The organism is Micromonospora sp. WMMD712 (assembly GCF_029581295.1).
GTDB classification, from domain to species: Bacteria; Actinomycetota; Actinomycetes; order Mycobacteriales; family Micromonosporaceae; genus Micromonospora; species Micromonospora carbonacea.
Genome location: NZ_CP120743.1, coordinates 6,816,116 through 7,277,488, shown reverse-complemented (window position 1 = coordinate 7,277,488; position 461,373 = coordinate 6,816,116). Strand labels below are relative to the sequence as shown.

At 74.7% G+C, this 461,373-nt stretch carries 259 protein-coding genes, 6 tRNA genes, 6 pseudogenes and 2 CRISPR repeat arrays (2 of these 273 only partly in view); of the genes and pseudogenes, 124 read left to right on the top strand and 147 right to left on the bottom strand.

Going from position 1 to position 461,373, the window contains the following annotated elements:
- Positions 1 to 1,481: the 5' portion of a hypothetical protein gene (locus tag O7633_RS30840; protein WP_282324911.1), read on the bottom strand. Its footprint begins 499 nt before the window's first position; the window shows 1,481 of its 1,980 coding nt (coding positions 1-1,481); its start codon is at positions 1,479 to 1,481; its stop codon lies off the left edge, out of view.
- Positions 1,482 to 1,604: 123 nt separating this feature from the next.
- On the opposite strand from O7633_RS30840, the gene O7633_RS30835 reads away from it, so the two are divergent.
- Complete coding sequence (locus O7633_RS30835) at positions 1,605 to 2,237, top strand: alpha-ketoglutarate-dependent dioxygenase AlkB (protein ID WP_074475798.1); 633 nt, start codon at positions 1,605 to 1,607, stop codon at positions 2,235 to 2,237.
- Positions 2,238 to 2,317: 80 nt separating this feature from the next.
- The gene (locus O7633_RS30830; RefSeq protein WP_282324910.1) at positions 2,318 to 3,640 is read left to right on the top strand and encodes a solute carrier family 23 protein; all 1,323 of its coding nucleotides are present in this window, start codon (positions 2,318 to 2,320) and stop codon (positions 3,638 to 3,640) included.
- A 22-nt stretch (positions 3,641 to 3,662) separates the two neighbouring features.
- On the opposite strand, the gene O7633_RS30825 is transcribed toward O7633_RS30830, so the two are convergent.
- The 4 genes and pseudogenes from O7633_RS30825 to O7633_RS33205 all read right to left on the bottom strand — a co-directional run.
- Positions 3,663 to 7,439, bottom strand: coding sequence for a DNA gyrase subunit A (locus tag O7633_RS30825; protein WP_282324909.1), 3,777 nt, complete (start codon positions 7,437 to 7,439; stop codon positions 3,663 to 3,665).
- A gap of 83 nt (positions 7,440 to 7,522) precedes the next feature.
- Positions 7,523 to 8,161, bottom strand: a pseudogene (locus O7633_RS33215) (toprim domain-containing protein); the annotation flags it as partial.
- Positions 8,162 to 8,167: 6 nt separating this feature from the next.
- Positions 8,168 to 8,803, bottom strand: a pseudogene (locus O7633_RS33210) (hypothetical protein); the annotation flags it as partial.
- Positions 8,777 to 10,237 (bottom strand): annotated as a pseudogene (locus O7633_RS33205) (ATP-binding protein); the annotation flags it as partial. The pseudogenes O7633_RS33205 and O7633_RS33210, both read right to left, overlap by 27 nt.
- Before the next feature lie 314 nt (positions 10,238 to 10,551).
- On the opposite strand from O7633_RS33205, the gene O7633_RS30815 reads away from it, so the two are divergent.
- Positions 10,552 to 11,808, top strand: a complete 1,257-nt coding sequence (locus O7633_RS30815) for a hypothetical protein (protein ID WP_278133647.1) — start codon at positions 10,552 to 10,554, stop codon at positions 11,806 to 11,808.
- A gap of 52 nt (positions 11,809 to 11,860) precedes the next feature.
- Here O7633_RS30815 and O7633_RS30810 read toward each other — a convergent pair whose 3' ends face one another.
- Positions 11,861 to 12,499 (bottom strand): class I SAM-dependent methyltransferase, encoded by a 639-nt coding sequence (locus O7633_RS30810; protein ID WP_282324907.1) that lies wholly within the window; start codon positions 12,497 to 12,499, stop codon positions 11,861 to 11,863.
- 54 nt (positions 12,500 to 12,553) lie between these two features.
- Complete coding sequence (locus O7633_RS30805) at positions 12,554 to 13,009, bottom strand: Rrf2 family transcriptional regulator (protein WP_282324906.1); 456 nt, start codon at positions 13,007 to 13,009, stop codon at positions 12,554 to 12,556.
- 204 nt (positions 13,010 to 13,213) lie between these two features.
- Between O7633_RS30805 and O7633_RS30800 the strand changes: the two genes are divergently transcribed.
- The 4 genes from O7633_RS30800 to O7633_RS30785 all read left to right on the top strand — a co-directional run bounded on the left by O7633_RS30800 (position 13,214) and on the right by O7633_RS30785 (position 17,484).
- The gene (locus O7633_RS30800; protein WP_282324905.1) at positions 13,214 to 14,437 is read left to right on the top strand and encodes a globin domain-containing protein; all 1,224 of its coding nucleotides are present in this window, start codon (positions 13,214 to 13,216) and stop codon (positions 14,435 to 14,437) included.
- 82 nt (positions 14,438 to 14,519) lie between these two features.
- The gene (locus O7633_RS30795) at positions 14,520 to 15,785 is read left to right on the top strand and encodes a glycosyltransferase (protein ID WP_282324904.1); all 1,266 of its coding nucleotides are present in this window, start codon (positions 14,520 to 14,522) and stop codon (positions 15,783 to 15,785) included.
- A gap of 131 nt (positions 15,786 to 15,916) precedes the next feature.
- Positions 15,917 to 16,780, top strand: coding sequence for an alpha/beta fold hydrolase (locus tag O7633_RS30790; RefSeq protein ID WP_282324903.1), 864 nt, complete (start codon positions 15,917 to 15,919; stop codon positions 16,778 to 16,780).
- Between the two features lie 74 nt (positions 16,781 to 16,854).
- Positions 16,855 to 17,484: a hypothetical protein gene (locus O7633_RS30785; protein WP_278133641.1), complete on the top strand. Its 630-nt coding sequence runs from the start codon at positions 16,855 to 16,857 to the stop codon at positions 17,482 to 17,484.
- Positions 17,485 to 17,688: 204 nt separating this feature from the next.
- On the opposite strand, the gene O7633_RS30780 is transcribed toward O7633_RS30785, so the two are convergent.
- A complete protein-coding gene (locus O7633_RS30780) occupies positions 17,689 to 18,597 on the bottom strand; it encodes a DUF72 domain-containing protein (protein WP_282324902.1) in 909 nt (302 codons plus the stop codon).
- Between the two features lie 126 nt (positions 18,598 to 18,723).
- On the opposite strand from O7633_RS30780, the gene O7633_RS30775 reads away from it, so the two are divergent.
- A complete protein-coding gene (locus tag O7633_RS30775; RefSeq protein WP_282324901.1) occupies positions 18,724 to 19,227 on the top strand; it encodes a DinB family protein in 504 nt (167 codons plus the stop codon).
- A 59-nt stretch (positions 19,228 to 19,286) separates the two neighbouring features.
- Positions 19,287 to 20,204, top strand: coding sequence for a hypothetical protein (locus O7633_RS30770; RefSeq protein WP_282324900.1), 918 nt, complete (start codon positions 19,287 to 19,289; stop codon positions 20,202 to 20,204).
- A gap of 168 nt (positions 20,205 to 20,372) precedes the next feature.
- On the opposite strand, the gene O7633_RS30765 is transcribed toward O7633_RS30770, so the two are convergent.
- Together O7633_RS30765 and O7633_RS30760 are read right to left on the bottom strand one after the other, a co-directional pair.
- Entirely contained in the window at positions 20,373 to 22,430 is a 2,058-nt protein-coding gene (locus tag O7633_RS30765; protein WP_282324899.1) for a glycogen debranching N-terminal domain-containing protein, read from the bottom strand.
- On the bottom strand, positions 22,427 to 22,837 hold the full coding sequence (locus tag O7633_RS30760; protein ID WP_282324898.1) for an SCP2 sterol-binding domain-containing protein: 411 nt from the start codon (positions 22,835 to 22,837) through the stop codon (positions 22,427 to 22,429). The genes O7633_RS30765 and O7633_RS30760 overlap by 4 nt, the downstream gene beginning before the upstream one ends.
- A gap of 187 nt (positions 22,838 to 23,024) precedes the next feature.
- Here O7633_RS30760 and O7633_RS30755 point away from each other — a divergent pair, with 187 nt between their 5' ends.
- Positions 23,025 to 24,074 (top strand): NAD(P)-dependent alcohol dehydrogenase, encoded by a 1,050-nt coding sequence (locus tag O7633_RS30755; RefSeq protein WP_282324897.1) that lies wholly within the window; start codon positions 23,025 to 23,027, stop codon positions 24,072 to 24,074.
- Here the strand turns inward: O7633_RS30755 and O7633_RS30750 are convergent.
- On the bottom strand, positions 24,061 to 24,573 hold the full coding sequence (locus O7633_RS30750) for a DUF664 domain-containing protein (RefSeq protein WP_282324896.1): 513 nt from the start codon (positions 24,571 to 24,573) through the stop codon (positions 24,061 to 24,063). The two genes, O7633_RS30755 and O7633_RS30750, sit on opposite strands and share 14 nt — an antisense overlap.
- A 104-nt stretch (positions 24,574 to 24,677) precedes the next feature.
- On the opposite strand from O7633_RS30750, the gene O7633_RS30745 reads away from it, so the two are divergent.
- The 3 genes from O7633_RS30745 to O7633_RS30735 all read left to right on the top strand — a co-directional run bounded on the left by O7633_RS30745 (position 24,678) and on the right by O7633_RS30735 (position 28,668).
- Positions 24,678 to 25,193, top strand: coding sequence for a 2'-5' RNA ligase family protein (locus tag O7633_RS30745; protein ID WP_178064111.1), 516 nt, complete (start codon positions 24,678 to 24,680; stop codon positions 25,191 to 25,193).
- Positions 25,194 to 25,421: 228 nt separating this feature from the next.
- Positions 25,422 to 26,252: a glycosyltransferase family 8 protein gene (locus O7633_RS30740; RefSeq protein ID WP_282324895.1), complete on the top strand. Its 831-nt coding sequence runs from the start codon at positions 25,422 to 25,424 to the stop codon at positions 26,250 to 26,252.
- A gap of 139 nt (positions 26,253 to 26,391) precedes the next feature.
- The gene (locus O7633_RS30735; RefSeq protein WP_282324894.1) at positions 26,392 to 28,668 is read left to right on the top strand and encodes an ATP-dependent RecD-like DNA helicase; all 2,277 of its coding nucleotides are present in this window, start codon (positions 26,392 to 26,394) and stop codon (positions 28,666 to 28,668) included.
- Positions 28,669 to 28,792: 124 nt separating this feature from the next.
- On the opposite strand, the gene O7633_RS30730 is transcribed toward O7633_RS30735, so the two are convergent.
- The 4 genes from O7633_RS30730 to O7633_RS30715 form a co-directional block, all read right to left on the bottom strand.
- The gene (locus O7633_RS30730) at positions 28,793 to 29,098 is read right to left on the bottom strand and encodes a DUF5988 family protein (RefSeq protein WP_282324893.1); all 306 of its coding nucleotides are present in this window, start codon (positions 29,096 to 29,098) and stop codon (positions 28,793 to 28,795) included.
- A 281-nt stretch (positions 29,099 to 29,379) separates the two neighbouring features.
- Entirely contained in the window at positions 29,380 to 30,117 is a 738-nt protein-coding gene (locus O7633_RS30725) for an ABC transporter permease (RefSeq protein ID WP_282324892.1), read from the bottom strand.
- Positions 30,114 to 31,055 (bottom strand): ABC transporter ATP-binding protein, encoded by a 942-nt coding sequence (locus O7633_RS30720; protein WP_282324891.1) that lies wholly within the window; start codon positions 31,053 to 31,055, stop codon positions 30,114 to 30,116. The genes O7633_RS30725 and O7633_RS30720 overlap by 4 nt, the downstream gene beginning before the upstream one ends.
- A 285-nt stretch (positions 31,056 to 31,340) precedes the next feature.
- Positions 31,341 to 32,123 (bottom strand): HAD-IA family hydrolase, encoded by a 783-nt coding sequence (locus O7633_RS30715; protein WP_282324890.1) that lies wholly within the window; start codon positions 32,121 to 32,123, stop codon positions 31,341 to 31,343.
- A gap of 155 nt (positions 32,124 to 32,278) precedes the next feature.
- Here O7633_RS30715 and O7633_RS30710 point away from each other — a divergent pair, with 155 nt between their 5' ends.
- Positions 32,279 to 33,688 (top strand): acyl-CoA synthetase, encoded by a 1,410-nt coding sequence (locus tag O7633_RS30710; protein WP_178064108.1) that lies wholly within the window; start codon positions 32,279 to 32,281, stop codon positions 33,686 to 33,688.
- A gap of 25 nt (positions 33,689 to 33,713) precedes the next feature.
- Here O7633_RS30710 and O7633_RS30705 read toward each other — a convergent pair whose 3' ends face one another.
- Complete coding sequence (locus O7633_RS30705) at positions 33,714 to 34,376, bottom strand: 4'-phosphopantetheinyl transferase superfamily protein (RefSeq protein WP_282324889.1); 663 nt, start codon at positions 34,374 to 34,376, stop codon at positions 33,714 to 33,716.
- Positions 34,377 to 34,551: 175 nt separating this feature from the next.
- Between O7633_RS30705 and O7633_RS30700 the strand changes: the two genes are divergently transcribed.
- On the top strand, positions 34,552 to 35,004 hold the full coding sequence (locus O7633_RS30700) for a cold shock domain-containing protein (protein ID WP_282328687.1): 453 nt from the start codon (positions 34,552 to 34,554) through the stop codon (positions 35,002 to 35,004).
- Positions 35,005 to 35,035: 31 nt separating this feature from the next.
- Here O7633_RS30700 and O7633_RS30695 read toward each other — a convergent pair whose 3' ends face one another.
- Positions 35,036 to 36,439 (bottom strand): AMP-binding protein, encoded by a 1,404-nt coding sequence (locus tag O7633_RS30695; RefSeq protein WP_282324888.1) that lies wholly within the window; start codon positions 36,437 to 36,439, stop codon positions 35,036 to 35,038.
- A 1,513-nt stretch (positions 36,440 to 37,952) separates the two neighbouring features.
- On the opposite strand from O7633_RS30695, the gene O7633_RS30690 reads away from it, so the two are divergent.
- Positions 37,953 to 40,793: a LuxR family transcriptional regulator gene (locus O7633_RS30690; protein ID WP_282324887.1), complete on the top strand. Its 2,841-nt coding sequence runs from the start codon at positions 37,953 to 37,955 to the stop codon at positions 40,791 to 40,793.
- Between the two features lie 513 nt (positions 40,794 to 41,306).
- A complete protein-coding gene (locus tag O7633_RS30685) occupies positions 41,307 to 44,138 on the top strand; it encodes an AAA family ATPase (protein WP_282324886.1) in 2,832 nt (943 codons plus the stop codon).
- A 70-nt stretch (positions 44,139 to 44,208) separates the two neighbouring features.
- Here O7633_RS30685 and O7633_RS30680 read toward each other — a convergent pair whose 3' ends face one another.
- The 11 genes from O7633_RS30680 to O7633_RS30630 form a co-directional block, all read right to left on the bottom strand.
- The gene (locus tag O7633_RS30680) at positions 44,209 to 45,636 is read right to left on the bottom strand and encodes a glycosyltransferase (RefSeq protein WP_282324885.1); all 1,428 of its coding nucleotides are present in this window, start codon (positions 45,634 to 45,636) and stop codon (positions 44,209 to 44,211) included.
- Between the two features lie 13 nt (positions 45,637 to 45,649).
- Positions 45,650 to 46,483 carry an ABC transporter permease gene (locus O7633_RS30675; RefSeq protein ID WP_282324884.1) on the bottom strand — a complete coding sequence of 278 codons (834 nt, stop codon included), beginning with the start codon at positions 46,481 to 46,483 and terminating at the stop codon, positions 45,650 to 45,652.
- Positions 46,480 to 47,517, bottom strand: coding sequence for an ATP-binding cassette domain-containing protein (locus tag O7633_RS30670; protein WP_282324883.1), 1,038 nt, complete (start codon positions 47,515 to 47,517; stop codon positions 46,480 to 46,482). The genes O7633_RS30675 and O7633_RS30670 overlap by 4 nt, the downstream gene beginning before the upstream one ends.
- 84 nt (positions 47,518 to 47,601) lie before the next feature.
- Complete coding sequence (locus tag O7633_RS30665; protein WP_282324882.1) at positions 47,602 to 51,591, bottom strand: beta-ketoacyl synthase N-terminal-like domain-containing protein; 3,990 nt, start codon at positions 51,589 to 51,591, stop codon at positions 47,602 to 47,604.
- Positions 51,592 to 51,616: 25 nt separating this feature from the next.
- On the bottom strand, positions 51,617 to 61,171 hold the full coding sequence (locus O7633_RS30660) for a type I polyketide synthase (RefSeq protein WP_282324881.1): 9,555 nt from the start codon (positions 61,169 to 61,171) through the stop codon (positions 51,617 to 51,619).
- A 46-nt stretch (positions 61,172 to 61,217) separates the two neighbouring features.
- Positions 61,218 to 66,215 carry a type I polyketide synthase gene (locus O7633_RS30655; protein ID WP_282324880.1) on the bottom strand — a complete coding sequence of 1,666 codons (4,998 nt, stop codon included), beginning with the start codon at positions 66,213 to 66,215 and terminating at the stop codon, positions 61,218 to 61,220.
- 36 nt (positions 66,216 to 66,251) lie between these two features.
- A complete protein-coding gene (locus tag O7633_RS30650) occupies positions 66,252 to 77,192 on the bottom strand; it encodes a type I polyketide synthase (protein WP_282324879.1) in 10,941 nt (3,646 codons plus the stop codon).
- A 44-nt stretch (positions 77,193 to 77,236) separates the two neighbouring features.
- Positions 77,237 to 91,711, bottom strand: coding sequence for a type I polyketide synthase (locus O7633_RS30645; RefSeq protein ID WP_282324878.1), 14,475 nt, complete (start codon positions 91,709 to 91,711; stop codon positions 77,237 to 77,239).
- A 43-nt stretch (positions 91,712 to 91,754) separates the two neighbouring features.
- Positions 91,755 to 103,052, bottom strand: a complete 11,298-nt coding sequence (locus O7633_RS30640) for a type I polyketide synthase (RefSeq protein WP_282324877.1) — start codon at positions 103,050 to 103,052, stop codon at positions 91,755 to 91,757.
- Positions 103,053 to 103,097: 45 nt separating this feature from the next.
- The gene (locus O7633_RS30635; protein ID WP_282324876.1) at positions 103,098 to 118,082 is read right to left on the bottom strand and encodes a type I polyketide synthase; all 14,985 of its coding nucleotides are present in this window, start codon (positions 118,080 to 118,082) and stop codon (positions 103,098 to 103,100) included.
- A 42-nt stretch (positions 118,083 to 118,124) separates the two neighbouring features.
- The gene (locus O7633_RS30630) at positions 118,125 to 128,630 is read right to left on the bottom strand and encodes a type I polyketide synthase (protein ID WP_282324875.1); all 10,506 of its coding nucleotides are present in this window, start codon (positions 128,628 to 128,630) and stop codon (positions 118,125 to 118,127) included.
- A gap of 1,248 nt (positions 128,631 to 129,878) precedes the next feature.
- On the opposite strand from O7633_RS30630, the gene O7633_RS30625 reads away from it, so the two are divergent.
- From O7633_RS30625 to O7633_RS30585, 9 genes are all read left to right on the top strand, one after another.
- On the top strand, positions 129,879 to 130,790 hold the full coding sequence (locus tag O7633_RS30625) for a transketolase (RefSeq protein ID WP_083303085.1): 912 nt from the start codon (positions 129,879 to 129,881) through the stop codon (positions 130,788 to 130,790).
- Positions 130,774 to 131,715, top strand: coding sequence for a transketolase C-terminal domain-containing protein (locus tag O7633_RS30620; RefSeq protein ID WP_278133593.1), 942 nt, complete (start codon positions 130,774 to 130,776; stop codon positions 131,713 to 131,715). Before O7633_RS30625 ends, O7633_RS30620 begins: the two co-directional genes overlap by 17 nt.
- Before the next feature lie 11 nt (positions 131,716 to 131,726).
- Complete coding sequence (locus O7633_RS30615; protein WP_074479204.1) at positions 131,727 to 132,494, top strand: hypothetical protein; 768 nt, start codon at positions 131,727 to 131,729, stop codon at positions 132,492 to 132,494.
- Entirely contained in the window at positions 132,491 to 133,156 is a 666-nt protein-coding gene (locus O7633_RS30610) for an SIS domain-containing protein (protein WP_278133590.1), read from the top strand. Before O7633_RS30615 ends, O7633_RS30610 begins: the two co-directional genes overlap by 4 nt.
- Before the next feature lie 55 nt (positions 133,157 to 133,211).
- A complete protein-coding gene (locus O7633_RS30605) occupies positions 133,212 to 134,297 on the top strand; it encodes an MFS transporter (protein WP_278133588.1) in 1,086 nt (361 codons plus the stop codon).
- Between the two features lie 72 nt (positions 134,298 to 134,369).
- The gene (locus O7633_RS30600; protein WP_282324874.1) at positions 134,370 to 135,740 is read left to right on the top strand and encodes a glycosyltransferase; all 1,371 of its coding nucleotides are present in this window, start codon (positions 134,370 to 134,372) and stop codon (positions 135,738 to 135,740) included.
- A gap of 14 nt (positions 135,741 to 135,754) precedes the next feature.
- Complete coding sequence (locus O7633_RS30595; protein ID WP_074479208.1) at positions 135,755 to 136,585, top strand: phytanoyl-CoA dioxygenase family protein; 831 nt, start codon at positions 135,755 to 135,757, stop codon at positions 136,583 to 136,585.
- Positions 136,582 to 137,286 carry an HAD-IA family hydrolase gene (locus O7633_RS30590; protein ID WP_282324873.1) on the top strand — a complete coding sequence of 235 codons (705 nt, stop codon included), beginning with the start codon at positions 136,582 to 136,584 and terminating at the stop codon, positions 137,284 to 137,286. The genes O7633_RS30595 and O7633_RS30590 overlap by 4 nt, the downstream gene beginning before the upstream one ends.
- A gap of 2 nt (positions 137,287 to 137,288) precedes the next feature.
- Positions 137,289 to 138,269 carry an aldo/keto reductase gene (locus tag O7633_RS30585; RefSeq protein ID WP_282324872.1) on the top strand — a complete coding sequence of 327 codons (981 nt, stop codon included), beginning with the start codon at positions 137,289 to 137,291 and terminating at the stop codon, positions 138,267 to 138,269.
- Between the two features lie 77 nt (positions 138,270 to 138,346).
- Here the strand turns inward: O7633_RS30585 and O7633_RS30580 are convergent, their stop codons facing one another.
- The 3 genes from O7633_RS30580 to O7633_RS30570 are packed head-to-tail and all read right to left on the bottom strand — an operon-like array spanning position 138,347 to position 140,256.
- Complete coding sequence (locus tag O7633_RS30580) at positions 138,347 to 139,567, bottom strand: helix-turn-helix transcriptional regulator (RefSeq protein ID WP_282324871.1); 1,221 nt, start codon at positions 139,565 to 139,567, stop codon at positions 138,347 to 138,349.
- The gene (locus O7633_RS30575; RefSeq protein ID WP_282324870.1) at positions 139,554 to 139,859 is read right to left on the bottom strand and encodes a hypothetical protein; all 306 of its coding nucleotides are present in this window, start codon (positions 139,857 to 139,859) and stop codon (positions 139,554 to 139,556) included. The genes O7633_RS30580 and O7633_RS30575 overlap by 14 nt, the downstream gene beginning before the upstream one ends.
- Positions 139,852 to 140,256, bottom strand: coding sequence for a DivIVA domain-containing protein (locus O7633_RS30570; protein WP_282324869.1), 405 nt, complete (start codon positions 140,254 to 140,256; stop codon positions 139,852 to 139,854). The genes O7633_RS30575 and O7633_RS30570 overlap by 8 nt, the downstream gene beginning before the upstream one ends.
- A gap of 143 nt (positions 140,257 to 140,399) precedes the next feature.
- Here O7633_RS30570 and O7633_RS30565 point away from each other — a divergent pair, with 143 nt between their 5' ends.
- Positions 140,400 to 140,624: a winged helix-turn-helix domain-containing protein gene (locus tag O7633_RS30565; protein WP_178064083.1), complete on the top strand. Its 225-nt coding sequence runs from the start codon at positions 140,400 to 140,402 to the stop codon at positions 140,622 to 140,624.
- Positions 140,625 to 140,818: 194 nt separating this feature from the next.
- Positions 140,819 to 143,224: a CRISPR direct-repeat array (repeat unit 28 nt; unit sequence GGATCACCCCCGCGTGCGCGGGGAACAG).
- A gap of 519 nt (positions 143,225 to 143,743) precedes the next feature.
- The gene (locus O7633_RS30560) at positions 143,744 to 144,076 is read left to right on the top strand and encodes a hypothetical protein (protein WP_282324868.1); all 333 of its coding nucleotides are present in this window, start codon (positions 143,744 to 143,746) and stop codon (positions 144,074 to 144,076) included.
- Between the two features lie 184 nt (positions 144,077 to 144,260).
- Here the strand turns inward: O7633_RS30560 and O7633_RS30555 are convergent, their stop codons facing one another.
- The 5 genes from O7633_RS30555 to O7633_RS30535 all read right to left on the bottom strand — a co-directional run bounded on the left by O7633_RS30555 (position 144,261) and on the right by O7633_RS30535 (position 218,687).
- Positions 144,261 to 174,290: a type I polyketide synthase gene (locus O7633_RS30555; RefSeq protein WP_282324867.1), complete on the bottom strand. Its 30,030-nt coding sequence runs from the start codon at positions 174,288 to 174,290 to the stop codon at positions 144,261 to 144,263.
- Positions 174,291 to 174,315: 25 nt separating this feature from the next.
- Complete coding sequence (locus O7633_RS30550; RefSeq protein WP_282324866.1) at positions 174,316 to 197,940, bottom strand: type I polyketide synthase; 23,625 nt, start codon at positions 197,938 to 197,940, stop codon at positions 174,316 to 174,318.
- A gap of 244 nt (positions 197,941 to 198,184) precedes the next feature.
- Entirely contained in the window at positions 198,185 to 199,042 is an 858-nt protein-coding gene (locus tag O7633_RS30545; protein WP_282324865.1) for a metallophosphoesterase, read from the bottom strand.
- Between the two features lie 190 nt (positions 199,043 to 199,232).
- A complete protein-coding gene (locus O7633_RS30540) occupies positions 199,233 to 213,122 on the bottom strand; it encodes a type I polyketide synthase (protein WP_282324864.1) in 13,890 nt (4,629 codons plus the stop codon).
- 45 nt (positions 213,123 to 213,167) lie between these two features.
- Positions 213,168 to 218,687 (bottom strand): type I polyketide synthase, encoded by a 5,520-nt coding sequence (locus O7633_RS30535; protein WP_282324863.1) that lies wholly within the window; start codon positions 218,685 to 218,687, stop codon positions 213,168 to 213,170.
- A 285-nt stretch (positions 218,688 to 218,972) separates the two neighbouring features.
- On the opposite strand from O7633_RS30535, the gene O7633_RS30530 reads away from it, so the two are divergent.
- A complete protein-coding gene (locus tag O7633_RS30530; protein WP_282324862.1) occupies positions 218,973 to 219,731 on the top strand; it encodes an alpha/beta fold hydrolase in 759 nt (252 codons plus the stop codon).
- A gap of 55 nt (positions 219,732 to 219,786) precedes the next feature.
- Here the strand turns inward: O7633_RS30530 and O7633_RS30525 are convergent, their stop codons facing one another.
- The 3 genes from O7633_RS30525 to O7633_RS30515 are packed head-to-tail and all read right to left on the bottom strand — an operon-like array spanning position 219,787 to position 237,459.
- Positions 219,787 to 220,674, bottom strand: coding sequence for a class I SAM-dependent methyltransferase (locus O7633_RS30525; protein WP_278133561.1), 888 nt, complete (start codon positions 220,672 to 220,674; stop codon positions 219,787 to 219,789).
- A 23-nt stretch (positions 220,675 to 220,697) separates the two neighbouring features.
- Positions 220,698 to 222,287 (bottom strand): bifunctional 3-(3-hydroxy-phenyl)propionate/3-hydroxycinnamic acid hydroxylase, encoded by a 1,590-nt coding sequence (locus O7633_RS30520; RefSeq protein WP_282324861.1) that lies wholly within the window; start codon positions 222,285 to 222,287, stop codon positions 220,698 to 220,700.
- Between the two features lie 34 nt (positions 222,288 to 222,321).
- Positions 222,322 to 237,459 carry a type I polyketide synthase gene (locus tag O7633_RS30515; RefSeq protein WP_282324860.1) on the bottom strand — a complete coding sequence of 5,046 codons (15,138 nt, stop codon included), beginning with the start codon at positions 237,457 to 237,459 and terminating at the stop codon, positions 222,322 to 222,324.
- Between the two features lie 199 nt (positions 237,460 to 237,658).
- Between O7633_RS30515 and O7633_RS30510 the strand changes: the two genes are divergently transcribed.
- The 3 genes from O7633_RS30510 to O7633_RS30500 all read left to right on the top strand — a co-directional run bounded on the left by O7633_RS30510 (position 237,659) and on the right by O7633_RS30500 (position 240,342).
- Positions 237,659 to 238,501 carry a hypothetical protein gene (locus tag O7633_RS30510; RefSeq protein WP_278133557.1) on the top strand — a complete coding sequence of 281 codons (843 nt, stop codon included), beginning with the start codon at positions 237,659 to 237,661 and terminating at the stop codon, positions 238,499 to 238,501.
- Entirely contained in the window at positions 238,498 to 239,526 is a 1,029-nt protein-coding gene (locus tag O7633_RS30505) for a 3-dehydroquinate synthase family protein (protein ID WP_282324859.1), read from the top strand. The genes O7633_RS30510 and O7633_RS30505 overlap by 4 nt, the downstream gene beginning before the upstream one ends.
- 81 nt (positions 239,527 to 239,607) lie before the next feature.
- Complete coding sequence (locus tag O7633_RS30500; RefSeq protein WP_282324858.1) at positions 239,608 to 240,342, top strand: class I SAM-dependent methyltransferase; 735 nt, start codon at positions 239,608 to 239,610, stop codon at positions 240,340 to 240,342.
- A 229-nt stretch (positions 240,343 to 240,571) separates the two neighbouring features.
- On the opposite strand, the gene O7633_RS30495 is transcribed toward O7633_RS30500, so the two are convergent.
- The 3 genes from O7633_RS30495 to O7633_RS30485 are packed head-to-tail and all read right to left on the bottom strand — an operon-like array spanning position 240,572 to position 243,709.
- Entirely contained in the window at positions 240,572 to 241,270 is a 699-nt protein-coding gene (locus O7633_RS30495; RefSeq protein ID WP_282324857.1) for an HAD-IA family hydrolase, read from the bottom strand.
- 37 nt (positions 241,271 to 241,307) lie between these two features.
- Complete coding sequence (locus O7633_RS30490; RefSeq protein ID WP_282324856.1) at positions 241,308 to 242,549, bottom strand: Gfo/Idh/MocA family oxidoreductase; 1,242 nt, start codon at positions 242,547 to 242,549, stop codon at positions 241,308 to 241,310.
- Positions 242,546 to 243,709, bottom strand: coding sequence for a DegT/DnrJ/EryC1/StrS family aminotransferase (locus O7633_RS30485; protein WP_077937002.1), 1,164 nt, complete (start codon positions 243,707 to 243,709; stop codon positions 242,546 to 242,548). Before O7633_RS30485 ends, O7633_RS30490 begins: the two co-directional genes overlap by 4 nt.
- A 284-nt stretch (positions 243,710 to 243,993) precedes the next feature.
- On the opposite strand from O7633_RS30485, the gene O7633_RS30480 reads away from it, so the two are divergent.
- The 5 genes from O7633_RS30480 (at position 243,994) to O7633_RS30460 (ending at position 247,769) form a co-directional block, all read left to right on the top strand.
- Complete coding sequence (locus O7633_RS30480; RefSeq protein ID WP_043962699.1) at positions 243,994 to 244,425, top strand: type II 3-dehydroquinate dehydratase; 432 nt, start codon at positions 243,994 to 243,996, stop codon at positions 244,423 to 244,425.
- A gap of 96 nt (positions 244,426 to 244,521) precedes the next feature.
- Positions 244,522 to 244,875, top strand: a complete 354-nt coding sequence (locus tag O7633_RS30475) for a DoxX family protein (RefSeq protein ID WP_278133545.1) — start codon at positions 244,522 to 244,524, stop codon at positions 244,873 to 244,875.
- Positions 244,876 to 244,880: 5 nt separating this feature from the next.
- On the top strand, positions 244,881 to 245,885 hold the full coding sequence (locus O7633_RS30470; protein WP_282324855.1) for an ROK family protein: 1,005 nt from the start codon (positions 244,881 to 244,883) through the stop codon (positions 245,883 to 245,885).
- Between the two features lie 94 nt (positions 245,886 to 245,979).
- Positions 245,980 to 246,810: an MEDS domain-containing protein gene (locus O7633_RS30465; protein WP_282324854.1), complete on the top strand. Its 831-nt coding sequence runs from the start codon at positions 245,980 to 245,982 to the stop codon at positions 246,808 to 246,810.
- A complete protein-coding gene (locus tag O7633_RS30460; protein ID WP_278133540.1) occupies positions 246,807 to 247,769 on the top strand; it encodes a sensor histidine kinase in 963 nt (320 codons plus the stop codon). Before O7633_RS30465 ends, O7633_RS30460 begins: the two co-directional genes overlap by 4 nt.
- A gap of 19 nt (positions 247,770 to 247,788) precedes the next feature.
- Here O7633_RS30460 and O7633_RS30455 read toward each other — a convergent pair whose 3' ends face one another.
- The 3 genes from O7633_RS30455 to O7633_RS30445 form a co-directional block, all read right to left on the bottom strand.
- Positions 247,789 to 248,637 (bottom strand): S1 family peptidase, encoded by an 849-nt coding sequence (locus O7633_RS30455; RefSeq protein WP_282324853.1) that lies wholly within the window; start codon positions 248,635 to 248,637, stop codon positions 247,789 to 247,791.
- A gap of 63 nt (positions 248,638 to 248,700) precedes the next feature.
- Positions 248,701 to 249,468 carry a TetR/AcrR family transcriptional regulator gene (locus O7633_RS30450; protein WP_282324852.1) on the bottom strand — a complete coding sequence of 256 codons (768 nt, stop codon included), beginning with the start codon at positions 249,466 to 249,468 and terminating at the stop codon, positions 248,701 to 248,703.
- Positions 249,469 to 249,607: 139 nt separating this feature from the next.
- Positions 249,608 to 249,835, bottom strand: coding sequence for a winged helix-turn-helix domain-containing protein (locus O7633_RS30445; RefSeq protein ID WP_043962691.1), 228 nt, complete (start codon positions 249,833 to 249,835; stop codon positions 249,608 to 249,610).
- Between the two features lie 290 nt (positions 249,836 to 250,125).
- Between O7633_RS30445 and O7633_RS30440 the strand changes: the two genes are divergently transcribed.
- Together O7633_RS30440 and O7633_RS30435 are read left to right on the top strand one after the other, a co-directional pair.
- A complete protein-coding gene (locus tag O7633_RS30440) occupies positions 250,126 to 250,608 on the top strand; it encodes a hypothetical protein (RefSeq protein WP_282324851.1) in 483 nt (160 codons plus the stop codon).
- Positions 250,595 to 251,791, top strand: a complete 1,197-nt coding sequence (locus O7633_RS30435; protein ID WP_282324850.1) for a helix-turn-helix transcriptional regulator — start codon at positions 250,595 to 250,597, stop codon at positions 251,789 to 251,791. The genes O7633_RS30440 and O7633_RS30435 overlap by 14 nt, the downstream gene beginning before the upstream one ends.
- 20 nt (positions 251,792 to 251,811) lie before the next feature.
- Here the strand turns inward: O7633_RS30435 and O7633_RS30430 are convergent, their stop codons facing one another.
- The 3 genes from O7633_RS30430 to rfbB form a co-directional block, all read right to left on the bottom strand.
- On the bottom strand, positions 251,812 to 253,104 hold the full coding sequence (locus O7633_RS30430; protein ID WP_282324849.1) for an SWIM zinc finger family protein: 1,293 nt from the start codon (positions 253,102 to 253,104) through the stop codon (positions 251,812 to 251,814).
- An 11-nt stretch (positions 253,105 to 253,115) separates the two neighbouring features.
- The gene (locus O7633_RS30425; protein WP_282324848.1) at positions 253,116 to 255,905 is read right to left on the bottom strand and encodes a DEAD/DEAH box helicase; all 2,790 of its coding nucleotides are present in this window, start codon (positions 255,903 to 255,905) and stop codon (positions 253,116 to 253,118) included.
- A gap of 121 nt (positions 255,906 to 256,026) precedes the next feature.
- Entirely contained in the window at positions 256,027 to 257,025 is a 999-nt protein-coding gene (rfbB, locus tag O7633_RS30420; RefSeq protein WP_282324847.1) for a dTDP-glucose 4,6-dehydratase, read from the bottom strand.
- 37 nt (positions 257,026 to 257,062) lie between these two features.
- Here rfbB and O7633_RS30415 point away from each other — a divergent pair, with 37 nt between their 5' ends.
- On the top strand, positions 257,063 to 257,956 hold the full coding sequence (locus O7633_RS30415) for an aminoglycoside phosphotransferase family protein (RefSeq protein ID WP_282324846.1): 894 nt from the start codon (positions 257,063 to 257,065) through the stop codon (positions 257,954 to 257,956).
- A gap of 23 nt (positions 257,957 to 257,979) precedes the next feature.
- On the opposite strand, the gene O7633_RS30410 is transcribed toward O7633_RS30415, so the two are convergent.
- Both O7633_RS30410 and O7633_RS30405 read right to left on the bottom strand, forming a co-directional pair.
- Entirely contained in the window at positions 257,980 to 258,210 is a 231-nt protein-coding gene (locus tag O7633_RS30410; RefSeq protein WP_282324845.1) for a hypothetical protein, read from the bottom strand.
- Positions 258,211 to 258,354: 144 nt separating this feature from the next.
- On the bottom strand, positions 258,355 to 259,380 hold the full coding sequence (locus tag O7633_RS30405) for a hypothetical protein (RefSeq protein WP_282324844.1): 1,026 nt from the start codon (positions 259,378 to 259,380) through the stop codon (positions 258,355 to 258,357).
- A 231-nt stretch (positions 259,381 to 259,611) separates the two neighbouring features.
- Between O7633_RS30405 and O7633_RS30400 the strand changes: the two genes are divergently transcribed.
- On the top strand, positions 259,612 to 260,748 hold the full coding sequence (locus tag O7633_RS30400) for an NB-ARC domain-containing protein (RefSeq protein WP_282324843.1): 1,137 nt from the start codon (positions 259,612 to 259,614) through the stop codon (positions 260,746 to 260,748).
- 386 nt (positions 260,749 to 261,134) lie between these two features.
- Here the strand turns inward: O7633_RS30400 and O7633_RS30395 are convergent, their stop codons facing one another.
- The 5 genes and pseudogenes from O7633_RS30395 to O7633_RS30375 form a co-directional block, all read right to left on the bottom strand.
- Complete coding sequence (locus tag O7633_RS30395; protein ID WP_282324842.1) at positions 261,135 to 262,586, bottom strand: ATP-binding protein; 1,452 nt, start codon at positions 262,584 to 262,586, stop codon at positions 261,135 to 261,137.
- Positions 262,583 to 264,241 carry an FAD-dependent oxidoreductase gene (locus tag O7633_RS30390; RefSeq protein WP_282324841.1) on the bottom strand — a complete coding sequence of 553 codons (1,659 nt, stop codon included), beginning with the start codon at positions 264,239 to 264,241 and terminating at the stop codon, positions 262,583 to 262,585. The genes O7633_RS30395 and O7633_RS30390 overlap by 4 nt, the downstream gene beginning before the upstream one ends.
- 7 nt (positions 264,242 to 264,248) lie before the next feature.
- Positions 264,249 to 265,142: a sulfite exporter TauE/SafE family protein gene (locus tag O7633_RS30385; RefSeq protein WP_348776309.1), complete on the bottom strand. Its 894-nt coding sequence runs from the start codon at positions 265,140 to 265,142 to the stop codon at positions 264,249 to 264,251.
- Positions 265,139 to 265,768, bottom strand: coding sequence for a rhodanese-like domain-containing protein (locus O7633_RS30380; protein ID WP_282324840.1), 630 nt, complete (start codon positions 265,766 to 265,768; stop codon positions 265,139 to 265,141). The genes O7633_RS30385 and O7633_RS30380 overlap by 4 nt, the downstream gene beginning before the upstream one ends.
- A pseudogene (locus tag O7633_RS30375) lies at positions 265,765 to 265,908 on the bottom strand (hypothetical protein); the annotation flags it as partial. The pseudogene O7633_RS30375 and the gene O7633_RS30380, both read right to left, overlap by 4 nt.
- Positions 265,909 to 266,078: 170 nt before the next feature.
- On the opposite strand from O7633_RS30375, the gene O7633_RS30370 reads away from it, so the two are divergent.
- Positions 266,079 to 267,458 carry a rhodanese-like domain-containing protein gene (locus tag O7633_RS30370; protein ID WP_282324839.1) on the top strand — a complete coding sequence of 460 codons (1,380 nt, stop codon included), beginning with the start codon at positions 266,079 to 266,081 and terminating at the stop codon, positions 267,456 to 267,458.
- Positions 267,459 to 267,525: 67 nt separating this feature from the next.
- On the opposite strand, the gene O7633_RS30365 is transcribed toward O7633_RS30370, so the two are convergent.
- From O7633_RS30365 to O7633_RS30335, 7 genes are all read right to left on the bottom strand, one after another.
- Entirely contained in the window at positions 267,526 to 268,581 is a 1,056-nt protein-coding gene (locus tag O7633_RS30365; protein ID WP_282328686.1) for a lytic polysaccharide monooxygenase, read from the bottom strand.
- A gap of 232 nt (positions 268,582 to 268,813) precedes the next feature.
- Positions 268,814 to 269,584: a DUF4184 family protein gene (locus O7633_RS30360; RefSeq protein ID WP_282324838.1), complete on the bottom strand. Its 771-nt coding sequence runs from the start codon at positions 269,582 to 269,584 to the stop codon at positions 268,814 to 268,816.
- A gap of 15 nt (positions 269,585 to 269,599) precedes the next feature.
- Positions 269,600 to 270,946, bottom strand: coding sequence for a hypothetical protein (locus tag O7633_RS30355; protein WP_282324837.1), 1,347 nt, complete (start codon positions 270,944 to 270,946; stop codon positions 269,600 to 269,602).
- Complete coding sequence (locus O7633_RS30350) at positions 270,943 to 272,322, bottom strand: AAA family ATPase (RefSeq protein ID WP_282324836.1); 1,380 nt, start codon at positions 272,320 to 272,322, stop codon at positions 270,943 to 270,945. Before O7633_RS30350 ends, O7633_RS30355 begins: the two co-directional genes overlap by 4 nt.
- 131 nt (positions 272,323 to 272,453) lie before the next feature.
- On the bottom strand, positions 272,454 to 273,986 hold the full coding sequence (locus O7633_RS30345; protein ID WP_282324835.1) for a cell wall anchor protein: 1,533 nt from the start codon (positions 273,984 to 273,986) through the stop codon (positions 272,454 to 272,456).
- Positions 273,987 to 274,078: 92 nt separating this feature from the next.
- Positions 274,079 to 274,885, bottom strand: a complete 807-nt coding sequence (locus O7633_RS30340; protein ID WP_282324834.1) for an SDR family NAD(P)-dependent oxidoreductase — start codon at positions 274,883 to 274,885, stop codon at positions 274,079 to 274,081.
- 67 nt (positions 274,886 to 274,952) lie between these two features.
- Positions 274,953 to 275,528: a TetR/AcrR family transcriptional regulator gene (locus tag O7633_RS30335; RefSeq protein ID WP_282324833.1), complete on the bottom strand. Its 576-nt coding sequence runs from the start codon at positions 275,526 to 275,528 to the stop codon at positions 274,953 to 274,955.
- Between the two features lie 85 nt (positions 275,529 to 275,613).
- Here O7633_RS30335 and O7633_RS30330 point away from each other — a divergent pair, with 85 nt between their 5' ends.
- Both O7633_RS30330 and O7633_RS30325 read left to right on the top strand, forming a co-directional pair.
- On the top strand, positions 275,614 to 276,537 hold the full coding sequence (locus tag O7633_RS30330) for an oxidoreductase (RefSeq protein ID WP_282324832.1): 924 nt from the start codon (positions 275,614 to 275,616) through the stop codon (positions 276,535 to 276,537).
- 8 nt (positions 276,538 to 276,545) lie between these two features.
- Entirely contained in the window at positions 276,546 to 277,466 is a 921-nt protein-coding gene (locus O7633_RS30325) for an aldo/keto reductase (protein ID WP_282324831.1), read from the top strand.
- A 74-nt stretch (positions 277,467 to 277,540) separates the two neighbouring features.
- Here O7633_RS30325 and O7633_RS30320 read toward each other — a convergent pair whose 3' ends face one another.
- A complete protein-coding gene (locus tag O7633_RS30320) occupies positions 277,541 to 278,380 on the bottom strand; it encodes a DeoR/GlpR family DNA-binding transcription regulator (protein ID WP_282324830.1) in 840 nt (279 codons plus the stop codon).
- Positions 278,381 to 278,674: 294 nt separating this feature from the next.
- Here O7633_RS30320 and O7633_RS30315 point away from each other — a divergent pair, with 294 nt between their 5' ends.
- Genes O7633_RS30315 through O7633_RS30290 form a run of 6 tightly spaced genes read left to right on the top strand, consistent with a single transcriptional unit; the run spans position 278,675 to position 284,875 of the window.
- Entirely contained in the window at positions 278,675 to 279,964 is a 1,290-nt protein-coding gene (locus tag O7633_RS30315) for a sugar ABC transporter substrate-binding protein (protein ID WP_278133508.1), read from the top strand.
- A gap of 55 nt (positions 279,965 to 280,019) precedes the next feature.
- Positions 280,020 to 280,976 carry a sugar ABC transporter permease gene (locus tag O7633_RS30310; protein ID WP_282324829.1) on the top strand — a complete coding sequence of 319 codons (957 nt, stop codon included), beginning with the start codon at positions 280,020 to 280,022 and terminating at the stop codon, positions 280,974 to 280,976.
- A 1-nt stretch (position 280,977) separates the two neighbouring features.
- Positions 280,978 to 281,820: a carbohydrate ABC transporter permease gene (locus O7633_RS30305; RefSeq protein ID WP_282324828.1), complete on the top strand. Its 843-nt coding sequence runs from the start codon at positions 280,978 to 280,980 to the stop codon at positions 281,818 to 281,820.
- Between the two features lie 34 nt (positions 281,821 to 281,854).
- On the top strand, positions 281,855 to 282,718 hold the full coding sequence (locus tag O7633_RS30300) for a ketose-bisphosphate aldolase (RefSeq protein WP_282324827.1): 864 nt from the start codon (positions 281,855 to 281,857) through the stop codon (positions 282,716 to 282,718).
- A gap of 1 nt (position 282,719) precedes the next feature.
- A complete protein-coding gene (locus O7633_RS30295; RefSeq protein WP_282324826.1) occupies positions 282,720 to 283,925 on the top strand; it encodes an ADP-dependent glucokinase/phosphofructokinase in 1,206 nt (401 codons plus the stop codon).
- A complete protein-coding gene (locus tag O7633_RS30290; protein ID WP_282324825.1) occupies positions 283,922 to 284,875 on the top strand; it encodes a class I mannose-6-phosphate isomerase in 954 nt (317 codons plus the stop codon). Before O7633_RS30295 ends, O7633_RS30290 begins: the two co-directional genes overlap by 4 nt.
- 42 nt (positions 284,876 to 284,917) lie before the next feature.
- Here O7633_RS30290 and O7633_RS30285 read toward each other — a convergent pair whose 3' ends face one another.
- On the bottom strand, positions 284,918 to 285,172 hold the full coding sequence (locus tag O7633_RS30285; protein ID WP_282324824.1) for a Txe/YoeB family addiction module toxin: 255 nt from the start codon (positions 285,170 to 285,172) through the stop codon (positions 284,918 to 284,920).
- Entirely contained in the window at positions 285,169 to 285,453 is a 285-nt protein-coding gene (locus O7633_RS30280; RefSeq protein WP_278133500.1) for a type II toxin-antitoxin system prevent-host-death family antitoxin, read from the bottom strand. The genes O7633_RS30285 and O7633_RS30280 overlap by 4 nt, the downstream gene beginning before the upstream one ends.
- 445 nt (positions 285,454 to 285,898) lie before the next feature.
- On the opposite strand from O7633_RS30280, the gene O7633_RS30275 reads away from it, so the two are divergent.
- Positions 285,899 to 287,449: a TROVE domain-containing protein gene (locus O7633_RS30275; protein ID WP_282324823.1), complete on the top strand. Its 1,551-nt coding sequence runs from the start codon at positions 285,899 to 285,901 to the stop codon at positions 287,447 to 287,449.
- Positions 287,450 to 287,522: 73 nt separating this feature from the next.
- Here O7633_RS30275 and katG read toward each other — a convergent pair whose 3' ends face one another.
- The 12 genes from katG to O7633_RS30215 all read right to left on the bottom strand — a co-directional run bounded on the left by katG (position 287,523) and on the right by O7633_RS30215 (position 306,405).
- The gene (katG, locus tag O7633_RS30270; protein ID WP_282324822.1) at positions 287,523 to 289,799 is read right to left on the bottom strand and encodes a catalase/peroxidase HPI; all 2,277 of its coding nucleotides are present in this window, start codon (positions 289,797 to 289,799) and stop codon (positions 287,523 to 287,525) included.
- A 23-nt stretch (positions 289,800 to 289,822) separates the two neighbouring features.
- Entirely contained in the window at positions 289,823 to 290,272 is a 450-nt protein-coding gene (locus tag O7633_RS30265) for a Fur family transcriptional regulator (protein WP_043962656.1), read from the bottom strand.
- Between the two features lie 126 nt (positions 290,273 to 290,398).
- A complete protein-coding gene (locus O7633_RS30260) occupies positions 290,399 to 293,788 on the bottom strand; it encodes a CHAT domain-containing protein (RefSeq protein WP_282324821.1) in 3,390 nt (1,129 codons plus the stop codon).
- On the bottom strand, positions 293,785 to 293,937 hold the full coding sequence (locus O7633_RS30255; protein WP_278133490.1) for a hypothetical protein: 153 nt from the start codon (positions 293,935 to 293,937) through the stop codon (positions 293,785 to 293,787). The genes O7633_RS30260 and O7633_RS30255 overlap by 4 nt, the downstream gene beginning before the upstream one ends.
- 65 nt (positions 293,938 to 294,002) lie before the next feature.
- A complete protein-coding gene (locus O7633_RS30250; protein ID WP_282324820.1) occupies positions 294,003 to 295,631 on the bottom strand; it encodes a hypothetical protein in 1,629 nt (542 codons plus the stop codon).
- A 3-nt stretch (positions 295,632 to 295,634) separates the two neighbouring features.
- The gene (locus tag O7633_RS30245) at positions 295,635 to 298,079 is read right to left on the bottom strand and encodes a GTPase-associated protein 1-related protein (protein ID WP_282324819.1); all 2,445 of its coding nucleotides are present in this window, start codon (positions 298,077 to 298,079) and stop codon (positions 295,635 to 295,637) included.
- The gene (locus O7633_RS30240) at positions 298,076 to 299,296 is read right to left on the bottom strand and encodes a hypothetical protein (protein ID WP_282324818.1); all 1,221 of its coding nucleotides are present in this window, start codon (positions 299,294 to 299,296) and stop codon (positions 298,076 to 298,078) included. The genes O7633_RS30245 and O7633_RS30240 overlap by 4 nt, the downstream gene beginning before the upstream one ends.
- 4 nt (positions 299,297 to 299,300) lie before the next feature.
- Positions 299,301 to 301,997, bottom strand: a complete 2,697-nt coding sequence (locus O7633_RS30235; protein WP_282324817.1) for a hypothetical protein — start codon at positions 301,995 to 301,997, stop codon at positions 299,301 to 299,303.
- A gap of 4 nt (positions 301,998 to 302,001) precedes the next feature.
- Positions 302,002 to 303,675 (bottom strand): Hsp70 family protein, encoded by a 1,674-nt coding sequence (locus tag O7633_RS30230; RefSeq protein WP_282324816.1) that lies wholly within the window; start codon positions 303,673 to 303,675, stop codon positions 302,002 to 302,004.
- 51 nt (positions 303,676 to 303,726) lie between these two features.
- Positions 303,727 to 304,437, bottom strand: coding sequence for a nucleotide exchange factor GrpE (grpE, locus tag O7633_RS30225; RefSeq protein ID WP_282324815.1), 711 nt, complete (start codon positions 304,435 to 304,437; stop codon positions 303,727 to 303,729).
- A 62-nt stretch (positions 304,438 to 304,499) separates the two neighbouring features.
- A complete protein-coding gene (locus O7633_RS30220; RefSeq protein ID WP_282324814.1) occupies positions 304,500 to 306,077 on the bottom strand; it encodes a CATRA conflict system CASPASE/TPR repeat-associated protein in 1,578 nt (525 codons plus the stop codon).
- On the bottom strand, positions 306,055 to 306,405 hold the full coding sequence (locus O7633_RS30215; RefSeq protein WP_282324813.1) for a CATRA system-associated protein: 351 nt from the start codon (positions 306,403 to 306,405) through the stop codon (positions 306,055 to 306,057). Before O7633_RS30215 ends, O7633_RS30220 begins: the two co-directional genes overlap by 23 nt.
- Before the next feature lie 183 nt (positions 306,406 to 306,588).
- On the opposite strand from O7633_RS30215, the gene O7633_RS30210 reads away from it, so the two are divergent.
- Positions 306,589 to 307,899, top strand: coding sequence for a macro domain-containing protein (locus O7633_RS30210; RefSeq protein WP_282324812.1), 1,311 nt, complete (start codon positions 306,589 to 306,591; stop codon positions 307,897 to 307,899).
- A gap of 88 nt (positions 307,900 to 307,987) precedes the next feature.
- Here O7633_RS30210 and O7633_RS30205 read toward each other — a convergent pair whose 3' ends face one another.
- The 5 genes from O7633_RS30205 to O7633_RS30185 form a co-directional block, all read right to left on the bottom strand.
- Positions 307,988 to 309,847 (bottom strand): CATRA conflict system CASPASE/TPR repeat-associated protein, encoded by a 1,860-nt coding sequence (locus tag O7633_RS30205; RefSeq protein ID WP_282324811.1) that lies wholly within the window; start codon positions 309,845 to 309,847, stop codon positions 307,988 to 307,990.
- Positions 309,825 to 310,190, bottom strand: coding sequence for a CATRA system-associated protein (locus O7633_RS30200; protein ID WP_282324810.1), 366 nt, complete (start codon positions 310,188 to 310,190; stop codon positions 309,825 to 309,827). Before O7633_RS30200 ends, O7633_RS30205 begins: the two co-directional genes overlap by 23 nt.
- A gap of 119 nt (positions 310,191 to 310,309) precedes the next feature.
- Positions 310,310 to 311,425 carry a ricin-type beta-trefoil lectin domain protein gene (locus O7633_RS30195; RefSeq protein ID WP_282324809.1) on the bottom strand — a complete coding sequence of 372 codons (1,116 nt, stop codon included), beginning with the start codon at positions 311,423 to 311,425 and terminating at the stop codon, positions 310,310 to 310,312.
- A 58-nt stretch (positions 311,426 to 311,483) separates the two neighbouring features.
- The gene (locus O7633_RS30190) at positions 311,484 to 312,701 is read right to left on the bottom strand and encodes a cellulose binding domain-containing protein (RefSeq protein ID WP_282328685.1); all 1,218 of its coding nucleotides are present in this window, start codon (positions 312,699 to 312,701) and stop codon (positions 311,484 to 311,486) included.
- 325 nt (positions 312,702 to 313,026) lie between these two features.
- A complete protein-coding gene (locus O7633_RS30185) occupies positions 313,027 to 313,893 on the bottom strand; it encodes a helix-turn-helix transcriptional regulator (protein ID WP_282324808.1) in 867 nt (288 codons plus the stop codon).
- Positions 313,894 to 314,017: 124 nt separating this feature from the next.
- On the opposite strand from O7633_RS30185, the gene O7633_RS30180 reads away from it, so the two are divergent.
- Complete coding sequence (locus O7633_RS30180) at positions 314,018 to 314,929, top strand: oxidoreductase (RefSeq protein WP_282324807.1); 912 nt, start codon at positions 314,018 to 314,020, stop codon at positions 314,927 to 314,929.
- On the opposite strand, the gene O7633_RS30175 is transcribed toward O7633_RS30180, so the two are convergent.
- The gene (locus O7633_RS30175; protein ID WP_282324806.1) at positions 314,910 to 315,611 is read right to left on the bottom strand and encodes a TetR/AcrR family transcriptional regulator C-terminal domain-containing protein; all 702 of its coding nucleotides are present in this window, start codon (positions 315,609 to 315,611) and stop codon (positions 314,910 to 314,912) included. The two genes, O7633_RS30180 and O7633_RS30175, sit on opposite strands and share 20 nt — an antisense overlap.
- Before the next feature lie 51 nt (positions 315,612 to 315,662).
- On the opposite strand from O7633_RS30175, the gene O7633_RS30170 reads away from it, so the two are divergent.
- Positions 315,663 to 316,790, top strand: a complete 1,128-nt coding sequence (locus O7633_RS30170; protein WP_282324805.1) for an FAD-dependent monooxygenase — start codon at positions 315,663 to 315,665, stop codon at positions 316,788 to 316,790.
- Between the two features lie 33 nt (positions 316,791 to 316,823).
- On the opposite strand, the gene O7633_RS30165 is transcribed toward O7633_RS30170, so the two are convergent.
- On the bottom strand, positions 316,824 to 318,011 hold the full coding sequence (locus O7633_RS30165) for a pyridoxamine 5'-phosphate oxidase family protein (RefSeq protein ID WP_282324804.1): 1,188 nt from the start codon (positions 318,009 to 318,011) through the stop codon (positions 316,824 to 316,826).
- A gap of 185 nt (positions 318,012 to 318,196) precedes the next feature.
- On the opposite strand from O7633_RS30165, the gene O7633_RS30160 reads away from it, so the two are divergent.
- Positions 318,197 to 318,823 carry a TetR/AcrR family transcriptional regulator gene (locus O7633_RS30160; RefSeq protein ID WP_074478987.1) on the top strand — a complete coding sequence of 209 codons (627 nt, stop codon included), beginning with the start codon at positions 318,197 to 318,199 and terminating at the stop codon, positions 318,821 to 318,823.
- 45 nt (positions 318,824 to 318,868) lie between these two features.
- Here O7633_RS30160 and O7633_RS30155 read toward each other — a convergent pair whose 3' ends face one another.
- Entirely contained in the window at positions 318,869 to 319,759 is an 891-nt protein-coding gene (locus O7633_RS30155) for an NAD(P)H-binding protein (protein ID WP_282324803.1), read from the bottom strand.
- Positions 319,760 to 319,821: 62 nt separating this feature from the next.
- On the opposite strand from O7633_RS30155, the gene O7633_RS30150 reads away from it, so the two are divergent.
- Positions 319,822 to 320,436 carry a TetR family transcriptional regulator gene (locus O7633_RS30150; RefSeq protein WP_282324802.1) on the top strand — a complete coding sequence of 205 codons (615 nt, stop codon included), beginning with the start codon at positions 319,822 to 319,824 and terminating at the stop codon, positions 320,434 to 320,436.
- 475 nt (positions 320,437 to 320,911) lie between these two features.
- Here O7633_RS30150 and O7633_RS30145 read toward each other — a convergent pair whose 3' ends face one another.
- Positions 320,912 to 321,289: a VOC family protein gene (locus tag O7633_RS30145; RefSeq protein WP_282324801.1), complete on the bottom strand. Its 378-nt coding sequence runs from the start codon at positions 321,287 to 321,289 to the stop codon at positions 320,912 to 320,914.
- 105 nt (positions 321,290 to 321,394) lie between these two features.
- On the opposite strand from O7633_RS30145, the gene O7633_RS30140 reads away from it, so the two are divergent.
- Positions 321,395 to 321,988, top strand: coding sequence for a TetR/AcrR family transcriptional regulator (locus O7633_RS30140; protein WP_282324800.1), 594 nt, complete (start codon positions 321,395 to 321,397; stop codon positions 321,986 to 321,988).
- Positions 321,989 to 322,012: 24 nt separating this feature from the next.
- Here the strand turns inward: O7633_RS30140 and O7633_RS30135 are convergent, their stop codons facing one another.
- The 4 genes from O7633_RS30135 to O7633_RS30120 are packed head-to-tail and all read right to left on the bottom strand — an operon-like array spanning position 322,013 to position 323,778.
- Positions 322,013 to 322,261, bottom strand: coding sequence for a hypothetical protein (locus O7633_RS30135; RefSeq protein WP_282324799.1), 249 nt, complete (start codon positions 322,259 to 322,261; stop codon positions 322,013 to 322,015).
- 2 nt (positions 322,262 to 322,263) lie between these two features.
- On the bottom strand, positions 322,264 to 323,466 hold the full coding sequence (locus tag O7633_RS30130) for a helix-turn-helix domain-containing protein (RefSeq protein ID WP_282324798.1): 1,203 nt from the start codon (positions 323,464 to 323,466) through the stop codon (positions 322,264 to 322,266).
- Positions 323,453 to 323,647, bottom strand: coding sequence for a hypothetical protein (locus tag O7633_RS30125; protein WP_282324797.1), 195 nt, complete (start codon positions 323,645 to 323,647; stop codon positions 323,453 to 323,455). Before O7633_RS30125 ends, O7633_RS30130 begins: the two co-directional genes overlap by 14 nt.
- On the bottom strand, positions 323,644 to 323,778 hold the full coding sequence (locus tag O7633_RS30120) for a hypothetical protein (protein WP_282324796.1): 135 nt from the start codon (positions 323,776 to 323,778) through the stop codon (positions 323,644 to 323,646). The genes O7633_RS30125 and O7633_RS30120 overlap by 4 nt, the downstream gene beginning before the upstream one ends.
- Positions 323,779 to 324,230: 452 nt before the next feature.
- Here O7633_RS30120 and O7633_RS30115 point away from each other — a divergent pair, with 452 nt between their 5' ends.
- The 3 genes from O7633_RS30115 to O7633_RS30105 all read left to right on the top strand — a co-directional run bounded on the left by O7633_RS30115 (position 324,231) and on the right by O7633_RS30105 (position 328,687).
- The gene (locus tag O7633_RS30115; protein WP_282324795.1) at positions 324,231 to 324,632 is read left to right on the top strand and encodes a winged helix-turn-helix domain-containing protein; all 402 of its coding nucleotides are present in this window, start codon (positions 324,231 to 324,233) and stop codon (positions 324,630 to 324,632) included.
- A 609-nt stretch (positions 324,633 to 325,241) separates the two neighbouring features.
- Entirely contained in the window at positions 325,242 to 327,716 is a 2,475-nt protein-coding gene (locus O7633_RS30110) for a pentapeptide repeat-containing protein (protein WP_282324794.1), read from the top strand.
- The gene (locus O7633_RS30105; RefSeq protein ID WP_282324793.1) at positions 327,713 to 328,687 is read left to right on the top strand and encodes a hypothetical protein; all 975 of its coding nucleotides are present in this window, start codon (positions 327,713 to 327,715) and stop codon (positions 328,685 to 328,687) included. Before O7633_RS30110 ends, O7633_RS30105 begins: the two co-directional genes overlap by 4 nt.
- Before the next feature lie 437 nt (positions 328,688 to 329,124).
- Positions 329,125 to 329,884: direct repeats of the CRISPR family, unit length 28 nt; unit sequence GGATCACCCCCGCATGCGCGGGGAACAG.
- A 1,029-nt stretch (positions 329,885 to 330,913) separates the two neighbouring features.
- Here O7633_RS30105 and O7633_RS30100 read toward each other — a convergent pair.
- Both O7633_RS30100 and O7633_RS30095 read right to left on the bottom strand, forming a co-directional pair.
- Positions 330,914 to 331,561, bottom strand: a complete 648-nt coding sequence (locus O7633_RS30100) for a 2'-5' RNA ligase family protein (RefSeq protein WP_074478998.1) — start codon at positions 331,559 to 331,561, stop codon at positions 330,914 to 330,916.
- A 9-nt stretch (positions 331,562 to 331,570) separates the two neighbouring features.
- Complete coding sequence (locus O7633_RS30095) at positions 331,571 to 332,356, bottom strand: GntR family transcriptional regulator (protein WP_282324792.1); 786 nt, start codon at positions 332,354 to 332,356, stop codon at positions 331,571 to 331,573.
- Between the two features lie 204 nt (positions 332,357 to 332,560).
- Here O7633_RS30095 and O7633_RS30090 point away from each other — a divergent pair, with 204 nt between their 5' ends.
- From O7633_RS30090 to O7633_RS30040, 11 genes are all read left to right on the top strand, one after another.
- Positions 332,561 to 332,959, top strand: coding sequence for a transcriptional regulator (locus tag O7633_RS30090; RefSeq protein ID WP_074479008.1), 399 nt, complete (start codon positions 332,561 to 332,563; stop codon positions 332,957 to 332,959).
- A gap of 464 nt (positions 332,960 to 333,423) precedes the next feature.
- Positions 333,424 to 335,079, top strand: coding sequence for an FtsK/SpoIIIE domain-containing protein (locus O7633_RS30085; RefSeq protein WP_282324791.1), 1,656 nt, complete (start codon positions 333,424 to 333,426; stop codon positions 335,077 to 335,079).
- On the top strand, positions 335,076 to 335,384 hold the full coding sequence (locus tag O7633_RS30080; RefSeq protein ID WP_282324790.1) for a spread protein: 309 nt from the start codon (positions 335,076 to 335,078) through the stop codon (positions 335,382 to 335,384). The genes O7633_RS30085 and O7633_RS30080 overlap by 4 nt, the downstream gene beginning before the upstream one ends.
- A gap of 36 nt (positions 335,385 to 335,420) precedes the next feature.
- Positions 335,421 to 335,609: a hypothetical protein gene (locus O7633_RS30075; protein ID WP_282324789.1), complete on the top strand. Its 189-nt coding sequence runs from the start codon at positions 335,421 to 335,423 to the stop codon at positions 335,607 to 335,609.
- Positions 335,606 to 335,863 carry a hypothetical protein gene (locus tag O7633_RS30070; RefSeq protein ID WP_282324788.1) on the top strand — a complete coding sequence of 86 codons (258 nt, stop codon included), beginning with the start codon at positions 335,606 to 335,608 and terminating at the stop codon, positions 335,861 to 335,863. The genes O7633_RS30075 and O7633_RS30070 overlap by 4 nt, the downstream gene beginning before the upstream one ends.
- Entirely contained in the window at positions 335,860 to 336,378 is a 519-nt protein-coding gene (locus tag O7633_RS30065; RefSeq protein ID WP_282324787.1) for a hypothetical protein, read from the top strand. Before O7633_RS30070 ends, O7633_RS30065 begins: the two co-directional genes overlap by 4 nt.
- A complete protein-coding gene (locus O7633_RS30060; protein ID WP_282324786.1) occupies positions 336,378 to 337,028 on the top strand; it encodes a hypothetical protein in 651 nt (216 codons plus the stop codon). Before O7633_RS30065 ends, O7633_RS30060 begins: the two co-directional genes overlap by 1 nt.
- Positions 337,025 to 337,441 (top strand): hypothetical protein, encoded by a 417-nt coding sequence (locus O7633_RS30055; protein WP_282324785.1) that lies wholly within the window; start codon positions 337,025 to 337,027, stop codon positions 337,439 to 337,441. The genes O7633_RS30060 and O7633_RS30055 overlap by 4 nt, the downstream gene beginning before the upstream one ends.
- A gap of 78 nt (positions 337,442 to 337,519) precedes the next feature.
- Positions 337,520 to 339,256: a replication initiator gene (locus O7633_RS30050; protein WP_282324784.1), complete on the top strand. Its 1,737-nt coding sequence runs from the start codon at positions 337,520 to 337,522 to the stop codon at positions 339,254 to 339,256.
- A gap of 85 nt (positions 339,257 to 339,341) precedes the next feature.
- Positions 339,342 to 339,536 carry a helix-turn-helix domain-containing protein gene (locus O7633_RS30045; protein ID WP_074479189.1) on the top strand — a complete coding sequence of 65 codons (195 nt, stop codon included), beginning with the start codon at positions 339,342 to 339,344 and terminating at the stop codon, positions 339,534 to 339,536.
- The gene (locus tag O7633_RS30040; RefSeq protein WP_074479188.1) at positions 339,536 to 340,627 is read left to right on the top strand and encodes a site-specific integrase; all 1,092 of its coding nucleotides are present in this window, start codon (positions 339,536 to 339,538) and stop codon (positions 340,625 to 340,627) included. Before O7633_RS30045 ends, O7633_RS30040 begins: the two co-directional genes overlap by 1 nt.
- Positions 340,628 to 340,755: 128 nt before the next feature.
- On the opposite strand, the gene O7633_RS30035 is transcribed toward O7633_RS30040, so the two are convergent.
- Positions 340,756 to 341,028, bottom strand: coding sequence for a hypothetical protein (locus tag O7633_RS30035; protein ID WP_282324783.1), 273 nt, complete (start codon positions 341,026 to 341,028; stop codon positions 340,756 to 340,758).
- Positions 341,029 to 341,031: 3 nt separating this feature from the next.
- A complete protein-coding gene (locus O7633_RS30030) occupies positions 341,032 to 341,370 on the bottom strand; it encodes a hypothetical protein (protein ID WP_282324782.1) in 339 nt (112 codons plus the stop codon).
- Positions 341,371 to 341,520: 150 nt separating this feature from the next.
- On the opposite strand from O7633_RS30030, the gene O7633_RS30025 reads away from it, so the two are divergent.
- On the top strand, positions 341,521 to 342,939 hold the full coding sequence (locus O7633_RS30025) for a helix-turn-helix transcriptional regulator (RefSeq protein WP_282328684.1): 1,419 nt from the start codon (positions 341,521 to 341,523) through the stop codon (positions 342,937 to 342,939).
- Between the two features lie 3 nt (positions 342,940 to 342,942).
- On the opposite strand, the gene O7633_RS30020 is transcribed toward O7633_RS30025, so the two are convergent.
- Both O7633_RS30020 and O7633_RS30015 read right to left on the bottom strand, forming a co-directional pair.
- Positions 342,943 to 343,509, bottom strand: coding sequence for an NUDIX hydrolase (locus O7633_RS30020; RefSeq protein WP_282324781.1), 567 nt, complete (start codon positions 343,507 to 343,509; stop codon positions 342,943 to 342,945).
- A 247-nt stretch (positions 343,510 to 343,756) separates the two neighbouring features.
- Complete coding sequence (locus tag O7633_RS30015) at positions 343,757 to 344,044, bottom strand: hypothetical protein (protein ID WP_282324780.1); 288 nt, start codon at positions 344,042 to 344,044, stop codon at positions 343,757 to 343,759.
- A gap of 426 nt (positions 344,045 to 344,470) precedes the next feature.
- On the opposite strand from O7633_RS30015, the gene O7633_RS30010 reads away from it, so the two are divergent.
- The 6 genes from O7633_RS30010 (at position 344,471) to O7633_RS29985 (ending at position 350,224) form a co-directional block, all read left to right on the top strand.
- Entirely contained in the window at positions 344,471 to 345,286 is an 816-nt protein-coding gene (locus tag O7633_RS30010; RefSeq protein ID WP_282324779.1) for a hypothetical protein, read from the top strand.
- A gap of 44 nt (positions 345,287 to 345,330) precedes the next feature.
- Positions 345,331 to 345,831, top strand: coding sequence for a hypothetical protein (locus O7633_RS30005; RefSeq protein ID WP_282324778.1), 501 nt, complete (start codon positions 345,331 to 345,333; stop codon positions 345,829 to 345,831).
- Between the two features lie 566 nt (positions 345,832 to 346,397).
- Positions 346,398 to 346,679 (top strand): hypothetical protein, encoded by a 282-nt coding sequence (locus O7633_RS30000; protein ID WP_282324777.1) that lies wholly within the window; start codon positions 346,398 to 346,400, stop codon positions 346,677 to 346,679.
- A 580-nt stretch (positions 346,680 to 347,259) separates the two neighbouring features.
- Positions 347,260 to 348,810 carry a replication initiator gene (locus O7633_RS29995; protein WP_282324775.1) on the top strand — a complete coding sequence of 517 codons (1,551 nt, stop codon included), beginning with the start codon at positions 347,260 to 347,262 and terminating at the stop codon, positions 348,808 to 348,810.
- On the top strand, positions 348,807 to 349,004 hold the full coding sequence (locus tag O7633_RS29990) for an excisionase family DNA-binding protein (RefSeq protein ID WP_282324774.1): 198 nt from the start codon (positions 348,807 to 348,809) through the stop codon (positions 349,002 to 349,004). The genes O7633_RS29995 and O7633_RS29990 overlap by 4 nt, the downstream gene beginning before the upstream one ends.
- Positions 349,004 to 350,224 carry a site-specific integrase gene (locus O7633_RS29985; RefSeq protein WP_282324773.1) on the top strand — a complete coding sequence of 407 codons (1,221 nt, stop codon included), beginning with the start codon at positions 349,004 to 349,006 and terminating at the stop codon, positions 350,222 to 350,224. Before O7633_RS29990 ends, O7633_RS29985 begins: the two co-directional genes overlap by 1 nt.
- 78 nt (positions 350,225 to 350,302) lie before the next feature.
- On the opposite strand, the gene O7633_RS29980 is transcribed toward O7633_RS29985, so the two are convergent.
- Together O7633_RS29980 and O7633_RS29975 are read right to left on the bottom strand one after the other, a co-directional pair.
- Positions 350,303 to 350,374: transfer RNA gene (locus O7633_RS29980), tRNA-Val, on the bottom strand.
- Positions 350,375 to 350,424: 50 nt separating this feature from the next.
- Positions 350,425 to 351,000 (bottom strand): TIGR02611 family protein, encoded by a 576-nt coding sequence (locus O7633_RS29975; RefSeq protein ID WP_178064022.1) that lies wholly within the window; start codon positions 350,998 to 351,000, stop codon positions 350,425 to 350,427.
- Between the two features lie 275 nt (positions 351,001 to 351,275).
- Between O7633_RS29975 and O7633_RS29970 the strand changes: the two genes are divergently transcribed.
- Entirely contained in the window at positions 351,276 to 351,707 is a 432-nt protein-coding gene (locus O7633_RS29970) for an SsgA family sporulation/cell division regulator (RefSeq protein WP_007075525.1), read from the top strand.
- 88 nt (positions 351,708 to 351,795) lie between these two features.
- Here O7633_RS29970 and O7633_RS29965 read toward each other — a convergent pair whose 3' ends face one another.
- Positions 351,796 to 352,572, bottom strand: coding sequence for a RhlG family 3-oxoacyl-ACP reductase (locus O7633_RS29965; protein WP_282324772.1), 777 nt, complete (start codon positions 352,570 to 352,572; stop codon positions 351,796 to 351,798).
- 202 nt (positions 352,573 to 352,774) lie between these two features.
- Here O7633_RS29965 and O7633_RS29960 point away from each other — a divergent pair, with 202 nt between their 5' ends.
- Together O7633_RS29960 and O7633_RS29955 are read left to right on the top strand one after the other, a co-directional pair.
- Complete coding sequence (locus tag O7633_RS29960) at positions 352,775 to 353,671, top strand: helix-turn-helix transcriptional regulator (RefSeq protein ID WP_282324770.1); 897 nt, start codon at positions 352,775 to 352,777, stop codon at positions 353,669 to 353,671.
- Between the two features lie 21 nt (positions 353,672 to 353,692).
- A complete protein-coding gene (locus O7633_RS29955) occupies positions 353,693 to 354,148 on the top strand; it encodes an Rrf2 family transcriptional regulator (protein WP_043962626.1) in 456 nt (151 codons plus the stop codon).
- Positions 354,149 to 354,272: 124 nt separating this feature from the next.
- Here the strand turns inward: O7633_RS29955 and O7633_RS29950 are convergent, their stop codons facing one another.
- Positions 354,273 to 354,797: a flavin reductase family protein gene (locus tag O7633_RS29950; RefSeq protein WP_348776348.1), complete on the bottom strand. Its 525-nt coding sequence runs from the start codon at positions 354,795 to 354,797 to the stop codon at positions 354,273 to 354,275.
- Positions 354,798 to 355,121: 324 nt separating this feature from the next.
- Here O7633_RS29950 and O7633_RS29945 point away from each other — a divergent pair, with 324 nt between their 5' ends.
- Both O7633_RS29945 and O7633_RS29940 read left to right on the top strand, forming a co-directional pair.
- Positions 355,122 to 355,301 carry a DUF4236 domain-containing protein gene (locus O7633_RS29945; protein ID WP_007075522.1) on the top strand — a complete coding sequence of 60 codons (180 nt, stop codon included), beginning with the start codon at positions 355,122 to 355,124 and terminating at the stop codon, positions 355,299 to 355,301.
- Between the two features lie 134 nt (positions 355,302 to 355,435).
- Complete coding sequence (locus O7633_RS29940; protein ID WP_178064019.1) at positions 355,436 to 355,981, top strand: potassium channel family protein; 546 nt, start codon at positions 355,436 to 355,438, stop codon at positions 355,979 to 355,981.
- On the opposite strand, the gene O7633_RS29935 is transcribed toward O7633_RS29940, so the two are convergent.
- The gene (locus O7633_RS29935; protein WP_282324768.1) at positions 355,947 to 356,882 is read right to left on the bottom strand and encodes a hypothetical protein; all 936 of its coding nucleotides are present in this window, start codon (positions 356,880 to 356,882) and stop codon (positions 355,947 to 355,949) included. The genes O7633_RS29940 and O7633_RS29935 overlap by 35 nt on opposite strands.
- Positions 356,883 to 356,943: 61 nt before the next feature.
- Positions 356,944 to 357,465, bottom strand: a complete 522-nt coding sequence (locus tag O7633_RS29930; protein ID WP_282324767.1) for a VOC family protein — start codon at positions 357,463 to 357,465, stop codon at positions 356,944 to 356,946.
- Between the two features lie 49 nt (positions 357,466 to 357,514).
- Between O7633_RS29930 and O7633_RS29925 the strand changes: the two genes are divergently transcribed.
- Together O7633_RS29925 and O7633_RS29920 are read left to right on the top strand one after the other, a co-directional pair.
- Positions 357,515 to 357,973 carry a MarR family transcriptional regulator gene (locus O7633_RS29925; protein ID WP_074479201.1) on the top strand — a complete coding sequence of 153 codons (459 nt, stop codon included), beginning with the start codon at positions 357,515 to 357,517 and terminating at the stop codon, positions 357,971 to 357,973.
- A gap of 71 nt (positions 357,974 to 358,044) precedes the next feature.
- The gene (locus tag O7633_RS29920; RefSeq protein WP_282324766.1) at positions 358,045 to 359,904 is read left to right on the top strand and encodes a tetratricopeptide repeat protein; all 1,860 of its coding nucleotides are present in this window, start codon (positions 358,045 to 358,047) and stop codon (positions 359,902 to 359,904) included.
- Positions 359,905 to 359,977: 73 nt separating this feature from the next.
- Here O7633_RS29920 and O7633_RS29915 read toward each other — a convergent pair whose 3' ends face one another.
- The gene (locus O7633_RS29915; protein WP_278133361.1) at positions 359,978 to 360,604 is read right to left on the bottom strand and encodes an SGNH/GDSL hydrolase family protein; all 627 of its coding nucleotides are present in this window, start codon (positions 360,602 to 360,604) and stop codon (positions 359,978 to 359,980) included.
- Positions 360,605 to 360,848: 244 nt separating this feature from the next.
- Between O7633_RS29915 and O7633_RS29910 the strand changes: the two genes are divergently transcribed.
- Positions 360,849 to 363,065 carry an ATP-binding domain-containing protein gene (locus tag O7633_RS29910; protein ID WP_282328683.1) on the top strand — a complete coding sequence of 739 codons (2,217 nt, stop codon included), beginning with the start codon at positions 360,849 to 360,851 and terminating at the stop codon, positions 363,063 to 363,065.
- A gap of 139 nt (positions 363,066 to 363,204) precedes the next feature.
- Here O7633_RS29910 and O7633_RS29905 read toward each other — a convergent pair whose 3' ends face one another.
- Positions 363,205 to 363,612 carry a hypothetical protein gene (locus O7633_RS29905; RefSeq protein WP_282324765.1) on the bottom strand — a complete coding sequence of 136 codons (408 nt, stop codon included), beginning with the start codon at positions 363,610 to 363,612 and terminating at the stop codon, positions 363,205 to 363,207.
- Between the two features lie 348 nt (positions 363,613 to 363,960).
- Between O7633_RS29905 and O7633_RS29900 the strand changes: the two genes are divergently transcribed.
- Entirely contained in the window at positions 363,961 to 364,356 is a 396-nt protein-coding gene (locus O7633_RS29900; RefSeq protein WP_074479179.1) for a hypothetical protein, read from the top strand.
- A gap of 82 nt (positions 364,357 to 364,438) precedes the next feature.
- Here the strand turns inward: O7633_RS29900 and O7633_RS29895 are convergent, their stop codons facing one another.
- The 3 genes from O7633_RS29895 to O7633_RS29885 form a co-directional block, all read right to left on the bottom strand.
- Positions 364,439 to 365,455, bottom strand: coding sequence for a sporulation protein (locus O7633_RS29895; protein ID WP_282324764.1), 1,017 nt, complete (start codon positions 365,453 to 365,455; stop codon positions 364,439 to 364,441).
- Between the two features lie 171 nt (positions 365,456 to 365,626).
- Positions 365,627 to 366,400, bottom strand: a complete 774-nt coding sequence (locus tag O7633_RS29890; RefSeq protein ID WP_178064013.1) for a DeoR/GlpR family DNA-binding transcription regulator — start codon at positions 366,398 to 366,400, stop codon at positions 365,627 to 365,629.
- Positions 366,366 to 368,435 carry a beta-galactosidase gene (locus tag O7633_RS29885; protein WP_282324763.1) on the bottom strand — a complete coding sequence of 690 codons (2,070 nt, stop codon included), beginning with the start codon at positions 368,433 to 368,435 and terminating at the stop codon, positions 366,366 to 366,368. The genes O7633_RS29890 and O7633_RS29885 overlap by 35 nt, the downstream gene beginning before the upstream one ends.
- A gap of 285 nt (positions 368,436 to 368,720) precedes the next feature.
- Here O7633_RS29885 and O7633_RS29880 point away from each other — a divergent pair, with 285 nt between their 5' ends.
- The 5 genes from O7633_RS29880 (at position 368,721) to O7633_RS29860 (ending at position 375,248) form a co-directional block, all read left to right on the top strand.
- Complete coding sequence (locus O7633_RS29880) at positions 368,721 to 370,052, top strand: ABC transporter substrate-binding protein (RefSeq protein ID WP_282324762.1); 1,332 nt, start codon at positions 368,721 to 368,723, stop codon at positions 370,050 to 370,052.
- Between the two features lie 22 nt (positions 370,053 to 370,074).
- Positions 370,075 to 371,031: a sugar ABC transporter permease gene (locus tag O7633_RS29875; protein WP_074479175.1), complete on the top strand. Its 957-nt coding sequence runs from the start codon at positions 370,075 to 370,077 to the stop codon at positions 371,029 to 371,031.
- Complete coding sequence (locus tag O7633_RS29870) at positions 371,028 to 371,933, top strand: carbohydrate ABC transporter permease (protein WP_282324760.1); 906 nt, start codon at positions 371,028 to 371,030, stop codon at positions 371,931 to 371,933. Before O7633_RS29875 ends, O7633_RS29870 begins: the two co-directional genes overlap by 4 nt.
- The gene (locus O7633_RS29865) at positions 371,930 to 374,098 is read left to right on the top strand and encodes an alpha-galactosidase (protein WP_282324759.1); all 2,169 of its coding nucleotides are present in this window, start codon (positions 371,930 to 371,932) and stop codon (positions 374,096 to 374,098) included. The genes O7633_RS29870 and O7633_RS29865 overlap by 4 nt, the downstream gene beginning before the upstream one ends.
- Positions 374,099 to 374,180: 82 nt before the next feature.
- Positions 374,181 to 375,248 carry a MerR family transcriptional regulator gene (locus O7633_RS29860; RefSeq protein ID WP_282324758.1) on the top strand — a complete coding sequence of 356 codons (1,068 nt, stop codon included), beginning with the start codon at positions 374,181 to 374,183 and terminating at the stop codon, positions 375,246 to 375,248.
- Between the two features lie 60 nt (positions 375,249 to 375,308).
- Here the strand turns inward: O7633_RS29860 and O7633_RS29855 are convergent, their stop codons facing one another.
- Entirely contained in the window at positions 375,309 to 376,682 is a 1,374-nt protein-coding gene (locus tag O7633_RS29855; protein ID WP_282324757.1) for a cellulase family glycosylhydrolase, read from the bottom strand.
- 373 nt (positions 376,683 to 377,055) lie between these two features.
- On the opposite strand from O7633_RS29855, the gene O7633_RS29850 reads away from it, so the two are divergent.
- A complete protein-coding gene (locus O7633_RS29850; RefSeq protein WP_282324756.1) occupies positions 377,056 to 378,018 on the top strand; it encodes a TIGR03557 family F420-dependent LLM class oxidoreductase in 963 nt (320 codons plus the stop codon).
- A 360-nt stretch (positions 378,019 to 378,378) separates the two neighbouring features.
- Here O7633_RS29850 and O7633_RS29845 read toward each other — a convergent pair whose 3' ends face one another.
- The 7 genes from O7633_RS29845 to O7633_RS29815 form a co-directional block, all read right to left on the bottom strand.
- Complete coding sequence (locus O7633_RS29845; protein WP_282324754.1) at positions 378,379 to 378,834, bottom strand: hypothetical protein; 456 nt, start codon at positions 378,832 to 378,834, stop codon at positions 378,379 to 378,381.
- A gap of 112 nt (positions 378,835 to 378,946) precedes the next feature.
- Positions 378,947 to 379,762: an endonuclease/exonuclease/phosphatase family protein gene (locus O7633_RS29840; protein WP_282324753.1), complete on the bottom strand. Its 816-nt coding sequence runs from the start codon at positions 379,760 to 379,762 to the stop codon at positions 378,947 to 378,949.
- A 4-nt stretch (positions 379,763 to 379,766) separates the two neighbouring features.
- Positions 379,767 to 381,257 carry a phosphatase PAP2 family protein gene (locus O7633_RS29835; RefSeq protein WP_282324752.1) on the bottom strand — a complete coding sequence of 497 codons (1,491 nt, stop codon included), beginning with the start codon at positions 381,255 to 381,257 and terminating at the stop codon, positions 379,767 to 379,769.
- An 89-nt stretch (positions 381,258 to 381,346) separates the two neighbouring features.
- Positions 381,347 to 382,348 carry a YihY/virulence factor BrkB family protein gene (locus O7633_RS29830; RefSeq protein ID WP_074479166.1) on the bottom strand — a complete coding sequence of 334 codons (1,002 nt, stop codon included), beginning with the start codon at positions 382,346 to 382,348 and terminating at the stop codon, positions 381,347 to 381,349.
- The gene (locus O7633_RS29825) at positions 382,341 to 383,300 is read right to left on the bottom strand and encodes a diacylglycerol kinase family protein (protein WP_282328682.1); all 960 of its coding nucleotides are present in this window, start codon (positions 383,298 to 383,300) and stop codon (positions 382,341 to 382,343) included. The genes O7633_RS29830 and O7633_RS29825 overlap by 8 nt, the downstream gene beginning before the upstream one ends.
- A gap of 665 nt (positions 383,301 to 383,965) precedes the next feature.
- Positions 383,966 to 384,544: a Clp protease N-terminal domain-containing protein gene (locus O7633_RS29820; RefSeq protein ID WP_282324751.1), complete on the bottom strand. Its 579-nt coding sequence runs from the start codon at positions 384,542 to 384,544 to the stop codon at positions 383,966 to 383,968.
- A complete protein-coding gene (locus O7633_RS29815) occupies positions 384,544 to 384,780 on the bottom strand; it encodes an HTH domain-containing protein (protein ID WP_043962604.1) in 237 nt (78 codons plus the stop codon). The genes O7633_RS29820 and O7633_RS29815 overlap by 1 nt, the downstream gene beginning before the upstream one ends.
- Positions 384,781 to 384,991: 211 nt before the next feature.
- Between O7633_RS29815 and O7633_RS29810 the strand changes: the two genes are divergently transcribed.
- From O7633_RS29810 to O7633_RS29800, 3 genes are all read left to right on the top strand, one after another.
- On the top strand, positions 384,992 to 385,909 hold the full coding sequence (locus O7633_RS29810; protein WP_282324750.1) for a universal stress protein: 918 nt from the start codon (positions 384,992 to 384,994) through the stop codon (positions 385,907 to 385,909).
- A 124-nt stretch (positions 385,910 to 386,033) separates the two neighbouring features.
- Positions 386,034 to 388,436 carry a phosphoketolase family protein gene (locus O7633_RS29805; RefSeq protein WP_282324749.1) on the top strand — a complete coding sequence of 801 codons (2,403 nt, stop codon included), beginning with the start codon at positions 386,034 to 386,036 and terminating at the stop codon, positions 388,434 to 388,436.
- On the top strand, positions 388,433 to 389,293 hold the full coding sequence (locus tag O7633_RS29800; RefSeq protein WP_074479162.1) for a universal stress protein: 861 nt from the start codon (positions 388,433 to 388,435) through the stop codon (positions 389,291 to 389,293). The genes O7633_RS29805 and O7633_RS29800 overlap by 4 nt, the downstream gene beginning before the upstream one ends.
- A 90-nt stretch (positions 389,294 to 389,383) precedes the next feature.
- On the opposite strand, the gene O7633_RS29795 is transcribed toward O7633_RS29800, so the two are convergent.
- Positions 389,384 to 391,705 (bottom strand): heavy metal translocating P-type ATPase, encoded by a 2,322-nt coding sequence (locus O7633_RS29795; RefSeq protein ID WP_282324748.1) that lies wholly within the window; start codon positions 391,703 to 391,705, stop codon positions 389,384 to 389,386.
- A 142-nt stretch (positions 391,706 to 391,847) separates the two neighbouring features.
- Here O7633_RS29795 and O7633_RS29790 point away from each other — a divergent pair, with 142 nt between their 5' ends.
- Both O7633_RS29790 and O7633_RS29785 read left to right on the top strand, forming a co-directional pair.
- A complete protein-coding gene (locus O7633_RS29790; protein WP_282324747.1) occupies positions 391,848 to 392,927 on the top strand; it encodes a nitroreductase in 1,080 nt (359 codons plus the stop codon).
- A 112-nt stretch (positions 392,928 to 393,039) separates the two neighbouring features.
- A complete protein-coding gene (locus O7633_RS29785) occupies positions 393,040 to 394,731 on the top strand; it encodes a GAF domain-containing sensor histidine kinase (RefSeq protein ID WP_178067213.1) in 1,692 nt (563 codons plus the stop codon).
- A 27-nt stretch (positions 394,732 to 394,758) separates the two neighbouring features.
- Here the strand turns inward: O7633_RS29785 and O7633_RS29780 are convergent, their stop codons facing one another.
- Positions 394,759 to 395,397 (bottom strand): response regulator transcription factor, encoded by a 639-nt coding sequence (locus O7633_RS29780; RefSeq protein ID WP_043962597.1) that lies wholly within the window; start codon positions 395,395 to 395,397, stop codon positions 394,759 to 394,761.
- Positions 395,398 to 395,581: 184 nt separating this feature from the next.
- On the opposite strand from O7633_RS29780, the gene O7633_RS29775 reads away from it, so the two are divergent.
- The 3 genes from O7633_RS29775 to O7633_RS29765 all read left to right on the top strand — a co-directional run bounded on the left by O7633_RS29775 (position 395,582) and on the right by O7633_RS29765 (position 400,678).
- Positions 395,582 to 396,556 carry a nitroreductase family protein gene (locus tag O7633_RS29775; protein WP_282328681.1) on the top strand — a complete coding sequence of 325 codons (975 nt, stop codon included), beginning with the start codon at positions 395,582 to 395,584 and terminating at the stop codon, positions 396,554 to 396,556.
- Between the two features lie 79 nt (positions 396,557 to 396,635).
- Positions 396,636 to 399,572 carry an AfsR/SARP family transcriptional regulator gene (locus O7633_RS29770; protein WP_282324746.1) on the top strand — a complete coding sequence of 979 codons (2,937 nt, stop codon included), beginning with the start codon at positions 396,636 to 396,638 and terminating at the stop codon, positions 399,570 to 399,572.
- 110 nt (positions 399,573 to 399,682) lie between these two features.
- Positions 399,683 to 400,678, top strand: a complete 996-nt coding sequence (locus O7633_RS29765; protein WP_282324745.1) for a twin-arginine translocation signal domain-containing protein — start codon at positions 399,683 to 399,685, stop codon at positions 400,676 to 400,678.
- Positions 400,679 to 401,101: 423 nt separating this feature from the next.
- Here the strand turns inward: O7633_RS29765 and O7633_RS29760 are convergent, their stop codons facing one another.
- The 8 genes from O7633_RS29760 to O7633_RS29725 all read right to left on the bottom strand — a co-directional run bounded on the left by O7633_RS29760 (position 401,102) and on the right by O7633_RS29725 (position 412,547).
- Positions 401,102 to 401,599 carry a DinB family protein gene (locus tag O7633_RS29760; RefSeq protein WP_282324744.1) on the bottom strand — a complete coding sequence of 166 codons (498 nt, stop codon included), beginning with the start codon at positions 401,597 to 401,599 and terminating at the stop codon, positions 401,102 to 401,104.
- Between the two features lie 47 nt (positions 401,600 to 401,646).
- Positions 401,647 to 402,645, bottom strand: coding sequence for a reductase (locus O7633_RS29755; protein ID WP_282324743.1), 999 nt, complete (start codon positions 402,643 to 402,645; stop codon positions 401,647 to 401,649).
- Positions 402,646 to 402,796: 151 nt separating this feature from the next.
- Complete coding sequence (recQ, locus tag O7633_RS29750; RefSeq protein ID WP_282324742.1) at positions 402,797 to 404,632, bottom strand: DNA helicase RecQ; 1,836 nt, start codon at positions 404,630 to 404,632, stop codon at positions 402,797 to 402,799.
- A gap of 98 nt (positions 404,633 to 404,730) precedes the next feature.
- Positions 404,731 to 407,901: a glycoside hydrolase family 3 C-terminal domain-containing protein gene (locus O7633_RS29745; RefSeq protein ID WP_282324741.1), complete on the bottom strand. Its 3,171-nt coding sequence runs from the start codon at positions 407,899 to 407,901 to the stop codon at positions 404,731 to 404,733.
- Positions 407,902 to 408,219: 318 nt separating this feature from the next.
- Positions 408,220 to 409,266, bottom strand: a complete 1,047-nt coding sequence (locus tag O7633_RS29740) for a LacI family DNA-binding transcriptional regulator (protein ID WP_282324740.1) — start codon at positions 409,264 to 409,266, stop codon at positions 408,220 to 408,222.
- A 107-nt stretch (positions 409,267 to 409,373) separates the two neighbouring features.
- On the bottom strand, positions 409,374 to 411,824 hold the full coding sequence (locus tag O7633_RS29735; RefSeq protein WP_282324739.1) for an alpha/beta hydrolase-fold protein: 2,451 nt from the start codon (positions 411,822 to 411,824) through the stop codon (positions 409,374 to 409,376).
- A 513-nt stretch (positions 411,825 to 412,337) separates the two neighbouring features.
- A tRNA-Val gene (locus O7633_RS29730) sits at positions 412,338 to 412,412 on the bottom strand.
- A gap of 62 nt (positions 412,413 to 412,474) precedes the next feature.
- Positions 412,475 to 412,547, bottom strand: a tRNA-Gly gene (locus tag O7633_RS29725).
- Between the two features lie 160 nt (positions 412,548 to 412,707).
- Between O7633_RS29725 and O7633_RS29720 the strand changes: the two genes are divergently transcribed.
- Entirely contained in the window at positions 412,708 to 412,947 is a 240-nt protein-coding gene (locus O7633_RS29720; protein ID WP_043962588.1) for a DUF6458 family protein, read from the top strand.
- 114 nt (positions 412,948 to 413,061) lie between these two features.
- On the opposite strand, the gene O7633_RS29715 is transcribed toward O7633_RS29720, so the two are convergent.
- From O7633_RS29715 to O7633_RS29705, 3 genes are all read right to left on the bottom strand, one after another.
- A tRNA-Val gene (locus O7633_RS29715) sits at positions 413,062 to 413,136 on the bottom strand.
- A 13-nt stretch (positions 413,137 to 413,149) separates the two neighbouring features.
- Positions 413,150 to 413,220: transfer RNA gene (locus O7633_RS29710), tRNA-Cys, on the bottom strand.
- A 34-nt stretch (positions 413,221 to 413,254) separates the two neighbouring features.
- A tRNA-Gly gene (locus O7633_RS29705) sits at positions 413,255 to 413,327 on the bottom strand.
- Between the two features lie 466 nt (positions 413,328 to 413,793).
- Here O7633_RS29705 and O7633_RS29700 point away from each other — a divergent pair.
- Positions 413,794 to 414,393: pseudogene (locus O7633_RS29700) on the top strand (TetR/AcrR family transcriptional regulator); the annotation flags it as partial.
- Between the two features lie 119 nt (positions 414,394 to 414,512).
- Here the strand turns inward: O7633_RS29700 and O7633_RS29695 are convergent.
- Both O7633_RS29695 and O7633_RS29690 read right to left on the bottom strand, forming a co-directional pair.
- Positions 414,513 to 415,673: an alkane 1-monooxygenase gene (locus tag O7633_RS29695; protein WP_282324738.1), complete on the bottom strand. Its 1,161-nt coding sequence runs from the start codon at positions 415,671 to 415,673 to the stop codon at positions 414,513 to 414,515.
- Positions 415,674 to 415,756: 83 nt separating this feature from the next.
- Positions 415,757 to 416,614, bottom strand: coding sequence for a hypothetical protein (locus O7633_RS29690; protein WP_282324737.1), 858 nt, complete (start codon positions 416,612 to 416,614; stop codon positions 415,757 to 415,759).
- Positions 416,615 to 416,794: 180 nt separating this feature from the next.
- On the opposite strand from O7633_RS29690, the gene O7633_RS29685 reads away from it, so the two are divergent.
- Positions 416,795 to 417,463 carry a 50S ribosomal protein L11 methyltransferase gene (locus tag O7633_RS29685; RefSeq protein ID WP_074479147.1) on the top strand — a complete coding sequence of 223 codons (669 nt, stop codon included), beginning with the start codon at positions 416,795 to 416,797 and terminating at the stop codon, positions 417,461 to 417,463.
- Positions 417,464 to 417,520: 57 nt separating this feature from the next.
- Complete coding sequence (locus tag O7633_RS29680; RefSeq protein WP_282328680.1) at positions 417,521 to 418,633, top strand: cytochrome P450; 1,113 nt, start codon at positions 417,521 to 417,523, stop codon at positions 418,631 to 418,633.
- A 90-nt stretch (positions 418,634 to 418,723) separates the two neighbouring features.
- Here O7633_RS29680 and bioD read toward each other — a convergent pair whose 3' ends face one another.
- Positions 418,724 to 419,428: a dethiobiotin synthase gene (gene bioD, locus O7633_RS29675; protein WP_074479194.1), complete on the bottom strand. Its 705-nt coding sequence runs from the start codon at positions 419,426 to 419,428 to the stop codon at positions 418,724 to 418,726.
- A gap of 62 nt (positions 419,429 to 419,490) precedes the next feature.
- Complete coding sequence (locus O7633_RS29670; protein ID WP_282328679.1) at positions 419,491 to 420,627, bottom strand: 8-amino-7-oxononanoate synthase; 1,137 nt, start codon at positions 420,625 to 420,627, stop codon at positions 419,491 to 419,493.
- Positions 420,628 to 420,819: 192 nt separating this feature from the next.
- Here O7633_RS29670 and bioB point away from each other — a divergent pair, with 192 nt between their 5' ends.
- From bioB to O7633_RS29655, 3 genes are all read left to right on the top strand, one after another.
- Positions 420,820 to 421,815: a biotin synthase BioB gene (gene bioB, locus O7633_RS29665; protein ID WP_278133304.1), complete on the top strand. Its 996-nt coding sequence runs from the start codon at positions 420,820 to 420,822 to the stop codon at positions 421,813 to 421,815.
- A gap of 83 nt (positions 421,816 to 421,898) precedes the next feature.
- Positions 421,899 to 422,099: a hypothetical protein gene (locus O7633_RS29660; protein WP_278136378.1), complete on the top strand. Its 201-nt coding sequence runs from the start codon at positions 421,899 to 421,901 to the stop codon at positions 422,097 to 422,099.
- A gap of 11 nt (positions 422,100 to 422,110) precedes the next feature.
- Complete coding sequence (locus O7633_RS29655) at positions 422,111 to 422,617, top strand: GNAT family protein (protein ID WP_229404563.1); 507 nt, start codon at positions 422,111 to 422,113, stop codon at positions 422,615 to 422,617.
- A gap of 130 nt (positions 422,618 to 422,747) precedes the next feature.
- On the opposite strand, the gene O7633_RS29650 is transcribed toward O7633_RS29655, so the two are convergent.
- Together O7633_RS29650 and O7633_RS29645 are read right to left on the bottom strand one after the other, a co-directional pair.
- Positions 422,748 to 425,228 (bottom strand): non-reducing end alpha-L-arabinofuranosidase family hydrolase, encoded by a 2,481-nt coding sequence (locus O7633_RS29650; RefSeq protein ID WP_282324736.1) that lies wholly within the window; start codon positions 425,226 to 425,228, stop codon positions 422,748 to 422,750.
- Positions 425,229 to 425,427: 199 nt separating this feature from the next.
- Complete coding sequence (locus O7633_RS29645; protein ID WP_282324735.1) at positions 425,428 to 428,289, bottom strand: glycoside hydrolase family 9 protein; 2,862 nt, start codon at positions 428,287 to 428,289, stop codon at positions 425,428 to 425,430.
- Positions 428,290 to 428,674: 385 nt separating this feature from the next.
- Between O7633_RS29645 and O7633_RS29640 the strand changes: the two genes are divergently transcribed.
- Entirely contained in the window at positions 428,675 to 429,442 is a 768-nt protein-coding gene (locus tag O7633_RS29640) for an LPXTG cell wall anchor domain-containing protein (protein WP_282324734.1), read from the top strand.
- A gap of 245 nt (positions 429,443 to 429,687) precedes the next feature.
- Here O7633_RS29640 and O7633_RS29635 read toward each other — a convergent pair whose 3' ends face one another.
- The gene (locus O7633_RS29635; RefSeq protein WP_282324733.1) at positions 429,688 to 430,941 is read right to left on the bottom strand and encodes a GNAT family N-acetyltransferase; all 1,254 of its coding nucleotides are present in this window, start codon (positions 430,939 to 430,941) and stop codon (positions 429,688 to 429,690) included.
- Between the two features lie 254 nt (positions 430,942 to 431,195).
- Complete coding sequence (locus O7633_RS29630; RefSeq protein ID WP_282324732.1) at positions 431,196 to 431,903, bottom strand: amino acid-binding protein; 708 nt, start codon at positions 431,901 to 431,903, stop codon at positions 431,196 to 431,198.
- A 149-nt stretch (positions 431,904 to 432,052) separates the two neighbouring features.
- Here O7633_RS29630 and O7633_RS29625 point away from each other — a divergent pair, with 149 nt between their 5' ends.
- Positions 432,053 to 433,210 carry a phosphotransferase family protein gene (locus O7633_RS29625; protein ID WP_282324731.1) on the top strand — a complete coding sequence of 386 codons (1,158 nt, stop codon included), beginning with the start codon at positions 432,053 to 432,055 and terminating at the stop codon, positions 433,208 to 433,210.
- Positions 433,210 to 434,421: an acyl-CoA dehydrogenase family protein gene (locus tag O7633_RS29620; protein WP_282324730.1), complete on the top strand. Its 1,212-nt coding sequence runs from the start codon at positions 433,210 to 433,212 to the stop codon at positions 434,419 to 434,421. The genes O7633_RS29625 and O7633_RS29620 overlap by 1 nt, the downstream gene beginning before the upstream one ends.
- Positions 434,422 to 434,445: 24 nt before the next feature.
- On the opposite strand, the gene O7633_RS29615 is transcribed toward O7633_RS29620, so the two are convergent.
- The 6 genes from O7633_RS29615 to O7633_RS29590 all read right to left on the bottom strand — a co-directional run bounded on the left by O7633_RS29615 (position 434,446) and on the right by O7633_RS29590 (position 441,240).
- Positions 434,446 to 435,072: a hypothetical protein gene (locus tag O7633_RS29615; RefSeq protein WP_282324729.1), complete on the bottom strand. Its 627-nt coding sequence runs from the start codon at positions 435,070 to 435,072 to the stop codon at positions 434,446 to 434,448.
- A 175-nt stretch (positions 435,073 to 435,247) separates the two neighbouring features.
- The gene (locus O7633_RS29610) at positions 435,248 to 436,294 is read right to left on the bottom strand and encodes a LacI family DNA-binding transcriptional regulator (RefSeq protein WP_074479427.1); all 1,047 of its coding nucleotides are present in this window, start codon (positions 436,292 to 436,294) and stop codon (positions 435,248 to 435,250) included.
- 88 nt (positions 436,295 to 436,382) lie between these two features.
- A complete protein-coding gene (locus O7633_RS29605) occupies positions 436,383 to 437,816 on the bottom strand; it encodes a GH1 family beta-glucosidase (RefSeq protein WP_282324728.1) in 1,434 nt (477 codons plus the stop codon).
- A complete protein-coding gene (locus O7633_RS29600) occupies positions 437,813 to 438,712 on the bottom strand; it encodes a carbohydrate ABC transporter permease (protein WP_278133286.1) in 900 nt (299 codons plus the stop codon). Before O7633_RS29600 ends, O7633_RS29605 begins: the two co-directional genes overlap by 4 nt.
- Positions 438,713 to 438,724: 12 nt before the next feature.
- Complete coding sequence (locus tag O7633_RS29595) at positions 438,725 to 439,711, bottom strand: sugar ABC transporter permease (protein ID WP_278133284.1); 987 nt, start codon at positions 439,709 to 439,711, stop codon at positions 438,725 to 438,727.
- 215 nt (positions 439,712 to 439,926) lie between these two features.
- On the bottom strand, positions 439,927 to 441,240 hold the full coding sequence (locus O7633_RS29590) for an extracellular solute-binding protein (protein WP_278133282.1): 1,314 nt from the start codon (positions 441,238 to 441,240) through the stop codon (positions 439,927 to 439,929).
- A gap of 1,109 nt (positions 441,241 to 442,349) precedes the next feature.
- Here O7633_RS29590 and O7633_RS29585 point away from each other — a divergent pair.
- Positions 442,350 to 442,937, top strand: a complete 588-nt coding sequence (locus O7633_RS29585) for a hypothetical protein (protein ID WP_282324727.1) — start codon at positions 442,350 to 442,352, stop codon at positions 442,935 to 442,937.
- A gap of 140 nt (positions 442,938 to 443,077) precedes the next feature.
- Here the strand turns inward: O7633_RS29585 and O7633_RS29580 are convergent, their stop codons facing one another.
- Positions 443,078 to 443,623 carry a plasmid pRiA4b ORF-3 family protein gene (locus tag O7633_RS29580; protein WP_074479406.1) on the bottom strand — a complete coding sequence of 182 codons (546 nt, stop codon included), beginning with the start codon at positions 443,621 to 443,623 and terminating at the stop codon, positions 443,078 to 443,080.
- Positions 443,624 to 443,775: 152 nt separating this feature from the next.
- Here O7633_RS29580 and O7633_RS29575 point away from each other — a divergent pair.
- Positions 443,776 to 444,516: pseudogene (locus O7633_RS29575) on the top strand (pyrimidine reductase family protein); the annotation flags it as partial.
- Between the two features lie 186 nt (positions 444,517 to 444,702).
- Here O7633_RS29575 and O7633_RS29570 read toward each other — a convergent pair.
- Positions 444,703 to 446,247 (bottom strand): M4 family metallopeptidase, encoded by a 1,545-nt coding sequence (locus O7633_RS29570; RefSeq protein ID WP_282324726.1) that lies wholly within the window; start codon positions 446,245 to 446,247, stop codon positions 444,703 to 444,705.
- Positions 446,248 to 446,629: 382 nt separating this feature from the next.
- Here O7633_RS29570 and O7633_RS29565 point away from each other — a divergent pair, with 382 nt between their 5' ends.
- From O7633_RS29565 to O7633_RS29525, 9 genes are all read left to right on the top strand, one after another.
- A complete protein-coding gene (locus O7633_RS29565; protein WP_074479420.1) occupies positions 446,630 to 448,384 on the top strand; it encodes an ATP-binding protein in 1,755 nt (584 codons plus the stop codon).
- 12 nt (positions 448,385 to 448,396) lie between these two features.
- Positions 448,397 to 449,545, top strand: coding sequence for an exonuclease SbcCD subunit D (locus O7633_RS29560; RefSeq protein ID WP_074479408.1), 1,149 nt, complete (start codon positions 448,397 to 448,399; stop codon positions 449,543 to 449,545).
- Positions 449,545 to 452,019, top strand: a complete 2,475-nt coding sequence (locus tag O7633_RS29555; RefSeq protein WP_282324725.1) for an SMC family ATPase — start codon at positions 449,545 to 449,547, stop codon at positions 452,017 to 452,019. Before O7633_RS29560 ends, O7633_RS29555 begins: the two co-directional genes overlap by 1 nt.
- A 71-nt stretch (positions 452,020 to 452,090) precedes the next feature.
- Positions 452,091 to 453,044 carry a hypothetical protein gene (locus O7633_RS29550; RefSeq protein WP_178067205.1) on the top strand — a complete coding sequence of 318 codons (954 nt, stop codon included), beginning with the start codon at positions 452,091 to 452,093 and terminating at the stop codon, positions 453,042 to 453,044.
- On the top strand, positions 453,044 to 453,901 hold the full coding sequence (locus O7633_RS29545; protein WP_282324724.1) for a fused MFS/spermidine synthase: 858 nt from the start codon (positions 453,044 to 453,046) through the stop codon (positions 453,899 to 453,901). The genes O7633_RS29550 and O7633_RS29545 overlap by 1 nt, the downstream gene beginning before the upstream one ends.
- Positions 453,902 to 453,985: 84 nt before the next feature.
- Positions 453,986 to 454,684 carry a sigma-70 family RNA polymerase sigma factor gene (locus O7633_RS29540; protein WP_043962562.1) on the top strand — a complete coding sequence of 233 codons (699 nt, stop codon included), beginning with the start codon at positions 453,986 to 453,988 and terminating at the stop codon, positions 454,682 to 454,684.
- Entirely contained in the window at positions 454,681 to 455,466 is a 786-nt protein-coding gene (locus O7633_RS29535; RefSeq protein WP_178063963.1) for a zf-HC2 domain-containing protein, read from the top strand. Before O7633_RS29540 ends, O7633_RS29535 begins: the two co-directional genes overlap by 4 nt.
- A 207-nt stretch (positions 455,467 to 455,673) precedes the next feature.
- The gene (locus O7633_RS29530) at positions 455,674 to 456,333 is read left to right on the top strand and encodes a hypothetical protein (protein WP_282324723.1); all 660 of its coding nucleotides are present in this window, start codon (positions 455,674 to 455,676) and stop codon (positions 456,331 to 456,333) included.
- Positions 456,334 to 456,672: 339 nt separating this feature from the next.
- Positions 456,673 to 457,590 carry a DNA-3-methyladenine glycosylase 2 family protein gene (locus O7633_RS29525; protein WP_282324722.1) on the top strand — a complete coding sequence of 306 codons (918 nt, stop codon included), beginning with the start codon at positions 456,673 to 456,675 and terminating at the stop codon, positions 457,588 to 457,590.
- A 57-nt stretch (positions 457,591 to 457,647) separates the two neighbouring features.
- On the opposite strand, the gene O7633_RS29520 is transcribed toward O7633_RS29525, so the two are convergent.
- On the bottom strand, positions 457,648 to 458,163 hold the full coding sequence (locus O7633_RS29520) for a DUF1990 domain-containing protein (protein WP_282324721.1): 516 nt from the start codon (positions 458,161 to 458,163) through the stop codon (positions 457,648 to 457,650).
- Between the two features lie 56 nt (positions 458,164 to 458,219).
- A complete protein-coding gene (locus O7633_RS29515; protein WP_074479416.1) occupies positions 458,220 to 458,432 on the bottom strand; it encodes a hypothetical protein in 213 nt (70 codons plus the stop codon).
- A gap of 135 nt (positions 458,433 to 458,567) precedes the next feature.
- On the opposite strand from O7633_RS29515, the gene O7633_RS29510 reads away from it, so the two are divergent.
- On the top strand, positions 458,568 to 459,680 hold the full coding sequence (locus tag O7633_RS29510) for an ATP-dependent DNA ligase (protein WP_282324719.1): 1,113 nt from the start codon (positions 458,568 to 458,570) through the stop codon (positions 459,678 to 459,680).
- A 48-nt stretch (positions 459,681 to 459,728) separates the two neighbouring features.
- Positions 459,729 to 461,312: an alpha/beta hydrolase gene (locus O7633_RS29505; protein WP_282324718.1), complete on the top strand. Its 1,584-nt coding sequence runs from the start codon at positions 459,729 to 459,731 to the stop codon at positions 461,310 to 461,312.
- 34 nt (positions 461,313 to 461,346) lie between these two features.
- Here O7633_RS29505 and O7633_RS29500 read toward each other — a convergent pair whose 3' ends face one another.
- A protein-coding gene (locus O7633_RS29500) for a potassium channel family protein (protein WP_282324717.1) crosses the window boundary here: on the bottom strand, positions 461,347 to 461,373 show its 3' end. Its footprint extends 447 nt past the window's final position; 27 of the gene's 474 nt are visible here — the last part of the coding sequence; its start codon lies off the right edge, out of view — the gene reads right to left on this strand; it ends in the stop codon at positions 461,347 to 461,349.

Sequence of the window (461,373 nt, the reverse complement as noted above, 5' to 3'; positions counted from 1 at the left end):
CCCGTCCCGCCGCCGGCCCGCGTGCCGGGCACGGTCCGCCCCGGTGGCGGCAGCAGCAGGGCCAGCGCGCCCGCGCCGACGAGCAGCACCGCCAGCAGCAGGTGCAGCGTCTTGCCGTAGTAGTAGCGCGGGTCGGTGCCCAGCGCCCGGAAGTAGAGCAGGAACCCGGCCGCGAACACGCCCGCCGCGGCGAGCGCGCCCGCGTAGCGCCGCCACACCGGCAGCCGCCGGCCCGCGACCAGACCCGCGCCGACCAGGCCCACGAGGGCCAGGAACGCGTCGTAGCGGGGGAACACGCCGCCGCCGGTGGCCACGTTGTCGACCTGGTCGGTGCGCAGCAGGCCGGCGACGGCCGGCAGCGGCGTCAGCACCGCCGCCACCGACATCGCCACCGCCAGCAGCCGCGGCCGGCGACGCAGCCGCCGCCGGTCCCGGACCAGCCACGCCGCCACCAGCGCCGCGACCACCGGCAGGAACATCAGGTACGCGAAGCCGACCGTCACGCACAGCGCGCCGACCACGGCCACCTGGGTGCCGGTGCGGGCCACCGGCCGGCAGGTCACCGCCACCAGCAGCACCGCCGCCGCCAGCCCGAGGCTCTCGCCGGGATAGCCGTAGACGACGAAGCGGGCCAGCTCGGAGCCGAGGCAGGCGGCCGTGACCGCGCCGGTCAGCGCGAGGGCGCGGGGCAGGTCGAGCCACGGGCCGGCGAGCCGCTGCGCCGTCCACGTCACGGCGAGCACCAGCAGCCCCCACGCCCCGACCGACCAGCCGAGGTAGTGGTCGAGGGCGTCGGCCGGCCCGGCGGGCGCCGTCGAGGAGCGCAGGAACGTGTCCAGCAGCGCCGCGGTGAGGTGGAAGCCCTGCGGATACCAGACCATCGGCTCCGGGGCGATCCGCGCCGCCGCCTGCGGGTCGGTGAACAGGTACCCGCCGACCGCCCGGATGCCCTCCACCGTGGCCAGGTGCCGGCTGTTGTCCTCGCCCGTCATCGCGTACGCGAGGCGGCCGGCGAGGTCACCGGCGCGCAGGTACGGCCAGGCCAACGCGACGGCGGCCAGCAGCGCCGCGCCCACCGGCAGCGCGTCGGCGGCGACCGGACGGGGCAGCCCCGGCCGGCGGCCGGTGGCCGCCGCGATCCCGAGCAGGACCGTCGACGCGGTCCCCGCCACCGGCACCGGGTGCAACCCCCACGGCCAGGCCGAGAAGAGCAGCCCGGCGGCGCACGTCGCGCCGGCCAGCAGCGCGCCGGCCAGCACCAGCCGGTCCAGCAGGGTCCGGCCGCCGCGCAGCAGCCCGGCCGTCAACCCGAGCAGCACCAGCGGCAGCAGCCCGGCCAGCCCCGCCGCGTACGCCAGCAGGGGCCCGACCCACGCGACGACGAGCCACCCGACCAGCCGGCGGGCGGGCCAGGCCGGGCGGCCCGGCGGCGGCTCCGGCGGACCGGCCGGCGCGACGACGGTGGCGGACTGGCTCTGCACCCGGCCACGCTAGGCCCGGCCCGGCGACGGGCGGCGACGTCCACGTGTGCGGCAGGTGACCGGCGGGTGACGGACCGGACCGCGCTCGCACACGCGTACGAAATGCCAGGTAGGCTGCGGGGCATGTCCGGTGCCGCCTACCAGCCGTCGATGCTCGACCTCGCCGCCGACGGGCCGTCGCCGGGCCCGCTCGCCGGGCTGCGCCGGCACCCGCTGAGCCGGGGCGCCTGGGTCGACCACCTGCCCGGCTGGGTGCGTGGCTCCGACGCCGTCCTCGACGTGCTGCTCGCCGACGTGCCCTGGCGGGCCGAGCGCCGCACGATGTACGACGCGCGGGTCGACGTCCCCCGGCTGCTCTGCTGGTATTCCGGCCACCGCGAGCTGCCCCACCCGGTGCTCACCCGGGCGCGGGCGGCGCTGACCGCCCACTACGCCCCCGAGCTGGGCGAGCCGTTCGTCACCGCCGGCATGTGCCTCTACCGCGACGGGCGCGACAGCGTCGCCTGGCACGGCGACACCCTCGGCCGCTCGGCGCACACCGACACCATGGTCGCCATCGTCTCGTTCGGCGCGCCCCGGCCGCTGCTGCTGCGCCCCCGCGGCGGCGGCCCCGGCCTACGCTTCCCCCTCGGCCACGGCGACCTGGTGGTGATGGGCGGCTCCTGCCAGCGCACCTGGGAGCACGCGGTCCCGAAGACCGCCCGCCCCGTCGGCCCCCGGGTCAGCGTCCAGTTCCGCCCCGCCGGGGTCGCCTGAGCGCAGCCCACGGCTCCTCTGCTAGAAACGACTTCCAGGGTCCCCGCCCCGCACCGCCGTCGACGCGAAAGGGCGCCGCGATGACCCAGACCCCCGCCGAGCCACGCTCCCGCTGGTCCCCCTGGTCCCTGCACGGCGACGGCCGCTCCGTCACCCCCGGCGACGTCGTGCACCCCGGCGAGCGGCTCTCCTGGCCCCGCACCGTCGGCGTCGGCGTGCAACACGTCGTGGCGATGTTCGGCGCCACCTTCACCGTGCCGCTGATCACCGGCTTCCCGCCGGCCACCACCCTGTTCTTCTCCGGCGTCGGCACCCTGCTCTTCCTGCTGATCACCGGCAACCGGCTGCCGTCGTACCTCGGGTCGTCGTTCGCGTTCATCGCCCCCGTGCTGGCCGCGAAGACCGACGGCGGCATCGGCCCCGCGCTCGGCGGCATCGTCGTGGCCGGCGCCGCCCTGGCCGCCGTCGGCCTCGTCGTCCAGCTCGCCGGGGCGCGCTGGATCGACGCGCTGATGCCGCCCGTGGTCACCGGCGCCATCGTGGCGCTGATCGGGCTCAACCTCGCCCCCGTCGCCTGGGACGGCGGCGGCAGCGGCACCGGCGTCAAGGCCCAACCGCTGATCGCCGTGCTCACCCTCGCCGCGATCCTGCTCGCCACCGTCGCGTTCCGGGGCTTCGCGGCCCGGCTGTCCATCCTGCTCGGCGTCGTCGTCGGCTGGCTCGTCGCCGCCGCCCTCGGCGGCCTCGACCCGAAGGCCGTCGACGGGCTGCGCAAGGCGGCGTGGATCGGCCTGCCCGAGTTCCACGCGCCGAGCTTCAGCCTGCGCGCGACGGTGCTGGTGATCCCCGTGATCCTCGTGCTCATCGCCGAGAACGCCGGGCACGTCAAGGCCGTCGCCGCGATGACCGGCCGCAACCTCGACCGGGACATGGGCCGGGCGTTCCTCGGCGACGGCCTGGCCACCATGCTCGCCGGCTCCGGCGGCGGCTCCGGCACCACCACCTACGCGGAGAACATCGGCGTGATGGCGGCGACCCGCGTCTATTCCACCGCCGCGTACTGGGTGGCCGGGCTCGCCGCCGTGCTGCTCGGGCTCAGCCCCAAGTTCGGCGCGCTGATCCTCACCGTGCCGGCGGGGGTGCTCGGCGGCGCGACCACCGCCCTGTACGGCCTCATCGCCGTCCTCGGCGCGCGGATCTGGATCGAGAACCGGGTCGACTTCCACGACCCGGTCAACCTGATGACCGCCGCCGTCGCGCTGATCGTCGGCGCGGCCAACTACACCCTCACCAGCGGCGAGCTCTCCTTCAACGGCATCGCCCTCGGCACCGCCGCCGCCCTGGTCGTCTATCACGGCATGCGCCTGGTCGCCCGCCTGCGCGCCCCCACCCCGTCGAGCTGACCGGGGCGGGGGCACGGCGGGCTCAGTCGCGTTCGATCTGGTGGCCGACCACCGTGGGACCCAGCATCACGGCGAAGCCGCTGCCGTCGCGGCGCGGGTCCGCCGGGGGCAGCTCCACCGGGTCGCCGGTCGCCGTCGCGCCGACCGGCCGGGGGCCGACCCACGCCACCACCAGATCCGTCTCGCCCTTGAGGAACCGCTGCGCCCGCACCCCGCCGGTCGCCCTCCCCTTCGCCGGGTACGCCCCGAACGGCGTCACCTTCACCGTCGCCCCGGTGGACGTCACCACCATCGGCTCGCCGTGGGCCGGATCGTCCTCCCGGACCGCGCCGAAGAAGACCACCCGCGCCCCCGCCGGCAGATTGATGCCGGCCATGCCGCCGCCCTTCGTCCCCTGCGGACGCACCGCCGACGCCGGGAAGCGCAGCAGCGACGCCTCGGACGAGACGAACGCCAACGCCTCCGCCCCGTCGGTCAGCCAGGTCGCCCCGACCACCTCGTCGCCCTCGCGCAGGCCGATCACCTCGAACTCGTCGGAACGCACCGGCCAGTCCGGGGCGCACACCTTCACCACGCCCTGCCGCGTGCCCAGCGCCAGCCCCGGCGAGCCCTCCCCGGTCGCGCCCAGCGGGGCCAGCCCCACCACCGACTCCCCCGGCTCCAGCGGCACCAGCTCGGCGGCGGACATCCCGCCGCGCAGCGACACCGTGCCGGCCTGCTCCGGCAGCACCGGCAACGGCAACACGTCGATCTTGAACGCCCGGCCGGCGCTGGTCACCAGCAGCACCCGACCCCGGGCCGTGGAGTGCACCAGCGCGCGTACGGCGTCGTGCTTGACCCGGCCGCTGCGCCGACGCCCCTCGGACGCCTCCTCCGACTCGGCCGCGGTGCGGGCGACGAGCCCGGTGGCCGAGAGGATCACCTGGCACGGGTCGTCGGCCACCTCCAGCGGACCCGCCGGCGCGGACGCGGCCAGCACCTCCTTCAGGTCCCCGTCGACAAGCGTCGTGCGCCGCTCGGTGCCGAACTTCTTCACCACGGCGGCCAGCTCGTCGGAGACGACCTTCCGCAGCACCTTCTCGTCGTCGAGGATCGTGGACAGCTGCGCGATCTCCTTGCGCAACTGCTCCTGCTCGGCCTCCAGCTCGATCCGGTCGAACTTGGTCAACCGCCGCAGCGGAGTGTCCAGGATGTAGCTGGCCTGGATGTCCGACAGCTTGAACTGGCGCATCAGGCCGTCCTTGGCGGCCTGGGCGTCGTCGCTGCCCCGGATCAGCCGGACCACCTTGTCGATGTCGAGCAGGGCGATCAGCAGGCCGTCGACCAGGTGCAGCCGCTCCTCCCGCTTGCGCCGCCGGTAGGCGCTGCGCCGGGTCACCACGTCGTAGCGGTGCCGCAGGAAGACCTCCAGCAGCGCCTTCAACCCCAGCGTCTGCGGCTGCCCGTCGACGAGGACCAGGTTGTTGACGCCGAACGACTGCTCCAGCGGGGTCAGCCGGTAGAGGTCGGCCAGCAGCGCCTGCGGGTTGACCCCCACCTTGCACTCGACGACCAGGCGGGTGCCGTTCTCCCGGTCGGTGAGGTCCTTGACGTCGGCGATGCCGGTAAGCCGCTTCGTCTTGTTGACCTCGTTGGTGATCGCGGCGATGACCTTCTCCGCGCCCACGCCGTAGGGCAGCTCGACCACGGTGATCGCCTGCCGGCCCCGGCTGCCCTCCAACGGGCCGATCTCCACCCGGCCGCGCATCCGCACCACGCCGCGCCCCGTCTCGTACGCCCGGCGCACCTCGTCGAGGCCGAGCAGCACGCCGCCGGTCGGCAGGTCGGGGCCGGGGACGAACTCCATCAGCTTGTCCAGGTCGGCGTCCGGGTGGTTGATCAGCCACCGGGCGGCGGAGACGACCTCGGCCAGGTTGTGCGGGATCATGTTGGTCGCCATCCCGACCGCGATCCCGGACGCGCCGTTGACCAGCAGGTTGGGGAACGCCGCCGGCAGCACCGTCGGCTGCGTGAGCGAGCCGTCGTAGTTGGGCTCGACGTCGACGGTGTCCTCGCCCAGCTCGCCGACCAGCAGCATCGCCTCGTGCGACATCCGGGCTTCCGTGTTGTGGTTGACGAAACCACCAGCGAGGAACGAGTGATCAGCCGTTTCCACCCGGACGGAATAAACCTCGGCTGGCTCGCAACGCACCACCTCGGTGACCCGCTCAAAGCGGTAACCCGAGTCCATGACCGGCAGGATCGTCGCGAGGACCTCGGCATCCTTGATCCGGTCGATGATGCGCAGACGTTCGGTCTCCCACCGTTCAACCCGGTCGAAGTTGTGCTTGGTCAACCACTTTCGGCCGCTGCCCCTGCGGTCGAAGTCCAACGCGCCGCGGACATACTCACCGACGAACGGGACATGGTCCTTGCTGAGGCGATGGGCACGCAGCGGCGAGTGGGCCAACACCGTCTCCAGCTTCGCCTGCTTGGTGCGCAGGAAGCCGACCCGGTTTCCGAACGCCTTGATGTTCCGCAGGCCCGAGACGACCAGTCGGTGTTCGACGGAACCGCTCGGCCGGGTGTACTGGCGACGACAGGCGATGACGCCGAACTCCGCCAGCAGTTCCTGAACCTCCCGCACGAGTCGCTCGCTGTAGCTCGTGTACTGGATGGTGAAGCTCTCATTCGCCACTCGGACCCCGCCGTCGCCCTCGAAGAGCGCCATGAGAAAGGCCCGCTTCGTGCCCCATCCACCGTTCCACACGAACTGCGGAACGAACTTGTCCCGCGCCTGGTGGCCGACGAACTCGCCCAGCGGGCTTGCCCGGAAGGCATCCATCCCCCCGGCGTGCTCTTGGACATCCAACTCCCAGACTCGCTTGCGATCGCGGCGGGTATGCCGCTCGCTCACGTAGCGCCGACCGCCCACGATCTGGTCGTAGGCGTGCAGCACCTCGTCGAAGAAGTGCGAATCAGTGTTGTTGAAGCCCGCCCTGGCCTCGCTCGCCCACCCCTCTGACGCCCACGCACCGCCGAGCACGCCGAGCATGTACTCCCTGGCCGTGGGGACTACCTGCGACCAGGCGTTGCGGGCGATGCACACGACCGTGTCGGGCGTGATCTCGTCGAGTCGCCGCCACTGGAAGATCGGCACCCCAAGCGGAGCCTCAAGGCAGAGCACGAGGTGGTTCTCGCTTCCGCGCAGCGAGAAGCCCAGCTCGGTGCCGATGCGGACGGTGGGGTGTACGCCGGAGTTGAAGACCTTGCTGACCGAGACGGCTTTCCCGTCCTTGTCGAGCACCTCGAAGTCGACGTCCGCCTCGCTGTCCGGCACAAGGTCGACAAGATCAGCTATCCGAGGGCTCGATCCGTCTGCCAGACGGATCCGGGTATCACCCGTGACGCAGTAGCGCGCCGCTGCCGGGCCGTCGTCCGGGCTCCCGAAGTTTCCATGCCCGTCGATGAGTGGGACGTTGAGCGAGAAGTCCTGGGCGAGCCGGACCATCGCGTCGTAGATGGCGGTGTCGCCGTGCGGGTGGTAGCGGCCCATCACGTCGCCGACCACCCGGGCCGACTTCACGTGCGCCCGGTCGGGCCGGTGCCCCGCCTCGTGCATCGAGTAGAGGATGCGCCGGTGCACCGGCTTCAGGCCGTCGCGGGCGTCGGGCAGGGCCCGGGAGTGGATGACCGAGAACGCGTACTCCAGGTAGGAGTCGGAGACCTCGGTGACCAGCGGGTTGTCGAAGACCCGCGCGCCGGCCTGGTCGAAGGCGGCCAGGTCCGCCCGGGGACCGGTGTTCTTACGGCGTGCCATGGTTCAGCTCTCTCCTGCGCGGGCCACGGTCGGGCGGCGGTCGTCGGCCCGGCGGGCCGGGGCGGGGCGGGGGCGGGTGGTCGTCATGCGTCGATCGCGTCCCGGTCGACCCGGTCGGCGGACTCGATCAGCCAGTTGCGGCGCGGCTCGACCTTCTCCCCCATCAGCAGCTCCAGGATGCGCTCGGCGGCGTCGACGTCGTCGAGGGTGATCCGGCGCACCGCCCGGGTCGCCGGGTTCATCGTGGTCTCCCACAGCTCGTCGGCGTCCATCTCGCCGAGACCCTTGAACCGGGGGATCGGGGTGACGATCTGCCTGCCGGCCTTCTCCAGCTTGCGGACCGTCGCCTCCATCTCGGCCTGGGTGTAGGTGTAGGTCGTCTGCGGGTTGCGCCCCTTGGTGGTGATCTTGTGCAGGGGCGGCATCGCGGCGTAGAGCCGGCCGGCCTCGATCAGCGGTCGCATGTAGCGGGCGAACAGCGTGATCAACAGGGTACGGATGTGCGCGCCGTCCACGTCGGCGTCGGCCATGATCAGCACCCGGCCGTACCGCATGGACGACAGGTCGAAGGTGCGGCCCGAGCCGGCCCCGAGCACCTGGACGATCGCGGCACACTCGGCGTTGTCCAGCACCTGCTGGAGGTTGGCCTTCTGCACGTTGAGGATCTTGCCGCGGATCGGGAGAAGCGCCTGATATTCGGCGGTACGCGCGACCCGGGCGCTGTTGTGGACGAACACCCCGGCTTCGAGGGCGAAGTTGTGGTAGCCGTCGACCGTCAGGTCGTAGACGTCCGCCGTCTCGTCCAGCGGCTCGACCGACACCACGCGGTGGTTCACCAGGCAGGCCGCCTCGTTGTTGCGCTTGTCGATGTCGATGTGGTGGCGGACGTTGCCATTGGTCGCGCTGTCCCGGCCGTGCCGCAGGTTCCACGCGTCCGCCAGGTAGTGGGTGTAGACCCACTCCTCCTTGTCGTTCATCCAGACCCGCTCGTACCCCTGGAGCTTCTGCCCCTCCGCCTTGCTGGACAGGCTGCGGTAGAGCGGCATCAGGGAGTCGCCTGGCGCCAGCGCGTCGGCGCGCCGGTAGGAGCCGTCGCGTAGGCGGAACAGGTGATCGGGGGTGCAGCGCACGGTCTCGCCGTTGTCGATGGTCACCCGCACGAGCGGGGCGTCGCGTTGCGTGAGCCGGGGCTCCACCAGCGGAGCGACGACGACGCGGCCGGCCCTGTTGGTGGTGTAGCCGAAGTGGTTGATGCCCTGGGCCCAGTCGGCAGCAAGATCGGCGAAGGAGCGGCTCCGGCCGGACGCCAGGGCGACCATCGTGTCGCCGGTGAAGCACCCGAGCGCGCTGTCGCCCTCGACGATGAACAGCTCGCTCCGGTCCACCCCGGTCGCGCGGCAGTCGACCAGTTTCGGCGGCATCGACGCGCCCTCCAGGGCGGTCTTGCGGCGGGCCGCGTCCTTCTGCTGCTTCTGGGTGAGCCGGACCCGGGCCGCGTCGACGATCTTCTGGAGGACCGTGCGGGCCTCGGCCTTGGTGCGGCGGTCCTCCAGCCACGCCTTGACGTGCGCCTCGACGAGGCCCTGGAGCACCTTCGTGATGCCGGCGGTGGACAGCTCGTCCTTGGTCTGCGAGGTGAACTGCGGCTCGGGGATGCGCACGTGCACCACGGCCGTCATGCCCTCCAGGACGTCGTCCAGGGTGGGCGCGTCCTCCTTGGGGCGCAGCAGGCCCCGGGCGGAGCGGGCCGCCTCGGCGAGGGTGCGGGCCAGGGCCCGCTCGAAGCCCTTGCGGTGGGTGCCGCCGTGGGCGTTGCGGATGGTGTTGGTGAAGCACTCGACGGTGCGGTCGTAGCCGGTGCCCCAGCGGAACGCGATCTCGACCTCGGCCCGCCGCTGCACGTTGGACTGCATGACGCCGTTGGCGTCGGCGGCGTTCTCCCGGTAGGTGCCCTCGCCGGCGACCAGCAGCGTGCCGGTGACCGGCCGGTCGCCCGCCGGGGCGAGGAACTCGACCATGTCGGTGAGGCCGTTGGGGAAGTGGAAGGTCTCCTCGACCGGCTCCTCGCCGGTCTCGTCGCGCAGCAGGTAGCTCACGCCGGGGACCAGGAACGCGGTGTTGCGCACCTTGAGCCGCACGGCCTCGGCGTCGAGCGTCGCGCCGGTCTCGAAGTAGCGGGCGTCGTGCCAGTAGCGGATCGAGGTGCCGGTGCGCTGGCCGCGCTTCATCGGGCCGAGGACCTGGAGGCCGGGGCCGGGGGTGAAGGCGGCGTCGGGGCCGGGGCCGGCGAAGACGCCGGGCACGCCGTGCCGGAAGGACATGGCGTGCACCTTGCCGCCGCGGCGCACGGTGACGTCGAAGCGCCGGGAGAGGGCGTTGACGGCGGACGCGCCGACGCCGTGCAGGCCGCCGGAGGTCTTGTAGCCGGAGCCGCCGAACTTGCCGCCGGCGTGCAGGCGGGTGAGCACCAGCTCGACGCCGGAGATGCCGGACTTGGCGTGCACGTCGGTGGGGATGCCCCGGCCGTCGTCGTCGACCTGCACCGAGCCGTCGGCGTGCAGGATCACCTCGACGCGCGTGGCGTGACCGGCGACACCCTCGTCGGTGGAGTTGTCGAGGATCTCGTTGACGAGGTGACCCACGCCACGGCTGTCGGTCGAGCCGATGTACATGCCGGGGCGCTTGCGGACGGCGTCCAGCCCCTCGAGGTGCGTCAGGTCGTCGGCCCCGTAGAGCGTCTCAGGCTGTGCGGTCAACTGGTCGTACTCCCAGGTCTCGGCGGTGGTGGTGCCGCTCACCGGCTCGATCACCTCGCGCGGCGCGCCGCAGCGAGCCTAACGGGCAGGTGGGACAGGACGCCGGCACCCCGCACCTCGGGCCGCGCCGCCTGCGGCGCGGGCGCCCGGGCCGGCGGGCCCGTGAGCGCCCCGGCACCGGGGGTCAACGCCGCCGGGTCCGCGGTTCATCCCGTTCCCCGACGGTACGCCGCCCGCCGGCCCCGGCCGGCGACCCCCTGATCCGGCCACGGGTCGTTGACGCCCGTCACGCGCCCGTGATGTGATCACCGTCTCGTAGAAACTTTCATATTTCCATGGATGGATGGAGGACGCGCATGTCCGTGTTCCGTCGTACCGCGCTCGCGGCGGCGCTGACCGTCGCGGCGGCGGCGCTGTCGACCGCCGTCGCGCCGGCCTTCCCGGCGGCGGCCGGCCTCCCCACCGCGGCCGTGGCGCTCGGTGACAGCTTCATCAGCGGCGAGGGGGCCGGGTCGTACTCCCCCGTCGTGGACGTCAACGGCGTCAGCCAGGGCTTCCCCGGCTGGGACGCGCCGAACAGCAACGCGTACTTCTGCCACCGCTCGCCCAACGCGTCGCTGTTCCAGGCCGACCTGCCGGGCATCACCGACCGGTTCAACCTGGCCTGCTCGGGCGGCCAGCCGTACGACATCGCCGGGGCCTCGGTCAGCCGGGCCAAGGGCCGCTCGGTCGCCTCGCAGCTCGACCAGCTCCGCGCGGTCGCGCAGACCCACGACATCGACCTGGTGCTGATCGGCCTCGGGTCGAACAACAGCTCGTTCACCTTCGGCAGCGTGGCGGAGAAGTGCGCCAACCGGTTCATCGCCGACGCCTGGACGGGCTGGTGGGAGTTCTGGGCGTACCTGGGCGGGCCGGTGCCGCAGGAGCCGTGCACCGACGCGGACCTGGCCACCTCGGCGCAGTTCAGCGCGGCCACGGCGGAGACCACGGCCGCCGTGCGGCAACTGCTGGCCACCCTCGACCAGATCGACGCCGACGGCCAGCACCGGGTCGTGTTCCAGGACTACACCAACCCGCTGCCGTTCGACCTGGCCTCGAACTACTGGGAGGAGGACGGCCGGGAGGACGACCGGGACAAGTTCCGTGACCTGGGCGCGGAGCGGTACGCGGCCGGCTGCCCGATCCACCGCGCGAGCCTCGCGCCGGGGCACCGCTTCTCCACCGGCCTGGGCACGCTGGTCCGCTCGGTGCGCGACAGCCTGGCCGGCGAGTTCCCGGCCGACGACCTGGTCTACCTGAACGTGCAGCGGGCGTTCGACGGCGCCCGGCTGTGCGAGCAGCCGACCAGCCCCTCGGGGGCGCTCGCCACGCCGATCCGGCTGATGGACGGCCCGAGCGGCAGCTTCGTGACCAGCCTCTCGGGCAAGGACAAGATCGACATTCAGCGGATCGCCAACACCTGCGTGTCGTACTTCCAGACCTGCCAGGAGTCGTGGCACCCGAACGTGGCCGGGCACAAGGCGCTGGGGCGCTGCCTGACCGGCGCGGCCGTCACCGCCAGCCGGGCGGTGGCCTGCGTCCGCGGAACCGACGGCACGATCACGGTCAGCTGAGGCGCAAGGAAGGGCCCCCTGTTAACGCATTCTGTTGCACAGGGGGCCCTTCCTAACCACGGCGGGCGGCGCCGAGGACGTGCGGGGAGGCCGGCATCGGCACCAGCGTGTCGGGGAAGTGGAACCGGTCCAGGTCGGTCAGCGTGAAGCCGGCCGCCTCGATCGCGGCGACGGTGTCCCGCCCCGTGTGGCAGCCGCCGCAGACCAGCGGCCAGCAGGTGGCGTCGACGAGGCGCTGCGCCCGGCGCAGCGGGCCGGGCCGTTCGGCGCGTACGTGCTCGAAGAAGCGCAGTTGCCCACCGGGGCGCAGCACCCGGTGGGCCTCGCGCAGCGCGGCGGCCTGGTCCGGCACCGAGCAGAGCACCAGGGAGAACACGACGGCGTCGGCGCGGCCGTCGGCGACGGGCAGCGCATCGGCCAGCCCGGCCGCCACGGTGACCGGCACCGGCGCGGCGGTGGCGGCGTCCCGCGCGGCCCGGCGCAGCCGGGGTTCCGGCTCGACGGCGAGCACGGCGGCGACCGTCGGCGGGTAGTGCGCGAAGGCCCGGCCGTTGCCGGCGCCCACCTCGACCACCCGGCCGTGCAGCCCGGCCGCGGTCCGGCTGCGGTGCGCGCCGACCCCGGCCCGGTCCATCACGTCGGTGGCCCGGCGGTAGAGCCGGGCGAAGACCGGACGGGAGACCCCGGACATCGCACCCCCCTCTCGCCCGTCCGAGCCTAGCCCGCCGGGTCACGGGCGGGCCGCTCAGAGCGGCAGGGCGGCCGGCGGCGGGGTCGGCCGGGGGCCGAGGGTGAGCAGCAGTGGGCCCGCCGCCCCGTCGACCAGGTCGGCCAGCCGTGTCTCGTCGAGCACGGCGAGGAACGCCGCCTGCGCGCGGCGCAACTGCCCGCGCAGCCGGCAGTCCACCGCCAGCGGGCAGGCGGGCTGCTCGCAGGGGACCACCTCGTCGTCGCCCTCGAACGCGCGGACGACCGCGCCCACGGTGAGGTCGCCGGCCGCCTCGGCGATGGCCACCCCGCCCGCGCGGCCCCGGATGGTGACCAGCACCCCGAGGCGCTGCAACCGTTGGACGACCTTGGCGACGTGGCTGCGGGGCAGCGCGAGCCGTTCGGCGAGCTCGTCCACCGTCGTGCGCGCCGGGGCGACGGCGGCCAGCATGGCGATGCGCAGCGCCATGTCGGTGGACCGGTTGAGCTTCACACACCGACCCTAGCCAGCGGGTCCGTCCTGCGGCACGGGCCGGAGGGCCGGTGCCCGCTGTGATCCGGGCTACGCCCGACCCGGGACCTTCGACCCTGAAGAGGAATCTGAGATTCCTGTTTATTGGGCGCATCGGCAGCCCGGCGGACCGCGCCGGGCCCGGACAGCGCCGGGCGGCAGGCCGGCCCAACCGCAGGAGGACGCGTGCTCACGGAATCTTCGGCAGCAGTGGTACGGGCGACCCTGCCCGCGGTGCAGGCGCACGGCGCGGCGATCACCGGCCGGTTCTACCAGCGGATGTTCGCCGCCCATCCGGAACTGCTGGACCTGTTCAACCGGGGCAACCAGGCCACCGGGGCGCAGCAGGCCGCGCTGGCCGCCGCCGTGGTCGCGTACGCGGAGCACCTGGTCGGCCTCAGCGACGTGCCGTGGGGGCCGATCATGGACCGGATCGCGCACAAGCACGCCTCGCTCGGCATCACCCCGGCGCAGTACACCATCGTGGGGCGGCACCTGCTCGCCGCCGTCGGCGAGGTGCTCGGCGACGCGGTCACCCCGGAGGTCGTCGCGGCGTGGGACGAGACGTACTGGCTGCTGGCCTGCGAGCTGGTGGCCCGGGAGGCCCGGCTCTACCAGGGCGCGGGGGTCGCCGAGGGCGAGCCGGTCTGGCGGGCCTGGCGGGTGGCCGAGCGGGTCCGGGAGACCGCCGACGTGGTCTCCCTCGGCCTGGAGCCGGTCGACGGCGGCGACGTGCCCGGCTTCGTCCCCGGCCAGTACGTCTCCGTCGCGGTCGACCTCGACGGCGGCCGGGGCCGGCAGATCCGGCAGTACAGCCTCTCCGGCCGCCCGGGGGCGGCACGCTGGCGGATCACCGTCAAGCGGGTCCGCGGCGCGGCCGGCGCGCCCGACGGGATGGTCTCCGCCTTCCTGCACGACCGGGTCGCCGTGGGTGACGCGCTGCGGCTGAGCCCGCCGTTCGGTGAGGTGAGCGCGGTGGCCGGGGACGGGCCGCTGGTGCTGGTCAGCGCCGGCATCGGGCTCACCCCGGCGATGTCCGCGCTGGAGCATTTGGCGGCCACCGCGCCGCAGCGGCCGGTGACGCTGGTGCACGCCGACCGGGCCGGCACCGCGCACGCGCTGCGCGACGAGCTGCCCCGGCTGCACCACGCGCTGCCCAACCTGCGCACCGCGCTGTGGTACGAGGAGCCGGACGGGGCCGACGGTCGCCTCACCGGGCTGCCCGTGCGGGTCAGCGCCGGGCGGGTCGACCCGGAGCTGATCCCGCTCGCCACCGACGCCCACGTGCACCTGTGCGGGCCGCTGCCGTTCATGAACCAGGTCCGGGGCGGCCTGCTGCGCCGGGGCTTCCCGAGCGACCGGATCGCCTACGAGGTGTTCGGCCCCGGCATGCTGCGCGACGCGGAGTAGGGCGGGGAGGGCGACGCGGAGCAGGGCGGAGAAGTCGGCGGTCCGCCGGTTAGGCGGCGGGGGCGAGGGTAGGGACTCTGCCATGCGCATCGCGATGATCTCGGAGCACGCCAGCCCGCTCGCCGTGCCCGGGGGGCAGGGCACCGGGGGGCAGGGCACCGGCGACGGCGGCACGGGCGGGGAGGACGCCGGCGGGCTGCACACCCACGTGGCGGAGCTGGCCGCGGAACTGAGCGGCCAGGGTCACGACGTGCGCGTCTACACCCGCCGCGACTCCCCGGCCCTGCCGGACGCGGTGCCCACCGGCGACGGTTACCAGGTGTGGCACGTGCCGGCGGGACCGGCCCGGCGGCTGCCCTCGGACGAGCTGCTGCCGCACCTGGGCGAGTTCGGCCGGTGGCTCGCCGGCCAGTGGCGCGACGGCGGGTGGCGGCCCGACGTCGCGCACGCCCACTTCTGGACGAGCGGGCTGGCCACCGTGCACGCGGGACGCCGCGCCGGGGTTCCGGTGGTGTTGACGTACCACGCGTTGGGCGCGGCGGCGGCCCGGCGGCAGCGGGACCCGCGCGACACCGGCCCGCCGGGGCGGCTCGGCTACGAACGCGTCCTCGGCCGGGCGGTGGACCGGGTGGTCGTGCAGTCCCAGGAGGAGTTCGGCGAGCTGGTCCGCCTCGGCGTTCCCCGGTCCCGGATGGCGCTGGTCCCGGCCGGGGTCAACGAGCGGATCTTCCGCCCGGACGGCCCGGCCGCTCCGCGCGACCCGGCCCGCCCGCGCGTGCTCACCGTCGGCCGGCTGGTGGAGCGCAAGGGCCTCCAGGAGGTCGTCCGGGCGATGCCGGCCGTGCCGGACGCCGAGTGCGTGATCGTGGGCGGCCCCCCGGCGAGGCTGCTGCCCGCCGACGGCTTCGCCGGCCGGCTGACCGCGCTCGCCGAGTCCTGCGGGGTGGCCGACCGGGTCCGGCTGGTCGGCGCGGTCCCGCGCACGGAGCTGGCCGCCTGGTACCGCTCGGCGGACGTGCTGGTCACCGCCGGATGGCACGAGCCGTTCGGGTCGACCGCGCTGGAGGGCATGGCCTGCGGGGTGCCGGTGATCGGCACCGACGTGGGCGGCATCGCCGACACCGTCGTCGACGGCCTCACCGGCGACCTGGTCCCGCCCCGCGACCCGCGCGCGCTGGGCGTGGCCATCCGCCGGCTGCTCGCCGACAACGTGCGCCGCTTCGCGTACGCGACGGCGGCGCTGGACCGGGTCCGCAGCCGGTACTCGTGGCGGCGCTGCGCCGAGCAGCTCGCTGCCGTGTACGCGTCGGTGGGCGTCGTCGCCCGGCCGGCGCCGGCGCTGGCCTGACGGCCCCTGGCCCGCCCGGCCGCGCCCGACGACGCACCCCGCACCCCGCACGCACCGCCCGGCGGGCCGGCGAAGTCCCCGCCGACCACCCCAAGCTACCCGCCGGTAGCTTACGGCCGTAGGCTGGGCCGGTGAGCGCGCCCGGGGAGTACACGCAGGAGTACGTCGACGTCGACGGGGCCCGGCTCGGGGTGCAGGTCCACCCCGAGCCCGACGGCCCGCCCGGTGCCCCGGTCGTGGTGATCTGGCCCGCCATGGGGGTGCGCGCCCGCTACTACCGCCCCTTCGCCGCGCACCTGCGGGCCGCCGGCCTCGCCGTGGTCGTCGCCGACCTCCGCGGCACCGGGGAGAGCACACCCGCGCCGAGCCGCGCCTGCCGGTACGGCTACGCCGAGCTGGCCGCCGACGTGGGCGCGGTGCTGGCGGCGCTGAAGCCCCGGCTGGACGGCCGGCCCACGATCCTGCTCGGGCACTCCCTCGGCGGCCAGGCCGCCCTGCTGCACCTGGCCCTGCACGGCACCGGCGCGGTGGACGGGCTGGCCCTGGTCGCCGTCGGCGTCCCCTACTGGCGGCACTACCAGGGGCCACGCCGGTTCGGGGTGCTGCCGTACAGCCAGGGGATCGCCGCGACCGCCCGGCTGCTCGGCGTCTGGCCCGGCTGGGGGTTCGGCGGCCGGCAGGCGCGCGGGGTGATCCGGGACTGGGCGTACACCGCCCGCGCCGGCCGCTTCCCCGCCCTCGACGGGGTGGACGTCGAGGCGGCGCTGCGCACGCTGGACCTGCCGGTGCTGGCGCTGAGCGTCGACGACGACCAGTACACCCCGCACGCCGCGCTGGACCACCTCTGCGGCAAGCTCCCCGCGGCCACCGTCGTGCGCGAGCGCCTCACCTCGGCGCAGGTGGGCGCCCCGCTGGACCACTTCGCCTGGGTACGCGCCAGCGGGCCGGTGGCCGCCCGGGTGGCGGCGTGGGCGGCCGGCCTGCCGAAGGCGTGACCGGCTCCCTTCCCGTGCGTAGTCGCGCGATCGGTGGGTATGCCGCAGCGCCCGTACGGTTGGAAGGGGATCAGATGTCCGAACGACACACCGCCCTGCGCTCGATGCACGACCTCGGCCTCGCCGCCTGGTTCGGCGGCTCGCTGATGGGTGCGCTCGGCGTCAACGGCGCGGCTGCGCAGATCAACGACTCGACCCAGCGGCTCCCGGTGGCCTCCGCCGGGTGGTCACGGTGGACGCCGATCAACGCGGCGGCGATCGGGGCCCACCTGGCCGGCGCGGTCGGCGAGCTGGCGACCGAGAGCCCCCGCATGCTCGCCCAGTCCGGCGTGGGCCGGATGAGCGCCGTGAAGACGGCCCTCACGGTCGGCGCGCTGGCGGTCACCGGCTACAGCCGGCTGCTGGGCATGCGGCTGCAACGGGCCGGCGGCCCGTCGGTCGAGGGGATCACCGAGCCGAACCCGCAGACGCCGGCCGACGTCGCCTCCTACCAGCGGCAGATGCGGCTGCTCCAGTGGACGATCCCGGCGCTCACCGGCGCGCTGGTGGTGGTCACCGCGTACATGAGCGAGCAGCAGAAGCCCGGCCAGGTGTTCCGGGGGATGATCGGCCGGGTCGGCGGGCTGGCGAGCGCGCCGAAGACGATCGGCAAGGTGGCGGCGATGGGCGCGGCCAAGCGCCAGATGGCCATGTCCGGCCGCTGACCGTCCGCCGCGCGCCGCTCCTGCCCCGCCGCCGCCACGCCGCGGGGGCGGGAGCGGCGCGGGCGGGCGACGCCCGTACGCAACCGACCAGCGGCGCGCCACCCGACCCCGCGCCGTCGGGGCGCGCCTTCCCCGACGACAGCGCGGACGGTGACCTGCCGGACAACGCCCTGGAAAAGGCGACCGGCATGCGCCCGGAGGGGATCAGCCGCCGCGGCTGACCCCGGCGGGCGCGACGGCCACCCCGCCGACGAGCTCGGCCAGCCGGGCGGCGTCGCGCTGGGCCTGGCCGCCGCAGCAGTTGTTGAACAGCACGTGCAGCTCGTCGACGCCGCCGGCCAGCTCGGTCAGCAGCTCCGCCCAGGCGCGCAGCTCCCGCTCGTCGTAGGCGTACCGGAACTTGTCCTGCTTGTCGCCGCTCTCCCAGGCCGCGCTGTGGCCGTGGAACCGGACCACCGCCGGGTCCGCGGTGGCGACCAGGATCGGCGGCACCGACGAGGCGAACCCCTGTGGCATGTCCACGCAGACGAAGGAGAGGTCGTGCTCGCGCAGGTGGGTCAACGTGCGCAACGCGGTGGCCTCGTCGGCGAACCAGGAGCCGTGCCGCAGCTCGACGCTCACCCGCCAGGGGCGCAGCCGCGCGGCCGTGGCGACGATGCGCCGCTCGGCGGCGGCGCTGCGCGCCAGCCACGGCGGAAACTGCAACAGCACCGCGCCGAGCCGGTCGGCCGCCGCGATCGGCTCCAGCGCCGCGCGGAACCGGCTCCACAGCTCGTCGTACGCCCCGGCGGGCAGGTCCCGGCGGCGCACGCGCGACAGGCCGCCGGCCGGGCGCAGGTCCCGGGGCAGCACCGAGGCCGGGGTCGGGTGGCCGGTGAAGAGGCTGAACGCCTTGACGTCGAAGGTGAAGCCCGGCGGGGTGGCGGCCACCCACCCGGCGGTGGTCTCCGGCGCGGGCACCGCATAGTACGAGGTGTCCACCTCGACCAGCCCGAACCGTTCGGCATAGAAGCCGAGGCGGCCGGCGGGGGTGTTGACAGCGCGCGGATACCACCCCGAGCGCAGCAGCAGCTGGTCGGCCCACGAGGACGTGCCCACCCTGATCCCACCCATGTGGATCAGTGGACCGCGTCCCGGCCGGATCGGCAACCGGAGCGCCGCCCGCCCGGTCGTCGGGTGGCGGAGAGTGTCGGTGGGTCCGCATAGGTTGGTCGGGTGATGACCAGTGAGGATGGCGGCATGACCAGTCCCGGGCAGCTCCGCACCGGCGAGCGGGCCGACCTGTTGCAGGCCCTGCGCCAGCACCGCGCGTTCCTGCGCAGGACCGTGGACGGCCTCACCGACGAGCAGGCCGCGCGGCGCAGCACCGTCAGCGAGCTCTGCCCCGGCGGGCTGATCAAGCACGTCGCCCTCACCGAGCAGTCGTGGCTGCGGTTCGCCGTCGACGGCGCCGACGCGATGCGGGCCGGCCAGGAGGACTGGGCCGACGGGTTCCGGATGGGCGACGAGACCCTGGCCGCCCTGCTCGACCGCTACGCCCGGGTGGCCGCGACGACCGACGATCTGGTCGCGACGCTCGACCTGGACGCCGCCCACGCGCTGCCCGCCGCCCCCTGGTTCGAGCCCGGGGCGACCTGGTCCGTGCGCCGGGTGCTGCTGCACGTGATCGCCGAGACGTCCCAGCACGCCGGGCACGCCGACATCCTCCGCGAGGCCATCGACGGCGCGAAGATGATGGGCTGAGCCGGCCCGTCCGGTGGCGATGTGACGCCCGCACGCCCGATGGCGCTGAGGGACACGAGATGAACGCACACCGGATGGACCAGGAGACCGTCGAGCGCCTGCTCGCCGGCTCCGTCGGTGACCCTATCGGCGGCTCGGTCGGCGGCCCCCGGCGCGACCAGGAGCCGCTGGTCCGGCTCCTGGCGGCGGTCCGCGCCGCTCCGAGCCCCGACGAGCTGCGGGGCGAGGGCGCGGCCCTGCACGCCTTCCGGCTGGCCCGCGCCGGGTCGGCCGGGCCGGTCCGGGCGCGGCCCACGCTCCTCGCCGGCCTGTTGAGCGCGAAGGCCGCGCTCGCGGCGCTGGCCGTCGCCGCGACCGGCGGGGTCGCGCTCGCCGCCACCCACGGCGCGTTGCCCCAGCCGTTCGACGGGGCGGGCGAGCGGGCGGAGGCACCGGCGAGCGGGCGGCCCGCGCCGAGCCGGTCGCCGGGGCGCACCGCCGGCTCGCCGGGGGGCCTCCGCGACCCCCGGGTCCCGCCGGCCCCGCTGGTCGTGCTCTGTCACCGCCTGCGCGCCGAGGCTGCGGCGGACGAGGCCCTCGCCGCGCCGCGCTACGCGGACCTGGTCGCCGCCGCCGGCGGCCCGGACCGCGTGGTGAGCTGGTGCGCCGAGGCGGTCGCGGCGTCCGCCCCGGCCGCCGCGACCCCGGCCCCACCGCCGACCCCGGACCCGACGGGCGGGGCAGGCGGCGACGGGCCGGGCGGGCGGCCCGGCCGGTCCCCGGCCACCCCCACGCTGCCGGCTGGCCCTCCGTCGGGCGGCCCCGCGTCGCCAGGGAGGCCCACGGTGCCGCCGACCCCACCGATGCCGGGACCTCCGTCGGCGCCGGCGGGCCGACCCGCGCCGGCCGACCGGTCCATGCCGGCCACCCCGGCGGGTGGCCGGCCCACGACGACACCCACCAGCCGGCCCGTCCCGGCCACGCGCGGCGCAGGGTGACACGCCGAGTTGGCGGTACGTTGTCACCGGAGACCGCCATTGCGGTGCACAGTGTCACCTTCCCGTCACTCATTCAGGTAGCGTCCGAAGTGGCGAGTCGTCGGACGAGGGGCGAAACGACCCCAGTTCGCCCACCCGGGAGGCAGCCATGCGCACCACGATCGGCGATCACCAGTGGCGGGCTCGGTCGCCCGGCGTGCGGTCGCGGCCGTACGCGTCGGCGTGCCCCCAGCGGCCCGGGACGTCGAGCAGCTCGATCCGCCCGGCCCCCCTCGGCAACGCCGGGTTGACCAGCAGGTTCTCGCCGCAGGGCGCCAGCCCGAGGACGGTGCCGAGCAGCATCAGCAGCGCGCCCGACGACCACGACTGGGGTCGGCCGGCGTGCGGGAGCTGGACGGGGAAGCGGGTGAGGTCCCGGTGGTAGCCGGCGATCACCTCCGGCACCGGGTTGCCCAGCATCTGCACGACGTCGAAGATGCCGGCCGCGATCTGGGCCGCCGCCTCGTCGCAGCCGTACCGGCGCAGCCCGGCCGCGATGATCGCGTTGTCCGACGGCCACACGGAGCCGAGGTGCGCGCCGACCGGGTTGTAGGCCCGCTGCCCGTCGGCCAGGGTCCGCACCCCCCAGCCGGAGAAGAGCCGTGGCCCGAGGAGGTGCCGGGCCACCGCCTCGGCGTGCTGCTCGGCGACGATGCCGCTCCACAGCAGGTGCCCCATGTTGGAGGCGAGCGCGTCGACCGGCTCGCCGTCGGGCCCCAGGGCCAGCGCGTAGTACTCGCGGTGGGGCAGCCAGAAGTCCCGGTTGAACCGTGCCTTCAGCTCCGCCGCCTCCCGTTCCAGCCGGTCGGCGTACGCCGGGTCGTCCCAGAACTCGCGGGCCAGGCGCGCGCCGCGCCGCTTCGCGTCGTACGCGTACCCCTGCACCTCGCAGACGGCGCGGGGCAGCGCCGGCGCGCGTCCCTCGGCGTCGACGATCGCGCCGGGCGAGTTCTTCCAGCACTGGTTCTCCAGCCCGGTGCGGGTGTTGCGCCGCTGGTAGCGCACGTAGCCGTCGCCGAGGATGTCGCCGTACTCGTCGATCCAGTCCAGCGCCATCCGGGCGGGGTGGCGCAGCTCGCGGACCAGGTCCGCGTCGCCGGACCAGCGCTCGTACTCGTCGAGCAGGATCACGAACAGCGGGGTGGTGTCGGCCGCGCTGTAGTGCAGGTAGGTGGGTGACTCGCCGAAGACGGCGTTCTCGCCGTAGCGGTACTCGGCAACGATCTTGCCGGGTTCCTCCTCGCGGTGGTCGTCGAGCCGGCCGCCCTGGCCGAGGGCGAGCAGCCGCAGGGTGGGCGGGGCCAGCTCCGGGGTGAACGGCAGCGTCTCCAGGCAGGTGATCAGGGCGTCCCGGCCGTACAGCGCCATCGCCCACGGCAGGCCGCCCACCGGCAGCTTGCCCCGGATCGACAGCGGCGTGTACCGCAGCGCGGCGAGGTCGTCGAGGGTCCCCTCGTACGCCGCGCGGAGCCCGTCGTGCTCGGCGACCAGCTTCGGGGCACGCTCGTGCCAGCGGCGCAGGTCATCCCGCATGTCCCGGCGGACCTGCTCGCGGTGGGCCTCCAGGCTGGACCGCAGGTCCCGGGCCCCCGCCCCCCGCATGACCATGCCGATGTGCAGGTCGGTCGTCCACGAGCCGTTCGGGGGGACCCGGATCCGGAAGGTCATCCCGTCGGGGTCCACCTCCACGGGGGCGGTGGACGAGACGACGGTCTCCCGGCCGAACCGCTCCCGCTGGTAGGTCAGCCGGAGCTGCCCCTCGGCCGACATCGGCACGGCGACGATCCGCCGCTCCCTCGGCTCCTTGATCTCGGCGGTGTCGGCGAAGTCCGAGGCGATCTCCATCCGCACCGTGTAGTCGGCCGGCTCGGCCGAGTGGTTGAGCACCACGATCCGCTCGTTGAAGCTGTCGTCGATGGACCGGTGCCGGATCACCGAGACGTCGGCGTCGACGTAGTGGCTCGCCGCGCCGGGAACCAGCACGAACCTCGTCTCGAAGTACGTCATCTCGTCGCGGGACAGGGCCTTCAGCCGCTTGCCGTCGATGGTGAGCACCCAGCGGGACAGGAACCGGGTGTCGAACGAGAAGAGGCCGATGGGCGCGAGCGGGTCGGGCGTCATGTCGCCCTGCGCGTCGCTGACCGCGAAGGAGTTGCCGGTCAGCACGTTGACCAGTTCCTGCTTCACGGCCGCTCACCCCCGTGCGACGCCGACGTGTGCCGCGCCGCGGCCGCCCTGACCGCCACCTCGCGGGGGTGGCGGGCGTCGGGCGGGCCGGGGAGGAGCCGGCGCAGCACCATCAGCAGCCGCAGGTCCCCCTGGGCGGTGACGTCGTTGCGGACCAGCGCCGCGCCGATGTGGGTGCCCTCGGCGACGAGCCGGTCGAACACCTCCCGGTCCCCCGCGACGACGAGGTCCGCCGCCTCCGCCGACCGGCTCACCCCGACCTGCTGGTCACCGATGGTGAGGAACCAGTGGTCGGTGCTGCCGTCGTCGCGGATGTCGAGGCGCACCGTGCCGTTGACGGTGTCCGGCAGGTCCTCGTGGCGTCCCCCGACCCAGCAGGCCAGGTAGTCCGCGGCGGATGCGGTCATCGGCCCTCCCCCTCCCGGACGACACAGGTCGTTCCCGGAGCGTCCCCGCCCGGCGGGTGATCCCGGGTCACCCGGTCCGGGTGAATCCCGGCCGGCGCGTCCGGGCCGGGCGCGGCGGCGGCCGTTTGTCCGGACGTCGAACGGGCACGCCGACGGCACGAGCCGAGCGACGGAACAGGAGAGACCCATGCGCGCGCTGCGATTGCCGGGCTGGAAGTCGGAACCCGAGCTGGTCGAGGTGGCCGAACCCACCGCCGGCCCCGGTCAGGTGGTGGTGCGGATCGGCGGGGCGGGGGCCTGCCACTCCGATCTGCACCTGATGCACGATTTCGACGCCGGGACGGTGCCCTGGAACCCGCCGTTCACCCTCGGCCACGAGAACGCCGGCTGGGTGCACGACCTCGGCGCCGGGGTGACCGGCCTGGAGGTCGGTCAGCCGGTGGCGGTCTACGGCGCGTGGGGCTGCGGCTCCTGCGACCGCTGCCGGGTGGGCGTCGACCCGTACTGCGAGAACCCCGCCGCCGCGCCGGTGCCCGGTGGGGGCGGCGGCCTCGGCCTGGACGGCGGCATGGCCGAGTACGAGCTGGTGCCCGACGCCCGGCACGTCGTGCCGCTGCCCGACGGGCTCGACCCGCTGCACGCCGCGCCGCTGACCGACGCGGGCCTCACCCCGTACCACGCGATCCGCCGGTCGTGGCACAAGCTCGCGCCCGGCAGCACCGCGGTGGTGATCGGCGTCGGCGGCCTCGGCCACGTCGGCGTGCAGATCCTGAAGGCCACCACGGCGGCGCGCGTCATCGCCGTGGACACCCGGCCCGAGGCGCTCAAGCTGGCCGAGGAGCACGGGGCCGACCTGACGCTGCGCTCCGGCGAGGAGACCGCGCAGGAGATCCGGGGGGCCACCCCCGGCGGGCGGGGCGCGGACGTGGTCCTCGACTTCGTCGGCGCGGACGCCACGCTGCGGCTCGGCGCGGCGGCCGCCCGTACGCTCGGGGACCTCACCATCGTCGGCATCGCCGGCGGCACGCTGCCGGTGTCGTTCTTCTCCGTGCCGTACGAGGTGAGCATCCAGACGACCTACTGGGGCAGCCGGCCGGAGCTGATCGAGGTGCTCGACCTGGGCGCCCGGGGCATGGTCCGCCCGAAGATCACCACGTTCCCGCTGGAGCAGGCGGTCGACGCCTACCGGCGGCTGCGGGACGGCTCGGTGGAGGGCCGCGCGGTCATCGTCCCGTGAGCAGCAGCCCGCGCACGTAGGCGGCCTGGCCGACGTGCTGGAGGTCGTCCTCGGCGATGCTGACCAGCCGGACCCCGAGGGTCACCGGCGGGTCCCACGCCTCGTCGACCACCCGGTCCAGGTCCGCCGGCCGCAGCCCGGCCAGGAATCCCCGGGTCCGCTCCGCGACCGCGTCGTGATAGTCGACGAGCGCCCGGGCGCTCTCCGGCGCGACGGCGGCGACCTGCTCCGGGGTGTGCGCGTAGCCGGTGTCGTCCGGGTCGGCGGGCAGCCCGAACCGGCCCGCCCAGTCGCCGGTGACCCAGATCTGTTCGGCGTCGAGCACGTCGGCGACGTGGTGGTCCTGCACCCGGGTCAGGTGCCACACCAGCCAGCCCACCGGGTTCGCGCCGGGCGCGGGCGCGCGGCGTAGCTGCTCCGGGGAGAGGCCGTCGACCGCGGCGCGGACCAGCGCGGGCAGCCGGCCGTAGGTCTCGGTCAGTACGTCGCTGATCTCCACGCGCTTCCTCCTCGGTCGGGTGTGCGGTCCCCACGCCAGTACCGCAGGGGCGGGCGGCCAAACCTGGTGGCCGGCGCGGCGAGGCCCGGCCCTAGGGTGTTCGGGTGGTCGCCGCGCTGGAGCTGTATCTCGACACCGACGCGACCCGGCGGATCCGGGTCCTGTGGGACGCGTTGGAGTCCGAGGGCGTGCAGAGCATGCGCAGCCTGCTGGAGCGGCGGCACCGCCCGCACGTGTCGCTCGCGGTGGCTCCGCGGCTGGACCCGGACCGGGTGGCCGACGCCCTGGCCGGCACGACGGTGGCGGCCCCGCTGCGGCTGTCGTTCCGGCACGCCGGGCAGTTCGTCGGCCGGGTGCTCTGGCTGGGCCCGTCGCCCACGGCCGGCCTGCTGGCCCACCAGGCGCTCGTGCACGACCGGCTGGCCGCCGCCGGGATCGCGGTGGCCGAGCACTACCGGCCGGGGCGCTGGGTGCCGCACTGCACGCTGTCGATGCGCGTGCCCAACGCGCTGATGGCGGCCGCGGTTCGGCGCTGCCTGGAGGTGCTGCCGCTGGAGGCGACGGTGGTCGGCGCGGCGGTGACCGACCACGCCCGGGACATCTGCCGGCCGCTGCCCTGATCCGTCGGGACAACGACGCCGAGCTATGCGAGGAATCCTCACGGACCGTAGGCGACCGACCGAGTCCAGCACTTAAGGATGATTCAGGGGTCAATTCTGGGGGTCGATTGATCCCACCTCGCACGCGACTCAGATTACGGGTCACCGAATGCGCGATCTCCTTGCCGAAAACGAATTCCGTACTTACATTTCACGGAGTTTACGCTCAGCCTGTGCGGAGGAGAGCACGTGGAAATCACATTGACCTTCGACGCCGCGTATGCGGCCCACGCGGCGGTCGTCATGTCGACCGTCGCCGAGTCGAACCCGGGCCAGGCGGTCCGCTACTGGCTCATCGCGGCCGACGACGTCAGCCCCTCGGCCCGCGCCGCCCTCGGCCGGGCGGCCGGGCCCGACGCCACCGTGGAGTACCTGCGGGTGGACACGTCCGTGGTGAACCTGCCGAAGGGCAGCGACCCCGTGATGGCCTACCTGTCCCCAGCGATGTACCTGCGCCTGCTGGTCCCGGCCGCGCTTCCCGACGAGGTGCGGCGGGTCCTCTACCTCGACTGCGACACGATGTGCACGAACAGCCTGGCCCCGCTGTTCGACGTGGACCTGGGCGGCGTCCCGCTGGGCGCGGTCCGGGACCCGTTCAACCGGCGGCTGCTCGACATGGGCGGAATCCCCGGCCTCGCCGATTACCGCGACCTGGACCCGTGGGCCTCCTACTTCAACTCGGGGGTGCTGCTGATCGACGTGCACCGGTGGCGGGAGTGCGAGGTCACCGAGAAGGCGCTGGCGTACCTGACCCGGCACGCCCACGAGTCGCGGTATCCGGACCAGGACGCCCTCAACTACGCCGTGTACGACAACTGGCTGCGGCTGCCCCGGCAGTGGAACGACCTGATGGCCTGGCGGCTGGAGCCCGAGTTCGGCGGGAAGCTCTCCGACTCGGCGGTGCTCCACCCGGCCGGGCCGATCAAGCCGTGGCAGCCCGGCTTCCCGAAGGGGGCCCGCCGCGACCTGTACTGGCGGCACCGCCGCCGCAACGGCGGGCTGGTCGCCGCCCGCCGCTGACCCGGCGCACCCGGCCGCCGCGCCGCCGACCCCGCCCGGGGGTCGCCGCGCCGCCGGCGCCGGGGCCCGACCGCCGGACCGGACCGCAACCCGGACCGGCGGGACGGGTCACGGCGGGCGTTCTGCCATCATCGTCACGATGTCCGCCACCCCACCCGCGCCGGCCGCCGCCCGCGCCGCCGCGCCCCCGGCCGGCCCCGCCGCCCCCGCGCGCGGCGCCGTGCTCGAAGCGGTGCTGGAACGCGTCACGTACGTCAACGAGGAGACCGGGTACACCATCGCCCGGGTCGCCACCGACCGCTCCGGCGACGACCTGCTCACCGTGGTCGGCGCCCTGCCCGGCGCGCAGCCCGGCGAACGGCTGCGGCTGGTCGGCCGGTGGGGCTCGCACCCGAAGTACGGGCGGCAGTTCGAGGTGCACCAGTGCAGCACCGTCCTGCCGGCAACCGTGCAGGGCATCGAGCGCTACCTGGGGTCGGGCCTGATCAAGGGCATCGGCCCGAAGATGGCGGCCCGGATCGTGGCCGCCTTCGGCGTGGACACGCTGCGCGTCATCGAGGAGGAGCCCGGCCGGCTGATCGAGGTACACGGCCTCGGCCGCAAGCGCACCGCCGCGATCGGCGCGGCCTGGCAGGAGCAGAAGGCCATCAAGGAGGTCATGGTCTTCCTCCAGGGCGTCGGCGTCTCCACCTCACACGCCGTGCGCATCTTCAAGCAGTACGGCGACGAGTCCATCGCCGTGGTGCGCGACGACCCCTACCGGCTCGCCGCCGACGTGTGGGGCATCGGGTTCCGCACCGCCGACAACATCGCCAAGGCGGTGGGCATCCCCCACGACAGCCCCCAGCGGGTCCGCGCCGGCATCCGGTACACGCTCTCCGAGGCCGCCGACGGCGGGCACTGCTACCTGCCCGAGCCGAACCTGGTCGCCGACGCCGCGGCGATCCTGGAGGTCCCGGCGGACCTCGTCGCCGCCGGCCTGGCCGACCTCGTGGCGACCTCCGACGGCGTGGTCGGCGAGGCGGTGCCGAACCCGAGCAGCGAGGGCGCGGTCATCCCGGCCGTCTACCTGACGCCGTTCCACCGGGCCGAGTCGGCCCTCGCGGCGAGCCTGGTCCGGCTGCTGACCGACCGGGCGGACCGGATGCCGGCCTTCGCGGGCGTGGACTGGGGCCGGGCGCTGGCCTGGCTGAAGGCCCGCACCGGGGCGGAGCTGGCCCCCGAACAGGAGCAGGCCGTACGGCTGGCGCTGACCTCGAAGGTCGCCGTGCTGACCGGCGGCCCCGGCTGCGGCAAGTCGTTCACCGTCCGGTCGATCATCGAGCTGGCGGCGGCGAAGAAGGCGAAGATCGTGCTGGCCGCGCCGACCGGCCGCGCGGCGAAGCGGCTCACCGAGCTGACCGGCCACCCGGCGACGACCGTGCACCGGCTGCTCCAGCTGCGCCCCGGCGGGGACGCCACCTTCGACCGGGACAACCCGGTCGACGCCGACCTGATGGTGGTCGACGAGGCGTCCATGCTCGACCTGATCCTCGCCAACAAGCTGGTCAAGGCGGTGCCGCCCGGCGCGCACCTGCTGCTGGTCGGCGACGTCGACCAGTTGCCGTCGGTCGGCGCGGGCGAGGTGCTGCGCGACGTGCTCGCCGCCGGGACGGTGCCCCGGGTGCGGCTGACCCGCATCTTCCGGCAGGCCCAGGAGTCGGGCGTGGTGGTCAACGCCCACCGGATCAACGCCGGTCAGGCCCCGGTGTTCGGCGAGCACCCCGACTTCTTCCTCTTCCCCAGCGACGAGCCGGAGGTCACCGCCGAGCAGGTGGTCGACATCGTGACCCGACGGATCCCGCGCCGGTTCGGGCTGCGCCCCCGCGACGTGCAGGTGCTCACCCCGATGCTGCGCGGGCCGGCCGGCGCCGGCAACCTGAACACCCTGCTCCAGCAGGCGATCGCCCCGCACCGGGAGGACGCGCCGGAGCGGCGGCACGGCGGGCGGGTCTTCCGGGTCGGCGACAAGGTCATCCAGGTCCGCAACAACTACGACAAGGGCGCGGCCGGGGTGTTCAACGGCACCGTCGGCGTGGTCACGGCCCTGGATCCCGACGAGCAGACCCTCACCGTACGCACCGACGAGGACGAGGACATCGGGTACGAGTTCCACGAGCTCGACGAGCTCCAGCACGCGTACGCGATCACGGTGCACCGGTCGCAGGGCAGCGAGTATCCGGCGGTGGTGGTGCCGGTGACCATGGGGGCGTACACGATGTTGCAGCGCAACCTGCTCTACACCGCCGTCACCCGGGCCCGGAAGCTGGTGGTGCTGGCCGGCTCGCGCAGGGCGCTGGCCATCGCGGTGCGGACGGCCGGCACCGGTCGCCGGCACACGGCGCTGACCCACCGGCTCGCGCCCGACCGGCCCTGAACCGTCGGTGCGCTCGCCCGACCGGCCGTGAGCCGCCGGTGCTCTCCCCCGACCGGCCCTGAGCCGCCGGCGGCCGGCGTGGCCCGCCGCGGGCCGCCGCGGGCCGCGCCGGCCGCCGCCTCGCCTACTCGGCGATCCGGGTGCGGCCGGTCCAGCGGAAGACGACCGGCGCCTCGCCGCCACCGGAGTCCCGCTCGAAGTGCTCGTAGCCCCCGTAGTGGCGTACCTTGATCTTGTGTTCCACCGGGGAGACCCGGTGGCTGCGCAGCTCGGTCGGCAGGGTGGCGGGCCCGCCCTCGAGCACGACGTCGATGATGCCGGCAGCCTCGCCGCTGAGGGTCATGGCCGGCACCGACCAGGCGATCCGGTCGTCATCGTTGACGATGGGGTTCGCCGTCCGGACAGTGGGGGCGGATTCGGAAACTGTCATCGCACGACCTCCGTCGCTCGTCGCTCCGCCTCGGACGCGCCGGTCGCTGCGCGGAGCGGATCACCGAACGGGGGGCGGCACCCCGTTCCGCGGCAGGCGGAACGGGCGGTGGGAGAAACGCCCTCCCGACGGTCGGCGACGACCCCCGTCCGCCTCGAACGTAATCCAGATCACACTCACCGAACACCCTTAGCGACCCCCTAGCGGGCCGGGTGCCGCGTAGGCCGGCGGTGAGAAGGGAACCCGTCTCTACCGGAGGCGTTAAGAGGGGGCCCTTCCTTTCACTCCCAGCGGAAGAAGCGGGTGGCCAGGACGCTGCCGACGACGGCGGTGACCGCCAGGGCGAGCAGCTGCGGCCACGCCGGGCTGTCGCCGGCCCAGGCCGCCGCGAGCGTGTCCACGGTGGCCCCGAGTGGCGAGTAGTCGCCGATGCGGGCCAGCACCGCCGGCATCTGGTCGCGCGGCAGCCAGGCGCCGGCGAGGAAGAGCAGCGGGAAGAACAGCGCCGGCCCGATCGACTGGGCCGCCCGCGCCGACGGGGCGAGCGCCGCGATGAGCAGGCCCACGGCGAAGAGGCAGGCCACGCCGAGCAGGAACGCCAACACGAAGGCGGGCACGTTGGCCGGCGCCGGCTGGTCCAGCAGGAAGCGTACGCCGATCGCGGTGACCACCGCGCCGGCCACGCCCATCACCAGGTTGACCACCACCTGCGCCACGAGCAGCAGGGCCGGGTTGACCGGGGTGGTGGCCAGGCGGCGCAGCACCCGCCGCTCCCGGTAGATGCCCAGCGCCATCGGCAGGGTGAACAGGGCGAGCATGCCGATGGTGAGGGCCAGCGCGAGGGCCGGCAGGAAGGTCAGCTCGCCGTGCTGCCCGGCGTCACCGCCGGAGGCTCCGCGCTGCGGCAGCCCGAAGACCAGCATGAGGCCGAGCGGCAGGGCGAAGACGAAGAACAGCGACACCGGCTCGCGCAGGAACAGCTTCGCCTCGACGGCGATGAGCTTGGACAGGGCGTTCACGAGGACCTCTCGTCGGTCGACGGCGGGGTGGTGGCCCGGGCGGCGCGGCCGGTCAGCGAGACGAAGGCGTCGTCCAGGGTGGGCTGCTCGACGCGCAGGCCGGCGTAGCGGACCTGCCGCTCGGCCAGGGCCGACAGCACCGTCTGGAGGACCTGCTCCGGGCCGGTGACGGTGACCTCGTCGCCGGTGCGGCGCACCCCGGTCACCTCGGGCAGCGCGGCGAGCAGGGCGTCGTCCACCGGGTCGAGCGGGCGGAAGTGCACCCGGTGCTCGGTGCCCACCCGGGAGAGCAGGCCGGCGGGGGTGTCGATCGCCACGACCCGGCCGGTGTCGATGATGGCCAGCCGGTCGCAGAGCCGCTCGGCCTCCTCCATGAAGTGCGTGACCAGCACGACCGTCACGCCCCGGTCGCGGATGCGCTCGACCAGGTCCCAGGTGTCCCGCCGGCCCTGCGGGTCGAGCCCGGTGGTCAGCTCGTCGAGGATGGCGATCTCGGGGCGGCCGACCAGCGCGAGGGCCACCGACAGCCGCTGCTTCTGCCCGCCGGACAGCTTGTGGAAGGCGGTGTCGCGCTGGGCGGCCAGGCCGAGGTCGGCGAGCAGCCCGTCGATGTCGGCCCGGTTGCGGTAGAAGGACCGGTAGAGGTCGAGCGCCTCGCGCACGCGCAGCTTGTCGGGGAGCTGGCTCTCCTGCAACTGGGCGCCGACGCGCTGGCGCACCTCGGTGCGGTCGCGGAGCGGGTCGAGCCCGAGGACGCGGACGGTGCCGCCGTCGGCGCGGCGCAGCCCCTGCACGCACTCGACCGTGGTGGTCTTGCCCGCCCCGTTGGGGCCGAGCACGCCGAAGATCTCGCCCTGGTCGACGGTGAAGGAGACGTCGTCGACGGCGATCTTGTCGCCGTACCGCTTGTGCAGGTGCTCGACCTCGATGACCGGCATGGGCGTGGTCCTCCGTCGCGTGCGGATCGCCGGCCGGCGAGGGCGGGCCCTCGGGGAATCGCGGCGTCTGGGTGCTGGGTGGTGTCGCGGGCTGGGGATGGGGTGGCGGTGCTGGGGACGTGGGTGCGGGCCACGGTGCGGTCGTGGCCACGGGTCGGACGACGACCGGCGCACGGGCGGTCGACGCCGGATATCATCCGGCCAACCGAGGCCCGAATCAACTCATCGGCTGACGGATCGGGGTGCCGACCGGGATCGGGACCGGTCGGCAGGGGTGCCGGGCGGTCACCCGGCGTGTCCGTCGACCCCGCCCGGTCCGACGCCCGGGGCCGCGGGCCCGGCGCCGCCGGTCGCCGGCCGGGCGGCCGGTGACGCGTCGGGGGCGGGGCACGGGTCGCAGAGCGGCAGCAGCTCCCCCAGCCCGGCCAGGACGACGTCCGGGCCGGCGGCGAGCAGGGTCGCCGGGTCGGACTCCCCCCACAGCGCCGCGACGGCGCGGACCCCCGCCGCGCGGGCGCTGGCCAGGTCGCTGGGCGCGTCGCCGACCATCAGCGCGTCGGCGGGCGCGACACGGAGGAGCTCCAGCGCCCGGCGCACGATGTCCGGCGCCGGCTTCGGGCGGGCCACCTCGTCGGAGCCGACGACGTGGTCGACCAGGCGCAGCAGGTCCAGCCGGCCCAGCAGGTCGCGGGCGCGCACCCCGCTGCGGCCGGTCGCCACGGCCAGCCCGATCCCGCGCCCGCGCAGCGCGCCGAGCATCCCGGCCGCGCCGTCCACCGGCGTGACGAGGTGGGCCAGCCGGTTGCTCTCCCGCACGAACGGGTCGGCCATCGCCGCCGGCAGGCCCATCAGCCGCAGCACGTCGGGCAGGTAGCGGCCCGGGTGGCGGCAGTATTCGTCGACGGGCGCGACGCCGCCGCCGACCACCTCGGCGTACGCGAGGGCGAACGCCTCGCGGGCCACGGCCAGGCTGTCGGCCAGCACGCCGTCGAGGTCCAGGACCACCGCCCGGACTCCCCCGGGCCCGCGCTCCGCCGCACCCGCCACCGGCGTCACCTCCCCGCGCACGCACGCACCCGACACGCCGGCACAGGCCGTAGGGGTGGCCCGCCGACGACCGCCCCGGCTAGCGTCGGGTCGCCGGGACCCGCCGGGCGGGTCCGCCGCGACGGCCCGACCGGCCGGCGTCCCCGCGAAACCTACCGGTGGAGAGGTGCGTCCACATGCCGCTGCTGAGCTGGCTGTCCGAGTCGGCCGACGACCGTCCGGGCGCGGTCCGCGTCGACGACCGGGCCGTGTCCTGGGTGGAGCTGCGCCGGCTCGCCACGGCGGTCGCCGACGACCTGGGCGGGGTGGACCGGGTGGCCGTCGAGGCGACGCCGACCCTGGAGACGGTGGTCGGGGTGGTCGGCGCGCTGCTGGCCGGCGCGGCGGTCGTGCCGGTGCCGCCGGACGCCGGGCCGCTGGAGCGGGACCACATCCTGCGCGACTCCGGCGCGACGGCGCTGCTCGCCCCGGCCGGCGGCGACCGGCCGGCCGGCGACGGGGGCCCGCCGGTGATCCCCGTCGACCTGGCGCGGCGGTCGGACACCGTCCACCCCGAGCCGGACCCGGCCGCCACCGCGCTGATCCTCTACACCAGCGGCACGACCGGTGCGCCGAAGGGCGCGGTGATCGGCCGGCGGGCGGTCGCCGCCTGCCTGGACGGGCTCGCCGACGCCTGGGCGTGGACGCCCGAGGACCTGCTGGTGCACGGGCTGCCGCTGTTCCACGTGCACGGCCTCGTGCTCGGGGTGCTGGGGCCGCTGCGGCTGGGCAGCCGGCTGCACCACGTGGGCCGGCCGCGCCCCGAGCGGTACGCGGCGGCCGGCGGCACGGTCTACTTCGGCGTACCGACGGTGTGGTCCCGGATCGCGGCGGACCCGGACTCGGCGCGGGCGCTGCGCCCGGCGCGGCTGCTCGTCTCGGGCAGCGCGGCCCTGCCGGCGGCGGTCTTCGCGGACCTGGCCGCGCTCACCGGCCACGAGACCGTCGAGCGGTACGGGATGACCGAGACCCTGATCACGGTGAGCGCGCGGGCGGACGGGCCGCGCCGGCCGGGGACGGTCGGCGTGCCGCTGCCCGGGGTGCGGACCCGGCTGGCCGACGAGCACGGCGCGGCGCTGCCCGCCGACGGCGAGGCGATGGGCGAGCTCCAGGTCGCCGGCCCGACCCTCTTCGACGGCTACCTCGGCCGGCCGGACGCCGACGCGGCGACCCGCACCCCGGACGGCTGGTTCCGCACCGGCGACGTCGCCACGATCGGCCCGGACGGGTGGCACCGGATCGTCGGCCGCGCCGCCACGGATCTGATCAAGAGCGGCGGGTACCGGATCGGGGCGGGCGAGGTGGAGGACGCCCTGCTGGCCCACCCGGGCGTCCGGGAGGCCGCCGTGGTCGGCACCCCGCACCCGGACCTCGGCCAGCAGGTCACCGCGTACGTGGTGGGCGACGGGGTGGACGGCCCGGAGCTGATCGACTTCGTGGCCCGCCAGTTGTCGGCGCACAAGCGGCCCCGCGAGGTGCGGCTGGTCGACGCGCTGCCCCGCAACGCCCTGGGCAAGGTGCAGAAGACCAGGCTGGCGGCGGACTGAGCGGGAGGCCGCCCGACGGCGGGGCTCAGCCGGCGGCCGCGGGGATGCCGATGGCGGTGAGCACCAGGCCCCGCTCGACCAGGAACCGGCCGTGGAAGGCGGTCACCGGGACGCCGTCGAGGACCGGGCCGGGCACCAGCAGGCGCGCGACGAACGTCCCGCCGGCGTCGACGGCGATGTCCGCCTCGGCGAAGTCCAGCCACCGGCCGGTCAGCGGAAACCACGCCTTGTAGACCGACTCCTTGGCGCTGAACAGCAGGCGGTCCCAGCAGACCGTGGGGTGGGCGGCGGCCAGCGCGGCGGTGCGGGCCCGCTCGGCCGGCAGCGCGATCGCGTCGAGCACCCCCGTCGGCAGCGGCGCGTGCGGCTCGGCGTCGACACCGAGGGCGGCCAGCGCCGTGGCCCGGCCGACGACGGCCGCCCGGTAGCCCTCGCAGTGCGTCATGCTGCCGACCACCCCGGCGGGCCAGACGGGTGCGCCGCGCGCGCCGGAGACGATCGGCGTCTCGGCGATGCCCAGCTCGCCCAGCGCGCGGCGGGCGCAGTGCCGCACGGTGGTGAACTCCCGGCGGCGCTTGTCGACGGCGTTGGCGACGAGCCGCTCCTCCTCGGGGAACAGGGTCAGGCCGGCGGGGTCGGTGAAGGCCTCGGCCACCACCGCGGCCGCAGGCAGGATCTGCTCGATCACAGCCGCCGATGCTAGGCCGCCGCGGCGGCCCGCGCCGTCCCTCGATCGGGCGCGACGCGCCGATAGGGGTGGGTACGGGTGGAGGGCGGCGGGGGCGGATGTCACCCTGAGGGGTGCCCCGGCCCGGTTGACCGGGGGTGTGTAGTGGTCTTTGGTCTGAGGAATGCGGGTGGCGATGCTGACTGGCAGGGTGGTCCGGTTCGACGAGGTGCGGGGTTACGGCTTCATCGCTCCGGACGGCGGCGGGGACGACGTGTTCGTGCACGCCAACACGGTCGACGGCGACAAGTGGGCGCTGGGGCCCGGCGTCCCGGTGGAATACGAGGCGGTGGAGAACGAGCGCGGCCCGAAGGCGCTGACGGTGCGCGTGCTCGGGCCCGCCGTGGCGGGCGAGCGCGCCGCGCCGCTGCGGACGGTCGCGCCGTCGACGGGGCGCGGCCACGAGTCGGGCGAGGGCGGGATCGAGGACGATGAGGGGCTCTGCGACGTGCTCTCCGAGCGGTCCTTCGTCACCGAGACCACCGAGGCGCTGCTGGTCTCCGTGCCGGACCTGACCGGGGCGCAGATCGTGGCGGTGCGCGCCCGGATGCTGGCGCTGGCGCGGCGGCACGGCTGGGTCGAGGGCTGACGCCGCCGCCCGTGCCGTAGGGGCGTCGCGGTCAGCCGGCCGCGATCAGCAGCGACTTTCTGATCCGGCCCTGCGCGCTGCGCGGCAGCTCGTCGACGAAGTGCACCCGACGGGGCCGCTGCCCGGCCGACAGGTGGCGGCCCACGTGGTCGATGAGCGCCTGGGCGGTGAGCCCCTCGGCGGCGACCACGTACGCGGTGACCTGCTCGCCCTGCGCCGCGTGCGGGGTGCCGACCACGGCGGCGTCCCGGACACCGGGATAGCTGAGGAGCACCTCCTCGACCTGCCCGGCGTGGACCCGCCGGGCGCGCCCGTGCACCACGTCCGTCCGTCGCCGCCCGATGATCCGGTGCGAGCCGTCGGCCGCGACGGTGGCGAGGTCGCCGGTGGCGTGCCAGCCGGCCGGGTCGGCGCACCGCCCGCGCCCGTCGACGTAGCCGCTGGACAGCGTCGGGCCCCGGATGCTCAGCTCGCCGACGGACTCGCCGTCGGCCGGCACCGGCCGGTCGTCACGGTCGAGGACGCGGGTCTGCACGCCGGGCAGGGGCGTCCCGGCGACGCCGGCGGGGCAGGGCGCGTCGGCCCGCCCGGTCACCGCGATCAGGGTCTCGGTGGTGCCGTACCCCTGGATGAGGGAGTGCGAGGTGAGCAGGCGGAGCCGTTCGGTCACGGCGGGGGCCAGCGGGGCGTCGGCGGAGACCAGGATCCGCGCCCCGGACAGCGACCGGGCCCAGGGGCGGTCGCGCGAGATGCGCGCCCACTGGCAGGGGACGGCCAGGTACATGGTGCCGACCGGGCCTGCGGCGGCGTCCCGGTCGAGGTGGACGAAGCGGCTGCCCACGCGCAGCGCGCCGAGCAGGCCCACCACCAACCCGTACGCCCGGAACAGCGGGGCGCCCTGGACGAGGACGTCCTCGCCGCTCCACCGCCACGCGTCGGCCAGCAGGTCCAGGTCCGCCGCGATGGCCCGGCGGGAGACCCGGACGCCCCGCGGTGGCCCGCTCGCGCCGCCGGTGTAGAGGATCACCGCGTCGGCGTCGGGGGGCGGCTCCGGCTGGGGGGTCGAGGAGCGTCCGCCCAGGTCGACGGGGACGGTGGCCAGCCCGCTGCCGACGGCCCGGGTGGGGGCGTCGGACGGGTCGCCGCCGAGGAGCACGGTCGCGCCGGACTCCCGCAGGATGCGGCCGCGCTCCCGACCGTCGGCCCGGGGCGGCAGGGGCACCAGCGGCACGCCGGCCTGGACCGCGCCGACCATGGCGACGACCGTCTCCAGGCTGGGGGTGGCGTCGACCGCGACGGCGGCGGCGCCCCGGATCCGGTCGGCGACCGCGTCGACACAGCCGAGCAGGGCTTCGCTGGAGAGCGTCCGCCCGGCCACCCGGACGGCGTCGGGGCGGTCCGCGCCGGAGGCGCGTAACGCCGGCAGCAGTGTCATCCGCCCTAACCTCTGTCGAGGGCGCCGACGAGGCTCGGCGGTGGCAGGGACATCGCGGCCACAGAACCCTTCGCGTCATGGGTGCGGGTAGCCCCATATCCGGCCATCCCCGCGTGCTGCGGGTGCCCCGAAATTAGGCTGCGCCTATCGCCCGGCACAACCCCTAGCCGTGGCGCGCGACGCCCACCGCGACCCGGGTTCCGCCGCACCGGCGGGCAGGCGGGCCAGGCAGGACCCGCGCCGGGGCGGGGCCGGACGCCTCGGGCGGGGCGCGGCTATTCCGCGAACCGGCGGGCGGTCGCCGGGCCGCCGGGGCCCGGGCGGAATTGGAATTGCGGCACGGACCGCGCGGATTGGGCGACCCCGCCGAAACGGCGTCCCTGTATATCGATGCCGACCACGCTTTTTGATTCGGGCCCGATTCACTTCAGCCACTGCCGGGCCCACGCTCCGCCGCCGGCCGGTCGCGTGGAGCCCACCTTTAACGGCAAAGACCTCCTTTGTTTTTGAAGCGTCCCGAATCGGGCAAGAACGCGTCGATGCCATCGAAGGGGACGCGGCCTTCCCACGGCCCCGCCGAACCGCCGACCGGCTCCACCCTGGACGGACACCCCACCCCGGCCCGAAATGCCGAGGCCATCGATCCCCGCCGCTCGCGCGCGGCCGACCGGCGAGCCGGCCACCGTCCGCCGGCACCACCGGTCCCTCACGCAGCGAGATCCTCCCGCCCTGCGGGACGCCGCCGGACACCCGGCTCCGGGCCGCCGGGCGCGGCGGCCCGTCCACCGCCGACGTCCCCGCCCCGGGGCACCCGCCAGGGCGTGAACTGCCCGTTCCGCCCCGGGAACCGCAGCGTCACGAGGCCGGCCGCCGAGAGGGGCGGGGTGGCCGGACGCCGACGCCGGACGCCCGCCCGGCCAGCACGCAGCGCCACCACCACCGGGACCGGGCGCGGGGCGACGCCCGCCCACAGGGCGGGACCCGCAGATTCCCCGCCCAGCGTCGCGGGGAGCGCTCCCTCCCGGTCAACGGGGGTCGCACAACGCTTTCCACCCAATTGTCGGCAAGCCCCGAAAACGGCATCAACCGACCAGAGAAAGGCTCACGTATCACTTTGTGAATTCACCCGGCGACCGTCCGCTGTCAGTTCCGCCGACGTGGCCAGCGGCGGCGGAAGACACCAAACCGATGTTTGCCTATCCTTTACAACCTTCGGCTTGCCGCCCAATTGCCGGACTGCCATACTCCCACCATGCACGGCGGTCGATAGCGGGGGGATGCGTCCGGACGGGCCCTAGAATTGTCGAAGGTGCTGGCAGTGCCCTGGTCCGGGAGCATCAGCCAGTCAAGCTAATCGATGGCTCGCCGCGAACGCGTGACGGCCGTCTATATTCGCCAATACGGGAATGGGTCGAAAATTGCCGGTCTCCGATTTCGTCAGGCTCGATGGCAGACCAGGGAAGGTGGCGGGCCCCGTGACGACCGGCCCCGCGCGCCCTCCGAGGCCACGCCCATGGAGTTGAGCGAACGGTCCCACCAGCTCGACCTCCTGGCCCGCCGGCTCGGCGACCTGCGCCGACCCGCCGGTCAGGCCGTCGACGCCCGGCCGGTGATCGCGCTGACCGGTCCCGTCGGCGCCGGCAAGACCACCCTCCTCCAGGCCCTCGCCCGGCGGGCCACCGACGCCGACGTCCGCTTCCTGGGGGCGAGCGCCTCGCGGGCCGAGCGCGCGGTCCCGCTGGAGGTCGTCCGCCAACTCGTCCGGGCCACGCCGCCGGACGACGCCCGCGCCCGCCTCGAACGGCTGCTCGACCAGGGCGTCCTCACCTGGTCCGACCTCGACGACGACCAGGAGGGGCCGGCCCGGACCATCGCGGCGATCGGCGGCGCCCTGCTGGAGCTGGCCGCCCGGGGCCCCCTGGTGATCGGGATCGACGACGTCCACCACGCCGACGTGCCGTCGCTGCGCTGCCTGGACTACGTGGCCCGACGCATCCCCGGCCTGCCCGTGCTGATCGTGCTGACCGAGGCCCCCCGGACCCGTCCCTGGCACCCCGAGGTCTATGCCGAGCTGTTGCAACCGGCCCGGCTGCACCGGATCCGGGTCCCCCTGCTCACCCTGGACGGCACGCACCGGGCCCTGGCCGACCGGCTCGGCGCGCCGACGGCGCGGAGCATCGCCGAGGAGACGCACCGGATCAGTGGCGGCAACCCCCTGCTGGTGCAGGCGCTCGCCGACGACCACCTGGCCGCCGTGCCGCGCGGCGCCGCCCGGCCCGAGTCGGGCGAGGCGTTCCGGGAGGCCGTGCTGAGCTGCCTCTACCGCTGCGAGCACCTGGTGCTCAAGGCGGCCCGGGCGCTCGCGGTGACCGACGAGCCGCTGCACGGCGCCCTGCTCCCGCAGCTCGTCGACGTGCGCGCGGAGTCCGCCCTGCTCGCGATCGACGAGGCCACCAGCGCCGGCCTGATCACCGAGGGCGGGCTGCGGCACCCCGCCGTCGGCCGGGCCGTGCTCGACGGCACGACCGCCGAGGAACGCGCCCGGCTGCACCGGCTGGCCGCCTGCCTGCTGCACGAGGACGGCGAGTCGCCGGTCCTGGTCGCCCGGCACCTGCTGCGTACCGACTCGCTGGCCGAGCCCTGGATGGCCCGGACCCTGCTCGACGCCGGCGAGCAGGCCCTGCTCGACGGCGAGGTGGACGCGGCCCTGCGGTTCCTGCGCCGCGCCCACCGGGACGGCACCGACGAGTGCCTGCGGGCACGCGCCCGCTCCGCCCTCGCCCGCGCCGAGTGGCGGCTCGACCCGCAGGGCGCGATGCCCCACCTACAGGGGGTGGCCAGCGCCGTCCGGGCCGGGCACCTGGGCAGCACGCAGGCCGCCGGGCCGATCCAGTACCTGCTCTGGCACGGCCAGATCGACAAGGCCGTCGAGCTGGTCCGGCACCTGAGCGACCGCGCCGACAGCAGCGACCCGCGCTCCGCGGCCGAGCTGCTGGTCACCAAGGGCTGGATGGCCACCCTCTACCCCGGGGTGACGATCGACCACCAGGCCCCCGTCCCGGCCCGGCGCGACCCGCTGACCATCGCGAAGGTGAAGCAGCGGCTCCAGGGCGTGACCATGCTGGCCTCCGTGCTGGAGCGGGGCGACGGCGGCGCCGTCGAGGAGGCCGAGCGGGTGCTGTCCACCATCGGGCTGGACGACGAGCGGGACATGTGGACCGCCATCTGCGCCCTGATCACCATGATCTATGCCGACCGGCTGGACCTGGCCGGCGAATGGTGCGGCCGGCTGGGCCGCAGCGCCACCGTCAGCCGGCATCCCACCCCGGCGGCGATGCTGGCCGCCCTCGACGCGGCGATCGCCGGCCGGCGCGGCGACCTGACCCGGGCGCAGGAACTGGCCGACGCCGCGCTGAACCAGCTCTCCCCGAAGGGCTGGGGCGTGGTGATCGGGATACCGCTGGCCATCCGGCTGCGGGCCCTGACGTTCCTGGGTGATCTCGACGCGGCGGCGGCCTGCCTCCAGGTGCCCGTGCCCCAGGTGCTCTTCGAGACCCCGTTCGGGCTGCACTACCTGCACGCCCGGGGGCTGCACGCGCTGGCCACGGGCAGCCCGGAGAGCGCCCTGGCCGACTTCCAACTCTGCGGGCAGCTCATGGCGGCCTGGCGGCTGGACCTTCCGGCGCTCGTCCCGTGGCGCACCGAGTCGGCCCGGGCCCTGCTGCAACTCGGCCGCCGGCCGCAGGCCGAGAAGCTGGTCCGGGAGGAGCTGGGGCGGCTGCGGCCCGGTCACGTGCGCTACCGGGCCGCGGCGCTGCGGGTGCTCGCGGCGGCGGAGGACGGCCGGGACCCGATCCCGCACCTGCGCGGCTCCGTGCGGCTGCTGCGCCAGTGCGGCGACCGGATGGAACTCGCCCACAGCCTCACCGACCTGGGCCACGCCTACCAGCAGGCGGGCGACCTGCGGCAGGCCCGCAAGGCGACCCGGGCCGCCCGGACGCTGGCCCAGGAGTGCGGCCTCCCCCTGCTGCGGCCGGCCGCCGCCCCGGGCCGCGGCGGACCGGCCGGTGCCGACCCCGACGCGGCGGTGCTGGTGGAGGGGCTCAGCGACACCGAGTCGCGGGTGGCCACCCTGGCCGCGCAGGGCCACACCAACCGGGAGATCGCCGAGAAGCTCTTCCTGACGGTCAGCGCGATCGAGCAGCGGCTGACCCGCATCTACCGCAAGCTCGACGTCGACTCGCGCCGGCAGCTGGCCGTGCGGTTGCGGCTCGACCGGCCCGGCGCGATGCCGGCGGAACGCCTGGGCGCGCCCCGCAAGCCCCCCGGCCGCGACGGCGACGCCCGGCACTGACCCGCGCCGCGCCCGACGCCGCGCCGCCCGCCCGGCGCACCCGAACGCCCACGTCCGGCCGCCGGACGGCCCCCTGCCCTGCCCGGGCGGAGGTGCGCCGCGACCCGACCATGTGACACCATCACCCCGCCCCGCCGCCACCTGCTGTACGTCCCGTCGACACGCGCCGCCACCCGGCCGTTCCCGACCCCCCTTACGGCGTCGCTGGCAACCCCTAACGGCCATCCGGGACCGCAGGTTTACGCGCGAAACGATGGGGTCTCGCTCCCGTTGTCGCACAACCGACCCGGTGCCAGACTCGCCTGGACATCCGGATCGCTCGCTGGGGAGCGCGGTCCGGCCAGGGACAGTTCAAGATCCACCCGGCATGGCGGCCCGGTGCGCTCCACCCCTACCCGGGGCAACGGGTGGGTGTGGTGGAGGGGCGGCTGTCCGGCTTGGGGGGGGCGGTGTCCGAGCAGCGCCGGTGATCCCGGCCCGGCACCGCGGACGAGAAGGGCTGGCTTAGAAGTGGTGCTGGTGCAGCGGGAGGAACAACTGGATCGGCTCCGCAGGGCGTTCGACGCCTGCGCGGAACACCAACGCGGACACGTCGCGCTCGTGACGGGCGCGGTGGGCAGCGGCAAGACGAGTCTGCTGGAGACGTTCAGCGAGTGGGCCGGGGCCGCCGGGGGGCGGGTGCTCGGCGCGGCCGGGTCGCGGGCCGAACGCGGACTCCACCTGGGGGTCCTGGGGCAGCTGCTCCACAGTGCCCGGCTCGACCAGGAGGCGACGGCCCGGATCGAGAACCTGATGCGGGACGCCGCCTTCGCCGGGCCCCTGCCGGAGCCCGGCGGGGACGCGGCCGACGGGGCGGCCGCCGGCGACCGGGTCTGGGCGCCCCTGTTGCACGGCCTGTTCACGGCGCTGCTCGACCTCGCCGACGCCGGGCCGCTGGTCCTCGCCGTCGACGACGTGCACCACGCCGACCCGGCGTCGCTGCACTGCCTGCTCTACGTCACCCGGCGGCTGCGGCACGCCCGGATCATGGTGGTGCTCACCGAGGCGTCGACGCTGCGCCCGCCGCACCCGCTGTTCCGCGCCGAGCTGCTCAGCCAGCCGTACTTCTCGCGGATCAGCCTGCCGCCGCTGACCGTCGACGGGATCGCCCGGCTGGTCGACGCCGACGGCGGGGCCGCCGCCGCCCGGGAGGCGGCCGAACGCTGCCTGAGCATGACCGGCGGCAACCCGCTGCTCACCCGCGCCCTCATCGACGAGCGGGCCCCCGGTGGCGCGGGCGACGAGCGCGGCGCGGACCCGACCGGCGGCGACCCGTTCGACCAGGCCGTCCTCGGCTGCCTCTACCGGCACGAGCCGGGGGTGCGGCGCGTCGCGCAGGCCCTCGCCGTGCTGAACCGCCCCGTGCCGACCGAACTGCTCGGCCACGTCCTCGACGTGGTGCCCGAGTCGGCCGCCCCGGCGGTGCGGGTGCTGCGCACCGCCGGGCTGATGGAGGCCGACCAGCTTCGGCACCCGCGCATCCTGCGGTCCATCCTCACCGACATGTCGCCCGAGGAGCGCCGCGGCCTGCACCAGCGGGTCGCCGAGGTGCTGCACGAGCACGGCGCGGAGCCGGGCGCGGTGGCCGAGCACCTGGTCGCCGCCGCGTGGGCCGACGCCCCCTGGGTGGTGCCCGTGCTCTCCGACGCCGCCGCGCAGGCCCTGGCGTCGGGCCGGCCCGACGTGGCGGCGGCGTGCCTGCGCCTGGTCGCCCGCGCCGACGTCGACGAGCGGCAGCGCACCGCTGCCACCGCCATGCTGGTCAACGCCCGGTGGCAGGTCAACCCGCTCGCCGCCAACGGGCACCTCAGCGAGCTGGTGGAGTCCGCGCGGGCGGCCGGCTGGTCCACCGGGGCCGCCCTGGCCACCGTGCCGTTCCTGCTCTGGCAGGGGCGGGTGGAGGAGGCCACCGAGGCCGTCAGCGGCTTCTCCGCCGACGACGACCACGGCCCAGCCGGCCGGCTGCGGGCCATGCAGCTCCTGGTCTCCCTCTCGCACCCCGACCAGCTCGCCTCCGTCCGAGAGACGCCGAGCACGTGGAGCCGGGCGGCGACCGCGCCGACGTCGGTCAGCCCCCAGTTGCAGGCGGTCACGGTGCTCGGCACGGCGCTGCTGCCGACCGCCGACACCGACACCGTGGCCACCGCCGAGCAGCTGCTGCAACGGCACCACACCGACGACGGCGCGGTGGGGCTGCTCACCGCCCCGCTGCTCGCGCTGCTCTGGTCGGGCCGCAGCGACCGGGTCGTGGCCTGGGCGGACATCCTGCTCAACCGGCCCGCGGTCCGGCACGCCCCGGTGTGGCGGGCCGTCGTGCGGGCGGTGCGCGCCGAGGCCGCGCTGCGGCTGGGCGACCTGCCGGGCGCGGAGCACCACGCCCGCGCGGCGCTGGAGGACATCCCCGCCCCGGCCTGGGGGGTGGCCATCGCCGGGCCGCTGGCCACGCTGATCGCCTGCGCGACCGAGGCGGGCCGGTTCACCGAGGCCGACCGCTGGCTGGCCCACCCCGTCCCGGCCGGCATGTTCCGCACCCCGCTGGGCGTGCACTACCTGGCCGCCCGGGGCCGGCACCACCTGGCCATGGGGCGGCCGCACGCGGCGACCGCCGACCTGCGCCGCTGCGGTGAGCTGATGCGCGGGTGGGGCATCGACGTGGCCGGGCTGGTGCCGTGGCGGCTGGAGCTGGCCCGGGTGCAGCTCAGCGTCGGCAACAAGACCCACGCCACCCAGCTGTTGCAGGAGCAGCTGCGCGTCGCGCACGGGGTCGACGACCGGACCCGGGGCCGGTCGCTGCGGCTGCTCGCCACCACCGCCGCCCAGGACCACCGGCGCAAGCTGCTCGGCGAGGCCGTCAACCTGCTCCAGGGCTGCGGCGACCGGCTGGAGCTGGTGCGGGCCCTCGGCGACACCGGCCAGAGCCTGCAACGGGCCGGCGACTCGGCGCGCGCCCGGCTGCTGGTGCGCCGCGCCTACCAGCTGGCCCAGGACTGCGGGGCGTCCGTGCTGGCCCAGCGGCTGATCCGGCGGGACGCGGGCGGCGCGCTGCCCGCGTACCCGGCCGGGGCGGAGGCGCACGAGCCGGACGACGGGCTCAGCGAGGCCGAGCGCCGGGTCGCCGCGCTGGCCGCCCAGGGGCACACCAACCGGCAGATCTCCAGCAAGCTGTTCATCACCGTCAGCACGGTGGAGCAGCACCTCACCCGGGTCTACCGGAAGCTGGACGTCAAGCGGCGCACCGACCTGCCGGCCCGGCTCGTCGCCTACGCGGAGCCGCTGGTGGAGGAGCCCCAGGGCGCGGCGTCCTGACCGACGACGCAGGGGCCGGCGCGGTGGGTGACCACCGCGCCGGCCCCTTCTCGCGTACGGCGGAAGGGGCTCAGCCGGCGACGGGCGCGACGGCGCGACGGGCCGCCACCGCCTCGTCGCGGTGGCGCAGCACCAGGTCGGCGGCGGCGGTGACCCCGCCGGCCTGGCGCAGCCGGCGGCTCCACAGCGCCGCCCGGTCCCGGAAGGCGCGCTCGGTCAGCAGCCGGCGCAGCTTCGCCACGATGTCGTCGACGTCGAGGGCGTCGTCGTGCTCGACGGCCAGGGCGACGCCCGCGTCGACGACCCGGACCGCGCCGTCGTGGCAGTCGAACCAGAACGGCAGCACGAGCTGCGGCACGCCGAACCAGGCCGCCTCGTGGATCGCGTTGGCGGCGGCGTGGTTGAAGAAGACCCGCACGTGCGGGTGCGCCAGCACCTCCACCTGCGACGGCAGCCACGACTCGACGCGCAGGTTCGCCGGCAGCTCTCCGGCCGGCGGCAGGTGCCGCTGCCGGTCGGCGGGGAGCTTCCACAGCACGTGGTGCTCGGGGCCGAGCCGGGCGGCGACGTCGACGAGCGCGGCCACCTGGGCGGCGCTCGGGCGCATGATGGTGCCGAACCCGACGTAGACCACCGACTCGTGGGCGTCGAGCCAGCCGCGCAGCTCCGCGCCGTCGGGGCTCGGCACGATCTCGGTGGGCACCATCGAGCCGACCGTGCGCAGCGTCGCCGGCGCGGTGGCGAAGGGATACTCCAGGCCGAAGACCGTGTACGCCAGCAGCGCCCGCGCCGCCTGCGCGTACAGCGAGGGCCGCAGCTCCACGTTGGGGATACCGGCGGCCCGGCGGCGCTCGGCGGCGGCGGTGTTGCGGGCCAGCCGCTCCGGCTCCATCAGGGTCTTCAGCAGCGCCTCGCGGTGACGGCCGTTGGCGGCCTGCTGGCTCGGGCTCATGTGCAGGGGCAGCCCCGACAGCGGCACCGGGTACGTCGGCGGCAGGCTGTCCTGGAGGAAGTTCGACGGCGGCACCGACACGCTGATCACGAACGGCACGCCCCGGACGGTCATCGCGTCCATCCCGAACGAGGCGAACGAGTCGACCACCGCCAGCGCCGGGGCCACCTCGTCGACCAGGGTCAGGCAGCGCTCGTACAGCTCGTGCAGGTAGTCGTAGTCGACGGAGGTGTCGACGTACGTCGCGAAGTTCTCCACCCGGCTGCCGGCGGACATCCGCCGGTGGGTCTCGTCGTCCCAGTGTTCGGGGCGCACCGCCAGGCGGGCCGGCCCCAGCGACAGGAAGCGCAGCTCCCCGCCGCCGGGCAGGCCCTCGACGTCGGCCCGCCGCTCGTCGGTGCAGGCGAAGAACACCCGGCGCGTCCCCCGCCGCTTCAGCTCGCCGGCGAGGGTGAGCAGCGGGTTGAACAGCCCGGAGCTGCCCGAGGTGACGATCAGCAGCGGGCCCTCGTCGGCCGTCGTCGCGCCGGCCGCCTGGGTCGTCATCGCGCCGGCCGCCTCAGTCCATCGCCCGGCGCATGAAGCCGCGGATGCCGACGGCGCTGAACAGCACGAACACCCCGGCCAGCACGATCAGGTCCAGCCACAGCGGCACCGACTGCACCCCGGGCGGGGCGACCAGCGACCGGGTGGCCTCGCTGACGTAGGTGAGCGGGTTGAGCGCGCAGATCACCTGGAACCAGGGGAGCTGGTCCAGGGCGCGCAGCGGGAACTGGGTCGCGCCGGTGAACATCAGCGGGGTCATGGTCACGGTGAACATGATCTGGATGCGGTGCGGCGGGACGAGGGTGCCGAACGTCAGCCCCATGGCCGCGCCGACCATCGCCCCGGCGGTGAGCACCCCGAGCACCGGCAGCAGCGTCGACAGCGGCCAGCTCACGCCGAGCATCAGCATGCCGATGGGGATCAGCACCACCCCGGCGATGACCCCCCGGATCGCCCCGAAGACGATCTTCTCGAACGCGACGAGCGGGATCGCCATCGGCGACAGCAGCCGGTCCTCGATCTCGCGGGTGAAGGAGAAGTCCATCACCATCGGCAGGGCGGTGTTCTCCAGGCCGATGAGGAACGCGTTGAGCGCGATGACGCCGGGCAGCAGCACGTTGGCGAAGTCGTCGCTGGCGTAGCCGAGGCTGGTGAGGACCTTGCCGAAGATCAGCAGCATGAACAGCGGCTGGAGGAACACCTGGGCGAAGAACGCGCCCAGCTCCCGGCTGGTGACGAACATGTCGCGCCAGAGCACCGCCCGGAAGGTGGCGAGCTGGTCCAGCCCGCGCACCGGCGCGGCCGGCGCCACGGCGGTCGACGGGGTGGCGGGTGCGGTGACGCTCACCGAAGTTCCCTTCCGGTCAGGTGGATGAAGACGTCTTCGAGGCTGGGCTGGCCGATGCTGAGGTCGCGGACCTCGCACCGCAGGTCGGTGAGGATCTTCAGCGCCATCGGCACGGCGTTGGCCGGCGCGGTGCCGGTGTAGAGCCGGAAGGACAGCGTGGCGTCCGGGTCGGCGGGGGCGTCCGGCACCGGCATCGGCGGCATCCCGGGGAACATCGGCATCCCGCCGGGCGGGCCGCCGGCCCGCAGCCGCTCGACGCGCTCCACGTCGGCGACGTTGCCCAGCGCCGCCTGCACGTCCTCGGCGGGGGCGCCGGCCGACACCACCAGGGTCAGCGTGCTGCTGCCCGGCAGGGTGCGGGTGAGCGCCGCCGGGGTGTCCAGGGTGAGCAGCTTGCCGTGGTCGACGATGCCGACACGGTCGCAGAGCTTCTCCGCCTCGTCCATGTCGTGGGTGGTCACCACGACGGTGACGCCGGCCTGCTTCAGCTCGGCGATCCGGTCGTGCACGAACAGCCGCGACTGCGGGTCGAGGCCGCCGGAGGGCTCGTCGAGGAACAGCACCTTCGGCGCGTGCATCAGCGCCCGCGCGATCATCGTGCGCTGCGCCAGGCCGCCGGAGAGGAAGTCCGTGCGGGCGTTCGCGAAGTCCTTCAGGCCCATCTGCTCCAGCAGCTCGTCGGCCCGCTTCGTGCGCACCGACCGGGACACCCGGTGGTACGCCGAGTGGAACAGCAGGTTCTGCCGGACGGTCAGCGCCCGGTCCAGGTTCACCCGCTGCGGCACCACGGCCAGCAACTGCCGGGCCGCGGCCGGCGAGCGGGCGACGTCCGCCCCGCACACGACCGCGCGTCCCGAGGTGGCCCGCACCCGGGTCGTCAGCACCCCGATCGTCGTGGTCTTGCCCGCGCCGTTCGGCCCGAGCAGACCGAAGACCTCACCGGCGGCGACGGAGAAGCTCAGTCCGTCCACCGCCGGCGGCATGTTGGGCTGGTACCGCTTGACCAGCTCCTCGACCACCACTGCCTCGTCCACGTCGCCATGCTCCCGTCCTGGTCCCGGCTGGGACAGTCGTCAATCGCTCCGATAGGGGGTGCTAGGGGCAGGCCAGGGGCGGCGTCACAGGCCCCTGGCGGCCAGCCACCGCTGCACGGTGGCGGCCAGGTCGGGCCCCCGCTCGCCGACCATGGTGAAGTGGTCGCCGTCGGCGTCCACCGCCTCGTGCGGGTACGGCCACCGCGACCGCCACCCGTCGGGTTCGCCGTGCCACTGCCCCAGCGGCCGGGTGGCCCGCACCAGCAGCGTCGCCGACTCCATCGGGGCGGGCTGCCAGGTGAGGAACAGCGGCAGGTAGCCGGCCCACGCGGTGGTGCGGTAGTCGTCCATCGGCGTGTACGCGCTGTCCCGCTCGACCATCCCGTCGAGCAGCTGCCCCGTCCAGCCGCCGAGCACCTCGCTGTCGGCCGGGTAGGTGTCCATCAGCACCACCGCGGCGGGCGGGCGGCCCTGCCGCTCCAGCTCCCGGGCGAGCACGTTGGCGACCATCGCGCCGCCGGAGTGTCCGGCGAGGACGAACGGGCCGCCGCCGACCGTCCGCAGCACCGTGTCGGCGTGCACCCGCAGCAGCGCGTCCAGGTCGGCGGGGAGTTCCTCGCCGACGGCGAAGCCGGGGTTGGGCAGCGCCCACACGTCGCGGTGGCCCCGGAAGCCGGCGGCGACGCGGGCGTACTCGTGGGGGCCGGAGAGCAGCGACATGGTGCAGCAGAACACGATCGGGGCCGCGCCGGTGCCGCCCTCGGCGAGCCGCAGGATCGCCGCCGGGCGGCTGAGCTGGCCGGGCTCGGTGAAGCTGGGGCGGAACTGGGCGAGCTTGACCAGCAGCTCGGCGTAGCCGGCGGCGTCCTCGCGGGCCTTGGGCTCGCGGAACAGGCCGCCGAGGAGGCCGCCGGCCCCCTCCGGCGGGCCGCCGCCGGCCGCCGCGTCGCCGGCCGCGTCCGCACCGAGCAGCTGGGCGAGCAGGTGCCGGGCCAGCGCCGTCGGGGTGGGGTGGTCGAACAGCAGGGTGGCCGACAGCTCCGCCCCGGTCTCCTGGCGCAACGCGTCGCGCAGCTCCAGCGCGGTCAACGAGTCGAAGCCCAGCTCCAGGAAGTCCCGGTCGGCCTCGATCGCCCCGGGCGAGGCGTGCCCGAGCACGGTCGCCACCTGTGCCCGGACCAGGTCGAGCAGGATCCGGTGCCGGTCGCCGGCCGCGCTGGCGACGAGCCGGTCCCGTAGCAACCGCGCGGGGTCGACGACCGGCTCGTCGGCCGGCGTCTCATCGGCGGCGTCGGACTCCGGTCGGGGCGCGAGGCGCAGCACCGGCGGCTCCGGCCAGTACCGCTCGTGGTGGAACGCGTAGGTGGGCAGGTCCACCAGGGCGGCGTCGGTGCCGGCGAAGGGCGCGGCCCAGTCGACGCCCGCCCCGCGCAGGTCGACGGTGGCGAGCGCGGCGAGCAGGGTGGCCGCCTCCGGCTGGTCCCGGCGGCCGATGGGCGTGAACGCCGCCGCGTCGGCGTCGGGCAGGCACTCCCGGCCCAGGGCGGTGAGCGCGCCGTCGGGGCCCAGCTCCAGGAAGGTGCCGACCCCGGCGGCGGCGAGGGTGGCCATGCCGGTGTGGAAGCGGACGGTGTCCCGGACGTGGTCGACCCAGTAGCCGGGGTCGGTGGCCTCGGCGGCGCTCAGCGGGGCCCCGGTGCGGTCGGACACCAGCGGCACGGCCGGCGGATGCCAGGTGACCTTCTCGGCGACCACCCGGAAGTCGGCCAGCATCGCGTCCATCCGGGCGGAGTGGAAGGCGTGGCTGACCCGCAGCGGCCGGGTCCGGTGCCCCTGCGCGGCGAGCCGTTCGCCGGCCGCCGCCACGGCGTCGGCGTCGCCGGAGAGCACCACCGACGCGGGGCCGTTGACGGCGGCCAGGGCGACCCGACCGTCGAGCAGCGGGGCCACCTGCGCCTCGGACGCCCGCACCGCCAGCATCGCCCCGCCGGCGGGCAGGGCCTGCATGAGCCGGCCCCGGGCGGCCACCAGCGCGGCGGCGTCGGCCAGCGACAGCACCCCGGCGACGTGCGCGGCGGCCAGCCCGCCGACGGAGTGCCCGAGGAGCTGCTGCGGGCGCACCCCCCATGCGGTGACCAGCCGGTACGCGGCCACCTCGTACGCGAACAGCGCCGGCTGGGTGAACTCGGTGCGGTCCAGCAGGGCCGCCTCGGGGGTGCCCGGCGCGGCGAAGACCACCTCGCGCAGCGGGCGGGTCAGGTGCCGGTCGAGCTCGGCGGCCACCTCGTCGAACGCGGCGGCGAAGACGGGGAACCGGCGGTGCAGCTCCGCGCCCATGCCGGGGCGCTGCGCGCCCTGCCCGGTGAACAGGAACGCGAGCCTGCCGGCGGGGCGGGCCACGCCGCGTACGACGTGGGGGGCGGGCCGGTCCTCGGCGACGGCGCGCAGGCCGGCGCGCAGCGCGTCGGCGTCGTCGCCGGTGACGGCGGCCCGGTGCGGCAGGGCGGCCCGGGTGGTGGCCAGCGAGTACGCCACGTCGGCCGGGGCCAGGTCGGGGTGGGCGGCGAGGTGGTCGAGCAGGCGGCGGGCCTGCCCGGCGAGGGCCGGGGCGGAGCGGGCGGAGACGATCCACGGCACCGGCGGGGCGGGCGTCCCGGCCGGCCGGGCGCGCTCGGCGTCGGCGGGGTCGGCCTGCTCGACGATGGTGTGCGCGTTGGTGCCGCTGACCCCGAACGCGGACACCCCGGCGCGGCGCGGGCGGCCGGTGTCCGGCCACGGGGTCGTCTCGGTCAGCAGGGTCACCGCCCCGGCGGACCAGTCGACGTGCGGGGTGGGCTCGTCGACGTGCAGGGTGGGCGGCAGCACCCCGTGCCGCATCGCCAGCACCATCTTGATCACCCCGGCGACGCCGGCCGCGGCCTGGGTGTGGCCGATGTTCGACTTGACCGAGCCGAGCAGCAGCGGCGCGGCGTCGCCCCGGTCCTGCCCGTACGTGGCGAGCAGCGCCTGCGCCTCGATCGGGTCGCCGAGGCGGGTGCCGGTGCCGTGCGCCTCGACGACGTCGACGTCGGCGGTGGTGAGGCCGGCGTTGGCGAGGGCGGCCCGGATGACCCGGCGCTGGGAGGGGCCGTTGGGGGCGGTGAGCCCGCTGCTGGCCCCGTCCTGGTTGACGGCGCTGCCCCGGATCACGGCGAGGACCCGGTGGCCGTTGCGGCGGGCGTCGGAGAGCCGCTCGACGAGCAGCATGCCGACGCCCTCGGACCAGCCGGTGCCGTCGGCGGCGGCGGCGAACGACTTGCACCGCCCGTCGGTGGACAGGCCCCGCTGGCGGGAGAACTCGACGAAGACCGTCGGGGTGGCCATCACCGACACCCCGCCGGCCAGGGCGAGGGTGCACTCGCCGAGCCGCAGCGCCTGGCAGGCCAGGTGCAGCGCCACCAGCGACGACGAGCAGGCCGTGTCGACGGTGACGGCCGGGCCCTCCAGGCCGAGGGTGTAGGAGATCCGGCCGCTGGCCACGGCGGCGGCGCTGCCGGTGCCGAGGTAGCCCTCGACGCCGCCGCCGACCCCGGACAGCAGGGCCGCGTAGTCGCCCTGGCTGCTGGTGGCCGCGTAGACGCCGGTGGGCGCGCCGCGCAGCGTCGTCGGGTCGATCCCGGCCCGCTCGAACGCCTCCCACGCGGCCTCCAGCAGCAGCCGCTGCTGCGGGTCCATGGCGAGGGCCTCGCGGGGGCTGATGCCGAAGAACGCGGCGTCGAAGTCCCCGGCGTCGTAGAGGAACCCGCCGTCGCGCACGTACGAGGTGCCCCGGCTCGCCGGGTCGGCGTCGTAGAGCGCGTCCATGTTCCAGCCCCGGTCGGCCGGGAACGGGGCCATGGCGTCACCGCCGGCGGCGACGAGGTCCCACAGCCGCTCCGGCGAGTCGACCCCGCCGGGGAACCGGCAGCTCATCCCGATGATCGCCACCGGTTCGCCGAGCGTGGCGGCGAGCTGCTGGTTCTGCTGGCGCAGCTTCTGGTTGTCGAGCAGGGACGCGCGCAGCGCGCTGACGACCTCGTCCAGCGAGACGCTCATTCGGGGCTCCTTGGGGCGGGCCGGGTCACGAGTCGGTGCCTTCCAGGGCCATCCGGACCAGGCCGGCGACGTCGAGCTCGCGGATCTCCGCCTCCGGGGCGGCCGGGGCGGCCGCCGTGGCCGGGCCGGTGACGGTGTGCGCGAGTTGGAGGAGCTGGTCGAGCAGGCCGGCCTGGCGGAGCTGGTCGAGCGGGATCGCGGCGAGGACCCGCCGCACCTGCTCCTCGTCGCCGGGGCCGCCCGCGCCGGGGCCGGCGTCCGGGCCGGCCTCCCCGCCGAACAGCTCCTCGTGCAGGTGGTCGGCGAGCCCGGCCGGGGTCGGGTAGTCGAACACGACCGTGGTGGGCAGGTCGTGCCCGGTCGCGGCGGTGAGCAGGTTGCGCAGCTCCACGGCGGTCAGCGAGTCGAAGCCGAGGTCGAGGAAGCCCCGGTCGGTCTCGATCGCGTCGGCGGAGGAGTGGCCGAGGACCTTCGCCGCGTCGACCCGCACCATCTCCAGCAGCGCGGCCCGCCGCTCCTGGCCGGGCAGCGACCGCAGCCCGGCCAGCAGGTCCCGGCCGGCGGGCGCGGCCGGGTCCGGCCCGGCGGCCGGGGCGGCGGTCAGCGCGTGCACGGCCGGCAGGCCGGCCAGCAGCGGGCTGGGCCGCAGCGCGGTGAACAGCGGGTGGAAGGTGGCCCAGTCGACGTCGGCGACGGTGACGCAGGTGTCCCCGGCGGCGAGGGCGTGCCGCAGCCCGGCCAGCGCCACGCCCGGCGGCATGACCCGCAGGCCCCGGCGGCGCAGCTGCTCCGGCGCGCCGTCGGAGAACATGCCCGACTCGGTCCACGGCCCCCACGCCACGGACGTGGCGGGCAGGCCCCGGCCCCGGCGGGCCTCGGCGAGCGCGTCGAGGTGGGCGTTGCCGGCGGCGTACGCGCCCTGCCCGCCGCTGCCCCACACCGCCGCGATGGACGAGAACAGCACGAACGCGTCCAGCTCGACGCCGTCGAGCAGCTCGTCGAGCAGCTCCGCGCCGACGAGCTTCGGGGCGATGACGTAGGCGAGGTCCTCCAGCGTCGTGTCGGTCAGCGGCACCACCTCGCTGACCCCGGCGGCGTGCACCACCGCGCGCAGCGGCGGCCCGTCGCGGCGCAGGTCGGCGATCAGGTCGGTCATGCCGGCCCGGTCGGCGGCGTCGCACCGGGCGACCCGGCAGTCGACGCCGAGGGCGGTCAGCTCGGCCAGCAGCTCCGTCGCGCCGGGGGTGTCGGTGCCGCGGCGGCTGGTCAGCACCACCCGCTGCGCGCCGGCGGCGGCCACCCAGCGGGCCACGTGCCCGCCGAGCGCGCCGGTGCCGCCGGTGATCAGCACGGTGCCCCGCGGCTGCCACGGCTCCGGTTCCCCGGCGGTGCCGGCCGGGACGAGGCGGCGGACCAGCACCTCGGACTCGCGGACGGCGAGCTGGTCCTCGGCGACGCCGCCGGTGAGCACGTTGCCGAGCCGCATCGCGGCCCAGCTGTCGATCGTGGCGGGCAGGTCGACCAGGCCCGCCCAGCGGGCCGGCTGCTCCAGGGCCGCGACCCGGCCCAGCCCCCACAGCGTCGCCTGCCGGGGGTTGGCCGGCGCGTCGCCGGCGCCGGTGCCGACCGCGCCCTGGGTGACGCACCACAGCCGGGCCGCCGCGTCGCGGTCGGCGAGCTCCTGGAGCAGCTGGACGGTCGCGGCGAGGCCGCGCGGCAGCGCCGGGTGCTCGGCGTGCCCGGCGTCGTCCAGCCCGAGGAAGGACAGCACCGACAGGGTCCCCTCGGCGGCGTCGAGGGCCTCGCCGAGCACGTCGGCGAGCTGCCCGCCCAACTCGTCGGGGTCGGCGGCGAGGTCGACGCCGACGGTGGTCACGTCGGTGCCGAGGGTCCACGTGCACGAGTCGAGGACGGGGTCGTCGACCCGGTCGGCGGGCAGCAGCACCAGCCAGTGGCCGGGCTCCTGCGGCTCCGGGGTGGCGGCGAGGGGCTCCCAGACCGCCCGGTAGCGGGAGGCGTCCACGAGAGACCGTTCCCGGCCGCGCCGCCGCCACGCCGACAGGGCCGGCAGCACCGCGCCGAACGGCTGGTCGCGGTCGACGTCCAGCTCGCGGGCCAGGGAGTCGAGGTCCTCGGCGTCGACGGCCGCCCAGAACCGCCGCTCGACCTCGGTGTCGTCGCCCGCGCCGCCGCCGTCGACGGAGGCGGAGTCGGGGGCGGCGGTGGCCCACGGCGGCGGCTCGGGCCAGTACCGCTGCCGGTCGAACACGTACGTGGGCAGGTCGACGCGCTGCGCGCCGGTGCCGGCGTACAGGGTGGGCCAGTCGGGGCTGACGCCGTGGGTGTGCAGGGCGGCGACGGCCCGCAGCAGGGCCGCCGGCTCGGGGCGGTCCCGGCGCAGGGTCGGCGCGACCAGCGGGGCCCGCCCGCCGGCCGGGGCGCCCTCGGCGAGGACGGCCTGGGCGAGCGCGGTGAGCACCCCGTCGGGGCCGATCTCGACGTACGCGGTGGTGCCCTGCTCGCGCAGGGCCGCGACGGCGTCGGCGAAGCGTACGGCGTCGCGGGCGTGCCGCGCCCAGTACGCCGGGTCGGCCAGCTCGTCCGCGCCGACGGGCGCGCCGGTGACCGTGGAGACCATCGGCACGGCCGGGGCCCGCCAGTCCAGCCGCCCGGCGACGGCGGCGAGGTCGGCGAGCACCGGGTCCATCAGCGGGCTGTGGAAGGCGTGGCTGACGGTGAGCCGCCGCACGCGGACGCCCCGGGCGGCCCACTCGGCGGCCAGCTCCTCGACGGCGTCGCCGGCCCCGGAGAGCACCACGGCGGCGGGGCCGTTGACGGCGGCGACGGAGACCCGGTCGGCGCGGTCGCCGAGCGAGACGAGCACGTCGGCCTCGGCCGCGGCGACGGCGAGCATCGCCCCGCCGTCGGGCAGGGCCTGCATGAGCCGGCCCCGGGCGGCGACCAGCGCGGCGGCGTCGGCCAGCGACAGCACCCCGGCGGCGTGGGCGGCGGCGAACTCGCCGATGGAGTGCCCGGCGACCGCGTCGGGCCGCAGCCCCCACGCGTCGAGGAGCCGGAACAGCGCCACCTCGACGGCGAACAGCGCGGGCTGGGTGTATTCGGTGCGGTCGAGCAGCGCCGCGTCGGCGGTGCCGGGCTCGGCGAACAGCACCGGCCGCAGCGGCCCGGGCAGGTGCGGGTCGCAGGCGGCGCAGACCTCGTCGAGGGCGGCGGCGAAGACGGGGAACGCCGCGGCCAGCTCGCGGCCCATCCCGGCCCGCTGCGCGCCCTGCCCGGAGAACAGGTACGCCACCTTCGGGCGGGGCGCGACGGCCCCGGTGACCAGCAGCGGCGAGTCGTCGCCGGTGGCGAGGGCGCGCAGCCCGGTGCGCAGGGCGATCCGGTCGGCGGCCAGGACGACGGCCCGGTGGTCCAGGTCGGCCCGGGACACCGCCGACGACCAGCCGACGTCGACCATCGGCGGGGCCTCCGGCCCGGTGAGCTGGTCGGCCCACGGCCCGGCCTGGGCGGCGAGGGCCGCCGGGGTACGCGCCGACAGCAGCACCGGCACCACCGGCAGCCGGCCCGGGTCGCCGGCCGGAGTGACCGGGGCGGGCTCGTCGGGGGCCTGCTCCAGGATGGTGTGCGCGTTGGTGCCGCTGATGCCGAAGGAGGAGACGGCGGCCCGGCGCGGGTGGCCGGTCACCGGCCAGGGCCGGCCCTCGGTGAGCAGCTCGACCGCGCCGACGCTCCAGTCCACCTGGTCGGTGGGCTCGTCGACGTGCAGGGTCGCCGGCAGGAAGCCGTAGCGCAGCGCGAGGACCATCTTGATGATGCCGGCGACGCCGGCGGCGGCCTGGGTGTGGCCGATGTTCGACTTGATCGAGCCGAGCCACAGCGGCTGGTCGGCGGGCCGCTCCCGCCCGTACGTGGCGAGCAGCGCCTGCGCCTCGATCGGGTCGCCCAGCTTCGTGCCGGTGCCGTGCGCCTCGACGGCGTCGACGTCGGCGGCGGTGAGGCCGGCGTTGGCCAGGGCCTGCCGGATGACCCGCTGCTGCGACGGCCCGTTGGGGGCGGTCAGCCCGTTGGACGCGCCGTCCTGGTTGACGGCGGAGCCCCGGATCACCGCGAGCACGGGGTGGCCGTTGCGGCGGGCGTCGGAGAGCCGCTCCACCAGCAGCACGCCCAGCCCTTCGCCCCAGCTCGTGCCGTCGGCGGCCGACGCGAACGCCTTGACCCGGCTGTCCGGGGCCAGGCCCCGCTGCCGGCTGAAGCCGACGAACACGCCGGGGGTGGACATGACGGTGACGCCGCCGACGAGGGCCATGGAGCACTCCGCCTGGCGCAGCGCCTGGCAGGCCCAGTGCAGGGCGACCAGCGACGACGAGCAGGCCGTGTCGACCGACACGGCGGGCCCCTCCAACCCGAGCGTGTACGACACCCGGCCGGAGAGCACGCTGCCGGCGTTGCCGGTCATCAGGTGCCCCTCGGCGCCCTCGGCGCTGAACATCAGGTTGCGGTAGTCCTGGTAGTTGGTGCCGACGAACACGCCGGTGGGGGTGCCCCGCAGGGCCTGCGGGTCGATGCCGGCCCGCTCGATGGCCTCCCAGGACGCCTCCAGCAGCAGCCGCTGCTGCGGGTCCATGGCGAGGGCCTCGCGGGGGCTGATGCCGAAGAAGACGGGGTCGAAGTCGGCGACGCCGGTGACGAAGCCGCCCTCCCGGGCGTAGCTGGTGCCCTCGTTCTCCGGGTCGGAGTCGAACAGCCGGTCGAGGTCCCAGCCCCGGTCGGTGGGGAACTCGCCGATCGCGTCGCCGCCGGCGGCGAGGAGCTGCCACAGCTGCTCCGGGTTGTCCGCGCCGCCGGGCAGCCGGCAGCTCATGGCGACGATCGCGATGGGCTCGTCGTCCACGGGCGCGGCGGCCGGCGCGGGGGTCGCCGGCTCGGGGTCGGCCCCGGTGAGCAGCTCCGCCAGGTGCGCGGCGAGCGCCGTCGGGTTCGGGTAGTCGAACGCGAGCGTGGCGGGCAGCCGCAGGTCGGTGGCGGTGGCCAGGAAGTTGCGCATGTCCACGGCGGTCAGCGAGTCCAGCCCCAGGTCCCGGAACGGGCGGGTGGCCGGCACGTCATCGGCCGAGCCGTAGCCCAGCGCGGTCGCCGCGCACTGGCGGACCAGCTCCAGCAGCGCCTCGTCGCGGTCGGCCCGGGAGAGCCCGGCGAGCCGGCGGGCGAGCGCACCCGACGGCGCGTCCGCCTCCTCCTCGGCGTCCGGCGCGGCGACGGCCCTGCCCGCCTCGACCACCTCGGGCAGGTCGCCGATCAGCGGGCTGGGCCGGACCAGGGTGAACGCGGGCGCGAACCGGGCCCAGTCGATGTCGGCGATCAGCGTCGTCGTCTCGCCCCGGCGCAGCGCGCGGGCGAGGGCCTCGACGGCCAGGTCGGGGTCCATGCCGACCATGCCGCCCCGGCGCAGCCGCTGCTGGGCGCGCTCGTTGTCGGCGGGCAGGCCGGCCCCGCTCCACGCCCCCCACGCCACGGACAGGGCGGGCCGGCCCTGCGCGCGTCGCCGCTCGGCGAGGGCGTCGAGGTAGGCGTTCGCCGCACCGTACGCGCCCTGGCCGGCGTTGCCGGTGGTGCCGGCGACGGAGGAGAACAGCACGAACGCGTCGAGGTCCAGGTCGCGGGTCAGCTCGTCGAGGTGGTCGGCGGCGACGCACTTGGGCGCGGCGACGGTGTGCAGGCGCTGCGGGGTGGCCGTGTCGACGATGCCGTCGTCGAGGACGGCGGCGGTGTGCAGCACGGCGCTCAGCGGCGCGTCGGCCGGGGCGGCGGCGAGGAGGGCGGCGAGCTGGGCGCGGTCGGTGACGTCGCAGGCGGCGACGGTGACCCGTACGCCGAGGTCGGTCAGCTCGGCCTCCAGCTCCGCCGCGCCCGGGGCGTCGGGGCCGCGCCGGCTGGCCAGCAGCAGGTGCGCCGCGCCGTGGCGGGCGGCCCAGCGGGCGAGGTGCCCGCCGAGACCACCGGTGCCGCCGGTGATCAGCACGGTGCCGCGCATCCGCCAGCCGCCGCCGGCCGACTCGTCGGTGGCGTGCGGGGCCGGGTCGGCGGAGACGGCCGTGTCCGGGCCGCCGGCCGCCTCGGCAGAGGCCGGGTCGCCGGGGGTGGCCGGCTCGGGGTCGGTGATCCGGGTGAGCCGGCGGGCGTACACCCCGGAGTCGCGGACGGCGAGCTGGTCCTCGCCGCCGGTGTCGCCGAGCGCCGCGCAGAGCAGGGCGCCGGCGTGCGCGTCGAGGCTGTCGGGCAGGTCGATCAGGCCGCCCCAGCGGCCGGGGTGTTCCAGGGCGACGGCGCGGCCGAGGCCCCAGACGGCGGCGGCCGTGGGGTGCGGCGGCTGGTCGTCGGCGGCGACGGCGACGGCCCCCCGGGTCGCGCACCACAGCGGGGCCTCGACGCCGAGCGTCCCGAGCGCTTGGACCAGCGCGACCGTCCCGGTGACGCCGAGGGTGGTGGCCGGGTGGTCGGGGTGCGCCCGCCCGTCGAGGCCGAGCAGGGACAGCACGGCCGCCGGACCGTCCGCCGGGAGCGCGGCGCGCAGCCCGTCGGCGAGGGTCGCGGCGTCGCCGACGGTGTCCACCTCGACGGGTACGACGTCCGCGCCGAAGTTGCCGAGCGCGCCGAGCACTCCGGCGACCAGCGGGTCGTCGGCCGTGCCGGCGGGCAACGGGACCAGCCACGTCCCGGCGAGCCAGGTCAGCGGCAGGTCGGGCAGGGCGGGCCAGGTGATCCGGTACCGCCACCGGTCGATGTCGGGCGTGGCCTCGCCCTGGGTGAGGAACAGCGGCGGGGCGGGCCAGTACCGCTGGTGCTCGAACGCGTAGGTGGGCAGCGGCACGGTGCCGGCGGCGGCGAGGACCCGCGTCAGGTCGACGGGCAGGCCGATCGCGTGCGCGGCGGCCAGGTTGGACAGCAGCCGGGTCGGGTCGTCGTCGCCCCGCCGCAGGCTACCCAACGTGTGGCCGGTGACCCCGGCGTCGTCGAGGATCGCCGTCACCGGCATCGTCAACACCGGATGCGGGGAGACCTCCACGAACGTGGCATGCCCGGCCGCGATAGCGACCCGCACCGCGGCGTCGAACTGCACGGTCTGCCGCAGGTTGTCATACCAGTAGTCCGCCGTCATGCTCCCCGGGTCGACCCAGTCCCCCGTCAACGTCGACACCAGCCGAACCCGACCCGACTGCGGGGCCACGTCGGCCAGATCCGCGCGCAGCCGTTCGGCGACGTCCTGCACGGACGGGGAGTGCGAGGCGTAGTCCACCGGGATCAGGCGAGCCCGGATCCCGTCGGCCTGGCAGGCGTCCACCAGGTCCGCGACCGGCTGCGGCGGGCCCGACACGACCACCGTGGCCGGGCCGTTCACGGCGGCCACGCCGACGCCCGGGAACTGCGCGAGGCGTGCGGTCACCGCGTCGGCGGACAGGTCCACCGACGCCATCGCCCCGGTGCCCCGCAGCACGGCCAGGGCCCGCGACCGAAGGGCGACGGTCTTCGCCGCGTCGTCGAGGGACAGGATCCCCGCCACACACGCCGCACCGATCTCACCCTGCGAGTGACCCACCACCGCCTGCGGCACCACACCCACGTGCTCCCACACGGCGGCAAGGGCGACGCCGACGGCCCACAGGACCGGCTGGACGACCTCGACCCGCTCCAACCACGACTCGTCGTCGCCGGTCAACACCGACACGAGATCCACGTCGAGGTAGGGAGCCAGTGCCCGCTGACACTCGGCCAGCTTCCCGTCGAACACCGGCGTGCGACCCACCAGACCGGCCGCCATCCGTGCCGACTGCGCACCCTGACCCGGGAACACGAACACCGGACCAGCACCCGGCGACGCGGCCACACCGGCGACCACGTTGCCCGCCGGCAGACCGGACGCCAGAGCATCCAACCCCGACAGCAACTCGGGCAGGCCCGAACCGACCACCGACGCGCGATGGTCGAAGGTGGCGCGCGTGGTGGCGAGGGACCAACCGACCACCGCCGGCTCCACGTCACCGTGCTCCCGCACGTGAGCGGCCAGCCGTTCGGCCTGACCGGCCAGGGCCGCCTTCGACCGCGCCGACACCGGCCACACCGCCACGTCGGCGTCGACCAGACCCGGCGAACGGACCCCGGCCGGCACGTCAGCGGGCTCGTCGGGCTGTTCGAGGATGACGTGGGCGTTGGTGCCGGAGATGCCGAACGACGACACCGCCGCCCGCCGGACACGACCGGTCTGCGGCCACGGCGTCGCCTCGGTGGCCAACTCCACCGCACCCGCCGACCAGTCGATGTGCGGCGACGGCGCGTCCACGTGCAGCGTCGCCGGGACGACGCCGTGCCGCATGGCGAGGACCATCTTGATCACGCCGGCCACGCCGGCCGCCGCCTGGGCGTGCCCGATGTTCGACTTGACCGAGCCGAGCAGCAGCGGCGCGGCGTCGCCCCGGTCCTGCCCGTACGTGGCCAGCAGCGCCTGCGCCTCGATCGGGTCACCCAGCGTCGTGCCCGTGCCGTGCGCCTCCACCACGTCCACGTCGGCGGTGGACAGGCGGGCCGAGGCGAGGGCCTGGCTGATCACCCGCTGCTGGGCGGGCCCGTTCGGGGCGGTGAGCCCGTTGGACGCGCCGTCCTGGTTGACGGCGGAGCCGCGTACCACGGCGAGGACGGGGTGGCCGTTGCGGCGGGCGTCCGACAGCCGCTCGACCAGCAGCCAGCCGACGCCCTCGGAGAAACCGGCGCCGTCGGCGGCGGCGGCGAACGACTTGCACCGCCCGTCGGGGGAGAGGGCGCGTTGCCGGCTGGACCCGATGTAGAGGCCGGGGGTGGCCATGACGGTCACGCCGCCGGCCAGGGCGAGGTCGCACTCCCCCGCCCGCAGCGCCTGCACGGCGAGGTGCAGCGCGACCAGCGACGACGAGCAGGCCGTGTCGATGGAGACGGCCGGCCCCTCCAGGCCGAGGGTGTACGACACCCGGCCGGACGCGACGGCCGCCGCGCCGCCGGTCATCGAGTGGCCCTCGTCGCCGTCGGGCGACATCATCAGCAGGGTCCCGTAGTCCTGCCCGTTGGTGCCGACGAACACCCCGGTGCGGCTGCCGCGCAGCGAGGCGGGGTCGATGCTGGCGGCCTCGACGGCCTCCCAGGCGGTCTCCAGCAGCAGCCGCTGCTGCGGGTCCATGGTCAGCGCCTCGCGGGGCGAGATCCCGAAGAACGCCGAGTCGAAGTCGCCGGCGGAGTCGAGGAACCCGCCCTCGCGGGCGTACGAGGTGCCCGGGTGGTCGGGGTCGGGGTGGTAGAGCCGTTCGACGTCCCAGCCCCGGTCGGCGGGGAACGGGGCGACGGCGTCCCGGCCCTGGCTCAGCAGCTCCCACAGCTCCTCGGGGTTGCGCACCCCGCCGGGCAGGCGGCAGCTCATCGCCACGATCGCGACCGGCTCCAGTTCCTGGGACTGCGCCTCACTGAGCCGACGACGGGTGTCGTGGAGATCCGCCATGACCCGCTTGAGGTAGTCGCGGAGCTTGTCTTCATTGGCCATCGGGATGCCGCTTCCTCGCAAGGGGACGGGGGTGAGCCGGGGCGGGTCAGGAGATGCCGAGGTCCTTGTCCACCATCGCGAACAGTTCGTCGTCGGTGGCGTCGTCGAGGTGCCGGCCGATGTCGGCGCCGCCGCTGGCCTGGCCGAGACGGGAGAGCATCGCCTGGAGGCGTACGGTGGCCCGCACCCGGGCCGCCTCGTCGCGCGCCACGACGTCGAGGCTGTCGGCGATCCGGTCGAGGTCGTCGAGGAGGACCGTCGGGGTGACCACGTCGTCGTGGGCGACCTCGGCGAAGAGGTACTCCGCCAGCGTCGTCGGCGTCGGGTAGTCGAAGACGAGGGTGACGGGCAGGGCGACGCCGGTGGCGGAGCCGAGCCGGTTGCGCAGCTCGACGGCGGTGACGGAGTCGAAGCCCAGCTCGCGGAACGCCCGGTGCTCGTCGACCGACTCGGCGGACGGGTAGTTGAGCACGGCGGCGACCTGGCTGCGGACGAGGCCGAGCAGCACGGCGAGCCGGTCGGCGGCGGGCAGCCCGGCGAGCCGTTCCTGGAGCGTGTCGGGGCCGTCGCCGGTCTCCACGGTGGCGATCCGCTCGGTCGCCTGGAGCCGCCGCACGTCCGGCAGGTCGCTGATCAGCGGGCCGGGCCGGGTGGCGGTGAAGGCGACGGAGAACCGCTCCCAGGCGATGTCGGCGATGGTGAGGAACGCCTCGCCGTGGTCGACGGCCTGGTGCAGGGCGGCGATGGCCGCGTCGGGGGCCATCTCGGGTACGCCGTGGCGGTGCAGCAGCTCGCCGAGCGGCCCGTCGGCCATGCCGCCGCCGGCCCACGCGCCCCAGGCGATGGAGGTGGCGGGCAGGCCGAGGCCCCGCCGGTGCTGGGCGAGGGCGTCGAGGAACGCGTTGCTGGGCGCGTAGTTGCCGACGCCGGAGCTGGCGACGCTGCCGGCGAAGGAGGAGAACATGACGAACGCGGACAGGTCCAGGTCGAGGGTCAGCTCGTGCAGGTGGTACGCGACGTCGACCTTGGCCTGGAGCACCCGTTCGATCTGGTCCAGCCGGATGTCGTTGATCATCGCGTCGTCGAGGACGGCGGAGGCGTGCACGACGGTGGTGAGGGGGTGTTCGGCGGGGATCGCCTCGATCAGCGCGGCGAGGGCGTCGCGGTCGGCGGCGTCGCACTCGACCACGCTGGCCTGCGCGCCCAGCGCGGTGAGGTCGTCGACGAGCTGCTGCGCGCCGGGCGCGTTCATGCCCCGGCGGCTGGCGACGACGATGTTCTGCACGCCGCTGCAGGCCAGCCAGCGGGCGGCGTGCCCGCCGAGTGCGCCGGTGCCGCCGGTGACGAGCGCCGTGCCATAGGGCTCCCACGGGTTGGCGGGCTGGCTGTCGCCCAGCGGCACGCGGGTGAGCCGACGGGCGAGGAGACCGCCGGGGCGTACCGCGAGCTGGTCCTCGTCTCCGGCGGCGGTGAGGGCCGCGACCAGCAGGCCGGCGCAGCGCTCGTCGACGGCCTCGGGCAGGTCGACGAGGCCGCCCCACCGCTCGGGGTGCTCCAGGGCGGCGACCCGGCCGAAGCCCCAGACGAGGGCCTGCACCGGGGAGCGCAGCAGGTCGGCGCGGCCGACGGAGGCGGCGCCGGAGGTGACGGCCCACATGGGGGCACGCAGGCCGACGTCGCCGAGGGCCTGGAACAGCGCGACGGTGGCGGCGAAGCCGCCGGGCACGGACGGGTGCAGCGGGTGGACCAGCTCGTCGAAGGCGAGCAGCGACACCACGCCGGTCACGTCTGCGGGCTCGTCGGTGCCGCCGTCGGCGGCGACGAGGGCCTCGCGCAGCAGCTTGCCGAGCAGGTCGCGGTCGGCGTCGGTGGTGGAGACGGGCACGGCGACGACGGTCGCGCCGGCCGCCGTGACGGCCTCGACGCAGGCGTCCTGCCAGGGCTCGACGATGTCGCCGGTGGGCAGGACCACCACCCAGGTGCCGCTCATGCCCCGGTTGGCGATGCCGGTCAGCGGCTTCCAGGTGTCCTGGTAGCGCCAGCTGTCGATGTCGGACTGCCGGCGGCGCTTGCGCCGCCAGGAGGTGAGCAGCGGCAGGGCGGGGCCGAGCGCGTCGACTGCCTCGTAGGCGGGGATGTCGTCGGTGGCGACGGCCTCGGCGAGGGCGGTGAGGTCGCCGCGTTCCACGGCGGCCCAGAAGCCGGCGTCGTCGGGGTTGGCCGCGCCCTGGAGCAGCGTCTCCAGGTCGACGCCGCCGCTGCCGTCGAGCCAGAACCGCTGGTGGTCGAACGCGTAGGTGGGCAGCGGCACGGTGCCGCCGGCGGCGAGGACCTTGGTGAGGTCGACGGGCAGGCCGATCGCGTGCGCGGTCGCCAGGTTGGTCAACAGCCGGGTCGGGTCGTCGTCGCCCCGCCGCAGGCTGCCGATCGTGTGGCCGGTGACCCCGGCGTCGTCGAGGATCGCCGTGACCGGCATCGTCAACACCGGGTGTGGGCTGATCTCCACGAACGTGGTGTGCCCGGCGGCCACGGCGACCCGGACGGCGGCGTCGAACTGGACGGTCTGCCGCAGGTTGTCATACCAGTAGTCGGCGGTCATGCTCCCCGGGTCGACCCAGTCACCGGTCAGCGTCGACACGAGCCGGGTGTGGCCCGGCTGCGGGGTGACGTCGGCCAGGTCGGCGCGCAGCCGCTCGGCGACGTCCTGCACGGCGGCGGAGTGCGAGGCGTAGTCCACCGGGATCAGGCGGGCCCGGATCCCGTCGGCCTGGCAGGCGTCGACCAGGTCCGCGACGGGCTGCGGCGGACCCGACACGACCACCGTGGACGGGCCGTTCACGGCGGCCACACCCACACCCGGGAACGCGGGGAGACGCTCGGCCACCACGTCGGCGGACAGGTCCACCGACGCCATGGTGCCGGTCCCCCGCAGCACGGCCAAGGCCCGCGACCGCAGGGCGACGGTCTTCGCCGCGTCCTCCAGGGACAGGATCCCCGCCACACACGCCGCGCCGATCTCACCCTGCGAGTGGCCGACCACCGCGTCCGGGACGACGCCGGCCGCCCGCCACACGGCGGCGAGGGCGACGCCGACGGCCCACAGGACCGGCTGCACGACCTTCACCCGCTCCAGCCACGACTCGTCGTCGCCGGTCAGCACGGAGACCAGGTCGACGTCCAGGAACGGGGCCAGGGCCCGCTGGCACTCCGCAAGCTTCGCGTCGAACACCGGCGCACGGCCGACCAGGCCGGCGGCCATCCGCGCCGACTGCGCGCCCTGACCGGGGAAGACGAAGACGGGGCCGGGGCCGGAGCCGACGACCGTGCCGGTGACCAGGTTGCCGGCCGGCTGGCCGGCGGCCAGGGCGTCGAGCCCGGCCAGCAGCTCACCGGCGTCCGCGCCGACGACGGCGGCACGGTGGTCGAACGTGGACCGGGTCGTCGCGAGGGACCAGCCGACCGCCGCCGGGGCGAGGTCGCCGTGCTCCCGCACGTGGGCGGCGAGCCGGGCGGCCTGGCCGGCGAGCGCGGCCTTCGACCGGGCGGACACGGGCCACACCGTCACGTCCGAGTCGACGAGCGCGGCGGCGGCGGTCTCCGCCTCGACGGCCTCGGTGGCCTCCGCGTCGACGGCCTCGGCGTCGTCCGGGGCGGCGGCCTGCGGCCGGTACTCCTCCAGGATCACGTGGGCGTTGGTGCCGCTGACGCCGAACGAGGAGACGCCGCCGCGCCGGGGGCGGCCCAGCTCGGGCCACGGCCTGCGCTCGGTGAGCAGGGACACCGCCCCGGCGGACCAGTCGACGTGCTTCGACGGCTCGTCGATGTGCAGCGTCTCCGGCATGACGCCGTTGCGCAGCGCCATCACCATCTTGACCAGGCCGGCGACCCCGGCGGCGCTCTGCGTGTGGCCGATGTTGGACTTTACCGAGCCCAGCCAGAGCGGCCGGTCGGCGGGGCGGTCCTGCCCGTACGTGGCGATGAGCGCCTGCGCCTCGATCGGGTCGCCGAGGGTGGTGCCGGTGCCGTGCGCCTCCACCACGTCGACGTCGGCGGTGCCGAGCCGGGCGTTGGCGAGGGCGGCCCGGATGACCCGCTGCTGGGAGGGGCCGTTGGGGGCGGTGAGGCCGTTGGACGCGCCGTCCTGGTTGAGGGCGCTGCCCCGGATCACGGCGAGGACGGGGTGGCCGTTGCGCTCGGCGTCGGCGAGCCGCTCGACGACGAGCACGCCGCCGCCCTCGCCCCAGCCGGTGCCGTCCGCCCCCTCCGCGAACGCCTTGCACCGGCCGTCGACGGACATGCCGCGCTGCCGGGAGAAGACGACGAAGACGCCCGGGGTGGCCATGACGGTGACGCCACCGGCGATGGCGAGGTCGCACTCGCCCCGCCGCAGCGCGTTCACGGCGAGGTGCAGGGCGACCAGCGACGAGGAGCAGGCGGTGTCGACGGTGACGGCCGGGCCGTTGAGGCCGAGGGTGAACGAGATGCGGCCGGACGCGACGCTCGTGGTGTTGCCGGTGCCGAGGTACATGTCGACGCCCTCGGGGACGTTCGGCAGGCCCATGCCGTAGTTGGAGGTGCTCACGCCGACGAAGACGCCGGTGGAGCTGCCCCGCAGCGACAGCGGGTCGATGCCGGCCCGCTCGACGGCCTCCCACGACGTCTCCAGCAGCAGCCGCTGCTGCGGGTCCATGGCGAGGGCCTCGCGCGGCGAGATGCCGAACAGGGTCGGGTCGAACGCCCCGGCGTCGTCGAGGAACCCGCCGACGCGCGTGTAGCTCTTGCCCGGCTTGTTCGGGTCCGGGTCGTAGAGGGCCTCCAGGTCCCAGCCCCGGTCGGCCGGGAACTCGGTGAGGGCGTCCCGGCCGTCGGCGACGATCTCCCACAGGTCCTCGGGCGACCGGACGCCGCCGGGGAAGCGGCAGCTCATCGAGACGATGGCGAGAGGCTCGCTGTCACGGGCCTCGACGCTCTGGAGCTTGCGCTTCGTGTCGTGCAGGTCGGCGGTCACCCGCTTGAGGAAGTACCGCAGCTTGTCGTCGCTCATCGGGTCGCACCTGCCTCGATCCGGAAGTCGGTCATCTCAGGAGATTCCAAACTCTTTGCTGATGAAGTCGAAGATCTCGTCGTCGCTGGCCGCGTCGAGATCGGGCCGGTCCTGCTCCGCGGCGGGGCCGGCGGCGAGGTCGGTCGCCTTGGCGAGCAGGTCCCGCACGCGGGCGGTGAACCGGTCCCGGGCCGCCGGGTCGAGCGGGATGGTGGTGAGCAGGCTCTCCACGGTGTCGATGCCGGAGAAGATGGGCTGGGTGGACGGGGCCGCGTCGGCGGCGATGTCGCCGGCCAGCCGCTCGGCGAGCGCGGTCGGCGTCGGATAGTCGAAGACCAGCGTCGCCGGCAGCCGCAGCCCGGACAGGGCGTTGAGCCGGTTGCGCAGGTCGACGGCGGTGAGCGAGTCGAAGCCCAGGTCGGTGAAGAGGCGGCCCGGGTCGACGGCGTCGGCGCTGGCGTGGCCGAGGACGGCGGCGATGTTGGCCCGGACCACGTCGAGCACGACCTTGAGCCGTTCGGGGCCGGCCAGGCCGGCGAGCCGCTGGGCGAGCGGCACCCCGCCGGCACGGGCACCGGCGTCGACCGAGCGCCGCATCGGGGCCCGGACCAGGGCCCGCAGCAGCGGTGCGAGGGCGCCCGCCTCGGCCTGGGCGCGCAGCGCCGGCACGTCCAGGCGCATCGGCACGACGGCCGCCGCGTCGAGCCGCCACGCCGCGTCGAAGAGGTCGAGGGCCTGCCCGGTGGCCAGGCCCGCCGCGCCCTGCTCGGCGATGCGCCGCACGTCGGCGTCGCCGAGGTGGCCAGTCATGCCACTGGCCTGCTCCCACAGGCCCCAGGCGAGGGAGATGCCGGGCAGCCCCCGGGCCCGCCGGTGCGCGGCGAGCGCGTCGAGGAACGCGTTGGCCGCCGCGTAGTTGGCCTGGCCGGCGCTGCCCAGCGTGGCCGCCGCCGAGGAGAACAGCACGAACGCGGCGAGGTCCAGGCCGGCGGTGAGCCGGTGCAGGTGCCACGCCGCGTCGATCTTCGGCACGGCCACCGCGTCGACGCGGTCGGGGGTCATCGACTCCAGCACGCCGTCGTCGAGGACACCGGCGGCGTGCACGACGGCGGTGAGCGGGTGCGCGGCGGGCACCCCGGCCAGCAGCGCCGCGAGCGCGTCCGGGTCGGCCGCGTCGCAGGCGGCGACCGTCACCCGCGTGCCGGCCTCGGCCAGCTCGGCGACCAGGTCGCCGATGCCGTCGGCCGCCGCGCCGCGCCGCCCGGCCAGCAGCAGGTGCCGCACGCCGTGGGTGGTGGCGAGGTGCCGGGCCAGGATCCGGCCCAGCACGCCGGTGCCGCCGATGATCAGCACGGTGCCGTCGGGGTCGACGCCGCCGGGCAGCGGCTCCACCCCCGCCGGGACCCGGCCGAGGCGCGGCGTGCGCACCTGGCCGGCCCGCACCGCGAGCTGCGGCTCCCCGGAGCCGATCGCGGGGGCCAGCGCGGCGGCGCTGGCCGGGTCGGCGTCCAGGTCGACCAGTTGCAGCCGACCGGGGTGTTCGAGCTGCGCGGTGCGCAGCAGGCCCCACACCGGGGCCTGGGCCAGGTTGACCGCCGGCTGCGCGCCCGCCGCGACCGCGTCGCGGGTGACCAACACCAGCCGGGACCCGACGAACCGGTCGTCGGCCAGCCAGGTCCGCACCGCCGCGAGGGTACGGTGCGTCGTGGCCCGCGCCTGCGCGGCGAGGCCCGGGTCCGCGTCGTCGTCCCCGCCGCCGCCGACCCCGACGATCACCGCCTCGGGCGCGGGCTCGCCCCCGGCGAGCAGGTCGCCGAGCGAGTCCAGGTCCACGTCGCTGCGCACCCGCGCGCCGGCCGACTCGCAGGCGGCGCTGAGGGTCAGGTCGTCGCCGCCGAGCACCGCCCAGCGGGTCGCCGCCGGCACCGGGCCGGTCGGCACGGGCAGCGCCGGCCAGTCCACCTGGAACAGCGACTCGTGCCGGCCGGAGCGGGCCGCGCCGAGGGAGTCACCGGAGACCCGGCGCATGATCAGGGACTCGGCGTGCAGCACCGGCGCGCCGGTGGCGTCGGCCACCTGGAACGCGACGCCGACCTCGCCGGCCGCGCTGACCCGCACCCGCAGGGCGGTGGCCCCGGCGGCGAGCAGGGACACCCCGGTCCAGGCGAACGGCAGCCGGGGCACGGTGGCGTCGCCGCCGTCGCCCATCCGGCCGAGGAAGCCGCCGATCGACATGGCCTGCAACGCGCCGTCGAGCAGCGCCGGGTGCACCCCGAACCGGCCCGCCTCGGCGTGGTGGTCGGCGGGCAGCTCCACCTCGGCGAAGACCTCGTCGCCCCGGGTCCACGCGGCGCGCAGGCCGCGGAACGCCGGCCCGTATCCGAAGACGGTCGCCTCGATGCCGGAGTAGAAGTCGTCGTTCTCGACGGGGGTCGCGCCGGGCGGCGGCCACACCCCGAGGTCGAAGGCGGGCGGGTCGGTGGGGGCCGGGGCGAGCAGGCCGGTGGCGTGGCAGGTCCAGGCCACGTCGGCGAGGACCTCGTCGGAGCCGTCCCGGTAGGGGCGGGAGTGCAACTGCACGGTCCGCCGGCCGTCGTCGTCGCGTTCGGCCACGGTGAGCTGCACCTGGAGGGAGCCCAGCTCGGGCAGGACGAGCGGGGCGAGCAGCGTCAGCTCGTCGACCCTCGGGCAGCCGGCCTGCTCCCCCGCGTACGTCGCCAGCTCCACGAACGCGGTGCCGGGCAGCAGGATGTTGTCCATCACCCGGTGCTCCCCGAGCCACGGATGGGTACGCACCGACAGCCGGCCGGTGAACACCATCCGCTCGCTGTCGGGGAAGGTGAGAGTGGCGCTGAGCAGCGGATGTCCGGCGTCCTGGAGACCGGCGGAGGCGACGTCCTGCGCCCGGTGCACGGGCGGCTCCACCCAGAACCGCTGGTGCTCGAACGCGTAGGTGGGCAGCGGCACGGTGCGGGCGGCGGCGAGGACCTTCGTCAGGTCGACGGGCAGGCCGATCGCGTGCGCGGCGGCCAGATTGGACAGGAGTCGGGTCGGGTCGTCGTCGCCCCGGCGCAGGCTGCCCAGCGTGTGACCGGTGACCCCGGCGTCGTCGAGGATCGCCGTCACCGGCATCGTCAACACCGGATGCGGACTGATCTCGATGAACGTGGCGTGCCCGGCCGCCACGGCGACCCGCACGGCGGCGTCGAACTGCACGGTCTGCCGCAGGTTGTCATACCAGTAGTCCGCCGTCATCGACGCCGGGTCGACCCAGTCACCCGTCAACGTCGACACCAGCCGAACCCGACCCGACTGCGGGGTCACGTCGGCCAGATCCGCCCGGAGCCGCTCCGCCACCTCCTGCACCGACGGGGAGTGCGACGCGTAGTCCACCGGGATCAGGCGGGCCCGGATCCCCTCGTCCTGGCACGCCTGCACCAGGTCCGCGACCGGCTGCGGCGGACCCGACACCACCACCGTGGCGGGACCGTTCACCGCGGCCACACCCACACCGGGGAAAGCGTGGAGCCGTGCGGTCACCGCGTCGGCCGACAGGTCCACCGACGCCATCGCCCCGCTACCCCGCAACACCGCAAGCGCCCGCGACCGCAGGGCGACGGTCTTCGCCGCGTCCTCCAGGGACAGGATCCCCGCGACGCAGGCGGCACCGATCTCACCCTGCGAGTGACCCACCACCGCCTGCGGCACCACGCCCACGTGCTCCCACACCGCCGCCAGGGCGATGCCGACGGCCCACAGGACCGGCTGCACCACCTCCACCCGCTCCAACCACGACTCGTCATCCCCCGTCAACACCGACACCAGGTCCACGTCGAGATGCGGGGCGAGGGCCCGCTGGCACTCGGCCAGCTTCGCGTCGAAGACGGGCGTGCGGCCGACCAGGCCGGCGGCCATGCGTGCCGACTGCGCACCCTGACCCGGGAACACGAACACCGGCCCGGAACCGTGACCAGAGGCGACACCGAACACCACGTTGCCCGCCGGCAGACCGGACGCCAGAGCATCCAACCCCGACAGCAGCTCGGGCAGGCCCGAACCGACGACCGACGCCCGCTGGTCGAAGGTGGCGCGCGTGGTGGCGAGGGACCAACCGACCACCGCCGGCTCCACGTCACCGTGCTCCCGCACGTGAGCGGCCAACCGGGCCGCCTGACCAGCCAGCGCCGCCTTCGACCGCGCCGACACCGGCCACACCGTCACATCGGCGGCCAGCAGCCCGGAGACGCCGGTGGCGGCCGGGGCCGCAGGCTCGTCGCCCTGCTCGATGATGACGTGGGCGTTGGTGCCGGAGATCCCGAACGACGACACGGCCGCCCGGCGGGGCCGGTCCACCACCGGCCACGGACGCGTCTCCGTCACCAGGTCCACCGCGCCCGCAGACCAGTCGATGTGCGGCGACGGCTCGTCCACGTGCAACGACGCCGGCACCACACCGTGCCGCATCGCCTGCACCACCTTGATCACACCCGCCACACCCGCCGCCGCCTGCGCATGACCGATGTTCGACTTGACCGACCCCAACAGCAGCGGCCGGTCGCCGGGACGGTCCTGCCCATACGTCGCCAACAACGCCTGCGCCTCGATCGGGTCGCCGAGGGTCGTGCCCGTGCCGTGCGCCTCCACCACGTCCACATCCGCCGTGGACAACCGGGCGTTGGCCAGGGCCTGCCGGATCACCCGCTGCTGCGACGGACCGTTCGGCGCGGTGAGACCGTTCGACGCGCCGTCGGAGTTGATCGCGGTGCCGCGTACCACGGCGAGGACGTGCCGGCCCTGCCGGCGGGCGTCGGAGAGGCGCTGCACGAGGAGCATGCCGACGCCCTCGGACCAGCCCGTACCGTCGGCCGACGCCGCGAACGACTTGCACCGCCCGTCGGCGGCCAGGCCGCGCTGGCGGGAGAACTCGACGAACGCGGTCGGGGTGGCCATCACCATCACGCCGCCGGCCAGGGCGAGGTCGCACTCGCCGGAGCGCAGCGCCTGACCGGCCCAGTGCAGGGCGACCAGCGACGAGGAGCAGGCCGTGTCGAGGGAGACCGCCGGCCCTTCGAGGCCGAACGTGTACGCCACCCGGCCGGAGATGACGCTGCTGGTCATCCCGGTCAGCATGTAGCCCTCGGCGGCCTCCGGCGAGTACGCGAGCAGGCTGCCGTAGTCCTGGCCACTGGTGCCCACGAACACGCCGGTGCTGCTGCCCCGCAGCGTGGCCGGGTCGATGCCGGCGCTTTCGAAGGTCTCCCAGGTGGTCTCCAGCAGCAGCCGCTGCTGCGGGTCCATGGCGAGGGCCTCGCGGGGGCTGATGCCGAAGAAGCCGGGGTCGAACCGGTCGACACCGCGCAGGAAGCCGCCGCCGCGGGCGTAGAAGGTGCCGGTGGCGTCGGGGTCGGGGCTGTAGAGGCTGTCGAGGTCCCAGCCCCGGTCGGTGGGCAGGTCGGTGACCGCGTCGACGCCGTCGGCGACGAGCCGCCACAGGTCGTCGGGGGACCACACGCCGCCGGGGAGGCGGCAGGCCATGCCGACGATGGCGAGGGGCTCGTCGTCGCCGACCGCCACGCTGGTGGTGGCGGGCCGGACGGGCACCGGCGTGCCGGCGATCTCCGTGCCGAGGTGGGCGGCGAGGTCGGCCGGGGTGGGGTAGTCGAAGACGAGGGTGGCGGGCAGCCGCATCCCGAACGCGTTGTTGAGGCGGTTGCGCATCTCGACGGCGGTGAGCGAGTCGAAGCCGAACTCGCTGAACGCCCGGCGCGGCTCGATGGCGGCCGGGTCGGGGTAGCCGAGCACGGCGGCGGCCTGCCCCCGGACGATCTCCACGAGGGCGGCGACCCGGTCGGCGTCGCCGAGCGCGGCGAGCTGCTGGACGAGGGACGCGCCGGTGGTCGCGGCGGCGGCGCGGGCGGGCGTGCGGATCAGGGCCCGGTACAGCGGCGGGATGCTGCCCCCGGCGAACTGCGCCTTCATCGCGGCGAGGTCGAGGCGGGCGGGCACGAGGGCGGCGTCGGTGCGGCGGCAGGCGGCGTCGAAGAGGGCCAGCCCCTCCTCGGCTTCCATGGCGGCGACGCCGGAGCGGGAGATCCGGTTGAGGTGGACGTCGTCCAGCTCGGTGGTCATGCCGCTGCGGTCGGCCCACAGGCCCCAGGCGAGGGTGAGGGCGGCGAGGCCGCGCGCCCTGCGGTGCTGGGCGAGGCCGTCGAGGAACGCGTTGGCGGCGGCGTAGTTGCCCTGGCCGGGGCCGCCGGCGGTGGCGGCGAGCGACGAGTACGAGACGAACGCCTTCAGGTCGAGGCCGGCGGTCAGCTCGTGCAGGTGCCAGGCGGCGTCGACCTTGGGCCGCAGCACGCCGTCCATCCGTTCGGGGGTGAGCGAGGAGATGACGCCGTCGTCGCGTACCCCGGCGGCGTGGACGACGGCGGTGAGCGGGTGGGCGGCGGGGATGGCGGCGAGCAGCTCGGCGACGGCGTCGCGGTCGGCGACGTCGCAGGCGGCGGCGGTGACGGTCGCGCCGAGTTCGGCGAGTTCGGCGCAGAGTTCGGGGATGCCGGCGGCGGCCGGGCCGCGCCGGCTGGTGAGGATCAGGTGCCGGACGCCGTGGACGGTGACGAGGTGGCGGGCCATGAGCTGCCCGAGGGTGCCGGTGGCGCCGGTGACGAGCACGGTCCCGTCGCCGTCGAACGGGGTGGCGGGCGGCTCGGCGGGGGCCGGCACGCGGGTGAGCCGGGCCCCGGCGGCGACGCCGGCCCGGATGACCACCTGCGGCTCGTCGGTGTCGACGGAGGCGACGAGGGCGGCGGCGCAGCCGGCCGGGTCGTCGACGTCGACCAGCAGGAACCGGTCGGGGTTCTCCGACTGCGCGGAGCGGACGAGGCCGATGACGGCCGCGCCGGCCAGGTCGGTGAGGTCGGCGTCGGCGGCCGTGGCGACGGCGCCCCGGGTGAGCACGACGAGCCGGGAGGTGACGTACCGCTCGTCGGCGAGGAACCGCTGCAACACGTCGAGCGCCCGGTGGGTGACCCCGGCGACGGCGCGCGGCACGTCGCCGGTGGCCGGCGGGTCGAGGAACGGCACGACCAGCACGCCGGGCGCGTCCGTGCCGGCGTCCAGCGCGGCGGCCAGGGCCGCCAGGTCGGGGTACGCGGCGACGGCCGTCCCGGTGGCGGCGAGCGCGTCGGCGAGGCCGGTGGCGGCGCCGACGACCGCCCAGTCCGCGCCCGACGGGCCGGCGGGCAGGGCCAGCGGGGCCCACTCGATGCGGTACAGCGACTCGGTGCCGCCGCCGGAGGCGACGCGGAGCTGGTCGGCGGAGACGGGCCGCAGCACGAGGGAGCCGACGGAGATGATCGGCGCGCCGTCGACGTCGGCGAGGAGCAGGGAGACGCTGTCGGCGCCGGTGTGCGAGACGCGGACCCGGGCCGCCGCCGCGCCGGCCGCGTGCAGGGCGACGTCGTTCCAGGAGAACGGCAGCCGGCCGTAGCCGGGCGGCACGTCCGCGCCGGACGGTTCGCCGGCCGGCGTGGTGAGGCCGAGGGTGTGCAGGGCGGCGTCGAGCAGCGCCGGGTGCAGGCCGTACCCGCCGGCCTCGGCGGCCGGGGTCTCCGGCAGGGCCAGCTCGGCGAAGAGGTCGTCGCCGCGCCGCCAGGCGGACCGCAGCGCGATGAAGGACGGGCCGTAGTCGTAGCCCTGGGCGGCGAGGTTGACGTACAGGTCGTCGGTGGGGACCTCGGTGGCGCCGGGGGGTGGCCAGGCGGTGAGGTCGGACCAGCCGGGCGGGCCGGCGGGGGCGGCCGGGCCGCTGGCGAGCACGCCGCTGGCGTTGCGGGTCCAGCCGCGCTCGCCGCCCTCGGCCGGTTCGCCGTCGACGGCGGAGTGCAGGGAGACGGACCGGCAGCCGGTGTCGTCGGCGGGGCCGATCCAGAGTTGGATGTCGACGCCGCCGGTCTCGGGCAGGATCAGCGGCGCTTCCAGGGTCAGCTCGCGGACGTGGTCCGCGCCGACGTGCGCGCCGGCCTGCAACGCCAGCTCGACGAAGCCGGTGCCGGGCAGCAGCACGGTGTCGAAGACGACGTGGTCGCTGATCCACGGGTGGGTACGCCGGGCGAGCCGCCCGGTGAACAGGAAGCCCTCGGCGTGGGCGACGCCGACGGCCGCGCCGAGCAGGGGGTGCTGGGCGGGGCGCAGGCCGACGGCGGTGACGTCGCCGGTCCACCCGACGCCGGCCTCGGGCCAGTACCGCTGGTGCTGGAACGCGTACGTGGGCAGGTCGACCCGGGTCGCGCCGGTGCCGGCGAACCACGGCCGCCAGTCCACGGTGGTCCCGTGCACGTGCAGTTCGGCGAGGGCGGCGAGCAGGGCGTCCGCCTCGGGCCGGTCCTTGCGTCCGGCGGCGACGGCGAGCACGCCCTCGGCGTCGGGGAGGATCTCGGCGGTCAGCGCGGTGAGGACGCTCGACGGCCCGATCTCCAGGTAGGTGCCCGCCCCGGCGGCGCGCAGCGCGGCGACCCCGTCGGCGAACCGGACGGCCTCCCGCACGTGCCGCACCCAGTAGTCGGCGGTCCGCAGGTCGTCGCCATCGGCGAGCGCCCCCGTCACGTTGGACACGACGGGCAGCGCGGGCGCGGCGAAGGTCAGCGTCTCCAGCACCGACCGGAACTCGGCCAGCATCGGCTCCATCAGCGGGCTGTGGAACGCGTGGCTGACGGCCAGCCGGCGGGTGCGCACGCCCCGGCCCTGCCAGAGCTGCTCGACCTCGTCGAGGGCTTCGACGGCCCCGGAGACGACGACGGACGTGGGCCCGTTGACGGCGGCGATCCCGACGTCGGCGCGACCGGCGATCGACTCCGCCACGTCGGCCTCGGCCGCGTTGACCGCGAGCATCCCGCCGCCGGCCGGCAACGCCTGCATCAACCGACCCCGCGCGGCCACGAGCTGACACGTATCCGCGAGGGACAGCACCCCGGCCACGTGCGCGGCCGTGATCTCGCCGACCGAGTGGCCACCGACGAAGTCGGGCACCACCCCGAACGACTCCACCAGACGGAACAGCGCCACCTCGACCGCGAACAGCCCCGCCTGCGTGAACACGGTCTGGTCGAGCAGCTCGGCCTCGGGCGTGCCCGCCTCCGCGAACAGCACCGGCTTCAGCGGCTGCGGCAGCAACGGATCCAGGTGACCACACACCTCGTCCAACGCGGCGGCGAACACCGGGAACGCGGCGTACCACTCCCGACCCATCCCGGCACGCTGCGCGCCCTGACCGGAGAACAGCGCCGCGAGCGGACCCCGGTCGGCGGCCTGGCCGACCACCGCGCCGGACGCATCCCCGGCGGCGAGGGCCCGCAGCCCGGCGGCGAGGTCGTCGCGGCCGGTGGCGGCGACGACCGCCCGGTGCTCCAGGGTGGAGCGGGTGACGGCCGACGAGAAGGCGACGTCGAGGGGGCGCAGGTCGGCGTCGGCGGCCAGCCGGTCGGCCCAGCGGCCGGCCTGCGCGGCGAGCGCGGCGGCGTCGCGGGCCGACACCAGCACCGGCACGACCGGCCGGTCGGCCGGCGGCGCGGCGTCGGCCGGGGCCGGCTCGACGGCCGGGGCCTGCTCGACGATGACGTGGGCGTTGGTGCCGGACACCCCGAACGACGACACCGCCGACCGGCGGGGCCGCGCGACGGACGGCCACGGGGTCGGCTCGGTGACCAGCGCGACGGCGCCCGCGTCCCAGTCGACCTGGGGGGTGGGGGCGTCGACGTGCAGGGTGGGCGGCACCACGCCGTGCTGCATGGCGAGCACCATCTTGATCACACCGGCGACGCCGGCGGCGGCCTGCGCGTGCCCGATGTTGCTCTTGATCGAGCCGAGCAGCAGCGGCGCGGCGTCGCCCCGGTCCTGCCCGTACGTGGCGAGCAGCGCCTGCGCCTCGATCGGGTCGCCGAGGCGGGTGCCGGTGCCGTGCGCCTCCACCACGTCGACGCCGCCGGCGGCGAGGCCGGCGTTGGCGAGGGCCTGCTGGATGACCCGCTGCTGCGACGGCCCGTTGGGGGCGCTCAGCCCGTTGGACGCGCCGTCCTGGTTGACGGCGGAGCCCCGCACCACGGCGAGGATCGGGTGGCCGTTGCGCTGCGCGTCGGAGAGCCGTTCCAGCAGCAGCACGCCGACGCCCTCGGACCACCCCGTCCCGTCGGCTGCGGCGGCGAACGCCTTGCACCGGCCGTCGGCGGCCAGCCCGCGCTGCCGGGAGAACTCGACGAACGCGGCCGGGGTGCACATGGCGGTGACGCCCGCGACGACGGCGAGGGTGCACTCCCGCTGCCGCAGCGCCTGCCCGGCGAGGTGCAGGGCGACCAGCGACGACGAGCAGGCGGTGTCGATCGTGACCGCCGGCCCCTCCAGGCCGAAGGTGTAGGAGATCCGGCCCGAGACGACGCTGCCGGCGTTGCCGGTCATCAGGTGCCCCTCCAGGCCCTGCGCCGCGCCCATCAGCACGCCGCCGTAGTCCTGGCCGGTGGAGCCGGCGAAGACGCCGGTGCGGCTGCCGCGCAGCGAGTGCGGGTCGATGCCGGCCCGCTCGAAGACCTCCCACGAGGTCTCCAGCAGCCACCGCTGCTGCGGGTCCATCGCCAGGGCCTCGCGGGGGGAGATCGCGAAGAAGCCCGGGTCGAAGTCCGCGAGGTCGTGGACGAAGCCGCCCTGCCGGGTGTACGAGGTGCCGGACTGCTCGCCGTCGGCGTCGTAGAGCGCCCCCAGGTCCCAGCCCCGGTCGGCCGGGAAGTCGCCGACCACGTCCCGGCCGGACGCGACGACGTCCCACAGGTCCTCGGGCGAGCGAACCCCGCCGGGGAAGCGGCAGCTCATGGAGACGATGGCGATCGGTTCCTGCTCGCCGGCCTCCACCTCGCGCAGGCGCTGGCGCACCTGGTGCAGGTCGGCGGTGACCCGCTTGAGGTAGTCGAGAAGCTTCGCCTCGTCAGCCATGGACCGCCCATTCCTCGTGTCGAACCGACCCAGCAGCGTTCACGTCAGGACACCCCCAGCTCCCGGTCGATGAAGTCGAAGACCTCGTCGGGGGTGGCGTCCTGGAGCTTCTCGGCGACGGTGTCCCCGCCCGCGCCCGCCGGGGCGTCGTCGGCGTTGAGGGACGCCAGCAGCGCCCGCAGCCGCTCGGTGATCCGGATCCGGGCGCTGCGGTCCGGGGCGGAGCCGGTGAGCGTCGCCTCCAGCCTGTCCAGCTCCCCGAAGACCGGCGCGACGCCGACCACCCCGCCGTCGACGACCGCCGCCCGCACGTACTCGGCGAGGCCGGCGGCGGTCGGGTAGTCGAAGACGACCGTGGCGGGCAGCCGGACGCCGGTCGCCGCGGTGAGCCGGTTGCGCAGCTCCACGGCGGTCAGCGAGTCGAAGCCGAGTTCCCGGAACGCCCGGTCGGGTTCGACGGCGTCCATCGAGGCGTGCCCGAGCACGGCGGCGGCCTGGCCGCGCACCAGGTCGAGGAGGGTCTTGCGCCGCTCGGCGTCGGTCTGCCCGGCGAGCAGCGCAGCGAGGGACTCGGCGTTCGTGCCGGCGTCGTCGGCCCGCGCGGCGGCGGCCTGCTGCGCCTCGGCGATGCCGGCGAGCAGCGGGCTGGGTCGGACGGCGACGAACCCGGGCACGTACCGCGCCCAGTCGATGCCGGCCACCAGCGTCGCCGGTTCCCGCCGGGCCACGCAGGCCGCGAGCGCGGCGAGCGCGGGGGCGGTGTCGAGGCGGGCGACGCCGGTGCGGCGGCGGCGCTCCTCCACGGCCGGGTCGGCGGCGGCCATCCCGCCGGCCGCCCACGGTCCCCAGGCGATCGACGTGGCCGGCAGCCCCTGCCGGTGCCGCTGCTCGGCCAGCGCGTCGAGGTACGCGTTGGCGGCGGCGTAGCTGCCCTGCCCGGCCGCGCCGAGCTGCCCGGCCATGGCGGAGAACAGCACGAACGCGCGCAGCTCCCGGCCGACGGTCAGCTCGTGCAGGTGCAGCGCGCCGAGCACCTTGGGCCGCAACACGGTGGCGATCCGGTCGGCGGTGAGCCCGTCGAGGACCCCGTCGTCGAGGACGCCCGCCGCGTGCACGACGGCGGTCAGCGGCGCGTCGGCGGGCACCTCGGCGAGCAGCTTCGCCAGGGCGGCCCGGTCGGCGACGTCGCAGGCGGCGACGGTGACCCGCGTGCCCGCCCCGGTCAGCTCCCGGACCAGGTCGGCGGCGCCCGGGGCGTCGCCGCCCCGGCGGCTGACCAGCAGCAGGTGCTCGGCGCCCCGGGCGGCCAGCCAGCGGGCCACCTCCGCGCCGAGCGCACCGGTGCCGCCGGTGACGAGGGTGGTGCCCCGGTGGTCGGGCTCGTCGGCGGCGGGGGTCCCGCCGGGGGCCCGGACCAGCCGGCGGACGAGGATCGTGGCCCCGTCGACGGCGACCTGGTCCTCGCCGTCGAGGCCGGCGAGGGCGGCGCAGAGCAGGTCCCAGCCGTGGTCGTCGAGGGTGGCCGGCACGTCGACCAACCCGCCCCACCGCTCGGGGTGTTCCAGGGCGACGACCCGGCCGAGGCCCCACAGCAGCGACTGCTCCGGCCGGTCCACGGTCCCGCCCCGGGTGGTGCCGGCCGCGCCCCGGGTGACGCACCACAGCGGCGCGGCCACGTCGAGGTCGCCGAGGGCCTGGACCAGCGCGAGGGAGCGGGCGAGGAACGGCGGCACCGGCTGGGTGTCGTCGACCGCGCCGTCGGCGAGGGCCAGCAGCGACAGCACCCCGTCGGCGGGGGCCCGCCCGCCGTCGCCGTCGCCGGTCGCGGCGGCCAGGTGGGCGGCGACGGCGGCCCGGTCGGTCGACTCCTCGGGCAGCAGCACCAGCCGCACGTCGGCGCCCCGGCGGGTCAGCTCGGCGACGGCCGCCTCGCCCTCCCCCGCGTGGCGCTCGTCGGCGACGACCCACCAGTCGCCGGAAAGGAAGCTGACGGGCGTGCCGGTGTACGGCTGCCAGACCGCGCGGTAGCGCAGGTCGTCCAGGCTGGAGCGCTCGCGTTGCTGTCGCCGCCAGGAGGCGAGCACCGGCAGGGCCGCGCCGAGCCGTTCGAGGGAGTCGGCGGCGTCCTGCGCGGTGAGTTCCGCGAGCGCGGCCAGGTCCTCCCGCTCGACGGCGGCCCAGAACGCGGAGTCGACGCCGCTCGGGGCCTCCTCCGCGCCGGCCAGCTCGGCCTTCGTGGGCCAGAACCGATCACGGTCGAACGCGTAGGTGGGCAGCGGCACGGTGCCGGCGGCGGCGAGGACCTTCGTCAGGTCGACGGGCAGGCCGATCGCGTGCGCGGCGGCCAGATTGGACAGCAGCCGGGTCGGGTCGTCGTCACCCCGGCGCAGGCTGCCCAGCGTGTGACCGGTGACCCCGGCGTCGTCGAGGATCGCCGTCACCGGCATCGTCAACACCGGATGCGGACTGATCTCCACGAACGTGGTGTGCCCGGCCGCCACAGCGACCCGCACCGCCGCGTCGAACTGCACCGTCTGCCGCAGGTTGTCATACCAGTAGTCGGCGGTCATGCTCCCCGGGTCGACCCAGTCACCCGTCAGCGTCGACACCAGCCGAATGCGGCCCGGCTGCGGGGTCACGTCGGCCAGGTCGGCGCGGAGGCGTTCGGCGACGTCCTGCACGGACGGGGAGTGTGAGGCGTAGTCCACCGGAATCAACCGCGCCCGAACACCGTCGGCCTGGCAGGCGTCCACCAGGTCCGCGACCGGCTGCGGCAGACCCGACACCACCACCGTCGCCGGACCGTTCACCGCGGCCACACCCACACCGGGGAAGGCGTGGAGCCGCTCGGCGACCGCGTCAGCGGACAGGTCCACCGACGCCATCGCCCCGGTGCCCCGCAGCACGGCCAGGGCCCGCGACCGAAGGGCGACGGTCTTCGCCGCGTCGTCGAGGGACAGGATCCCCGCCACACACGCCGCACCGATCTCACCCTGCGAGTGACCCACCACCGCCTGCGGCACCACACCCACGTGCTCCCACACGGCGGCAAGGGCGACGCCGACGGCCCACAGGACCGGCTGGACGACCTCGACCCGCTCCAACCACGACTCGTCGTCGCCGGTCAACACCGACACGAGATCCACGTCGAGGTAGGGAGCCAGTGCCCGCTGGCACTCGGCCAGCTTCGCGTCGAACACTGGCGTGCGGCCGACCAGGCCGGCGGCCATGCCTGCCGACTGCGCACCCTGACCCGGGAACACGAACACCGGACCAGCACCATGACCCGAGGCGACACCCGACATCACGTTGCCCGCCGGCTGACCGGACGCAAGCGCGTCCAGGCCGGCGAGCAGGTCGGCCACATCTGTCCCGACGACGGCGGCCCGGTGGTCGAACGTCGACCGCGTCGTCGCCAGCGACCAACCGACCACCGCCGGCTCCACGTCGCCGTGCCCCCGCAGGTGCCGGGCGAGGCGGGCGGCCTGACCGGCGAGGGCCGCCTTCGACCGGGCCGACACCGGCCACACCGTCACCCCGGCGGCGACCAGGCCCGGACCGCCCGCGTCGTCGGTGCCGGGGGCCTCGGCGGCGGGCAGGTCTTCGGGCAGTTCGAGGATGACGTGCGCGTTGGTGCCGGAGATGCCGAACGACGACACCGCCGACCGCCGGACACGACCCGTCCCCGGCCACGGGGTGGCCTCGGTGACCAGCTCGACGGCTCCGGCCGTCCAGTCGATGTGCGGCGACGGCGCGTCCACGTGCAGCGTCGCCGGGACGACACCCTCCCGCATGGCGAGGACCATCTTGATGATCCCGGCGACGCCCGCGGCGGCCTGGGTGTGACCGATGTTCGACTTGACCGAGCCGAGCAGCAGCGGAGTCTCCCGCCCCTGCCCGTACGTGGCCAGCAGCGCCTGCGCCTCGATCGGGTCACCCAACGTCGTGCCCGTGCCGTGCGCCTCCACCACGTCCACATCCGCAGCCGACAACCCCGCCGACGCGAGAGCCTGCCGGATCACCCGCTGCTGCGACGGACCATTCGGCGCAGTAAGACCGTTCGACGCACCATCCTGATTCACCGCGGAACCCCGCACCACCGCAAGCACCCGATGCCCGTTACGCCGCGCGTCCGACAACCGCTCCACCAGCAGCACCCCGACGCCCTCACCCCAACCGGTGCCATCCGCGCCGGCCGCGAACGCCTTGCACCTGCCGTCGGCGGCCAGGCCGCGCTGCCGGGAGAACTCCACGAACAGCCCCGGCGTCGCCATCACGGTGACGCCGCCGGCCAGCGCGAGATCGCACTCGCCGCGCCGCAGCGCCTGCACCGCCAGGTGCAACGCCACCAGCGACGACGAACACGCCGTGTCCACCGACACCGCCGGCCCCTCCAACCCCAACGCGTACGCCACCCGACCCGACACCACACTCGCCGCGTTCCCCGTGCCCGCGAAGCCCTCCACGTCGTCCACGGCCACCATGAGCAGGGCCCCATAGTCCTGGCCATTCGTGCCGACGAACACCCCTGTTCGCGAACCCCGCAACCCCGCCGGATCAACCCCTGCCCGCTCCACCGCCTCCCACGACGCCTCCAGCAACAACCGCTGCTGCGGATCCATCGCAAGGGCCTCACGGGGCGAAATACCGAAGAAAGCCGCATCGAAGTCGGCCGCCTCGTAGAGGAAGGCGCCGCTGCGGACGTAGGAGGTGCCGGAGGAATAGGGGTCGGGGTCGTACAGTCGGTCGATGTCCCAGCCCCGGTCGCCGGGCAGGTCGGACACGGCGTCGCGGCCGGCGTGCAGCATCTGCCAGAACCGTTCGGGGTCGACGGCCCCGCCGGGGAACCGGCAGGACATGGCGACGATGGCGACGGGCTCGTCGTCGGCGAGCGGCACGGACGCGGCCTGCGTGGCGGTTTCGGCCCCGCCGCCGAGTTCCTCGTGCAGGTGCCGGGCGAGGACGGTGGGGGTGGGGTAGTCGAAGACGAGGGTCACCGGCAGGCGCAGCCCGGTGGCGGTGGCGAGCCGGTTGCGCAGTTCCACGGCGGTCACCGAGTCGAAGCCGAGGTCCCGGAACGCGTGGTGCGGGTCGACGGCGTCGCCGCCGGCGTACTTGAGGACGGTGGCCGCCTGGCCGCGGACCAGGTCGAGCAGCGCGGCGCGGCGCTCGTCGGCGCTCATCCGGCCGAACGCGGCGGCGGGGCCGGCGTCGTCGGTCTCCGTCGCCTCGGCGACGCCCTTGCTGGCGGCGAGCTGCTGCGCCTCGGGGATCTCGGCGATCAGCGGGCCGGGCCGGGTGGCGGTGAACGCGACGTAGAACCGGTCCCAGGCGATGTGGGAGATGGTCAGGTACGTCTCGTCGTGCTCGACGGCCTGGTGCAGCGCGGCGACGGCGAGCCGGGGGTGCATCTCGGGCGCGCCGTGGCGGTGCAGCATCCGGCCGAAGTCGCCCTCGGCCATGCCGCCGCCGCCCCAGGCGCCCCAGCCGATGGAGGTGGCGGGGAGGCCGAGGCCGCGGCGGTGCTCGGCGAGGGCGTTGAGGAACGCGTTGCCGGGGGCGTAGTTGCCGACGCCGGAGCTGCCGACGGTGCCGGCCATGGAGGAGAACAGGACGAACGCGTCGAGGTCGTGGTCGCGGGTCAGCTCGTGGAGGTTGAGCGCGGCGGTGACCTTGGCGCTGAGCGCGTAGTCGACCTGGTCGAGGGTGAGCGCGCTGACGACCGAGTCGTCGAGGACGGCGGCGGTGTGCACCACGGCGGTGAGCGGGTGCTCGGCGGGCAGGTCGGCGAGGACGGCGGCGAGGGCGTCGCGGTCGGCGGCGTCGCAGGCGGCCACGGTGACGCGTGCGCCGAGCCCGGTCAGCTCGGCCTCCAGCTCGGCGATGCCGTCGGCCTGCCGGCCGCGCCGGCTGAGCAGCACCAGGTGGGACGCGCCGTTGGCGGCGAGCCAGCGGGCCATGTGCCCGCCGAGGGCGCCGGTGCCGCCGGTGACGAGGGCGGTGCCGGAGGGCCGCCAGGTGCGGGTGGCGGGGGTGTCGCCGAGCGGGGCACGCAGCAGCCGCCGGCCGAACGCGCCGGCCCGGCGCAGGGCCACCTGGTCCTCCCCGTCCGCGCCGGCGAGGACGCGGGCGAGGCGGCGGCCGGTGGTGTCGTCGGGGTCGGCGGGCAGGTCGACGAGGCCGCCCCAGCGGTCGGGGTGTTCGAGGGCGGCGACCCGGCCGAAGCCCCAGGCGAGCTGCTGCCCAGGGTGCGGCAGTGGGTCGGCGGGGTCGGTGGAGACCGCGCCGCGGGTCAGCGCCCACAGGGGGGCGCGGACGCCCGCGTCGCCGAGGGCCTGGGTGAGGGTGACGGTGCCGGCGAAGCCGACGGGCACGTGGCGGTGGGTGGGCGTGGGCGTCTCGTCGAGGGCGAGCAGGGAGACGATCCCGGTGGCGGGGTGGGCCGCGGCGAGGTCGCGCAGCCGGGCCGCGAGGGCGTCGCGGTCGGTCCGCTCGCCGGCCAGGGCAACGGGTACGACGGTCGCGCCGTGCCGGGCGAGGGCGTCGCGGGTGAACGCGGCCAGCGCGGCACCGGCCTGCCGCCCGGCGGCTGCCTCGGCGCCGGTGTCGTCGGTGCCGGTGCCACCGCCGGTGTCGGTGCCGCCGTCGGTGTCGTCCGGGCCGGTGACCAGCCACCAGGTGCCGGCGAGGGCGGGCTCGTCGCCGCCGTCCGCGCCGACGGGCAGCCACGCGTCGCGGTACCGCCACGAGTCGATGGTGGCCTGGTCGCGGTGCCGGCGTCGCCAGGCGGTGAGGGCGGGCAGCACGTCGGCGAACGCCGCCTCGGGCACGGTGCCGCCGTCGGTGGCGGCGGCGAGTTCGGCGGTGAGCGCGGCCAGGTCGCCGTCCTCGACGGCGGCCCAGAACCGGGCGTCGGACTCGTCCGCCGGGCCGGCGGGGACCGCGGCCGGGGCGGTGGTGGCGGTGGCGGGCCGGGGCCAGTAGAGCTGCCGCTGGAACGGGTACGTGGGCAGGTCGCGGCGGCGCGCGGGCAGCCCGGCGTACGCGGGTCGCCAGTCGACGGGCGTACCCCCGGTGAAGACCTCGGCAGCGGCCCGGTGGAACCGGCCGAGGTCGCCCTCGTTGCGCCGCAGGGTGCCGGTGACGGTGACCGCGCCCGGGTCGGCGGCGGCCGCCTCGACGCTCTCCTGCACGGCCATGGTGAGCACCGGGTGGGCGCTGACCTCGACGAACGTCTGGTAGCCGGCGGCGACGAGGCTGCGTACCGCCTCGTCGAAGCGGACGGTCTGCCGCAGGTTGCGATACCAGTAGTCGGCGTCGAGGGCGGCGGTGTCGAGCCAGTCGCCCTCGACGGTGGACCGGAACCGGATCTCGCCGGTGCGGGGGTTCAGCCCGGCGAGCAGCGCGAGGAGCTGCTCGCGCAGCGGCTCGACGTGCGCCGAGTGGGAGGCGTAGTCGACGGGCACCCGGCGGACCCGGGTGTCCCGGGCCTCGTAGTGGGCGACGAGTTCGTCGAGGGCGGCGGAGTCGCCGGAGACGACGACGGAGGTGGGGCCGTTGACGGCGGCGAGCGCGACGCGGCCGTCCCAGCGGGCGATGGTGGCGGTGGCCTCGTCGGCGGTGGTGGCGACGGAGACCATGCCGCCGTCCCCGGCGATGCCGGCGATGATCCGGCTGCGCAGGGCGACCACGGCCGCCGCGTCGTCGAGGGTGAGGGCCCCGGCGACGTACGCGGCGGCGATCTCGCCCTGCGAGTGGCCCACGACGGCGGCGGGGCGCACCCCGTACGACTGCCAGAGGGCGGCGAGGGAGACGCCGACGGCGAACAGGGTGGGCTGGACGACGTCGACGCGTTCCAGGGACGGCGCGTCGGGCGCGCCGCGCACCACGTCGACGGGCGACCAGTCGACGTACGGGCGCAGGGCCTCGGCGCAGGCGGCGAACGTGTCGGCGAAGACTCCGGCGGTGTCGAGGAGTTCGGCGGCCATGCCGACCCACTGGGAGCCCTGGCCGGGGAAGACGAAGGCCACCTCGCCGGGCGTACCGGTGCCGGTGACGGTGTCCGGCGCGGGCCGGCCGGCGGCGAGCTCGCCCAGCGCGGCGGTCAGGCCGGCGCGGTCGGCGGCGAGGACGACGGCCCGGTGGTCGTGTGCGGCGCGGGTGTCCACGAGGGACCAGCCGACGTCGGCGAGCGCGTCGTCGGCGACGGTGTCGAGGTGGGCGGCGAGGTCGCGGGCGCGGGCGGCGAGGGCGGCGGCGGTGCGCCCGGACAGCACCCAGGGCAGTTCCCGGGCCGGCGCGGCGGCCTGCTCCTGCGTGGGCTCCTCCTGCGCGGCGTCCTCCTGCGCGGGCTCCTTCTCGGGGGCCTGTTCGAGGATGGTGTGCACGTTGGTGCCGCTGATGCCGAACGAGGAGACGCCTGCGCGGCGGACGCCGTCGGCGGGCTCCCACGGGCGGGCCTCGGTGAGCAGCGCGACGTGGCCGGCGGACCAGTCGACGTGCGGGGTGGGCTCGTCGACGTGCAGGGTGGGCGGCAGCACCCCGTGTTGCATGGCGAGGACCATCTTGATCACCCCGGCGACGCCGGCCGCGGCCTGGGTGTGGCCGACGTTCGACTTGATCGAGCCGAGCCACAGGGGGCGGTCGGCGGGCCGGTCCTGCCCGTACGTGGCGAGCAGCGCCTGGGCCTCGATCGGGTCGCCGAGGGTGGTGCCGGTGCCGTGCGCCTCGACGGCGTCGACCTGGCCGGCGGTGAGCCCGGCGTTGGCCAGGGCCTGGCGGATGACCCGCTGCTGGGCGGGCCCGTTGGGGGCGGTCAGCCCGTTGGACGCGCCGTCCTGGTTGACGGCGGAGCCCCGCACCACGGCGAGGACGGGGTTGCCGTCGCGGCGGGCGTCGGAGAGCCGCTGGAGCACCAGCAGGCCGACGCCCTCGCCCCAGCCGGTGCCGTCGGCGGCCCCGGCGAACGGCTTGCACCGGCCGTCGGCGGCCAGCCCGCGCTGGCGGGAGAAGCCGACGAAGATGCCGGGGGTGGCCATGACGGTGGCGCCGCCGGCGAGGGCGAGGTCGCACTCCCCCGCCTGGAGGGCCTGCGCGGCGAGGTGCAGGGCGACCAGCGACGACGAGCAGGCCGTGTCGACGGTGACGGCGGGGCCGTGCAGCCCGAAGGTGTACGACAGCCGACCCGAGATGACGCTCGCGGAGGTGCCGGTGGCGAGGTAGTTCTCGTCGACGTCCCCGGCGGCCATCAGCAGCGAGCCGTAGTCCTGGCCGTTGGTGCCGACGTACACGCCGGTGCGGCTGCCGCGCAGCGCGGTCGGGTCGATCCGCGCCCGCTCGAACGCCTCCCAGGTGGCCTCCAGCAGCAGCCGCTGCTGCGGGTCCATGGCGAGTGCCTCGCGGGGGCTGATGCCGAAGAAGGCGGGGTCGAACTCGCCGGCCCCGGCGACGAAGCCGCCCTCCCGCACGTAGCTGGTGCCGAGGTGCTCGGGGTCGGGGTGGTACAGCTCGGCGATGTTCCAGCCGCGCTCCCCGGGCATCAGGGTCATCGCGTCGGTGCCGGTGGCGAGGAGGTCCCAGAGCTGCTCCGGTGAGCTGACCCCGCCGGGGAACCGGCAGCTCATCGCGACGATGGCGACGGGCTCGCGGTGGGTGTCGGTGCCGGCGGCGACGACGTCGCCGGGGGTGTCGCCGGGCAGCCGGTTGGTCAGCCCGTGCAGGTGGGCGGCCAGCTCGGCGACGGTGGGATGGTCGAAGACGAGGGTGGCGGGCAGGGTCGTGCCCGTCTCGGCGGTGAGCCGGTTGCGCAGCTCGACGGCGGTGAGCGAGTCGAAGCCGAGGTCGCGGAAGGCGCGGTCGGGCAGCGGCCGCCCGGCCGGGTAGCCGAGCACCGCGGCGGCCTGGGTGCGCACCAGCTCGGTGAGCTGCGGCAGGGACCGGCCGACGACGACGGCCCGGACGGGGCCGCTCGCCACGGCGGGCACCCCGGGCAGGGCCGAGATCAGCGGGTTCGGCCGCCCCCAGGACGCGGCGAGGCGTCCCCAGTCGACGTCGGCGACGGTGACGGCCGCGCCGGCGGCGTTGACGACCCGGCCGAGGGCGGTGACGGCCTCGGCGGCGGGCAGCGGGTTGATGCCGCCCCGGGTGAGCCGGGCGGTGAGCGCGGCGGTGGCGGCGGCCATCCCGTCGGCGGCCCACGCGCCCCAGGCGACGGCGGTGGCGGGCAGCCCCTGGGCGTGCCGCCACGCGGCGAACGCGTCGAGGTAGGCGTTGGCCGCCGCGTAGTTGCCCTGCCCGGCGCTGCCGACGACCCCGGCGAGGGAGGAGAACAGCACGAACGCGTCGAGGTCCCGGCCGGCGGTGGCGTCGTGCAGCACCCGGGCGGCGGTGACCTTGCCGGCGAGGACGGCCTGCATCCGGGCGGGGTCGAGGCCGTCGAGGACGCCGTCGTCGACGATCCCGGCGGTGTGCACGACGGCAGTGAGCGCGGGCAGGTCGGCCACGAGCGCGGCGACCGCCTCGCGGTCGGTGACGTCGCAGGCGACGACCGCCACCGCCCCGGCCCCGCCCAGCTCCTCGACCAGCCCGTCGGCACCGGGGGCGTCCGGGCCACGCCGGGAGGCCAGCACCACCTCGGCCGCCCCGTTGGCCAGCAACCAGCGGGCGGTGTGCCGACCCAGCGCGCCCGTGCCACCGGTGACCAGCACCGTCCCCGACGGCCGCCACCCCGAACCGGCCGGCGGCGCGGCGGCGGGCACGAGCCGTCGGCCGAGGACGCCCTGTGGACGGATCGCCACCTGGTCGTGGCCGGCGTCGGCGAGGACGGCGAGCAGGTGGTCCCCGCTCGCCCGGTCGAGGTCGCCCCCGACCTCGGCGCTGTCCCTGCCGCGGCCCGCGCCGTTGTCGCCGCCGCTGCCGATACCGGGCAGGTCGACGCCGTCGCCGGCGGCGGTGCCGGTCGCGGTGGCGGTGCCGGTCGCGGCGGCGGTGCTGGTGCCGGTGGCGGGCAGGTCGACGAGGCCGCCCCAGCGGTCGGGCTGTTCGAGGGCGATCACCCGGCCGAGGCCCCAGGCGGCTGCGGCCGACGGGTCGGCGACGCGCTCGCCGCCGCCGACGGAGACCGCCCCCCGGGTGAGGCACCACAGCCGGCCGGGCAGGCCGGTGTCGGCGAGCGCCTGGGCGAGGGTGAGCAGGAGCGCGGTGCCGGTGGGCACGGCGGGGGCGTCCGGCAGCGGCACGTCCCGCTCGGGCAGCAGGCAGACCACCCCGGCCCACCCCGCTTCCCCGCCCGCGCTGCCCGGCTCCCCGAGCCGCCGCAGCACGTACCCGAGCTCGCCCCGCCCGACCGAGCCGTCGACGCCGAGCACCTCGACCCGCGCCCCACCCCGGCGCAGCGCCGCCACCACCCCGCGATCTTGCAGTTCCGGCCCCGACAAAAGCCTCGTTCCGCCCGCTTCGGGGGCCGCAAGTGCAAGATCGGCGGGGTGGGTGGGGGTGACGACCAGCCAGCGGCCCGGCCGGGGCGCGGCCGGGGCGGGGTGGACGGGGTGCCAGGCGACGCGGTACGTCCAGGCGTCCAGCGTCGCGTCGCGCTGGCGGGCCCGCCGCCACGACGACAGCACCGGTACGGCGGGGGCGAGCGCCTCGATCGCGGCGGGATCGTCCTGCACGGCCAGGTGGGACGCCACCTCGGTCAGGTCGCCCCGCTCGACGGCGGCCCAGAAGTCGCCCTCGGATCCGGCGGTGTGGACCGCCTGCGCGGCGGCGACCGCGGCGGCCTCGGGCCAGTACCGCTGGTGCTGGAACGCGTACGTGGGCAGGTCCACCCGGGACGCGCCGGTGTCGGCGAACCACGGCCGCCACCCCACCGACACCCCATGCACATGCAGCTCCGCCAGCGCGGCCAGCAGACCGGCGACCTCCGGCCGATCCCGACGCTGGGCAGCCACCGCGAGCACGGAAGCCTCGGGCAGCGCCTCCGCCGTCAACGCCGTCAACACGCTCTGCGGACCCACCTCCAGGAACGTGTCCACCCCCGCCGCCCGCAACGCCGCCACCCCATCGGCGAACCGCACCGCCTCCCGCACATGCCGCACCCAGTAGTCGACACTACGAACCTCATCGGGATCGGCCAGCCCACCGGTCACGTTCGACACCAACGGCAGCACCGGCGCGGAGAACGTCAACCTCGACAGCACCGCCCGGAACCTCTCCAGCATCGGCTCCATCAACGGACTGTGAAACGCGTGACTCACCGCCAACCGACGCGTCCGCACCCCCCGACCCCGCCACACCTCCTCCAACATGTCGAGGGCATCCACCGCACCCGACACCACCACCGACCCAGGACCGTTGACCGCCGCGACCCCCACCCGATCGGACAACCCGTCCAGCGACGACAACACCTCCGCCTCGGCCGCATTGACCGCCAACATCCCGCCACCGGCCGGCAACCCCTGCATCAGCCGACCCCGCGCCACCACCAACGCACACGCATGCTCCAGCGACAACACCCCCGCCACATGCGCCGCAACGATCTCACCAACAGAATGCCCACCCACAAAGTCCGGCACCACACCGAACGACTCCACCAACCGGAACAGGGCCACCTCGACCGCAAACAACCCCGCCTGCGTGAACACCGTCGAATCCAGCAGCGCCGCCTCGGCGGAACCCTCCGAAGCGAACAGCACCGACTTCAACGGCTGCGGCAACCCACGATCCAGGTGCCCACACACCTCGTCCAACACCGACGCGAACACCGGGAACGCTGCGGACAACTCCCGACCCATCCCCGCCCGCTGCGCACCCTGACCGGAGAACAGCACCGCGAGCTGGCCGCGCGGGGAGGCCGTACCGGACAGGACGTTGCCGGCCGGGGTGCCGGCGGCGAGGGCGCGCAGCCCGGCGAGGAGGTCGTCGCGGCCCGTGGCCGCCACCACCACACGGCTGTCCAGAGCCGCCCGGGCGGTGACCGACGACCACCCCACGTCGACGGGACGCGCGTCGGGGTCGGCGTCCAGCCAGGCCGCCCAGCGACCCGCCTGCGCCGCGAGGGCGGCGTCGGTGCGGGCGGACAGCAGCACCGGCACCGCCGGCAGCGCCCGCCCGGATGCGACGGCCTCGGCGGGGTCCTCGGGCTCGGGGGCCTGCTCGATGATGGTGTGCGCGTTGGTGCCGGAGACGCCGAACGACGACACGGCGGCCCGGCGGGGCCGGTCCACGGCCGGCCACGGCCGCGCCTCGGTGGCGAGCTCCACGGCCCCGGCGGACCAGTCGATGTGCTGCGACGGCGCGTCGACGTGCAGGGTGGGCGGCACGACGCCGTGCCGGATGGCCTGCACCATCTTGATCACACCGGCGACGCCGGCGGCGGCCTGGGTGTGGCCGATGTTCGACTTGACCGACCCCAGCAGCAGCGGCGTGTCCCGCCCCTGCCCGTACGTGGCCAGCAGCGCCTGCGCCTCGATCGGGTCGCCGAGCCGGGTGCCGGTGCCGTGCGCCTCCACGACGTCCACGTCCACCGGCGACAGGCGCGCCGAGGCGAGCGCGTGGCGGATGACGCGCACCTGGGAGGGGCCGTGCGGGGCGGACAGGCCGTTGGACGCGCCGTCGGAGTTGACGGCGCTGCCCCGCACCACGGCGAGGACCGGGTAGCCGTGGCGTCGGGCGTCGGAGAGCCGGGCGAGCAGCAGCATGCCGACGCCCTCCGACCAGGAGGTGCCGTCGGCGGCGGCGGCGAACGCCTTGCACCGGCCGTCGGCGGCCAGCCCGCGCTGCCGGCTGAACCCGACGAAGACCGCCGGGGTGGGCATGACGGTGACGCCGCCGGCCAGGGCCAGCTCGCAGTCGCCGTTGCGCAGCCCCTGGGCGGCGAGGTGGATCGCGACGAGCGACGACGAGCAGGCGGTGTCGACGGTGACGGCCGGCCCCTCCAGGCCGAGCGTGTACGCGACACGACCGGAGATGACGCTTGTCGCGTTGCCGGTGAGCAGGTGCCCCTCGCCGTTCTCGGCCTGCGCCATGATCCCGTCGTAGCCGTGCGAGGCCGCGCCGACGAACACGCCGGTGCGGCTGCCCCGCATGGTCGCCACGGGCAGGCCGGCCCGCTCGAACGACTCCCACGCGGTCTCCAGCAGCAGCCGCTGCTGCGGGTCCATGGCGAGGGCCTCGCGGGGGCTGATGCCGAACAGGTCGGCGTCGAAGTCGGCGGCGTCGTAGACGAAGCCGCCCGCGGAGACGTAGGAGGTGCCGGGGTGGTCGGGGTCGGGGTGGAACAGCCGGTCGAGGTCCCAGCCCCGGTCGGCGGGGAACGGCCCGATGCCGTCCCCGCCGTCGCGGACGAGGTCCCACAGCTGCTCGGGCGAGGCGACGCCGCCCGGGTAGCGGCAGCTCATCGCGACGATGGCGATGGGTTCGCCGTCGCGGGCCTCCAGCTCCCGCAGCCGACGCCGGGTGCGCCGCAGCTCCGAGGTCGTACGCTTCAGGTACTCGACGTACTTCTCGTCCTCGTTGCTCACCGTGGACCCACCTCACTCGGCATGCCGTGGTCGTTGCGGCTGGTCACGACGTCTCCAGCTCGCGGTCGATCAGGTCGAAGATGTTCTCGGCGGTGGCCGACTCCAGGTCGTCGTCGCCCGCGTCGGACTGCCGCTCGGCCAGCCGGTCCAGCAGGCCGTGCAGCCGGTCGGTGATGCGGCGGAACTCGTCGTCGGCCGGGTCGAGGCCGGCGAGGGCCGCCTCGAGGCGGTCGAGGTCCAGGCCGGCCCCCGTCGCCGGGCCGCCCGCCGCATCGGCTGAACCGCCCCCCGACCCGCCCGCAGGGGCGAGCTGGTCGGCGAGGTACGCGGCGAGCGCAGCCGGCGTCGGGTTGTCGAAGACGAGGGTGGCGGGCAGCCGCAGCCCGGTGGCCGCCCCGAGCCGGTTGCGCAGCTCGACGGCGGTCAGCGAGTCGAAGCCGAGCTCGCGGAAGGCGCGGGTCGGCTCGATGCCGGCCGGGTCGCCGTGGCCGAGGACGACGGCGACGTTCGACAGCACCAGGTCACGCAGGGCGCGTACCCGCTTGTCGGCGGTGAGGCCGGCGAGCCGCGCCGCGTACGCCTGCCCGTCGGTGGCCTCACCGGCGGCGGCCCGGCGGCCGGCGGCGCGGACCAGCCCGGTCAGCAGCGGGTGGACGGGCGCGCCCGGCGCGGCGACCCCGGTGCTGATCTTCGCGGGCATCAGCACGGCCCGCTCCGACCGCCAGGCCGCGTCGAACAGGGCGAGGGCCTCGTCGTTGGACAGGGCGGCCATGCCGCCCCGGTCGAGGCGGCGGATGTCGGCGGCGTCGAGGTGCCCGGTCATGCCGCTGGCCTGCGCCCACCGACCCCAGGTGAGGGAGACCGCCGGCAGGCCGAGGGCCCGCCGGTGCTCGGCGAGGGCGTCGAGGAACGCGTTGCCGGCGGCGTAGTTGCCCTGCCCCGGGCCGCCGAACACCCCGGCGGCGGCGGAGAACAGCACGAACGCGGTCAGCTCGTGGCCGACCGTGGCGCGGTGGAGGTTCCAGGCGGCGTCGACCTTCGGCCGCAGCACGGCGGCGAGCCGGTCGGGGGTCATCGACTCCAGCACCCCGTCGTCGAGGACGCCGGCCGCGTGCACGACGGCCCGCAGCGGATGCCGGGCGTCCACCAGGGACAGCACGTCGCCGACGGCGTCCGGGTCGGCCAGGTCGGCGGCGACGATCTGCACGTCCGCGCCGAGCGCCTTGAGGTCGGCCAGCAGCGCGTCGGCGCCCTCGGCGTCGGGGCCGCGCCGGCTGACCAGCAGGAGCTGCCGGGCGTCGTGGACGGTGACCAGGTGCCGGCAGAGCAGCGCGCCGAGGGTGCCGGTCGCGCCGGAGACGAGGACGGTGCCGTCGAGGCGGGGCGGCTGCGGGATGCTCAGGGCGAGCTTGCCGACGTGCCGGGCCTGACTGAGGAAGCGGAACGCCTCCGGGGCGCGCCGGACGTCCCAGTCGCGGCGGGGCAGCGGGCGCAGCGCGCCGGCGGCGAACAGCGCCACCAGTTCGGCGAGCATTTCGCCGATCTTGTCCTGGCCGGCCTCGATGAGGTCGAACACCTGGTAGCTGACGCCGGGGTGGTCGGCGGCGACCCGCTGCGGGTCCCGCTTGTCGGTCTTGCCCATCTCGACGAACCGCCCGCCGGGGGCGAGCAGCCGCAGCGACGCGTCGACGAACTCGCCGCTGAGCGCGTTGAGCACCACGTCGACGCCGCGCCCGCCGGTGCGGTCGCGGAACGCGTCGACGAAGTCGAGGCTGCGGGAGGAGGCGACGTGCGCGTCGTCGAAGCCGGTGGCGCGCAGCGCCGGCCACTTGCCGGGGCTGGCCGTGCCGTAGACCTCCGCGCCGAGGTGGCGGGCGATCTGCACGGCGGCCATGCCGACGCCGCCGGCCGCCGCGTGCACCAGCACGGACTCGCCGGCGTCGAGGCGGGCCAGCTCGACCAGGCCGTACCAGGCGGTGAGGAAGACCACCGGCACGGCGGCGGCCTCCGCGTAGGACCAGCCGTCGGGGATGCGGGTGACGAGGCGGTGGTCGGTGACGGCGACGCTGGCGAACGAGCCGGAGAACAGGCCCATCACCCGGTCGCCGGGGGCCACGCCGGTGACGCCGGGGCCGACGTCGAGCACCACGCCCGCGCCCTCGTTGCCGAGCACCTCCTGGTCGGGGACCATGCCGAGGGTCAGCACGACGTCCCGGAAGTTGAGGCCGGAGGCGCGCATAGCGACGCGTACCTGCCCGGCCGGCAGCGCCTCGCCGACCTCGGGGCAGGGCAGCACGGCCAGGTTCTCCAGGGTGCCCTTCTCGGTGACGTCGAGCCGCCACGGCACGTCGTCGCCGGGCAGGGCCAGCGTGCCGGCGTCGCGGGCCCGCACGAGCCGGGGCACGAGCAGCGCGCCGTCGCGCACGGCGACCTGCGGCTCGCCGCAGGCGACGGCCGCCGGCACGGCCGCGAGGCAGCCGGCGTCGTCGTCGGTGTCGAGCAGCGTGAACCGGCCGGGGTGCTCGGCCTGCGCCGACCGGACCAGCCCCCACAGGGCGGCGCGCGCCAGGTCGCGGGGGGCCTCGCCGGGGGCCGCACCCACCGCCCCGGCGGTGCGCAGCACCAGGCGGGCCCGTTCCAGGCCGGGTTCGGCCAGCCAGCCCTGCACGAGCGCGAGGGCGTCCCGGGCCGCGTCGTGCGCGGCGTCGCCGGCCCGCGCCGGGTCCGCGCCGGCCCACTGCGCGACCACCACATCGGGTACGTCTCCGCCGCGCTCCACCTCGGCGGCGAGGGCGGCCAGGTCGGCGTGGGCGGTCACGGGGTGCCCGGCGGCGGCCAGCGCGGCGGCGAGGCCGGCCGGGTCGTCGCCGAGCAGCGCCCAGCGGGTGCCGCCCATGGCGTCGGTGCCGCCCGCCACGTCGGTGTCCCCCGCCACGCCGGGGCGGTCCGACGGCGTCTGCTCCAGCGGCGTCCGGTCCGGCGAAGTCCCGCCCAGCGGCGTCCAGTCGAGGTGGAACAGGCAGTTGCGGCGCAGGGCGGCGGCCTCGTCGGCCCGGCCGGCGGCGACCGGGCGGAACGTCAGCGACTCGACGGTGGCGACGGGCTGCCCGGCGGCGTCGGCGAGCGTGACGGCGAGGGTGTCGGGGCCGAGGGGACGCAGCCGCACCCGCAGCCGGGTCGCCCCGTGGGCGTGCAGGCCGACGGAGCGGAACGCGAACGGCATCCAGCCGGTGCCGGCGGTGTCGCCGTCGGAGTTGCCGTCGCCGTCGCGGTCGCCGTCGCCGAGCAGCCCGGTGAGGCCGCTGGCCTGGAGCGCCGCGTCGAACAGGGCGGGGTGCAGGCCGAAGCGGGGCGCGTCGGCGGCCACCGCGTCGGGCAGGGCCACCTCGGCGTACGCCTCGTCGACGCCGCGCCACACCCGGCGCAGGCCCCGGAAGGCCGGTCCGTAGCCGAGGCCGCCGCCGGCCATGTCCGCGTACCAGGCGTCGAGGTCCGCGTCGACCTCGACGGCGTCGGCGGGCGGCCACTCCCCCGGCACGACCAGCGGGGCGGGGAGCTGCGGCAGCAGCAGGCCCTCGGCGTGCCGGGTCCACTCGCCGTCGCCGTCGCCCTCGGGGCGGGAGTGCACGGTGACGGTCCGCTCCCCGCTGTCGCTGGGCGCGCCGACGCGTACCTGCACCTGCACGGCCCCGGCCGGCGGCACGACGAGCGGGCTGATCAGGGTGAGGTCGCCGACCTGGCCGGCGTCGACCTCGTCGCCGGCCCGGACGACCATGTCGACGATCCCGGTCCCGGGGACGATCACCGCCCCGCCGACGGCGTGGTCCGCGAGCCACGGGTGGGTACGCACCGACAGCCGGCCGGTGAGCACGACCGTCTGGTCGTCGGCGACGGGGATCGCGGCGCTGAGCAGGGGGTGCCCGGCGTCCTGGAGGCCGGCGGCACCGACGTCCCGGACCTGGTGCGCGGGCGGCTCCAGCCAGTACCGGCCCCGGTCGAACGCGTAGGTGGGCAGGTCGACGGTGCCGGCGGCGGCGAGGACCTTCGTCAGGTCGACGGGCAGGCCGATCGCGTGCGCGGCAGCCAGGTTGGACAGGAGTCGGGTCGGGTCGTCGTCACCCCGGCGCAGGCTGCCGATCGTGTGACCGGTGACCCCGGCGTCGTCGAGGATCGCCGTCACCGGCATCGTCAACACCGGATGCGGACTGATCTCGATGAACGTGGTGTGCCCGGCCGCCACGGCGACCCGGACGGCGGCGTCGAACTGCACGGTCTGCCGCAGGTTGTCATACCAGTAGTCGGCGGTCATGCTCCCCGGGTCGACCCAGTCACCCGTCAGCGTCGACACCAGCCGAATGCGGCCCGGCTGCGGGGTCACGTCGGCCAGGTCGGCCCGGAGGCGTTCGGCGACGTCCTGCACGGACGGGGAGTGCGACGCGTAGTCCACCGGGATCAGGCGCGCGCGGATCCCCTCGGCCTGGCACGCCTGCACCAGGTCGGCGACCGGCTGCGGCGGACCCGACACCACCACCGTGGCGGGACCGTTCACCGCCGCCACACCCACACCGGGGAAGGCGTGAAGGCGTGCGGTCACCGCGTCGGCGGACAGGTCCACCGACGCCATCGCACCAGTCCCCCGCAACACCGCAAGCGCCCGCGACCGAAGGGCGACGGTCTTCGCCGCGTCGTCGAGGGACAGGATCCCCGCCACACACGCGGCACCGATCTCACCCTGCGAGTGACCCACCACCACCTGCGGGGACACGCCCACGTGCTCCCACACCGCCGCCAGGGCGACGCCGACGGCCCACAGGACCGGCTGCACCACCTCCACCCGCTCCAACCACGACTCGTCATCCCCGGTCAACACCGACACGAGATCCACGTCGAGATGCGGAGCCAGGGCCCGCTGACACTCCGCCAACCGCGCGTCGAACACCGGCGTGCGACCCACCAGACCGGCCGCCATCCGCGCCGACTGCGCACCCTGACCCGGGAACACGAACACCGGACCAGCACCATGACCCGAGGCGACACCAGACACCACGTTGCCCGCCGGCAGACCGGACGCCAGAGCATCCAACCCCGACAGCAACTCCTCGACACCCGAACCGACCACCGACGCCCGCTGATCGAACGTGGCACGCGTGGTGGCGAGGGACCAACCGACCACCGCCGGCTCCACGTCACCGTGCCCCCGCACGTGAGCGGCCAGCCGGGCCGCCTGACCAGCCAGCGCCGCCTTCGACCGCGCCGACACCGACCACACCACCACGTCAGCGTCGACCAGACCCGGCCAACGGACCCCGGACGGCACGTCGACGGGCTCGTCGCCCTGCTCCACGATGACGTGGGCGTTGGTGCCGGACATCCCGAACGACGACACGGCCGCCCGACGCGGCCGGCCCGCCCCGGGCCACGGCAGGGCCTCGGTGACCAGTTCGACGGCTCCGGCGGTCCAGTCGATGTGCCCCGAGGGGGCGTCCACGTGCAGCGTCGCCGGGACGACACCCTCCCGCATGGCGAGGACCATCTTGATGATCCCGGCGACGCCCGCGGCGGCCTGCGTGTGACCGATGTTCGACTTGACCGAGCCGAGCAGCAGCGGCGCGGCGTCGCCCCGGTCCTGCCCATACGTCGCGAGGAGCGCCTGCGCCTCGATCGGGTCGCCGAGGGTCGTGCCCGTGCCGTGCGCCTCCACCACGTCCACATCCGCAGCCGACAACCCCGCCGACGCAAGAGCCTGCCGGATCACCCGCTGCTGCGACGGACCATTCGGCGCAGTAAGACCGTTCGACGCACCATCCTGATTCACCGCGGAACCCCGCACCACCGCAAGCACCCGATGCCCGTTACGCCGCGCGTCCGACAACCGCTCCACCAGCAGCACCCCGACGCCCTCACCCCACCCGGTGCCGTCGGCCGCCTCGGCGAACGCCTTGCACCGGCCGTCGGGGGCGAGGGCCCGTTGGCGGGAGAACTCGGCGAAGGTGGCGGGGGTGGTCATCACGGTGACGCCGCCGGCCAGCGCGAGATCGCACTCGCCGCGCCGCAGCGCCTGCACCGCCAGGTGCAGTGCGACGAGGGACGACGAACACGCCGTGTCCACCGACACCGCCGGCCCCTCCAACCCCAACGCGTACGCCACCCGACCCGACACCACACTCGCCGCGTTGCCGGTGCCGGCGAAACCCTCCGCCGCATCGGCTGACATCATCAACAGGGCCCCATAGTCCTGGCCGTTGGTGCCGACGAACACCCCTGTTCGCGAACCCCGCAACCCCGCCGGATCAACCCCTGCCCGCTCCACCGCCTCCCACGACGCCTCCAGCAACAACCGCTGCTGCGGATCCATCGCAAGGGCCTCACGGGGCGAAATACCGAAGAAAGCCGCATCGAAGTCGGCGGCGTCGTGGAGGAAGCCGCCCTGGTCGGCGTAGCTGGTGCCGGGGGTGGCGGGGTCGGGGTCGAAGAGCCGGTCGAGGTCCCAGCCCCGGTTGGTGGGGAAGCCGCCGATGGCGTCGACGCCGTCGGCGACGAGCCGCCAGAGCTGGTCGGGGTCGGCGATGCCGCCGGGATAGCGGCAGGCCATGCCGACGATGGCGATCGGGTCGTCGCCGTCCACGGTGGGCGCGGCGGCGGCCGGGGCGGGGTCGGCGGCGTCGCCGAGGAGGCCGCCGAGCAGGAAGCGGGCCAGCACGATCGGGCTGGGGTGGTCGAAGACGAGGGTGGTGGGCAGGGCCTGCCCGGTGGCGGCGGCGAGCCGGTTGCGCAGCTCCACGGCGGTGAGCGAGTCGAAGCCGAGGTCCCGGAACGCGGTGGTGACGCCGATGGCGGCCGGTCCGCCGTCGTGGCCGAGCACGTCGGCGGCGTGGTCGCGGATCAGGTCGGCGAGGGTCTCCTCGCGGCGGGCGGGGGCGAGCCCGGCGAGGCGGCGGCGCAGGGTCGCGGCGGGCCCGTCGTCGCCGTCGTCGGTGGGTGCGCCGCCGTCGAGGGCGGCCTTCGCCTCGGGTACGCCCTCCAGCAGGGGCCGCCGTCGGGCGGAGGCGTAGGCGGGGGCGAACCGGGTCCAGTCGACGTCGGCGACGGTGAGGGTGACGTCGTCGTGGTCGAGGGCCTGCGCGAGCGCGCCCATGGCGACGGCGGGGTCCATGGCGGGTACGCCCCGGCGGCGGAGCTGCTGGTCGGAGTCGGCCCCGTGCATGCCGCCGTCGGCCCAGGGGCCCCAGGCGACGGCGGTGCCGGCGTGCCCGTCGGCGCGGCGCTGCTGCACGAGCGCGTCGAGGTGGGCGTTGCCGGCGGCGTACCCGGCCTGGCCGGCGCTGCCCCAGGTGGCGGCGATGGACGAGTAGACGACGAAGGCGTCGAGGTCCCGGTCGGCGAGCAGGTCGTGCAGGTGGGTCGCGCCGGCGGTCTTGCCGCCGGTGACCTCGGCCAGTTCGGCGGCGGTGACCTCGGCGAGGGGGGTGGTCTGGGCGACGCCGGCGGTGTGCACGACGGTGCGCACGGGCGGGCCGTCGGCCTCGACGCGGCGCAGCAGGTCGGCGAGGGCGGCCCGGTCGGCGATGTCGCAGGCAGCGACGGTGACCCGGGTGCCGAGGGCGGTGAGTTCGGCTTCGAGGTCGGCGGCGGCGGGGGCGGCGGGGCCGCGCCGGCTGACGAGGACGACGTGTTCGGCACCGGCGGCGGCGAGCCAGCGGGCGGCGCGCGCGCCGAGGCCGCCGGTGCCGCCGGTGATCAGGGCGGTGCCGGTGGGCGTGTAGCGGCGGGCCGGGGGGCGGTCGCCGAGGGGGGCGCGGACGAGGCGGCGGGCGAAGACGCCGGGGCCGCGTACGGCGAGCTGGTCCTCGCCGGTCGTGCCGGTGAGGATCGCGGCGAGCCGGCCGGCGGCGCGGGCGTCGGGTCGGGTGGGCAGGTCGACGAGGCCGCCCCAGCGGTGCGGGGCCTCGACGCTGACGACCCGGCCGAAGCCCCAGGTGGCGGCCTGGGCGGGGTCGGCGAGCCGGTCGTACGCGGCGGCGGCGACGGCACCCCGGGTGACCAGCCACAGCGGGGCGTCCTGGCCGGCGTCGCCGAGGGCCTGGGTGAGGGCGAGGGTGGCGGCGAGGCCGGGCAGGGCGGCGGCGTCGGCCGACGGCGCCCAGGCGAGCAGGGAGACGACCCCGGCGAGCGGGGTGCCGCCGAGGGCGGCGGCGAGGGCGACGCGGTCGGCGTCGGGGGCGACGGTCAGCGGCAGCGGGTCGGCCCCGGCGTCGGTGAGCGCGGCGCTCACCGCGCTGACGGCCGGGTCGTCGGCGAGGCCGGCGGGGAGCGCGAGGAGCCAGGTGCCGGCGAGCCGGCCGGGGGTGGGTTCGGCGGTGACCTGCCATTCGGCGCGGTACCGCCAGCCGTCGAGGACGGTGTGTTCCTGCCGCTGCCGCCGCCAGTCGGCGAGGGCGGGCAGCAGGGCGCGCAGGGAGTCGACGGTGGCGTCGTCGAGGTGGAGGGTGTCGCGCAGGGCGTCGAGGTCGGCGCGTTCGACGGCGTCCCAGAACCGGTGGTCGAGCGCGCCGGTGCCGGTGGCGGGGTCGGCGGGGGCCTCGGCGGGCACCCAGTAGTGCTGCCGCTCGAACGGGTAGGTGGGCAGGTCGACGAGGCGGCCGGGCCGGTCGGCGAGGACGTCGGCCCAGCGGACGGCGGTGCCGGCGACGTGCAGGCGGGCGAGCGCGGCGAGCAGGGCGCGGCGTTCGGGGCGGTCGCGGCGCAGCGCGGGCACGACGGCGGCGGGGGCCACGTCGGGGGCGGCGGCGACGGCGGCGAGGGTCTCCTCGGCGGCGGCGGCGAGGACGGTGTCGGGGCCGACCTCGACGAAGGTGCCGACGCCGTGGGCGCGCAGGGTGCGTACGCCGTCGCCGAAGCGGACCGCCTCGCGCACGTGCCGCACCCAGTATTCCGGGGTGCGGACCGCCTCCGGGTCGGCGAGGTCGCCGGTCAGGTTGGACACGATGGGCAGGGAGGGGGCGCGCAGGTCGAGGCCGGCGACGACGGCGGCGAACCCGGCGAGCATCGGCTCCATCAGCGGGCTGTGGAACGCGTGGCTGACCTTCAACCGCCGCGTCTTCACCCCACGGGCGGCCCACAGCCCGGCCACCTCGTCCACGGCTGCCCCGGCACCGGAGACGACGACAGAAGTCGGACCGTTGACCGCGGCGATCCCGACCGGGCCGGCCACCCCGTCCAGGGCGGCGGCCACGTCCGCCTCGGACGCCGCGACCGCCAGCATCGCCCCACCGGGCGGCAACGCCTGCATCAGCCGACCCCGCGCCGCCACCAGCGTCGCCGCGTCGGCGAGGGTGAACACCCCGGCGACGTGCGCGGCGACGACCTCCCCGATGGAGTGGCCCGCGACGAGGTCCGGGGCGATCCCGAACGAGCCGAGGAGCCGGTGCAGGGCCACCTCGACGGCGAACAGGCCGGCCTGGGTGAACACGGTCTGGTCGAGCAGCGCGGCCTCGGGCGTGCCGGCGGCGGCGAACAGCACCTCCCGCAGCGGCCGGGGCAGGTGCGCGTCGAGCGCGGCGCACACCTCGTCGAGGGCCTGCGCGAACACCGGGAACGCGGCGGCCAGCTCCCGGCCCATGCCGGCGCGCTGCGCGCCCTGCCCGGAGTAGAGGAACGCGACTGCGCCGCGTTCGGCGGCGGAGCCGGTGACGAGGCCGGGGGCGGGCCGGTCGTCGGCGAGGGCGGTCAGGGCGGCGAGCAGCCCGTCGGTGTCGTCGGCGAGGACGACGGCCCGGTGTTCCAGGGGGCTGCGGGAGGTCACCGAGGACCAGGCGACGTCGGCGGGGTGGGGGGCGGCGTCGGCGACGTACCGGGACCACTGCTCGGCCTGGCGGCGCAGCGCGGCGCGCGTGCGGCCGGTGAGCAGCACGGGCGCGGGCGGCTCGGGCCGGTCAGCGGCGGCGGTCGCGGGGGCGGCGGCCTCGGGTTGTTCGAGGATGAGGTGGGTGTTGGTGCCGCTCATGCCGAACGAGGAGACGGCGGCCCGGCGGGGCCGGTCCACGGTGGGCCACGGGGTCGGCTCGGTGACGAGGGTGACCTTGCCGGCGGCCCAGTCGACGTGCGGGGTGGGCGCGTCGACGTGCAGGGTGGCGGGCACGGTGCCGTGCCGCATCGCCATGACCATCTTGATGATGCCGGCGATGCCGGCGGCGGCCTGGCTGTGGCCGAGGTTGGACTTGATCGAGCCGAGCAGCAGCGGCGCGGCGTCGCCCCGGTCCTGGCCGTAGGTGGCGAGCAGGGCCTGGGCCTCGATGGGGTCGCCGAGGGTGGTGCCGGTGCCGTGTGCCTCGACGACGTCGACGAGGTCGGGGGTGAGCTTCGCGCCGGCCAGGGCCTGCCGGATGACCCGCTGCTGGGCGGGGCCGTTGGGGGCGGTGAGGCCGTTGGACGCGCCGTCGGAGTTGACGGCGGAGCTGCGGATGATCCCGAGGACGGGGTGGCCGTTGCGGCGGGCGTCGCTGAGGCGTTCGAGCAGGAGCATGCCGACGCCCTCGGACCAGCCGGTGCCGTCGGCGGCGGCGGCGAACGACTTGCACCGCCCGTCGGCGGCGAGCCCGCGCTGGCGGGAGAACTCGACGAACGGGCCGGGGGTGGCGAGCACGGTCGCGCCGCCGGCGAGGGCGAGGCCGCATTCGCGCTGGCGCAGGGCCTGGCAGGCGAGGTGGACGGCGACCGACGACGAGGAGCAGGCGGTGTCGACGGTGACGGTGGGCCCCTCCAGGCCGAAGGTGTAGGCGAGCCGGCCGGAGACGACGCTGGCGGCGGAGCCGGTGAGGACGTAGCCCTCGACGCCGGGGGCGCGGTGCAGCACGGCGGCGTAGTCCTGGCCGGAGGTGCCGACGAACGCGCCGGTGCGGCTGCCGCGCAGCGACAGCGGGGCGATGCCGGCGCGTTCGAACAGCTCCCAGGTGACCTCCAGCAGCAGCCGCTGCTGCGGGTCCATGGCGAGGGCCTCGCGGGGGCTGATGCCGAACAGGGCTGCGTCGAAGCGCCCCGCGTCGTAGAGGAACCCGCCGGCGGCGGTGTACGAGGTGCCGGGGTTGTCGGGGTCGGGGTGGTGCAGCCGGTCGAGGTCCCAGCCCCGGTCGGTGGGGAACTCGCCGATGGCGTCGCCGCCGGCGGAGACGAAGTCCCACAGCGCCTCGGGTGAGGTGATGCCGCCGGGGTAGCGGCAGCTCATCGCGACGATGGCGACCGGCTCGGACTCCTCGGCGGTGACCTCGCGCAGCCGCTGGCGGGTCTGGTGCAGCTCGGCGATGACCCGCGTGAGGTACTCGCGCAGCCTCTCTTCGTCCGCCATGGTTGATCTCGCTCCCTCGTGTGGCACCGGTACGTGTCGCGTGACTCAGGAAAGCCCGAGGTCCCGGTCGACAAGATCGAAAAGCTCCTGGTTGCTGGCGACGCGCAGCCGGTCGGCCACCTCGGCGGCCTCGTCGGGCCGCTCCCCGACGCCCCGGTCGGCGGCGCCGAGGCGTTCCAGCAGCCGGTGCAGCCGCATGGTGACCCGGACCCGACCCAGGTCGTCGGTGTCGCGCCGGACGAGGGCGGCCTCCAGCTCGTCGAGTTCCTCGACGGTCGGCAGCGCCTGCACGGACGCCTCGCTGACCAGCTCGCCGCGCAGGTGCTCGGCGAGGGCCTGCGGGGTGGGGTAGTCGAACACCACCGAGCTGGCCGGGCTGAGGCCGGTCTCCTTCGCGAGCCGGCCGCGCAGCTCCACGGCGGTCAGCGAGTCGAAGCCGAGGTCCCTGAACGGCCGGTCGGCCTCCAGGGCGTACGGGCTGTCGTGGCCGATGACCTCGGCGGCGGCGGTGCGGATCAGGTCGACCAGCAGCCGGGTCTGCTCGGCGGCGGTGAGGTCGGCGAGCCGCTTGCGCAGCCCGGTGCGGACCTCGTCGCCGCCGTCGGCGGCCGGGTCGACGCCGGCGTGCTGGGCCGCCACCTCGGGCAGGTCGGCGATGAGGGGCCGGGGCCGGGCGGAGGCGAAGACGGGGGCGAAGCGGGCCCAGTCGACGTCGGCGAGGGTGAGCACGGTGCCGTCGCCGGTGATCGCGGCGCGCAGGGCGGCCATCGCGGGTTCCCGGTCGAGCAGGGACACCCCGCGCCGGCTCATCGCGACGGCGTGCTCGTCGCTGACCATGCCGCCGCCGGCCCACGGTCCCCAGTTGACGGAGACGACCCGGGCCCGGCCGGCGGGCCGGGACTGCGCCCACGCGTCGAGGAAGGCGTTGCCGGCGGCGTACGCGCCGTGGTCGCCGACGCCCCACGCGGCGGCGATGGACGAGAAGTAGACGACCAGCTCCAGGTCGTCGGGGTCGAGGAACTCGTCGAGGTGGCGGGCCCCGGCGGTCTTGCCGGCGACGACGTCGGCGAGTTCGTCGGTGCCGACGACGCTGACCGGGTTGAGCCGGCCCACGCCGGCGGCGTGCACGACGGCGCGTACGGTCTCGCCGTCGCGGCGCAGGCCGGCGACGAGGGCGGCGACGGCGTCGCGGTCGGCCAGGTCGCAGGCCACGGCGCGGGCGTGCGCGCCGAGGTCGGCCAGCTCGGCGAGGGTGGCGGCGACGCCGGGGGCGTCGGGGCCGCGCCGGCTGACCAGGATGAGCCGGCGCGCGCCGTGCCGGGCCAGCCAGGCGGCGGCGTACGAGCCGATCGCGCCGGTGCCGCCGGTGATCAGCACGGTGTCCGGCGGCTGCCAGGCGGGGGCGTCGGGCCGCTCGGCGCGGGCGGCGCGGGCGAGGCGGCGCAGGTGGGTGCCGAGGGGGCGCACGGCGAGCTGGTCCTCGGCGTCGGTGTTGGTCAGCGCCCGCAGCAGGTGGTCCCCGGCGGCCGGGTCCAGCTCGGCGGGCAGGTCGAGCAGGCCGCCCCAGTGGGCGGGGTGTTCCAGGGCGGTGACCAGGCCGAGGCCCCAGGTGGTCGCCTGGGCGGGGTGGGCGACGGGGTCGCCGGGGCCGGTGCTGACGGCCTGCCGGGTGAGCAGCCACAGCGGCCCGGCGGGGGCGGCGTCGGTGACGGCCTGGACGAGGGCGAGGTTGCCGGTGAGCCCGGCGGGCACGGCCGGGTGGTCGGGGTGGGGCCGCTCGTCGAGGGCCAGCAGCGACACGGTACGGGTGGCCGCGCCGGCCGCCGGGCCGAGCAGCGCGGCGAGTTCGGCGCGGGTGACCGTGGCGGGGTCGACGGCGAGGGTCCGCACGCTGCCGCCGTGCGCGGCGAGCAGCGCGCCGATCCGGTCGGCGGCGTCGGCGGCCGACTCGGAGGTGCCGGCGTCGGGGTCGACGGTGGCCGTGGGGGCGTCCGTTCCGGCGGGGACGACCAGCAGCCACTCGCCCGTGGCGGGGCCGGCGGTGAGGCGGCGCTGCGGCCAGGTGATGCGGTAGCGCCAGCCGTCGACGAGCGCGTCGGTCTGCCGCTGCCGGTGCCAGTGGGCGAGGGTGGGCAGCTGGTCGCGCAGCGGCCGGTCCGGGTCGACGCCGAAGCGGGTGGCGAGGGCGTCGCCGTCGGCGTCGGCCACGGCCTGCCAGAACGCCTCGTCGGCGGGGCCGGCGGCGGGGGCGGCCGGCTCGGCGGTGCGCAGCACGTCGCCGTCGCCGACGGGCCAGAACCGCTGGTGCCGGAAGGCGTACGTGGGCGGGGTGACCGGGTCGGCGGCGGGCAGCAGCGCCGCCCAGTCGACCCGTACGCCGTGGCAGTGCAGCCGGGCCAGCGCGCCGAGCAGCGCCTCGGCCTCGCCCCGGCCGGGCCGCTGGACGCCGGTGACGAGGGTGCGGCCGGCGTCGGGCAGCGCGTCGGCGGCCAGCGCGGTGAGCACGGTGTCGGGGCCGACCTCCAGCAGCGTGGCGACGCCGAGGGAGTGCAGGTGCTCGACGGTGTCGGCGAACCGGACGGCGTCGCGCACGTGCCGCACCCAGTAGTCGGGGGTGCAGATCAGCTCCGGGTCGGCGACCCGGCCGGTCAGGTTCGACACGAGCGGCACGGCGGGCGGGGCGTAGTCGAGGCCGGCGGCGACGGCGGCGAACTCGGCGAGCATGGGCTCCATCAGCGGGCTGTGGAAGGCGTGGCTGACGGTGAGCCGCTTGGTGCGTACGCCGAGGGCGGTGAAGTGGTCGGCCAGGTCGGTGAGGGCGTCGCCGGCGCCGGAGACGACCACGGCGGCCGGGCCGTTGACGGCGGCGACGGCGACCCGGCCGGCGTACGGGGCCAGGGTCGCGGCGACGTCGGCCTCGGGCGCGGCGACGGCGAGCATCCCGCCGCCGGCCGGGAGGGCCTGCATGAGCCGGCCCCGGTTGCCGACGAGCGCGCAGGCGTCGGGGAGGCTGAGCACCCCGGCGACGTGCGCGGCGGTGATCTCGCCGACGGAGTGCCCGGCGACGAGATCGGGGACGACGCCCCAGCCGGCGAGGAGCCGGTGCAGGGCCACCTCGACGGCGAACAGGCCGGCCTGGGTGAACACGGTCTGGTGGATCAGGTCGGCCTCGGCGCTGCCGTCGGCGGCGAACAGCACCTCCTTGAGCGGCCGGGGCAGGTGCGCGTCGAGGTGCTGGCAGACCTCGTCGAGGGCTTCGGCGAAGGCGGGGAACGTCCGGTACAGCTCGCGGCCCATGCCGGCGTGCTGCGCGCCCTGGCCGGAGAAGAGGACGGCGAGGGTGCCGCCGGGCTCGGCGACGTCCCGGGTGAGGGCGGGGTGGTGCTGGCCGGCGGCGAGGGCGCGCAGCCCGGCCACGTACGCGTCGCGGTCGGCGGCGAGCAGCACGGCCCGGTGCCGCAGGTGGGAGCGGCCGGTGGCGAGCACCCGGGCGACGGCGGCGTCGCTGGCGGCTGCGGCGTCGGCGGCCGGGCCGCCGGCAGCGGCGGTGGCCTCGGCCTCGGCCCAGTCGGCGAGGCGGGCGGCCTGGGCGGCCAGCCCGTCGGCGTCGTCGCCGGAGACCATCCAGGGCAGCAGCGGCGGGGCGGGCGGCTCCGCGTCGCCGGCCGCCGGCGCGGCGTCGGCGGGCGGGGCCTGTTCGAGGATGACGTGGGCGTTGGTGCCGCTGACCCCGAACGCCGACACGGCCGCCCGGCGGGGCCGGTCCACGGCGGGCCACGGGGTCGGCTCGGCGAGCAGCGCGACCGCGCCGGCCGCCCAGTCGACGTGCGGGGTGGGCTCGTCGACGTGCAGGGTGGGCGGCAGCAGGTCGTGCTGGAGCGCCATCACCATCTTGATGACGCCGGACACGCCCGCGGCGGCCTGGGTGTGGCCGATGTTCGACTTGATCGAGCCGAGCAGCAGCGGCCGGTCGGCGGGCCGGTCCTGCCCGTACGTCGCCAGCAGCGCCTGCGCCTCGATCGGGTCGCCGAGTCGGGTGCCGGTGCCGTGGCCGTCGACGGCGTCCACGTCGGCGGCCGTGAGCCGCGCGTTGGCCAGGGCCTGCTGGATGACCCGCTGCTGGGCGGGCCCGTTGGGGGCGGTGAGCCCGTTGGACGCGCCGTCGGAGTTGGTGGCGGAGCCGCGTACCACGGCGAGGACCCGCCGGCCGTCGCGGCGGGCGTCGGAGAGCCGCTGGAGCAGCAGCAGGCCGGCGCCCTCGCCCCAGCCGGTGCCGTCGGCGGCCCCGGCGAACGACTTGCACCGGCCGTCGGCGGCGAGGCCACGCTGCCGGGCGAACTCCAGGAACGGGCCGGGGGTGGCCATCACGGTGACGCCACCGGCGACGGCCGTGTCGCACTCGCCGGCGCGCAGCGACTGCACGGCCAGGTGCAGCGCCACCAGCGACGACGAGCAGGCGGTGTCGACGGAGACGGACGGGCCCTGGAGGCCGAAGGTGTAGGAGAGCCGCCCGGAGACGACGGCCGCCACGTTGCCGGTGGCCTGGTAGCCCTCGGTCTCGGCGCGGGCCGCCATCAGCAGCGTGGCGTAGTCCTGGCCGTTGGTGCCGACGAAGACGCCGGTGTTGCTGTCGCGCAGGTCGGCGGGGGCGATGCCGGCGCGTTCGAACAGCTCCCAGCCAGTCTCCAGCAGCAGCCGCTGCTGCGGGTCCATCACCAGCGCCTCGCGCGGGGAGATGCCGAACAGCGCCGCGTCGAACCCGGCGACGTCGGCGACGAAGCCGCCCTCGCGCACGTACGACGTGCCGGGGGTGTCGGGGTCGGGGTCGTAGATGGCGTCGAGGTCCCAGCCCCGGTCGGCGGGGAACCCGGCGATGGCGTCGCGGCCGTCGGCGACGAGCCGCCACAGGTCCTCGGGGCTGGCGACGCCGCCGGGGTAGCGGCAGCTCATCGCGACGATGGCGATGGGCTCGTCGAGGGCGGCGGCGGCCCGGGTGGGCGCGGCGGCCTGCTCGGTGACGCCGAGGATGCGGTCGGCCAGCCAGCCGGCGAGCAGCGTCGGGGTGGGCCGGTCGAAGACGAGGGTGGCGGGCAGCCGCAGGCCGACGGCCTCGCCGAGCCGGTTGCGCATCTCCACGGCGCTGAGCGAGTCGAAGCCGATCTCCCGGAACGGCCGGTCCGCGCCGATCGCCTCGGCGGAGGCGTGCCCGAGCACGGCGGCGGCGTGCACCCGCACCAGCTCCAGCAGGGTGCGGCGGCGCTCCGGCTCGGCCAGGCCGGCGAGCCGCCCGCGCAGCGGGGACGCCTCGGCCGGCTCGTCGTCGTCGCGGGTGCGGGCGGCGAGGATCCGGGCCACCTCGGGGACGTCCTCGATCAGCGGCCGGGGGCGGGTCATCGCGAACGTCTGGTGGAACCGGTCCCAGGCGATGTCGGCGACGGTGAGGGTGGTGTCGTCGTCGGCGAGGGCGCGGGCGAGCACGGCCACGGCCAGGTCGGGGCGCATCGGCCGGACCCCGGAGCGGAACATCTGGTCGGCGGCGCCGTCGGTCTCCAGCATCCCGCCGCCGTCCCACGCGCCCCAGGCGACGGCGGTGGCGGCGAGGCCCCGGCGGCGGCGGTCCTCGGCGAGGGCGTCGAGGAACGCGTTGCCGGCGGCGTAGCCGCCCTGGAGGCCGCCGCCCCACACGCCCGCCCCGGAGGAGAAGAGCACGAACGCGGACACGTCGCCGCCGAAGACCTCGTCGAGGTTGACCGCCCCGGCGACCTTGGCGTGCAGGCCGTCGGCCAGCTCGGCGACGTCGGTGCCGGCGAGCGGGCCGGCGTGGGCCACCCCGGCGGCGTGGAACACGGCGTCGACGGTGACGCCGTCGGCGGCGAGCCGGTCGACGAGGGCGCGCAGCGAGCCGGCGTCGGCCACGTCGCAGGCCGCGACGGTGACGCGCGCGCCGAGGCCGGTCAGCTCGGCCTCCAGCTCGGCGGCGCCGGCCGCCGCCGGGCCCTGCCGGCTGGTCAGCACCAGGTGCGCCGCGCCCTCGCGGGCCAGCCAGCGGGCCACGTGCGCGCCGAGGGAGCCGAGGCCGCCGGTGACCAGGGCGGTGCCGGCGGGCCGCCACCCGGGCCGCTGCGGGGCGGGATCGGCGGCGGCGCGGGCGAGCCGACGGGCGAACAGGCCGGAGGTGCGCACGGCGACCTGGTCCTCGTGGCCGACGCCGGCCAGGACGGCGGCGAGCCGGCCCCGGGCGCGCCGGTCGAGCTTCGCGGGCAGGTCGACGAGGCCGCCCCACCGGTCGGCGTGTTCCAGGGCGGCGACCCGGCCGAGGCCCCAGACGAGGGCCTGCCGGGGGTGGTCGAGGGGGTCGGCGCGGCCGGTGGAGACCGCGCCGCCGGTGGCGCACCACAGCGGGGCGGTGATCCCGGCGTCGCCGAGGGCCTGCACGAGAGCGAGGGTGCCGGCGAGGCCGGCGGGGACGACGGGCCGCTGCGGGTGGGGGGTCTCGTCGAGGGCGAGCAGCGACAGCACGCCGGTGACGGCGGCGGCGTCGACGTCGGCGAGCCGCGCGGCCAGGGCCGCCCGGTCGGCGTCGGCGACGGCCAGCGGGGTCACGTCCGCCCCGGCCTCGCCGAGGGCCTGCACGACCTGCCCGACGATGGGCTGGCCGGCGTGTTCGGCGGGCGCGACGAGCAGCCAGGTCCCGCCGAGGGCGGCGCTGGCGGCGGTGGTGAGCGGCGTCCACTGCACCCGGTAGCGCCAGGCGTCCACGGTGGACTCGTCGCGGCGGCGCTGCCGCCACGAGGACAGCAGCGGCAGGGCGTCGCCGAGCGCGCGGGCGTCGGCGGTGTCGATGCGCATGGCGGCGGCGAGGGCGTCGGCGTCGGCGCGTTCGACGGCGTCCCAGAACTGCCGGTCGGCGGGGTCGTCGGCGGCGGCGGCCGGGCCGGTGCGCACGGGGGCCTCCGGCCAGTAGCGCTGCCGGTGGAACGCGTACGTGGGCAGTGGCACGGCCGGGCCGGTGCGCACGCCGCAGACGGCGTTCCAGTCGGCCTCGACGCCGCGCACGTGCAGCTCGGCCAGCGCGGTGAGGATCCGGGGCCAGCCGCCGTCGCCCCGGCGCAGGGTGTTGACCACGGCCGCCTCGTGTTCGGCGGCGTCGATGGTCTCCTGCATGCCGAAGCTGAGCACGGGGTGCGGGCCGACCTCCAGGAAGACCTGGTGGCCGTCGGCGAGCAGGTTGCGTACGGCCTGCTCGAAGTTCACGGTCTCGCGCAGGTTGCGGTACCAGTAGCCGGCGTCGAGGGTGGTGGTGTCGGTCTGCTCGCCGGTGAGCGCGGAATAGAACGGCAGCTCGGCGGGGCGGGGGGTGATCCCGTCGAGGCTGGCCAGGAGCCGTTCGGCGACGGCCTCGACCTGCGGGGAGTGGGAGGCGTACTCGACGTCGATGGGGCGGGTGCGCACGCCGTCGGCGGCGCAGGCGGCGACGAGGTCGGCGAGGTCGGCGACGTCGCCGGCCACCACGACGGACCCGGGGCCGTTGACCACGGCGACGGAGAGCCGGCCGGCCCACCGCTTGAGCAGGTCGCGGGCCCGGTCGGCGGGCAGGGCCACGGAGACCATGCCGCCCCGGCCGGCGATGTCGACGAGCACCTGGCTGCGCAGGGCGACGATCTTGGCGGCGTCCTCCAGGGTGAGGGCCCCGGCGACGCAGGCCGCGGCGATCTCGCCCTGGGAGTGGCCGACGACGCCGCCGGGGCGGACGCCGAGCGAGCGCCACAGCCGGGCCAGGGAGACCATCACGGCCCACAGGGCCGGCTGCACGACGCCGGAGGCGACCAGCGGCGGGGCGCCCTCGGCCCCGCGCAGCACGTCGGTGAGCGACCAGTCCACCCAGGGGGTGAGGACGGCCTCGCACTCGGCGATGGACGCGGCGAACACCGGGGAGCTGTCGAGCAGGTCGACGGCCATCCCGGGCCACTGGGAGCCGTGGCCGGAGAAGACGAAGACGGGGGCGGTGTTGCGCAGCGCCGCGCCGGTGACGACGCCCGCGACGGTTTCGCCGTCGACCAGGGCGGTGAGGCCCTGGGCCAGGTCGGCCCGGTCCTGGCCGAGCACGACGGCGCGGTGGCCGAACGCCGCCCGGGTGGTGGCGAGGGCGTGGCCGACCTCCGCCGGTTCGACCTCGGGGTGGGCGGCGAGGTGCGCGCGCAGCCGGGCGGCCTGCTCCCGCAGCGCGGCCCGGTCGGCGGCGGAGAGCACGAACGGCACGAGGCCGGCGTCGGCGGCGACGCCGGGCCGGGACTCGGCGGCGACGGCCGGCTCGGGGGCCTGTTCGAGGACGACGTGGGCGTTGGTGCCGCTGATGCCGAAGGAGGAGACGGCAGCGCGGCGGGGCCGGTCGACGGCCGGCCACGGGGTCGCCTCCGTGGCCAGGGCCACGGCCCCGGCGGTCCAGTCGATGTGCTCCGACGGCGCGTCGACGTGCAGGGTGGGCGGGACGAGCCCGTGCCGCAGCGCGAGGACCATCTTGATGACCCCGGCGACGCCGGCGGCGGCCTGGGTGTGGCCGATGTTGGACTTGATCGAGCCGAGCAGCAGCGGCCGGTCGGCGGGCCGGTCCTGCCCGTAGGTGGCCAGCAGCGCCTGCGCCTCGATCGGGTCGCCGAGGGTGGTGCCGGTGCCGTGGGCCTCGACGGCGTCCACGTCGGCCGGGGTCAGGCGCGCGTTGGCGAGGGCCTGCCGGATCACCCGCTGCTGCGAGGGGCCGTTCGGGGCGGTCAGTCCGTTGGACGCGCCGTCCTGGTTGACGGCCGTGCCGCGCACGATCGCGTGGACCCGCCGGCCGTCGCGCTGCGCGTCGGAGAGCCGCTGCACGAGCAGGACTCCGACGCCCTCGCCCCAGCCGGTGCCGTCGGCGGCGGCGGCGAACGACTTGCAGCGGCCGTCCTGCGACAGTCCGCGCTGCCGGGAGAACTCGATGAACGTGCCAGGCGTGGCCATGACGGTGACGCCGCCGGCCAGGGCCAGGTCGCACTCCCCCGACCGCAGCGCCTGGGCCGCCAGGTGCAGCGCGACCAGCGACGACGAGCACGCCGTGTCGACGGTGACGGCCGGCCCCTCCAGGCCGAACGTGTACGCCACCCGCCCCGACAGCACGCTGCCGGAGGTGCCGGTGCCGATGTAGCCCTCCACCTCGGCGGGCAGGTCCATCAGCCGGGAGGCGTAGTCGTGGTACATGACGCCCGCGAAGACGCCGGTGCGGCTGCCGCGCAGCCGGTGCGGGTCCAGGCCGGCGGACTCGAACGCCTCCCACGACGCCTCCAGCAGCAGCCGCTGCTGCGGGTCCATCGCCAGGGCCTCGCGGGGCGAGATGCCGAAGAACCCAGGGTCGAACTCCGCCGCCCCGTAGAGGAAGCCGCCGTGCCGGGTGTACGAGGTGCCGCTGTTGGCCGGGTCCGGGTCGAACAGGGTGTCGAGGTCCCAGCCCCGGTCGGCGGGGAACTCGCTGATCCCGTCGCCGCCGGTGGCCAGCAGCTCCCACAGCTGGTCCGGGTTGTCCGCGCCGCCGGGGAAGCGGCAGGCCAGGCCGACGATCGCGATCGGGTCGTCGAGGCCGGTGGTGGTGGCCGCCTCGGCGGGGGTGACGGTGGCGGCCCGGTTGCCGGCGAGTTCCGCGTACACCTGGCCGGCGAGGATGCGCGGGGTCGGGTAGTCGAACACCAGCGTGGACGCCAGCCGCAGCCCGGTGGCCGCGTTGACCCGGTTGCGCAGGTCCACCGCCGTCAGCGAGTCGAAGCCCAGCTCCCGGAACGCCCGGTCCGCCGGCACGGCGTCCGCGCCGCCGTGCCCGAGGACCTGCGCGACGAGGCCCCGGACGAGGGCGTCGACCTGGTCACGGGCGTCCTGCGGGTCGAGGCCGGCGATCCGGTCCGCCCAGTTGCCGTGGCCGGCCTGCCGGCGGGCGGTGACCGCGCCGAGCAGCACCCGCAGCAGCGACGGCACCCGGCCGGCGACGACCCGCGCCCGCATGGCCGGCACGTCGAGCACGGCCGGCACGAGGGCGGGCCGGCCGGCGGCGAGGGCCGCGTCGAACAGGTCGAGGCCGGTGGCGGCGCTCATCGGCGAGATGCCGGCGCGGGCCGAGCGGGCCCGGTCCGCGTCGCCGACCGTCGCGGCCATCCCGGCGGTGTCCCACATGCCCCAGGCGAGGCTCGCGGCGGGCAGTCCGGCCTGCCGACGGTACGCGGCGAGGGCGTCCAGGAACGTGTTCGCCGCCGCGTACGCGGCCTGGCCGGGCGAGCCGAGCACCCCGGCGACGGAGGAGTACACGACGAACAGGTCGAGGTCCCGCCCGGCGGTCGCCTCGTGCAGGTGCCACGCGGCGTCGGCCTTCGGGGCGAGCACCCCGGCCAGCCGCTCGGGGCTGATCGCGGTGACCACGCCGTCGTCGAGGACGCCGGCGGTGTGCACGACGCCGGCCAGCCGGCCGGTGACCCCGGCGACGAGGGCGGCCACCCGGTCGGGGTCGGTGACGTCGGCGGCGACCACCTCGACGCGGGCGCCCAGGCCGGTGAGCCGCTCCGCCAGGGCGTCCGCGCCGGGGGCGGCCGGTCCCTGGCGGGACACCAGCAGCAGCGACCGGGCCCCGTACGCGGTGACGAGGTGCTCGGCGACGAGCGCGCCGAGCGCGCCGGTGCCGCCGGTGACCAGGACGGTGCCGTCGCCGAGCGCGGGGGCGGCCGGGGGGTCGGCCGGGGCGGCGGCGCGCACGAGGCGCGGGGTGAGCACGGCGTCGCCGCGCAGCGCCACCTGCCCGCCGGTGCCGGCGGGGTCGTCGGCCACCCCGGCGAGCACCGCCAGGGCGGCGGCGTCGACGTCGGCGGCCAGGTCGGCGAGGACGATCCGGTCGGGGTGCTCGGACTGCGCCGAGCGCAGCAGGCCCCACACGGCGGCCCCGGCGAGGTCGGTGACCGGGTCGTCGTCGCGGGTGGCCACCGCGCCCCGGGTGAGCACGACCAGCCGGGTGTCGGCAAGCGCGTCGGCGGCCAGCCACGCCTGCACCACGCCGAGCACGTCGGCCGCGACGGCCCGGACGGCGGCGGGCAGGCCGGAGCGTTCGGCGGCGGCGGGCAGGCCGGAGCGTTCGGCGGCGGCGGGCAGAGCGGCGGCGGGCAGGCCGGCGGGCCCCGTGCCGGGAGAGGCGGCGGGCGCGGGGAGGACCGGGAGCACGAGGGCGCGGGGCAGCGGCTCCCCCGCCTCGTCGGCGGCGGCCAGCACCGCCGCCACGTCCGCGAAGACGGGCAGGTCGAGGGCCCGCACCGGGTAGGGCGGGGTCGCGGCCAGCAGCGCCCAGCCGGCGGGTTCCTCGGCGGGCGGCACCTCCTCGGCCTGCCAGGCGACCTCGAACAGCGAACGGGCGGCGACGCCGGGGGCGGTCAGGCCCGTCATCTCCCGCAGCGCGAGGGAGTCCACCGACACGACGGGGACGCCCGCGCCGTCGGTGGCGACGAGCCGCACCGCCGAGCCGTCGCCGGTCAGCCGCACCCGCAGCGCCGTCGCGCCGGACGCGTGCACCTGCGCGCCGGAGAACGCGAACGGCACCCGGGGGCCGCCGCCCACGGCGGCGAGCAGCGCCCCGACGGGTTGCAGGGCGGCGTCGAGCAACGCCGGGTGCACGCCGAACGCGGCGGCGGGCCCGGCCGCCTCCTCGGGCAGGGCGACCTCGGCGTACACCTCGCCGTCGCCGGTCCACAGCCGACGCAGGCCCCGGAACGCGGGCCCGTAGGCCAGGCCGCGCCCGGCGAGGGCGTCGTACCACTGGGCGAGGTCGACCTCGGTGGCCGCGACGGGCGGCCACGCGCCGAGGGCGGGCTCGTCGTCGACGGCCGGTTCGAGGACGCCCTCGGCGTGCCGGACCCAGCCGGCCTCCGGGTCCTCCTCGGCCTGGGCGTGCACGGTCACCGCGCGGGCGCCGGTGTCGTCGGCCGCGCCGACGCGCACCTGCACGCGGACGCCGCCGGCCTCGGGCAGGGCCAGCGGGGTGGCGACGGTCAGCTCCCGCACCCGGGACGCGCCGACCTCGTCGCCGGCCCGCACGACCAGCTCGACCAGGGCCGCGCCGGGCAGCACGACGACGCCGGAGACGGCGTGGTCGGCGAGCCAGCCGTGGGTGGCCAGGGACAGCCGGCCGGTGAGCAGCACCATGTCCTCGCCGGCCACGGAGACCGCCGCGCCGAGCAACGGGTGCCCGGCCGCGCCGAGGCCGACGCCGGTGACGTCGGCGATCCGGCCGACCGGCTCCAGCCAGTACCGCTCGTGCGCGAACGCGTACGTGGGCAGGTCCACCCGGCGCGCGGCGGCCCCGGCGAGCAGGGCGTCCCAGTCCACGGGCAGGCCGTCGGCGTGCAGCCGGGCCAGGGCCTCCAGCAGGGCGCGCGGCTCGGGGCGGTCCTTGCGGGCCAGCGGCACGAGCACGGCGGTCGGGTCGGTGAGGCAGCTCTGCGCCATCGCGGTGAGCACCCCGTTGGGGCCCAGCTCGACGTACGTGCCGACGCCGGCCTCGGCGAGCCGGTCGACGGCGTCGGCGAAGCGGACGGCCTCGCGGACGTGCCGCACCCAGTAGTCGGGGCTGCACAGCAGCTCCGGCCCGGCGACCCGGCCGGTCAGGTTCGACACGATCGGCACGGTGGGCGGGGAGAACGTCAGCCCGGCGGCGACGGCGGCGAACTCGGCGAGCATCGGGTCCATCAGCTCGCTGTGGAACGCGTGGCTGACCCGCAGCCGGTGGATGGGGGTGCCCCGCTCGGCCCAGTGGGCGGCCACCTGCTCGACGGCGGCGGCGTCGCCGGAGACGACCACGGCGGCGGGGCCGTTGACGGCGGCGACGCCGATCCGACCGGTCACCCCGGCGAGGGACTCGACCACGGACGCCTCGTCGGCGGCGACGGCGAGCATCGCCCCGCCCGCCGGCAGGGCCTGCATGAGCCGGCCCCGGGCGGCGACCAGCGTCGCGGCGTCGGCGAGGGTGAGCACCCCGGCGACGTGCGCGGCGGCCAGCTCGCCGATGGAGTGGCCGACGAGGTAGTCCGGGGCGAGCCCGAACGACCCGGCGAGCCGGAACAGCGCCACCTCGACGGCGAACAGCCCGGCCTGGGTGAACACGGTCTGGTGCAGCAGGTCGGCCTCGGGCGTGCCGGCGGCGGCGAACAGCACCTCGCGCAGCGGCCGGGGCAGGTGCTCATCGAGCGCGGCGCACACCTCGTCGAGGGCGGCGGCGAACACGGGGAACGCCGCGGCCAGCTCGCGGCCCATGCCGGGGCGCTGCGCGCCCTGCCCGGAGAACAGGAAGGCGACCCGGCCCCGGGGCGCGGCGGTGCCGGTGACGACCGGCGCGGCCGGCTCGTCGGCGGCGAGGGCGCGCAGCCCGGCGAGCAGCTCGGCGCGGTCGGCGGCGAGGACGACGGCCCGCCGGGGCAGCCCGGCGCGGGCGAGCGAGGACGCGGCGACGTCGACGGGGCGGGCGTCGGGCGCGGCGTCGAGGTGGTCGGCCCAGCGGCGGGCCAGCGCGGCGAGGGACTCGGGGCTGCGGGCCGACAGCAGGACGGGTGCCAGCGGCGGGACGACGGCCGGCGCGGCCGGGTCGGGCTCCTCGGCGACCGGGGCCTGTTCGAGGATGACGTGCGCGTTGGTGCCGGAGATGCCGAACGACGACACGGCGGCCCGGCGCGGCCGGTCCACCGCCGGCCAGGGGCGGGGCTCGGTGAGCAGCGACACGGCCCCGGCCGACCAGTCGATGTGCGCAGACGGCGCGTCGACGTGCAGGGTGGCGGGGAGCCGGCCGTGCCGCAGCGCCTGCACCATCTTGATCAGCCCGGCGACGCCGGCGGCGGCCTGGGTGTGGCCGAGGTTGGACTTGACCGAGCCGAGCCACAGCGGCTCCGCCCCGGCCCGGTCCTGCCCGTAGGTGGCCAGCAGCGCCTGCGCCTCGATCGGGTCGCCGAGGGTGGTGCCGGTGCCGTGCGCCTCGACGGCGTCCACGTCGGCGGGGGCGAGCCGCGCGTTGGCCAGGGCCTGCCGGATCACCCGCTCCTGGGAGGGGCCGTTGGGCGTGGTGAGGCCACTGCTGGCCCCGTCCTGGTTGACGGCGCTGCCCCGGATCACCGCGTAGACGCGGCGGCCGTCGCGCTGGGCGTCGGAGAGCCGCTGGAGCAGCAGCACGCCGACGCCCTCGGCCCAGCCGGTGCCGTCGGCGGCGTCGGCGAACGACTTGCACCGCCCGTCGGGGGCGAGGCCGCGCTGCCGGGAGAACTCGGCGAACACGCCGGGGGTGGACAGCACGGTGACGCCGCCGGCCAGGGCCAGGTCGCAGTCGCGCTGGCGCAGCGCCTGCACGGCGAGGTGCACGGCGACCAGCGACGACGAGCAGGCCGTGTCGACGGTGACGGCGGGCCCTTCCAGGCCGTACGTGTAGGCGACCCGGCCGGAGACGAGGCTGCCGGAGTTGCCGGTGCCGAGGTAGCCCTCGACGCCCTCGGGCAGGTCCAGCACCCGGGAGGCGTAGTCGTGGTACATCACCCCGGCGAAGACGCCGGTGCGGCTGCCGCGCAGCCGCTGCGGGTCCAGGTCGGCGGACTCGAACGCCTCCCACGCGCTCTCCAGCAGCAGCCGCTGCTGCGGGTCCATGGCCAGGGCCTCGCGGGGGCTGATGCCGAAGAAGGCCGGGTCGAACTCGGTGGCGTCGTAGAGGAACCCGCCCTGGTCGGTGTAGGAGGTGCCCGGGTTGTCCGGGTCGACGTGGAACAGCCGCTCCAGGTCCCAGCCCCGGTCGGTGGGGAAGTCGCCCAGCCCCTCGCGGCCGGCGTCGACGAGGTCCCACAGGTCGTCCGGTCCGCGTACGCCGCCGGGGAACCGGCAGGCCATGCCGACGACGGCCATCGGCTCGCGGTCCTTCGCCTCCACCTCGCGCACCCGCCGCCGCGCCTCGCGCAGGTCGGCCGTGGCGCGCCGGAGGTAGTCGAGGAACTCCGCCTCAGTGGGCATCGGGCCACTCCGTATCGGGATCAGACGTCCGGGACATCCGGGTCAGGCCGTTCCGAGCTCGTCGTCGAGCAGGTGGAAGATCTCCTCCGCGGTGGCGGAGGCGAGCCCGCCGTCGCCGGCGCCGTCGGCGGCGGCGTCGGCCTCGGTGTGCGTCCACGCCGACAGCAGCTCCCGCAGCCGGTCGGCGACGGCGGCGCGGTCGGTGTCGTCGGCGGCGACGCCCCGCATGACCGTCTCCAGCTTGCTCAGCTCGCCGAGCACCGACAGCGCGGACGTGCTGCGCTCGGCGAGCAGCGCGCCCCGCAGGTAGCCGACGAGGGCGGTGGTGGTGGGCCGGTCGTAGACGAGGGTCGACGGCAGCCGCAGCCCGGTGGCGGCGGTGAGCCGGTTGCGGAACTCCACCGCCGTCAGCGAGTCGAAGCCCAGCTCCACGAAGCCCTTGTCGGCGTCGATGTCGCGCAGCGACGCGTACCCGAGGACCGCCGCCGCGTGGGTGCGGACCAGGTCGGACAGCACCCGGTCGCGGTCGGCCTCCGCGGTGGCGGCGAGGGTGTCGCGCAACGCCGCCGCCGCGTCGGCGGCCGGTGCCGCCGCCGGTGCCGCCGCGCCGGCCGGGCGGACCAGGCCGTGCAGCAGCCGGGGCAGCGCCGGCCCGAGCCGGCCGAGCACCCCCAGGTCCAGGGCGACGGGCACGACCACCGGGCCGGCATGGCGCAGCCCCTCGGTGAACAACTCCATGCCCTCGTCGGCGTCGAGGGGGCGGAAGCCGCCCCGGCTCATCCGCCGCTCATCGACGTGGCCGGGCCGCCCGCCGGGCAGGTCGGGGTTGGCCCACGGCCCCCACGCCATCGACGTGACGGTGAGCCCGCGGGCGCGCCGGTGGTGGGCGAGCGCGTCGAGGAAGGCGTTCGCGGCGGCGTGGTTGGCCTGCCCGGGGCCGCCGAACAGCCCGGACGCCGACGAGAACAGCACGAACGCGGCGAGGTCCAGCTTCTCGGTCAGCTCGTGCAGGTGCCAGGCGGCGTCGACCTTCGGCCCGAGGACGGCGTCGAAGCGGGCCGGGGTGAGCGCCGGCAGCACCCCGTCGTCGAGGACCCCGGCGGCGTGCACGACGCCGACGAGGGGCCGGTCGGCGGGGATCTCGTCGAGCAGCACGGCGAGCGCGGCGCGGTCGGTGACGTCGGCGGCGACCACCTGCGCGGCGACGCCGAGGCCGGTCAGCTCGGCGACGAGGTCCGCCGCGCCGGGGGCGTCGGGGCCGCTGCGGCTGGCCAGCAGCAGCCCGCGTACCCCGTGCCGGGTGGCCAGGTGCCGGGCGACGAGCCGACCGAGCGCGCCGGTCGCGCCGGTGACCAGGACGGTGCCGGCGGACAGGTCGGGGGCCGCCGCCTCGGCCGGCGGCGGGCCGAGCCGGGCCAGCCGGGGCACGCGGAGCTGCCCAGCGCGGACGGCGAGCTGTGGCTCCCCGGTGGCCAGGGCCGCCGGCAGCGCCGCCGCCGACCGGGGGTCGTCGAGGTCGAGCAGGACGATCCGGCCCGGGTGCTCCGACTGGGCGGAGCGCACCAGGCCCCACACGGTGGCGGCGGGCAGGTCAGTGAGCCGGTCGTCGGCGGCGACGGCGACCGCGCCCCGGGTGACCACGACGAGGCGGACCGGTTCCAGCTCCGGCCGGGCCAGCCAGTCCTGGGCCAGGGCGAGGGCCTCGTGGGCGGCCAGGTGCGCGGCCCGCGCCGGGCTCGGCTCGTCGGCACGCTGCCCGGTCACGGCGGCGAGCACCGCGTCGGGCCGGGCCGCGCCGCCGGCCACGGCCGCGACCAGGTCGTCCAGGCTCGGGTACGCCTCGACGCCCGGCCACCCGGCGCTTCCGGCGAAGGCTCCGACGCCCGGCCACCCGGCGCTTCCGGCGAAGGCTTCGGCGGCCGGACCGAGCGCGGCGAGGGCGGCGGGCCGGGCGGCGGCCGGTTCCGGGGTGACCCAGTCGAGGCGGTGCAGGGACCGGTTGGCGGTGCGGCGGGCGGCGCTGAGCTGGTCGGCGGTGATCGGCCGCAGCACGAGGGCGTCGAGGGAGGCGACGGGCACGCCGCCGGTGTCGGTGACGGTGGCCGCCACCGAACCGTCGGCGGCGGTGAGCCGCACGCGCAGTTCCCGGGACCGGGTGGGCGCGATCGCCACCCCGGTCCAGGAGAACGGCAGCCCCGGCTGCACGCCGCTGCCGGTGCTGTCGCCGTCGGCCTCGCTGCCGGTGCGGCCGGTGCCGGCGGCCCCGCTGTGGGCGCTGCTGTCGGGCTGGCTGCCGGTGCCGGCGAGGGCGCTCGCGCCGATGGCGTGCAGGGCGGCGTCGAGCAGGGCCGGGTGCACGGTGAACGGGGCCGCGTCGCCGGGCGCGTCGGCGTCGAGGGCGACCTCGGCGAGGAGGTCGTCGCCGTGCCGCCAGGCGGCGCGCAGCGCGCGGAACACGGGCCCGTAGTGGTAGCCCTGCCCGGCGAGGTGCGGATACAGGGCGTCGAGGGCGATCGGTTCCGCCCCGGGCGGGGGCCACGCGGCGGCCGGGGCGACGGTCACCGGCCGGGTGGGGGCGAGCAGGCCGTGGGCGTGCCGCTGCCACTGCCGGCCGGCCGCCCCGGGCTGGTCGCCGCCGTCTGCGGAGGACGGGTGGGCCTCGCCGACACACGAGTGGACGGAGACGGGCCGCAGGCCGTCCTCGCCGGCCGCGCCGACGCGGACCCGCAGGTCCACGCTCCCCTCCTCCGGTACGGCGAGCGGTGCCTCCAGGACCAGCTCGGTCACGTGGGCGGCGTCGACGTGCCGGCCGCTGAAGGAGGCCAGCTCGACGAGCGCGGTGCCGGGCAGCAGGACGGTGCCGAGCACGGCGTGGTCGGCGAGCCACGGGTGGGTGGCCAGGGAGATCCGGCCGGTGAGCAGCAGGCCCTCGTCGCCCGGCAGGTCGGCCACCGCGCTGAGCAGCGGATGGTCGGCGGCGTCGAGGCCGACCGCCGGCAGCCCGGCCCGGCCCGCGCCGCTGCCCTGCAACCAGTAGCGGTCCCGCGCGAACGGGTAGGTGGGCAGGTCGACGGTGCCGGCGGCGGCGAGGACCTTCGTCAGGTCGACGGGCAGGCCGATCGCGTGCGCGGCAGCCAGGTTGGACAGCAGCCGCGTCGGGTCGTCATCACCCCGGCGCAGGCTGCCCAGCGTGTGACCGGTGACCCCGGCGTCGTCGAGGATCGCCGTCACCGGCATCGTCAACACCGGATGCGGACTGATCTCCACGAACGTGGCGTGCCCGGCCGCCACAGCGACCCGCACCGCCGCGTCGAACTGCACCGTCTGCCGCAGGTTGTCATACCAGTAGTCCGCCGTCATCGACGCCGGGTCGACCCAGTCCCCCGTCAACGTCGACACCAGCCGAACCCGACCCGACTGCGGGGTCACGTCGGCCAGATCCGCCCGGAGCCGCTCCGCCACCTCCTGCACCGACGGGGAGTGCGACGCGTAGTCCACCGGGATCAACCGCGCCCGAACACCGTCGGCCTGGCAGGCGTCCACCAGGTCCGCGACCGGCTGCGGCGGACCCGACACCACCACCGTGGCCGGACCGTTCACCGCGGCCACACCCACACCCGGGAAGCTCGACAGGCGAGAAGCCACCGCGTCGGCCGACAGGTCCACCGACGCCATCGCCCCGGTCCCCCGCAACACCGCAAGCGCCCGCGACCGCAAAGCGACGGTCTTCGCCGCGTCGTCGAGGGACAGGATCCCCGCCACACACGCGGCACCGATCTCACCCTGCGAGTGACCCACCACCACCTGCGGGGACACGCCCACGTGCTCCCACACCGCCGCCAGAGCGATGCCCCCCGCCCACAGGACCGGCTGCACCACCTCGACCCGCTCCAACCACGACTCGTCGTCGCCGGTCAACACCGACACCAGGTCCACATCCAGGAACGGGGCGAGGGCACGCTGACACTCCGCCAACTTCGCGTCGAACACGGGCGTGCGGCCGACCAGACCGGCGGCCATGCGCGCCGACTGCGCACCCTGACCCGGGAACACGAACACCGGCCCGGAACCATGACCCGACGCCACACCGGACACCACGTTGCCCGCCGGCAGACCGGACGCGAGGGCATCCAGGCCGGCGAGCAGGTCGGCCATGCCCGACCCGACGACCGACGCCCGCTGATCGAACGTGGCACGCGTGGTGGCGAGGGACCAGGCCAGCGCGGCAGGGTCGAGGGTGTCGAGGTCGCGTACGTGGGTGGCCAGCCGGGCGGCCTGGTCGCGCAGCGCCGCCGCCGACCGGGCCGACACCGGCCAGACGAGGACGTCGGCGTCGACCAGCCCCGGCGCGGGGTCCTCGACGGGGGCGTCGGCGGGTTCCTCCGGCTGCTCGATGATGACGTGGGCGTTGGTGCCGGACATGCCGAACGACGACACCGCCGCCCGGCGGGGCCGGTCCACCACCGGCCACGGCCGCGCCTCCGTGACCAGGTCCACCGCGCCCGCAGACCAGTCGATGTGCGGCGACGGCTCGTCCACGTGCAACGACGCCGGCACCACACCGTGCCGCATCGCCTGCACCACCTTGATCACACCCGCCACACCCGCCGCCGCCTGCGCATGACCGATGTTCGACTTGACCGACCCCAACAGCAACGGCCGGTCACCGGGACGATCCTGCCCGTACGTCGCCAACAACGCCTGCGCCTCGATCGGATCACCCAACGTCGTACCCGTCCCGTGCGCCTCCACCACGTCCACATCCGACGTCGACAACCGCGCGTTCGCCAGGGCCTGCCGGATCACCCGCTGCTGCGACGGACCGTTCGGCGCGGTCAACCCGTTCGACGCGCCGTCCTGGTTCACGGCGCTGCCGCGTACCACGGCGAGGACCCGGTGCCCGTTGCGGCGGGCGTCAGAGAGCCGTTCGACGAGGAGCATGCCCACGCCCTCGGACCAGCCCGTACCGTCGGCCGACGCCGCGAACGACTTGCACCGGCCGTCGGCGGCGAGGCCCTGCTGGCGGGAGAACTCGGCGAACGTGCCGGGGGTGGCCATCACGGTGACGCCGCCGGCCAGGGCCAGGTCGCACTCGCCCCGGCGCAGCGCCTCACCGGCCAGGTGCAGCGCGACCAGCGACGACGAGCAGGCGGTGTCGACGGTGACGGCGGGCCCTTCGAGGCCGAGCGTGTACGCGACGCGACCGGAGATGATGCTGTGCGCGGCACCGGTCATCAGGTAGCCCTCGGTGCCCTCGGGCACCTCGGTGAGCCCGGTGCCGTAGCCGGAGGTGGACGCGCCGACGAACACGCCGGTGCGGCTGCCCTTGAGGCTGCCGGGGTCGAGCCCGGCGCGTTCCAGGACCTCCCAGGACGCCTCCAGGGTGAGCCGCTGCTGCGGGTCCATGGCGAGGGCCTCGCGCGGCGAGATGCCGAAGAACGCGGGGTCGAAGGCGGGGACGTCGTAGAGGAAGCCGCCGGCCGGGGCGTATCCGCTGTCCGGGGTGGTGGTGGCCCAGCCCCGGTCGGTGGGGAAGTCGCCGATGGCGTCGACACCGTCGGCGACGAGCCGCCACAGCTCCTCGGGGCTGCGGGCGTCGCCGGGGTAGCGGCAGGCCATGCCGACGATGGCGACGGGTTCATCGGTGCCCACGGCGACGCGGGCCTCGGCGGTCGCGGTGGTGGTGCCGAACGCGGTCTCGCGCAGGTGCCGGGCCAGGTCGGCGGGGGTCGGGTGGTCGAAGACGAGGGTGGACGGCAGGCGCAGCCCGGTGACCTCGTTGAGCCGGGTACGCAGGTCCACGGCGGTGAGCGAGTCGAAGCCGAGGTCGGCGAACGGCCGGCCGCGCAGGTCGTCGGCGGTGGCGTGGCCGAGGACGCGGGCGGTCTGCGCGTTGACGATGGCGAGCAGTTCGCGTTCCTGCTCGGCCTCGGGCAGGTCGGCGAGGTGGCGCAGGGCGTCGGCGACGCCGGCCGGCGCGGCGGCGGCCTCGGCGTCGGCTTCGGCGAGGGCCCGCACCTGGGGCAGCTCCGACAACAGCGGGCTGGGTCGGGTGAGGGTGAACGCCGGGTGGAAGCGGCCCCAGTCGACGTCGGCGACGGTGACGCAGGGGGTGGGCCGGCGTACCGCCCGGTCGAGGGCGACGAGGGCGTGCTGCGGGTCGATGGTGGGCAGGCCCATCCGGTGCAGCGCCTCGGTGGCGGTGTTCTTGGCGGCCATGCCGTCGGCCCCGCCCCACGCGGTCCAGGACACGGCGGTGGCGGCGAGGCCCCGGTCGCGGCGGTGCACGGCGAGCGCGTCGAGCAGCGAGTTGCCGGCCCCGTACGCGCACTGGCCGGCGCTGCCCCACACGCCGGAGATGGAGGAGAACATCAGGAACGCGGCCAGCGGCCGGTCGGCGAGGCAGTCGTGCAGGTGCAGCGCGCCGAGCACCTTGCCGGCGACGACGTGGGAGAACTCGTCGAGGGTGGTGCCGGTGAGCGGGGTGAGCTGGTCGGTGCCGGCGGCGTGCACGACGGCGGTCAGGTCGGGCAGCGTGTCCAGCAGCGCGGCGACGGCGTCCCGGTCGGTGACGTCGCAGGCGGCGGCGGTGACCCGCCCGTCGTCGGCGTACCCGTCGAGGAGGCCGGGGGTGGCGGCGCCGCGCCGGCCGACGAGGACGACCCGGCGGGCACCCTTGTCGAGCAGCCAGCGGGTGACGTGGCCGCCGAGCGCGCCGGTGCCGCCGGTGACCAGGACGGTGCCGTCGGCCCACCAGTCGGCGGCGGGCCGGTCGGGGGCGGCGGCCGGGGCGAGCCGGCGGCCCCAGACTCCGCCGGGGCGCACGGCGACCTGGTCCTCGCCGCTGCCGCCGGCCAGGACGGCGGCGAGCCGGCGCAGCACGCTCTCGTCGGGGTGGGCCGGCACGTCGACGAGGCCGCCCCAGCGGTGCGGCTGCTCGACGGCGGCGGCCCGGCCGAGGCCCCACACGAGGGTCTGGAGGGGGTGCTCGACCCGGTCGGCGGGGCCGGCCTTGACGGCCCCGCTGGTGACGCACCAGACGGGCACGGCGACGTCGAGGTCGGTGAGGGCCTGGAGCAGCACGAGGGTGGTGGCGGCGGCGACGCTCGTGCCGGGGTGGGCGGGCAGCAGCGCGTCCTGGCCGGCGACGAGGTGCAGCACCCCGGCGACGGGATCGTCGCCGACGGCGGCGCGCAGCCGGTCGGCGAGCGCGGCCCGGTCGAGGTCGTCGGCCCCGACGCGCAGGGTCGCCGGCTCGTCGCCGCCGGCCCGCAGCAGGCCGGCGAGGCCGTCGGCCCAGGCGGGCGCGGTATCTGCGGGCGCGGCGTCGGCGGGCAGCACGAGCAGCCAGCGGCCCGCCGGCCGGTCCCCCTCGGCGACCGGCACGGGCTTCCACACCACCTGGTACGACCAGCCGTCCGCCACGCCCGAGTCGTGCCGGTCGCGTCGCCAGGCGGCGAGGACGGGCAGCGCGGGCAGCAGGGCGTCCACGGGGTCGGCGTCGCCGGCCGGGGCGCTGCCGAGCTGGTCGCGCAGGGCGTCGACGTCGGCCCGTTCGACGGCCGCCCAGAACGCGGCGTCGGCGGTGGACTCCGTGCCGGCGGGGGCGGGCGGGGCCGTCAGGTCGGGCCAGTAGCGCTCGCGGTGGAACGCGTATCCGGGCAGCCGGACCCGGCGGGGGTCGGCGCCGGCGAACAGTTCCCGCCAGCCGACGGGCACCCCGGCGACGTGCAGCTCGGCGAGCGCGGTGAGCAGGGACGCCGGCTCGGGGCGGTCGCGGCGCAGTAGCGCCACGGCGGCGGTGGGGTCGGCGTCGGGCCCGAGGATGTCACGGGTCAGCGCGGTGAGCACCCCGCTGGGGCCGACCTCGAGGTACGTGCCGACGCCGTGGGCGCGCAGCCGTTCGACACCGTCGGCGAAGCGGACCGCCTCGCGGACGTGCCGCACCCAGTAGTCCGGGGTGCGGACCGCCGCCGGGTCGGCCAGGTCACCGGTCAGGTTGGACACGATGGGCAGGGTCGGCGCGCGCAGGTCGAGCCCGGCGACGACGGCGGCGAACCCGGCGAGCATCGGCTCCATCAGCGGGCTGTGGAACGCGTGGCTGACCTTCAACCGCCGCGTCTTCACCCCACGCGCGGCCCACAGCTCGGCGAGTTCGTCGACGGCGGCCTCGGCACCGGAGACGACCACGGCGGCGGGGCCGTTGACGGCGGCGATCCCCACGCGTCCGGCGTGCTCCTCCAGGCTCGCCGCCACCTCGCCCTCGGACGCCGCGACCGCCAGCATCGCCCCGCCGGTCGGCAGCGCCTGCATCAGCCGGCCCCGCGCCGCCACCAGCGTCGCCGCGTCGGCGAGGGTGAACACCCCGGCGACGTGCGCGGCGGTGATCTCGCCGATCGAGTGGCCGATCAGCACGTCGGGGGTGACGCCCCAGGACTCCAGCAGCCGGTGCAGGGCCACCTCGACGGCGAACAGCCCGGCCTGGGTGAACACCGTCTGGTCGAGCAGCGCGGCGTCGGGCGTGCCGGCCTCGGCGAACAGGACGGTCTTCAGCGGCTTCGGCAGCCGGGGGTCGAGGTGCGCGCAGACCTCGTCGAGGGCGGCGGCGAACGCCGGGAACGCGGCGGCCAGCTCCCGGCCCATGCCGACGCGCTGCGCGCCCTGCCCGGAGAACAGGAACGCGAGCTGCCCGCCGCGCGGCGCGCCGGTGACGAGGCCGGGGGAGGTGTCGCCGGCGGCGAGCGTACGCAGGTCGCGCAGCAGGCCGGCGCGGTCGGCGGCGAGGACGACGGCCCGGTGTTCCAGCGCGCCCCGGGTGGTGACCGACGACCAGCCGAGGTCGGTCAGCCGCGCCCCGGCACCGGTGCCGGTGCCGGCGGCTCCGGTGCCGGCGTCGGGCTCGGCGGCTCCGGTGCCGGGGTCCGCGGCTTCGGCGCTGTGGTCGGCGGCTCCGGTGCCGGGGTCGGCGGCTTCGGCTTCGGCGGCGGCGAGCCAGTCGGCCCAGCGGGCGGCCTGGGCGGGCAGCGCGGCGGCGTCCCGGGCGGACAGCAGCACCGGGACCAGGCCGGCGGTCGCCACCGGCGCGGGGATGGCCGGTCGGGTCGCCGGGGCGGCCTCGGCGGGCGGGGCGCCGGGGGCGGTCGGGGCGGCGTCCGGCGTCTCCGCCGGGGCCTCCTCGATGATCACGTGGGCGTTGGTGCCGCTCATCCCGAAGGAGGAGACGCCCGCGCGGCGGGGCCGCTCCCCCGCCGGCCAGGGCTGCGCCTCGGTGAGCAGGGACACCGCGCCGGCCGTCCAGTCGACGTGCGGGGTCGGCTCGTCGACGTGCAGGGTGGCGGGAAGCTGGCCGTGGCGCAGCGCCAGCACCATCTTGATGACCCCGGCGACACCGGCGGCGGCCTGGGTGTGGCCGATGTTCGACTTGACCGAGCCGAGTCGCAGCGGCCGGTCCGCCGGGCGACCCTGCCCGTACGTGGCGAGCAGCGCGGTGGCCTCGATCGGGTCGCCGAGGCTGGTGCCGGTGCCGTGGGCCTCGACGGCGTCCACGTCGGCGGGGGTGAGCCGCGCGCCGGCCAGCGCCTGGAGCACCACCCGCTGCTGGGCGGGCCCGTTGGGGGCGGTCAGCCCGTTGGACGCGCCGTCCTGGTTGACGGCGGAGCCCCGCACCACGGCGAGGACGGGGTGGCCGTTGCGGCGGGCGTCGGACAGCCGCTCGACGAGGAGCACGCCGACGCCCTCGCCCCAGGCGGTGCCGTCGGCGGCCCCGGCGAACGCCTTGACCCGGCCGTCGACGGCGAGGCCGCGCTGCCGGGAGAAGCCGATGAACGCGGCCGGGGTGGACATGACGGTCGCGCCGCCGGCCAGCGCGAGGGTGCACTCCCCCTGCCGCAGGGCGTGGCAGGCCAGGTGCAGCGCCACCAGCGACGACGAGCAGGCGGTGTCGACGGAGACGGCGGGGCCCTCCACGCCGAGCACGTACGAGATGCGGCCGGAGACGACGCTGGCGGCGGTGCCGGTGAGGACGTACCCCTCGACTCCGGGCGGGGGCGACTGGAGCAGCGCCGCGTAGTCCTGGCCGGTTGTGCTGGCGAAGACGCCGACCTGGTGGCCGCGCAGCGTCGCCGGGTCGATGCCCGCGTGCTCGAACGCCTCCCAGGAGGTCTCCAGCAGCAGCCGCTGCTGCGGGTCCATGCCCAGCGCCTCGCGCGGGGAGATGCCGAAGAACCCGGCGTCGAACTCGGTGGCCGAGTCGAGGAACCCGCCCTGCCCGACGTACGAGGTGCCGGGGTGGTCGGGGTCGGGGTGGACGAGCCGGTCGACGTCCCAGCCCCGGTCGGCGGGGAAGTCGGAGATGGCGTCCCGGCCGTCGGCGACGAGCCGCCACAGGTCCTCGGGGGACCGCACGCCGCCCGGGAACCGGCAGCCGATGCCGACGATGGCGATGGGCTCCCGGTGGGCCGCCTCCAGCTCCCCGAGTTTCCTCTTCGTCTGGTGAAGATCCGCGGTCACCCATTTCAGGTATTCCCGGAGAGTGTCCTCAGTCGCCATTAGCGCCACCTTTTCGGGCCGGAACAAACAGGCGACCCAATACCGTCCACAGACGCCTCAAGCCGCGACACCAAGGCCCATCAAGCCCGACCACGAATTGCATTAACCAACAGTGTTGACCGCGCCCACCAGGTCTTACTTACCGGAGGAAGGTAAATGTCGACCGGCGGCGGTCACAACCCCTACGGTGCCCCTAGGGTCGCCCCTACCAGAACCAGGCTCGGACCGGCCGCAGGCTGGGCCGGGGCCGCCCCGAGGGGGCCGCCGGGCGCGCGGGCGGGGGCGGTACCGACGGGGGGCGGCCACGGAGCGCCGTCGACTTTCGGCCGCCCGGATCCCGGCCCGGGCGGCGGCCGGACGGGCGCGCCCCCGATCGCGCCGTTCCGCCGATGTCGAACAATCGGCCGCCGACCCGCGGTAAGGAAACGTCAGGCCACCCCTTGTCATTTTTTCGTTTGCGGCGGGCCGTGGCGCCCCGCGCCCCACCGGGCGGAGCTCCCCGGGGGCCGACGCCGGCATCGGGTGGGGCATTGGGCGGGCCGGGGTGGCGGACGCCGCCGCCGGGGCCGGGACGCGGCACGGGCAGATCCGGCCCGCAATTCCCACCGTCAGGCATTGCGAATGCGGGCCGAAAGAGCACCCGAACGAAGTGCACAATATGAAACAATAATGTGACCCACATCACGTTTAAAGCGAGAAAAGGCGTTATCCGCTCCCGCCCCACCCGCTCGGTCCACCCCGGATCGCCGAGGTGGCAACGCATTCCGCAGTCAGCGCTGCACATCCCACCGCGGCTCGCCGAAACGAATTCGCCCTTGACGGATTCGCGGCAGCCCAGCAATGTGACTGGAGGCGGCAGCATTACCCCGAATTGGAGAAATCGTTGGCGATGTCGACCGGTCGGCACGCTGCCGGCGGGCGGACCGGCGCGGGGCCCTCCCGACCGTCGGGCGGCCGACCCCCGCGGCCCGCCGGGCACGACCGCCGGGCCCGGCGCGACGGCCCGTCCGGCGACGACCCGCACCTGCCCACCTGAACCACCCGCCCACCCTGAGTTGCCCGACCGCCGGCGACCGCGCCACCGCGCCGACGCCCGCGATCCCCGTGTGTGATCCGTCCCGCGCCGCTCGGCGCGCTCCTCCGCGATGCCCGAACGTCACCGTGTCGGCCCGCCTCGGCGGCCGACTCCACCACGCGTATCAACCTGCCCGCAGCCATCGGGCCGGATCCTGACAGGAAGGCGCACGCATGCAGCCCAGCATCAGCTATGCCACACCTGTGCCACCGCCGGACGACAGGCTCTCCCACCGGCGGGAGTCGCCCCTGCCGACGCGGCTGGCCCGGACGGGACAACTGGCCGACCGCAGCCGCGCGGCGGTGCTGGAAATGATCTACCGCGCCGGCTCGGGACACGTCGGTTCGTCACTGTCCTGCGTCGACATCATCAGCGTGCTGCGATTCGACCAGATGAACTGGTCCGCGACGCGGCCCCGCAGCGAAAGCGACGTGTTCATCCTCTCCAAGGGCCACGCGGCCCCGGCCTGGTACGCCTCCCTCATGGTCGGCGGCGACCTGGGACCCGAGGAGGTCGGCACCCTGCGCCAGATCGACAGCCGGTTGCAGGGGCACCCGGACCGCACCCGGCTGGACCTCGTGGACCTCAGCACCGGCGCGCTGGGCCAGGGGCTCTCCGTGGCCGTCGGGCGGGCCCAGGCCAAGCGGCTGCGGGGCCGGGGCGACTTCGTGTACTGCCTGGCCGGCGACGGGGAGTTGCAGGAGGGCCAGATCTGGGAGGCGGTGACCGTGGCCGGCGCGCGTCGACTCGCCAACGTCGTGCTGGTCGTCGACCACAACGGCAGCCAGAACGACGGGCTGCTGTCCGAGATCATGCCGTTGGCCGGGCTGGCCGAGCGGTTCCGCGCCTTCGAGTGGCACGTCCAGGACGTCAACGGCCACTCCCACCTGTCGCTGATGGACGCCCTGGCCAACGCCCGCGACAACCAGGCGCAGCCCTCCGTGGTCATCGCGCGCACCCGCAAGGGGCATCTCGGGCCCGGGAGGATCGCGCTCAACGGATCACACAGCGCGACCCTCACCACGGAGGAGTACGAGTCGGCGATGCGCTACCTGGAGGGGAGGCGCGATGAAAGCCACCCGTGACTGGTTCGGCGAGTCCCTGGCCGACCTCGCGGCCGAGCACGAGGACATCGTGGTGGTGAACTGCGACCTGGCCTCGGCCACCAAGACGGCCGCCTTCCGGGCGCGGTTCCCGCACCGGTTCTTCGAGGTCGGCATCGCCGAGGCCAACGCCGTGGGCGTCGCGGCCGGCCTGGCGCAGGAGGGCTTCCGGCCGTTCGTCGCGAGCTTCGGGCACTTCCTGACCGGGAAGTACCTGGAGATATTCCAGTCGGTGGGGCTCAACGACGCCGGCGTCGTGCTGGTCGGCACCCACGCCGGCCTGGCCATCGGCAAGGACGGGCCCACCCAGATGGGTCTGCGGGACGTCGCGCTGATGCGGACCCTGCCCAACGTGGAGATCCTGCATCCCGTCGACGGCGTGGAGACCCGGGAGATGATGCGCCACGTCGTCGGCCACCGCCGGCCCGCCTACCTTCGGCTCTGCCGCCAGCCGCAGCGCGAGGTGCACGACCCGCGGCACCGGTTCGTGCCCGGCGCGCCGGACGTCCTGCACGCGGGGCGCGACGTCGTCGTCTTCTCGATGGGCGGCACGGTGGGCGTGGTCCTGGACGCGCTGGACACCCTGGCCGCGCGGGGCATCACGCCGACCGTCGTGAACGTCTCCTCGTTGCCGGTCGACGCCGCGGCGCTGGGCGACATCGTCGACGCGCACCGACGGGTGTTCGTCATCGAGGACCACTACGTCCGGGGCGGGCTGGCCGACGAGATCGCCCGGATCGTCCTCGACCGGGGGCACCGGGTCGCGTTCCGCGCCTGGGGTGTCCCCGACTACGGCCAGGCGGGCGACCCCCGCGACCTCTACGCCCGTTACCGGCTGGACCGCGACGGCGTGGTGCACCACCTGACGAGCTTCGCCGACGCCGACCTGGCGACGGCCCCGCGATGAGGAGGAACGTCTTGGAACAGCAGGTACGCAACAGCCGGGACCTGGTGGACGGGCTGGCCGACCGGCCGTACGTGTTCGTGGAGCACCGCCTCGGGGCCGGCGAGACGGTGGACTTCCGGTCGCATCCCCACGGCCACCGCAGCTTCGTGGTGGTCGCCGGCCGGGTGCGGGTCGAGCAGCGCTCCGGCAGCGGGTCGCCGCGCGAGTACGGCGCGCTGCGGGGATGGCACGCCCCGCCCGGGGCGGTGTACCGGTTCACGCAGGTCGGCACGGTGCCGGCGATCGTCGTCGAGGCCGGCTCGGACCACGGGGACGCGGCCACCGGGGCCTCGGCGGTCACCGACTGCCTGGACATCGACGACTACCTCGTGGAGAAGCCCTGGGGCCACGAGGTCTGGTACACCAACAACCTGCCCGGCGCGACGTACGCGCTGAAGCAGATCCACATGACGGCGGGCCACCAGTCGTCGTTGCAGTCGCACCAGCGCAAGGTGGAGACGAACTACGTCGTCACCGGCGAGGCCGTCGTGCTCAACGGGACGCCCGCGCCGGCGGACCCGGGGGCGGTGGTCGACGCCGCGGCCATCCCCCGGGCCGGGCACGGACCGGGTTCGAGTTGGACGTCGGACGCCAACGTCCTGCACCGCGTCATCGCGGACACCGACTACACCTCGGTCGAGGTGTCGACCACCGAGTTGGACGACGTGATCAGGTGGGCCGACGACACCAACCGGGGAAACGGGCGGATCGACGCGGAGCACCTGGGGCGGGCCCGGTGAGCGTCGAGGACCTGGTGGGGCTCTACCTCGCCGAGAAGATCGCGATCTGCGAGCAGTTCCCCGTCGCGTCGGTGGCGGCGCTGGCGGAGATGCTGTTCGACACCTACGAGGCCGGCGGCACCGTCTACGCCATGGCCAACGGCGGCAACTCGGGGACCCTCGACCACGCCTACTGCGACTTCAAGCACCACCCCTTCGTCTCGGAGGACAAGTCCCGGCCGTTGCCGCGGTCGGTGAAACGACTGTCGTTCGTGAACCTGTGCGGCTCGCCGGCGGAGCTCACCGGCCTGGTGAACGACCTGGGCCCGGACGAGATGTACGTGGCGTCGCTGGAGCCGGTGGTGACCCGCGACGACCTGGTGATGGCCTACTCCGGCAGCGGCAACTCGCCGAACGTGGTCCGCGCGCTGGAGGTCGCCGGGCAGGCGGGCGCCAGGACGTTCGCCATGACGAAGGGCGACGGGGGCCGCTGCCGCACCCTCGCCGACGTCTGCATCGTCGTGCCCGGGTCGTCGCGGTTCCCGGGACAGACCGGTAGCAACAACAACAACTTTCACTTTGAGGACGCTATGCTGTCACTCAATCACATCCTGGTCGGCCTGTTGAAGCAACGCGTGGCGGAGCGCCTCGCCCGCCTCCCCTCCGGAGTCGCCTCATCCTGAGCCGGCTGCCCGTGAGCGACAGGCGCGCACGCCGAGCGACGAGGAGGCGACCCCGGTGATCGTTACGCAGCCACGGACCGCGGAGGCCCGGGACAGCACCCGGCTGACCGTCACCTACTTCCTGGGCTACGGCCTGGTCGGCCTGCTCTCGGCGGTCCTCGGCCCGTCGATGCAGACCTTCCTGGCCATGACCGGGTCCCCGCTGCGCACACTGGCCATCCTGTTCACCGCCGACGCCTTCGGCTCGGTGTGCGGCTCCCTCATCGCCGGGCGGCTGCTCAACCGGATCGGGACGCACGTGCAGGTGGCGGTGGGGCTGGTCGCGGTCGCGGTGGTCCTCGCCGCGATCCCGCTGCTGCGGTGGCCCGTCGCGCTCGCGGTCCTGTTCTGGGCGCTGGGGCTGGCGAAGACGTTCGTCTTCGTCACGGTCAACACGCTCCTGCTGTGGGTGCGGCGGGCGAAGGTGGGCCCGTTCATCAACGCGGCCGACTTCTTCCTCGGCGCGGGGTCGCTGGTCATGCCGCTGATGATCGGCCTGTCGATCACCTGGACCGGCGGCGTCCGCCTCGCCTACTGGCTGGTCTGCGGGTGCGCGGTCGCGTTGACGCTGTGGGTCCTGCGCACCCGCGCGCCCCGCCCCGAGTCCGAGCAGCGGGGCAGGGGCGGCGGCCGGCACTACCTGATGATCGGCGGCGTGGCGGTCCTGCTGTTCCTCTACGTCGGCGCGGAGATCAGCATCTCGGGTTGGCTCCCCTCGTTCGTCCTGCTCCGTGGGCTGACCGACGACGCCGCCACCGCTGCATACTTCACCTCGCTGTTCTGGGTCGCGGTCACGGTGGGACGCCTGCTGTGGGTGCCGTTCGCCCAGCGGCTGCATCCCGCGGTGATCGTGGCGTCGAGCGCGGCGGTCTGCGCGCTGGCCGTGACGGTCATCGTCAACAACGCCTCGTCGGTGGCGGTCGTGACCGCCGGCGTGGTCACCGTCGGGCTCGGCATGTCGTCGATCTTCCCGTCGGCCTTCGCGATGCTCGCCCGCCGGGTGGAGATGACCGGCATGGTCAGCGGCGTCTGCCTGTGCGCGGCGAGCCTCGGCGCCATGTTCTTCCCCTGGTTGGCCGGGCAGGCGCTGACCGCTCCATGACCCGCACATTCCCGAAGATCGGCAGAACGGAGGCGGCAGGTGCTCAGCATTCAACAGCCAGACCCCCGACCGGTGCTCCCCCGACTGGAGGCGCTGCTCGGCCCGGACCGCGCCGACGCGCTGCGGCTGGCGGCCGCCCGGATCCGGGACCGGCTGGCCGGCGGCACCCTCTGGCACGTCAACTCCACCGGGGCCGGCGGGGGCGTCGCCGAGACCCTCCAGATGGCCCTTCCCCTCTACCGGGACCTCGGCGTGTCGGCGACCTGGGCGGTGATCAACGGCGACGCCGACTTCTTCACGATCACCAAGCGGCTCGGGGTGGCCCTCTACGGCAGCCCGGGTGACGGCGGTCCCCTCGGGCCTGCCGAGCGGGGGCTCTACCTGCGGACGCTGGCCTCGGCCCGCGACGACCTGCTGTCGCGGGTCCGGCCCGGCGACATCGTGATCCTGCACGACCACCAGGCGGCCGGCCTGGCCGAACCGCTGCTGGACCGGGTCGGCGCGGTCTACTGGCGCTGCTACGTCGGCGTCGACGCGCCGACCGAGGCGTCCGAGGCGGCCTGGGACTTCCTCACGCCGCTGCTGACCGGCGTACGCGAGCTGATCTTCTGCGCGGACACGCTCGTGCCCGCCCGGTTCGCGGCCCGCCCGGTCCGGATCCGGCCGCTGTTCACGTCGCCGTTCACCGCGAAGAACTGCGAGCTCGACGCCGCCACCGTCGAGCACCTGCTGGCCCGGTGCGGCCTGCATCCGGAGCACGGGGCGCCCGGCCCGGCGACGCTGCGCACGCCGGTCGGCGAGGTCGGCATCCGGCGACCGCCCCAGGTGATCGCGCAGGAGCGGCCCCGCCCCGGTCAGCCCCTCGTCACCCAGGTCTCCCGGTGGGACCGCCTCAAGGACATGCACGGGGTCCTGGCCGGCGTCACCTCCCACGTGGACGACGGCTACCTCGCGCTCGTCGGGCCGGACACCGCCGCCATCCCCGACGACATCGAACAGCAGGTCTGGTACGACCGCTGCGTCGAGGCGTGGCGGGCGCTGCCGCCGCGCCAGCGCGCACGGGTGGCGCTGGTCTGCCTGCCGATGGCGGACCTGACGGAGAACGCCCTGCTGGTCAACGCGATCCAGCGCGCGTCGGACGTGGTGGTGCAGAAGAGCCTCGCCGAGGGGTTCGGCCTGACGGTCACCGAGGCGATGTGGAAGTCACGGGTGGTGGTGGCGAGCGCCGTCGGCGGCATCCGGACGCAGATCACCGACCAGCTCGACGGCCTGCTGGTGGACGACCCGACGGACCTGGCGGCCTTCGGCCGGGTCCTGCGCCGAGCGGTCGGACGGGAGGTGGACACGCAGATCCTCGGCAAGCGGGCGCACGACAAGGTAAGGGCCGAGTTCCTTCCCGACGGGGAGGTCCTCTCGACCGCGACCATGATCGACGAACTGTGAAAGGCGGTGACCCCGTGCGAGACACCGGAACCGGGCGGCTCGACCCCGACCAGGTGGAGTTCTTCAGGTCGAACGGCTACGTCGTCGGCGACGACCTGCTGAAGCCCGCCGCCTTCGCCGGCCTCCGCGAGCACTTCGAACGCAAGCTCGCGGCCCTGCCGGCGGACGAACGCCCCGAGGACATGGACGTCCCCCACTTCACCGACCCGGAGCTGTTCCGCTGGCTCCTCGACCCCGACGTGCTGGACGTCGCCGAGAGCATCCTCGGGCCGGACATCGCGCTCTTCTCGGCCCACTTCTTCTGCAAGCCCGCCGGCGACGGCAAGGGCGTGCCCTGGCACACGGACGCGTGGTTCTGGCGGGAGACGATCCACCCGCCGGAGCAGGCCGTCACCATCTGGCTGGCGATCGACCCGTCCACCGCCGAGAACGGCAACATGGTGGTGATCCCGGGCAGCCACCGGCAGCAGGCGGACGGGCCCTACCGGGAGGTGCGCTCCGAGGAGAGCGTGTTCACCTGGGAGCTGGACGTGTCGAAGATGCCGGTCGACACGGACCGGGCGGTGCCGATCCCGCTGCGTCCCAACCAGTTCAGCATCCACTCGGGCGGCCTGCTGCACAGCAGCGCGGTCAACCGCAGCACGATCCGCCGCTGCGGCTTCACCATGCGCTACATGAGCACGGCCGTGCGCTTCAACCACGAGGGGGTCGGCCACAAGCACCAGATCTTCCTCGCCCGGGGCGAGGACCGCGCCGGCAACGTCTACGCGCAGCCCTGGCGGGCGTACCCCGAGCTCGTCGACGCCCGCGGCAAGGGCCAGCGCGTGGTGACCGCGGACCGGTGAGGACCCCCGACCTGGTGCTCGACGTGGGCGGCGGCGACCCGGTGCGGCTGCGGTGCGCCGCCGTCCTGTTCGACATGGACGGCACGCTGGTCGACTCCCACGCCTGCGTCGAGTGGAAGTGGCGCACCTGGTGCGCCGGGCACGGCATCGACGCCGACGCGCTGCTGGCGGTCGCCCACGGCCGCCCCCAGGCGGAGACGGTGCGCATCGTCGCGCCGGAGCTGGACACCGAGCGGGAGCTCGACCACCTGACCCGCCTGGAGGAGGGCTGCACGACGGGCATCGTCGAGGTGCCGGGTGCGTCCGCGCTGCTCGACGCGCTGCCGGCCGGGAGGTGGGCGGTGGTCACCTCGGCGTGGCGTCGCCTCATGCAGATCAGGATGGGCTGCGCCGGCCTGCCCCTGCCGGCGGTGACCGTCACCGCCGACGACCCGGTCGACGGCAAGCCGTCGCCGCACGGCTACCTGTCCGCCGCGGCCCGGCTCGGGGTGCGCCCCGCGGACTGTGTGGTCGTGGAGGACACGCCGGTGGGCCTGGCGGCCGGGCAGGCGGCCGGCATGCGCACCATCGCGCTGGCCACGACCTTCCCGGCCGACCGGCTCCCCGCCGGGCTCGTCGTGCCCGACCTCACGCAGGTCCGCCTGCACCGGCCGGGAGGCGGCGGGCCGTCCCCCGCCACCGGCCCCGACCGGAAGGAATGAGAATGGAGTACGTCAAGCTGGGCGCGACCGGCCTGGACGTGTCGCCGCTCTGCCTCGGCGGCATGAGCTTCGGCGACCCGGCCCGGGGCGGCGACCCGTGGACCCTCGACGAGGACGGCAGCCGCGACATCGTCCGGCGCGCCCTGGACCACGGCATCAACTTCTTCGACACGGCGAACGCCTACTCCGACGGCAGCGGCGAGGAGATCCTGGGCCGGCTGCTGCGGCAGTTCGCCCGCCGGGACGAGGTGGTCGTGGCGACCAAGGTCTTCCTGCCCATGCGGTCGGGGCCCAACGGCTCCGGCCTGTCCCGCAAGGCCATCCTCGCCGAGGTCGACAACAGCCTGCGGCGGTTGGGCCTGGACCACGTCGACCTCTACCAGATCCACCGCTGGGACCACCGCACGCCCATCGAGGAGACGCTGGAGGCCCTGCACGACGTGGTCAAGGCCGGGAAGGTCCGCTACCTCGGCGCGTCGTCGATGTTCGCGTGGCAGTTCGGCAAGGCGCTGCACACCGCGCGGCTGCACGGCTGGACACCCTTCGTCAGCATGCAGAACTACTACAACCTCATGTACCGGGAGGAGGAGCGGGAGATGCTGCCGCTCTGCGCGGACCAGGGCATCGGGGTGCTGCCGTGGAGCCCGCTGGCGCGGGGCAAGCTCGCGCGGGAGTGGACGGTGGAGACCACCCGCGCCCGGCACGACGACTTCGGCCGCAGCCTCTACGCCGCCACCGAGAGCGCCGACCGCCGGGTGGTGGAGCGGGTCGGTGAGATCGCCGCCGAACTGTGCGTGACCCGGGCGCAGGTGGCCCTGGCGTGGCTGCGGCGGCAGCCGGCCGTGACCGCCCCCGTCATCGGGGTCACCTCCGTCAAGCACCTCGACGAGACGGTGGCCTCCCTGGACGTGACGCTCTCCGACGACGACCTGCGCAGGCTGGCGGAGCCGTACGTCCCGCACGCGGTCGTCGGGCACGAGTGACCCGCCGGGCCGGCTCGCGGCGCACTCCCCACGCTTCGAGATCCGCCCGACGCTCCGGGCACGGGCTGCCCGGCCCGTCACCCGATGCCGAGGGCCGTGGCGAGCCGGGCCACGTCCGCCGGGACCGGTTCGTGGCGCGTCAGGTCGGTGAGCAGCGTACGGGCCACCGGCCGTAACCGGACCTCGGCCGGCGCGGTCCGGTCCGCGTCGACCAGGGCGCGCCCGGCGGCGAGCGGGTCGCCGGCCCGCAGGTGCCCGCGGCCGGCGTCGAGCAGGTACGCCGCCCGGTGCTCGGCGGGCAGCCGCCGCCAGTGGCCCGCGCCGACGACCCGTTCGTGCAGGAGCACCGCCTCGCCGCCGTTGCCCAGCTCGACGGCGGCGACGACCCGGGCCATCCGCACCGCCGTGGGGCCGAACCCGGTCCAGTGCCGGTCGTGCTCCTCGCCGCTCTCACCGCTCTCGCCTGTCTCGTCGGCGATCCGGGCCGCCTGGTCGACCAGTTCCGCTGCGCCGCGTTCGTCGCCGGCTCCGGCGGCGGCCAGGGCCGCCTGGACCAGCAGCGTTCCGTGCAGCGCCAGGTCCGGGGGCGGGCCGGCGCGCCACGCCTCGGGGGCGATGCGGTGCGCGGCGGCGACCGTGACGGCCAGGGCCGGGCGGGAGCGGCCGAGGGCGCGCAGCGCCTGCCCCAGCGGCACGGCTGCCGCCGCGACCAGCAGCGGGTCGCCGACGGCCACGGACACGGCCCGGTCGGCGGCCAGCCAGCCGAGGTCGCCCACGCCGAGCTTCACCAGCACCGCCGACGTGATCCGGTACGCCTGCACCAGCGGTTCCGCAGCCCCGTCGCCCTGGGCGGCGTGGGCGTGTCGGGTGTCGCCGAGCAGCTCCGGCAGGATCCGCAGCAGTTGGGGATAGTCGGCGTGCTGGTAGGTCAGCCAGGCGTGCCGTACCCGCTGGTCCAGCTCGCCGACCGGCGGTGCCGCCTGCCGCGCCCGCGGCCCGGTCAGGGCGGTGTCGTAGCGGTCGAGGGCGGCGCGCAGCCCGTCGACGCCCTGCGCGGCGGCGCGGGCGGCCGGCGACGGGAGGGCGTCGCGGCCGAGCAGCGTCACCGGGTCGACGCGCAGCGCGGCGGCGAGTTCCTGGATCACGGTGTACCGGTCGAGGGCGCGGACCCCCCGCTCGACCTTGTCGACCCAGCTCTTCGACTTGCCGAGCCGGTCGGCGAGCATCTGCTGGGTCATCCGCCGCCGGGTCCGCAGCCGGGCGACCCGGCGGCCGATCGGCAGCTCACGGTTGGTCACGACGACACCCCCGGTCGGGTACGGCCCGGGTGCCCTCCTCGGCCGCCCACATCTCCAACGGTCGGGCGCACCAGCCGACGATCCGGTCGGTGATGTCGGCGCTGCTCATGCCGGTGATCTCCGCGTGGGCGTCCGGAAGGTACGAGGTCAGGTAGCGGACGAGGGTCCGCACGTTGCACCGGCACAGCTCCTTGAGCTGGCGCTTACGGGTCAGGCACGGCCACGGGTCGCCGCAGACCAGGCAGTTCCAGTCCGGCCGCGACGGGCCGTGCAGCGCCGGATAGTCAGTCATCGCCCGGCCCCTCCCCCGGCCGGCGGTGGCAGCCCTGCCGGCGGGGCGAGTAGGGCGGCCACAGGGGCGGGCGTCGGTACTCGTTGCGGGGCCGCCGCGCCGAGGGGTCGGGCCGCCAGCGCTGCGCGCGGAGTTCCGCCGCGGCTGTCTGGTGGCGGCGGGCCTCGTCCTGGGCGGCGACGAGTTCCCGGTAGAGGGCGTCGAGGTCGGCCTCCAACCGACGCAGGAACCCGCAGACCGCCTCGGGGTCGAAGCCGCGCCGACCGAACCGGGTCAGCGGGAACTCCTGCCACCGCACGTCGGCAGGAGTCAGCAGGTTCCGCTTGGGCTGGTACTCGCGGGTACCGCCGATATCGCTGGAGGGCTTGTCCCCAACCGCGTCAGTGCTCGGCTCCATGTGACTCCGTCTCTGGCTGTTGACACCGCGCCTTGCCGGCCGCATCTCGCAACCAACATACGTCACAGCTTGACTTAAGTCAGACCTTGACATATTGCTGATCTTGTGGTGGGTGAGGACCTTGCCGACCTAGACTTCCCCTCGTGCCATACGAGCAGGCTGAGTACCGCCGCATCGCTGACGGCATCGCCGGGCAGATCAAGTCCGGAGAGCTGAAGGCACACGACAAGCTGCCCTCCACCGCCGAACTCGCAGACAAGAACCACGTCTCGCTCGCGACGATCAATCGGGCCTTCGGCCTGCTGCACGATCGCGGCCTGGTGTACGGCAAGCAGGGCAAGGGCGTCTTCGTGGCTGAGACGAAGTAGTCACAACAGCAGCCGGACGGGCCAAGGCTCAAATGAAGGACCGCCCCCTTCGGGAGCAAACCCCGCAGTTCATCGCCGCCATCGCCGGCCCATGAAGAGTCACTCTCCCCGCGTGCGCCGGAAACAGCCGGAACGGATGGAGTTCAGCACCGCCCAGCCAGGAAACGCCAGTGATGACAAGGTGTTGCTGTTCGGGATCACCCCCGCGTGCGCGGGGAACAGTTGCCGCAGTTGCCCTTGCCGGTCGCGTACTTCGGATCACCCCCGCCGCTCGGGGAACAGACACGCCACACCACCCACACGGGAACGCCCTCGGGATCACCCCCGCGTGCGCGGGGAACAGCACCCACAGCTCCTTCGTGGGCAGCTTGAACTTCGGATCACCCCCGCGTGCGCGGGGAACAGACGCCGGTCGGACCCTTCGGCGACTTCGCGGCCGGATCACCCCCGCTTGCGCGGGGAACAGAGGCCGGTGAACTGCGCCTTGTAGCTGGCCTTCGGATCACCCCCGCGTGCGCGGGGAACAGGAGCAGACAAGGGGACGGCACTGTTGCGCGTCCGGATCACCCCCGCGTGCGCGGGGAACAGTCCTACTACGCGCTCCACGAGGTCGATCACTCCGGATCACCCCCGCGTGCGCGGGGAACAGTCGAGGGCGTCGATGACGTCCTCCCGGGACGCGGGATCACCCCCGCGTGCGCGGGGAACAGAGCCTGACCGTGGCCGTCGTGGACAAGAGCAAGGGATCACCCCGCGTGCGCGGGGAACAGAAGAAGTCGGCGGCGGATCGGATGGCTGCCGCGGGATCACCCCCGCGTGCGCGGGGAACAGTCCACGGCCCCGACGAACGCGCCGTCGGTCCTGGGATCACCCCCGCGTGCGCGGGGAACAGCGGGCGGTACGCCGCACCACCGGCACGGCCCAGGGATCACCCCCGCGTGCGCGGGGAACAGGTACGGTTCACCGCCCACCGCGTCCCCGCCCGGGGATCACCCCCGCGTGCGCGGGGAACAGCAGTCGGGGAAGTCCGCGCAGGCGGGCGACGCGGGATCACCCCCGCGTGCGCGGGGAACAGATGACGCGCACACCACCGACGCCGTCCGACACCGGATCACCCCCGCGTGCGCGGGGAACAGAGCAGGAGGTCGCGGATCGGCTTGGTTCGCCGGGGATCACCCCCGCGTGCGCGGGGAACAGCTCCGGCTGCGACGGCGGTTGCCGTCCGTCCCGGGATCACCCCCGCGTGCGCGGGGAACAGCTGCCGGGCGAGTTCTGGGGGTCCCGGCCGCTGGGATCACCCCCGCGTGCGCGGGGAACAGCCCGCCGGCCGGAGCCGTGCGGGGCGCTTCGCGGGATCACCCCCGCGTGCGCGGGGAACAGTCCCCGGACACCATCATGTCCGTGGCCATCTTGGGATCACCCCCGCGTGCGCGGGGAACAGGCCATCGACCTGGGCGACAGCCTCGCCGCCGCGGGATCACCCCCGCGTGCGCGGGGAACAGACAGCTCGGAGTCGTAGGCCGCGCCGACGATCGGGATCACCCCCGCGTGCGCGGGGAACAGACCGGCCAATCGCGGGCGGCACTCATCCGCGAGGGATCACCCCCGCGTGCGCGGGGAACAGCGCCGCGGCCGCGCCCCGCCTGACGTTGCCGCCGGATCACCCCCGCGTGCGCGGGGAACAGCCGCCGTCGAACGGCGTCGGGATGATGATCTTCGGATCACCCCCGCGTGCGCGGGGAACAGTCGAACCACACCTCGTTCCCCGTGGACAGCGAGGGATCACCCCCGCGTGCGCGGGGAACAGCGCGTGTACGTCGGCGACTCGGCCAGCCTCGCGGGATCACCCCCGCGTGCGCGGGGAACAGTTCTCGCCCTTGACGCTCGCCTTGATGGAGCCGGGATCACCCCCGCGTGCGCGGGGAACAGGGCGTCTCGATCGCGGCCAGGGTGAACCGGGTCGGATCACCCCCGCGTGCGCGGGGAACAGACCATGATGGCCCGCCGCTCCCTGTGGACGGCGGGATCACCCCCGCGTGCGCGGGGAACAGTCCGGGCGCTCAGCGGCCATCCTGCGGCGCGCGGGATCACCCCCGCGTGCGCGGGGAACAGTCGGGTAGCTCGGGCTCGGCGACCAGCTCGTCGGGATCACCCCCGCGTGCGCGGGGAACAGAGGTAGGAAGCCCCACATCTCCCGGTGTGGGGCGGATCACCCCCGCGTGCGCGGGGAACAGGGTGGCCGCCTGATGCTGACCGTCTACGACGAGGGATCACCCCCGCGTGCGCGGGGAACAGAAGGCGTACTCGTCGACGACCGGGCCGACCGGCGGATCACCCCCGCGTGCGCGGGGAACAGTTCGGCGCGGTCGCCACGGTCAACGAGGTGGTGGGATCACCCCCGCGTGCGCGGGGAACAGACCGGCGCGGCGACGTCCACGCTGACGGCCACGGGATCACCCCCGCGTGCGCGGGGAACAGGTACTCCGCCTCCGTCAGCTCATGCACCCCGGGGGATCACCCCCGCGTGCGCGGGGAACAGGCCAGCACCCGCCGGGCGCCCTCCTGCTCCGGGGGATCACCCCCGCGTGCGCGGGGAACAGACTTCCTGACCTGGGCCGCTAAAGATCAACAACGCCGATTTCATTCACTTGCCCGCTCAAGATCCTCCTCGCCCGCACCGCCCGGTTGCCGATAAGCAAAGCACCCCTGACGCTCCACGCACAACGCACCGCGCCCCCGCTCCTGCCATCCCCACCACCCACGACCGCCACCGTTCGGCAACTCCATCCTGGAGTCGTTGCCCCCGCCGGAGACAGCCCTAACCCAGACCACCCGGCAAGGGGCGGCCTGGGGTCTGCCCGTCTTCCCCCACTCCGGCCGCCAACGGCGGCTCACCAGGCCGTCGAGCCGGTCAAAGGGCTCCACCCAGGTTGCCGTCGGGGCCGCCCAGCTCCCGGTGGATGAACCGAACATCTCGGCGTCGCTGGCCCCGTCGAGCGTCGGCGTCACGGGCGCGCCTGCCGAGCGTCGCCTCATGCGGATCAGGATGTGCTGCGCCGGCCAGCCGGGATCGTGATCAAGGATCGGCGGCTTGAGCAGGGTGTCGATATCATGCCCGGATGGGTAGATTCCTTGCACTCTTCAACGGCGCGGCTGATGAGGTCGGCAAGGCCGAACTCAGCGAACAGCAGCAGAGTGACTTCCTTGAGGCCTGGGCGTCATGGGCGCAGGCAAACGAGAAGGCTCTCGTCGACCCCGGCGCTCCGTTGAACGCGAAGAAGCTGGTCACGGTGCAGGGGGTCGAGGACTTCACCGACGCCATGATCGGCTATGCCGTCGTGGAGGCGGGCTCGCACGATGAGGCCGTTGAGATCTTCTCCGGGCATCCGCACCTGGGGCTGCACGCCGGAAACTCGATCGCGGTCCTCGAATGCCCGGCTCCGCCTGGCTGATCTCAGGCCGGAGCCTCGCTGCCGGGCGCGTGACTTCGTTCGGGGCCTGATGGGGAAGGGCCGGCACGCCATCGGACAGTTCGTGGCCGATGCGGCGGGCCGGCCCGTCCGGATCCCGGCGGCATTACCGAGGTGCCGTCGATGACCTGTGTCATCTCGGCACCATCAGGCGGTCCGAATCGGTTCAGAAGCCTCCACCCATGGTGCCGTCGGGGCCGCCCAGCTCCCGGTGGATGAAGTCGAACAGCTCGGCGTCGCTGGCCCCGTCGAGCGTCGGCGCAACAGGCACGTCGACCGACGCGGGCCGGTCGTCGCCCCAGCGGGCCAGGAACGCCTGCATCTGCACCAGCAGCTTCTGCCGGGTGAGCTGGTCGGGGGCGCTGGCGGCGAACAGCCCGTCGAGCTTCTCCAGCTCGGACAGCAGCCCCTCGGTCGCCGTCGCCCCGTCGGCCACGACGAGCGTACGCAGGTGGCGGGCCAGGGCCAGCGGCGTCGGGTAGTCGAACACGACGCTGGCCGGCAGGGTCGCCCCGGTGGCCGCCCGGAGCCGGTTGCGCAGCTCCACGGCGGTCATCGAGTCGAAGCCGACCTCCCGGAACGCCCGCCCCGGGCCGAGGTCACCGGCATCGGGCAGGCCGAGCACCGCCGCCGCCTGGGCGGCCACGAGGTCGACGAGCACGGCGTCGCGTTCGGCGTCGGTGAGCGGGCGCAGCCGGTCCCGCAGCGCGTCGGCGGCCCCGTCGTCGGCAGGTTCGGCGCTGTGCAGGCCGCGCAGCGCCTCCCGGGCCTCGGGGACCTCCCCGAACAGCGGCCGGGCCCGCACGGCGGCGATGGCCGGCACGAACCGGTCCCACCGTACGTCGGCCACCACGACCTGCGCGCCGTCGGCGACGGCCTGCCGCAGCGCGGCGGTGGCCAGGTCGGGGGCCATGCCGGGCAGGCCGCGGCGGCTGAGCTGGTCGAGGTCGGCGTCGGCGAGCCCGTCGGCCCAGGGGCCGAACGCCACCGAGGCTACCGGCAGCCCGGCCCGTCGCCGGTTCTCGGCGAGGACCTGGAGCAGGGCGTCGCCGGCCGCCTGACCGGACCGCCCGCCGGAGCCCCACACCCCGGAGGTGGAGGAGCAGAGCACCAGCGCGCCGAGGGCCGCGCCCTCCAGCTCGTCGGCGTAGCGGGGGATGTCACCGACGGTGGCGACGAGGTCGGCGGCGAGGCCGGCGAGGGTCAGCTCCGCCAGCGGCGCGGTGCCGGTGTCGGCGGGCACGTGCAGCAGCGCCGTCACCGGCCGCCCGTCGGCGGCGAGCTGCGCCATCCGGTCGGTGAGCTTCCCGCCGGCCGGCTGGTCCAGCGGCACCACGGCCGCGCCCTGCCGACCCAGCCAGGCCGTCGCGTGGCCGGCGACGGTGCCCTCCCCGCCGGTGACGAGGACGGTGCCGTGCGGCGTCCAGCCGCCGCCCGTACCGTCGGCCGGGTCGGTGGCCCGGACCAGCCGCCGCGCGTACGCGCCCGAGGCACGGACGGCGAGCTGGTCCTCCCCCTCGCTGTTGGTGAGCGCGGCGACCAGCACGGCGGCGTGGTCGGCGGTGACCGTGCCGGGCAGGTCGACGAGGCCGCCGACGTGCCGGGGGTGTTCCAGGGCGGCGGCCAGGCCGAGGCCCCAGGTGGTGGCCTGCCACGGCCGGGCGGCTGGCGCGTCGTCGGTGGCGACGGCACCGGCGGTGGCCAGCCACAGCGGCAGCGGCGCCTCGGCCGGCAGGCCGGTGTGCGCCTGCAACAGCAGCAGGTTGGCCGCGAGGCCGGCGGGCAGGGCGTCCTGCCCGGGGTGCGGGGCCTCGTCGAGGGCGAGCAGGGACAGCAGCCCGGTCGGCTGGTGCGTGGCGCAGGCCAGCGCCAGGTCGGCGGCGAGGCCGTCCCGGTCGACGGCCGCCGGGTCCACGGTGAGCAGGTGCACGGCCGCCCCACCGGCGCGCAGCGCGTCGGCGACCGCGTCGGCGGCCTCCCGGGGCGGCGCGACGACCAGCCAGGTGCCAGGGTCCCCGGGGGTGAGCCGCTGGGGCCGCCAGGTGACCCGGTAGCGCCAGCCGGCGATCGTGTCGTCCTCGTGCTGGCGGCGTCGCCACGACTCCAGCTCCGGCAGGAGATCCCGCAGGGGCTGGCTGGTGTCGATGCCGAGCCGGTCCAGGTCGCCGTCGGTGACCGCACGCCAGAACGCGGCGTCGGCCCGGTCCGCCCCGTCGGCCGGCGACGCGGTGAGGGTGGGCCAGTAGCGCTGCGGCTGGAACGCGTACGTGGGCAGCTCCGGCAGGTCGCGCGGGGCGGGCCGGGGGCCGGCGAGCGGGGCGAGCAGCGCCGCCCAGTCGAGGTCCCGGCCGGTCGCGTAGCGGGTGGCGAGCGCGGCGAGCAGCGCGGTCGGCTCCGGCACGCCGGCCCGCAGGGCGGCCACGGCGGTGGCGTCGTCGGGCAGCAGCTCCGCGTTCATCGCGGTGAGCACGGCGGCGGGCCCGATTTCGAGGTACGTGTCGACGCCCGCCCCGCGCAGCGCGGCGACCCCGTCGGCGTAGCGGACGGCCTCGCGGACGTGCCGCACCCAGTAGTCGGCGGTCCGCAGGTCGTCGCCGTCGGCGAGCGCCCCGGTCAGGTTCGACACGACCGGCACCAGCGGCGCGGCGAAGGAGAGCGTCTCCAACACGGCCCGGAACTCGGCGAGCATCGGCTCCATCAACGGGCTGTGGAACGCGTGACTCACCGTGAGCCGGCGCGTCCGCGCACCCCGGTCCCGCCACGCCCGCTCGATCTCGTCGAGGGCCCCGACGGCACCGGAGACGACCACGGAGGTGGGCCCGTTGACGGCGGCGATCCCGACGTCGGCGCGACCGGCGATCGAGGCGGACACGTCGGCCTCGGCCGCGTTGACCGCGAGCATCCCGCCGCCGGCCGGCAACGCCTGCATCAACCGACCCCGCGCGGCAACCAGTGCGCACGCGTCCGCCAGCGACAAGACCCCCGCCACGTGCGCGGCGGTGATCTCACCGACCGAGTGGCCGCCCACGAAGTCCGGCACCACCCCGAACGACTCCACCAGGCGGAACAAGGCCACCTCGACCGCGAACAACCCCGCCTGCGTGAACACCGTCTGGTCGAGCAGACCCGCCTCGGCGGAACCCTCCGCCGCGAACAGCACCGGCTTCAGCGGCTGCGGCAGTAGCGGATCCAGGTGGGCGCACACCTCGTCCAGCGCGGCGGCGAACACCGGGAACGCCGCGGACAACTCCCGACCCATGCCGGCACGCTGCGCGCCCTGACCGGAGAACAGGACGGCGGTGCCGCCCGTCGCCGTCGGGGCGGGCCCGACGAGGGCGGGGTGGGTGCTGCCGGCGGCGAGGGCCCGCAGCGCCGCGAGGCGGGTCTGCGGGTCGGCGGCGACGACCGTCGCCCGGTGGGCCAGGTGCGCCCGGCCCTCGGCCAGCGCCCAGGCCACCGCCCCGGCGTCGGCCGCGTCGACATCGGCCGTGCCGGCGTCGGCCGTACCCTCGCCCGGGGTTGCCGGGTCGGAGCCGGCCGGGGTCGCCGGGACGGCGAGCCGGCGGGCCAGCCGGTCGGCCTGCTCGCGTAGCCCGGCGGCCGTGGCGGCGGAGACCGGCCAGGGCAGCGCCGCGCCGCCCGCCGCCGACCGCTCGCCAAGGTTGGCGGACCCGGCGGGGTCGACGGGCTCGATGGACCCAGCGGGGTCGACCGGTTCCTCCGCCGGTGCCTGTTCGAGGATCACGTGGGCGTTGGTGCCGGAGATGCCGAACGACGACACGCCGGCCCGGCGGGGGCGGCCGTCGGCGGCCCACGGGCGGGCCTCGGTGAGCAGCGCCAGCGGGGACGTCGCCCAGTCCACGTGCGGCGACGGCTCGTCGGCGTGCAGGGTCGCCGGCAGCGTGCCGTGCCGCAGGGCGAGCACCATCTTGATCAGGCTGGCCGCACCGGCCGCCGCCTGGGTGTGCCCGATGTTCGACTTCACCGACCCCAGCCACAGGGGACGGTCGGCGGGCCGGTCCGGCCCGTACGCGGCCGTCAGCGCCTGCGCCTCGATCGGGTCGCCGAGGGTGGTGCCGGTGCCGTGCGCCTCGATGGCGTCGACGTCCGCCGGGGTGAGCCCGGCGTTGGCGAGGGCCTGCCGGATCACCCGCTGCTGCGCCGGCCCGTTCGGGGCGGTGAGCCCGTTGGACGCGCCGTCCTGGTTGACGGCGGAGCCGGCCACCACGGCCAGGATCCGCCGGCCGTCGCGGTGGGCGTCGGAGAGGCGTTGCAGGAGCAGGACGCCGACGCCCTCGCCCCAGCCGGTGCCGTCGGCGTCCGCGCCGAACGCCTTGACCCGCCCGTCGGCGGCGAGGCCGCGCTGCCGGGAGAACTCCAGGAACGCCCCCGGCGTCGACATGACGGTCACGCCGCCCGCGAGGGCCAGGTCGCACTCGCCGGACCGCAGCGCCTGCGCGGCCAGGTGCAGGGCGACCAGCGACGACGAGCACGCCGTGTCGACGGTGACCGCCGGCCCGTGCAGCCCGAACGAGTACGCCAGCCGGCCGGACACCACGGACGCGCCGTTGCCGGTGGCCTGGTAGCCCTCCACCTCGGAGCGGGCGCCCAGCAGCAGCGTCGCATAGTCCTGCCCGTTGGTGCCCATGAAGACGCCGGTGGCGGAGCCGCGTACCCGGTGCGGGTCGATGCCGGCCCGCTCGAACGTCTCCCAGGTGGTGTGCAGCAGCAGCCGCTGCTGCGGGTCCATGGCCAGGGCCTCGCGGGGGTTGATGCCGAAGAACGCGGCGTCGAAGTCGGCCACGTCGTCGAGGAACCCGCCGCTGCGGGCGTAGCTGGTGCCCACCCGGTCCGGGTCGGCGTCGAACAGGGCGGCGAGGTCCCAGCCCCGGTCGGTGGGCATCGGCCCGATCGCGTCGCCACCGTCGAGCAGCAGCTCCCACAGCTCCTGCGGCGACGACACCCCGCCGGGGAAGCGGCAGGCCATGGAGACGATGGCGATGGGCTCGTCGGCCGCCGGCCGGGCCGCGACCAGACCGACCGCCGGGTCGGCGTCGGCCGCGCCGGCCACCAGTTCCGTACGCAGGAAGCGCGCCAGCTCCGCCGCCGACGGATGGTCGAAGACGACGGTCGACGGCAGGGTCAGCCCGGTGGTCCGGCCCAGCCGGTCCCGCAGTTGCACGGCGGCGAGGCTGTCGAAGCCGAGTTCCCGGAACGCCCGGCCGGCGGGCACCTGGTCGGTGGAGTCGTGCCCGAGCACCGCCGCCGCCTCGGCGCGTACCAGGTCGACCAGCAGGTTCTCCTGGCCGGTGGCCGGCAGCGCGGCGAGCCGCGCCCGCAGGCCGCTGGTGGCGGCGTCGGCCTCCGGCCGCTGCGCCTCGACGGCGGGGGCCGGGGCGACCCGGTCGAACAGGCTGCTAGGCCGGGCCGCGGTGAACGCGGCGACGAACCGGGACCAGTCCACGTCGGCGACGACCGGCGCGGGCTCGGGGGCGTTGACCCAGCGGCCCAGCGCCGCGACGGCGGCCCCGGGGTCGAGAGGGGTGAACCCCCGGCGGCGCAGGCCCTCGGCGGTCTCCCCGGCGGCCATGCCGTCGGCCGCCCACGGCCCGTAGGCGAGGGCGGTGGCGGGCAGCCCTTCGGCCCGGCGGACGGCGACGAGGGCGTCGAGCAGGGCGTTGCCGGCCGCGTAGCCGGCCTGGCCGCCGCCGCCCCAGACGCCGGCGACGGACGAGAACACGACGAACGCGTCGAGGTCCCGGCCCCGGCAGGCGGCGTCGAGATGCAGGGCCCCGAGCACCTTCCCGGCGAGGGTCGCCGACAGGTCGGCGGCGGTCACCTCGTGCGCCGGGACGGCCCCGCCGGCCGCGCCTGCGGTGTGCACGACGGCGGTGAGCGCGGGCAGCCCGGCGACGAGGGCCTCGACGGCAGCGGCGTCGGTGACGTCGCAGGCGACGACCCGCACCGCCCCGCCCAGCTCCTCGACCAGCTCGGCGGCGCCGGGGGCGTCCGGGCCGCGCCGGGACGCGAGGACCACCTCGGCCGCCCCGTTGGCCAGCAGCCATCGGGCGGTGTGCCGGCCCAACGCACCCGTACCACCGGTGACCAGCACCATCCCCGACGGCCGCCACCCCGACCCGACCGGCGGCGCGGCGGGCACGAGCCGCCGGCCGAAGACGCCGTTGCGGCGTACCGCCACCTGGTCCAGGGTGCCGTCGGCGAGCACCGCGACGAGCGCGGCGCGGGTGCTGCGGTCGGCGCGGGCGGGCAGGTCGACCAGCCCGCCCCAGCGGTCGGGCTGCTCCAGGGCGACGGCGCGGCCGAGGCCCCAGGCGAGCGCCGCCCAGGTGTCGGCGGCCCGCTCACCGGCCGTGACCGGCATGGCGGCACGGCTGAGCGCCCACACCCGGCCGGGCAGGCCCGTGTCGGTCAGCGCCTGGACGAGCGCGAGCAGCGTCGCCGTGCCGGCCGGCACGCCCGGCGCGTCGGGGAGGGCCTCGTCCTGCCGGGGCAGCACGCACAGCACGCCCGCCCAGCCGTCGACTCCGGTGCGGCGCAGCCGCTCGCCCAGCTCCGCCCGGTCGGGGGACGGCGGGGCGGTCAGCGTGTCGACGGTCGCGCCGGCCTCGGTGAGCGTCTTCGCGACGCCCGCGTCGGTGCCGCCGCCGACGGTGACGACGAGCCACCGGCCGGTCAGCCCGGCCGCCGGGGCGAACCGCAGGGGCTCCCACCCGATGCGGTACGACCAGCCGTCGAGCGTGGTGTCGCGGGTGCGCGCCTGCCGCCACTGCGACAACGCGGGCAGGGCCGGGGCGAGGGCGTCGAGGGCGGTGTCGTCGCCGAGTTGGGTGGCGAGGGCGGTCAGGTCGCCGCGTTCGACGGCCGCCCAGAACTCGGCGTCCCCACTACCGTCGGTGTCCTTGCGGGGGCGCGGCAGCGCCTCCGGCCAGAACCGCTGGTGCTGGAACGCATACGTCGGCAGGTCCACCCGCCGCGCCCCCGTGCCGGCGAACCACTGCCGCCACGACACCGGAACCCCACCGACGTGCAACTCCGCCAGGGCAGCCAGCAGCCCGGTCGCCTCCGGCCGGTCCCGACGCTGCACGGCGACCGTCAGCACACCCTCGTCACCCGGCAGCACGTCGGCCGCCAAGGCCGTCAACACGCTCTGCGGTCCCACCTCCAGGAACGTGTCCACACCGGCCTTGCGCAGCACGGTCACCCCGTCGGCGAACCGGACCGCCTCGCGGACGTGCCGCACCCAGTAATCCGGCGTGCGGATCTCGTCGGCGTCGGCCAGGGCCCCGGTCAGGTTCGACACCACCGGCAGCAACGGCGCGGCGAAGGCGAACGTCTCCAGGATCGCCCGGAACTCGGCCAGCATCGGCTCCATCAACGGACTGTGGAACGCGTGACTCACCGCCAACCGGCGCGTCCGCGCACCCCGCTCCCGCCACACCCCCTCGACCTCGTCCAGGGCCTCAACGGCACCCGAGACGACCACGGCCGACGGGCCGTTGACGGCCGCGATCCCGACATCGGCCCGACCGGCAATCGACTCCGCCACCGCCTCCTCGGCCGCAGCCACCGCGAGCATCCCGCCCCCGGCCGGCAACGCCTGCATCAGGCGACCCCGGGCGGCCACGAGCTGACACGCGTCCGCGAGGGACAACACCCCCGCCACGTGCGCGGCAGTGATCTCACCGACCGAATGGCCGCCCACGAAGTCCGGCACCACCCCGAACGACTCCACCAGACGGAACAGGGCCACCTCGACCGCGAACAACCCCGCCTGCGTGAACACCGTCTGGTCGAGCAGTTCGGCCTCAGTCGTGCCCGCCTCCGCGAACAGCACCGACTTGAGCGGCTGCGGCAGCAACGGATCCAGCTCGGCGCACACCTCGTCCAACGCCGACGCGAACACCGGGAACGCCCCCGCCAGCTCCCGACCCATCCCGGCACGCTGCGCGCCCTGACCCGAGAACAGGACCGCGAGCTGACCGCGCTCGGCGGCCGTGCCGGTGACGATCGCTGCGGAGGGGTCGCCGCCGTCGAGCGCCCGTAGCGCGGCGAGCAGCCCGTCCCGGTCGGCGACCAGGGCGACGGCCCGCTGCTCCAGGGTGGGACGCGTCGTCACCGACGACCACGCCACGTCCAGCGCGGCAAGCGACCCGTCACCGGTCAACCACCGGGCCCACCGACCCGCCTGACCAGCCAACGCCGCATCCGTGCGGGCCGACAGCAGCACCGGCACCACCGGCGGCGTCACCCGCTCCACCACCACACCCTCGACAACCTCCACCGGAGGCTGCTCGATGATCACATGCGCATTCGTCCCCGAAATCCCGAACGACGACACCGCCGCCCGACGCGGCCGGTTGACGACCGGCCACGGCGTCGCCTCAGTCGCCAGCACAACCGCCCCCGCAGCCCAATCGACATGCGGGGACGGCTCGTCCACGTGCAGGGTCGACGGCACCACCCCATGCCGCATCGCCAACACCATCTTGATGATCCCGGCGACACCAGCCGCCGCCTGCGTGTGCCCGATGTTCGACTTGACCGACCCGAGCAACAGCGGGGTCTCACGGTCCTGGCCATAGGCGGCGAGCAGCGCCTGCGCCTCGATCGGATCACCCAGGGTGGTGCCGGTGCCGTGCGCCTCGACCGCGTCCACGTCGGCCGGCGACAGCCGCGCGTTGGCCAGGGCCTGCCGGATCACCCGCTGCTGCGACGGCCCGTTCGGCGCGGTCAACCCGTTCGACGCACCATCCTGGTTGACGGCCGTGCCCCGCACCACGGCGAGAACCCGGTGACCGTTGCGGCGGGCGTCCGACAGCCGCTCGACGAGCAGCATGCCCACGCCCTCCGACCAACCCGTCCCATCAGCGGCGGCAGCGAACGACTTGCACCGCCCGTCCTGCGAAAGCCCCCGCTGCCGGGAGAACTCGATGAACGTGCCGGGGGTGGCCATGACGGTGACGCCGCCGGCCAGGGCCAGGTCGCACTCCCCCGACCGCAGCGCCTGCGCCGCCAGGTGCAGGGCCACCAGGGACGACGAGCACGCCGTGTCGACGGTGACCGCCGGCCCCTCCAGGCCGAACGTGTACGCCACCCGCCCCGACAGCACACTGCCCGACGTGCCCGTACCCACGTAGCCCTCCACCTCGGCGGGCAGGTCCATGAGGCGCGTCGCCCAGTCGTGGTACATGACGCCCGCGAACACGCCGGTGCGGCTGCCCCGCAGCCGGACCGGGTCGACCCCGGCGGACTCGAACGTCTCCCACGACGCCTCCAGCAGCAACCGCTGCTGCGGATCCATCGCCAGGGCCTCGCGGGGCGAGATCCCGAAGAACCCGGGGTCGAACTCCGCCGCACCGTAGAGGAAGCCGCCGTTGCGGGTGTAGGAGGTGCCGCTGTTGTTCGGGTCCGGGTCGAACAGGGTGTCGAGGTCCCAGCCCCGGTCGACGGGGAACTCGGAGATCCCGTCGCCGCCGGTGGCCAGCAGCTCCCACAGGTCGTCGGGGCTGGCCACCCCGCCCGGGTAGCGGCAGGCCATGCCGACGATCGCGATCGGCTCGTCGGTGTCCTTCGTCGCGCTGGCGACCAGGTCGGTCGCCGACTGACGTACGCCGGCCAGCTCGGACCACAGGTGCTCGGCGAGCACGGCGGGGGTCGGGTAGTCGAACACCAGCGTCGAGCCGAGCCGCAACCCGGTTGCCGCGTTGACCCGGTTGCGCAGGTCCACCGCCGTCAACGAGTCGAAACCCAGCTCCCGGAACGCCCGGTCCGCCGGCACCGCCTCCGCGCCGCCGTGCCCCAGCACCTGCGCGACGAGGCCACGGACCAGGAGCACGAGTTGCGCCCGGCCTTCGTCCTCGGTGAGGGCGGCGAGCCGCTCGGCCCACCCCCCGCTGCCCTGCCCCGCCTGGCGGCGGCTGGTGGTGCTCGCGCCGACGAGGGTGCGCAGCATGGGCGGCACCACGCCACCGGAGGCGGCGGCCCGCAGGGCGGGCACGTCGATGGTCGCCGGCACCAGGGCAGCACGGTCCGCCGCGAGGGCCGCGTCGAACAGCTCCAGACCGGTGGCCGCGCTCATCGGCGTCAGACCCGCCCGCGCCGACCGCGCCCGATCCGCGTCACCGAGCAACGCCGCCATCCCGTCGGTGTCCCACATACCCCACGCCAGGGACACCGCCGGCAGACCAGCCCCCCGCCGGAACGCCGCAAGACCGTCCAGGAACGCGTTCCCCGCCGCATACGCACCCTGACCCGGCGAACCGAGCACCCCCGCGATCGACGAGAACACCATAAACAGGTCCAGGTCCAGACCGGCCGTCGCCTCGTGCAGGTGCCACGCCGCGTCCACCTTCGGCGCAAGCACAGCCGCCAGCCGCTCCCCGGTGAGCCCCTCGACGAGCCCGTCGTCGAGCACCCCGGCCGTGTGCACCACCCCGGCCAGCCGACCACCGTCGGCGGTGAGCCGCCCGACCAGGGCGCGCACGACCTCGGCATCCGTCACGTCACACGCCGACACCTCCACCGACGCGCCCAGCCCCGACAGCCGCCCCACCAGCTCGTCCGCGCCGGCAGCGGCGGCACCCCGACGCGACACCAACACCAACGACCGCACCCCGTGCGTCTGCACCAGATGCTCCGCGACCAGAGCGCCCAACGCGCCCGTACCACCGGTCACCAACACGACACCGTCGCCCAGCGGGGCGACCGCCGGCACGTCAGGCACCGACGCACGCACCAGACGCGGCACCCACACCCCGCCCGGACGCACCGCCACCTGACCACCGACGGCCGCATCGTCGAGGGCGCCGGCCAGCACGGCCGGCAGTTCGGTTGCGCCGTCGCCGTCGGCGTCCAGGTCCGCGAGGACGATGCGGCCGGGGTGTTCCGACTGGGCCGAGCGGAGCAGGCCCCACACGGCCGCGCCGGCCAGGTCGGTCACCCGGTCACCGTCGCGCGCCGCGACCGCGCCCCGGGTGACGACGACGAGCCGCGTGTCGGCGAGCGCGTCGGCCGCCAGCCACGCCTGCGCCGCGCGCAACGCCTCCGACGCGACCGCCCGCACCACATCGGGGGCGGCGTGGGCGGCGGCGACCGGCAGCACGAGGGCGCGCGGGGCGTCGGCCCCTGCGGCCACCGCCGCCAGCAGGGCCGCCACGTCGGGGTACGCCGCCAAACGGCCCTCGCCCGCCGGCGCGTCGAGGAACCCGGTCATGGTGGTGTCCTCGGGGACGAGCAGCGCCCAGCCAGCGGGGCCACCGGTCGGGGCGACCTCGGCGGCCTGCCACACCACCTCGAACAACGACCGCGACGCCGCACCCGCGACACCAACCCCGGTCAACTCCCGCAGCGCCAGCGAATCCACCGACACCACCGGCGCACCCGACTCGTCCACCGCAACCAGACGGACCCCGGAACCGACCCGGGTCAACCGCACCCGCAGTGCCCGCGCACCCGACGCGTGCACCTGCACACCCGAGAACGCGAACGGCACCCGCGCCGCCGACGCCTCCTCACCGAGCAGCAACCCGATCGGGTGCAACGCCGCATCCAGCAACGCCGGATGCACCCCGAAGCCGTCCGAGCTTCCCGCCTCATCGGGCAGGGCCACCTCGGCGAACACCTCGCCGTCACCGGCCCACACCCGACGCAGACCACGGAACACCGGCCCGTAGACCAGACCCAGCCCCGCCAGGCCCGCGTACCAGCCGGACAGATCCACCTCCGACACACCCACCGGCGGCCACGCACCCAGCACCGGCTCCTCGGCGGAGGCTGCCGCCAGCACGCCCTCGGCGTGCCGGACCCACCCGGCATCGCCGTCGCGTCGGGAGTAGATGGTCACCGGCCGCTCCGGCGCGTCGGCGGGGCCGTCGACGCGTACCTGGATGCGCACGCTTCCGGTGTCGGGCACGACCAGCGGCGCGGCCATGGTCAGTTCCCGGAGCCGGGGCAGCCCCGTCTCGTCGCCGGCCCGGACGGCCAGCTCCACGAGCGCGGTGCCCGGCACGAACGTCGCGCCGGAGACCGCGTGATCCGCCAGCCACGGGTACGCGGCGAGGGACAGCCGGCCGGTGAGCACCACCTCGTCGTTGCCGGCCAGGTCGACGGACGCGCCGAGCAGCGGGTGCCCGGCGTCGCCCAGCCCGGCCCCCGACACGTCGCCGGTCCGGGGCCGGCCGGAGTTGGGCCAGTAGCGCTGGTGCTGGAACGCGTACGTCGGCAGGTCGACCCGCGCCGGGCCGCTGCCGGCGAACCACTGCCGCCAGGTCACGGGCACCCCGTGGACGTGCAGCTCGGCCAGCGCGGCGAGCAGCGCCCGCGCGGCGGGCCGGTCGCGGCGCTGGGCGGCAACGGCGCGCACGCCCTCCTCGCCGGCCAGCACGTCGGCGGCCAGAGCGGTGAGGACGCTCTGCGGCCCCACCTCCAGGAACGTGCCGACACCGGCGGACCGCAGCGCGGCGACCCCGTCGGCGAACCGCACGGCCTCCCGGACGTGCCGCACCCAGTAGTCAGCGGTACGCAGCTCGTCGCCGTCGGCGAGGGCCCCGGTCACGTTCGACACCACCGGCACCAGCGGCGCAGCAAAGCGGAGCCCCTCCAGGACGGCCCGGAACTCGGCGAGCATCGGCTCCATCAACGGGCTGTGGAACGCGTGACTCACCGCCAGCCGGCGGGTACGCACACCCCGGCCCTGCCACTCCCGCTCCAGGTCGTCGAGGACGTCGGCGGCACCCGACACGACCACGGCCGACGGTCCGTTCACCGCCGCGACCCCGACCCGGTCGCCCCGTCCACCGGGCGAGTCCAGCCCGTCCAGCGAGGCGAGCACCTCGGCCTCCGGCGCGGCCACCGCCAGCATCCCGCCGCCAGCGGGCAGGGACTGCATCAGCCGGCCCCGCGCCCCGACGAGGGTGCACGCGTCCGTCAGCGACAACACCCCGGCCACGTGCGCGGCCGTGATCTCGCCGATCGAATGCCCACCCACGAAGTCCGGCACGATCCCGAACGACTCCACGAGCCGGAACAGCGCCACCTCGACGGCGAACAGACCGGCCTGCGTGAACACCGTCTGGTCCAACAGATCGGCGTCGCCGGTGCCCGCCTCCGCGAACAGCACGCGCTTGAGCGGCTGCGGCAGCAACGGATCCAGGTGACCGCACACCTCGTCCAACGCGGCGGCGAACACCGGGAACGCCCCGTACAGCTCCCGGCCCATGCCGGCACGCTGCGCGCCCTGGCCCGAGAACAGCAGGGCCAACTGCCCCCGCTGCTCCGCGGCCCCGACCACCACGGCGCCCGACGGCTCACCGGTGGCCAGAGCCCGCAGGGCAGCCAGCAGATCGTCCCGGCCCTCGGCGACCACCGCCGCGCGCTGCTCCAACGCCGGGCGCGTCGTCACCGACGACCACGCCACGTCCAACGCGGCAAGCGACCCGTCACCGGCCAACCACCGGGCCCACCGACCCGCCTGACCAGCCAACGCCGCATCCGTGCGGGCCGACAGCAGCACCGGCACCACCGGCGGCGTCACCCGCTCCACCACCACACCCTCGACAACCTCCACCGGAGGCTGCTCGATGATCACATGCGCATTCGTCCCCGAAATCCCGAACGACGACACCGCCGCCCGACGCGGCCGGTTGACGACCGGCCACGGCGTCGCCTCAGTCGCCAGCACAACCGCACCCGCAGCCCAATCGACATGCGGCGACGGCTCATCCACGTGCAGGGTCGACGGCACCACCCCATGCCGCATCGCCAACACCATCTTGATGATCCCGGCGACACCAGCCGCCGCCTGCGTGTGCCCGATGTTCGACTTGACCGACCCGAGCAACAGCGGGGTCTCCCGCCCCTGGCCGTAGGTGGCCAGCAGCGCCTGCGCCTCGATCGGATCACCCAGCGTCGTGCCCGTGCCATGCGCCTCGACCGCGTCCACATCAGCCGGCGACAGCAGCGCGTTGGCCAGAGCCTGCCGGATCACCCGCTGCTGCGACGGACCATTCGGCGCGGTAAGACCATTCGACGCACCGTCCTGATTCACCGCCGTCCCCCGCACCACGGCGAGGACCCGCCGGCCGTCCCGCTGCGCGTCGGAGAGCCGCTGCACCAGCAGCATGCCCACGCCCTCCGACCAGCCCGTCCCGTCCGCCGACGCGGCGAACGACTTGCACCGGCCGTCCTGCGACAGCCCGCGCTGCCGGGAGAACTCCACGAACGTCCCCGGGGTGGCCATCACCGTCACGCCACCGGCCAGGGCCAGGTCACACTCCCCCGACCGCAGCGCCTGCGCCGCCAGATGCAACGCGACCAGCGACGACGAGCACGCCGTGTCCACGGTCACCGCCGGCCCCTCAAGACCGAACGTGTACGCCACCCGCCCCGACAGCACACTGCCCGACGTGCCCGTACCCACGTAGCCCTCGGTGTCCGGCGGCAGGTCGGCCAGTCGGGAGGCGTAGTCGTGGTACATGACGCCGGCGAAGACGCCGGTGCGGCTGCCCCGCAGCCGGACCGGGTCGACCCCGGCGGACTCGAACGTCTCCCACGACGCCTCCAGCAGCAACCGCTGCTGCGGATCCATCGCGATCGCCTCACGCGGCGAGATCCCGAAGAACGCCGGGTCGAACTCGGCCGCCCCGGCGAGGAAACCGCCGTGCCGGGTGTACGAGGTGCCGCTGCGGTCCGGGTCGGGGTCGAACAGGGTGTCGAGGTCCCAGCCCCGGTCGGCGGGGAACTCGGAGATCCCGTCCCCACCGTCGGCCAGCAACGCCCACAGGTCGTCCGGGCTGGCGACCCCACCCGGATAACGGCAGGCCATGCCCACGATCGCGATCGGCTCGTCGACGCCGGTGACGGCGCGGGCCGCCGCCCGGCGGTCGGTGAGCTGGCCGGATACCTGCTCGTAGAGGTGCTCGGCGAGCACGGCGGGGGTCGGGTAGTCGAACACCAGCGTCGAGGCCAACCGCAGCCCCGTCGCCGCGTTGACCCGGTTACGCAGGTCCACCGCCGTCAACGAGTCGAACCCCAGCTCCCGGAACGCCCGGTCCGCCGGCACCGCCTCCGCACCACCGTGCCCCAACACCTGCGCCACCAGGCCCCGCACCAGCAGGTCGATCTGGGCGCGGGCCTCGTCGGGGTCCAGCCCGGCGAGTTGGTCGGCCCAGTCCCAGCCGCCGCCCTGGCCGGCCTGTCGGCGGGTGGTCGTCGTGCCGACGAGGGCGCGCAGCACCGCCGGGACCGGGCCGCCCGCGCCGAGGGCGGCCCGCATGGCCGGCACGTCGAGCACGGCCGGCACCAGGGCGGGGCGTCCGGCCGCGAGGGCCGCGTCGAACAGCTCCAGACCGGTGGCCGCGCTCATCGGCGTCAGACCCGCCCGCGCCGACCGCGCCCGATCCGCGTCACCGAGCAACGCCGCCATCCCGTCGGTGTCCCACATCCCCCACGCCAGGGACACCGCCGGCAGACTAGCCCCCCGCCGGAACGCCGCGAGCCCGTCCAGGAACGCGTTCCCCGCCGCATACGCGGCCTGACCCGGCGAACCGAGCACCCCGGCGATGGAGGAGAACACCACGAACAGGTCCAGGTCGAGGCCGGCGGTGGCCTCGTGCAGGTGCCACGCCGCGTCCACCTTCGGCGCGAGGACCCGGGCCAGCCGGTCGGCGTCGATGCCGGTGACCACCGCATCGTCGAGCACCCCGGCCGTGTGCACCACCCCGGCCAGCCGACCACCGTCGGCGGTGAGCCGCCCGACCAGGGCGCGCACGGCCTCGGCATCCGTCACGTCGCAGGCTGCCACCTCCACCGACGCGCCCAGCCCCGACAGCCGCTCGACCACGGCGTCCGCGCCGGCAGCGGCGGTGCCCCGACGCGACACCAACACCAACGACCGCACCCCGTGCACCGACACCAGATGCTCCGCGACCAGAGCGCCCAACGCGCCCGTACCACCGGTCACCAGCACCGCACCGTCGCCGACAGCGACGGGGGTGTCCGTGGCCGACGCGCGCACCAGACGCGGCACCCACACCCCGCCCGAACGCACCGCCACCTGACCACCCACGCCCGCGTCGTCGGCGACCCGGGCGAGCAGGCCCAGGGCGTGCGCGTCGAGGTCGCCGTCGACGTCGGCGAGGACGATGCGGCCCGGGTGCTCGGTCTGCGCCGAGCGGAGCAGGCCCCACACGGCGGATCCGGCGAGGTCCACGACGGGATCGTCCGGCCCGGCGGCCACCGCGCCCCGGGTGACGACGACGAGCCGCGTGTCGGCGAGCGCGTCGGCGGCCAGCCACGCCTGGGTGGCCGCGAGGATGCCGCTGGTGACCGCCTTTGCCGCCTCGGGAACGGCGGCGTCGGGGGCGGCGACCGGCAGCACGAGGGCGCGCGGGGCGTCGGCCCCTGCGGCCACCGCCGCCAGCAGGGCCGCCACGTCGGGGTACGCCGGCAGGCCGGGCAGTGTCGCCGGCAGGTCCCCGCCGGTCAGCAGCGCCCAGCCGGACAACTCGCCGGTCGGGGCGGCCTCGGCGGCCTGCCACACCACCTCGAACAACGACCGCGACGCCGCACCGCCGGCACCGACACCGGTCAACTCCCGCAACACGATCGAGTCCACCGACACCACCGGCGCACCCGACTCGTCCACCGCGACCAGACGGATCTCAGAGCCCGCCCGCGTCAACCGCACCCGCAGCACCCGCGCACCCGACGCGTGCACCTGCACACCCGAGAACGCGAACGGCACCCGTGCCGCTGCCGGCCCCTCGTCGGCGAGCAACAGCCCGATCGGGTGCAACGCCGCATCCAACAACGCCGGATGCACCCCGAACTCCGCCGCGCCCTCGACCTCATCGGGCAGGGCCACCTCGGCGAACACCTCGCCGTCGCCGGCCCACACCCGACGCAGCCCGCGGAACACCGGCCCGTAGACCAGGCCGAGGCCCGCCAGAGCCTCATACCAACCCGACAGATCCACCTCCGGCGCAGCCACCGGCGGCCACGCACCCAGCACCGGCTCCTCGGCCGACACCGGCTCCAGCACACCCTCGGCGTGCCGCACCCACCCGGCGTCACCGTCGGTCTCGGCGTGCACCGCGACGGGCCGGGCACCGGTCGGGTCGGGCGCGCCGACGCGCACCTGGACCCGTACGCCGCCGGTGGCGGGCAGCACGAGCGGCGCGGCGATGGTGAGTTCCCGGAGCCGGGAGACGCCCGCCTCGTCGCCGGCCCGGACGGCCAGCTCCACGAGGGCGGTGCCGGGGACGACCACCGTGTCGGAGACGGTGTGCTCGGCGAGCCACGGGTGGGTGGCGACGGAGAGGCGGCCGGTGAGCACGACCATGTCCTCGCCGGCGACGGTGACGGCTGCGCCGAGCAGGGGGTGCCCGGCCGCGCCGAGGCCGGCGCCGGTGACGTCGCCCGCGCGGGCGCGGCCGATGCCGAGCCAGTACCGCTCGTGCTGGAACGCGTACGTGGGCAGGTCGACGCGCTGCGGGTCGGTGCCGGCGTACCACTGGGTCCAGGTGACGGGCACGCCGTGGACGTGCAGCTCGCCCAGCGCGGCGAGCAGCGCCCGCGCGGCGGGCCGGTCGCGGCGCTGGGCGGCGACGGCGAGCACGCCCTCGTCACCGGCCAGCACGTCGGCGGCCAGAGCGGTGAGGACGCTCTGCGGCCCGACCTCCAGGAACGTGCCCACCCCGGCGGCGCGCAGCGCGGCGACCCCGTCGCCGAAGCGCACCGCCTCCCGCACGTGCCGTACCCAGTAGTCGGCCCGGGTCAGCTCCTGCGGTTCGGCCAGCGCCCCGGTCAGGTTGGACACGACCGGCACCAGCGGCGTACGGAACGCCAGCCCGTCGAGGACGGCCCGGAACTCGGCCAGCATCGGCTCCATCAACGGACTGTGGAACGCGTGACTCACCGCCAACCGGCGCGTCCGCACACCCCGCTCCCGCCAGAGCTGCTCGACCTCGTCGAGGGTCTCGACGGCACCGGAGACGACCACGGCCGACGGCCCGTTCACGGCCGCGATCCCGACGTCGGTGCGACCGGCGATCGAGGCGAGCACGTCGGCCTCGGCGGCGGCGACCGCGAGCATCCCGCCCCCGGCCGGCAACGCCTGCATCAACCGACCCCGGGCGGCCACCAGCGCACACGCGTCCGCCAGCGACAACACCCCCGCCACGTGCGCGGCGGTGATCTCACCGACCGAATGCCCACCGACGAAGTCCGGCACCACCCCGAACGACTCCACCAGGCGGAACAGGGCCACCTCGACCGCGAACAGGCCCGCCTGCGTGAAGACGGTCTGGTCGAGCAGCTCGGCCTCAGTCGTGCCCGCCTCCGCGAACAGCACCGGCTTCAGCGGCTGCGGCAGCAACGGATCCAGGTGCCCGCACACCTCGTCCAACGCGGCGGCGAACACCGGGAACGCCGCGGACAACTCCCGACCCATCCCGGCACGCTGCGCGCCCTGACCGGAGAAGAGGACCGCGAGCTGGCCCGTGGGGGTGCCGGCGGCGGTGACGACGGTGCCGGACGGTTCGCCGGTGGCGAGGGCGCGCAGCCCGGCGAGGAGGTCGTCGCGGTCGGCTGCCGCGAGCACGGCGCGGTGTTCCAGGGTGGCCCGGGTGACGACGGAGGACCAGCCCACGTCGGCGGGGCGGGGGGTCGGGTCGGCGGCGAGCCAGCGGGCCCAGCGGTCGGCCTGGGCGGCGAGGGCCGCCTCGGAGCGGGCCGACAGCAGCACGGCCGCCGGGTGGGCGTCGCCGGTGTGGGCGGACGCGTCGCCGGAGCGCACCGCCGCGTCGCCGGGTCGGGCGGACCGGGGGTCGGCGGGGGGCTGCTCGATGACGACGTGCGCGTTGGTGCCGCTGACGCCGAACGAGGAGATGGCGGCGCGGCGGGGGCGGCCCGTCTCGGGCCAGGGCCGGGCCTCGGTGGCCAGTTCGACGGCGCCGGCCGTCCAGTCGATGTGCGGGGACGGCTCGTCGACGTGCAGGGTGCGGGGGACGACGCCGTGCCGCATCGCCATGATCATCTTGATGATGCCGGCGGCCCCGGCGGCGGCCTGGGTGTGGCCGATGTTCGACTTGACCGACCCGAGCAGCAGCGGCCGGTCGACCGGCCGGTCCTGCCCGTAGGTGGCCAGCAGCGCCTGCGCCTCGATCGGATCGCCCAGGGTGGTGCCGGTGCCGTGCGCCTCGACGGCGTCCACGTCCGCCGGGGTCAGCCGCGCGTTGGCGAGGGCCTGCCGGATCACCCGCTGCTGCGACGGACCGTTCGGCGCGGTCAAACCGTTCGACGCACCGTCCTGGTTGACGGCCGTGCCCCGCACCACGGCGAGGATCCGCCGGCCGTCGCGGCGCGCGTCGGAGAGCCGCTGCACCAGCAGCATGCCCACCCCCTCCGACCAGCCCGTCCCGTCCGCGGCGGCGGCGAACGACTTGCACCGCCCGTCGGCCGACAACCCCCGCTGCCGGGAGAACTCCACGAACGTCCCTGGGGTGGCCATCACCGTCACGCCACCGGCCAGGGCCAGGTCGCACTCCCCCGACCGCAGCGCCTGCACGGCCAGGTGCAGGGCCACCAGCGACGACGAGCACGCCGTGTCCACGGTCACCGCCGGCCCCTCCAGGCCGAACGTGTAGGCGACGCGGCCGGAGACGACGCTGCCCGAGTTGCCGGTGCCGATGTAGCCCTCCAGGCCCTCGGGCAGCTCCTGCACCTGGGAGGCGTAGTCGTGGTACATCAGGCCGGCGAAGACGCCGGTGCGGCTGCCGCGTACCCGCGCCGGGTCGAGGCCGGCGGACTCGAACGTCTCCCACGACGCCTCCAGCAGCAACCGCTGCTGCGGATCCATCGCGACGGCCTCCCGGGGCGAGATCCCGAAGAACGCCGGGTCGAAGTCCGCCGCCCCGGCGAGGAAACCACCGTGCCGGGCGTAGGAGGTGCCGGGGTGGTCGGGGTCGGGGTGGAAGAGGGACTCCAGGTCCCAGCCCCGGTCGGCGGGGAACTCGGAGATTCCGTCGCCACCGTCGGCCAGCAGCGCCCACAAGTCGTCGGGGCCGGCGACCCCACCCGGGTAACGGCAGGCCATGCCGACGATCGCGATCGGCTCGTCGACGCCGCCGGTGGCGGCGACCGCCTCGGGCCGGTCGGCGGTCGCGCCGGTGAGCTGCTCGTGCACGTGCGCGGCGAGGGCCGCCGGGGTCGGGTAGTCGAACACCAGCGTCGACGCCAACCGCAGCCCCGTCGCCGCGTTGACCCGGTTACGCAGGTCCACCGCCGTCAACGAGTCGAAACCCAACTCCCGGAACGCCCGGTCCGCCGGCACCGCCTCCGCACCACCGTGCCCCAACACCTGCGCCACCAGGCCCCGCACCAGCACGTCCACCTGGGCGCGGGCCTCGTCGGGGGCGAGCGCGGCGAGGCGCTGGGCCCAGCCGCCGGCCGCGCCGCCGCCGGCCTGCCGCCGGGCGGGCGCGGTGCCGACGAGGGCGCGCAGCATCGGCGGTACGCCGGTGGCGGTGGCCGCCGCGCGCAGCGCCGGCACGTCGACGACGGCGGGGACGAGCGCGGCGGCGTCGGTGGCGACGGCGGCGTCGAACAGGGCGACGCCGACGGGCCCGTCGATCAGGCCGAGGCCGGAGCGGGTGACCCGGGACCGGTCGGCGGCGCTGAGGGTGGCGGCCATCCCGTCGGTGTCCCACATGCCCCAGGCCAGGGAGTGCGCGGTCAGCCCCTGGGCGCGGCGGTGGGCGGCGAGCGCGTCGAGGAAGTGGTTGGCGGCGGCGTACGCGCCCTGGCCCGGGGAGCCGAGGACCCCGGCGATGGAGGAGAACAGCACGAACAGGTCGAGGTCGAGGCCGGCGGTGGCCTCGTGCAGGTGCCACGCCGCGTCGACCTTCGGCGCGAGGACCCGGGCCAGCCGGTCGACGTCGATGCCGGTGACCACCGCGTCGTCGAGCACCCCGGCCGTGTGCACCACCCCGGCCAGCCGACCACCGTCGGCGGTGAGCCGCCCGACCAGGGCGCGCACCGCATCGGGGTCGGTGACGTCGCAGGCGAGCACGTCGACCCGCGCGCCGAGGGCGGTCAGCTCGGCGGCGAGGTCGGCCGCACCGTCGGCGGCGGGGCCGCGCCGGCTGACCAGGGCGAGGGAGTCCACGCCCCGGTCGGTGACGAGGTGCCTGGCCAGCAGCGCGCCGAGCGCGCCGGTGCCGCCGGTGACCAGGACGGTGCCGTCGAGGGGACGTCGGGCGGGCGCGGGTGGGGTGTCGGCGCGTACCAGACGGGGGGTGTAGGTCGTGTCGGCGCGGACGGCGAGCTGCGCCGCAGCCGGGTCGTCGGCGGCGGCCGCGAGCAGCGCGACGGCGGGCGCGTCGAGGTCCCGGTCGAGGTCGGCCAGGACGATGCGGCCGGGGTGCTCGGACTGGGCGGCGCGCAGCAGGCCCCACACGGCCGCGCCGGTCAGCTCGTCGGCGGGGTCGGCGTCGGTGGCCCGGACCGCGCCCCGGGTGACCACCGCGAGGCGGGTGTCGGCGAGGGCGTCGGCGGCGAGCCACGCCTGGACGGCGGCGAGCACGGCGGCGGTGCCGGCCCGCACGGCGGCGGGCAGCGCGTCGGCGGGCAGGCCGGCGGCCGTGGCGGGCACGGGCAGCAGGACCAGCGGGGGCACGTCGCCGGTGGCGGCCAGCTCGGCGACGCCCGGGTGGGCGGGGACGCCGGGCAGCGCGGGCGTGGCGGGGCCGAGCAGGGCGGCGCGGGGCGCGTCGGCGGGGGCGAGCGGCTCGGGCCGCCAGTCGACGCGGAACAGCGACCGGGCGGCGAGGGTGGCCGCCGACGGGTCGCCGCCGGTCATCTCGCGCAGGACGAGGGAGTCGACGGTGACCACGGGCCGGTCGGTGTCGTCGACGGCGAGCAGCCGCACGGCGGTGCCGGTGCGGGTGAGCCGGACGCGGAGGGTGTCCGCGCCGACGGCGTGCACCTGGACGCCCGCGAACGCGAACGGGGCCTTGGGGCCGGTGGTGCCGTCGCCGGGCAGCAGGGCGGTGGGGTGCAGGGCCGCGTCGAGCAGGGCGGGGTGCACGCCGAAGCCGGCGCTGCCGTCGGTGGTCGCGGCGGGCAGGGTCACCTCGGCGTAGACGGTGTCGTCGCCGGCCGTCCAGGCGCGGCGCAGGCCCTGGAACACCGGCCCGTAGGTCATGCCGTGGCCGGCGAGGGCGTCGTACCAGCCGGCGAGGTCGGCCTCGACGGCGTCGGCGGGGGGCCACGCGCCGAGGCCGGCGTCGGCGGTGGGCTCGACGGCGGTGAGCAGGCCCTCGGCGTGCCGCACCCAGTCGCCGTCGGGGTCGTGGTCGGGCTGGGAGTGCACGGTGACGGCCCGCCCGCCGACGCCGTCGCGGGGGCCGACGCGGACCTGGACGCGCACCGCGCCCTGGGCGGGGAGCACGAGCGGGGCGGCGATGGTCAGCTCCGCCACCCGGCAGGGGCCGAACTCGTCGCCGGCGCGCAGCGCCAGCTCGACGAGCGCGGTGCCGGGGACGACGACCGCGCCGGCGACCACGTGGTCGGCCAGCCACGGCTGGGCGGCGACGGAGAGCCGGCCGGTGAGCACGGCCGCGTCCTCGCCGGCCAGCCGGACGGCGGCGGCGAGCAGCGGGTGCCCGGCCGCGCCGAGGCCCGCCCGGGAGACGTCGGAGGCGCGGCCGGCGGGCCGCAGCCAGAAGCGTTCCCGGGCGAACGCGTACGTCGGGAGGTCGACCCGGGTCGGAGCGGCGTCGGCGAGCAGCGGGGCCCAGTCGACGCGTGCTCCGGCGGCGTGCAGCTCGGCGAGGGCGGCGAGCAGGGCGCGGGGCTCGGCGCGGTCGCGGCGCTGGGCCGGCACGGCGAGCAGGTCGTCGTCGCCGGTCAGGGCGTCGCGGACCAGGGCGGTGAGCACCGCGCCGGGGCCGATCTCGACGAACGTGTCCGCCCCGGCGGCGCGCAGCGCGGCGACCCCGTCGGCGAACCGGACGGCCTCCCGCACGTGCCGCACCCAGTAGTCGGCGGTCCGCAGGTCGTCGCCGTCGGCGAGCGCCCCGGTCACGTTCGACACGACCGGCACCAGCGGCGCGGCGAACGACAGCGTCTCCAACACGGCCCGGAACTCGGCGAGCATCGGCTCCATCAACGGGCTGTGGAACGCGTGACTCACCGTGAGCCGGCGGGTGCGGACACCCCGGTCCCGCCAGAGCTGCTCGACCTCGTCGAGGACCCCGACCGCGCCGGAGACGACCACGGCCGACGGGCCGTTGACGGCCGCGATTCCCACCTCGACGCGGCCGGCGATGGACTCCGCCACCTCGGCCTCGGCCGCAGCGACCGCGAGCATCCCGCCGCCGGCCGGCAACGCCTGCATCAACCGACCCCGGGCGGCCACCAGCGCACACGCGTCCGCCAGCGACAACACCCCCGCCACGTGCGCGCCAGTGATCTCACCGACCGAGTGGCCGCCCACGAAGTCCGGCACCACCCCGAACGACTCCACCAGGCGGAACAGGGCCACCTCGACCGCGAACAGCCCCGCCTGCGTGAACACGGTCTGGTCGAGCAGCTCGGCCTCAGTCGTGCCCGCCTCCGCGAACAGCACCGGCTTCAGCGGCTGCGGCAGCAACGGATCCAGGTGACCGCACACCTCGTCCAACGCGGCGGCGAACACCGGGAACGTGGCGTACAGCTCCCGACCCATCCCGGCACGCTGCGCGCCCTGACCGGAGAAGAGCAGGGCGACGGGGCCCCGGTCGGCGGCGCGGCCGGTGACGACGGCGTCGGTGGGCTCGCCCGTCGCGAGGGCGGTCAGGGCGGCGGCCAGCTCGGCGTGGTCGGCGGCGAGGAGCACCGCGCGGTGCTCCAGGGCGGTGCGGGCGACGAGCGACGTCCAGCCGACGTCGGCCAGCCGGGGCAGGTCGCCGCCGGTGGCCCGGTCGGCCCAGCGGCGGGCCCAGCGGGCGGCCTGGCGGGTCAGGCCGCCCTCGCCCCGGGCGGAGAGCAGCACCGGCACCAGCGGCGGGGCGGGCGGCCCGGCGACGTCGCCGTGCGGCCGGTCGGCGGCCTCGCCGTCCCGCCGCCGCGCGGTTTCGCCGGGCGGCTGCCCGGCGGTCGCGTCGTCGGCCACCGGCGCGGGCGGCTGCTCGATGATCACGTGGGCGTTGGTGCCGCTGACCCCGAACGACGACACGGCGGCGCGGCGCGGCCGGTCCACCTGCGGCCACGGCCGGGCCTCGGTGAGCAGCTCGACCGCGCCGGCCGACCAGTCGACGTGCGGGGTGGGCTCGTCGACGTGCAGGGTCGCCGGCAGGGTGCCGTGCCGCAGCGCCTGCACCATCTTGATCACCCCGGCGACGCCGGCGGCGGCCTGGGTGTGGCCGATGTTCGACTTGATGGAGCCCAGCCACAGGGGACGGTCGGCGGGCCGGTCCTGCCCGTAGGTGGCCAGCAGCGCCTGCGCCTCGATCGGGTCGCCCAGGGTGGTGGCGGTGCCGTGCGCCTCGACGGCGTCCACGTCGGCCGGGGCGAGGCCGGCGTTGGCGAGGGCGGCGCGGATGACGCGCTGCTGCGACGGCCCGTTCGGGGCGGTGAGCCCGTTGGACGCGCCGTCCTGGTTGACGGCGGAGCCGCGCACGACGGCGAGGATCCGGTGGCCGCGCCGCTGGGCGTCGCTGAGGCGTTCGACGAGGAGCACGCCGACGCCCTCGCCCCAGCCGGTGCCGTCGGCGGCGGCGGCGAAGGAGCGGCACCGCCCGTCGGCGGCGAGCCCGCCCTGCCGGGTGAACTCGACGAACGCGCCGGGGGTGACCATGACGGTCACGCCGCCGGCCACGGCGAGGTCGCACTCGCCCTGCCGCAGCGACTGCACGGCCAGGTGCAGCGCCACCAGCGACGACGAGCAGGCGGTGTCGACGGTGACGGCCGGGCCCTCCAGGCCGAACGTGTAGGAGACGCGGCCGGAGATGACGCTGTGCGCGCCGCCGGTGAGCCGGTAGCCGTCCAGGTCGGGGGTCTCGTCGCCGGTGCCGTAGCCGGACGGGGACGCGCCGACGAACACGCCGGTCGGGGTGCCGTGCAGGCTGTCGGGGGTGACGCCGGCCTGCTCGAACGCCTCCCAGGTGGCCTCCAGCAGCAGCCGCTGCTGCGGGTCCATCGCGAGGGCCTCGCGCGGGGAGACGCCGAAGAAGACGGGGTCGAAGTCGGTGGCCCCGTCGAGGAACCCGCCGTGCCGGGTGGAGGAGCGGCCGGGCGCGTCGGGGTCGGCGGCGAGGAGCCGGTCGAGGTCCCAGTGCCGGTCGGGGGCGAACTCGCTGATGCCGTCGCGGCCGGTGGCGACGAGGTCCCACAGCCCGTCGGGGTCGCTGACGCCGCCCGGGTAGCGGCAGCTCATGCCGACGATGGCGATGGGCTCGTCGGCGGTGGCCGGGCCGGTGCCGGCCCCCGGGGTCCCGGCGGCGGGCGCGTCGTCGTCGAGCCGCAGCAGGGCGGCCAGGTGCCCGGCGAGGGCGGCCGGGTTGGGGTAGTCGAAGATGAGGGTGGTGGGCAGGGCCAGCCCGGTCGCGGCGGTGAGCTGGTTGCGCAGCTCCACGGCGGTCAGCGAGTCGAAGCCCAGCTCCTTGAACGCCCGCTTCGGCTTGACCGCGTCGGTGCCGCTGTGGCCGAGGACGGCGGCGGCGTGGCCGCGTACCAGGTCGGTGAGCTGCCGGTCGCGTTCGGCGCGGGTCACGGCGGCCAGGTCGCGGCGCAGGGCGGCGGCGTGGTCGGTGCCGCCGTCGGCGGGGCGGGCGGCGAGGGCGTCGCGGGCCTCGGCGATGTCGTCGAGCAGCGGGCGGGGCCGGGCGGACGCGTACGCGGGGGCGAAGTGCTCCCAGGCGACGTCGGCGACGACGAGGCAGGTCTCGCCGTGCTCGACGGCGCGGCGCAGGGCGAGCAGCGCGGCGGCCGGCTGCATCGGGTTGAGGCCGCGCCGGCTGAGCAGCCGCTGCGCCTCCTCGGTGGTGGCCATGCCGCCCTCGGCCCAGGCGCCCCAGGAGACGGAGGTGGCGGCGAGTCCCCGGGCGCGGCGCTGCTCGGCGAGCGCGTCGAGGTACGCGTTCGCGGCCGCGTACGCGCCCTGGCCGCCGCTGCCCCACACGCCGGAGATGGAGGCGAACGTGACGAACGCGTCGAGCTGCCGGTCGCCGAGCAGCTCGTCGAGGTGCGCCGCACCGGCGACCTTGCCGGCCAGGACGTGTTCGAGGACGTCGAGGTCGGTGTCGACGAGGGCGGTGAGCTGGGTGATGCCGGCGGCGTGCAGCACGGCGGTGAGCGGGGCTACGTCGTCGAGGCCGGCGACGAGGGCGGCGACCTGCTCGCGGTCGGCCATGTCGCAGGCGGCGACGGTGACCCGTACGCCGGTGGCGGTCAGCTCGTCGGCCAGCGCGGCCGCGCCGTCGGCGGCGAGTCCCCGGCGGCTGGTGAGCACCAGGTGTTCGGCGCCGTTGGCGGCGAGCCAGCGGGCGGCCTGCGCGCCGATCGCGCCGGTGCCACCGGTGACGAGGACGGTGCCGCGCGGCTGCCACGACGTGACCGGGCCGGTGGTGCGGGTGGCGGCGCGGGCGAGGCGGCGCACGAACGTGCCGTAGGGGCGGACCGCGAACTGGTCCTCGTCGCCGCCGCCGGCGAGGATGCGGGCGACCTCGGCCCAGCAGGCGGCGTCGGGCGCGGCGGGCAGGTCGACGAGGCCGCCCCACTGGCCGGGGTGTTCCAGGCCGACGACCCGGGCGAGGCCCCACAGGGCATGCTGGGCGGCGCTGGCCACCGGCTCGGCCGGGTCGGTGCCGACGCCGCCGACGGTGAGGCACCACAGCGGGGCGGGCACGTCGGCGTCCCGCAGCGCCTGCACCAGGCGGGTGGTGGCGACCAGGCCGGTGGGGACCGCGGGGTGGCCCGGGTACCGGTCGTCGGCGAGGCCGAGCAGCGACACCACGCCGGCCAGGGGCGCGTCCCGGTGGTCGGCGAGCACGGCGGCCAGGCCCTCGCGGGTGGCCCCGGCGGGGTCGACGGCGACGCGCCGCACCCGCCGGCCGTCGGCGGCGGCTTCGAGGGCGTCCACCCAGCCGGCCACGGTGGCGTCGCCGGCCGGCAGGACCACGAGCAGGTCGCCGGCCACGGCGGGACCGGCGGGCGGCCCGGCCGGCTTCCAGACGATCCGGTACGACCAGCCGTCGAGCACGGCCCGCTGCAACCGGGCCTTCCGCCAGGACGACAGCACGGGCAGCGCCGGGGCGAGCACCTCCAGGTCGGCGGGCGCGCCGTCGAGCTGGGCGGCGAGGGCGGCCACGTCGGAGCGTTCGACGGCCGACCAGAACTCGACGTCGACGACGTCGGGGCTGACCGGTCCGGTGGCGGTGGCGGCGGCCGTCCGCTCGGCCCAGTAGCGCTGCCGCTGGAACGCGTACGTGGGCAGGTCGACCAGGACGTCGGCGGGGGCGAGGACGCGGCGCAGGTCGACGGCGAGGCCGTGGGCGTGGGCGGCGGCGAGGCTGGTGAGCAGCCGGGCTGCGGCGTCCTCGCCGCGGCGCAGGGTGGCCAGGGCCCGGCCGGTGGTGCCGGTGTCGTCGAGGACCGCGGTGAGCGACATGCTCAGCACCGGGTGCGGGGAGACCTCGACGAAGTCGGTGTGCCCGGCCTCGACGGCGGTGCGCACGGCGGTGTCGAACAGCACCGGCCGGCGCAGGTTCTCCGCCCAGTAGTCGGCGTCGAGGGCCGCGCCGTCGATCCAGGTGCCGGTGACGGTGGACAGGATCCGCACGTCGGCGTCGCGGGGCACGACGCCGGCCAGGTCGGCGCGCATCCGGTCGGCGACGGGCTGCACGGCCGGCGAGTGGGAGGCGTAGTCGATGTCGATGAGCCGGGCGCGCACGCCCTGCGCGGCGTAGGCGGCGGCGAGGTCGGCCACGGCCTGCGGCGGGCCGGAGACGACGGTGGCGTGGGGCCCGTTGACGACGGAGACGCTCAGCCCGTCGGGGAGCCGCCCGGCGACCTCGGCGGCGGGCAGGTCGACCGCGACCATTCCGCCGGTGCCGGCGATGCCGGCGAGGGCGCGGGCCCGCAGGGCGAGGATCTTGACGGCGTCGGCGAGGGTCAACGCCCCGGCGACGTGGGCGGCGACGATCTCGCCCTGGGAGTGGCCGACGACGGCGCGGGGCGTCAGGCCGGCGTGCCGCCACACCCGGGCCAGGCCGACGCCGACGGCGAACAGGGCCGGCTGGACGACCTCGGTGCGGCTCAGCCACGAGTCGTCGTCGCCGGTGAGGACGGCGACCAGGTCGACGTCGAGCCAGCGGTCGAACTCGGCCTGGCACTCGGCGAGGGCCTCGTCGAAGACGGGGCAGACGCCGACGAGGCCGGCGGCCATCGAGACGTACTGGGCGCCCTGGCCGGGGAAGACCCAGACGGGTCCCTCGCCGGGTTCGCCGGCCACGCCGGTGACGACGGTCCCGGCGGGGGTGCCGGCGGCGAGGGCGTCGAGGCCGGCGAGGAGCTGCGCCGGGTCGGCGGCGACGACGGCGGCCCGGTGCTCGAACTCGGAACGGGTGGCGGCGAGGGACCAGGCGAGCCGGGCCGGGTCGAGGCCGGCGCGGGCGCGGACGTAGCGGGCGAGGCGGGCGGCCTGCGCGCGCAGGGCCGCCGTGGACCGGGCGGACAGCGCCCACACGGTCGCGGCGGGCGCGGCGAGCAGGCCGGGCCGGTCCTCGGGTGCGCCGGCGGCGGGCGCGGCGTCGGCCTGTTCGAGGATGACGTGGGCGTTGGTGCCGGAGATGCCGAACGACGACACGGCGGCCCGGCGCGGGCGGTCCACCTCGGGCCAGGGGCGGGGCTCGGTGAGCAGCGACACCGCCCCGGCCGACCAGTCGATGTGCGGCGACGGGGTGTCGACGTGCAGGGTGGCCGGCAGCAGGCCGTGCCGCATCGCCATGACCATCTTGATGATCCCGGCGATGCCGGCGGCGGACTGGCTGTGCCCGATGTTCGACTTGATCGAGCCGAGCCACAGCGGGTCGCGCCCGTCGCGGTCCCGCCCGTAGGTGGCCAGCAGCGCCTGCGCCTCGATCGGGTCGCCGAGGGTGGTGCCGGTGCCGTGCGCCTCGACGGCGTCCACGTCGGCGGGGGTGAGGCGGGCGTTGCTGAGCGCCTGCCGGATGACCCGCTGCTGCGCCGGCCCGTTGGGGGCCGTGAGCCCGTTGGACGCGCCGTCCTGGTTGATCGCGGAGCCGCGCACCACGGCGAGGACGCGGTGGCCGTTGCGCTGGGCGTCGGAGAGCCGCTCGACGAGGAGCAGGCCGACGCCCTCGGCCCAGCCGGTGCCGTCGGCTGAGGCGGCGAACGACTTGCACCGCCCGTCGGAGGCGAGGCCGCGCTGCCGGGAGAACCCGACGAACGCGCTCGGCGTGGCCATGACGGTCACGCCGCCGGCGAGGGCCAGGTCGAACTCGCCGGAGCGCAGCGCCTGGCAGGCCAGGTGCAGGGCGACCAGCGACGACGAGCAGGCGGTGTCCACGGTGACCGCCGGCCCCTCCAGGCCCAGCGCGTACGCGATGCGGCCGGACACGACGCTGGTGGCGGTGCCGGTGAGCAGGTAGCCCTCGTCGGCGCCGTCCGCGCCGCCGTCCTGGCCGACGCCGTAGCCGTTGGCGGCGGTGCCGACGAACACGCCGACCTTCTGCCCGCGCACCGACGACGGGGCGATGCCGGCGGACTCGAACGCCTCCCACGACGTCTCCAGCAGCAGCCGCTGCTGCGGGTCCATGGCGAGGGCCTCGCGGGGGCTGATGCCGAAGAACTCGGCGTCGAACTCGGCCGCCTCGTAGAGGAAGCCGCCCTGCTGGGTGGTGGAGCGGCCGACCCGGCCGGCCTCCGGGTCGTAGAGGTTGTCCAGGTCCCAGCCCCGGTCGGCGGGGAAGCCGCCGATGGCGTCGCCGCCCGCGGCCACCAGGTCCCACAGCTCGTCGGGCGACGACACCCCGCCCGGGTAGCGGCAGGACATCGCCACGATGGCGATCGGCTCCCGGGCCGCCGCCGTGAGCTGCTGGTTGAGCTGCTTGAGCCGGCTGGTCTCCTTGAGGGAAGCCCGAAGCGCCTCGACGACCTTATCTGCAGACGTGGACATCAGTTACTCCGTACGTGGGCCAAGGTCAGGACTCGGAGCCGTCGAGCGCCAGCCTGATGAGGGTGTCGGCGTCCATCTCGTCGATGTCGACGTCCCCGCCGCCGGGGGCGGGCTCGGTGTCGTCGCCGTCGGTGAGCTTGAGCAGCAGGTCGAGGAGACCGGCCTCGCGGATGCGGGCCAGCGGGATGGTGGCCAGGGCCTGACGCACCGCCGTCTCGGCCGGGTCGGCCGCCTCCTCCCGCTGCGCCTCGGGGAGCAGCGCGGTGAGCAGGTGGTCGGCCACGGCGACCGGGTCGGGGTGGTCGAAGACGAGCGTGGTGGGCAGGGGCAGGCCGGTGGCCCGGGTGAGCCGGTTGCGCAGCTCCACGGCGGTCAGCGAGTCGAAGCCGAGCTCCTTGAACGCCCGCCGTGGCTTGACCCGCTCCGGGCCGGGGTGGCCGAGGACGGCGGCGGCCTCGGCGCGGACCAGGTCGGTGAGGTGCCGGTCCTGCTCGTCGCGGGGCAGGGCGCGCAGCCGGTCCCGCAGGGCCTGCCCGCCGTCGGCCGGCGCGGCGTCGTCGTCGGGGCGTTCGGCGGGTCGCGCCTCGGGCAGGTCGGCCAGCAGCGGCCGGGGCCGCGCCGACGCGTACGCCGGGGCGAACGTCGCCCAGTCGACGTCGGCGACGGTGAGGCAGGCCCGCCCGCGCCCGACGGCGACCCGCAGGGCGTGCACGGCGTCGGCCGGGGACATCGCCCGCAGCCCGCGCCGGGCCAGTTCCCGCTGGGCGTCGTCGGTGGCCATCCCGCCGTCGGCCCACGGCCCCCACGCCACGGAGGTGGCGGCGAGCCCCCGGGCGCGGCGGCGCTCGGCGAGCGCGTCGAGCCAGGCGTTGCCGGCCGCGTAGCCGGCCTGCCCGCCGCTGCCCCAGATCCCGGCGATGGACGCGAACAGCACGAACGCGTCGAGCGGCCGGTCGCCGAGCAGTTCGTCGAGGTGCGCCGCCCCGGCGGCCTTGCCGGTCAGCACCCCGGCGAGCCGGCCGAGGTCGGTGTCGACGAGCGGGGCCACGTCGTTGAGGCCGGCGGCGTGCACCACGGCGGTCAGCGGGGCCGGGTCGGCGTCGACGCGGGCGAGCAGCGCGGCGACCGCGTCCCGGTCGGCCACGTCGCAGGCGGCGACGGTGACCCGTACGCCGAGGGCGGTCAGCTCGTCGCGCAGCTCCGCCGCGCCCGGCGCGTCCTCGCCGCGCCGGCTGGTCAGCACCAGGTGTTCGGCCCCGTTGCCGGCGGCCCAGCGGGCCACGTGCGCGCCGAGCGCGCCGGTGCCGCCGGTGACGAGCACGGTGCCGGAGGGCCGCCACCGGTCGGCCGCCGCCGCGTCGGCGGGGGTGGCCCGGGTCAGCCGGCGCGCGTACACGCCGGTGGGCCGCACGGCGAGCTGGTCCTCGTCGCCGGCGGCGGTGAGGGCCGCCGCGATCCGGGCGGGGTCGACGCGGGCGGCGCTGCCGACGCGGTCGACACCAGCGGCGGGGTCGACGCGGGCAGCGGGGTCGGCTTCGGCGGCGGGCAGGTCGAGCAGGCCGACCCGGAGCTGCGGCAGCTCCAGGCCGGCGACGCGGCCGAGGCCCCACAGTCCGCCCTGGGCGGCGCTGCGGACGGCGTCGCCGTCGCCGGTGCCGACCGCGCCCCGCGTCACGCACCACAGGGCCGTGCTCGCCCCGGTGTCGTGCAGGGCCTGCGCCAGCGCCAGCGTGGCCGCCGTCCCGACGGGCACGGCCGGGTGCTGCGGGTGCGGGTCGTCGGCCAGGCCGAGCAGGGAGACGACGCCGGTGACGGGCCCGTCGGCGAGCGCGGCGGTGAGCCGCCGGGCCAGGCCGCCCCGGGTGGCGCCGGCCGGGTCGGCGGGCAGCCGCCGCACGTCCGCGCCGGCCGAGGCGAGCGCGGCGGCGACGTCGTCGGCGGTGTCGCCGTCGGGCCCGACGAGCAGCCAGCCGCCAGCCGCCACCGGGGGGTCGCCCGGGTCGATCCGCCGCCACCCGACCTGGTACGACCAGCCGTTCACCGCCGCGTCCCGGGTGCGGGCCCGTCGCCAGGTGGTGAGGGCGGGCAGGGCCGGGGCGAGGGCGTCGAGGGCGGTGTCGTCGCCGAGTTGGGTGGCGAGGGCGGTCAGGTCGCCGCGTTCGACGGCGGCCCAGAACTCGGCGTCTCCACCGTCGGTGTCCTTGCGGGGGCGCGGCAGCGCCTCGGGCCAGAACCGCTGGTGCTGGAACGCATACGTCGGCAGGTCGATGCGGGACGCGCCCGTGCCGGCGAACCACTGCCGCCACGACACCGGCACCCCGCCGACGTGCAACTCCGCCAGAGCCGCGAGCAGCCCGGTCGCCTCCGGCCGGTCCCGACGCTGCACGGCGACCGTCAACACACCCTCGTCACCCGGCAGCACATCGGCCGCCAAGGCCGTGAGCACACTCTGCGGCCCCACCTCCACGAACGTGTCCACGCCGGCCTTGCGCAGCACGGTCACCCCGTCAGCGAACCGGACCGCCTCGCGGACGTGCCGCACCCAGTAGTCCGGCGTGCGAATCTCGTCGGCGTCAGCGAGGGCCCCGGTCAGGTTCGACACCACCGGCAGCAACGGCGCGGCGAAACCGAGCGTCTCCAGGACCGCCCGGAACTCGGCCAGCATCGGCTCCATCAACGGACTGTGGAACGCGTGACTCACCGCCAACCGGCGCGTCCGCACACCCCGCTCCCGCCAGAGCCGCTCGACCTCGTCGAGGGCCTCCACGGCACCGGAGACGACCACGGCCGACGGGCCGTTGACGGCCGCGATCCCGACGTCGACGCGACCGGCGATCGACTCCGCCACCGCCTCCTCGGCCGCAGCCACCGCGAGCATGCCCCCGCCGGCCGGCAACGCCTGCATCAACCGACCCCGCGCAGCGACAAGCGCACACGCGTCCGCGAGGGACAACACCCCCGCCACGTGCGCGGCGGTGATCTCACCGACCGAGTGGCCGCCCACGAAGTCCGGCACCACCCCGAACGACTCGACGAGGCGGAACAGGGCCACCTCGACCGCGAACAACCCCGCCTGCGTGAACACGGTCTGATCCAGCAACGCCGCCTCGGGCGTGCCCGCCTCCGCGAACAGCACCGGCTTGAGCGGCTGCGGCAGCAACGGATCCAGCTCGGCGCACGCCTCGTCCAAGGCCGACGCGAACACCGGGAACGCCCCGTACAGCTCCCGACCCATCCCGGCACGCTGCGCGCCCTGACCCGAGAAGACAACCGCGAGCTGGCCGCGCTGGTCCGGGGCACCGACCACCACGGCCCCGGACGGCTCTCCCGCCGCCAGGGCCCGCAACGCGGCCAGCAGTTCGGCGCGCCCGGCGGCCGTCACCACCGCCCGCTGCTCCAACGCCGGGCGCGTCGTCACCGACGACCACGCCACGTCCAACACGGCAGGCGACCCGTCACCGGCCAGCCACCGGGCCCAGCGACCCGCCTGCCCCGCAAGAGCACCCTCCGTGCGGGCCGACAACAGCACCGGCACCACCGGCGGCGTCACCCGCTCCACCACCACACCCTCGACAACCTCCACCGCAGGCTGCTCGATGATCACATGCGCATTCGTCCCAGAGATCCCGAACGACGACACCGCCGCCCGACGCGGCCGACCCACGGCAGGCCACGGCGTCGCCTCAGTCGCCAGCGCAACCGCACCGGCGGTCCAGTCGATGTGCGGGGACGGCTCGTCCACGTGCAGGGTGGGCGGCACCACGCCATGCCGCATCGCCAGCACCATCTTGATGATCCCGGCGACACCAGCCGCCGCCTGCGTGTGCCCGATGTTCGACTTGACCGACCCGAGCAGCAGCGGGGTCTCACGGTCCTGGCCATAGGTGGCCAGCAGCGCCTGCGCCTCGATCGGATCACCCAGCGTCGTGCCCGTGCCATGCGCCTCGACCGCGTCCACATCAGCCGGGGACAGCCGCGCGTTGGCCAGAGCCTGCCGGATCACCCGCTGCTGCGAGGGGCCGTTCGGGGCGGTGAGGCCGTTCGACGCACCGTCCTGGTTGACGGCCGTACCCCGCACCACGGCGAGGACCCGGTGCCCGTTACGCCGGGCGTCCGACAGCCGCTCAACGAGCAGCATCCCGACGCCCTCCGACCAACCCGTCCCATCAGCGGCGGCAGCGAACGACTTGCACCGCCCGTCGGGGGACAGCCCCCGCTGCCGGGAGAAGCCGACGAACGCGCTCGGCGTGGCCATGACGGTGACGCCGCCGGCCAGGGCCAGGTCGCACTCCCCCGACCGCAGCGCCTGGGCCGCCAGGTGCAGCGCGACCAGGGACGACGAGCACGCCGTGTCCACGGTCACCGCCGGCCCCTCCAGGCCGAACACGTACGCGACGCGGCCGGAGGCGACGCTGCCGGCGGTGCCGTTAACGAGGTACCCCTCCAGCTCCTCCGAGGCTTCCAGGCGGCCCGCGTAGTCGTGGTGGATCAGGCCGGCGAAGACGCCGGTGGTGGCCTTCGTGTGGCGCGGGTCGATGCCGGCGTGTTCGAACGCCTCCCACGACGTCTCCAGCAGCAACCGCTGCTGCGGATCCATCGCCAGGGCCTCACGAGGACTGATCCCGAAGAACCCCGGGTCGAACTCCGCCGCCTCGTACAGGAAACCACCCTGCCGCGTCGTCGACGTCCCCGCCCGATCCGCATCCGGGTCATACAACGCGTCGAGATCCCAACCCCGATCCCCCGGGAAACCACCGATCGCATCCCCACCCGACGCCACCAGGTCCCACAACTGCTCCGGACTCGACACCCCACCCGGGAACCGACACGACATCCCGATGATGGCGATCGGGTCCTCGTCGTCCCGGGCGACGGCACGGGTGGTGGCGGTCGGCGCGGCGGCGGAGTGGCCGAGTTGCTCGTGCAGGTGCTCGGCGAGGCGTTCCGGCGTCGGATAGTCGAACACCAACGTCGCCGTCAACCGCAACCCCGTCGCCGACGCCAACCGGTTACGCAACTCCACCGACGTCAACGAGTCGAACCCGAGCTCCTTGAACGCCCGCCCACCCGCAACCGCCTGCGCCGACGCATGCCCCAGCACCGCCGCCGCCTGACCGCACACCAGATCCACCAACAACCGACGCGCCTCGTCCTGCGAAAGCCCGACCAGCCGCTCGGACCAGCCCGTGCCGGCCCCGGCCTGCCCGGCGCGTGCCTGGCGGCGCGGCCCGGTCCGGGCCAGCAGCCGGACGATCGGCGGGACCTGGCCGGCGTCGCCGGTGACCCGCAGCCGGGCGGCGACCACCGCCGCCCGGGGCCCGGCGGTGGCGGCGTCGAGGAGGGCGGCACCCTCGTCGGCGGTGAGGCCGGTCATGCCGAGCCGGCCCAGGCGCTGCCGGTCGTCGGCGCCGAGCTGAGCGGTCATCCCGCCCGTGGCCCACATGCCCCAGCCGATGCTGGTCGCCGGCAGCCCGATGGCGCGGCGGTGCTGGGCGAGGGCGTCGAGGAACGCGTTCGCCGCCGCGTAGTTGCCCTGACCGGGCGAACCCAACGTCGCCGCGATCGACGAGAACACCACGAACGCCGACAGATCCAGATCCGCCGTCGCCTCGTGCAACGCCCACGCACCGTCCACCTTCGGCCGCAACACCGTAGCCACACCGTCGGCGGACAACGAGCCGATCGTCGCGTCGGCGATCACCCCCGCCGTGTGCACCACCGCCGTCAACGGATGCGCCGGATCGATCCCGGCCACCAGCCCCGCCACCTGCATCGGGTCGGCAACATCCACCGACACCGCGGTGACCTGAGCACCCGCCCCGGTCAGCTCCGCCACCAACGCCGCATAGTCGGAACCCTCGACCGGCAGCCGACGCGACGCCAACACCAACCGGCGACTCCGGCCGGACTCGACCAGGTGCCGGGCCACGACCCCGGCCAGGGCACCCGATGCGCCCGTGACCAGCGTCGTGCCCTCGGCATCGGCGGGCACCGGCACGGTCAGCACCACCTTGCCCACGTGCCTCGCCTGACTCAGGTGCCGCAACGCCTGCCGGGCCTGCCGCACATCCCACACCCGCACCGGCAACGGCCGCAGCGCACCACTCTCGAACAACGCCAACAACTCGGCCAGCATCTGCTCGATGCGCTCGCCGCCGGCCTCGTTCAGGTCGAACGCCCGGTAGGCAACCCCCGGATGCTCCGCCGCCACGACGGCGGCATCACGTACGTCGGTCTTGCCCATCTCGACGAACCGGCCACCACGCGGCAACAACCGCAACGACGCATCCACGAACTCACCCGCAAGCGCATCCAGGACCACATCCACCCCGGCACCACCGGAAGCGGACGCGAACACCTGCTCGAACTCCGTCGACCGCGACGAACCGATCCGCCCCGGAGCCACCCCCAACTCCCGCAGCGTCCCCCACTTGCCGGGGCTCGCCGTCGCATAGACCGTCGCGCCGAAGTGGTGCGCGAGTTGGATCGCCGCCATCCCGACGCCACCCGCACCCGAGTGGACCAACACCGACTCACCCGACCGCAACCCCGCCAGATCATGCAACGCGTAATACGCCGTCAGGAACACCACCGGCACCGACGCCGCCTCGACAAACGACCACCCCGACGGCACCCGCGCCACCCGCAACCGCTGCGCCACCACCTCCGGCCCGAACCCAGGCTCGAACAACCCGAACACCCGATCACCCGGGATCAGATCGTCGACACCCGGCCCGACCTCCACCACCACACCCGCACCCTCACTACCCATCACCGCCGACGGATCCGGATACATCCCCAACGCGATCAACACGTCCCGGAAGTTCACGCCGGTGGCGCGTACCGCGATGCGGACCTCGCCGGGCGCGAGGGCGGCCGGGGCGGCGGCGACGATCTCGACGCCGTCGAGCGTGCCGGGGCGCACCGCGGCGACGTGCCACGCACGGTCCGCCGGCGGGGTCAGCTCCGCGCCCGGCTGACGCACGAGCCGGGGTACGCACACCGCGTCGCCCCGCAGCGCGAGCTGGCCGCCGATGGTGGACGGGTCGGCCGCGACGGTCGCCAGGACGGCGAGCGCCTGCGGGCCGACGGCCTCGTCGGTGTCCGCGAGCACGATGCGGTCGGGGTGCTCCGACTGCGCCGAACGCAACAGACCCCACACCGCCGCACCCGCCAGATCGGACACCCGGTCCTCGTCCCGCGCCACCACGGCACCCCGGGTCACCACCGCCAACCGCGAACCCTCAAGCAGATCAGCGGCAAGCCACCCCTGCACCACACCCAACACACCCGCGACGACATCCCGCACCGCGTCCGGCACCGCGGCCCCCGCAGCGCCGACGGGCAGCAGCACGAAAGCCGGGGCGGGCCGCCCCGCCTCCACCGCCGCCACCAGCGCCGACACGTCCGCGAAAGCGGGCACGGCGTCGGGCAGGCCGGCGTCGCCGAGCGCCACCCAGCCGGAGCCGTCGGCGGCGGGAGCGACGTCCTGCGGCTGCCAGGTCACCTCGAACAGGGCCCGGTCGGCGGCGCTGGGCGCGGCGACGCCGGTCAGCTCCCGCAGGACGAGGGAGTCGACGGAGACGACCGGCGCACCGGACCCGTCGACCGCGACGAGCCGCACCCCGGAGCCGGCGCGGCTCAGCCGCACCCGCAGCGCGCGGGCACCGGCGGCGTGCACCTGCACACCGGTGAACGCGAACGGCACCCGGGGCCCGGTGCCGGCGTCGAGCAACCCGATCGGGTGCAGGGCGGCGTCCAGCAGCGCCGGGTGCACCCCGAAGCCGGTCACGCCACCGGCCTCCGCGTCGGGCAGGGCCACCTCGGCGCACAGCTCGCCGTCGCCCGTCCACACCCGGCGCAGCCCCTGGAACACCGGCCCGTACGCCAGCCCGTGCCCGACGAGCGCGTCGTACCAACCGGACAGGTCCACCTCGGACATGCCGACCGGCGGCCACGCCCCCACGGTCGGTTCCTCGGCCACGGCCGGCTCCAGCACGCCGTCCGCGTGCCGGACCCACTCCGCGTCCGCATCCTCGTCGGGCTGGGAATACACGGCCACGTCCCGGCCGCCGCTGTCGTCGGCCGCGCCGACACGCACCTGCACCCGCACCCCACCGGAGACCGGGAGGGTCAGCGGCGCGGCGATGGTCAGCTCCCGCACCCGCGACGCACCCACCTCGTCGCCCGCCCGCACCACCAACTCCACCAGCGCCGCACCCGGCACCACCACCGCACCGGAGACGACATGATCGGCCAACCACGGATGCGTCGACACCGACAACCGACCCGACAACACGATCTCGTCGTCACCGGCCAGGCGCACCGCCGCACCGAGCAGCGGATGCCCCGGGGCGGCGAGCCCCGCCCCCGACACGTCACCGGCCCGCCAGGCCGCCGCGTCGGGCCAGTACCGCTGCCGCTGGAACGGGTACGTCGGCAGGTCCAGCGGGCGCACGGCCGTGCCGCCGCCGGTGAGGGCGGCCCAGTCGACGGGCACGCCGGCCGCGTACGCCTCGGCGAGGGCCGCGAGCAGCGCGGACGCCTCGGTGCGTCCCCGGCGCAGGGTCGGCACGACCACCGGCCCGGCGGTGGGGTCCGCGTCGTCGGCGAGGCAGTCGGAGATCATGCCGGCGAGCACCCCGTCGGGCCCGACCTCCAGGTACGTGCCGACGTGGCGCTGCCGCAGGTAGGCGATCCCGTCGGCGAAGCGGACGGCCTCCCGGACATGCCGCACCCAGTACCCGGGGTCGCACAGCTCGTCCGGGTCGGCGGCGACGCCGGTCAGGTTGGACACGACGGGCAGCGTCGGCGGCTGGAAGGCGAGCCCGTCGAGGACGGCCCGGAACCCGGCGAGCATCGGTTCCATGAGCGGGCTGTGGAAGGCGTGGCTGACCCGCAGCCGGCGGGTGCGTACGCCCCGGTCCCGCCAGTCGGCCTCGACGGCGTCGAGGGCGTCGGCGGCGCCGGAGACGACGACGGCCGCCGGGCCGTTGACGGCGGCGATCCCGAGCCGGTCGGTCAGGCCCTCGATGGAGGCGCGGACGTCGGCTTCGGCGGCGGCGACGGCGAGCATGCCGCCCCCGGCGGGCAGCGCCTGCATGAGCCGGCCCCGGGCGGCGACCAGCGCGCAGGCGTCGGCCAGGGACAGCACCCCGGCGACGTGCGCGGCGGTGATCTCACCGACGGAGTGGCCGCCGACGAGGTCGGGGACGACCCCGAACGACTCGACGAGGCGGTAGAGGGCCACCTCGACGGCGAAGAGGCCGGCCTGGGTGAACACCGTCTGGTCGAGCAGCTCCGCGTCGGGGGAGCCTTCGGTGGCGAACAGCACGTCGCGCAGCGGGCGGGGCAGCAGCGGGTCGAGGTGTCGGCATGCCTCGTCGAGCGCGGCGGCGAACGCGGGGAACGCCCCGTACGCCTCCCGGCCCATGCCGGGGCGTTGCGCGCCCTGGCCGGAGAAGAGGACGGCGAGCCGGCCGGGCCGGACGACGCCGCGGACGACGACGGACGACGGCTCGGCGGCGGCGACGGCGGCCAGGCCGGCGAGGAGGCTCTGCCGGTCGCGGGGCAGCAGCACCGCGCGGTGTTCGAACGCGGACCGGCCGGTGGCGAGGGCGTGACCGAGGTCGGGCAGGCCGACGGCCGGGTTCTCCCCCAGCCAGTCGCTCAGCCGGCGGGCCTGCTCGGCCAGGGCGTCGCCGGTGCGGGCGGAGAGCACGCAGGGCGTGGTGAGGTCGCCGGTGGTGACGGTGGCCGGGACGGTCACGGTCGGCGCGGGCGTCGCCTCGGGGGCCGCTTCCAGGATGGTGTGGACGTTGGTGCCGGAGATGCCGAACGAGGACACGGCGGCGCGGCGGGGCCGGTCCACCTCGGGCCAGGGACGCGGCTCGGCGAGCAGCGAGACGGCCCCGGCCGACCAGTCGATGTGCTCCGACGGGGTGTCGACGTGCAGGGTGGCCGGGAGCTGGCCGTGCCGCATCGCCATGACCATCTTGATCACCCCGGCGACGCCGGCGGCGGCCTGGGCGTGGCCGATGTTCGACTTGATCGACCCGAGCAGCAGCGGCCGGTCGGCGGGCCGGTCCTGCCCGTACGTGGCGAGTAGCGCCTGCGCCTCGATCGGGTCGCCGAGCGCCGTGCCGGTGCCGTGCGCCTCGACGGCGTCCACGTCGGCCGGGGTCAGCCGGGCGTTGGCCAGGGCCTGCCGGATGACGCGCTGCTGCGCCGGCCCGTTGGGGGCGGTGAGGCCGCTGCTGGCCCCGTCCTGGTTGACGGCGCTGCCCCGGACGACGGCGAGGACGCGGTGGCCGTTGCGTTGGGCGTCGGAGAGCCGTTCCAGCAGCAGCATGCCGACGCCCTCGGCGAAGCCGGTGCCGTTGGCGCCCGCGCCGAACGCCCGGCACCGCCCGTCGGGCGACAGGCCGCGCTGGCGGGAGAACTCGGCGAGCATGCCGGGGGTGGACATGACGCTGACCCCGCCGGCCAGGGCGAGCTGGCACTCGTTCTGCCGCAGCGCCTGGGCGGCCAGGTGCAGGGCGACCAGCGACGACGAGCAGGCGGTGTCGACGGTGACGGCGGGGCCTTCGAGGCCGAACAGGTAGGAGATGCGGCCGGAGGCGACGCTGCCGGCGCTGCCGTTGCCGACGTACCCGTCGAGCTCGTCGGACGTGCCGAGGGCCTTGCCGGCGTAGTCGTGGTAGATGAGGCCGACGTAGACGCCGGTGCTGCTGCCCCGGGCGGTCAGCGGGTCGATGCCGGCCCGTTCGAACGCCTCCCACGACGTTTCCAGCAGCAGCCGCTGCTGCGGGTCCATGGCGAGCGCCTCGCGCGGCGAGATGCCGAAGAAGGCGGCGTCGAAGTCGGCGGCGTCGTAGAGGAACCCGCCGCGCTGCGGGGTGGCCGTGTCGGCACCGGCGTCGCCGCTCAGGTCGGCGAGGTCCCAGCCGCGGTCGGTGGGGAAGGGCGCGATGACGTCCGCGCCGGCGGTGACGAGGTCCCACAGTTGTTCGGGGGTGCGCACGTCGCCGGGGAAGCGGCAGGCCATGCCGACGATCGCGATGGGCTCGTCGACGCCGGTCGCGGCGGCAGCGGCGGGGACCGGCGCGGGGGCGGCCCGGCCGCCGACCTCCCGGTCGAGGAAGTCGGCGAGCACGGCGGGCGTCGGGTAGTCGAAGGCGACGGTGGCGGGCAGCCGCAGCCCGGTGGCGGCGGCGAGCCGGTTGCGCAGCTCGACGGAGGTGAGCGAGTCGAAGCCGAGTTCCTTGAACGGCCGCTGCGGGTCGACGGTGTCGGCGGAGCGGTGGCCGAGCACGGCGGCCGCGGCGCCGGCGACGAGGTCGAGGAGCTGGCCGCGTCGTTCGGCGGGGCTGAGGGCGGCGAGCCGCTCGCCCAGCGACAGGTCGGCGGCGGCCCGGGTCGCCGCCCGTCGCCGGGCGTGGGGCTGGCGCACGAGGTCGCGCAGCAGCGCGGGGACCGGTCCGCCCGTGGCCGCCGGCACCTTCATGAGTACGAGGTGCGCGCCGCCGTGCCGCTGCGCGGCGTCCAGGAGCGCGAGGCCCTCGGCGTCGGTGAGCGGGGAGCTACCGGCGCGGATGGCGCGCCGGTGCTCGGTGGCGTCGAGGTGGGCGGTCATGGCGCTGGTGGTGGCCCAGAGCCCCCAGGCGAGGCTGGCCGCGGGCAGGCCCCGGCTGCGGCGGTGCTGGGCGAGGGCGTCGAGGAACGCGTTCGCCGCCGCGTAGTTGCCCTGACCTGGCGAACCCAGGGTCGCCGCGATCGACGAGAACACCACGAACGCCGACAGATCCAGATCCGCCGTCGCCTCATGCAACGCCCACGCGCCGTCCACCTTCGGCCGCAGCACGGCGGCCACGCCGTCGGCGGTGAGGGAGCCGATCGTCGCGTCGGCGATCACCCCGGCAGTGTGGATGACGGCGGTCAGCGGGTGCGCCGGATCGATCCCGGCCACCAGGCCCGCCACCTGCCCCGGGTCGGCCACGTCCACCGACACGGCCGTGACCTGCGCGCCCGCCCCGGTCAGCTCCGCCACCAGGGCCGCATAGTCGGAACCCTCCACCGGCAACCGACGCGACGCCAACACCAACCGGCGACTCCGGCCGGACTCGACCAGGTGCCGGGCCACGACCCCGGCCAGGGCACCCGACGCGCCCGTGACCAGGGTCGTGCCCTCGCCATCGGCGGGCACCGGCACGGTCAGCACGACCTTGCCCACGTGCCTCGCCTGACTCAGGTGCCGCAACGCCTGCCGGGCCTGCCGCACATCCCACACCCGCACCGGCAACGGCGACAACACACCCCGCTCGAACAACGCCAACAGCTCGCCGAGCATCTGCCCGATGCGTTCGCCGCCTGCGGCGTTCAGCTCGAACGCCTGGTACGTCACGCCGGGGTGTTGGCGGGCGACCAGTTCCGGGTCGCGTACGTCGGTCTTGCCCATCTCGACGAACCGGCCGCCACGCGGCAACAACCGCAACGACGCATCCACGAACTCACCCGCAAGCGCATCCAGCACCACATCCACACCCGCGCCACCCGACGCCGACGCGAACACCGCCTCGAACTCCGTCGACCGCGACGAACCGATCCGCCCCGGAGCCACCCCCAACTCCCGCAACGTCCCCCACTTACCGGGACTGGCAGTCGCATACACCGTCGCGCCAAAGTGGTGGGCGAGCTGGATCGCCGCCATGCCGACGCCACCCGCACCCGAGTGGACCAACACAGACTCACCCGACCGCAACCCCGCCAGATCGTGCAACGCGTAATACGCCGTCAGGAACACCACCGGCACCGACGCCGCCTCGACAAACGACCACCCCGACGGCACCCGCGCCACCCGCAACCGCTGCGCCACCACCTCCGGCCCGAACCCAGGCTCGAACAACCCGAACACCCGATCACCCGGGCTCAGGTCATCCACACCCGGGCCGACCTCCAGCACCACACCCGCACCCTCGCTACCCATCACCGCCGACGGATCCGGATACATCCCCAACGCGATCAACACATCGCGGAAGTTCACCCCGGCCGCCCGCACCGCGATGCGGACCTGGCCCGGGGCGAGGGGCTGGGCGGTGCCGGGCAGCAGGTCGACGCCGTCGATCGTGCCGGGGGCGACGGCGGCCACGTGCCACAGGTCGCCCTGCGGGGTGAGGGCGTCACCGGCGGGCCGGGTGACCCGGGGCGTGAGGACGGCGCCGGCCCGGACGGCGAGCTGACCGCCGGTGGGGGCGGGGTCGGCGGCCACCGCCGCGAGCAGCGCCACCGCGTCGGCGTCCAACGGACCGTCGAGGTCGGCGAGCACGATGCGGTCGGGGTGCTCCGACTGCGCCGAACGCAACAGACCCCACACCGCCGCACCCGCCAGGTCGGTCACCCGGTCGCCGGGCAGGACCGCCACGGCGTCGCGGGTCGTCACGGCGAGCTTCGTGTCGGCGAGTGCGGCGGAGGCCAGCCACGCCTGGACGGCCCCGAGGGCGTCCGACGTCGCGGCCCGGACCAGGCCGGGCAGGTCGTCGCCGGAGGGCCGGCCCGGGGTGCTCCCGGGGACCCGGTCCGGGGCGGAGCCGGCGTCGCCGGCCGCGCCCGGGCCGACGGGCAACAGGACGAGGCCCGGCGCGGGCCGTCCCGCCTCGACGGCCGCCACCAACGCCGCCACGTCCGGGTACGCCGGCACGTCGCCGGGCAGGTCGACCTCGCCGAGCGCCACCGCGCCCGACACGTCGGCGGCCGGGGTCACGTCCTCGGCGCGCCAGGTGAGTTCGAACACCGACCGGTCGGCGGCGCTGGGCGCGGCGACGCCGGTCAGTTCCCGCAGGACGAGGGAGTCGACCGAGACGACCGGCGATCCGGACCCGTCGACCGCGACCAGCCGCACCCCGGAACCGGCACGGCTCAGCCGCACCCGCAACACCGACGCACCGGCGGCGTGCACCTGCACACCGCTGAACGCGAACGGCACCCGGGGGCCCGACGTCTCCTGCTCCGACAGCAATCCGATCGGGTGCAGGGCGGCGTCCAGCAACGCCGGGTGCACCCCGAACCGGCCGGCGCTCTCGGCGGCGTCGTCGGGCAGGGCCACCTCGGCGTACACGTCGCCGTCGGTGCCGGTCCACACCCGGCGCAGCCCCTGGAACACCGGCCCGTACGCCAGCCCGTGCCCGACGAGCGCGTCGTACCAACCGGACAGGTCCACCTCGGACGTGCCGACCGGCGGCCACTGCCCCACCACCGGCTCCTCGGCCACGGCCGGCTCCAGCACCCCATCGGCGTGCCGCACCCACTCCGCATCCGCATCCTCGCCGGGCTGGGCGTGCACCGTCACCTCACGGGCACCGGCACCGTCGGCCGCACCGACCCGCACCTGCACCCGCACCGCCTCGGAGGCCGGCAACGTCAACGGCGCGGCGATCGTCAACTCCCGCACCCGCGACGCACCCACCTCGTCGCCCGCCCGCACCACCAACTCCACCAGCGCCGCACCCGGCACCACCACCGCACCGGCAACCACGTGATCGGCCAACCACGGGTGCGTCGACACCGACAGGCGACCGGTCAGCACCACCTCGTCGTCACCGGCCAGGCGCACCGCCGCACCGAGCAGCGGATGCCCCGCCACACCCAGACCGGCAGCCGACACGTCACCCACCTGCCACGTGCCCACCTCGGGCCAGAACCGCTCCCGCTGGAACGCGTACGTCGGCAGGTCCACCCGGGACGCGCCGGTGTCGGCGAGGACGGCGGCCCAGTCGACCGGCACGCCGGCCGTGTGCAGGTCGCCGAGCGCGGCGAGGAGCTGGCGGGGTCCGTGCTCGTCGCGGCGCAGCGAACCGACCACGACGCCGGGCTGGCCGGCGGCGGCCCGGTCGAGGGCGTCCTGCACCACCACCTTGAGCACGGGGTGGGGGCTGGCCTCGACGAACGTGCGGTAGCCGGCGGCGATCAGCGCGTCCACGACGGGGGCGAGGCGCACCGGTTCGCGCAGGTTCCGGTACCAGTAGTCGGCGTCCAGCTCGACGGTGTCGATGGGCTCGCCGGTGACGGTGGAGTGGAACGCCACCTCGGTGGGGTGGGCCTCGATCGTGCCGAGCGCGGCGGCCAGGTCCTCGCGGACGGCCTCGACGTGCCCGCAGTGCGACGCGTAGTCCACGGCGATACGACGGGCCCGGATGTCGCGTTCCGCGCAGGTGGCGAGCAGTTCGTCGACGGGGCCGGCGTCGCCGGACACCACGGTCACGGCGGCGCCGTTGACGGCGGCGACGGACAGGGCGCCGGCCCAGGGCGCGATGAGCTGCGCGGTGTCGGCGGCGGACAGCGGCACGGACACCATGCCGCCCAGCCCGGAGATGGCGAGCAGGCCCCGGCTGCGGGCGACGACGAGCCGCATCGCGTCGGGCAGGGTGAGCGCGCCGGCTGCGCAGGCGGCGGCGATCTCGCCCTGCGAGTGGCCGATGACGGCGTCGGGCCGGACGCCGCACGCCTTCCACACCTCGGCGAGGGAGACCATGACGGAGAACAGCAGCGGCTGGACGACGTCCACCCGGTCCATCGGCGGGGCGGCGGGCGCGCCGCGCAGGACGTCCTCGGGGTTCCAGTCGACCAGCCGGGACAGTTCCGCCGCGCACTGGTCCATCCGGTTCCGGAAGACCGGCGAGGACTCCAGCAGGTCGAGGGCCATCCCGGCCCACTGGGAGCCCTGGCCGGGGAAGACGAAGACGACCTTCGGCGTACCGTCGGGGATGCCGGCGTGGTGGTCGGCCTCGGCGACCGCGGCGAGCCCGGCCAGCGCGGAGTCCCGGTCGGCGGCCACGGTGACCTGCCGGTACGGGTGGTGGGCGCGGCCGGTGGCGAGCGAGTACGCGAGGTCGACGAGGTCGAGGGCCGGGTCGTCGGCGAGACGGGTCCGCAGCCGGGCCGCCTGGTCGCGCAGGGCGCGGGCGCTGCGGGCCGACACGAGCAGCGGTACGGCGTCGGCGGCGACCAGGCCGGGCGACGGCGTCGCCGGGCGTTCGGGGCGGGGTGCCGGGGCGGCGGCGGGGGCCTGCTCGATGATGGCGTGGGCGTTGGTGCCGCTGATGCCGAAGGAGGAGACGGCGGCGCGGCGGGGCCGGTCGACGGCCGGCCAGGGCGCGGCGTCGGTGGTGAGGGTGACGGCCCCGGAGGTCCAGTCGATGTGCGGGGACGGCTCGTCGACGTGCAGGGTCGGCGGGACGAGCCCGTGCCGCATCGCCATGACCATCTTGATCACCCCGGCGACGCCGGCGGCGGCCTGGGTGTGCCCGATGTTCGACTTGATCGAGCCGAGCAGCAGCGGCCGGTCGGCGGGCCGGTCCTGCCCGTACGTGGCCAGCAGCGCCTGCGCCTCGATCGGGTCGCCGAGGGTCGTGCCGGTGCCGTGGGCCTCGACGGCGTCCACGTCGGCCGGGGTGAGTCGCGCGTTGGCGAGGGCCTGCCGGATGACGCGCTGCTGCGACGGCCCGTTCGGGGCGGTCAGCCCGTTGGACGCGCCGTCGGAGTTGACGGCGCTGCCCCGCACGACGGCGAGGACCCGGTGGCCGCGCCGCCGGGCGTCGGAGAGGCGCTCGACGAGGAGGATGCCGACGCCCTCGCCCCAGCCGGTGCCGTCGGCGGCGGCGGCGAACGCCTTGCACCGGCCGTCGGGGGCGAGGCCGCCCTGGCGGGAGAACTCGGAGAACATGCCCGGCTGGGCCATCAGCGCGACGCCACCGGCGAGGGCCATGTCGCATTCGCCGGAACGCAGCGCCTGCGCGGCGAGGTGCAGGGCGACCAGGGACGACGAGCACGCCGTGTCGACGGTGACGGCCGGGCCCTCGAAGCCGAAGGTGTAGGCGACCCGGCCGGAGGCGACGCTGCCGGCGGTGCCGGTGAGCAGGTGCCCTTCGAGCCCTTCGAGGCCGTCGCTGCCGGTGGCGGCGTAGCCGGAGGACGCGGCGCCGATGAAGACGCCGGTGCTGGTGCCGTGGCCGGTGGCGGGGTCGATGCCGGCGTGTTCGAACGCCTCCCACGACGTCTCCAGCAGCAACCGCTGCTGCGGATCCATCGCCAGGGCCTCACGAGGACTGATCCCGAAGAACCCCGGGTCGAACTCCGCCGCCTCGTACAGGAAACCACCCTGCCGCGTCGTCGACGTCCCCGCCCGATCCGCATCCGGGTCATACAACGCATCCAGGTCCCAACCCCGATCCCCCGGGAAACCACCGATCGCATCCCCACCCGACGCCACCAGGTCCCACAACTGCTCGGGGCTGGACACCCCACCCGGGAACCGACACGACATGCCGATGATCGCGATGGGTTCGTCGGTGCCCGCCGGGCCGGCGGCGCGGGCGGCGGCCGGCGCGGCGGCGGGCGTCTCGCCCAGCCGCTCGTGCAGGTGCTCGGCCAGACGCTCCGGCGTCGGATAGTCGAACACGAGCGTCGCGGTCAGCCGCAGCCCGGTCGCCGAGGCCAGCCGGTTACGCAGCTCCACGGAGGTGAGCGAGTCGAACCCGAGTTCCTTGAACGCCCGCCCACCCGCAACCGCCTGCGCCGACGCATGCCCCAACACCGCCGCCGCCTGACCACACACCAGATCCACCAACAACCGACGCGCCTCGTCGGACGCGAGGCCGGCGAGGCGGTCCGCCCAGGAGGTGCCGGTGCCGCCGGTCGCGCCGCCCGCCTGGCGGCGTCCGCCGGCGCGGGCGAGCAGCCGCAGGATCGGCGGGACCTGGCCGGCGTCCCCGGTGATGCGGAGGCGAGCCGCCGCGATCGCCGGCATGGCCCTGGCGGTGGCCGCGTCGAGCAGGGCCGCGCCCTCGTCCGCGGTGAGGCCGGCCATGCCGAGCCGCCGCAGGCGCTGCGCGTCGTCGCGGTCGAGGTGCGCGGTCATGGCGCTGGTGGTGGCCCACATGCCCCAGCCGATGCTGGTCGCCGGCAGCCCGATGGCGCGGCGGTGCTGGGCGAGGGCGTCGAGGAACGCGTTCGCCGCCGCGTAGTTGCCCTGACCCGGCGAACCCAACGTCGCCGCGATCGACGAGAACACCACGAACGCCGACAGATCCAGATCCGCCGTCGCCTCGTGCAACGCCCACGCGCCGTCGACCTTCGGCCCCATGACCGTGGCCACGCCGTCGGCGGACAGGGAGCCGATCGTCGCGTCGGCGATCACCCCGGCCGTGTGGATGACGGCGGTCAGCGGATGCGCCGGGTCGATCCCGGCCACCAGGCCCGCCACCTGCGCCGGGTCGGCGACGTCCACCGACACCGCGGTGACCTGAGCACCCGCCCCGGTCAGCTCCGCCACCAACGCCGCATAGTCGGAACCCTCGACCGGCAGCCGACGCGACGCCAACACCAACCGACGAGCCTGACCCGAGGCGACCAGATGCCGCGCCACCACCCCGGCCAGCGTCCCGGACGCACCCGTCACCAGGGTCGTGCCGTCCGGGTCCACCGCGGCCGGGACCGTCAGCACCACCTTGCCCACGTGCCGGGCCTGGCTCAGGTGCCGCAGCGCCTGCCGGGCCTGCCGCACATCCCACACCCGCACCGGCAGCGGCCGCAGCGCACCACTCTCGAACAACGCCAACAACTCGGCCAGCATCTGCCCGATGCGCTCGCTGCCCGCCTCGTTGAGGTCGAACGCCCGGTAGGCGACCCCGGGGTGGAGCTGCGCGACCGCGTCGGCGTCGCGGATGTCGGTCTTGCCCATCTCGACGAACCGGCCACCACGCGGCAACAACCGCAACGACGCATCCACGAACTCACCCGCGAGCGCATCGAGGACCACATCCACCCCGGCACCACCGGAAGCGGACGCGAACACCTGCTCGAACTCCGTCGACCGCGACGAACCGATCCGCCCCGGAGCCACCCCCAACTCCCGCAGGGTCCCCCACTTGCCGGGACTGGCGGTCGCGTAGACGGTCGCGCCGAAGTGGTGGGCGAGCTGGATCGCCGCCATGCCGACGCCACCCGCACCCGAGTGGACCAACACCGACTCACCCGACCGCAACCCCGCCAGATCGTGCAACGCGTAGTAGGCCGTCAGGAACACCAGGGGGACGGAGGCGGCCTCGGCGTAGGACCAGCCGGCGGGGATCCGGGCCACCCGCTGCCGCTCGGCGACGACCTGCGGGCCGAAGCCCGGCTCGAACATGCCGAACACCCGGTCGCCGGGCGCGAGGCCGTCGACGCCGGGGCCGACCTCCAGCACGACGCCCGCGCCCTCGCTGCCCATCCGGGCCGCCGCGTCCGGGTACATGCCGAGCGCGATGAGGACGTCGCGGAAGTTCACGCCGGTGGCACGCACGGCGATGCGGACCTGCCCGGCCCCCAGCTTCGCGGCCGGGGCGGCGACCAGGTCGACGCCGTCGATCGTGCCGGGGGCGACGGGCGCGAGGTGCCAGAGGCCCGACGCCGGGGGCGTCAGCTCGTCGCCGGTCAGCCGCGTCAACCGGGGTACGCGCACCGCGCCCCCGCGGACGGCGAGCTGGCCCCCGGTGGGGGCGGGGTCGGCGGCCACCGCCGCGAGCAGCGCCACCGCGTCGGCGTCCAACGGACCGTCGAGGTCGGCCAGCACGATGCGGTCCGGGTGCTCCGACTGCGCCGAACGCAACAGACCCCACACCGCCGCACCCGCCAGATCGGACACGCGGTCCTCGTCCCGCGCCACCACGGCACCCCGGGTCACCACCACCAACCGCGAATCGGCGAGGACGTCGGCGCCAAGCCACCCCTGCACCACACCCAACACACCCGCAACCACATCCCGCACCGCACCCGGAACAGACCCACCGGCAACGGCAACGGGCAGCAGCACGAACGCCGGGGCGGGTAGCCCCGCCTCCACGGCCGCCACCAACGCCGGCACGTCCGCGTACGCGGGCACGGCGTCGGGCAGGCCGGCGTCGCCGAGCGCCACCGCGCCGGACACGTCGGCGGCCGGGGTCACGTCCTCGGCGTGCCAGGTCACCTCGAACAGGGAACGGTCGGCCGCACTCGGGGTCGGGGCGGTGCCCATCTCCCGCAGGACGAGGGAGTCGACGGAAACCACCGGCGCACCGGACTCGTCGGCGGCGACCAGCCGCACCCCGGAACCGGCGCGGCTCAGCCGCACCCGCAGCGCGCGGGCACCGGCGGCGTGCACCTGCACCCCGCTGAACGCGAACGGCACCCGCGGGCCGGTGCCGGTGCCGGCGTCGAGCAGGCCGATCGGGTGCAGGGCGGCGTCCAGCAACGCCGGGTGCACCCCGAAGCCGGTCGCGTCGGCCGCCGCCTCGTCGGGCAGGGCCACCTCGGCGTACACGTCGCCGTCGGTGCCGGTCCACACCCGGCGCAGCCCCTGGAACACCGGCCCGTACGCCAGCCCGTGCTCCGCGAACGCCGGATACCAGCCGGCCAGTTCCGCCTCGGTCGCCCCGGCGGGCGGCCACGTGCCGACGGTCGGCTCCTCGGCGGCGGCCGGCTCCAGCACGCCCTCGGCGTGCCGCACCCACTCCGCGTCCGGCTCGTCGTCGGGCTGGGCGTGCACCGTGACCTCACGGGCACCGGCACCGTCGGCCGACCCGACGCGCACCTGCACCCGCACCGCCTCGGAGGCCGGCAGAGTCAACGGCGCGGCGAGCGTCAACTCCCGCACCCGCGACGCACCCACCTCGTCGCCCGCCCGCACCACCAACTCCACCAGCGCCGCACCCGGCACCACCACCGCACCGGCAACCACGTGATCGGCCAACCACGGGTGCGTCGACACCGACAGCCGACCGGTCAGCACCACCTCGTCGTCACCAGCCAGGCGCACCGCCGCACCGAGCAGCGGATGCCCCGCCACACCCAGACCGGCAGCCGACACGTCACCCACCTGCCACGTGCCCACCTCGGGCCAGAACCGCTCCCGCTGGAACGCGTACGTCGGCAGGTCCACCCGGGACGCGCCGGTGTCGGCGAACCACGGCCGCCAGTCCACACCAACGCCGTTGACGTGCAGCTCCGCCAGCGCGGCCAGCAGAGCCGACACCTCCGGCCGATCCCGACGCTGGGCGGCCACCGCGAGCACGGAAGCCTCGGGCAGCGCCTCCGCCGTCAGCGCCGTCAACACACTCTGCGGACCCACCTCCAGGAACGTGTCCACCCCCGCCGCCCGCAACGCCGCCACCCCATCGGCGAACCGCACCGCCTCCCGCACATGCCGCACCCAGTAGTCGACACTACGAACCTCATCGGGATCGGCCAGCCCACCGGTCACGTTCGACACCAACGGCAGCACCGGCGCGGAGAACGTCAACCTCGACAACACCGCCCGGAACCTCTCCAGCATCGGCTCCATCAACGGACTGTGGAACGCGTGACTCACCGCCAACCGACGCGTCCGCACCCCCCGACCCCGCCACACCTCCTCCAACATGTCGAGGGCGTCCACCGCACCCGACACCACCACCGACCCAGGACCGTTGACCGCCGCGACCCCCACCCGATCGGACAACCCGTCCAGCGACGACAACACCTCCGCCTCGGCCGCATTGACCGCCAACATCCCGCCACCGGCCGGCAACCCCTGCATCAGCCGACCCCGCGCCACCACCAACGCACACGCATGCTCCAGCGACAACACCCCCGCCACATACGCCGCAACGATCTCACCAACCGAATGCCCACCCACAAAGTCCGGCACCACACCGAACGACTCCACCAGGCGGAACAGGGCCACCTCGACCGCGAACAACCCCGCCTGCGTGAACACCGTCTGCCCCAGCAGCTCGGCCTCCGGCGAACCGGGATCGGCGAACAACACCGGCCGCAACGGCTGCGGCAACCCACGATCCAGGTGCCCACACACCTCGTCCAACACCGACGCGAACACCGGGAACGCCGCAGACAACTCCCGACCCATCCCCGCCCGCTGCGCACCCTGACCGGAGAACAGCACCGCGAGCGGACCCCGGTCGGCGGCACGGCCGGCGACGGCCGCGCCGGACGGCTCGCCCGCCGCCAGGGCGCGCAGCCCGGCGACGAGGTCGTCCCGGCCCGTGGCCGCCACCACCGCGCGGCTGTCCAGAGCCGCCCGGGAGGTGGCCGACGACCACCCCACGTCCAGAGGACGGGCGTCGGCGTCGGCGTCCAGCCAGGCCGCCCACCGGCCCGCCTGCGCGGCGAGGGCGGCGGGGTGCGCGGCGGAGAGCAGCACCGGCACCGCCGGCACGTCCCGGGCGGGGGCCTCGGCTGCGGTGGCGGGCTCGGGCGGCGGGGCCTGTTCCAGGACGAGGTGGGCGTTGGTGCCGCTCATGCCGAAGGCGGAGACGGCGGCGCGGCGGGGCCGCCCGGCGTCGTCGGTCCACGGGCGGGCCCGGGTGAGCAGGGTGACCGCGCCGCCGGTCCAGTCGACGTGCGGCGTGGGCTCGTCGGCGTGCAGGGTCGCCGGCAGCAGCCCGTGCCGCATGGCGAGCACCATCTTGATCACACCGGCGACCCCGGCGGCGGCCTGGGTGTGGCCGAGGTTCGACTTCAGCGAGCCGAGCCAGAGTGGCCGGTCGGCGGGCCGGTCCCTGCCGTACGTCGCGAGGAGCGCCTGCGCCTCGATCGGGTCGCCGAGCCGGGTGCCGGTGCCGTGCGCCTCGACGACGTCCACGTCCGCCGGCGTGAGCCCGGCGTTGTCGAGGGCCTGCCGGATGACGCGCTGCTGGGCGGGGCCGTTCGGCGCGGTGAGGCCGCTGCTGGCCCCGTCGGAGTTGACGGCGCTGCCCCGGATGACGGCGAGCACGGGGTGGCCGTTGCGGCGGGCGTCGGACAGCCGCTCGACGAGCACCATACCGACGCCCTCGGCCCAGCCGGTGCCGTCGGCGTCGGCGGAGAACGCCTTGCACCGGCCGTCGGCGGCCAGCCCCCGCTGGCGGGAGAACTCGACGAACCCGCCGGGGGTGGCCATCACGCTGACGCCGCCGGCCACGGCGAGGGTGCACTCGCCGTCGCGCAGGGCCTGACCGGCCAGGTGCAGCGCGACCAGCGACGACGAGCAGGCGGTGTCGATGGTGACGGCCGGCCCCTCCAGGCCGAACGAGTAGGCCAGTCGGCCGGAGATGACGCTGGCGGCGGTGCCGGTCAGCACGTAGCCTTCGGCGCCCTCGGGGAGGCGGCGCAACACGGTGGCGTAGTCCTGCCCGGCGGTGCCGACGAACACGCCGGTGCGGCTGCCGCGCAGGGAGCCGGCGTCGATGCCGGCGCGTTCGAACACCTCCCAGGTGGTCTCCAGCAGCAGCCGCTGCTGCGGGTCCATCGCGAGGGCCTCGCGGGGGGAGATGCCGAACAGGGTCGGGTCGAAGTGGCCGGCGTCGTCGAGGAACCCGCCCCGGTCGCTGTACGAGGTGCCGGGGTGGTCGGGGTCCGGGTCGTACAGCCGGGCCAGGTCCCAGCCCCGGTCGGTGGGGAACGGGCCGGTCGCGTCGGTGCCGGCGGCCACGAGGTCCCACAGGTCCTCGGGGGAGCCGACGCCGCCGGGGAACCGGCACGCCATCGCGACGACGGCGATCGGTTCGGGTTCGGCGCTCTCCAGTTCCCGCAGGCGTCGGTGCGCCTGGCGGAGCTCGGTGGTCACCCACTTGAGGTGTTCGAGGAGCTTCACTTCGTCCGCCATGACCCACCCGCCCGGAGCTTGCTACCGATCGATTCCGCCGAACACTGAGGAAGCCACCACCGCACCGCCGGCCCTGGGAATCACCGGTATCCGACCCTCACCGTGAGTGGACGGTACTGAGCGCGCTACGACGGCCCAACCCCTACGGGACCCCTCATTCAGCCCCCGCGCGGCACCCTCCGGCGGGCGGATATCCGCAGGATGAGGCCGGTGGGACGGCCCCCGCTGACCCGTCCGGCGGCGCTCAACGGCGGGACCGGGCGGGGGCCGGGAGGATCTGGCGGGGCCGTCCCGGCGGGGTGGCCCGGCGACGCCACTCGCGCGGGTAGCCGACCGACACCTCCTCGAACCGGACGCCGTCATACCAGGTGGTACGGGGGATGTGCAGGTGGCCGTAGACGGCGACGCGGGTGTCGTAGCGCAGGTGCCAGTCGGCGGTCAGGTCGGTGCCGCACCACTGGGCGAACTCGGGGTAGCGCAGGATCCGGGTCGGCTCGCGGACCAGCGGGTAGTGGTTGACCAGCACGGTGGGCAGCCCGCCGCGTTCGGCGTCGAGCCGCCGCTCGGTGTGGATCACCCGCGCCCGGCACCAGGCGTCCCGGCTCGGATACGGGTCGGGGTGCAGCAGGATCTCGTCGGTGCAGACCACGCCGGTCTCGTGCGCCCGCGCCAACGCCTGCTCCCGGGTGTACGTCCCCGGGGGCCGCCACGTGTAGTCGTACCCGACGAAGAGCGGGGCGATCAGGACCGGGTCCCCGTCGGGGTCCCACACCGGGTACGGATCCTCCGGCGTGACCACGCCGAGGCGGCGGCACAGCGCGACGAGGTGCCGGTAGCGTTCCTCGCCGCGCAACTGGACGGTGTCGTCGCGGGGCGTCCACAGCTCGTGGTTGCCCGGCGCCCAGATCACCCTGGCGAACCGGTCGCGGAGCAGGCCGAGCGCCCACTCGACGTCCTTGGCGAACTCGCCGACGTCACCGGCGACGATCAGCCAGTCGTCGTCGTGGTCGGGGCGCAGGGCCTCGACGATGGCGCGGTTCTCCGCGTACACGACGTGCAGGTCGCTGATCGCGAGGAGCTGGCCGCCCTGGGAGCCGGTCACCGGGCACCTCCCGTGTCTGCGGGCACCCGCCCGCACCCCGCCTCCGCCCGTCCCGCGCCGGAACGGGACGGCACCCTGTCGGGCTCCGACCCTACGGAGACCGGCAGGAGCCGCCACACCCCTAGATGCACCACCGGACCCCTAGCCCCGCTCCCCCGGCACCGCGCCCTCCCCGAGTGGGATGGGTGGGTCAGGACTTGCCGAACTCTCGTTGGATGATGGCGAAGATGTCGTCCTCGGTGGCGGTGGAGAGGTCGTCGGACCCCGCCTCGGTGGGGGCGGGCGACGCGGGGACGGGCGACACAGAGGCGGGCGACGTGGGGGTGGGCAACGACGGGACGGTGTCGCCCCGCCAGCGGGCCAGCAGGTCCTCCAGGCGGCGGGTGATCTCCGCGTCGTCGCGGCGCTCCCCCGGCACGGTTCGCAGCAGCTCGTCGAGCCGTTCGATCTCGGCGACGACCGGGGTGGCCGCCCCGTGCGGCACCAACTCGGCGCGCAGGTGCTCGGCGAGCGCGGCCGGCGTCGGGTGGTCGAAGACGAGGGTGCTGGGCAGGGCGAGGCCGGTCTCGGCGGTGAGCCGGTTGCGCAGCTCCACCGCGGTCAGCGAGTCGAAGCCGAGGTCCAGGAAGCCCCGGGCGGCCCGGATCGCCGCCGGGCTGCGGTGCCCCAGCACGGTGGCGGCGGTGCCGCGTACCAGGTCGAGCAGGATCCGGTCCCGCTCGGTGTCGCCGGCGGCGGCCAGCCGGTCCCGCAGCCGCTGCGGGGCACCGGCGTCCGACGGCGGCGGCGTCTCCGGGCCGCCGGCTGCGCCCGCCTCGGGGATGCCGCCGAGCAGGGGGCTGGGCCGCAGGGCGGTGAACGAGGCGGCGAACCGGTCCCAGGCGACGTCGGCGACGACGACGCTCGTGTCGTCCCGGTCGAGAGCCGCCTGCAACGCGGTGACCGCCAACTCCGGGTCCATCGCCGGCAGCCCCCGGCGGCCGAGCTGTTCTTGCTGCTCGCCGTGCGCCATCCCCGCGCCGGCCCACGGGCCCCATGCCACCGCGGTCCCGGCGGCACCCTGGGCGCGCCGCCGGGCCACCAACCCGTCGAGATACGCGTTGGCCGCCGCGTAGCCGGCCTGCCCGGCCGAGCCCCACACCCCGGCGATCGACGAGAACACCACGAACGCGTCCAGCTCCGGCAGCAACGCGTCGAGGTGCGCAGCCCCGTCGACCTTGCCGCGCAGGACGTGGGTCAGCTCGTCGACGGTCAGCTCGCCCAACGGGGTGGAGTGCGCCGCCCCCGCCGCGTGCACGACGGCGCGGACGGGGTCACCCGCGTCGGCGAGGCCGTCGAGCAGCGCCCCCAGCGCCGACCGGTCCGCCACGTCACAGGCGGCAACGGACACCCGCGCCCCGGACGCCCGCAACCGCTCCGCCAACTCCCCCGCACCCGCAGCCCGCTCACCACGCCGACTCACCAACACCACATGCCCCGCACCCGCACCCACCGCCCACCCGGCGACCCGAGCGCCCAACGCCCCCGTACCACCCGTGACCAACACCGTCCCCGACAACCGAAACTCCCGCCGCACCGGGTCACCACCCGCCCGCGCCAACCGCCGCACGAACACCCCCGACGACCGCACCGCCACCTGATCCTCGACACCCGCCGCCAACACCTGACACACCCGACGAACCACCCGCGCATCCACCACGCCCGGCAGATCCACCAGACCACCCCACCGACGCGGCTCCTCCAACGCCGCCACCCGGCCCACGCCCCAGACGGCAGCGGCGGCCGGGTCGACGCGCCCGTCCGACGCGCCCACGGACACCGCGCCCCGGGTCAGCCACCACACCCGGCCGCCCAGGTCGGCGGCGGCCAGCGCCTGCACCGCCCCCAGCGCCTCGCCCACGCCGACGCCGGCCAGCGACAGCAGCGACACCACACCGGCGACCTCGCCGACGTCACGGAGCGACTTCGCCACCAGTTCGCGGTCGTCCGCCGGGCCGTCGAGCGTCAGCGTCCGGACCTGCGCCCCGGCCTCGGCGATCCCCTCCGTCACGGCCGCGAGCACCGAGGCACCGACCCCGTCGTACGGCACCAGCACCAGCCAGGTGCCGGTCAGCCTCCCCGGCGTCTCGGGGAGGGCCTGCCACTCGATGCGGTAGCGCCACGAGTCGACGGTCGAACGCCGCTGACCCGCCCGCCGCCAGCGGGCGAGCTTCGGCAGCAGGTCGCTCAGCGACTGCTCCGCCGCCAACTCCGCACCGAGGCCGGTCAGATCCTCCCGCTCCACCGCCGCCCAGAACCGCTCGTCGGTCGCCGAGCTCCCAGTGGTGGTCACGGCGGCGGCCGGCGGCGCGTCGTGCAGCCAGTAGCGCTGGTGGTGGAAGGCGTAGGTGGGCAGGTCCACGGTGCGGGGCCGGCCGCCGGTGTGGGTGAACCACGCCGCCCAGTCCACGGGCGTGCCGGTGACGTGCAGCTTCGCCAGGGCGGTGACCAGCGCCATCGTGTCGGGCTGGTCGCGGCGCAACGCCGCCACCAGGTGCACCGGCCGGTCGACGGGCGTGTCGGCGGCCATCGCCGTCAACGTCGCATCCGGCCCCACCTCCACGAAGCTGCTGACCCCCAACCCCAGCAGCGTGGCGATCGAATCGCCGAACCGAACCGCCTCCCGCACATGCCGCACCCAGTACCCGGGGTCGGTGATCTCGGCCGCCTCGACGACCCTGCCCGTCACGTTCGACACGACCGGCAGCCTCGGCGTCTGCCAAGCCAAACCGTCGAGCACCGCGCGGAACCCGGCCAGCATCGGCTCCATCAACCGCGAGTGGAACGCGTGACTCACCGACAACCGCTTCACCCGCCAACCCTGCTCGGCGCACCGCTGGGCGATCACGTCCAGATCGGCGACCGGCCCCGACAACACCACCGACCGCGGACCGTTCACCGCCGCCACATCCACACCGCCACCGGCCAACGCACGCACCTCAGCCTCAGGCGCACCCACCGCCAACATCCCGCCACCAGCAGGCAACGCCTGCATCAACGAACCCCGCGCCGCCACCAACGCGCACGCGTCCTCCAACGACAACACACCCGCCACGTGGGCGGCGGTGACCTCACCGATCGAATGCCCCACCAGATAGTCGGCAGTCACCCCGAACGAGGCGAGCAACTCGTGCAGAGCCACCTCCACCGCGAACAGACCCGCCTGCGTATAAGCAGTCTGATCCAACAAGGCCGCCAGATCCGAACCCGGCTCCGCGAACACCACCTCCCGCAACGGACGATCGAGGCGACCCACGAACAGGGCACACACCCGATCGAACGCCTCCGCATACACCGGGAACCGCTCATACAACTCCCGACCCATCCCCGACCGCTGCGCACCCTGACCCGCAAACAACAACGCCCGACGACCCGACGACACCTCACCCGTCACCACACCCGGGGCAGCCGCACCCGACGCCAGCGACTCCAGACCGGACAGCAGGTCGGCGCGGTCGGTGCCGAGGATAACGGCGCGGTGTTCCAGGGTGGCGCGGGCGGTCGCCAGCGACCAGGCGACGTCCGTCGCCGCCGGCCCCGCGTCGGGGCTCAGGTGCTCGGTGAGCCGGGTGGCCTGCGCGGCCAGGGCTTCCGGCGTGCGCGCCGACACCAGCCAGGGCACCACGGGCAGGTCGACGTGCCCGGAGGGCTCGGCCTCGACGGGCTCCGCCTGCTCAAGGATCACGTGGGCGTTGGTCCCGGAGATGCCGAACGAGGAGACGGCGGCCCGGCGTGGCCGGTCCACCGCCGGCCACTCGCGGCGCTCGGTGACCAGGCTGACCGCGCCCGACGCCCAGTCCACCTTCGTGGAGGGCGCTTCCACGTGCAGGGTCGCCGGCACCACGCCGTGCCGCAGCGCCTGCACCACCTTGATCACACCGGCGACACCCGCCGCCGCCTGGGTGTGGCCGATGTTCGACTTGACCGAGCCGAGCAGCAGCGGCGCGGCGTCGCCCCGCCCCTGCCCGTACGTCGCCAGCAGCGCCTGCGCCTCGATCGGGTCGCCCAGCGTGGTGCCCGTGCCGTGCGCCTCCACCGCGTCCACGTCCGCCGGCGACAACCGGGCGTTGGCCAGGGCCTGCCGGATCACCCGCTGCTGCGACGGACCATTCGGCGCGGTCAACCCGTTCGACGCACCGTCCTGGTTGACGGCGGAGCCGCGCACCACCGCGAGGACACGGTGACCGTTACGCCGGGCGTCGGACAGCCGCTCGACGAGGATCACCCCGACACCCTCGCCCCACCCCGTCCCGTCCGCCGACTCCGCGAACGACCGGCACCGCCCGTCGGGGGAGAGGCCGCCCTGCTTCGCGAACTCGACGAAGGTCGCCGGCGACGCCATGACCGTCACGCCGCCCGCGAGGGCCAGGTCGCACTCGCCCGAGCGCAGCGACTGCGCCGCCAGGTGCAACGCCACCAGCGACGACGAGCACGCCGTGTCCACGGTGACCGCCGGCCCCTCGAACCCGAACGAGTAGGCCACCCGCCCCGACAGCACGCTGGTCGCGTTGCCGGTGAGCAGGTGACCGCCGACCTCCTGGTCCCGGCCCATGGCCGTGGACGCGTACCCCTGGAAGCTGGCGCCCGCGAAGACGCCGACCCGCTCCCCCTTCAGGCGGGACGGGTCCAGTCCCGCCGACTCGACCGCCTCCCAGGACACCTCCAGCAGCAGCCGCTGCTGCGGGTCCATCGCGAGGGCCTCGCGGGGGGAGATGCCGAAGAACCCGGCGTCGAACGCCCCCGCGTCGTAGACGAAGCCGCCCTGGCGGGGGAACGAGGTGTCGGACAGCCGGCCGTCGAGGAAGCTGTCCCAGCCCCGGTCGAGGGGGAAGTCGGAGATGCCATCGCGGCCGGCGGCGACCATGTCCCACAGCTCGTCGGCGGTGTCGACTCCGCCGGGCAGGCGGCAGGCCATGCCGACGATCACGATGGGGTCGTCGTCGACGGCCGTGACCCGCTCCCGCTCGGCCGCCCCGGCCGGAATGCCGGTCAGCTCGGCGGCGAGGTGGGCGACGAGCGCCAGCGGCGTCGGGTGGTCGAAGACGAGGGTGCTGGGCAGGGCGAGGCCGGTCTCGGCGGTGAGCCGGTTGCGCAGCTCCACCGCGGTCAACGAGTCGAAGCCCTGCCGCTGGAACGCCCGGTCGGCGGGGACGGCGTCCGGCGTCGCGTGCCCGAGCACCGCGGCCACCTGGGCGCGTACGAGGTCGAGCAGGTGGGTGTCCCGTTCGGCGGGTGTCAGGGCGGCGAGCCGGCGGCCGAGCTGGGCCTGTTCCTCGCCCGCGTCTGCGGTGTCGGGCGACGCGGAACGCGCCTCGGGAATCTCGTCCAGCAGCGGGCTGGGCCGCAGGGCGGTGAACGAGGCGGCGAACCGGTCCCAGGCGACGTCGGCGACGACGACGCTCGTGTCGTCCCGGTCGAGAGCCGCCTGCAACGCGGTGACCGCCAACTCCGGGTCCATCGCCGGCAGCCCCCGGCGGGCCAGTTGTTCCTGCGCCTCGCCCTGGACGGCCATGCCGGCACCCGCCCACGGGCCCCACGCCACGGCCGTGGCGGCGGCGCCCCGGGCCCGTCGGCGCGCGACGAGGGCGTCGACGTAGGCGTTGGCCGCCGCGTAGCCGGCCTGCCCGGCCGAGCCCCACACCCCGGCGATCGACGAGAACACCACGAACGCGTCCAGCTCCGGCAGCAACGCGTCGAGGTGCGCAGCCCCGTCGACCTTGGCGCGGAGTACGTCGCGCAGTTCGTCCGGCGTGACGTCGCCCAGCGGCGTGAACTGGGGCGCTCCGGCGGCGTGCACGACGGCGCGGACGGGGTCACCCGCGTCGGCGAGGCCGTCGAGCAGCGCCCCCAGCGCCGACCGGTCCGCCACGTCACACGCCGCGACCGTCACACGCGCCCCGGACGCCCGCAACCGCTCCACCAACTCCCCCGCACCCGCAGCCCGCTCACCACGCCGACTCACCAACACCACATGCCCCGCACCCGCACCCACCGCCCACCCGGCGACCCGAGCGCCCAACGCCCCCGTACCACCCGTGACCAACACCGTCCCCGACAACCGAAACTCCCGCCGCACCGGGTCACCACCCGCCCGCGCCAACCGCCGCACGAACACCCCCGACGACCGCACCGCCACCTGATCCTCGACACCCGCCGCCAACACCTGACACACCCGACGAACCACCCGCGCATCCACCACGCCCGGCAGATCCACCAGACCACCCCACCGACGCGGCTCCTCCAACGCCGCCACCCGGCCCACGCCCCACACCGCCGACGCGACCGGGTCGACCGGCGCGTCCGACCTGCCCACCGACACCGCGCCGCGGGTCACCCACCACACCCGGCCACCCACGCCGCAGTCGTTCAGCGCCTGGATCACGGCGAGGCTCTCGGCCACGCCCGCTTCCCCGTCTGCTTCCCCGGGCAGCGACAGCAGCGACAGGACCCCGGCGACCTCACCCGGGCGGGGCAGCGCGGCCCGCAGCCGCCCGGCCGCGTCGTCCCGGCTCGTCCCCGTCGGGTCGAGGCCGACCGTCAGGACCTCCGCGCCCTGCTCGGCCAGGCCCTCGGCGAGGGGGTGGTCGGCCTGCGCCGGTGGCACGAGGACCAGCCACGTCCCGGTCAACCCCGCCGACGGTACGGTCGGAGCGGGCCGCCACTCGATGCGGTAGCGCCACGAGTCGACGGTCGAACGCTGCTGACCCGCCCGCCGCCAGCGGGCGAGCTTCGGCAACAGGTCGCTCAGCGACTGCTCCGCCGCCAACTCCGCACCGAGGCCGGTCAGGTCCTCCCGCTCCACCGCCGCCCAGAACCGCTCGTCGACGTCGTCGCCCGCTCGGGGGGTGCCGTCGGCAGCCGACGCGGGCTCGGGCCAGTACCACCTGCGGTGGAAGGCGTAGGTGGGCAGGTCCACGGTGCGGGGCCGCCCACCGGTGTGGGTGAACCACGCCGCCCAGTCCACGGGCGTGCCGGTGACGTGCAACCGGGCCAGGGCGGTGACCAGGGCCGTCGTCTCCGGCTGATCGCGGCGCAACGCCGCCACCAGGTGCACCGGCCGGTCGACGGGCGTGTCGGCGGCCATCGCCGTCAACGTCGCATCCGGCCCCACCTCCACGAACGACGTCACCCCCAACCCGTGCAGGGTGGTGATCGAATCGCCGAACCGGACCGCCTCCCGCACGTGCCGCACCCAGTAGTCGGGGTTGGTGATCTCGGCCGCCTCGACGACCCTGCCCGTCACGTTCGACACGACCGGCAGCCTCGGCGTCTGCCAAGCCAGGCCGGTCAGGACCGTGCGGAACCCGGCCAGCATCGGCTCCATCAACCGCGAGTGGAACGCGTGACTCACCGACAGCCGCTTCACCCGCCAACCCCGCCCGACGCACTCCCCCGCGACCCGATCCAACTCAGCGACCGGCCCCGACAACACCACCGACCGGGGCCCGTTCACCGCCGCCACATCCACACCGCCACCGGCAAGCGCCCGCACCTCAGCCTCAGGCGCACCCACCGCCAACATCCCGCCACCAGCAGGCAACGCCTGCATCAACGAACCCCGCGCCACCACCACCCTGCACGCATCCTCCAACGACAACACACCCGCCACATGCGCAGCCGTCACCTCACCGATCGAATGCCCCACCAGATAGTCAGCCGTCACCCCGAACGACGCCAGCAACTCGTAGAGGGCCACCTCCACCGCGAACAGACCCGCCTGCGTATAAGCCGTCTCATCCAACAATGCAGCCAGGTCGGAACCCGGCTCCGCGAACACCACCTCCCGCAACGGACGATCAAGGCGACCCACGAACAGGGCACACACCCGATCGAACGCCTCCGCATACACCGGGAACCGCTCATACAACTCCCGACCCATCCCCGACCGCTGCGCACCCTGCCCCGCAAACAACAACGCCCGACGACCCGAGGCCACCTCACCGGTCACCACACCCGGGGCAGCCGCACCCGACGCCACCGTGTCGAGCCCGGACAACAGGTCGTCCCGGCCCGTCCCGAGGACGACCGCCCGGTGCTCCAACGCCGCCCGTGACGTGGCGAGGGACCAACCCACGTCGGCAGGAGACAACCCGGAACGCTCCCGGACGAAGTCCGCCAGGCTCGCCGCCTGCCCGGCGAGGGCGTCGGCCGATCGCGCCGACACCAGCCACGGCACCACCGGCAACTCCACCGGCCCGGACGACCCGACCCCGGCCTCCACGGCCTCCACCGGATCCGCCTGCTCCACGATCACGTGTGCGTTCGTCCCGGAGATCCCGAAGGAGGAGACAGCGGCCCGGCGCGGCCGGTCCACCACCGGCCATTCACGCGACTCCGTCACCAACTCGACCGCGCCCGACGCCCAGTCCACCTTCGACGACGGCGCATCCACGTGCAGCGTTGCCGGCACCAGGCCATGTCGCAGGGCGAGGACCATCTTGATGATCCCGGCGACGCCCGCCGCCGCCTGGGTGTGGCCCAGGTTCGACTTCACCGAGCCCAGCAGCAGCGGCGTCTCGCGCCCCTGCCCGTACGTCGCCAGGAGCGCCTGCGCCTCGATCGGGTCGCCCAGGGTCGTGCCGGTGCCGTGCGCCTCCACCACGTCGACATCCGCCGGCGACAACCGGGCGTTGGCAAGGGCCTGCCGGATCACCCGCTGCTGCGACGGACCATTCGGCGCGGTAAGGCCGTTCGACGCACCATCCTGGTTCACCGCGCTGCCCCGCACCACCGCGAGGACCCGACGGCCGTCCCGGCGGGCGTCCGACAGGCGCTGCACCAGCAGCACCCCGACGCCCTCGCCCCACCCCGTCCCGTCCGCCGACTCCGCGAACGACCGGCACCGCCCGTCGGCGGACAGCCCGCGCTGCCGGGAGAACTCGACGAACGCGCCGGGGGTGGCCATCACGGTCACGCCGCCGGCCAGCGCGAGGTCACATTCGCCCGAGCGCAGCGACTGCGCCGCCAGGTGCAGGGCCACCAGCGACGACGAGCACGCCGTGTCCACGGTGACCGCCGGCCCCTCGAACCCGAACGAGTACGCCACCCGCCCCGACAGCACGCTCGCGGAGGCACCGGTGGCACCGTAGCCGGCGAGCTGTTCGCCGCCGTTGCGGATGAGGTTGTCGAAGTCCTGCCCGTTGGTGCCGGCGAAGACGCCGACGCGACCGCCACGCAGCGTGAGGGGGTCGATCCGGGCGTCCTCGATCGCCGCCCAGGACACCTCCAGCAGCAGCCGCTGCTGCGGGTCCATGGCGACGGCCTCGCGGGGGGAGATGCCGAAGAACTCGGCGTCGAACGCGCCCGCGTCGGTGAGGAACGCCCCCTGCGTCACGTACGACGCCCCGGGATGCCCGGGGTCGGGGTGGTGCAGCGCGGTCAGGTCCCAGTGCCGGTCGGTGGGGAAGTCCGACATGGCGTCGACGCCGTCGGCGAGCAGCCGCCAGAACTCCTCCGGCGAGCCGGCCCCGGCGGGGAAGCGGCAGCCCATGCCGACGATGACGATCGGGTCGTCGTCGACGGGTCGTACCGTCGGGGTCGTCGCGGACGGCGAGTGGCCGCCCAGCAGCTCGGTGCGGACGTGGGCCGCCAGGGCGGTCGGGTTGGGGTGGTCGAAGGCGAGCGTGGCGGGCAGGGTGAGCCCGGTGGCCGCGTCGAGGCGGTTGCGCAGCTCGACGGCGGTCAGCGAGGTGAAGCCGAGGTCCCGGAACGCGCGTTCGGCGGGCACCCGGTCGGCGCTGCCGTGGCCGAGCACCGCCGCCACCTCGGCGCGCACCAGGTCGCGGAGGGCGTCGAGCTGCTCGGCGTCGGTGAGCCCGGCGAGCCGGTCCCGCAGGGCGCCGCCGCCGGCGGCCCGGTCGGCGGTGGCGGCGTCGGTGACCTGCGGCGCGGTCAGCAGTCCCCGGATCAGCGGGTCGGGGCGGCGGCCGGCGGCGCTGCCCGCCACCCGGTCCCAGTCGACGTCGGCGACGACGAGGTGGGTCTCGTCGTCCTCGATCGCTTCGGTGAGCACGCGGACGGCCGTGGCGGGGTCCATCGCGCCGAAGCCGTTGCGGGCCATCCGGCGTTCGAAGTCGCCGGCGCTGACGCCGCCGTCGGCCCACAGCCCCCAGGCGATGGCGGTGGCGGGCAGCCCTTCGGCGCGGCGACGCTGGGCGAGGGCGTCGAGCCAGGCGTTGCCGGGGGCGTAGTTGGCCTGCCCGGGTCCGCCCATGGTGCCGGCGAGGGAGGAGAACAGCACGAACGCGGACAGCTCGTGGCCCCGGGTCAGTTCGTCGAGGTGGCGGGCCGCGTCGACCTTGGCGCGCAGGGCGGTCGCCATCCGGTCCACGGTGAGGGCGTCGACCACGGTGTCGTCGAGCGCCGCCGCCGTGTGCACGACGGCGGTGAGCGGCAGGTCGGCGGGGATCGCCGCGAGCAGGTCGCGCAGGGCGTCCCGGTCGGCGGCGTCGCAGGCCGCGACGGTGACACGGGTGCCGAGGGCGGTCAGTTCCCCGACGAGGGCGGCCGCGCCGGGGGCGTCGGGGCCACGGCGGCTGACCAGCAGCAGATGCTCGGCTCCGGCCGCCGCGAGGGCGCGGGCGACGTGCCCGCCGAGCGCGCCGGTCCCGCCGGTGACGAGGGTGGTGCCGCGCGGGGTCCAGGCGCGCGCGGGGGTGGCGGGCCGGCGGGCGCGGGTCAACCGCCGGGCGTACGCGCCGGTGGCGCGCACCGCGAGCTGGTCCTCCGCGCGCTCGCCGCCGAGCAGCCGGCGCACCTGTCGTACGCCGCGCGCGTCGGCGGTCGGGGGCAGGTCCACGAGTCCGCCCCAGCGTTGGGGGTGCTCGGCGCACAGCACGCCGCCGAAGCCCCACAGGGCCGCCTGGTCGCAGTCGACGGGCTGGTCGCGGGGGTCGACGGAGACCGCGCCCCGGGTGGCGATCCAGAGCCGGGCGGGGATGGCGGAGTCGCCGAGGGCCTGGGCGAGGGCGACGGTGTGGGCGAGGCCGGCGGGCACGGAGCCGGCGTCGGGATGCGCGCCGGGGGCAAGGCCGAGCAGCGACAGGACGCTGCCGGGTCGTCCCTGGCCGTCGGCGTACGCGTCGGCGAGGTCGCTGGCGAGGCCGGCCCGGTCCCGGTCGGCGGCGACCCGCAGCACCCGTACGCCGGGCGCGGCGAGCGCGGTCGCCCACCGGGCGGCCGCCCCGTCGTCGGGCACGACGAGCAGGAGGTCGTCGTGTTCCCGCCGGGAGTGGTCGGGCAGGGGCTGCCAGGTGACGTGGTACCGCCACGGGTCGGCGTCAGGCCCGACGGGGCCGTGGGGGCGGGTGCGGGCGTCGAGCCAGTAGCGCTGGTGCTGGAAGGCGTAGGTGGGCAGGTCGATGGTGCGGGGCCGGCCGCCGGTGTGGGTGAACCACGCGGCCCAGTCCACGGGGGTGCCGGTGACGTGCAGCTTCGCCAGGGCGGTGACCAGCGCCATCGTGTCGGGCTGGTCGCGGCGCAACGCCGCCACCAGGTGCACCGGCCGGTCGACGGGCGTGTCGGCGGCCATCGCCGTCAACGTCGCATCCGGCCCCACCTCCACGAACGACGTCACCCCCAACCCGTGCAGGGTGGTGACCGCGTCGCCGAACCGGACCGCCTCCCGCACATGCCGCACCCAGTACCCGGGGTCGGTGATCTCCCCCGCCTCGACGACCCTGCCCGTCACGTTCGACACGACCGGCAGCCTCGGCGTCTGCCAAGCCAAACCGTCGAGCACCGACCGGAACCCGGCCAGCATCGGCTCCATCAACCGCGAATGGAACGCATGACTCACCGACAACCGCTTCACCCGCCAACCCCGCCCGACGCACTCCCCCGCGACCCGATCCAACTCAGCGACCGGCCCCGACAACACCACCGACCGCGGACCGTTCACCGCCGCCACATCCACACCGCCACCGGCAAGCGCCCGCACCTCGGTCTCAGGCGCACCCACCGCCAACATCCCGCCGCCGGACGGTAGCGCCTGCATCAACGAGCCCCGCGCCGCCACCAGAACGCACGCGTCCTCCAGCGACAACACACCCGCCACGTGGGCGGCGGTGACCTCACCGATCGAATGCCCCACGAGATAGTCGGCCGTCACGCCGAACGACGCCAGCAACTCGTGCAGGGCCACCTCCACCGCGAACAGGCCCGCCTGCGTATAAGCCGTCTGATCCAACAGGGCAGCCAGGTCCGAACCCGGCTCCGCGAACACCACCTCCCGCAACGGACGGCCGAGATGGTCGACGAACAGGGCACACACCCGATCGAACGCCTCCGCATACACCGGGAACCGCTCATACAACTCCCGACCCATCCCCGACCGCTGCGCACCCTGACCCGCAAACAACAACGCCCGACGACCCGACGACACCTCACCGGTCACCACACCCGGGACAGCCGCACCCGACGCCAGCGACTCCAGGCCGGACAGCAGGTCGTCACGGTCGGTGCCGAGAAGCACCGCCCGGTGGTCGAGGGCCGCCCGCGACGTCGCCAGGGACCAGCCCACGTCGACCGGCGACAGTCCGGGATTGTCCTGGACGTGCCCGACCAGGCGGGACGCCTGCCCCGCCAGGGCCTCCGCCGAACGCGCCGACACCAACCACGGCACCACCGGCAACCCCACCGGCCCGGACCCCTCAGCGTCGACCGGCTCCGCCTGCTCCACGATCACGTGCGCGTTCGTCCCGGAGATCCCGAACGACGACACCGCCGCCCGACGCGGCCGGTCCACCACCGGCCACGGCGTCGACTCCGTCACCAACTCCACCGCACCGGAGGACCAGTCCACCTTCGACGACGGCGCATCCACGTGCAGCGTCGCCGGCACCACACCGTGCCGCATCGCCTGGATCAGCTTGATCACACCGGCCACGCCCGCCGCCGCCTGCGTGTGACCCAGATTCGACTTGATCGACCCGAGTAGCAGCGGCGTCTCGCGCCCCTGCCCGTACGTCGCCAGGAGCGCCTGCGCCTCGATCGGGTCACCCAGGGTCGTGCCCGTGCCGTGGCCCTCCACCACGTCCACGTCCGCCGGCGACAACCGGGCGTTGGCAAGGGCCTGCCGGATCACCCGCTGCTGCGACGGACCATTCGGCGCAGTCAACCCGTTCGACGCACCATCCTGGTTCACCGCGCTGCCCCGCACCACCGCGAGGACACGGTGACCGAGCCGGCGGGCGTCGGACAGCCGTTCCACGACGAGCACGCCGACGCCCTCCGACCAGCCGGTGCCGTCGGCGCCCTCGGCGTACGACTTGCACCGCCCGTCGGGGGCCAGGCCGCGCTGCCGGCTGAAGTCGACGAACGTCTCCAGGGTGGTCATCACGGTGACGCCGCCGGCCAGCGCGAGGGTGCACTCGCCGGAGCGCAGCGACTGCACGGCGAGGTGCAGCGCGACGAGCGACGACGAGCAGGCGGTGTCGACGGTGAGGGCGGGCCCCTCGAATCCGAACGTGTAGGCGACCCGGCCGGAGAGCACGCTGCTGGCGGTGCCGCCGCCGATGAACGCGTCCAGGGGCTCGGGCACCTCGGCCAGCCCGGCGGCGTAGTTGTGGTACATCATGCCGGCGAACACGCCGACGCGGCTGCCGCGCAGGGACAGCGGGTCGATGCGGGCGTCCTCGATCGCCTCCCAGGACGCCTCCAGCATGAGCCGCTGCTGCGGGTCCATGGCGAGGGCCTCGTACGGCGAGACCTTGAACAGCTCCGGGTCGAAGTCACCGGCGTCGTGCAGGAACCCGCCCTCGCGGGCGTACGTGCTGCCCCGCCGCTGCCCGGTCGGGTCGTACGCGGCGTCGGTGTCCCAGCCCCGGTCGGTGGGGAAGCCGGTGACGCCGTCGGTGGCGGTGGCGACGAGTTCCCACAGCTGCTCGGGGGAGCGGACGCCGCCCGGGTAGCGGCAGCTCATCCCGACGATGGCGATGGGCTCGTGGTTCCTGGCGTCGGCGGCCTTGAGGCGTTCGCTGGTCTCGGCGAGGTCGGCGGTGACGCGCTTGAGGTACTCACGGAGCTTGGCTTCGTTCGCCATCGGGATTCACCTGTCGCGTTGGTCGGCAAGCGGGCGGTACGCCGGTCAGGAACGACCGAACGTGCTGTCGATGAAGTCGAAGAGTTCGTCGTCGCTGGCGTCGTCGATCACCTGGGCGACGCCGGCGGTGTCACCGGTGTCGCCGCCCCAGCGGGTGAGCAGCGCCCGGAGCCGGGTGGTGACGGCGGCGCGGGTCTCCTCGTCGGCGGTGAGTTCGGCGAGGTCGTCGGCCGGGGTCGCGGCGAACGCCGCCTCCAGCCGGTCCAGTTCGTCGAGGATGGTGGGCGCGGACCGGCCGGGGCCGAGCTGTGCCACCAGGTGCCCGGTGAGCGCCTCCGGGGTGGGGTGGTCGAAGACGAGGGTCGCCGGCAGCGTCAGCCCGGTGCGGGCGGTGAGCCGGTTGCGCAGGTCCACGGCGGTCAGCGAGTCGAAGCCCAGTTCGGTGAAGGACTGGCCGGGGCCGACGGCGGCGGCCGTGGCGTACCCGAGGACCTCGGCGACCTGGCCGGTGACGAGTTCCTCCACGAGCCGCCGGCGGTCGGCGTCGGGGCCGGCGGCGATCCGGTCGCGGAAGCCGCCCGCCGGGGCGGCGGTCCCGGCGGCGCTGCGCCGCGCGCCGACGCCGGCCAGGCCACGCAGCGGCGCGGGCAGGTGGTCGACGGTGGTGAGGGCACGCAGCGCGGCGACGTCGAGGCGGACGGGCAGCAGCAGCGGCTGCCGGCTGCTGCGGCTGGCGTCGAAGAGGGCGAACGCCTGGTCGGTGCCGAGGGGGGCGATGCCCTGGCGGGCCAGCCGTTCCCGGCGGGCGGCCCCCAGGTCTCGGGTCATGCCGCTGCCGGCCTCCCACAGCCCCCAGGCCAGGGAGGTGGCGGCGAGGCCGGCGGCGCGCCGGTGCTGGGCGAGTCCGTCGAGGAACGCGTTGGCCGCCGCGTAGTTGCCCTGCCCGGGGCCGCCGAGGGGGCCGGCGATGGAGGAGAACAGCACGAACATCGGCAGGTCCAGGTGCCGGGTGAGGTCGTGCAGGTGCCAGGCGGCGTCGGCCTTGGGGCGCAGCGCGGCGGTGATCCGTTCGGGGGTGAGCGCGGTGACGGTCGCGTCGTCGAGGATCCCGGCGGCGTGCACGACGCCGGTGAGGGGATGTTCGGCGGCGACGGTGGCGAGCAGCGCGGCGACCTGGTCGCGGTCGGCGACGTCGCAGGCGACGAAGCGGGCGTGCGCGCCGAGGCGGGTGAGGTCGGCGAGGAGGTCGGCGGCCCCGGGGGCGTCGCCGCCGCGCCGGCCGGCGAGGAGCAGGTGCCGGACCTTGTGGGCGGTGACGAGGTGGCGGGCGAGGAGTCCGCCGAGGGTGCCGGTGGCGCCGGTGACGAGCACGGTGCCGTCGGGGAGGAGGTCGACGGCCCCCGTGGGGTCGGGTTCGGCGGGGGTGAGCCGGGGCGCGAGGAGCCGGCCGGCGCGGAGGGCGAGCTGGGGTTCGTCGCTGGCCAGGGCGCGGCCGAGCAGGTCGACCTCGCCGTCGGGGCGGCCGGTGTCGGGGTCGAGGTCGACCAGCACGAACCGGCCGGGGTGTTCCAGTTGCGCGGAGCGCACCAGGCCCCAGACGGCTGCGCCGGGCAGGTCGGTCACGTCGCCGGTGGCGTCGGCGGGGACCGCGCCGCGGGTGAGCACGACGAGCCGGCGGTCGGCGTGCCGGTCGTCGGCCAGCCAACCCTGGACTGCGGCGAGGGTGGCGGCGAGCCGGGCACGGGTGGCGTCGAGGGGGTCGCCGGGCGGGGTGTCGGCGGCGGGCAGCAGCACGAACCGGGGGTCGGGCCGGCCGGCGTCGACGGCGTCGGCGAGCGCGGGGAGCCCGCCGGGGGCCAGCGCGGGGGCGTCGAGCGCGACGATGCCGCCCGCCGGGCGGGGCGGCAGGGGCAGCGCGGTCCAGCGCAGGTCGAACAGGGGCAGGTCGGCGGGGCCGGTCGCGTCGAGCTGGTCGGCGGCGACGGGCCGGGAGACGAGCGAGCCGATCCGGGCGACGGGCGCGCCGGTGGCGTCGGCGAGGGCGAGGGCGACGGCCGAGCCGGCGCGGGTGACGCGTACCCGCAGGTGGGTCGCGCCGACGGCGGCGAGCGCGACGCCCGACCAGGCGAACGGGAGTCGGGCCCCGGCGGTCTCGTCGGCGGTGTCGGCGTCGGTGAGGCCGACGACGTGCAGCGCCGCGTCCAGCAGCGCGGGGTGCAGACCGAACCCGTCGGCGGTGACGCCGTCGGGCAGCGCGACCTCCGCGAACACGGCATCGGGGGTACGCCATGCGGCGCGCAGCCCCCGGAAGGTCGGCCCGTGGTCGACGCCGAGGCGGTGGAGCTGGGCGTAGATCGGTTCGACGGGCACGGCGGTGGCGTCGGCGGGCGGCCATTCGGTGAGCGCCTCGGGCGCGTCGCCGCCGCCGGGGGCGAGGACGCCGTCGGCGTGCCGGGTCCAGTCGCCGCGCGGATCGTCGGCGGGCCGGGAGTGGATGGCGACCTGGCGGCGGCCGTGTTCGTCGGGGGCGGCGAGGCTGAGCTGCACCGCGCGGGCCCCCTGCTCGGGCAGGACGAGCGGGGCGGCGAGGGTCAGTTCCTCCAGGGTGTCGCAGGCGGCCTGCGCCCCGGCGTGCAGGGCCAGCTCCACGAGCGCCGTGCCCGGCACGACGACGGAGCCCCACACGACGTGGTCGGCCAGCCAGGGCTGGGTACGCACCGACAGCCGGCCGCCGTACAGGCGGGTGTCGGCGTCGGCGGTGACGAGTTCGGCCGTGAGCAGGGGGTGCCCGGCGCTGCGGACCCCGAGGCCGGAGGCGTCGGCACCGGACGGGGCGGCGTCGAGCCAGTAGCGCTGGTGGTGGAAGGCGTAGGTGGGCAGGTCCACGGTGCGGGGCCGGCCGCCGGTGTGGGTGAACCACGCCGCCCAGTCCACGGGCGTGCCGGTGACGTGCAGCTTCGCCAGGGCGGTGACCAGCGCCATCGTGTCCGGCTGGTCGCGGCGCAACGCCGCCACCAGGTGCACCGGCCGGTCGACGGGCGTGTCGGCGGCCATCGCCGTCAACGTCGCATCCGGCCCCACCTCCACGAAGCTGCTGACCCCCAACCCCAGCAGCGTGGCGATCGAATCGCCGAACCGAACCGCCTCCCGCACATGCCGCACCCAGTACCCGGGGTCGGTGATCTCCCCCGCCTCGACGACCCTGCCCGTCACGTTCGACACGACCGGCAACCTCGGCGTCTGCCAAGCCAAACCGTCGAGCACCGCGCGGAACCCGGCCAGCATCGGCTCCATCAACCGCGAATGGAACGCATGACTCACCGACAACCGCTTCACCCGCCAACCCCGCTCCGCGCACCGCTGGGCGATCACGTCCAGATCGGCGACCGGCCCCGACAACACCACCGACCGCGGACCGTTCACCGCCGCCACGTCCACACCGCCACCGGCAAGCGCCCGCACCTCAGCCTCGGCCGCGCCGACCGCCAACATCCCGCCGCCGGACGGTAGCGCCTGCATCAACGAACCCCGCGCCGCCACCAGAACGCACGCATCCTCCAACGACAACACACCCGCCACATGGGCAGCCGTCACCTCACCGATCGAATGCCCCACCAGATAGTCAGCCGTCACCCCGAACGACGCCAGCAACTCGTAGAGGGCCACCTCCACCGCGAACAAGCCCGCCTGCGTATAAGCCGTCTCATCCAACAATGCAGCCAGGTCGGAGCCCGGCTCCGCGAACACCACCTCCCGCAACGGACGATCAAGGCGACCCACGAACAGGGCACACACCCGATCGAACGCCTCCGCATACACCGGGAACCGCTCATACAACTCCCGACCCATCCCCGACCGCTGCGCACCCTGACCCGCAAACAACAACGCCCGACGACCCGAGGCCACCTCACCGGTCACCACACCCGGGGCGGTCTCGCCGGCGGCCAGCGCGTCCAGGCCGGACAGCAGAGCGTCGCGGTCGGTGCCGAGGAGCACGGCGCGGTGTTCCAGGGCGGCCCGCGAGGTGGCCAGGGACCAGCCCACGTCGACGGGCGGCAGCCCGGACTGCTCCCGGACGTGCCCGGCCAGCCGGCCCGCCTGCCCGGCGAGGGCGTCGGCCGTGCGCGCCGACACCAGCCACGGCACCACCGGCAACCCCACCGGCCCGGACCCCTCAGCGTCGACCGGCTCCGCCTGCTCCACGATCACGTGCGCGTTCGTCCCGGAGATCCCGAACGACGACACCGCCGCCCGACGCGGCCGGTCCACCACCGGCCACGGCGTCGACTCCGTCACCAACTCCACCGCACCGGAGGACCAGTCCACCTTCGACGACGGCGCATCCACGTGCAGGGTGGCGGGGACGAGGCCGTGCCGCATCGCCTGCACCATCTTGATCACACCTGCCACGCCGGCGGCGGCCTGGGGATGGCCGAGGTTCGACTTGATCGATCCCAGCAGCAGCGGCGTGGCACGGTCCTGGCCGTAGGTGGCGAGCAGCGCCTGCGCCTCGATCGGGTCGCCCAGCGTGGTGCCCGTGCCGTGCGCCTCCACCACGTCCACGTCGGCCGGCGACAACCGGGCGTTGGCCAGGGCCTGCCGGATCACCCGCTGCTGCGACGGACCATTCGGCGCGGTCAACCCGTTCGACGCGCCGTCCTGGTTCACGGCGGAGCCGCGCACCACGGCGAGGACACGGTGACCGAGCCGGCGGGCGTCGTCGAGGCGTTCCACGAGGAGGATGCCGACGCCCTCGGCGAGGGCGGTGCCGTCGGCGCCGTCGGCGAACGCCTTGCACCGGGCCGACATGGACAGGTTGCCCTGCCGGGTGAAGTCGACGAAGACCGCGGGGGTGGGCATCACGGTGACGCCGCCGGCCAGGGCCAGGTCGGATTCGCCGGAGCGCAGCGACTGCGCCGCGAGGTGCAGGGCCACCAGGGACGACGAGCACGCCGTGTCGACGGTGACGGCCGGGCCCTCGAACCCGAGGGCGTACGCCACCCGGCCGGAGCTGATGCTGCCGGCGTTGCCGAGGCCGAGGTAGTCGACGACGCCGTCGGGCACGTCGGCGGCCCCGGCGGCGTAGTCGCCGTGGGTGAGGCCGGCGAACACGCCGACGCGGCCGCCGCGCAGCCCGGTCGGGTCGATGCCGGCGGACTCGAACGCCTCCCAGGACACCTCCAGCAGCAGCCGCTGCTGCGGGTCCATGGCGAGGGCCTCACGGGGGGAGATGCCGAAGAACCGGGGGTCGAAGTCACCTGCGTCGTGGACGAAGCCGCCCTCGGCGACGCAGGAGGTGCCGGGGCGTTCCCGGGTCGGGTCGTGCAGGTCGGTGAGGTCCCAGCCCCGGTCGGCGGGGAAGGGGCCGACGGCGTCGCCGGAGGCCGCGACGAGGTCCCACAGCGCGTCGGGTGAGGTGATCCCGCCGGGGAAGCGGCACGCCATCCCGACGATGGCGATCGGCTGCCCGGCGGCGTCCTCGACGTCGCGCAGGCGTTGCCGGGTCCGCCGCAGGTCGGTGGTGACCCTCTTCAGATACTCCCGGAGCTTCTCTTCGGTGTCCATCAACCTGACCCATCGCGGTGGCCGGCGGAGACCTGACGCAGGCGACGGGACGAATGCGCGAATTCCTCAGGCCAGATCGGTTCTACGTCCTTTGCACAATGCGGCCGGCAGCCCCGGGTCCCCTCTGCCGGGGAAAGTTATGGCGTCGCGATGACCTGCGACAACCCCTAACCCGCGCGGCGGTCCGCTAGGGGTGGCCGCCCCCGGTGGATCCGATTAGCGTCCTTTTGATCGCACCGGTGCCGGCGGATCCCGGCACGACCGCTGGAAGGACCGCGTGTACGCATGACCGACTCAGACAACGGCCTGTGGGTCCGCCGGTTCCACCCGGCGCCGGCCGGGGCGCGACGGCTGGTGTGCCTGCCGCACGCCGGAGGGTCCGCGAGCTTCTACTTCCCCGTGTCGCGGGCGCTGTCGCCGGCCGTGGAGGTGCTCGCCATCCAGTATCCGGGGCGGCAGGACCGCCGCCAGGAGCCGTGCGTGGACAACCTGCCGGAGCTGGCCCGACAGGTGTTCGGGGTGCTGCGGCCGTGGCTGGACCAGCCGTTGGCGATCTTCGGGCACAGCATGGGCGCGACGCTGGGCTTCGAGGTGGCGCGACTGATCGAGGCGGAGACGGGCGCTCCGGCGGCGCACCTGTTCCCGTCCGGGCGGCGGGCCCCGTCCTGCCCCCGGCACGAGACGGTGCACCTGCTCGACGACGAGGGGCTGCTCGCCGACGTGCGCAAGCTCAGCGGCACGGACCTGGCGGTGCTCGGCGACGCGGAGCTGCTGCGGGCGGCGCTGCCGGCGATCCGCAACGACTACCGGGCGGCGGAGACGTACGAGTACACGCCGGGCCCGAAGCTGAGCTGCCCGGTGACGGTGTTCACGGGCGACGCCGACCCGAAGACGACGGTCGACGAGGCGCGGGCGTGGGAGCGGCACACCACGGGCGCGTTCGACCTTCAGGTGTTCCCGGGCGGGCACTTCTTCCTGGCGCAGCACCAGCCGGCGATCCTGCGCACGATCTCGGCGGCTCTGGCGCGTACGCCGGTGTCCTGACCGCGGTGGTTCGTGGCGCGGCCCCCGCCGGACACCGGCGGGGGCCGCGTCGGCGTCACGGCTTGTGCGCGACGGCGATGACGTAGTCGAGCAGCGCGAGTTCCTTCTTGATGAGCGTCTCGTCGCGCCAGTGGTTGGCCATGCCCTTGACGGCGCTGCGGTCGGCCTCGGCCTGGAACGCGGGGTCGGACGGGCGGCTGGCCTGGAACCGCCGCCAGCCCTCCCAGGTGCGGTCCTGGATGGACTGCACGTCGACGTTGCCGAAGCCGGCGGCGGTGAGCTGCTCGGCGTAGCCGGCGCGGTCGTGCCAGTTCTCGTCGGGGATGCTGAACTTGATGAAGCTCAGCGGTCCCGAGCTGATCGACATGCGGGCGGTGTCGTTGCTGAGCGGGATGATGTCGGCGGTGGCGAGGGTGCCGCCGGGCTTGAGCACCCGGAACGCCTCGGCGAAGAAGGCGCTGCGCGGATAGAAGTGGAACGCCGACTCCAGGGCGACGACCCGGTCGAAGGTGCCGTCGGCGAAGGGCAGCGCGAGGGCGTTGCCGAGCTGGAACTCGGCCTGCTCGGCGAGGCCCTCGCGGCGGGCCCGCTGCTGGGCGTGCTCGACGTGGCGGGGGGTGACGTTGATGCCGTGCACCTTGGCGACGCGGCGCTCGCGCAGCCAGGCGAAGTCCTGGTCGCCGTAGCCGAAGCCGACGTCGAGGACGGTGTCGTCGGGCTTGAAGCCGGCCGCGTCGGCCAGCTTCATGGCCAGCGCCTCGCCGGCCACGTCGAGGCTGGTGACGCCGTCCTCCCAGTAGCCGACGTTCATGTAGCGGGTGGTGCGGGCGGCGAACTCCACGTTCGGGGACTGGATCTCGTAGAAGCGGCGGACCCGGGTCACCGGGTCCTTCGTGGCCAGGGTGCGGATGACCCGGCCGAGGGTGCGGAGGTTCTCCAGCATGTCACTCCTTGCGCAGCAGGTGGTCAGGGTTGCGGCACCCGGGCGGAGACCTGCTGGCGCAGGTCGTCCACCAGGGCGGCCAGGCCGGTGGGGCCGGCGGCGACGCCGAAGACGTAGAAGTCGGGCCGGACCAGCACGGCGTCGGCGGCCGCGCCGGCCAGGTAGCCGAGGTGGACGCCGTCGAGGTCGACCACGTCGGTGGGGGCCGCGTCGGCGTCGGCGGGGCGGACGGTGACCCGGCGGACGCCGAGGTCGTCGAGGAACGCGGCGGCGTCGGCGTCGAGGGTGGCGGCCGGGTCGGGGGCTCCCGGGTCGGCGCGGGTGATCAGCACGAAGCCGCCGCCGACGACGTCGTCGAAGCGCCCGGTGCGCCCGCCGGCGGCCACCCGCCCCTGGGGCGCGGGGTCGCCGGCGTGGGGGGCCGGCGTGCCGTCGGGGCGGCGGTGCAGCACCCCGTCGACGATGGCCTCGCGCAGCGACCGGGCGTGCCTGGCCTGGGTGCGGCGGCGCAGCGCGGCGAGCATCACCGAGTCGCGGCCGGCGGCCTGCTTCGGGTCGGTCTCGCAGATCACCCTGCCGGAGTCGATGGACATCCGGATGGCGTGCTGCACGTGCGCCTTGCGTTCCACCTCGTACGTGTCGAGCAGGCTGGCGTCGGCGAGTCCCCGGCGCACCAGGTCCAGCTTCCAGGCCAGGTTGATGACGTCGCGGAAGCCGGAGCTCATGCCCTGGCCGAGGAACGGCGGCATGACGTGGGCGGCGTCCCCGGCGAGGAACACCCGGCCGGAGCGCCAGGTGTCGGCGTAGCAGGCCTGGGTGGTGTAGACGCCGTACCGGTCGAGCCGGGCGGTGTCGGGGGTGATGTCGAACAGGCCGAGCAGCCGCCACACGCTGGCCTCGGTCTGGAACTCCGCCAGGGTCTCCCCCGGCACCCGCATGAACTCCCAGCGCCGGTGGTCGGGGCCGGCGGAGACGGCGGTGCGGGGGCGGGCCGGGTCGCAGATCTGGAGGTTGTTGGGCTTGAACTCGACGGGCTCGTTCAGCACGACGTCGCAGACCAGCCAGTCGTAGCCGAACCCGAGGTCGGTGACGGTCGCGCCGAGCCAGCGGCGGACGAAGCTGTTCGCGCCGTCGCAGCCGAGCACCCAGTCGGCGGTGAACGCGTGGGGCGTGCCGTCGGCGTCGACGGCGGCCACCTCGACGTGGTCGCCGTGGTCGGCGAGGTCGGTCACCTCGACGCCGCGCAGCACCCGCACGCCGGGCAGGACCGCGCCGCGTGCGGCGAGGGCGGCCTCCAGGCCGGGCTGGTAGAAGGAGATCGAGTCGGGCCAGCCCGTCGGGCCGTCCTCGGCGACCTTGACGTGCAGCAGGGTGCGGCCGAAGCCGTTCTTCCAGGTGTATTCGCCGGACAGCTCGCACACCGGGTCGAGGGTGTCACCGAGGTCGCAGGCGGCGAGGATGCGGCTGGCCTCGCCGTCGTAGGACACGGCGCGGGGCATGCTGTACGGGGTGGCCCACTTCTCCACCACCTGCACGGTGAAGCCCCGCTGGGCGAGCAGGATCGCCGCCACCTGGCCCACCGGGCCGTAGCCCACGATCAGTACGTCGGTCATCGCCGTCCCCCCGGGTCCGCGCGTCGGTCGGGCGTCACAGCCCGAGTTCCGTGTCGATCAGGCTGAAGATCTCGTCGTCGCTGGCCTGGTCGAGGTCCAGGTCCAGGTCGTGATCGGTGGCGGACGCGCCGCGCATGGTGCGCCACTTGGCGACCAGCACCTCCAGCCGGGCCGCGACCTGGGTGTGCAGCTCCGCCTCGACGACCGTCTCGGCGAGGGACCGCTCCAGGTTCTCCAGCTCGGCGAGGATGGCCGGCGCGGCCTGGCCGCCGTCGGGCACGAGCTGGGCGCGCAGGAAGCCGGCCAGCGCGGTCGGGTCCGGGTAGTCGAAGATCGCGGTGGCGGGCAGCCGGTGCCCGGTGGCCTCGGTGAGCCGGTTGCGCAGCTCGACGGCGGTCAGCGAGTCGAAGCCGATCTCGTTGAACGCCTGGGCGGGTTTGACGGCGTCGGGGCTGGCGTGGCCGAGGACGGTGGCCGCCTCGGCGCGGACCAGGTCCAGCAGCAGGGCGGACTGCTCGCCGGCGGTGAGCGCGCGCAGCCGGTCGGCGAGGTCCCGGCCGCCGGTGGCGGCCTCGGCGCGGGCGCGGGGGCGGACGCGCCGGACGAGTCCGCGCATCAGCGCGGGCACGGTGGCCCGGCCGGCGAGGGCGGTCACGTCGACGCGGGTCGGCACGAGGTGTTCCTCGGGGGCGGCCAGCCCGGCGTCGAACAGCGCCATGCCCAGGTCGGTGCCGATGGCGAGCTGCCCGTCGCGGGCGGTGATCCGGGGGTCGGCGCGGTCCAGCTTCGCGGTCATGGCGCTGGCCTGTTCCCACAGGCCCCACGCGTACGACTGGGCGGGCAGGCCCGCGCCGCGCCGCCGGGTGGCGAGGGCGTCGAGGTAGGCGTTGGCGGCGGCGTAGTTGCCCTGGCCGGGCACGCCGAACACCCCGGCGCCGGAGGAGAACAGCACGAACCCGGCGAGGTCGAGGTGGCGGGTGGCCTCGTCGAGGTGCCGGGCGGCGTCCACCTTGGGCGCGAAGACGGTGTCGAGGCGGTCGGGGGTGAGCGCGGTGACGACGCCGTCGTCGAGGACCCCGGCGAGGTGCACGACGGCGGTGAGCGGACGCTCGGCGGGCACGGCGGCGACGAGCCGGGCCACGGCGGCGCGGTCGGCGACGTCGGCGGCGGCCACGGTGACGGTGGCGCCGAGGGCGGTCAGCTCGGCGGTCAGCTCGGCGACGCCGGGCGCGTCGGGGCCGCCCCGGCTGGCGAGCAGCAGGTGCCGCACGCCGTGGCCGGTGACGAGGCGGCGGGCGACGAGGCCGCCGAGCAGGCCGGTGCCGCCGGTGAGCAGGACGGTGCCGGCGGGGTCCCACGGGGCCGGCACGGTGAGCACCACCTTGCCGACGTGCCGGGCCTGCTGGACGTGGCGGAACGCGTCGGGGGCCTGCCGGACGTCCCAGGCGCGCACCGGCAGCGGGGTCAGCGCCCCGGCGGCGAACAGGCCCATCAGCTCGACGAGCATCCGTTGGATCCGGTCGGGGTCGACGGCGGTCAGGTCGTACGCCTGGTAGGCGACGCCGGGGTGGTCGGCGGCGACGCGGCCGGGGTCGCGCAGGTCGGTCTTGCCCATCTCGACGAACCGGCCGCCGCGGGGCAGCAGCCGCAGGGAGGCGTCGACGAACTCCCGGGCGAGGGAGTCAAGGACGACGTCGACGCCGCGCCCGCCGCTGGTGGCGAGGAAGTGCGGTTCGAAGTCGAGGGTGCGCGACGACGCGAGGTGGCTGTCGGGGATGCCCATCGCGCGCAGGGCGGGCCACTTGCCGGGGCTGGCGGTGGCGTAGACGGTCGCGCCGAGGTGGCGGGCGAGTTGCACGGCCGCCATGCCGACGCCACCGGCGGCGGCGTGCACCAGCACGGACTCGCCGGCCCGCAGCCCGGCCAGGTCGACGAGCCCGTGGTAGGCGGTGAGGAACACCACCGGCACGGACGCGGCCTGGGCGTACGTCCAGCCGTCGGGCATCGGCGCGAGCAGCCGGCGGTCGGTGACGGCGACGGGGCCGAAGCAGCCGACGAAGACGCCGAGGACGCGGTCGCCGGGGCGCAGGTCGGTGACGTCCGCGCCGACCTCGGTGACGACGCCGGCCGCCTCGCCGCCGGGCGGGCCGGGGTCGCCGGGGTAGAGGCCGAGCGCGTTGAGCACGTCGCGGAAGTTGAGGCCGGCGGCGCGGACCCGGACCCGCACGTCGCGGGGGCCGAGGGGGGCGTCGGCGGCGTCGGTGGGGGCGAGGGTGAGGTTCTCCAGGCTGCCGCGCGCCGTGGTGTCGAGCCGCCAGGCGGTCGCGCCGGCCGGCGGGGTGAGCGTCGCGGCCTCGACGCGGCGGGCCAGCCGGGGGGCGTACGGGGTGCCGGCGCGCAGCGCCACCTGGGGTTCCGCGGCGGCGAGGACGGCGGTCAGCTCGGCGTCGGTGGGCGGGGCGTCGGCGTCGAGCAGGACGAACCGGTCGGGGTGCTCGGACTGGGCGGTGCGGACGAGCCCCCAGGCGGTGGCGGCGTCGGGGTCGTCGACCTCGGCGGGGCTGTGCACGCCGACCGCGCCCCGGGTGAGCAGCACCAGCGGGGTGGCCGCCCAGCGGGGTTCGGCCAGCCACGCCTGGACGAGGGCGAGCGCCTCGGCGGCGACGGCCCGCGCCCGGTCGGGCTCCCCCGGGGACGCGCCGGGCACGCCGGATACGGGGGCGTCGGCCCCGCCCAGCGGGGCGAGGACGGCGTCGGGCGGGGCCGCGCCGCCGTCGACGGCGCGGGCGAGCGCCGCCGGGTCGGCGTGGTGCGGGAACGCGCCGACGGCCCGGCCGAGCGCGACGACGCGGGCCGGGGCGGGGGTCTCCGGCGCGGCCAGGGGCTGCCAGTCGAGGCGGAACAGCGCGTCGTCGACGGCGGCGTCGCGGGTGCCGAGTTCGGCGCGGGAGATGGGGCGCATCGCCAGCGACGCCACCTCGGCCACGGGCGCGCCGGTGGCGTCGGCGACGGTCAGCGCGATCGCGTGCGGGGCGACCCGGGTGAGCCGGACCCGCAGCGCGGACGCCCCGGCGGCGTACAGGGCGACGCCGTTCCAGGCGAACGGCAGCAGCAGCCGGTCGGGGCCGGCGTCGCCGATGCCGCCGAAGTGCGCGGCGTGTAGGGCGGCGTCGAGCAGGGCCGGGTGCAGGCCGTACCGGTCGGCGTCGGCGCGCTGCCCGGCGGGCAGCTCCACCTCGGCGTACACCTCGTCGTCGCCGGTCCACACGGCGCGCAGCCCCTGGAACGCCGGCCCGTACGCGTAGCCGTCGGCGGCGAGCCCGGCGTAGAAGCCGGTGAGGTCGGCGGGGCGGGCGTGCGGCGGCGGCCAGGCGGTGAGGCCGGTGGGCGGGGCGGGCGGGGCGGCGGAGAGGGTCGCGCTGGCGTGCCGCGTCCACGGGGTGCCGGGCGGGGCGTCGGCGGGGCGGGAGTGCACGGCGACGGGGCGGCGGCCGGTGTCGTCGGGCGCGCCGACGGTGAGCTGCACCTGGGTGGCGGCGTGCCCGGTTCCGGGGGTGCCGGCGGCGTCGGACGGGCCGGTTCCCTGGCCGGGTGCGGCGGCGGGCAGCGCGAGCGGGGCCTCGATGACCAGCTCGTCGAGGACGGGGCAGCCGACCTCGTCGCCGGCCCGCAGGCACAGCTCGACCAGGCCGGTGCCGGGCACCAGCACCGTCTCGCCGACCCGGTGGTCGGCCAGCCACGCCGGCGCGCCGGCGGCGATCCGGCCGGTGAACAGGTGCCCGCGCGCCTCGGCCAGCGCCACGGACGCGCCGAGCAGCGGGTGCCCGGCGGTGTCGAGGCCGGCCGCGCCGACGTCGCCGGGGCCGGTGACGGGCCGGGGCCAGTAGCGGCGGTGGTCGAACGCGTAGGTGGGCAGGTCGACGCGCCGGCCCCCGGCCAGGGCGGGCCGCCAGTCGACGGCGACGCCCCGCACGTGCAGCTGGGCGGCGGAGAGCAGGAACCGGGCCCGGTCGCCCTGGTCGCGTTGCACGGAGCCGACGACGACGTGCGGGGCCTCGTGCTCGGCGAGGGTCTCGGCGATGCCGACGGTGAGCACCGGGTGGGGGCTGCACTCGACGTACGTGTCGTGGCCGAGCGCGGCCAGCTCCGCCACGGCCCGGTGCAGCTCGACGGGCTGGCGCAGGTTGCGGTACCAGTAGTCGGGGCCCATCTCCGGCCCGTCGAGCCAGCGCAGGTCGGTGGTGGAGAACAGCGGCACGGCGGCCGGGCCGGGGGTGATGCCGGCCAGCGCCGCGGCCAGGTCGGCGCGGATCCGTTCCACCTGGGCGGAGTGGGAGGCGTAGTCGACGGCGATGCGGCGCACCCGGGCCCCGTCGGCAGCCAGCTCGGCGAGCACCTCCTCGACGGCGGCCTCCGTGCCGGAGACGACGACGGCGGCGGGCCCGTTGACGGCGGCGACGGCGACGGCGTCGCCGTGGCGGGCGATGCGGTCGCGGACCACCTCGGCGGGCAGCGCCACGGACGCCATCGCCCCGTGCCCGGCCAGGGCCCGGATGGCGCGGCTGCGCAGCGCCACCACCTGCGCCGCGTCGGGCAGGGAGAGCACCCCGGCGACGCAGGCAGCGGCGATCTCGCCCTGCGAGTGGCCGACGACGGCGGCGGGCCGCACGCCGTGGGAGCGCCACAGCTCGGCCAGCGACACCATCGTCGCGAACAGGGCCGGCTGCACCACGTCGACCCGGTCGAGGCTCGGCGCGCCGGGGGCCTGGCGCAGCACGTCGAGCACCGAGTAGCCCAGGTGGGGGCGCAGGGCCGCGTCGCAGGCGGCCATCCGCTCGGCGAACACGGGTGCCTGGTCGAGCAGGTCGAGGCCCATGCCGGGCCACTGGGAGCCCTGGCCGGGGAAGACGAACACGGCCTTGCCGGCGGCGGTGGCGTCGCCGCGTACCAGGTCGGGGTGGGGGCGGCCGGCGGCGAGCGCGTCGAGGGCGGCGGCGACCCGGTCGGGTTCGGCGGCGACGACCACGGCCCGAGAGTCGAACGCGGCCCGGGTGGTCGCCAGCGACCAGGCCACGTCGCGGTGCGGCTGGTCGGGGTGCTCGGCGAGGTGGTCGCGCAGCCGGCGGGCCTGCCCGGCCAGCGCGTCGGCGCTGCGCGCGGAGAGCAGCCACGGCAGGGCGGCGGGGTCGGCGGGCGGTCCGGCGACCGGCTCGGGCTCGGCGGCGACGGCCTCGACGACGACGTGGGCGTTGGTGCCGCTGATGCCGAACGAGGAGATCCCGGCGCGGGCGGGCCGGTCGGCGCGCGGCCACGGGCGGGCCTCGGTGAGCAGCTCCACGGAGCCGGCGGCCCAGTCGACGCGGGTGGTGCGCCGCTGGGCGTGCAGGGTGCGGGGCAGGACGCCGTGCCGCATGGCGAGGACCATCTTCAGCACCCCGGCGACGCCGGCGGCGGCCTGGGTGTGGCCGAGGTTGGACTTGACGGAGCCGAGCAGCAGCGGCGGGGCGTCGGCGGGGCGCTGGCCGTAGGTGGCGAGGATCGCCTCGGCCTCGATCGGGTCGCCCAGCGGGGTGCCGGTGCCGTGCGCCTCGACGGCGTCCACGTCGGCGGGGGTGAGGCCGGCGGCGGCCAGCGCGGCCCGGATGACCCGCTCCTGGGCGGGCCCGTTGGGGGCGGTCAGCCCGTTGGACGCCCCGTCGGAGTTGACGGCGGTGCCCCGGATCAGCGCGAGCACGGGGTGGCCGCGGCGGCGGGCGTCGGAGAGGCGTTCGACGACGAGCACGCCGACGCCCTCGGACATGCCGAACCCGTCGGCGTCCTCGGCGAACGCCTTGCACCGGCCGTCGGCGGCGAGGCCCCGCTGGCGGCTGAACCCGGTGAGCCCGGCGGGGCTGGACAGCACCGACACGCCGCCCGCGAGGGCCAGGTCGCAGTCGCCGGCGCGCAGCGCCTGCGCGGCCAGGTGCAGCGCGACCAGCGACGCCGAGCAGGCGGTGTCGACGGTGACGGCGGGCCCCTCCAGCCCGAGGGCGTACGCGACCCGCCCGGACAGGACGCTGGCGGCGGTGCCGGTGAGCAGGTGCCCCTCGTCGGCGGTGGTCTCCCCGTCGTCGGAGCCGACGCCGGGGGCGATCCGGTCGGTGTAGTCCTGGCCGTGGGTGCCGGCGAACACGCCGGTGCGGCTGCCGCGCAGGGTCCCGGGGTCGATGCCGGCGCGTTCCAGGGCCTCCCAGGAGGTCTCCAGCAGCAGCCGGTGCTGCGGGTCCATGGCCAGGGCCTCGCGGGGGCTGATGCCGAAGAACGCGGCGTCGAAGTCGGCGATGCCGGCGAGGAACCCGCCGGAACGCACGTAGGTGCGGCCGGGGGTGCCGGGTACCGGGTCGTACAGGTCGGGCCAGCCCCGGTCGGTGGGCAGGTCGCCGATGACGTCGCCGCCGTCGTCGAGCAGCCGCCACAGTTGCTCGGGCGAGCCGATGCCGCCGGGGAACCGGCAGGCCATGGCGACGACGGCGACGGGTTCGTCGGCGGCGACGGTGGTGGCGTCGGCGACCTCGGTGGCGGTGGTGCCGAGGAGCCGGGCGTGCAGGTGCGCGGCGAGCAGCTCCGGGGTGGGATGGTTGAACACGGCGTGCGGGGCGAGCCGGACGCCGGTGGCGGCGGAGAGCCGGTTGCTCAGCTCCACGGCCATCAGCGAGTCGAAGCCGAGGTCCTTGAACGGGCGGCGCGGCTCGATCTGCTCACCGCCGGCGTGTCCGACGACGGTGGCGCACCGGGCGCGCACCAGGTCGAGCAGCGCGGCGGCCCGTTCGGGTTCGGTGCGGCCGGCGAGCCGGTCGGCGAACCCGGCGGCGGAGGCGGGCGCGGGGTCGGCGTTGACGGCCCGGCGCGGCGGCGGGGGCAGCAGGGCCCGCAGCAGGGCGGGCACCTCCCCGGCGGCGCGGACGGCGGCCAGGTCCAGGCCGATCGGCACCAGCGCGGGCCGGTCGGCGTGCAGGGCGGCGTCGAACAGGGCCAGGCCGGCGGCGGTGTCCAGGGGGCGGGTGCCGCCCCGGGCGAGGCGGGCCAGGTCGGCGGCGGTGAGCGCGCCGGCCATCCCCTCCGGCGTGGCCCACAGGCCCCAGGCGAGGGCGGTGGCGGGCAGGCCGTGGGCGCGGCGGTGCGCGGCGAGGGCGTCGAGGAACGCGTTGCCGGCGGCGTAGTTGCCCTGCCCGGGGCTGCCGAACACGGCCGACGCGGAGGAGAACAGCACGAACGCGGCCAGGTCGAGGCCGGCGGTCAGCTCGTGCAGGTGCCACGCGCCGTGCACCTTGGACCGCAGGGCCCGCTCCCAGCGGGCGGCGTCGAGGCCGGTGAGCAGTGCGTCGTCGGTGGCCCCGGCGGCGTGCACGACGGCGGTGAGCCGGCCGGCGAGCGGGGCGAGCACCGCGGCGAGGGCGGCCCGGTCGGCGACGTCGGCGGCGACGACCCGCACGGTCGTCCCGGCGGCGGTGAGCGCGTCCATCCAGTCGGCGGGCCGGCCGGTCCGGCTGACCAGCACCAGCTCGGCGACTCCGTGGACGGTGGCGAGGTGGGTGGCGACGTGCCGGCCGATCCCGCCGGTGCCGCCGGTGACGAGGACGGTCCCGCCGGCCAGCGCGGGCAGCGGCCCGGCGGCGGTCGGGCCCGCCGGCAGCGAACCGGGAGCGGTCAAGCCGGCCGCCGGCAGCGGGCCGGGAGCGGTCGCCGGCAGCGGCCCTGCGGCGGGCGCGGGCGTGCCGCCGGTCGGGGCCGGGGTCGGCGGGCCGGCGGTCGGGGGCTCGACGGGGCGCAGCCGGGGCAGCAGGGCCCGGCCGTCGCGGACGGCGACCTCCGGCTCGTCGGGGCCCGCGGCCAGGGCCGTGCGGATCCCCGTGTCGTCGGCCGCGTCGAGGCGCAGCAGCAGGAACCGGTCGGGGTGCTCGGCCTGGGCGACGCGGACCAGCCCGGCGACGGTCGCGTGCGCGGGGTCGCCGTCGCGGACGGCCACCGCCAGCCGGGTGCTCTCGGCGCGGGGGTCGGCCAGCCAGCGCTGGAGCACGCCGAGGGTGTCCAGGCCGGCGGCGTGCGCCCGGTCGGGCACCGGGGCGGCCGGGTCGCCGTCGCCGACCCGCAGCACCAGCAGCGGCGGCAGCGGGCCGGCCGGCGGCGCGCCGTCGGCGAGCGCCCAGGCCGGCACCGGCGTCGCCGGGGCGGCGGCGGGCAGCCAGTCCACGGCGTACAGGCCGGCGGGGGCGACGGGGGCGGGGGCCGGGCCGTCGGGGGCCGGGGCGGCCACGGCGCGCAGCACCACCCGCTCCGCGTCGAGCACGGGGGCACCGGCGTCGTCGACGGCGGAGAGGGTGACCGCGTCCGCCCCGGCGGGGGCGAGCACGACCCGCAGGGCGTGCGCGCCGGTGGCGTGCACCCGCACCCCCGCCCAGTCGGTCGCGGTCGGCCGGCCCGCCCCGGCGGCGGGGGCGAAGCCGGCGAGCGGGAGCAGGCGCAGGGCCGCGTCCAGCACCAGCGGGTGCACCGCGTACCGCTCGGCGTCGGCGTCCCGGGCGTCCTCCGGCAGGCGTACGTCGACGCAGAGCCGGTCCCCCGCGACCCACGCGGCCCGGGCCAGCGCGCCGGCGAGCGCCCGCCGCTGCGGGGTGTCCAGGTCGACGGGCCGGGCCCCGGTGGGCGGCCACACCGCCGGCGCGGCGGCTGCGGGCTGGTGGTCGGCGGGGGCGAGGACGGCCTCGGCGACCTCCCGCCACGGCTGGCCGTCGGCGGCGCGCACGTGGCAGCGGGCCACCCGGCGCGGGTGCTCGTCGGGCGCGTCGACGGTGACCTGCACGTCGACGGAGAGGCCGGCGGGCAGCGGCACCGGCGCGGGGACGCGCAGCCGCTCGACGGTGGGCAGGTCGAGCAGCACGCCGAGGTGCGCGAACAGGTCCAGCAGGGCGGTGGCGGGCAGCAGCGCCGGCCCGTCGGCGTCGGGCGCGACGAGCCACGGGTGGGTGGCGGCGGCGACCCGGCCGGTGCAGACGACCTGGCCGGTGCCGGCGACGGGCAGCACCGCGCCGAGCAGCGGGTGCCCGGCGTCGGCCAGCCCCACGTCGGCGGGCCCGCCGGCCACCGCCGAGTACGGCAGCCAGTAGTGCCGGCGCTGGAACGCGTAGGTGGGCAGGTCGACCCGGCGGCGCGGCCCGGGGCCGGCGACGGCGGCGGGGTCCACGGCGACGCCGCGCACGTGCAGCCGGGCGACGGCGGCGACCAGCGCGTCCGGTTCGCCGTCGACGGTCCGCACGGCGGGCACGAAGGCCAGCTCGTCGGCGGTGTCGTCGGCGAGGCAGTCCTGGGCCATCGCGGTGAGCACCCCGCCGGGGCCGACCTCCAGGAACGTGGTGGCCCCCAGCCCGCGCAGGGCGCGCATCCCGTCGAGGAAGCGGACGGTGCCGCGCACGTGCTCCACCCAGTGCTCCGGCGAGCAGAGCCGGGCCGGGTCGACCGGCCGACCGGTCACGTTGGACACCACGGGCAGGTGCGGGGTGCGGTAGGTGAGGCCGGCGGCCACGGCGCGGAACGCGTCGAGCATCGGCTCCATGCGCGGCGAGTGGAACGCGTGCGACACCCGCAGCCGGCTGGTGCGCCGGCCGGCGGCGCGCAGGGTCGCGGCGGCGGCCAGGACCGCGTCGGTGTCGCCGGAGAGGACGACGCTGCGCGGCCCGTTGACGGCGGCCAGCCCGACCCGGTCGGTGAGGTGGGCGGCCACCTCTGCCTCGTCGGCCTCCACGGCGACCATCGCGCCGCCGTCGGGGAGCTGCTGCATCAGCCGGGCGCGGGCGGCCACCAGCGCCGCCGCGTCGGCGAGGGAGAACACCCCGGCGACGTGCGCGGCAGCCAGCTCGCCGACGGAGTGGCCGAGCAGCGCGTCGGGGCGGACGCCCCAGGACTCCAGCAGCCGGTAGAGGGCCACCTCGAAGGCGAACAGGGCCGGCTGGGTGTAGAGGGTGTCGTCGAGCCGGGCGGCGAGGTCGCTGCCGTCGGCGGCGGCGACCACGTCGGCCACGGGGTGCGGGGCGTGCCCGGCGAGGCAGCGGTCCAGCTCGGCGCAGGCGGCGTCGAACGCCTCCGCGAAGACCGGGTACGCGGCCCGCAGCCCGCGGCCCATCCGGGGGCGCTGGCCACCCTGCCCGCCGAAGAGCAGGCCGAGCCGGCCGTCGACGACGCGGCCGGTCAGCACGGCGGCCGGGTCGGGTTCCGCCTCGCCCCGGGTCAGCGCGGTCAGCCCGGCGCGGGCGGCGGCCGGGTCGCCGGCCAGCACCACGGCCCGGTGCTCCAGGGCGGCGCGGGTGGTGGCCAGGGCGTGTCCGACGTCGGCGGGGTCGGCGTCCGCGCCGGGGCCGTCGAGCCAGGCGAGCAGGCGGGCCGCCTGGTCGCGCAGCGCCTCGCCGGTGGCGGCGGACAGCGGCCACGGCACCGGCCCGCGACGGGCGGCGTCGACGGCGGGCCCCGGGGCGGCGGTCTCCTCGTCGGTGGCGGGGGCCGCCTCGATGACGACGTGGGCGTTGGTGCCGCTGATGCCGAACGACGAGATGCCGGCCCGCCTCGGCCGGTCCACCGCCGGCCACGGGCGCGCCTCGGTGAGCAGCTCCACCGCGCCGCCGGCCCAGTCCACCTCGGACGTCGGGGCGTCCACGTGCAGGGTCGCCGGCAGCGTGCCGTGCCGCATGGCGAGCACCATCTTGATCACCCCGGCGGCCCCGGCGGCGGCCTGGGTGTGGCCGAGGTTCGACTTCAGCGAGCCCAGCCGCAGCGGCTCGGCGTCGCCGCGCCCCGCCCCGTACGTGGCCAGCAGCGCCTGCGCCTCGATCGGGTCGCCGAGCCGGGTGCCGGTGCCGTGCGCCTCGACGGCGTCCACGTCGGCTCCGGTGAGCCCGGCGTTGGCGAGGGCGCGGCGGATGACCCGTTCCTGGGCCGGGCCGTTGGGGGCGGTCAGCCCGTTGGACGCCCCGTCGGAGTTGACGGCGCTGCCGCGCAGCACGGCGAGCACCGGGTGGCCGTTGCGGCGGGCGGCGGAGCGGCGTTCCAGCAGCAGCACGGCGACGCCCTCGGACCAGCCCGTGCCGTCGGCGGCGTCGGCGAACGCCTTGCACCGGCCGTCGGGGGCGAGCCCGCGCTGCCGGCTGAACTCGACGAACGCCTGCGGGGTGCCCATCACCGCCACGCCGCCGGCGACCGCGAGGTCGCAGTCCCCGGCGCGCAGCGCCTGGGCGGCCAGGTGCAGCGCCACCAGCGACGACGAGCAGGCGGTGTCCACGGTGACCGCCGGCCCCTCCAGGCCCAGCGCGTACGCGACGCGGCCGGAGACCACGCTGCCGGCGGTGCCGACGCCCAGGTAGCCCTCGGTGCCGGGCGGGGCCTGGCGCAGGTTGGCGGCGTAGTCGTGGTGCATGACGCCGGTGAAGACGCCGGTGGCGCTGCCCCGCAGCGAGGTGGGGTCGATGCCGGCGCGCTCGAACAGCTCCCACGAGGTTTCCAGCAGCAGCCGCTGCTGCGGGTCCATGGCCAGGGCCTCGCGGGGGCTGATCGAGAACAGGGTGGCGTCGAAGTCCGCCGCGTCGGGCAGGAACCCGCCGACGCGCACGTACGAGGTGCCGGGGGCGTCGGGGTCGTCGGAGAACAGGTGCGCCAGGTCCCAGCCCCGGTCGGTGGGGAACCCGGTGAGCCCCTCCCGACCCTCGACGACCAGGTCCCACAGCTCCTGCGGGGAGCCCACACCGCCGGGCAGGCGGCAGGCCATCGCGACGATGACCACGGGATCGTCGGCGTCGGGCGCGGTGGCCGACCCGGCCGGGGCGACGGGGGCGTCCGGGCCGCCGCGCAGCCGGGCGGCGACGTGCCGGGCGAGGGCGTCCGGGCTCGGGTGGTCGAACGCGGCCGTGGCGGACAGCCGTACCCCGGTGGCCCGGGCCAGCCGGTCGCGCAGGGCGACCGCGCCGACGGAGGTGAAGCCCAGCTCCTTGAACGCGCGGCCGGGGCGGACGGCGGCCGGGCCGGGCAGGCCGGCGACGTCGGCGGTGGCGGCGCGGACCAGGTCGAGCAGGAGCCGGTCGCCCTCGGCGGTGGTCAGGCCGGCGAGCCGACGGCGCAGCTCGGCGGCGTCGGTCGCGTCGCCGGCCTCGCCGGCCGGGCGGGCGGGGGGCCGCCAGGCGGGGTGGGGCGCGTCGGCCGGCACGGCGAGCAGCACGGGGTCGTCGCCGTCGTGGGCGACGTCGAAGGCGGCCAGGTCGGCGGCGGTCCCGCCCGCCGGGCCGGCGGCGTCGCCCGCGTGCGGCGGCGCGGTGGGACCGGCCGGCTGCGCGGATCCGGCCAGGTCGGCCGACGGCGCGGGTCCGGCCGGATCGGCCGGCTGCGCGGACAGGGCCGGGTCGGTCGTGCCGATCAGCCGGGCGGGCAGGCCCGCCGCGCGGCGGCGGGCGACGAGGGCGTGCAGGGCCGCGACGGCCGCCGCCGCCCGCTCCCGGCCGGGCGCGCCGAGCAGCAGGGCCGCCGGGACGGCGACGGTGAACGCCGTGGCGGCGGCGTGCCGGGTCCGGGCGTCGAGCGCCTCGGCGGAGGCCAGCAGCGCGGCGACGGCGGCGTCGTCGGCGAGGTCGGCGGCGGAGGGGCAGAGCAGGACCGCACCGACCGGCCCGGCGTCGGGACCAGAACCGGCGTCGGCGGGCGCGGAACCGGCGTGGGTGTCGGCGGACGCGGCGAACGCGGTGTCGGCGGGCGCGGAACCGGTGTCGGCGGGCGCGGAACCGGCGTCGGCGTCGGCGTCCAGCGGGGTCACCGTCGCGCCCGCGGCGGTGAGGTCCGCGACGAGTCGCCGCAGGGCGGCGTCGCCGGGCGGACCGGCGGGTGCCAGCCGCAGCCGGCGGGCGCCGTGCGCGGCGACCAGGTGCCGGGCCAGCGCCGCACCGGTCGGCCCGTCGACCCCGGTCACCACCGCCGGGGCGGCCGGGTCGACCACCGTCGCCGGCAGGCGGGGCGCGCGGGCGGGGGCCGGGCCGAGAGCCGGGTGCCGGGCCGCGCCGGCGCGCAGCGCGACCTGCGCGACACCAGCGGCCACGGCCGCCGGCACCAGGGCCAGCGACAGGTCGTCGGCGTCCCGGTCGACAAGCACGACCCGGTCCGGGTACGCGGCGCGCAGGCAACGCCCCCACGCCCACGCCGCCACGGCCGCCGGCACCAGGTCGGGGTCGTCGGGCCGGTCAGGAGTGGACGCGTCGACGGCACCGGTGGTCAGCAGCGCCAGCCGGGTGCCGGCGTACCGGGCGTCGGCGAGCAGGTCGCCCAGCCGCCCGGCGAGGTCCGGCGGGTCGGCGACGCCGGCCGGCAGCAGCGCCACGTCGGGCGCGTCCGGGTCGTCGTCGAGGGCGGCGAGATCGGGGTACGCCCGGAACACGTCGCCCGCCGACGCCACGGCCAGCGCCTCGACGAGGGCCGCGCCGCCCGGCCCGATGACCGCCCAGCGGCGCGGCCCGTGGGCGGGGTCGGCGGCGGCGGGGTCGGCGCTGGTCTCCGCTGCGGCGGCGGCCAGGTCCAGCGGCTGCCAGGTGACCCGGCTCAGCGCCTCGTGGTGTCCCCCGTTGACGGCGCGCAGCCGGGCCGGCCGGGCCAGCAGCAGCCGGCGGGTGACCTTGCCGGACGCGGTGCGGGGCACCTGGTCGATCTCGTACAGCGCGTCGGGGACCTTGTAGTAGGACAGCCGCTCCCGGCAGGCCGCGTACGCGGCGGCGGGGTCGAACCCGTCGGGGCCGGGGACGACGAACGCCACCGGCACCTCGCCGAGCACCTCGTGCGGGCGGCCGGTGACCGCCACGTCGGCGACGCCGGGCACCGACCGCAGCGCCTCCTCCACCTCGGCGGGGTGGATCTTCTCCCCGCCCCGGATGATCAGCTCCTGGTGCCGGCCGGTGACGAAGAGGTTGCCGTCGGCGTCGCGGCGAGCCAGGTCCCCGGTGCGGTACCAGCCGTCGCGCAGCGCGGCGGCGGTCACCTCCGGCAGGCCGTGGTAGCCGAGCATGACGCTCGGGCCGCGTACCCACACCTCGCCCTCGCCGCCGACCGGGACGTCCACCCCGGTCTGCGGGCTGACCAGACGCACCTCGACGCCGGGCACGGGCTGCCCGCAGGAGCCCTCGACCCGGGGCCGGTCCGGCCGGGTGATCGCGATCGACCCGCAGGTCTCGGTGCTGCCGTACGCGTCGAGCAGCGGCGCGTCGAAGACCTCCTCGAACGTCCGACGCAGCGCCCCCGTGGTGATCGCCCCGCCGACCAGGCACACCCGCAGGTCGGGGGCGCGGAAGCCGGTGCTGCGGGCGGCGGTGACCAGGTGGTGGTACATGGCGGGCACCCCGGCCAGCACCGTCGCGGAGTCCTCGGCGACGGCGGCCAGCACGTCGTCGGCGGAGAAGCCGTCGACGAGCCGGGCGCTCGCGCCGACCGCGGTGACGCTGAGCACGCAGCCGATGTGGGACAGGCTGTGGAACAGCGGCAGCGGCCACACGACCCGGTCGTCGCCGGTGAGGCCGGGGATCGGCACGTAGCAGGACGCGACCGACCACAGGCAGGTGCGCTGCGTGGAGAGCACGCCCTTGGGCCGGCCCGTCGTGCCCGAGGTGTAGAGCATCCAGGCGACCTCGTCGAGGCCCAGGTCGTCCCGGGCCGCCACGCCCGGGTCGGTGTCGACCAGCTCGCCCCAGGCGGCCACGCCGTCGCCGGGCACGCCGTCGCCGGTGACCCAGAGGCGCAGGGCGGGTCGGTCGGCGCGCAGCCGCAGCAGCTGGTCGAGGTGTTCCGGGTCGGTGACGACCAGCACCGCGCCGGAGTCGTCCAGCAGGTGCGCCAGCTCCGCGTCGGTGCAGCGCGGGTTCAGGGGTACGCCGACCGCGGCGGCCCGGGTGACCGCCAGCCAGGTCTCGACCGTCTCCACCCGGTTGCCCAGGCAGAACGCGACCCGCTCGCCCCGGCCCACCCCCGCCGCCGCCAGGTGCCCGGCCAGCCGGGCGGTACGCGCCGCCAGCTCGGCGTACCGGACCGCGCGGCGGTCGTCGCGGAACGCGACCCGGTCCCCGAACTCCTCCGCGTGCGCCCTCAGCAGACCGGGCAACGGCTGGACCAGGTCGCTCCGAAGCATGTCACCATCCGTCCGCTCGGCGAGACTCCCCATCCGCGGCGTAGACCTCGCTCGCCGTAACGGCACAAGTCTTCCGAGGGCCGTGGCGGCGACCTACCCCTGTCGCACCCCTAACCCGTCCCCAGTTCCGGCCGCCGATCGACCGGCGCGACCTGCGGCGGGGGCGATGATGGGCGGGCCCGCGCAGACCGTCGTGCCCATGCCCCACCTTCCGTCAGTCGAGGTGTCGTCGTTGGAACGCTCGTGGTTGTTCGCCCGCCTGCCCGTGCCGGCCGGCGGCTGCCCGGACGCCGGGGCGGCCGAGCTGGTCGGCACCGTCGTCGCCGGGCTGGTCGCCGCCGTCCGCCGCGCCGACCCGGGGTCCGGCTGGTTCTACGACCGGCTCGGCCCCACCGGCGTCCCCGTCGCCCCGGCCGCCGGGCAGCGGCTGCGCCTCGGCTTCCGCGCGTCGGCGGCGGGGCTCGACGCGGTCCGGGCCGGGCTGCGCGCGTACGACCAGGGGTGTTCCCTGGTCGACGAGCCGCACGTGGTCCGCGACGCCGCCCGGGGCGGGCCCCTCGCGCAGGCCGCCAGCGACCTGGCGCTGGCCCTGCTCGCCGGGGACGGGCCGTGGCTGCCCGGCGCGGAGCTGCCGCTGGCCGTCGCGCACCTGCGGCACCTGGCCGGGCTGCTGCCGGCGGCCGACCGGCCGGCGTTCCTCTTCCTGCACTGGCAGGACCGTGCGACGGCGCTCACCGGGGCGCACCGGCGGGAACTGGCCGCGCAGGCCGCCGCCGGGGCGGACAAGATCGTCCTGACGGCGGGCGACCTGCCGCCGGGCGGGGCGGCCGGGGCCGCGTGGCGGCGCTACCTTGACCGGGTCGCCGACGTGGCCGGGCGGGACCACCCCGGCGCGCCGCGCGGCTTCCTGTTGGCCCACCACGCCCAGCTCAGCCACGACCGGTGGGGCATCGCCCCGGACGTCGACGCGCTGGCCGCGCTGGCGCTGCGGCTGACGCTGGTCCGCCGCCCCACCGGTGCAGAGGAGAAGACAGCCACATGACGACGGAGCATCCCGCACGGATCGAGGTGGCGCTCGGCGAGCGCGCGTACCCGGTGCTGATCGGGCCGGGCGTGCGCCACCGCCTGCCGGCGGAGGTGGCGCGGATCGGCGCGCGGCGGGTCGTCGTGGTGTCGGCCCGGCCGCCGGAGTGGACGCCCGACCCGGGCGTGCCGCACCGGGTGGTGCCGGCCCGCGACGGCGAGCACGACAAGACCCTCGCCACGGTGGAGCACCTGTGCCGGGCGTTCGCCGAGTTCGGGCTGACCCGCGCCGACGCGGTGGTCTCCTGCGGCGGCGGCACCACCACCGACGTGGTGGGGCTGGCCGCCGGCCTCTACCACCGGGGGATCGCCGTCATCCACCTGCCGACGTCGCTGCTGGCCCAGGTCGACGCCAGCGTCGGCGGGAAGACGGCGGTGAACCTGCCGGAGGGCAAGAACCTCGTCGGCGTCTACTGGCAGCCCCGCGCGGTGCTCTGCGACACCGAACACCTGACGACCCTGCCGGAGCGGGAACGGCGCAACGGCTACGGGGAGATCGCCCGCGCCCACTTCATCGGCGCGGGCGACCTGCGCGGCCGGCCGGTCGCCGAGCAGATCGCCGCCTGCGTGGCGCTCAAGGCGCGGGTCGTCGCCGCCGACGAGCGCGACGGCGGGCTGCGGCACATCCTCAACTACGGCCACACGCTGGGACACGCCCTGGAGGTCGCCACCGGCTTCCGGCTGCGCCACGGCGAGGCCGTCGGCGTCGGCACGGTCTTCGCGGGCCGGCTCGCCGGCGTCCTCGGCCGGATCGGCCCCGCGCGGGTCGCCGAGCACCACGAGGTGGTCGCCGGCTACGGCCTGGACACAGAGCTGCCCGCCGGGGTGGACCACGACGAGCTGGTCGCGCTCATGCGGCGCGACAAGAAGGCGACCAGCGGGCTCTCCTTCGTCCTCGACGGCCCCGGGGGCCCGGAGCTGGTCGCGGACGTCCCCCGGGAGGCCGTCCACGCCGCCTTGGTGAAAGGAAGGGCACCTTGTTAACGCTTTCTGTTGTACAGGGGCCCCCTCCTAACAAGCCGTAATCCGGTGGACAGCGCGCGCCCCGGGGACGACCGTCGGCTCATGCGACAAGAGGACATCTGGGACGCCGACGCCGCCGAGCACTACGACACGCCGGGGGTCGGCATGTTCGCCCCCGAGGTGCTGGGGCCGACCGTCGACCGGCTCGCCACGCTCGCGGGCGACGGGGCGGCGCTGGAGTTCGCCGTCGGCACCGGCCGGGTGGCCGTGCCGCTCGCCGAACGCGGGGTGCCCGTCGCCGGCATCGAGCTGTCCACCGCCATGCTCGACAGGCTGCGGACCAAGGTGGACGAGGCCACGCTGCCCGTGGTCGTGGGGGACATGGCCACCGCCGTCGCGCCGGGGGCGTACTCCCTCGTCTACCTCGTCTTCAACACGATCGCCAACCTGCTCACCCAGGCCGAGCAGGTCGCCTGTTTCCGCAACGCGGCCCGCCACCTCGACCCGGGGGGCCGGTTCGTGATCGAACTGTGGGTGCCGGAGCTGCGCCAGCTCCCGCCGGGCCGGCAGGCCACGGTCTGGCACTGCGAGCCCGGCTACCTCGGCCTGGACACCTACGACGTGCTGCGCCAGCGCGTCGTGTCGCACCACTTCAGGTTCGGCGAGGGCACCGAGGCGCGCCTGTTCCGCACCCCGCACCGCTACGTCTGGCCAGCGGAGCTCGACCTGATGGCGCAGTTGGCCGGCTTCGCGCTGGAGTCGCGGCACGCGGACTGGGTCGGCGGCGAGTTCACCGCCGAGTCGCGCAGCCACGTGTCCGTCTACCGGCTCCCCTGACCGACCACCGGGCCGGTCAGCCCGCCGGGCCGGCGGGGTCCCGGGCCGGCGGGGTCCCGGGCCGGGGTCGGGGGTCGCCGCGCCACGTCGGCGACATGGCGGTATCGAGCCGACCCGGACCCCGCGATGTCGCCGACATGGCGGGGCGCACCGCCGCGCCCGGCCCGAGACGGGCCGGCGGGCGAGACGGGCCGGCGGGCGAGACGGGCCGGCGGACGGGACGCGCAGGTCAGGGGACCAGGGCCGACGGGCAGTACGCCAGCAGGTCCGTCGGCGCGTGGGCGACCACGTCCGGGCCGGCGGCGAGCAGGGCGGCGACGTCGCCGCCGTGCCAGGTGGTGGCGACCGTGGTGACGCCGGCGTCCCGGCCGCTGAGCAGGTCGATCACCGCGTCGCCGACCATCATGGCCTGCTCCGGCGGCACGTCGAGGTGGCCGAGGGCGGCGAGGACGATGTCCGGGGCCGGCTTCGGCCGGGCCACCTCGTCGGAGCCGAGCACCCGGTCGAAGAGGCCGAGCACGCCGAGCGTGTCGAGCAGCGAGCGGGCCCGGGGCCCGCTCTTGCCGGTGGCGATGGCCATCCGGACGCCCCGGCCGTGCAGCTCCTCCAGGGTTTCCCGTACGCCGGGGAACAGCGGCACCAGGTGCGCCATCCGATAGCTCTCCCGGACGAACGGCTCCTCCATCTCCAGCGGCAGCCCCATCAGCCGCATGATGTCCGGGAAGTACCGGCCCATGTGCCGGTTGTACTCCTCGAACGGCGCGGGCCCGTCCCCCACCACCTCGGCGTACGCGATGCTGAACGCCTCGCGCATGACGGCCGAGCTGTCGACCACGACGCCGTCGAGGTCGAACACGACCGCGCGGATCGGGCCCCGGGCGGGCGGCGGCGGGAGGGTGACGTCGACGGTGGACGGTGGATGGGTCATGGCTGCTCCCCGGAGCGAGTGAGGTCGCCGGTGGTTCTCACCGGTCGCGTTGGCCCGCCAGCGCGTGCTCCCGCTCCGGCTCGGTGGGCCGGGCGGTGCGGTAGATCCGTTCGATGATGTCGATGGTGCGGTGTGCCTCGGCGACGGCCGCGCCCCGGCTGGCCGGTGCGGCGAGCAGGCCGGGCAGGGCGTCGAGCTGGCGGTCGTACTCGGCGCCGATCGGCTCGGTGGACAGCGGCAGCGCGACGGTCCGGCCGTCGCGGGTGCGGGTGAGCACCGGCGTCGGCTCCCGGTTCGGGCTGAACCCGAACGTGCAGCGCAGGGTGGCCGTGCCGGCGACGCCGTGCACAGTGATGGTGGTGCGGTCCAGCGCCTCGTGCGACGCCCAGCAGGCGTGCACGGCGACGGACGCCCCGTCGGCGGTGAGCAGGAATCCCCGGGCGGTGTCCTCGACGTCGCCCCGTGGCGCGCCGACCGGACCGTCGCCCCGTGGCGCGCCGACCGAACCGTCGCCCCGTGGCGCGCCGACAGGACCGTCGCCCCGCGGCGCGCCCGCGGCGCCGACGGCACCGGCGGGGTCGCGCCAGACGGCGTGCGCGGCGACGTCGTTGACGAAGTCGGCGGAGACGCTGCCGACGGCGTGGGTGATCCGGGTGGCCGGGCCGAGCAGCGGCAGCACCGTGTCGAGCAGGTGCCAGCCGAGGTCGACGAGCGCGCCGCCGCCGGAGAGGTCGCGGCGGGTGAACCAGCCACCCGCGTCGGGCACGCCCCGGGCGCGTACCCACGCCACGTCGACGTGCCGGATCGGGCCGAGTCCGGCGGCGGCGTCGGCGAGGGCCCGCACGTCGGCGCGCCACCGGGCGGCGCTGCCGGCGAGCAGCACCGCCCCGCCGGCGCGCTCCGCGTCGGCCAGCAGCGTCGCCTCGGCGGAGCTGAGGCAGACGGGCTTCTCCAGGAACACGGGTACGCCCCGGCGCAGCAGCCGGGCGGCGACGGCGGCGTGCAGGTGGTTGGGCACGGCCACCACCACCAGGTCCGCCGCGCCGACGGGCAGGTCGTCGACGTCGGCGTACGCGAAGGGCACCGCGTGGGTGTCGCGGGCGGTGCCCCGGACGGCTGGCTGGGGATCGACCAGGGCCGTCACCTCGAACGCCGGGTGCGCGGCGAGCCGGGGCAGCCAGATCTCCCGCCCGGCCCAGCCGAGGCCGACCACGGCGACCCGGACGGGGCCGCCGGGCGGCACGGCGACGCCGGAGACGGCCGGCGGCGGGGTGGTCATCCGGCGAGGACGTCGGCCAGCACGGCGGCGATGTCGTGCATCTGCTGTTCGGTGCCGAGCAGGGTGCGGTGGTGCAGCCAGACGCAGTCGGAGTGGATCTGCTCGACGTTGGGGCAACGGGCGGCGATCTGCTCGACGGTCTCGTCGGGGGCGCCGGCCTTCCAGAACCCCTCGCACCGGTAGATGGCCCGGAACGCCACGAACGCGGGCACGCCCCGGGCGATGAGCGCGTCAACCACGGCACGGCGGCGCTCCGGGGTGATCCCCGGGATGCGGAACATGGCCATGTAGTGCGGGTTGCGGTCGGTGCGCGGGTCGATGGTCTGCGGGACGACGCCGGGGATCTCGGCGAGCAGCCCGGCCAGCAGCGGCCAGCGCTGCTCGCGTACGTCGATCTGGCCGGCGAGGCGGGCGAGTTGCGCGCGCAGCACGGCGGCGGTGAACTCGCCCATCCGGTAGTTGGAGCCGGTGGTGCGGTGCAGGTAGTCGCGGTCGGTGCGCGGCCGGCCGCAGCTGTGCACGAGGAAGGCGCGCTCGCGGGTCTCCTCGTCGGGGAAGAGCACCGCGCCGCCCTCGCCGGCGGTCATCAGCTTGCCGTTCTGGAAGCTGAACGCGGCGACCGAGCCGAGCTCGCCGACCTTGCGGCCCTGCCACTGCGCGCCGTGGGCGTGCGCGGCGTCCTGGAGCAGCGCCACCCCGGCGTCGGCGGCGATCTTGTCGAGCGCGTCCATGTCGGCGAACTGCCCGGCCATGTGCACCGGCATGATCACCTTGGTGCGGTCGGTGACGGCGGCGGCGACGGCGGCCGGGTCGACGCAGTAGGTGTCGAGGTCGACGTCGACCGGCACGGCGACCGCGCCGAGGCGCTGCGCCGCGAGCGACGACGAGATGAAGGTGAACGCCGGGACGATGACCTCGGTGCCGGGCCCGACGCCGAGCACCTCGAGGGCCACCTCGAGGGCGTGGGTGCCGTTGGTGACGGCGAGGGCGTGCGGGGTGCCGTGGTACGCCCCGAACTCCGCCTCGAACGTGTCGACCTCGCTCCCGCCCATCCGCCACCACTGGCCCTGTTCGAGGGCGCGGATCAGGCCGGCTCGTTCCTCGTCACCGAACTGCGGCCACTCGGGGAACTCCGGCACCGTCGACGGCTGACCACTCATGACTTCCCACTTCCCAATCCAGGAGGACCAGCGGTTCCCCGGCCGGCCTGCTCCTCGGCCGTCCCGCGGCGGCTGGGCGCAGCGGGTCTCCAGCTGGCAACGTCATCGGCTCGCGGTGGACGCTAACCGACCCGGCAGCCTGCTCACTTCCCCTAGCGGGCCCCTACCCACCCCTTAGTTCGCCGGTCGGCCGGCGGTGCCCGGCCCGTGGTCGGCGGGTGGCGTAGTAAGACTGCGGGGAATCTGTCGCCGGCCCCGCCGGGTCGCCCCACGCGAGGTGAGCTGTGTCCGACGTGCTCCTGCTGAACGGCCCGAACCTGGGCATCCTCGGTCGACGCCAGCCGGAGATCTACGGCACCGACACCCTCGCCGACATCGAGCGGGCGGTCGGCGAGGAGGTCGCCGCGCGGGGCTGGAACGTGGTGGCCGTGCAGCACGACTGCGAGGGCGCGCTGGTGCGCACGGTGCAGGAGCACTACGACACGGTGGGCGCGATCGTGAACCCGGGGGCGTTGATGATCGCGGGCTGGAGCCTGCGGGACGCGCTGGCCAACTATCCCCGGCCGTGGATGGAGGTCCACCTGTCCAACGTGTGGGCCCGGGAGAGCTTCCGGCACGACTCGGTGCTCGCACCGCTGGCCAGCGGGGTCATCGTCGGGCTCGGCCCGCTGGGCTACCGGCTGGCCGCCCGCGCCCTCGTCGCCACGGTCGGCTGAGCCCGGCAGGCCCGCCCGCCTCCGACCGGCCCGCCGGGCCGGACCGCCCGACAGGGTCACCGGTGACCCGTCACCCCCTCCACTAAGGATGTTTCCGTGCGGACTCCCACCATCACCCTCAGCATCATCCTGGCCGCCGTGTTCATGGCCACGGGCGTGCAGAAGCTCCTCGGTGAGCGCAAGACCCGCGAGCGGATGGACCACCTCGGCGTCTCCGCCGGCCTCACCCGGGTCATCGGGGCGTTGGAGCTGGCGGCCGTCGTCGGCCTGCTCGTCGGGCTGTACTGGGCGCCGGCCGGGCTCGCGGCGGCGGTCGGCCTCGTCCCGCTGATGATCGGCGCGGCCGTCTACCACGTGCGCGCCCGGGACCCGTTCGCGGTGACGGTGATGCCGCTCGCGTTCGGGGTGGCGGCCGCCGCGCTCGCGGTGCTGCACGTGCTCCAGGGCTGACCCCGGTGACCGGGGGCAGCGGCGGCGACGGGGCGGGCCTCGGCGTCCTCGGCGTCGACATCGGCGGCACCAAGGTCGCGCTGCGCGCCGAGCAGGTCGTGGCGGACCCGCGGGGGGTCGCGGCCGGGCCCGCGGAGGTCCCCCGCGCCGGGGAGGGCCGGGCCGCGCCGACGGCGGGCGGGCGGGCGTACGAGCGGGTGTTGACCTGGCCCGGCGGCGGCGTCGACGCCGACGTGGCGGCGCTGGCCGACGCGGTCGGCGCGCTGCGCACGGAGTCGGGGCTGCGGTTCGCGGCCGTCGGGGTGGCGATGCCCGGCACCACCGGCCCGACCGGCCGGGTGGTCGTGTGGCCGGGCCGGCCGAGCTGGGCGGGGCTGCCCTTCGACGAGACGCTGCGTCGCCTCTTCCCGGGCAGCCGCACCGCCTGGGCCGACGACGGTGACCTGGCGGCGCTGGCCGAGGCCCGGCACCTGGGCGCGCAGGACGTCGTCTACCTGGGGGTCGGCACCGGTGTGGGCGGCGGCGTGGTGCTCGGCGGCCGGGCCCTGCCGACGCCGGGGCGGGGCTCCCCCGAGGTCGGCCACCTGGTCGTCGACGTCGACGGGCCCCGGTGCGACTGCGGTCGGCACGGCTGCCTCCAGGCGGTCGCCTCCGGGCCGGCGACGCTGCGCCGGGCCGGCGCGGCCCGGGGCGGCGAGGTGGGCTTCGGCGAGCTGCGCGACGGGCTGGAGCGGGACCGGCCGTGGGCCCACGACGCGGTCCGCCCGGCGGCCACGGCCCTCGCGGCGGCCGTGGTCAGCCTGGGCGAGCTGCTCGACCCGGCGGTGGCGGTGCTGGGTGGCGGCTTCGCCGCCGGGCTGCCCGGCTTCGTCGACCTGGTCGGCCGGGAGGTGGTCCGGCTCACCCGGCCGGGCCGTCCGGCCCCCGCCGTGCGGGCCGCCGCCCTGGGCGGGCTCTCCTCGCTGCACGGCGCGGTGGCGTTGGCTCGGGACCTGGCCGCACCCCGCTGAACCCGCACCGGCCCGGGTCGCCCGTCCCACCGCCCCCGGGCTGCCCGTCCCGCCGGCCCAGGTGGGCTTAGACTGCGGGCATGGGGCGGCACCGGTGAGCGGCGACGGCTGCCCTGCGCTGCCCACCGACCACGTCTGCTGGCGGCACGACGACCCGGCCGCCTTCGCCGCCGCCGCCCGCGCGTTCCTCGCCGCCGGCCTCTCCGCCGGCGAGCAGGTGTGGTATGTGACGGAGCGGGATCCGGCCGAGGTCCGCGCGTGGCTGGCCGCCGGTCCGGTGCTGGCCGACGCCCTGCGCGACGGGGCCGCCCGGGTCGTCCCGCTCGGCGACACCTACGTCGACGACCGCGTCGCCGACCCGGCCGCCCAGGTGCGGGCCTACGCGGAGGCGACCGAGGCGGCCCTGGCCGCCGGCCGCACCGGGCTGCGGGTGGTCGCGGAGGCCACCGGCCTGGTCCGCACGCCCCGGCAGCGGGCGGCCTTCACCCGCTACGAGCACCTGATCGACGGCTACATGCGGGCCCACCCGTTCTCCGCCATGTGCGTCTACGATCCCCGCGAGCTGGGCGCGTCGGCGGTCGCCGAGCTGGCCTGCCTACACCCGGCGGGCAACACGGACGACGTGCTGTTCCGGCTCTACGCGGCGGGCCGGGGCCGGGCGGGGCTGGCCGGCGAGCTGGACCGGTCGGCCCGCGACCTGCTCGCCACGGCGCTGGAGCGGGCCGCGCCCCGTCCGGTCGACGGGCGGGTGGTGTTCGAGGCGGGCCGGCTGCGCTTCGCCGACCACCGCTGCCTGCTGCTGCTGGGCGAGTACGCCCGCAGCCTGGGCGCCGTGGCGGTGCTGCGCGGCCTGCCCGGCGTCGGCGTGGCCCACGTCGTCGACCTGCTGGGCCTGCCCGGGCTACGCGTGGAGGCCGCGCGATGAGGACGGGCGCGGCGGCGGGTCACCGGGGCTACTTCCACGAGGCGGTCTGCTACTCCTCCGAGGAGCAGCTGCTGGCGGTCGTGGTGCCGTTCCTGCTCGGCGGGGTCGCCGCCGGGGAGCCGACCGTGGTGTCGCTGGGCGCGCGCAACGCGGCCCTGGTGCGGGGCGCCCTGCCCACCGGCTGCGGGGTCACCTTCCTGCCCGGCGGCGACGTCTACGCCCGGCCGACCGCCGCCATCCGCTCCTACCGGGAGATGCTCGCCGGGCACGTGGCCGACGGGGCCCGGCAGATCCGGATCGTCGGGGAGCTTCCGCCGAGCGCCCTGGGGGTGACCTGGGACTGGTGGGCCCGCTACGAGTCGGCGATCAACCACGCCTACGACGAGTTCCCGCTGTGGAGCATGTGCGCGTACGACGCGCGCAGCACGCCCGCGTCGGTGCTGCGGGACGTGGCGCGCACCCATCCCCGGCACGCCACCCCCGACGGGCGGCACGTGCCGAACCCCGACTACACGGAGCCGACCACCTACCTGCGGGAGAACCGGCCGGCGCCGCCGGACCCGCTCCAGTGGACGCCGCCGGTGGTCGAGTTGTCCGCGCCCACGGCCGCGCAGGCCCGCGCCGCCGTGTATTCCGTCGACGGGGGCCGGCTGCCGGCCGACGACGTCGAGGACCTGGTGGTGGCGGTCAGCGAGACGGTGACCAACGCGCTGCGCCACGGCCTGCCGCCGGTGTGCGTGCGGCTGTGGGTGGGGCCCGACCGGCTGGTGGTGACGGTCTCCGACGGCGGCGACGGGCCGAAGGACCCGTTCGCGGGCCTGCTCCCGGCCGGCGACGGCGCCGACGGCGGCCTCGGCCTGTGGATCACCCACCAGTCCTGCAACCACGTGTCGGCGCACCGGGGGCCGGGCGGCTGGACGCTGCGGCTGACGGCGGGCAACCCGCACTTCGCCGCGTGAGGCCGCCCGGCCCGCCGGCTCAGGGGATCGTCACCCCGTACGCGCTGAGGATCTCGGCGATCGGCTGGTAGTAGGTGGTGCCGCCGGTGGTGCAGTTGCCGCTGCCGCCGGAGAGGATGCCGACGATCCTGCCGGTGGCGGCGACGTAGAGCGGGCCGCCGCTGTCGCCGGGTTCGGCGCAGATGTTGGTGCGGATCAGGCCGGTGACGGAGCCCTGGGCGTAGTTGACGGTGGCGTTGAGCGCGGTGATCGAGCCGCACCGCACGCCGGTGGTGGAGCCGCTGCGGCAGACGACCATGCCGACGTAGGGCGTGGCGGTGCCGGTGATGGTCAGCGTGCCGGGGTAGGTGTGGACCGCGCTGGGGTGGGCGACGGTGGTGGAGGTGTAGCGGACGATGCCGTAGTCGTTGCCGGGGAAGCTGCTGCCGGCGCGGGAGCCGAGCACGCTGCTGCCGGCGCTGTCGGCGTACCAGGTGGTGGCGGTCGCGGTGCAGTGGCCGGCCGTCACGAAGTAGGAGACGCTGCCGCTTCGGACGTTCGCGCCGAGCGAGCAGCGCCCGCCGCCGCCGTAGATGGCCTGCCCGCCGGCGATGAGGGTGCTCAGCCGCCCGGGTTCGCGGCGGACCACGGCGTCGGTGCCGGCGAGCCGGGCGCGCAGCGCGGCCAGTTGGCTGTCGCTGACCGTGTCGTCGGCGGCGACGGTGGTCCGGCCGGTGGCCGGGTCGACGGTCAACGCGGTGCCGGCGGGGGCGTGGGCGGCGACGGCCGGGGCGGGGGCGGCCGGCGGGGCGGGGGCGGCGTGGGCGGTCGCCGGTGGCGCGAGCAGGGGTACGGCGAGCAGGAGGGCGAGCAGGGGGAAGCGGCGCATCCGAGCCTCCATGTATCGGCGTGCGTGGATGCGTTACAGCTTCCCTGTCCGGGCCCGCCCGGATCAAGTGCCCCGACGGTCGTCGACCACCACGGAGATGCCGTCGAGCACCCGTTGCAGGCCGAACTCGAACGCGTGCTCCGGCCCGTACGCCGCGCCGTGCGCCGCGCCGGCCGCCGCGCCGACCCGGGCGGCCGTCGGGTAGCTGCCCGACTTCATGAACCGCTCCAGCCAGGGCGCGTGCGACTGCCACCACTGGCCGTCGGTCAGGCCGGTCTCGCGCTCCAGATTGACCACGTCCAGCTCGGCCCGCGCCGCGCTCCGGACGTGGCCGAGGAGCAGGGTGAGCACCGCGTCCATCTCGACGTCGTCGAGGCCGGTGTCGGCCACCGCGCCCAGCTCGTAGTCGTACTTGGCGAGCAGGTTCGGGCCGAGGACCGGCCGGGTCGTCTCCGCGCGCAGCAGCCACGGGTGGGCGCGGTAGAGGCGCAGGTTCTCCCGGGCGATCTGCTCCAGCCGGGCCCGCCAGCCGCCGGGCACGTCGGCCGGGCGGCTCATCTCGCCGTAGAGGGTGTCGACCATGACGTCGAGCAGCTCGGCCTTGCCGGGCACGTACGTGTAGACCGACATGGTGCCGATGCCCAGCGCCTCGCCGACCCGGCGCATGGTCAGCGCGTCGATGCCCTCGGCGTCGGCGATCTCGATCGCCGCCCGGACGATCCGCTCGACGCTGAGGCCGGGCCCGGCGCTGCGGCTCGCCGGCTCCCGGGTGCGCCAGAGGATCGCCAGGCTGCGGGCGGGGTCGACCTTGCCCTTGCGCGCGTTCGACATAGTGCCGCCATCCTATCGGCGCGATACCGTACCTCGTACGGGGCGAGCGGCGGGCCGGTCGCCGGCCGAGCCAGAGAAGCGACTCAGACGGCGTTGTCGAACAGATGCCGCCGGTAGCGGGCGCACCCTGACCGCACCGTCACCTCGGCGGCTCGTCCGCGACGTACACCCCACTGCCGGCGCGACCCACCGTCAGACCCCGGTCACGGGTCAACTCCAAGGCGCGCTGGATGGTCGACACGCTGACCGAATACAGGTCGGCCAACTCGCGCAGCGACGGCAGCTTGGTGCCGGGCTGGTACTCCCGAGCGTTGATCCGGGCGGTCAGGTCGTCCGCGATCTGCCGCGACGACATTGGTATGGGCATGTGGTCACTCCCTGGCTGGCCCGGCGATTAGATCACGACTCGCCGACGGGGCCCGCGCAGTGATTGACCTAGGTCATACAGTGACCTAGATTTGAGTTCCCCCGCCCTGGCTGGCGTCTGATGCGGGGATCGGCACAGCACGCGCACCACTCGCGTTGAGCACCATGACGTCGACAGCAGAAGGACCCAGATGGAGCCCAGCACAGACGAGCCCGCCGACCCGCCCATGTGGCTGTTCTACTTCCAGCGCCGCTCCGGCGGCCACCGGCAAGCGGACGACGGGCGCGGCGATGGCTGACTGTCCGGCGCCGCACAGCCCGTCGCGGCCGGACTGGAACTGTCACGCCTGCGGTGAGCCGTGGCCCTGCCTGACCCGCAAACGCCAGCTCAAGGAGCTGTGCCACTGCAACGTCCGGACGCTCACCCGCTACATGAGCGACTACCTACGCGACGCCCGCGAGGAGATCCTCGGCGTGAGCACCGCTGAGATCACCGAACGCTTCATCGGGTGGTGCGCCAGACCCCTCGGGTCGTGGACGGCACGAGAGCGTTCGATTCGACAGGTCGAGGCCATCGGCGGTGCTACCCGCACCAACCAGAAGACGGGAGACATGGACAGCGACCAGGAGCAGAGTCGGGGCGAGCAGTTGCAGGAGGCCGAACGGGAGGCGGCCCGGCAACGCCTGCTGGAGTTGGCCGAGGCGGAGCGGATACCCGCGGAAGAGACCACCCGGGCGATACCCGACCGGCGGTGGCGTCGTGACCAACGATGACCTGCCGATAGGCCGCCGCATGGCCCGCCTGCGAAGCCGGCGGCACATGACCCAGCAGATGCTGGCCGACCGGCTCGGCAAATCCAAAAGCTGGGTCGACAAGGTCGAACGCGGCGTACGCACCCTGGACAGGTTCTCCGTCATCGCCGAGGTCGCCACCGTGCTGTGCGTCGACCCGACACTCCTGCTCGGCCGGGACACCCCGCCACCAACCGGCGGCGGATCGGTCGCGGCCGGGATCGACGCGGTACGCGCTGCCCTCGCCCGCTACGACACCGACCCGGACCACCCGGCGGCCACCCCGACTGGCGACCTGGGCGCACGGGTGGGGCATGCCTGGCTGGCGTACGAGCACGCCGACTACCCGGGCCTGCTGCGCGCGCTGCCCGGCCTGCTCGGCGACGCCCAGCTCGCCCATGCCGCCACGGGGAGCGGCAAGACGGCCAGCCTGCTGGTGCAGGCGTACCGGATCGCCGCGTCGGTGCTGGTCAAGCTCGGCCAGGCCGACCTCGGCTGGTTCGCCGCCGACCGGGCGATGGCCGTGGCCAGCAGCGACCCGGCGCTGTCAGCGTCGGCCGTGGTGCCGATCGGGCAGGCGTTGCGCGCCCTCGGCTGCGCCCGGCTGGCGCTGGCCGCCACCGTCCCCGCCATGCACCGGATAACTGCTGCTCGACCGCCCGGCGACACTCCCGGCCTCCTGTTGCTGCGCGGGGCCCTGCTGGTCGAGGCCGCCCGCGCCGCCGCAGCCTGCGGGGACGCGGACGGCGTGCGGGAGCTGCTCGACCAGGCGACCAGCATTGCCTCGGAGGTCGGCAACGGCGGCGGCCCGTACCGCGTCGGCTTCTGCCCCGCAACCGTGACACTGGCCCGGGTCACCACGGCCGCCGACCTCGGCGACGCCCATCAGGCCGTCACCCGGCACGCCGAGGTCGTCGCCCTTGGGCAGTGGCTGCGGCTGCCGGTGGAGCACCGGGCGGCCTATCTGTTGGACGTCGCGCGGGCACACCTGCTGGTGGGCGACCTGCTCGCGGCGGGGCGGACCCTGATCCAGGCAGATCGGACCGCGCCCGGCGAGGTCCGGTTGCGGCCGGCGGCGCGTACGGTGATCGCCGAGCTGACGCGCGGCGCGCCGCTGCCGGCCGACGTGGCGAGCCTGGCCACGGCCATCGGCCTCCCGGCGTAACCGGCCACTGCGGTTGGTGGTCAGTCCTGGGGCAGGTCGAGCAGCGCGTCCACCGGGTCGGGGCCGGGCGGTCCCGCCGGCCACCACTGCCCCGAGCGCCTGTGGAACGGATACCACCGGCCGTCGCGGCCGTAGCGCACCTGCGCGTCGCGGCCGACCGTCCACCGGTTGCGCCAGTTGCGCACCTCGGGCGCGGCCCCGTCGACCCCGCCCGCCTCGCGCAGCGCGGCGGTGGCCCGGGCCACCAGTTCCCTCGGCGGGGTGAACACCGCGTCGACGACGTCCACGCCGGCCGCCCCCGCGTACTCCCATGCCGTGACGGCCCGGGGCAGGTCGGCAGCCCGGCCGCTGGCCTCGCCCAGCCGCCTCGCCGCCGCAGATCGCGGCATCCTGGCCGCCAACCGCACCGCGTCGCACCACGCGTCGACCTCGGGGGCGAGCGGTTCGGCCCTGGTGGCGGCGAGCAGTTGCCGGGCCCGGTGCGCCGCGTCGGCGGCGAGCGCCCCGAGCGCCTCGGCGTCGATGCCGGCCGCCTCGTGCCCGGCGAGCAGCGGGGCGAGCGCGAGGGGCTCGACGGTCACCGGCCCCGGCGGCGCGGGCAGGGCGGCGGGCGGCGCGGCGTACGCCTCCTCGGCCGGGGTGCCGGTTGCCTCGTCGGTGGCGTCGGCGGCGACGGACCGGCGGGCGTTGCGCCGGCGCAGGTCCGCCATCAGCTCCGCCTCGCCCCGCCCGCGCATCAGCAGCAGCACGAACGGGTCCCGGTCGAGCAGCCACGCCGCCTGGTACGCGAGCGCGGCGGCGTGCCGGCACGGGTGGTCCCAGGACGGGCAGTCGCACTCGGGGTCGAGGTCGCCGTAGCCGGGCAGCAGGCGCACCCCGGCGTCGTCGGCGGTCTGCGCCAGGTCGTGCGGCATGTCCCGGTCGAGCAGGGCGGCGATGTGCCCGGCCTTCGCGGCGACCCGGTCGAGCAGCCGGTCCCACTCGGCCGCGGCGAGGGTGCCGACGCGCACGACGGTGTCGTACGGGGTGTACTGGTCGCCGTCGTGCACGGCGGCGGAGATCCGGCCGGGGCTGACGGTGATCGACCCGACCTGCCCGGCGAAGGCGTACCGGCGGCCCTTCCTGAGCTGCTCGGCGTCGAGGGCGGTGCGCTCCATCGACTCGATCCAGGCGTTGCCCCACCAGGTGTCGGCGAACTTCCTGCCGATCCGTTTGCCGGGGCCGAACCTGGGGAAGCTGCGCGCCCGCCGCTCGTCGGCGGACAGCTCCGTGGCGTCGGGCTCCAGCTCGTCGTACTCGATGTCGAAGTCCACGTCGCGGCCCCTCATTCCTCGTGGCGCAGCCGCACGAGCCGGAGCAGCTCGGCGTCGGAGAGTTCGGTCAGGGCGGTCTCGCCGCCGGTGAGGACCGCGTCGGCCAGCTCCCGCTTGGACTCCAGCAGGGCGGCGATCCGGTCCTCCAGGGTGCCCTGGGCGATCAGCCGGTGCACCTGCACCGGCCGGGTCTGCCCGATCCGGTACGCGCGGTCGGTGGCCTGCTCCTCCACGGCCGGGTTCCACCACCGGTCGTAGTGGACGACGTGGTCGGCCCGGGTCAGGTTGAGGCCGGTGCCGGCCGCCTTGAGCGAGAGCAGGAACACCGGCACCTCGCCGGCCTGGAACCGGCGCACCATCTCCTCCCGCTGCGGCACGGGCGTGCCGCCGTGCAGCAGTTGCGCCGGCACCCCCCGCTCGGCCAGGTGCCGCTGGAGCAGCCGGGCCATCCGGACGTACTGGGTGAAGACCAGCGCCGCGCCGCCCGCGGCGAGGATGGTCTCCAACAGGTCGTCGAGAAGTTGCAGCTTCTCCGACCGGCCGGTGAGCTGGCCGTGCGGCTCCTTCAGGTAGTGCGCGGGGTGGTTGCAGACCTGCTTGAGGCCGACGAGCAGCTTGAGCACCAGGCCGCGCCGGGCGATGGTGGTGGCGCTGGCGCGGATCTCGGCCAGCACGTCGGCGACGACCCGCTGGTAGAGGTCCACCTGCTCGCCGGTGAGCGGCACGAGGTGGTCGGTGACGGTCTTCGGCGGCAGTTCGGGGGCGATGCCGGGGTCGGACTTGCGCCGCCGCAGGAGGAAGGGGCGCACCAGCCGGGACAGCCGCGCCACGGCGGCACCGTCGCGGTCCACCTCGATCGGCCGGGCCCAGGTGGTCCGGAACGCGCCGACGGAGTCGAGCAGGCCGGGGGTGGTCCAGTCGAGGATCGCCCACAGCTCGGAGAGGTTGTTCTCCACCGGCGTGCCGGTGAGCGCGACCCGGGCGCGGGCGGGGATCGCCCGCAGGGCCTTCGCGGTGCCGCTGAGCCGGTTCTTGACGTACTGCGCCTCGTCGGCGACCACCAGGCCCCACCCGTGCCCGGCGAGGCTGCCGGCGTCGACGCGCATGGTGCCGAAGCTGGTCAGCACGAACCCGCCGGTCAGCCCGTCGAGGGACCGGGCGGCGCCGTGGAACCGGCGGACGGCGACGTCGGGGGCGAACCGGCGGATCTCCCGCTCCCAGTTGCCGAGCACCGACGCGGGGCAGACGACCAGGGTGGCCCCGGCGGTGGCCACGTCCGCCTGGCGGCGCAGGTGCAGCGAGATGACGGTGACGGTCTTGCCGAGGCCCATGTCGTCGGCGAGGCAGCCGCCGAAGCCGAGCGAGGTCGTCCGCTCCAGCCAGCGCAGGCCGCGTAGCTGGTATTCGCGCAGCGTGCCGTGGAGCCCGGCCGGCGGCTCCAGCGGCTCGGGGCCGCCGTCGGGTTCGGCGATCCGCTCGCGCAGCGCGCCCAGCCAGCCGTCGGCGACCGCCTCGACCCGCTCCCCCTCGACCTCGGTGCTGGCGATCAGCGTGGCGGCCAGGGCGTCGTACGCCCTGCGCGGCCCGAGCTGCCGCTCGCGGGCCCGGCGGGCCAGCTCCGGCCCGACCGCCACCCACCGGTCCCGCAGCCGCACGATCGGCCGGGACTTCGCCACCAGGTCCATCTCGGCGTCGGTCAGCGCGTCGCCGGCCAGGGTGAGCTGCCAGCTCAACGGCAGCGCGGCGGCGGACCGGAAGAATCCCGCCACGTCGGCGGGCTGCTCCGGCGGCGAGCTGACCAGCACCCGGGTGGCCAGCTCGCGCGACAGCCCGGAGGGCCACTCGACGTCGATGCCGGCGGCGGCGAGCCGCGCCTCGGCCCCGCCGAGCAGGTCGACCAGGTCCTCGTCGAGCAGCTCCAGCTCGACTGGCGCGGCGTGGTCGAGGAGCCGCTCCAGCGGCGGCCACGTGGCGGCGGCGCGGCGCACGGCGCGCATCGCCTCGAAGGTGGCCTGCTCGCCGAGGCCGTGCTCGTCGCCCTCCCACAGGGCCCCCGCGTCGGCGACCAGCGTCGGGTCGGCGAGGCTGCGCAGCCGCACCACCGCGACGAACGGCGTGCCGCCCAGGTCGCCCCGGCCCTCCAGCCGCAGCGCCACCCGCAGGCCGGTGTCGACGCCGACGGAGACCTCCCGGGCCCAGTCGCGCAGGTCGTCCGCCGGCCCGGGCTCCAGGCCGGTGAACCGGGCGTCGCCGGTCAGCCACGTCGCGGCCGGGCTGCGCGGCAGGGTGTCGGCCACCGCGTCGAGGAAGGCGCGGACCAGCCCCTCCGGCTCGGGCAGGGCGAGGCGTTCGGCGGCGGCGTCGAGCGGTATCGCCCGCGCCTCGGGCGGCATCGCCGCCGCGAGGGCCCGGATGCGTGCCACGTCGGCCACGTCGAGGGGCCCCACCCGCCAGGCGTCCCAGCCCTGCGGGGAGACGCCGGGCAGGATCCGCCCCCGGGCGGCCAGGTGCAGGCCGGTGACCGCCACCGCCGACCAGAACGCGGCGGCCGGGGTGAGGTCGTCGGCGCCGCGCAGCGCGGCGAGCTGCCGGACCGCGTCGCCGACCGGCACGGCGCAGGCGGGCACCGTCCAGGCCGCCACGGGACCGTCGAGCCGGAGGGCGAGGTCCAGCTCGACGTGCTCCCCGAGCGCGTCGAACCCCTCGGGCAGCGCGTGCCCGGCGGGGTCGTAGAAGCCGACCGTGCCGGTCCGGGGCGGGTCGCCCGGCTCGAAGACGACCGCGTACCGCCCGAGTCGCACCGTGCCTCCTCCAGGTGGCCGGGCGGGCGACGACCGCCCGCCGGGAGAAAGACCAACCCTAGCGTACGTCGTACCGTAGCTGGCACGCTCGCCCTGCCGCCCCGGCCGCGGCAGGGGGGCGCTACCGACCGATCGCCGCGTAGCGGGCCTCCGTGGCGGCCTTCTGCGGCCCCCACCACCACTCGTTGCGGCGGTACCAGTCGATGGTGGCGACCAGCCCGTCGGCCAGATCCGGGTGACGGGGCCGCCAGCCCAGCTCCCGGCGGAGCTTGGAGCTGTCGCAGGCGTAGCGCAGGTCGTGGGCGGGGCGGTCCGGCACGTGGTCGAAGTCGTCGGCGGGCCGGCCGAGCAGCGTCAGGGTCAACTCCAGCAGGGCGCGGTTGCTCCACTCGGCCCCGGAGCCGATCAGGTACGTCTCCCCGCACACCCCCGCGCCGAGGATCAGCAGCACGGCGTCGTTGTGGTCGTCGACGTGGGTCCACTCCCGCACGTTCGCGCCCGTGCCGTAGAGCTTGGGCCGCTGACCGCGCAGCACGTTGGTGATCTGCCGGGGCAGGAACTTCTCCACGTTCTGGTACGGCCCGTAGTTGTTCGCGCAGTTGGACGTCGTCGCCCGCACCCCGTACGACCGGACCCACGCCCGCACCAGCAGGTCCGAGGCCGCCTTCGTCGCCGAGTACGGGCTGGACGGGTCGTAGCGGCTCTGTTCGGTGAACGCCCCGCCGCCGTGCAGCGGCAGGCTGCCGAACACCTCGTCGGTGGAGACGTGGTGCAGCCGCCGGTCGTGCCGGCGAACCGCCTCCAGCAGCACGAACGTGCCCTCGACGTTGGTCCGCAGGAACGGCGTCGGGTCCTGCAACGAGTTGTCCACGTGGGACTCGGCAGCGAAGTGGACCACCGTGTCGCAGTCCGAGACGAGGGCGTCGACCAGGTCGCCGTCGCAGACGTCGCCGCGGACGAAGGTGATCCGGTCGGCGACCTCGGCGAGGCTGTCCCGGCTCCCGGCGTAGGTGAGCGCGTCGAGGACGGTCAACCGCAGGCCCGGCCGGGCGGCCAGCGCCCGGCGCACGAAGTTGGTGCCGACGAACCCCGCACCCCCGGTGACCAGCATGTGTTCCATGCCGCGACGCTAACCGACGCGGCCCGCAGCGGGGACCGTGTGGTGGCTGACGCTGGACGACGGCGGCGCGGCCGTGCTGAAGGTGGCCCCGCCGCCCGGGGCGCGCCTGCTGCGCTACGAGCACGGACTGGCGGCGGCGGAGGCGCGCTACTTCCGGCTGGTGGCCGCGCACGCGCCGCAGGTGCCCGTGCCCCGGGTGCTCCACCACGGCCGGGATCCGGAGCGCGGCGAGTGGCTGCTCACCGACCGGCTGCCCGGACGGCCCCTCGCCGAGCTGACGGCCGACGTCGACGCCGGCCCGGCCCGCGCCGACTTCGGCGCGGCCACCGTCGCGCTGCACCGGATCACCGGTGACCGGTACGGCTACGACGGCGGCCGGGCCGGCGCGTCGACGTGGTCGCGCGCGTTCGCCGCGATCATCGACGACCTGCTCGCCGACGCGGCGGACTGGGGCGTCGCCCCGCCCGGCGGGCCACGGCTGATCCGGGAGCTGGTGCGCCACCACGCGGGGACGCTGGACCAGGTGCGCCGCCCCGCCCTGCTGCACTTCGACGGCTGGGACGGCAACGTGCTCGCCGCGCCGGACGCGACCGGCGCGTACCGGATGTGCGGGCTGGTGGACGGCGAGCGCTACCTGTGGGGTGACCCGCTGCTGGACCTGGTCTCGCCGTTGCTGTTCCGACGGGCCGAGGACGAGCCGGACCACCCCTTCGTGCGCGGCTGGCGGGCGGCCGGCGGGCAGCCGGCGGTGTTCGACGCGGCGGCCCGGGTGCGCCTCGGCCTCTACCGGCTGCATCTCTACCTGCTGATGATCGTGGAGATGCCCAGCCGGGGGATGACCCCGGAGAACGCCCCGGACCGCTCCGCGTTCCTGGCCGAGCTGCTCGACCGGGAGCTGGCCGACCTCGGCCGGGCCCTGCCCCGCCCCTGAGCCGGGGCCCCCGACGGTGCCGGTCACTCGGTGGGCATCGGGGCCGGTTCGGCGCTGCCCATCCGGCCCGGGTCCCAGTAGGAGCCGTCCGGCGACGGCAGCCGGCTGCTCGACGCGCCGGTGTCCCCGACGGACGTCGGGGCCGCCGGCCGCTCCCCCGGACCGGACCGGCGGGCCACCACCCCGGTCACCACGACGGCGACCACGACCACCGCGAGGGCCACCGCCACCGCCGCACCCCAGCCCTGCCTCATCCCGCGCTCCTCTCCGCCGCCCCCGGCGGCGACGCGGGACCGGGTCCGACGCCCCGGCCCACGACCACGCCTCTTGGACGCGCGCCGCCCCCGACCGGATCCGTCGGATCCCGGCCGGGGGCGGGCTTCACCCGATCGGATGACTCAGACGCGGGCCGCGACCGAGTTGTAGACGTCCATGACCGCGGTGTCGAAGTAGGAGCTCTTGTTCACCCCGGCGCTGTTCAGTGTGCTCATGATTCCGTTGACGTAGCCGTACACGTCGTTGTAGAGGCGCAACCAGACCGAGCCGCTGGAGCCGCCCGTGAAGCCGCAGTTGAGGGCGATCTTGTTCTCGCTGCCGGGCCGGTACGTCGTGCCCTGGCAGTACTGCTGCCACCCGCCGTCGTACGGCGGGGCAGCCGGGTAGGCGAGGATCGTGACGGCCTGGGTGTAGCTGTAGTTGACCGAGAGCCCGTTGCCGCCGACCCGGTCGACCAGCCGCTGGCCCGACGCGTTCGGGTACACGGTGATGTACGAGACGTCCCGGTCGAGGTTGCTGTCGTTGATCCAGGCGTTGAACGCGGTCAGGTACTTGGCCGACCACCGGCCGTACGGCTCCGCGCCGTAGTTGTAGAGCGGCACGAAGATCCAGTTCTGCATCCACTGGCCGCCCCGGCCGCCGTGCACGCAGTGCCCGGCGCTCATGACGAGCAGCTTGGAGGTGCTGTTCACGGCACCGGCCGAGCAGACGTAGTTCTTGCCGTCCACGGGGTTGTAGAAGAACACCTTACCGACGGTGGCGGACGCGGCGACGTAGGCGCTGATGTCCCCACCGGCCTGCGACGCGACGCTGGAGGCGGCCGTCACGGTGGGCGCGGCCGGCGGCACGGAGCGGGCCGGCCCGGTCGGCTTCAGGCCCTTGCCGGCCACGGCTCCCGCCTTCTTGACCAGCACGTCCGCCGAGATCGCGGTGCGCATCCGCTCCTTGGTCCAGTAGTCGCCCGCCTGCTGGGCGGCGGTCAGCCCGCTGCGGGCCGCAGTGGTGGAGGTGGTCGCCGCCACCGTGGTGGCCGACGCTCCGCCGACGGGGGCTGCCTGCGCGGGCCCGGTGCCCACCAGCACCGTCGCCGCGACGAGCGCGGCGGACGCGGTGACCGTGACCACCCGCCGGATGTCCGGAAAGTGCATTCGTTCTCCTCCCACCAAATACATCGGCGCTTGTCTAAGCGCTCGGCACAGCATGCAAGGGCGGGAATGGGCAGCGGAAGCGTCGACGGCCGTCAAAACTGTCGCTGACAGTGTGTCCGCGACCTGACTGACCGCAAGGTTTCGACATCGGAAGGTAGTGAGGCTCGGAGGCTTCCGGGCCAGCGCCAAGATGTGGGGAGAACGCCAATGGGCCGGCTCACCCGCCCTCTCGTGCCAGCAGGTCCCCTCGCCGACTTCTACGACCGACTACACGCCCTGCACCTCGCCGCCGGTCAGCCCAGCGTGCGCCGGCTGCAACAGCTCACCCGCGCCGAGCGGCGGCCCCGGGGCATCAACCCGACGTCGATCCACGCGGTCTTCACGCGTCCCCGCCTGGCCCGGTGGGAGGTGGTGGGCGAGATCGTCCGGGTGCTCGGCGGCGACGTCGAGGAGTTCGCGGCGTTGTGGCGTCGGGCCAACCACTGCCGGTCCCACGACGACAGCCTGGTCGATCCCCCGCCCCACACCCGGCCGTGGGCGTCGGCCGACGCCGCCTGCGTCCCACACGAGCTGCCGCCGGACGTGGTGCCGTTCACCGGGCGCGGCCCGGTCCGCGCCGCACTCGACGCCCTGCTCGCCGAGGGCGCCACCCGCGCCGCGATGATGACCGCGCTGCTGACCGGCTCGACCGGGATCGGCAAGAGCGCGCTGGCCGTGCACTGGGCGCACCGGGTCGCCGGCCGCTTCCCCGACGGCCAGCTCTACGCCGACCTGCGCGGCGAGAGCCCCGGACAGCCGCCGACGCCGGTCGAGGTGCTCACGGCCTTCCTCAACGCCCTCGGCGTCGCCACCGCCGACCTGCCCGCCACGCCGGCCGCCCTGGCCGCCCGCTACCGCACCCGGATGTCGGGCCGCCGGATGCTGGTGCTGCTCGACAACGCCAGCGCCGCCGGGCAGGTGCGCCCCCTGCTGCCCGGCTCGCCCGGCTGCCTGGTCCTGGTGACCAGCCGGGACGACCTGGCCGAGCTGGTCGTGCGGCACGGCGCGCGCCGGCTGGAGCTGGGTCCGCTGAGTGCCGAGGCGGGCGTCGAGCTGCTGCGCGGCCTGATCGGCGACCGGGTCGACGCCGACCCCGAGTCCGCCTACGACCTGGTCCGGCGCTGCGGCGGTCGGCCGCTGGCCCTGCGGGTCGCGGCGGAGCGGATGACCGCCCACCGCCCGACCGCCCTGGTCACGCCCGCCCTGACCACCACACCCACCCTGGTCACTCCCACCCTGACCACGACCGCCCGGTCAGGGTCGGCCCTGGCACCGGCGCGGGTGGTGGACCGCCCCCGGCTGTGCGCACAGCGGTCGACGGCGCAGTAGGCGTCCGCTCCCGCGCATCGCCGACGCGCCACGGTCTCCGCTGCACACGCTCGGCGACGACCGCAGAGTCACCGCGTGACGTCCGAGCCTAGCTGACTCTGGGTGGCCCTCCTCCGACCCCACACGACATCACACGCTCCCTTTGCTCTGCACCCACGCACGCAGCACACCGGCTGGCCTGCACACGGGCGAGAACGCGAACGACGCCGCGACCGACGGCCGATCACGCTGCGTAGGCGTTGCGTATGCGGGTGCAGAGCAAAGGGGGCAAAGGAGGTGGGGTGGGGTCGGCGAGCGGCGACTACGCCGGGTCACGCAGCGGGGCCGGACCAAGCGCCCGGACCAGGCGGCGGACCGGACCCGCCGCCGAACCCCGCCCACCCGCATCACGCCGGCGGGGCGACCTCCGGAACGGCCTCCGGGGCGACGCCGGGGGCGGGCGCGATCGGCAGCAGCACGCGGAACACCGTCCGGCCGGGCTCGCTCGTCACCCGGATGTCCCCGTGGTGCTTGTTGACCACGATCCGGTACGAGATGTCCAGCCCCAGCCCCGTCCCCTCGCCGACCGGCTTCGTGGTGAAGAACGGCTCGAAGATGCGCGGGCGCACGGCCGCCGGGATGCCGGGGCCGGTGTCGGCCACCTCGACGGTCAGCTGGCCGTCGACCCGGCCGGTGCGGACGGTCAGCGTGCCCTCGTCGCCCATCGCGGCGAGCGCGTTGTCGATCAGGTTGGTCCACACCTGGTTCAGCTCGGCCGCGTACGCGGGGATCGGGGGCAGCGCCGGGGCGTACTCCCGGACCATGCGGATCCCCGGCGGGAGCTTGCCCTTGAACATCACCAGCGTCGCGTCGAGCAGCTCGTGCACGTCCACCACCTGGTAGGGGGCCCGGTCGAGCTGGGAGTATTGTTTGGCCGCGCCGACCAGTTTGGAGACCCGGGTGGCCGCGTCGGCGATCTCCCGCATGAGCAGCTCGGTGTCCACGGTGTAGGTGAGCCACCGCACCGCCGGCTCCAGGTCGTCGGCCCCGAGCTCCGCGTGGACCCGGTCCAGCCAGGCGACGTCCAGCCCGCCGGCGACCAGCGTCGGGGCCAGCTCCCAGCCGGCGGCGATCCCCTGGTCGTCGAGCCAGTCGGTCAGCTCGTCCTCGGCGTCGCTGGTGGCCAGGGGCGACAGCGCGCACGCCTTCGCCGCCCGCTCGACCGCCTCCTCCTGCAACGCCACGAGGGCGTGCAGCCGCCGCCCGTCGAGCCGGCCGTCGGCGATCATCGCCAGCTTGTGCCGCATCCCGGCCACCCGGTCCCGCAGCGCGGACGTGGCCCGCACCGCCGCGCTCGCCGGGTTGTTCAGCTCGTGGGTCAGGCCCGCCGACAGGGCGCCCAGGGCCACCAGGCGTTCCCGCTCCCCGACGACCGTCTGGGTGTCCCGCATCCCGATGAACAGCCCCTCCAGCAGGTGCATCGCCATCGGGAACCAGGACCGCACCGCGTGCGCGAACGTCTCGGCGGGCAGCACGAAGAACTCCGTGTCGGTGACCGCCCACATCCCGTTGCGGTAGATCTGCTGGTCGTCCAGGTACGCCTGGGTGGCCCCGCCGTACACCCCGCGCTGCGCCGAGCGCAGGATCTCCACCTGCTCGCCGTGGATCGTCCGGCACAGCCGCACCTCGCCGGCGAGCAGCACGAAGAAGCAGGTCGCCGGCTCGCCCTCGGTGTAGACGGCCTCCCCGGCCGCGCGGCGCTCGACCCGGCCGTGCTCGGCCAGCCAGGCGACCTGCTGGTCGTCGAGCGACTCGAACAGGAACAGCGTCCGCACCTCGGCGGGGGTCAGGCCGGTCACTGCGCCTCCAGGTAGCGGTGCACCAGCGACACGGCCATCGCGCCCTCGCCGACGGCGGAGGCGACGCGCTTGACCGACGCCGCGCGCACGTCGCCGGCCGCGAACACGCCGGGCAGGCTGGACTCCAGGTGGTAGGGGTCGCGGGGCAGCGTCCAGCCGGGTGGCCGGCGGCCGCCGGCCACCAGGTCCGGCCCGGTGACGACGTAGCCCCGCTCGTCGCGGGCCACGACCCCCGCCAACCATTCGGTACGCGGCTCCGCCCCGATGAACACGAACAGCCACGACGCGTCGACGTCGCGCCGCTGCCCGGTACGGGTGTCCCGCAGGGTCAGGCATTGCAGGTGCCCCTCCCCCGCGCCGGCCACCACCTCGGTGTACGGGTGCACGGTGATGCGGTCGATGCGGTCGAGCTGGTCGATCAGGTAGCTCGACATGGACGCCGTGAGGTCCGCGCCCCGGATCAGCACGTGCACCCGGGCGGCGTACCGGGAGAAGTAGACGGCCGCCTGGCCCGCCGAGTTCGCCCCGCCGACGATGTAGACGTCCTGGTCGACGCAGCTCGGCGCCTCGGTGGCGGCCGAGCCGTAGAAGACGCCCCGGCCGGTGAGGTCGGCCAGGCCGGGCGCGTCGAGCATCCGGTACGACACGCCGGTGGCCAGCACCACCGCGTGCGCGGCGAGCGTGGAGCCGTCGTCGAAGCGCAGCAGCCGCGCCGAGCCGGCCTCCGCCAGGCCGACGACCTCCCGGGTGGTCAGCAGCTCCGCGCCGAACTTCAGCGCCTGCCGGCGGGCCCGGTCGGTGAGCTGCGCCCCGGAGACGCCGTCGGGGAAGCCCAGGTAGTTCTCGATCCGGCTGCTCTGCCCGGCCTGCCCGCCGGTGGCCCGCCGCTCCACGAGCACCGTGCGCAGCCCCTCCGACGCCCCGTAGACGGCCGCGCCGAGCCCCGCCGGCCCGCCGCCGACGACCACCAGGTCGTAGAAGTCCGCCGCCGGGACGACGTTGAGGCCGACGAGGCCGGCCAGTTCCGTCTCCGTGGGCGCCACCAGGGCCTTGCCGTCGGCGGTGACGACCACCGGCACGTCGGCGGCGCTCGCCCCGGCCGCCGCGAGCAGCCGCCCGCCCTCGGGCTCGTCGGCCAGCAGCCAGCGGTACGGCACCAGGTTGCGGGCCAGGAAGTCGCGCACCGCGAAGGACGGGGCGGACCAGCGGTGCCCGACCACCCGGATCTCCGTGGTGGCGGCCTCGGGGCTGGCCGTCCACGCCTCCAGCAGCGCGTCGACGACCGGATAGAGCTTCTCCTCCGGCGGGTGCCACGGCTTGAGCAGGTAGTGGTCGAGGTCGACCAGGTTGATCGCGTCGATGGCCGCGCCGGTGTCCGCGTACGCGGTGAGCAGCACCCGGCGCGCGGCGGGGAAGAGGTCCATCGCGGCCTCGAGGAACTCGATGCCGTTCATCTCGGGCATCCGGTAGTCGGCGACCAGCACCGCCACCTGCTCGCCGCGCAGCTTGATCTCGCGCAGCGTGTCGAGGGCCTCCGGGCCGGAGCCGGCGCGCACCACCCGGTACCGGTCGCCGTAGCGGCGGCGGATGTCGCGGGCGACCGCGCGGGAGACCGCCGGGTCGTCGTCGATCGAGAGGATCACCGGGTGCGCCATCAGACCATCAAACCACCCCGGCGTTACGGCTCCGCTGCCTGCGGCCCCTGCCACCGGGCGTCCGGCCGCCGGAGGCGGTGACGGTGACCGCCGCGGCGACGGCGATGCCGAGGGCGATCCACAGCGCCGGGTTGGTGCGCAGCCCGGCGGGCAGTTGCTGGGCCAGCACGAAGACGCCCATCACCACCACGAACCACCCGAACGCCCGGCGCAGCACCGCCTCCGGGATGCGCCCGGCGAGCCGGCCGCCGGCGAGGCTGCCGACCACGGCGGCGGCGGTGACGGCGGCGGCCAGTCCCCAGTCGATGCCGACGGTGGAGAGGTAGCCGGCCAGGCCGGCGAACGACTTCATGGCGATGACCACCAGCGAGGTGCCCACGGCGACCGGCATCGGCAGGCCGCCGAGCAGCGCCAGCGCGGGCACCACCAGGAACCCGCCGCCCGCGCCGACCAGGCCGGTGACCAGCCCGACCACGATCCCGTCGAGGATCACCCGCGGCACGGCGAGCTCGTGCGGCACGGGCCGGTCCCCGGTGTCGCGCCGGCCCCGGATCATGGCGACCGCCGTGGCGAGCATCATCAGCGCGAACCCGGTGAGCAGGACGGCGGCCGGGACGTACGCGGCGAGCCGGCCGCCGGCGTACGCGCCGGTCATGCCGGCGAGGCCGAACACCAGGCCGGTGCGCCAGCGCACCCGGTGCGCGCGGGCGTGCGGCAGGACGCCGACGGCGCTGGTGACGCCGACGACGAGCAGCGAGGTGGCGATGGCCTCCTTCGCCGGCAGGTCGGCGACGTAGACGAGCAGCGGCACGGCGAGGATGGAGCCGCCGCCGCCGAGCAGCCCGAGGCTGATCCCGATGAGGACGGCCAGCCCGACCGTCAGGGCCAGGGTGCCGGTCACGGCCGCCGCCCGGCGGTCGAGCCCTCGCGGAGCTGGCCGACGATGGTGTCGAGGTCGCAGCTCGCGCCCCGGTTGTAGGGCAGTCTGCCCAGCAGCATGCCCATCGCGCAGGTGTTGGTGAGGGCGGCGAAGGTGAGGCCCGCGCCGATGGCCGCCGCGACCCACTTGAGGCCGGGCACCAGCACCGAACCCAGGACGGCGACCAGGACGATCGAGCCGGCGACGAGGCGGACCTGCCGTTCGAGGTCCCAGCGCGGCACACCCTGCCGGACCGGCGCGTGCGCGGCCTGCCAGGCCAGCATCCCGCCGTCGAGGACCTTGAGGTGGGGCAGCCCGACCCCGGCGAGGGTCTGCCCGGCCTGGGTGGCGCGGGCGCCGGAGCGGCAGATCAGCACGACGTCCTCGTCGAGGTGGTTGCGCAGTTCCTCGCGGTGCTCCCGCAGCAGGTCGAGCGGGACGTTGTACGCGCCGGGGATGTGCGCGGTCTCGAACTCGGCGGGGGTGCGCACGTCGAGCAGGCGGGGCGCGCGGCCGGAGTCGATCAGTTCGCGCAGGCCGGCGGCGTCGAGCGTGGCGGGCCGGGCGGCGTCGGGCGTGGCCGGGCGGGTGTTCCCGGAAGTGCTCATGTCTCCTCGTTCCTGTTGTCGGTCTCGGTCGGTCGGGTCCCGGCCCACTCGAACCGGTCGTCGATGACGACGACCGCCCGGCCGGCGTTGGCCAGCAGGGACGCGGCGACGGTGGCGCGGTAGCCGGAGCCGCAGTGCACCCGCCGTCGCCATGCGGGCCGCGGCCACCGGGTCGAACATACCCCGGGGGGTATCAGGTCCGCCACTGGCCCACCCCGGGAAGGGCGGGACCTTCGACCTGGAATATACCCCCGGGGGTATGCGCTACAGTCGGTGTACCGCCGACCATCACCGCAGAGGAGACCGGCCCATGTTGTTCACGCAGTACTACCTCGACTGCCTGTCCCAGGCGTCCTACCTCGTCGCCGACGAGCGCACCGGCCGGGCCGTGCTGGTCGACCCCCGCCGCGACATCGGCGAATACCTCGCCGACGCGCGGGCCCACGAGCTCACCATCGAGGGGGTGGTCAACACGCACTTCCACGCCGACTTCCTCGCCGGCCACCTGGAGGTCGCCGCCGCGACGGGCGCGTGGATCGGCTACGGCCGGCGCGCCGAGACCGAGTACCCGATCCGCAAGCTCGCCGACGGCGAGCGGATCAGCCTCGGCGACGTCACCCTGGAGATCATGGAGACCCCGGGCCACACCCCGGAGTCGATCAGCGTGCTGGTCTACGAGCACGCCGCCGACCCGGTGCCGCACGGCGTCCTCACCGGCGACGCCCTGTTCATCGGCGACGTCGGCCGCCCCGACCTGCTCGCGTCCCTCGGCGTCACCGCCGAGGAGCTCGGCGCGATGCTCTACGACAGCGTGCAGCGCAAACTGATGGGCCTCCCCGACGAGGTGCGGGTCTTCCCCGCCCACGGGGCGGGCTCCGCGTGCGGCAGGAACCTCTCCACCGAGCGGCAGTCCACCATCGGCGAGCAGCGCCGCACCAACTACGCCTGCGCGCCGATGAGCCAGGAGCAGTTCCTCGCCCTGGTCACCGGCGGCCAGCCGGCCGCACCTGGCTACTTCGCGTTCGACGCCGTGCTCAACCGGCGGGCGCACGAGCTGTTCGACTCCTGCGCCACGGTCCGCCCGCTCACCGCCGCCGAGTTCGCCGGGGCCCGCGCCGACGGCGCGGTCGTCGTCGACGCCCGCGACCCGCAGGAGTTCGCCGCCGGGCACGTCACCGGGGCGATCAACGTCCCGGCCGACGGCCGGTTCGCCGAGACCGCCGGCAGCGTGGTGGCCCCCGACCGCGCGGTGCTCGTCGTGGCGCCGGAGGGCCGCGAGGAGGAGATCGTCGTACGGCTCGCCCGCATCGGCTTCGACCGGGTCCTCGGCCACCTGCGTGACGCAGGGGCGACCCTGGCCGAGCTGGCGTCCGAGACGAGCCGGGCCAGCCGGGTCACGGCGACGGAGCTGCGCGCCGCGCTCGACCGCGCCGAGCCGCCGGTGGTGCTCGACGTTCGCAACGGCGGGGAACGGGAGCAGGGGGCCATCGCGGGTTCGCTGCACATCCCGTTGGCCGAGCTGACCCGTCGCCTCGACGAGGTGCCCGCCGACCGGCCCGTGGTCGTGCACTGCGCCGGGGGTTACCGCTCCTCGGTCGCGGCGAGCCTGCTGCGCAGCGCCGGCCGGCGGGACGTCTCCGACCTGCTCGGCGGCTACGGCGCCTGGCGGGCCGCGTACGCGCAGGTCTGACCGCTGGTGGAAGCGGCCACGGGCCGGGCCGCCCCCGACATGGGATCGGGGGCGGCCCGGCCGCCGGTCAGGCCGTCGCGGCGCAGCTCAGCGTCGGGGTGCTGGCCGCCCCCGAGCCGGTGAAGCCGAAGCTGGCCTTCCCCCCGGCCGCCAGCGTGCCGTTGTAGGCGGCGTTGCGGGCGGTCACGGTCGACCCGCTGGTGGTGACCGTGGCGCTCCAGGACGAGGCGATCTGCTGCCCGCCGGGCCACGTCCAGGTGACCGTCCAGCCCCGGATCGGGCTGCTGCCGGCGGTCACCTCGACCTCGCCCTGGAAGCCGCCGGACCACTGCCCGGTGGACTTGTAGACGGCCGAGCAGCCGGCGGAGGCCGGCGGCGTGGTCGCGGGCGGGGTCGTCGCGGGCGGGGTGGTGGGCGGAGCCGTGGTCGGCGTGGTGGTCGGCGGCGGCGTGGTCGGCGGGGTGGTGGTGCCGCCGAAGTTCACGTCGCTGCACAGGTAGTAGGACTGGTCGGAGTGGCTGGCCTGCCAGATCGTGTAGACGATGTGCCGGCCGGTGCGGCCCGGCGCGTTCGCCGGGACCTGGATCGACACGCCCTGGCTCTCCTTGGTCGGCCACTGCGCCGCCGGGGTGTTGCCGATCTGGCCGACCAGCTCCAGGTCACTCCACGCCAGCGGCTTGGTCAGGGCGTTGAAGCCCTGCTTGGTGACGTACACCCGGATGTAGTCGGCGCCGTGGCTGGCCTGGTCCCACAACTTGACCTTGAAGCTGTTGGCGACGTTGGTGGCCTTCCACGCGCCGAGCGCGTCGAGGGAGTTGTAGCGGCCGTCGCCGGTGTGACCGGCGCTGCACAGCTGGCCGTCGGGGATGGCGGCCTGGTGGTTGCCTGCGACGCCCTCGCGGTAGAGGCCGTTCCAGTTCCACATGGCCGACGCGTTGTACTGCCAGGCCTGCCAGCACATCGGGTCCTCGGTGGCCATGGCCGGGTTCTGGAAGTCGTTGCCCCAGCGGGCCCAGCAGCCGTAGTTGCGCGACGCCGGATCGACGGTGGAGCCGTGGGCGGCGGCCGGGTTGGCCAGCGCGGTGGTCAGCAGCAGCGCGGCGGCCGCGCCGACGGCGAGCAGCCACGCCACGAGGGGGATGCGACGTGGTCGGACGAGATGGGACACGGAGCCCTCCAGGGAAAAGTCGGACGACGACACCCGGACGGTCGGGAGTTGCCCGCTCCCGCGCCTGCTCGCGTGGCTCCCGCTGCGGCTCTGCCTGGCAGACTCCCACATGCATCGAAACTAGTCAATCTTGACCAGTGTGCCCCTCGACGGCGGCGGGGTGGGCGTCGGCGGCACGGACCCATGATCAGGACGTCGGACGATGCCGGTCGCTCCCGGCCGGGTGACGCCGAGCGGCGCGGCGATGGATCAGGGCGATGCACAGCGTGATCACGAGGCCGACGTCGGTGCCGCGAACCGCCACGTGGAAGAGCGCGCTGCGGACCGGGTCCGGCTGGGCGACGCCGTGCCGGAGTCCGAGGGCGGCCCCCGCGAGGACGCCGACCGAGACCAGGGCGGCGGCGAGCAGCCGGCTCGGCACGAGCCGTTCGGCCGCCGGTCGCTGCGGATCACCCTCCTCGGTGGCCGTCCGCCACCGACGCGCCGCCCACCAGCAGATCGCCGCCGCCCCGACGAGGCTGCTGGCGTACTGGGCCCACTCGTGAGCGGGAAGCACGCCGATCCGCTCGTCCAACGCGGGGACAAGCCGGGTGCCCCACCCACCGCCGTGGGTGAAACCGTCCCACAGAACGTGCGTAAGCGCGCCGACTCCCAGCGCGGCGACCACCCAGCCGGGCCCCACCGCCGAGGACGGGCCGATCCGGCGGCCGACGGCCGGCGGCGCATACGCCACGACGAACGGTCGCAACAGCGCGATCCAGACGACGTACCCCACGAGACCGGCCAGCACGTCGACGGTGACGACGCCGACGAGGTGGTGACTCAGCCGCGTGGTGTACGGCATCGGCGCGTACAGGGGGAGATCGGGTGCCATGCTGCCGATGGCGAGCGCGGACAGGGGCATCGCCGACCGGACGAACGGCAGGACAGCAGCCGGGTGGGAACCGGTGAAGGGCATCCGGCGGTCACCTGGTCACGTGGGTAGACCGGAGGCCGCGCCGGTGGAGCCGCGGCCGTGGAGGGGACAGTCGCACCGGACGGCGGGTTCACCCTCCGCCGTCGGGCGTCGCGACATCCGGCGCACCGCGATCGGCACGACGACGGGGATCCGGGTCAGCAACTTCAACAGGCCGTTGCGGCGCAGCTCGCCGAAGAAGGCGGTTCCGAGGATGCGGAACCCGACGGCGAGGATCTTGTCCGGACGTCGGCGGCGGATGCCCAGCACCAGAAGGTATCCGAGACAGAGCAGCTCCCCGCGCCAGAAGGCAACGCGTCGCGCCATCCGCAGCGCCTCCACGGCGAGTAGTTCCGCCTCTCGCATGTCGCCGTCGGCAGCCCGCAGCATCGCGAACCCGAGCTCCACCTGCAGCCGGGCCGAGCTGACGTTCGAGCCGGTCAGGGCCAGCCGCCGCGCCTCGTCCAGGTGTTCCCTCGCCAGCTTCCGGGTGCCGGCCGCGATGAGCGGCTCGGCGATCCTGAGCTGGATGAACGCGTCCGCTTCGACCTCCTCCGGGCAGCGGTCCTGGAACTGCTTGCCCAACAGGTAGAGGTCGATCGCGGTCTGGAACTGCCGGTCGACCTCGGCGATCCGCGCGAGATAGTGGTACGCGGTGGCGACCCACCGCGCGATGGCCAGGTCGTCCGCGTGTTCCCGGTACGCACACGCCTCGGTGAGCACCTCGCGGGCCCGGTCGATGTCCCGGAACGAGGTGAACCGGGCCATTCCCTCATACACCAACGACGCGCACCGGAACCTCCGCTCGTAGCGTTCGGCGGGCATCGCGGCGCGCAGTCGCGCCACCGTGCCGATCGCGTCGTCGTAGCGGCTCACCTCGATCTGGTAGGCCGCGAGCGCGACGATCGCCGTCGCCCAGGCGTCCGAGCCGGTCGGGGACACGTCGATCGCAGTCAGGATCGCGTCGAGCCGCTCGGCGCTGTCGGTCTCACGCAACGCGAGGAAGGCCGCCTTGGCCAGGCAGAGCCCCGCGATATCACCGCCGTTCTCCCGCTGCACGGCGATGGCCCGCTCCAGCCCGTCGGCGACCTGCCGGTCGTTGGCCGGCTCGCCGAGGTTGGCAGCGAGGCGGCCGAACTCCGTGAAGTAGGCGGCGAGCGTGTCCGCGTCGACGAGGGCGGGCCGAGCGGCCAACTCGTTGACGTTGAACACGTAGTCGGTGAAGTCCTGCCGGAGCTGCGAGGCCCTCCGCTGCCGCACCTTCCGGGTCAGACCCTGGATGTTGGCCGTCCACCGCTCGCGACTGCTGGCACGGGCGTCGATCCTCGCCCGCCACTGCGCGGCGTCGAACCCGGGGGCGCTCACGAGGCCGATCCACAGGGCCCCCGCTGCGCACAGTAGAACTCCCGCAGCAACGAGTGGACCGTGAAGCGTTCGTTGTTCCTCAGCGACTTCACCAGCGCGAGCCGGCACGCCATCGCACGGGCGCGGAGGAATGCCTCTCGGTCCCCGATCTGGCTCAGCTCGAAGAAGTCCTCCGACGCGATGCTGCTGCCGGCTGGCCGGAAGCAGAAGACCGCCATGAGGTTGGCGACGGTGTCGGCAGCCTGTTCGCGAGCGCTCGCCTCCGGCAGACCCGGATCGCGGAGCTTCTGTTCCAGCACGTTGAGCGAGTTGACGTAGCAGTACGTCCACACCGCCCGGCCCAGGTTCCCGCTGACGTCGCGCAGCCGACCGATGACGTCACGGATGGGCAGCCGCTCGACCCTGGCCTGGTTGATGATGATCTGAATCAACAGCGGCGTGCGCTCGGCTGCCCGGACCACGTCGTCGAGGTCGCTCTTGCGCGGGTCGAGCAGGCTGTCGTCGGCCACCAGGTAGCGCGCGTAGGCCGAGGCGGCGGCGTGGTCGGGCCCGTCCCAGGTCAGCTCGCGCAGACGGCCGACGCCGGTGCCCGCCACCGCCTCCCGGGTCGTGATGACGACCTTGTGCGGGTCGAGGATGCCCGAACCGGCAAGGTACCGGACCGCAACCTCGGCCTCCCTGGTTTCGAGGTTGTCCACGACGATCAGGCACGGCTCGGTGGGCATAGCCTGCGGGAGCTGTTGTTCGATGAGCGTGTCGTTGAAGTCCGAGCCCGGCGCGAGTTGCTGGGCCAGCTCGACCAGCAGGGCATGCCAGTCGACGTTCTCGCGCTCGGCGTCACGCTCCAGATGGCCGACCCGGTCGATGTGGCTGAACTTCGCCGAAACGCTTGCGACGCGGTGGAAGCCCGCTTCCTCCGCGTGCCGCCTGATGAGCTCGTACGCGAGCGCGGTCTTTCCCACGCCGGCGCCGCCGAAGATGGAGATGATCGAAGCGCCGCCCGGGTTGCGCAGGCTCTCGCCGAGCCTGTCGATCGTCTCTTCGACGCCGAAGAGTCTCTCGTGGTCGACGTTGGTGACATCGCGAAGCCGGGCAAGGTCAGCGGCCAGCGGAGCCACCCCGGACGGCGGTGCGGGGGGCGGCGGCCCGGCGGGCTCCACCACGACGGGTCGCTGCCGCTGTTGCCGGACCGCCTGTACCAGGCTTGCGACGGTGACCAGAGTGCCGACCCCGGTGAGAGCGAACGATCCGACGCTGGCGAGCTGGTCGGCGGCCCCCAGCCCTACGGTGCCGACCGCGATCGCGCAGAGACCCAGCAGCGTCACCGTGACCCCGGCGGCGAACACCTGCCACCACTTCGGCTTCACGTCGTCCATATTCGCACGGATCGTTTCCCTAGGCGTGGCAACGTCCGACGGGCATCGACGGCGTCGCCGCCCGCTGAGGCTGCCGGACCGCCCGGAGTCCTCGCGTCAGCGACGACTCCGGGCGTGGCCGTACCAGCGGATCAGGAGACGAAGCGCGTACGGCGACGGCGGGCCAGCAGGTAGCCGCCCGCGCCGGCGGCGACCAGCAGCCCGCCGAGGCCGGCGATCAGGCCGGTGGGCACACCGGTGATCGGCAGCGAGCCGTCGTCGCCGCCCCCGGTGCCGCCGGCCTGCCCGACCGTGATCTTCGCGGTGTCGTTGGTCGGGTCGAGGTCCTTGACCGGGCCGTCGCCGTCGAAGGTGTGCAGCTTCACCGTGCCGGTCCGGCTGCCGGCCCGGTCGATCCGCAGCGCGAACTCGAACGTCACCCGCTCGCCCTCGCCGATCGTGCCCCGGGCGGAGCACTCGTAGACCCGCGCGCCGGGCTTGCCGGGCTGCCACTCGTCCTCGTCCGGGTCCACGCAGGACTTCGACACCGTCACGGCCGTGACGCCGTCGGGCAGGGTCACGATGGTGGCGACGTTGAGCCCGCGCTGGCCGTTGGCCCCGACGCGCGCCGGGCCGTTGTTGCGGTAGCCGACGGTCATCGGCACGGTGGCCCCGACCGCGCCGGTGACGGTGGCGCCCTGGGCGGCGGCGTCGCCGCGCTGGTCACCGGCGACGGTCAGCGTGACCCGGGTCTCGTTGTCGACGGGGCCGGTGTCGGTCTGCCCGGCCGTGCGGGCCTGCGCGCCGCCGGCCGGCACCAGTTCGAGGGCCGCGTCGGCGCCCTTGCGGCCGAACGGCTCGGCCGGACCGTACTGGGCCCGGAACTCCGCCCAGTCGGCCGGGGTGAACCACACGGCGAAGCTGTGGTGCAGGTTCGGGGCCCACGCGTCGGCCGGGATCGTCCCGCCGAACGTCGGGTCCACCCGGACCGTCGCGCCGGGGGCCAGCTCGTCGTCGAAGGTGCAGGCGAAGCTGCTGTCGTCGAGGGCCGGGTCGGCGTACTCGCAGTTGCGGTAGCGCTTGCCCGGGGTGAACCCGTAGGAGCCGGACAGGTACAGCACCGCGCCGCGCGCGGTCGTCGTGCCGCGGTTCGTCACCGCCAGCGGGACGTCGACCCGGGAGCCGGGCCGGCCGTCGAGCGAGAGCTGCCCTCCGGCGACGAGGTCGACTCCCTCGCCCGTGCTGACGGTCGACTCGTACGTCGCCGGGCCCAGGCCGGGCGCGGTCACCGTGAACGCCAGGGTGCCCTGCCGGCCCTGCTCCGCGCCCGCCCGCGCCTTCACCGCGAGGCTGACCAGGCTCGAATCCTCGCCGTCGTCGGTGATCGAGCAGGTGATGACGTCGCCCGCCGTGGTGCAGGAGCCCCGGTCGTCCTCGGCCACCTCGGCGAACGCGGCGACCGCGCTGCGGTCCACCCGCACCGTGTACGTGCCGAAGGCCCGGTCGGGCAGCGCGCGCAGCGAGACCCACTTCTGCGGGCCACCGGGGGCGACGGTCACGTCGTTGGCGTAGAGCGCCACCTCGTCGGCCGGCGCCGCGGCGACGGCGGTGCCGGCGGAGGTCGCGACGAGCGCGCCGGCCACGGCCAGCCCGGCGAGCCAGCGTCGGGCGGGGTGCGGGTGCATGACGGATGCCTCCGGTCGGGGGAAGACGGGACGAGGTGCGGCCAGGCTCTCACGGATGCGCACGGCGTGGGGACCCGTTCCGAGCTGCGGGATCAGCGCAGTTGGATGCGGTTGCCGCTGATCAGGGCGGCGGCGTCGGAGACGAGCTGGCAGATCACCTCGGCGACCTGCTCCGGGCTGGCCACGCGGGTGCCGCTGTCCGCGACGTACCGCCGGACGGAGTCGGTGATCCAGCCGGTGTCGGTCACCGGCGGGTGGACCATGTTCGCGGTGATCCCGAGCGGGGCCAGCTCCGCCGCCGCCGACATCGTGTAGTTCTCCTGCGCGGCCTTGGCCGCGCCGTAGGAGACCTCCTGCGGGAAGCCGCCGCTGCCGCCGGAGGTCAGCCCGACGATCCGCCCCCAGCGCGCGCCGCGCGCCGCGTGCCGGCGGGCGAACTCGCCGATCAGCAGCGCCGGCGCCATCGCGTCGACGGCGAACTGCTGCGACCAGGAGGCCGCGGTGACCGGTTGCAACGCCCGGCCGTGCCGGTCGGCCGGGGCCGGGGCGAAGCTGTCGGCGACCCAGCCGGTCGCGTTGTTGATCAGAATGTCGACCGGCCCGAACGCCTCCTCGGCGGCGTCGAAGAGGAGGCCGGCGGCCTCCGGGGCCCGCAGGTCCTGCGCGACGGCGAGCGCCCGGCCGCCGGCCTGGTGGATCGCCGACACCACCGCCCCGGCGTCGCGGGCCCGGCTCCGGCGGTACTCGTCGGGCAGGCCGGCGTCGGCCGGGTCGTGCACCTGCCAGTACGCGCAGAGCACCGCGCAGCCCTCGCGGGCGAGCGCCCGGGCGACCGCCGAGCCGATGCCGTGGTTGGCTCCCGTGACGATCGCGACGTGACCGTCCTGCGTGCCGCTCAATGTTCGCCCTCCGATCCGGTCGGTCGCCTGCCGCCCGCCGGCAGCATGTCCCGGGGCGACGGGCCGGTCAACCGGATTGACCGCCGGGGCGAAGGCCGTCGAGGAGGACCCGCAGGTAGCGTTCGGCGCGTTCGTCGGGCCCGTCGCCGATGCGCAGGGCGAAGGCCGTGCCGCAGACGAGGTGCCGCAGGTCGTCGTCGGTGAGGTCGGCGCGCACCGCGCCGGCCCGCCGGGCGTCGTCGAGCACGGCGTGGGCCAGCGCGCCGAGCTCGGCGCGACGGGCGGTGGTGGCGGGGTCGGCGTCCTGCGCCGGGTCGGTGGCGATCACCTCGGCGAACGCCGGGTCGGCCAGTTGTCGCGTCAGCAGCGCCCGCAGGAGGATCTCGACGCCGGTGGCGGGGTCGGCGTGCCGGCTCGCGGCGCGGGCGGCGTCGAGCAGCGCGGCGAAGCCGTCGTCGGCGAGGGCCTCCAGCAGCGCGCGGCGGGTCGGGAAGTGCCGGTAGACCGTGCCCACGCCGGTCCCGGCGCGGCGGGCGAGGTCGTTGTGTTGCAGGGACAGGTCGCCCGCGGCCACCACGGCGCGGGCGGTCGCCAGCACCCGGTCGCGGTTGCGGGCGGCGTCGGCGCGACGTGGCGTGGTCACCCCGACAGCCTACCGAACCGGATTGACAATCCGCTTCGGGTCGCCTTGAATCGGATAGGTAATCCACTTAACCCCGGAGGGACCCATGACCCGCACCGCCGCCTGGAATCTCACCGACCTGCGCGACCAGACCGGCCGCACCGTCGTCGTCACCGGGGCCAGCAGCGGCCTCGGCGTCGCGATCACCCGCCACCTCGCCGCACGCGGCGCCCGCGTGATCATGGCGGTCCGCGACACCGGCAAGGGCGGGCGCGTACGCGACCGGCTGCGCGCCGAGCACCCGAAGGCGGACCTCGACGTCCGCCACCTGGACCTGCTCGACCTCGACACCGTGCGCCGGTTCGCCGACGGCCTGCACGCCGAACGGGTCGCCGTCGACGCGCTCGTCAACAACGGCGGCATCGGCAACGTGCCCCGACGCCTGAGCCCGCAGGGCGTGGAGAGCCAGCTCGCCACCAACCACCTGGGACACTTCGCGCTCACCGGCCTGCTCCTGGACCGGTTGGCCGAGGGGCGCGACCCGGCCGTGGTCACCGTCGCCTCCGGCCTCTACCGGCTCGGCCGCCTCGACCTCGACGACCTCGCCGCCGAACGCCGCTACTCGCCGGCCCGCGCGTACGCCACCTCCAAGCTCGCCAACGTGCTCTTCGCCCTGGAGCTCGACCGCCGGCTGCGCGCCGCCGGCTCCCCGGTGCGCAGCCTGCTCGCCCATCCCGGCGTGGCCAGGACCGACCTGGACCGCGACTCGCCGCCCCTGATCCGCGCGGTCGGAGCGGTGCTGCGGCTCCTCCTGAGCCGGCCGGTCGACGACGCCGTGACGTCGATCCTCTACGCCGCCACCGAGCCTGCGGCGCCCACCGGCCGGCACATCGGCCCGGGTCGGCCACCACACCCGGCCCGGCCGACGTTCGAGACGCTCACCGGGGCGGCCACCGACCCCGACCTCGCGGCGCGGCTGTGGGCCCGCTCCGCGCAGCTCACCGGGGTGGACGTCGGGCCGGGGTGTTAGATGGGATCATGGACATCGTCGAGCGGCTGGCCGGGGCCTCACGCATCGGGCTGGGGCTGGCGGCCGTCGGCCGGCCGGGCTACATCAACCTCGGCCGGGCCACGGACCTGCCGGCCGAGCGCACCGTCGAGGCGATGCGGGCCCGCGCCCACGAGCTGCTCGACCGGGCGTACGCGGCCGGCGTCCGCTATGTCGACGTCGCCCGCTCCTACGGTCGGGCGGAGGAGTTCCTCGCCCAGTGGCTGCACGCCCGGCCGGACGCGGACGACGTCGTCGTCGGCAGCAAGTGGGGCTACACCTACACGGCCGGGTGGCGGGTCGACGCCGAGGTGCACGAGACCAAGGACCACGGCGTCGCCACCTTCACCCGGCAGCTCGGCGAGACACGGGCGCTGCTCGGCGACCGCCTCGACCTCTACCAGATCCACTCGGTCACCCCGGACAGCCCCGCGCTGCACGACACGGGCCTGCACCGGCGGCTCGCCGACCTCGCCGCCGCAGGCACGGTCGTCGGGCTGTCGACCAGCGGCCCGGCGCAGGCCGAGACGGTCCGGGCGGCGCTCGGCGTGCGGGTCGACGGTCGGCCGCTGTTCCGCAGCGTGCAGGCCACCTGGAACCTCCTGGAGCCCAGCGCCGGCCCGGCGCTGGCCGAGGCGCACGCGGCCGGCTGCCTGGTGATCGTGAAGGAGGCGCTGGCCAACGGCCGCCTCGCCATGGGCGGGCACGCGCCCGGCGACGCCGCCGCCCTCGCCGCCGCGCTGCGCCAGCCGTGGGCGACCGTCGTGCTCTCCGGGGCCGCGACCGCCGACCAGTTGGCCTCGAACCTGCGGGCGGAGGAGGAGCCCACCGGCGACCCCGCCCGGTGGGCGGGCCTGGCGGTGCCCGCCGACCGTTACTGGGCCGACCGGTCGCGGCTGCCCTGGGCCTGAGCCGCCGGGGCCGCCGGCCTCGCGCGGTCGCGGCGGGCCTGGCCTGCGGCGCGCGCCGTCGCCTCGCCCCGGGCCTAGCCTTTCGCCTCGCGCGGTCGCGGCGGGGTCGCCGGGACGACCAGCTCCACCTCGTTCGCCGCCAGGGCGTCCCGCAGCTCGGGTGCCGGCATCCGGTCGGTGACCAGGTAGTCGGCGACGCCCAGCTCCGACACCTGGGCGAACAGCCGGCGGCCGAACTTGGACGAGTCGGCGAGGATCGCCACCCGGGTCGCGCGGGAGAGCATCTCCTGCATCATCGCGGCCTCGGCGAGGTTGCTCGTCGTGTAGCCGGCGTCGGCGTCGACCGCGCCGACCCCGATCAGCGCCAGGTCGCAGCTGACGTCCAGCTCCGCGCCGGTGTTGGCGCGGAAGCTGACCGGGCCGACCGTGGCCAGGGTGAGCGAGCGCACCGCGCCGCCGAAGATGTAGATGTCGCGGACGGCCGTGGGCGGCAGCGCGCCGGGCACCAGCAGGTTGTTCGTCGCCACGGTGAGGTCGCGGTGCTGGCGCAGGTTGCGGGCGAGCGCGAGCGTGGTCGTCCCGCCGTTGATCATGATGGTCGAGCCGTCCTTGACCAGCCCCGCGGCCAGCGTCGCGATCTTCTCCTTCTCGCGCTCCTGGAAGGTGAGCCGCTGGTCGACGGCCCGGTCGGTGCGGGAGACCGTGGCGAGGCTGACCGCGCCGCCGTAGGTGCGCACGAGGATGCCCTCGGTGCTGAGCTGGTCCAGGTCGCGCCGCACCGTGTCGATGGAGACGCCGAAGCGCTCCGCCAGCTCGCCCACCGTGACCTGGCCGGCGTCGGCGACGTACGCGGCAAGCTGGGCCTTGCGCCCGGCGGGCAGGTGGCGCTGCCGTTCGTCCCTGTCCTCGCTCACTGATCTCCCTCCATCAGTGCGGCAGTATGCCACAAATGCGGCCCAGCCACGCGCATCACCGCACAGAACAGCAGGGAGCAGCCCGCCTAGGCAGGGCCGCAGAGACGCCCCTCACCTGCACACAAGCAGGGAGTTTGCGGGCCAGACGGCCGCCCAGCCGGCCTTGCAGCGCGGCACCGTGCCGCACTCCGCTGTTTTCTGCCGTTCTTCTCTTGTCTCCATCCGTAACACGCTGCTAACGTGGCCGCCAACACAGCACAGAACAGAAAGATCTAGATATAGAAGGAGCCCGCCATGACGACTCGCGCGACCCGGCTGAAGCGACTGATAGGGGCGGTGACGGTGGCCGCGACGGTGGCCACCGTCGCGGCGTGCGGCTCGGGCGACTCGGGCGACACCGCCGCGGACGGCACCGTCACCCTGGAGTTCGCCCAGTGGTGGGGTGCCGAACTCCCGGCCGGGGACTTTGACAAGATCATCAACGACTTCACCGCGCAGAACCCGAACATCAAGATCAAGCTGCTCAGCGCGCCGTACGCCTCCACCAAGCAGCAGCTCGTCACCGGCGCGGCGTCCAAGACGCTGCCCGACGTGGTCGGCCTCGACGGGGCCTGGGTCAACGACTTCGCCAAGCAGGGCGCGATCGCCGACATGTCCAAGCTGATGACGGACGCGAACTACGACGCCAGCCAGCTCGCCAGCCAGATCCAGCTCGACGGCAAGACCTACATGATCCCGGTGGTCAACTTCGTCTACCCGCTCTTCGTCAACAAGGACCTGTTGACCAAGGCCGGCGTCGCGGACGTGCCCGCCACGCGCAGCGAGTTCCTCGACGCGGCGAAGAAGATCAGCGCCACCGGCGACAACGTCAAGGGCTGGGCGCTCCCGCTCGACACCGCCGTGCCCAACGGCATCCAGAACGACGTCATGTCCTGGCTGTGGGCCTCGGGCGGCAGCATGCTGACCGACGGCAAGCCGAACCTGACCAGCCCCCAGGTCAAGAGCACCGTCGAGTACGTCAAGAGCCTCAACGACGCCGGCGTCATCGCCCCCGGTTCCCTCACCATGAAGGAGCAGGACAAGGTCGAGAAGTTCACCAACGGCCAGGTCGGCATGATGATCGACTCGCTCGCGCACATCAACCTGATCAAGAAGAACAAGCCGGACCTGAACTTCGAGGTCGCGGCCCTGCCGGCCGAGGACGGCTACACCGGCAAGCGCGGCATCCCGTACGCGTCGTGGGGCATCGGCATCTCCAACTCCACCAAGCACAAGGCCGAGGCGTTCAAGTTCGTCTCCTACCTGATGAGCCAGGAGACCAACGCGAAGCTGAGCACGATCGCCAACGGCTTCCCCGGCAACAAGAACGCCGAGCCCGACTTCAGCGACAGCGACCCGCTGTTCAAGGCGGCCTTCGACATCTACAAGCAGGGCTACCCCGCCAACGAGTTCGTCGGCCTGCCCAAGGCCGAGGACCTCATGCGCAGCTTCGACGAGCAGCTCCAGCTCGTGCTGACCGGCAAGCAGAGCGTCGACGACGCCCTGGCCAAGTCGCAGGAGTCCTGGTCCTCGGTGATCGGTTAGTCCACCCGGGCGCCGCGCCGGTCCACCGGCGCGGCGCCCGAACAAGGAGACAGCGATGACATCCGCGCACGTCGAGCCCGTGACCGCGCCGCCGGTCGCGCCGCCGGCCGGGCGGCCCGCCCCGGGCCGGGCCCGCGTCAACCCGGCCCGGCGCCTGATCCCGTACGCCTACCTGTCCCCCACCATCGTGCTGATGGTGGTCCTGATGATCGTCCCCATCGTCATGGTGGTCGGCTACTCGTTCCGGGACAACGTGATCGTCCAGGAGAACCCGGTCTTCGTCGGGTTCGCCAACTACACCAAGGTGCTCACCGACCCGGACTTCCTGGCCGCGCTGAAGAACACCGCCGTCTTCATCTCGGTGAGCACCGTCGCCCACCTGGTCCTCGGCCTCGGCTTCGCGTTGATGCTCAACACGCAGTTGCTGAGCGGGGTCACCAAGGCGGTCTTCCGGATCGTCTACATCCTGCCCTGGCTGTTCACGATCGCGGTGATCGCGGTCATCTGGCGGCTGCTGCTCGACCCGGCCGGCGTGGTCAACTACGTGCTCCAGACGCTCGGCCTCGTGCAGGAGGGCGTGAACTGGCTCGGCGACCCGAGCACCGCGCTCTGGGCGGTCACGTTCGCCAACGTCTGGTCGGGCTACCCGTTCTTCATGATCAGCCTGCTCGCCGCGTTGCAGGGCATCTCCGCCGACCTGTACGAGGCGGCCGCCGTGGACGGGGCCGGCCCGCTGCGGCGGTTCATCAACGTGACGCTGCCGCAGCTGCGGCCCGTGATCATCAGCATGGCGGTGCTCGACCTGATCTGGACCTCCCAGCAGTTCGCGCTGATCTGGATGATGACCGGCGGCGGGCCGCTGAACACCACCGAGATGCTCAGCACCTTCACCTACAAGCAGGCCTTCAGCGAATACGAGTTCGCGACCGCCTCGGCCGCCGCCGTGATCGTGCTGCTGCTGACGATGGTCCTGGCCTTCTTCTACGTACGCCAGCAGCAAAGGGAGCGGTGAGATGGCAGGCGTCAAGCGGCGGCACACCCTCGCGAAGGCCGGCGTCGTCACGGGCCTCGTCCTCGGCGGGCTGTTCGCCGCCCTACCGGTGCTGTGGATGCTCTCCACCTCGTTCAAGGGCAACGGGGAGGTCTTCGCGAACCCGCCGCAGTTGATCACCGAGGGCTTCTCGTTCGACGCGTACCGGGAGATCCTGGGCAACGGCGAGCAGCTGCGGTTCTTCCTCAACAGCTACATCGTCGCCGGCGCGGTGACCCTGCTGACGCTGCTGGTCGCCGTCCTGGCGGGGTTCGCGTTCAGCCGCTTCACGTTCCCGTTCCAGCGGACCATCAACGCCGTGATCGTCAGCGTCCAGGCGGTGCCGCCGATCACGCTGGTCATCCCCTACTTCGGGCTCGTCGTCGCGCTCGGCCTCTACAACACCTACGCCGGGCTGATCCTCACCCACATGGTGTTCACCCTGCCGTACGCGATCATCATGACCACCGCGTACCTGAACACCCTGCCCAAGGAGCTGGACGAGTCGGTCAAGGTCGACGGCGGCACCGGCTGGACGGCGCTGTGGCGCATCCTCGTGCCGGTCTCGGTGCCCGGCCTCATCGCGGTCGGGGTCTACACGTTCATGATCTCGTGGAACGAGTACCTGTTCGCGCTGACGCTGACCCGCACCAACGACATGCGCACGGTGCCCATCGGCATCCAGCTGCTCATGGGCCAGCACTCGTACGAGTGGAACCAGATGATGGCGATGAGCATCCTCGGCTCCATCCCGGTCCTGGTGCTCTTCCTCCTCTTCCAGCGGCGCTTCATCGGCGGCCTCACCGCCGGCGCCGTGAAGGCCTGACCACACCCTCTCTGCACTAAGGAGCAACACCGACATGCTGACGACCGGCAAGACGATCCTGGACGTCGCCAACGAGCACAGCTTCGCCGTGCCCGCGTTCAACATCAGCGACTGGGCCATGTTCCGGGGCATCGTGGAGATCAGCGAGGAGAAGGACGCTCCCCTGATCGTCGGGATCCACCCGGACGAGGTGCGGCACATCGGCCGCGAGATGATCACCGGCATCATCGAGCGCGCGCACAGCTCGACCGTCCCGATCGCGATCCACTGGGACCACGGCGCGACCTACGAGCAGATGCTCCAGGCGTTCCAGTACGGCTTCACGTCCGTGATGATCGACGGCTCGCTGAAGCCGTTCGACGAGAACCTCGCCATCACCAAGAAGGTCACCGACTCCGCGCACGTGCTGGGCGTGTCGGTGGAGGGCGAGCTGGGCACGATCGGCGGCAACGACAGCTACGCCGAGGCCGGCGCGGCCGAGATCATCTACACCGACCCGGACGACGCGGTCACCTTCGTGAAGACCACGGGCGTGGACAGCCTCGCCATCGCGATCGGCACCTTCCACGGCTTCTACCCGGCGCACCTCAAGCCGGAGCTGAAGCTCGACCTGCTCAAGGAGATCAAGAGCCGGGTGGGGATCCCGCTGGTGCTGCACGGCGGCTCCGGCAACCCGGACGACGAGATCCGCGAGGCGGCCCGGATCGGCATCAACAAGATCAACATCTCGACGGACATCAAGGTCGCCTACCACGACAAGATGCGCGAGGTGCTGGGCAGCGACTCGAAGGTGCGCGAGCCCAACGCCATCCAGCCGGCCTGCCTCGACGCCATGAAGGAGGTCGCCGCGCACAAGATCGACCTGTTCGGCGCCACCGGCAAGGGCTCGCTCTACTGACATGGCCGACGCCTCCCGGGTGGTCCTCGGCCTCGGCGGCTGCGTCGACCAGGAGTTGACGCTGACCGCCGACGTCCTGGAACGGCTGGTCACCGACCACGGCATCGACGCCGCCGAACTGGCGACGCCGCCGACCGCCGTGAACAGCGAGCGGGACCTCGTGGTGTCCATCCTCGGCTACGTGGCCCAGGGCCGGGGCGGCGAGCACTTCGTCGCCGCCGCCCCGGCCCTGGAGACCTTCGCCGACCGGTTCCCGCACCGCACGACCCTGGGCGGCACCTCCGTGCGGGCCGGGATCCTGCTCAGCCGGCTGGGCGTGCCGTCGACGCTGCACCTGGTCAGCGTCAACGACACCGTCCGGCGGCTGCTGCCGGCCGGCACCGCGTACGTCTCCAGCGGCGTCACGGACACCTACCACCCCCACCTGATCGTCCAATACCACCAGGGCCTGCGGATCCGGGCCGGCGACCTCGACGTCACCGCCCCGTTCCCCAACCGGCTGATCTACGTCAACGACCCGGCCAACAGCGCGCTGCTGCTCACCGGCGACCTCGGCGACCGGCTCGGCAGGGCCGACGTCTTCCTGATCTCCGGCTTCAACGCCATGCGCGACGCGGCCGAACTCGACAGGCGGCTCGCCGAGCTGCGCGCCCACATGCGGCGGCTGCCGCCCGGGGCGGTGACCTACTTCGAGGACGCGGCCTACCACGAGCCCGCCTTCAGCCGCCGGGTCCGCGACGCGCTGCTCGACGCGATCGACGTGTACGGGCTCAACGAGGACGAGTTGCAGTCCTACCTGGGGCGGGCGGTGGACCTGCTCTCGCCCGGCCAGGTCGCCGACGCGCTCACCGCCGTGCACGCCCTCGTCCCCGCGCCGACGCTGGTGCTGCACACGAAGTACTGGGCGGCGGCGCTCGGCGCGGACGCCCGCCGCTACGCCGACGCCCTCGACACCGGCACCCTGCTGGCCGCGACCCGCTACGCCCACGGCGACGACTTCACCGACGCCGACGTCGACCGGCTGCGCCGCCAGCCCCGTCGGCCCGAGTCCGTCGCCTTCGCCGCCGCGCTGCACGAGCGGCTCGGCGACCGGGTCCACTGCGTCCCCGGGTTCGCCCTCGACGTCGCCGACCCCACCACCATCGGCCTGGGCGACACCTTCGTCGGCGGCTTCCTCGCCGCGCTCGTCCGCCAGGAGGAACGATGACCATCGAGGCGCTGCCCGCCAACCAGCCCGAGACCTTCTACCGGGGGGACGGCCGGATCGCGCGGTTCCGCGACGCGCCGGCGCTGCCCGACCGCCCCGAGGACTGGGTGGGCTCCGTGACCAGCCGGTTCGGGCTCGCCCCGGCCGGGCTGTCCACCCTGCCCGACGGGCGGGTGCTCGCCGACGCCGTCGCCGCCGACCCGCGCTGGTGGCTCGGCCCGCGCCGCACCGACACCGGCGTGCTGGTGAAGCTGCTCGACGCCGGCCAGCGGCTGCCGCTGCACGTGCACCCCGACCGCCGCTTCGCCACCGCGCACCTGGCCTCCCCGTACGGGAAGACCGAGGCGTGGGTGATCGTCTCCGCGCGCCCCGACGCGTACGTCCATCTGGGGTTCGCCCGCGACGTCGCCGCCGACGAGCTGGCCGGCTGGGTCGCCGGCCAGCAGGTCGACCGGATGCTCGCCGCCACCAACCGGGTCCCGGTCGCGGCCGGCGACGCGATCCTCTGCCCGGCCGGGCTGCCGCACGCGATCGGCGACGGCATCCTGCTGGTCGAGGTCCAGGAGCCGACCGACTACTCGGTGCTGCTGGAATGCGAGGGCTTCGGCCTGACCGAGGGGCACCTGGGCCTCGGCTACGACCTGGCCCTGGACTGCGTCGACCGGGGCGCGTGGACGCCCGCGCGCCTCGCCGGGCTGCGGGGCGCCGGGGCGCGGCTGCTGCCCGAGGCCGCCGACGAGTTCTTCGCCGCCGACCGGGTGCGCGGCGGCGACCGCCTGGCGCAGGGTTTCGCGGTCCTGGTCGTGGTGGCCGGCGCGGGGCGGCTCACCGGCGAGCGGGACGACCTGCCGGTGCGCCGGGGCGACACGCTGCTGGTCCCCTACGCCGCCGGGCCGCTGCGGCTCGACGGCGCGGTCGAGGCGATCCGCCTGGCGGCACCCGCCGCCTGAGCCGCGCCGCAGCGACGACAGCCCCGTTGCGGCGCGGCTGGTTCACTCGTAGTGGTAACGGCACTGCGCGACCTGCACGGTGTCGTCGACGATCCGATACACCAGGCGGTGTTCCTGGTCGATGCGTCTCGACCAGAATCCCGACCAGTTGCCCCGGAGTTGCTCCGGCTTCCCGATGCCCTGGTGGCCGTTGCGCCGGATGTCCTCGATCAGGGTGTTCACCCGCTTGAGCATCGGGCGGTCCCGCTGCCAGGCCTGGTAGTCCTCCCACCCTCGGCTGGCGAACTGGACCTTCACGCCGCCGACGCCTCACCTGCGCTGCCGTCGGGGTCGATCAGGTCGTGCATCTCCCCGCCCCCGTTGCGCAGCTCTTCGACGGCCTCGTTCAGGCGGCGCGCGTTGGCGGGACTGGCCATCAGGTACGCCGTCTCCTTCAGCGACTCGTACTCACGCAGCGAGATGATGACGGCGGCCTCACGACCCGACCGGGTGACGACCACCTCCTCGGCGTCGTCCACCACATGGTCGAGCAGCTTGGCGAGGTTCTGCCGGACCTCCGAGTAGGGGACCATGCGCATGATGCCTCCCTGGCGTGATGTACAAGAAATTGTACAACGAGGCGACGAGATCCAAACCGTTTGCCGGCCCCACCGGGCTCCCCTACTCTTTCCTCCGGCACCTCCCGGTGCGCAGGCAACGGCTACTTCCGCTTCCAACGGGGAGACGCGGGTTCGAATCCCGCCACCGCCTCTCGGCGGTGTCGACCAGCGGCCCAGGTCACCTTGGCCCGCGAGGGCCAGTCGCCGTCGCCGATCTGATCTCGGGAGGCGTCGGCACGCCGCACACCCGGTGCGCAGGCAACGGTTACTTCTCGGATCCGCGGGTTGGGGGTTCGAGTCCCCCGCACGCCCCGGCGTGCTAGCTCAACCGGACAGAGCAGCGGACACAAGTCCGTCGCCGACTTCGATCTCGGGTGTGCGGTGTGCCGGCGTCTCCCCGCCTTCGACCGACACGGGGGACGTGATGGCCAGGTTCAACCTCAAGCTGCGCCGGCACCGGCCCGGGGCCGACCGCCCGGCCACCGAGGCCATGACCGCCGAGGGCGCGCCGGGTTTCCTGCGCGGGCAGCGGGCCGAGCTGTTCCTGCTCGCGGTGTCCAACATGGTCGGCGCCGACACCTTCTACGAGGCCGCCGCCGACCGGGACGCCCGGTTCCGTGAGCTGGTCGCCGCCGTCGCGGTCGCCGACCCCGACTGGTTCGGGCGGTTCGTGCCGTGGCTGCGCACCGGCGCGCTGCTGCGCTCGGCGTCCGTGGTGGCCGCGCTGGAGGGTGCGCGGGCGCAGGTCGCGGCCGGGGTGCCCGGCTCCCGGGCGGTCGTGGGGGCGGCGTTGCAGCGCGCCGACGAGCCGGGCGAGGCGCTGGCGTACTGGCTGGGCCGCTACGGCCGGGCCCTGCCGAAGCCCGTCAAGCGGGGCGTCGCCGACGCCGTCGTGCGGCTCTACCACGAGCGCAGCCTGCTCAGGTACGACTCCGAGGGCGACGCCGTGCGGTTCGGCGACGTCATCGAGCTGACCCACCCGGTCGCGCGGGACGCCCGGCAGGGCGACCTGTTCCGGCACGCCATCGACCGGCGGCACAAGCGCGACAACCCGCTGCCGGAGTCGCTGACCGTGCTGGCGGCCCGGGCCGAGCTGATGGCCCTGCCCGTGCAGCGGCGACAGGAGGTCACCGACCCGGCGGTGCTCGGCGCGGCCGGCATGAGCTGGGAGGCGCTCGCCGGCTGGCGGCAGGCCCCCATGGACGCCGCCGCCTGGGAGGCCATCATCCCGACCATGGGCTACCTGGCGCTGCTGCGCAACCTGCGCAACTTCGACCAGGCCGGCGTCGGCGACACGGCCGCCGAGGCGGTGGCGGCGAAGCTGACCGACCCGGGCGAGGTCGCGCGCTCGCGCGTGCTGCCGATGCGCTTCCTGTCGGCCCACAACGCCGCGCCGAGCCTGCGGTGGGCGTACCCGCTGGAGCGGGCGTTGCAGCAGGCGCTGGCGAACGTGCCCGCCCTGGACGGCCGCACCCTGATCCTGATCGACACGTCGGGGTCGATGAACAGCACGTTCAGCCGGGACGGCACGCTGCGCTGCTGGGACGCGGCGACCGTGTTCGGGCTCGCGCTGGCCGCCCGCGCCCGGGACGCGACGGTGGTGTCGTTCTCCCACGCCAGCCGGGTGTTCCCGGCCGTGGCGGGCGAGTCGGTGCTGGCGGCGGTGCGCCGGTTCCGCGAGGGCGGCTACTTCTACGGCGGCGGCACCCAGACCGAGCAGGCGATCCGGCGGCACTACGCCGGGCACGACCGGGTGGTCGTCCTCACCGACGAGCAGGCGCACTGGCACGGCGCGCCCGACGTCACGGGCGCGGTGCCGGCGCACGTGCCGACGTACACCTGGAACCTGGTCGGCTACCGGGTCGGGCACGCGCCGACGGGCGGCAACCGGCACACGTTCGGCGGCCTGTCCGACGCCGCGTTCGCGATGATCCCCCTCGCCGAGGCCGGGTCCCGCGACCGGTGGCCGTTCTGACGGCCCCCCGACGACGGGCGGGCCCCGGTCGATCGTCGGCGATCGGCCGGGGCCCGTCGGTTGAAGCGGCGGATCAGGCCAGGTCGAACCGGTCGAGCTCCATGACCTTGGTCCAGGCCGCGACGAAGTCGGCGACGAACTTCTCGCGGGCGTCGTCGCTGGCGTAGACCTCGGCGAGGGCCCGCAGCTGGGAGTTGGAGCCGAAGATGAGGTCGACCGCCGTGGCGGTCCACTTCACCTGGTCGGTGGCCAGGTCCCGGATCTCGTAGACGTGCTCCTCGGACTCCGACGCCTTCCACCGGGTGCCCGGGGAGAGCAGGTTGGTGAAGAAGTCGTTGGTGAGCACGCCCGGCCGGTCGGTGAGCACGCCGTGCGCGGTGCCGCCGACGTTGTTGCCGAGGGCGCGCAGGCCGCCGACGAGGACGGTCATCTCCGGCGCGGTCAGGTCGAGCATGTAGGCGCGGTCGACCAGCAGCACCTCCGGCTGGGTCTTCTCGCCGGGGCGCAGGTAGTTGCGGAACCCGTCGGCGCGCGGCTCCATGACCCGGAACGACTCGACGTCGGTCTGCTCCTGCGAGGCGTCGGTGCGGCCCGGCCGGAACGGCACGGTCACCTCGACCCCGGCGTCGCGCGCCGCCTTCTCGACGGCGGCCGAGCCGGCCAGCACGATCAGGTCGGCCAGCGAGATCTTCGCGCCACCGGCGGAGTTGAACTCCTGCTGGATGCCCTCCAGGGTGGCCAGGACCGTCGCGAGCTGCTCGGGCTGGTTGACCTCCCAGCTGCGCTGCGGTTCGAGGCGGATCCGCGCGCCGTTCGCGCCGCCGCGCTTGTCGGTGGAGCGGAAGCTCGCGGCCGACGCCCAGGCGGTGGAGACGAGCTGGGCGGTGGTGAGGCCGGAGGCCAGGACCTTGGCCTTGAGGGCGGCCACGTCGGCGTCGCCCACGAGGTCGTGGTCGACGGCCGGCACCGGGTCCTGCCAGAGCTGGGCCTCCGGCACCCACGGGCCGAGGAAGCGGCTGACCGGGCCCATGTCGCGGTGGAGCAGCTTGTACCACGCCTTGGCGAACGCCAGCGCGAACTCGTCGGGGTGCTCCAGGAAGCGGCGCGAGATCTTCTCGTACGCCGGGTCGACGCGCAGCGACAGGTCGGTCGTCAGCATCGTCGGCTTGTGCTTCTTCGCCGGGTCGTGGGCGTCCGGGATGATCGCCTCGGCGTCCTTCGCGACCCACTGCTTCGCCCCGCCGGGGCTGGTGGTCAGCTCCCACTCGTAGCCGAAGAGGATCTCGAAGAAGCGGTTGCTCCACTGCGTCGGCTTGTCGGTCCACGTCACCTCGAGGCCGCTGGTGATCGTGTCGCCGCCCTTGCCGCTGCCGTAGGTGCTCAGCCAGCCCAGGCCCTGCGCCTCCAGCGGGGCGCCCTCGGGCTCGGGGCCCACGTGGTCGTCGGCGACGCCCGCGCCGTGCGTCTTGCCGAAGGTGTGGCCGCCGGCGATGAGGGCGACGGTCTCCTCGTCGTCCATCGCCATCCGGCGGAACGTCTCGCGGATGAAGTGCGCCGCCGCGGCCGGGTCGGCGTTGCCGCGCGGGCCCTCCGGGTTGACGTAGATGAGGCCCATCTCGGTCGCGCCGACGCCGGGCGTCATCTCCTTCTCGGAGGCGTAGCGCTCGTCACCGAGCCAGGTGTCCTCCGGGCCCCAGAAGATCTCCTCGGGCTCCCAGACGTCCTCGCGGCCGAAGCCGAAGCCGAAGGTCTTGAAGCCCATCGACTCCAGGGCCACGTTGCCGGCGAGCACGAGCAGGTCGGCCCACGAGATCTTCTGGCCGTACTTCTGCTTGACCGGCCAGAGCAGCCGGCGGGCCTTGTCGAGGTTGGCGTTGTCCGGCCAGCTGTTGAGCGGGGCGAACCGCTGGCCGCCGTCGCCGGCGCCGCCGCGGCCGTCCTCGATGCGGTAGGTGCCCGCCGCGTGCCAGCTCATCCGGATCATCAGGCCGCCGTAGTGGCCGAAGTCGGCCGGCCACCAGTCCTGCGACGTGGTGAGGACGTCGACGATGTCCCGCTTGAGCGCCTCGACGTCGAGCTTGGCGAACTCCCGGGCGTAGCTGAAGTCGGCCCCCAGCGGGTTGCCCTTGGGCGACTGGGCGTGCAGGACCGACAGGTCGAGCTGGTTGGGCCACCAGTCGCGGTTGGTGCGGGGACGCCCGCCCGTCTTCGGCGTCGGCGAGTCGATCGCCGGGTTCTCGCTCTCGCTGCCCTGCGCGGTGACGGAGTCGTGCGCGACCGGGCAGCCGGCCGCCTCCTTCTTGTCCACGCCCTGGGCGCTGACGGGCGCGTTGTCCTGGGTGTCGCTCATCGGTTTCCTTCCGGACTGGCTGGTCACTGGGCGGTGCGTTGGGTTGGCTGGGCGGTGCGTGCGGTCGCGCAACCGGGGCAGGTGCCCCAGTAGACGACCTCTGCCTCGTCGACGTCGAAACCGTGATCGTCGGAGGCGGTGAGGCAGGGTGCATGGCCGACGGCGCAGTCGACGTCGGCGATCGCGCCGCAGGAGCGGCACACGACGTGGTGGTGGTTGTCCCCCACCCGGCACTCGTAGCGGGCGGTCGCCCCGGCGGGCTGGATGCGCCGCACCAGGCCGGCGTCGGTGAGCGCCCGGAGCACGTCGTAGACCGCCTGGTGGGAGACCGTGGGCTGGTCGGCCCGGACCAGGGCGATCACCGTGTCGGTGTCGACGTGCGGGTGGTCGCGCAGCGCGGCGAGCACCGCCAACCGGGGTCGGGTCACGCGCAACGAGACCGCCCGGAGTTGGGTCTCGAAGTCGGGCGTCACCCCCCGAACCTAGCCCACTGTTCTGGAATCAATCAAGTTTTCTGCCGACTCAACCCGCATATTTCGCCGCAGATCCATCCACCGTCCACCCACCCCCCGGCCGCCACCGGGTCCGGTGCTGCCGGCTCAGCCCGACGTCGCGCCCAGGTGGATGAAGCCCGACCAGGCGAACGGCTTGGCCCAGCGCGGTCGAATGCTCAGCTCGCGCAGCTTCGGGGGCATGGTGCTGGGGGCGAGACGGTCAGGGTCCAGCATCCACAGCTGGGTTGCCCGCAGCGCGGCGGCCGGGGGCAGCCCCCGGTCGCGGAGGAAGTGATGGATCATGAACATGGCGAGCGAGGTGGCGTCGTCGTAGACGGCCCAGAGGCTGCCGACCACCGACCGTGCGCCGGCCACCAGGAAGGCGGTGGCCAGGCTGAACACCTCGTCGTAGTCGGCGCCGGTGAGGCCGGTCTCGCAGGCGGCGAGCAGCACCAGGTCGACCAGCGCCGCCCGGTCCCGGCCCAGATCGAGCAGTTGCCCCGCGGTGAGGTGCTCGCCACCGGCCAGCTGGAGCCGCGACTCCCACGGCCGTTCCACCTCGACCGTGCCGTGACAGCCCAAGTGCAGCAGACGGTGCCGCCCGCCCGCCGGTCGGACCAGCCAGTCCCGCAGGCGGGCGACGGAGGCGTCCGGCCCCACGTGCAGCGGCAGACCCGGGTAGAAGGCGTCCCGGACCGCCCTCGCCTCCCCGCCGACGCCCTGATCTCCGCCCGGATCGCCGATCATCAGGGCATCGGTGACCCGACGTTGGTGACCACCGGCGACCGGCTCCGCGCCCTGGCACAGCAGGCGGGCCGACGGGACGTAGGAGATCTCCAGATCCTGCACCGCGTAGCGGGGCACGCCCCGCTCCAAGCGGCGGGCGGCGTGCCAGGGCACCACCCCGAGCGGGCCCATCGGCACCAGACCGATCCGGGGCACGGATCCGCCCCGCTGCCGGCGCAGGTGTCGCATCAGTGGGTCCATGGCGGCCCGCCACGCCCAGTCGCAGAGCGAATCCAGGTGGTCCCGCCAACGGACGGCCGCCTCGGCGCTTCGCTCCTCCGGCGCGCTCTGGCGGTCCCGGAGCGCCCGCAGATAATCCCGCAGTTCCCCGGCCCCGCTGCGCAGTTCCGCGCTGCGCAGCACCGCAACCGCGCCCTCGGCCGGCACCAGCACCAGCAGCCCGCCCTGCCGGCCCGGGCCGGGGACGAGATAGGCCAACAGGTCGAGCCGCTGCGCGCGCAGGGCGGCGCGGATCTCCGCCACGGACGGCGGGTCGAGCAGGGCCACGGCGGCACCGGTCGGGACACCCGGCCGGCGGGACCTGGCCACGGCCTCGCTCCCCACCGGCTGCCAATCCGGCTCGATCCCGGTCAACGCCCGCAGCACCTGGTGCCGCAGGGCGTCCGGAACGATCCCCGCGTCCGGCGCGCCCGCACCCACGACAGCGGCTGCCGCCTCGGCCGCCCGGTCCGCCTCGCCCCATCGCCGGGCCAGGTCGCTCCGGCCGGCCGCCCGCAGCATCGCCGGCACCGACCGCGCGGCGGTGCTGGCGTAGAGCACCAGACCCCGCCCGGCGTCCAGGGCCCGGACCGCGTCGTCGAGGGCGCCGTCGTGGACGCACTGCACCGCCGTGTACACCGCCTCCGCGGCGGCCCGCGCCGCGGCGGTGACGGCGTGCTCGGTACGCGACTGCAACAGGGTCTGCCAGGCGTACCCGCGCAGCACGGCCAGTCCCAGTTCCCGGGCCCGACGGTGGTCCGCGCCGAAACCCCCGGAACGCAGGCGCAGCGCCTCGGCCAGCCGCCGGACGGCACCGGGCCATCGGGCGGCGTAGGGCCCGCCGATGACGCCGAGCGCCCGCTCGCCCTGGCGCACCGCCTCGGCGGCGTCGGCGCGACGTCGGGTGAGCCGGGCGAGGTCCAGCCGTATCTCGGCGAGCAGCTCCACGGCCGGTTCGATCACCAGGGTGCCGGCAGCGGGATCGCCGAGCAGCCGCTCCACCTCGACGGCCGCCTGCCGCAACACGGCGGGATCGCCCCGGTTGGCCCGCCAGCGGCCGGCCACCGATGACAGGACCATCATCTGGCCGAGAGCCGGCACGTCGAGCGTTGGGCCCGGGCCGGTGGCCGCAGGTCCGGCCGGCCGGGTCGCGCCGCGATGGGCCGCCGGCCCGCCCGGTCCCGGAGCGGGGCGGACCGGCGCGCCCCGGACCCCGAGGAACGACTCCATCATGTCGACCAGCAGCCGGCTCTGCTCGTCGCCGGGATCCTGCTCGGCCATCCGCCGGGCTTCGTCCAGGAGCCGGCGTTCCAGTTCGGGGCTCTGGCCAGCCCGGCGCAGGTCCGTCATCATGGCGGCCAGTCGACCGATGAACGGGTCGGCGCTGGCGACCAGCGCCGCCTCGGCCCGGTGCAGGGCCGCCAGGTCACCGGATCGGTGGGCGTCCAGCAGGACCAGAACCGGCAGCAGCTCCCCGGCCAGGCGGGAGACGTCCCGCCCGAGTTCGCCGGATTCGTCGGTGACGCCCGCCTTCAGCAGCCGGTCCAGATCGTCCGCGCCGGCGTACGGGTCAGGCTCGCCCGGGACGGCACCCGACGCGTCGAGCAACCGCTGCACCACCGCCAGGCCGAGCCGGACGGTCGCCGGCAGGTCCTTCGCCCGCCGGCCCTGCTCGTGGAGCTGCCGCCACACCGACGGCGGGAACAGTGGACGCCGCTGCAACCAGAACGGGAGGGCCGCCAGCGCCAGCACGGCGGCCAGCCAGTCGCGCGGATCGGACGACTCGGCCGCCCGCCACGCCTGGTACGCCTCGGTGACCGCGGCCGGCCGGGACCCCACCACCGTCTGCCAGTCCGGGCCCGAGAGCATCAGAGTCAACCGCCGGAAGTGCAGCTCCAGGCCGACCTGCGGGTCGGCCCCGGCGGCCTCGGCCAGCCCGGCCTCGGCCAACCGGATGCCGGCCTCCCGCAGCTCCGGCCGGCCCGTCTTGCTGTGCAGCTCGCCGCAGAGCCGGGCCAGTGCCCCGGCGAACCACGACCGTTCGGCCGGCTCGATCAGCGTCATCGCCCGGTCGACTGCGGCCACCAGCGTGGGGCCCTGCGGCGGAGCGCCGGTCAGCACCAGCGCCCAGGCCAGCCGCGCGGCGCCGAGGGCGACCACCGGCTCCGGGGGCAGGGACCAGACCGGGCCGGCCAGCAGCTCCACCGCGGAGCGCAGGTCCTCCGGCTGGTCACCGTCGGCCAGGACGAGCCCGAGGTGGAGGGCGACCATGTCCCGCTCGGGTCCGGCGGGCAGCGCGGCGCAGGCGCTGCGGTGCCCGAGCAGCTCCGCGCGGAGTTCTGCGGCCTCGGCGGCGTCGTCGTCGGCCAGGGCGACGTAGCGGTGGAACAACTCGACCACGTCGGCCAGGAGAGTGGGCCCGGCCTGGGCCGGGCCGGTCACGCCCGGCCCCGTGGTGCCGAGCGGGACGCCGGGGTCGTATCCGGTCACGGCGTGCCGGCCGACGTGTCGGCGGACTGCACCACCTCGGCGGCGAGCCAGACCGTGAGCGCCACCAGGGCGAGCAGGGTGAGGATCTGGACGACGATGAGCACGGCCCGGCCGCCGCGGTAGCCGGGTGGGATCGGTTCGGTGGACATGTCACTCCTGTGGTCGGTGCGGGCCGGCCCTTGGTCGACGGGGGTCCGGCCCGCGAGGGTCTCCGTCAGGTCAGCGCGATCCGTTCCCGGCGCAGCAGCCAGCCGATCGGGGCCAGGGCTCCCTGCCGGCCGGTGTCCTTCGCGTTGATGCAGAAGTAGCGGACCTCGGCGAAGTCGCGTTCGGCGGTGAGCAGCAGGTTCTCCATCTGCCGGTCGACCAGCCAGCGGCGCACCGCGGCCGGGTCGTCGTGGCCCGGCTCGATGCCGACGCCGACCGGCAGCTTGGCCAACAGGTCGCCCTTGGTGAGCACGAACGCGATCCGCTGCCGCTCGGTGGCCACCCCGTAGCGACGCAGCCGGTTGACCGTGCCGTTGTAGGAGTCCTCGGCATCGTGCCGGGACGCGTTGGCCTGCCGCTCGATCTCCGGGAACGAGGACAGCTGCTCGCCGACCTCCGGGATGGCGAACGGGTCGAGGACGAAGACCAGCGTGCGGGCGAAGTCCAGGTATCCGTACCCGGCGTTCTTGTTCGGGTCGGTCAGGTTCTCGCCCGCCGCGTCGAAGAGGTGCAGCAGCGCGTCCCGTCCCCGGTGCCGCAGGAGCAGCGTGGTGGCGAAGGGCACCCAGTCGGTGCTGGTCTTGTGCACTGCGGCGGTCCCGTCGACGATCTGGACGCTCTGCCGGTAGGTCCGCTCGCTGTCGCGGTCGACCAGTTCGACCACGGTGTCCCGGGTGCCGGAGAGCGCGGTGAGCCCGACCAGGGCGCTCGTCAACAGTTGGGTCTTGCCCGAGGAGGTCGCGCCGAAGACCGGGATCCGGACGTCGGTGATCGCCGCCGCCCCCCGGTGCAGCGGATGGCCGCAGAGCTGGCACAGGGCCGCCAGCTGCTGGCTGGCCCGTCCCCGGGTGACCGGCAGCGCGGTGCCACAGGCGCAGGTGCGCCGGAGCAGGCCGAGCCGGCCGGGTCGCAGCGCCCGGTGCAGGTTGCCGCCCTGCGGGTGCGTGCCGGGGCAGCGGTAGGCCGGCAGCCGGGAGACGTGGTAGCAGGCCGGGCAGCTGGCGGCGGCGCGCAGCCGAAGCTGCCGGAGCCGCTCGTAGAGCCGCAGCAGCCCGGTGGTCACCACGCCGAGCAGCAGCATCACCATGGTGGCGAGCAGGTTGGCCGCCACGGCCAGCACCACCCCGAGCGTCATGCCGATCCCGATCCCGATCGCGCCGAAGATCGCGAAGAGAGGCCAGAGCAACAGCAGCTTCTTGCGGTTGGTGACGTCGAGGAGTCGCCCGGTGAGGCGCATCAGCGACAGCAGGTCCCGCACGACCCAGCGGACCGCCTCCCACTGGTCGATGAACACCTGGCCGACCCAGTAGCTGGGCCAGGCCGGGTCGACGGTGAGGTACGGCCTGCGCTGCCGACGCCGGGCGGAGCGGGCCGCCTCCCGGTCCGGGGTGAACAGCGGCACCGGGCGTCGTCCCGCGAGCAACATGATCGTGCGGATGATCGCCCAGCCGGCCCCGCCGGCCATCAGCACGGGCACGGCCACGGCGGTGAACTGGAACAGCGCGAGGAAGAGCAACGGGAGGCAGAAGAACAGGTAGACGCCGACCGCCGCGAGGACCAGCAGCCACTTGACGGTCTCCCCGTCGAGAAGCGGACGGCGGTAGAAGGGGTCGTAGGGGTCGTAGTAGTAGCCCATCGGTCACCCTTTCCGATGCCAGAGTCGGGACAGCAGGCCCGGTTTGCGGGCGTCGACGACCAGCTGCTGCCACCGGGCGGTCAGCCGTTGGCGGCGCAGCCCCGTCACGAGTTCCTCGGCGGCGGCCACCGGTCGCTCCTCCGCCCTGCTCAGCCAGCGCCGGACGCCCTGGGCCAACTGACGCCGGAGGTCGGCCTCCAGCTCCGGCGGCGCGCCGGGGTCGGCGGCCAGGGCGAAGGCGAGCGCCACGTGCCACGGTTCCCCGGGCCGGCGGACCAGGGCGAGCAGGCGCTGCGCGTAGGCCGCCGCCAGTTCCGGCAGCGCCGTCAGGTGCTCCAGCACCCCGGCCGGGTGGCGGTTCACCAGCAGCGCGGAGAGCAGCTCGGTGTCGTGGGTGCGGACCACGGCGCGGGGCAACGCGGTCAGCCGGGAGCGCAACCGCGCGTCGGCTCCCCGTGCCCGGGTCAGGGCGGCCGCCAGTTCCTCGACGGCCTGGTCGGCCTTCAGCAGCCCGGCCAGCTCCGGATCCGGCGGCAGCAGCCCCTGGCGCAGCAGCCGCCGCCCCAGCGTCAGGTCCTCGGTCGGCAGCCGGTGGGCGGTCAGCAGGCTCTCGCGCAGCCCGGCGACCGCCTCGGCCGGCAGCACGGTGCCCGGCGGCGCCTTCCGGGCCAGCAGCCCCAGCTCGTGCGGGTCCGCCGTCGACCGCCGGAACAGGATCCGGGCCAGCCGTTCGACGGTCTCCGGCCGCCCCCGCTGCGCCGCGCCGACGAGGAAGTGGTCGACCAGCTCGTGCCGCTGCGTCACCGGCAGGTGCCGGACGGCGGCGGCCACCACCGCCTCGTCCAGCCGGCTGTCGATCGCCGTCAGCCCGGGTTCCAGCACCCGCCACCAGGCGTCGGCGATCGCGTCGGCCTGGTCCGGGTCGCGCCGCACCCGCTCGCGCAACACGTCGTTGCGGAGGTCGACCAGGGCCTCCCCGTCCGGCCAGCCGCCCGGGTCGTACCCGTGTTCGGGGTGCTCGGCCCAGTCGACGGCGAAGGCGTGGGCCGCCGGGCGTACGGCCGGCAGCGGCACCGCGAGGCCGCAGCGGCGGGCGGCGCGCAACAGCGCCTCGAAGGCCGCCGGCTCGGCCCGGCCCAGCTCCTCGGCCAGCAGTCGCTGCGCCGCGTGCTGGTGCGCGCCGGTCCAGATCCGCGGCGGCAGCGGGTCGAGCTGGGCGCTGGGCACCTGCCCGGTGTCGACGGCCCGGCGCAGCTCGGCGGCGATCAGGGCCTGCCGGACGGCGGCGACCCGGTCGGCGGCCCACAACGGGCTGCCCGGGTCGGCCCGGTTGCCGGTGTGGGCGATCTCGTCGAGCAGGGCCAGCGGCTCCGCCGGCCAGCGGGTCACCTCGGCGACGAGGGTGTCCAGCACCGGGCCGCCGTAGTCGCGTACCTGCCGGGTCGGGCCGCCGCGCAGCCAGCGGACCAGCGCTTCGGCCTCCTGCGGGGTCGGCGGCTGTCCCAGCACCGCCACGGCGGCCACCACGGCGGCCTGCTCGGACGGCAGCCCGGAGTCGGCGGCGACCTCGACGGCGTCGACCACGTCGTACGGGTCCGCGGTGAGGAAGAGGTCGGCCCAGCGGCGGGCCGTCGGCGTCGCCTCGACCGGGGTACGGATGTCGCGGGTCAGGTCCACCACGACGAAGCCCTGGTCGTTGTCGACGGCGGGGTGGGGGGTCTCCCACTCCGGATGCACGGCGAGCACCGGTTGGTTGGCGTGCATCGGCCGGGTGGTGAAGACCTTGAAGCCGATCGTCAGCGCCACCCGCTGCGGCAGCAGCAGGGTGGCGGCCGTGATCCAGCCCAGCACCAACGCCGGGTCGGGGCAGACGAAGAGCACCCGGGCGGCGTCGGGTCGGTCGAGCCGGCTCAGCACGGTGACCAGGTCGGCGAGCAGGTCGCGCCCGCCGGGGGTGGCGCGGACCAGGTCCCGGACCCGGGCGACGTCCAGCGGCCCCGGCTCCCAGTCCTCGCCGGGCGGCGGGCAGCTCGTGGTGGGGGCCGGCTGCCGGGTCCAGCAGGAGGCGCCGAACAGTTGGGCGGGACGCACCGGCCCGTAGGCGTCGGGGTCGGTGGTGAGCAGGGCGTGGGTGAGCTGGTTGCCCTCCCGGTTCCCGTTGGCCTCCCGGCCGAGATAGCACCCGGCCGCCGTGGCGTAACGGTGGCCGTCGTGCACGTGGGACAGGGACGGCGGGTAGCGGTCGGCGGGGCGGCGCTCCCCCATCCAGTTCGTCGGGGCCTCGTAGAGCAGGTTCCCCTCGACCAGGGCCATGTCCTGCTGGTCGGCCCCGGGGGAGCGGGCCTGGAACTGGAGTCCGGCGGTGCCCTGCAACCCCTGGCCGGGACGGCAGTCGGTGTAGACGAGGGCCTCGAAGCCGCTCGCCGGCGGCGGTGGGTCGGGGGTCATCGACGCCTCGTTTCACCACGGACCACGCCGAAGCGGCTCAGCAGCCACAGCAGCGGCTCGGCCACCCGGAAGGGGCGCACCCCACCCGGGTCCACCTTCTGGTTGGCGTAGTCCGGCGGGGCGCCCAGCGCCGAGACCACGAAGTAGCGGAAGTTGGTGTAGTTGGTGCTCAGGTGGCTGTCGATCTCGTCCCCGCCGAACTCGTGCAGCAGCGCCCGGACCTGTTCGTGCGTGTCCCGGCCGGCGGTCTCGTCGTAGTGGGCGGTGGACTCGTCGGGCACCTCGAAGAGCGGGTTGTCGCTGCCGAGGGCGTCGAAGAACGCGTCGATCTTGGCGAACGCCACCGCCACCGGGAGTCGGATCGGCTTGTCGCCGGGGATGCTCCGGCTCTCCCGCAGCGTGTCGGTCACATTACCGAGCACGGTTTTGGCCGATTCCCGCGTCCCTTCCTTGTCGTCGTCGGGCGTGACGATCCGGTCTGCCGCCTGCGGCAGGGTGAACGGGTCCAGGAGCACGATCAGCGCGTCGGCGGCGTCGAGGTACCTCAGGTCCCGGGACCGGCCCTGGCTGCTCAGGTCCTCGCCGGCGGTGTCGTAGAAGGAGAGGTAGGTGGTGCGGAAGCGCAGCCCGGTCAGGGTCCGCCGGCCGGCCTGCCGCCACTCGAAGACCAACGCCTCCTGCCGGCCGGCGCTGCCCGCCGAGGCGGTCTGCTCGAACAACTGCCCCCGCTGGTAGACCCGGTCGACGTTCCTCTCCAGCCACCGCAGCGGGGACTCGGCACCGCCCTGGGCATCACCGGTGAACCGCACGTCGGCGTGGAAACGGCGGCGCAGCGTGGTGCGTAGCTCGTTGGCGAGCACGGTCAGGTACACCGTCTTGCCGGTGTTCTTCGCCCCGATCATGGCGATCAGCGGGCTGCGGGACCGGTCGAAGCCGACCGGGAGCGGGGTGTGGCAGCGGGGGCACACCCGGATGCCGGTCAGCGATCCGCACCCCGGGCAGCTGGCCTGGCGGGGGAAGACCGGCCGCACCCGGTGCCAGCCGGGTCGGAAGGAGGGGCGGACGATGCCCTTGAACCCGGTCCCGGTCTCCCGCGCCTCGTCCCGGGTGGCCGGGCAGCCGGTGCGGTTCACCGAGCCACGACCGTTGCACTGGTACCAGAGCCGTTTGGCGGGGATCCGGTGGTAGCAGTAGGGGCAGGAGGTCTTCCGGCGCATCACGTCACACCTTCAACTGGTCGACCGGCGGATCCCGCAGGACCGCGCCGGAGGGGGGATCGACGAAACACCTGATCCAGTACGGCCGGGGCAGCTCCCCGGGCAGGTCGAACTCGAACCGCCGGGTCTGCCCGGCCCCGAACTCCACGTCGGAGACGCGCAGCAGCTCGCGGCCCTGGTCGGGCCGCACCGGCAGCACCGGCCCGGCACGCGCCACCACGACCAGGTGCGCGACGGCGCAGTCCCGCTCGGCGGTGACCGCGAGCGCCCGGCGCGGGGAGAACCGGTTGCGCAGCCCCGCGAGCCGCTCGACGGTGTACGCGAGGCGGCCGGGGCGGCCCGGCACGTCGCAGCAGACCGCCGGGGATCGGGCCCGGCCCGCCGGTCCGATCGCGATGCCGACCACGCTGACCCGCGCGGGCCGGTCGTCGGCGGTCAGCCGGCAACCCTTCTCGTGCAGGTAGCGGCTCCTGCTGACCTGGAAGACCTCGTCCGGGCAGCCGTCGCGGGCGTGGGTCACCTCGGCGAGGCTCACCGTGTCCGGCCACACCCAGGAGATGTCCACCTGGTCGCCGGCGCGCTGCGCGCGCAGCCGCTCCACCGGCGCGGCCGTGCCCTGGGTGACCGGCCGCCCGACGATCGTCCCCTCGCCGCCGACGGCAAGCGGCAGGTAGACGTGGAAGCCCTGGGGCACGTCGGCTTCCAGCACGCGCCGGCCGTCGGCGTCGGCGGGAGCCCCGGTGACCTCGACGCCGTATCCGTCGAGCGCCGGCTCGTGGATCGTGGCACCGACCGGCCACGGCGGTGGGGCGTCGGCCCGGCGGATGCGGACCCGGATGCCGGGCTGGGGCAGCCAGGAGAGCCGGACCCGGACCTGGTTCCCCACCGCCCGGACCGGTTCGACGGTGAGCGACTCGACCGGGCGGGCCCGGGGCCGGGGCGCGGCGGTGACCACCACCATCGCCGAGGTGACCTCCCGGCCGGCCGGGTCCCGGTAGACCGCGACCAGGCTGTAGTGGTAGTCGCGTCCCTGCTGGACCGTGGTGTCGGTCAGCCCGGTCGGCTCGGCGCGCAGCGGCACGCCGTCGTCGGGGGAGCCGGGCCGTCGGGACTCGGTCCGGCGCACCCGCACCGCGACCGTCGCCGGGTGGGGACGCCAGGCGAGGGTGACCTCGTGCGGGGTCGCCAGCACCGTCACCTCCCCCACCGGCGGGGCGAGCAGGGCGATCGCGGTCGCCGCCCGGGACCAGGCGCCCGACTCGCCCGCGGCGAAGACCGCGTAGCCGCAGCGGGCGCCGACCGGCGGCTCCGGGTCCGCCGCCGTCGGCTCGGTGGTCTCGGCGACCAGCGTCCCCGCCTGCGGGGTGGCGGGCGGGTCCCCGTCGCCGCGGACCACCCGGTAGCGCAGGTCGGTGCGTTCGGTGGCCGGCCGCGCCCAGCTCAGCACCGTCGGCGCGCCGGGATGCACCCGCAGGTCCTGCGGCGGCGGGGGGCGCAGCCGGCGCAGCCGGGCGGCGAGGGCGTCGTCGTCGGCGGCGACGGCCAGCGCCTGCCGCAGGAGCTGCTCCGCCGCCTCCTCCCGGTCGGCGGCCAGCGCCTGGTCGACCTGGTCCAACAGTGCGACGACCCGCTGCTCGGCGGCGGCGATCTCCCGCCGCAGCGTCTCCCGGTCGGCGTGCTCGGCCGGCACGGCGGCCAGCCGCTGCGCGGCGGTGCGCAGCTCGCCCTGGCCGAGCAGCGCCCGTACCTGGTCGGCCGGGCTGACCGTGGCGGAGACGGTGACCGGCATGCTGAGCACCAGCAGCTCGGCGTCCTCCGGGGTCAGACCGAGATCGACGGCGGTGCGGACCAGCAGCCGGTCCGCCAGCCCGGCGGCCCGGCCCTGCCGCACCTGCTCGGCCACCTGGAACAGCGCGATGCCGGCCAGCGCGACGCCACGGTCGGCGGCGGTACGCAGCGCGACCAGCGCCGCCTTGCGGGCCCGCACCGCGGGCGAGTCGGCGGCGGCGTTCTCGGCGGCGCTGCGCGCCCGCACCACCTCGGCGGTCAGCGTCAGTTCGGGTCGGCCGGGCACGGCGAAGCCGGCGCAGAGCCGGAACGGTTCCCGCAGGTCGGGGTGGAGCAGGTGCACGATGGTCGACGCCCCGGCGATGCCCAGGTTCTCGGTGAGGGTGCGGTATGCGGTCCGCTCCATCCCGCTGTCGGCGGGCAGCTCCACCGGCTCGACCACGACCAGCTTGGCCTGGCGGACCGCCTGGTCGAGCTGGTCGTGGTCGAAGGTGGCCTGATGGTGGGCGACGATGGCGGCGAGCTGCCCCGGGGTGACCCGGCCCGAGCCGCCGTAGGAGTCGCGCAGGTCACGGACCAGCCCGTCGAGGGCGCCCCGGGCGCGCTGGCGGTACGCCGTCGCCTGCTGTTCCCACCAGGCCGGGTCGAGCATGGCGCCGCCGGCGGTGCGCTTGAGCTCCTCGTCGGCGGCGAGCAGCCGCTTGCACACCCCGGTCGCCGCCTGCGCGGCCGGCCCGCTGGCCTTCTGGTTCCAGTAGGTACGCACCTTCCGCAGCCGCTGTTCGAGGGCCGCCCGGTCCATCCCGGGCTCGACGGCGTAGCGCACCCGGAGGTCACCGTCGGGCAGCCGGCCCCGCCGCCCGCGCAGCGGGCCGATCACCTCCCGGTCGTACCGGGCCGGGTCGAATTCCATCGGCTCAGGACCTCACCGAGATCGCCGACACCTTCGCCCGCAGTTGGGGGATCTCCTCCTCGGACAGGACGCTGACCCGGACGGCGATGGTCAGGTCCTTGCCGGAGGTGGGTTCGACGGCGTGCACGGTGAGCAGGCCGTCGTCGTCCACGGTCATGCTGATGTTGATCGGGGAGCCCTGCGGCAACGGCGGCAACCCGGTGATGGTGCCCGCGCCACGGTCGACCGCCTTGTTGGCGAACAGCTCGGCGCTCTCCACCGTGCCGGCCTGTTCGTAGACCTCGATCCTCAGTTCCTGCTGGTTGTCCACCACGGTGCCGCCCACCAGGGGGTGCGGCCCGGAGGGCAGCGGGTCGTCGGCGTGCACCAGGTGCGCGACGTAGGAGGCGGCCTCGGTGTCCTCCGCCCAGCCGGGCTTGTCGGTGTCGACCAGCTTCACCCCGAACGCCTTGGGCAGCACGGTGGTGATCCGCTTGTGGGAGACCGCCGCGATGGACTCGGCGCTGAGCCCGGTCAGGTTGGCCAGTTCGTTGACCCGCTCGGCCCGCTCCTCGGCGGTCGGGGCGGACTCGGCCGTCGGGTCGGCCGCCTGCCAGACCGCCCGGCTGAGCGCGTAGCGGGCCGCGCCCTTGGCCACCGCCAGGTCCGGGTCGTGCAGTTGCGGACGCCAGCCGTACGCCTCGGCGAGCCGGGCCGTCACGGCGGGCATCTTGGTCGAGCCGCCGACCAGCAGCACCTCGTCGACGAGCTGTCGCGGATCGCCGCCGAGCTTGTCGCGGAGCTTGTCCAGCGTGCGGTCGGTGATGGCGATCGTGTTGTCCAGCAGGTCCCGGGTGATCTCCTCGAAGGTCTCCCGGGTGATGGTGACCATCGCCGAGGCGCCGGCGAAGCGCAGCGGGACGGTGCGCGAGGTGGCCTGGGAGAGCTGCCGCTTGACCTGCTCGGCGGTGAGGTAGAGGTCCTGCATGAACTGGGCGTCCTCGGCCGGTTCCTCGGCCGGCGCGGCCGCGGCGACGAACTCCTGGAGCAGGTGCTGGGCCAGCCGGTCGTCCCAGTCGGCGCCGCCGAGCTCCTGGTCGCCGTCGGTGCAGATCACCTCCACGGCGTCCGGGCCGACCCGGATCACGGTGGTGTCGAAGGTGCCGCCGCCCAGGTCGTAGACGAGCACGGTCCGCTCGGCGGCCCCGTCCATCAGGTCGTACTGCAACGCGGCGGCCACCGGTTCCGGCACGATGCCGAGGACGTCCAGCCCGGCCAGGATCCCGGCGTTGCGGGTGGCGTCGCGTTCCAGCATCCCGAAGTACGCCGGCACGGTGATCACCACCTGCCGCACCTCGCCCTGGGTGTACTCCTGGGCGTACTCGACGAGCCGGCGCAGGATCAACGCGGAGATCGACTCGGGGGTGTGCGTCTCGCCGAAGAACTCCCACTGCCGTTCCCGGCCCATCTGACGCTTGACCCGTTCGACGACGTGCGCGGGGTCGACCCGGGCCATGTTCCGCGCGTTCGCCCCGACCATCACGTTGTCGGCGCTCTCGAAGTAGACCACCGAGGGCATGGTGTCGCTCTCGCTGATGAGGTCCCGGATCACGGTCGGGCGGCCCGTCTCGTCGATGTAGGAGATCGCCGAGTAGGTGGTGCCCAGGTCGATGCCGAAGTAGGTGAGCTGCTCAGTCATCTCTGTCCTCTTTGTCCTCGAAGCCGTCGTGGGGTGATTCGCTGGTCGACGTCAGTGCGCCGGGGCGGCCGGGCCGCCCGGGGCCGGCGGCGGGGTGCGCACCGGCGTCGGGGTGGCGGACCGGCGGCACACGACGACCGAGGCGGGCAGGAGCACGCGGTCGGAGACGACGTCCCGGTAGCCGTCGGCGAGCGGCTCGGCCACCGTGCCGTCCCGTGCCGGGTCGTCCGTGCAGACCACCCGGGCCACCCGGTGGGATCCCGGTTCGAAGGGGGTCCCGGCCGTCGCGCGCAGCACCTGGACGCCGGCGCGTTCCAGGGTCAGCTCGATGCTGTAGGCGAAGCTGCCGAGCAGCTCCGCCACGGTCGGCACCGTCACGGGGTCGCGCAGGGTCGCCGCCTGCCGCAGCAGGTCGTTGCGGAGGCTCTGCAGGTCGGTGACGAGCGGACGGGTCACCGACCGGTACTCGCCGGACCGGAGCCGCAGGTTCTCCTCGTGCAGCCGGTCGATGACCCGTTCCCGGGCCGCCGCCCGTTCGTTCTGCCGGGCGAGCTCGTGCTGGATCGCGGCGAGCGCCGCGCCGATCTCCCACAACCGGTCGGCGGCGGACTCGGCCGGTTCCCCGTCGGGCAGTTCCTCCTGCACCGACCAGGTCTCCTCGTGCACCGGCCAGGTCTGCTCGTCGGCGGTCAGCCGGGCGTCCGGCCCGCCGTCGGCCGGTCCGTCCGCCGGGTCGTTGCTGTCGTGGGGGGCTCGCGTCATGGTCTCCACATCCGTCTCGGGGGTCTCGGGGTGGCCGGGCTGAGCGGGCGGCGGGGCGTCGGTCACGCCGTCGCGGACCGACGGCCGGTTTCGGCCCGTCGGCGTCGGTGGGCGCGGCGGGTCGTCAGGGCGAGCCAGGTCGTCAGGAACGCGCCGGGCACCAGCACGGCGGCCCAAGCCCAGCCCGTCGGAACGAGGTCGGCGAGCCAGGCCAGCCCCGCCCACAGGACGGTGGCGACCAGCGCGGCCAGGGCCAGGTGCTCGACGGGGGAGGTGCCGCCCCGGCGCGCCGAGGCCAGCCGGATGACGGCCAGGGGCAGGTAGAAGGCGACCGCGCCGAGGCCGACGACCACCGCCGGCTGGACCCGCGGCGGCAGCGGCACCTGGTAGCGCAGGGCCTGGATCGCGGTCAGCACCATCAGGACCGCGCCGACGAGGGCGGTCTGCGCCAGGGTGTAGCGCTCCCGCCGGGCGGCCTCCCAGCGCCGCACCGAACGGTCGAGCAGCACGCCGACGCTGGTGGTGCGCGCCAGCGTCGCCCGCAGGTAGGTGAGGTCGTCGTCGAGCTGCCGGTCGAACCAGGTGGTCAGCGCGTGGTCGTCGGCGAACGGGCCGTCCCGGTGCGCACCGGTCGGTGGCGGCACGAGAGTGGCCATGTTGGTGGCGGCGATCTGCACCGTGCGACGCAGGCCGCTCAGCTCGGCGACCGCGTCCAGCAGTCCGGCCTCGTCCGCGACCAGCCGGCCGAGGCCGCGGGCGTACCGGTCCCACTGCGCCGGGTCGGGCTGGTCATCCTCGGCGGCCTCGTCCAGCAGCGGCAGCAGCCGGGCCAGCCGGGCGTCGACCTCGTGGGGCAGCGACCGGGCCTGCCCGGCGGCCCAGACCCGCAGCTCGTAGCGGGCCATCGCCGCGTACAGCAGGTACCGGGTCAGCGTCGCCGGTTCGGCCCGGCCGCTGCTCCAGGCCCATTCGCTGAGCTGCTCCCCGGCGCCTTTCGGCGCGACGACCACGAGCCGACGCAGCCGGCGGTCGTCCGGCAGCCCCGACGCCTCCCAGACCACGAACCCGCCGGGTGTCACGGCCACCCCCGGCGACGGCCGGTCGGCTCCGGGCGGCAGCCGCCGGCCCGACACGCCCTGCGCCGGCCCGGACGGCCGGTCGGGTCCGTCCAGTTCGGCGCGCAGCGCCGCGTACGCCTGGGCGGTCGCGTTCGCGGAGCCCCACCGGGAACGCCGGTGCAGGGCCAGCCGGAGCCGCACCTCGCCCAGCACCGCCGGGTGCTCGCCGCCCCGGGCGCGCGCCCAGTCGGCCTCCAGCGCCGGCCAGCTCGTCGCCTGCCCGGGGGCCAGCACGACCGACAGGCCGAGCATGTCGCTCCGGCGGTAGGCGAACATCTCGTGGACGCCGCCGCCGCTGCGCCGGGCCGCCGCGACCGGGCCGTCCCGCGCAGGCAGGCCGTCGACGTCGCCCGGCAGGTCCGTCGGCAGGTCGAGCGGGGTGGGCTCCACGATGGCCAGCAGTTCCTGGCAGCGCCGCCACACCTGGGCGAGATGGGCGTGACCGTGCGGGTGGTGCGGTCCGGTGAGCGGAACGAAGACGTGCGCCACCAGTTCGCGGTCAGTCAGCGGTGCGGCGCTCATCCGCCCGCCCCCCGTCGTCCTTGCCCCGGCCGCGCCACTGGTCCGCCCGGTGGATGAGGATGGCCACCCGTTCGCGCAGCTGGTACGGTGCGGGCTGGCTCGGCTGGGTGCCCAACGGGGTGGCCCGCACGGCGAATGACGCCTCGATGAGGGCGGACTGCCGAGCGAGTTCGACCAGATCACCGCGGGACAACGCCCGATCGGCAGCGATTACCAGCAACTCGATCCGCTGCCAAGTGGCCATTGGCAGGAATTGCTCCAGCAGATCGGTCAGGACCCCCTGGAGTTCGCATAGAATGTGCTCCTCGTCGACCTCTCGACCCGCCACCACCACGCACCTTTCCGACCTGCCAGAACAGCCTTTCTTCAGCCACCTCAGCTGATCAGCGGCATCGCTTCCACAACAAGTCCCGTACTGCTGAAAGTCGGCTTACCGACCGCTTCCGGTTTGCTTCCGGTGAACGCCTTCTCTACCGTGGTGGCCTGTCGAAAATGGCCGGGGAGGGCGCGGATGGCAGTTTGGGTGCGACTATTCGGGCGCACGACCATCGAACTCGACGGCGTCATCACGCCGCTTCCACCCACCACCGCGACCGTATTGATCCGACTGTTGCTGGCGGCCGGCGAGCCGTTGACGGTCGACGAGTTGTTTCGCGATGTCTGGGCGCCCCGGAGCGGGCCGGTCGAGAGGCCGGGAAAGATATTCGTCCAGAAACGGATCCTCGAACTACGGAAGCTCCTCGACCCGCTCCGCCCCGGCGAGCGGTCCGAGATCCTACGCACGGAGCGTGGCCGGACGTCCGCCTACCGCCTGGTCCTCGACCCGGACCAGGTCGACGTCTTCCGGTTCCGCCGGCTCGTCCACGGCTCGCACCACGCCGACCCGGCGACCGCGATCGACACCCTCAACGACGCGCTCGGGCTCTGGTCCGGACGCCCGCTCTTCGACGCGGAGAGCTTCCCCTTCGCGCGGCGGACCATCGAGCAGCTCAGGGAGGCCAGGGAGGCCGCCGAACGCGCCCTGCTGCGCGCCTACCGCGACATCGGGATGTGGGACCGGGCGTTCGAGTTCGGGCAGGGCCTGCTGGCCGAGCGGCCCGACGACGCCGCCCTCGCCGAGCTGATGGACCGCATCCGGCGCGAGGCCCAGGCACTGCCCCGCAACGTCGTCCAGCGGGTCTTCACCTCGCCGCGCACCACCGTGCGGATCCTGACCGGCGACCTGTTCGGTCAGGAGGACGCGCATCTCGTGGTCGGTTTCAGCGACACCTTCGACACCTCGACCACGGGCGATATCGTGATCAACAGCGACAGCGTGCAGGGGCAGTTGCTGCGACGCGAATACGGTGGCGACCGCGCGTGGCTGGATCGGGAGCTTCGGCGGGCGCTCGCCGACGCGCCGAAGGTGGCCACGGAGTCTCGGGCGGCCAAACGCCGGGGCAAGCTGATCCGCTATCCCGTCGGGACGGTGGCCGTGCTCCGCCAGCCCCGCCGACGGATCTTCGGCGTCGCGTACAGCCGGATGGGCAACGACCTCGTCGCCGAGTCCAGCCTCGCGGAGCTGCGGGTCAGCCTGGACCGGGTGTGGGACGCCGCCGAGCGGCACGGGCAGCTCGGCGTCCTCGCCATGCCGCTGATCGGCTCGGGTCTGGCCCGGCTCCCACGGGTCGGCCGGGAGGAGCTAATCAAGATCATCATCCGGTCCTACCTCGACCGGTCCCGGCAGCGGTCGTTCTGCCCGGAGTTGCGGATCGTGCTCCGGCCGGCCGACGTCAGCCAGGTCGACATCCTCGACGTGGCGGCCTTCCTCCGCCAGCTGTGAGCCCGCGCCGGGCCGGGACGCCGACCGGGCGCCGTCGCGCGCCTGCCCGGCACGGGCCCGCCGGCCGCACCGTGCCGGGCGGTCCGGGTCACGACCGGGCGTGCCGGTGGTACGCCTCCAGCCCGGCGAAGCGCCCAGGGGCCAGCCAGTCCGATCCCGTGTCGTCCACCGCGCAGCCCGCCTGCCGCAGCCTGGAGGCGATCTTGCGCTGGCAGTCGGGGCTGTCGGTGAGCCGAATGAAGTTGAGCCCCCCGAGGTCGGCCACCGGCCGGGTCTCCCCCACCTGAATCACCAGGGTCCGATCCGGATAGGTCGCCAACGCCATGCCCAGCTCCAGCAACACGTTGGGGCGGGCCTGCAGGCCGGGCTGGGCCTCGACGCTGGTGTCGGCGGGCAGCCTCAGATCCGGATGGAGGCTCACCTGGTCCTCGGGGGTCAGCAACACGACCGCCGCCTGCGCGTGGGTGACCCCCCAGCCCACCACGTCCCGCAGGTAGGGTGCGGTGCTTCCGGTCGCGGTGACCAGCGGCTCCCACTCCATCGGACGCAGGTCCAGCGCGCGGAGGAAGTCGAACATCCGGTCGCGGACCTGGTTGTCGCGGCCGTGCACGACGAAGACGCGGCGGGACACCTCGGGGCGGATGGCCGGGCCGCCCCTCGTCGCGGGGGCGGCCTCCCGGCCGGCGTCGGCGTGCCGACCGTATGCGCCGCTGCCCGCCTCCTCGGTTGCCACGGCCGGAGAGACGGGGGCCACGACGGCCGGTGGCGTCGGCGGCCCGGCTGCGGCCTGCAACGCGAGGCCGATCTCGCCGACCCGGCGCGCCCGCTCGGCGTCCACGGTCAGGTAGGCGTCGTCGTCGGCGAGCTGCTCCACGAACCACTCCGCCAGCGCGAGATCGTCGGCGAACGGACCGGGCCCGTCGGCGCGTGCTGCGCCGAGCCCCGGCACCCTGGTCATGTTCGCCGTCGCCACCTCCACCGTCCGGCGCATCTGCCGCAGCGCGGTGCTGGTCGACACCGCCGCCAGCTCCTCGGACCGGACCGCCGCCAGGTCGGCGCGGGCCGGCGGGCCGACCGGTGCCGCGCCGACCGTCGTCTCCGCGGCACCCAGCATCCGCCGCAGCTCGCCGGCCGTGGCAGCCGCCCCGCCCGCCCGGCCCTGCGGGTCACGGTCCCGCCGCCACACCCGGAGCTGATAGTGGATCTTGGATGCGTGCAGCAGGTAGCGGGCCAGCGGCGGGAGCCGTACCCCGCCGTCCGACCAGAGCCAGGCGCTGAGCGGACCCTGGTCCCGCTCTCCCCCGACGACCAGGAAGCGCCGCCGGACGCGCCCGTCCTGCCTCGCTGTCGTCTCCCAGACCACCAGCCCGTCGCCGACCGGGACGCCGCGCGACGGCCATCCGTCGTCCTCCTGCTCGGGGGGCAGGAACCGCGCCAACTGGCGGCCGAGCCGCTCGATGCCGGCCCCGTCCACCGGGACGACGCCCGCGACGACCGCCACGCAGAGCACCGCCTCACCCAGGGCCGCCCCGGACCGGCCCGCGGTGGCCAGTCGCCAGCGCCGGTCCAGGTCGGCCCACCAGAGCGCCGGCTCACCCGCCGCCGGATCGACGACGGCCCGGCCATCGGCGTCGACCACCCGCGGGGCCAGCGCCACCGACAGGCCGAGCACGTCGTGGCAGCGCCGCAGGATCGCCTGGTATCCGCTGTCGGGCAGTTCCTGCGCGGCGAGGGCGGCCTCCTCGGGCCCGCCCCGCCCCGCGGCCAGCGCCTCCGGCAGGTGGGCCGGCAGGTGGGTGCCGGGGATCGGGGCGGTCATCCCGAAGGAGCGTCGACAGGCGGACCACAGCTCGCGCAACTCCTCGCCGGCGGCCTCGGCCTGTGGGCCGTCGACCGGGAGGAAGCGGTGCACGACGAGCTGTTGCTCAACGACGGGATGGTCGGTCACCGGCGGCCCCTCCGGCGTGGCCGCCGGACGGCGGCGACAGCTGGTGCACGAGGCGATTGAGTCGATCACGAATCGGCGGCGGGACGGGTTGCGGCGTCGACGCCGCGCCTATCCGCGTGATGCGCACTTCCCCGGCCACTTCCAGGGTGTCGATCGACCGACGCAGAGCGGCGGCGTCCCCGCCGGCGAGGGCCTTCTCCGCGTCCTCGACCAGGCGGCCCACTTCCTGCCATTTCCCGTCGGTGAGCCGCCAACCCTGCGCTTCCCGCAGCATCGAGACCAGATCTCTGATCGTTCGTGGGTCGAGGCGCGCGGCGGACGCCTCCCGCTCTGGGCGATCCATCACGGCCCGATCCTAGTTCCGCTCCGCAGTGTCCAAGAAGGGCAGTGCGGATCGGGAAATCGAATCGATCGGCCCGCCGGGCGGGCGGCCCTCCCCCGAAGGCCGCCCGCCCCGTCACGCTATCGGCGGCTCCACTGCTGGTTGGTCTGGCCGGTGCACGTCCACAGCACGAGCTTCGTGCCGTTGGCGGTGCCCAGGTTGTACGGGTCCAGGCAGAGGCCGGACTGCACGCCGGTGATGGTGCCGTTGGAGTTGACGTTCCACTGCTGGTTCGCCCCGCCGTGGCAGTCGTAGATCGTGACCAGGGTGCCCGGCGAGGTGCCGTAGCCGGCCGCGTCGAGGCACTTGTTGCCGTAGACGGTCAGCGCCTTGCCGGACGTGTACGTCCACTGCTGGTTGGCGCCGCCATGGCAGTCCCACAGCTGCACCTGCGTGCCGTTGGTGGTGGTGGAGCCGGGGACGTCGACGCACCGCCCGGACAGGGTGCCCACGAGCGCGGTGCCCTGGCCGCTGCCGGTGCCCGGGTCACCGATGCTGCCCGGCACGGACTGCAACGCGGAATACCAGCGGGCGGCCATCTTGTCGTAGCCGCCGGCGGTGGGGTGGACGCCGTCGATCAGGTCGGCGGTGGTGAGGGCGCTCTGCATGTCGACCAGGCGCACCCGCTTGCCGGCGTTCACCTTGCTCTGCACGATGCCGGGGATCGCCGCGTTGAAGGTGCGCGCGGCCGCCGCCTGGTTGCTGTTGGACAGCGTGATGATCTGCGCGACGAACACCTCGGCGGTGGGCACCGTGTTGGTGATCTTGTCGATCAGGCTGGAGAGCCGGTTCGGCGCGGTGCTCACGTTGTAGTTCTGGAGGATGTCGTTGGTGCCGATGTGCAGCAGGACGCTCTTCGGCCGCTGGGTGTTCAGCCAGCCGACGACGTTCGCGTCGATCTGGTCGATGCGCCAGCCGGGGTGCCCCTGGTGGTCGTGGTCGCCCAGGCTCGCCGGCCCGTTGAACTGCGACCCGACGAAGTCGACCGTGTAGCGGCCGCCGGCGAGGCGCTGCCAGAGGCCGATGCGGTAGCCGCCCGGCACCTGGGTGCCCTCGGTGATCGAGTCGCCCAGCGGCATCACGCGTACCCCGCCGTTGGACTCCGCGCTGGCCGGGCCGGCCGGGGCGGCCAGCACCCCGGCGACCGCCACCCCGAACGCGGCGAGCGCCGCGAGCCACCTTGCCCTCGTTCGCATGTGTTTCTCCCTGGTCAAGACTTGTCGCTGGTCACGGGCTGGTGCAAGGTCGCCGCCGTCACGGGCTGGTGCAGGTCGGCGTCGGCGCGGGCGGCGTGCCGGAGCCGAGGAAGCCGAAGGTCGTCGAGCCGGCGGCGGCGAGCGACCCGTTGTAGGAGACGTTGCGCACGGTGGCGGTCGAGCCGCTGGTGCTCAGGGTGCCGTTCCAGACCTGGCTGATGCTCTGCCCGCCGCTGAGGTCCAGGCGGACGGTCCATCCGTTGATGGCGGCGCTGCCGGCGGTCACGGTGACCTCGCCCTGGAAGCCGCCGGACCACGAGCCGACGGTGCGGTAGGTCGCCGTGCAGGCGCCGCCCGCGGGCGGCGGGGTGGTCGTCGGCGGCGGGGGGCTCGTCGGCGGGCCCGTGGGCGGCGGCGTGCTGGTGGGCGGGGTGGTGGGCGGCGACGTCGGCAGGCCCGGCGGCACCAGCGGGCAGGTGGAGTTGTAGCGCGAGACGCCGGTGCTGTCGGCCAGCGGGCAGAGGAACTGCGTGTACCGCGTGTCGTTGTCCAGGAAGATCTTGAGCCAGGGGATCAGGATCCGCATCTCGGTGGGGTTCGGCCGGGTGAACGAGAGGTGGTCGTTGCCGGCCAGCTCCGCCCAGGCGTGCTCCACGGAGGCGGGCAGCGTGTTGTAGATGCCCTGCACGTACGACGGCGTGACCGTGCCGTCGTTCTGCCCGGAGATGAGCATCGTGGGCACCTTGGTGGTGGACATGTTCAGGCTGTTGCCGGGCGCGCCGGGCGCGAGGCCGACGGCGGTCTTCAGCGAGGGCCGGCGTAGCGCCGCCATGAGCGTCCCGGCCCCGCCCGCGGAGTGGCCCATGACGCTCAGCCGGTTGGGGTCGACCCGGTTGCGCACGGGGCTGGACTGGGTGAGGTAGTCCAGCGCCGCGAGCAGCTGGGTGGCGCGGGCGTCGGCCCCGTCGTTGCGGCTGTTGGTCTCGATGCCGAGCACCACGAACCCGAAGGACGCCAGCCAGGGCCCCATCCAGGCTTCCTCGTTGGCGAACAGCGCGGAATAGCCGGGGACGATCGCCACCGCGCCCCAGGTGCCCAGGCTGGTGTCGGTCGGGTAGTAGACGTACCCGCCGTTGAAGCCGTTGCCCGGCGGCACGGTCGCCTGCGTCGTGGCGAACGGGCCCCGGCTGGCGGCCACGCTGGCCAGGGTCGGGTCCGGGCCCCGCTGGTACGGGTTGTCGGCGGCCGACGCCGCGCGCGGCGCGGTCATCGCCATCGTCAGGCCGAGGACCAGCGCGAGCGCGGCCGTCAGCCACGTGACGATGCGCAGCCGGGGCGCGGATGGCGCGCGTCCCCTGACTTCCGGCGGCGAGGGCACGTCTGCTGGCAGCTCCACTGGTTCCTCCTTCGATCAGGCAAGGCCCGGACCCGGTGGAGGGCGTGCCCGTCCAGGCCGGCCCCGGGGCGATCTCCGGGTACGGGCATGGACCGCAGCCCCGACCGACGTGTCGGGCGAGCTCGCGATGTTATCGCTCACATTACGTCCGTGATTCATGTCGGTCAATTAATCCGCACGGTTTCGGCCGCTCGGGGCCCTGCCGTCAGCGCGACGTCGGCTCCGGGTGGGTCGCGCGCAGCGACGCCAGCAGCCGCAGCCGGTCCGCGTCGGGGCTGCCCGGCTCGGCGGTGAAGACCAGCATGACCGGGCCGGGGTGGCCCGGCAGCGGATACGTGTCCCAGTCCAGCACGATGTCGCCGACCTCCGGCACGCGGAAGGTCTTGGTGCCGCTGACCGATTCGCGCACGTCGTGCCGGGCCCACAGCCGCCGGAACTCGGCGCTGCGGATGCTCAGCTCGCCGACGACCGCGGTGGCGCGCGGGTGGGTGGGGTCGGCGGCGACGGCGACCCGCATCATGCCGATGTAGTCGAGGGCCTGGCGCTCCCAGTCCGGGCAGCTCCGTTGCCCGGTCAGCGTGTCGTCGAACATCAGCAGCAACATGTTGAGCCGCTCGGGCGGGTATCCGCCCGGGTCGCCGAGCAGCGCCTCGGCCATCGGGTTCCAGGCGAGCAGGTCGAGGTGCCGGCCGAGCACGACCGCCGGGGTGTCCAGCACCCGCAGCAGCCGCCGGGTGCCCTCCGGCACCCGCTCCGGGCCGTGGTCGGCGCGGGCGGGCACCGGCCGGCGGGCGGCGCGGGCCAGGGAGAACAGGTGCCGGCGTTCCTTGTCGTCGAGGCCGAGCGCGCCGGCGATCGCGGCCAGCACGTCGTCGGACGGGCGCACCTCGCGGCCCTGCTCCATCCGCTGGTAGTAGTCGGTGCTCAGTCCCGCCAGCAGGGCCACCTCCTCGCGGCGCAGCCCGGCCACCTTGCGCCGGCCGCCCGGCTCCAGGCCGACGTCGCGCGGGCGCAGCCGGCCGCGCCGGGCGCGCAGGAAGTCGCCCAGCTCGCGGGCGTACGGATGGCTCATGCTGCCAGTGTGGCGCGGCCCGGACCGCCGAGGGTAGGTCCGGCGAACCTAGGCAACCGGGAACGCCGGAGCCGGCCCGCACCGCGCCTAGCGTCTGCCGCACCGACGCTTCGAGGAGCCGCAGATGACCGCATGGACCGCCGACCACATCCCCGACCAGCACGGCCGGGTCGCCGTCGTGACCGGCGCGAACTCGGGCCTCGGCCTGGTCACCGCCACCGAGCTGGCCCGCCACGGCGCGCGCGTCGTGCTCGCCGTCCGCGACACCGCCGCCGGCCGGGAGGCCGCCCGCCGCATCGGCGGCGAGACCGAGGTACGCGAGCTGGACCTGGCCTCCCTCGCCTCCGTACGTGCCTTCGCGGCGAAGCTGGTCGCCGACCACCCGCGCATCGACCTGCTGGTCAACAACGCCGGAGCGGTGCTGCTCGGCCCCCGCCGCACCTCCGCCGACGGCTTCGAGCTGCACCTGGCCACCAACCTGCTGGGCCACTTCGCGCTGACCGGGCTGCTGCTGGACAGCCTGGCGGCGGCGCGGCAGGCCCGGGTGGTGAGCCTCAGCTCGCTCACCCACCGCACCGCGCGCCTGGACTTCGCCGACCTGATGTACGAGCGCGACTACCGGGGCTCCGCCGCCTACGGCCGGTCCAAGCTCGCCACCACGATCTTCGGCGTCGAGCTGGACCGGCGGCTGCGCGCCGCCGGGTCGCCGGTCGTCAGCGCGCTGGCCCACCCCGGGCTCAGTCGCACCAACCTGACCCCGCGCGCCTGGAAGCACCGGGGCCGGGCGGGGCGGGTGATCGCGCGGCTCGGCCTGCTGACCACCCAGTCGGTGGAGCAGGGGGCGCTGCCGCAGTTGCACGCGGCGACGGCGCCCGGCGTGCGGGGCGGCCAGTTCTTCGGGCCGTCCCGGCTGCGGGAGACGTGGGGGCCGGTCGCCGAGGCCCGGCTCAGCTCCGAGGCCGCCGACCCGGCGGCCGGCAGACGGCTCTGGGCGGCGGCCGAGGAGCTGACCGGCGTCAGCTACCCGGGGCGGTGATGCCGTCCAGGATGGCGGCCAGGTTGCGGTGGAAGGTCTCCTCGGCGTCGAGGTGCGCCCCGTCGACGACGAGCCGGGCGACGGTGGGATAGCGGCCGGTGGCCAGCATCCGGGTCAGGTAGGGCCCGTGGGCGGCCTGCCAGGCGGACACGTCGGTGCCGGTCGACCGGGCGGTGCGGCGCTCGGTGACCTCCCGGCGGAGCGCCCCGACGAGAAACGCGTTGAGGACGCCCAGGGCCCGTTGGAGGTGGTCGACGCCGCGCACGCCGGGGGCCCGGCTGAGCGCCGCCGCGTTCGCCTCGCCCACGGCGAGCGCGTGCGGGCCCAGGTGCGGTCGCGCGCCGAGCAGGTCGACGAACCACTCGTGCTCCAGGGCGGCGGCGCGGGTCCGGCGGGCGACGGCCAGCACCGTGTCGCGCCATCCGGGGTGCTGGCCGACCTCGGCGATCCGGGCATACACGGTGTCGACCATCAGGTCGAGCAGCTCGGATCTGTTGATCACGTAGTCGTAGAGGCGCATCGGGCCGACGCCGAGCTCCTTGGCGATCTTGCGGACCGACAGCCCGTCCAGGCCGTCCGCGTCGGCGATCCGGATCGCCGCGGCGGCGATCTTCGCCCGGCTCAGCGCCACCGAGGCCGCCCGGGGCTGAGGCTCGGGCCGTTCCCAAACGGGCAACGGCACGCTACCGTACGGTGTATCCATAGAATACAGCGTACGGTAAGGGGGCTGGCGATGCGAGTGGCCATAGTCGGTGGCGGCATGGGCGGCCTCACGTTGGCCCGGATCCTGCACCACCGGCACGGCATCGACGCGACGGTCCACGAACGCGACGCCGGCCGATCCGCGCGGGCCCAGGGCGGGTCGCTCGACCTGCATCCGGAGTCCGGGCAACGGGCGCTGGCCGACGCGAGTCTCGCCACGCGCTTCCGCTCGGCCGCGCGGCCGGAGGGCGAGGAACACCGCATCCTCGACCCGGCCGGGCGCACCCTCGTCCACCACCGGCCGCCGCCCGGCTCGTTCTCCGGACGCCCCGAGATCGACCGCAGCGTGCTGCGTGACCTGCTGCTCGACTCGCTCCCCGGCGACACGGTGGCCTGGCGGCACCGGCTCGTCGCGGCGACGCCCCGACCCGCCGGAGGGTTCGACCTGGCCTTCGCCGACGGCCACCGCGCCGGCTGCGACGTCCTCGTCGGCGCGGACGGCGCACGCTCGGTCGTCCGGCCGCTGCTGACCGACGCGCGGCTGTCCCACGTGGCCACCGTCGTGGAGCTGGGCATCAGCGACGCCGAGCGCCGCCACCCCGGCATCGCCGAGCTGGTCGGCCCGGGAAACCTCTGGTGCGTCGGCGCGAACCGGGTCCTGTCGGCACAGCGCCTCGGCGACGGCAGCATCCGGGTCGGCATCTCCCTGCGCGCGGACGACCGCCCCCTGACCCACTACCGCAGCAGGCGCACGCTGCTGGAGCTGTTCGACGGCTGGCACCCCCGGCTCACCGCGCTCATCGAGGCGAGCGACGGCCCACCGCTGCCGCGCCGCATCGAGACGATGCCCGCCGACGCCCGCTGGGCCCACCGGCCGGGCGTCACCCTCGTCGGCGACGCCGCGCACCTCATGCCACCGGTCGGCGAGGGCGCCAACCAGGCCATGCTGGACGCGGCCGAGCTCGCCGCCGCGCTCGCCGCCGACCCCGCCGACCCCGACGCGGCGATCCGGGCGTACGAGGAGGCGATGTTCGCCAGGATCCGGCCGATCGCCGAGATGTCCGCCCGGGTCCAGGCGATGATGCTGTCCCCCACGGCAGCCGACGACCTCGTCCGCTTCTTCACCCCACGACGCACCGAGCCCGCCCCCGCCACCTGACCCGCACTTCCTGACCTGCCGGCGAGCTGCTCCTCACCGAGTCCGGCCGTCGCCGGGCGCGACGTCGTCGTAGCCCTCCCTGCGCAACCCCGAGCGGTAGGCACGATCCAGCGCCAGCCGCATCAACCGCGTCGCCCCCGGGATCGCTCCGACCGCCTTCAACAGGAACGCGGGCGGGCCGCCCCGGGAGGTGGCCGCGTTGGCGGTGAGGTGTTCGCCCGCCAGCGCCATCAGGTCCGGCACCGTGCCGCGCGCGACGTGCGTGTCGCCAGCCCACATCCGGGAGCGGGCGATCGGGTCGTTGCCGGTCACCTCGGCGTGCTCGACGTCGACGACCAACGCCGCGTGTGGGGGCGTCCCGCGCAGCGCCATCGTCTCCAGCAGGGCCGGATCGTCGGTGATCGCGCCCCGGCCACGCAGGTGCAGCACGCCGTTGCGGCCGGGGACGAGCGCGGCGAGCGAGAGCCGGTCGTCCTCCAGCAGGTTGTGGAACGCGTCGGCGCGTCTGTTGCCCCTGCGGTCCGGGATGACGAGCGTTCGGCCGTCCAGGATGCGCGCCACCGCCTGCCGGTCCCCGCGCGGGCTCGTGTCGCTCCCGCCCCGGGCGTCCCAGGTGGACAGGGCGAGGAACCGCGCGGCGGCCAAGAACCCGGCGACGCCGGGCTGGCACAGGGGCCCGTCCCCAGCGACCACGACGGCCGGCGCGGACGGGGCGAGCGGCGTTGGCGGCTCGGGCGGGGCGGGCGACTCGGCCAGGGTAGGCGACTCGGCCGGGCCGGGCGGCTGCCACAGCCGGGACCGGAGGATGGCCTGCGCGCAGTGGACCCAGACCTCCTTGACGTCGACGGTCGTCGCCGCGCTCCTGCGGGCAGCCGCCGCGCCGTTGACGCGCAGGACCTCCCCGACGCCCGGCAGCAGGAAGAAGAACGAGACGGGGCCGCGCGGTTCGCCCGGCTCCGGCAGGGAGAACGAGACCCGCGTGGGCGATTGGACGCGGACGAACCCCGGCGTGCCGCCGACGAAGGTCGTCCGGCTGACGCCGTGGGCGTCCCGGTAGCCGAAGGCCGCGACCGGGCACCGGGCGAGGAGGGCGCGGCAGCCCTCGTCGAGGGCGTCGACCTGCTTGAGCATGACCATCGCCGCCGGGCGGCCGACGACCGCCTCCACCTCGTCCGCCGTCGTCAGCCGGTGGGGGGTGACAGCACCGTCTGTCCCTCGCATGGGAAGGTCCTCTCGGGCGGGGGCGGGGCGGCCCGGGTGCCGGGGCAGCCGTCGGATCAAGGCTCGTCTCCGCACGGCCGACCCGCCATGGTCAAGGGCTGCCGTTTTCGCAGCTCATGACACTATTGTGAGCAACAGCTCAGGTCCTTGGCTACTCGCTTTTCCGTCCTGGAAGGAGCCTGCGGATGGCCGCCGCCGACCGTCGTCTTCAGCCACGTCGCACGCCCCGGCAGGTGCGCGCCGAGCTCACCCGCAAGCGGATCCTCGCCGCCGCTGCTCACATCTTCGCCGAGCACGGCTACGCCGCCGGCACCACCAACCGCATCGCCGAGCACGCCCGCGTCTCCATCGGCTCGCTCTACCAGTACTTCCCGAACAAGGACGCCATCCTCGCCGCGCTGCTGGTGCAGCACATCGACCGCGGCGTCTGGACGCAGGCCGACCAGCTCGACCTGTCCGCCGGGAGCCTGAAGGCGCTGGTGCGGGCGCTGGTCCGCGACGCGATCGACCACCACGACGACGACCCCCAGTTGCTCCGCATCATGATCGAAGAGGCGCCCGCGTCAAAGGAGCTGCGCGACGCGATCGACCGGCACGGACGGACCCGCGTCGCCCAGGTGCGCGACCTCCTCGCCCGGCACCCGGACGTCACGGTCCGGGACCTCGACACCGCCGCCGAGCTGATCACCTTCACCGTGGAGATCAACACCCACCGGCTCATGGCCGGCCCCCGGGCCACCCCGGTCGAGACGCTCGAAACCGAGCTGGTCGACATGATCACTCGCTATCTCCGCGGCGACCGACAGCCGTAGCTGCGCCGGCACGGCACTGCGCGGCGGCCGGGGAGCCGACCGGCGTCACCCGCCGGTGAACTCCGGGGCGTGATCGGTGGCCCACTGGCGGAAGGCGCGCGCCGGCCTGCCGAGCAGGTCGGCCACGGTGGAGGTGACGTACGCCGGGCGTCCCGTCGCGGCCCGCCACGCGGCCAGGAGCATGTCCACGGCCGGGCGCGCGGCCTCCGGGGCGGCGCGTCGGAACTCGTCGGGTGGCATCTCCTCGAACGTGAGCCGGCGGCCCAGCGCTTCGCCGACGATGCGCACCTGGTCGGCCTGGGTGAGCGACTCGGGGCCGGTCAGGACGTGGTCGCCGCCGACGTGCCCGTCGTCGCGCAGGATCCGCGCGACGACCTCGGCCACGTCGCGGTCGTCGACGGGGGCGGTCTCGGCCGCGCCGCACGGCCACCGGACCACGCCGTCGCCCCGGATCGCGGCGGCCCACCACGACAGGGCGTTCGACGCGAACATGCCCGGCCGGACGATCGTCGCGTCGAGCCCGGCGGCTGCGATGAGCTGCTCGTTCCCGGCGTGCAGCGCCGCCATCGGGTTGGGCTGCTGGAAGAACGGGTGTGGGGTCCGGTGCGGCGCGGACAGGTAGACGACCCGTGGCGCGTGGGCGGCCAGCCGGTCGACGACGGCCGGCGCGGTCTGCGGCGGGGCGGTCCAGACCAGGAAGACCGCGCCGACGCCGGGCAGCGCGGCGTCGAGCGACCCGGGCACGGTGAGGTCGCCGGTGACGACCTCGACGCCGGCGGGCAGCGTCGCCGCCGCGTCCGCCCGCCGCACGAGGGCGCGGACCGGCACGCCCGCCCCGGTCAGCAGGTCGACCACGGCGCGGCCGATGCGCCCGGTCGCCCTGGTGACCAGCACCGGCGGCCCTTCGGCGGGCTTCACGTCAGCAAGCTGTCCCATGCCTCCATCCGATCGTTACCAAGTCACAAACGCAACTCGGTAACAAAGGTTACGCTGGCGCGGTGAGCGAGCCGGTCGGCCTGCGGGCCCGCAAGAAGGCACGAACCCGGGACGCGATCGCCGACGCGGCGATCTCGCTGTTCCTGGCGCGCGGGTTCGACCAGGTGTCCGTGTCCGACATCGCCGCGGCGGCCGAGGTGTCGAAACCCACCCTGTTCCGCTACTTCCCCACCAAGGAAGACCTCGTCCTGCACCGCTTCGCCGACCACAACGGCGAGGCAGCACGCGTCGTCCGCGACCGCCGCCCCGGCACCGCGCCGATCGCGGCCCTGCACCAGCACTTCCGCGCCGGCCTCGACCGCTTCGATCCCGTCACCGGCCTCAACGACCACCCCGAGGTGGTGGCGTTCCACCGGCTGGTGTTCGGCACCCCGAGCCTCGCGGGGCGGCTCCTGCAATACCTGCGCGACGACGAGGACGCCCTGGCCGCCGCCCTCGACCCCGGCGTCCGGGGCCGACTGCTGGCCGCCCAGGTGATCGCCGTGCAACGCGTGCTCGCCCGCGCCAACTGGCAGAAGATCGCCGCCGGGCGCACCGCACGCGACGTACACCCGGAAGCTGCCGCCGACGCGGACCTGGCCTTCGCCCAGTTGGCCCGCGCCACAAACCACCTCTAACCCCCCCCCGCGCCACCCTCCCCGCACCGCCCTCCCCCCAGCCGCGTCGATCTTGCACTTTCGGCCCCTCAGAAGCCCGCTTCGCCCCTTTTTCCGGGGCCACAACTGCAAGATCGCCGGTCAGTCACCCCGAGGGCGGCGGTGAGCCGCACTGCCGTGGCCGGGCGTGCGGGGCGCGTACGGCGGCAACGCCCCCTCCACGCCCTCGGTCCGCCCCGCCACCTCCGCGGGCCGGGCATCGCGGCCCGGCAGCACCGCCGCCTCGATCCGCTACACGGCGGCGACCTCGTGCAGGGTCGACACCCTGTCCAGGGACCGGACGCCCCGCTCGGCCTTGTCCACCCGACTCGCGCCAGGGCGGCCAGGACGGCGTTACCCCGTTACCGCAGCCGTACGGCGAGGCCGAGTCCGATGCCGGAGGCGGCGCCGACGATGAGGATGGTGGTGCCGCTGTTTTTCCTCCGCCCGGTGCCGTTCAGTGTCCGGTGGAGTAGAGGTTGATGAGGTTGCCGTCGGGGTCGCGCAGCAGCATCGATCGGTAGCCCCACGGTTGGGTGGTGGGTTCCTGGACCCAGTCGGTGACCTGCTCGCTCAGGCGGGCGCGTTCGGCGTCCACGTCGTCGACCTCGAATTCCAGGATCGCGGATCGGTTGGCGGCGGCTTCGGCCGCGAAGCTGTTGTGACGCGTGACCGCCGCGCTGGCGGCCAGCGCGATGATGCTGCCGTCGGTGTGCAGTTCGGCGTAGTCGTCGGGTCCGAAGGGAGTCACCGGCGCGGTGTCGGTGAGCGCGGAGTAGAAAGCGGTCAGGGCGGGCAGATCGTCAGTGATGAGGCGGACCGAGGCGAGCTTCATGGCGTTCTCCTGGCTGCTTTCGGCGGGCCGGACCGTCCGGTCCCGAGAAACAGTACGCTACCGTAGCGTAGCGTTTCTCGGATGCAGAGATAGGGAGATCACCACGTGGACCGATCCGGGGACGCCGTCGATGTCCGAGTCCAGCGGTCCAAGGCGGCGGTGCTGGCCAAGACGTACGAGCTGCTGACGTCCGGTGGCATCGGCGGTGTCAGCATCGACGAGGTGTCGCGCCGCTCGGGGGTGGCCAAGACCACGATCTATCGCCACTGGCCGTCGCGGGCCGCGCTGCTGGTCGAGGCATGCTCGACCATCGGGTCGGCGCCTCCGGTTCCCGACACCGGCAGCTTCGGCGCCGATCTCGCCGCGCTGACCGGGGAGCTGGCCGAGCAGCTACGCAGCGCCCGCTGGGCGGCGGTCCTGCCCTCCATCGTGGATGCCGCCGAGCGCGAGCCGGAGCTGGCCGGGCTCCATGCGGATCTGCACGCCCGCTTGATGGCTCCATTCGGTGCGGTGACCGAACGCGCGCGAGCCCGGGGCGAACTCGCCCCAGACAGGGAACCGGCCGATGTCACCGCCGCCATCGCCGGCCCGCTGTTCTACCGCCGCTGGTTCTCCCGCGAACCACTCGACGCCGCATTCGTCCAGCGCGTCGTCGAAGACGCCCTCGGCCACCTCAGCGTCCAGCCCCACTCGACCTGAAAGGCACAACTGCAAGATCGCCGGTCATCCAGCGTCGTCGGCCCGGCGCGGGGCGTCCCCGTCGGGTCCCGGAGGCTGGGCTGGCGGGCACCACAGGTGCACCTGGGTCGCGGCGCGGAGGACATCGCGGGCGGCGGCGGCCGGCGGGCAGTCCGCCGTGCGGCAGATCGGGCAGCGGCCGTCGGGCCCGGGTCCGTGCTCGCGCAGGACCCAGCGGGCGGTGAGGATCAGCCGGTTGCGGATCTGCGCCAGGGACAGGAACGGCGCGGTCATCCTCAGGTCACCCCGAGCCCGGCGGCGAGCCGAACGACCGTGGCCGGGGCGTGCGGGTCGCGGGCGACCTGGGCCACGATGTCGCGGGCGGCGGGGCGGTGGCGCACCTCCGCCGGCGCGACGCGCTCGGCCTCGACCAGCGTGCGGGCGGCGCCGGCCGGGTCGTCGGCATGCAGGTAGGCGCGGGCGGCATCCAGCAGGTGCGCCGCCCGGTGCTCGGCGGGCAACCACCGCCACCCGTCGCGCGCGATGCTCTTCTCGTGCCAGGTGACGGCGTCGTGGGCGTGGCCGAGGTCGAGGGCGGCGGCCACCCGGGCCAGGTCCACGGCGGTCGGCCCGAACGCGGTGCGATGGTGGTCGTGGCCGTCGCCGACCCGGGCGGCCATGCCGGCGGCCTCGTCGAGCAGATCGGCGACCGTGCGGTCGTCGCCGTGCCGGGCCGCCGCGAGGGCGGCCTGCACCAGCAACGCCCCGCACAACGACAACTCCGCCGGTGACGCGTCGTCGGGGTCGGGCGGGGCGATCCGGTACGCGGCGGCCAGCGCCGTCGACAACGCCGCCCGCACCCGCCCCGAGGCGCGCAACACCTGGCCGAGCTGCACCGTGGCGGCAGCCACCAGCACCGGATCGCCCGTCGCGGTGAGCATCGCCCGGTCGGCGGCCAGCCAGGCAAGCTCCGCCTCGCCCAGCTTCACCAGCAGCGACGCGGTCAGCCGGTACGCCTCCACCACCGTCGCCCGACCCCGCCCCGGATCGTCGGCGTGGGCGCGCTGCGCGCCGGCCAGCAGCTCCGGCAGCAGCTCGGCCACCCGCGGATACCGGGCGTGCTGGAAGGTGATCCAGGCATGCCCGACATCCCGCGCCACCCGGTCCGCCGGCACCCCCGGGCAGCCGACCACCGGGCGTCCCACCGCCATGTCGTACGTCGACAGCGCCTCCCGGATCCGCTCCACGCCCTCGATCCGCCCGGTCACCTCGGCGGGCCGGGCGTCGCGGCCCAGCAACACCGCCGCCTCGATCCGCAGCACGGCGGCGATGTCGTACAGGGTCGACACCCTGTCCAGGGACCGGACACCCCGCTCGACCTTGTCCACCCAGCTCTTCGACTTGCCCAACCGATCGGCGAACACCTGCTGCGACAACCTCCGCCGCCCCCGCCAGTACGCCACCCGCCGGCCCACCGGCAACGACTCAAGACTGTCCACGACGCCACCGCCGGTCGGGTACGGCCTTGGTGGTCTCCTCGGCCGGTATCCGTTCGGCCTCGGCCTGCGCGAGGAGTCGTTGCTTGGCGGCCTCGTGCTCGGCCGCCTGGATCTGCTCGCCCCGACTCTGCGCCGGATCCCGCTTCTCACCGTGCACCTGCTTCTCCTTGGGAATGCTCATCGGGTCCAGCCGAGGAATCGTTGGTACAGCTGACCGGCGGGGACATGGGGCAGGTCCTGGACGGCGTCGACGAGTTGAGCGGCCAGGTAGAAGGCCAGCGACACCGGGGCGCGGGCGAACTCCGCTCGCAACTCCTGTCGGCGCTCATGACACGGCCAGTCGGCGCTGCAACCGCCGCAAGTCCAGCCCGGCGTGACCGGGAGGTGTGTGGTCATCGCGGTGCCTCCCGTCCGGCCGGCTGACTGGATGGTCGGGCATCTGGGCGGCTCTGCTTCGATGGCCAGTGGGCTCGATTGGTCGGGACCGGTGTGCGGCGTAGCAGGGCAGCTCGCTTCCGCATCGGCAGACGGCCCGCCATTGCTTCCATGACCAGACCGGCCGATGCCGTCTCGCCAGGGCGAGCGCGACGGCTGCCAGGTACTCCTCGTACGAGACGCGAGGCACGCGTTCTCCCCTCGTTGCGCTGACGGGGCGGGGCGTTGCCCTGACTTCCAGGGTCAACACTGCAGCTCATGTCACCGTAACGACGTAGGACTGTAGATACAATAGGTTGTAGAAATGTTGGACACATAGCGTCCCTCTCGTGATCGACCCGAGTGCGGATCGTGCCGTGTTCCGGCAGCTCGCAGACCTCCTGCGAGACCGGATCACGTCTGGCGCCCTCGCGCCCGGCGCCCCACTGCCCAGCGAGCTGCGGATGGCTCAGGAGTATGGGCTGAGCCGCACGAGCGTCCGACAGGCGGTAGCGCTACTGCGGTCGGAAGGGCTCGTGATCGTGCAACCACCGCGCGGTACGTTCGTTCGCGCCGCCGAGCCGACCGAGACGGTGACGCTCCTCAAGGGCGACACGGCCACCGCCCGGATGCCCACGCCCGCCGAGCGACGCGAACTGGAGATGGGCGAGGGCATTCCGGTCATCGTGATCTTCCGCGCCGACGGCTCCCACGAGCTACACGCCGCTGACCGCATCCGCGTCGGAAGGTAAGCGGCGGCCCCCTCACAACGACCCATACCTCTTGACCCCCAAGGCCTGACGTCGATGGTCTAGTAGTGCTTTGTTAGGTCGTTGCGGCGTGTCGCTTATACGGGCATCGTGGCGGTGGCGGTGCTTGGCTGCGGTGCGCGGACGAGCGGGAACTCGCTCGGGTGCGGGCGCTGTTGAAGGACTTCGCGGCAGGGATCTTCGCGGGACGGCACACCTGACACACCCTTAAGTAGCTACGCGCGGATCAGGCGTTGCCCCAACATCATTTGACGGCCTTGTCGGACCCACCTACTTAACTGATCAGACCGCTACTGGCCGGAAGTAACCGCAGTGGGCTTCCGTGGCAGGAGGCCCCAGTTTCGGCCAATTTGATCGCCAACGCCAAGAGGGTCCGTTGACGCATTCAGAGGGTGAAGGCAAGAGCTCGAACCCATATAGTCCTAATTTGCGCAAAAAGTGAATTTACCGTGTCGGGAATACGACCGACCGACCGGCTGATCGCTTCGCTTCAATAGTCGAATGAGGCGGAGGCGCAAGTTCCCGCAAGACAGATCGGAAAGCACCCGTTTATCGCTTCTCACCGGCGTGCGGCCGGCACCATGGATTGCCGTGTTCCTGCTCGCACTGGTCCCGCTCATTTTCGGTACGACCCTTGGGGTGGTAAACCCGAGCAACACTATTCTTCCCGACATCGGCGCGAGCCTGATCGGCGGTGCGATTACCGGCCTAGTCTTCGCTTTCGTACAGTACACGATGGCCCAGCGCAACCAGTCCCAAGAGAAGGAGGTTGACCTTCGACTTTTACTCACCTCTAGCAGCAATCTACCCGGCATCGACCTGTCGGGCCGCCTACTCGCCGGGGTCTACCTACGCGGCAAGAATCTCGAATCGGCCCAACTCGTAGGTACCGACCTGACACGCGCGGTCCTCGACCGAATCGTGCTCGACTCCGCTGACCTGACCAATGCCAACTTGAGCCGGGCCACCATGAAAGCGGCGCGAGTACATGAGGTTCAGATGTCCCGTTGTCGGTTGAACCAGGCAGATTTGACTGGCACCGACCTTACCTCGAGCGTGCTCTCGGCCGCAGTTCTCGACGACGCCGACCTGAGCGGTGCCCGCCTAAGTGGGGCGGACCTGACCCGGGCGTCGCTGCTACGTACCAATCTGGACGAGGCGCAGCTCGGCGGTGCCCAACTCGGTCACGTCCGGGCTATCTCGGTACGACTCGCCGGGGCGGATATGACCGGTGCCGTCCTGCACTTCGCCGACCTCGGCTACGGCCACCTAGCCCGCGCGAATCTGGCCGGCGCGCAGCTGCTCGGTGCAAACCTCTCCGAGGCAGTCCTGACCCTGGCCGATCTGTCCGACGCTGAACTCACCGGCGCTTCGCTGGTCCGGGCCGATTTGACCGGCTGCAAGGCCAACGGCGCGATGTTGCGGTCTGTGGACCTCAGTGGAGCGATCCTCGTCGGCTGCGACCTGCGCGGCGCCGACCTGACCGGTGCCCGCCTGGACGGGGTGCAAGGACGGGGCAGCGCCCGCTTCGACGAGCACACCCGTTGGCCAGAGGACATTCTGGAAGGCTCACTCCCGCAGCCGGTCGATCAAGGGTGGGCGGGGATACGCCGGGTGCGCGTAGTCCCGGCCACGCCTGATGCCGCCGGACTCGCCCGGGATATCGCGGCCGAGATGGCCCGCCAGCAGAGCATATCCCGGCAGGTCGAAGGTGTACGAATGTCGTTGCCGCTTACTGTGCGGCCACCGCAGGCGCTGCGGGTCCGGACCAGAGGAATATCGCTGGGGATTCGGCCGACTGCGACCATCCGGGTCAGCATCGCGGAAGAAGCAATACTAGCCTCTGTGAGGTTCCGTGGGCGATCCTGCATCCTCCCGCCGACCCCTATTAAAAGGGGCCCTGCCAGCAGGGTCCCAGACGCAGAATCGGAGCTAACCGCGATCGACGAGGTGACGGCCCGAATTCTCAATATCGTCGACCCGCGTGACGGCGCACCCTGGATTGTCCGTGCGTGCGTAACCGCAGCCAACCGGATCTGGATCGACGAGGGCCGTCCGGCGACCACCCGGTGCCGGCGCTTCCTGCTCGCCGCGCGCCAAGTCGACCCACTCAGCCCGATCGTCAACTATGCTCTGGGCGCACTCGGCTACAACGAGTACGACGGTGGTCCAACAAAGGCGTCTTTGGAATATTTTGCGGTTGCCTATACCTCCTCGGCACGTCTCGCTCCCGGCATGGACGGGCTGGTCGGGCTATGCCTGACAGGCACCGCGCTAGCCAATTGCCAACTCTACCACCGGTTCGGCATGGAGACCCAGGCGGTACTCGCGGCAAGCCGCAGCGCCGCCGCAAACGCTGTGGCCAGAACCAGAGAACGCCTGAAGCAGCAGAACCTGTCACCACGGGCGTACCGCAACGCGATGGAGGGCTACGCCCTGGCCCGATATGCCGAGGCGTTCGCCCAGCACGTCACCGAGAAGGAGGACGACGTACGGTCATCCATCCCGATCTATGAGGATGCAATCGAGACGCTACGTTCTGTAAATTCCCCAGTCCCGGCCGTGCTATACAACAACTTAGGCTACCAGCACATGACCGTGGCTGGCCTCAAAGAGCGTGGCTCGGACACCCAGTCGTACCAGATGGCGCGCATTCGTTTCCTGGAGTCCTTGAAGGCACATCCTGATCTGCATTTTGGCTGGGCCAACCTAGGCAACGTGGACAGGTTGCTCGGAAATCCGGCCGCCGCCGAGAATAGCTACCGACGGGCCCTGAAGATCGTGGCGACCGAGGGCGGCCGGTACCCCCAGGGCTGGAACGAGCTGGCCTGCGTGCTATTGGAGCTCGGAGGTCGTGACGACGAGGCCTGGGCCGCGCACCAGCAGGCCGTGGCCGATGGTTCGGCTCCCGCGGTCCGCGCCAAGCTGCGCGCCGAATTCGCGGGCCGCCTCATCCTGGTCGGTCACCCGGACAAGGCCGCAGAGGTGGCGCAGGAGGGTCTCGCCGAAGATCCGGGCAATCGATATTGCCTTCAGGCGCTGGAGGAGGCACAGTCCGCTTCATGAGCTACTGGGAGGCAGCACGCAGCCATCCGTTCACCTACCCCGGCGCCCACCCGGACGGCCCGTTCGTCCTCGTGGACGACGAGGTTCATGACCTGGACCGGAACTTCGCCCTGACTGGGGGAACCTCACTCGACGATCTGCTCCGCACCCGTTCGCTTCCACTCATCGCCGCCCGCTACCCCGTTCTCACATACGGCGGCAACCGCAACCCGGCCACCCTAAGCCTAAAGATGGATCACTATCGGTATACCACACCCGGTCGCGGCACGGTGATCCCGGTATTGCCAGCACGGATCCGCGGTTTCGACGTGGTGGCTGGCGGCTTGTCCAGTCAGGGCTACCTTTACGCCGACCTGTTCGCCGACGAGCGCACCGCAGCCACCGAGCTCGACGTGCACGTGTTGCTGCTCGACGATGACCAACTGCGGGTCATGCACGATTCGGAGGGTGTCCGGACCGACTTGTATGACGTCGCCGTCCTGCATGGCGTCGAGCTTCCTGGATTCGGCGAAAGCGCCGCCCTGGCCTACGTCGGGGTCGCGTCGGTCGTGGTCTCTCCCCTATTGAACGCCCCGCTCGCTTTCGAAGCGGTCCGCGCCACTGGACGTACCCTGCCCGCATTCGATACCACCGCGATGATCGCCCACATGATCAGCGCATCGAATCTGTCCGTCGATGTTCGCGCGACCGTGACTCCCGGTATCGTCGAGCCCTTGGACGACATGCAGTTGGCCACCGAGCTGATGCGGTACCTGAACGGCCAGTGGTGGTGGCGCCAACACACCGGGCAACATCGGCTGCTCGCCTGCGAACGCCTGGAGAAAGCGATTAGGGCTGGGCTAGCCGCTACCTCCCGGCCATCCAAGACCCGGGACCTGGTGGCCCTTCACGAACCGATCCTCAATCCCGACAACGCCTACCACCCGGGCGAAGAGCTCACGTTCGGTGCCTGCCTAAAGAACATCTCGTAACTGGGTGATGGCGTTGCAGTCAGTGCCGAGACGACGACCGAGGTTATTGAGTGGGGTCCCCTACCCGTCGTGCCGGGCCATGGGAGGCCGCTCTCCTTGACGACGCACTCATGATCGGACGTCCGCCACGCTGAACCGCACGCGGGGCAGCCGACCAGCGAACGCAACCGGCAAGCGCTGGCGTCGTTCGCCGCCCACCGACCAACATTGATCGACAGATACGAGTCAAGGCCCCTCGATCGAGGGGCCTTGAGCTTGCCGTATTCAATGTGGGCGATACTGGGATCGAACCAGTGACCTCTTCGGTGTGAACGCCGACATGGCGCACCATCGGCTGCAAGCCGTTGCCTTCTGGTGCTGCTCAGGTGGCCATGGTGCACGGCCAGCCTCGGACACCGTCAACGGCTGGCAACCGTTTCGCTGCCTCTATGCTGCCCGGATCACCCCCGCATGCGCGGGGAACAGGCGGCGCTCGCGGCGGGAGCTGTCGTCGTCTCAGGATCACCCCCGCATGCGCGGGGAACAGCACCGGACCATCGACATTCGAGCGGACCGCCGGGGATCACCCCCGCATGCGCGGGGAACAGCGGGACGGGTGGACGCTGAACCCGGCGATCGGAGGATCACCCCCGCATGCGCGGGGAACAGACGGTGAGCCGCCACGCGAACCGGGCCAGGGACGGATCACCCCCGCATGCGCGGGGAACAGACCGCATCCACGGTGCGCTGGAAGCCGTACCGGGGATCACCCCCGCATGCGCGGGGAACAGCCAGGGAGACCGCGATGCACACCATGAACCGCAGGATCACCCCCGCATGCGCGGGGAACAGCTACCCATGACCGTTCGGCCGTACTGCGCCCCGGGATCACCCCCGCATGCGCGGGGAACAGGGCAGCTTCGCTGACTCGAACAACGTCGACCAGGGATCACCCCCGCATGCGCGGGGAACAGATCGTGGTGCCGAAGGACATGCCCCGGCTGTCGGGATCACCCCCGCATGCGCGGGGAACAGGCGGACGTGCCCACGTCCGGCCTGGAGGACACCGGATCACCCCCGCATGCGCGGGGAACAGTCGCCGACCGTCGCCGTCGAGGACTACCGACTGGGATCACCCCCGCATGCGCGGGGAACAGTCGACCTTGTACTCGCGCTGGCGCTCGATCGGCGGATCACCCCCGCATGCGCGGGGAACAGACTTCTTGACCTGGGCCGCTAGAGATCAACAGCGCCGATTTCATTCACTTGCCCGACCAAGATCCTCCCCGCCCGTGCCGCCCTGGTTGCTGGTGACAAGGTACCGCTGACTCGCCGCGCTTGGCGCGTGCCCCGCCCCCGCTTCTGCCATCCCGTCCGCCGCCGACCCACACCACGGTGGAGCGGGCCAGGGCCAGGGCGACAAGGTGGAGCGCCCTACCGGACGAACGACCTTGTCGCCCTGGCCCTGGTCTGCTCGGCTCTGCCTGGGTCGGCGGTGGACGGGATGGCATCCCTACCTCAACCACCCACGGCCGCAACCGTTCGGCAACTCCATCCCGGAGTCGTTGGGCCCCCGCCGGAGGCAGCCCTAACCCCAGCCCCGCACCCACCCGCCGCCCCCTTCACCCACCTTCACTCCTCCCCCACACCGGCTCCGGAGCGGCCGGCGTGTTCCGTTCGGCAACTCGTCCAGGCCGACCGTCGACCGGTCCGCGGTGAGGTGTTCCGAGGATGGAAGAGCTCGACGGGTGTGCTGTCGCGTGGTCCCGGTCAGTCCGGGACTCGTCACCGGTTCCTCACGGAACCAGGGGTGACGCGCGGGGCGGGGCGTGGTTTGCGGGCCGGCTGACTTTCCGCCCCGGCGCCGTAGGCGGCCGGGGCGGCGGCTCCGTAGGAGCCGGTTGCCGCGCCCCGGCCCGCGCCGCGCGGAGCGCCTTGATCTAGTACAGGCCAATTCGGCAACAGATCACAGGCAGCTCCGAGCCGACCAAGGCCAACACGACACCAACCACCGACGCGCATCTCCACCCCGCAGCGACGGCTACCCGTGACTCGTGTCCGCGTCTGTCGTCCGCGCGAAGTCGCCCGCCATCGCAACCCTGCTGCCTGCTTCCCTACTGCTCGCTCATGACGGCCCAGAACCTTGCTCTCGTTGCACGTCTGCGTTCTCCTTCTTCGCACCCTCCACGCCACACACTTAGGGCGGCCTCCCCCGTGGGAAGCCGCCCTCTGCCTGTCCCCGCTCACCTACCTCAGAGGCAGGGTGGCGACCGTTCTCCACTCGTACATTTGCTGGTCCCGGTGCATCTCGATCAGGTCGACGTGCTTGATCGCCACGTGGGCGGGCTCAACGTTCACGCGCCCCACGGCCTCGACATACGGCTCCGCGGACCCCTCGGCCGTGACGTAGGCGACGCTCACATGAGGCCGGAACCGGTCCGGGTCTTCGCCGATCCGGTCTTCGCCGAGCACCCGGCCGATTGCCTGCCGGGTGAGGTGGCGCAGCTCGTGGACTGGCTCGGCGGGTTCGGCTGGCATCACGATCGCCTCATCCGCAACAACGATTGGGCCGAATTCCACTTCGAATGCCGGAACGTCGGCCAGTAGCGAGCGAGCCTCGCCAGCGATCTTCTCGGCGAGCTCCTGGGCGACCTCGTCGCCGAAGCCGATGCCCTGCATGGTCAGGTGCAACCACCGGTCCGGGATCAGGGTGAGACTCGGCATCTCCGCCAGGCTCGTTCGGTACGCCTTCGCGGCTCGGTAGAGCTGGTGTTGGCCCTCAAAGGTGATGTGGAAGGCGTAGAAGCGCCTGCCGACGTGCCAGCCTGGACGCCACCACCAGTGGTTGCGAACGTGGGCGGCGTGCTGACCTGGGGCGAGGTCAACGAGCGACATCTAGCCTCCTCAGACTTCGGACGGGGTGTCAGGTTGGGCCGGCTCCGGCTCTACCGGGTACTCGTCGATGACGACAATGCGATCCGCGGGCCAGACGGACTCGGAGACCTCCAGGACACTTCCGTCGTCGGCCCTCGCAACGTGGATGACCTGCATGACGGGTGCGCCTGTGGGCAACTCCAGCGCGGCAGCCTCTTCCGCCGTGGGAAGGCGGGAGAACCAGTGATCACGGGCCGTCGCGTAGCGCTTGCCGCTGATTTCTTCGATGCAGAGGAAGAGAGCCTTGGGTACAACCTGGGGAGTCTCCAGGTAGGTTCCGCCGGCAATGTCGGTCGGGATGTAGCTCGCGCCGATCTCTTCCGGCCTGCCGGTCTCCTGGTCATAGAGGTGCCGCCGACGTACCACCACCTCGGAACCTGCCGGCACCCCCATCGCGGCAGCGATCTCGCCGCGCACCGGGGCCTTCCCCGCGAACACGATGTCGTGTCGCAGGTGGGCCGTTAACAGTCGCTGGTCGCTGCGCGCCCGGCCATAGCGATGCCGGGAGCGGCGTTGCAGCCGCCGGCTCTCCCGGACGAAGGTCCCCACGCCATGACGGGACTCGATCAGTCCCTCGGCGCGAAGAACCCCCATTGCGTTACGCAGGGTGATCGGACTTACTCGGAAGCGCTCGGCCAACGCGGTCTCTGCTGGCAGACGCTCTCCCGCCTTCAGGTCGCCGTCGCGGATGCTTCGCCGCAGCTCTGCTGCGATCTGGAGGTACTTGGGTGCCCTTGCGCCCAACTCGTCGGTCATCGCCGCCCTCACTCCGGTAGTCCTCTCTAGGACAACCTCTCTACTTCACTGTACGTGCGCTAGCCGGTCAGCGCATGGCCGCTTGTTGCGCCACCAGCCAAACCCAGTCCTATAGAGGACTTGTGGACACCTAATGAGGCAGCTACAGTCCTCTACAGGTCTACAGGAGTAGGCGAGGCACCAATCGGTATGGAGGTGGAGAGCGTGGCTCTCAAGGGTGGTGCGCGGATCGGGCTGTCGTTCGAGGCGGTGTTCCCGCACGGGTGTGTGTTCGTGCCGGACTCGATCGCTGAGGCGCAGGACTTCGACGAGAAGACGCGGGTGCGGACCCCGGCGAAGGACAAGATCACGGGGCTGCGGGTGTGGCAGTGCCGGGTGATGGACATGGACCCGGAGTTGGGGGCCCGGTCGCGTGAGGTGGCGGTGAAGATCCTGTCGCCGGTGCAGCCGGTGCCGCCGGTGGGTCCGTTCCAGCCGGTGGAGTTCGAGGGTCTGACGGTGACGCCGTACGTGGGTAGCAACGGCCGGTTGGCGTACTCGTACCGGGCGACGGCGCTGGTGGCTCCGAAGACCCTCGCGGAGTCGCGCGGGAAGGCCGCCTGATGGGTTCCGAGTCGGTTCGTCGCATCGGCGAGGTGCTGCGGTCGGCCCGGGAGCCGGGTGCGGGTTCTGACCCGGACTACTTCCGGCGTAAGGCTGAGGCGTTCGAGCAGATCGCGGCGGAACAGCCGGACCTGGCCGCGGAGTGCGCGGAGCTCGCGGCTCGGGCTCGTCGTCGTGGTCAGCAGTTGGAGTCTCACTGACCTCTTGGTGCGCGCGGGGCGGTCTCGGCCCTAGGAAAGCTCGACCGCCCCGCGCTGCCCTCACCAACTTGTTACGGCCTGGAAGGGCAGGTTCATCATGCCAATCGTCCTGGACTGGACGCGTGGTGCGGGTGCCGGCGAGTCGGCCCCGTGTGTGATCTGCGGGAAGCCGGCGATCTGTCGGAGTCCCGCTGGCAAGCCGGTGCACAAGGTCTGCGCCGAGGTGTGGACCGCGCAGCGCTCGACCGGTAAGGCGGTGGCCTGATGCGCGCGCCGCTGGTCAACTTCCGCAGGTTTCAGGTCGCTGCCCCGTGGCCGCTGGTCTGGACGGTCACCGGCCTGTTCCTGCTGGTCCGCCTTGCTGTCGCGTTGGTGCGCTTCGTCGTGGTGGCGGTGCGGAACTGGCGGATCGTGCTCGTCGTGGCCGTGGTCCTGGTCGCCGTCGACGTCTACCGCTCGTATGGCTGGTGGCCTCACCTCCTGGTCGCCGTGGCCGTCGCGGGTGGCTCGGGTGTGTGGTGGTGGCGTGGCCGGGAGTCGTTTCATCGGCTGGTCGTGCTGCGGCTGATCGGGCTGTGGCGTCGCTGGTGGGTGTATCGGCGGCAGTGGCATGAGGTGATGTCGCTGTGTGGGCTGGTGAAGAAGTACGACGGTGGGGAGAAGCTGCCGGTCCTGCTGTCGGTGCGGTGCACCCACGCCACCGATGAACTGCTGGTGCGGATGCCTCGGGGTCAGAACCCGGAGGTCTACCACAAGGCGGCGCGGGACCTGGCGCACTCGTTCGGTTCCCGGCACTGTCGGGTCCGCTCCGGCCGGCCGGTGGCTCCGCCTCGCTCGGGTCGCCTCGCGTGGCTGCTGCGCATGGTCGACGGCATCCGGTTTCGGGATCGGCCGCGGCGGCTGCGGTTGGTGTTCATCCGCCGGGACCCGTTGCGGCAGATCGTGAAGCCGTGGCCGGTGCCGTCACGCCCGGACTTCACCGCCCTGCCGGTCGGGATGCGGGAGGACCTGGCCGTGTACGCGCTGCGGCTGCTGGCCACCCACGTCCTGATCGGCGGCGCGACCCGGATGGGCAAAGGCTCGGTCATCTGGTCCCTGCTACGGGCGTTGGCTTCCGGCATCCGCTCCGGGCTGGTGCGGGTGTGGGCGATCGACCCGAAGGGCGGCATGGAACTGGCTATCGGTCGGGCGTTGTTCTCCCGCTACGTCGATGACGACTGGACCCGCATGGCGGACATGCTCGATGACGCCGTCGCACGAATGCGGGCCCGTCAGCAGGTACTCCGCGGCAAGGTCCGCGTCCACACCCCGACCACCGACGAACCGTTGATCGTCGTGGTCATCGATGAGATCGCCGCACTGCTGGCGTTCCTGCCCGACAGCGACCTTCGCACCCGGATCACGCAGGCGTTGGGGCTGCTGCTGACGCAGGGCGCGGGGCTCGGGGTGCTGGTCGTCGCCGCCACGCAGGACCCGCGTAAGGAAGTCGTGTCGGTGCGGGACTTCTTCCCCACCCGCATCGCGCTCGGCCTGACCGAACGCAGCCACGTGGATCTGCTCCTCGGTGAGGGTGCGCGGGACCGGGGTGCCCTGGCCGACCAGATCCCCCTGTCGGCCCCGGGCGTGGCGTATGTCCTGCTCGACGGCCAGCCCGAACCGGCCCGGGTCCGGTTCTCGTTCATCCCCGACGACGTGATCCGGGAGATGGCCGCGACGTTCCCCGCCCCACCCGAGACCCAACCCCACCCGGAACCCACCCCGGCCCCGGCCCGGCCAGTCCCGGCCGCCCGCAACGGCAACAGCCCCGGTGGGCGCACCTACCGGCCGTCGCCACCGAAGCAGGACGCGCCGCTGTTGCCACCGTCGCTGCTCAACGCCCTGGACCTCAACGGCACCCGCAACGGAGGTGACCCCCGATGACCGCCCACGAGCTGCCCGAGGACGTCCCGGTGCGGATGCCGTACGTGGACCTGCCCGATGAGCCCGCCCAGGATCGTCGGTTCTACCGGCTGCGCGCTCCGCACGTGGACAAGGCGTCCGTGCCGGTCACGGTCCGGGTCACCCCCGACGCTGACCTGTACGTCGCCGTCGGTGCCGGCCGCCGCCGGATGTATCTGACGCCGGCTGAGGCGTGGGCGTTGTGGCGGTGCCTGTCCGAAGCGGTCGCCTCCACCGGTGAGCCGCCGGAGTGGATCCGCGTGCACATCCGCCCCACCACCCGCTGACCTTCCTTCCCGTTCCGCCCGAAACGAGGAGTCTCCATGGCTGCCCGTCGGCTCACCATGCGTCCGATCCGCCGGATCTGTCTCGACCTGCACCACACCGACCCCGACCAGTCCTGCCCCTACTGCGCCCCCGACCCCGTCCTGGACGCGCTGATCGGAACCGCGCTGCGTCGTCACGCGGAGATCGCCGCCGAGGACGCCGAAACCTGGGGATGGGCCGCGTGACCCGCCCCATGGTCGGCCCGTTCGGCCGCGACCTCGCCGTGATGATCGCCGGCCCCGCCGGGGTGCTGCACCTGGTCACCAATCCCGAGGACTGCTCCCTGTGCGGGCAGCGCGGTGAGGTCAACGTCTGGAACCCCGCCGCCATCCGCGACGAACTCACCTTCGAGCAGACCCCGCCCCGGCACCGGATCTGGGTGACCCCATGCCCCGTCTGCCGGTTCCACGACTTCATCACCTGGGAGGCCCCGCAGTGAACCACCAACTCTGGTCCTGGCTCCTCATGGCCGTCGGCGTCACCGGCCTCTACCTCGCCGGGAAACGCTCCTGGACCGGCTGGGCGATCGGACTCGCCGGACAGTTCCTGTGGCTGGCCTACTCCCTGGTGACCGAGCAGTGGGGCTTCCTCGCCTCCTGCTTCGTCTACGGCGCGGTCTACATCCGCAACCTGCGCGCCTGGCTCCACCCCACCCCGCCCGCCACCGTCCAGACCACCCCGGCCCCCGTTCCCGTCCGGTCGACCGTCGACCGGGGATCGTCGGTGGTGCGGTCGCACTCCGGGCCGGTGCGCTGCCTCTCCGCCTCCTGCCCGCGCCCGGCCACCCACTGGCACGACGGTGCCCCCTGGTGCCTGCCCTGCGCCGACCGGGCCATCACGGACGAAGGCCGTTGCGGCGTCGACCCCGTGCCGGGCACCGATGCTGACTTCGCCGCGTACTACCTGACCCGGGATCTGAACCCCGCCCTGCGCAGCGTCGGGCAGGTGTCGTGATGCGCCCCGCCACGATCGCTGACCGGTTGGAGTCGGCGTTGCTCGTGCTGATCCTCCTGGCCGTCGGTGGGTTCGCCGGGGCCGCGTCGTTCACCCACGTCCACGACTGGACCATGGCCCACGCCCCCGCCGGTACCGGGGACTGGTTCGGCTGGGCCAACGCCGTCATCTCCGAACTCACCCCCGCCGCCGCACTGCTCGTCATCCGCCGACGCCGACGCCGCGACCCGGACGCCTCCGTGCTCTACCCCCTGGCCATCCTGATCGCCTCCGTCGTGCTGTCCCTCGCCGCGCAGATCGCCGTGGCCAACGACAGCTTCTCGTCCCGGCTGCTGTCCTCCGTACCCGCGCTGGCGTTCCTCGCCCTGTCCAAACTCGTCCTCACCGGCCACACCACCCCCACCCCCACCCCGGCCGCGGTGCCCGCGCCGGCCAAGCCGGCTGACCCCATCGACCTGGACGACACCGACACCGCCCCGGACCCCATCGAACCGACCCCGGCCCCCGTCGCGCCGCCGGCCCCGGCCCCGGAACCGATCCACGTCCCCGCCCCCGCTCCCGTTCCGTCGGTTCCATCCGCCTACGTGTCCTCGCCCATGCCGCCGGCTCGCACCAACGGCCACGTCTACGCCGCCGGGGTGATCCAATGACCCACCTCGCCCGCACCCGGCCCCCGGCCTCCGGTGCGCTCGTTCGCCGGGTCGTCGGCACCCCCGCCGAGGTCGCCGCAACCGTCGCCCTCGTCCGCGACTCCGGCCGCCTGCTGTCCATGACCCGCCCCCAGCAACTCCCCGACGGACACCGGGTCACCGTCACCATCCGGTTCCTCAACCCCCGCCCCATCCGGGCCCACCGGTCCCGCCGTGGCCTGGCCATCGCCGTCCCGGCCGTGGGCGTCGTCGCCGTCACCGGCTACCTGGCCGTCCAGCTCGTCCGCGCGGTCATCGCCGTCCTGCCGCTGATCGCCGGCGGCGCCCTGGTCCTGACCGTCATCGCCGTCCTGCTGCGCCGCAGCTCGGGCCGATGCTGCCCCGGCCTGCACTGCCCCGGCTGCCACCACTAACCCGCCCGGCTGGCCCACCCCTGACCGACCCCGGCCACGGGTGGGCCAGCCAACCCCGCTCCTACCGGAGGTGACCCGTTGACCGCCCCGACCCTGCCCGGCCTCACCCCCGACACCCCGCCGCCAACACCCGCCCCGGCTACCGTGCCGCCCGCGCCCGGCTCGCGTGCCGCCCGTCTCGCCCTGCCCATGTCCCGGCAGGTGCTCAAGGAGATGGCCGCCGAGTACGGCGTGTGCCTGCACCCGGTCACCCTGCGCCGCACCGACCTGCACACCGGACAGACCGAAGTCGTGGACCTGCCCTGCGGATCGACCCGCGACGACAAGTGCCCACCATGCGCGAAACGCGCCCAGCGGCTACGGCGCACCCAGATCCGGGAAGGCTGGCACCGCACCGACGAACCCGCCCCCGCACCCCAACCGGCCACCGACGCGCAGCGAGAGTTGATCCTGCTGCGCGGTCATCTGGAGTTCGCCCGCGACGAAGCCCACCGCGCCGCCCAACACGACCAGATCCCCGGCATCGACCAAGCCATCGCCGAGGTAGAGGAAGCCATCGCCGCTGAGGGTCTCCGCGGCCGGGTCGCCCCCTCCCACGATGAGGATGAGGATGCGGGGCCGCGCCGGAAGCGGTCGACCCGCCGCCGCCAGGACGCACCCGACCTGCCGCGTAAGAAGGTCGAACCCCGCACCGTCGGCAAGGTCTACACCGCGCCCGACGGCACCGAACACCGGCCGTCAATGTGGCTGACCCTCACCCTCGACTCCTACGGCCGCGTCCTGCCCGACGGCACCCCCGTCGACCCGGACACCTACGACTACCGGCGCGCCGCCTGGGACGCGGTGCACTTCGCCCGGCTCCTCGACCGGTTCTGGCAGAACCTACGCCGCTGCGTCGGCTGGAACGTCCAATACGCCGGCTGCGTCGAACCCCAACGCCGACTCGCCCCACACGCCCACTTCGCCATCCGCGGCACCATCCCCCGCGCGGTGCTCAAGCAAGTTGCCGCCGCCACCTACCACCAGGTGTGGTGGCCACCCGCCGACCAGCTCGTGTATCCGCTGGACCGGCCGCCGGTGTGGGACAACGACGTCAACGCCTGGGTAGACCCCGACACCCGCGAGCCGCTCACGACGTGGGCTGACGCCCTGGACCTGGTCGACGCCGACCCCGACGCCACGCCGGCCCACGTTGCCCGGTTCGGCGTCCAGGTCCGCGCCGAAGGCGTCACCCCCGGCACCGTCCACGCACAACGCACCATCGGCTACATCACGAAGTACATCACCAAGTCCGCCGCCGACTGCCACACCACCAACACCGACCGGCAGCGGGACCACCTCGACCGGCTCTGGCAGCAACTCCGCATCACCCCCTGCAACGAACGCTGCGCCAACTGGCTGCTCTACGGCATCCAACCCAAGAAGGCCCACAGCCGCCTCCAGGCCGGACGGTGCAAGGGCAAGGTCCACCAACGGGCCACCCTCGGCATCGGCGGCCGACGCATCCTCGTCTCCCGCGACTGGTCCGGCAAAACCCTCGCCGACCACCGCGCCGACGCACGCGCCTGGGTCCGCAACCTCCTCGGCGTCACCACCGGAGCCGACGACGTCCCCACCACCGGCCCCAACGACCCACCCGCCTTCGCCTGGGAACTCGCCCGACCCGACGACCCCGACATCCCACCCCTACAACACCGACTCCTCAAAGCGCTGTCCCAACGCGCCCAATGGAAAGCCGCCCTCAACGCCGCGAGGTCCAGAGCTGCTGAGGCTGCCGGCCCTGCGACGGCATCGCTGCCTGTCCCTACGTCCTGACCGGAGGAACACCGTGGAACCCGTCTTGTCCCTCGTTCCCCGTCCGCGCTCCGTGACCGGTGACGCTGCCCCGTCGGGTCGTCTCGTGCGGGCTGCGGACAGCCGTGCCGTCTACACCGTCGCCGAGGTGGCCGGGCTGCTGTCGCTGTCCCTCGGCAGCACCTACGCCCTGGTCCGCGAGGGCGAGATCCCCGCGCGCAAGCTCGGCGGCCGATGGGTGATCCCGAAGAACCGTTTCCACGCCTGGCTGAACGCCACCGACACGGAAGGCTGCGCCTGATGGGCTTCGTTCGTAAGACTCCCGCCGGTCGTCACCGGGCCTGCTGGCGCGACCCGGCCGGCGATCAGAAGTCGAAGACTTTCCGCACGAAGAAGGAAGCCAACGCCTTCCTGGCCGAAGTTGAATCCGCCCTGAACCGGGGAACGTACGTCGCCCCCGACGCCGGCCGGCTCCACTTCGGCGACTACGCGGCCACGTGGCTTGCCAACCGCAACGACGAGAAAGCCACCGCCGCCCGTGACGCCTCGATCATGCGTAACCACGTCGTCCCGCGCTGGGGCACGGTCCCATTGGCGAAGATCGAACACTCGGCCGTGCAAGGCTGGATCACGTCCCTCGGGGAACGCCTCTCCCCGGCCACCATCCGGGAGTGCTACCGCCTCACCTCCGGCGTCCTGCGCACGGCCGTACGCGACCGGCTCATCGGCTTCAACCCGTGCGAGGGCGTCCGCCTGCCCCCGCGTCGACGGATGGACACCGATGAGCTGGTCATCACCCGCCCGGAACTGTTCGGCAAGCTGCTGCCCGCCGTGCCCAACCGATACCGTGCCCTGGTCGCCCTCGCCGCCGGCACCGGACTGCGCTGGGGCGAGTGCGCCGGGCTCCGCTGGGACGCCGTCGACCTGGACGCCGCCGTCGTGCGCGTCGTCCGCGTCGCCGAAGAAGTCTCCGGACACGTCACGCTCAAGCCGTATCCGAAGTCACGAGCCGGCCGCCGGACCGTGCCGCTCCCGCCGTTCGTCGTCCAGGCGCTCACCGACCACCGCCACACAGTCGAACCCGGCGACGACGGCCTGATCTTCGTCACCCGCACCGGCGAAGCGCTACGACGCGGCACGTTCCGCGCCCGGGTCTGGAAACCGTCGCTGCACCGGGCCGGCCTCCCGATCGGGTTGCGATTCCACGACCTACGCCACTCCTACGCGACGTGGCTCGTCTCCGACGGCGTCCCCATCAACGATGTCGCCAAGGTGATGGGCCACGAACAGACATCCACCACCCTCAACCGGTACACCCACTCAACGAGCGAACGTGACCGGCGGGTGCTGGCATCGTTCGCTGCCTTCCCGCTGCCTCCCGACCAGCACTGATCGACAGATACGAGTCAAGGCCCCTCAATTGAGGGGCCTTGAGCTTGCCGTATTCAGTGTGGGCGATACTGGGATCGAACCAGTGACCTCTTCGGTGTGAACTCTCGGCAAGCCGGTCGGACCGGGTGTCATCCGAGGTCATCCGGCCTGCTGGGGTGGCTCTGGGTCGGGCTCGGTGGGTGGGGTTGCTGTACTTCGCTGCTGTACTTCTCGTCGACGAGGAACCGGCCGAAGTGGGCGCGTCGCTGTAGCCAGTGCCGGCGGTCGTCGCAGGGGTGGGGTCGGCCGCACCGGCACAGGTTCAGGGCCGATTCGGCGTGCTTGGTCAGCAGGATGTCCGCGTGGGCCACCTGTGCCCTGGCGTACTCGCGGAAGGACGCCGAGGTGTAGAGGGCTCCCACCGGTCACCGCCTCGGCCTGGGGTTGTGGCGGCGGTGCCAGAGGGCTTCGGCGACGGCGTCGACGGGGTCGATGTCCCCGGCCGTCAGGCGCTCGCGGGTGACGGCGATCCAGGGCGGTGAGGCGGGGGTGGCCTGACCGCAGGCGGTTCGCATTCCCTGCTGGGCGAGTTGGGCCAGGCGGCAGGGGTCGCGTTGGTTCTCGTGCCAGCAGCCGGCGACCACACAGAAGCCGAAGCTGTCGGGTCGGTGGGCCTCCCAGAGGGCGCGGGCCAGTCGCCACAACAGGCGGTGCTGGCAGTCGGCGGGTGGTTCCACGGGCGGGTTTTCGACATCGAAGGACATGCGCCGACCATCCCGTTCGGCGGCGGCCGGATCCATGGCCAGCGGTCATGTCACGGTGACATGGGACGGCTCGACCAGCGCGAACGGTCGCCCTAGGCTGTCGACCTGAACACCTTGAGTAGTCGGAACGCGACGCTGGGAGCTGCCGTGCTGCTCGATCCGCTCGATCCCCTTCGGATTCCGGAGGAAGCGTGGTCGCACGGCGAGGTGCTGACCGTGCTGGCCGCCCGCGACATCGGCGGGCTGTTCCGCTGGATCACGAGTCTCACCGGGGCGAGTCAGAGCCGGGTCGGGGCCGCCGTCGGGCTGGAACAGGGCTACGTCAGCCGGATCATGGCCGGACGCAAGGTCACCTCGATCGACGTCCTCGAACGGATCGCCGACGGCTGCCGGATGCCCGACCAGGCGCGTACCACGATGGGCCTGGCACCCCGGCAGGCCGCGCCGCCGGCCGACCCTGAACGGCGCGTTCCCGGCGAGCCGCCGTTGCAGCGGACCTGGCGCGACGACGTACGCAGTGCCGCAGAGCTTTGGCGAGGTGACGTGAACCGTCGAGACGTACTCCGGCAGGTGGCCTTCAGCTCCGCCGGCTACACCCTGCCGGCGCTGCGCTGGTTCACCGCCCCCGACCCGGCCCCGGTCACCCAGCCCGGCCGCAACACGGTCGGTCAACCCGAGATTGACACCATCCGCGCGATGACCGCGACCTACCGCCAGCTCGACAACCAGTACGGCGGCGGGCACGCCCGCGACACCGTGGCCCGCTACCTCCACCAGGAGGTGACCCCACTACTCACCAACGGCCGGTACGACCACCCCACCGGGCAACGGCTGCTCAGCGCCGCCGCCGAACTGGCCCAACTCGCCGGCTGGCAGGCGTACGACACCGCCGAGCACGGCATCGCCCAGCGGTACCTGACCCTCGCCCTGGACTTCGCCCACGCCGCCGGAGACGACGGCCTCGGCGCGGAGATCCTCGCCGCGATGAGCCACCAGGCCACCTACCTCGGCCACACCGCCACCGGCCTCGACCTCGCCCGCGCCGCCGGCCAGACCGCCCGCCGCGCCGGGGTCCCCGTCCTGACCGCCGAAGCCCACGTCATGGAAGCCCACGCCCTGGCCAAAGCCAACGACGAACGGGCCTGCGCCGCCGCCCTGCACCAGGCAGAACAGGCCCTCGACCGAGCCGACCGCAGCAGCGACCCGCAATGGCTCAGCTACTTCGACGAGGCATACCTGTCGGCCAAGTTCGGCCACTGCTTCCACGCCCTCGGCCGCAACACCCACGCCGAACGCTTCGCCGCCCGCTCCCTACGCATGGACAACCGATACGTACGCGGCAAAGCCTTCAACCTCGCGCTGCTCGCCAACGTCCACGCCCAGCAGGGCGAACCCGACCGGGCCTGCGCCATCGGCGCGGAAGCCCTGACCCTGACCAACCAGCTCCGCTCGGCCAGAGCCGTCCGCTACCTCCGCGACCTGCAAGCCCAGCTCACCCCGCACCGGCAGTTGCCCGCCGTCCGGCACTTCACCGGCCGTATCGACGCCACCCTCGGCCGGCGACGCTGACCCCTACAGCTCTCCCCGAGCCTTACGCGCGACCAGCTCCAGCACCGCAATCACCGTGCCGGCACCGACGATCCCACCCCGGGACACCAGCCCGTACGCCTCGTCGAGCGGAATCCAGGCGACCTGCTCCGCCTCGTTCACGTCCACGGGAGCGCCGATGTGCTCGGCATGCCGGGCCAGGAAGAGCAGGTTCTCGGCGTCGGCAGTGCCGACCCACGGTTGGAAGGACAGCAATAACTCCACCGCCTGGGGCCGCCAGCCGGTCTCCTCCTCGACCTCCCGCACCGCGCACTGCGCCGGCTGCTCCTGGTCGTCGACGTAGCCACCGGGCAACTCCCACACCCACCGGTCGAACACGAACCGATGTCGCCGCATCAACAACAGGCGCTGTTGCTCGTCGAGCACGGCGACCATGGCCGACCGGGGAGCCCTGATCACGTACTGCTCGAAGCGCACCCCGTCCGGCAACTCCACCTCGGCGATGCTCAACCGCGCTCGCCTGGTGTCGTCCACGACCCGTTCGCCGTGGATGGTCCACCGGGTCAACTCCGTCGCCTGCTCCTCCACCACCCCGCCAGTATCCGCGTCGAACCCCTCACCGTGCGCGACAGGCGGCAGCCGCTGGCCGCACCACCCCGGTTATGCCAAGTCGCCCGACCCCTCGCTTGTAAGTTCTGGGCGCTCCGTCCGGCGGGGTCCGTCCGCATCCGCGACCTCGGGCGATTGTCTGCGCCTGGCTGCCTGTGGCTGCCCTCGTCCTCGCCCGCTGCTGTCACCGTTGCTGTCGACCCCCGCCAAGCCCCAGCCAATCCCAACCTCAGAGGGCGTCCTGGTCGACGGCGGCCCTCAGCGCCGAGTTCATCTCCTGGATGGCCTTGTCCAGCTCCACTACTGCACCGTTGTCCGGATCAAGCCACCTGCGATGTGCGCTTTGGTTCACGTCCCCTTCGAACCACTCCCAGCGCACCCGTTTCATGGCTTGAACTAGAGCGGCCCAACTTTCGCCCACTTCAGGCGCGGCGTACAGCCTTACCCGCGCTGTGAGGCGATCCGGATGCTGTAGGTCTGGCACCTCGGCTGGAGTATCGCCGTACTCGTCAGTCACTGCCTCCAGAGTGGACTGTTCGCTCTGCGTGTACTCGGCCAGGTCCACGTAAAGGGCGGCCCGACGTTCCCGCTGCCGAGCAAGGCGCTCGCGTTCATGCCGGACCTGGTCCAGCTCGCGCTCGCGTTCCCAGCGACGGTCCTCCCGCTTCCTGGTAGCTCGTTGAGTGAGCCCAGCGCCGGCCAGGGCCCCTGCGATGCCGAGAGCACCGGACGCGAGAGGTACCCAGAGAGCTACTTCAGTCACAGCCACCCCGAAATTCTTGCGTAGCTCAGGGCCACTGTCACGCTCGGATGAGCAGCTCTCACCTTGGGTTGGTGGAGCACACCGGTGCGTAGCCGGGCGGCTGGCGGAGCCCGCACCGGCACTAGAAGCACAGGGACGTCGTACACCCTCGATACTCTCCCCCTGAGGAGGTGGCTGTCTATGACTGACGGCGTGTTCGGTAGGACTGAGGATGATAATGGTGATCACCAGGGCTTTTACGCCTCGGACGAGTACGAGCTAGCGCAGTTGGCGGTACTGCTCTACCAACGGGGTTCGCAGAGACTCGCCGCATTGGTAGGTGAATGCGGCGCTCTTAACTGGGAATTTCTGCCATCGGATGATCCTTGGGCCGATGCAGAAACAGGGGCAATCCTTGAGGCCGAACCACACGTGGTCGCCAGCTTCACGGCGGAAGACCTCGATGAGGTTCTAAGGGTTCTTCAGAGCCTCGTTGACGGAACCGACCGACAGACTCCTAGTCAGCTTAGGGTCCGTGACCTAAAACCGGATGTCGGCCCTAACTGGCGAGCCGCACTATCCGCCGCCCTCGCGACCGGCGGAGTAAGTAATCAAGCCCGCCGAGTGAAGGTGGGTGAATCGCACCCAGAAGAAGACGGGCTCCATTTTACCAATAGATGGGAGCTTGGGACATATCGCGTACTAAAGGAGAAGCAAAGCGAATTGCCGCCAGAGGAGACCATCGGAATCTTCCCACTACCCGGAGCCCGCCTCAACGACAAGACATGGGAGCCGGACTTCTTGGTGACTTACAAGGGAAGGGCCGGCGTGATAGAGATCGACGGTCCGCATCATGCTGGAACGCGCCGACGTTCGAACGACGTAAGCCGAGACAGACAGTTCCGTGCCGCCGGTGTTGCTTACGTCGATCGGCTCGATGTCCGCGACACGACAAGCAGGTCTGAAGTCGTCGCCTTCATCGACGGCTTCCTCAAGCGGCTACTGGAACATCGGTAACTAAACCCTCACCCCTTTTAGGCATGAATGGATAAACCTAGGAAATGGCCGACTGGAAGACAGGTGCGATAACTGGCGGGTCGACGCTTCTCGGCGTAATTGTCACGCAGTGGTCGGCAAGAAGGTCGGCCACGCAGCAGTGGAAGCGTGAGTTGAGAAGCCGCAGCCTCCAGCAAGAGAAGGAAAATTGCTCCGAACTCTTGAGCGCAGGAATCGGGACATTGTCTTACGCTCGGAGTCTGCGCTACATACACTCTCTGGGCGGCCAGCCGCCGAATCGAGAGCAGATGGGCGAGCTTATTAAGAATTATAATGAAGGCTTTGATAAAGTACGACGACTGGCGATCCTAGTGGAGGTGGAATCACCGCCCGAAGTTGGCCTTGCGGCGATGCAGTTACACGACAGCTTGGACGCATTACACGAGAAACTCCGTTCTCCCGACGGCGAGTACCAACCAAGGTTTGATAGTTTCTCCGAATCACTAGATTCATTCACGGAGATACTGCGGCGACGGTTCGGTCCTGACGGCTCAGCGCACAAGTAGGAACTTCTCCATCCCGTCTGCCGTCGACCCGCCCTCCGGGGAGCGGGCCGCCGCCCGGCCCGCCATGTCAAGCGGACCTTGACGCACGTACGGACGCTGGCGGGTCGGGCGGTGGTCTGCTCGGCTCGCCCGGGTCGACGGCAGGCGGGATGGCTCCCACCGCAACCACCCACGGACCGCAAGCCGCCGACGGACCCCCGGCCATCCTGGAGCCGGAGCGCCCCCGCCGGAGGCGCAGTAACCGCAACCCCGCGACCGCCGCCAGCTCGCCGACGCGGCCGGTGTGCCCTTCCCTACGCCGCGCGGGCTCGTGGCCGCGCGGCCCAGCCGGCTGCCGGCCCACCACCCGGTCAACGCTGCTGTCGTGCTGCGGCGGCCCACCGGGCTTCCCGCTCCCCGCGCCAGCCGCCGGGCGTGTTGCGTGGCCGGAGTCGGAGCGTCAGCGGAGCGACGGACGCGCGCCCAGGCGGCGGCGCGTGCGGCCCGTTCAGGGCCGCCTTGATAGATGTAAGGAAAGTCCTCCCACAGCCGTTGGCCGGCCGGATCTACCTTGGCAAGATGGCGGAGTGGACCGTTTCGAGGGCCGCTGTTGGCTGGACTGGTGGGCAAATCCCATAACGTTGCTTGGCAGCGTCGAAGTGGACATCGTAATGACCGCCGCCGACGATGGCACCTGGGAGGCAAGCGGCAACGCGGTCCTCGAAGACGACGAGAATCGAAGCGGCTTCGCACTGCTTTGCGACCTCGACCCTGCCTTCAAGCTGCGGTTCGCAGACAGAAGCACGATCGATGTCATCGTGCACCCTACCCACAAGGGCCGCAGCTTTGTCCTCACCGAATACACCTGACGTCTGATGGCACTGGCCCGTCCAACGCATCGTCCTCGATGCGCGTAGCATCATCTCGGCTCACTACGAGATCAGCTCCTCAGCAACTGACTCACGGCGGGTTGACGTGTCGGTACCCGGTGCTACTCTGGCCCTCGTCGAGCACGCCAGCGCGGCCTTCCCGCCGGATCGCTGACCTCGACTTCGGAGTTGCCTAGCGGCCTTCCTGCCGCTGACGCGGGTCACGTCCCGCCGGCTCTCGATCGCACCGGCCACTGCGCCGGTCCGGAATCCGCTGAGCGGCCCAGCACGGCCTTCCCGCGTCCACGATGGCCCTCGGATTCGCGTACCTCGACGGGTGGGGATCGCCTGCGGCAACCACCGGTAGCCGACGACCAGGCACCCCACCCGTCCCAGCGTCATCCAAGATCCAGGAACCCAGCTCAACGGCGGTCCGGGGCCGATGGCCAAACCCCGCCCTCCGGCGTGAGTCGCCCTCTTTGGCGGTGCCAGGAGACACCACGAACACCACCGACGGACACCGCTCCGGCGTCCGGTGGCAGTTCGTCGCCCGTCCCCTGCCACCCCTTGAGGAGAAACCGTGTCCACCCTCACCGCCGGCCGTGACGCCCAGGCCCTGCACCGCGCCGCCACCCCGGACTACTTCGGCTGGCTGGAGCACACCCGCGCCGCCGGAGGCTGCACCCGCCCGATCCGCCTGACCGGCACCCTCACCGCCGTCGAACCCGGCAACGGCCGGGTCCTGGCCGAGCGGCACACCGACGAGCTGCCCGATCAGACGCTCTACAAGGCGTGCGGCAACCGCCGTGCCGCCCAGTGCCCCGACTGCGCCTGGGTCTACGCCGGTGACGCCTTCCAGGTGGTCCGCTGCGGTCTGACCGGCGGCAAGACCATCCCCGCCACCGTCAGCGCGCACCCGGTCGTCTTCGCCACCTTCACCGCGCCGTCCTTCGGCCCGGTGCACCACCGGCACATCCCCCGACACACCTGCGCCCACCGGGGGCGCTGCGACTGCCGCCCCGCACCCTGCCGCGCCCGGAGCACCGCCGGCACCTGCCCACACGGGCGGCCCGCGGCCTGCTTCACCCGCCACGACGCCGACGATCCACAGCTCGGCCGGCCGCTCTGCCTGGACTGCTACGACCACGACCACCAGGCCGTCTGGAACTACTTCTCGGGCGAGCTGTGGCGGCGCACGAAACAGGCCATCGAACGGCACCTCACCGCAGTGTGCCGCCGACGCGGCATCCCCCACGTCCAGGTCGTCACTGACTCCGGCCGGATCCGGAGGGTGCCTCCGGTGCGGGTGTCCCACGGCAAGGTCGCCGAGATGCAGCGCCGGGGCGCGGTGCACTTCCACGTCCTGCTGCGCCTCGACGGCGTCGACCCGCACGACCGGCACGCCCTGGTGCCACCACCGGCCGGCGTCACCGTCGACGACCTCGACGCCGCCGTCCACGCCGCCACCCGACAGATCACCGTCACCACCCCACCGCACCCCGACCGCCCGCAGGGCTGGCCGGTCGCCTGGGGCGAGCAGATCGACGTACGCCGCGTCCGCACCGGCGACGGCGACGTGACCGACGCCAAGGTGGCCGCCTACCTCGCCAAGTACGCCACCAAGTCGACCGAGGTCACCGGCCACTGCTCCACCCGACTCACCCCGGACACCGTCGACGCCTACGCCGACCCGGAAGGCGACCACCTCGCCCGCCTCATCGACGCCTGCTGGCGACTCGGCCGCCCCACCTGCCACCACACCACCCGGACAGCCAGGAAGACAGAAGACCGTCAAGGCGACCTTGACCCCACACCCAACGTTTACGCCGGGCTGCGCCGCTGGGCGCACATGATCGGCTACGGCGGCCACTTCCTCACCAAGGCCCGCCGCTACTCGGTCACCTTCGGCCTGCTCCGCGACACCCGCGCCGCCTACCGCCGCACCGAGCACACCGACACCGCCGACACCGCCGGCACGGTCACCGTCGGCACCCTGGCCTTCGTCGGCTCCGGGTGGCTGACCGACGGGGACGCCCTGCTCGCCAACACCGCCGCCGCCCAACGCCGCGAACGCCACCGCATCGGCCGCGAGGAACTCGCCCACGAGACGTGGTCGGGGGTGGCGGCATGACCCGACCCCTCACCCCACGCTGGTACTCCCCCGCCGAGGTCGCCGTCCTGCTCGGCTTCGGCATCTCCAAGGTCAAGATGAAGATCGCCACCGGTGAGCTGCGCTCCATCAAGGACGGCAAGTACCGCCGGATCCTCCCCGAATGGGTCGACGACTACATCCGCAACCAGGTCGACCGGCAGGAGGCCGCCTGATGCCCGGACGCACCCGCGCCAACGGGGAAGGCTCGATCTTCCCCTACCGCAACGGCTTCGCCGCGTACGTCTGGGTCACCAAGCCCGACGGGAAGCGCACCCGCAAGTATGTCTACGGCAAGACCCGGGAGGCCGTCCACGATAAGTGGATCAAGCTGCACCAGCAGGCGAAGCAGGGACCGGTGGCGACCAGCGTCCCGACGGTCGGCGGCTTCCTCACCTACTGGCTGACCGAGATCGTCCAGCCGAACCGGGCACCATTGACGTACGCCACCTACGAGACGTTCGTCCGGCGCTACATCGCCCCCGGCCTCGGGGGAAAGCGGCTCGACCGGCTCCAGCCCCGGGACGTGCAGACCTGGCTCAACCAGGTGGCCCGCACCTGCCAGTGCTGCGCCCAGGGCAAGGACGCCGCCCGCCGGACGGAGAAGCGTCGGTGCTGCGCGGTGGGCCGCTGCTGCCAGGCCGCCCCGTCGCCCCGGACGGTCAGCGACATCCGGGCCGCGCTGCGGGCCGCCCTCACCCACGCCCAGGCCGAAGACCTCATCACCCGGAATCCGGCCGTGCCGGTCACCCTGGCCACGGTCCGCCGCCGACGGGGCAGGTCCTGGTCCAGCGACGAGGCCCGTCGGTTCCTCGAATCGGCCCGCGCCGACGAAGACCCCCTCTACGCCGCGTACGCCCTGGTCCTCGTCACCGGCCTGCGCAAGGGCGAAGCCCTCGGTCTGACCTGGTCGGACGTCGACCTCGACGCCGGTGAGCTGACCATCGGCCGGCAACTGCAACGGGTACGCGGACAGCTCCTGCACCGCGACACCAAGACCCAGGCGTCCGACGCCACGCTGCCCCTGCCCGACATCTGCGTGGCCGCACTGAAGCTGCGACGCGAACAACGCGACGAGGCACGGGCGACCGCCGGGAAGGCGTGGCACGAGAACGACCTCGGTTTCACCACCCGCTACGGCACGCCCATCGAGCCGCGCAACTTCCAGCGTTCCTGGCAGACGCGGTGTGACCGGGCGGGCGTCCGGCCGATCACCATTCACGACGCCCGCCGGACCTGTGCCACCCTCCTGGCCGACCTCGACGTGCACCCACGGGTCGCCATGCAGATCCTTCGGCACGCCCGGTTCTCGGTGACGATGGAGATCTACACCCAGGTCTCGTCCACGGCGACCCGGGAGGCACTCAAGCGCCTCGGTGAGTCACTCGGGCACTGACGAGAACTGCTGTACTTCGCTGCTGTACGGGCAGCAGAAAGGCCACCTTCATCGATGGAAGGTGGCCTTTGATCTGTGTGGGCGATACTGGGATCGAACCAGTGACCTCTTCGGTGTGAACGAAGCGCTCTCCCGCTGAGCTAATCGCCCTCAGCGACGATGACTCTACCTGATCGAGGGACCGGACCGCGAATCCGGGGTCAGTGCGTCGCGAGGTAGTGCAGCACCCCTGCCACCAGGTCGATGCCGAGGCTGTACTTGAGCGACAGCCAGACGACCGTGGCGACGAAGACGAGGCCCACCGACCCGAGGACGAGGCGCACGGGCAGTGACCGGCTGGTGGCCCACCGGGTCCAGGCGTGCACGTGCCGGCGGGTGAAGGCGAGCAGCCGGCGGGCCCAGTGGAACTCGACGGCCCAGACGCCCAGCCCGGCGATGACGAGCAGCCAGCCGGGGCCGGGCAGCGGGATGAGCGCGATGCCGACGGTGACGACGATCGCACCGGCGACGGCGATGAATATCTTGAGGGCGACGCGGCCGGTGGGGTTGGCGCGGATCAGGTCGAGGGTGGTGGCGACCCGCTGCCGCAGGCGCCCGCCGCGCCGTTCGGCGACGGCTGTCCCACCCCCGGTCGGCGCGTCGCCGGGTGTTCCCGGGCCGCGCCGGCCACGTTGCTGCTTCGGCACTGCGTACCCCCGCCTTTCGGCTGCCCGGACCCCGCCGTTCGGGTTTCCGGACCGGGCCGCGACATCCACTGAGGATCGGTTCGTGGTCATTTCGTCCCCCAGTGTCGCTGCGGCCCGTCACTCCATCGGACCACTGGACGTTACCGGAGTAAGTCGACGTCTGAACCAACCCCGACGCCGGGCGGGATCAAGCATTGGGCAAAACCGGATATCGTACAAGAATTTTCACATTCTAACGGCGTTTCCGACCCTCTTCCCACCACAGGGTGAAGTCAGCGTATGGCGGAGCGTAGCCAGAGGTAGCACCTGAGTATGGGGAAAGCGGGACACGCGCGTTCCGCAGCGGTGCCGGGGGGAGAACGTCCATGAGTGTCATCCGACCGACGACCGTAGAGGTCGAGACGTCGCTAAGGCTCGTCGCGCCTGACGCCACCGCCTTGCCGGTGCGTGCCAGCCTGCGTTACGACCCTGCTGACCCGTATGCGGTCCATGTCCTGTTCCATGCCGAATCGGCCGGCGGCGAGGCGGTGAGCTGGTCGTTCGCCCGCGAGCTGCTGGTCACCGGTCTCGACGAGCCGGCCGGCATCGGCGACGTGCGGGTCTGGCCGTGGGCCACCCCGCGCGGGGACTTCGTCGCGCTGGCGCTGTCGTCCCCGGACGGCAACGCCCTGTTCGAGGTGCCGCGCAGCGTCCTGGTGCGCTTCCTACGGCGCACCTACGTCGTCGTCCCGCGCGGCCGGGAGGCCGACCACCTGGACGTCGACACGGCGGTGACCCGGCTGCTCGCCGGTCGCTGACCACGCCGCACCCGCACCCGGGGCCGCGCGGATCTGCCGAGTCCGCGCGGCCCCGGGCTGTCACCGACCACGGGTACGCGCTACGCGTTCAGCCGTGCGTCGTGACCCCGCCGTCGACGGGGATGACCGCGCCGGTCAGGTAGGCCCCGGCCCGCGACGCCAGGTAGATGGCCGCGCCCGCCATGTCGTCGGGGCGGCCGATGCGGCCCAGCGGCACCTGCTTCTCGATGGCCGACCGCGCCTCCGGGTCGTCCAGCGCGAACGCCATCATCTTGCTCTCGAACGGGCCGGGCGCGATCGCGTTGACGGTAATGTGCTCGCCGGCGAGCTGGTGGGCGAGGCTGCGGGTGAGCATGTGCACGGCCGCCTTCGTCGCCGAGTACGCGTAGACCTCCAGCCACGGCACCCGGATCCCGTCGATCGAGCCGATGTTGATCACGCGGGCGGGGTCGTCGGCGCTCGCCGCCGCCCGCAGCTCGGGCAGCAGGGCGGTGGTGAGCCGGAAGACGGCCTTGACGTTGACGGCCCACAGCTTGTCGAAGGCGCTCTCCGGGTACGCCTCCAGCGGCGCGCCCCAGGTCGCCCCGGCGTTGTTGACCAGCACGTCGAGCCGGTCCGTCCGCTCACGCACCGCTTCGGCCAGCCCGAGCGCGCCCTCGTCGCGGCTGAGGTCGGCGGGGATCGCCTCGCAGCGACCCTCGGCCGAGAGCTCCTTGGCGACGGCCTCGCACACGTCGGCCTTGCGGGACGAGATGACCACGTGCGCGCCGGCCCGCACGAAGCCCCGGGCAATCATCAGCCCGATCCCCCGCGAGCCGCCGGTGACCAGGACCGTCTTGCCTTCGACCGAGAACAGATCTGTCATGCCCATCCCCTCGCTGTTCGGCGGGCCGCCGGGCACCCGCCGGACCCGGGCACTACCGATCGGTAACGTAGCCCGCCGGCCGCACCCCGACAAGCCACCGTCCCGCCGGACGCCACGCCGGGGCGCGCCGCAGGGCCAGGTGGCGACGCTGACAGTCCCGTCGGGATGCGACCGTCCCGCGCGCGGGATACCGTCGCAGGCGATGATCCCCTCCGGTCAGCCTTCCCCGGCGTCCCGCGCCGACGCCGCCTCACCCCGACCCGACGACATCACGACGCTCGCCCTCGGCGACCTCGCCGGGGACGCCGACTGGCGACGCCCGGTCCTGCTCGACGCGGACCTGGTCGCCCTCGTCACCGGCGGCCACGGCACCGCCGAGCTGGACTTCCGGCCGCTGCCCTGCCGCACCGGCACGCTGCTGCGCCTCCGCCCCGGCCAGGCGCTGCGGTGCGAGGGCGCGCGGCTCGACGCCGTGGTGGTGCGCTGGACGGCCCGCGCCCTGCGGGGCCTCGACGTCGACGCCGCCGACGACGTGCCCGCATTCCGGCAGCTCGTCGGCGACGACGCCGACGTGGTGCGCGCCGAGGTGGCCCAGTTGGTGACGGACTGCCGGCGACAGCCGGACGTGCCCGCCGCCCGCGCGCTGCTGCGCCACCAGCTCGCCGTGCTGCTGCTGCGGCTCGCGCTGCTGCCGCCGGCCCCGCCGGACGCGGACGCCCCCGGGGGCGGGCAGCGCAGCGAGAATGCCACGTTCCGCCGGCTCCGCCACGAGGTCGAGCGCGGCTACCCGCACACCCGGCGGGTGGAGGACTACGCGGCCCGGATCGGCTGCTCGGTGCGTACCCTCACCCGGGCCTGCCTGGCGGCGACCGGGCGCAGCGCGAAGCAGGTCATCGACGACCGGGTGGCGCTGGAGGCCAGCCGGCTGCTCGCCGCGACCGACGAACCGATCGCCCGGATCGGTCGCCGGCTCGGCTTCCCGGAGCCGACCAACTTCGGCCGGTTCTTCACCCGGGAGGTGGGCCTGAGCCCGGGCGCGTTCCGGTCGGCGCGGGGCGGTCCGCCCGGTAACGGCCGCCCACCGGCCCGGCGGGGGTGACAGGGCGGGCATGATGAGTGGGTGCAGATCTCCGCGCGCGGCGACTATGCGGTACGGGCGGCCCTGAGCCTGGCCACCGCGTACCCTTCCCTGCTGTCGACCCAGGCCATCGCGGCGGAGCAGGACATGCCCCGCAAGTTCCTGGAGGCGGTCCTGGCGGACCTGCGCCGGGCCGGGCTGGTCCGGGCCCAGCGGGGCGCCGAGGGCGGCTACACGCTGGCCCGGCCACCGAAGGAGATCACGATAGGGGCGATCCTGCGCGCGGTCGACGGCCCGCTCGCCGGGGTGCGGGGCATGCGCCCCGAGGAGACCAGCTATGACGGGGCGGCGGAGAACCTGCCCCGGCTCTGGGTGGCCGTGCGGGCGGCGGTGCGGCAGGTGGTCGACGAGGTGAGCCTGGCGGAGATGGCCAGCGGGCGGCTGCCGGGGCACGTGCGGCGGCTGATCGCCCGCCCCGACGCGTGGGAGCCCCGCTGACCCCCGGCGGGGCCGGGCCGCGCTGAAGGCGCACCGGGCTGGCGCACCGCCGGTGCGCCGCTGGCACACCACGACGCACCCCGCCGCTGACGCGCCGCGACCCCGAACCCGCGCCCCGGCGGGGTCAGGCCGCGCTGAACGCGCCCCGGTCGCGCGCCGACGAAGCGCCGTGCCGCCCGCCCCCGAGGGCCAGCGGCGCGGCGATGACGACGGCGTGGTCGCCCGCCGGCACCCGGTGCGCCACACGGCAGAGCAGCACCGCGAGCGCGCCGTCGACCAGCGGCACCCCGAACGGGCCGGGTGACCAGCCGGGGCCCGCGGCGAACCGGTCGGGGCGGCCGGTGGCGAGGGCGCGGGCCGCGCCCTGCTGACCGGCGGCGAACAGGTGCACGGCCACGTGCTCGGCGCGCGCGACGGCGGGCCAACTCACCGTCGCCGAGGCGAGGCAGAACGAGACCAGCGGCGGCTCCAGCGACACGGCGGCGAACGAGGCCGCCGGGAACCCGGCCGGGGGCAGCGCCGGTCGGCCCCGGCCGGCGGGGCGGCCGGGCGTGGTGACCACGGCGACCGTGGCCGCCTGCGGGTGCAGCAGAGCGTCGAGCAGGTCGGTGTCGATGGGGCGCAGCTCGGTGGCCCCGCGCCCGTCCATGGTGGTCACGCCGGCCGCCGCGCGGGGGGCCGCCGGTCTGTCCGCTCGCGGAGGAGCTCGTCCCGGTGCGCCATGACCCCATGGTGCCGCCGCCGCCGACGGCCGGTCAACGCCCCTTCCATCAAATGAGATTTCCGCAGCACGTAGCTCATGAATCCGTTTCACGCAGCCTAAACAAGATCCGAAATCATATCTGTTGAGTATGCGTTGCCGGCCGGTGCGCCCCGGCGGTGTCCGGTGCGGACGGACGTGGGTTTCCCGGATCGGCGTTGCGGGCATGTTCCAGTCCGACACGGCAGGGAATGGTCACGAAGGGAGCCCGCGATGGGTCTGATGTTCCGCAAGCGCAAGAAGTACGGCCCGATCATCCTGAACTTCACCGAGAACGGGTTCTCCTCCTGGAGCATCAAGATCGGTCGCTGGTCGTGGAACTCCCGCGCCAAGGCGCACCGCGTCGACCTGCCCGGCCCGCTGTCGTGGAAGCAGGACAAGTCCCGGGCGTGACGTCCCGGGGTGGAACGGGGCGCCGGTGACCCACCGGCGCCCCGCTTTGCGTTCCATCGGCGGGCCCGCGCGGCCGGCGGGCCGGGTTGGCCGATTCTCCGCCGGGACCCGGGAGGGCGGCGGAGAATCGCCGCATGACGGGGGACGGGGCGCCGGGGCGCACGGGGGAAGGGTCGCCGAGGCGTCAGCGCCGGGTGGCGACGCTGGCGGCCCTGCTGCTGCTGGTGGCCTACTTCCTGGTGCCGGTCGAGCAGGACCCGAACGGGCTGCGGCTGGCCGCGCGCAGCGTCGCCACGGTCGCGCTGGTGGCCGCCGACGCGTGGCTGGTCACCCGCCTGGTGCGCCGGCAGCTCGCGGTGGCCGACGACCCCGAGCAGGTGCAGGTCCGCTCGCTGCTGCAACTCGCGGTCGCCCTGATCGGCGGCCTGCTCGCGTTCGCCCTCGCCGACTACGTGATCGCCCGCAGCGCCCCGGGCGAGTTCGTCAACCTGACCACCCGGATCGACGCGCTCTACTTCACGCTGGCCACCCTCACCACCGTCGGTTACGGCGACGTGCACGCGCAGGGCCAGTTCGCCCGGGTCGCGGTCTGCGTGCAGATGGTCTTCACCATCGGCGTGGTCACCACGGGGGTGTCCATCGTGGTCAGGCAGTTGGCCCGCCAGGCCCGGCGGCGCTGATCAGCACGTCCCCGCCGAGCCTGCCGTGCTCCGGGTCGCGGGCCACCGCGCCCCCGTCGAGCAGGCCGGCCAGCGCCCGGGTGGCGTCGGCCGCCCGGTAGAGGGTCGCGGTGAGGGCGAACCGGCGCAGCTCGGTCACCGTGCGGGGGCCACGGCGGGCCAGCTCGGCGAGGAGCTCGTGGGCCAGCGGGCCCGGGTCCGCCTCCGGCGCGACGTCGACGGCCCGCCCCTGCGGGTCGGCCGGGTCGCGGTAACGGACGCCGGCGGGCCCGTCGACGGCCCACAGGGCGTCCTTGAACGCCTGGAGGCTGCGGTCCGACCCGGTCGCGAACGCCAGCCGCAGCCCCGCGTCGTCGCGGGAGCCCGCCTCGCCCCGACCCGCGGGCACCGGGTCGGCCAGCAGGTCGACCTCGGCCACCAGCGGGAAGCCGGCGGCGTCCAGCGCCGGGCGCAGGGGCGCGCCGGGCGCGGTCGCCAGCAGCAGGTCGGCCGGGCGGCCGGAGCGGGCGGCGGCCAGCAGCGCCGGCGTCGGTGCCGCGCCGTGGGCCAGGGTCAGCAGCGGCGCGCCGGCCGCACCGGCCGCCTTCAGGGCGACAGGCAGCCGCGCCGGGTCGCCGGGCACCACGTGCACGGCCACCTCGGCGGGCAGCGTCGCCTCGACCGCGCCCAGGCGGGCCGGGAGGGTCTCGTCGCCGGCGGCGAGCACCAGGACGGTCAGCCGGAACCCGCGCAGCCGGTCGGCGTGCTCCCCCACCACCCGCAGCGCGGCGTCCGCGCCACCGGCGTCGGTCCCGGCGTACGCCAGGGCGAGGGTGGCCCGCCGCGAGCGGTGCAGCGCTGCGGGCAACCAGGCGTCGAGCTGTCGGACGAGCAGCTCGCGGAGGACGGCGTCGGTCGGCATCCTGCCGTTCTACCGCACCGTCCGCCGCCGGTGCGCGGCGATCCCCGGGTCTGCGCGACCGTCAGGCCGGGACGGAGATCCCGACGCCGCCCTGGGTCTGCCCGCCGTAGCGCTGCCGCTCGCGGTCGAGGTCGAGGCGGCCGATCCGCTTGCGGGCGGTGAGCGCGGCGTCGTCGAGGAGGTCGGCCGGCACCAGCCAGACGATCTCGAACTCCAGCCCGTCGGGGTCCTTGCCGTAGAGGCTCTTGGTGGTGCCGTGGTCGGAGCTGCCGGCCAGGGCGCCGGCGGCGGCGAGCCGCTGGGCGGTGACGGCCAGCTCGTCGAGGGTGTCGACCTCCCAGGCCAGGTGGTAGAGGCCGACGGTGGCCCGGCCGGCGGTGGAGCGCCCGGCGGCCCGGCCGATCTCGAACAGGCCGAGGTCGTGGTCGTTGGTGGAGCCGGGGGCCTGGAGGAAGGCCGCGCCCCGGAACCCGTCCGGGGTCATCGGGATGGCCCGGAAGCCGAGGACGTCGCGGTAGAAGGCGACGCTGCGCTCCAGGTCGCCGACGTAGAGGACGGCGTGGTTGAGGCGGTGGATTCCCATGACCCCACCGTAGCGCGGTTTAGTTGAGCGTTCAACAAATACCACTATGATGGTGGTCATGACCCGCTGGCTGAACCCCGACGAGCAACGCACCTGGCGGGCGTACCTGGCCGCCTCGCGGGCGCTGATGGAGAAGCTCGACCGCGAGCTGCAACGCGACGCCGGCATGCCGCACGCCTACTACGAGATCCTGGTCCGGCTCTCCGAGGCCCCCGACCGGCGGCTGCGGATGAGCGAGCTGGCCGACGCCACCGGCTCCTCCCGCAGCCGGCTCTCGCACGCCGCCGCGCGGCTGGAGGCGTCCGGCTGGATCCGGCGCGAGGACTGCCCCACCGACCGGCGCGGGCAGATCGCCGTGCTCACCGACGCCGGGTTCGCCACGCTGGCCGCCGCCGCGCCCGGCCACGTCGAGGGGGTGCGCCGGCACCTCTTCGACGCGCTCAGCCCCGCCCAGGTCGACCAACTGCGCCGCATCAGCGAGACGATGCTGGACCACCTGACCGGATGATGACCGGATGATGACCGAATCGCGATCCTCGGGGGGTTGTACTTATTGTCGCGGTGCGGCCACGATGGGGCGTGTCCCCCGCCTTCGGTGAATTGACCGGCCAGGCGCACCAGCTGGTGTCCGCCGGCGACCTGGCCGGCGCGCAACAGTTGCTCTCCGATGCGCTGCGCGACGCCGACCCCCGCCCCGACCACGCCTCGCCCGAGCTGGCCGAGGCCGCCGGCCTCCAGGCCCGCGTCCTGGTCGCGCTGGGCGAGCCGCACTCCGCGCGCGGCTGGGCCGCCTTCGCGTACGCGGCGGCGACCCGGCTGCACGGCCGCGACGACCCGCGCACCGTGGCGGCGGCGGCCACCCTCGCGGCGGTGCTGCACCGGGTCGGCAGCTACGCCCGCGCCGCCCGGCTCTACTCCGACGTCATCATCGAGCTGACCGCGTCCGACGGGCCCGAGTCGCTGCGGGTGCTGGCCGCGCACGCCGACCTGGCCACTGTGGAATACGCGCGGGGTCAGTGCGAGGTGGCCCGCGAGCGCCTCCAGGACGCCTGGGAGCTGCACCGCGAGGTCTACGGCGACGGGCACCCCAGCGGCATCAAGATGCTGGCCCGGCTCGGCTCGATGCAGCGCGACTGCGGGGAGTTCGCCGACTCCCACGACACCCTGGCCCTGGCCCGGGAGCTGTGCCGGCAGCACCTCGCCGCCGACGACCCCCTCGCCGCGCAGGTGTCGGCGCTGGCCCGGGCGGCGGCCAACCCCGGCCACGTCTGCGGGCGCGCGCCCGTCGTCGAGCGGGAGGCGCCGACCGCCGAGCCCGAGCCGCCCGTCGCGCCCACGGTGCCGGCGGCCCGCGAGGCGACGGCCGCCGAAGGCCCCCCGACGTACGAGCCGGCGTGGCCGCCCCCCGAGGAGCCCCGCCCCAGCGCCACGTGGCCGTCCTACGACGAGCCCCACCCGGCCGACGACGACGTCCCGGCGTACCGGTCGGCGTGGCCGACGGAACAGGAGTGGCCGGCGGAACAAGAGTGGCCCGCGCAGGAGCAGGAGTGGCCGGCGCAGGAGCAGCCCGCCCCGCCCGTGGTGCCCGCCCCCCGGCTCCCCCCGGACGACGACCGCCGGGCGGGCGGGGAGGGCCGGCCCTGGGCCGACGACGACCCGTGGATCCGGCAGCACGCCCGCCCCGAGCCGGCGTACGCCGATCCGGGGCCGGCCCACGCCGAGCGGGACGACCGGTGGCCGGCCGAGCGGGACGACCGGTGGCCGCAGGAGCCCCGGCCGGCGGAGGGCCCGGTGCCGCCCGCGGTGCTCGGCCTCGCCGGCATGGGCGTCGACGCCCCCGCCGCCGGGGTACGCGCCGTGGGCCCGCCCCCGCCCGCGCAGGACCGCGCCCGGCTGCTCCCCGTGCTGGTCCCCCGCCCGCCCGCGCCCCCGCCGCGCCGGCTGACCCCCCTCGTGGTGCTCGCCGGGGTGACCGTGGTGGTGCTGGGCACGGCGGCGGTGGTGGCCGGGGTGGCCCGGGTCGGCGGCACGGATCCCGCGCCCGGCCCGTCGCCCTCGGCGAGCCCCCCGCCGGAGCCCGACCCGTCCGGCGCGGGACCCTCGGGCCGGTCCCCCGGCGCGAAGCCGTCCGGCAGCCGGTCGGCCAGCCCCCGGGCCGCCGCCTCCCCCGGCAGCCCGCCGGGCGGGGTGAGCCTGCGGGACAACCGGGAGAACATCGCGCTGCGCTGGACGTACCCGGCCGGGGCCAGCGGGCCCGTCGTGCTCGCCGGTGCGCCCTCCGGGCGGCAGCCGAACGCGTTCGAGACGCTGCCGGCGGGCACCACGAGCTTCCTCGTGTACGGGCTGGACCGCGCCGACGACTACTGCTTCACGGTGGCGGTGGTGTGGTCGGCGGAGACGGTCGGCCGCAGCCGTCAGGTCTGCACCAGCCGCCGCTGACCGCCCGCCCCGGCCGGGACCGGGGCAGCGGGTCAGGCTGGGTCAGCGGGTCGGGGCAGCGGGTCGGGCCGGGTCAGGCGTCGAAGGCGGCCAGGAAGGCGTCCGCGATCACCGCGTGGCCCGGCAGTCCCGGGTGGACCCGGTCGTCGGCCCAGCGGCTCGACGGGCTGTGCGCCAGCACCCGGTCGAAGGCCGCCTGGGTGGCGACGTGCACGGCCTCGAAGTCCTTGGCGACGGCGGCCACCACCGCCGCGTAGCGATCGGTCTCGGCGCGCTGCGGCTCGTCGACGTCGGCCTCGATGAGGAACGGGTCGGCCAGCACCAGCCGGCAACCGGTGGCGGTCACGGCGCGGCGCAGCAGCGCGCGCAGGGTGCGCTCGTATTCGTCGATCGGCACGGCCTCGGCCTCCTGGCCGGGGCTGAACGCGCGCCAGATGTCGTTGATGCCGACCATCACGCAGAGCCAGTCGGGGCGCTCGGCGATGGCGTCGGCGTCCCAGCGGGCGGCGAGGTCGCGCACCGTGTCGCCGCCGACGCCCCGGTTGACCCAGGTCAGCTCGCGCTCCGGGTAGCGGGCGTCGACGAACGCGCGGACCAGGCTCAGGTAGCCGTCGCCGTAGGGGGCGGCGTGGTCGCGCCGGCCGCAGTCGGTGATGCTGTCCCCGATGAACACGACCCGTTGACCGGCACCCAGCAGCATGCGCGCGACTCCGTCCCGACCCGTGGCGCAGCGCCGCCCCGATCGCTTGGCCGGGGGGTCGCCGCGCGGTATCTTTGGCAATTCAGGCACAAAAAAGGAACGGCGTGCAGAATGCCGTTCCTGACGCAATTCTAATTATTAGGGAGAAGGCTTGTCAAGGCACTCCGCGGGTCCCGACGAGCTGCGCAACGACGACCAGAACGGGCACGCCGACGAGATCGGCCACGAGCAGGAATACGTCTCCATGCTCTACGACCGGCTGGACGGCCTGCGGGAACAGTCCGCCCGGCGGCTCGCCGAACAGCTCCGCGCCGGCGGCGGCACCCAGCAGGCCCGGTCCCAGCGCGACAGCGCCGTGAAGATGTACGCCGAGCAGGTCGAGCAGTACTCCGCCGTGGAGAACGGGCTGTGCTTCGGCCGGCTGGACACCGACGACGACGCCCGCCGCTACATCGGCCGGATCGGGATCTTCGACACCAGCGGCGACTACGACCCGTTGCTGATGGACTGGCGGGCCCCGGCCGCCCGCGCCTTCTACCTGGCCACCGCCGCCAACCCGCAGGGCGTGCGGCGACGCCGGCACCTGCGTACCCGGCAGCGGAAGGTGGTCGCCCTCAACGACGAGGTGCTCGACCTCGCCACCGCCTCCCCCACCGCCCACGAGGAGCTGACCGGCGAGGCGTCCCTGCTCGCCGCGCTCAACGCCGGGCGCACCGGCCGGATGCGCGACATCGTCGAGACGATCCAGGCCGAGCAGGACCGGATCATCCGCGCCGACCTGCCCGGGACCCTGGTCGTGCAGGGCGGCCCCGGCACCGGCAAGACCGCCGTCGCCCTGCACCGGGCGGCGTACCTGCTCTACACCCACCGGCGGGAGCTGGCCACCCGGGGCGTGCTGCTGGTCGGCCCGAACGAGACGTTCCTGCGCTACATCTCCCAGGTGCTGCCGGCGCTGGCCGAGACGGGCGTGCTGCTGCGTACCCCCGGGGACCTGTTCCCCGGCGTCAGCGCCCGCCGGGCGGAGCCGGCGGCCACGGCGGCGCTCAAGGGCCGGGCGGAGATGACGCAGGTGCTGGCCGCGGCCGTGCGGGACCGGCAGTGGGTGCCCGACGAGCCGCTGGAGATCGAGGTCGAGCGGGAGGTGCTGCCGCTGGCCCCGGAGACCGTGCGGACCGCCCGGGACCGGGCCCGCCGCTCCGGGCGGCCGCACAACCTGGCCCGCGCGGTCTTCGACGTCGAGGTCGTGCACGCCCTCGCCGCCCAGGTCGCCGAGCGCATCGGCGCGGACCCGCTCGGCGGGGCCAACCTCCTGGAGGAGGCCGACGTCGCGGAGATCCGCCGGGAGCTGCGCGAGGAGCCAGGGGTGCGGGCCGCGCTGGACCAGCTCTGGCCGGTGCTCACCCCGCAGCGCCTGCTCGCCGACCTGTACGCCGACCCGGACCGCATCGCCGCCGCCACGCCCGGCTGGACCGACGCCGACCGGGCGGCGCTGCGCCGCGAGCCGGGCGGCTGGACGCCGGCAGACGTGCCGCTGCTGGACGAGGCCGCCGAGCTGCTCGGCGAGGACGACCGGGCCGCCGAGGCCCGCCGGGCCCGCCTGCGCGCCCTGCAACGCGAGTACGCCGAGGGCGTGCTGGAGATCGCCCGGGGCTCCCGGTCGATCGACGTGGAGGACGAGGCGGAGGGCGGCGAGATCCTCGGGGTGGCCGACCTGCTGGACGCCGACCGGCTGCTGGAGCGGCAGGAGTCCAGCGACGGGCTGACCACCGCCCAGCGGGCCGCCGCCGACCGGAGCTGGGCGTTCGGGCACGTCATCGTCGACGAGGCGCAGGAGCTGTCGCCGATGGCCTGGCGGCTGCTGATGCGCCGCTGTCCCAGCCGGTCCATGACGATCGTCGGGGACGTGGCGCAGACCGGCGCGCTCGCCGGCACCCCGTCGTGGGGCGAGGCGCTGGAGCCGTACGTGGCGCAGCGGTGGCGGCTGGAGGAGCTGACGGTCAGCTACCGCACCCCCGCCGAGATCATGTCGGTGGCGGCCGGGGTGCTGGCCGAGATCGACCCGCACCTGCGCCCGCCCCGCTCGGTGCGGCGCAGCGGGGTGCCGCCGTGGGAACGCGCGGTCGACGGGGGCCGGCTGGCCGGCGAGCTGGCCGACGCCGCCGTCGCCGAGGCGGCCGACCTGACCGACGGGCGGCTCGGGGTGATCGTGCCCGCCGGCCGGGTCGACGCGCTGGGCGCGGCGCTGCTGGCGGCCCTGCCCGAGGCGGCCGTCGGCGACCACCCGGAGTTGGAGAGCCGGGTGGTGCTGCTGACGGTGGCCCAGGCCAAGGGGCTGGAGTTCGACACCGTCCTGGTGGTCGACCCGGACGGGATCGTCGCGGAGTCGCCGCGCGGGCACAGCGACCTCTACGTCGCGCTGACCCGCGCCACCCAGCGCCTCGGCGTCCTCCGCCCCACCTGACCCGCCCCGGCTACCGGAATCCTGGACGGTTGCCGTCTGCTGTGGACGGCAACCGTCCAAGGTCTGGTCTCGCTGGCGGCCGGTCAGTCCTCGGTTCTCCCTGGCGGCCGGTCAGTCCTCTGTTCTCCCTGGCGGCCGGTCAGTCCTCGATGAAGTTGCCGACCTGGCTGGCGCTGCTGGACTGGTCGCTGGTCGCGCCGCCCGCCGGGGTGCTCAGCCCGCCCGTGGTCGCGTCGCCCGTGGTGGTCGGCGCGACCTCCCCCGGGTGCCGCTCCGGCTGCCGGGCCACCCGGCGGACGCTCGCCGGCCCGGCCGTGCCGCCGGTCGTGGTGACCGCGCCCTGGCCCCGGGTGGGGCCGCCGTCGCGCAGCACCGCCGGGTCGATCCGGACGTGCGCCGGGTCGTCCGGGTCCTCGTCCTGAATGACCCGCTGCACGTCGGTCTGCGGCACGGTGACCTCGTCGAGCGCCCCCTCGCCGTAGACGCCGCCGGCGATCCGTTCCTCGGCCTTGCGGGCGGACTCCCGCATCGTGTCGTCCTCACGCACGTCCATCACCTCGCAGAAGTGTCGGAATCGTGCTGCGTGCCCGGCCGGGGGGCGACCAAACGTGCCCGCGCCGCGCGCCCCGGCCGCGCACCGCACCGCCCGGCCGCGCACCGCACCGCCCGGTCCGCCCGCACCGCCCGGTCCGCTTGCTCCGCCCGCCGCCCAGCCCGGCGGCCGCCCGCACCCGCCCCGAGCTGCTGCTATCCGGCGACAGGAGGGTGTTACCTCGCCGGGGAGCCGGGTAGTCGGGGGGTGCCCCCGCCACGAACGTCAACCGTGCCGTGGCCGAAACGCGGTAGCGGGGCGAGGGAGCGCAGTAAGGACTCATCGCATCCTGAGGAGGACAAGATGAGCACGCAGGCTGCATCCACCAGGCCGATGAACCGCACGCAGGAAGCCCCGAACCGGGCGATGAACGACATGCCGAACCGCGCGATGCAGGAGGCGCCCACCCGGCCGATGCCGATGATGCACGACGGGCACCGGGAGCCGATGATGGCACCGGGCACGGAGACCAAGCAGGCCTTCATGACCACGGAGTTCTGGGTCTACGTCGCCTCCGTGATCGGCGTGCTCGCCGCGTCGTACCTGGTCGGCAAGAACTCGGTCGGCGTGGACATCTTCCGCGCGCCGCAGGCATGGTTCTTCATCACGCTGCTGACCATCGGCTACCTCGGCAGCCGGGGCCTGGCCAAGGCCGGCAGCAACTTCCGCAGCGGCGCGGAGCGCAAGGCCCGGCACTGACGCCGGACCAGCTCCGAGCAGCACGGTGGCCCGCCGGGATTCCCGGCGGGCCACCGTCGCGTTTCTTCGCGTACGTGCCGGACTACTCCTCGCCGAAGCCCCAGTCCTCGGCGAAGTCGCCCTCGACGGCGTCCTCGATCATCTCGCCGGCGACCATCCCGCCGACCGCGCCGAGCGCTGCCCCGGCGACGATCCCGCCCATCCCGGGACCCCGGCCGTGGCCGCGACCGTGGCCGTGCTGCGGCGGGTAGCCAGGTTGCGTCGGGTAGCCGTGCTGCGGCGGGTAGCCCTGCGGGGCCCCGAAGCCCTGGGCACGCAGGCCGCCGTAGCGCGACGTGGTCTCCTTCAACCAGCCGTCGGCCACCTGCGCCCAGTCGACGCGGTCGGCGTCGGCGTGCGACACCGGGTAGCGCCCGAATACGTCGTGGCCGGCGCTGAGGAAGCCGCCCCGCTTGTCGCACTCCAGGATCACGTCGATGCCCTGCTGGCTGGTGACGAACGTCAGCTCGACCTCGTTGATGACCTGCGCGTACTGCGGGGCCGCGAAGTATTCGATCTCCTGGTAGAAGGGGAGCGTCTGCTGCACCCCCCGGATGTGGCCGCGCTCCAGGTCGGCGCCCTTGAACCGGAAGCCGAGCCGGGCGAACGCCTCCAGGATCCGCTCCTGCACCGGCAGCGGGTGCACCGCCACCTGGTCGAGGTCGCTCTTGTCGACGGCCCGGGCCACCGCCACCTCGGTGCGCAGCCCCATGGTCATGCCGTGCAGACGCTGGCCGTACACGTCGGTGATCGGGGTCTCCCACGGCACCGGGAGCTGGAACGGGATCGACAGCTGCTGCTTCGGGGCGAGCTCGAAGGCCCCGCTGACCGGCATCCGGTGGAACTCCATGATGCCCGCGTACTCGCTGTCGCCGCTCTCGATCTCGACACGGGTGACCAGGCCGACGGCGATCTGCTCGATGGCGGCCGGGGCTTCCCCGCCGACCAGGTTGACCCGGCCGTCGAGGGCCAGACCGGGCCGGGTGTTCGGGTTCGCGAGAACGGTGTCCACGGTCGGACCGCCCACCCCGAACGCGCTCAACATCTTCTTGAAGACCATCGCCACTCCCGCAGGTGCGCGCTCCACCCTGGAGCGTCGCAGCTCACGCCACCGACCCTAGCCAACACCGCTGTGAGGTGCCTGGGAACACACCGTGCCGTGCTCGGCGGCGTCCGGCGGGCGTGAGCAGGGGACCCTTCTCTACCGTATGCGTTAACAGGGGGCCCTTCCTTACACCTCCACCACGACCAGGTCGCCCACCTGCTCGGCGAGCGGGGCGCGGGCCGCCGGGTCGAGCCCTGCGTCGGTGATCAGCACGTCCGCGTCGGCGAGCGGGGCGATGGTGGCGATGCCGATCGTCTCCCACTTGGTGTGGTCGGCCAGCACCACCAGCCGCCGGGCGGCGTGCACCAGCCGCCGGTTGATGCCGGCCTCCAGCAGGTTGGGGGTGGTGAAGCCGGTGCGCGGGCTCATCCCGTGCACCCCGAGGAAGAGCACGTCGACGTTGAGCGTGCTCACGGCGGCCTCCGCCACCGGCCCGGTCAGCGCGTCCGACGGGGTGCGGATGCCGCCGGTGAGCACGACCGTGCGGTCGGCCCGGGGGTCGGCGTAGAGCGCGTCGGCGACGGGGATCGAGTTGGTCACCACGGTCAGCCCGCGCACGTCGGCGAGCAGGGTGGCCAGGGCGGCCGTGGTGGTGCCGGCGGAGAGCGCGATCGCCATGCCGGGCTCGACGAGGGTGGCGGCCCGCGCGGCGATGGCCCGCTTCTCGTCGCGCTGGCGGATCGACTTCGCGGCGAAGCCGGGCTCCTCGGCCGAGCCCGGCCCGGCCAGGGTCGCCCCGCCGTGCACCTTGTCGATCAGCCCGCGTTCGGCGAGGACCTCCAGGTCGCGGCGGATGGTCATGTCGGAGACGCCGAAGCGGGTCACCAGGTGGCTGACCCGCACCCCGCCGCGCTGCCGGATCAGCTCAAGGATGGCGCTCTGCCGTTGCTGGGCGAGCATCGGGCTCCTCCTCCCGGACCACGGCCACCTCGCCCGGGGCGACCTCCAGCTCCCCGGCACAGCGGGCGCCCGCGAGCAGCTCGGTTCCGGTGGCGGCGATCCGCGCCGGACGGTCGGTGTGGTTGACGACGAACAGCCAGCTCCGCCCGTCGCCGCGGCGGCGGACCACCTCCACGCCGGGCGGGGCGTCGGCGGCCGGCCGGACGCCGGCCTCGGCCAGCAGCCGGGCCACCAGGCGGTCGGTTGCGGCGTCGTCGAGCCGGGTGGCCGCGTACCAGGCCGCGCCCGCGCCGACGGCGTGCCGGGTCAGCGCCGGGACCCCGGGCAGGGGCCCGTCGGCGTACGCGGCGACGACCTGCGCGCCGGCCGGGTGCAGCCACTCCGTCCACACGTCGGCGGCGGAGCCGTCGTCGAGGGTGACCCGCTCGCCCTCGCGCAGCGGGAAGAACTCCTCGGTGCGGATGCCGAGCAGCTCCCGGAACGCGCCGGGGTAGCCGCCGAGCCGGACGTGGTCGTGCTCGTCGACGATGCCGCTGAAGTAGGTCACCAGGGCGGTGCCGCCGGCGGCGACCCACCGGCGCAGGGCCTCGGCGTCGGCGTCGCGGACGAGGTAGAGCGTCGGCACCAGCACGAGGCGGTAGCGGGACAGGTCGGTCGACGGGTGCACCACGTCGGCGGTGACGCCGGCCCGCCAGAGCGCGCCGTGCAGGGCGGTGAACCGGTCGGCGTACGTGACGTCGACGCTGGGGTGGGAGTCCAGCTCGACGCCCCACCATGCCTCGTAGTCGAACAGGATCGCCACGTCGGCGTCGACGCGGCTGCCGCGTACCTCGGCGAGGGCCTTCAGGTCGGCGCCGAGCCCGCACACCTCGCGGAAGACCTTGGTGTCCGCCCCGGCGTGCGGGACGAGCGCCGAATGGTACTTCTCCGCGCCGGCCCGGGAGGCCCGCCACTGGAAGAACAGCACCCCGTCGGCGCCCCGGGCGACGTGGGCGAGGCTGTTGCGGCGTAGCTGCCCGGGTGCCTTCGCCACGTTGCGGGGCTGCCAGTTGACCGCGCTGGTGGAGTGCTCCATGAGCAGCCACGGCGCGCCGCCGGCGACGCCCCGGGTGTGGTCGGCCGCCAGCGCCAGGCCGACGTGCGAGAGCGGGTCGGCGGCCGAGAGGTAGTGGTCGGTGGCGACCAGGTCCACGTCGGCGACCCAGGAGTGGTAGTCCATGTGCTTGCTCATGCCCACCATGAAGTTGGTGGTGACGGGCTGGGCGACGAGCCGCTTGAGCAGGTCGCGTTCGGCGCGAAGCTGGGCGCGCTGCTCGTCGGAGGAGAAGCGCAGGAAGTCGAGCTGCTGGGTGGGGTTGGCGAAGGTCGGCGCGGCGCGCGGCGGGTTGATCTCGGCCCAGTCGCCGTAGCGCTGGCTCCAGAAGAGGGTGCCCCACGCCTCGTTGAGGGCGTCGAGGTCGCCGTAGCGCTCGCGCAGCCAGCCCCGGAACGCCGCCGCGCTGACGTCGCAGTAGCAGTGCACGTTGTGGCAGCCCAGCTCGTTGGAGACGTGCCACATGACGACGGCGGGGTGGTCGGCGTAGCGGGTGGCGACGGCCTCGACGAGGGCGAGCGAACGCTCGCGGAACACCGGCGAGCTGGGGCAGTACGCCTGCCGGCCGCCCGGCCACAGCACGGTGCCGTCGGCGCGGCGGGGCAGCGTCTCGGGGTGGGCGTGGGCCAGCCACGGCGGCGGGCTGGCGGTGGCGGTGGCGAGGTCGACCGAGATCCCCCCGGCGTGCAGGGTGTCGAGGGCGCGGTCGAGCCAGCCGAAGTCGTAGGTGCCGGGGGTGGGCTCCAGCAGGGCCCAGGAGAAGATGCCGACGGAGACCAGGTTGACCCCGGCGCGGCGCATGAGCTCCACGTCCTCGGCCCAGGTCTGCTCGGGCCACTGCTCGGGGTTGTAGTCGGCGCCGTAGTAGATGCCGTCGCCCTGCCAGCCGTCGCCCTGCCCGCCGGTGTCGCGCTGCCCGCCGGTGTCGTGTCGATCCCGCATGAGGGCACAGCGTGCCCGCGCAGCACACCCAAGTCAACACTTTTCAACATCGGGCTTCTTTACAACGTTTACCGCGTCGATCCCCTTGTCACAGCGCGGTTTCGATCGACAGATCGACCCTTGACAGCGCCCGACGGACGAGTAGCTTGAGGCCCCTATGGCCGTTCGTGTTCGCTGATGTGGGTTCACGGTGGATCCGCTGTGGCATTCCCGAACGCCGATCACCCACCACCCCCACCACCCCACCCCCGGGTGCCGCACCCCTTCTCAGCCGCAGGAGGCACCATGTCCCGTCCCCGCACCCAGGCCGAGTACCTCGCCCGGCTCGTACCCCCGTCCGTCGCCGGCCTGCGCCGGCGCTCCCTGCTGGCCGGCGCGGCCGGCACGGGCGCCCTGCTCGGCACCGGTCTGCTCGCCGGCTGCGGCTCGGACTCCGAGTCCGGCGGGGCGGAGTCGAAGACGGTGTCGCTCGGCTCGAACCAGTCCGACCCCAAGCCCAAGGACGTGATCGCCAAGGTCATGGCCGGGTTCCAGACCGCCTCCGGCGTCGAGGTCGCGATCAACACGGTCGACCACAACACGTTCCAGGAGAACATCAACAACTACCTCCAGGGCAAGCCGGACGACGTCTACACCTGGTTCGCCGGCTACCGCATGCGGTTCTTCGCGGCGAAGGGCCTGGCCGGCGACGTCAGCGACGTGTGGGGCAAGCTCTCCGGCTACTCCGACGCGTTCAAGAAGGCGTCGACCGGCGACGACGGCAAGCAGTACTTCGTGCCGGCGTCGTATTACCCGTGGGCGATGTTCTACCGCAAGTCGGTGTGGCAGCAGCGCGGCTACCAGGTGCCGAAGACCCTGGACGAGCTGAACGCCCTCGGCGCGCAGATGAAGCGGGACGGCCTCAACCCGATCGCCTTCGGCGACAAGGATGGCTGGCCGGCGATGGGCACCTTCGACATCCTCAACCTGCGGATCAACGGCTACCAGTTCCACATCGACCTGATGGCCGGCAAGGAGGCGTGGACCTCCGACAAGGTGAAGAAGGTCTTCGACACCTGGGCGGGGCTGCTGCCGCTGCACCAGGCCGACAGCCTCGGCCGGACGTGGCAGGAGGCGGCCCAGTCGTTGCAGCAGAAGAAGTCCGGCATGTACCTCCTCGGCCTCTTCGTCGGCCAGCAGTTCAACGACGACGAGCAGGACGACCTCGACTTCTTCACCTTCCCCGAGATCGACCCGGCGATCGGGGCGAAGGCCCTGGACGCGCCGATCGACGGCTACATGATGGCCCGCAAGCCGAAGTCCGCGGCCAACGCGAAGAAGCTGATGGAGTACCTCGGCTCGAAGGACGCCGCCGACGTCACCGTCAAGAACGACCCGAACACGCTCGTCGCCAACAGCGGGGCCGACGTCAGCGGCTACACCGCGTTGCAGAAGAAGGCCGCCGAGCTGGTCGGCTCGGCCACCGAGATCGCCCAGTTCCTCGACCGGGACACCCGGCCCGACTTCGCCTCCACCGTGATGATCCCGGCGCTCCAGCAGTTCATCAAGGACCCGAAGGACATCAGCGGGCTGCTCACCAGCATCGAGAACCAGAAGAAGTCGATCTTCACCGACTGACGACGGCGAGAGGCGAGGACACGTGTCCGACCTGCCCCTGATCCAAGCGGATCCCGCCGTGTCGTCGCCGGCCGCGACCACCCGCAAGGGTGGTCGCGGCCGCGGGTCACGGCTCCTGTCCCGCACCGACCGCGTGGTGATCGCGCTGATGGTGCTCGTACCGCTGCTGCTGGTCGTCGGCCTGGTGTGGTTCCCGGCCCTGGCCACGGTGGCGCTGTCCGGCACGAACTGGGACGGCATCGGCCCGATCGGCGAGATCGAGTGGGTCGGCGGCCGCAACTACTCCGACGTGATCAACATCTATCCGCCGTTCGTGCCGGCCGTGCAGAACAACCTGCTCTGGCTCGCGGCGCTGTTCGTGGTCGCCACCCCGTTCGGCATGTTCCTCGCCGTGCTGCTGGACAAGGAGATCCGGGGCAGCCGCTTCTACCAGACCGCGCTCTACCTGCCGGTGGTGCTCTCGCTGGCGCTGATCGGCTTCGTCTGGCAGCTCATCTACTCCCGCGACCAGGGCCTGCTCAACGCGGCGCTGGGCACCAGCACCGACTGGTACGGCGACCCGGACGTCAACATCTGGGCGGTGCTCGTCGCCGCCGGCTGGCGGCACGTCGGCTACATCATGCTGCTCTACCTGGCCGGGCTGAAGGGCGTCGACCCGTCGCTGCGGGAGGCCGCCGCCGTCGACGGCGCGTCCGAGGCCACCACCTTCTTCAAGGTGGTCTTCCCGGTGCTGCGGCCGATCAACATCATCGTGCTGGTGGTGACCGTCATCGAGTCGCTGCGCGCGTTCGACCTGGTCTGGGTCGTCAACAAGGGCCGCAACGGGCTGGAGCTGATCTCCGCGCTGGTCACCCAGAACGTCGTCGGCGAGGCCAGCCGCATCGGCTTCGGCTCGGCGCTGGCGACGCTCATGCTGGCCGTCTCGCTGGTCTTCATCACCGTCTACCTGGCGACCGTCATGAGGGAGAACCGGAAGTGACCGCCGCTGCCCCGACCCGCGAGCCGGCCGCCGCCGCGTCCGGCCGCCGCCCGCTGCGGCCCGCCCGGGTCGTCCTGCACCTCTTCCTGGGCGCGGTCGCCGTCGGCTGGCTGTTCCCGATCTTCTGGGCGGTGCTGACCTCGCTGCGCTCCTACGAGTACACCGCCGCCAACGGCTACGTCTCCCTCGGCGGCTGGACCCTCGACAACTACGTCACCGCGTGGCGCACCGCCGAGTTCGGCAAGCACTTCCTCAACTCCGTCTACATCACCGTCCCGGCCGTGCTGCTGACGCTGTTCCTGGCCTCCTGCGTCGCGTTCGTCATCGCCCGGTTCAGCTGGAAGCTCAACATCGTCCTGCTCGGCCTGTTCACCGCCGCGAACCTGCTGCCCCAGCAGGCCCTGCTGATCCCGTTGTTCCGGCTGTTCACCGAGGTGCCGCTGCCGCCGTTCATGAGCGACTCCGAGCTGCTCTACGACAGCTACTGGGGGCTGATCCTGGTCAACGTCGCCTTCCAGTGCGGCTTCTGCGTCTTCGTGCTCAGCAACTACATGAAGGCCCTGCCGCACGAGCTGTACGAGGCGGCGATGGTCGACGGGGCCAGCGTGTGGCGGCAGTACTGGCAGGTGACCATGCCGCTGTGCCGACCCGCCCTGGCGGCGCTGGCCACGCTGGAGGTGACCTGGATCTACAACGAGTTCTTCTGGGCCACCGTGCTCATGCGCACCGGCGACAAGTTCCCGGTGACCAGCTCGCTGAACAACCTGCGCGGCGAGTTCTTCACCGACAACAACCTCGTCTCGGCCGGCTCGGTGCTGGTCGCGATCCCCACCCTGGTGATCTTCTTCCTGTTGCAGAAGCAGTTCGTCCGGGGCCTGACGCTGGGAGCCTCCAAGGGATGACGATCGTCCACCTGCGCCGGGCCGCGACCAGCCTGGTGCTCGACGCGCGCGGCCCCGGGCTGCCCCGGGTCGCACACTGGGGCGCCGACCTCGGCCCGCTCGCCGCCGACGACCTGACCGCGCTCGTCGCGGCAGGCGTGCCGCCGGTGGTGCCGAGCAGCTTCGACGCCCCGACCGTGCTGTCGCTGCTGCCCGAGGCGAGCGCCGGCTGGAGCGGGCGGCCCGGGCTGGCCGGGCACCGCGCCGGCGCCGCCTGGTCCACGGCGTTCCGCCTCGACGCCCTCGCCGTCACCGACGAGCCCGACGGGACCGGGGACCCCGCTGACCCGGCCGGTCCGGCCGGCTCGGCCCGGGTGACCGTGACGGCCAGCGACCCCGCCGCGGCGCTGACGCTGACCGTCGAGGTCGTGCTGGACCCGGCCGGGCTGGTGCTGCTGCGGCACCGGCTGCGCAACGACGGCGACACCCCGTACGAGCTGCGGGAGCTGACCGGCGTGCTGCCGGTGCCGGCGGTCGCCACCGAGCTGCTCGACCTGACCGGCCGGTGGTGCCGGGAACGGTCGCCGCAGCGGCACCCGTGGCCGATGGGCACGTGGGTGCGGGAGGGCCGGCACGGGCGCACCGGGCACGACGCGACGCTGCTGCTGGTGGCCGGCACGGCCGGGTTCGGCTTCCGGCACGGCGAGGTGTGGGGGGTGCACACCGCGTGGAGCGGCGACCACGTCACGTTCGCCGAGCGGCGGCCCACCGGGGAGGCCACGCTGGGCGGCGGCGAGCTGCTGGGCAGCGGCGAGATCACGCTCGGCCCCGGCGAGTCCTACGCCACCCCCCTGCTCTACGCCGCGCACTCGACCACCGGCCTGGACGGGCTCAGCGACGCGCTGCACGCCCACCTGCGCGCCCGACCGGGGCACCCGCGTTCGGCGCGGCCGGTCACCCTCAACGTGTGGGAGGCCGTCTACTTCGACCACGACCTCGACCGGCTGCGCGCCCTCGCCGACCACGCCGCCGCCGTCGGGGTGGAACGGTTCGTGCTCGACGACGGCTGGTTCGTCGGCCGCCGGCACGACCGGGCCGGGCTCGGCGACTGGTACGTCGACGAGACGGTCTGGCCGGGCGGGCTGCAACCGCTGATCGACCACGTGCGCGGGCACGGCATGCAGTTCGGCCTCTGGGTCGAGCCGGAGATGGTCAACCCCGACTCCGACCTGTTCCGCGCCCGCCCCGACTGGGTGCTCGCCGTGCCCGGCCGGCTGCCGCCCCCGTGGCGACACCAGCAGGTGCTCGACCTGGCCAACCCGGCCGCGTACGCGTACGTGCTGGGGCGGCTCGACGCGCTGCTGCGCGACCACGACGGCATCGCGTACCTGAAGTGGGACCACAACCGGGACCTCACGGAGGCCGGCCACGCCGGGCGGCCCGGGGTGCACGCGCAGACCGCCGCCGCCTACCGGCTGCTCGACGAACTGCGCGCCCGCCACCCGGGGCTGGAGATCGAGAGCTGCTCCTCCGGCGGCGCGCGGGTCGACCTGGAGATCCTGCGCCGCACCGACCGGGTCTGGGCCAGCGACTGCAACGACGCCCTGGAGCGGCTGGCCATCCAGCGGTGGACCGGGCTGCTGCTGCCGCCCGAGCTGGTCGGCAGCCACGTCGGGCCCGACCGCTCGCACACCACGCACCGGGTGCACGACCTGGGCTTCCGGGCCGCCACCGCGCTGTTCGGCCACTTCGGCGTCGAGTGGGACATCGGCTCTGCCAGCGCCGCCGACCGGGTCGAGCTGTCGGCCTGGGTGGCGCTGCACAAGCGGCTGCGACCGCTGCTGCACGCCGGCCGGGTGGTCCGGGTCGACCACCCCGACCCGGCCGTCTGGGCGCACGGCGTGGTCGCCGCAGACCTCACCCACGCGGTGTACGCCGTGGCGCGCGTCGCCACCTCGGTCGCCCAGGTGCCGGGCGCGCTGCGGCTACCGGGGCTCGACCCGGCCCGCCGGTACGCGGTCCGGCCGGCGGCCGGCATGCCGGAGCCGGCGGTGCTGGAGCTGACGGAGCCGGGCTGGCTGCCCGGGGTGACCCTGCCGGGCGCGGTGCTCGCCTCGGTCGGCCTGCAACTGCCGGCCCTGCACCCCGAGCAGACCCTCCTGCTGGAGGTCGACGCGGTCGGCTGACCCCCCGTCTTGACCTTCCCCCTCGGGCAGGCCACAGGCTGGTGCCTGCCGGTCGCGGTGACCGGCACGAGGAGGACATGACGTGGGGCTGCTGACCATCGGAGGGTTCGCCAGGGCCGCGCGGCTGACGCCGAAGGCGCTGCGCCTGTACGACAAGCTGGGCCTGCTCCGGCCGGCGGCGGTCGATCCCGAGTCGGGCTACCGGCTCTACGAACCGGCCCAGTTGGAGCGGGCCCGGCTGATCGCCTCGCTGCGGCGCATCGGCATGCCGCTGGCCGAGATCGGTGCCGTCTGCGGGCTGCGGCCCGAGGCGGCGGCCGAGGCCGTCGACGCGTACTGGCAGCGGATAGCCGCCGACACGGCGGAACGCGGTCGCCTCGCCACCCTCCTCGTCGGCGACCTGTCCGGAAAGGGGTCCGTCATGGACCATCACACTCTCGCCGTCCGCCACGCCACCCGGTGCGAGATCGGGGCCGCGCGGGACAGCAACGAGGACGCCGCGTACGCCGACGAGCGGCTGTGGGCCGTAGCCGACGGCATGCGCGGGCCCGGCGGCGCGGCGGCCAGCACCGCCGCGATCGACGTCCTCCGGGCGTTGGAGCCCGCCGACGTGCCGGCCGCCGAGCTCCTCGCGCTGCTGGCCGGCGGGGTCGACGAGGCCCACCGAGCCGTGCGCGGGCTGGCGGTGGAGGACCCGCACCAGCCGGTCACCACGCTGACCGCACTGCTGCGCTCCGGCTCCAGGGTGGCGCTGGTGCACGTCGGCGACAGCCGGGCATACCTGCTGCGCGATGGCGAGCTACACGGGCTCACCCGGGACCACACGTACGTCCAGTCGCTGGTCGACGCTGGCCGGCTGGCCCCGGAGGCGGCCGCCGCCCACCCGCAGCGGGCCGTACTGGTGCGCGCTATCGGGGCCGGCGGCGAGCACGTCGAGGCGGACCTGGCGCTGCGCGACGCCCGCCCCGGTGACCGCTACCTGCTCTGCTCCGACGGGCTCTCCGCGATGATCGACCCGGCGGCGGTGCGCGAGGCGCTGGGCGGGGTCGGCGGGCCGGACGAGGCCGTGGACCGGTTGGTCGCCCTCGCATACGCCGCCGGCGCGCCCGACAACGTCGCCTGCGTGGTCGCCGACGTCGTCGCGGGGTAGCCCACACGACGCGGTGGCCGGGCCCGGGCGGGCCCGGCCACCGCCGGTGGCGCGGAGGGGTCAGCTCGCCGTGCAGGTCACCGCCGGAACGGCGGGGGTGCCGGTGGAGCTGCCGAGGAAGCCGAAGCTGGTGCTGGCCCCGGCCCCGAGCTTGCCGTTGTAGCTGACGTTGGTGGCGGTGACGTTCGACCCGCTGCTGGTCAGCGTCGCGTTCCACGCCTGGCTGATGGACTGGCCGCTGCCGAGGGTCCACTTCGCCGTCCAGCCGTTGATGGCGGCGGAGCCGGCGGTCACCTTGACCTCACCCTGGAAGCCGCCCTGCCACTGGCCGATGATCGTGTACGTCGCCGTGCAGCCGCCGGTGGCCGGCGGGGTGGTCGGCGGGGGCGTCGTGGTCGGCGGCGGGAGGGTCGGGGTCACGGTCGTCGAGGGCGTGGGCGTGACGATGCCGCCGTAGACCGACGCCTCCTTCGAGGTCGCCTTGATGCCGTTGGCGCCGTTGAAGATGCGCTGGCCCCACGTGGTCAGGGCGGCCGGGTTGAAGTTGGTGGTCATGTCGAGGTATTCGACGCCGCCGCCGTTGCCGCTCCACGACCAGCCGAGGTAGCCGATGCCGTTGGCCTGCGTGTACGACAGGATGGCGTCCTCGTCGGGGTTGCCGTCGGAGTGGTCGAAGCCGAACTCGCCCACCACGATCGGCAGCTTCGCGGTGCGGAACCGGCCGAGGTAGTCGGAGATCTCGGCGGCGGTGTCGAAGACGCCGTACATGTGGATGGAGAAGACGGTGTTCTTCTGCGGGTCGGCCGCGAACACCGACGCCGCGTTGTCGCGCATGGTGAACGACCAGTCCTGGCCCCAGTTGGGGGCGTCGACCATGATGGTGTGCGCGAGGCCGGCAGTGCGCAGCCGCTTGATCGCGTTGGCCGAGTCGGTGGCCCAGGTGCCGTAGCCCTGGTTGCCGTAGGGCTCGTTGCCGATGTTGACGATCACGTACTTCTCCTGGCCGGCGAGGGCGCTGGAGATGCTCAGCCAGTAGTCGACCGCCCGGTCCAGGGTGATCGCGCCGCTCTGCTCGCCGTAGCCGGTGGTGTCGTGCACCTCCAGGACGCAGATCAGCTTGTTCGCCTTGCACAGGGAGACGACGTTGGCGACGTCGGCCGTGTCGTTCTTGGCCCAGCGGTCGCCGCTGGCCAGCACCACCCGCACCGTGTTCGCGCCGAGCGCCTTGATGTTGGCGAAGGAGCTGGTCTGCTGCGGGTACCAGGTGTGGGCGTGGTTGACGCCGCGCATGACGAACTCGTTGCCGTTGGCGTCGTAGAGCTTGCCGTTGGCGACGGTGAAGCCGGCGGCGGCGTGCGCGGGCTGCCCGAAGGCGAACACGGCGGCGAGGACCGTCAGCAGGGCGACGCCCGCGACGGAGAGACGTTTTCTCATGGCCTTCCTCAGGGAGGGTCGAGCCCCGTGCCCGGCGGGGGTGCGGTGGTGGTGACGAAGAAGGCGGCTGGCCCGTCAGCCGCCTTCCGGCTCCGCGGCGGCGCAGGCATCAGCGTAGGCCGATCAGTGAGGAGGGGCAACCGGTTCAGTGACTCGCCACTCAGCGGAGGGATGTCCTGTGGCGGCTCGCGGGGCAGCGAGCCGCCACAGGTGCGGTCATCCCCACCACAGGATGCGACGCCCCCAGCCTGAACCGGTTAAGGCCGGACCTTACCAGCCAGAGCCGCCCCGTCAAGGCCTCGACGGCCGTCGAGGGTTGACCGACGCCCACGGGGGTAAGCGGGGTGGATCGGGAGAGCGAAGGAGATGCGCCATGGTCAACGTCGGCTACACCCTGATGTGCGAGCAGGCCGGGCCGAAGGAACTGGTCGACTACGCGGTGCGCGCCGAGGCCGCCGGCTTCGACCAGCTGGTGATCTCCGACCACTACTATCCCTGGCTGGATTCCCAGGGCCACTCCCCGTACGCCTGGTCGGTGCTCGGCGCGGTCGCCCACGCCACCAGCCGGGCCGAGCTGATGTCCTTCGTGACCTGCCCGATCCGCCGCTACCACCCCGCCGTGGTGGCGCAGAAGGCCAGCACGATCGGGGTGCTGTCGGACGGCCGGTTCACCCTCGGCCTGGGCGCCGGGGAGAACCTCAACGAGCACGTCGTCGGCGGGTGGCCGCACGTGCAGCAGCGGCACGAGATGTTCGAGGAGGCGCTCCAGATCATCCGGCCCCTGCTGAACGGGGAGACGCTGACCTTCTCCGGCAACCACTTCGACGTGCCCGACGCGTACGTCTGGGATCGGCCCGACCGCCCGGTGCCGATGGCCGTGGCCGCGTCCGGCCGGCAGTCGGCGACGCTCGCCGCTGACTACGGCGACGGCCTCGTCGCCACCGAGCCCGACGCCCAACTGATCCAGATGTACGACGACGCGGGCGGCGTGGGTCAGCCCCGGTTCGGCCAGGTCGCGATCTGCTACGGCCCCGACGAGGCGGAGTGCCGCAAGATCGCGCACGACCAGTTCCGCTGGTTCGGCATGGGCTGGAAGGTCAACGCCGAGCTGCCCGGCCCGGAGTCGTTCGCCGCCGCGACCCAGTACGTCCGCGAGGACGACGTCGCCGACGGGATCTCCTGCGGCCCGGACACCGACCGGCACGTCGAGGCGTTCAAGAAGTTCGTCGACGCCGGCTTCACCCACGTGGCGCTGGTGCAGGTCGGCGGCGACACCCAGCCGAGGTTCCTCGACTGGGCCCGGGAGGAGCTGCTGCCCCGGCTCCGCGAGCTGTGAAGCGGCGGCGGCTCGCCGTGCTGCTCAACCTGGTCCTTCAAGCCCGCCCGCCACAAGCGCCGACCGGTTACTCAGCGCCGTCCGCGCGCCCGACGACGCCAATCCCGCCGTTCCCTTTGCTCTGCACCCACAGACGCATCGCTCACGCAGCGCAACCGACCGGCCCATCCGCCACTGTCCGCCGCCATCCTTCCCGCGCAGCTCGCCGGGGTGATGCGTCGATGGGTGCAGAGCAAAGGGGGCAGGGGCAGTCCGGTGCTGCCGCCGGAGCGTCGCGCGGAGTAAAGCCAGCCGCCCCCGCAGCCGAACGCCATCATGCTCACGGAAAGTGACGACGCCGGAGCGCCGCCGACCCGGACGTCAGGGGCGCAGGCTCAGGGCGCGCAGGAGGGCCCGGGTGGCCTCCCGCACCGGGGCCAGGACCGACGCGTTCAGCCAGCGGACCGCCGGGGTGACCGTGACCCGCCAGGCGGCGCGCAGGGCGCGGCCGAGCGGGGCGACGGTGTGCCGCCAGGCCCAGCGCAGGGCCCGGCCGACCGGGCGCAGCAGCAGCCGGTGCAGGGCGCGCAGGATGCGCCCGGCGAGCCGCCAGGCGGCGGTCAGGGCCGTCCACAGCAGCCGCAGCAGCCACCACAGGCCGCGCCCGAGGGCCCGCAGCGCCGGCCCGAACAGCCGCCCCACCAGATCCACCAGCGGCACCAGGAGGTGCCGGATCAGCCAGTCGACCGCCACCACGACCAGGGCGACGCCCCGGGCGAACGCGGCGACCAGCGGGTGCGGCGGCGGCTCGGGGCGGGCGGTGTCTCGGCCGGTCACGGCGGCGAGCGTAACGGCCCACGGCAACCATGCGGCGGCCCGGCCGGCACGGGCGGCCGGGCAGCGCGGGAAGGCAGAGCGACGCGGAAGGCGGAGCGGCGCGGGCGGCCGGTCAGGCCGGGCGCAGGTCGAGGTCGGCGAGCACCGGGTAGTGGTCGGAGGCGTACTCGGTGTCGCCGCCGCGCACCACGACGCAGGACCTAGCCAGCCCGGCCAGAGTGGGCGTGCCGAACAGGTAGTCCAGCCGCATGCCGGAGAACTCCGCGCCACCGCCGTGCCGCGTCGGCGCGGTGCGCCCCTCGTCGCCCGGGGCGAGCGCGGCGTACAGGTCGACCAGGCCCGCGGCGGCGAGCCGGGCCACCGCCCGGGTCTCCACCGTCCGCCCGTCCCGGCGCAGGTGCCGACGCCGGTACGCGGCCGGCAGCCGGGCGACGCGGTCGGTGTGGTCGACGCCCGGGGCGAGGGTGTTCAGGTCCCCGGCCAGCAGCGCCAGCGCGCCCCGCCCCACGCCGGGGGTCCGGCCGACGGCCCCCGCCAGCCAGCCCGCCTCGACCCGCCGCCGCAGCCCCGAGTACGGGTCGAGGTGCGCGGCGAGCACGGTGAGCGGCCCGGAGTCGGTGGCCACGGTGACGCGTACGGCGGCGTGGTGGAACGGTCGGCGGACCGGGCCGACCGCGACGACCCGCAGCGGCGGGCGGACCAGCACCGCCACGGGCTGCCCGAAACACGACCGGGCCAGGTACGGCTCCATGCCCACGGCGGCGGCGAAGCCGGCCAGCACGCCGCCGGAATCGAAGCCGCGCAGCTCCTGCGCGGCCAGCACGTCCGGCCGGTGCGCGGCGACGACCCGGGCCACCCGGTCCAGGCGGCCGGGGCCCGTCCGGTCCCGGCCGCCGGTCCTGATGTTCCAGGTCATCACCCGCAGCATCGGGTCAGTCGGGGCGGCCGGCGGTGGCCAGCTCGTCGTCGAGCTCGTCGACCTGTTCGGACTCGATCGCCGGGCGGTTGCCCTCGGCGAGGTCGGCGTTGGGGCGGATCACCCAGTAGAGCAGACCGATCCACAGGGCGCTGAGCAGGATCGCGCCCATGAAGTCCGTCGGGTGGTGCATGCCCCGGTACATCCGGGAGACCGCCACGCCGACCGGCATGACCACGGCGGCGGCCACGAACAGCCACCGCCACCAGCGGTCGGTGCGGGGGAACACGATGAGGGCGATGGCCAGCCAGAGGCAGATGGTGGCGGCGATGTGCCCGGACGGGAACGACGAGGTGGGCATCTGCCCGTCGAGGTTCTCCACGGGAGGTCGGGGCCGGTCGACGGCGCGGGCGGAGGCGAGGAAGAGGGTCAGCTCGCCGAACATCGCCAGCGCCACGAACAGCACCGGCCGCCAGCGCCGCCACACGGCGAGCACCAGCGGGCAGAAGACCAGCGACACCAGCAGGATCGCGTGGGTGTCGCCGAACTTGCTCCACCACCAGCTCAGGTCGGTCGACGCGGCGGTGTGCCGGTCGGCGAACCAGCGCGGGACCCCGGTGTCGAGGGTGCCGAGGAACGTGTCCTTGGCGTGGTAGCTGACGAACATGCCGAACGCGTACAGCGCGCCGAACACCAGCACCCAGCCGACCAGCAGCTCCGCGACGGCCGAGCGGGGGTGCTCCAGCACGCGCTCCTCGGCGGGGGCCGGGGCGATGTCGCGGCCCGCCTCCGGCTCCAGGCCCTCGGTCAACGGCGGCACCGGCCGGCCGCGCTCGCGCCGCCAGAGCCGGAAGGCGTACGCGGTGACGCCCAGCCAGGCCGCGCCGAGCAGCCAGCCGCCCAGCACGTCGGAGACGAAGTGCACGCCCAGCGCGATCCGGGTCAGCCCGATCAGGGCCACCAGCACGGCGGCGACGGCGATGGCGGGCCTGCGCCAGCGGGGTGCCATGGCGGGAAGGAAGACCAGCAGGATCGCCCCGTAGGCGACGAACGAGCCGAGGGCGTGGCCGCTGGGGAAGCTGTTGCCGGGGGCGCTGGCCAGCGGCACGTCCACCACGGGACGCAGGCGGCCGACCAGGGTCTTCAGCGACGGGTCGAGGATCAGCCCGCCGACCCCGGTGATGATGAGGTAGACGGCGAGCCGGGCCTGGCGGCGGATCAGCAGCCCGAGCACGGCGACGCTGACCAGCCAGATCAGCACGGGCCGCCCGCCGAGGTCGGTGATCGCCTGCAACACGGTGACCAGGGCGTGATGGGGGGCGACGAGCCCGTTGAACCACTCGGCGGCTTCGTGGTCGGCGTGCTGGAGCGGGCTCCACCGGAACCGCACCAGCATCAGCAGCAGGCCGAAGGCGACCCCCGCGCCGACGACGGCCACCAGGCCGGCGATGCTCCGCTCGGCGAAATGGCCGAGTGGCCGCCGCACCACCTCTTTGACCGCGGTCACCCCGCACCTCCCTTGTCGGCTCTGGCGAGGCCCTTTACCCGATCCGGGCCGCCCGCACACCGAAGGGGGTCGCGCGGGGCGTCGCGCCGTCAGAGAGCGGTCATCTCGCCGGTGTCGTGGATCTCCTCACGCTCGGTCTCCGGCTGCCACAGGTCCGGCTGGGCCGGCTCGGGAGCGCCGATCCGCATCGCCTCCAGCTGGGCGGCGAAGGCCAGCCCGCCGAAGAGCGCCATCCCGGTGAGGTTGGCCCAGAGCAGCAGCGCCATCATCCCGGTCAGCGCGCCGTAGGTCTGCCCGAACCCGTCGCTGAACCGCACGTACGCGGCGAGCAGCAGGCTGGCCAGCCACCACAGGGCGGTGGCGATGCCGGCGCCTAGGAACAGCCAGGACAGACCGGGCTGCTTGCGGCGGGGGGCGTGCCGGAACAGCAGGGCCACGGCGAGCACGGTCAGGCCGAGGCTCAGCGGCCAGCGGACCACCTCCCAGGCGAAGGTGGCGACGTCGCCCCAGGCGTAGTTGCGGCGTACCGAATCGCCCATCGTCCCGCCGCCGACCAGGATGAGGAACCCGGCGAGCGCCGGGACGCCCGCGACGAGCGCGAGGACGGCGGCGCGCAGGTATTTCCACAGGGCCGGGCGGTCCCGCTCCACGCCGTAGATCCGGTTCGCGCCGCGCTCGATCTGGGCCATCGTGGTGGTGAGCGCGACGAGGCCGGTCAGCAGGCCGAGGGTCAGCGCCAGCTCGCCGGCGTCCTCGGTGCGCTCGCCGGAGTCGAGCAGCTCACCGACCACCTGCTCGCTCTGCCCGGGGGTGAGGGCGAGCACCGTGTCGGCGACGACCCGGCCGCCCTCGTCGGCGCCGAGGTCGGTGATGAGGCCGGTGAGGGCGATCAGGAACGGCACCACGGCGAGGCAGAGCTGCAACGCGAGGGCCCGGGAGTGACTGAACCCGTCGCCGTAGCGGAACCGGACGAACGCGTCCCGCAGCAGCCGCCAGCCGCCGTGGCGGCGCAGTGTGTGCCAGGCGTCGTCGGCGGAGAGCTCCTCGTCGGCCATGAGCCGGGTCTCGGGCACCATCCGGGTGCTACTCACGGCGGGCCTCCTCGACCAGTTCCTCGCCCCGCTCCCCGGCGGCCTCGGCGTCGGCGGCCAGGTCGGGTGCCTCCTGCGGCTGCGGCACGCAGAGCCAGAGGGCGCGGGGGCGGATCTCGACGGCCAGCCGCCGGCCCGGGGCGATGAGGTCCCCGTCGAGCTCGCGCGGCTGGGCCCGGTTGCTGGTCACCTCCACCCGGCGGGCGCGGTAGACCTCCATCCGGGGGACGCTGCCCCGGCGGCGCACCAGCGCCCAGCCCATCGCCAGCCAGTGCCGCAGGGCCCGCGGGGTGAGCACCGCGACGTCGAGCCAGCCGTCGTCCGGCTCGGCGTCGGTGAGCAGGGTGACGCCGCCCTGGAGGCGGCCCACGTTGGCCACCAGCACCGAGCGGGCCCGGCGGCGCAGCGGCGGCCGGTCGTCGAGGCGGATGGTGACGCGCATCGGCCGGTCGCGCAGGTGCCGGGCGGCCCCCATCACGTACGCCGGCCAGCCGATGCGGGCCTTGGTCGTCTCGGAGGTGGCGTCGAGCATCTGGGCGTCGAAGCCCATCCCGGCCATGACGGTGAAGTAGGCGTCGTCGACCGCGCCGACGTCGAGCTGGCGGCGGCCCCGCTCGACGGCGACCTCCAGCGCGGCGGCCAGGTCGGTGGAGAGGCCGAGGTTGGCGGCGAGCAGGTTGCCGGTGCCCTGGGGCAGGACGGCGAGGGCCACGTCGGTGCCGACCAGCGCGCTGACGCAGGACATCACGGTGCCGTCGCCGCCGCAGGCGAAGACGACGTCGACCCCGGCGGCGACGGCCTTGCCGGTCTGGCCCCGGCCCGGGTCCTCCGGGGTGGTCTCGAACCACAGCGGCGTCGGCCAGCCGGCGGCGGCGAGCGCCCCGTCGACCGTCGCGCGCAGCTCGTCGAGGTCGGCGACCTTCGCCGGGTTGACCACCACGGCGGAACGCAGCCCGCCGTGGTGGTCGGTCGCGCGCGCGTCCGGCGTCGAACGCGTGTTCTGCTCAGCATCCACGGCGTCAGTGTGCAGCAACTCGGTGCAGGCGGCGAGCCGACGGCCGGTGAGGTTACGCGCACCGAAAACAGGTTTACGGGGGCGAGGTGCCCGGAGCCGGCGGCACCGCCGGCCACGTTGTGTGAGTGCGGCGTCTCCGGCGCGGGAGGGCCGGCAATCGTCACCGCGCGTCATACTCTGCTGACGTCACCAGACGCCAACCGCCCCCTTTGCTCTGCACCCACGACCGCAGCACCGCCCCGGAGCTGCGGACGTACCGGAACTGCATGTTGCCGAGACGGTGCGTGGCCGACTACTTTCCGCACACCGTCGCGTCGATGGGTGCAGAGCAAAGGGGGAACGGCGGGGACCAGCGCCCAACCGATCAGTCACCCTACGTGATGCCTCGCTGACGACCCGGCGGTCGATGAGGCTCGGGTGTCGAGCCGGCGACGACGGGAGGGACCGCGAGGCGAGACAGGTTGCAGAGAGGCGAGGCAGTGCGCAAGGGGAAGGCGAGGGAGGACCGCCAGGACCTCGCGGGTCAAGACGACACGGCGTGGGTCAGGACGGCGCGGCCCGGGACGGGACGGGACGGCGCGAGGCGGGGCGGGGCGGGGTGGCTAGGCTGCGGCCCGCAGGGCCAGCTCGACCCGGCGGCGCAGGTCGTCCAGCTCCAGCCCGGCCTCGGCGAGCACCAGCGCGGCCGGGCCGCCGCCCTCGCGCAGCAGCCCGAGCAGGAGGTGCTCGGTGCCGATGTGCCGGTGCCGCAGCCGCAGCGCCTCGCGCAGCGAGAGCTCCAGCGCCTTCTTCGACCGGGGCGAGAACGGGCCGCCGGGCCGGTGCCGCCGCCCCCAGCGGCGGCGCGGGGCGGGCGGCGCGGCACGCAGCGCGCCGGGGCCGAAGGACTCCTCGATCCGGGCGACGATCGCGGCCAGGTCGATGCCGATCTCGCGCAGCGCGGCGGCGTCGGCCTCGGCGAGCCCCGCGCCACCCTCGGCGGTGTGCCGGGCCACGGCGGCGCGCAGGTCGGCGGCGCGGACTCCGGCGTCGCGCAGCACCCGGGTCGCGAGGTTGTCGGGGTCGGCGAGGACGGCGAGCAGCAGGTGCTCGGTGCCGATCGGGCGCTGCCCGGCGGCCCGCGCCTCGTGGGCGGCCTGCCTGACCGCCTCGCGGGCCCGGCCGGTGAACCGTTCGAACATCATTCCTCCCAGGTGCTCGGGACCGCCGGTCGTCCGGCGTGCTTCTTGTGGACCGCCTGCCGGCTGACCTCCAGCGCGTCGGCGATCTCCTGCCAGGACCAGCCCTGCCGTCGGGCGTTGTCCACCTGGACCACCTCCAGCCGTTCGAGGAGCCGGCGCAGGGCGCGCACGGCGCGCAGGCCGACCCGGGGGTCGGTGCTGCCGGCCGCGGCCGCGAGTTCCGTCGCGTGACTCATGCTGTCAACATACGTTGACAACGGGCCGCCGTCAACCAAGGTTGACGCCAGGACCGACAGGATCGACAGGATCTCCGGGGTCGCCAGGATCGCCGGGGCCACCGGAGCCGGCCCGGCCGGCGCGATACCCGCCCCGGCCCGGCCGGCGGCCACTACGCTCGGTTGCAGTGATCGGACCCGCCGCGCACGCCTGTCGGGGAGGTGAGGCCGGATGACCCCGCCCGCCGACGCGCCCGTGGTGGCCGCGCTCGGCTCACCGGAGACCGCGCCGCAGGTCGCCCGGCTGGCCGCGCGGGAGGCCGCCGGCCACGGCCGCCCGCTGCGCCTGCTGCACGCCTTCAACTGGTCGGCGGCGCTGGAGGACCCGTCGGTGGTCGGCCCGCGCGCCCGGGCCGAGGAGCTGCTCGAAGGGGCCGCCGCAACCGCCGGCGAGGCGGCGCCGGCGGTGCCGGTCAGCGGCGAGATCGTCGAGGGCGCGCCCGTCGCCGTCCTGGTCCGCCGCTCCGAGTCGGCGTTCCTCGTCGTCATCGGCGACGGCGGCATGGCGCGCTGCGGGGCGTGCATCCCGGCCGACGCCCCGGCCGTGCAGCTCGCCGCCCGCGCCGGCTGCCCGGTGCTGGTGGTGCGCCCCGAGCCGCCGCCGCAGGGCCCCGTCCTCGTCGGCGTCGACGGTTCGCGCAGCTCCCGCACGGCGCTGGCGTTCGCCTTCGGCTGCGCCGCCCGCCGGTCGGCCCGGCTGCTCGCCGTGCGGGTCGTCGAGCCACCGCCCGAGGACCGGCCGCCCGCCACCGGCCCGCCGCCGGGCCCCGGCCCGCACGGCACGTCCGGCCGGCCCGACGCGTACGACCGGCACGGCCTGGACAGCGCGCACGCCGAGCTGACCGACCTGGTGGCCCGGTGCGGACGTCGGCACCCGGAGGTGCCGGTCGAGTGCCACGTCGTCGGCGGCGATCCCGGCCGGGTGCTGGTCGAGCAGTCCCGCTCCGCGCAGCTCACCGTGGTCGCCCCCCGGGGCGACGAGCCGCTGCGCGGGATGCTCGGCGCGGTCAGCCAGTCGCTGCTCTACCACTCCCCCGCGCCGGTCATCGTCGTGCGTGGACTGGTGGCCACCGCGCCGGGCGGGGCATGACGTCCCCACGGTCCGGGACCAACGGCCCTGATCGATCTCCGCCCGCGCCGCGAAGCTGGACGTGGCCGGGAAAACCCGGCGCCCCGGATGCGAACGTCCCCGATCCGCGAGAGGCTAACGCAGCATGGACACCGCTGTAGACCTGCACAGCCCCCTGACCGAAGACGAGCTGCGCCGGCTGGACGCCTACTGGCGGGCCGCGAACTACCTGACCGTCGGGCAGATCTACCTGCTGGACAACCCGCTGCTGCGGGAGCCGCTGCGGCCCGAGCACGTCAAGCCCCGTCTGCTGGGCCACTGGGGCACCAGCCCGGGCCTCAACCTGCTCTACGCCCACCTCAACCGGGTCATCGTCAACCGGAAGCTGCCGACGATCTTCATCACCGGCCCCGGCCACGGCGGCCCCGCCCTGGTGGCCAACACCTGGCTGGAGGGCACCTACAGCGAGCTCTACCACTCGGTGAGCCGCGACGAGACCGGCATGCAGCGGCTGTTCCGCCAGTTCTCCTTCCCCGGCGGCATCCCGAGCCACGTGGCGCCGGAGGTGCCGGGTTCGATCCACGAGGGCGGCGAGCTGGGGTACGCGCTGAGCCACGCCTACGGCGCGGCGTTCGACAACCCCGACCTGCTGGTCGCCTGCGTCATCGGCGACGGGGAGGCCGAGACCGGCCCGCTGGCCGGTAGCTGGCTGTCCAACGTCTTCCTCAACCCGGCCCGCGACGGGGCGGTGCTGCCCATCCTGCACCTCAACGGCTACAAGATCGCCAACCCGACGGTGCTGGACCGCATCCCCACCGACGACCTGCTGGACATGATGCGCGGCTTCGGCTATCAGCCGTACGTCGTCGCGGGCGACGACCCGGCCACGGTGCACCAGGCCCTCGCCGCCACCCTCGACCGGGCCGTCGACGAGATCGCCGACATCCAGCGCCGGGCCCGCTCCGGCGCGCCCGTCGAGCGCCCCCGCTGGCCGATGATCGTCCTGCGTACGCCGAAGGGCTGGACCGGCCCGGCGGTCGTCGACGGCAAGCAGGTGGAGGGCACCTACCGCGCCCACCAGGTGCCCATCGCCGAGGTGCGCGACAACCCGGAGCACCTGGCCGAGCTGGAGCGCTGGCTGCGCAGCTACCGGCCGGAGGAGCTGTTCGACCCGACCGGCGCGCCCGTCGCCGAGCTGACCGCGCTGCCGCCGACCGGTGGCCTGCGGATGAGCGCCAACCCGGTCGCCAACGGCGGGCGGGTGCTGCGCGACCTGGAGCTGCCGGACTTCCGCCGGTACGCCGTCGACGTCCAGCAGCCCGGCGATCCGGTGGCGGGCGCGACCGGGACGCTCGGCGCGTGGGTCCGCGACGTGATCACCGCCAACCCGCGCACGTTCCGGCTGTTCGGCCCCGACGAGGTCGCCTCCAACCGGCTCGGCGCGGCCTTCGAGGTCACCGACCGGGCGTTCGTCGCCGGCCGGGTCGACGGCGACGACCACCTCTCGCCCGACGGCCGGGTGATGGAGGTGCTGTCGGAGCACCTGTGCCAGGGCTGGCTGGAGGGCTACCTGCTGACCGGCCGGCACGGCATCTTCACCAGCTACGAGGCGTTCATCCACATCGTCGACTCGATGGTCAACCAGCACGCCAAGTGGCTGAAGGTGACCCGGGGCATCCCGTGGCGGGAGCCGGTGGCGTCGCTGAACTACCTGCTGTCCAGCCACGTGTGGCGGCAGGACCACAACGGCTTCTCGCACCAGGACCCGGGCTTCATCGACCACGTGGTCAACAAGAAGGCCGAGGTGGTGCGGGTCTACCTGCCGCCGGACGGCAACACCCTGCTCTCCACCATGGACCACTGCCTGCGCAGCCGGCACTACATCAACGTGGTGGTGGCCGGCAAGCAGCCCGCCCCGAACTGGCTGACCATGGACGAGGCGGTCCAGCACTGCCGGCGCGGCCTGGGCATCTGGGACTGGGCCAGCACCGACGACGGCGAGGAGCCGGACGTGGTGCTCGCCTGCGCCGGCGACGTGCCGACGCTGGAGACCCTCGCCGCCGCCGAGCTGCTGCGCCAGCGGCTGCCCGAGCTGAAGGTGCGGGTGGTCAACGTGGTCGACCTGATGCGCCTCCAGCCGCCGTCGGAGCACCCGCACGGCCTGCCCGACAACGAGTTCGACACCATCTTCACCAGCGACAGGCCGGTCATCTTCGCCTACCACGGCTACCCGTGGCTGATCCACCGGCTCACCTACCGGCGCGCCAACCACGACAACCTGCACGTGCGCGGGTACAAGGAGGAGGGCACCACCACCACGCCGTTCGACATGGTGATGCTCAACGACCTGGACCGGTTCCACCTGGTCATCGACGTGATCGACCGGGTGCCGGGGCTGGCCGCGCGGGCCGCGCACCTGCGGCAGGAGATGGTGGACACCCGGCAGGCGTGCCGCGACTACACCCGCGAGCACGGCTCCGACGACCCCCGGGTCGCCGAGTGGCGGTGGATCCGGGAGACCGACGCCGAACTGAGGAGCGAGAAGTGAGCCGTGACGAGATCCTCGTCGGCTACGACGGTTCCGCCGACGCCACCGTCGCCCTGAACTGGGCGCTCGGCGAGGCGGAGCACAGCGGCCGGCCGGTCCGCCTGGCGTACGTGTTCGAGTGGGTGACCGTGGCCGGCTGGGTCGGCCCCGGCGTGGCCCCCGGCGTCTGGCCCGACGAGACCGCCCGCCGACAGGTGGAGGAGCTGGTCGGCAAGGCGGCCGCCGACGCCGCCGCCGCGCGGCCCACGGTGACCGTGCGCGGGGAGGTGTTCGACGGGCCGCCGGCCCTGGTGCTGGAGGAACGCTCCGCCGAGGCGGGCCTGCTGGTGCTCGGCAGCCGGGGCCACGGCGGGTTCGGCGGCCTGCTCGCCGGCTCCACGGCCGTGTCGGTGACCGCCCACGCGCACTGCCCGGTCGTGGTGGTCCGCGACGGCGACACCCCCGCCGGGCGCACCGGCCGGGTCGTGGTGGGCGTCGACGGCTCCGAGACCTCCCTGCTGGCCCTCGGGTTCGCCGTCGAGCGGGCGGCCCAGCGGGGCGTTCCGCTGCACGTGGTGCGGGCCTGGGAGCCGTCGGCCGACCGGGGACTGGCCGCCGACGACGCGGCGGCGGCGGAACGCGCCGCGCTGGACGAGCCGCTGGCCGGCTGGCGGGAGACGTTCCCCGACGTCGCGGTGACCGTCGACGTGGTGGCCGGCCGCCCGGCCGGCGCGCTGGTCGAGGCGAGCCGGGACGCCCAGCTCGTGGTGGTCGGCAGCCGGGGCCGGGGCGGGCTGCGCGGCATGCTGCTCGGCTCCGTCGGCCAGCAGCTCCTGCACCACGCCCACTGCCCGGTGGCGGTGGTCCGCGAACGCTGACGCGCAAGGAAGGGCCCCCTCTTAACACCCGGTGTTAGGAGGGGGCCCTTCCTCTACAGAATGCGTTAACAAGGGGCCCTTCCTTACACCTCAGTCGGGGAGGGAGAAGTAGTCCTCCTCTTCCTGGGCCAGGTGCAGGCGCAGGACGGCGTCGAGCCCGTACAGCGCGGCGAGCAGATCGGTGACCTGGTCGCCGCGCAGCGGCCCGGCACCGGCCTGGGCGAGGTGCCCGCCGATCCGGTCGACCAGCCGGCGGATCTCCACGTGCCCCCGGCTCATCGGCGAGGTCGCCTCGTCGCTGCCGAGCGGCCCGGCCAGCGCCGGGTAGAGCTGCCGCTCCTCGGCGGCCTCGTGCGGCAGCACCCGCCCGGTGAGCCGCCCGTGCACGGCGCGCAGGGCGGGCAGGCAGTCGGGCGAGTCGGGGTGCGTGGCGACCAGGTCGGCGGTGTCGCGCAGGGCGGCGAGCACGTCGCGGATCGCGGCGTGCTCGCCGGCGTACCGGTCGAGCAGTGCCCGGGTGTCCGGCGGGACGTCCCGGCGGCGCAGCCCGCCGCCGAGGGCCCGCAGCGCGTTGAGGATCACCACGACGTCGATGCCCTCCTGGAGGAACGCCCCGGCCACCGGCGGCAGCCTCCCGGCGGCGGCGACCAGCATCGCCGCCACGGCCAGCGCCATCCCGACGACGGCGCTCTGGGTGGCGATGCGGCGGGCGTACCGGGCGATCTCCACGGCGTCGGCGAGCCGGTCGAGCCGGTCCACGGTGAGCACCGCGTCGGCGACGTCGGCGGAGGCGGTCGCCCCGGTCGCGCCCATCGCCACCCCGACGTCGGCCTCCGCCAGGGCGGGGGCGTCGTTCACCCCGTCGCCGACCATCACGGTCACGGCCCGGCGGGACTCCTCGCGGACCCGGGCGGTCTTCTCCTGCGGCGTGCACCGGGCCAGCACGTCGTCGACGCCGACGGCCTGCGCGACCTGGTCGGCGGTGCCGGGCCGGTCCCCGGTCACCATGACCAGCCGGGTCAGTCCGGCCTCGCGCAGCCGCCGCACGGTGCGGCGGGCGTCGGGGCGCACCGGGTCCTCCAGCAGGATCGCCCCGAGCGGCTCCCGCTCGTCGCTGACCCAGACGGCCGACCGGCCGGCCAGTTCGGCGCGTTCGGCGGCCCGGGCCGCCCACTGCGGCAGTTCCCCGCCGAGCTGGCCGACCCGCACCAGCCGCCCGTCGACCCGGCCGGTGACGCCGCGCCCCGGTTCCTCGGTGACGTCGGTCGGGTCGGCCAGCGCCAGGCCCCGCTCCCGGGCCTGCCGGACCAGGGCGGCGGCCAGCACGTGCGGGGAGAGCTGCTCCACGGAGGCGGCCAGCCGCAGCACCTCGTCCCGGTCGCCGCCGGGGGCGACCACCGTCTCGGCGGCCCGGGGTCGGCCGGCGGTGAGCGTGCCGGTCTTGTCGACCAGCAGGGTCCGGGCCCGGCCCAGCGCCTCCAGCGAGCCGCCGTCGCGCACCAGCACCCCCCGCCGGGCCACCCGGGACAGCCCGGAGACGATCGCGATGGGGGTGGCCAGCAGCAGCGGGCAGGGGGTGGCCACCACCAGCACCGCCACGGCCCGCACGAACTCGCCGGAGAGCCACCAGCCCAGCCCGGCCAGCACCAGCGTGAACGGCACGAACGCCGCCGCGTACCGGTCGGCCATCCGCACCATCGGGGCCTTGCGCGCGGTGGCCTCCTCGGCGAGCCGGACGATCCCCGCGTACGTGCTGGCCGCCGCGCTCCTCGTCGCCCGCAGCCCGAACCCGGCCCCGGCGTTGGCCACGCCGCTGGCCACCTTCTCGCCGGCCGCCCGCTGCACGAGCCGGGACTCGCCGGTGACGACCGACTCGTCGCAGGTGGCGGCCTCCTCGACGGTCCCGTCGACGGGCACCACGTCACCGGGGCCGACGACGAGCCGGTCGCCGGCCGCGACCCGGTCCAGCGGGACCGTCTCGATGCCGCCGCCGGGGACCCGCCGCCGCGCGGTGCGCGGGGCCCGTTCCAGCAGGGCGCGCAGGTCGCGGGTCGCCCTGCGCTGGGCGTACGCCTCCAGCGCGCGCCCGGTGGCGAGCATCAGCGCGATCACCGCGCCGGCCAGGTACTCCCCGACGACGAGCGCGCCGGCCAGCGCGAGGACGGCGATGACGTCCACCCCGAACTGCCGCCGCCACAGTTGCCGCAGCATGGACCAGGCCGCCGGGGCCAGCGCGGCCACGGTCGCCGCCGCCCACAGCCAGTCCGCCCAGGTGCGGCGGCCGGCGAGCCACAGCCCCGCCCCGGCCGGCACGGCCAGCGTCAGCGCGGCCAGCGGCGCCCACTGGAGCCCGCGCGCCCAGCGCCGCCGCACCGGCCGCTGCGGTACGCACTCCCGCACCTCGGTGCCCACCTGCGGATCCTCTCAACGGGCGGGGTCGGCGAGGCGGCCAACGACCGAATCGCGCCCGCCACCTGTCATGATCGTTGGAGGCGAACGACCTGGGCGCGACGGGACCTGCGTACCGTGCGTCCGGGGGTGCCGGTGCCGCAGGATGGAGCGGCAACCCCGCCCGGGGCACCGCGCGGTGGGGCACGATGGGCTGAGACGAAAGGTCGTGACGATGAGCCACGAGACGCCGGCGACGGACCGCCCGCTGACCACCGCGCTCGCGGAGGCCGCCGCGACGGCCGGCCACGCGCCCTCGGTGCACAACACCCAGCCGTGGCGCTGGCGGGTGCTGCCCGACGCGTTGGAGCTGCGCGTGGTGCGGGACCGTCAGCTCGCCGCCACCGACCCGGAGGGCCGGCTGTCGGCGGTGAGCTGCGGCGCGGCGCTGCACCACGCCCGGGTGGCCCTCGCCGCCGAGGGCTGGGCGTTCGTGGTGGAGCGGCTGCCCGACCCGGGCGACGCGGAGCTGCTGGCCCGGATCGGCGACCTCAAGCGCGTCGAGGCCGACCCCGACGCCATGCGGGTGGTGCAGTGCATGCAGGTGCGGCACACCGACCGCCGCCCGGTCAGCGACGAGCCGGTGCCGACGGCCGCGCTCGGCGACATCGCCGCGGCGGTCGCCGCCGAGGGCGCGCGGCTCCAGGTGCTCAACTTCGATCAGGTGATGGAGCTGGCCGCCGCGGCCTCGCACGCCGCGACGGTGGAGGCGGAGGATTCACAGCTGCGCGAGGAGCTGGACTACTGGACGAGCCGGGCGGGCACCGGCACGGGCCTGCCGCCGGAGGTGCTGCCCGAGCAGGCGCAGCAGACCACCGTGCCGGGCCGGGACTTCGGCCGCCCGGGCACCCTGCCGATCGGGGCGGGCCACGACCGGGCGGCGGCCTACGGGGTGCTCTTCGGCGACGAGGACGAGCCGGACAGCTGGCTGCGGGCCGGCGAGGCGCTGTCGGCGGGGTGGCTGACGGCGACCCGGCTGGGCGTGTCGATGGTGCCGCTGTCGGGCGTCGTCGAGGTGGAGGGCACCCGGCAGACCCTGCGGCAGGTGCTCGCCGGCCTCGGGTACCCGTACCTCGTGCTGCGGATGGGGATCGCGGACCCGGAGCACGCCGGTCCGCCGCACACCCCCCGGCTGCCCGCGGAGCAGATCGTCGACACGTCGGCGGTGCGCGGGCCGGGTGCGTGACCCGGCAGCCGGGACGGGTGGGCGAGGCTGGGCCGGTGCGTCCGCCGGGCGATAACATCGCCGGGTGAACGCACCGAACCCGAGGCACGAGCCGGTCGCGCCGTCGCTGGGGTTGAGCCCGCTGTCCCGGGTCCGCCTCGACGAGCTGCTCCAGGAGATGCTGGACCGGGTCGGCGAGGTGGTCACCAGCCGGGAGCGGCTGCGGGCCCTGCTCGACGCGGTGGTCGGCATCGGCACCGACCTCGACCTGCGCAGCACGCTGCAACGGATCGTGGCGGCGGCGTGCGAGCTGGTCGGCGCGAAGTACGGCGCCCTCGGGGTGATCGGCCCCGACCGGCTGCTGCACGACTTCATCACCCACGGCATCGACGCCGAGCTGCACGCGAAGATCGGCGACCTGCCGCATGGCCGCGGCGTGCTCGGCCTGCTCATCGACGAGCCCCGCCCGGTGCGGATGCCCGACATCACCAAGCATCCCAAGTCGTACGGTTTCCCGCCGCACCACCCGCCGATGCACAGCTTCCTCGGGGTGCCGGTGCGCATCCGCGAGCAGGTCTTCGGCAACCTCTACCTGGCCGAGAAGCAGGGCGCGCCCGAGTTCACCGAGGACGACGAGGAGATCGTGGTGGCGTTGGCCGCCGCGGCCGGCGTCGCGATCGAGAACGCCCGGCTCTACGCGCTGGCCCACCGCCGGGAACGCTGGCTGGCGGCCACCGCCGAGATCACCTCGGTGCTGCTGGGCGAGGTGCGGCGCACCGACGCGCTGGCGCTGGTGGCCCGGCGGGCCCGGGAGGTCGCCGAGGCGGAGCTGGCCGTGGTGCTGCTCTACGACGAGGACGCCGGCCAGTTCACCGTCGAGGTGGTCGACGGCGTCGACGCGCCGGGCGGGGCCGACGGGTCCACCCGGGGGCTGGTCGGCGCGCTGCTGCCCGCCGGCGAGACCAGCTTCGCCGAGTCGGTCACCGACCGGCGGCACACGCTGGTGGAGAACCTGGCCGAGTCGGCGCCGTGGCCGACGCCGGTGACCGCCGGGCCGGCGGTGGTCTCCCCGCTGGCCGCCGCCGACACGCTGCACGGGGTCCTGGTGATCGCCTACCCGCCGGACCGGGGCGGGGCCACCGACGACGACGTGGCGCTGCTCGGCAGCTTCGCCGGGCAGGCGGCGCTGGCCATGGAGCGGGCCCGGGGGCAGGAGGAGCGGGAGCTGCTGGTGGTCCTGGAGGACCGCGAGCGCATCGCCCGGGACCTGCACGACGTGGTGATCCAGCGGCTGTTCGCCACCGGCCTGCAACTACAGAGCGGCGCGATGAACGCCCGCCCCGAGGTGGCCAAGCGGATCAACGCGGCCGTCGACGACCTCGACGCCACGATCCGGGACATCCGGCGCACGATCTTCGAGCTGCGCACCCCGATGAGCGCGGCGCTGCGCACCGAGATCCGCGAGGCCGTCGACCTGGCCGCCGAGTCGCTGGGCTTCCGGCCGTCGCTGGAGCTGACCGGCCCGATCGACAGCGCCGTGCCCGAGCCGGTCCGCCCCGACCTCACGGCCGTGCTCCGCGAGGCGCTGTCCAACGCCGTACGCCACGCCGAGGCGAGCCGGGTCGCGGTGGGCGTGCGGGTGGAGGGCGGCTGGGTCACGGTCACGGTCGCCGACGACGGCCGGGGCTGCGACCCGGCCGCCGCGCGGGGCGGCCTGGTCAACCTGCGCGAGCGCGCCGAACGCCACGGCGGCGAGTTCGAGGTGCGCCCGGTGACGCCGCACGGCACCGAGCTGCGCTGGACGGCCCCGCTGCGCGACGACTGACCCGGCCCGACGGGTGCCGGCGGCCGGTCAGTGCGCCTTGCCGAGGAGGCGGGTGGCCAGCACGGCCGCCTGGGTGCGCCGCTCCAGGCCCAGCTTGGCGAGCACGCTGGAGACGTAGTTCTTCACCGTCTTCTCGGCGAGGAACATCTTGCCGGCGATCTCCCGGTTGGTCAGGCCCTCCGCGACGTACTCCAGGATGCGCCGCTCCTGCTCGGTGAGGGTCTTCAGCTCGCGGGGCTGCTCCACGCCGCTGCGGATGCGCTCCAGCACCCGGGTGGTGATCGCCGGGTCGAGCAGGGACTGGCCGGCGGCGACCCGGCGCACCGCGTCGACCAGGTCGGTGCCCCGGATCTGCTTGAGCACGTAGCCCGACGCGCCGGCCATGATCGCCGCGAACAGCGCCTCGTCGTCCTCGTACGAGGTGAGGATCAGGCCCTTGATCGACGAGTCGACGGCGCGGATGTCGCGGCACACGTCGATGCCGTTGCCGTCGGGCAGCCGGGCGTCGAGGATCGCCACGTCGGGCCGCAACGCGGGGATGCGGCGGGCCGCCTCCTGGGCGGAGCCCGACTCCCCCACCACCTCGATGTCGCCGCTGTTGGTGAGCAGGTCGGCAAGGCCACGACGGACGACCTCGTGGTCGTCGAGCAGGAACACCCGGATCATCCCTCGTTTCTACCCCCTCGGGCCGGTGCCCGCACGGGCCGAAGGTCCCTACCGCCCCCGCGCCGCGCCGGGCTGGGGGTCCCGGCGCAGACGGGACGTCCGGCCCTGCCCGCCGACCACCGTGGTCACGCACCGTGGAGATGGACCAGACGGGGGCGGCACGACTGCCACGGGAGGGATCATGATGGAGACCGGATTCACCGTCGGGCAGCTCAGGGCCGCCGCCGCCGACGCCGTGCGCGCCCCGTCGCTGCACAACAGCCAGCCGTGGCGGTTCCGGCTGCGCGACGGCGGCATCGAGGTGCTGCTGGACCGCGAGCGCCGCCTGCCGGCGACCGACCCGAGCGGCTGGGGCGCCCGGCTCGCCTGCGGGGCGGCCCTGTTCAACCTGCGGCTGTCGCTGGCCGTGGCGGGCACCCCGGCGACGGTGCGGCTGCGCCCGTACCCGGCGGAGCCCGACGTGCTGGCCCGGCTGGTCCCGGACGTGCCGCGCCGGCCCTCCCCGGCCGAGCAGATGCTGTACGGCGTCATCCCGCACCGGTTCAGCAACCGGGCCCCGTTCTGGCCCGACCCGGTGCCGGCCGACGTGCGGTGGCGGCTCGGCGAGGCGGCCCGCGCCGAGCAGGGCTGGCTGGAGCTGGTGATCGGGGTCAGCGCGGTCAACGCGTTCGCCGAGGTCGCCCGCAGCGCCAACCGGGTCCTGGAACGCGACCCCGCCTACCGGGCGGAGCTGGCCGAGTGGGTGCGCAGCGCGCCCGCGCCCGACGGGGTGCCGGCCACCGCCGGCGGGCCGCTGGGCGAGCCGCAGGACCTGCTGCCCAGCCGCGGCTTCAGCGGGCGCAGCCGCGCGCCGGGGCGCGACTTCGAGCCGGAGCCGCTGGTGGCGGTGCTCGGCACCGCCGGCAACACCACCACCGATCAGGTCGTGGCCGGGCAGGCCCTGCAACGGGTGCTGCTCACCGCCACCGACGCCGGGCTGGGCGTGTCGATGATGTCCCAGCCGATCGAGGTGCCGGGGGCGCGGGAGGCCCTGCGGCTGTCCCTGGGCCGGTTCGGCACCCCGCAGATGGTGATGCGGATCGGCTACGGCCAGCCCGGCTCGCCGACCCCCCGCCGCAGCGTCGACGAGGTGCTGGACGTGCCGGTCGTCCGGGCCTGAGGCGAGGGTCGCCGGGGGCGTGCGCCGCCCGTCGGCGACCCCCACCCCGGCTGGGCCGGCGGTGGTACGGTGCCGGCCGATGGCCAGCTTCGCGATACTCGGGCCGCTCGAGGTGACCGTGGCCGGGCGGACGGTCACCCCGCGCAGCGGCAGGCAGCGGGCGCTGCTGGCCGTCCTGCTGGTCAACGCCGGCCGGGACACCGGGCTGGGGCAGATCCTCGGCGCGCTGTGGGGCGACGCGCCGCCCGACACCGCCGTCGGGCAGGTGCAGACGCTGATCTGGCGGCTGCGCGGGGTGCTCGGCGACGACGCCATCGCCACCCGCCCGGGCGGGTACCGGCTCACCGTCGCCGACGCCGACCTCGACGCGCGGGTGTTCGCCGCCGGCGCGGCCGAGGCCGCCGCGCTGGCCCGGTCGGGCCGGGCGGCCGAGGCGGCCCGCCGCTACGGCGAGGCGCTGGCCCTGTGGCGCGGCCCGGTCCTGGCCGACGTGCGCCTGCCGGGCGACCCGCAAGCCGCCGGGTTCCCCGCCGCCGTGGCGGAGCTGACCGAGCTGCGCCTGGCCGTGGAGCGCGACCGGGTGGACGTCGAGTTCGCCCTCGGCCGGCACGCCGAGCTGATTCCCGCCCTGCACCGGATGGTCGACGCCGAGCCGCTGCGGGAGGAGCTGCGGGAACGGCTGATGCTCGCGCTGCACCGCACCGGCCGGCGGGCCGAGGCGCTGGAGACGTACCGGCGGGGCCGGGCGGCGACCGTGGCGGAGCTGGGCCTGGAACCCGGTCGGGGGCTGCGGGAGCTGCACCGGCGCATCCTCGACGGCGACCCGCTGCTGGACGCCGCCGAGCCCGCCCCGGCGCCGCCGACCGCGCCCCCGGCGGCCCAGTTGCCGATGGACGCCGCCGACTTCGTCGGCCGGCACGACCTCGCGGCCCGGCTGGCCGCCCTGCTGGCCGCGCCGCCGGCCGACGGCCCCGCCGCGGATGCCGGGCAGCCGGCCGCGCCGCCGGTCGTGGTGGTGTCCGGCGCGGCCGGCAGCGGCAAGACGACCCTCGCGGTCCACGTCGCGCACCTGGTGCGGGACCGGTTCGGCGACGGGCAGCTCTTCGTCGACCTGCGCGGCGGCGGCGAGCCGCACGACCCGTCGACCGTGCTGGGCCGGTTCCTGCACGCGCTCGGCGAGGATCCCCGGGCGGTGCCGGCCGACACCGACGAGCGGGCGGCGCTGTTCCGGGCCCGCACGGCCGGGCGACGGCTGCTCGTGGTGCTGGACAACGCCGCCGGGGAGAACCAGCTCCGGCCGCTGCTGCCGGCCGAGCCGGGCTGCGCGGTGCTGGTGACCGCCCGTCGCCGGCTCACCGCGCTGCCCGGCGCGCACCACGTCGACCTGGGCGTGTTCGCCGCCGACGAGGCCGTGGACCTGCTGCGGCACGCGATCGGGGACGGCCGGGTCGCCGCCGAGCACGCCGACTGCCTGCGGGTCGCCGAACGCTGCGGATACCTGCCGCTGGCCATCCGGATCGCCGGGGCGCGGCTGGCCGCCCGGCCGCACTGGCCGGTGGCGAAGCTGGCCGGGCAGCTCGCCGACGAGCGGGCCCGCCTCGACGTGCTGCGCACCGGGGACCTGGCGGTGCGCTCCAGCCTCGCCACCAGCTACCACGAGCTGGACCCGACCGAGCGGCGGCTGCTGCGGCTGCTCGGCGGGGTGGACCTGCCCCGGGTGCCGGGCTGGGCGGCCGCCGCGCTGCTGGACCGCTCGCCGGCCGAGGGCGAGGAGCTGACCGAGCGACTCGTCGAGGCCCGCCTGGTGGACGCCGACGGCGGCGGCTACCGGCTGCACGACCTGGTCCGGGCGTACGCGCGGGAGCTGCTGGACGCCGACGGCGCGCCCGGTGAGCGGACGGCGGCGCTGGGACGGCTCACCGGCGGGTGGCTGACGCTGGCCGACGAGGCGTACCGGCGTACCGGCGGGGGTTTCCGGCGGGGCGTGGCCGGCGCCGCCCCGCGCTGGTCGCGGTGGACGGCGGCCGAACGCGACGCCGTGCTCGGCGACCCGGTGGCCTGGTTCGAGGCGTCCCGGGGAATGCTGGTCGGGACGGTGCGGCGGGCCGCGGCCGCCGGGCTGGTCGAGCCGGCGTGGAACCTCGCCAACACCCTGGGCCGGCTGTTCGAGCTGCGCGAGCACCTCGACGACTGGGCCGGCGCGACGACGGCGGCCCTGGACGCCTGCGTGGCCGCCGACGCCGACGCGGGCCGGGCCTGGCTGCTGCGGTCCCTCGGCGAGCGGCACCTCAACCTCGACCGCCTCGACGACGCGCTGGCCTGCTTCGACGCGGCGCTGGCCCGGTTCGAGCGGCTCGGCGAGCGCAGGGGGCAGGCGCTGGCGCTGCGCGCGGCGGGCACCGCCTACCGGCTCCAGCGGCGCGACGCCGAGGCGATGGCCGCGCTGAGCCGGGCGAAGGCGATCACGGTGGAGCTCGGCGACCGGGCCGGCCAGGCGCAGGTGCTGTTCGGCGTCGGCGCGGCGCACCGGGTGGCCGGGCGGCCCGGGCCGGCGGAGGCGGCGTTCCGGCAGGCGCTGGCGATCTTCGGGGAGCTGGGTGACCGGTTCGGGGAGGCGTACACGTCGACGAGCCTGGCCCTGGTGCTCGGCGGGCGCGGCGCGGACGCCGACGCCGAGGCGCTGCTGGCGCGGGCCCTCGGGCTGTGCCGGGAGCTGGGCTACCGGCGGGGCGAGGCGATCTCCCTGGGGCACCTGGGCGAGCTGCACCTGCGTACGGGCGCGCACGAGCGGGCGGTGGCCGAGCTGACGGAGGCGGTCGCCGGGGCCCGGGAGGTCGGCGACGGCATCGGCGAGCTGATCGCGCTGCGCCGCCTCGGCGCGGCGTACCTGGCGTTGGGCCGGTTGCCGGCGGCCCGGTCGGCGCTGCGCTACTGCCTCGCCCTGTGCCGTGAGCACGGCGAGGACGGCGAACGGGAGCGGGCGCTGCGCCTGCTCGGCGAAGTACGGGCCGGCTGAGGCGGGGCCGTGCGAGCGGGGTGAGAGCGGGCTGAGAGGGCCGGGGGCCGTCCACCGGTGAGGGTGGACGGCGGGCGCGTGTCGTGCCCACCGGACCTGGGGAGGCTCCAATGACCGACCGTTCCATCCCCGCCGGGGACCGCCCGGGGCTGTCCCGGCGCGGCTTCCTCGGCGGCGTCGGGGCGTCCGCCGCCGCGCTGACCGTCGGCGGCGTCCTCGGCGACGCCCAGCCCGCCTCGGCCGCCTACTACATGAAGTGGGGGGCCGTCGTCTCGCCCGGCGACGCCAGCAACAACATCGACTTCAGCCGCAAGGTCGACATCCTGCGCCGGATGCGCCCGCAGACCGCCCGGATCTCGATGTTCTGGGGCGACCCGTACAACCGGCGGTTCAGCGACTCGCAGCTCGACGCGCTGCGCGGCACCGGGCTCACCGAGATGATCATCCAGTCGTCGGAGGACCCCGACCCGAACCTGGCCCGCCACCAGCTCAGCCTGCTGCTGCCCTACATCGACGCGCACCCGAACACCCTGTTCGTGTGGGAGCTCGGCAACGAGCCGGACTGGCACCAGCCGACCAACCCGTGGCTGGCCCGGTGGAACCGGCTGGCGACGATCCGCGACAACAAGCCGTCGCAGGACCGGGGCAACCTGCTCTGGGCGGTCAACATGCCGGCGGGCCGGTGGTCCGGCGACGGCACCGGCTTCACCGGCAGCTCCGGCGGCTACTTCGACTCGTTCGTCCGGGACACCGGCGACGGGCTGGGCGGGATGCTCTCCGGCCCGTACCAGCCGGACGTGGTGACGGTGCACTGCTACAGCTCGACGTACCTCACGCGCGGCGCGGACGGCGGGGGCGAGCGCAACCCGTACAAGATGATCGACTACGTGCGGGGCTGGAACAACCGGATCAGCATGAAGGTCACCGAGGCCGGGATCGACGGCGCGAAGTCCGACCGGGGCTACCGCTACGTGAGCTTCGGCTCGTCGGTGGCGAACGAGACCGCCGGGCAGATCGACAGCGTCTGCTTCTACGGCATCCCGCCCGCCGAGCGGCAGTACGGCATCGGCGAGGGCGAGGCCGACCAGATCGGCACCCACCCCTGACCGCCCGGACCGGGGTGCGCCGCTGGCGGCTGACGTTGCGGAGTCGGCCTGCGGCGGGCCCCGGTCCGTGGTGCGGCGGCACCCGTGGCGGGGTCACCGGGACCAGCCCCGCCCCGGGTGCGGCGGGTCGCGGCCGTCGGTGTGGGACGGCCGCGACCCGCCGTTGCGTGGTACGCCGTCGGCGGGCGCCCGGAGGCGGCTACGCCGCCGGCGGGGCGCGGCGCATTCCGGCTCCATGCCGGCGCGTTCCGGCTCCATGCCGGCGCGTTCCGTCGGGGCCGGGCTTCCGTTCCTCCGGTCGCGCCCGATCGGGGAACGAGATCGCGCTCGATCAGGGATCGAGTGGCATCACTCGGGCCGAGAGCCACTCTTTCCGGGATCGAGCACGATCTCGCCCACACGGCACCGCCCCACTTCCGCGCGCTACTCGTCGAGGATCTGCTCCCGGAGGATGTCGGCGTGCCCGCAGTGCTGGGCGAGTTCGCGCAGCACGTGCAGATAGACCCACCGCAACGGCAGCGGGCCCCGCCGGTTGCCACGCAGGATGTCGTCCAGGTCCAGGGACGACGTCGCCCGGCGGGCCGCCTCGCAGGCTTCGCGGTGCGCCTGCTGGACGCTGGCGATCGTGTCACCGTCGTCGAGGAGGAACGAGTCCTCCGAGGCCGCGGGGAGGCCGAGCTCGACGCGCGGCCGGCACGTGATGGCCTCGTCGAACCAGACCCTCTCGACGAAGGTGGCGTGCTTCACCAGGCCCAGCAGCGTGGTCCGGGAGGGCACCAGCGATCGACGCGCCTGTTCCTCAGTCAGCCCGTCGAGGCAGTGGTGGAGCGCACTGCGGTGCTCGTCGATGAACGCCTCGAACTGGGCACGGGCCGGCTGTGCGATGACCCGGTCGGCGAAGGTGGGCGGAAAGGAGGGCATGGCCGAAGCATTCCAGATCGTCGCGCCGCGAACGACCGGTCGACCGGTCAACCGGCGGCGGCGAGCAGGGCGGCCTCCCGCTGCGGGTCCAGGCCCACCGGCGGGCGGGCCGGACGCCCGGCGCGCGGCGGCACGCCACCGACCGCGCGCAGCCAGGCCCAGGTGTCGGCGACGGTCCCGGCCACCGGCCGGCAGGTCAGCCCCGTCGCGTGCGCCCGCTGCACCCCGCGCTCCTGCAACCAGCGGTACTCGTGCCCGAGGGGCACCCAGATCGGCAGGTCGTTCCACGGTTCCACCCCGGCGGCGAGGACCGTGTCCGGGTCGGTCCAGCGCAGCCGGGCGGTCGAGCCGGTGACGGCGACGCAGGCGTCGAGCAGCTCACCCATCGTCGCGTGCCCGGTCCGCGACAGCACGTTGTACGCCCCGCCGTCGCCCGCCACGCCCCGGTCCAGCAGCCACGCCGCCAGGTCGCGGACGTCGACGTACTGCAGGGGCAGGTCGACCGGGCCGGGGGCGAGCACGTCGCCGCCCCGGGCGACCCGGTGCAGCCACCAGGGCAGCCGACCGATGTCCTCCCCGGGGCCGAGGATCAGCCCGGCGCGGGCCAGCAGCGCCCGGTCGCCGAACACCGCCGTCGCGGCCCGTTCCCCGCCGGCCTTGAACTGCGCGTAGGAGCCGTCGACGGCGTCGGGCTCCGCGGCGACGAGGGGCGCGTCCTCGCCGACGCCGTGCGGGACCGGCCGGGCGTAGACGGAGCCGCTGGAGACGTACCCGAACCAGCCGGCCCGGTCGCGCAGGGCGCGGGCGGCGTCGCCGACCGCGCGGGGCGTGCCGTCCCAGGTGTCGACGACGAGGTCCCACTCGCCGCCGGCCAGCGCGGCGAGCCCGCCGGGCGCGTCCCGGTCACCCCGCAACCGGTGTACGCCCGCCGGTGGCGCGGCGCTCACCCCCCGGTTGAACACCGTCACCGACCAGCCGCGGCGCACCGCCTCGGCTACCGTCGCCCCGCCCACGAAGCCCGTCCCGCCCAGCACCAGGAGTCTCATCGCTCCACCCTGCCCCGGGCAGGGGCCCGGCCGCGACGGGTGTTCACCCGCAGCGGATCTGCCGACGGCAGAACCCGGGGCGGCCGGGCCAGCCGAAGACGTTAGGAAGGGGCCCCTGCTCTACAGAATGCGTTAACAAGGTGCCCTTCCTTCACCCCAGGGCGGCGAGAAGCTGCTCGCCGTAGCGGGCGAGCTTGGCCTCGCCGACGCCGTTGACCCGGGCCAGCTCGTCCAGCGTCGACGGCGGATCGGCGGCGATCTGCCGCAGCGTGGCGTCGTGGAACACCACGTACGCGGGCACGCCCTGCTCCTTGGCCGTGGCCGCCCGCCAGGCGCGCAGCCGCTCGAACACGGGCTCGGCCTCGGCGGACAGCTCGACGACCGCCGCCGCGCCGGGGCGGGCCTTCGCCGCCGACCGCGCCTTCGGCGGCCGGACGGTCTCGCGGCGCATCGGCACCGGCCGGCGGCGGCCCAGCACCTCGGCGCTGGCGTCGGTGAGCACGAGGGTGCCGTAGTCGCCCTCGACGGCCAGCAGGCCCTGCGCGAGGAGCTGCCGCACGACGCCCCGCCACTCGGCCTCGCTCAGCTCCTCGCCGATGCCGAACACGGTCAGCGAGTCGTGCCGGTGCTGGACGACCTTCTCGGTGCGCCGGCCGAGCAGGATGTCGATGCACTGACCCGCGCCGAACTTCTGGTTGCGTTCGCGGTGCAGCCGCAGCACCGTCGACAGCAGCTTCTGGGCGGCGATCGTGCCGTCCCACGACTCGGGCGGCTCCAGGCAGGTGTCGCAGTTGCCGCACGGCCCGCTCGCCTGCCCGAAGTAGCTGAGCAGCCGCACCCGCCGGCACTCGACGGTCTCGCAGAGGGCGAGCATGGCGTCGAGGTGGGCGGCGAGCACCCGCCGGTGCGCCGCGTCGCCCTCCGAGGAGTCGATCATCTTGCGCTGCTGCACCACGTCCTGCAACCCGTACGCCAGCCAGGCCGTCGACGGCAGGCCGTCGCGGCCGGCGCGGCCGGTCTCCTGGTAGTAGCCCTCCACGGAGCGCGGCAGGTCGAGGTGGGCGACGAACCGCACGTCGGGCTTGTCGATGCCCATGCCGAAGGCGATGGTGGCGACCATGACCAGGCCGTCGTCGCGCAGGAACCGCTTCTGGTGGTCGGCGCGGGTCGCCGCGTCGAGCCCCGCGTGGTAGGGCAGCGCGGCGACGCCGTTGGCGACGAGGAACTCGGCGGTCTTGTCGACCGAGGCGCGGGACAGGCAGTAGACGATCCCGGCGTCGCCCGGGTGCTCGGCGCGGATCAGGTCGAGCAGTTGCTTGCGGGGCTCCCGCTTGGCCACGATCCGGTACTGGATGTTGGGCCGGTCGAAGCTGGCCACGAAGTGCCGCGCCCCGGTGAGGTCGAGCCGGGTGGCGATCTCCTTCGCGGTCTCGGCGGTGGCGGTGGCGGTCAGCGCGATGCGCGGCACGTCGGGCCAGCGCTCGTGCAGCATCGACAACGCGAGATAGTCGGGGCGGAAGTCGTGGCCCCACTGCGCCACGCAGTGCGCCTCGTCGATGGCGAACAGCGCGATGCGGCCCCGGTCGAGCAGTCGCAGCGTGCCCCCGCTGCCCAGCGCCTCGGGGGCGAGGTAGAGCAGGTCCAGCTCACCGGCGACGAACTGCGCCTCGACGAGGCGGCGGGCGTCGGGGTCGAGGGTGGAGTTGAGGAAGCCGGCGCGCGCCCCGACGGCGGTGAGCGCGTCCACCTGGTCCTGCATGAGGGCGATCAGCGGGGAGACGACCACCGCGACGCCGTCGCGCACCAGCGCGGGGATCTGGTAACACAGCGACTTGCCGCCGCCGGTGGGCATGAGGACCAGGGCGTCGCCGCCGCCGACCACGTGGTCGATGATCTCCTGCTGCTCGCCCCGGAAGGCGTCGTAGCCGAAGACCCGCCGGAGCACGCCCAGCGGAGTCTCGGCGAGCGTGTCGCTGGGGGAAGTCATCCGGCGAGTCTACGAGGGCGGCCCGACACCCTCGCCGGACCCGGCCGGCCCGCCCCGGATCGGGCGGGCCGGCCGCGTGACGCGAGGTCGGTCGATGATCAGGGCGACGGCGCGAACGGAGCCGTCGCCCGGGTCGATCTCCAACTCGTAGGGGCCGGGGCCACCCCGGTGGTGTCCCACCGGCGCCCGGGTGTGATCGTCATCAGGGCGGACTCCGACGTCTGCACGCCGGCACCGGTTGCCGTGACGGTCACCCGCACGTGCCCGGTCCTCGCCGCGGTCAGGACTCCCGCCGGGGTGACGCTCGCACCGGCGGTGTTGGTGTCCATCGGGGCGATCTGAAAGCTGTACGTCGCCGTCGGGTCCGCCGGGAACACCCGCGCGGACAGCTGCGTCCCCGAGGATGCCTGGTCGAGCCTGACCGCCCGGTCGCCGAAGTCGACCCGCGACAGGTAGGCGTTCGGGAACGCCGAGCCGGTGGCGTCCGGTGCGCCGGAGGTCACCACGACCGGGAACGTGGTCGACCTGCTCTCCCCGTCGGCGGTGGCCCTGGCCGTGATCAGGACGGCGCCGGTGGACACCGGTTTGACCGAGCCGCCGGCGTCGACCGTCGCGACCGACGGGTCGGAGGAGGCGTACGTCACCTTGAGCGCCCGGTCGGACAGGTCCCAGAACGTCATGTCGTGCCTGGTGACCGACAGTCGCGCGTTGATCCGGTTGTCGGGGGTGTCCAGGCTCAACTCGGTGGCGTCCGGCTGGGCCGAGACCACCTCGACGCCGGGCGTCCGGCGTCCGGTCACCCGCAGCTTCACCGACTTCAGGTCGGCGTCGGCCGAGCTCGGCCCGGCCAGGATGGTCCAGTCGCCCGTGGGAAACACCTTCCTGTGCTTCACGTCGTCCCAGAACCACAGGTCACCGGCGTCGATGGTGACCTTCACCGTCGTGGTCTTCGCGGCGATCAGGTCGCTCTTGACGAAACCCTTCAGCTGCTTGAGCGGGCGCTGGCTACCGTCGGCGCCCTGCGGGGCCCTGGCGTAGACCTCCACCACAGCCTTGCCCGGGCGATCGGCGGCCCGGTTCGACACGGGCACCGAGACCGTCACCGACTCGTCGGGAGTGATCTTCGAGGACGACAGCCTCGGGGTGCCGTAGCCGAAGGGCGAGTAGGACAGGCCCTGGCCGAACACGTAGTGGGGAGCCGCGCAACCAGGACCGACCTGGTAGTAGAGGTAGGTCCGGCCGCACCTGGCGCCTTCCGCCCTGGTCATCCGGTAGTCCTCGACCGCGCGGTCCGGAGCGGCCGCCGGCCCGAGTTGCGCGTCGACGTCGGAGTACCAGGTCAGCGGCAGCTTGCCGGAGAAGTTGGCCACCGCGGTACGCCCGTCCTCCAGCGCCACCGCGTCGTTGAACAGCAACTCGGCCATCGCCCTGCCCTGGTACATGCCGTTGAAGGACGACCAGACGATCGCCCCCACGCTCGGCAGGTCCTTGAACGCGCTGACGTCGACCATGGTCTTGGCCTGGATCCACACCGCGATCTTCTTGCCGTACTTCTGTGCGAGCGGGGCGATCGAGTCCCGGATCAGCTCGGCCTGCATGCGCGGCAGGACGACCGTCGAACGGTCCGTGCCCTCTCCGCCGTCGTTGTTCCGGTGACCGACGACGACCACGACGTTGTCCGCCTGTGAGATCTGGTATTCGGCGGTCGCCGCGTCCGCCACGGGATCGCAGGGGCTGCTGGCGCACACGGAGGTGGTGATCGCGGTGCCGTCGGCGTCGAGGACGTCGGGGAACACCGCAAGGTGGCTGGACAGGAACGGCGTGGTGGAGCCCGCGGTCACGGCCGAGGAAGCCGACCCCGTCCGCTCGGCCAGCGCCTGGGCGAAGGTGGTGTCGACCGCCGTGGGCCCGGAGTAGGAGCCCGACTGGAAGTTGTTGAGGGTGTCCACGTGCCCGAGGGCGACGGTCCTGCCGGACGCCGCGCCCGCGAACGGGAGCGCCCCGCCGGCGTTCTTGAGCAGCACGGGCGCCTCGATGGCGGACTCGTGCGCGACCGCACGGTGCGCCGGCGAGGCCAGCTTCACATCGGGGTCGCCGGCCTCCGACAGCGAGTAGGAATCGCTGTTCCACGGGACCGAGGCGACGGGGTCGAACTCGCCCAGCTGGAACCGCGCGGTGAAGGCGCGCACGAGCGCGATGTCGACGTCGGCCTCGCTCACGAAGCCCTGGCTCTGCGCTGCCGGGAGTCCGCTCGCCGTCGGGTAGTCGCCGCCCGAGCAGTCGAGATCGGTGCCGGCCTTGAGCGCCCAGGCGTTGCCGAGGGTCTTGCTGATCTGCGTCTGCCCGCCGAGTTGGACGGGGTGCCACGAGTGTCCCGACGTCCCGGTTCCGTGCACGCGGGTGATCGCGTCGCAGTCGGAGACGACGAAGCCGTCGAAGCCGTACGACCTGCGCAGCATGGTCTCGATGGCGTACCGGCTCGCCGCGGCCGGCGTCCCGGGCGTGCCGCCGGGTGTGACGTCGTCGCGGGGGCTCCACAGGGTGGGGTAGCTCGATGCGGACGGGTAGTCCGTGGTGTAGTCCTCCACCACGGAGAAGGCGTTGTAGGCGGCCATCAGCGACCGCGCGCCCGCCTCGCCGGCCGAGGCCGCGAAGGGCGGCAGGAAATACTCGTGCATCGAACGCTCGGTGATGTTCGACGTGCCGAAGTCGCGGTTCGCCTCGGAGTTGTTCGCCAGGTAGTGCTTGGGCGTGGCGACCGCCTGGATGTAGTCGGCCGCCCCGGTGGGAACCGTGTCGGGACGTGACGCGGTGTCGCCCTGTAGACCGGTCACGAAGGCGCCGGCCACCTGGCCTGCCAGGAAGGGATCCTCGGTGTAGGACTCGTCCGCCCGCCCCCACCGGGGGTCGCGGTTGAGGTTCTGGTTCGGCGACCAGTAGGTGAGGCCGTGACAGGCGCCACCGGCGGGGTCGGGGTTCGGCACGCCCGGCGGGCAGGACGTGTTGTAGGTCACGCGGGCCTCGTCGGCGATGCCGCCGGCGATCTCCCGGGTGATGCCCGGATTCCACGTCGATGCGATCGAGGTGCTCTGTGGGTACTGCGTGTAGTTGCCGTTGCCGGGGACGGTCGGGAAGTAGATCCCGTGGTTCGCCTCTGCCCAGTATCCGTACGACCTCACGCCGAGCCGGTCGATCGCCTTCGGCTTCGGGCGCCAGGTCGCATGCGGCTGCATCGCTATGAGCTGGTCGTACTTCTCCTCCAGCGTCATGCGCGACACCAGGTCCGCCGCACGGACACTGAACGGCAGCGAGGTGTTCCGGTACGCCGGCGCGTCCTCGGCCGAGGCCGAAGCCGGCCGCGTGACCGCGGCGAGCCCGCTCGCCGCCACCGCACACGCCAGCCCGAACGCCAGGGACCGGCGTCCTGGACTCCTGGCGCCTCTGCCCCGCCCCCTTGCTCGCGAGGGCGCAGAACTGGTCTTCACCATCGAGGGTCCCCTCCCCTTCACGTCGAAAAATCGCGTCTATCGATGTCTTCGCGGGTCGATGCCCCATACCGTCACGGCAGGGAGCGTGGCGGGACGGCCTCAGCGCAGCGTCGACTGCCTCTGAATCAGTGCGAAGTCGATGACTACCCGCCGGGGCACCGGCCGCTCCTCTCGCGGCACGCCGTCGAACTGGAGCTGGATCCGCTCCTCCAACAGCGCGACCGCCCGGTGTGCGATCACGTCGCGTCCGGGATCGATGGTGCTCAGCGGAGGACGGGAGTAGTTCGCCTCGTCGATGTTGTCGAAGCCGATCAACAGGACGTCCTCGGGAACCCGTAGACCACGGTCCTGAAGGGCGGCCAGCGCGCCCAGCGCGAGTGTGTCGGTGAACGCCACGACCGCGTCGGGTTCGACGCCGTTGTCCAGGATACGAGCGATCGTCGCCGCGCCGGTGGCGTGGAAGTAGTCGGGCACACCGATGACCGCGCGGGGGTCGACGTCCAACCCCCGCGACCGGAGGGCGTCCCGGAAGCCCTGGAACCGCAGCGTCCCGCTGCTCGGCGACGGGTCGTCCTTGACTCCCAGGGGAACCACCGTGGTCGCCCCGCGGTCCAGGACGTGCTCGGTCGCCGCACGCGCTCCCTCGACGTTGCTCATCGTGACGTGGTCGACGCCGCCATCGAACACCCGCTCCCCCAGGAGCACGAGGGGGAAGTCGACGTCGAACAGCGGGAGGTCGTGCTGGCCCAGCGCGAGCGGGGAGTACAGCACGCCGTCGAAGCGTGACCGGTAGCTGCCGTCCAGGACCCGCAACTCGCGGTCGCGCTCGGCGTTGGTCTGCTCGATGAAGACGGTCAGGCCCCGCCCGGACGCCTCTCGCATGACGGCGTCCGCGAGTTCGGCGAAGTAGACACCGCGCAGCGCCGGCAGCACCAGAGCGATCGCCCCCGTCCGGCCCCGGCTCAGGTTCCGCGCCGACACGTTCACGTGGTAGCCCAGCTCACGGATCGCGTCGTCCACCCGCTCGCGGGTCTCCGGGCGCACGTACTGATAACCGTTGAGGATGTTGGACACCGTCTTGATCGACACACCGGCGAGTCGGGCGACGTCGCGCATCGTCGCCGACCCGTTGGTCTTGCGTGCCACAGCCCCTCCCGCCGCTCCTCGAATCGTCGGCCGTCTGCCCCCTTCACGACCCCGGACGCAGCGGCCGACCCGCCCGGTCCGGGGCGGGCCGGCCGCGTGACGCGAGGTCAGCCGACGGTCAGGGCGATGGTGTGCACGGAGCCGCGGACCAGGTCGATCTGCAGCTCGTAGGCGCCCCGGGCGAGCCCGGTGGTGTCCCAGTCGAAGACGTACTGGTCTCTCGCGGCGCTGTAGCGTGCGGTGTTGTCCGCCCGCTCCCGGACAGGTGTCGCCGGAACCCGGTGGCCGGCCACGCCGTCGGTCTTCTTCACGAGGTAGATGCGCGGCTCCGCGTCGGTGACCGCCTCGCCGGCCGCGTCGGTCACGGCGAACTTGACCGGCACGGCGCGTCCGGCCTCGACGACGTCGGAGCCGTCGCCGGCCAGCGGTGGCCGCACCCCGCCGAACCTGAGCTCAGGCGCGAAGAGCCGCGGCACGAAGTCGATCAGATTCGCCATCCAGATGTCGAAGCCGTGCGGCCCGACCCAGGTGCCGGCGTACTCGTATTCGATGCCCTGGGCGGTCAGCCACTTCATCGCCTCCTGCGTGAACGAGTACGTGAAGTCGACGTCGCCGGAGTACAGCCTTGCCAGTTTTGTGCTTTCGTTGACCGCCCGGGCGTCGACGGTGGGATAGGAGAGCAGGCCCCCGGAGAAGGCACCGATGTAGGCGAACTCGCCCGGGTGGTTGAGCCACGTGCCGAGGGTGTTCATGGCCCCCCACGACAGACCGGCGAGCGCCTGCTCATCCGAATCAGTCGAGATGTTGTACTTCTCCGCCGCGGTCGGCATCACGTGCTGGCTGAGGTCGGTCCAGAAGTCGACGCCATTCTGGTCGGGCATGACCACGACCATCGGCGCCATCGTCCCGTTGAGGTAATGGTTGTCGAGGATCTGCCTGGCACGCCCGGTCTCGATCCAGCTCGCGTAGTTCTGGCCCCCGCCGTGGTACAGGTACAGCACCGGGTAGGCCGCCGCGCGGTCGGCATCGTAGCCGGGCGGCGTCCAGACGTACGCGTAGCGCTCTGCGCCCTGGCCGCCGTCGTAGGTCATCAGCGAGACAGTGCCGCCCCTGCCCTCGGGGACGTCGGCCAGCATCGCGTCGGACCTGCCCGGCACGAAGAGCTGCGACTCCATCACATGGGTGTTGACGGTGTCGGCGGGGTCCTTCTTGTCGACGCCGTCGACCACGTAGCGGTAGTAGTAGTAGCCGTCGAGCGGCCCGATCGTGCTGCGCCAGCGGCCGTCGGGCTGCTTGTCCATCGGGATCCGGAACCACTGGCCGTTCGGGGCCCAGTTGCCCCAGATCGTGACGTCCCTGGCACCGGCCCACTGGGTGCCGGTCTCGAACGTGACGATGCCGTGCGGGTCGACGTGCGGGGTCGTGATCGACCCGGCCGGAGGGGGCGCGTACGGCCGGGTCAGCGCACGGTGTCCCTTGCTGACGCCGTGGGAGACGACCTTCTGCCCGAAGAGCCGAGCGGCGAAGTCCCGCAGGTTCTCCCGCCACGCGTCCCAGGTGGCGCCGTCGTCGGGGTTGACGCCGTCGAACTCGAACTTCACCCCGGACCTCTTCAGGTCCACCAGCAGGTCGTAGTTGTCGTTGTAGGACGGGTCGAGCGTGTCGCCGACGTACACCCGGAGCAGCTCGGTGCCCTCGTTGATCGCTCTGGCCTCCGCCCTGGTGATCGCGCCGTCGACGGAGCCGGAGAAGGAGCCGACGTAGGCGAATGCGCCGGGATCGCTGCGGAGGATGCCCATCGCCTGCTCGGCACCCGTGGCGACCCCGGCCAGCGCTTGGCCCTGGGGCCGAGACGAGACGTTGTAGCCGGCCCGCGCGGCGGGGACGATCGCGTCGAGCAGCTCGGCGCGGGGGTCGGCGGAACTGGCGTCGGCCATCACGACCACCATCGGCTTGGCGTCCCTGCCGGCGACCAGGTTGTCGAGGATCTGCTTCGCCCGGCCGAGTTCCAGCCACTCACGAGCGGTCTGACCCTCGCCGCTCAGCAGGTACAGGACCGGGTACGCCTCGGCCCGGGCGGCGTCGTAGCCGGGTGGCGTCCACACCAGGGCGGTGCGGTGCTGCGCCGCCGTCGCGCCCGGGTAGGGCAGTTCCTCCACCGTCCCGCCGGCGGCGACGTCGTCCATCCACTCGACCGACTCACCCGGCACGAAGAAGGTGTTCCAGTTCGGCTTCGACGTCACCGCCACCGGGCTGCCAGGCTGGCGGAAGGACACCTTCGACCTGTCCGGCATGGTCGCGGTGTACTGGTAGTAGTACAGCCCGGGCTCCAGCGGACCGACGTTCGCGGCGTAGTCCGAGCCACTCGGGTCGAGCGCGAGCGCCGACCAGGTGCCGCTCGGGCCGATGTTCGCCTCCAGTTCGAGCGTCGCCGGCGTGCCGCCGACGATGCTGCCGACCTGCGACTGCGGCACCTTGAAGTAGTGGTAGACGTCGTCGTGCGAATGCCACGTGTCGGTCGCGGCAGCCGCCGGGGCGGCCGCGATTGCCGACGCCACCAAAGCGGCGGCTGCGACAAGGCTGGTCATTCGGGGGCCACTGCTGTGTGACATCGCGTTGCTGCTCCTCTCAGAGCGTCAAGGCCTGCCGCAGCGAAGGCACGCGCCTCACCATCGAGATCGACTGTCGAGACGCTCCCGACAGCCACGACGGCCCACATCCACACCAGCGGCACTACATTTCCTACACCGGTGTAGAGCGAATGGCAAGAGACATCTATTGACGCCCGTACATGGGATTTCTCTACAGCAATACGGTCCACGCCAATCCCACGAACCACGGGGCGACAATTTCCGCAGGTCAGCGGCCTGTCAATTGAACGAAGTCGATGCTTTTTCGATGCCGTGGACGGTCGGCGACCCCGACGCCCGGCCCCCACCCACACCGCAGACCGGTCCCCGCGGGAAGCTGAACGATCACGTGCTCCCACCCGCCCGCAACGTGAGGAGCAAGAAACACCAAGGTCCGTTGCCGGGCATCCGGCAACGGACCTGCTGCGCAGCACACGTGGATGGTGGGCGATACTGGGTTTGAACCAGTGACCTCTTCCGTGTCAAGGAAGCGCGCTCCCACTGCGCCAATCGCCCGCGCTCACCGGCCCGCGGCAGATGCCGGCCCGGCTGCGGTCGGCCCCGGAGGGCTGATCGCGAGCGGACGACGGGATTCGAACCCGCGACCCTCACCTTGGCAAGGTGATGCGCTACCAGCTGCGCTACGTCCGCGTGCCGCAGGCGTTCGCCGGCGACGGGGTGAACTGTACCCGACGGCAAGATCGCGAACAAACTCCCCTCGCGTACGCGACGCGCGCCGCCGATTACGCAGTTCACCGGCGGGGTACTTGTCCACCTCGACAGCACACTGCATCCCCCGAAGGAGGCTGTCGTGGGTATCGGTACGAGCATCTTCCTGATCGCGGTCGGCGCGATCCTCACGTTCGCCATGGACGCCACCGTCGGCGGCGTCGACCTGGACGTCGTCGGCTGGATCCTGATGGCCGCCGGCGCGCTCGGCCTCGTCATGACCACGCTGGTCTGGGGCCGCCGTCGCGAGGTGGTCACCACCACCGAGCCGGTCGAGTACCGCCGCGTCGAGGAGCGTCGGGACGTCGCGCCGCCGCTGTAGGCGACCCCGCCGAGATCTCGTCCCCTCGGCCGCGCACGCTCCCGCACGGCCAACCGGGCGGCGGACTCGATGGCGAAACGGCCCGGCACCTGTGCGGTGCCGGGCCGTTACCCGTGGTGGGCGATACTGGGTTTGAACCAGTGACCTCTTCCGTGTCAAGGAAGCGCGCTCCCACTGCGCCAATCGCCCTCGTAAACTGCCGAGGTGGAGACGGGATTTGAACCCGTGTACACGGCTTTGCAGGCCGTTGCCTCGCCTCTCGGCCACTCCACCGAGGTTGCCCCCGACATGCGTGGCGGCAGATCCGAGCGGACGACGGGATTCGAACCCGCGACCCTCACCTTGGCAAGGTGATGCGCTACCAGCTGCGCTACGTCCGCACGCCCCCGGCGTTTCCCGGTGACGGATGAGAACTTTAGCCGAGCCCGCGAGCGGTTGCCAAATCGGGGGTCCGCCCGGCGCGTCCGCCGAGGCCGCAGCCCCCGCCCCGCCGCACCGCGTCGCCGGCATGGGGCCTTCCCGCCCCGCGACACCACCATGTCGCCGGCATGGCGGCGAGGACCCGACCCAGCCCCGCCCGGCTCCAACCCAGCCCCGACCCCGGCCCGGCCCCGACTGGACTCCGTCGCGCCCCGCCTGCGCGACCCCGGCGCGCGGCGCCCATCCGCCCCCTGATGCAGGCCCCGGCACACCGCGTAGATCATCCTAGGAGGCTGGATAGGACTGCCCACCACACGGGGACATGGCCGACAATGGCGGGGAAATTGTCTTACTTCCGACTCTGGGGGGCCGAATCCGCCGGAGCGGTAACTGTTTGTGCACGAACGGATAGGTTACGGTAGCGACGTGACGAGACGTGCCGCCGAGATCCGCCTGGATGCCCTCTTGCGCACGGCCTGTGACGTGATCGCGGAACGGGGCTTGGCAAACACCCGCACGGCCGACGTGGCGCAGGCCGCGGGGGTCAGCCAGGCGCTGGTCTTCTACCACTTCGCCACCAAGGAGCGACTCCTCTCCCAGGCCTTCGCCTACGCGGTGGAGCAGGACCTCGCCCGGCTCGACGCCGTGGTCCGGTCCGCCGCCTCCCCCCTGGTCAAGCTCCGCCGGATGCTCAAGCTCTACGCGCCGACCGGCCGGCCGACCTCGTGGTCCATGTGGATCGACGGATGGTCGGAGTCGCTGCGCGTCCCGGAGCTGGAGAAGGTCTCCCGCCGGCTCGACCTGCGCTGGCGGGAGGATCTCGCCGCGGTGATCGCCGACGGGGTACGCGAGGGGGTCTTCGAGTGCGCCGACCCGGCGGGGGCGGCGTGGCGGATCAACGCCATGATGGACGGCCTCGCCGTGCAGTTCGCCGTGCACGAACGGGTGATCTCGCGCCGCCAGTTCGCCGAGTGGATCCGCCTGACCGCCGCCCGCGAGGTCGGCCTGGAGCCGGCCCAACTCGACTGGTCCGCCCCGGCACAGGACCGCTCGCGCCGCGCCGCACAGCCCGAGCCACAGCCCGACGCGGTGAGCTGACCGCTCTTCCCACGGCCCGCCAGCCCAGCCCCGCCGGCCCGGCCCCGTCAGCCGGCCAGCCGGCGCAGCCGGGCCCGCGCCGGCGGGTGGACGTTGGCCGCCTCCAGGTCGCCGCCGTAGTGGGCGAGCACCCGGTGGTCCATCACCCGCCGCCACACGGGCGGCACGAGGGCCGCCACGACCATCGTGGCGTACCCGGCGGGCAGTTGCGGCGAGCAGTCGAAGCTGCGCAGCGTCTGATAGCGGCGCAGGGGGTTGGCGTGGTGGTCGCTGTGCCGCTGGAGCTGGAACAGGAAGACGTTGGTGACCGTCCGGTCGCTGTTCCAGCTGTGCCGGGCGTCCACCTTCTCGTAGCGGCCGGCGGGGGTCCGCCGCCGGGCCAGGCCGTAGTGCTCCAGGTAGTTGACCACCTCCAGCAGGGAGAAGCCGAACACCGCCTGGAGCAGCAGGAACGGCAGCACCTGCGGCCCGTACGCGGCGGCCAGGGCGGCGAACAGCGCCACCGTCATCGCCCAGGCGGTGAGGATCTCGTTGCGGTGCGTCCACGGGCTGCGGCCCCGGACGCGGAACCGGCCGGCCTCCAGCCGCCACGCCGAGCGCAGGCTGCCGGCGACGGTGCGCGGCCAGAAGGCGTAGAAGCTCTCGCCGAGCCGGGAGCTGGCCGGGTCGGCGGGGGTGGCGACCCGGACATGGTGGCCCCGGTTGTGCTCGACGTGGAAGTGCCCGTAGCCGGTCGGGGCGAGGGCCACCTTCGACAGCCAGCGTTCCAGCTTCTCCCGCTTGTGCCCCAGCTCGTGTGCCGTGTTGATGGCGATGCCGTCGACCACGGCGAGGGTGGCGACCAGCCCGGCCGCGCCGAGCGGGCGCAGCCCGCCCGAGGCCCACACGGCGCAGCCGAGCGCCAGGCCGGCGTACTGGGCGGGCAGGTAGAGGTAGGTCAGCCAGCGGTAGTAGCCGTCGCGGGCCAGGCGCGGCACCGCCTCGTCCGGCGGGTTGCGCCGGTCGTCGCCGACGAGCAGGTCGACGACCGGGATCACCCCGAAGACCACCGCCGGGGCGAGCCACCACGCCCACGAGCCGGCGCCGCCCCGCCAGGCCAGCCAGGAGGCGAAGGGCAGCGCCGGCACGAGCAGGGCGAGCGGCCAGAGCGCCCGGCGCGGGTCGCGCCAGGCGGCGGGCGGGGCGGTCGCGGGCGCGTCAGCGGTCATCGCCGGTCTCCGATCTCCCGGGTACGCCCTGACTGTGGCACGCGTCACGGCGTTTTACAAGAGACGGAGTTTTGTAAAGTACGTCAGCGGCGGAGCAGCCCCCACCCCCGCTGCGGCGGGGCGGCCCGCTCGAAGTCCAGCCCCACGGCCGGTTCGCCCTCGTCGGCCGCCTTCGTGAGGTGCCGCAGCCGCAGCAGCAGCCCCACCCCGAGCGACAACAGCAGCGCGCCGAGCAGGAACGCCGCCTGCACCACCCCGAAGCCGCCCGACGACGACACCGGACGCCCGCCCGACACGGCCGGCGGCACCTCGGCCACCACCTCCTCGCTCGGCTCGACCTCCTCGTCCACCCCGGCCGGCTCCAGCGGCTCGTCCGTCGGGTCCGCCGACGGTTCGGCCGTCGGGTCCGCGGCGGTCGGGGTCGCCTCGACCGCCGTCCCGATCACCTCCCGGGTCGCCGCCTGCCGGGCCAGCAGCCGCGACTGCGCGTCGTACGCCTCGGCGGCCAGCGTCACCCGCCCCCGGGTGACGTCCTCGGCGAAGGCCACCCGGTAGCGGGCGGTCACCGTGCGGCCCGGGCAGAGCGTGCCCGGGTCGAGCTGCCGGTCGGTCAGCCGGGCCGTGCTGCCCTGGGTGCGGATCTCCAGGGGAAACAGCCCGGTCTCCTCGATCCGGTCCATCTTCACCTGGTCCAGCCGCATCCCCTGCACGGTGAGCACCATCGACCAGCGGACCTTCACGCAGCCGCCGTCGCGGCGCGACACCACCGCCGACACCGTCTGCACCCCGTCGCCCGCCGTGAACTCCGTCGGCAGGCCACTCAACTCGGTGGCGAACCCGGCCGCCGCCGCCCGAGCCGGCGCGGCGACGCCGACCCCCGCTCCGGACAGGCAGGCCAGCACCACCCCGACCCTTAGCGCGTACCGCACCACCGTCACCACCGCCCTCGCCTCCCGTCGGATCCATCCATCCGGCAACGCTATGGGCGAACCGGACAACCGGGTAGACGGGCGTGTTCGCACGGACCGCGAAGCTCGGGGGGCCATCTCACCGACAGTGGTGAACCGGTGACCGTCCACCCGCGACACGCCCGGGATCGCGGGACAGGGAGAATCGGTGGCGTGTCCGATCTCTCCGCGGCCTTCGTGAGGCTGCACGCGCGGCTCGCCCCGGTGGCCTTCGTCCCCGAGGTCCGGCTGCACCAGGCCGACGAGCCGATCGGGCTGTGGGAGCTCACCGAGGGCGAGTTCCGCAGCTCCCAGCCGCCGCCGTTCTGGGCGTTCGCCTGGGCCGGCGGGCAGGCGCTCGCCCGGTACGTCACCGACCACCCCGAGGTCGTCGCCGGCCGCCGGGTGCTCGACCTCGCCTCCGGCTCCGGCCTGGTCGCCGTCGCCGCCGCCCGCGCGGGCGCGGCGGCCGTGCGGGCCGCCGAGATCGACGAGCGGGCCGTGGCCGCCGTCGCGCTCAACGCCGAGGCCAACGGGGTACGCGTCGACGCCGCGCTCGGCGACGTCCTCGACGGCGACGCCGGCGACGCCGAGGTGGTGCTCGCCGGGGACGTCTTCTACAGCGAGGCGATGGCCCGGCGGATGCTGCGCTTCCTGCTGCGGGCCGCCCGCTCCGGCGCGCGGGTGCTGGTCGGCGACCCGGGCCGGGCGTTCCTGCCCCGCGAGCGGTTCCGCGAGCTGGCCGCCTACGACGTGCCGGTGCCCGAGGCCCTGGAGAGCGTCCGGGTGAAGCACACCACCGTGTGGGAACTGGACCCCGCGCCGCCCGGGGCCGCCCGCTAGGTTGACGCGGTGCTGTTCCGGGGTTGGGGCGATGCCGTCGACGGGCCGTGGCCCGACATCGCGACCGTGACCGACCACGTGGGCGCGGCGCACCTGGTGGTGACCCGGCACGCGCTGGTGCGGCGGGTGCTCGCCGACCCGGTGACCTTCCGGCCCGACAACGCCCTCGACGCGGTCACCCCGATCCCGGTGGCCGCCCTGCGGGTGCTCGCCGGGCACCGGTTCCGGCTGCCGCCGACCCTGGCCAACAACGGCGGGGCCAGCCACCCGCAGATCCGGGGCATCGTCGCCGACGCCCTGCACCCGGGCCGGGTCGCCGCCCAGCGGCCCTGGCTCACCGACCTCGTCCGCGACCGGGTCGCCCGGCTGCGGGCGGAGCTGGACGCGGGCGTACCCGTCGATCTGTACGCCGGCCTGGCCGCGGACCTGCCGCTGCTCGTGCTGGCCCGGCTCGTCGAGCTGCCCGACGCGCCGGTCGGCGCGGTGAAGGAGTTCGCCCGCGCGGCCCTGGAGCTGTTCTGGGCCCCGCTCGACGCCGACCGGCAGGCCGCCCTCGCCACCGAGGTGGGCCGGTTCCACCGGGTGCTGCGGGCGTTCGCCGCCACCGGCGGCGGGCTCGCGGCCCGGCTGCGCGCCGCCGGCCACTCCCCCGACGTGGTCGTCGGCGCGCTGTTCTTCCTGCTCGTCGCCGGCCAGGAGACCACCTCGCAGTTCCTCACCCTGCTGCTGCACCGGCTCACCGCCGAGCCGGCGGTACGCGCCGGGCTGCGCGCCGGCACGATCGACGTCGCCGACGTGGTCGAGGAGGGGCTGCGGCTGGAACCGCCGATCGTCACCTGGCGGCGCGTCGCCGCCGTCGACACCACGCTCGGCGGCACGCCCGTCGCGGCGGGCGCCAGCGTCGTGCTGTGGCTGGCCCGCGCCGGCCGCGACCCGCAGGTCGTGGCCGCCCCCGACGAGTTCCGCCCCGGGCAGCCCGGCTCGCGCCGGCACCTCGCGTTCGGGGCGGGCGCGCACCGCTGCGTCGGCGCGCAGCTCGCCCGGCTGGAGGCCGCCGTGGTCGTCGCCGAGGCCGCGCCGCTGCTCGACGGCGTACGCGTGCTCCGGCCGCCGTGGTGCCCGGACAACCTCACCTTCCGGATGCCCGACGCCTTCGTGGTCGCCCGGTAAGGAAGGGCCCCTTGTTAACGCATCCGGTAGAGAAGGGTCCCCTTCTCTACCCCAGGCGTTAAGAGGGGGCCCTTCCTTGCTCGCGGGCGGTCAGCCGGCGTCCTCGGCCCAGGATCGCCAGTCGTCGAGCACCCCGTAGAGGGCGGGGGTGAGCCAGCCCGACGCGGACCGGCGGAACACCCCCGGGTCCATCGCCCCGGCGCCCGCCGGCAGCGCGCCGAGCAGGTGCGGCACCAGCTCGGTCAGGTTGGCCCAGTGCACCAGCTCCGGCTCCGCCGGCCACGCGCCGATCACCACGCCGGCCGGCACGGCGCGCCGGTCGAGGGCCTCCAGGGTGAGCGCGGTGTGGTTGAGGGTGCCCAGGCCGGCGCGGGCCACCACCACGGCGGGCGCGCCGAGCGACACCGCCAGGTCGGCCAGCGTCCACGCCTCGCCGGAGGGACGCAGCCCCATCGGCACGAGCAGCCCGCCGGCCCCCTCGACCAGCACGAGGTCGTGCTTGTCGGCCTCCTCGCGGATCGCGTCGACGGCCGCGTACAGCTCCAGCGGCTCCAGCTGGGCCACCCGGGCCGCCGCCAGCGGGGCCAGCGGGTCGGGATAGCTGGCCAGGGTGCGGCCGGTGAGCGGGGCGGCCAGCCGGGTCACCGTGTCGACGTCGCCCGGGTCGCCGGTGGCCGTGCCGGTCTGGCCGGGCTTGACCACGGCGACCCGCAGCCCGGCCGCCTGGGCGGCGGCGGTCACCGCCGCGGTCACCACCGTCTTGCCGACCCCCGTGTCGGTGCCGGTGATCAGCACCGGCCCGGTCCACGCCGCGCCCACGGCGTCACCTCCGCCCGTCCACCCGCGCGCGCCGCCGGTCACGGCGCGCATTCCACGATCACGTCGAGGGCCCGCTCGAAGTCCGCCCGGCCGACCCCGGCGTTGACGGTCAGCCGCAGCCGGGACCGGCTGTCCGGCGTCGACGGCGGCCGGAAGCAGCCCACGGCCACCCCCCGGTCGGCGCAGTCGGCGGCCCAGGCCGTGGCCGCCTCGGGGCCCGGCGCGGTCACCGAGACCACCGCGGCGTCCGGCGCGGAGACCGCCAGCCCGGCGGCGCGCAGCCGGCGGACGGCCAGCGCGGTCCGCTCGGCCAGCTCGGCCCGCAGGTCGTCGCCGGCGCGGGCCAGGTCGAGCGCGGCGCGCACCCCGGCGGCGACGGCGGGCGGCAGGGCGGTGTCGAAGATGAAGGTCCGGCCGGTCTCGACCAGGTGCCGGACGAACTCGGCCGGGCCGGCGACCACGCCCCCCGCGCCACCGAGCGCCTTGGAGAGGGTGGCGGTGACCACCACGTCCGGCTCGCCGGTCAGCCCGGCGGCGGCCACCCCGCCCGCCCCGGCGGGGCCCAGCACGCCGAGCGCGTGCGCGTCGTCGACGAGCAGCAGCGCGCCGTGCCGGCGGGCCACGGCGTGCAGCTCGGCCAGCGGCGCGAGGTCGCCGTCGACGGAGAAGACCGACTCGGTGACCACCACCGCCGGCCGGCCCGGCGCGGCGGCCAGCGCGGCGGCGACCGCCGCCGGGTCGGCGTGCGGGGTCACCACGGTCTCCGCGCCGGAGATGCGGCAGCCGTCGATCAGCGAGGCGTGGTTGTGCGCGTCGGAGACGAGCAGCGTACGCGGCCGCGTCAGCGCCCGGACCGCGCCGAGGTTGGCCAGGTAGCCGGAGGAGAAGACGAGGCTGCCGTCGACGCCGAGCCAGTCGGCGAGGGCCGCCTCCAGCCCGTGGTGGGCGTCGGTGGAGCCGCGCACCAGCCGGGAACCCGTCGCGCCCAGCCCGTACGCCGAGAGGGCCCGCCCGGCCGCGGCCGTGACCTCGGGGTGGGCGGCCAGGCCGAGGTAGTCGTTGCCGGCCAGGTCGACCACGGCGTCGCCCGCGGCGCGGGGGCGCAGCCGGCGGGTCAGCCCCGCCTTCGCCCGCAGCTCGGCGCGGCGGTGCAGCGCCGCCAGCCAGTCCGCCACCGCCACGCTCCCCTCCCCCGCCGTCTCCGCCGGGCGAAGTTACCACCAGTCGGCCGCGCCGCGGCGTGGCGCGGGCCGGCGCGCGACGCCGCCGCCGGTCGGACGCGGGGGTCGGGCCGCGCCCGGGCGTGGGTGGCCCGGCCGCGCGCTCGGGCGTTTCTTCGTCGCCGGGCGCCTTGTAGGGTACGAGCCATGCCAGAGATCCTCGACCAGGCCCGCAAGCAGGTGCTGGAGAACGGCGTCGGCCTCGACCAGGCCGGAGTTCTCGCGGTGCTGAACCTGCCCGACGAGCACCTTCCGGCCGCCCTCCAGCTGGCCCACGAGGTGCGGATGCGCTGGTGCGGGCCCGAGGTCGAGGTCGAGGGCATCGTGTCGCTGAAGACCGGCGGCTGCCCGGAGGACTGCCACTTCTGCTCGCAGTCCGGGCTGTTCGCCTCGCCGGTCCGCTCGGTCTGGCTGGACATCCCCTCCCTGGTGGAGGCGGCCAAGCAGACGGCGGCGACCGGGGCGACCGAGTTCTGCATCGTGGCCGCCGTGCGCGGCCCCGACGCCCGGCTGATGACGCAGATGCGCGAGGGCGTCGCCGCGATCCGGGCCGAGGTCGACATCCAGGTCGCCGCGTCGCTCGGCATGCTCAGCCAGGAGCAGGTCGACGAGCTGGTCGACATGGGCGTGCACCGCTACAACCACAATCTGGAGACCTGCCGCTCCTACTTCCCCAACGTGGTCACCACGCACTCGTGGGAGGAGCGCTGGGAGACGCTGCGGATGGTCCGCGAGTCCGGCATGGAGGTCTGCTGCGGCGGCATCCTCGGCCTCGGCGAGACCGTGGAGCAGCGGGCCGAGTTCGCCGCGCAACTGGCCGAGCTGGACCCGCACGAGGTGCCGCTGAACTTCCTCAACCCCCGGCCGGGCACCCCGCTGGGCGACCGCCCGGTGGTCGAGGGCAAGGACGCGCTGCGGGCCATCGCCGCGTTCCGGCTGGCCATGCCGCGCACCATCCTCCGGTACGCCGGCGGCCGGGAGATCACCCTCGGCGACCTGGGCACCCGCGACGGTCTGCTCGGCGGCATCAACGCGGTCATCGTCGGCAACTACCTGACCACGCTGGGCCGCCCGGCGACCGACGACCTGGCGCTGCTGACCGAGTTGAAGATGCCGGTCAAGGCGCTCTCCGCGACGCTGTGACGGGGACGGGGACGGCTCCCTCGGGGACGCCGGCGAGTTCCGGCGGCTCCGCGGCACCGGCGGCGGCCGGCGCTTCGGGGGCTCTGGCGGCTTCGGCGGCTTCCGGGGCGTGGTGCGACCGGTGCGGTGAACCTGCCGACGGCGGCGGCCACGCGGCGTGCCGGGCGGCGCGCGAGCTGGAGCCGCCCCGGTTCTGCGCGCGCTGCCGACGCCGGATGAAGGTGCAGGTGCTGCCGGTGGGCTGGGCGGCGGTCTGCGTCGAGCACGGCGAGTTGCGGGGCTGAGGCCGGTGCGGGTGCTGCGGGGCAGGGCGGTCACGCTGCGACCGGTGACGGCCGACGACGTGCCGGCCCTCGCGGCGATCCGGGCCACGCCGGAGGTGCGCCGCTGGTGGCGCGGCGGCGACGACCTGACCGAGGCCGTCCGCGCCGACCTCGGCGACGACGACCTCACGGTGTACGCCGTCGAGCACGACGGCCGGGTCGTCGGGGCCATCCAGTGGTACGCCGAGACCGACCCGGACTACCGCCACGCCAGCCTGGACGTCTTCCTCGACCCGGCGGTACGCGGCGTCGGGCTGGGCGGGGACGCGATCCGCACGCTGGCCCGGCACCTGATCGACGAGTACGGCCATCACCGGTTCACCATCGACCCGGCGGCGGCGAACACGGCGGCCATCCGGGCGTACGCGAAGGTGGGGTTCCGTCCGGTGGGCATCATGCGCCGCTACGAGCGTGGCGCGGACGGGAGCTGGCACGACGCGCTGCTGATGGACCTGCTCGCGGAGGACCTGTCCGGCTGAGTCGGCCGGCCCGCAGCAGGTCGCCGCCGGACCGTCGCCCGCCGCCGGGCTCGGGCAGGGTCCGCCGACAGGCGTGCCCGGCACCGTGGGGTGCCGGGCACGCTGCGGTTCTGCGCGAGTGCGGTGCTGCCTAGCGCTGGAGGGTCAGCACACCCGGCCGCCACGGCAGCAGGTTGTAGTCGGTGTTCGCGTTGGGGTCCTTGCCCTGGTACAGCAACTGCAGGTTGCAGGCGTCGACGGTCTTGGTCTGGTCGGGGTTGGTGCGGACCAGGTCACCGTGGCTGATGTCGTTGGTCCACGTCGCGCCGCTGTTGGCCTTGCCGGCGAAGGGGTTGCTCTCGCTGGCGGCCTGCGGGGTCCACGAGCCGCTCAGGCTGTTGGACGTGAACGACCGGAAGTAGCGCTGCCCCTGGCTCCCGATCGCCTCGACGATCATGAGGTACTGGTTCTGTCCGGCCACCTTGTAGACCTCGACGCCCTCGAACAGGTTGTTCGTCGAGTCGGTCATGATCGTCGTGTAGCTGGAGCCGAAGCTGCCCGGGAAGTTCCCGATCGGCATGATCTGGCGGTAGATCTTGCCGTTGTCCCCGGCGAAGAACAGGTACATGTTCTGGTCGTCGCCGATGAGGGTCTGGTCGATCACGCCGTACGGGGCGTCCGGGAGGGTGGCGGTGGACAGCGTCTGCGCGGAGGACCAGCCGTTGGCGTTCGTCGGGTCGCTCGACGTCTTGTAGCTGAACGAGGTCGGTCCCCACTGGTACGCCAGCACCCAGACGTTCTTCGGGGCGAAGTACAGCAGCGTGGGCGCCACGGTGCCCTGGCTCATCCCGTTCTGGCTGGCCGAGGCCATGTCGGACCAGTTGGTGAACGTGCTGAAGTTCATCGAGCTGTACTGGCCGCTGCTGTTGACGTACGAGCCGTAGACCAGGTGCTTGCCGTTGTAGACGACGTTGGTGAAGTCCTTGAGCGAGACCCAGCCGTTCTTCGGGCTCGTCAGCGCGCCGGTCGACGACCACCGGTAGGTCGACGGGAGCGCGCAGCCGCCCGTCGGCGGCGGCGTGGTGGTCGGCGGGGGCGGCGTGGTGGTCGGCGGGGTCGACGTGGGCGGCGTGCCACCACCGAAGTCGGTCCGCCACTGCTGGTTGGCCTGCCCGTGGCAGTCGTAGAGCTGGACCTGCTGCCCGTTGCCGGTGCCCCACACGTCGAGGCAGCGGCCGGACTGGACGCCGGAGATGGTGCCGTTGGAGTTGACGTTCCACTGCTGGTTCGGCCCGCTGTTGCAGTCCCAGATGATGATCCCGGTGCCGTTCGCGGTGGCCGCGCCGTTGGCGTCCAGGCACTTGGTGCCGTAGACCATCAACTGCTTGCTCGCGGTGTACGTCCACTGCTGGTTGGTCTGGCCGTGGCAGTCGTAGAGCTGCACCCGGGTGCCGTTGGTCTGGGTGGAGTTCGGCACGTCGATGCACCGGCCCGACTGCACGCCGACGATCCGGCCGGCGCCGCCGCTCGGCGGCGGGGTCGTGGTGGGCGGGGGCGTGGTGGGCGGGCCCGTGGTCGGCCCGGAGGTCGGGGGCGCCGCGTTGAGGGCGTTGAGGACCGAGGTGTACGCGGCCTTCTTGTTGCCCCCGCCGTCGAACAGCAGCGGGTTCTCGTTGGACCGCCAGGAGTCGCTGTCACGGACGCCCCAGACGGTGATGCCGATGCAACGGGGCACGTTCAGACACGCCTGGGTCAGCCCGGCGTACTGGGTGGTCGAGGCGTTGGTGACGTCGACCTCGGTCAACGCCACGTCCACGCCCAGCGCCGCGAAGCTCGACAACGTGGTCTGGAAGTTGCTCGGCAGCGAGCTGCCGCCGGTGAAGTGGGTCTGCAAACCGACGCAGTCGATCGGCACGCCCCGGGACTTGAAGTCCTGGATCATCCGGTAGACGCCCTGCGTCTTGCCGTAGCTCCAGTTCTCGATGTTGTAGTCGTTGTAGCACAGCTTCACCGACGGATCGGCCGCCCGGGCGGTGCGGAACGCCACCTCGATCCAGTCGTTGCCGGTGCCCTGAAGATTCGACTGGCGACGGCTGCCGTCCTCGTTGAACGCCTCGTTGACCACGTCCCACGCGGCAAGCTTGCCCTTGTAGTGGGCCATCACACCGTTGATGTGGTTGATCATGGCCGAGCGCAGCGCACTGCCACTCATCCGCTCCATCCACGACGGCTGCTGAGCGTGCCAGGCCAGGGTGTGCCCCCGCACCTTCAGCCCACGCTGGGTCGCCCAGTTGTAGATCTGATCCCCGGCCGAGAAGTTGAACTGACCCTGGTTCGGCTCCGTCGCGTCCGGCTTCATCTCGTTCTCGGCCGTGATCATGTTGAACTCACGCCCGGCGATCGTGCTGTACGTGGAGTCGTTCAACCGGCCCCCGGCGATGGCCGTGCCGAAGTAGCGACCCGACTGCGCCGCGGCCGCGCCGAGCGTGGACGCGGCGGCGTTCGCCGCCGGCATCACCACCGCGACGGCGGCCACCGTCACGGTGCTGAGCGCACCGGCGAGCAGCGCTCGGACGGCGGGCGATCGCCGTCGCCGACTCCCGCCGCGATAGAGGGATGGGCTCGTTGCCATCGTGGCCTCCTTACTGGCCAACACCCAGGCCGTCAGGGCGCGACGACTGGGCGTCCACGTCTAAATATTCAACTCTGTCGATGTTTCCACTACTCACCGGTTCAGACAATGGTGTTTCAGAAACATTTCGGAAAAGTTTTGGGCCGGGCGGGACGTGGCCGGTCACCGGGTGCGGTGCCGGCCACGTCCCGCCCGGCGGTCAGGAGACGGTGCAGGCGGAACCGTTCAGGGTGAAGGCGACCGGCTTCGCGGTGCTGCCGGTGTGGGTGCCGTTGAAGCCGAAGCTCGTCGCCGCCCCCGCCGCGATCGTCCCGTTGTAGGACAGGTTCGAGGCGGTCACCGCGGTGCCGGTCTGGGTCACGTTCGCCGACCACGCCTGCCCGACCTTCTGCCCGGCGCTCGGGAACGCGAACGCCAGCGTCCAGCCGTTGATCGCCGTGGTGCCGGTGTTGGTGACAGTGATGTTCGCGGTGAACCCGGTGTCCCAGGTGTTCGCCGTCCAGGTCACCGCGCAGCCGCCACCGGCCGGCGGGGCCGTGGTGGTCACCGTGACGCCGGGCGAGGCGGGCGAGACGTTGCCGGCCGCGTCCACCGCGACCACCGTGAAGGTGTAGGTGGTGGAGGCGGTCAGCCCGGTCACCGCCAGCGTGGTGCCGGCGGTGGAGCCGACCAGGACGTTGCCGCCCCGGTAGACGCGGTAGCTGACGACCCCGACGGCGTCGGTGGCCGGGCCCCAGGTCAGGGACAGGCCGGTCGCGCCGACCGCGGAGGCGGTGGGCGTGCCGGGTGCGGTCGGCGGGGTGGTGTCCGGCGCCGGGCCGGCCGGCGTGGTGACGGTCAGCGCCGCCGACGCCGCCGAGCGGTTGCCCGCGCCGTCGAGCGCCCGCACGGTGAACTGGTACGTCCGCTCCGGGGCCAGCCCGGTCACGGCCAGGGTGGTCCCCGTCGAGGCGGTGACGACCGGGTCGGCGCCGGCCGAGGTGCGGGTCACCTCGTACCCGGCCAGGCCGCTGCCGCCGGTGTCGGTGGAGGCGGCCCAGGTGAGCGTGAGCCCGCTCGACGTGACGGCGGACGCGACAGGCGTGCCGGGCACGCTCGGCGCGGCGGTGTCCGGGGTGGCCGGTCCCGGCTCCTCGCCCCACACGCGCACGCCGCCGGAGTAGAGCGGCACCTTCTTGTTCGGCCCGGCCGTGGCCTGGTACGACGGGTCGTTGGTCGGGTCCCAGGTGCCGCCCTCCGGCACACCGATCTTGAACTGCACCTCCATCCGGTGCTGCGACTGCCCGGCGGGGGCGATGGTGTAACCGGTGCAGTCGACCTCGACGTACCAGATGTCGCCGCTGAGCTGCTTGGCCGCCGACGGCGACGGGCAGCCCTGGGTGTAGCCGGGGGTGACCTGGACGGCGGTGCTGCCCTCGGGGCGGAAGTAGTAGCGGAACTTCCCGTTGGTCAGCGCGCGGGCCGGGAACGCGGACTTGTTGTAGACGATGGCCTTGAGGCCGGTGGCGCGGGTCTCGGCCTGCATCACCGTGGTCTCCACGGTGAGCTCGTCGATGTCCGGCGTCTCGGCAGTGGGGAAGCCGGCGAGCGGGGTGCCGCCGTACTCGGCGGAGAGCCGGGCCAGGGCGGAGGTGAAGCCGGCGTTGTAGTCGGTGGCGACCTCGTTCATCACGTAGTCGGACCGGCTGTCGGTGTAGGCGTCGTTGGCCGCCGACGGGCCGCCGACGAGCGCGCCGTAGAGCACGTGCCGGGTCTCGGTGGGCACGGTCTGGCTGTCCCACCAGGAGCCGTGCGCCGTGCGGTGGTGCGGGTTCTTCGGGGCGTTGGCCCCGAAGCCGATCTGGTAGCTGGACTTGCGCGGGTTGTCGCCGAGCGCGTAGTTGATCTGCCGGACGGCGAAGTCGTGGTAGCGGGTCTTGCGGGTGGCGTCGGTGGTCTTGTCGCTGTAGACCAGCGCGGCGAACGCGGTGTTGGACGCGTAGCGCAGCGCGCCCCACGAGTCGAGCACCGCCATCCCGCCCGGCGAGTAGGTCACCTTCGCGCCGTTGACGCCCACGGTCCAGTAGTCGAGCCACCGGTTGGCGTCGTCGACGTACTTCTGCTTGCCGGTCAGGTTGGCCAGCAGCACGTACGCGCCGAACTGCTTGTTGTCCCAGGCGATCGTCCACTTGTAGGACCGGGTGGTGGACTGCGGCTCGGTGCCGAGCTTGTCGTACTCGCTCTCGGCCTTGGTGAGGTAGGCGGCGTCGCCGGTGGCGCGGTAGAGCCAGATCGCACCCCAGACCAGCTCGTCCTGCCACCCGCTCCACGACTTGTAGAAGCTCGTCGCGTCGGTGATGCACTCGTGGTAGCTCTTGCGCACCGTGTCGGCGAACGTGTAGAGCTGCTTGGCGTGGGTCAGCAGCTTGTCGGCGTACGCGGCGTCGGTGGGCCGGAACACCATCGACGACGCGGCCATCGCCGCCGCCGTCTCCCCCGCCAGGTCCGCGCCGCCACAGCTTGAATCGATCTTGTACGCGGGACGCGCCATCGGCATCACCTCGGCCGGGCCCCACCACTTGTGGTCGTCGTCGCCCTTGCCGACCTGTCCGTAGAGGACGTTCGGGGCGGGGTGCGCCTTGACGAAGTAGTCGTTGACGAAGCGCAGGTTGTTGAGCAGGTGGGTGAGCTGCCCGGAGGCGACGTACCCGTCGCGGTACTCGACCGCGCCCCAGGCGAGCATGGTGGCGCTGAACGCCATCGGGAAGCCGAACTTGACGTGGTCGCCGGCGTCGTACCAGCCGCCGGTGAGGTCCACCCCGACGTCGGCCCCGTCGGTGAGCGCCGAGTCCCCGCGCCAGGAGACCCGGTTCCAGGCCGGCTTCCTGCCGGACTGCTGCGCCTCGTAGAAGAACAGCGACTTCTGCAACGCCTCGGCGTAGTTGAAGGCGGGCGCGGCGGCGACGGGCGCGGCCTGTGGCGCGACGACGCCCATGGCGAGGCCGCTGGCCAGGGCGGCGCCGGCGGCGAGCAGGCGGCGCAGCCAGGGGCGGCCGCGCGACGGCCGGTTCGGGTGACGCATCTGCGAGCTCCTGACGGATGGCGCCCGGCGGCCCCGACCGGACGCGGGACGGCGTCTGAGGGGTCGGGGCCGGCGGAGGCGGGTGGTGGGGGTCTCCGAGGAGGCGCGGGAGCGCTCCCATGGATGCCCGACAATGTATCCAGCGGATTGCACGCTTGGGAAGACCCCGCTACCGCGAGCCTGCACCCGCCCGCCGGCCGGATCCGGGCGTCGCGCCGCCCGCAACCGTTACGCCGACACGCCGCCCGCCGGCGGTAATCCCCTCCCGGCAGGGGGGATTGGGCGCGGCGTCCGCCCAGCTCAGGCCATTCACCCGATGCCACGCCGGAACGCGCCGAGGCGATCATGTGGCGTCCCCTCGACTCCCCCTCTCGGAGGAAACCTCATGTCACAGCGTCGGCGCGTGGCGCGCGCGGCCTTCTCCGCGACCGCCGCCACCGCCTGCCTCGCCCTCGCCACCCCGGCGTGGGCGTCGTCCACCATCGGCCTCAAGTCGGCCCACCATGGCAAGAAGGCGGGCTACTTCACCCAGCAGTGCGACGACGAGCGCTTCGCGAACCTGCCGGACGACCACGACGGCTGGCACTTCGTCCTGCCCGGCAAGAACAGCGGCAGCTTCGAGACCCTGACGCTGACCTTCTCCGACGGCACGAACGACGTCACGGTGAACATCCCGGACGGCGCGGACGCGTACCCGGACTCCTTCTACTCCACCGGAGGCAAGGACCCCCGGCAGATCCACGCCTACCTGTTCACCCCGGCCGGGTGGAAGCTGGTCGACGGGTCCGCCACGATCAGCGGGACCGGCGACGACTTCAACGTGAGCCACACCTGCAAGGGCACGGTCCCCAAGCCCACCCCCACCCCCACCCCGACGCCGTCGGTCTCGGAGTCGCCGGAACCGTCGGAGTCCCCGTCGGCGTCGGAGTCCCCGGAGCCCTCGGAGTCCCCGTCGACCTCGGAGTCGCCCACCCCGTCGGACTCGGCGTCGCCGACGACCTCACCGTCGGGCGGGACCGGCGGGGGCAGTGACCTGCCGCTGACCGGCGTGGCCGTCACCGGCATGGCGCTCACCGGCGTCGCGCTGATCGGCGGCGGCGTCGCCCTGATGACGCTGCGCCGGCGCCGGGACCGCATCACCTTCACGGGCTGATCCCGAGCGGGCCCGCCCGCACCCCCTCGGGCAGGCGCCCGCGACCGGCCGCCGGACCTCCGTCCGGCGGCCGGTCTGCGGGGTAAGGAAGGGCCCCCTGTTAACGCATTCGGTAGAGCAGGGGCCCCCTGTTAACACCCGGCACGGCGGTACGGTCACCGGAACGCCCTGGGCTGCGTACGCCGGCCGACCGCGCGCCCGCTGATCAGCCGCCGGCCGGACTTGGGGGCGGTTGCGGCACGGGGTCAGCGGCGGCGCAGCTGGGCCGGCACCACCCCGGCCGGGGCTCCGGTCACCGCGAGGCTGACGGTGACCAGGGTGCCGTCCCGCTCCGTCACCGTCGGCCGGGCCAGCCGGCGCACGGTGCGCAGCATCGGCGTGTTCTCCGCCTGGACGTGCAGCACCAGCGCCGCCAGACCGGCCCGCTCGGCGTGCCGGACCAGCCGGCGCAGCAGGGCCGTGCCGATCCCCCGCCGCTGCCAGTCGTCGCGCACCAGCAGCGCCACCTCGGCCTCGTCGCCCTCGACGAGCAGGTTCGCCATCGCGACGACCGGTTCCGCCGCCCCGCCGGAACCGACCGCCGCACCGCCCGGACCCGCTGCCCCGCCGGAGCCGGTAACCGCCCCGGCCGAACCATCCAGCGCCCCGGCGAAACCGTCCACCGCCCCGCCGGGGCCGGCAACCGCCCCGGCGAAGCCGTCCAGCGCCCCGCCCGGGGCCGACGTCGGCCAACCCGGGCCGGTCACCGCCGCGCCCGCCGGATCGGCCACCGCCGCGACGAGGGTCAGGCCCTGGGCCGGCTCCAGCAGCCGGCCGAGCCGGGCCGCCGCGGGCTGCGCCGCCCCGCCGAGGTAGCGGCGGTGCAGGGTGCCCGCCGAGCAGGCCCGGTGCAGGTCCACCACGGCGGTGAGGTCGCCGGCGGTCGCCGGGCGGACGACCGCCTCCGCGCCGTCGGGCAGGACGAGGGTGACCTGGTCTGCCTCCCGCCGGCCCACGGTCGCCGCCAGCTCGGCGAGCGCCTGGGCGCGGGCGTATTCGGCCGGGGTGAAGCTCGGCGCGGTCCGGCGCAGCTCGTACGACCCGCCGGTGGGGTCGGGCAGGGTCATCGTCGTGCCGGTGATGCCCCCCGCGACGGCGGCGGGCCGCCAGGTGACCTCGTCGGCGCCGAGCAGCGTGCGCAGCGCCTCCCCCGCCGCGTCGGGGTCGCGGACCAGCCGGGTGGCCAGGCCGAGCACCCGGGTGGGCTGGTCGGCGAGGCCGCGCGCCTCGCTGCGCGCCACCCAGCAGTCCCGGCCCCGGCCCCGTTCCACGGCCGCGATCAGCTCCGCCTCGTCGAGGGTGTCCGGCGCGTCGACGAGGAAGTCGTCGACCGCGCCGACCTCGGTGGTGTGCACCTGCACGGTGAGGATGTTGACCCCGCGCAACGCAAGGCTCGCCGTGAGGACCGACAGGTAGCCCGGCCGGTCGTCCACGGTGGCTCGGATCCGCCACAGCGCCATGGTTGTCTCCCTTCACCCGCCTACGACGATGCCGGCCGGCTGTTGCGGGCCCGTTGCCCGGTGGTGACGGCGCGGGAACCGTGCGCATGACCATCACCACAGGTGGTGACCCTGGCCACGCCCTGTCGGCACCGGGCGGGCGAACGACAGTGCGGACCCGGCCGCATCGGCCGGGCCCGCACTGGTGCCGCCGGGCGGGCCCCGCACCGGGGCCCGACTCCGGCCGACGGGCCCCGCACCGGGGCCCGACAGTCTCAGCCGCCGGCCACCACCGGCGGCGCGCCCACCAGGTCCAGCCGGTCACCGAGGATCACCGCGCTGGCCCGGACCAGCTGGGCGAGCCGGTCCACCTCGGTGGAGTGGAACGCGGCGGGGCTCAGCGCCTCGGTCTGGTCGCGGGACACCACCAGAACCAGGCCGGCCCGACCGAACGGCGCGATCGCGTAGTGGGTGCCGTCGGCCCCGGTCAGCGCGCGGGCCCGCAACGGGGTGATCTCGGGCAGGCTGGGCGGGACCGGCACCCGCCAGCTCGCCTGCGCCACCGTGGCCTCGCCGCCCCCGCCGCCGGTGCGCGAGGCCCAGTCCAGCGGGACCACCGCCGCCACCGACCAGTCCGCGGCGAGCAGCCCCGGCACCGCGTCGACCAGCGTGGCCAGGCCGTCGGCCGGGTTGCCGGCGACCTGGGCGAGCAGCTCGGCGTCCTGCCCGGTGGTCGTCGGCGCGCCGATCGCCCGCCACACGCCGTCGACCCGCACGCCGGGGATGGCGGCCAGGCCGGCCAGCAGCCGCTCGACCCGGGAGGCGCCCGGCCACACCACGGTGAAGTCGTCGACCGCCCGCCCGCCGAGCCGTTCCAGGACGACGACCTGGACGATGTCGGCACCGGAGACGCCGAGTGTGCGGGCCACCTGGCCGAGGGTGCCGGGACGGTCCGGCAGGGTCACCCGAACTCTCAGCAACATGATCGTCCCTCCGCTCGGCAGGCCGGCGCAGGGCGGCCGGCAGGCTGGGCACCAGCCTGCCCGTTGACCATTTCGTCCCTGTTGCCGCGCCGTGTCCCAGGGGAAAATCCCACCTTGACAAGGTGCGTGAGCTGCCATCAACTAGTCGGATGACCGATCCGGCCGTCGTCGACCCGCGCACCGGCCCCGGTGCGGACGCGGACGCCCCGAAAGGTCTGGATCTCGACCGGCTCGCCGCCCACCTGGCCGTGCACCGCCCCGAGCTGGCCGCCCCGCCGCTGCGGGCCCGGCTCATCGCCGGCGGCAAGTCCAACCTGACGTACGCCCTGCGGGCCGGCGCGGGGGCGACCCGGCGGGAGGTCGTGCTGCGCCGGCCGCCGTTGGGCCACGTGCTCGCCACCGCGCACGACATGGCCCGGGAGCACCGGGTCATCTCGGCGCTCGCCCCGACCGCGGTGCCGGTCCCGGCGGCGCTGCTGCTCTGCCCGGACACCGACGTGATCGGCGCGCCGTTCTACCTGATGGAGAAGGTCGACGGCGAGGTGTTCCGCAGCCGGTCGCAGACCGACGCGCTGACCGCCGGGCAGCGCCGCGGCCTGGCCATGGCGATGATGGACACCCTCGCCGACCTGCACGCGGTCGACCCGGCCGCCGTCGGGCTGGCCGACTTCGGCCGCCCCGAGGGCTTCCTGGGCCGGCAGGTGCGGCGCTGGGCCGGCCAGCTCGACCAGTCCCGCAGCCGCCCGCTGCCCGGCATCGACGAGCTGCGCGACGCGCTCGCCGGCTCGGTGCCCGAGGGGGCGAACGCCGGCCGGATCGTGCACGGCGACTACCGGCTGGACAACCTGCTCGCCACGGTCGACGCCGGCCCCGCCACCGCCGGCCGCCCCGCCACTGCCGACGGCCCGGCTGGCACCGGGGGCACGGTGGTGGTGCGGGCGGTGCTGGACTGGGAGATGGCCACCCTCGGCGATCCGCTGGCCGACCTCGGGCTCCTGCTGACGTACTGGGACGTGCTCGGCGACAGCGACGTCGCCGCCGGCAACCCCGTCGCCGACGGGCTCGGCCCGCGCGCCGGATTCCCCGCCGGGCGCGAGCTGATCGAGCGGTACGCCGGGCGCGGCGACGTCGACGTCGGCCCGCTGCACTGGCATATCGCCCTCGGCTGCTTCAAGCTCGCGGTGATCTGCGAGGGGATCCACTACCGGCACACCCTCGGGCAGACGCTCGGCGGTGGTTTCGACCGGATCGGCGACATGGTCGCGCCGCTTGTCGAGCACGGTCTGCGCGCAGTCAGGGAGCAGTGATGGACTTCCAGTTCGACGCCCGCACCGAGAAGCTGCGCGCGCGCCTCGGCACGTTCCTCGAGGAGTGCGTCCACCCGGCGGAGGCGGTGCACGCCGAGCAGGTCGCGGCGGCCGGCGACCCGTGGGCCCGCTCCCCCGTGCTGGAGGAGTTGAAGGCCGAGGCGCGGCGGCGCGGCCTGTGGAACCTCTTCCTGCCCGACCCCCGCTACGGCGCGGGCCTGACCAACCTCCAGTACGCGCCGCTGGCGGAGCTGACCGGGCGCAGCCCGCACCTGGCCCCGGAGGCGGTCAACTGCGCCGCACCGGACACCGGCAACATGGAGCTGCTCGCCGAGTTCGGCTCCGAGGCGCAGCGGGACCGCTGGCTCAAGCCGCTGCTGGAGGGGGAGATCCGCTCGGCGTTCTGCATGACCGAGCCGGAGGTCGCCTCCTCCGACGCCACCAACATCGCCACCCGGATCGTCCGCGACGGCGACTCCTACGTGATCGACGGACGCAAGTGGTGGTCGTCCGGGGCGATGGACCCGCGCTGCGAGATCTTCATCGTGATGGGCAAGACCGACCCCGGCGCCGACCGGCACCGCCAGCAGAGCATGGTCCTGGTCCCCCGGGACACGCCGGGCGTGACGGTGCGGCGCGGCCTGACGGTCTTCGGCTACAGCGACGCCCCGCACGGCGGCCACGCGGAGATCGACTTCACGGGCGTCCGGGTGCCGGCGGAGAACCTGGTCGGCGCGGAGGGGGCGGGCTTCGCCATCGCCCAGGCCCGCCTCGGCCCGGGGCGCATCCACCACTGCATGCGGCTGGTGGGCATGGCCGAGCGGGCCCTGGAACTGCTCTGCCGCCGGGCCAACCAGCGGATCGCGTTCGGCCGCCCCCTCGCCGAGCAGGGCGTGGTGCGGGAGTGGATCGCCGAGTCCCGGGTCCGTATCGAGCAGGCCCGGCTGCTGGTGCTCAAGACCGCCTGGCTGATGGACACCGTCGGCAACAAGGGCGCGCACACCGAGATCCAGGCCATCAAGATCGCCACCCCGGCGATGGCGGAGTGGGTGATCGACAAGGCCATCCAGGGGTACGGCGGCGCGGGCGTCAGCCAGGACACCCCGCTCGCCGGGCTCTGGGCCCAGGCCCGCACCCTGCGCCTCGCCGACGGCCCGGACGAGGTCCACCGGTCGTCGCTGGCCAAGCGGGAGCTGCGCCGCTGGGCCTGACCGGGCGCGTCGGCGCGGGGTCGGTCAGACCGACACCAGGTCGAGCCAGGCGATGTTGTTGTTGTAGCGGACGTTGGTCCCGATGTCGGTGCTCATGAACAGCAACGGGTCGGTCAGCGAATCCCAGATGGCCAGCAGGGAGAAGTGCCCCGGGCCGGGCACCGCAGGCCACTCGGCCCGCACCGTCGTCACGCCCGGAGGAACGATGAGGACCCGCGAGGTGACCGGCACCCAGGCCAGCGGCCAGGACAGGCTGCCTCCCGGGGTCGTCCGGTAGAACCGCAGCGTCCCGCTGTCGGTGCCCGACCCGTACGGCCCGGGGTTACGCAGCTTGACGAAGATGTAGCTGGTCGAGCCGGCGACCGGGAACGTGCTGGTCGCGCACTCCACCGACGTCGGGCAGACCTTGATGTCCGGGCTGGCCCAGAGTGGGCTGCTCGAGTGCGGCTGGATGCCGACGTCGGAGACGGTGTCCCGCATCCACACGTCGGTGACCGTCATGCTCCGGGCGGGCTTCGCGGCCGATGTGGCACCTGCCGCCGGGCCGGCGACTGCGGCGGTGGCGGTGGCGCCGGTCAGCAGGCCGGCGAGCGCCGGGCCGGCGCACAGGGCCAGGGCCAGGCGGCGGACGCGGCTTCCGAGGGTTGCCATGGCGGGATCTCCCATCGACGGTGACGCCGACACGGAGCCTCCCCGCGCCGGCATGGTCCTGCTGACAGGAGCCGGCGCGGGGCGCGGTGATACCGGCCGACGAACCGGGAACTCCCAGATGACGCCAGGCCGGATCAATCAGACAACGCGCCCGCCGCCGGAGCGCGGGACGCGCTCAGGCGGAGGCGCGGCGGACCATGTGGGTGTCGAGGAGGATGTGGTTGGTCGGGATGTCCTCGCCCCGGATCCGGGACACCAGCAGGTGGGCCATCTGCCGGCCCATCTCCTCGACCGGCTGGAAGATGGTGGTCAGGGGCGGCTCGGCCTGCCGGGCCACCGGCGCGTCGTCGAAGCCGATCACCGCCACGTCGTCCGGCACCCGCCGGCCGGCCTCGCGCAGCGTCCGCAGCGCGCCGAAGGCCATCAGGTCGGAGGCGACGAAGACCGCGTCGAGATCCGGGCAGACCTCCAGCAACCGGCGCATGCAGGCCGCCCCGCTGCCCTCGCTGAAGTCGCCGTACGCGATGAGATCGGGGTTGAGGCCGGCCCCGGTGGCCTGGACGGCCTCCCGGTAGCCGGTCAACCGGGCCAGGCCGGCGCCCATGTCCTGGGTCCCGGCGATGGTGGCGATGCGCCGCCGCCCCCGGGCGAACAGGTATTCCACCGCGTGCCGGGCGCCGCCGACGTTGTCGACGTCGACGTAGTAGGCGGGCTGCGCGCCCGGCTGGAGCATCCGGGCCGGCCGGCCGCCCAGCACGGTCGGCAGGCCCCGCTCTTCCAGCAGGGTGGGCAGCGGGTCGGAGTCGTGCAGCGACAGCAGCAGGACGCCGTCGACGTGCTGGTTGGTGAGGTGGTGCTCGACGCGTTCCCGCTCCACCGGCGACTGGGCCATGGCCAGCCAGAGCTGCATCGGGGTCTCCAGCAGGCCCGAGCTGATCCCCCGGACGATGCCGGCGAAGAACGGCTCGGTGAAGACCCGGTCCCCGGACTCGGAGACGACCAGCGCCACCGAGTCGGTCCGCTGGGTCACCAGGGCCCGGGCGGCGCGGTTCGGCACGTACCCCAGCTCGGCGATGGCCTGTTGCACGGCCGCCCGCGCCTCCGGGCTCACCTGGGGTGAGCCGTTGACCACCCGGGAAACGGTGCCGCGCCCGACGCCGGCGCGCGCGGCGACCGCGTCAAGGGTCGGGCGCCCGAGCGACCGGGTGCGCTGCGTTGTCATCGTCTGCTCCTCCGACATTGGTGGCCCGGTGCGCCCCCGGGTTGGGGGACGGGCACCGGGACCACCCGTCACTCGCTGGCCGTGTGCCCTATTGTGCGGCCAGACCGTTGCGTCGGATCACCTCGGCGTACCACCTGGCGCTGGACTTGGGGATGCGGACCTGGCTGTCGTAGTCGACGTACACCATGCCGAAACGCTTGGTGTAACCCCAGGCCCACTCGAAATTATCCATCAGCGACCACGCGAAGTAGCCCCGCAGGGGCACCCCTGCACCGATCGCCGCGTGTGCCGCCCGCAGGTGCGAGTCGAAGTAGGCCAACCGGTCGGTGTCGTCGACCTGACCGTCGACCACGGCGTCGACGAAAGCGGAACCGTTTTCGGTCACGTAGAGCGGAAGGTCCGTGTAGTCGCGGTGGACCCGCTCCAGGGTCTCGACGAGCCCGGGGGCGTCGATCTCCCAGTCCATGTCGGTCACCGGGACACCCCGGGTGACGAACCGGACGTCCTCGCTGCCCGGCCAGCACGTCGGCGCCCGCCAGTACGCCTCCGGCTGCTCGCCCTCGACCGGGGCGGCCACCACGTGCCGGCTGTAGTAGTTGATCCCGACCAGGTCCAGCGGCGTCGAGATGATCTTCAGGTCGCCGTCGCGCACGTGCCCGAAGTCCGTCACCGACGCCAGGTCGGCGCGGAGGTCCGCCGGGTACGACCCGCGCAGCACCGGGTCGAGGAAGAACCGGTTGGCCAGCGCGTCGATCCGCCGGGCGGCGTCCGCGTCGGCCGGCGAGCCGGTGGCCGGGCTCACCGGGTACAGGTTGACGGTGATGCCGAGCTGGGCGTCGGGCCGGGACGCCCGCAGCGCCTGGACCGCCAGGCCGTGCCCGAGCATCAGGTGGTGCCCGGCCCGGACCGCGTCCGCCCCGTCGGTACGTCCCGGCGCGTGCGCGCCCGAGCCGTACCCCAGGAACGCCGAGCACCACGGCTCGTTCAGCGTCGTCCAGTAGCGCACCCGGTCGCCGAGCGCGTCCACGACGAGCTGGGCGTAGTCGGCGAACCGGCCGGCGGTGTCCCGGACCGGCCAGCCGCCGGCGTCCTCCAGCGGCTGCGGCAGGTCCCAGTGGTAGAGGGTCAGCCACGGCTCGATGCCGTGGCCCAGCAGCTCGTCGACCAGCCGCCGGTAGAAGTCCAGGCCCTCGGCGTTGGCCGCGCCCGACCCGCCCGGCTGCACGCGCGGCCAGGACACCGAGAACCGGTAGGACTTCAGGCCCAGCTCCGCCATGAGGCGCACGTCGTCGGGCATCCGGTGGAAGTGGTCGCAGGCCACGTCGCCGGTGTGCCCGCCGACGGTCCGCCCCTCCGTGTGGCTGAAGGTGTCCCAGATCGAGGGGGTGCGGCCGCCCGCCGTGGCCGCGCCCTCGATCTGGTACGCCGCGGTCGCCGCGCCCCACAGGAAGCCCGGCGGGAAGGTGAGGGCCGCGCCCTGGTCGAGGACGCCGACGGCGGGTGGACGGGTCGGATCGCTCACGACTTGACGGCACCTTCCATGATCCCGCCGATGATCTGGCGGCCGAACAGGACGAACACGACGAACAGCGGCAACGTGGCGACCAGGGTGCCCGCGAAGATCTGCGAGTTGTCGGCGAAGTAGGCCGTGTTGAGGCTGCGCAGCGAGATCTGCACGGTCGGGTTGGCCGGGTCGGCGAGCACCACGAAGGGCCAGAAGAACTGGTTCCACTGCTCCATGAAGGTGAGCAGGCCCAGCACCGCCGCCGCCGGCCGCAGCGCGGGAACGACGACGTGCCAGTAGACGCGCCAGGTGGAGCAGCCGTCCACCCGGGCCGCCTCGATCAGCTCGTTGGGCACGGCCTGCTCGGCGTACTGGCGCATCATGAAGATGCCGAAGCCGCCGATGAGGAACGGCACGGTGACCGACGGCATGGTGTTCAGCCACTCGAGCTTGGCCATCAGGATGTAGAGCGGCAGCACGCCGAGCTGGATCGGGACCATCATCGAGGCGAGGATGATCAGCAGCATCGCGTTCTTGCCGCGGAAGCGCAGCTTGGCGAACGCGAAACCGGCCAGCGAGCCGAAGAAGACGGTGGCGACGGTGATCGTCCCGGAGACCAGGAACGAGTTCATCAGCCCCTTGACGATGTTGGCGTCGCCGTTCTCCAGCACCCGCTGGATGTTCTCGCCGAGCTTGCCACCGGGCAGGAACGGCGGCGGCCAGGAGTTGGCCGCGTCGTTCGTCCGGGACGCGATGACGATCATCCAGTAGAACGGGAACAGCGAGAGGATCACGCCGAGGACCAGGCCGACCCAGGTCAGCGGGGTCGCCTTCCAGATCCGGTCGGCCTTGTGCGCGTCACGCGGCGGCCTGCCGGCCGGGCGCGCGGGTGGGCGGAGCGTCGTGGTCGTCATCTGGCGCAACCCTCACTTGTCGGAACTGATGCGGCGGGCGAGCAGGTAGTTCACCAGCGACACCAGCGCGATGAGCAGGAACAGCACGAGGGCGACCGCACCGGCGTACCCCCAGCGGAACCGCGTGTTCATCACGTCGAGCAGGTACATGGTGATGGTCTGGAACTGCCCCTCCGAGCCGCCGGAGAGCGCCCCCGCGCCGCTGGTGAACATCAGCGGCTCGGTGAAGAGCTGGAGCCCGCCGATGGTCGAGACGATCAGCGTGAAGATGATCGTCGGGCGGAGCTGCGGGATGGTGATCGACCAGAACTGCCGACGCCGCGACGCGCCGTCCAGCGCCGCCGCCTCGTACATGTCCTTGCTGATCGACTGCATGGCGGCCAGGTAGATCAGGGCGTTGTAGCCCACCCAGCGCCAGTCGACCATGGTGGAGATGGCGAACCAGGAGGCGAAGCGGTTCGCCCGCCAGTCGATCGGCTCCATGCCGACCAGGTCGAGCAGCCAGTTGGCGAGGCCGAACTCCTTGGCGTAGATCATCGAGAAGATCAGCGCCACCACGGCGGTGGAGGTGATGATCGGCATCGCGATGGCCATCCGGAAGAAGGTCTGCGCCCGCAGCTTCCGGTTCAGCGCGTTGGCCAGCACCAGCGCCAGCATCAGCTGCGGCACGGTGGAGAGCAGGAAGATGCCGAACGTGTTGACGACCGCGTTCCAGAACTGCGGGTCGTTGGTCAGCAGCTCGACGAAGTTGTCCAGGCCGACGAAGCTGATGGTGGCGTTCAGCGGCGACCGGTCGGTGAGCGCGATCCAGACCGTGTAGACGATCGGGTACGCGCTGAAGACCGCGAAGATCACGAAGAACGGCAGGACGTACAGGTACGGGGAGAACTTCAGGTCCAGCTTGGTGAAAGAGGCCGGGCGGCGGTGCGCGGCACGGGCGGGGCGGTCGGGTTCACCGCCCCCACCGGGGGGCGCTGCGGTGTGGAGGTCCAGGCTCATCGACGGTCCTTCTCGTCGGTCGGCGCGACCCGTCCGCGCGGGCGGCGCCGGGGGGTTACCGGCCCTCCGCGCGGGCGGCCGGGGAGTTGCCGGCCTTCCGCGCGGGCGGCGCCGGAGGGTTGCCGGCCCGGCCACGCGGGCGCACCGGGCTTACCGGGCACCGCGGGTGGCGCCGACAGTCGCCTGTCGACGCCACCCGTGGTCGGTCCGGCCGGTCACTTACCGGCGGCCTGACCGTTCTTCAGCGCTGCTTCCCACTGCTCGGCGGCGGGCTTGCCCTGCTCGACGGCGCGCAGGGTGTTCTCCACGGCGGTACGGACGGCCTGGTTCTTCGGGCCGAGGTAGACCGGCTTCAGCTCGCTCGCACCGGCGGCGAAGATCTTGCCGACCGGGGCGTTGGTGAAGTACTCGTTGGTCGAGTCGGCGACGGCCGGGTCGGCCAGGGCCTGCGGCGACGACGGCAGGTTGCCGACCTTCTTGAACGCCTCGATCTGGCCCTTGGCGCTGGTCAGGAACTTCACCAGCTCGGCGGCCTCCTTGGCGTGCTTGCTGGACTTCGGCACGGCCAGGAAGGAACCGCCCCAGTTGCCACCGTTGCCGGGCGCCTTCGCGACGTCCCACTTGCCGGCGGCGGAGTCACCGGCCTGGCCCTTGATGACACCGGTCATCCAGGCGGGGCAGGCGATGGTGGCGAAGGTGCCGTTCTTGAAGCCGGCGTTCCACTCGTTCGAGAACGACTGGAGGTTGTTCGACAGGCCCGCGGCGATCATCTTGGTGGAGAGGTCGTACGCGGTCTTCACGTCCGGGTTCTCGCCGATGACCAGCTTGTTGCTCTTGTCGTAGTAGGTGTAGCCGGAGCCGTTGCCCGCGGTCTGCATCAGCACGACGTTGTAGAAGTTGGTCGCCGAGTCGACGAACTTGTGCTTCTTGTCGGCGGCGACGAACTTCTGGCCGGTGGCGATGAACTGGTCCCAGGTCGGCCAGAGGGCGCCGACCTCTTCGCGGTCGGTCGGCAGGCCGGCGGCCTTGAACAGGTCGCTGCGGTAGCACAGCGCCATCGAGCCGACGTCGGTGCCGAGGCCGAGGACGGTGCCGTCCGGGGTGGTGCCCTGCTCCCACTTCCACGGCAGGTAGTTGGACTTGAGGTCGTTCGCGCCGTGGTCGGCCAGGTTCACGAACTTGCCGGCCTGGGCGTAGAACTGGACGATCGTGCCCTCTTCGAGGGCCACCACGTCGCCGGCGCCGGCGCCAGCGGTGATCTGCTGGGTGAGGCGGGTGTTGTAGTCGCCGAGGCCGAGGCCCTTGCCGCGCTGCTCGATCTTGACGTTCGGGTGCTCCGCCTCGTACTGCTTGTAGAGCTCGTCGTAGCCGAAGCCCTGGTCGCCGAAGACGTCGACGACGAGCTTGATCGGGTCGTTGCTGCTGCCCGAGCCCTCGTCGTCGCTGCCGCAGGCGGAAGTGGTGGCGATCATCGCGACGGACGCGAGCGCGATGGCCGCGAGCCGCCGGCGACGGATTGGGACGCTCATCCGAGACCCCTCTTTCGGTGGTGAGGCTGTGTCATGTGGTGGGGGGTGCTGTGCAGGCGCTCGCGGCCGACGGCCGGAGCCCACGGTCGATGCCCGGCGCCGTTACGGAGAGATCCGCAACACAGCCCCGGGAGCGCTCCCATGAGACTGGAGGAGAGTCCCCAAGGTGTCAATAAGCCGTTGGGAGCGTTCCCAGATCGTTACCGCCGTGTGTCGGAACTATCGCTACGGCGCGTCCGAGGCGGCGCGACCCGCCTAGCGCACCGCCACCTCCCCGGAACGTCACGCCGGGGAGATGACGGCATCCGGCGCCGTTGACGCCGCCACCTGCCCGACACCCCGTCACCCCCCCCCGGAACGGGCGGATTGCCCTGCCCAGCGGGGTGGTGTTCGATGCGGGCCCGGCGACGAGACGAGGCAGGCGCTCCGGGTCGGGCCAGGCCGAGGCGGACCCGGCCGGCTTGATCGACTTCATGTCGGGCAGGTGGGGGTATCAATGGGCCGGGATGCCCCCACCTGCCCGACATCCCGTTCACCCCTCCACCCGGATGGGCGGATTGTCCGACTCTGGCGGGGCAGCTCAGCCCGGCCCGGCGGCGGGACTGGGTTGATCGACTTCATGTCGGGCGGATGGGGGTATCCCGGCCCGTTGATGCCCCCACTTGCCCGACATCCCGTCACGCCTCCGCCGGGATGGGCGGATTGTCCGACTCGGTGGGCGGGGCGTGGGTGCGGGGCGTGGGCGTCGAGGCCGGCACCCGGTCCGGGCGTGGGGACGGGGTGGGGTGGCCGGCGGCAACCCGTGGGCCGGAATCTCGGCGGGGTCGGGGGCGTTACACCTGACGCACGACCGAAGCAGCACCCGCCAGACCCCCGGCCCAGCAGCCCTCGCCCCCCAGGGGTGGTGGCCGGTCGCCGGGAATGGGGGCGGGTCGCCGGTCGTTACACCTGGACCCGGGCCGGCACCACACGGCAGCTGGCCTGGTCCTCCCTCGTCTTTCCCCCTTTTGTTCGTTGTTCGGGCGCCTCGACGTGGTGCTCGCACACCCCCGTACCGCCCCCGTTCGGGGTGTGAGGGTGTGCCGACCCCCGGATTGGAGTCACCCCTGATGAACACGACCATCCTGCGTAAGAGCGTCCTCGGCATCGCCGGACTCGCCTTCGCCGGTGGCCTCGCCGCCGGCCCCCTCCACCACACCACCACCGACACCGGTGACGCGCGGCCCGTCGCCGCCACCCAGTCCAGCGGCGTGGACGCCGGGAAGCTCATCCCCCACGGCGTGCAGGGCGCGCAGTCGCGCATCGACCTCGACCCGGAGCAGACCGCCAACGTCAAGGCCATCATCGCCGCCACGAAGAAGACCGGCCTGGACGAGCGCGCCGCGGTCATCTCCATCGGCACCGCCCTGCAGGAGTCGAAGCTGGAGAACCTGGGTCACCTGGGTGACCGCAACGACCACGACTCCCTCGGCCTGTTCCAGCAGCGTCCCTCCAGCGGCTGGGGCTCGCCCGAGCAGATCACCGACCCCGAGTACGCGACGACGGCGTTCCTCAAGGGCCTGCGACAGGTCGACGGCTGGCAGAACATGGCCCTGACCGACGCCGCCCAGACCGTGCAGGTGTCGGCCTACCCCGACGCCTACGCGCAGTGGGAACAGCAGGCCGCCGACCTCGTCACCCAACACTGGAACAGCTGACACCAGCACGAACGCCGCCGGCCGGGCCCCTGGTGTTCGGGGGCCCGGCCGGCGGCGTCCCCACCCCCAGACAGCCGAGGAACGTTAAGAAGGGGCCCCTCCTATACAGAAAGCGTTAACAAGGGGCCCTTCCTTGCACCTCAGCAGAGGTGGCGGAGGAGGGTGGCGGCGCGGGCCGGGTCGAAGGCGTCCGGGTCGTACGACTCGCCGGCCCAGTCGCGCAGCCGCTCGTGCTCGGGGTGGGCGGGGTCGGCGAGCGCCGCCAGCAGCACCTGGTGCCCGGCGGGGCCGCCGACGTCCTCCGGTGGGCAGGCCCGCTCGCCGGCCAGGCAGGTCGGGTACCGCTCGTCCGGGTCGGCGGTGACGGCGTCCTCGACGACGATGTCGTGCTCCCACCAGTCGCCGAAGTCGTAGGTGTAGTGGAGGCGGCTGCCCTTGCCGACGACCGCGTCCAGCCGGACGTCCAGCTCGTCGCGCACGGCCAGCTCCCCGTCCGGGTCGGGCTCGGCGTACTGCGTGCCGTCGATCTCGAAGGAGTGCAGGTGGCAGTCGCGCCAGCCCATCGCGTGCTGCACGACCCGGTGCAGCCGGTCCAGCGTGTATCCGGCGGGGACCAGCACCCGCCGCCAGACGAGGGGGTGGACTCCGACGAGGGACACCTTCAGCTGGAATATCTGACGTGGCATGTGCTGGCCCCTTCCTTCACGACATAGGCTGCCGGCATGATCTGCCGAGCCTGCCGGGAACGGCGGCACGACGAATGCCCGGGCCGGAAGTGGTGCGACTGCCAGCACCGTACCCCCGAACCCACCCCTCCGGTCACGGGTCCGGCCGGCGAATGAGCGCCGGAGCCGCGATTTCCCGCCTCTGGCCGGCCCCGTCGGCGGGCGGCCTGGACGACGCGGAGCTGGCCGCGCTGTACGGCCGGGCGGACCGTCCCCACCTGCGGGTCAACTTCGTGACCAGCGTCGACGGCGCGGTCTCGCTCGACGGTTACTCGGCGGGGCTGTCCGGCGCACCGGACAAGCGGGTCTTCGGCCTGCTGCGGATGCTCTGCGACGGGCTGCTGGTGGCGGCCGGGACGCTGCGGCACGAGGGGTACGGCGCGGTGCGGCTCGACGCGGCGCGCCGGGCCTGGCGGCGTGCGCACGGGCTGGCCGAGTATCCGACCCTGGTGGTGGTCTCCGGCTCGCTGGACCTGGACCCGGCGCAGGCCGCCTTCACCGACGCGCCGGTGCGCCCGGTGGTGCTCACCCGCGCCGCCGCCGAGGCCCCGCCGGGCCTGGCCGGGGTGGCCGACCTGGTGCGCTGCGGGGACGACAGGGTGGATCTCGCCGCCGGGCTCGCCGCGCTGCGTCGGCGCGGGCTCGGGCAGGTGCTCTGCGAGGGCGGCCCGCACCTGTTCGGCGCGCTCACCGCCGCCGACCTGGTCGACGAGGTCTGCCTCACGGTCGCGCCGCTGCTCGCCGGGGCGGGGCCGGGACGGATCTCCGCCGGGCCCGCCGGCGGGCACCGGGAGCTGCCGCTGCGGCACGTGCTGGCCGCCGCCGACGGCGTGCTGATGCTCCGCTACGCCCGCGCAGCCGAAGCCGACGGCGACGGCGACGGCGACAGCGACAGCGACAGCGAGGCCAACGCCGACACCGACACCACCGCCGACACCGACACGGCCCCGGCCGCCGCTCCGTAGGCGGGGCGGGGGCGCGGGGCCGGGGCGGTGCCGGCACGGCGGGGACGTCGCCGCCCCCGCCGTGCTCCGGTCGGGTCAGGCGACCTTGACCGCCGTCCAGGCGGCGGCGACGGTCCGGTACTCGACGCTGCTGGCGCCGTACAGGTCGGCGGCGGCCGACAGGGTGGCGGTGCGGGCTCCCGAGTAGTTGGTCCGCGAGGTCATGTAGGTGGTCAGCGCGCGGTACCAGATCGCGCCGGCCTTGGCGTTGCCGATGCCGGTGATGGTGCTGCCGTCACAGGTGGGGCTGTTGCCGTACGCGGACGCGCCGCTGCCGACGGCGAGCAGGTAGAAGAAGTGGTTGGCCACGCCGGAGGAGTAGTGCACGTCCTTGAAGCGCAGGGTGGCCGACCAGCAGTCGGCCGAGGAGCCGTCCTTCGAGGGCTTGTCCATGTAGCGCAGCGGCGTGCTGCGCAGCTTCTCGCCGATGAGGTAGTCGCCGGGGTCGCTGGCGTTGGCGGCGGAGAACTCCACGAGGGTGCCGAAGATGTCGCTGGTGGCCTCGTTGAGGCCGCCGGACTCACCGCTGTAGACCAGGCCGGCGGTGTTGCTGGTGACGCCGTGGGTCATCTCGTGGCCGGCGACGTCCAGGGAGGTCAGCGGGGCGAAGCCGGAGCCGCCGTCGCCGTAGGTCATGCAGAAGCAGGAGTCGCTCCAGAACGCGTTGGCGTAGTTGGTGCTGTAGTGCACCCGGCTGTAGGCGGCCACGCCGTCGTTGCGGATGCCGTTGCGGCCGAACGTGTTCTTGTAGTAGTCCCAGGTGACGGCCGCGCCGTAGTGGGCGTCGGCGGCGGCGGTCTGCCGGTTGGAGGTGGTGCCGTTGCCGAAGACGTTGGTGGCGCTGGCGACGAGGGTGCCGGTGCCGCTGGTGGAGCCGTTCAGGTCGTACGTCTTGTGGCCGCCGCGGGCGCCGTCGGTGAGCTGGTAGGTGCTGCCGGAGGCGGTGGTGCCCAGCGGCACGGTGCCGGAGTGCAGGGTGTTGCCGGTGCCCTCGCGCTGCACGCCCTCCCAGGAGCTGCGGACCCCGCCGGTGGCGGCGTCGACGAGCACGTGCAGCTCGCTGGGGGTGCCGTCGGCGTACACGCCGCCGACGACCACCTCGTAGGCGAGGGCGGTGCGCGCGCCGTCGGCGTCGTAGACGAGCTGGGTGCCGTCGACGCGGCGGGCGGTGGCGGTGGAGGCGGCGAGGGCGGCGCGGCCGGCGGCGGCCTCGCCGACGGCGGGCCGGGCGGCGCGGTCGGCGCGGCGCGGGGCGGCCGTCAGGGTCTGGCTGGCGCCGCGCCAGGCGCCGCCCTTGCCGAGGTGCACGACCAGGTCGCCGCCGAGCACGGGCAGCCCGTCGAGGTAGCGGTGCAGCCGGACGTGCTCGGTCCCGTCGGCGTCGGTCGCGACGTTCTTCAGCGTGAAGCTCTGCCCGTCGCCGGCGAGGGCGTCGGCGGCGTGGGACTTCAGCTGGGTGACGGCGCGGGTGAACGCGTCGGCGGAGGGGGCGGCGGCCGGGGCGGCGACGGCCGCGCCGGGCACGGCGGTGGCCAGCAGCGCGGCCGAGGCCAGGCCCGCCAGGACAGTGGTACGACGCATGAGGCTCCTGCCTTCACTCGACAGCCGGTCGGAAGGGGGTGCCGACCGGCGGTGACCCGGCGGTGGTGGCCGCCGGGCCGGCCCACGACCCGCAGGTGGCGGGCCGCAGGGGCACCCCCGAAACATCGACGTAACGAAGATCCTCGATGGGTGCCGGTGTCATTGTTGCGCCGAGCAACCGGTTCGTGTCACCTCTGCGGCAAGAAATTTTGCGACACCGTGCGCGTTCGGAGGAATGCGACGAGTGATCGCGTACCGGACGAGAGGTGGCGTCCGCCGCGTCGCGTGGCAAGCTGTCACATCCCTGCGGCAGGATGCTCCTCGTGTGCCGTGACCGAGACGACCAGCTGACGGGAGCGGGCCGATGACCGACAGCCTGCCGATCACCGACGACGGGTCCGCCGGCCCCGGCGAGGGGGTCGGCCGGGTGCTCGGCACCGCCGACGCCACCCCGCTGACGTTCTGGACGGCCGTGGCCCCGGGCAGCTACCTCCAGCTCGACGACGTGGTGGTGACCCGCCGCGAGATGCCCGACCGCGAGCCGGTCACCATCGCCGGGGTGGTGACCCAGGTGCGGGCGCGGCACGAGGGCGCCCAGTTCGACTCGGACGTGTTCGCCATCGCCGACGGCACCCTGCCGGCGATGGTGCAGGAGGCCGCCGAGATCACCACCACCCGGGTCGACCCGGAGGTCTACGTCCCGCCGACGCCCGGCGCGGTGGTGCACCGCGCCGAGGGCGACGCGCGGGCCCGCGCGCTGCACTTCGACCGGATGGAGCGGCGCATCCCGATGGGCATGGGCCGCGACGGGGTGCCGGTCTACCTCAACGCCGACTTCCTCGACGGCACCCGGGGCGCGCACGTCTCCATCTCCGGCATCTCCGGGGTCGCCACCAAGACCAGCTTCGCCACGTTCCTGCTCTACTCGGTCTTCCGCTCCGGGGTGCTCGGCGGCGACGCGGTCAACGCCAAGGCGCTGATCTTCAACGTCAAGGGCGAGGACCTGCTGTTCCTCGACCACCCCAACACCCGACTCGACGACGCCACCCGCGCCGGCTACGCCAGGCTCGGGCTCAGCGCCGGGGCGTTCCCCGACGTGCGGGTCTACGCCCCGCCCCGGGTCGGCGACTCCTCCGGCACCCCCGACGTGAGCAGCCGGCTGACCGGGGTGGACAGCTTCTACTGGACGCTGAGCGAGTTCTGCGCCGACCGCCTCCTGCCCTACGTCTTCGCCGACGCCGACGACGAGCGCCAGCAGTACACGATGGTCGTCCACTCGGTCGCCGCCCACCTGGCCCGCTACGCGCAGCCCGCCGACGGCGGGGTGAGCGTCGACGGGGTGCGCCTGGGTTCCTACACCGACCTGGTCGACCACATCGTCGAGCAGCTCAACGACGACGAGACCCGGGGCGACTGGGCCGGCAGCGCCGTCGGGCTGGGCACGGTCAACGCGTTCGCCCGGCGGCTCATCGGCAGCAAGAAGGACCTGGGGCGGCTGATCCGGGGCGACCTGGCCACCCGCCGCCCGCACAGCATCAACACCAGCGAGTCGGCCCAGGTGACCGTGGTCGACCTGCACAACCTGCCCGACCGGGCGCAGCGCTTCGTGGTCGGCGTGACCCTCAAGAGCGAGTTCGAGCGCAAGGAGAAGGCGGGCACGGCCAAGCCGCTGCTCTTCGTCGTCCTCGACGAGCTCAACAAGTACGCGCCCCGGGAGGGCTCCTCCCCCATCAAGGAGGTGCTGCTCGACATCGCCGAGCGGGGCCGCTCGCTCGGGGTGATCCTGGTCGGCGCGCAGCAGACCGCGAGCGAGGTGGAGCGGCGCATCGTCACCAACTCGGCGATCCGGGTGGTCGGCCGGCTCGACCCGGCCGAGGCGTCCCGCCCGGAGTACGGCTTCCTCCCGCCGGCCCAGCGGCAGCGGGCGCTGCTGGCCAAGCCGGGCACGATGTTCGTCAACCAGCCCGACATCCCGGTCCCGCTCTGCCTGGAGTTCCCCTTCCCGGCGTGGGCCACCCGGGTCTCCGAGGCCGGCCGGGCGCCCTCGGAGACACTACGGTCGATCACCGGGGCCGCCGACCCGTTCGCGGTGGTCGGCTCCGGCGGCGGCACGAGCGACGACGACATCCCGTTCTAGGGGGCACCGGTCATGAAGATCCTGCACACCTCGGACTGGCACGTCGGCAAGGTGCTCAAGGGGCAGTCCCGGGCCGAGGAGCACAAGCAGGTCCTCGCCGGGGTGATCGAGGTCGCCCGCGCCGAGCGCCCCGACCTGGTGATCGTCGCCGGTGACCTCTACGACACGGCCGCGCCCACCCCGGAGGCGACCCGGCTGGTCACCCGGGCGCTGACCGCGCTGCGCCGCACCGGCGCCGACGTGGTGGCCATCGGCGGCAACCACGACAACGGCCAGGCCCTCGACGCGCTGCGGCCGTGGGCCGAGGCCGCCGGCATCACCCTGCGCGGCGGGGTGCGGGACAGTCCCGACGAGCACGTGATCGACGGCACGACGGCCGGCGGCGAGCGCTGGCGGGTGGCCGCGCTGCCGTTCCTGTCCCAGCGCTACGCGGTGCGGGCCGTGGAGATGTACGAGCTGACCGCCGCCGAGGCCACCCAGACGTACGCCGACCACCTCGGCCGGGTGCTCGGCCGGCTCACCGAGGGCTTCGCCGAGCCCGACCGGGTGCACCTGGTCACCGCGCACCTCACCGTGGTCGGGGCGGCCACCGGCGGCGGCGAGCGCGACGCGCACACCGTCCTGGGCTACGCGGTGCCGGCGACGGTGTTCCCGGGCACCGCGCACTACGTGGCGCTGGGGCACCTGCACCGGTCGCAGCGGGTGCCGGGGCCCTGCCCGATCCGCTACAGCGGCAGCCCGCTCGCCGTCGACTTCGGCGAGCAGGAGAACGTCCCGTCGGTGACGGTCGTCGAGGTGACCGCGACCAGCGCGGCGCGCATCCGGGAGGTGCCGGTGCCGGCGGCGGTGCCGCTGCGCACGGTGCGGGGCACCCTGGCCCAGCTCGCCGAGATCGCCCCGCCGGAGGGCTGGCTGCGGGTGTTCGTCCGCGAGCAGCCCCGGGCCGGGCTGCGCGAGGAGGTGCAGGAGCTGCTGCCCCGGGCCCTGGAGATCCGGATCGACCCGGAGCTGGTGCCGGCCCCCGGCAGCGGCGCCCGCACCGCCCAGCGGGCCGGCCGTTCGCCCCGGGAGCTGTTCGCCGACTACCTCGACAGCCGGGGGCACGCCGACGCCGACGTCCGGGAGCTGTTCGACGAGCTGTTCGAGGAGGTGGACCGCTGATGCGCCCGATGCGGCTGGACATGGCGGGCTTCACCGTCTTCCGCGACGAGACCACCGTCGACTTCACCGACGCCGACTTCTTCGCCCTCGTCGGCCCGACCGGCTCCGGCAAGTCCACGGTGCTCGACGCCATCTGCTTCGCCCTCTACGGCACGGTGCCCCGCTGGGGCGGGACGCGGGGGCTGGGCAACGCGCTCGCCCCGTCCGCCACCGAGGCGCGGGTGCGGCTGGTCTTCGAGTCCGCCGGGGACCGCTACGTGGCGACCCGGGTGGTGCGCCGCGACGGCCGGGGCAACGTGAAGACCGCCAACGCCGGGTTGCAGCTCATGCCGGCCGGGTTCGACGTGACCAAACTGGACACCGGGCTCAGCCCGGAGGACCTGGGCGAGGTGGTCGCCGGCACCCCGGCCGAGATGGACCGGGCGGTGCTGGAGGCGGTGGGGCTACCGTACGAGCAGTTCACCAGCTGTGTGGTGCTGCCGCAGGGGCAGTTCGCCGACTTCCTGCACGCCAGGCCGGCGACCCGGCAGCAGATCCTGGTGAACCTGCTCGGCCTGGGCGTCTACGAGGAGGTGCAGCGGCGGGCCACCGAGCGGGCCGGGCAGGCCGAGGCCAAGCTGGAGGCGGTCGACCGGATCCTCGGCGGGCTCGCCGACGTCGACGACGCGGCGCTGGCCGGAGCGCAGGAGCAGGTCGGGCGGGCGCACGGGCTGGCCGGGGCGGTCGCGGCGGCCGTACCGGAGCGGGACCTGGCCCGGGCGGCGGCGCGGGACGCCCACGCGGCCCTGGCCGCCCTCGACGCCGAGCTGGCCGTGCTCGACGCGGTGCGCGCGCCCGGCGGGGTGGCCGAGGTGGCGCGGGCGGTGGCCGACGCGCGGGCCGGCGTCGGCGAGGCCGCGGGCGCGGTGGCGCTGGCCGAGGAGCGCGAGGAGAAACTGCGCGGCGAGCTGGCCGGCGCGGGCGACGAGAGCGCGCTGCGGCTGCTGCTGAAGGCGCACGCCGACCGGGACCGGCTCGCCGGGCAGGCCGGGTCGGTGGCCACGGCGGTGACGGCCGCGCAGGCCGAGCACGACGCGGCGGTCGCCGCGCTGGAGGCGGGGCGGGCGGCGGCGCAGCGGGCCGAGGCGGAGCTGGAGGCGGCGTTCCGCGCGCACGAGGAGGCCAAGGCCACCGATCAGGCGGTGGCGCTGCGGGCGCACCTGGTCGACGGGGCGGCCTGCCCCGTCTGCGAGCAGGTGGTGGCCCGGGTGCCGGCGGTGCCGGCGGGTTCGGCGGTGGCGCGGGCCACCGCCGCCGGAAAGGCGGCGCGGGCGGCCGTGCAGGCGGCCCAGCGGGTGGTGCAGGAGCGCGACGCGGCGGCCCGCGACGTGGAGCGGGTGCTGCTGCGGGCCCGCGCCGAGCACGACCAGTTGCGGGGCCGGCTGGCCGAGCTGGACGACCAGCTCGCCGGTGCCGCCACCCCGGCGGCGCTGCGGCACGACCTGGCCGAGCACGCCCGGCTGCGCAGGGCCCTCGACGACGCGGCGGGCGCGGTGCGGGCGGGGCGCGACGCCGCCCGGCGGGCCCGGGGGGCCCTCGACGCGGCCGAGGAGCGGCTGCGCGGCGCGTGGCGGGACTTCGACGCGACCCGCGACGGGCTGGCCCGGTTCGGCCCGCCGGCCGCCGACCGGGACGACGTCGCCGCGGCCTGGGCGGCGCTGACCGCGTGGGCGGGCGGGGAGGCGGCGCGGCGGCGCGCGGACCGGGCGGGGCTGGCCGGGGCGGTCGCCGACGCGGAGGCCGCCGTGACGGCGGTGCAGGAGCGCATCGCGGAGATCTTCGCCGCCGCCGGGCTCGCCGTCGACGACGACCCGGTCCGGGCGGCGACCGTCGCCGTGGAGCGCGCCGAGGCCGCCCACCGGCGGCTGGTGGAGCGCCGGGAGCAGGCCGCCGAGCTGGCGGAGCAGCGGGCCGGGCACGAGCGGCAGGCCCGGGTGGCGCGGGCGCTGGCCGGGCACCTGCGGGCCAACAACTTCGAGCGCTGGCTGCTGGCCGAGGCGCTGGACCTGCTGGTCGACGGCGCGTCGGGGATCCTGCGCGAGCTGTCGGGCGGGCAGTACGACCTGGTCCACGACAAGGGCGAGTTCTTCGTCGTCGACCACCACGACGCCGGGCTGCGGCGCGGGGTGCGCACGCTCAGCGGCGGGGAGACGTTCCAGGCGTCGCTGGCGTTGGCGCTGGCGCTGTCGGAACAGCTCGCCGGGTTGTCCACCACGGCGGCGAGCCTGGAGTCGATCGTGCTGGACGAGGGGTTCGGCACCCTCGACGCGGCGACCCTGGACACGGTGGCGGCCACCCTGGAGAGCCTGGCCGCGCGGGGCGACCGGATGGTCGGCGTGGTCACCCACGTGCCGGCGCTGGCCGAGCGCATCCCGGTCCGGTTCGAGGTCCGCAAGGACGCCCGCACCGCCCGGGTGGAACGGACCGGCCTGTGACGGGCCCGGGCGGGGGCGGTCCGGCCGGCTGGGGGCCGGGCGGCGGCGGCCCGGTGGGCGAGGCCCCGGAGCTGTTCGTCGACGCCTGGGACCCGGGCTACGGCGCGTCCTTCGAGGCGGTGCCGGGCGGGCCGGCGACGCCGAGCCGCCAGCAGGTCGACGCCGAGGTGGAGCTGCCGGCGGTGGACTGGCGGGCCATCGACGTCCGGGCCGGCGTCCGGGCCCCGGACGTGGTGCTGCTGGTCGACGGCGTGCGCCGGATCGACGCGAGCGTGTGGACGGCGGAGGCCGACGGGGCGTCGTTCCCGGGCGTGGCCGCCTCCTACGCCGCCGGGGTGGTCCGCTGCGACCTGGAGCGCGGCGCGGCCCGGCTGGCCGGCGCCCAGGTGCGGCGGGGGCTGTTCACGGCCAGCCCGTCGGCGCGGGAGGTGCGCGCCGGCACGGTGCGCTACCCGGTGCACCGGGTCGGCGGCACCGGCGAGCTCAACAAGCTCCAGGCGGCCGTGCAGGGGCCGCTGACCGCGCTGGAGGTGGAGGTCTCCGGTGCGGCCCGGGTCGACGGGGACCTGCTGGTCGTCGACGGCCCGCTGCGCAGCCGCCGGCAGCTGCCCCGCACCCTGGGTTACGTCAAGACCCAGCACAGCCAATATCTCGACGCCCGGCTGACGGCCGTGGTGACCGGGCTGCGCCCCGGCCAGCGGTCCCCGGTGTTCCGGCTCGTCACCGCCTGGGGCGGCTACTCCTGGTATCTGCGGCTGCCCGTCTCCGGCGGCGCGCCCTGGGCCGGCATCGTGCGGGTGGAGTGCTCGGCCGAGCTGGCCGAGGCCGAGGCGTTCGCGCTGGCCGACCTGTCGCTGGTCACGCTGCCCCGGTTCGCGTCCACCCCGTACAAGGACCCGCGCGCCCCGCAGAACCTCGTCCCGATCGCCGGCCTGGAGCGCCGCCTGCGGGCGCTGCTCGGCGACGCCCGCCTGCTGCACCGGGCGCTGACCGCCGCGGCCCGGGGCCGCGGCCCCCGCGTCTGATGGGCCGCCGCCGGGGCGCCGACCGGGTGACCGCGCGGGTCGACACCGGCGAGGCCGAGCTGGTCCCGGACCCCGACCGGCCGCGCTCGTTCACCCTGCTGCTCGACGGCGCGCCGCAGTCGCACGTGGACCTCGCCGACCCCACCCACCTGGAATTCGAGTACGTCCGGCGGCTCGCCGCCGCCCTCGACCTGGTCGCACCGGCGGGCGCGCCGCTGCGGGTGCTGCACCTCGGCGGCGGTGCCCTGACCCTGCCCCGCTACGTGCGGGCCACCCGCCCCGGCTCCACCCAGCGGGTGTGCGAGGTGGACGCCGCCCTGGTGGACCTGGTCCGCCGGGAGCTGCCCTGGCCGGCCGACCCCCGGCTGCGGGTGCGGGTCGCCGACGCGCGGGCCGCCCTGGAGTCCACCCGCGACGCCGGCTACGACGTGGTGGTCGCCGACGTCTTCGCGGGCGCCCGCACCCCGGCGCACCTGACCAGCGTGGAATACCTGGCCGAGGTGGCCCGGGTGCTGGCCCCCGGCGGCTTCTACCTGGCGAACGTCGCCGACGGGCCACCGCTGCGGCACGCCCGCGCGCAGGTCGCCACGGTCCGCGCGGTGCTGCCCCGGGCCTGCCTGGTCGGCGACGCGGCGGTGCTGCGCGGCCGGCGCTACGGCAACCTGGTGCTGGTCGCCGGCCGGGTGGAGCCGCCGGTGCCGGAGCTGACCCGGCGGGCGGCCGGGGACTGGTTCCCGGGCCGGGTGCTGGCCGGCGACGAGCTGGACCGGTTCGCCGGCGGGGCCGCCGTGGTGCGCGACGCCGACGCCACCGACTCCACTCCGCCCCCGCCGGGAATTTTTTCGGTGCGCCGTTGATCCGCTGGCCCGTCCCGTGCGTATCACCGGGCGGCCATGCCCGGTGGGGGTCGGGCTGATGTCATCGGACACCCGGAGGTCTGCATGCATGCGGTGGCGGCCGGCTGGCACGGCGACGCGGTGAGGGTGGACTGGATGTCCGCCCGCGCCCAGCCGCAGTCCCGCGCGTCGAGGTCGACCCGAGGGGTCGACGTACGCCCGGCCGATGGCCAGAATGGCCCGGTGTCTCCGCGATCGGCACCCGGGCGGCACCAGGCGGTGTCCACTGAGACCAGCCACTCGGACCAGTTGATCCGGCTGCTCTACGCGGAGCACGCCGGGCCGCTGCTGGCGTTCGTGATGCGGCTCACCGGCGGGGACCGGCAGCGCGCCGAGGACATCGTGCAGGAGACGCTGCTGCGGGCCTGGCGCAACGCCCACCGCCTCGGCGCGCAGGGGCAGGGCTCGCTGCGGCCCTGGCTGGTGACGGTGGCCCGGCGGATCGCCATCGACGAGCACCGCAGCGAACAGGCCCGCCCGGCGGAGACGTACGACCGGGACCTGACGGCCTTCGCCGAGTCGGACAGCACCGACCGGGTGCTGCGCACCATGACGGTGGCCGACGCGCTGCGTACGCTGAGTCAGTCGCACCGGGAGATCCTGGTGGCGACGTACTTCCGGGGCCGGACGGTGCCGGAGGCGGCCGAGGAGCTGGGCCTGCCGCTCGGCACCGCCAAGTCACGGGTCTACTACGCCCTGCGCGCGCTGCGCACGGCCCTGCAGGAGAGGGGGGTGACGGAATGAGCCGGGCAGATCACATGGACGTCGCCGCGTACGCGCTGGGCGTGCTGGACGAGCACGACACCGAGCGGTTCGAGGAGCACCTCGCCACGTGCTGGGCGTGCGCCGCGGAGCTGGAGACGATGGTTCCCGTGGTGGGGCTGCTCTCCGACATCGACGGCGAGACGATGACGGCCCTGGAGCAGACCGCCACCGACCCGGCCCTGCTCGACCGGACGCTTGTCGCGATGCGGACGCACCGGCGGCGGACCCGGTTCCGGCAGCTGCTGGCCAGCGCCGCCGCCGTGGCGGTGTTCGGCGGGCTCACCGGGGTCGGCATCGCCAGCGTCGCCGGCGGCGACGCCCCGCCGCGGATCGGCGCGCAGCCGACGGCGCCCACGACGCTCGACGGCACGCCGAGCCCGGGGAAGAGCACCGACCCGAACGACCCGGGCACCGGCGGCAACGAGCAGGAGGGCGAGCCGTTCACGGCCGTCGACGCGTCCACCGGCGTGCAGCTCAACATGTGGCTGATCTCGAAGGACTTCGGCACCCGGATCGACTTCCAGCTCAAGCGGCTGCCGGGGCCGCGCACCTGCCGGCTGATGGTGGTGCGCAAGAACGACACGACAGAGGTCCTGTCGACCTGGTCGGTGCCCGGGGGCGGCTACGGCACCACCACCAATCCGCTGCCGCTGGAGCTGAGCGGGGCCACGTCCGTGCCGAAGGACGACATCGCCAAGGTGCTGGTGCAGTCGGTGGACACCAACGGGGTGGCCAGCCCGCTCGTGCAGGTGCCGATGTAACACGCGGTTCCGAAATCGGCGTCGGTCGCTGTCGCGGCCGGCGCCTTTTCGGCGTTTCCGCAGGCTGTCGAGGGGTTGTCCGGCGGTACGCGCGGCGGCCGGAAATGGTTCAACCGAGATAAGTGAAATTGACCACTGTTATTCGTTCATCCTTGACAGCGGGCCGCTCCGTACTAACCGGCGAACTGCTAAGAATGAGGAGGGCACGTGGCACAGCTGAAGCGGACCGTCATCGTCGCAAGCGCCATGGTCGCACTTACGGCCTGCGCTCCCGCAGGCTACAACGGGGCGAACTCGGGCGCGGCCGAGCCGGTCGCAGTGGCCGCGGCCGAGCCCACCGCGGCAGTGGAACCGGAGGCCTCGGCCTCCCCCGACGCGGCGGCCACCACCGCCGCCCCGGACGCCGCGCCGCCGGCCGACGTCGAGCTGACCGACAAGCTCGTCGGCAAGACGGTGGCCCGGATGGGCAAGGTGGTCACCGACGAGGAGGGCTGGGTCCTCTACCGGTTCGACAAGGACTCCGACGACCCGCCCGCGTCGAACTGCGTGGACAAGTGCGCCGAGGTGTGGCCGCCCGCGCTGACCGACGGCAGCCCGCAGCTCACCGGCGTCTCCGACGACAAGGTCGGCACCATCACCCGGCAGGACGGCACCCGGCAGATCACGCTGGGCGGCTGGCCGCTGTACCGCTACATCGGCGACAAGAAGCCGGGCCAGTGGAAGGGCCAGGGCGTCGGCGGCACCTGGTTCGTCGCCCAGCCCGACGGCAAGAAGAACCTCGAGTGCCTGCCGACCGGCACCCCGAAGGCAGTCGCCCCGCCGTCGTCCAGCGACGCGGGCGCGGCGGACTCCAGCTACTCGTACTGACGGACCCGGTGGTCGGTCGCGGCCGGGGAGGGCACGACCGACCACCGCCGTGAACCGGACCGGCGTACCGGCAACGCCGTGTCCCGGCCGCGGCGCCGGCCCCCGACAGGGACGGCCGGCGCCGCGATCGCCGGACCTCCCGGAGCGGAGGAGGGCGGCGGGCGCGCTGACGCCAGCAACCGCGCCCGCCGAGGTCCCCCACCCGCACCCCGCGGCCGACTCCGGCCGCTCCGCTCCGGCAAGGAGGCACCGCCGACGTTCCCCACGTCGGCGGTGCCGCTCTTTGTCCGCCGCGCTCCCCCGCACCCGGCCGGCGCAGGGCCGTGGCAGAGTGACGGCGTGCGCGAACCCTCCGCCCGCCGGGCGCTGCGCCCGCCCGCCGGCTACCGGCTGGCCGCGTCGGTCCGGCCGCTCACCTTCAGCACGTACGACCCGTGCGCCCGCATCGCCGCCGACGCCTTCTGGTGGGCGGCCCGCACCCCCGCCGGCCCCGCCACCCTCGCGCTGCGCCCGGCCGGCGTCGGGGAGCTGCTCGCCGAGGGGTACGGCCCGGGGGCCGACTGGGTCGTCGAGCGGGCCGACGCCGTCGCCGGGCTCCGCGACGACCTCACCGGGTTCGCCGAGCGGGCCGCCGCGCACCCGGTGGTGGCCCGGCTCGCCGCGCGCCACGCCGGGCTGCGGATGCCGGCCACCGGCCAGGTCTTCGCCCGGGTGCTGCGGGCGGTCCTGGAGCAGAAGGTCACCGGCACGGAGGCCTACCGGGCGTACGCGGCGACCGTGCGCCACTTCGGCGAGCCGGCCCCCGGGCCGATGCAGCCGCTGCTGCTGCCGCCCGACCCGGCGGCGGTGGCCGCCGCGCCGTACTGGGTGTTCCACCCGTTCGGGGTGGAGCAGAAACGCGCCGACACGCTGCGCCGGGCCGCCGCCGAGGCCGCGCGGCTGGAGCGCTGCGCCGACGCCGCCGAGGCGACCCGCCGGCTGACCGCCGTGCCCGGCATCGGGGCGTGGACGGCCGCCGAGGTGGTGCGGATCGCGTACGGCGACCCGGACGCGGTCAGCTTCGGCGACTACCACGTGCCGAACACGGTGGCCTGGGCCCTGGCCGGCGAGCCGCGCGGCGACGACGCCCGGATGCTGGCGCTGCTGGAGCCGTTCCGGGGGCACCGGGGGCGGGTGTGCGTGCTGCTCGCCGCCGGGGGCGTGCAGGCGCCGAGGTACGGGCCGAGGATGCCGATCCGCTCGTTCGCCCGCTACTGAGCCGATTGCCAGCCAAGGGTGGCGGGCCGGTCAGGCGGTCGCGGCGGCTCGGGGCGGTCAGGCGGGCGGGATCGGGCGGGCGCAGAGACGGCGCAGGGTGCGGCCCAGCCACCAGGCGTACCCCCGTTGGAAGGCCCGGCCGGCGGGCCCGGCGGCACGCATGAACCAGCGGTCCGGCCGGCTGAACGCGCGCACCTCGAACCAGACGGCGCCGGAGTCGTCGCGCTCCACCACGAACGCCTCCTCGCCCCGCGCCGGGTGGCCGGGCAGCGTGCCGTACCCGAAGCCGGCCCGGCGGTCGTCGTCGGCCGCCCAGACCACCTGGCACGGCGCGGCCAGCCGCAGCGGGCCGACGCCCAGCCGGGAGACGACGGTGACCCCGGGTGCGGCGCGGGGCGCGGTGGCGTCGATCCGGACGCCGGCGGCCCGGTGCAGCCGCCAGCCCAGCACCGCCGCGCCGGCCGCCTCGAAGGACCCGGCGGGCAGCGGCACCCGGTGCCGGACGTGCCGCCACCCGGCCGGCAGCTCACCGGCGCGGGTCGCGCCGGGGTGCGGGTAGGTCAGCTCGGGCACGGCGGCCTCCTCGGGTGGGACACCCGCCAGGGTACGGCCGCGGGGCGGGGCGGCGGTCAGGCGGCCTCGTGGAGGTCGGCCAGGGTGAGCGGGGTGCGGCGGCGCAGCAGCTCCGCCAGCTCGGCGACCGTGCCCACCTCGCCGAGCACGTCCTTGCCGCCGCCGAAGCGGGCCGGGTAGCGGCGCACCAGGCGGTACCGGTAGCGCCCGTGGATCAGCTCGACGCTGACCCGCCAGCGCCCGCAGCACCCGCAGACCCACTCCCGCACCCGGCGAAGGTAGCTCTGAGCTGGGCGAACGCCATCCGGTCGCGCGGGCGGGGACGGGACGCGCGGGGACACGCCCGCCCATCACCGCCGGTGATCCGGCTCACGACTGTCGGTGGTGTCTGGTTGACTGTCGCCGTGGACCTGCCGATCAACCCACCGGTCGAACCGATGCTGGCCAAGGCCGTCTCCCGGCTGCCCACCGACCCCGGCACGACCTACGAGCCGAAGTGGGACGGTTTCCGCTGCATCGTCTTCCGCGACGGCGACGAGGTGGAGCTGGCCAGCCGGGGCGGCAAGACGCTGACGCGCTACTTCCCCGAGGTGGTCGAGCAGGCGCTGCGGCAGCTCCCCGCGCGCTGCGCCGTCGACGGCGAGCTGATCGTGATCCGCCGGGACGGCCCGGACGGGCAGCCCCGGCTCGACTTCGAGCTGCTCGCCCAGCGCATCCACCCCGCCGCGTCGCGGGTGAAGCTGCTGGCCGAGACGACCCCGGCCGACTTCGTCGCCTTCGACCTGCTCGCCATCGACGACGAGCTGCTCACCGCCCAGCCCTACCCGCAGCGCCGGGCCCGGCTGGAGCAGGCGCTTTCCGGGGTGCGCCCGCCGGTGCACGTCACCCAGGTCACCACCGATCCCGAGACGGCCCGCCGCTGGTTCGACGTGTTCGAGGGCGCCGGGCTCGACGGGCTGATCGCCAAGCCGGCCGACCTGCCCTACGAGCCGGGCAAGCGGCTGATGGCCAAGGTCAAGCACGCCCGCACCGCCGACGTGGTCGTCGCCGGCTTCCGCTGGCACAAGACCGGCCCGGTGGTCGGCTCGCTGCTGCTCGGCCTCTACGACGACGACGGCGTGCTGCACCACATCGGGGTCAGCTCCTCGTTCACCACCGCCCGCCGCAGGGAGCTGCTGGACGAGCTGGCCCCCTACCGGGAGGTCGGCCCCGACCACCCGTGGGCGCACGGCGACCACGAGCGCGGCCAGCGCATCCCCGGCGGGGTGAGCCGGTGGACGGGCACGAAGAACCTGGAGTGGGAGCCGCTGCGCCCCGAGCTGGTGGCCGAGGTGGGCTACGACGCGATGGAGGGCGACCGGCTGCGGCACACCGCCCGGTTCGTCCGCTGGCGGCCCGACCGGGACCCCCGGTCCTGCGGCTACGACCAGCTCGACCGCCCGATCCGCTACGACGTCGACCAGGTCCTGCGCGGCGATCCGGCGGCGACGGCCGAGCCCACGCCGGGCCGGGCGTAGCCTGAGGCGTCGACACGACCGGTCGACACGAGCACGAGAGGCGCGCCGGTGACCCGTACACCCGACCGGATCCGCCGGGCCCGGCTGACCCTCGCCGGGCTCGTCGCCGCGGCCCTGGTCGCCGCCGGCTGCACGCTGCCCGCGTTCGCCCCGCGCACCGAGGGCGCGGGCGAGGCAGCCCCGCCGGGCACAGCCCCGACCTGGCGGGCCTGCCCGGAGGTCGCCGACGACCTCGTCGGCCGGCGCGCGCCCGACATGCGCTACGACTGCGCCCGCATCGCCGTGCCGCGCAACTGGGGCACCGGCGGCGGCGCGACGGCCGGGCCGGGCGTCGGGGAGACCTTCGAGATCGCCCTGCTGCGGGCCCGCTCGACGAAGCAGCGCGACCGGATCGGCTCGCTGGTGATCAACCCGGGCGGTCCGGGCGGCTCCGGCGTGGACACCGCCGTCTACCTCTCCTTCGGCCCGGCGTTCGGCGGCCTGCCCCCGTCGGTCACCGAACGCTTCGACATCGTCGGCTTCGACCCGCGGGGGGTGGCCCGGTCCAGCCCCGTGAAGTGCATCTCCGACGCCGACCTCGACGCCAGCTTCGGCTACGACCCCGACCCGGAGTCCACGGCGTCGTTCGACGGCTTCGTGGCGCTCAACGAGCGGATCGGGCGCGGCTGCGGCGACAAGTACGGCGACCAGCTCCCGCTCTTCGGCACCGAGCAGGCCGCCCGCGACATGGACGCCGTGCGCGCGGCCGTCGGCGACGAGAAGCTGACCTACCTCGGCTACTCCTACGGCACCCTGCTCGGCGCGACGTACGCGCAGCTCTACCCGCAGCGGGTGCGGGCCCTGGTGCTCGACGGCGCGGTCGACCCCACGCAGGACCTGGTGGCCGGCTCGGAGGGCCAGGCGAAGGGCTTCGAGCGGGCGTTCGACAACTTCACCCGGTGGTGCGCGGCCAACGCCGGGCGTTGCCCGCTCGCCCCGGACGCGCGGGCGGCGGTGACCTCGGCGATCGACAAGGCGAAGGTCTCCCCCGTGCGGACGGCCGACGGCCGGGAGGCCACCTCCGGCTGGGTCTTCTACGCGGTCATCTCCTCGCTCTACACCGAGTCGGGCTGGCAGGAGCTGGCCCACGCCATCGAGCGGCTGGACGACGGCGACCCGGGCGAGGTGTTCCGGCTGGCCGACGCGTACGCCGGCCGCGACGCCGACGGGAAATACTCCAACCTGTTCGACGCCAACCTCGCCGTCAACTGCACCGACGCGGCCGAGAAGCCGAGCGTGCAGCGCATCCGCGAGCTCCAGGCGCAGTGGCGGCAGACCTATCCGCTGTTCGGCCCGGCGCTCGCCGTCGGCATGCTCGGCTGCGCCGAGTGGCCCGGCGCGCGGGACCCTTACCCGACGGGCAAGGCGGCCGGCGCGCCGCCGATCGTGGTGGTGGGCACCACCGGCGACCCGGCGACGCCCTACGAGCAGACGGCGACGCTGGCCTCGATGCTGGGCGTGGGCCGGGTGCTGACCTGGGAGGGCGAGGGGCACACGGCGTACCCGCAGACGAGCTGCGTGACCGACGCGGTGGACGCGTACCTGATCTCGTTGACGGTGCCCCGGGAGGGGCTGCGCTGCCCGGCCCGGTGACGGCGCGCCGCCCGGCCCGCGCCGTGGTGGAGGGTCACCGGCGGGTTCTGCGGGCGCGGCG

Bases quoted from the DNA above. Each gene is read 5' to 3' on its own strand.
- O7633_RS30330 (WP_282324832.1), top strand. From the start codon at position 275,614: ATGACCCGCACCGCCGCCTGGAATCTCACCGACCTGCGCGACCAGACC.
- O7633_RS29650 (WP_282324736.1), bottom strand. From the start codon at position 425,228: ATGGCAACGAGCCCATCCCTCTATCGCGGCGGGAGTCGGCGACGGCGA.
- O7633_RS30445 (WP_043962691.1), bottom strand. From the start codon at position 249,835: ATGCCCATACCAATGTCGTCGCGGCAGATCGCGGACGACCTGACCGCC.
- O7633_RS30635 (WP_282324876.1), bottom strand. From the start codon at position 118,082: ATGCCCACTGAGGCGGAGTTCCTCGACTACCTCCGGCGCGCCACGGCC.
- O7633_RS30560 (WP_282324868.1), top strand. From the start codon at position 143,744: ATGGGTAGATTCCTTGCACTCTTCAACGGCGCGGCTGATGAGGTCGGC.
- O7633_RS29555 (WP_282324725.1), top strand. From the start codon at position 449,545: ATGCGCCCGATGCGGCTGGACATGGCGGGCTTCACCGTCTTCCGCGAC.
- O7633_RS30275 (WP_282324823.1), top strand. From the start codon at position 285,899: ATGGCCAGGTTCAACCTCAAGCTGCGCCGGCACCGGCCCGGGGCCGAC.
- O7633_RS29910 (WP_282328683.1), top strand. From the start codon at position 360,849: ATGCTCTACGACCGGCTGGACGGCCTGCGGGAACAGTCCGCCCGGCGG.
- O7633_RS30370 (WP_282324839.1), top strand. From the start codon at position 266,079: ATGTTGTTCACGCAGTACTACCTCGACTGCCTGTCCCAGGCGTCCTAC.
- O7633_RS30620 (WP_278133593.1), top strand. From the start codon at position 130,774: ATGAAAGCCACCCGTGACTGGTTCGGCGAGTCCCTGGCCGACCTCGCG.
- O7633_RS30315 (WP_278133508.1), top strand. From the start codon at position 278,675: ATGACGACTCGCGCGACCCGGCTGAAGCGACTGATAGGGGCGGTGACG.
- O7633_RS30305 (WP_282324828.1), top strand. From the start codon at position 280,978: ATGGCAGGCGTCAAGCGGCGGCACACCCTCGCGAAGGCCGGCGTCGTC.
- O7633_RS30815 (WP_278133647.1), top strand. From the start codon at position 10,552: ATGTCCGTGTTCCGTCGTACCGCGCTCGCGGCGGCGCTGACCGTCGCG.
- O7633_RS29915 (WP_278133361.1), bottom strand. From the start codon at position 360,604: ATGCTGCTGGGTGCCGGTCAACGGGTCGTGTTCATCGGGGACAGCATC.
- O7633_RS30700 (WP_282328687.1), top strand. From the start codon at position 34,552: ATGCTGACTGGCAGGGTGGTCCGGTTCGACGAGGTGCGGGGTTACGGC.
- O7633_RS29925 (WP_074479201.1), top strand. From the start codon at position 357,515: ATGGTGGTCATGACCCGCTGGCTGAACCCCGACGAGCAACGCACCTGG.
- O7633_RS29695 (WP_282324738.1), bottom strand. From the start codon at position 415,673: ATGACCGCTGACGCGCCCGCGACCGCCCCGCCCGCCGCCTGGCGCGAC.
- O7633_RS29810 (WP_282324750.1), top strand. From the start codon at position 384,992: ATGACCCCGCCCGCCGACGCGCCCGTGGTGGCCGCGCTCGGCTCACCG.
- O7633_RS30300 (WP_282324827.1), top strand. From the start codon at position 281,855: ATGCTGACGACCGGCAAGACGATCCTGGACGTCGCCAACGAGCACAGC.
- O7633_RS30245 (WP_282324819.1), bottom strand. From the start codon at position 298,079: ATGACCCCCGACCCACCGCCGCCGGCGAGCGGCTTCGAGGCCCTCGTC.
- O7633_RS29610 (WP_074479427.1), bottom strand. From the start codon at position 436,294: ATGACAACGCAGCGCACCCGGTCGCTCGGGCGCCCGACCCTTGACGCG.
- O7633_RS29780 (WP_043962597.1), bottom strand. From the start codon at position 395,397: ATGATCCGGGTGTTCCTGCTCGACGACCACGAGGTCGTCCGTCGTGGC.
- O7633_RS30250 (WP_282324820.1), bottom strand. From the start codon at position 295,631: ATGGGCTACTACTACGACCCCTACGACCCCTTCTACCGCCGTCCGCTT.
- O7633_RS30450 (WP_282324852.1), bottom strand. From the start codon at position 249,468: ATGTCGAACGCGCGCAAGGGCAAGGTCGACCCCGCCCGCAGCCTGGCG.
- O7633_RS30830 (WP_282324910.1), top strand. From the start codon at position 2,318: ATGACCCAGACCCCCGCCGAGCCACGCTCCCGCTGGTCCCCCTGGTCC.
- O7633_RS30720 (WP_282324891.1), bottom strand. From the start codon at position 31,055: ATGCCGGTCATCGAGGTCGAGCACCTGCACAAGCGGTACGGCGACAAG.
- O7633_RS30540 (WP_282324864.1), bottom strand. From the start codon at position 213,122: ATGGCGAACGAAGCCAAGCTCCGTGAGTACCTCAAGCGCGTCACCGCC.
- O7633_RS29935 (WP_282324768.1), bottom strand. From the start codon at position 356,882: ATGCCGACCGACGCCGTCCTCCGCGAGCTGCTCGTCCGACAGCTCGAC.
- O7633_RS30105 (WP_282324793.1), top strand. From the start codon at position 327,713: ATGAGCTACTGGGAGGCAGCACGCAGCCATCCGTTCACCTACCCCGGC.
- O7633_RS29930 (WP_282324767.1), bottom strand. From the start codon at position 357,465: ATGGGAATCCACCGCCTCAACCACGCCGTCCTCTACGTCGGCGACCTG.
- O7633_RS29595 (WP_278133284.1), bottom strand. From the start codon at position 439,711: ATGAGCCTGGACCTCCACACCGCAGCGCCCCCCGGTGGGGGCGGTGAA.
- O7633_RS30095 (WP_282324792.1), bottom strand. From the start codon at position 332,356: ATGACCGACGAGTTGGGCGCAAGGGCACCCAAGTACCTCCAGATCGCA.
- O7633_RS30145 (WP_282324801.1), bottom strand. From the start codon at position 321,289: ATGAAGCTCGCCTCGGTCCGCCTCATCACTGACGATCTGCCCGCCCTG.
- O7633_RS30810 (WP_282324907.1), bottom strand. From the start codon at position 12,499: ATGTCCGGGGTCTCCCGTCCGGTCTTCGCCCGGCTCTACCGCCGGGCC.
- O7633_RS29960 (WP_282324770.1), top strand. From the start codon at position 352,775: ATGATCCCCTCCGGTCAGCCTTCCCCGGCGTCCCGCGCCGACGCCGCC.
- O7633_RS30005 (WP_282324778.1), top strand. From the start codon at position 345,331: ATGGCCGACTGGAAGACAGGTGCGATAACTGGCGGGTCGACGCTTCTC.
- O7633_RS29560 (WP_074479408.1), top strand. From the start codon at position 448,397: ATGAAGATCCTGCACACCTCGGACTGGCACGTCGGCAAGGTGCTCAAG.
- rfbB (WP_282324847.1), bottom strand. From the start codon at position 257,025: ATGGAACACATGCTGGTCACCGGGGGTGCGGGGTTCGTCGGCACCAAC.
- O7633_RS30080 (WP_282324790.1), top strand. From the start codon at position 335,076: ATGACCGCCCACGAGCTGCCCGAGGACGTCCCGGTGCGGATGCCGTAC.
- O7633_RS30640 (WP_282324877.1), bottom strand. From the start codon at position 103,052: ATGGCGGACGAAGAGAGGCTGCGCGAGTACCTCACGCGGGTCATCGCC.
- O7633_RS30505 (WP_282324859.1), top strand. From the start codon at position 238,498: ATGACGACGGAGCATCCCGCACGGATCGAGGTGGCGCTCGGCGAGCGC.
- O7633_RS29865 (WP_282324759.1), top strand. From the start codon at position 371,930: ATGACGATCGTCCACCTGCGCCGGGCCGCGACCAGCCTGGTGCTCGAC.
- O7633_RS29585 (WP_282324727.1), top strand. From the start codon at position 442,350: ATGAACACGACCATCCTGCGTAAGAGCGTCCTCGGCATCGCCGGACTC.
- O7633_RS30295 (WP_282324826.1), top strand. From the start codon at position 282,720: ATGGCCGACGCCTCCCGGGTGGTCCTCGGCCTCGGCGGCTGCGTCGAC.
- O7633_RS29815 (WP_043962604.1), bottom strand. From the start codon at position 384,780: ATGAGTCACGCGACGGAACTCGCGGCCGCGGCCGGCAGCACCGACCCC.
- O7633_RS30760 (WP_282324898.1), bottom strand. From the start codon at position 22,837: ATGACCGCATCCGCCGCGGACTACCTGGCCTGCTGGGTCGGGGGACGC.
- O7633_RS30490 (WP_282324856.1), bottom strand. From the start codon at position 242,549: ATGACCACCCCGCCGCCGGCCGTCTCCGGCGTCGCCGTGCCGCCCGGC.
- O7633_RS30570 (WP_282324869.1), bottom strand. From the start codon at position 140,256: ATGGAGCCGAGCACTGACGCGGTTGGGGACAAGCCCTCCAGCGATATC.
- O7633_RS30170 (WP_282324805.1), top strand. From the start codon at position 315,663: ATGCGAGTGGCCATAGTCGGTGGCGGCATGGGCGGCCTCACGTTGGCC.
- O7633_RS30195 (WP_282324809.1), bottom strand. From the start codon at position 311,425: ATGCGAACGAGGGCAAGGTGGCTCGCGGCGCTCGCCGCGTTCGGGGTG.
- O7633_RS30680 (WP_282324885.1), bottom strand. From the start codon at position 45,636: ATGACGACCCAGGCGGCCGGCGCGACGACGGCCGACGAGGGCCCGCTG.
- O7633_RS30695 (WP_282324888.1), bottom strand. From the start codon at position 36,439: ATGACACTGCTGCCGGCGTTACGCGCCTCCGGCGCGGACCGCCCCGAC.
- O7633_RS29645 (WP_282324735.1), bottom strand. From the start codon at position 428,289: ATGCGTCACCCGAACCGGCCGTCGCGCGGCCGCCCCTGGCTGCGCCGC.
- O7633_RS29975 (WP_178064022.1), bottom strand. From the start codon at position 351,000: ATGACCACGAACCGATCCTCAGTGGATGTCGCGGCCCGGTCCGGAAAC.
- O7633_RS30165 (WP_282324804.1), bottom strand. From the start codon at position 318,011: ATGCGAGGGACAGACGGTGCTGTCACCCCCCACCGGCTGACGACGGCG.
- O7633_RS30770 (WP_282324900.1), top strand. From the start codon at position 19,287: ATGAACGCACACCGGATGGACCAGGAGACCGTCGAGCGCCTGCTCGCC.
- O7633_RS30255 (WP_278133490.1), bottom strand. From the start codon at position 293,937: ATGTCCACCGAACCGATCCCACCCGGCTACCGCGGCGGCCGGGCCGTG.
- O7633_RS30200 (WP_282324810.1), bottom strand. From the start codon at position 310,190: ATGGATCGCCCAGAGCGGGAGGCGTCCGCCGCGCGCCTCGACCCACGA.
- O7633_RS30405 (WP_282324844.1), bottom strand. From the start codon at position 259,380: ATGCACTTTCCGGACATCCGGCGGGTGGTCACGGTCACCGCGTCCGCC.
- O7633_RS30455 (WP_282324853.1), bottom strand. From the start codon at position 248,637: ATGCGCCGCTTCCCCCTGCTCGCCCTCCTGCTCGCCGTACCCCTGCTC.
- O7633_RS29990 (WP_282324774.1), top strand. From the start codon at position 348,807: ATGACCCGACCCCTCACCCCACGCTGGTACTCCCCCGCCGAGGTCGCC.
- O7633_RS30440 (WP_282324851.1), top strand. From the start codon at position 250,126: ATGGCTGACTGTCCGGCGCCGCACAGCCCGTCGCGGCCGGACTGGAAC.
- O7633_RS30535 (WP_282324863.1), bottom strand. From the start codon at position 218,687: ATGGACACCGAAGAGAAGCTCCGGGAGTATCTGAAGAGGGTCACCACC.
- O7633_RS29765 (WP_282324745.1), top strand. From the start codon at position 399,683: ATGACCGACCGTTCCATCCCCGCCGGGGACCGCCCGGGGCTGTCCCGG.
- O7633_RS29895 (WP_282324764.1), bottom strand. From the start codon at position 365,455: ATGGTCTTCAAGAAGATGTTGAGCGCGTTCGGGGTGGGCGGTCCGACC.
- O7633_RS30190 (WP_282328685.1), bottom strand. From the start codon at position 312,701: ATGGCGATGACCGCGCCGCGCGCGGCGTCGGCCGCCGACAACCCGTAC.
- O7633_RS29890 (WP_178064013.1), bottom strand. From the start codon at position 366,400: ATGCTCGCCCAGCAACGGCAGAGCGCCATCCTTGAGCTGATCCGGCAG.
- O7633_RS30515 (WP_282324860.1), bottom strand. From the start codon at position 237,459: ATGCTTCGGAGCGACCTGGTCCAGCCGTTGCCCGGTCTGCTGAGGGCG.
- O7633_RS30500 (WP_282324858.1), top strand. From the start codon at position 239,608: ATGCGACAAGAGGACATCTGGGACGCCGACGCCGCCGAGCACTACGAC.
- O7633_RS29770 (WP_282324746.1), top strand. From the start codon at position 396,636: ATGGCCAGCTTCGCGATACTCGGGCCGCTCGAGGTGACCGTGGCCGGG.
- O7633_RS30485 (WP_077937002.1), bottom strand. From the start codon at position 243,709: ATGAGTGGTCAGCCGTCGACGGTGCCGGAGTTCCCCGAGTGGCCGCAG.
- O7633_RS29590 (WP_278133282.1), bottom strand. From the start codon at position 441,240: ATGAGCGTCCCAATCCGTCGCCGGCGGCTCGCGGCCATCGCGCTCGCG.
- O7633_RS29880 (WP_282324762.1), top strand. From the start codon at position 368,721: ATGTCCCGTCCCCGCACCCAGGCCGAGTACCTCGCCCGGCTCGTACCC.
- O7633_RS30835 (WP_074475798.1), top strand. From the start codon at position 1,605: ATGTCCGGTGCCGCCTACCAGCCGTCGATGCTCGACCTCGCCGCCGAC.
- O7633_RS30785 (WP_278133641.1), top strand. From the start codon at position 16,855: ATGTCCGAACGACACACCGCCCTGCGCTCGATGCACGACCTCGGCCTC.
- O7633_RS30230 (WP_282324816.1), bottom strand. From the start codon at position 303,675: ATGACTGAGCAGCTCACCTACTTCGGCATCGACCTGGGCACCACCTAC.
- O7633_RS30280 (WP_278133500.1), bottom strand. From the start codon at position 285,453: ATGCGCATGGTCCCCTACTCGGAGGTCCGGCAGAACCTCGCCAAGCTG.
- O7633_RS29775 (WP_282328681.1), top strand. From the start codon at position 395,582: ATGGAGACCGGATTCACCGTCGGGCAGCTCAGGGCCGCCGCCGCCGAC.
- O7633_RS29900 (WP_074479179.1), top strand. From the start codon at position 363,961: ATGAGCACGCAGGCTGCATCCACCAGGCCGATGAACCGCACGCAGGAA.
- O7633_RS30160 (WP_074478987.1), top strand. From the start codon at position 318,197: ATGGCCGCCGCCGACCGTCGTCTTCAGCCACGTCGCACGCCCCGGCAG.
- O7633_RS29885 (WP_282324763.1), bottom strand. From the start codon at position 368,435: ATGCGGGATCGACACGACACCGGCGGGCAGCGCGACACCGGCGGGCAG.
- O7633_RS30010 (WP_282324779.1), top strand. From the start codon at position 344,471: ATGACTGACGGCGTGTTCGGTAGGACTGAGGATGATAATGGTGATCAC.
- O7633_RS29970 (WP_007075525.1), top strand. From the start codon at position 351,276: ATGAGTGTCATCCGACCGACGACCGTAGAGGTCGAGACGTCGCTAAGG.
- O7633_RS30235 (WP_282324817.1), bottom strand. From the start codon at position 301,997: ATGGAATTCGACCCGGCCCGGTACGACCGGGAGGTGATCGGCCCGCTG.
- O7633_RS29760 (WP_282324744.1), bottom strand. From the start codon at position 401,599: ATGCCCTCCTTTCCGCCCACCTTCGCCGACCGGGTCATCGCACAGCCG.
- O7633_RS30825 (WP_282324909.1), bottom strand. From the start codon at position 7,439: ATGGCACGCCGTAAGAACACCGGTCCCCGGGCGGACCTGGCCGCCTTC.
- O7633_RS29820 (WP_282324751.1), bottom strand. From the start codon at position 384,544: ATGTTCGAACGGTTCACCGGCCGGGCCCGCGAGGCGGTCAGGCAGGCC.
- O7633_RS30460 (WP_278133540.1), top strand. From the start codon at position 246,807: ATGAGGACGGGCGCGGCGGCGGGTCACCGGGGCTACTTCCACGAGGCG.
- O7633_RS29950 (WP_348776348.1), bottom strand. From the start codon at position 354,797: ATGGACGGGCGCGGGGCCACCGAGCTGCGCCCCATCGACACCGACCTG.
- O7633_RS30055 (WP_282324785.1), top strand. From the start codon at position 337,025: ATGACCCACCTCGCCCGCACCCGGCCCCCGGCCTCCGGTGCGCTCGTT.
- O7633_RS29620 (WP_282324730.1), top strand. From the start codon at position 433,210: ATGGACTTCCAGTTCGACGCCCGCACCGAGAAGCTGCGCGCGCGCCTC.
- O7633_RS29945 (WP_007075522.1), top strand. From the start codon at position 355,122: ATGGGTCTGATGTTCCGCAAGCGCAAGAAGTACGGCCCGATCATCCTG.
- O7633_RS30735 (WP_282324894.1), top strand. From the start codon at position 26,392: ATGTCCGCCACCCCACCCGCGCCGGCCGCCGCCCGCGCCGCCGCGCCC.
- O7633_RS30525 (WP_278133561.1), bottom strand. From the start codon at position 220,674: ATGCTGGAGAACCTCCGCACCCTCGGCCGGGTCATCCGCACCCTGGCC.
- O7633_RS30380 (WP_282324840.1), bottom strand. From the start codon at position 265,768: ATGAGCACTTCCGGGAACACCCGCCCGGCCACGCCCGACGCCGCCCGG.
- O7633_RS29840 (WP_282324753.1), bottom strand. From the start codon at position 379,762: ATGCTGCGGGTGATGACCTGGAACATCAGGACCGGCGGCCGGGACCGG.
- O7633_RS30755 (WP_282324897.1), top strand. From the start codon at position 23,025: ATGCGCGCGCTGCGATTGCCGGGCTGGAAGTCGGAACCCGAGCTGGTC.
- O7633_RS30520 (WP_282324861.1), bottom strand. From the start codon at position 222,287: ATGACCGACGTACTGATCGTGGGCTACGGCCCGGTGGGCCAGGTGGCG.
- O7633_RS29625 (WP_282324731.1), top strand. From the start codon at position 432,053: ATGACCGATCCGGCCGTCGTCGACCCGCGCACCGGCCCCGGTGCGGAC.
- O7633_RS30555 (WP_282324867.1), bottom strand. From the start codon at position 174,290: ATGTCCACGTCTGCAGATAAGGTCGTCGAGGCGCTTCGGGCTTCCCTC.
- O7633_RS30665 (WP_282324882.1), bottom strand. From the start codon at position 51,591: ATGAGCGTCTCGCTGGACGAGGTCGTCAGCGCGCTGCGCGCGTCCCTG.
- O7633_RS29755 (WP_282324743.1), bottom strand. From the start codon at position 402,645: ATGAGACTCCTGGTGCTGGGCGGGACGGGCTTCGTGGGCGGGGCGACG.
- O7633_RS29580 (WP_074479406.1), bottom strand. From the start codon at position 443,623: ATGCCACGTCAGATATTCCAGCTGAAGGTGTCCCTCGTCGGAGTCCAC.
- O7633_RS30325 (WP_282324831.1), top strand. From the start codon at position 276,546: ATGGACATCGTCGAGCGGCTGGCCGGGGCCTCACGCATCGGGCTGGGG.
- O7633_RS30185 (WP_282324808.1), bottom strand. From the start codon at position 313,893: ATGAGCCATCCGTACGCCCGCGAGCTGGGCGACTTCCTGCGCGCCCGG.
- O7633_RS30210 (WP_282324812.1), top strand. From the start codon at position 306,589: ATGGCAGTTTGGGTGCGACTATTCGGGCGCACGACCATCGAACTCGAC.
- O7633_RS29630 (WP_282324732.1), bottom strand. From the start codon at position 431,903: ATGTTGCTGAGAGTTCGGGTGACCCTGCCGGACCGTCCCGGCACCCTC.
- O7633_RS30060 (WP_282324786.1), top strand. From the start codon at position 336,378: ATGCGCCCCGCCACGATCGCTGACCGGTTGGAGTCGGCGTTGCTCGTG.
- O7633_RS30795 (WP_282324904.1), top strand. From the start codon at position 14,520: ATGCGCATCGCGATGATCTCGGAGCACGCCAGCCCGCTCGCCGTGCCC.
- O7633_RS29940 (WP_178064019.1), top strand. From the start codon at position 355,436: ATGACGGGGGACGGGGCGCCGGGGCGCACGGGGGAAGGGTCGCCGAGG.
- O7633_RS30390 (WP_282324841.1), bottom strand. From the start codon at position 264,241: ATGGCGCACCCGGTGATCCTCTCGATCGACGACGACCCGGCGGTCTCC.
- O7633_RS29855 (WP_282324757.1), bottom strand. From the start codon at position 376,682: ATGAGAAAACGTCTCTCCGTCGCGGGCGTCGCCCTGCTGACGGTCCTC.
- O7633_RS29850 (WP_282324756.1), top strand. From the start codon at position 377,056: ATGGTCAACGTCGGCTACACCCTGATGTGCGAGCAGGCCGGGCCGAAG.
- O7633_RS30085 (WP_282324791.1), top strand. From the start codon at position 333,424: ATGCGCGCGCCGCTGGTCAACTTCCGCAGGTTTCAGGTCGCTGCCCCG.
- O7633_RS30075 (WP_282324789.1), top strand. From the start codon at position 335,421: ATGGCTGCCCGTCGGCTCACCATGCGTCCGATCCGCCGGATCTGTCTC.
- O7633_RS30495 (WP_282324857.1), bottom strand. From the start codon at position 241,270: ATGACCCATCCACCGTCCACCGTCGACGTCACCCTCCCGCCGCCGCCC.
- O7633_RS30550 (WP_282324866.1), bottom strand. From the start codon at position 197,940: ATGGCGGACGAAGTGAAGCTCCTCGAACACCTCAAGTGGGTGACCACC.
- O7633_RS29535 (WP_178063963.1), top strand. From the start codon at position 454,681: ATGAGCCGGGCAGATCACATGGACGTCGCCGCGTACGCGCTGGGCGTG.
- O7633_RS30290 (WP_282324825.1), top strand. From the start codon at position 283,922: ATGACCATCGAGGCGCTGCCCGCCAACCAGCCCGAGACCTTCTACCGG.
- O7633_RS30100 (WP_074478998.1), bottom strand. From the start codon at position 331,561: ATGTCGCTCGTTGACCTCGCCCCAGGTCAGCACGCCGCCCACGTTCGC.
- O7633_RS29965 (WP_282324772.1), bottom strand. From the start codon at position 352,572: ATGACAGATCTGTTCTCGGTCGAAGGCAAGACGGTCCTGGTCACCGGC.
- O7633_RS30310 (WP_282324829.1), top strand. From the start codon at position 280,020: ATGACATCCGCGCACGTCGAGCCCGTGACCGCGCCGCCGGTCGCGCCG.
- O7633_RS29600 (WP_278133286.1), bottom strand. From the start codon at position 438,712: ATGACGACCACGACGCTCCGCCCACCCGCGCGCCCGGCCGGCAGGCCG.
- O7633_RS30345 (WP_282324835.1), bottom strand. From the start codon at position 273,986: ATGCACCCGCACCCCGCCCGACGCTGGCTCGCCGGGCTGGCCGTGGCC.
- O7633_RS30625 (WP_083303085.1), top strand. From the start codon at position 129,879: ATGCAGCCCAGCATCAGCTATGCCACACCTGTGCCACCGCCGGACGAC.
- O7633_RS29540 (WP_043962562.1), top strand. From the start codon at position 453,986: ATGCATGCGGTGGCGGCCGGCTGGCACGGCGACGCGGTGAGGGTGGAC.
- O7633_RS29790 (WP_282324747.1), top strand. From the start codon at position 391,848: ATGGAGCGGCAACCCCGCCCGGGGCACCGCGCGGTGGGGCACGATGGG.
- grpE (WP_282324815.1), bottom strand. From the start codon at position 304,437: ATGACGCGAGCCCCCCACGACAGCAACGACCCGGCGGACGGACCGGCC.
- O7633_RS30780 (WP_282324902.1), bottom strand. From the start codon at position 18,597: ATGGGTGGGATCAGGGTGGGCACGTCCTCGTGGGCCGACCAGCTGCTG.
- O7633_RS30630 (WP_282324875.1), bottom strand. From the start codon at position 128,630: ATGGCGACTGAGGACACTCTCCGGGAATACCTGAAATGGGTGACCGCG.
- O7633_RS30220 (WP_282324814.1), bottom strand. From the start codon at position 306,077: ATGAGCGCCGCACCGCTGACTGACCGCGAACTGGTGGCGCACGTCTTC.
- O7633_RS30730 (WP_282324893.1), bottom strand. From the start codon at position 29,098: ATGACAGTTTCCGAATCCGCCCCCACTGTCCGGACGGCGAACCCCATC.
- O7633_RS30040 (WP_074479188.1), top strand. From the start codon at position 339,536: ATGGGCTTCGTTCGTAAGACTCCCGCCGGTCGTCACCGGGCCTGCTGG.
- O7633_RS30530 (WP_282324862.1), top strand. From the start codon at position 218,973: ATGACCGACTCAGACAACGGCCTGTGGGTCCGCCGGTTCCACCCGGCG.
- O7633_RS30350 (WP_282324836.1), bottom strand. From the start codon at position 272,322: ATGGACGACGTGAAGCCGAAGTGGTGGCAGGTGTTCGCCGCCGGGGTC.
- O7633_RS29805 (WP_282324749.1), top strand. From the start codon at position 386,034: ATGGACACCGCTGTAGACCTGCACAGCCCCCTGACCGAAGACGAGCTG.
- O7633_RS30125 (WP_282324797.1), bottom strand. From the start codon at position 323,647: ATGAGCATTCCCAAGGAGAAGCAGGTGCACGGTGAGAAGCGGGATCCG.
- O7633_RS30410 (WP_282324845.1), bottom strand. From the start codon at position 258,210: ATGAGGCAGGGCTGGGGTGCGGCGGTGGCGGTGGCCCTCGCGGTGGTC.
- O7633_RS29545 (WP_282324724.1), top strand. From the start codon at position 453,044: ATGGGCCGCCGCCGGGGCGCCGACCGGGTGACCGCGCGGGTCGACACC.
- katG (WP_282324822.1), bottom strand. From the start codon at position 289,799: ATGAGCGACACCCAGGACAACGCGCCCGTCAGCGCCCAGGGCGTGGAC.
- O7633_RS30585 (WP_282324872.1), top strand. From the start codon at position 137,289: ATGGAGTACGTCAAGCTGGGCGCGACCGGCCTGGACGTGTCGCCGCTC.
- O7633_RS29615 (WP_282324729.1), bottom strand. From the start codon at position 435,072: ATGGCAACCCTCGGAAGCCGCGTCCGCCGCCTGGCCCTGGCCCTGTGC.
- O7633_RS30240 (WP_282324818.1), bottom strand. From the start codon at position 299,296: ATGCGCCGGAAGACCTCCTGCCCCTACTGCTACCACCGGATCCCCGCC.
- O7633_RS30180 (WP_282324807.1), top strand. From the start codon at position 314,018: ATGACCGCATGGACCGCCGACCACATCCCCGACCAGCACGGCCGGGTC.
- O7633_RS30155 (WP_282324803.1), bottom strand. From the start codon at position 319,759: ATGGGACAGCTTGCTGACGTGAAGCCCGCCGAAGGGCCGCCGGTGCTG.
- O7633_RS30650 (WP_282324879.1), bottom strand. From the start codon at position 77,192: ATGGCTGACGAGGCGAAGCTTCTCGACTACCTCAAGCGGGTCACCGCC.
- O7633_RS30775 (WP_282324901.1), top strand. From the start codon at position 18,724: ATGACCAGTCCCGGGCAGCTCCGCACCGGCGAGCGGGCCGACCTGTTG.
- O7633_RS30030 (WP_282324782.1), bottom strand. From the start codon at position 341,370: ATGTCCTTCGATGTCGAAAACCCGCCCGTGGAACCACCCGCCGACTGC.
- bioB (WP_278133304.1), top strand. From the start codon at position 420,820: ATGCCAGAGATCCTCGACCAGGCCCGCAAGCAGGTGCTGGAGAACGGC.
- O7633_RS30135 (WP_282324799.1), bottom strand. From the start codon at position 322,261: ATGACCGCGCCGTTCCTGTCCCTGGCGCAGATCCGCAACCGGCTGATC.
- O7633_RS30575 (WP_282324870.1), bottom strand. From the start codon at position 139,859: ATGACTGACTATCCGGCGCTGCACGGCCCGTCGCGGCCGGACTGGAAC.
- O7633_RS30510 (WP_278133557.1), top strand. From the start codon at position 237,659: ATGCCCCACCTTCCGTCAGTCGAGGTGTCGTCGTTGGAACGCTCGTGG.
- O7633_RS29745 (WP_282324741.1), bottom strand. From the start codon at position 407,901: ATGACGCTGGAGGAGAAGTACGACCAGCTCATAGCGATGCAGCCGCAT.
- O7633_RS29985 (WP_282324773.1), top strand. From the start codon at position 349,004: ATGCCCGGACGCACCCGCGCCAACGGGGAAGGCTCGATCTTCCCCTAC.
- O7633_RS30360 (WP_282324838.1), bottom strand. From the start codon at position 269,584: ATGCCCTTCACCGGTTCCCACCCGGCTGCTGTCCTGCCGTTCGTCCGG.
- O7633_RS30660 (WP_282324881.1), bottom strand. From the start codon at position 61,171: ATGGCCAATGAAGACAAGCTCCGCGACTACCTCAAGCGGGTCATGGCG.
- recQ (WP_282324742.1), bottom strand. From the start codon at position 404,632: ATGACTTCCCCCAGCGACACGCTCGCCGAGACTCCGCTGGGCGTGCTC.
- O7633_RS30690 (WP_282324887.1), top strand. From the start codon at position 37,953: ATGGAGTTGAGCGAACGGTCCCACCAGCTCGACCTCCTGGCCCGCCGG.
- O7633_RS29635 (WP_282324733.1), bottom strand. From the start codon at position 430,941: ATGGCGCTGTGGCGGATCCGAGCCACCGTGGACGACCGGCCGGGCTAC.
- O7633_RS29570 (WP_282324726.1), bottom strand. From the start codon at position 446,247: ATGCGTCGTACCACTGTCCTGGCGGGCCTGGCCTCGGCCGCGCTGCTG.
- O7633_RS30655 (WP_282324880.1), bottom strand. From the start codon at position 66,215: ATGAGCGACGACAAGCTGCGGTACTTCCTCAAGCGGGTGACCGCCGAC.
- O7633_RS29640 (WP_282324734.1), top strand. From the start codon at position 428,675: ATGTCACAGCGTCGGCGCGTGGCGCGCGCGGCCTTCTCCGCGACCGCC.
- O7633_RS30710 (WP_178064108.1), top strand. From the start codon at position 32,279: ATGCCGCTGCTGAGCTGGCTGTCCGAGTCGGCCGACGACCGTCCGGGC.